The organism is Aestuariibacter sp. GS-14, assembly GCF_006494365.1.
GTDB lineage: Bacteria > Pseudomonadota > Gammaproteobacteria > Enterobacterales > Alteromonadaceae > Alteromonas > Alteromonas mangrovi.
In genome coordinates, this window is the sequence record NZ_VHIP01000002.1 from 1 (window position 1) to 461,373 (window position 461,373).

At 47.6% G+C, this 461,373-nt stretch carries 398 protein-coding genes, 8 tRNA genes, 1 other RNA gene, 3 pseudogenes and 1 riboswitch (1 of these 411 only partly in view); of the genes and pseudogenes, 224 read left to right on the top strand and 186 right to left on the bottom strand.

Features of this window, described 5'->3' with window-relative positions:
* From FJ444_RS03100 to FJ444_RS03125, 6 genes are all read right to left on the bottom strand, one after another.
* On the bottom strand, positions 1–247 hold a 247-nt coding region (locus tag FJ444_RS03100), incomplete at its 3' end, for a hypothetical protein (protein ID WP_140956471.1).
* Entirely contained in the window at positions 241–807 is a 567-nt protein-coding gene (locus FJ444_RS03105; RefSeq protein ID WP_140956472.1) for a hypothetical protein, read from the bottom strand. The genes FJ444_RS03105 and FJ444_RS03100, both read right to left, overlap by 7 nt.
* Entirely contained in the window at positions 804–1,412 is a 609-nt protein-coding gene (locus FJ444_RS03110) for a sigma-70 family RNA polymerase sigma factor (RefSeq protein ID WP_140956473.1), read from the bottom strand. Before FJ444_RS03110 ends, FJ444_RS03105 begins: the two co-directional genes overlap by 4 nt.
* Before the next feature lie 11 nt (positions 1,413–1,423).
* Positions 1,424–2,086, bottom strand: coding sequence for a TonB family protein (locus FJ444_RS03115; RefSeq protein WP_140956474.1), 663 nt, complete (start codon positions 2,084–2,086; stop codon positions 1,424–1,426).
* 120 nt (positions 2,087–2,206) lie between these two features.
* On the bottom strand, positions 2,207–3,079 hold the full coding sequence (locus FJ444_RS03120; protein WP_140956475.1) for a 5'-methylthioadenosine/S-adenosylhomocysteine nucleosidase: 873 nt from the start codon (positions 3,077–3,079) through the stop codon (positions 2,207–2,209).
* 4 nt (positions 3,080–3,083) lie between these two features.
* Positions 3,084–4,274 carry an NRAMP family divalent metal transporter gene (locus tag FJ444_RS03125; RefSeq protein WP_255439045.1) on the bottom strand — a complete coding sequence of 397 codons (1,191 nt, stop codon included), beginning with the start codon at positions 4,272–4,274 and terminating at the stop codon, positions 3,084–3,086.
* A 313-nt stretch (positions 4,275–4,587) separates the two neighbouring features.
* On the opposite strand from FJ444_RS03125, the gene FJ444_RS03130 reads away from it, so the two are divergent.
* Both FJ444_RS03130 and FJ444_RS03135 read left to right on the top strand, forming a co-directional pair.
* Entirely contained in the window at positions 4,588–4,851 is a 264-nt protein-coding gene (locus FJ444_RS03130; RefSeq protein WP_140956476.1) for a Txe/YoeB family addiction module toxin, read from the top strand.
* A 144-nt stretch (positions 4,852–4,995) separates the two neighbouring features.
* On the top strand, positions 4,996–5,889 hold the full coding sequence (locus FJ444_RS03135) for a DMT family transporter (RefSeq protein ID WP_140956477.1): 894 nt from the start codon (positions 4,996–4,998) through the stop codon (positions 5,887–5,889).
* Between the two features lie 59 nt (positions 5,890–5,948).
* Here the strand turns inward: FJ444_RS03135 and FJ444_RS03140 are convergent, their stop codons facing one another.
* From FJ444_RS03140 to miaB, 7 genes are all read right to left on the bottom strand, one after another.
* A complete protein-coding gene (locus FJ444_RS03140; RefSeq protein WP_140956478.1) occupies positions 5,949–6,398 on the bottom strand; it encodes an Hsp20 family protein in 450 nt (149 codons plus the stop codon).
* A gap of 205 nt (positions 6,399–6,603) precedes the next feature.
* Positions 6,604–7,878, bottom strand: coding sequence for an amidohydrolase family protein (locus tag FJ444_RS03145; RefSeq protein WP_219993868.1), 1,275 nt, complete (start codon positions 7,876–7,878; stop codon positions 6,604–6,606).
* A gap of 85 nt (positions 7,879–7,963) precedes the next feature.
* A complete protein-coding gene (lnt, locus tag FJ444_RS03150; RefSeq protein WP_255438950.1) occupies positions 7,964–9,472 on the bottom strand; it encodes an apolipoprotein N-acyltransferase in 1,509 nt (502 codons plus the stop codon).
* Between the two features lie 4 nt (positions 9,473–9,476).
* A complete protein-coding gene (gene corC / locus FJ444_RS03155; RefSeq protein WP_140956480.1) occupies positions 9,477–10,340 on the bottom strand; it encodes a CNNM family magnesium/cobalt transport protein CorC in 864 nt (287 codons plus the stop codon).
* Positions 10,341–10,372: 32 nt separating this feature from the next.
* Entirely contained in the window at positions 10,373–10,846 is a 474-nt protein-coding gene (gene ybeY / locus FJ444_RS03160; protein ID WP_140956481.1) for an rRNA maturation RNase YbeY, read from the bottom strand.
* Positions 10,847–10,854: 8 nt separating this feature from the next.
* The gene (locus FJ444_RS03165) at positions 10,855–11,892 is read right to left on the bottom strand and encodes a PhoH family protein (protein ID WP_140956482.1); all 1,038 of its coding nucleotides are present in this window, start codon (positions 11,890–11,892) and stop codon (positions 10,855–10,857) included.
* Positions 11,893–11,909: 17 nt separating this feature from the next.
* Positions 11,910–13,346, bottom strand: coding sequence for a tRNA (N6-isopentenyl adenosine(37)-C2)-methylthiotransferase MiaB (miaB, locus tag FJ444_RS03170; protein WP_140956483.1), 1,437 nt, complete (start codon positions 13,344–13,346; stop codon positions 11,910–11,912).
* Between the two features lie 306 nt (positions 13,347–13,652).
* Here miaB and FJ444_RS03175 point away from each other — a divergent pair, with 306 nt between their 5' ends.
* Entirely contained in the window at positions 13,653–14,825 is a 1,173-nt protein-coding gene (locus tag FJ444_RS03175; RefSeq protein WP_140956484.1) for an FAD-dependent oxidoreductase, read from the top strand.
* Entirely contained in the window at positions 14,822–14,998 is a 177-nt protein-coding gene (locus FJ444_RS21325) for a hypothetical protein (protein ID WP_181405046.1), read from the top strand. Before FJ444_RS03175 ends, FJ444_RS21325 begins: the two co-directional genes overlap by 4 nt.
* Before the next feature lie 58 nt (positions 14,999–15,056).
* Here FJ444_RS21325 and FJ444_RS03180 read toward each other — a convergent pair whose 3' ends face one another.
* The 10 genes from FJ444_RS03180 to FJ444_RS03225 all read right to left on the bottom strand — a co-directional run bounded on the left by FJ444_RS03180 (position 15,057) and on the right by FJ444_RS03225 (position 20,983).
* Positions 15,057–16,460, bottom strand: a complete 1,404-nt coding sequence (locus FJ444_RS03180) for a sodium:alanine symporter family protein (RefSeq protein ID WP_140956485.1) — start codon at positions 16,458–16,460, stop codon at positions 15,057–15,059.
* Between the two features lie 113 nt (positions 16,461–16,573).
* Positions 16,574–16,649: transfer RNA gene (locus FJ444_RS03185), tRNA-Gln, on the bottom strand.
* Positions 16,650–16,694: 45 nt separating this feature from the next.
* Positions 16,695–16,770: transfer RNA gene (locus tag FJ444_RS03190), tRNA-Gln, on the bottom strand.
* Between the two features lie 2 nt (positions 16,771–16,772).
* A tRNA-Leu gene (locus tag FJ444_RS03195) sits at positions 16,773–16,857 on the bottom strand.
* A 46-nt stretch (positions 16,858–16,903) separates the two neighbouring features.
* Positions 16,904–16,980: transfer RNA gene (locus tag FJ444_RS03200), tRNA-Met, on the bottom strand.
* A 156-nt stretch (positions 16,981–17,136) separates the two neighbouring features.
* The gene (locus FJ444_RS03205) at positions 17,137–18,060 is read right to left on the bottom strand and encodes a hypothetical protein (protein ID WP_140956486.1); all 924 of its coding nucleotides are present in this window, start codon (positions 18,058–18,060) and stop codon (positions 17,137–17,139) included.
* Between the two features lie 139 nt (positions 18,061–18,199).
* Positions 18,200–19,291, bottom strand: a complete 1,092-nt coding sequence (gene ychF / locus FJ444_RS03210) for a redox-regulated ATPase YchF (protein WP_140956487.1) — start codon at positions 19,289–19,291, stop codon at positions 18,200–18,202.
* Positions 19,292–19,307: 16 nt separating this feature from the next.
* Positions 19,308–19,901, bottom strand: a complete 594-nt coding sequence (gene pth, locus FJ444_RS03215; RefSeq protein ID WP_140956488.1) for an aminoacyl-tRNA hydrolase — start codon at positions 19,899–19,901, stop codon at positions 19,308–19,310.
* A gap of 5 nt (positions 19,902–19,906) precedes the next feature.
* Entirely contained in the window at positions 19,907–20,530 is a 624-nt protein-coding gene (locus tag FJ444_RS03220) for a 50S ribosomal protein L25/general stress protein Ctc (RefSeq protein WP_140956489.1), read from the bottom strand.
* A gap of 189 nt (positions 20,531–20,719) precedes the next feature.
* Positions 20,720–20,983, bottom strand: coding sequence for a hypothetical protein (locus tag FJ444_RS03225; protein WP_140956490.1), 264 nt, complete (start codon positions 20,981–20,983; stop codon positions 20,720–20,722).
* Between the two features lie 287 nt (positions 20,984–21,270).
* On the opposite strand from FJ444_RS03225, the gene FJ444_RS03230 reads away from it, so the two are divergent.
* On the top strand, positions 21,271–22,533 hold the full coding sequence (locus FJ444_RS03230; protein WP_140956491.1) for a PotD/PotF family extracellular solute-binding protein: 1,263 nt from the start codon (positions 21,271–21,273) through the stop codon (positions 22,531–22,533).
* Between the two features lie 14 nt (positions 22,534–22,547).
* Positions 22,548–24,821: a hybrid sensor histidine kinase/response regulator gene (locus FJ444_RS03235; RefSeq protein WP_140956492.1), complete on the top strand. Its 2,274-nt coding sequence runs from the start codon at positions 22,548–22,550 to the stop codon at positions 24,819–24,821.
* Here the strand turns inward: FJ444_RS03235 and FJ444_RS03240 are convergent.
* The 5 genes from FJ444_RS03240 to lolB form a co-directional block, all read right to left on the bottom strand.
* On the bottom strand, positions 24,818–25,882 hold the full coding sequence (locus tag FJ444_RS03240; protein WP_140956493.1) for a mechanosensitive ion channel family protein: 1,065 nt from the start codon (positions 25,880–25,882) through the stop codon (positions 24,818–24,820). The two genes, FJ444_RS03235 and FJ444_RS03240, sit on opposite strands and share 4 nt — an antisense overlap.
* A gap of 120 nt (positions 25,883–26,002) precedes the next feature.
* Positions 26,003–26,950 carry a ribose-phosphate pyrophosphokinase gene (locus FJ444_RS03245; RefSeq protein ID WP_140956494.1) on the bottom strand — a complete coding sequence of 316 codons (948 nt, stop codon included), beginning with the start codon at positions 26,948–26,950 and terminating at the stop codon, positions 26,003–26,005.
* A gap of 32 nt (positions 26,951–26,982) precedes the next feature.
* Positions 26,983–27,058 (bottom strand) — tRNA-Gln (locus FJ444_RS03250).
* Positions 27,059–27,072: 14 nt separating this feature from the next.
* Positions 27,073–27,936, bottom strand: coding sequence for a 4-(cytidine 5'-diphospho)-2-C-methyl-D-erythritol kinase (gene ispE / locus FJ444_RS03255; protein ID WP_140956495.1), 864 nt, complete (start codon positions 27,934–27,936; stop codon positions 27,073–27,075).
* Positions 27,921–28,523 carry a lipoprotein insertase outer membrane protein LolB gene (gene lolB, locus FJ444_RS03260; RefSeq protein WP_181405047.1) on the bottom strand — a complete coding sequence of 201 codons (603 nt, stop codon included), beginning with the start codon at positions 28,521–28,523 and terminating at the stop codon, positions 27,921–27,923. Before lolB ends, ispE begins: the two co-directional genes overlap by 16 nt.
* Before the next feature lie 113 nt (positions 28,524–28,636).
* On the opposite strand from lolB, the gene hemA reads away from it, so the two are divergent.
* The 6 genes from hemA (at position 28,637) to kdsA (ending at position 34,874) form a co-directional block, all read left to right on the top strand.
* Positions 28,637–29,902, top strand: coding sequence for a glutamyl-tRNA reductase (hemA, locus tag FJ444_RS03265; protein WP_140956497.1), 1,266 nt, complete (start codon positions 28,637–28,639; stop codon positions 29,900–29,902).
* A 25-nt stretch (positions 29,903–29,927) separates the two neighbouring features.
* A complete protein-coding gene (gene prfA, locus FJ444_RS03270) occupies positions 29,928–31,013 on the top strand; it encodes a peptide chain release factor 1 (protein WP_140956498.1) in 1,086 nt (361 codons plus the stop codon).
* A complete protein-coding gene (prmC, locus tag FJ444_RS03275) occupies positions 31,014–31,868 on the top strand; it encodes a peptide chain release factor N(5)-glutamine methyltransferase (RefSeq protein ID WP_140956499.1) in 855 nt (284 codons plus the stop codon).
* Positions 31,869–32,058: 190 nt separating this feature from the next.
* Positions 32,059–33,609 (top strand): response regulator, encoded by a 1,551-nt coding sequence (locus FJ444_RS03280; RefSeq protein WP_140956500.1) that lies wholly within the window; start codon positions 32,059–32,061, stop codon positions 33,607–33,609.
* Between the two features lie 20 nt (positions 33,610–33,629).
* Positions 33,630–33,995, top strand: a complete 366-nt coding sequence (locus tag FJ444_RS03285; RefSeq protein ID WP_255438953.1) for a SirB2 family protein — start codon at positions 33,630–33,632, stop codon at positions 33,993–33,995.
* 27 nt (positions 33,996–34,022) lie between these two features.
* Positions 34,023–34,874 carry a 3-deoxy-8-phosphooctulonate synthase gene (gene kdsA / locus FJ444_RS03290; protein ID WP_140956502.1) on the top strand — a complete coding sequence of 284 codons (852 nt, stop codon included), beginning with the start codon at positions 34,023–34,025 and terminating at the stop codon, positions 34,872–34,874.
* 72 nt (positions 34,875–34,946) lie between these two features.
* On the opposite strand, the gene FJ444_RS03295 is transcribed toward kdsA, so the two are convergent.
* Complete coding sequence (locus tag FJ444_RS03295) at positions 34,947–35,225, bottom strand: hypothetical protein (RefSeq protein ID WP_140956503.1); 279 nt, start codon at positions 35,223–35,225, stop codon at positions 34,947–34,949.
* A gap of 217 nt (positions 35,226–35,442) precedes the next feature.
* On the opposite strand from FJ444_RS03295, the gene FJ444_RS03300 reads away from it, so the two are divergent.
* The 21 genes from FJ444_RS03300 (at position 35,443) to hypA (ending at position 56,035) form a co-directional block, all read left to right on the top strand.
* Positions 35,443–36,342, top strand: coding sequence for a transcriptional regulator GcvA (locus FJ444_RS03300; RefSeq protein WP_140956504.1), 900 nt, complete (start codon positions 35,443–35,445; stop codon positions 36,340–36,342).
* A complete protein-coding gene (locus tag FJ444_RS03305) occupies positions 36,335–36,964 on the top strand; it encodes an alpha/beta family hydrolase (protein ID WP_140956505.1) in 630 nt (209 codons plus the stop codon). The genes FJ444_RS03300 and FJ444_RS03305 overlap by 8 nt, the downstream gene beginning before the upstream one ends.
* Entirely contained in the window at positions 36,961–37,341 is a 381-nt protein-coding gene (locus FJ444_RS03310) for a DUF423 domain-containing protein (protein ID WP_140956506.1), read from the top strand. The genes FJ444_RS03305 and FJ444_RS03310 overlap by 4 nt, the downstream gene beginning before the upstream one ends.
* Complete coding sequence (gene rlmM / locus FJ444_RS03315) at positions 37,334–38,410, top strand: 23S rRNA (cytidine(2498)-2'-O)-methyltransferase RlmM (RefSeq protein ID WP_140956507.1); 1,077 nt, start codon at positions 37,334–37,336, stop codon at positions 38,408–38,410. The genes FJ444_RS03310 and rlmM overlap by 8 nt, the downstream gene beginning before the upstream one ends.
* Positions 38,411–38,563: 153 nt before the next feature.
* Entirely contained in the window at positions 38,564–40,651 is a 2,088-nt protein-coding gene (gene fusA / locus FJ444_RS03320; protein WP_140956508.1) for an elongation factor G, read from the top strand.
* Positions 40,652–40,795: 144 nt separating this feature from the next.
* On the top strand, positions 40,796–42,124 hold the full coding sequence (locus FJ444_RS03325; protein WP_140956509.1) for an ATP-binding protein: 1,329 nt from the start codon (positions 40,796–40,798) through the stop codon (positions 42,122–42,124).
* Positions 42,117–43,112 (top strand): hypothetical protein, encoded by a 996-nt coding sequence (locus FJ444_RS03330; protein ID WP_219993869.1) that lies wholly within the window; start codon positions 42,117–42,119, stop codon positions 43,110–43,112. Before FJ444_RS03325 ends, FJ444_RS03330 begins: the two co-directional genes overlap by 8 nt.
* A 9-nt stretch (positions 43,113–43,121) precedes the next feature.
* A complete protein-coding gene (locus tag FJ444_RS03335) occupies positions 43,122–44,573 on the top strand; it encodes a nickel-dependent hydrogenase large subunit (RefSeq protein WP_140956510.1) in 1,452 nt (483 codons plus the stop codon).
* Complete coding sequence (locus FJ444_RS03340; RefSeq protein WP_219993870.1) at positions 44,573–46,945, top strand: carbamoyltransferase HypF; 2,373 nt, start codon at positions 44,573–44,575, stop codon at positions 46,943–46,945. The genes FJ444_RS03335 and FJ444_RS03340 overlap by 1 nt, the downstream gene beginning before the upstream one ends.
* A 257-nt stretch (positions 46,946–47,202) precedes the next feature.
* Positions 47,203–48,273 carry a hydrogenase small subunit gene (locus FJ444_RS03345; protein ID WP_140956511.1) on the top strand — a complete coding sequence of 357 codons (1,071 nt, stop codon included), beginning with the start codon at positions 47,203–47,205 and terminating at the stop codon, positions 48,271–48,273.
* A 5-nt stretch (positions 48,274–48,278) separates the two neighbouring features.
* The gene (locus FJ444_RS03350) at positions 48,279–50,087 is read left to right on the top strand and encodes a nickel-dependent hydrogenase large subunit (RefSeq protein WP_140956512.1); all 1,809 of its coding nucleotides are present in this window, start codon (positions 48,279–48,281) and stop codon (positions 50,085–50,087) included.
* A gap of 27 nt (positions 50,088–50,114) precedes the next feature.
* On the top strand, positions 50,115–50,858 hold the full coding sequence (gene cybH, locus FJ444_RS03355) for a Ni/Fe-hydrogenase, b-type cytochrome subunit (protein WP_140956513.1): 744 nt from the start codon (positions 50,115–50,117) through the stop codon (positions 50,856–50,858).
* Between the two features lie 76 nt (positions 50,859–50,934).
* Entirely contained in the window at positions 50,935–51,237 is a 303-nt protein-coding gene (locus FJ444_RS03360) for a HigA family addiction module antitoxin (protein WP_140956514.1), read from the top strand.
* 216 nt (positions 51,238–51,453) lie between these two features.
* A complete protein-coding gene (locus FJ444_RS03365; RefSeq protein WP_140956515.1) occupies positions 51,454–52,086 on the top strand; it encodes a HyaD/HybD family hydrogenase maturation endopeptidase in 633 nt (210 codons plus the stop codon).
* A complete protein-coding gene (locus FJ444_RS03370; protein WP_140956516.1) occupies positions 52,086–52,394 on the top strand; it encodes a HypC/HybG/HupF family hydrogenase formation chaperone in 309 nt (102 codons plus the stop codon). Before FJ444_RS03365 ends, FJ444_RS03370 begins: the two co-directional genes overlap by 1 nt.
* Positions 52,395–52,403: 9 nt before the next feature.
* Positions 52,404–52,835 carry a hypothetical protein gene (locus tag FJ444_RS03375; RefSeq protein WP_140956517.1) on the top strand — a complete coding sequence of 144 codons (432 nt, stop codon included), beginning with the start codon at positions 52,404–52,406 and terminating at the stop codon, positions 52,833–52,835.
* A gap of 9 nt (positions 52,836–52,844) precedes the next feature.
* The gene (locus FJ444_RS03380; protein WP_140956518.1) at positions 52,845–53,708 is read left to right on the top strand and encodes a hydrogenase expression/formation protein; all 864 of its coding nucleotides are present in this window, start codon (positions 52,845–52,847) and stop codon (positions 53,706–53,708) included.
* Positions 53,709–53,717: 9 nt separating this feature from the next.
* Entirely contained in the window at positions 53,718–53,939 is a 222-nt protein-coding gene (locus FJ444_RS03385; RefSeq protein WP_140956519.1) for a rubredoxin, read from the top strand.
* Entirely contained in the window at positions 53,939–54,526 is a 588-nt protein-coding gene (gene hybE / locus FJ444_RS03390) for a [NiFe]-hydrogenase assembly chaperone HybE (protein ID WP_140956520.1), read from the top strand. Before FJ444_RS03385 ends, hybE begins: the two co-directional genes overlap by 1 nt.
* Positions 54,527–54,528: 2 nt before the next feature.
* Positions 54,529–55,701 carry a nickel-dependent hydrogenase large subunit gene (locus FJ444_RS03395; RefSeq protein ID WP_255439046.1) on the top strand — a complete coding sequence of 391 codons (1,173 nt, stop codon included), beginning with the start codon at positions 54,529–54,531 and terminating at the stop codon, positions 55,699–55,701.
* Positions 55,694–56,035, top strand: a complete 342-nt coding sequence (gene hypA, locus FJ444_RS03400) for a hydrogenase maturation nickel metallochaperone HypA (RefSeq protein ID WP_181405048.1) — start codon at positions 55,694–55,696, stop codon at positions 56,033–56,035. Before FJ444_RS03395 ends, hypA begins: the two co-directional genes overlap by 8 nt.
* Positions 56,036–56,058: 23 nt before the next feature.
* Here hypA and FJ444_RS21575 read toward each other — a convergent pair whose 3' ends face one another.
* Positions 56,059–56,301, bottom strand: a complete 243-nt coding sequence (locus FJ444_RS21575) for a hypothetical protein (RefSeq protein ID WP_255439053.1) — start codon at positions 56,299–56,301, stop codon at positions 56,059–56,061.
* Between FJ444_RS21575 and hypB the strand changes: the two genes are divergently transcribed.
* The 6 genes from hypB to hypE are packed head-to-tail and all read left to right on the top strand — an operon-like array spanning position 56,269 to position 61,735.
* Positions 56,269–57,030 carry a hydrogenase nickel incorporation protein HypB gene (gene hypB, locus FJ444_RS03405; RefSeq protein WP_255439047.1) on the top strand — a complete coding sequence of 254 codons (762 nt, stop codon included), beginning with the start codon at positions 56,269–56,271 and terminating at the stop codon, positions 57,028–57,030. The genes FJ444_RS21575 and hypB overlap by 33 nt on opposite strands.
* Complete coding sequence (locus tag FJ444_RS03410; protein ID WP_140956523.1) at positions 57,030–58,505, top strand: sigma-54 dependent transcriptional regulator; 1,476 nt, start codon at positions 57,030–57,032, stop codon at positions 58,503–58,505. The genes hypB and FJ444_RS03410 overlap by 1 nt, the downstream gene beginning before the upstream one ends.
* A gap of 15 nt (positions 58,506–58,520) precedes the next feature.
* Entirely contained in the window at positions 58,521–58,796 is a 276-nt protein-coding gene (locus tag FJ444_RS03415; protein ID WP_140956524.1) for a HypC/HybG/HupF family hydrogenase formation chaperone, read from the top strand.
* Between the two features lie 10 nt (positions 58,797–58,806).
* Positions 58,807–59,541, top strand: a complete 735-nt coding sequence (locus FJ444_RS03420; protein WP_140956525.1) for an SIS domain-containing protein — start codon at positions 58,807–58,809, stop codon at positions 59,539–59,541.
* 2 nt (positions 59,542–59,543) lie between these two features.
* On the top strand, positions 59,544–60,671 hold the full coding sequence (gene hypD, locus FJ444_RS03425; RefSeq protein WP_140956526.1) for a hydrogenase formation protein HypD: 1,128 nt from the start codon (positions 59,544–59,546) through the stop codon (positions 60,669–60,671).
* A 17-nt stretch (positions 60,672–60,688) separates the two neighbouring features.
* Complete coding sequence (gene hypE, locus FJ444_RS03430; RefSeq protein ID WP_140956527.1) at positions 60,689–61,735, top strand: hydrogenase expression/formation protein HypE; 1,047 nt, start codon at positions 60,689–60,691, stop codon at positions 61,733–61,735.
* A gap of 31 nt (positions 61,736–61,766) precedes the next feature.
* On the opposite strand, the gene FJ444_RS03435 is transcribed toward hypE, so the two are convergent.
* Both FJ444_RS03435 and FJ444_RS03440 read right to left on the bottom strand, forming a co-directional pair.
* Complete coding sequence (locus tag FJ444_RS03435; protein ID WP_140956528.1) at positions 61,767–63,851, bottom strand: ATP-binding protein; 2,085 nt, start codon at positions 63,849–63,851, stop codon at positions 61,767–61,769.
* Positions 63,852–64,106: 255 nt separating this feature from the next.
* Complete coding sequence (locus FJ444_RS03440; RefSeq protein ID WP_140956529.1) at positions 64,107–64,688, bottom strand: HupE/UreJ family protein; 582 nt, start codon at positions 64,686–64,688, stop codon at positions 64,107–64,109.
* Positions 64,689–65,012: 324 nt separating this feature from the next.
* On the opposite strand from FJ444_RS03440, the gene FJ444_RS03445 reads away from it, so the two are divergent.
* The gene (locus FJ444_RS03445; protein WP_140956530.1) at positions 65,013–65,258 is read left to right on the top strand and encodes a hypothetical protein; all 246 of its coding nucleotides are present in this window, start codon (positions 65,013–65,015) and stop codon (positions 65,256–65,258) included.
* Here FJ444_RS03445 and FJ444_RS03450 read toward each other — a convergent pair.
* Positions 65,251–66,105 (bottom strand): TraB/GumN family protein, encoded by an 855-nt coding sequence (locus FJ444_RS03450; RefSeq protein WP_140956531.1) that lies wholly within the window; start codon positions 66,103–66,105, stop codon positions 65,251–65,253. The two genes, FJ444_RS03445 and FJ444_RS03450, sit on opposite strands and share 8 nt — an antisense overlap.
* Positions 66,106–66,209: 104 nt before the next feature.
* Complete coding sequence (locus tag FJ444_RS03455; RefSeq protein WP_140956532.1) at positions 66,210–66,704, bottom strand: DUF2244 domain-containing protein; 495 nt, start codon at positions 66,702–66,704, stop codon at positions 66,210–66,212.
* Between the two features lie 197 nt (positions 66,705–66,901).
* On the opposite strand from FJ444_RS03455, the gene FJ444_RS03460 reads away from it, so the two are divergent.
* The 13 genes from FJ444_RS03460 to FJ444_RS03520 all read left to right on the top strand — a co-directional run bounded on the left by FJ444_RS03460 (position 66,902) and on the right by FJ444_RS03520 (position 79,923).
* Complete coding sequence (locus FJ444_RS03460; protein WP_255438961.1) at positions 66,902–67,795, top strand: sulfite exporter TauE/SafE family protein; 894 nt, start codon at positions 66,902–66,904, stop codon at positions 67,793–67,795.
* A 160-nt stretch (positions 67,796–67,955) separates the two neighbouring features.
* Entirely contained in the window at positions 67,956–69,281 is a 1,326-nt protein-coding gene (locus tag FJ444_RS03465; protein WP_140956533.1) for an alpha-amylase family glycosyl hydrolase, read from the top strand.
* A 107-nt stretch (positions 69,282–69,388) separates the two neighbouring features.
* Positions 69,389–71,335 carry an ATP-dependent DNA helicase gene (locus FJ444_RS03470; RefSeq protein WP_140956534.1) on the top strand — a complete coding sequence of 649 codons (1,947 nt, stop codon included), beginning with the start codon at positions 69,389–69,391 and terminating at the stop codon, positions 71,333–71,335.
* On the top strand, positions 71,332–72,012 hold the full coding sequence (gene tsaB / locus FJ444_RS03475; RefSeq protein ID WP_140956535.1) for a tRNA (adenosine(37)-N6)-threonylcarbamoyltransferase complex dimerization subunit type 1 TsaB: 681 nt from the start codon (positions 71,332–71,334) through the stop codon (positions 72,010–72,012). Before FJ444_RS03470 ends, tsaB begins: the two co-directional genes overlap by 4 nt.
* A gap of 125 nt (positions 72,013–72,137) precedes the next feature.
* Positions 72,138–72,431 (top strand): hypothetical protein, encoded by a 294-nt coding sequence (locus FJ444_RS03480; protein ID WP_140956536.1) that lies wholly within the window; start codon positions 72,138–72,140, stop codon positions 72,429–72,431.
* A gap of 303 nt (positions 72,432–72,734) precedes the next feature.
* Complete coding sequence (locus FJ444_RS03485; RefSeq protein ID WP_140956537.1) at positions 72,735–73,463, top strand: Slp family lipoprotein; 729 nt, start codon at positions 72,735–72,737, stop codon at positions 73,461–73,463.
* A gap of 168 nt (positions 73,464–73,631) precedes the next feature.
* Complete coding sequence (locus tag FJ444_RS03490; RefSeq protein WP_140956538.1) at positions 73,632–74,477, top strand: alpha/beta fold hydrolase; 846 nt, start codon at positions 73,632–73,634, stop codon at positions 74,475–74,477.
* A gap of 133 nt (positions 74,478–74,610) precedes the next feature.
* The gene (gene fadD / locus FJ444_RS03495) at positions 74,611–76,263 is read left to right on the top strand and encodes a long-chain-fatty-acid--CoA ligase FadD (protein WP_140956539.1); all 1,653 of its coding nucleotides are present in this window, start codon (positions 74,611–74,613) and stop codon (positions 76,261–76,263) included.
* Positions 76,264–76,312: 49 nt separating this feature from the next.
* Entirely contained in the window at positions 76,313–77,464 is a 1,152-nt protein-coding gene (gene rnd, locus FJ444_RS03500) for a ribonuclease D (protein WP_140956540.1), read from the top strand.
* A 7-nt stretch (positions 77,465–77,471) separates the two neighbouring features.
* Positions 77,472–77,765 carry a YcgL domain-containing protein gene (locus FJ444_RS03505; RefSeq protein ID WP_140956541.1) on the top strand — a complete coding sequence of 98 codons (294 nt, stop codon included), beginning with the start codon at positions 77,472–77,474 and terminating at the stop codon, positions 77,763–77,765.
* A 10-nt stretch (positions 77,766–77,775) separates the two neighbouring features.
* Complete coding sequence (locus FJ444_RS03510; protein WP_140956542.1) at positions 77,776–78,765, top strand: lytic transglycosylase domain-containing protein; 990 nt, start codon at positions 77,776–77,778, stop codon at positions 78,763–78,765.
* Positions 78,765–79,430: a fumarylacetoacetate hydrolase family protein gene (locus tag FJ444_RS03515; RefSeq protein WP_140956543.1), complete on the top strand. Its 666-nt coding sequence runs from the start codon at positions 78,765–78,767 to the stop codon at positions 79,428–79,430. The genes FJ444_RS03510 and FJ444_RS03515 overlap by 1 nt, the downstream gene beginning before the upstream one ends.
* 1 nt (position 79,431) lies before the next feature.
* Positions 79,432–79,923, top strand: coding sequence for a YcgN family cysteine cluster protein (locus FJ444_RS03520; protein ID WP_140956544.1), 492 nt, complete (start codon positions 79,432–79,434; stop codon positions 79,921–79,923).
* Positions 79,924–79,939: 16 nt separating this feature from the next.
* Here the strand turns inward: FJ444_RS03520 and FJ444_RS03525 are convergent, their stop codons facing one another.
* From FJ444_RS03525 to nhaB, 3 genes are read right to left on the bottom strand one after another with little or no spacing between them, the layout of a single operon-like run.
* Positions 79,940–80,488 (bottom strand): GNAT family N-acetyltransferase, encoded by a 549-nt coding sequence (locus tag FJ444_RS03525; RefSeq protein ID WP_140956545.1) that lies wholly within the window; start codon positions 80,486–80,488, stop codon positions 79,940–79,942.
* Positions 80,485–81,009, bottom strand: a complete 525-nt coding sequence (gene dsbB / locus FJ444_RS03530; protein ID WP_140956546.1) for a disulfide bond formation protein DsbB — start codon at positions 81,007–81,009, stop codon at positions 80,485–80,487. Before dsbB ends, FJ444_RS03525 begins: the two co-directional genes overlap by 4 nt.
* Before the next feature lie 14 nt (positions 81,010–81,023).
* Positions 81,024–82,601, bottom strand: a complete 1,578-nt coding sequence (gene nhaB, locus FJ444_RS03535) for a sodium/proton antiporter NhaB (protein ID WP_140956547.1) — start codon at positions 82,599–82,601, stop codon at positions 81,024–81,026.
* Positions 82,602–82,890: 289 nt separating this feature from the next.
* Here nhaB and fadR point away from each other — a divergent pair, with 289 nt between their 5' ends.
* From fadR to FJ444_RS03555, 4 genes are all read left to right on the top strand, one after another.
* A complete protein-coding gene (fadR, locus tag FJ444_RS03540; protein ID WP_140956548.1) occupies positions 82,891–83,601 on the top strand; it encodes a fatty acid metabolism transcriptional regulator FadR in 711 nt (236 codons plus the stop codon).
* Positions 83,602–83,738: 137 nt separating this feature from the next.
* A complete protein-coding gene (locus tag FJ444_RS03545) occupies positions 83,739–84,098 on the top strand; it encodes a phasin family protein (protein ID WP_140956549.1) in 360 nt (119 codons plus the stop codon).
* Positions 84,099–84,144: 46 nt separating this feature from the next.
* Positions 84,145–84,669 (top strand): hypothetical protein, encoded by a 525-nt coding sequence (locus FJ444_RS03550; protein ID WP_140956550.1) that lies wholly within the window; start codon positions 84,145–84,147, stop codon positions 84,667–84,669.
* A gap of 237 nt (positions 84,670–84,906) precedes the next feature.
* The gene (locus FJ444_RS03555) at positions 84,907–86,970 is read left to right on the top strand and encodes an amidohydrolase family protein (RefSeq protein ID WP_140956551.1); all 2,064 of its coding nucleotides are present in this window, start codon (positions 84,907–84,909) and stop codon (positions 86,968–86,970) included.
* Between the two features lie 202 nt (positions 86,971–87,172).
* On the opposite strand, the gene FJ444_RS03560 is transcribed toward FJ444_RS03555, so the two are convergent.
* The gene (locus FJ444_RS03560; protein WP_140956552.1) at positions 87,173–88,633 is read right to left on the bottom strand and encodes a DUF3336 domain-containing protein; all 1,461 of its coding nucleotides are present in this window, start codon (positions 88,631–88,633) and stop codon (positions 87,173–87,175) included.
* Positions 88,634–88,928: 295 nt separating this feature from the next.
* On the opposite strand from FJ444_RS03560, the gene FJ444_RS03565 reads away from it, so the two are divergent.
* The 5 genes from FJ444_RS03565 to FJ444_RS03585 all read left to right on the top strand — a co-directional run bounded on the left by FJ444_RS03565 (position 88,929) and on the right by FJ444_RS03585 (position 95,617).
* On the top strand, positions 88,929–90,140 hold the full coding sequence (locus FJ444_RS03565; RefSeq protein ID WP_140956553.1) for a DUF445 domain-containing protein: 1,212 nt from the start codon (positions 88,929–88,931) through the stop codon (positions 90,138–90,140).
* 5 nt (positions 90,141–90,145) lie between these two features.
* Positions 90,146–90,811: a TetR/AcrR family transcriptional regulator gene (locus FJ444_RS03570; RefSeq protein WP_140956554.1), complete on the top strand. Its 666-nt coding sequence runs from the start codon at positions 90,146–90,148 to the stop codon at positions 90,809–90,811.
* Positions 90,812–90,817: 6 nt separating this feature from the next.
* Positions 90,818–92,260 (top strand): wax ester/triacylglycerol synthase domain-containing protein, encoded by a 1,443-nt coding sequence (locus FJ444_RS03575; protein ID WP_140956555.1) that lies wholly within the window; start codon positions 90,818–90,820, stop codon positions 92,258–92,260.
* Between the two features lie 44 nt (positions 92,261–92,304).
* The gene (locus FJ444_RS03580; protein WP_140956556.1) at positions 92,305–93,147 is read left to right on the top strand and encodes a putative RNA methyltransferase; all 843 of its coding nucleotides are present in this window, start codon (positions 92,305–92,307) and stop codon (positions 93,145–93,147) included.
* 191 nt (positions 93,148–93,338) lie between these two features.
* Positions 93,339–93,425, top strand: a riboswitch (cyclic di-GMP riboswitch).
* A gap of 77 nt (positions 93,426–93,502) precedes the next feature.
* The gene (locus FJ444_RS03585; RefSeq protein WP_140956557.1) at positions 93,503–95,617 is read left to right on the top strand and encodes a zinc-dependent metalloprotease family protein; all 2,115 of its coding nucleotides are present in this window, start codon (positions 93,503–93,505) and stop codon (positions 95,615–95,617) included.
* Between the two features lie 67 nt (positions 95,618–95,684).
* On the opposite strand, the gene FJ444_RS03590 is transcribed toward FJ444_RS03585, so the two are convergent.
* Positions 95,685–96,425, bottom strand: a complete 741-nt coding sequence (locus FJ444_RS03590; protein WP_140956558.1) for a DUF1439 domain-containing protein — start codon at positions 96,423–96,425, stop codon at positions 95,685–95,687.
* A gap of 178 nt (positions 96,426–96,603) precedes the next feature.
* Between FJ444_RS03590 and FJ444_RS03595 the strand changes: the two genes are divergently transcribed.
* Positions 96,604–98,574, top strand: a complete 1,971-nt coding sequence (locus FJ444_RS03595) for a class I adenylate cyclase (protein ID WP_140956559.1) — start codon at positions 96,604–96,606, stop codon at positions 98,572–98,574.
* A 139-nt stretch (positions 98,575–98,713) separates the two neighbouring features.
* Entirely contained in the window at positions 98,714–100,327 is a 1,614-nt protein-coding gene (locus FJ444_RS03600) for a GMC family oxidoreductase (RefSeq protein ID WP_140956560.1), read from the top strand.
* A gap of 22 nt (positions 100,328–100,349) precedes the next feature.
* On the opposite strand, the gene FJ444_RS03605 is transcribed toward FJ444_RS03600, so the two are convergent.
* Positions 100,350–100,964, bottom strand: a complete 615-nt coding sequence (locus FJ444_RS03605) for a TetR/AcrR family transcriptional regulator (protein ID WP_140956561.1) — start codon at positions 100,962–100,964, stop codon at positions 100,350–100,352.
* 134 nt (positions 100,965–101,098) lie between these two features.
* Here FJ444_RS03605 and FJ444_RS03610 point away from each other — a divergent pair, with 134 nt between their 5' ends.
* Positions 101,099–103,144 (top strand): NADPH-dependent 2,4-dienoyl-CoA reductase, encoded by a 2,046-nt coding sequence (locus FJ444_RS03610; protein WP_140956562.1) that lies wholly within the window; start codon positions 101,099–101,101, stop codon positions 103,142–103,144.
* 32 nt (positions 103,145–103,176) lie between these two features.
* Here the strand turns inward: FJ444_RS03610 and FJ444_RS03615 are convergent, their stop codons facing one another.
* Genes FJ444_RS03615 through FJ444_RS03625 form a run of 3 tightly spaced genes read right to left on the bottom strand, consistent with a single transcriptional unit; the run spans position 103,177 to position 105,493 of the window.
* On the bottom strand, positions 103,177–104,337 hold the full coding sequence (locus FJ444_RS03615) for a TIGR02281 family clan AA aspartic protease (protein ID WP_140956563.1): 1,161 nt from the start codon (positions 104,335–104,337) through the stop codon (positions 103,177–103,179).
* A 9-nt stretch (positions 104,338–104,346) separates the two neighbouring features.
* A complete protein-coding gene (locus FJ444_RS03620) occupies positions 104,347–104,802 on the bottom strand; it encodes a thioesterase family protein (RefSeq protein ID WP_140956564.1) in 456 nt (151 codons plus the stop codon).
* Complete coding sequence (locus tag FJ444_RS03625; protein WP_140956565.1) at positions 104,795–105,493, bottom strand: hypothetical protein; 699 nt, start codon at positions 105,491–105,493, stop codon at positions 104,795–104,797. The genes FJ444_RS03620 and FJ444_RS03625 overlap by 8 nt, the downstream gene beginning before the upstream one ends.
* A 134-nt stretch (positions 105,494–105,627) precedes the next feature.
* On the opposite strand from FJ444_RS03625, the gene FJ444_RS03630 reads away from it, so the two are divergent.
* The 6 genes from FJ444_RS03630 to FJ444_RS03655 all read left to right on the top strand — a co-directional run bounded on the left by FJ444_RS03630 (position 105,628) and on the right by FJ444_RS03655 (position 110,057).
* On the top strand, positions 105,628–106,260 hold the full coding sequence (locus tag FJ444_RS03630) for an elongation factor P hydroxylase (RefSeq protein WP_140956566.1): 633 nt from the start codon (positions 105,628–105,630) through the stop codon (positions 106,258–106,260).
* Positions 106,253–107,377, top strand: coding sequence for an ATP-NAD kinase family protein (locus FJ444_RS03635; RefSeq protein ID WP_140956567.1), 1,125 nt, complete (start codon positions 106,253–106,255; stop codon positions 107,375–107,377). The genes FJ444_RS03630 and FJ444_RS03635 overlap by 8 nt, the downstream gene beginning before the upstream one ends.
* A 22-nt stretch (positions 107,378–107,399) precedes the next feature.
* Positions 107,400–107,699 carry a YfcL family protein gene (locus FJ444_RS03640; RefSeq protein ID WP_140956568.1) on the top strand — a complete coding sequence of 100 codons (300 nt, stop codon included), beginning with the start codon at positions 107,400–107,402 and terminating at the stop codon, positions 107,697–107,699.
* A gap of 323 nt (positions 107,700–108,022) precedes the next feature.
* On the top strand, positions 108,023–108,607 hold the full coding sequence (locus FJ444_RS03645) for a FlgO family outer membrane protein (protein ID WP_370298012.1): 585 nt from the start codon (positions 108,023–108,025) through the stop codon (positions 108,605–108,607).
* Positions 108,608–108,612: 5 nt separating this feature from the next.
* A complete protein-coding gene (locus tag FJ444_RS03650) occupies positions 108,613–109,350 on the top strand; it encodes a FlgO family outer membrane protein (RefSeq protein WP_140956569.1) in 738 nt (245 codons plus the stop codon).
* 2 nt (positions 109,351–109,352) lie between these two features.
* The gene (locus FJ444_RS03655; RefSeq protein ID WP_140956570.1) at positions 109,353–110,057 is read left to right on the top strand and encodes a FlgO family outer membrane protein; all 705 of its coding nucleotides are present in this window, start codon (positions 109,353–109,355) and stop codon (positions 110,055–110,057) included.
* Positions 110,058–110,084: 27 nt separating this feature from the next.
* Here the strand turns inward: FJ444_RS03655 and mnmC are convergent, their stop codons facing one another.
* Positions 110,085–112,100, bottom strand: coding sequence for a bifunctional tRNA (5-methylaminomethyl-2-thiouridine)(34)-methyltransferase MnmD/FAD-dependent 5-carboxymethylaminomethyl-2-thiouridine(34) oxidoreductase MnmC (gene mnmC, locus FJ444_RS03660; RefSeq protein WP_140956571.1), 2,016 nt, complete (start codon positions 112,098–112,100; stop codon positions 110,085–110,087).
* 327 nt (positions 112,101–112,427) lie between these two features.
* Between mnmC and fabB the strand changes: the two genes are divergently transcribed.
* From fabB to purF, 12 genes are all read left to right on the top strand, one after another.
* Positions 112,428–113,639 carry a beta-ketoacyl-ACP synthase I gene (fabB, locus tag FJ444_RS03665; protein WP_140956572.1) on the top strand — a complete coding sequence of 404 codons (1,212 nt, stop codon included), beginning with the start codon at positions 112,428–112,430 and terminating at the stop codon, positions 113,637–113,639.
* Positions 113,640–113,744: 105 nt separating this feature from the next.
* Entirely contained in the window at positions 113,745–114,890 is a 1,146-nt protein-coding gene (locus FJ444_RS03670) for a 4-phosphoerythronate dehydrogenase (RefSeq protein ID WP_140956573.1), read from the top strand.
* 39 nt (positions 114,891–114,929) lie between these two features.
* Complete coding sequence (locus tag FJ444_RS03675; protein ID WP_140956574.1) at positions 114,930–115,946, top strand: aspartate-semialdehyde dehydrogenase; 1,017 nt, start codon at positions 114,930–114,932, stop codon at positions 115,944–115,946.
* Positions 115,947–116,372: 426 nt separating this feature from the next.
* Positions 116,373–119,861, top strand: a complete 3,489-nt coding sequence (locus tag FJ444_RS03680) for a FimV/HubP family polar landmark protein (RefSeq protein ID WP_140956575.1) — start codon at positions 116,373–116,375, stop codon at positions 119,859–119,861.
* Between the two features lie 402 nt (positions 119,862–120,263).
* Entirely contained in the window at positions 120,264–121,232 is a 969-nt protein-coding gene (locus FJ444_RS03685; protein ID WP_181405050.1) for a nucleoside hydrolase, read from the top strand.
* Between the two features lie 136 nt (positions 121,233–121,368).
* The gene (locus FJ444_RS03690) at positions 121,369–122,775 is read left to right on the top strand and encodes a M28 family peptidase (protein ID WP_140956577.1); all 1,407 of its coding nucleotides are present in this window, start codon (positions 121,369–121,371) and stop codon (positions 122,773–122,775) included.
* 102 nt (positions 122,776–122,877) lie between these two features.
* Positions 122,878–123,666, top strand: coding sequence for a tRNA pseudouridine(38-40) synthase TruA (gene truA, locus FJ444_RS03695; RefSeq protein ID WP_140956578.1), 789 nt, complete (start codon positions 122,878–122,880; stop codon positions 123,664–123,666).
* A gap of 168 nt (positions 123,667–123,834) precedes the next feature.
* Positions 123,835–124,680 (top strand): acetyl-CoA carboxylase, carboxyltransferase subunit beta, encoded by an 846-nt coding sequence (gene accD / locus FJ444_RS03700; RefSeq protein ID WP_140956579.1) that lies wholly within the window; start codon positions 123,835–123,837, stop codon positions 124,678–124,680.
* A 19-nt stretch (positions 124,681–124,699) separates the two neighbouring features.
* A complete protein-coding gene (gene folC / locus FJ444_RS03705; protein ID WP_140956580.1) occupies positions 124,700–125,959 on the top strand; it encodes a bifunctional tetrahydrofolate synthase/dihydrofolate synthase in 1,260 nt (419 codons plus the stop codon).
* A gap of 18 nt (positions 125,960–125,977) precedes the next feature.
* The gene (locus FJ444_RS03710; protein WP_140956581.1) at positions 125,978–126,580 is read left to right on the top strand and encodes an SPOR domain-containing protein; all 603 of its coding nucleotides are present in this window, start codon (positions 125,978–125,980) and stop codon (positions 126,578–126,580) included.
* A gap of 203 nt (positions 126,581–126,783) precedes the next feature.
* Positions 126,784–127,272, top strand: coding sequence for a CvpA family protein (locus tag FJ444_RS03715; protein WP_140956582.1), 489 nt, complete (start codon positions 126,784–126,786; stop codon positions 127,270–127,272).
* Positions 127,273–127,286: 14 nt separating this feature from the next.
* Complete coding sequence (gene purF / locus FJ444_RS03720; RefSeq protein WP_140956583.1) at positions 127,287–128,807, top strand: amidophosphoribosyltransferase; 1,521 nt, start codon at positions 127,287–127,289, stop codon at positions 128,805–128,807.
* A gap of 83 nt (positions 128,808–128,890) precedes the next feature.
* On the opposite strand, the gene FJ444_RS03725 is transcribed toward purF, so the two are convergent.
* On the bottom strand, positions 128,891–129,490 hold the full coding sequence (locus tag FJ444_RS03725; RefSeq protein ID WP_140956584.1) for a Yip1 family protein: 600 nt from the start codon (positions 129,488–129,490) through the stop codon (positions 128,891–128,893).
* A 265-nt stretch (positions 129,491–129,755) separates the two neighbouring features.
* On the opposite strand from FJ444_RS03725, the gene miaE reads away from it, so the two are divergent.
* Together miaE and FJ444_RS21705 are read left to right on the top strand one after the other, a co-directional pair.
* Positions 129,756–130,511, top strand: a complete 756-nt coding sequence (miaE, locus tag FJ444_RS03730; RefSeq protein ID WP_140956585.1) for a tRNA isopentenyl-2-thiomethyl-A-37 hydroxylase MiaE — start codon at positions 129,756–129,758, stop codon at positions 130,509–130,511.
* 295 nt (positions 130,512–130,806) lie between these two features.
* A complete protein-coding gene (locus tag FJ444_RS21705) occupies positions 130,807–132,120 on the top strand; it encodes a PAS domain-containing methyl-accepting chemotaxis protein (protein WP_140956586.1) in 1,314 nt (437 codons plus the stop codon).
* 53 nt (positions 132,121–132,173) lie between these two features.
* Here FJ444_RS21705 and FJ444_RS03740 read toward each other — a convergent pair whose 3' ends face one another.
* The 7 genes from FJ444_RS03740 to FJ444_RS03770 all read right to left on the bottom strand — a co-directional run bounded on the left by FJ444_RS03740 (position 132,174) and on the right by FJ444_RS03770 (position 139,746).
* The gene (locus tag FJ444_RS03740; RefSeq protein WP_181405051.1) at positions 132,174–132,905 is read right to left on the bottom strand and encodes an ABC transporter substrate-binding protein; all 732 of its coding nucleotides are present in this window, start codon (positions 132,903–132,905) and stop codon (positions 132,174–132,176) included.
* Between the two features lie 91 nt (positions 132,906–132,996).
* The gene (locus tag FJ444_RS03745; protein ID WP_140956588.1) at positions 132,997–133,659 is read right to left on the bottom strand and encodes an OB-fold-containig protein; all 663 of its coding nucleotides are present in this window, start codon (positions 133,657–133,659) and stop codon (positions 132,997–132,999) included.
* A 204-nt stretch (positions 133,660–133,863) separates the two neighbouring features.
* Positions 133,864–134,556: a hypothetical protein gene (locus tag FJ444_RS03750; RefSeq protein ID WP_140956589.1), complete on the bottom strand. Its 693-nt coding sequence runs from the start codon at positions 134,554–134,556 to the stop codon at positions 133,864–133,866.
* Positions 134,557–134,708: 152 nt separating this feature from the next.
* Positions 134,709–136,628, bottom strand: coding sequence for an alkaline phosphatase (locus FJ444_RS03755; RefSeq protein ID WP_140956590.1), 1,920 nt, complete (start codon positions 136,626–136,628; stop codon positions 134,709–134,711).
* Between the two features lie 14 nt (positions 136,629–136,642).
* Entirely contained in the window at positions 136,643–138,226 is a 1,584-nt protein-coding gene (locus FJ444_RS03760; RefSeq protein ID WP_140956591.1) for an alkaline phosphatase, read from the bottom strand.
* 229 nt (positions 138,227–138,455) lie between these two features.
* A complete protein-coding gene (gene lpxH, locus FJ444_RS03765) occupies positions 138,456–139,181 on the bottom strand; it encodes a UDP-2,3-diacylglucosamine diphosphatase (RefSeq protein WP_140956592.1) in 726 nt (241 codons plus the stop codon).
* Positions 139,182–139,251: 70 nt separating this feature from the next.
* Complete coding sequence (locus tag FJ444_RS03770) at positions 139,252–139,746, bottom strand: peptidylprolyl isomerase (protein WP_140956593.1); 495 nt, start codon at positions 139,744–139,746, stop codon at positions 139,252–139,254.
* 168 nt (positions 139,747–139,914) lie between these two features.
* Here FJ444_RS03770 and cysS point away from each other — a divergent pair, with 168 nt between their 5' ends.
* From cysS to FJ444_RS03805, 7 genes are all read left to right on the top strand, one after another.
* Complete coding sequence (gene cysS, locus FJ444_RS03775) at positions 139,915–141,291, top strand: cysteine--tRNA ligase (RefSeq protein ID WP_140956594.1); 1,377 nt, start codon at positions 139,915–139,917, stop codon at positions 141,289–141,291.
* Between the two features lie 164 nt (positions 141,292–141,455).
* Positions 141,456–143,237 (top strand): ATP-binding protein, encoded by a 1,782-nt coding sequence (locus FJ444_RS03780; RefSeq protein ID WP_140956595.1) that lies wholly within the window; start codon positions 141,456–141,458, stop codon positions 143,235–143,237.
* Positions 143,234–144,580, top strand: coding sequence for a sigma-54 dependent transcriptional regulator (locus tag FJ444_RS03785; RefSeq protein ID WP_140956596.1), 1,347 nt, complete (start codon positions 143,234–143,236; stop codon positions 144,578–144,580). The genes FJ444_RS03780 and FJ444_RS03785 overlap by 4 nt, the downstream gene beginning before the upstream one ends.
* A gap of 261 nt (positions 144,581–144,841) precedes the next feature.
* Entirely contained in the window at positions 144,842–147,850 is a 3,009-nt protein-coding gene (locus tag FJ444_RS03790) for a TonB-dependent receptor domain-containing protein (RefSeq protein WP_140956597.1), read from the top strand.
* 51 nt (positions 147,851–147,901) lie between these two features.
* Positions 147,902–148,807 (top strand): alpha/beta hydrolase, encoded by a 906-nt coding sequence (locus FJ444_RS03795; protein ID WP_140956598.1) that lies wholly within the window; start codon positions 147,902–147,904, stop codon positions 148,805–148,807.
* Between the two features lie 24 nt (positions 148,808–148,831).
* Complete coding sequence (locus tag FJ444_RS03800; protein ID WP_140956976.1) at positions 148,832–150,313, top strand: DASS family sodium-coupled anion symporter; 1,482 nt, start codon at positions 148,832–148,834, stop codon at positions 150,311–150,313.
* Between the two features lie 41 nt (positions 150,314–150,354).
* The gene (locus FJ444_RS03805) at positions 150,355–152,043 is read left to right on the top strand and encodes an NAD-dependent malic enzyme (RefSeq protein ID WP_140956599.1); all 1,689 of its coding nucleotides are present in this window, start codon (positions 150,355–150,357) and stop codon (positions 152,041–152,043) included.
* 3 nt (positions 152,044–152,046) lie between these two features.
* On the opposite strand, the gene FJ444_RS03810 is transcribed toward FJ444_RS03805, so the two are convergent.
* The 4 genes from FJ444_RS03810 to gloB all read right to left on the bottom strand — a co-directional run bounded on the left by FJ444_RS03810 (position 152,047) and on the right by gloB (position 156,153).
* Entirely contained in the window at positions 152,047–152,523 is a 477-nt protein-coding gene (locus FJ444_RS03810) for an isoprenylcysteine carboxylmethyltransferase family protein (protein WP_140956600.1), read from the bottom strand.
* Positions 152,516–153,568: an ion transporter gene (locus FJ444_RS03815; protein ID WP_140956601.1), complete on the bottom strand. Its 1,053-nt coding sequence runs from the start codon at positions 153,566–153,568 to the stop codon at positions 152,516–152,518. The genes FJ444_RS03810 and FJ444_RS03815 overlap by 8 nt, the downstream gene beginning before the upstream one ends.
* A 14-nt stretch (positions 153,569–153,582) precedes the next feature.
* Positions 153,583–155,235 carry a LysM peptidoglycan-binding domain-containing protein gene (locus FJ444_RS03820; RefSeq protein ID WP_140956602.1) on the bottom strand — a complete coding sequence of 551 codons (1,653 nt, stop codon included), beginning with the start codon at positions 155,233–155,235 and terminating at the stop codon, positions 153,583–153,585.
* Between the two features lie 123 nt (positions 155,236–155,358).
* The gene (gene gloB / locus FJ444_RS03825; protein WP_140956603.1) at positions 155,359–156,153 is read right to left on the bottom strand and encodes a hydroxyacylglutathione hydrolase; all 795 of its coding nucleotides are present in this window, start codon (positions 156,151–156,153) and stop codon (positions 155,359–155,361) included.
* 104 nt (positions 156,154–156,257) lie between these two features.
* On the opposite strand from gloB, the gene FJ444_RS03830 reads away from it, so the two are divergent.
* Together FJ444_RS03830 and FJ444_RS03835 are read left to right on the top strand one after the other, a co-directional pair.
* Complete coding sequence (locus tag FJ444_RS03830) at positions 156,258–157,007, top strand: class I SAM-dependent methyltransferase (protein WP_140956604.1); 750 nt, start codon at positions 156,258–156,260, stop codon at positions 157,005–157,007.
* Between the two features lie 296 nt (positions 157,008–157,303).
* Positions 157,304–157,792 (top strand): hypothetical protein, encoded by a 489-nt coding sequence (locus FJ444_RS03835; RefSeq protein ID WP_140956605.1) that lies wholly within the window; start codon positions 157,304–157,306, stop codon positions 157,790–157,792.
* A 76-nt stretch (positions 157,793–157,868) separates the two neighbouring features.
* Here the strand turns inward: FJ444_RS03835 and metG are convergent, their stop codons facing one another.
* The gene (gene metG, locus FJ444_RS03840) at positions 157,869–159,914 is read right to left on the bottom strand and encodes a methionine--tRNA ligase (RefSeq protein WP_140956606.1); all 2,046 of its coding nucleotides are present in this window, start codon (positions 159,912–159,914) and stop codon (positions 157,869–157,871) included.
* Between the two features lie 110 nt (positions 159,915–160,024).
* Here metG and apbC point away from each other — a divergent pair, with 110 nt between their 5' ends.
* From apbC to FJ444_RS03855, 3 genes are all read left to right on the top strand, one after another.
* Positions 160,025–161,131 carry an iron-sulfur cluster carrier protein ApbC gene (gene apbC / locus FJ444_RS03845; RefSeq protein WP_140956607.1) on the top strand — a complete coding sequence of 369 codons (1,107 nt, stop codon included), beginning with the start codon at positions 160,025–160,027 and terminating at the stop codon, positions 161,129–161,131.
* Positions 161,132–161,298: 167 nt separating this feature from the next.
* Positions 161,299–161,889: a dCTP deaminase gene (gene dcd, locus FJ444_RS03850; RefSeq protein ID WP_140956608.1), complete on the top strand. Its 591-nt coding sequence runs from the start codon at positions 161,299–161,301 to the stop codon at positions 161,887–161,889.
* Positions 161,890–162,127: 238 nt separating this feature from the next.
* The gene (locus FJ444_RS03855) at positions 162,128–164,185 is read left to right on the top strand and encodes a glycoside hydrolase family 97 protein (RefSeq protein ID WP_140956609.1); all 2,058 of its coding nucleotides are present in this window, start codon (positions 162,128–162,130) and stop codon (positions 164,183–164,185) included.
* Positions 164,186–164,292: 107 nt separating this feature from the next.
* Here the strand turns inward: FJ444_RS03855 and FJ444_RS03860 are convergent, their stop codons facing one another.
* The 3 genes from FJ444_RS03860 to FJ444_RS03870 all read right to left on the bottom strand — a co-directional run bounded on the left by FJ444_RS03860 (position 164,293) and on the right by FJ444_RS03870 (position 168,892).
* Entirely contained in the window at positions 164,293–167,142 is a 2,850-nt protein-coding gene (locus FJ444_RS03860) for a TonB-dependent receptor domain-containing protein (RefSeq protein WP_181405052.1), read from the bottom strand.
* Between the two features lie 136 nt (positions 167,143–167,278).
* Positions 167,279–168,250, bottom strand: a complete 972-nt coding sequence (locus FJ444_RS03865; protein ID WP_140956611.1) for a FecR family protein — start codon at positions 168,248–168,250, stop codon at positions 167,279–167,281.
* 75 nt (positions 168,251–168,325) lie between these two features.
* Positions 168,326–168,892 carry an RNA polymerase sigma factor gene (locus FJ444_RS03870; RefSeq protein ID WP_140956612.1) on the bottom strand — a complete coding sequence of 189 codons (567 nt, stop codon included), beginning with the start codon at positions 168,890–168,892 and terminating at the stop codon, positions 168,326–168,328.
* A 216-nt stretch (positions 168,893–169,108) separates the two neighbouring features.
* On the opposite strand from FJ444_RS03870, the gene FJ444_RS03875 reads away from it, so the two are divergent.
* Positions 169,109–171,868 (top strand): TonB-dependent receptor, encoded by a 2,760-nt coding sequence (locus FJ444_RS03875; RefSeq protein ID WP_219993871.1) that lies wholly within the window; start codon positions 169,109–169,111, stop codon positions 171,866–171,868.
* Between the two features lie 170 nt (positions 171,869–172,038).
* Positions 172,039–172,115 (top strand) — tRNA-Pro (locus tag FJ444_RS03880).
* A gap of 388 nt (positions 172,116–172,503) precedes the next feature.
* Here FJ444_RS03880 and FJ444_RS03885 read toward each other — a convergent pair.
* From FJ444_RS03885 to FJ444_RS03890, 3 genes are all read right to left on the bottom strand, one after another.
* Complete coding sequence (locus tag FJ444_RS03885) at positions 172,504–172,647, bottom strand: CCRG-2 family RiPP (RefSeq protein ID WP_140956614.1); 144 nt, start codon at positions 172,645–172,647, stop codon at positions 172,504–172,506.
* A 10-nt stretch (positions 172,648–172,657) separates the two neighbouring features.
* Positions 172,658–172,786, bottom strand: coding sequence for a hypothetical protein (locus tag FJ444_RS21590; RefSeq protein ID WP_255053199.1), 129 nt, complete (start codon positions 172,784–172,786; stop codon positions 172,658–172,660).
* A 364-nt stretch (positions 172,787–173,150) separates the two neighbouring features.
* Entirely contained in the window at positions 173,151–173,894 is a 744-nt protein-coding gene (locus FJ444_RS03890) for an RNA methyltransferase (RefSeq protein ID WP_140956615.1), read from the bottom strand.
* A gap of 151 nt (positions 173,895–174,045) precedes the next feature.
* On the opposite strand from FJ444_RS03890, the gene rlmE reads away from it, so the two are divergent.
* Complete coding sequence (rlmE, locus tag FJ444_RS03895; RefSeq protein ID WP_140956616.1) at positions 174,046–174,666, top strand: 23S rRNA (uridine(2552)-2'-O)-methyltransferase RlmE; 621 nt, start codon at positions 174,046–174,048, stop codon at positions 174,664–174,666.
* A 30-nt stretch (positions 174,667–174,696) separates the two neighbouring features.
* On the opposite strand, the gene fdxA is transcribed toward rlmE, so the two are convergent.
* Positions 174,697–175,020, bottom strand: coding sequence for a ferredoxin FdxA (fdxA, locus tag FJ444_RS03900; RefSeq protein WP_140956617.1), 324 nt, complete (start codon positions 175,018–175,020; stop codon positions 174,697–174,699).
* 183 nt (positions 175,021–175,203) lie between these two features.
* Here fdxA and FJ444_RS03905 point away from each other — a divergent pair, with 183 nt between their 5' ends.
* Entirely contained in the window at positions 175,204–176,823 is a 1,620-nt protein-coding gene (locus FJ444_RS03905) for an NAD(P)/FAD-dependent oxidoreductase (protein WP_140956618.1), read from the top strand.
* Positions 176,824–176,886: 63 nt separating this feature from the next.
* On the opposite strand, the gene ylqF is transcribed toward FJ444_RS03905, so the two are convergent.
* The 5 genes from ylqF to bamE all read right to left on the bottom strand — a co-directional run bounded on the left by ylqF (position 176,887) and on the right by bamE (position 182,840).
* A complete protein-coding gene (ylqF, locus tag FJ444_RS03910) occupies positions 176,887–177,888 on the bottom strand; it encodes a ribosome biogenesis GTPase YlqF (RefSeq protein WP_140956619.1) in 1,002 nt (333 codons plus the stop codon).
* Between the two features lie 61 nt (positions 177,889–177,949).
* The gene (locus FJ444_RS03915; protein ID WP_140956620.1) at positions 177,950–178,300 is read right to left on the bottom strand and encodes a YacL family protein; all 351 of its coding nucleotides are present in this window, start codon (positions 178,298–178,300) and stop codon (positions 177,950–177,952) included.
* Between the two features lie 8 nt (positions 178,301–178,308).
* Positions 178,309–178,830 carry a YgjP-like metallopeptidase domain-containing protein gene (locus FJ444_RS03920; protein ID WP_140956621.1) on the bottom strand — a complete coding sequence of 174 codons (522 nt, stop codon included), beginning with the start codon at positions 178,828–178,830 and terminating at the stop codon, positions 178,309–178,311.
* A gap of 61 nt (positions 178,831–178,891) precedes the next feature.
* Positions 178,892–182,029 (bottom strand): ligand-binding sensor domain-containing diguanylate cyclase, encoded by a 3,138-nt coding sequence (locus FJ444_RS21710; protein WP_140956622.1) that lies wholly within the window; start codon positions 182,027–182,029, stop codon positions 178,892–178,894.
* A gap of 187 nt (positions 182,030–182,216) precedes the next feature.
* Positions 182,217–182,840: an outer membrane protein assembly factor BamE gene (gene bamE / locus FJ444_RS03930; protein ID WP_140956623.1), complete on the bottom strand. Its 624-nt coding sequence runs from the start codon at positions 182,838–182,840 to the stop codon at positions 182,217–182,219.
* 317 nt (positions 182,841–183,157) lie between these two features.
* Between bamE and FJ444_RS03935 the strand changes: the two genes are divergently transcribed.
* Positions 183,158–185,245 (top strand): YncE family protein, encoded by a 2,088-nt coding sequence (locus FJ444_RS03935; protein WP_140956624.1) that lies wholly within the window; start codon positions 183,158–183,160, stop codon positions 185,243–185,245.
* A 73-nt stretch (positions 185,246–185,318) separates the two neighbouring features.
* Here the strand turns inward: FJ444_RS03935 and FJ444_RS03940 are convergent, their stop codons facing one another.
* Complete coding sequence (locus tag FJ444_RS03940) at positions 185,319–186,161, bottom strand: HDOD domain-containing protein (protein WP_140956625.1); 843 nt, start codon at positions 186,159–186,161, stop codon at positions 185,319–185,321.
* Between the two features lie 326 nt (positions 186,162–186,487).
* On the opposite strand from FJ444_RS03940, the gene FJ444_RS03945 reads away from it, so the two are divergent.
* Positions 186,488–188,959 carry a hypothetical protein gene (locus tag FJ444_RS03945; RefSeq protein WP_140956626.1) on the top strand — a complete coding sequence of 824 codons (2,472 nt, stop codon included), beginning with the start codon at positions 186,488–186,490 and terminating at the stop codon, positions 188,957–188,959.
* A gap of 43 nt (positions 188,960–189,002) precedes the next feature.
* Here the strand turns inward: FJ444_RS03945 and FJ444_RS03950 are convergent, their stop codons facing one another.
* Together FJ444_RS03950 and FJ444_RS03955 are read right to left on the bottom strand one after the other, a co-directional pair.
* Positions 189,003–189,878 carry a LysR family transcriptional regulator gene (locus FJ444_RS03950; RefSeq protein ID WP_140956627.1) on the bottom strand — a complete coding sequence of 292 codons (876 nt, stop codon included), beginning with the start codon at positions 189,876–189,878 and terminating at the stop codon, positions 189,003–189,005.
* A 170-nt stretch (positions 189,879–190,048) separates the two neighbouring features.
* A complete protein-coding gene (locus FJ444_RS03955; RefSeq protein ID WP_140956628.1) occupies positions 190,049–191,647 on the bottom strand; it encodes an ABC-F family ATPase in 1,599 nt (532 codons plus the stop codon).
* Between the two features lie 309 nt (positions 191,648–191,956).
* Here FJ444_RS03955 and FJ444_RS03960 point away from each other — a divergent pair, with 309 nt between their 5' ends.
* The 3 genes from FJ444_RS03960 (at position 191,957) to FJ444_RS03965 (ending at position 193,835) form a co-directional block, all read left to right on the top strand.
* Complete coding sequence (locus tag FJ444_RS03960; protein WP_140956629.1) at positions 191,957–192,643, top strand: glutathione S-transferase family protein; 687 nt, start codon at positions 191,957–191,959, stop codon at positions 192,641–192,643.
* Positions 192,644–192,713: 70 nt separating this feature from the next.
* Positions 192,714–192,878, top strand: coding sequence for a hypothetical protein (locus FJ444_RS21330; protein WP_181405053.1), 165 nt, complete (start codon positions 192,714–192,716; stop codon positions 192,876–192,878).
* Positions 192,879–192,968: 90 nt separating this feature from the next.
* On the top strand, positions 192,969–193,835 hold the full coding sequence (locus tag FJ444_RS03965) for a WYL domain-containing protein (protein WP_140956630.1): 867 nt from the start codon (positions 192,969–192,971) through the stop codon (positions 193,833–193,835).
* Between the two features lie 57 nt (positions 193,836–193,892).
* On the opposite strand, the gene FJ444_RS03970 is transcribed toward FJ444_RS03965, so the two are convergent.
* On the bottom strand, positions 193,893–195,551 hold the full coding sequence (locus FJ444_RS03970) for a fatty acid--CoA ligase (protein ID WP_140956631.1): 1,659 nt from the start codon (positions 195,549–195,551) through the stop codon (positions 193,893–193,895).
* A gap of 187 nt (positions 195,552–195,738) precedes the next feature.
* Between FJ444_RS03970 and FJ444_RS03975 the strand changes: the two genes are divergently transcribed.
* Complete coding sequence (locus FJ444_RS03975; RefSeq protein WP_140956632.1) at positions 195,739–196,755, top strand: AraC family transcriptional regulator; 1,017 nt, start codon at positions 195,739–195,741, stop codon at positions 196,753–196,755.
* Between the two features lie 97 nt (positions 196,756–196,852).
* The gene (locus tag FJ444_RS03980) at positions 196,853–198,481 is read left to right on the top strand and encodes an L-lactate permease (protein WP_140956633.1); all 1,629 of its coding nucleotides are present in this window, start codon (positions 196,853–196,855) and stop codon (positions 198,479–198,481) included.
* 19 nt (positions 198,482–198,500) lie between these two features.
* Here the strand turns inward: FJ444_RS03980 and FJ444_RS03985 are convergent, their stop codons facing one another.
* On the bottom strand, positions 198,501–199,436 hold the full coding sequence (locus tag FJ444_RS03985) for an alpha/beta hydrolase (RefSeq protein ID WP_140956634.1): 936 nt from the start codon (positions 199,434–199,436) through the stop codon (positions 198,501–198,503).
* Positions 199,437–199,564: 128 nt separating this feature from the next.
* Entirely contained in the window at positions 199,565–200,209 is a 645-nt protein-coding gene (locus FJ444_RS03990; RefSeq protein ID WP_140956635.1) for an MBL fold metallo-hydrolase, read from the bottom strand.
* A gap of 117 nt (positions 200,210–200,326) precedes the next feature.
* Between FJ444_RS03990 and FJ444_RS03995 the strand changes: the two genes are divergently transcribed.
* Both FJ444_RS03995 and FJ444_RS04000 read left to right on the top strand, forming a co-directional pair.
* On the top strand, positions 200,327–200,692 hold the full coding sequence (locus FJ444_RS03995) for a RidA family protein (RefSeq protein ID WP_140956636.1): 366 nt from the start codon (positions 200,327–200,329) through the stop codon (positions 200,690–200,692).
* Positions 200,693–200,982: 290 nt separating this feature from the next.
* A complete protein-coding gene (locus FJ444_RS04000; protein WP_140956637.1) occupies positions 200,983–202,191 on the top strand; it encodes an MFS transporter in 1,209 nt (402 codons plus the stop codon).
* A 58-nt stretch (positions 202,192–202,249) separates the two neighbouring features.
* Here FJ444_RS04000 and arsB read toward each other — a convergent pair whose 3' ends face one another.
* From arsB to FJ444_RS04025, 5 genes are all read right to left on the bottom strand, one after another.
* A complete protein-coding gene (gene arsB, locus FJ444_RS04005; RefSeq protein WP_140956638.1) occupies positions 202,250–203,266 on the bottom strand; it encodes an ACR3 family arsenite efflux transporter in 1,017 nt (338 codons plus the stop codon).
* A 27-nt stretch (positions 203,267–203,293) separates the two neighbouring features.
* The gene (gene arsH / locus FJ444_RS04010; RefSeq protein WP_140956639.1) at positions 203,294–204,013 is read right to left on the bottom strand and encodes an arsenical resistance protein ArsH; all 720 of its coding nucleotides are present in this window, start codon (positions 204,011–204,013) and stop codon (positions 203,294–203,296) included.
* A complete protein-coding gene (locus tag FJ444_RS04015; RefSeq protein WP_140956640.1) occupies positions 204,013–204,483 on the bottom strand; it encodes an arsenate reductase ArsC in 471 nt (156 codons plus the stop codon). The genes arsH and FJ444_RS04015 overlap by 1 nt, the downstream gene beginning before the upstream one ends.
* 31 nt (positions 204,484–204,514) lie before the next feature.
* Positions 204,515–204,847, bottom strand: a complete 333-nt coding sequence (locus FJ444_RS04020) for a metalloregulator ArsR/SmtB family transcription factor (RefSeq protein WP_140956641.1) — start codon at positions 204,845–204,847, stop codon at positions 204,515–204,517.
* A gap of 102 nt (positions 204,848–204,949) precedes the next feature.
* On the bottom strand, positions 204,950–205,729 hold the full coding sequence (locus tag FJ444_RS04025) for an SDR family oxidoreductase (protein WP_140956642.1): 780 nt from the start codon (positions 205,727–205,729) through the stop codon (positions 204,950–204,952).
* Positions 205,730–206,045: 316 nt separating this feature from the next.
* Between FJ444_RS04025 and FJ444_RS21605 the strand changes: the two are divergent.
* A pseudogene (locus FJ444_RS21605) lies at positions 206,046–206,693 on the top strand (DUF1194 domain-containing protein).
* A 10-nt stretch (positions 206,694–206,703) separates the two neighbouring features.
* Here FJ444_RS21605 and FJ444_RS04040 read toward each other — a convergent pair.
* From FJ444_RS04040 to pobA, 5 genes are all read right to left on the bottom strand, one after another.
* Complete coding sequence (locus tag FJ444_RS04040) at positions 206,704–207,006, bottom strand: hypothetical protein (protein WP_140956644.1); 303 nt, start codon at positions 207,004–207,006, stop codon at positions 206,704–206,706.
* A 4-nt stretch (positions 207,007–207,010) separates the two neighbouring features.
* On the bottom strand, positions 207,011–207,190 hold the full coding sequence (locus FJ444_RS04045; protein ID WP_140956645.1) for a hypothetical protein: 180 nt from the start codon (positions 207,188–207,190) through the stop codon (positions 207,011–207,013).
* The gene (locus FJ444_RS04050) at positions 207,191–209,746 is read right to left on the bottom strand and encodes a hypothetical protein (protein ID WP_140956646.1); all 2,556 of its coding nucleotides are present in this window, start codon (positions 209,744–209,746) and stop codon (positions 207,191–207,193) included.
* Positions 209,747–209,784: 38 nt separating this feature from the next.
* On the bottom strand, positions 209,785–210,795 hold the full coding sequence (locus FJ444_RS04055) for a hypothetical protein (protein ID WP_140956647.1): 1,011 nt from the start codon (positions 210,793–210,795) through the stop codon (positions 209,785–209,787).
* A 178-nt stretch (positions 210,796–210,973) separates the two neighbouring features.
* Positions 210,974–212,185 carry a 4-hydroxybenzoate 3-monooxygenase gene (gene pobA / locus FJ444_RS04060; RefSeq protein ID WP_140956648.1) on the bottom strand — a complete coding sequence of 404 codons (1,212 nt, stop codon included), beginning with the start codon at positions 212,183–212,185 and terminating at the stop codon, positions 210,974–210,976.
* A 109-nt stretch (positions 212,186–212,294) separates the two neighbouring features.
* On the opposite strand from pobA, the gene FJ444_RS04065 reads away from it, so the two are divergent.
* Positions 212,295–213,188, top strand: coding sequence for a helix-turn-helix domain-containing protein (locus FJ444_RS04065; protein ID WP_140956649.1), 894 nt, complete (start codon positions 212,295–212,297; stop codon positions 213,186–213,188).
* Between the two features lie 15 nt (positions 213,189–213,203).
* Here the strand turns inward: FJ444_RS04065 and FJ444_RS04070 are convergent, their stop codons facing one another.
* Positions 213,204–214,397: a LysR family transcriptional regulator gene (locus FJ444_RS04070; protein ID WP_140956650.1), complete on the bottom strand. Its 1,194-nt coding sequence runs from the start codon at positions 214,395–214,397 to the stop codon at positions 213,204–213,206.
* 133 nt (positions 214,398–214,530) lie between these two features.
* Here FJ444_RS04070 and FJ444_RS04075 point away from each other — a divergent pair, with 133 nt between their 5' ends.
* The 6 genes from FJ444_RS04075 to FJ444_RS04100 are packed head-to-tail and all read left to right on the top strand — an operon-like array spanning position 214,531 to position 220,298.
* On the top strand, positions 214,531–215,220 hold the full coding sequence (locus FJ444_RS04075; RefSeq protein ID WP_140956651.1) for a 4-carboxy-4-hydroxy-2-oxoadipate aldolase/oxaloacetate decarboxylase: 690 nt from the start codon (positions 214,531–214,533) through the stop codon (positions 215,218–215,220).
* A gap of 2 nt (positions 215,221–215,222) precedes the next feature.
* Complete coding sequence (locus FJ444_RS04080; RefSeq protein ID WP_255438980.1) at positions 215,223–216,326, top strand: 4-oxalomesaconate tautomerase; 1,104 nt, start codon at positions 215,223–215,225, stop codon at positions 216,324–216,326.
* 20 nt (positions 216,327–216,346) lie between these two features.
* Positions 216,347–217,366: an amidohydrolase family protein gene (locus FJ444_RS04085; RefSeq protein ID WP_140956652.1), complete on the top strand. Its 1,020-nt coding sequence runs from the start codon at positions 216,347–216,349 to the stop codon at positions 217,364–217,366.
* Positions 217,363–218,256 (top strand): amidohydrolase family protein, encoded by an 894-nt coding sequence (locus FJ444_RS04090; protein WP_140956653.1) that lies wholly within the window; start codon positions 217,363–217,365, stop codon positions 218,254–218,256. Before FJ444_RS04085 ends, FJ444_RS04090 begins: the two co-directional genes overlap by 4 nt.
* 50 nt (positions 218,257–218,306) lie before the next feature.
* Positions 218,307–219,248: a Gfo/Idh/MocA family oxidoreductase gene (locus FJ444_RS04095; RefSeq protein WP_140956654.1), complete on the top strand. Its 942-nt coding sequence runs from the start codon at positions 218,307–218,309 to the stop codon at positions 219,246–219,248.
* Between the two features lie 60 nt (positions 219,249–219,308).
* The gene (locus FJ444_RS04100) at positions 219,309–220,298 is read left to right on the top strand and encodes an aldo/keto reductase (protein WP_255438982.1); all 990 of its coding nucleotides are present in this window, start codon (positions 219,309–219,311) and stop codon (positions 220,296–220,298) included.
* A 51-nt stretch (positions 220,299–220,349) separates the two neighbouring features.
* Here the strand turns inward: FJ444_RS04100 and FJ444_RS04105 are convergent, their stop codons facing one another.
* Both FJ444_RS04105 and FJ444_RS04110 read right to left on the bottom strand, forming a co-directional pair.
* On the bottom strand, positions 220,350–221,609 hold the full coding sequence (locus FJ444_RS04105) for a gallate dioxygenase (RefSeq protein WP_140956655.1): 1,260 nt from the start codon (positions 221,607–221,609) through the stop codon (positions 220,350–220,352).
* Positions 221,610–221,723: 114 nt separating this feature from the next.
* Positions 221,724–224,162 carry a TonB-dependent receptor gene (locus FJ444_RS04110; RefSeq protein WP_140956656.1) on the bottom strand — a complete coding sequence of 813 codons (2,439 nt, stop codon included), beginning with the start codon at positions 224,160–224,162 and terminating at the stop codon, positions 221,724–221,726.
* Between the two features lie 196 nt (positions 224,163–224,358).
* Between FJ444_RS04110 and FJ444_RS04115 the strand changes: the two genes are divergently transcribed.
* Both FJ444_RS04115 and FJ444_RS04120 read left to right on the top strand, forming a co-directional pair.
* Positions 224,359–225,555 (top strand): LysR family transcriptional regulator, encoded by a 1,197-nt coding sequence (locus FJ444_RS04115; RefSeq protein WP_181405055.1) that lies wholly within the window; start codon positions 224,359–224,361, stop codon positions 225,553–225,555.
* A gap of 213 nt (positions 225,556–225,768) precedes the next feature.
* Positions 225,769–227,082: an MFS transporter gene (locus tag FJ444_RS04120; RefSeq protein WP_140956658.1), complete on the top strand. Its 1,314-nt coding sequence runs from the start codon at positions 225,769–225,771 to the stop codon at positions 227,080–227,082.
* A gap of 77 nt (positions 227,083–227,159) precedes the next feature.
* Here FJ444_RS04120 and FJ444_RS04125 read toward each other — a convergent pair whose 3' ends face one another.
* From FJ444_RS04125 to dld, 6 genes are all read right to left on the bottom strand, one after another.
* The gene (locus FJ444_RS04125) at positions 227,160–228,155 is read right to left on the bottom strand and encodes a 2Fe-2S iron-sulfur cluster-binding protein (RefSeq protein WP_140956659.1); all 996 of its coding nucleotides are present in this window, start codon (positions 228,153–228,155) and stop codon (positions 227,160–227,162) included.
* Positions 228,148–228,825 (bottom strand): PepSY domain-containing protein, encoded by a 678-nt coding sequence (locus tag FJ444_RS04130; RefSeq protein ID WP_181405056.1) that lies wholly within the window; start codon positions 228,823–228,825, stop codon positions 228,148–228,150. Before FJ444_RS04130 ends, FJ444_RS04125 begins: the two co-directional genes overlap by 8 nt.
* A 67-nt stretch (positions 228,826–228,892) precedes the next feature.
* Positions 228,893–229,435 (bottom strand): response regulator transcription factor, encoded by a 543-nt coding sequence (locus FJ444_RS04135; RefSeq protein WP_140956661.1) that lies wholly within the window; start codon positions 229,433–229,435, stop codon positions 228,893–228,895.
* The gene (locus FJ444_RS04140) at positions 229,432–230,490 is read right to left on the bottom strand and encodes a HAMP domain-containing histidine kinase (RefSeq protein ID WP_140956662.1); all 1,059 of its coding nucleotides are present in this window, start codon (positions 230,488–230,490) and stop codon (positions 229,432–229,434) included. Before FJ444_RS04140 ends, FJ444_RS04135 begins: the two co-directional genes overlap by 4 nt.
* 91 nt (positions 230,491–230,581) lie before the next feature.
* Complete coding sequence (locus FJ444_RS04145) at positions 230,582–232,840, bottom strand: TonB-dependent siderophore receptor (RefSeq protein ID WP_181405057.1); 2,259 nt, start codon at positions 232,838–232,840, stop codon at positions 230,582–230,584.
* A gap of 181 nt (positions 232,841–233,021) precedes the next feature.
* The gene (gene dld, locus FJ444_RS04150; protein WP_140956664.1) at positions 233,022–234,722 is read right to left on the bottom strand and encodes a D-lactate dehydrogenase; all 1,701 of its coding nucleotides are present in this window, start codon (positions 234,720–234,722) and stop codon (positions 233,022–233,024) included.
* Positions 234,723–234,981: 259 nt separating this feature from the next.
* Here dld and FJ444_RS04155 point away from each other — a divergent pair, with 259 nt between their 5' ends.
* From FJ444_RS04155 to FJ444_RS04185, 8 genes are all read left to right on the top strand, one after another.
* Entirely contained in the window at positions 234,982–235,578 is a 597-nt protein-coding gene (locus FJ444_RS04155; protein WP_140956665.1) for a hypothetical protein, read from the top strand.
* Positions 235,579–235,764: 186 nt separating this feature from the next.
* On the top strand, positions 235,765–236,334 hold the full coding sequence (locus tag FJ444_RS04160; protein ID WP_140956666.1) for a BON domain-containing protein: 570 nt from the start codon (positions 235,765–235,767) through the stop codon (positions 236,332–236,334).
* A gap of 71 nt (positions 236,335–236,405) precedes the next feature.
* Positions 236,406–236,561 (top strand): hypothetical protein, encoded by a 156-nt coding sequence (locus FJ444_RS21335; RefSeq protein WP_181405058.1) that lies wholly within the window; start codon positions 236,406–236,408, stop codon positions 236,559–236,561.
* 115 nt (positions 236,562–236,676) lie between these two features.
* Positions 236,677–237,045, top strand: a complete 369-nt coding sequence (locus FJ444_RS04165) for a hypothetical protein (protein ID WP_140956667.1) — start codon at positions 236,677–236,679, stop codon at positions 237,043–237,045.
* Positions 237,035–237,931 carry a VacJ family lipoprotein gene (locus FJ444_RS04170; RefSeq protein WP_140956668.1) on the top strand — a complete coding sequence of 299 codons (897 nt, stop codon included), beginning with the start codon at positions 237,035–237,037 and terminating at the stop codon, positions 237,929–237,931. The genes FJ444_RS04165 and FJ444_RS04170 overlap by 11 nt, the downstream gene beginning before the upstream one ends.
* On the top strand, positions 237,921–240,368 hold the full coding sequence (locus FJ444_RS04175; protein WP_140956669.1) for an RND family transporter: 2,448 nt from the start codon (positions 237,921–237,923) through the stop codon (positions 240,366–240,368). Before FJ444_RS04170 ends, FJ444_RS04175 begins: the two co-directional genes overlap by 11 nt.
* The gene (locus tag FJ444_RS04180; RefSeq protein ID WP_140956670.1) at positions 240,358–240,801 is read left to right on the top strand and encodes a hypothetical protein; all 444 of its coding nucleotides are present in this window, start codon (positions 240,358–240,360) and stop codon (positions 240,799–240,801) included. The genes FJ444_RS04175 and FJ444_RS04180 overlap by 11 nt, the downstream gene beginning before the upstream one ends.
* Before the next feature lie 163 nt (positions 240,802–240,964).
* Positions 240,965–242,089, top strand: coding sequence for an endonuclease/exonuclease/phosphatase family protein (locus FJ444_RS04185; RefSeq protein WP_140956671.1), 1,125 nt, complete (start codon positions 240,965–240,967; stop codon positions 242,087–242,089).
* Between the two features lie 73 nt (positions 242,090–242,162).
* Here FJ444_RS04185 and FJ444_RS04190 read toward each other — a convergent pair whose 3' ends face one another.
* Positions 242,163–242,363: a hypothetical protein gene (locus FJ444_RS04190; RefSeq protein ID WP_140956672.1), complete on the bottom strand. Its 201-nt coding sequence runs from the start codon at positions 242,361–242,363 to the stop codon at positions 242,163–242,165.
* 27 nt (positions 242,364–242,390) lie between these two features.
* The gene (locus FJ444_RS04195; RefSeq protein ID WP_140956673.1) at positions 242,391–242,567 is read right to left on the bottom strand and encodes a DUF1328 domain-containing protein; all 177 of its coding nucleotides are present in this window, start codon (positions 242,565–242,567) and stop codon (positions 242,391–242,393) included.
* 233 nt (positions 242,568–242,800) lie between these two features.
* Here FJ444_RS04195 and yfbR point away from each other — a divergent pair, with 233 nt between their 5' ends.
* Complete coding sequence (gene yfbR, locus FJ444_RS04200; protein ID WP_140956674.1) at positions 242,801–243,445, top strand: 5'-deoxynucleotidase; 645 nt, start codon at positions 242,801–242,803, stop codon at positions 243,443–243,445.
* A 37-nt stretch (positions 243,446–243,482) separates the two neighbouring features.
* Here yfbR and FJ444_RS04205 read toward each other — a convergent pair whose 3' ends face one another.
* From FJ444_RS04205 to FJ444_RS04240, 8 genes are all read right to left on the bottom strand, one after another.
* Positions 243,483–244,049, bottom strand: coding sequence for a hypothetical protein (locus tag FJ444_RS04205; protein WP_140956675.1), 567 nt, complete (start codon positions 244,047–244,049; stop codon positions 243,483–243,485).
* Positions 244,050–244,205: 156 nt separating this feature from the next.
* Positions 244,206–246,164, bottom strand: a complete 1,959-nt coding sequence (locus FJ444_RS04210) for a response regulator (protein WP_140956676.1) — start codon at positions 246,162–246,164, stop codon at positions 244,206–244,208.
* A 10-nt stretch (positions 246,165–246,174) separates the two neighbouring features.
* Entirely contained in the window at positions 246,175–246,627 is a 453-nt protein-coding gene (locus FJ444_RS04215; protein ID WP_140956677.1) for a response regulator, read from the bottom strand.
* The gene (locus FJ444_RS04220) at positions 246,617–248,128 is read right to left on the bottom strand and encodes a CHASE3 domain-containing protein (protein ID WP_140956678.1); all 1,512 of its coding nucleotides are present in this window, start codon (positions 248,126–248,128) and stop codon (positions 246,617–246,619) included. The genes FJ444_RS04215 and FJ444_RS04220 overlap by 11 nt, the downstream gene beginning before the upstream one ends.
* A complete protein-coding gene (locus tag FJ444_RS04225) occupies positions 248,125–248,358 on the bottom strand; it encodes a hypothetical protein (RefSeq protein ID WP_140956679.1) in 234 nt (77 codons plus the stop codon). Before FJ444_RS04225 ends, FJ444_RS04220 begins: the two co-directional genes overlap by 4 nt.
* A 20-nt stretch (positions 248,359–248,378) precedes the next feature.
* On the bottom strand, positions 248,379–249,719 hold the full coding sequence (locus FJ444_RS04230; RefSeq protein WP_140956680.1) for a sigma-54 dependent transcriptional regulator: 1,341 nt from the start codon (positions 249,717–249,719) through the stop codon (positions 248,379–248,381).
* A gap of 115 nt (positions 249,720–249,834) precedes the next feature.
* Positions 249,835–250,746 carry a LysR family transcriptional regulator gene (locus tag FJ444_RS04235; protein WP_255438986.1) on the bottom strand — a complete coding sequence of 304 codons (912 nt, stop codon included), beginning with the start codon at positions 250,744–250,746 and terminating at the stop codon, positions 249,835–249,837.
* A gap of 18 nt (positions 250,747–250,764) precedes the next feature.
* Positions 250,765–251,112 carry a rhodanese-like domain-containing protein gene (locus tag FJ444_RS04240; RefSeq protein WP_140956682.1) on the bottom strand — a complete coding sequence of 116 codons (348 nt, stop codon included), beginning with the start codon at positions 251,110–251,112 and terminating at the stop codon, positions 250,765–250,767.
* 308 nt (positions 251,113–251,420) lie between these two features.
* Here FJ444_RS04240 and FJ444_RS04245 point away from each other — a divergent pair, with 308 nt between their 5' ends.
* A complete protein-coding gene (locus FJ444_RS04245; protein ID WP_140956683.1) occupies positions 251,421–251,714 on the top strand; it encodes a helix-turn-helix transcriptional regulator in 294 nt (97 codons plus the stop codon).
* Positions 251,715–251,794: 80 nt separating this feature from the next.
* On the opposite strand, the gene maoP is transcribed toward FJ444_RS04245, so the two are convergent.
* Positions 251,795–252,151 carry a DUF413 domain-containing protein gene (maoP, locus tag FJ444_RS04250; protein WP_140956684.1) on the bottom strand — a complete coding sequence of 119 codons (357 nt, stop codon included), beginning with the start codon at positions 252,149–252,151 and terminating at the stop codon, positions 251,795–251,797.
* Positions 252,152–252,504: 353 nt separating this feature from the next.
* Here maoP and FJ444_RS21340 point away from each other — a divergent pair, with 353 nt between their 5' ends.
* The 5 genes from FJ444_RS21340 to FJ444_RS04270 all read left to right on the top strand — a co-directional run bounded on the left by FJ444_RS21340 (position 252,505) and on the right by FJ444_RS04270 (position 260,082).
* Positions 252,505–252,669 (top strand): hypothetical protein, encoded by a 165-nt coding sequence (locus FJ444_RS21340; RefSeq protein ID WP_181405059.1) that lies wholly within the window; start codon positions 252,505–252,507, stop codon positions 252,667–252,669.
* A 116-nt stretch (positions 252,670–252,785) separates the two neighbouring features.
* Entirely contained in the window at positions 252,786–253,625 is an 840-nt protein-coding gene (locus FJ444_RS04255) for a LysR family transcriptional regulator (RefSeq protein ID WP_140956685.1), read from the top strand.
* A 32-nt stretch (positions 253,626–253,657) separates the two neighbouring features.
* Entirely contained in the window at positions 253,658–254,011 is a 354-nt protein-coding gene (locus FJ444_RS04260) for a DUF2750 domain-containing protein (protein WP_140956686.1), read from the top strand.
* A gap of 323 nt (positions 254,012–254,334) precedes the next feature.
* Positions 254,335–255,639, top strand: a complete 1,305-nt coding sequence (locus tag FJ444_RS04265) for a ribonuclease J (RefSeq protein ID WP_140956687.1) — start codon at positions 254,335–254,337, stop codon at positions 255,637–255,639.
* A 174-nt stretch (positions 255,640–255,813) separates the two neighbouring features.
* Positions 255,814–260,082, top strand: coding sequence for an EAL domain-containing protein (locus FJ444_RS04270; RefSeq protein ID WP_140956688.1), 4,269 nt, complete (start codon positions 255,814–255,816; stop codon positions 260,080–260,082).
* Here FJ444_RS04270 and FJ444_RS04275 read toward each other — a convergent pair.
* The gene (locus tag FJ444_RS04275; protein ID WP_140956689.1) at positions 260,079–262,334 is read right to left on the bottom strand and encodes a xanthine dehydrogenase family protein molybdopterin-binding subunit; all 2,256 of its coding nucleotides are present in this window, start codon (positions 262,332–262,334) and stop codon (positions 260,079–260,081) included. The genes FJ444_RS04270 and FJ444_RS04275 overlap by 4 nt on opposite strands.
* 2 nt (positions 262,335–262,336) lie before the next feature.
* Positions 262,337–262,786 carry a (2Fe-2S)-binding protein gene (locus FJ444_RS04280; protein WP_140956690.1) on the bottom strand — a complete coding sequence of 150 codons (450 nt, stop codon included), beginning with the start codon at positions 262,784–262,786 and terminating at the stop codon, positions 262,337–262,339.
* Between the two features lie 231 nt (positions 262,787–263,017).
* On the opposite strand from FJ444_RS04280, the gene FJ444_RS04285 reads away from it, so the two are divergent.
* The 3 genes from FJ444_RS04285 (at position 263,018) to FJ444_RS04295 (ending at position 265,742) form a co-directional block, all read left to right on the top strand.
* Entirely contained in the window at positions 263,018–264,667 is a 1,650-nt protein-coding gene (locus tag FJ444_RS04285; protein WP_255438990.1) for an AMP-binding protein, read from the top strand.
* Positions 264,668–264,689: 22 nt separating this feature from the next.
* Complete coding sequence (locus FJ444_RS04290) at positions 264,690–265,058, top strand: hypothetical protein (protein WP_140956691.1); 369 nt, start codon at positions 264,690–264,692, stop codon at positions 265,056–265,058.
* A 294-nt stretch (positions 265,059–265,352) separates the two neighbouring features.
* Positions 265,353–265,742 carry a GNAT family N-acetyltransferase gene (locus FJ444_RS04295; RefSeq protein ID WP_140956692.1) on the top strand — a complete coding sequence of 130 codons (390 nt, stop codon included), beginning with the start codon at positions 265,353–265,355 and terminating at the stop codon, positions 265,740–265,742.
* A 16-nt stretch (positions 265,743–265,758) separates the two neighbouring features.
* Here FJ444_RS04295 and FJ444_RS04300 read toward each other — a convergent pair whose 3' ends face one another.
* Complete coding sequence (locus FJ444_RS04300; RefSeq protein WP_140956693.1) at positions 265,759–266,412, bottom strand: dUTP diphosphatase; 654 nt, start codon at positions 266,410–266,412, stop codon at positions 265,759–265,761.
* Positions 266,413–267,079: 667 nt separating this feature from the next.
* Here FJ444_RS04300 and FJ444_RS04305 point away from each other — a divergent pair.
* The 4 genes from FJ444_RS04305 (at position 267,080) to recD (ending at position 276,513) form a co-directional block, all read left to right on the top strand.
* Positions 267,080–267,652: a hypothetical protein gene (locus FJ444_RS04305; RefSeq protein WP_140956694.1), complete on the top strand. Its 573-nt coding sequence runs from the start codon at positions 267,080–267,082 to the stop codon at positions 267,650–267,652.
* Between the two features lie 64 nt (positions 267,653–267,716).
* Positions 267,717–270,992 carry an exodeoxyribonuclease V subunit gamma gene (recC, locus tag FJ444_RS04310; protein WP_181405060.1) on the top strand — a complete coding sequence of 1,092 codons (3,276 nt, stop codon included), beginning with the start codon at positions 267,717–267,719 and terminating at the stop codon, positions 270,990–270,992.
* Positions 270,989–274,612 (top strand): exodeoxyribonuclease V subunit beta, encoded by a 3,624-nt coding sequence (gene recB, locus FJ444_RS04315; RefSeq protein ID WP_140956696.1) that lies wholly within the window; start codon positions 270,989–270,991, stop codon positions 274,610–274,612. Before recC ends, recB begins: the two co-directional genes overlap by 4 nt.
* Complete coding sequence (recD, locus tag FJ444_RS04320) at positions 274,612–276,513, top strand: exodeoxyribonuclease V subunit alpha (RefSeq protein ID WP_140956697.1); 1,902 nt, start codon at positions 274,612–274,614, stop codon at positions 276,511–276,513. The genes recB and recD overlap by 1 nt, the downstream gene beginning before the upstream one ends.
* Before the next feature lie 14 nt (positions 276,514–276,527).
* Here recD and FJ444_RS04325 read toward each other — a convergent pair whose 3' ends face one another.
* Both FJ444_RS04325 and FJ444_RS04330 read right to left on the bottom strand, forming a co-directional pair.
* On the bottom strand, positions 276,528–277,556 hold the full coding sequence (locus FJ444_RS04325; RefSeq protein ID WP_140956698.1) for a succinylglutamate desuccinylase/aspartoacylase family protein: 1,029 nt from the start codon (positions 277,554–277,556) through the stop codon (positions 276,528–276,530).
* Positions 277,557–277,558: 2 nt separating this feature from the next.
* Positions 277,559–279,019, bottom strand: a complete 1,461-nt coding sequence (locus FJ444_RS04330; protein WP_140956699.1) for a hypothetical protein — start codon at positions 279,017–279,019, stop codon at positions 277,559–277,561.
* Positions 279,020–279,356: 337 nt separating this feature from the next.
* Here FJ444_RS04330 and FJ444_RS04335 point away from each other — a divergent pair, with 337 nt between their 5' ends.
* A complete protein-coding gene (locus tag FJ444_RS04335; protein ID WP_140956981.1) occupies positions 279,357–281,705 on the top strand; it encodes a zinc-dependent metalloprotease in 2,349 nt (782 codons plus the stop codon).
* Between the two features lie 52 nt (positions 281,706–281,757).
* Here FJ444_RS04335 and FJ444_RS04340 read toward each other — a convergent pair whose 3' ends face one another.
* Together FJ444_RS04340 and FJ444_RS04345 are read right to left on the bottom strand one after the other, a co-directional pair.
* Complete coding sequence (locus tag FJ444_RS04340; protein ID WP_140956700.1) at positions 281,758–282,888, bottom strand: succinylglutamate desuccinylase/aspartoacylase family protein; 1,131 nt, start codon at positions 282,886–282,888, stop codon at positions 281,758–281,760.
* Between the two features lie 3 nt (positions 282,889–282,891).
* Positions 282,892–283,662, bottom strand: a complete 771-nt coding sequence (locus FJ444_RS04345) for a molybdopterin-synthase adenylyltransferase MoeB (protein WP_140956701.1) — start codon at positions 283,660–283,662, stop codon at positions 282,892–282,894.
* Between the two features lie 84 nt (positions 283,663–283,746).
* Here FJ444_RS04345 and moaB point away from each other — a divergent pair, with 84 nt between their 5' ends.
* From moaB to FJ444_RS04380, 7 genes are read left to right on the top strand one after another with little or no spacing between them, the layout of a single operon-like run.
* Positions 283,747–284,256: a molybdenum cofactor biosynthesis protein B gene (moaB, locus tag FJ444_RS04350; protein WP_140956702.1), complete on the top strand. Its 510-nt coding sequence runs from the start codon at positions 283,747–283,749 to the stop codon at positions 284,254–284,256.
* On the top strand, positions 284,256–284,735 hold the full coding sequence (gene moaC, locus FJ444_RS04355; RefSeq protein ID WP_140956703.1) for a cyclic pyranopterin monophosphate synthase MoaC: 480 nt from the start codon (positions 284,256–284,258) through the stop codon (positions 284,733–284,735). The genes moaB and moaC overlap by 1 nt, the downstream gene beginning before the upstream one ends.
* Positions 284,722–284,967, top strand: a complete 246-nt coding sequence (gene moaD / locus FJ444_RS04360; RefSeq protein WP_140956704.1) for a molybdopterin converting factor subunit 1 — start codon at positions 284,722–284,724, stop codon at positions 284,965–284,967. The genes moaC and moaD overlap by 14 nt, the downstream gene beginning before the upstream one ends.
* Positions 284,967–285,452, top strand: a complete 486-nt coding sequence (locus FJ444_RS04365; protein WP_140956705.1) for a molybdenum cofactor biosynthesis protein MoaE — start codon at positions 284,967–284,969, stop codon at positions 285,450–285,452. The genes moaD and FJ444_RS04365 overlap by 1 nt, the downstream gene beginning before the upstream one ends.
* A complete protein-coding gene (gene modA / locus FJ444_RS04370; protein ID WP_140956706.1) occupies positions 285,443–286,213 on the top strand; it encodes a molybdate ABC transporter substrate-binding protein in 771 nt (256 codons plus the stop codon). Before FJ444_RS04365 ends, modA begins: the two co-directional genes overlap by 10 nt.
* A complete protein-coding gene (gene modB / locus FJ444_RS04375) occupies positions 286,213–286,887 on the top strand; it encodes a molybdate ABC transporter permease subunit (RefSeq protein WP_140956707.1) in 675 nt (224 codons plus the stop codon). Before modA ends, modB begins: the two co-directional genes overlap by 1 nt.
* Positions 286,884–287,921: an ATP-binding cassette domain-containing protein gene (locus FJ444_RS04380; RefSeq protein WP_181405061.1), complete on the top strand. Its 1,038-nt coding sequence runs from the start codon at positions 286,884–286,886 to the stop codon at positions 287,919–287,921. Before modB ends, FJ444_RS04380 begins: the two co-directional genes overlap by 4 nt.
* Here FJ444_RS04380 and hemN read toward each other — a convergent pair.
* The 4 genes from hemN to FJ444_RS04400 all read right to left on the bottom strand — a co-directional run bounded on the left by hemN (position 287,918) and on the right by FJ444_RS04400 (position 293,026).
* Positions 287,918–289,291 carry an oxygen-independent coproporphyrinogen III oxidase gene (gene hemN, locus FJ444_RS04385; RefSeq protein ID WP_181405062.1) on the bottom strand — a complete coding sequence of 458 codons (1,374 nt, stop codon included), beginning with the start codon at positions 289,289–289,291 and terminating at the stop codon, positions 287,918–287,920. The genes FJ444_RS04380 and hemN overlap by 4 nt on opposite strands.
* Before the next feature lie 101 nt (positions 289,292–289,392).
* Positions 289,393–291,951 (bottom strand): TonB-dependent receptor, encoded by a 2,559-nt coding sequence (locus FJ444_RS04390; protein WP_140956709.1) that lies wholly within the window; start codon positions 291,949–291,951, stop codon positions 289,393–289,395.
* Positions 291,952–292,119: 168 nt separating this feature from the next.
* Positions 292,120–292,389, bottom strand: coding sequence for a hypothetical protein (locus FJ444_RS04395; RefSeq protein ID WP_140956710.1), 270 nt, complete (start codon positions 292,387–292,389; stop codon positions 292,120–292,122).
* A gap of 241 nt (positions 292,390–292,630) precedes the next feature.
* Positions 292,631–293,026: a DUF3718 domain-containing protein gene (locus tag FJ444_RS04400; protein ID WP_140956711.1), complete on the bottom strand. Its 396-nt coding sequence runs from the start codon at positions 293,024–293,026 to the stop codon at positions 292,631–292,633.
* 444 nt (positions 293,027–293,470) lie between these two features.
* Here FJ444_RS04400 and FJ444_RS04405 point away from each other — a divergent pair, with 444 nt between their 5' ends.
* On the top strand, positions 293,471–294,439 hold the full coding sequence (locus FJ444_RS04405; RefSeq protein ID WP_140956712.1) for a GGDEF domain-containing protein: 969 nt from the start codon (positions 293,471–293,473) through the stop codon (positions 294,437–294,439).
* 136 nt (positions 294,440–294,575) lie between these two features.
* Here FJ444_RS04405 and FJ444_RS04410 read toward each other — a convergent pair whose 3' ends face one another.
* Together FJ444_RS04410 and FJ444_RS04415 are read right to left on the bottom strand one after the other, a co-directional pair.
* Positions 294,576–294,971: a DUF3718 domain-containing protein gene (locus FJ444_RS04410; protein ID WP_140956713.1), complete on the bottom strand. Its 396-nt coding sequence runs from the start codon at positions 294,969–294,971 to the stop codon at positions 294,576–294,578.
* Between the two features lie 393 nt (positions 294,972–295,364).
* Positions 295,365–296,288 (bottom strand): LysR family transcriptional regulator, encoded by a 924-nt coding sequence (locus tag FJ444_RS04415; protein ID WP_140956714.1) that lies wholly within the window; start codon positions 296,286–296,288, stop codon positions 295,365–295,367.
* 295 nt (positions 296,289–296,583) lie between these two features.
* Between FJ444_RS04415 and FJ444_RS04420 the strand changes: the two genes are divergently transcribed.
* The 4 genes from FJ444_RS04420 (at position 296,584) to FJ444_RS04435 (ending at position 299,619) form a co-directional block, all read left to right on the top strand.
* The gene (locus tag FJ444_RS04420; RefSeq protein ID WP_140956715.1) at positions 296,584–296,889 is read left to right on the top strand and encodes a 4a-hydroxytetrahydrobiopterin dehydratase; all 306 of its coding nucleotides are present in this window, start codon (positions 296,584–296,586) and stop codon (positions 296,887–296,889) included.
* A 181-nt stretch (positions 296,890–297,070) separates the two neighbouring features.
* Positions 297,071–297,147, top strand: a tRNA-Met gene (locus FJ444_RS04425).
* A 95-nt stretch (positions 297,148–297,242) separates the two neighbouring features.
* Positions 297,243–297,319, top strand: a tRNA-Met gene (locus tag FJ444_RS04430).
* A 224-nt stretch (positions 297,320–297,543) separates the two neighbouring features.
* Entirely contained in the window at positions 297,544–299,619 is a 2,076-nt protein-coding gene (locus tag FJ444_RS04435; RefSeq protein ID WP_140956716.1) for a TonB-dependent receptor, read from the top strand.
* Between the two features lie 47 nt (positions 299,620–299,666).
* Here FJ444_RS04435 and FJ444_RS04440 read toward each other — a convergent pair whose 3' ends face one another.
* Positions 299,667–300,194: a hypothetical protein gene (locus FJ444_RS04440; protein WP_140956717.1), complete on the bottom strand. Its 528-nt coding sequence runs from the start codon at positions 300,192–300,194 to the stop codon at positions 299,667–299,669.
* A 279-nt stretch (positions 300,195–300,473) separates the two neighbouring features.
* On the opposite strand from FJ444_RS04440, the gene FJ444_RS04445 reads away from it, so the two are divergent.
* A complete protein-coding gene (locus FJ444_RS04445) occupies positions 300,474–303,308 on the top strand; it encodes a glycosyl hydrolase (RefSeq protein WP_181405063.1) in 2,835 nt (944 codons plus the stop codon).
* A 75-nt stretch (positions 303,309–303,383) separates the two neighbouring features.
* On the opposite strand, the gene FJ444_RS04450 is transcribed toward FJ444_RS04445, so the two are convergent.
* Positions 303,384–305,117 (bottom strand): hypothetical protein, encoded by a 1,734-nt coding sequence (locus FJ444_RS04450; RefSeq protein WP_140956719.1) that lies wholly within the window; start codon positions 305,115–305,117, stop codon positions 303,384–303,386.
* 330 nt (positions 305,118–305,447) lie between these two features.
* Between FJ444_RS04450 and FJ444_RS04455 the strand changes: the two genes are divergently transcribed.
* Positions 305,448–308,399: a glycosyl hydrolase gene (locus tag FJ444_RS04455; RefSeq protein WP_140956720.1), complete on the top strand. Its 2,952-nt coding sequence runs from the start codon at positions 305,448–305,450 to the stop codon at positions 308,397–308,399.
* A gap of 241 nt (positions 308,400–308,640) precedes the next feature.
* Here the strand turns inward: FJ444_RS04455 and FJ444_RS04460 are convergent, their stop codons facing one another.
* The 6 genes from FJ444_RS04460 to FJ444_RS04485 form a co-directional block, all read right to left on the bottom strand.
* On the bottom strand, positions 308,641–311,340 hold the full coding sequence (locus FJ444_RS04460) for a family 78 glycoside hydrolase catalytic domain (protein ID WP_181405064.1): 2,700 nt from the start codon (positions 311,338–311,340) through the stop codon (positions 308,641–308,643).
* 164 nt (positions 311,341–311,504) lie between these two features.
* Complete coding sequence (locus FJ444_RS04465; protein ID WP_140956722.1) at positions 311,505–311,861, bottom strand: PepSY domain-containing protein; 357 nt, start codon at positions 311,859–311,861, stop codon at positions 311,505–311,507.
* A 61-nt stretch (positions 311,862–311,922) separates the two neighbouring features.
* Positions 311,923–314,127 (bottom strand): TonB-dependent receptor, encoded by a 2,205-nt coding sequence (locus FJ444_RS04470; protein WP_140956723.1) that lies wholly within the window; start codon positions 314,125–314,127, stop codon positions 311,923–311,925.
* Positions 314,128–314,212: 85 nt separating this feature from the next.
* On the bottom strand, positions 314,213–315,301 hold the full coding sequence (locus FJ444_RS04475; RefSeq protein WP_140956724.1) for a nuclear transport factor 2 family protein: 1,089 nt from the start codon (positions 315,299–315,301) through the stop codon (positions 314,213–314,215).
* Positions 315,302–315,345: 44 nt separating this feature from the next.
* A complete protein-coding gene (locus tag FJ444_RS04480; RefSeq protein WP_140956725.1) occupies positions 315,346–316,182 on the bottom strand; it encodes a nuclear transport factor 2 family protein in 837 nt (278 codons plus the stop codon).
* A gap of 164 nt (positions 316,183–316,346) precedes the next feature.
* Positions 316,347–317,375 (bottom strand): LacI family DNA-binding transcriptional regulator, encoded by a 1,029-nt coding sequence (locus FJ444_RS04485; RefSeq protein ID WP_140956726.1) that lies wholly within the window; start codon positions 317,373–317,375, stop codon positions 316,347–316,349.
* Positions 317,376–317,617: 242 nt separating this feature from the next.
* Here FJ444_RS04485 and FJ444_RS04490 point away from each other — a divergent pair, with 242 nt between their 5' ends.
* From FJ444_RS04490 to FJ444_RS04545, 13 genes and pseudogenes are all read left to right on the top strand, one after another.
* Entirely contained in the window at positions 317,618–318,820 is a 1,203-nt protein-coding gene (locus FJ444_RS04490; RefSeq protein ID WP_140956727.1) for an MFS transporter, read from the top strand.
* A gap of 266 nt (positions 318,821–319,086) precedes the next feature.
* A complete protein-coding gene (locus FJ444_RS04495) occupies positions 319,087–321,498 on the top strand; it encodes a TonB-dependent receptor (protein ID WP_140956728.1) in 2,412 nt (803 codons plus the stop codon).
* 16 nt (positions 321,499–321,514) lie between these two features.
* On the top strand, positions 321,515–322,444 hold the full coding sequence (locus tag FJ444_RS04500; protein WP_219993873.1) for a nuclear transport factor 2 family protein: 930 nt from the start codon (positions 321,515–321,517) through the stop codon (positions 322,442–322,444).
* Between the two features lie 73 nt (positions 322,445–322,517).
* Positions 322,518–324,017: an ATP-binding protein gene (locus FJ444_RS04505; protein ID WP_140956729.1), complete on the top strand. Its 1,500-nt coding sequence runs from the start codon at positions 322,518–322,520 to the stop codon at positions 324,015–324,017.
* Entirely contained in the window at positions 324,014–324,712 is a 699-nt protein-coding gene (locus FJ444_RS04510; RefSeq protein WP_140956730.1) for a response regulator, read from the top strand. The genes FJ444_RS04505 and FJ444_RS04510 overlap by 4 nt, the downstream gene beginning before the upstream one ends.
* 255 nt (positions 324,713–324,967) lie before the next feature.
* The gene (locus FJ444_RS04515; protein WP_140956731.1) at positions 324,968–326,122 is read left to right on the top strand and encodes a S9 family peptidase; all 1,155 of its coding nucleotides are present in this window, start codon (positions 324,968–324,970) and stop codon (positions 326,120–326,122) included.
* 289 nt (positions 326,123–326,411) lie between these two features.
* Positions 326,412–327,344, top strand: a complete 933-nt coding sequence (locus FJ444_RS04520; protein ID WP_140956732.1) for a VOC family protein — start codon at positions 326,412–326,414, stop codon at positions 327,342–327,344.
* 38 nt (positions 327,345–327,382) lie between these two features.
* Positions 327,383–327,619 (top strand): annotated as a pseudogene (locus FJ444_RS21770) (Rieske (2Fe-2S) protein); the annotation flags it as partial.
* Positions 327,620–327,709: 90 nt separating this feature from the next.
* Positions 327,710–328,837, top strand: a complete 1,128-nt coding sequence (locus FJ444_RS04525; protein ID WP_255438996.1) for an FAD-dependent oxidoreductase — start codon at positions 327,710–327,712, stop codon at positions 328,835–328,837.
* Positions 328,838–328,839: 2 nt separating this feature from the next.
* Entirely contained in the window at positions 328,840–329,613 is a 774-nt protein-coding gene (locus FJ444_RS04530; protein ID WP_140956734.1) for an SDR family NAD(P)-dependent oxidoreductase, read from the top strand.
* Positions 329,614–329,731: 118 nt separating this feature from the next.
* On the top strand, positions 329,732–330,646 hold the full coding sequence (locus tag FJ444_RS04535) for a LysR family transcriptional regulator (RefSeq protein WP_140956735.1): 915 nt from the start codon (positions 329,732–329,734) through the stop codon (positions 330,644–330,646).
* Positions 330,647–330,775: 129 nt separating this feature from the next.
* Positions 330,776–331,519, top strand: a complete 744-nt coding sequence (locus FJ444_RS04540; RefSeq protein WP_140956736.1) for an SDR family NAD(P)-dependent oxidoreductase — start codon at positions 330,776–330,778, stop codon at positions 331,517–331,519.
* Between the two features lie 11 nt (positions 331,520–331,530).
* Positions 331,531–332,508: a fumarylacetoacetate hydrolase family protein gene (locus FJ444_RS04545; RefSeq protein ID WP_140956737.1), complete on the top strand. Its 978-nt coding sequence runs from the start codon at positions 331,531–331,533 to the stop codon at positions 332,506–332,508.
* 89 nt (positions 332,509–332,597) lie between these two features.
* Here the strand turns inward: FJ444_RS04545 and FJ444_RS04550 are convergent, their stop codons facing one another.
* The 4 genes from FJ444_RS04550 to FJ444_RS04565 form a co-directional block, all read right to left on the bottom strand.
* Positions 332,598–333,824, bottom strand: coding sequence for an MFS transporter (locus FJ444_RS04550; RefSeq protein ID WP_140956738.1), 1,227 nt, complete (start codon positions 333,822–333,824; stop codon positions 332,598–332,600).
* Positions 333,825–333,858: 34 nt separating this feature from the next.
* Positions 333,859–335,712: an NAD(P)/FAD-dependent oxidoreductase gene (locus FJ444_RS04555; protein WP_140956739.1), complete on the bottom strand. Its 1,854-nt coding sequence runs from the start codon at positions 335,710–335,712 to the stop codon at positions 333,859–333,861.
* A 20-nt stretch (positions 335,713–335,732) separates the two neighbouring features.
* A complete protein-coding gene (locus FJ444_RS04560) occupies positions 335,733–336,224 on the bottom strand; it encodes a cupin domain-containing protein (RefSeq protein WP_140956740.1) in 492 nt (163 codons plus the stop codon).
* 217 nt (positions 336,225–336,441) lie between these two features.
* The gene (locus tag FJ444_RS04565) at positions 336,442–338,877 is read right to left on the bottom strand and encodes a TonB-dependent receptor (protein ID WP_181405066.1); all 2,436 of its coding nucleotides are present in this window, start codon (positions 338,875–338,877) and stop codon (positions 336,442–336,444) included.
* A 371-nt stretch (positions 338,878–339,248) separates the two neighbouring features.
* On the opposite strand from FJ444_RS04565, the gene FJ444_RS04570 reads away from it, so the two are divergent.
* Entirely contained in the window at positions 339,249–340,043 is a 795-nt protein-coding gene (locus FJ444_RS04570) for an SDR family NAD(P)-dependent oxidoreductase (RefSeq protein ID WP_140956742.1), read from the top strand.
* Between the two features lie 75 nt (positions 340,044–340,118).
* Here FJ444_RS04570 and FJ444_RS04575 read toward each other — a convergent pair whose 3' ends face one another.
* Genes FJ444_RS04575 through FJ444_RS04595 form a run of 5 tightly spaced genes read right to left on the bottom strand, consistent with a single transcriptional unit; the run spans position 340,119 to position 344,032 of the window.
* Positions 340,119–340,538 carry a VOC family protein gene (locus FJ444_RS04575; RefSeq protein WP_219993874.1) on the bottom strand — a complete coding sequence of 140 codons (420 nt, stop codon included), beginning with the start codon at positions 340,536–340,538 and terminating at the stop codon, positions 340,119–340,121.
* Positions 340,539–340,569: 31 nt separating this feature from the next.
* Complete coding sequence (locus tag FJ444_RS04580) at positions 340,570–341,343, bottom strand: SDR family NAD(P)-dependent oxidoreductase (RefSeq protein ID WP_140956743.1); 774 nt, start codon at positions 341,341–341,343, stop codon at positions 340,570–340,572.
* 10 nt (positions 341,344–341,353) lie between these two features.
* Positions 341,354–342,682: a histidinol dehydrogenase gene (gene hisD, locus FJ444_RS04585; protein WP_140956744.1), complete on the bottom strand. Its 1,329-nt coding sequence runs from the start codon at positions 342,680–342,682 to the stop codon at positions 341,354–341,356.
* Between the two features lie 37 nt (positions 342,683–342,719).
* Positions 342,720–343,730, bottom strand: coding sequence for a LacI family DNA-binding transcriptional regulator (locus FJ444_RS04590; RefSeq protein WP_140956745.1), 1,011 nt, complete (start codon positions 343,728–343,730; stop codon positions 342,720–342,722).
* A gap of 2 nt (positions 343,731–343,732) precedes the next feature.
* On the bottom strand, positions 343,733–344,032 hold the full coding sequence (locus tag FJ444_RS04595) for a putative quinol monooxygenase (RefSeq protein WP_140956746.1): 300 nt from the start codon (positions 344,030–344,032) through the stop codon (positions 343,733–343,735).
* Positions 344,033–344,351: 319 nt separating this feature from the next.
* Here FJ444_RS04595 and FJ444_RS04600 point away from each other — a divergent pair, with 319 nt between their 5' ends.
* The 10 genes from FJ444_RS04600 (at position 344,352) to FJ444_RS04645 (ending at position 358,689) form a co-directional block, all read left to right on the top strand.
* A complete protein-coding gene (locus FJ444_RS04600) occupies positions 344,352–345,290 on the top strand; it encodes an NAD-dependent epimerase/dehydratase family protein (RefSeq protein ID WP_140956747.1) in 939 nt (312 codons plus the stop codon).
* Between the two features lie 503 nt (positions 345,291–345,793).
* Complete coding sequence (locus FJ444_RS04605; RefSeq protein WP_140956748.1) at positions 345,794–349,096, top strand: MHYT domain-containing protein; 3,303 nt, start codon at positions 345,794–345,796, stop codon at positions 349,094–349,096.
* 5 nt (positions 349,097–349,101) lie between these two features.
* Entirely contained in the window at positions 349,102–350,094 is a 993-nt protein-coding gene (locus tag FJ444_RS04610; protein WP_140956749.1) for a two-component system response regulator, read from the top strand.
* Between the two features lie 344 nt (positions 350,095–350,438).
* Entirely contained in the window at positions 350,439–350,897 is a 459-nt protein-coding gene (rimP, locus tag FJ444_RS04615; protein WP_140956750.1) for a ribosome maturation factor RimP, read from the top strand.
* A gap of 51 nt (positions 350,898–350,948) precedes the next feature.
* Positions 350,949–352,442, top strand: a complete 1,494-nt coding sequence (nusA, locus tag FJ444_RS04620) for a transcription termination factor NusA (RefSeq protein WP_140956751.1) — start codon at positions 350,949–350,951, stop codon at positions 352,440–352,442.
* Positions 352,443–352,466: 24 nt separating this feature from the next.
* A complete protein-coding gene (gene infB, locus FJ444_RS04625; RefSeq protein WP_140956752.1) occupies positions 352,467–355,076 on the top strand; it encodes a translation initiation factor IF-2 in 2,610 nt (869 codons plus the stop codon).
* A 104-nt stretch (positions 355,077–355,180) separates the two neighbouring features.
* Positions 355,181–355,588, top strand: a complete 408-nt coding sequence (gene rbfA, locus FJ444_RS04630; protein WP_140956753.1) for a 30S ribosome-binding factor RbfA — start codon at positions 355,181–355,183, stop codon at positions 355,586–355,588.
* Between the two features lie 5 nt (positions 355,589–355,593).
* Positions 355,594–356,574: a tRNA pseudouridine(55) synthase TruB gene (gene truB / locus FJ444_RS04635; protein WP_140956754.1), complete on the top strand. Its 981-nt coding sequence runs from the start codon at positions 355,594–355,596 to the stop codon at positions 356,572–356,574.
* Between the two features lie 109 nt (positions 356,575–356,683).
* Complete coding sequence (rpsO, locus tag FJ444_RS04640; protein ID WP_140956755.1) at positions 356,684–356,953, top strand: 30S ribosomal protein S15; 270 nt, start codon at positions 356,684–356,686, stop codon at positions 356,951–356,953.
* 134 nt (positions 356,954–357,087) lie between these two features.
* Complete coding sequence (locus FJ444_RS04645) at positions 357,088–358,689, top strand: methyl-accepting chemotaxis protein (RefSeq protein WP_140956756.1); 1,602 nt, start codon at positions 357,088–357,090, stop codon at positions 358,687–358,689.
* Positions 358,690–358,770: 81 nt separating this feature from the next.
* On the opposite strand, the gene FJ444_RS04650 is transcribed toward FJ444_RS04645, so the two are convergent.
* From FJ444_RS04650 to FJ444_RS04660, 3 genes are all read right to left on the bottom strand, one after another.
* Positions 358,771–359,547, bottom strand: coding sequence for a hypothetical protein (locus tag FJ444_RS04650; RefSeq protein ID WP_140956757.1), 777 nt, complete (start codon positions 359,545–359,547; stop codon positions 358,771–358,773).
* 136 nt (positions 359,548–359,683) lie between these two features.
* On the bottom strand, positions 359,684–360,442 hold the full coding sequence (locus FJ444_RS04655) for a thioredoxin family protein (RefSeq protein ID WP_140956758.1): 759 nt from the start codon (positions 360,440–360,442) through the stop codon (positions 359,684–359,686).
* Positions 360,439–361,995: a bifunctional GNAT family N-acetyltransferase/carbon-nitrogen hydrolase family protein gene (locus FJ444_RS04660; protein ID WP_140956759.1), complete on the bottom strand. Its 1,557-nt coding sequence runs from the start codon at positions 361,993–361,995 to the stop codon at positions 360,439–360,441. The genes FJ444_RS04655 and FJ444_RS04660 overlap by 4 nt, the downstream gene beginning before the upstream one ends.
* A gap of 177 nt (positions 361,996–362,172) precedes the next feature.
* Between FJ444_RS04660 and FJ444_RS04665 the strand changes: the two genes are divergently transcribed.
* The 6 genes from FJ444_RS04665 (at position 362,173) to FJ444_RS04690 (ending at position 368,615) form a co-directional block, all read left to right on the top strand.
* Positions 362,173–362,841, top strand: a complete 669-nt coding sequence (locus FJ444_RS04665) for a 2OG-Fe(II) oxygenase (RefSeq protein WP_140956760.1) — start codon at positions 362,173–362,175, stop codon at positions 362,839–362,841.
* A 212-nt stretch (positions 362,842–363,053) separates the two neighbouring features.
* On the top strand, positions 363,054–364,709 hold the full coding sequence (locus FJ444_RS04670; protein WP_140956761.1) for a response regulator: 1,656 nt from the start codon (positions 363,054–363,056) through the stop codon (positions 364,707–364,709).
* Positions 364,710–365,019: 310 nt separating this feature from the next.
* Positions 365,020–365,583 (top strand): alkyl hydroperoxide reductase subunit C, encoded by a 564-nt coding sequence (gene ahpC, locus FJ444_RS04675; protein ID WP_140956762.1) that lies wholly within the window; start codon positions 365,020–365,022, stop codon positions 365,581–365,583.
* 81 nt (positions 365,584–365,664) lie between these two features.
* Positions 365,665–367,251 (top strand): alkyl hydroperoxide reductase subunit F, encoded by a 1,587-nt coding sequence (ahpF, locus tag FJ444_RS04680; RefSeq protein ID WP_140956763.1) that lies wholly within the window; start codon positions 365,665–365,667, stop codon positions 367,249–367,251.
* Positions 367,252–367,435: 184 nt separating this feature from the next.
* Complete coding sequence (locus FJ444_RS04685) at positions 367,436–367,954, top strand: hypothetical protein (RefSeq protein WP_140956764.1); 519 nt, start codon at positions 367,436–367,438, stop codon at positions 367,952–367,954.
* Between the two features lie 10 nt (positions 367,955–367,964).
* The gene (locus FJ444_RS04690) at positions 367,965–368,615 is read left to right on the top strand and encodes a hypothetical protein (RefSeq protein WP_140956765.1); all 651 of its coding nucleotides are present in this window, start codon (positions 367,965–367,967) and stop codon (positions 368,613–368,615) included.
* Here the strand turns inward: FJ444_RS04690 and FJ444_RS04695 are convergent.
* Positions 368,593–369,972, bottom strand: a complete 1,380-nt coding sequence (locus FJ444_RS04695; protein ID WP_140956766.1) for an O-antigen ligase — start codon at positions 369,970–369,972, stop codon at positions 368,593–368,595. The genes FJ444_RS04690 and FJ444_RS04695 overlap by 23 nt on opposite strands.
* Before the next feature lie 134 nt (positions 369,973–370,106).
* Positions 370,107–370,322 carry a hypothetical protein gene (locus FJ444_RS04700; protein ID WP_140956767.1) on the bottom strand — a complete coding sequence of 72 codons (216 nt, stop codon included), beginning with the start codon at positions 370,320–370,322 and terminating at the stop codon, positions 370,107–370,109.
* A gap of 343 nt (positions 370,323–370,665) precedes the next feature.
* Here FJ444_RS04700 and FJ444_RS04705 point away from each other — a divergent pair, with 343 nt between their 5' ends.
* Both FJ444_RS04705 and secD read left to right on the top strand, forming a co-directional pair.
* Positions 370,666–371,055, top strand: a complete 390-nt coding sequence (locus FJ444_RS04705; RefSeq protein ID WP_140956768.1) for a hypothetical protein — start codon at positions 370,666–370,668, stop codon at positions 371,053–371,055.
* Positions 371,056–371,121: 66 nt separating this feature from the next.
* Positions 371,122–373,632 (top strand): protein translocase subunit SecD, encoded by a 2,511-nt coding sequence (gene secD / locus FJ444_RS04710; RefSeq protein WP_140956769.1) that lies wholly within the window; start codon positions 371,122–371,124, stop codon positions 373,630–373,632.
* A 125-nt stretch (positions 373,633–373,757) separates the two neighbouring features.
* Here the strand turns inward: secD and FJ444_RS04715 are convergent, their stop codons facing one another.
* From FJ444_RS04715 to trxC, 5 genes are all read right to left on the bottom strand, one after another.
* The gene (locus tag FJ444_RS04715; RefSeq protein ID WP_140956770.1) at positions 373,758–374,009 is read right to left on the bottom strand and encodes a YdcH family protein; all 252 of its coding nucleotides are present in this window, start codon (positions 374,007–374,009) and stop codon (positions 373,758–373,760) included.
* Positions 374,010–374,125: 116 nt separating this feature from the next.
* Positions 374,126–374,593 carry a hypothetical protein gene (locus FJ444_RS04720; RefSeq protein ID WP_140956771.1) on the bottom strand — a complete coding sequence of 156 codons (468 nt, stop codon included), beginning with the start codon at positions 374,591–374,593 and terminating at the stop codon, positions 374,126–374,128.
* A 19-nt stretch (positions 374,594–374,612) separates the two neighbouring features.
* Positions 374,613–376,823: a YgiQ family radical SAM protein gene (locus FJ444_RS04725; protein ID WP_140956772.1), complete on the bottom strand. Its 2,211-nt coding sequence runs from the start codon at positions 376,821–376,823 to the stop codon at positions 374,613–374,615.
* A 167-nt stretch (positions 376,824–376,990) separates the two neighbouring features.
* Positions 376,991–377,437 carry a hypothetical protein gene (locus tag FJ444_RS04730; protein ID WP_140956773.1) on the bottom strand — a complete coding sequence of 149 codons (447 nt, stop codon included), beginning with the start codon at positions 377,435–377,437 and terminating at the stop codon, positions 376,991–376,993.
* Between the two features lie 117 nt (positions 377,438–377,554).
* Positions 377,555–377,986, bottom strand: coding sequence for a thioredoxin TrxC (gene trxC / locus FJ444_RS04735; RefSeq protein WP_140956774.1), 432 nt, complete (start codon positions 377,984–377,986; stop codon positions 377,555–377,557).
* 74 nt (positions 377,987–378,060) lie between these two features.
* Here trxC and FJ444_RS04740 point away from each other — a divergent pair, with 74 nt between their 5' ends.
* Entirely contained in the window at positions 378,061–378,534 is a 474-nt protein-coding gene (locus FJ444_RS04740; RefSeq protein WP_140956775.1) for an EVE domain-containing protein, read from the top strand.
* Positions 378,535–378,562: 28 nt separating this feature from the next.
* On the opposite strand, the gene dgcA is transcribed toward FJ444_RS04740, so the two are convergent.
* The 4 genes from dgcA to FJ444_RS04760 form a co-directional block, all read right to left on the bottom strand.
* The gene (gene dgcA / locus FJ444_RS04745) at positions 378,563–379,615 is read right to left on the bottom strand and encodes an N-acetyl-D-Glu racemase DgcA (RefSeq protein WP_140956776.1); all 1,053 of its coding nucleotides are present in this window, start codon (positions 379,613–379,615) and stop codon (positions 378,563–378,565) included.
* Positions 379,612–380,610, bottom strand: coding sequence for an N-acetyltransferase DgcN (dgcN, locus tag FJ444_RS04750; RefSeq protein ID WP_140956777.1), 999 nt, complete (start codon positions 380,608–380,610; stop codon positions 379,612–379,614). Before dgcN ends, dgcA begins: the two co-directional genes overlap by 4 nt.
* A 108-nt stretch (positions 380,611–380,718) precedes the next feature.
* Positions 380,719–381,714 carry an adenosine deaminase gene (gene add, locus FJ444_RS04755; protein ID WP_140956778.1) on the bottom strand — a complete coding sequence of 332 codons (996 nt, stop codon included), beginning with the start codon at positions 381,712–381,714 and terminating at the stop codon, positions 380,719–380,721.
* 187 nt (positions 381,715–381,901) lie between these two features.
* Entirely contained in the window at positions 381,902–382,345 is a 444-nt protein-coding gene (locus FJ444_RS04760; protein WP_140956779.1) for a DUF3859 domain-containing protein, read from the bottom strand.
* Positions 382,346–382,466: 121 nt separating this feature from the next.
* Between FJ444_RS04760 and FJ444_RS04765 the strand changes: the two genes are divergently transcribed.
* The 5 genes from FJ444_RS04765 to FJ444_RS04785 all read left to right on the top strand — a co-directional run bounded on the left by FJ444_RS04765 (position 382,467) and on the right by FJ444_RS04785 (position 389,630).
* A complete protein-coding gene (locus tag FJ444_RS04765; RefSeq protein ID WP_140956780.1) occupies positions 382,467–383,555 on the top strand; it encodes a hypothetical protein in 1,089 nt (362 codons plus the stop codon).
* 25 nt (positions 383,556–383,580) lie between these two features.
* Positions 383,581–384,879, top strand: coding sequence for a DUF445 domain-containing protein (locus tag FJ444_RS04770; protein ID WP_140956781.1), 1,299 nt, complete (start codon positions 383,581–383,583; stop codon positions 384,877–384,879).
* A 226-nt stretch (positions 384,880–385,105) separates the two neighbouring features.
* Positions 385,106–386,305 carry an efflux RND transporter periplasmic adaptor subunit gene (locus FJ444_RS04775; RefSeq protein WP_140956782.1) on the top strand — a complete coding sequence of 400 codons (1,200 nt, stop codon included), beginning with the start codon at positions 385,106–385,108 and terminating at the stop codon, positions 386,303–386,305.
* Complete coding sequence (locus tag FJ444_RS04780) at positions 386,295–388,229, top strand: ABC transporter permease (protein WP_181405082.1); 1,935 nt, start codon at positions 386,295–386,297, stop codon at positions 388,227–388,229. Before FJ444_RS04775 ends, FJ444_RS04780 begins: the two co-directional genes overlap by 11 nt.
* Before the next feature lie 3 nt (positions 388,230–388,232).
* Positions 388,233–389,630 carry a TolC family protein gene (locus tag FJ444_RS04785; RefSeq protein WP_140956784.1) on the top strand — a complete coding sequence of 466 codons (1,398 nt, stop codon included), beginning with the start codon at positions 388,233–388,235 and terminating at the stop codon, positions 389,628–389,630.
* Here FJ444_RS04785 and FJ444_RS04790 read toward each other — a convergent pair.
* From FJ444_RS04790 to FJ444_RS04810, 5 genes are all read right to left on the bottom strand, one after another.
* Positions 389,627–390,466, bottom strand: a complete 840-nt coding sequence (locus tag FJ444_RS04790) for a patatin family protein (protein ID WP_140956785.1) — start codon at positions 390,464–390,466, stop codon at positions 389,627–389,629. The genes FJ444_RS04785 and FJ444_RS04790 overlap by 4 nt on opposite strands.
* Positions 390,467–390,827: 361 nt before the next feature.
* Positions 390,828–392,294: a deoxyribodipyrimidine photo-lyase gene (locus FJ444_RS04795; RefSeq protein ID WP_255439005.1), complete on the bottom strand. Its 1,467-nt coding sequence runs from the start codon at positions 392,292–392,294 to the stop codon at positions 390,828–390,830.
* A 74-nt stretch (positions 392,295–392,368) separates the two neighbouring features.
* The gene (locus FJ444_RS04800) at positions 392,369–392,635 is read right to left on the bottom strand and encodes a TIGR03643 family protein (RefSeq protein WP_255439006.1); all 267 of its coding nucleotides are present in this window, start codon (positions 392,633–392,635) and stop codon (positions 392,369–392,371) included.
* A 72-nt stretch (positions 392,636–392,707) separates the two neighbouring features.
* Complete coding sequence (locus tag FJ444_RS04805) at positions 392,708–393,946, bottom strand: methyl-accepting chemotaxis protein (RefSeq protein WP_181405067.1); 1,239 nt, start codon at positions 393,944–393,946, stop codon at positions 392,708–392,710.
* Between the two features lie 431 nt (positions 393,947–394,377).
* Entirely contained in the window at positions 394,378–395,025 is a 648-nt protein-coding gene (locus FJ444_RS04810) for a DUF2971 domain-containing protein (protein WP_140956787.1), read from the bottom strand.
* Between the two features lie 158 nt (positions 395,026–395,183).
* Between FJ444_RS04810 and FJ444_RS04815 the strand changes: the two genes are divergently transcribed.
* Positions 395,184–395,750, top strand: coding sequence for a recombinase family protein (locus tag FJ444_RS04815; RefSeq protein ID WP_140956788.1), 567 nt, complete (start codon positions 395,184–395,186; stop codon positions 395,748–395,750).
* A gap of 150 nt (positions 395,751–395,900) precedes the next feature.
* Positions 395,901–396,815 (top strand): hypothetical protein, encoded by a 915-nt coding sequence (locus tag FJ444_RS04820; protein ID WP_140956789.1) that lies wholly within the window; start codon positions 395,901–395,903, stop codon positions 396,813–396,815.
* Positions 396,816–397,065: 250 nt separating this feature from the next.
* Here FJ444_RS04820 and FJ444_RS04825 read toward each other — a convergent pair whose 3' ends face one another.
* The 4 genes from FJ444_RS04825 to ssrA form a co-directional block, all read right to left on the bottom strand.
* Positions 397,066–397,320 (bottom strand): hypothetical protein, encoded by a 255-nt coding sequence (locus FJ444_RS04825; RefSeq protein WP_140956790.1) that lies wholly within the window; start codon positions 397,318–397,320, stop codon positions 397,066–397,068.
* Positions 397,321–397,412: 92 nt separating this feature from the next.
* Positions 397,413–398,795 carry a tyrosine-type recombinase/integrase gene (locus tag FJ444_RS04830; RefSeq protein ID WP_140956791.1) on the bottom strand — a complete coding sequence of 461 codons (1,383 nt, stop codon included), beginning with the start codon at positions 398,793–398,795 and terminating at the stop codon, positions 397,413–397,415.
* A gap of 5 nt (positions 398,796–398,800) precedes the next feature.
* Complete coding sequence (locus FJ444_RS04835; protein WP_140956792.1) at positions 398,801–399,133, bottom strand: hypothetical protein; 333 nt, start codon at positions 399,131–399,133, stop codon at positions 398,801–398,803.
* A 151-nt stretch (positions 399,134–399,284) separates the two neighbouring features.
* Positions 399,285–399,642, bottom strand: a transfer-messenger RNA (tmRNA) gene (gene ssrA, locus FJ444_RS04840).
* A gap of 162 nt (positions 399,643–399,804) precedes the next feature.
* Between ssrA and FJ444_RS04845 the strand changes: the two genes are divergently transcribed.
* Both FJ444_RS04845 and FJ444_RS04850 read left to right on the top strand, forming a co-directional pair.
* Positions 399,805–400,770, top strand: a complete 966-nt coding sequence (locus tag FJ444_RS04845) for an XdhC family protein (protein ID WP_140956793.1) — start codon at positions 399,805–399,807, stop codon at positions 400,768–400,770.
* A gap of 15 nt (positions 400,771–400,785) precedes the next feature.
* Entirely contained in the window at positions 400,786–401,646 is an 861-nt protein-coding gene (locus tag FJ444_RS04850; RefSeq protein WP_255439051.1) for a S9 family peptidase, read from the top strand.
* Positions 401,647–401,715: 69 nt separating this feature from the next.
* Here FJ444_RS04850 and smpB read toward each other — a convergent pair whose 3' ends face one another.
* Positions 401,716–402,192, bottom strand: coding sequence for an SsrA-binding protein SmpB (smpB, locus tag FJ444_RS04855; protein WP_140956795.1), 477 nt, complete (start codon positions 402,190–402,192; stop codon positions 401,716–401,718).
* 175 nt (positions 402,193–402,367) lie between these two features.
* Between smpB and FJ444_RS04860 the strand changes: the two genes are divergently transcribed.
* Both FJ444_RS04860 and FJ444_RS04865 read left to right on the top strand, forming a co-directional pair.
* On the top strand, positions 402,368–402,799 hold the full coding sequence (locus tag FJ444_RS04860) for a type II toxin-antitoxin system RatA family toxin (RefSeq protein ID WP_140956796.1): 432 nt from the start codon (positions 402,368–402,370) through the stop codon (positions 402,797–402,799).
* Positions 402,799–403,149 carry an RnfH family protein gene (locus FJ444_RS04865; protein ID WP_140956797.1) on the top strand — a complete coding sequence of 117 codons (351 nt, stop codon included), beginning with the start codon at positions 402,799–402,801 and terminating at the stop codon, positions 403,147–403,149. The genes FJ444_RS04860 and FJ444_RS04865 overlap by 1 nt, the downstream gene beginning before the upstream one ends.
* On the opposite strand, the gene FJ444_RS04870 is transcribed toward FJ444_RS04865, so the two are convergent.
* Together FJ444_RS04870 and FJ444_RS04875 are read right to left on the bottom strand one after the other, a co-directional pair.
* Positions 403,146–403,625: a MarR family winged helix-turn-helix transcriptional regulator gene (locus FJ444_RS04870; RefSeq protein WP_140956798.1), complete on the bottom strand. Its 480-nt coding sequence runs from the start codon at positions 403,623–403,625 to the stop codon at positions 403,146–403,148. The genes FJ444_RS04865 and FJ444_RS04870 overlap by 4 nt on opposite strands.
* Before the next feature lie 328 nt (positions 403,626–403,953).
* The gene (locus FJ444_RS04875; protein WP_140956799.1) at positions 403,954–404,766 is read right to left on the bottom strand and encodes a pyruvate, water dikinase regulatory protein; all 813 of its coding nucleotides are present in this window, start codon (positions 404,764–404,766) and stop codon (positions 403,954–403,956) included.
* Positions 404,767–404,957: 191 nt separating this feature from the next.
* On the opposite strand from FJ444_RS04875, the gene ppsA reads away from it, so the two are divergent.
* The gene (gene ppsA / locus FJ444_RS04880; RefSeq protein WP_140956800.1) at positions 404,958–407,339 is read left to right on the top strand and encodes a phosphoenolpyruvate synthase; all 2,382 of its coding nucleotides are present in this window, start codon (positions 404,958–404,960) and stop codon (positions 407,337–407,339) included.
* Positions 407,340–407,538: 199 nt separating this feature from the next.
* Positions 407,539–408,513 carry a GGDEF domain-containing protein gene (locus FJ444_RS04885; RefSeq protein ID WP_140956801.1) on the top strand — a complete coding sequence of 325 codons (975 nt, stop codon included), beginning with the start codon at positions 407,539–407,541 and terminating at the stop codon, positions 408,511–408,513.
* 32 nt (positions 408,514–408,545) lie between these two features.
* Here the strand turns inward: FJ444_RS04885 and FJ444_RS21715 are convergent, their stop codons facing one another.
* The 4 genes from FJ444_RS21715 to FJ444_RS04905 form a co-directional block, all read right to left on the bottom strand.
* A complete protein-coding gene (locus FJ444_RS21715) occupies positions 408,546–409,049 on the bottom strand; it encodes a prepilin-type N-terminal cleavage/methylation domain-containing protein (RefSeq protein WP_140956802.1) in 504 nt (167 codons plus the stop codon).
* A gap of 194 nt (positions 409,050–409,243) precedes the next feature.
* Positions 409,244–409,477, bottom strand: a complete 234-nt coding sequence (locus tag FJ444_RS04895; RefSeq protein WP_140956803.1) for a PGPGW domain-containing protein — start codon at positions 409,475–409,477, stop codon at positions 409,244–409,246.
* Between the two features lie 92 nt (positions 409,478–409,569).
* Positions 409,570–411,510: a bifunctional diguanylate cyclase/phosphodiesterase gene (locus FJ444_RS04900; protein ID WP_140956804.1), complete on the bottom strand. Its 1,941-nt coding sequence runs from the start codon at positions 411,508–411,510 to the stop codon at positions 409,570–409,572.
* Positions 411,511–411,529: 19 nt separating this feature from the next.
* On the bottom strand, positions 411,530–411,745 hold the full coding sequence (locus FJ444_RS04905; protein WP_140956805.1) for a DUF2892 domain-containing protein: 216 nt from the start codon (positions 411,743–411,745) through the stop codon (positions 411,530–411,532).
* A 213-nt stretch (positions 411,746–411,958) separates the two neighbouring features.
* Between FJ444_RS04905 and FJ444_RS04910 the strand changes: the two genes are divergently transcribed.
* Together FJ444_RS04910 and FJ444_RS04915 are read left to right on the top strand one after the other, a co-directional pair.
* Positions 411,959–415,054, top strand: coding sequence for an FAD-binding and (Fe-S)-binding domain-containing protein (locus tag FJ444_RS04910; RefSeq protein WP_255439010.1), 3,096 nt, complete (start codon positions 411,959–411,961; stop codon positions 415,052–415,054).
* Positions 415,055–415,059: 5 nt separating this feature from the next.
* Positions 415,060–415,464, top strand: coding sequence for a DUF4826 family protein (locus tag FJ444_RS04915; protein WP_140956806.1), 405 nt, complete (start codon positions 415,060–415,062; stop codon positions 415,462–415,464).
* Between the two features lie 6 nt (positions 415,465–415,470).
* On the opposite strand, the gene FJ444_RS04920 is transcribed toward FJ444_RS04915, so the two are convergent.
* From FJ444_RS04920 to FJ444_RS04950, 7 genes and pseudogenes are all read right to left on the bottom strand, one after another.
* A complete protein-coding gene (locus FJ444_RS04920) occupies positions 415,471–415,929 on the bottom strand; it encodes a GNAT family N-acetyltransferase (RefSeq protein ID WP_140956807.1) in 459 nt (152 codons plus the stop codon).
* 10 nt (positions 415,930–415,939) lie between these two features.
* Positions 415,940–417,058 carry a cupin domain-containing protein gene (locus tag FJ444_RS04925; RefSeq protein ID WP_255439012.1) on the bottom strand — a complete coding sequence of 373 codons (1,119 nt, stop codon included), beginning with the start codon at positions 417,056–417,058 and terminating at the stop codon, positions 415,940–415,942.
* A gap of 93 nt (positions 417,059–417,151) precedes the next feature.
* The gene (locus FJ444_RS04930) at positions 417,152–418,339 is read right to left on the bottom strand and encodes an adenylate/guanylate cyclase domain-containing protein (RefSeq protein ID WP_140956808.1); all 1,188 of its coding nucleotides are present in this window, start codon (positions 418,337–418,339) and stop codon (positions 417,152–417,154) included.
* Positions 418,340–418,385: 46 nt separating this feature from the next.
* Positions 418,386–419,759: an adenylosuccinate lyase gene (gene purB, locus FJ444_RS04935; protein ID WP_140956809.1), complete on the bottom strand. Its 1,374-nt coding sequence runs from the start codon at positions 419,757–419,759 to the stop codon at positions 418,386–418,388.
* A gap of 14 nt (positions 419,760–419,773) precedes the next feature.
* Positions 419,774–420,400, bottom strand: a complete 627-nt coding sequence (gene hflD, locus FJ444_RS04940; protein WP_140956810.1) for a high frequency lysogenization protein HflD — start codon at positions 420,398–420,400, stop codon at positions 419,774–419,776.
* Positions 420,394–421,503 (bottom strand): tRNA 2-thiouridine(34) synthase MnmA, encoded by a 1,110-nt coding sequence (gene mnmA / locus FJ444_RS04945; RefSeq protein ID WP_140956811.1) that lies wholly within the window; start codon positions 421,501–421,503, stop codon positions 420,394–420,396. Before mnmA ends, hflD begins: the two co-directional genes overlap by 7 nt.
* 196 nt (positions 421,504–421,699) lie before the next feature.
* Positions 421,700–422,227 (bottom strand): annotated as a pseudogene (locus FJ444_RS04950) (rRNA large subunit pseudouridine synthase E); the annotation flags it as partial.
* Positions 422,228–422,651: 424 nt separating this feature from the next.
* Between FJ444_RS04950 and FJ444_RS04955 the strand changes: the two are divergent.
* Positions 422,652–424,877, top strand: a complete 2,226-nt coding sequence (locus FJ444_RS04955; protein ID WP_140956812.1) for an NADP-dependent isocitrate dehydrogenase — start codon at positions 422,652–422,654, stop codon at positions 424,875–424,877.
* Between the two features lie 179 nt (positions 424,878–425,056).
* Positions 425,057–425,932 carry a hypothetical protein gene (locus FJ444_RS04960; protein WP_255439013.1) on the top strand — a complete coding sequence of 292 codons (876 nt, stop codon included), beginning with the start codon at positions 425,057–425,059 and terminating at the stop codon, positions 425,930–425,932.
* Positions 425,933–426,044: 112 nt separating this feature from the next.
* On the opposite strand, the gene cspD is transcribed toward FJ444_RS04960, so the two are convergent.
* On the bottom strand, positions 426,045–426,263 hold the full coding sequence (gene cspD, locus FJ444_RS04965; RefSeq protein WP_140956814.1) for a cold shock domain-containing protein CspD: 219 nt from the start codon (positions 426,261–426,263) through the stop codon (positions 426,045–426,047).
* Positions 426,264–426,475: 212 nt separating this feature from the next.
* On the opposite strand from cspD, the gene clpS reads away from it, so the two are divergent.
* Positions 426,476–426,796 carry an ATP-dependent Clp protease adapter ClpS gene (gene clpS / locus FJ444_RS04970; protein ID WP_140956815.1) on the top strand — a complete coding sequence of 107 codons (321 nt, stop codon included), beginning with the start codon at positions 426,476–426,478 and terminating at the stop codon, positions 426,794–426,796.
* 26 nt (positions 426,797–426,822) lie between these two features.
* On the top strand, positions 426,823–429,102 hold the full coding sequence (clpA, locus tag FJ444_RS04975) for an ATP-dependent Clp protease ATP-binding subunit ClpA (RefSeq protein ID WP_140956816.1): 2,280 nt from the start codon (positions 426,823–426,825) through the stop codon (positions 429,100–429,102).
* 106 nt (positions 429,103–429,208) lie between these two features.
* Here the strand turns inward: clpA and infA are convergent, their stop codons facing one another.
* The 4 genes from infA to trxB all read right to left on the bottom strand — a co-directional run bounded on the left by infA (position 429,209) and on the right by trxB (position 432,075).
* Entirely contained in the window at positions 429,209–429,427 is a 219-nt protein-coding gene (gene infA / locus FJ444_RS04980) for a translation initiation factor IF-1 (protein ID WP_070175908.1), read from the bottom strand.
* 128 nt (positions 429,428–429,555) lie between these two features.
* Positions 429,556–430,320: an arginyltransferase gene (locus FJ444_RS04985; RefSeq protein WP_140956817.1), complete on the bottom strand. Its 765-nt coding sequence runs from the start codon at positions 430,318–430,320 to the stop codon at positions 429,556–429,558.
* Entirely contained in the window at positions 430,321–431,076 is a 756-nt protein-coding gene (aat, locus tag FJ444_RS04990; protein ID WP_140956818.1) for a leucyl/phenylalanyl-tRNA--protein transferase, read from the bottom strand.
* Positions 431,077–431,121: 45 nt separating this feature from the next.
* A complete protein-coding gene (gene trxB, locus FJ444_RS04995) occupies positions 431,122–432,075 on the bottom strand; it encodes a thioredoxin-disulfide reductase (RefSeq protein ID WP_140956819.1) in 954 nt (317 codons plus the stop codon).
* 294 nt (positions 432,076–432,369) lie between these two features.
* On the opposite strand from trxB, the gene yfbV reads away from it, so the two are divergent.
* Positions 432,370–432,816 (top strand): terminus macrodomain insulation protein YfbV, encoded by a 447-nt coding sequence (gene yfbV / locus FJ444_RS05000; RefSeq protein ID WP_140956820.1) that lies wholly within the window; start codon positions 432,370–432,372, stop codon positions 432,814–432,816.
* Between the two features lie 33 nt (positions 432,817–432,849).
* On the opposite strand, the gene FJ444_RS05005 is transcribed toward yfbV, so the two are convergent.
* The 3 genes from FJ444_RS05005 to FJ444_RS05015 all read right to left on the bottom strand — a co-directional run bounded on the left by FJ444_RS05005 (position 432,850) and on the right by FJ444_RS05015 (position 435,495).
* The gene (locus FJ444_RS05005; RefSeq protein WP_140956821.1) at positions 432,850–433,341 is read right to left on the bottom strand and encodes a SprT family zinc-dependent metalloprotease; all 492 of its coding nucleotides are present in this window, start codon (positions 433,339–433,341) and stop codon (positions 432,850–432,852) included.
* The gene (sppA, locus tag FJ444_RS05010; protein WP_140956822.1) at positions 433,338–435,212 is read right to left on the bottom strand and encodes a signal peptide peptidase SppA; all 1,875 of its coding nucleotides are present in this window, start codon (positions 435,210–435,212) and stop codon (positions 433,338–433,340) included. The genes FJ444_RS05005 and sppA overlap by 4 nt, the downstream gene beginning before the upstream one ends.
* An 88-nt stretch (positions 435,213–435,300) precedes the next feature.
* Entirely contained in the window at positions 435,301–435,495 is a 195-nt protein-coding gene (locus FJ444_RS05015; protein ID WP_140956823.1) for a hypothetical protein, read from the bottom strand.
* A 211-nt stretch (positions 435,496–435,706) separates the two neighbouring features.
* Between FJ444_RS05015 and FJ444_RS05020 the strand changes: the two genes are divergently transcribed.
* Both FJ444_RS05020 and FJ444_RS05025 read left to right on the top strand, forming a co-directional pair.
* Positions 435,707–436,333 carry a DoxX family protein gene (locus FJ444_RS05020; RefSeq protein WP_370298009.1) on the top strand — a complete coding sequence of 209 codons (627 nt, stop codon included), beginning with the start codon at positions 435,707–435,709 and terminating at the stop codon, positions 436,331–436,333.
* A gap of 104 nt (positions 436,334–436,437) precedes the next feature.
* Positions 436,438–436,995 carry an NAD(P)H nitroreductase gene (locus FJ444_RS05025; RefSeq protein ID WP_140956824.1) on the top strand — a complete coding sequence of 186 codons (558 nt, stop codon included), beginning with the start codon at positions 436,438–436,440 and terminating at the stop codon, positions 436,993–436,995.
* Between the two features lie 88 nt (positions 436,996–437,083).
* Here the strand turns inward: FJ444_RS05025 and pyk are convergent, their stop codons facing one another.
* Positions 437,084–438,520: a pyruvate kinase gene (gene pyk / locus FJ444_RS05030; RefSeq protein WP_140956825.1), complete on the bottom strand. Its 1,437-nt coding sequence runs from the start codon at positions 438,518–438,520 to the stop codon at positions 437,084–437,086.
* A 367-nt stretch (positions 438,521–438,887) separates the two neighbouring features.
* A complete protein-coding gene (locus FJ444_RS05035; protein WP_140956826.1) occupies positions 438,888–439,739 on the bottom strand; it encodes a MurR/RpiR family transcriptional regulator in 852 nt (283 codons plus the stop codon).
* Between the two features lie 293 nt (positions 439,740–440,032).
* On the opposite strand from FJ444_RS05035, the gene zwf reads away from it, so the two are divergent.
* Genes zwf through FJ444_RS05060 form a run of 5 tightly spaced genes read left to right on the top strand, consistent with a single transcriptional unit; the run spans position 440,033 to position 445,662 of the window.
* Positions 440,033–441,535, top strand: coding sequence for a glucose-6-phosphate dehydrogenase (zwf, locus tag FJ444_RS05040; protein WP_140956827.1), 1,503 nt, complete (start codon positions 440,033–440,035; stop codon positions 441,533–441,535).
* Between the two features lie 2 nt (positions 441,536–441,537).
* A complete protein-coding gene (pgl, locus tag FJ444_RS05045; protein WP_140956828.1) occupies positions 441,538–442,230 on the top strand; it encodes a 6-phosphogluconolactonase in 693 nt (230 codons plus the stop codon).
* Between the two features lie 9 nt (positions 442,231–442,239).
* Positions 442,240–444,069, top strand: a complete 1,830-nt coding sequence (gene edd, locus FJ444_RS05050; RefSeq protein WP_140956829.1) for a phosphogluconate dehydratase — start codon at positions 442,240–442,242, stop codon at positions 444,067–444,069.
* Positions 444,066–445,016, top strand: a complete 951-nt coding sequence (gene glk, locus FJ444_RS05055; RefSeq protein WP_140956830.1) for a glucokinase — start codon at positions 444,066–444,068, stop codon at positions 445,014–445,016. The genes edd and glk overlap by 4 nt, the downstream gene beginning before the upstream one ends.
* A 4-nt stretch (positions 445,017–445,020) precedes the next feature.
* A complete protein-coding gene (locus FJ444_RS05060; protein WP_140956831.1) occupies positions 445,021–445,662 on the top strand; it encodes a bifunctional 4-hydroxy-2-oxoglutarate aldolase/2-dehydro-3-deoxy-phosphogluconate aldolase in 642 nt (213 codons plus the stop codon).
* A gap of 107 nt (positions 445,663–445,769) precedes the next feature.
* On the opposite strand, the gene FJ444_RS05065 is transcribed toward FJ444_RS05060, so the two are convergent.
* The 3 genes from FJ444_RS05065 to gap all read right to left on the bottom strand — a co-directional run bounded on the left by FJ444_RS05065 (position 445,770) and on the right by gap (position 448,603).
* Complete coding sequence (locus tag FJ444_RS05065) at positions 445,770–446,378, bottom strand: hypothetical protein (protein ID WP_140956832.1); 609 nt, start codon at positions 446,376–446,378, stop codon at positions 445,770–445,772.
* 235 nt (positions 446,379–446,613) lie between these two features.
* Positions 446,614–447,456 (bottom strand): D-hexose-6-phosphate mutarotase, encoded by an 843-nt coding sequence (locus FJ444_RS05070; RefSeq protein ID WP_140956833.1) that lies wholly within the window; start codon positions 447,454–447,456, stop codon positions 446,614–446,616.
* A 151-nt stretch (positions 447,457–447,607) separates the two neighbouring features.
* Positions 447,608–448,603, bottom strand: a complete 996-nt coding sequence (gap, locus tag FJ444_RS05075; RefSeq protein ID WP_140956834.1) for a type I glyceraldehyde-3-phosphate dehydrogenase — start codon at positions 448,601–448,603, stop codon at positions 447,608–447,610.
* A gap of 277 nt (positions 448,604–448,880) precedes the next feature.
* Between gap and malQ the strand changes: the two genes are divergently transcribed.
* The 5 genes from malQ (at position 448,881) to msrB (ending at position 457,602) form a co-directional block, all read left to right on the top strand.
* The gene (gene malQ / locus FJ444_RS05080; RefSeq protein ID WP_140956835.1) at positions 448,881–451,076 is read left to right on the top strand and encodes a 4-alpha-glucanotransferase; all 2,196 of its coding nucleotides are present in this window, start codon (positions 448,881–448,883) and stop codon (positions 451,074–451,076) included.
* Positions 451,077–451,117: 41 nt separating this feature from the next.
* Complete coding sequence (gene glgB / locus FJ444_RS05085; RefSeq protein WP_140956836.1) at positions 451,118–453,298, top strand: 1,4-alpha-glucan branching protein GlgB; 2,181 nt, start codon at positions 451,118–451,120, stop codon at positions 453,296–453,298.
* 8 nt (positions 453,299–453,306) lie between these two features.
* On the top strand, positions 453,307–455,394 hold the full coding sequence (gene glgX / locus FJ444_RS05090) for a glycogen debranching protein GlgX (RefSeq protein ID WP_140956837.1): 2,088 nt from the start codon (positions 453,307–453,309) through the stop codon (positions 455,392–455,394).
* 171 nt (positions 455,395–455,565) lie between these two features.
* Positions 455,566–457,107, top strand: coding sequence for an NADP-dependent phosphogluconate dehydrogenase (gene gndA, locus FJ444_RS05095; RefSeq protein ID WP_140956991.1), 1,542 nt, complete (start codon positions 455,566–455,568; stop codon positions 457,105–457,107).
* A 105-nt stretch (positions 457,108–457,212) separates the two neighbouring features.
* Positions 457,213–457,602 carry a peptide-methionine (R)-S-oxide reductase MsrB gene (gene msrB / locus FJ444_RS05100; RefSeq protein ID WP_140956838.1) on the top strand — a complete coding sequence of 130 codons (390 nt, stop codon included), beginning with the start codon at positions 457,213–457,215 and terminating at the stop codon, positions 457,600–457,602.
* A gap of 196 nt (positions 457,603–457,798) precedes the next feature.
* Here msrB and FJ444_RS05105 read toward each other — a convergent pair whose 3' ends face one another.
* On the bottom strand, positions 457,799–458,575 hold the full coding sequence (locus tag FJ444_RS05105) for a DUF2989 domain-containing protein (protein WP_140956839.1): 777 nt from the start codon (positions 458,573–458,575) through the stop codon (positions 457,799–457,801).
* A gap of 263 nt (positions 458,576–458,838) precedes the next feature.
* Between FJ444_RS05105 and FJ444_RS05110 the strand changes: the two genes are divergently transcribed.
* Together FJ444_RS05110 and FJ444_RS05115 are read left to right on the top strand one after the other, a co-directional pair.
* Positions 458,839–460,284 (top strand): glyceraldehyde-3-phosphate dehydrogenase, encoded by a 1,446-nt coding sequence (locus FJ444_RS05110; RefSeq protein ID WP_140956840.1) that lies wholly within the window; start codon positions 458,839–458,841, stop codon positions 460,282–460,284.
* A 244-nt stretch (positions 460,285–460,528) separates the two neighbouring features.
* Positions 460,529–461,373, top strand: the 5' portion of a protein-coding gene (locus FJ444_RS05115) for a carboxypeptidase family protein (protein ID WP_140956841.1). Its footprint extends 283 nt past the window's final position; 845 of the gene's 1,128 nt are visible here — the first part of the coding sequence; the start codon lies at positions 460,529–460,531; the stop codon falls past the right edge of the window.

Consider the following 461,373-nt stretch of genomic DNA (forward strand, 5'->3'; position numbering starts at 1 on the left):
CCTCAGAGTGCGCGTCGTGATCTAAGTCGTTTTGACTCACTCTGAGAGGGCAAACTTCTATGCGAATTGGTATTACATAGCTACCGTAACTGGCGGGTTCGCTAACGTGGCAGGTTTCACCCGTCAATATCGGATCGTCGACTTCACTCTCAACCCAGGTAGTGGCTGTTGCGTTTATGCTCAGCAACACCGCCAGATAACCCACCCCCAGGGGCTTTGTCCAGGGTAACAATGCTTTGCTTAGCATAGGTTTTTCCTGCTTTGGGTAATTTGAATTAAGCGTCCCTGATCATCAAACACCAGCTCAACAAAATTACCAGCCATCAATTCAGCATCGGCGCGTTTTGTTTGCATCAGATCCTGCATGAGTTGGGGCGATACGGTGATTTTTTGATTATTACAGTCGGTAAACAGCCAGTTTCCTTCGTGTTTGGCCAACATGGCGTGCTTGGAGTGAAAGGCTTTCAGGGTTGCAAGGTTGTCGGTGTATTTTTGATTGTATACCATGAGTTTTTGCTGGTACTTACTGGCCTCAGGCAGTTCATTTTCGTAGCCGTGATAGGCAACGGCCACCTCCAGCCCATCCGTTACTGCTATAGGGGCTTGTCTGACAACGCTGTTCATTGCATAAATGACTACCAGGCAGCACAGCGCGCCAGCCAACGCCATCCACTCTTTTCCGGGCAGATAAATACGCCAGGAGAACGGTTGTTTGGCTTGATTGAGTACCTGCCTCTTAATGCGTCCCGGTGCCGGATATTGCTGCTTACTGCGTTCGTAAGCTTGTTTAAAATCGTTGTCGTTCATGCTGTTGGTTTCCACAGTTTACGCAGGTTATCGCGGGCGTAGCGCAGGCGGGTTTTAACGGTTTCCACCGGCACATTACATATGGTGGCGATATCCTGCAGACTGAAATCTTCCTGTTGCAGCGAGAAGGCTTCGCGCTGGGTAAAGGGCAATAGTTTTAAAGCCTGATGAAAGTCATCGCAGGGGGACGTTTCCTGATGATTATCGGGCAGGGTGTCAATATCATCGTCGTAGGTCCAGCGCTTGTTGCGGCGGATCTCATCAATCAGCATGCGATGACCAATGGTGAATAACCAGGCCTGAAATTGCCCCTGCGCCTGATACAGTTGAGGTGATTCAATGAGCTTTAACCACACTTTCTGGGTAATGTCGGCAGCGGCGTTTGGATCGCTCATTACCAGCAGGTAATAGTACAGCCGGTTTGCATGTTCATCGTACAAGGCTTCCAATGCCCGGTTGTCGCCCGTGGTTTGATATTGCCGCACCAGCGCATCCGGGTTACTGGTGGCTGAGGCAGACAACGCCAATGCCGGCGCTGCCTCCTGTCCGGCTGCGGTGAGCCGGTTCTTAATTGTTGTCAGAAATCCTAATCTGGCTATTCCCATTGGCACTGTCCTTATTGCTCTAACGCGAATGTCAGCATGACCTGTAAACCAGTTTGCGCTAAGGGAACACCTTTTTCAACCCGAGGCTGGTATTTCCATTTCGCCAGTGCTCGGCGCGCTTCGCGGTCGAATATGCGTTTAGGTTCGGCATCCAGGATGCTGATGTTCTCCACCGTGCCCTGCGGGGATAAATCGAACGCCAGCTTTACCCAGCCTTCAATGCCATCGCGCGCGGCATCAGGCGGATAGCTGGGGTCAACTCGCACAATGGGGCGGGCCATCATATCCTGATTACCGTTGCCCATGGTGGTATTTATTGTGACTTCGGTATTTACCGTAACCGGATCGATAGTGAAATCCGTATTGGTTGGGCCAGGCTCTTGAGGCGGTATAGTAGGCTTGGATTCTGGCGCTTTTACCGGCTCTGGCATGGGCTTTATCTTGGGGCGTACCTGGATTTTGGATTCTTCCATATCAAACACAATATTTGTAAGTACCAGGTTTTCTGTTGGCGCGGGTAAATCAGCTTGTTGTTCAATGAGTTTGGCCATCACTACAAACAAACCAAACGTTAGCGCGCCTGCTAAGGCAATATTGGTCATCGTTTTCAGGCTGCCAGGGAAAACCAGCGTAGTGGAGGGTAACGCGTTGGGTGTTGCGATATTGGTTTGCATGCGAAGCTCCTTATTATTAGGGCGAAGCGGTGCATGTAATGGTTAACTGAACATTGTCACTGTACCGCCTCTTCATATGCATAACGACTGAGGCGGCAGGATGGGGTGAATTTATTTACATTATTTTTCAGCTGTCAAATAATACAGCAGCATGGCTTTCACAAATGCCTGACAATCCTTGGCGGTAGAGGGGTCATAATGCCCGCCGTTGGTCAGATTGTTGGAGAGCACCCTAATACCCACAAAAGGCACGCCGTAGGCATCTGCAATTTGTGCCGCAGCGGCGGTTTCCATTTCCTCGGTACTGGTACCAAACTGGTCATGTAGCCAGGCTATGCGATCCAATTCATTGTTCCAGAAGTTACCGCTGGCGATGGTACCTTCAACTACCTTGCCGCGCATATAGTGTTGTTTAACCGCGTGTGCGGCGGCGATTAATTCGGGTGAGCCCAGGTAGTAACGAATACGCTCGGCATCTTTGGCAGAATCGCCTTCCCCCGCACTGCCGGAAGATGCCAGTAAATCCATCGGTAACCAGGTTAATGGCGCAGAGCCTTCACCTTTGGCTCGAAATGGCGTTTTGAAGTTACTGGCGTTCACCGCGCGTTTACCAATAACAATATCGCCCACTTTCAGGCTGGGATCGTGACCACCAGACGTTCCCTGATTAATTATGGCACGCGGTCTGTAGCGCTCTATACCAATTGCCGTCGCAGCTGCGGTGTTTTCCAGTCCTTTACCGGTTTGTGCTACAACAATGGGATAACCGTTTAACGTACCCAGATAAAACGTGGCGTGCCCGGATTTTTCCGTGCGTACGTTTTCCAGCAAACTGGCAAAATATTCAGCTTCAATTGGCATGGGGCCCTGAATCATCACCGGTGCTTGAGTGGGTGGCGAGGCAGGAATGGCGACGTGTCTGAAATCACCTGCTTGCGACAAGGTTGTGACAAGTAGCGAAGTGAATGTAACTAGCCAGCGTGATATTGTCATAGCGTTACAGCATCCATTTCCAAAAAATAAAAACGGCTAAGAAGCCAAATAGGTAAACGAGTCCAGCCCGGCTTAACCACAACAGGATTTTTCCGCCACTGAGTTCAGGAGGCAAGTTTGCCCGCTGAACCAGCCTGTAGTTAAGCCATGCGAACATGGGCGTGGTAACAAAAGCCAGTGTCATGGCAAAGCCCAGCATGGTGAGTAATGCAGACTGGAAAAATAACACAATAGCGAAACTCATCACCGACACCCAGATCAACCAGCCCACATAGATGTTTTCCGGGATGTCTGACTTTCCCTTCAGCAAACTATGGCATTCGGCCAATGCGCGTGAATAACCGTCGTAAACGGTAATGGCTGAGCCAAAAATACATAAAAATGCAACCACAGCAATAAGGTAACGAGACCACTCACCAATGGTGGATGCATATAAATTAACCAGTTGTTGCGAAAAGCCAATGCCGCCAGTGGCAAGTTGCTCGCCACTGCCATGCAACACCAGTGCGCCCAGAGCCAAAAATACCAGTGCAAGCAAAAGGGTAACAAAATAGCCAAGGTTGAAGTCAAATAATGCTGACGAAGCTGTTACCTGTTGTTCCTGGCATTGTTGCTTTAACCACAGGGAAGTGATCCCAGAAATTTCAATAGGCGCAGGCATCCAGCCCATGGTGACGACTAAAAAGCCAATGGCAGCCAGAGTCCAGGGGGAAGGCGATTCAAAGCCTGCCGGCGCAACCGGTCCTTGTTGCCAGGCAATTAGCGTGGCGCTTACAGTTGCAATTAGCAGTGCAACCATAATGAATTTAGCAACCTGGTTGAGCAAATGGTAATGCCCGGCTATCAACACCAGTAACATGGCGGCTAGCAGGCCACCTGCGATCACCGGTAATGGCAGGCTAAACGGTAAAAATAAACTAAACAAACTGGCAGAAAACAACAGCAATGCCGCCGCATTCACAAACGACACCAAAGCATTTAAAGCAAAACTGGTAAGCAGATACGGTTTGCCCATGTGTGCATAGCCCGTTTGCAATGTTTGTTGTGTGGCGATGGTGTAACTTACTCCCGCTCGAAAAAACGGATACTTAAACACGTTAACCGCCAGTATTAGCAAGGCGAGTTGCCAGCCGAATTGTGCTCCTGCCTGAGTTGATGCAACTAAATGACTGCCGCCAATGGCTGCGGTAGCCATCAGAATACCCGGGCCAAGACGTTGAATAAGTAGTTTAAGACGATAAAAGCGGTTTTCTGATACCGAGTGCTGTTCCACGAGCATTCCTGCGAAGACGTAAATACAATAGTGCAACCAGTGTATCCTAACTATCTGAGGAATAAGAGAAGATTTCCATGTAATTACAGTCAATCCTGAAATAAAAATACTGGGATGACATTTTCCGGTGCACTTAAACAACTTTTTTCCGCCGACCTTTAATCGCACATAGTCATACAGTTTTCCCTACAATCGCAGTTTAAAGCCGGTAAAACGACTCAGCGAGAACTTATTGATGAGTAACAGGTTGTTATCATGGACTGATGAAGCCTGGAATAGTTATGTCTATTGGCAGACACAAGACAAGAAGACCCTAAAACGGATTAACAAACTCATGGCCGATGTTCGGCGCTCACCTTTTGATGGGATCGATAAACCCGAACCCCTTAAAGAAAGTCTGTCGGGATTCTGGTCTCGCCGAATAGATGATACTAATAGGCTGGTATATGCCGTGGACGATTCAGCAATAACGGTTATTTCGTGTCGCTATCATTATTAGCCCATGGCCTGCGTTAGCACCGACTGTACACCAGCCCAATATTTCACCCACTCGCTTCATCCATAATTGAACCACTCGAAGTTTGATGCAATAAAACGTAATTGGTATAGCATGGCGGGGTATTTTTTCTGCTGGCTTTTTTATATGTTACCGCCTCTATTACTTCTGATTGCCACTATGTTGTGGGGAAGTTCGTTTATCGCACTCAAAATCGCATTTACAGACTATTCACCTATGTGGGTGATATTTCTCAGAATGGCAGTAGCCAGTGTGTGCTTTTTATTCATGTACAAAGGCCTGAAAAAATTTCAGTACCGGGCAGGAGACTGGAAGTTACTCTTGCTAATGTCGTTGGCAGAACCCTGTTTATATTTTATTTTTGAAGCCATGGCATTGCAGCACACCTCGGCCGCGCAGGCTGGTATGGTCACTGCGGTGTTGCCTCCGTTAGCTGCTGGGCTGGCGTTTATTTTTTTAAAGGAAAGGATCACCGGTGTCGCCTTATTGGGCTTCCTGACCGCTTTTATTGGTTTGGTATGGTTGAGTCTGGCTGCAGAGGAAAATGAGCATGCCAGCAATCCAATACTCGGCAATGCACTGGAATTCGCAGCAATGGCATGTTCTGCCGTCTATTGCGTATGTCTAAAAAAGCTATCAGAGCGATATTCTCCCGTCACCCTGACGTCCCTTCAGGCATTCTCAGGCACCGTGTTCTTTCTGCCGTTGGCGCTGATGCAGGATACTCCTGACTTTACCTTAGGGCCGGCGCTGACTGCGATCGTGTTTCTTGGTGTGTTTGTAACCTTGGGCGCTTATTTACTCTACAATATCGCTATCGCCAGAATGGACCTTAGCAAAGCGACTATCTTCAGTAACCTGATACCGGTTTACACCATTATATTCGCTTACTGGTTGCTGGATGAAAGCCTGACGGGCAGTCAACTGGCGGCTTGTGGGCTCATTATGTCTGGTGTTGTATTAGGGCAGTCACGACGAAAGCACTTGCCCGTTGATACCATGGCGGCGATGCCAGATTAGGTATAGTGGTAATATGAAAAACGGCGCACAGAGTGCGCCGTTAATCATGTAATGCTTAACTATTGTTTGTTTTCCAGCAAGGTTCGGCCGATTTCAATCTGCCGCGGCTTTTTCTCTTCCGGAATTTCTCTTACCAGATCGATGTTCAGCAAGCCATGTTCAAGTTCTGCTGCGGCCACGTTTACGTGATCGCCTAAGTGGAACTTGCGCTCAAAGCTGCGTTCAGAAATACCCTTGTGCAAGAATTCGCGCTTGGTGTCGTCCTGGGCCTCTTCTGGCTTTTTGCCGGTAATGGTTAACGAGTTGTCCAGTACTTCAATGGTGACATCGTCTTTGCTAAAACCCGCAATTGCCATGGTTATTCGGTATTTATCCTCGCCCAACAATTCAATGTTGTAAGGGGGATAGGTGGTTTGGCTGCCGTTTTGTGATGCCGCATCAATCATTGATGCCAAACGGTCAAAACCAATAAATGAACGGTAAAGTGGAGATAGATCGATAGTACGCATAGTCATATCCTCAAAATTAAGCAATATGGTTTTCAATAAGTTGCCCCGCGTTGCGGCGGCAGATTCACCGGTCTTTTATTAAGCCCCGGCAATACTTAATGTGGGAATGCGCAGGTTGAATTCAAGTGAGAAAATCGAAATTTTTTTAAAATTTTATTCAGACAGCAGGGAAATCCGGCGTTTCCCCGCTGAACTAAAAAGGGCATTACATCGCCAGTGACTTCACAATCTGACCGTCTTTTACCACAAGACCCACGTTTTCCAGCAGTGAGATATCATCAAGCGGGTTGCCTTTCACACCCACAATATCGGCCTTCTTACCTTCAGAAACACTGCCCAGCGTATCCTGCTGCTTTAAAAGTGTGGCGGCATTAATGGTGGAGGCCTGAATGGCTTGCATGGGGGTCATGCCAAACTTCACCATACGCGCGAATTGTTTGCCGTTGTCGCCGTGGGGATACACACCAGCATCCGAGCCAAACACCATTTTGACGCCCGCTTTAACAGCTTTGGTAAAGTTATCGCGCTGGCGTTGACCAACAATGCGTTCTTTAGCGAGGCTTTCTTCCAGAATACCTGCTTGTGCTCCTTCCGACAGAATGTATTCGGTAACGTAAATATCCATCGAGAAATAGGTACCGTGCTTTAGTGCCAGCTTAATGGCTTCGTCATCCAGTAAACTCACGTGCTCAACCGAATCTACACCTGCTTTGATGGCCGTTTTGATGCCGTCTGTACCATGTGCGTGTGTCGCCACGGTTAAACCACGCATATGCGCTTCGTCTACCAGTGCCTGCATTTCTTCAAAAGTATATTGCTGAACGCCTACCTTGGTACCTTTTGATAGCACACCACCGGTACCGCAGAATTTGATCACAGTAGCACCGTATTTAATATTGCGACGCACTTTTTCGCGCACAGCCCACGGGCCATCGGCTACACCTTCACTTACAGTGTGGTACTCGTAGGGCAGCAGATTATCGTCGCAGTGACCCCCTGTTACCCCTAAAGAGGGGCCTGCTACAAACATGCGGGGCCCGGCAATGTCACCATCGTTAATGGCATCGCGCAAGGCCACATCAGCGAAGCCTGGTGCACCCACATTCCTTACCGTAGTAAAACCGGCCATCAGTGTGGCCTGTGCGTGCTTAACACCTGTCAGGGTAACCCGGGGCAGCGAGTCAGCTAAGCCCTTATAGCCGTGCTTAGTTGCATCGCTGGTAAGGTGTACGTGCATGTCCATTAGGCCAGGCAACAGGGTGTAATCGCCCAATTCAATGATGCGACTATCACTGGCATAGGTAATCTTGCGCGCTTCACCCGCTGCAATGATGGTGTCGTTTTCTATTACCACGGCTGCATTGTTAATTAATTTGCCGTTTTCAACGTCGAGCAGGCGATCCGCTTTGAGTACCAGGGTTTGCGCAAAGGCGAAACCTGATGTGGCGGCCAAAAATGCCGCAGCAGCCAGTTTTTTCATTATAAGATCCATAATCAGTTAGTGATTAAAAACCGTATTAAACGCAATACTGCGCGGGAAGGGAAGTAAGCTATCGGCCAGTCGATTAAATTTTTCGAGGAGTCGCTCGTTGACTAACGGCAAAGAGGTATAAACCCAGTGTCAATAGCCACACCAGACTGTCACCCCATTGGCGATAGAGGGTTTGCCCCGTAACCGTAGACAATTTAGCTGACAGCGTTGCGGCCTCAAACTGAGGTAAACGTGCAACTACCATACCTTGGTGGTCGATAAGCGCACTAATGCCATTATTGGTGGTGCGAATAACCGGTAAACCCAATTCACGGGCGCGGACCTGGGCAATTTGTAGATGTTGATCCGGGCCGTGAGACGCGCCAAACCAGGCATCATTGCTCACGGTAATGATAAAGTCGGTATCTTCATACAAATTTGCCGCAACCTGACGTGGAAAGGCAATCTCAAAGCAAATGGCCGGCGCCAGGTGGTAGCCGTTTGCAATCAGATTGGTTTGCTGGAAATCCCCCCGGCTAAACGACGACATGGGTAAGTCAAATAAAGGCGCAAGCGGGCGCAGCAGGTCTTCAAAAGGAACAAATTCACCTACTGGCAGAAGGTGGTGTTTGGCGTAGCGATTACCGTGAAAATAGTAATAATGGCCGCTTTCGTCTTGTGGCTGCTTTTTACCCATCACAATTAAATTGTTCCAGGCTTCTTCGCTTTCAAAATTGTAATTTACCACACCGCTGATAATGGCTGTATTGTGTTGGGCTGCACGCGAGTCCATTTGTTGCAGGTACTCCAGCGCCAGCAATTCGAGTTTAGGTACGGCAGCTTCCGGCCATACAATAATGTCGTTGTCCCATAATAGATCAGTCAGTGTTTCGTAGCGGGTCATTGTTGGCTGGTCTTGTTCCGGTACCCAACGCAACGACTGCGCAATATTGCCTTGCACCATACCAATGGACACGTCTTTAACCGGTGTGGTCCAGTGAATCTGATCTAACCCTGCGCTGCCAGCCACCATAATGCCTATTGCAAAGGCACTGGCCAGATAACGTCGGGTGTACAGGCTGGCTACCACTGATGCAGAAAGGCCCGCCACAATGGCTGACACACCGGTTTCACCCAATACGGCAAACCAGCCATTCAGCCATCCGTTTAGCTGGCTATAACCAATGGAAAGCCACGGAAAACCCGATAGCATCCAACTGCGCAACCATTCGCTGGATGTCCAGAACAACGGCAGCGCAAACGGCCACCAGGATACACTGAAATAGCGTTTTAACACGTAAAAGGCAAGGGCCGGGTAGAGCGCTAAATAGCCGCACAACACTAACATCATCAGTATTGACGCGGCGAGTGGCATGCCGCCAAAGTCGGCAATGCTAACGTGCACCCAGCTTATACCTGCACCAAACCAGCCCAGACCAAAGATCCAGCCAAGCTTAAAACCTGAAACAGATTGCTTATTGAGTTGATACAAGGCTAAACACAAGGCGACCGGGGTTAGCAGCCAGATATCAAAGGGGGCATAAGCCAGAGTAAGCGAGCTGCCGGCCAGTAAGGCCAGCAGATAAGGCAGCCACTTGCGCAATGCGTTACTCCAGATCGGGCAGGGTTACTTTAAGCTGCACCAATCGGCGCTTATCGGAAGTGGTTATCTTGAACAGAATATTGCCAATGGTAATTTCATCATTGGTTGCTGGCATATGACCAAAGGCTTTCAGCACAATGCCTCCAATGGTATCGGCTTCTTCTTCACTGAACTTGGTTTCGAAGAACCGATTAAATTCTTCCACCGGCGTGAGTGCTTTTACCGAGTAGGTGTACTTATTGAGTGGACGAATATCGTCGCTCTCGTCCTCTTCGGTATCGTACTCATCCTCGATTTCGCCCACGATCAGTTCCAGGATATCTTCAATGGTTACCAGGCCGGATACACCGCCGTACTCGTCCACCACTATTGCCATGTGATAGCGCTGTTGGCGGAACTCTTTGAGCAATACATCAACCCGTTTGCTTTCGGGCACAATCACTGCCGGGCGCAATACGCTGCGAATTTGGAAAGGCTGATCTTCTTTGGTATTGAAAGCAAAACGCAATAAGTCTTTTGCTAACAAAATACCTTCGATGTGGTCTTTGTCTTCGTTGATTACCGGGAATCGGGAATGCGCGCTGTCGAGCATGACAGGCAGGAATTCTTCCACGGCTTCATCGATGTCAATGGTAACCATTTGCGCTCTGGGGATCATGATGTCCCGTACGCGCATTTCGTTTACACCAATAACACCTTCAATCATTTCTCTGGTTTGCGGGTCGATCAGCTCACGCTGTTCGGCTTCCGTGATCACTTCAACCAGATCTTGTTTACTTTGCGGCTCTCCGGAGAAAGACAGTTTGAGTTTTTCAAACCAACTTTTGCCCGAGGAGCCGTTGGTAGAGTGGGAGTTGTCGTCGCTCATAATATCCGTTTTCGTTACATGACTAAGCAAAGTTAATCGTCTTGATACGGGTCGTCAATGGATAATTTGGCTAAAATCAAAATTTCCAGTGCTTCCATTTCCTCTGCTTCGTCATCTTCAATATGGTCGTAGCCCAGTAAATGCAAGGTACCGTGTACGATCATGTGGGCATAATGATGGGCAATAGGCTTGTGTTGTTCTTTGGCTTCCTGCGCAATGACAGGCACACAAATAACCAGATCACCCAACAAATCCAGTGGGACTTCAGGTGGACACTCAAACGGAAAAGACAACACATTTGTGGGCTTATCCTTGCCGCGATAGTCATTATTTAACTGTTGGGATTCGTCGGCATTCACAAATCGCACGGTAATTTCTTTGTCACTGATCTCTAGCTGAGACAGCACGGCCGAAGCCCACTCAGTAACCTGGGCTTCATTGGGCAGGCTTGCCAATAAACTCTCGTCAGTATCAAATGCTTGCTGATAATCAATAATTGCTGTCATGGTAGCGCTTAATCTTCGCGTTTGTTAGCGTCGGATTCTTCCTGCTTTTTAGCAAGACGCAAACGTTCCTGTTCGGCTTCGTAATCTTCATAAGCCCGCACAATTCGCGCAACCACTGGGTGGCGCACAACATCGCCAGCGGTAAAGAAATTAAACGAAATATCGGTTACCGGCTGCAGAACATTGATTGCGTGGCGCAGGCCCGAGCGGACTCCACGTGGCAAATCAACCTGGGTGATATCGCCAGTGATCACTGCTTTGGAGTTAAATCCAATGCGCGTGAGGAACATTTTCATTTGTTCAACCGTGGTATTCTGACTTTCGTCCAGAATGATAAAAGCGTCGTTGAGTGTGCGGCCGCGCATGTAAGCCAGTGGTGCTACTTCAATAACATTGCGCTCCATCAGCTTTTCTACTTTCTCGAATCCCAGCATTTCAAACAGGGCATCGTAGAGCGGACGCAAATACGGATCGACCTTTTGCGATAAATCCCCTGGCAAAAATCCCAGTTTTTCACCGGCTTCAACAGCCGGACGGGTGAGCAGGATGCGACGTATTTCCTGGCGTTCAAGTGCGTCTACCGCACAGGCAACTGCCAGGTAGGTTTTACCGGTACCGGCAGGACCAATACCAAAAGTAATGTCGTGATTAACCACATTGGCTACATATTGAGCCTGGTTGGGATTGCGCGGCTTAATGACGCCGCGCTTGGTTTTGATATTCACTTCTTTACCGTATCGGGCTGAATCATCCCGTTCAAGGCAGCTGGCTTCCTGAATGGCCAGGTGCACCTGTTCGGCAGCCAATAACGGAACATGCCCTTTCACGGGTTGAGTTTCAATGTACAGTAATTTGAGTAATTCACCCGCACCGCGGGTTTGTTGTGGTTCACCGACAATCTTAAAAAAATTGCTACGGTAGGTAATTTCCACGCCCAGACGACGTTCAATTTGCTTAATGTTATCGTCAAACGGACCACACAGACTGGATAGACGTTTGTTGTCTTCCGGCTCTAAAACTACTTCGTTACTTACCAATTTACTCAAGTTTAATCGCTACCTTGTTAATGTGTTGGTTGGAATTGGCTAACGCCAAGCGCATCTGGCTGTTGGGCCTGACGTTTTGCAAGGATACTTTGAGGCGAAACTGCCACTCGCAGCCCCATATCAGCTTCGCGGCGGATCACCTCGCCACGCAGCGAGTTACTGAACACATCAGTAATCTTCACATCCACAAATTCGCCAATCATGTCAGGTGTACCTACAAAGTTCACTACGCGGTTATTCTCGGTACGGCCTTGCAATTCCATAATGTCTTTCTTGGAAGGACCTTCAACCAAAATGCGTTGCTCTGTGCCCATCATATTACGAGCAATGCGAAGCGCTTGCTGGTTAATACGCTGCTGAAGCAAATACAGACGTTGTTTTTTTGTGTCTTCGCTAACGTCATCTACCGCATCTGCCGCCGGTGTGCCGGGGCGGGCGGAATAAATAAAGCTAAAGCTCAGGTCGTAATCGATTGCTTGAATGAGATCCATAGTGGCTTCGAAGTCAGCATCGGTTTCGCCCGGGTAACCAACGATGAAGTCTGAAGACATGCAAATATTCGGGCGCACTTTGCGCAATTTGCGGATTTTAGATTTGTATTCCAATGCTGTGTGGCCGCGCTTCATCATATTCAGAATGCGATCTGAACCACTTTGCACTGGCAAATGCAGGTGATCTACCAGCTCAGGTACGGTTTCATATACCGCAATAATGTCGTCAGTAAATTCAACCGGGTGAGACGTGGTATAACGGATTCGGTCGATACCGTCGATGGCCGCAACCAGTTCCAGTAATTCTGCGAAACGACAGATACTGCCATCGTGATGTTCGCCGCGAAACGCATTTACGTTCTGACCCAGTAGGTTAACTTCGCGTACGCCTTGTTCCGCCAACTGAGCGATTTCCAGCAGCACGTCGTCTACCGGACGACTCACTTCTTCACCACGGGTATAAGGCACTACGCAGAATGTGCAGTATTTGGAACAGCCTTCCATGATGGATACGAATGCTGTTGGCCCTTCTGCGCGCGGCTCTGGCAGGCGGTCGAACTTTTCAATTTCGGGGAAGCTAACATCAACCACCGATTTTTCACCGGCACGAATTTTGTTGATCATTTCAGGCAAGCGATGCAGGGTTTGCGGTCCGAAAACCAGATCGACAAATGGCGCGCGCTGGCGAATGTTTTCGCCTTCCTGAGAGGCAACACAACCACCTACACCAATGATGAGGTCAGGGTTGGTTTTCTTTAGATTTTTCCAGCGGCCTAGCTGGTGGAATACTTTTTCCTGAGCTTTTTCACGAATCGAGCAGGTGTTGAGCAAAATCACATCGGCGTCTTCGGCTTCCTCGGCCAGGGTAAAGCCATGGGTTGCATCAAGCAGATCAGCCATTTTATCCGAGTCATACTCGTTCATTTGGCAGCCCCAGGTTTTGATGTACAGCTTTTTACTCATAACAGTTCGATATTCACGTTTAGGCTGGTACGACAGGCGTTCACAATCGGATTCACCAGGGTAGGCGGGCCGCGGCGCTGTTAAACCAGCATGGTTGTTCAAAATAGCCGCGTATTTTAACCTTTATGCTCGTCGATAGCCAGCTATGCAACCCGGCTTTTTCGGGGTTTGTCGATCCATCACAATTGTGTTTAACGTAATAATGAAAGTCACTGATTCAGCGATTGTTTTATATTACTCTTCACGCCGGCGTTGAGGGCGCTTGATGTCTTCAGGCATAATGGTGAAATCACAAACGGAGTGTTTATGTTTGATTTTTGTATTAACGGCGCAGGAATGGTTGGTGCTGCTACCGCATTAGGGTTGGCTCGCGCAGGCTATTCGGTGGCGTTAATTGAGCAGCGACCGCCCCAAACATTCAGTGCAGAACAACCTCCTGATCTACGCATGTCTGCCATTAGCACCGCGTCGGTTAATCTGTTATCAGAACTTGGCGCCTGGCAGTATATACAGGCCATGCGCGTTCGGCCTTACCATGGTTTGTCTGTGTGGGAACACCCCGACTGCCGTACCGATTTTCTGGCTCAGGAAGTGGGCCATGATCTGCTCGGTTATTTTGCAGAGAACCGCATTATTCAGCTGGGTTGCCATGCCGCATTACGGGCGTACGACAACGTGAGCTGGTTTTCACCTGCGCGCATTGAGAAGATTGAGCGTGATGAGGAGCAGGTGGTTCATGTCACGCTGGATAATAACTCAACCCTGAGTTGCCAATGGTTGATTGGCGCTGATGGGGCAGAATCACAGGTAAGGCAAGCGGCAGGGATTGGTATCTCAGGCTGGCAATATAAGCAGCAGGCTATGGGGATTATCGTTGCCTTTGCGCAGCCGGTGGATGGGGTTACCTGGCAGCAGTTTACTCCGCATGGGCCTCGCGCATTATTGCCTATGCATGATAACTTTGCTTCGCTTATCTGGTATGACTCGCCTGAAGTACTGAACGACTTGAAAAAGCAGTCTAAAGCACAAATAAAAGACAGAATTAAGCAGTATTTTCCGCCTTTGCCTGGGGATTTTGATGTACTTAATTGTGCCGCATTTACGTTGGTACGCCGGCATGCCAGTAAGTATGTGTTGCCGGGTATTATTCTGGTGGGAGATGCCGCGCATACCATAAATCCTTTAGCGGGGCAGGGTGTAAACCTGGGGTTTAAAGATATTAAATCGCTGCTGGCGGTGTTATCGGATAAGCCGGATCTGGCCAGCACAACCTGTATGCAGATGCTACAGGAGGATTACGAACAACCCAGACAACGCGATAATGCGCTGATGATGGGCGCGATGGATGGATTTTACAGTACCTTCAGTAACGACATTGGGCCGCTGAAATTATTGCGTAATGGGCTGCTAAAGCTGGCTCATCACAGTGGACCGGTGAAACAACAGGTACTTAAATATGCAATGGGACTCTCACAATGACCGTAATAATTATTATAGGCATCCTGTTTCTGGCGTTGGCTGTTGTTGTGCCGATGCTGGAAAAATCCAATTGGCGGATGAACAGCGAAGAACAAAGTAAGCTGTCGCGCTGGTTATGGCCGTTGCTAATGATATTGCTGGTGGCTCAGTTGATAAAATTAATGATAAGTTGAGCTAACGCGTTATTCAAAAACAATAAAGCCCGCATGTGCGGGCTTTATTGTTAGTGTGTTACCAAATACCGTCTTCGGTTTTGCCCTGGATCTGGCAATCACCGGTTTTGTATTCAGGCAGTTCGCCTTTATCTTTCTTGGCAAAGTAATCTTTACTAATGCTCACAATAGTGGGCGTCATCCATACAATGGCAATAATATTAATGACGGTCATTAAGCCTAATGCCATATCTGCTGCAGCCCACACCTCAGGCAGCGCTGCCATAGAGCCCCAGAAAATCATGATAAGGTAACCGCAGGTATACACGGTGCGACCTGCTTTGTTGTCGAGTTTAAACATGTGAAGGTTGCTTTCGCCGTACGCGTAATTGGCAACTACAGAGGTAAACGAGAAGAAGCAAATAGCGGCAGCGACGAAGTCTGCGCCTCCTTCACCAATGTGGCTGGTCATGGCTGATTGGGTTAAGCGTATGCCTTCCATCTGTTCGCTGCTGCTGCCGCCAGCCAATAAAATGATGAACGCAGTAGCGGTACACAATATCATGGTATCCAGAAACACGCCGAGCATCTGCACATAGCCCTGAGAAACCGGATGATTGGGGTAGGGAGCAGCACTTGCGGCAGCATGGGGCACACTACCTGAGCCTGCTTCGTTGGAGTACAAACCACGCTGAATACCATTTTTTATTGCGGCACCCATGGCCCCCGCGCCAGCTTCCTGTAAGCCAAAGGCCGACTGGATAATATTCCAGAACATGGCGGGTAACTCGGTTAAATTCAGCGCACAAATCAACAGAGCGGCCAGCACGTAGGTGATGCCCATAAACGGCACAACCCATTCAGCAAACCGGGCAATGCCGCGCAGTCCGCCTACAACAATCAAAGCTGCTAATGCAATAATAACCAGGCCAGAATAACTGGTTGGAATATCGTACGCGTTGTTGAGTGCGTCGGTAATAGTGTTGGCCTGAACGGCAGAGAAAATAAAGCCGTATCCCAAAAATAAACACAGAGAAAAGGCGACTGCCAACCAGGTTTTATTGAGACCCTGTTTAATGTAGTAAGCTGGCCCACCGCGATACTCGCCGTTGTCATCTTTTACTTTATACAGCTGACCAAGCACACTTTCGGCAAAACCTGTTGCCATACCAAGAAAGGCGATTACCCACATCCAGAATATACTGCCTGCACCGCCCAGTGAGATTGCAACTGCTACACCTGCAAGGTTACCCGTACCCACGCGAGCCGATAAACTGGTGCATAACGCCTGAAAAGAGCTGATCCCTTCTTTTGTGCTGGCAGTACTGCCTTTTAAAAGGGTGAACATGTGGCCGAAATGGCGAAGCTGAACACCGCCTAAGCGAACAGTGAACCAGATACCTGCTGCAACCAGCATATAGATGAGTACCTGACCGTCGCCCCATAGGATGTTGTTGATAAATGCAACAATGTCGTTGAGCACTGAAATTCCCGTTAGATTACAAAATTATAATTATGTGATGTGGGTATAAGTGTGCCGGTGTTCACGGGGCCTGTAAAGCAAAAACGCCAGTCTGAGACTGGCGTTTTATAATATGGCTGGGGTAGCTGGACTCGAACCAACGGATGGCGGGATCAAAACCCGCTGCCTTACCAACTTGGCTATACCCCAATCAACTGGGTGTGTTAGCTGATATTGCATCAACATAACGAAAAATGGCTGGGGTAGCTGGACTCGAACCAACGGATGGCGGGATCAAAACCCGCTGCCTTACCAACTTGGCTATACCCCAAATGGTGCGGAAGGAGAGACTTGAACTCTCACGCCGTGAAGCACTGGAACCTAAATCCAGCGTGTCTACCAATTTCACCACTTCCGCGCAGTGTCTCGCACATTAAAAAACCCAAATAATGGGTTTGCGAGATTGGTGGCTACGGCGAGATTCGAACTTGCGACCCCATCATTATGAGTGATGTGCTCTAACCAACTGAGCTACGTAGCCTCCGAGTGTTTTACTTCCCTCTCAGGAAGTGGCGCGTATTATGCGTATATGAACTTAGTGCGTCAACCCCTTTTTTTATCACATTTGTTCAACTGCTTAATATCTGTGCGCCAGTGTTGCAATTTCCACCAAATAAGCCTGAAATCGCCGGATACACTACGATTTGGGCGCTAAATTGGGTTCAATTTTGTTTGCTAATGCCGGTAATAAATACGGTTTTACTTCGTAAAATTGTTCAGTGGTCACATTAAAGTTACTTATCCAGTGTGCACGAACAGACGGAGATAGTGCAAACTGCACTGCTTCCTTGAAATACTGATTAAAAAGCTTATCAAACTCACCGCTCTTGAAAGCGCTTTTGAGACCTTTTTCCAATCGAGTGGCGAGTTCTGGTTGCGTATCTGAGACGTAAAAATACATAGGTAAAAACGTAAACATGGCAGTATGTGGGTCATAAGTGATTGACGGGTGTTGTGTGCGCAGATGCTCTTGTTCGCCTAACAGTTCAAAAGCGCTTCGCATTAACAGATCAAAACGGTCTGCTTCGAGCATAACAAACATGCCTACATAACGGCTGCCATACACAACGCGAAAATTATTACTCTCCAGGATTGTAGCCGTTGACCAGCCAAGGCCCTGGCCTTGCGAAAACTGGTAGAAATCTTTTAATGAAGAAACCGTTGCCAGGGCGGGCAGGTGTTTGGGCAAAGTAAAGAAAAAGCGAACACTTCCCAGCCCCTTAACCAACGGAAAGGGTACACGAATTGCGGCGTTGTCCCAGCGTGCTTTAGCATGGGAAAAAGTCACATTTACCTGTTCACCTTCTTCCAGACCCTTTAACTGACGTTCCGGCAGGGTTTCAGTATCGTGATATTGTATCTGATAGGGGCCAAATTCGGCTTCGGTTTTATTGAGGGCCAGTTCCAGCAGTTTGTGAATGTATTCAACGTGCTGCGCCTGCCTGCTGATATGAGGTACACGTACTATAGTGAGTGCGGATTGTTGCTCGTCTGGGGCCAAGGCAAACGAAGCCTTGCTACAAAACAATATCAATAACAAAGCACGTAAGTACAACTTCATGACACCAATCTTACCTGTCTTACCTCAACGTTAAGCATAGCGCAGATTAGCGTTTGCATGAGTGAAATGTAAAGGAAATGATAAAATCAGTTTTGTGATGACGTATATAAAAAAGCCCGGACAGTGTCCGGGCTTCTGGCTATACGTTAAATCGGAAGTGAATCACATCGCCGTCTTTCACGATGTACTCTTTCCCTTCCAAACGCCATTTTCCTGCGTCTTTTGCACCTTGCTCGCCTTTAAATTCAACAAAGTGGTCGTAACCAACGATTTCAGCGCGGATAAAGCCTTTTTCGAAGTCTGTATGGATTTTACCGGCAGCCTGCGGTGCCGTTGATCCGGCTGGGAAAGTCCAGGCGCGAACCTCTTTTACACCGGCGGTAAAATAAGTTTGCAGTGTAAGCAAGTTGTAACCTGCACGGATCACGCGATTAAGACCGGGTTCTTCCAGGCCCATGTCGGCCATAAATTCGGCGCGTTCTTCGTCATCTAACTCAGCGATGTCAGATTCAATGGCTGCGCATACGGCCACAACTACCGCATTTTCGGCTTCTGCGATGGCGCTAACCTGATCCAAATAAGGGTTATTTTCAAAGCCGTCTTCGTTAACATTTGCGATATACATGGTTGGCTTAAGCGTAAGCAAATTCATGTAGCTAATGGCGGCCACTTCTTCTTTTTCCAGCGGCAGCGAGCGCAACAATTGACCTTCGTCCAGATGCGGTTTTATCTTTTCGAGTACTTTGAGTTCAAATTTAGCGTCGGCATCGCCACCTTTGGCACGCTTAGCAACACGTAAAATGGCTTTTTCGGTGCTTTCCAGATCAGCTAACGCTAATTCAGTGTTAATAATGTCGATATCGTCTTTAGGGCTGACCTTGCCAGCAACATGCACAATGTTGTCGTTGTCAAAACAGCGTACAACGTGGCCAATTGCATCAGTTTCACGAATGTTTGCCAGGAATTTGTTTCCCAGTCCTTCGCCTTTGGAAGCACCTTCTACCAAGCCTGCAATATCAACAAATTCCATTGTAGTAGGGATAACGCGTTGTGGCTTTACGATTTCAGCCAATTTATCCAAACGTAGATCCGGCACGGGTACCACGCCTGTGTTCGGTTCAATAGTACAGAATGGAAAGTTAGCGGCTTCAATTCCCGCTTTGGTCAATGCATTGAATAGCGTTGATTTCCCAACGTTTGGCAGGCCAACAATGCCACATTTAAATCCCATGATGGAGCCCTTGAAATTAGAGGTTTATATCTGCTTTAAAACTGTGCAGGCGATTTTGCGCCATTTTCAGATCATTTTTAAGTAATATTTCGGTACAACGTACCGATTCATCGATAGCACTGACTATGGCTTCGCGTTCAGCAGCAGCAGGTTTACCCAGCACGTGGCCGGTAACTTTGCTTTTGTGACCCGGGTGACCTATGCCTATGCGCAGTCGCAAAAATTCGCGATTGTTCCCCATTTTGGCAACGATATCACGCACGCCGTTCTGACTCGAACTGCCGCCCATTTTGAACTTGGCAACGCCTGGAGGGAGATCCAGTTCATCAAATGCCACCAGCATTTGAGAGGGGTCAATGCGATAAAAATTGGCTAATGCTGCAACAGACTGCCCACTTCTGTTCATAAAAGTGGTTGGATACAGCAATCGGATATCCTGGCCAGCAACTGTTATGCGTGCTGTTTTACCAAAAAACTTGCTATCGGGGATTAAGCTGGTCTGAAACGTTGCGGCGAGCTGGTCTAAAAACCAGGCACCGGCATTATGGCGGGTATTTTCGTATTCGGGGCCCGGATTACCCAGGCCCACAATAAGACGTATGTCTGCCAAAGGAATTATTCCCCAGCAGCGTCTTCTTCTGCTTCAGCTGCGCCACCTTTAGGTGGTTTAACTGTAACTACAGCCAGGTCATGAGAATCATCGCCTTTGGCCAGTTCAACAGAACTTACGCCAGCTGGCAGAGTCAGATCAGACAGGTGCAGAGTTTGGCCTAGTTCGATGTTAGCCATATCAACTTCGATGAACTCAGGCAGGTCTTTTGGTAAGCAGGTAATTTCTACTTCGTTTACGTGGTGTTCTGCAACACCGCCCGCTTTAACTGCTGCAGCTGTTGCTTCGTTAATGAAGTGCAGCGGTACAGAAGTGTGAACCTGATGGCCAGCAACAACACGCTGGAAGTCCATGTGAGTTACTTTAGGCTTGTACGGGTGACGTTGAACGTCTTTCAGCAGAACTTCAGTTGCTTTGCCTTCGATGTTCAGAGTCAGAACGTGTGAATAAAACGCTTCAAAATCCAGCGCTTGCATTACTTTATTGTGCACAAGCGTAATAGAAAGAGGTGCTTCTTCACCACCGTAAACGATAGCTGGTACCAGATCAGCGTGACGAAGGCGGCGGCTCGCACCTTTCCCTAGGTCTGTACGGATCTTCGCGTCCAGATTAAAAATGGCATCAGACATTGACTGTCTCCAATTTAATATATTGATAATTAAGCAGAATTTCGCGACCAAAATCTGCAGTGTGCAGAATGTACCCGGCTAACCGTAACACAAACTACCAACCCCGAATTTATAGGGCGGCGAATTCTACCACTCAAGCTATAAAGTTACAAACCTTAAAGTCGCTTGTTGATTGGGTCTTTGGCTGGGTTACCAATGGGGCTTACCAATAGAGTTTACCTGGCTATCGTCAATAATAATGACTGAACTCACAACGAAAACCTTACCGTATTGAGTGATGGTAATGGCGTTGTTATCGATATAACCGGTTACGTCAACGATTAAACCATTCCGGCGAAACGGCGTTGGCAGGTCCTTCAGGGTAAAGTGTTGAGCCTCTTGGGAATGCAATGCATAAAAACCGCCCTCGAGGGTTTTGTACACTATGGTACCGCGAAAGGTTTCCTGTTTCATAGGGGATGATCCATCTGCGATAGGGGGATTGGTAGGGGATTCATTCTGAGTATTTGCCTGGGTAAGGTTACATCCTGGCAAACTGCATATCATTGCCAAGGCTAAGCAGATTAAATGTAGACCAGGTGTATTGCGCATTGTGTTTTCTCAGTTATTTTTGAGTTGAATAAATTACACTAAGCTGGATTTTTTGTCTCGCGCGCTTTAAAAAGGCAGAAATCATCTATAGTTATACCAAAGATTTTAGCCTGAAAGCACAAACAGACGGTTTTCGACGGAATAGCATTATGCAAAACCCCCGGCGTTCATTTTTAAAAAAATCAGCAGCAGCCGTAACAGGAGCAGTTTGCCTCAGCCAGGCTCCTTATGTATTTGCCAGGAATAAAGTTACCCTGCGTGTAATGGGAACACATGTTACTTTGCAGGAGCCGCTTCGCCGCCGTGCCATGCAGGAACTGGGTATAGATATTCAATTTGAACCCATGGGCAGTGCCGCCGTACTACAAAAAGCGTCAGCTGATCCCAGCTCGTTCGACTTATACGAGCAATGGTCAGATTCGATTAATGTGCTCTGGTATGCTGGTGCAATTCAGGCGCTCGATGTAGACAGATTAACATACTGGCCAGAGATCAACAGTTTAACCAAAACAGGAAAGATTAGCCCCGAGGCTCAAACCGGCGCGGGTGACGCGCCTGATAAAATTTTGTTCGTTCAGTCAAATGGGCTGTTAGGCCCCCAATCAACAAATAAAATTAGTTTTATGCCTTATGTGCACAATGTGGATTCCTTTGGCTATGATACGCGTGTTATCCAAAGGGCTCAGGGGTATACCGAAGAATCCTGGGGCTGGTTACTGGACGATGCAAATCGCGGGAAAGTAGCGCTCGTAAACGCCCCAACCATTGGCATATTTGATGCGGCATTGGCTGCTCAGGCACAAGGATTGGTGACATTTAAGGATATTGGCAACATGACAATATCTGAAATAGATCAACTCTTCGCCATACTGATAGACAAAAAGCAAAGCGGTCACTTTGCCGGATTTTGGACGTCAGTACCTCAATCTGTAGAGTTTATGGTGAATCGCCGCGTTCACATCCAAAGTATGTTTTCGCCTGGGGTATCGGCTTGCAAGGGACAGGGGATTCCTGTCAGGTATGCGGCACCTAAAGAGGGATATCGGGCCTGGCAAGGTGTGATGTGTTTGTCGTCGCACACTTCAGGCTATGTAAAAGACGCCGCATACGACTATATGAACTGGTGGTTGTCTGGTTATCCAGGGGCGTTTATTGCCCGTCAGGGGTATTACATTTCTAATCCTCAGCGCAGCAGACCATTAATGAGCGAGGCAGAATGGGATTACTGGTATGAGGGTAAAGAGGCGCCTGTTTCACTTAATGGCACCGATGGTAAACAATCGGTTAATGCCGGAGAGCGCAGAGATGGTGGCAGCTATACAAAACGGTTTTCCAATATCGCAGTCTGGAACACGGTAATGGATAATTACGATTATAGCCTCGACCGGTGGTATGAGTTTCTCAATGCTTAAACAGGTTGTATAGAATGCTTTCAAGTCTGAAGTCCTCCATTGCCTTGAAGGCGGCCGCAGTGCTGGCAGTATTTCTGCTTATTCTGGCAATTAATTTTGGATTGCTAAACAGCAAGATTAAACAGGTAGACACGTCCGTATCGCGTATTTTACTGATTTCCAGCAATGTCATTTTTGTGCTTGAAATCAACAAGGACATTGTTGATTTACAACGTAACGTCTCGGTGTTTGGCCAATCTGGTAATACCGCCATCCTGGAAAAAATGCGTGAAACCCATAGCAGTATTCAGCAGCGCCTGGACATAGTTTCGCGCAATATAGTGAGTCCCGCGGTGAATGAACCCATCAATGACATGCAGTTGCTGGTAAATCGCTACGGTGAGAATCTCAATGTGTTGCAGTCGTTGTACGAAGCAAAAAATACACTCATAACACAGGCGTTACCTGCAACATTTCAACACGGCGAAGAGGTTATTCAGGCATTACTGGCACAAGCTACTATTCCGATTGACAAAACAAACGCAAGTCAGGCGCTGAATGCCTGGTACCAAATGAATCAGGCTGCTAGCTTGTTTTTGAGTCAACGGCAGTTTCAGCAGCGCAGGGCTGTGGTAAATGCACTGGGTACACTGCAACAAAACGTTGAACAGTTTTCCGAATCGTTCACACGCAGGCATCAGTCAGAACTCACCATGCTTGCAGAACTGGGCGAGCAGTTTCAGAGTGATTTTGCGCAGAGTGTACAGGCTAATCGCAACTATTTATCGCTGGTTAATGTAGTAATGGCCGGTGATGCCGTGGAATTTACCATTCAGGCCAACAAGTTGCGCGAGCGTTCGCTGGCCTTACTCGATGAAATCAAACGGCAGGGGGAAGATGCAGTATCGGTTACCCACCGTCTTATTCAGCTCTCAGTGGTAATCGGCTTAACTCTGTTTATTATTTTTGGGTTATTTTTCCATATTCACATTACCAACGCGATTAAACGGTTAACCGAGTCGTTTCAATCGTTCCGTTCGGGCGATTTGGCTGCTCCGATTCACGATACTCATCGCGTGGACGAAATCGGACTGCTGGCTGGGGCCGCGCAGCAATTTCGTGAAGTGAGTGAAGATTTACTCAAGGCCAAAAAAGAAGCGGAGAATACATCAAAAATTAAATCTGAGTTTCTGGCCAATATGAGCCATGAAATTCGAACTCCCATGAATGGCATTCTCGGCATGGTGGGTTTGCTGTCGAAAACCAAACTGGCCACTGAGCAAAAAGAAATGCTCGATATCATTGACTCATCAGGTAAAAGTTTACTGGTGATTTTGAACGATATTCTCGACTTCAGCAAAATTGACTCGGGCAAAATCCAGTTGGAGCATGCACCATTTGATTTGTACAAGATGATTATCGAGCTGAATCATTTATTCAATCCGCTGGCAAAAGAAAAGGGGATCGGTTTTTCGGTACCCCGGCTCGATACCTTGCCACGGCAATATTTCATGGGGGACGTAACCCGCATAAAACAGGTGTTAATTAACCTGTTAAGCAATGCGGTAAAGTTCACTTCAAAGGGGCAGGTAAACTTGTTCATTACGCAACAAGCCAATGTTCCTGATGACGACTTGAATTGCACAATTACATTTGCGGTTTCAGATACCGGCATAGGTATTCAGAAGGATCAATTGTCGTCTTTGTTTGATGCATTTTCACAGGCGGATTCGTCGATTACCCGTCGTTTTGGTGGAACCGGGCTTGGGCTGAGTATTTCAAATAAACTGTTAATGTTAATGGGGGCAAAGCTTGCTGTAGACAGCACACCTGGACAGGGGGCGAGTTTCACGTTTGATTTAACTCTGCCAATTGCAACAGTGCACAGCCGACTGGATCACAATAAAGCAATACAAGTCTCATTCAGACAGGACGGTAGTCAGCGCGTACTCATAGCGGAAGACAATGAAATAAATCAATTGGTTGTTAAAGCAATGCTTCGCAATCTTGGCTTTACCAATGTGGCTTTGGCCAATAATGGCAAGGAAGCAGTTGATTTTTGCAAAGTGAATCACGCCGATATTATTTTCATGGATATGCAAATGCCAGAGATGGATGGGCTGGAAGCCACGCGTCAAATCAGGTTGTTACCGCTATTCAGGCGTACACCTATTATTGCGTTAACTGCCAATGTGATGCCTGAAGACAGCGCAGCCTGCTTTGCTGCTGGTATGACACACTTTCTAACCAAACCCATAGACGAAGCGGCTTTCACTAAAGTGCTTAATTCAATTATGTCGCAGCCTTAGTCGCTCTGCTGCGGGGAGATGTTGGGCGCTACTGTGGTCTCTTCAGGTTGCACTGGTGCCGCCAACGCAGCTAAAGCCAGCCTGAGTGCTTCTTTGCGTGCTTTTAATTGGTTTTTTGTTTCGCTATCGGCCTGTGACATCTGCGTTTGAATTTCAGCTAATTCAGCTTCAATTGACATCTTGTCGCGCTGAACCGATTCCGCTTCCTCTGCCTTATCAAAAATCATTTCTTCAGGTAAGGCCGAGTCAGTTGTTTGAGCCTTGGAAACTTTCTTGCGAGCAGGGATCATTACTCTTCCATCTGGTTGAGGGCGCGAATTCACAAACGTGGGTGAAACAATTTCAATGCCGGCATGATGCAGATTATCAAGCACGGCTTTATGCAGCTTCGAACGTGCGCTTAGGAGGCTTTTTACATCGGTAAGTAATCCGGCAACGCGATAGGTAACGGAGAAATCACCAAGGCTGATCACTTGCACAAAAGGTTCTTCAAGGCCTGCGTCAGTGCCAGCTTTTAATAAGTGTTTTTCAACGGTGCTGTGGTGAAGTTCGTAGCCCAGGCTTAATTCCACGGAGACAATGGCGCCAGAGGAACGTACTACGGTTACAGGGCTATTAATTAAAATGGTATTGGCGAAGGCAATTAATTCGCGGGTTTCAGTTTGAATTTCTGTTTCGAGTAAACCCATTTCTGCTACCCGGCCAGAAAATCCATTCACTCTCACAAAATCGCCAATCCGAAATGGTTTATTAAATCGCAATACCAGTCCCGCCATCACATTTGACACAATAGTGGTAGAGGAAAACGCAATTACTCCGGAAAGTAAAATACCAATCAGCGCAAGGATTTGATTTTGAATAGCTTCACTTAATGGCAGCGACAGAACAAAAGCAATCACACTCACCAGTGTCAGCAATAGCATAATCAACTGGCGCGGCAGGGATTTATCGCTGGTAAGGTGTGTGTTGCGCTTAATCAGCAGCCAGTGAAGAAATGTCAGACCTAAACCAATAACGCAAAGCGTGATAAGCGAAGGTAAATAGTCGGCCAGGTGTGACATGCGTTGCGCTCATTTATTTAACGAGGGCAAACTGTAACGGGCCTGACAAGTGATGTAAATAAGACGGGGTAAGAATAAACCCGGGTTATCAGCGCGAAAGCCCGGGTTTGTATATACGGCTTAGTATTCAAACATGGCCGAGATTGATTCTTCGTTGCTGATACGACGAATGGTTTCAGCCAGCATTTCCGACAAGGTCAGCTGCTTTACCTTGCCAATGGCGCGCATTTCGGCCGACAAAGGGATAGAGTCAGTGATAATAATTTCATCAATCACAGAATCTCTTAAGTTGTTAGCCGCATTGCCAGAGAAAATCGCGTGAGTGGCATAAGCATAGACTTTACGTGCACCGTGTTGCTTCAGTGCGTCGGCCGCTTTGGCGAGGGTGCCGCCGGTGTCGATCATATCGTCAACAATAATACAATCGCGGTCCTGTACATCACCAATGATGTTCATAACCTGAGCAACGTTGGCTTTCGGACGACGCTTATCGATAATGGCCAAATCGGTGTCGTTCAACAGTTTAGCGGTGGCACGAGCTCTTACTACACCACCGATGTCGGGTGACACTACAACCGGGCTAACGAAATCACGCTGCACCATGTCGTTTAACAAAATGGGTGTACCGAAAGCGTTGTCTACCGGTACATCAAAGAAGCCCTGGATCTGCTCAGCGTGCAGGTCGATAGTAAGCACGCGGTCAACGCCTACATTTGACAGGAAATCCGCAACCACTTTGGCGGTAATCGGTACACGCGCAGAGCGAACTCGACGGTCCTGACGGGCATAGCCAAAGTACGGGATAACCGCAGTAATACGACCCGCTGATGCGCGGCGCAGAGCGTCGATCATCACGATCAGTTCCATCAGGTTATCATTGGTGGGCGCGCAGGTAGACTGGATAATAAAAACGTCCGAACCACGGACGTTTTCATGAATTTCTACTGCGATCTCGCCGTCACTAAAACGGCCGACGGTGGCATTGCCAAGCTTAGTATAAAGGCGATCGGCAACTTTCTGGGCTAATTCAGGAATCGCGTTACCTGCAAAGAGCTTCATGTCTGGCACAAGTGTTTCCTCGGTGCTTTAATAGTAGGAGGTGGCTGGGGTAGCTGGACTCGAACCAACGGATGGCGGGATCAAAACCCGCTGCCTTACCAACTTGGCTATACCCCATCAAATTGTTGTCGTCAGGCTTGTGACACTTGTTCTAATTTTAGTAAAAGCGGCGAAATATTCACACCATTTGCGACGAATCCCGACCATGTTGACGGCAATTTTTTTTGCACATCCAAGGCCTGACCTACTGTCTCAAATCTGGCAAATACACACGCGCCCGTGCCCGTCATCCGCGACGGTGCGTAGTGTACCAACCACTGTAATAATTTTGCAACTTCCGGATGCGCATTGCATACAATTAGCTGGCAATCATTACGGGTTGACTCAAAATCGTAATCGCACCACTGCATCGACGGCGTGTTTCTTGGCAAATCAGGATGGCCGAAAACCTCTGCCGTGCCTACGTGAACGCCCGGAAACACTACTAAATAAGGTTGCTCTGGCAACGTTGTAGGATAAATATCTTCACCTACGCCGCCTGCAAATGCAGTTTTCCCGTGTACAAAAATCGGAACATCGGCACCTAGTTTCAAGCCTAGTTCAGCCAGTTTAGTCGTGCTAAGGCCACATTGCCAGTAATGATTTAATGCAACCAGAGTGGTTGCCGCATTTGATGATCCACCACCAATGCCACCGCCCATAGGTAATTGTTTGTCCAACAAAATATCAGCACCAAAAGGATGAGGGCAGTGGTCCTGCAGTAACCGCGCAGCGCGGTAAATTAAGTTATCCTCGGTATTCACTCCGGGAATGTCGGGTTTGATGCTGATCTTGCCGGTAGAGTTTATGTTGAATGCTAGCCTATCGCCCGTGTCAAGCATTTGAAACAGGCTTTGTAATTGATGATAGCCATTCGGATAACGCCCCAGAATATGCAAAAATAAATTGAGTTTGGCGGGACTTGGCCACCAGTCAGGGGTTAATTGATTTTCCATTTATCTATTCGGATTTTAATCAGGTGTTCGGGTTGCTGTGGATTGGTTAACGTAAGGGCATGGGGTAACCACACATCGTCAACCTGTTGATATTTGCTGTAATTAACTATCCATCCTGCACATCGCTGGCAGGCTGGTTTTAACATTGAAACCAGTCCGTTTTCGTCCAACTGATAAGAATCAGTGGCTTTGGGGACACCTTTTATCCAGCTCAACAGCTGATTAACCGGAATGTCCCAGCCCGTCATCTGATAAAGCAATAAACTGGCGCTGGGGTCGCGATACGTTTCTCCATCCGCCTCCAGTACCGCACCGTCGCGGGAGTTCTGCATGTCTACCAGCGTCATTCCCAGAAAATTACTCAAGCGGAATTCAAAATCTTGTTGCTGAGTTTGCCAGCGAAGATTGGCACTTAATGATTGATCCGGATGTTTAATTGCCAGCTTGCCACTGATTGTCCAGACTTCCATTTTGTTGAGTCTGGCTAGCTGTTCGGGTAAATCTACCGTACCTTCCGGTTGTGGCAGGCGTGTTGCACAGCCACTCACAACAATGATGAAAAACCAGACAAAAAGGCGTCGAAACACGGTCAAACCTAAAAATTCTATTAAAACGATAGTGGAACATAGAACTACCAGCACTTTCAATCATTTTGGGTTTTTCGTACAATGCCGCTCCATTATAGCTGTTGTCGAACCTCATGACCCTGATTGCCCTCGGAATAAACCACAAAACTGCACCGGTAGAACTGCGTGAAAAAGTCGCGTTTACACCGGATTCGCTGGTTGAGGCGCTGTCATCGTTAAAATCCTTCGATGGCGTTGAAGAGTCGGTGATTGTATCTACCTGCAACCGGACTGAGCTTTATGTGGCTGCCGATAAAGTGGATACAGACAGGTTAATCGACTGGCTTGCCTCATTTCACAACGTTGATCGCCAGCAACTGATTGCCAACGCATACATCTATGAGCAAAACGCTGCCATTGAACACATTATGCGGGTAGCGTGCGGGCTGGATTCTCTGGTATTGGGTGAACCACAAATTCTGGGGCAGATAAAACAAGCCTATAACCATGCCCGTCACTCAGGGTTAGTCAGTACGCAGTTTGACAAACTGTTCCAGCATACCTTTACTGTAGCCAAGCGTGTGCGCAGTGAGACAGAAATTGGGGCTAATGCGGTGTCTGTGGCGTATGCAGCGGTGCAGTTGGCCAAACATATATTCGCCCGGCTACCTGAACGCTCGGTCTTATTAGTGGGCGCAGGTGAAACCATTGAGCTGGTAGCGCAGCATTTGAAAGAGCAGGGCGTTAAACGACTGGCTGTTGCCAACCGGACACTGGCGCGTGCTGAAAATCTGGCAGGGGCGTTGGGCGCTGAAGTGATGACCCTGAGTCAACTGCCCGAAAAACTGCATCAATTTGACATTGTGATCAGTTCAACAGCCAGCCAATTGCCGCTGATAGGCAAAGGGATGGTTGAAGACGCACTCAAGCAACGCCGCAATTTACCCATGTTTATGGTGGATTTAGCGGTGCCACGTGACATTGAAGCACAGGTAAATGAATTAGGTGACGCCTATTTATATACCGTGGATGATTTGCAACATATCGTGCAGCAAAACATGGCGTCGCGTGAACAGGCCGCTGCGCAGGCGCAGGTAATTATTGAGCAGCAGGTTGGAAGCTTTTTACAATGGCAGCAGTCCCGTCAGAGTGTTGATCTGGTTAAACAGTACCGCGATCGCGGAAATCAGCAAAGACAGGAATTACTCGACAAAGCGTTAAAACAACTACAGGAAGGCCAGACAGCACAAGACGTAGTGGAAGAACTGGCCTATAAATTAACCAATGCATTACTTCACGCACCGACCCGAGCGTTGCGTGATGCCTCAACTCAGGTTGATCAACGCACCACCCGCTGGCTGGCAAAGGCGTTTGAACTGGACAATCCTGACAACAGGTAATCGTTACACATATATCAGGAATAATATGAAAGAATCCGTAGTCCGAAAATTGGAAAACCTCGTTGAACGCTTTGCCGAGGTGCAGGCATTATTGGGTGATCCTGGCACGATTAGCAACCAGGATAAATTCCGGGCGCTGTCTAAAGAGTTCAGCCAGTTAGAAGACGTGGTGGCGGGATTTAATGCGTATCGTCAGGCAGAAGATAATCTGGCTTCTGCTCAGGAAATGCTGCAGGAAGACGATGCTGAAATGCGTGAAATGGCCCAGGAAGAGATTAAGGCGGCTAAATTAGAAATAGAGCGCCTGGAATCTGAACTGCAAATCCTGTTATTACCTCGTGACCCAAATGACGATCACAGCTGCTTCCTGGAAATTCGCGCTGGTGCAGGCGGAGACGAAGCGGCGATTTTTGCTGGCGATTTATTCCGTATGTACAGCCGCTACGCAGAAACTAAGGGGTGGCGGGTAGAATTGATCAGTGCAAACGAAGGCGAACACGGTGGCTTCAAAGAAGTCATTGCCAATGTGTCGGGTGATGGTGTGTATGGCATTCTAAAATTTGAATCAGGTGGTCACCGGGTTCAGCGTGTGCCTGAAACTGAGTCGCAAGGGCGTATTCATACGTCAGCCTGTACCATTGCCGTACTGCCTGAAATTCCCGAATCTGAGGCCATTGAAATTAACCCGGCCGATTTACGTGTAGACACCTTTCGCGCCTCGGGTGCGGGTGGTCAGCACGTTAACAAAACCGACTCGGCCATTCGCGTAACCCACTTACCAACCGGCGTGGTAGTGGAATGTCAGGATGAACGTTCACAACACAAAAACCGCGCTAAAGCGATGTCGGTATTGCAAGCTCGCCTGAATCAGATGGAGCAGGATAAGCGCGCAGCAGAAGAAGCGTCAACACGTCGAAATCTGGTAGGCAGTGGCGACCGTTCCGAACGAATTCGCACGTATAACTTCCCACAGGGACGGGTTACTGATCACCGTATCAACCTTACCTTATACCGCCTTGACGAAGTAATGGAAGGCAGTTTAGGTGCGTTAATTGAGCCTATTCGTCAGGAACATCAGGCCGATCTATTGGCGTCTCTGGCAGATAACTAAGTGTCCGCCGATCCGGGTATTTCCATTTCTGACGCAATCCGTTGGGCGGTGCACTCTCTACAAGATGGGGAGTCGCCTGCGGTGGATGCCCGTGTGTTGGTATGTCATGTGCTGGATTGCCAGCAGAGCTACTTATATACCTGGCCGGAGAAGTTACTTTCTCTGGCTCAACATGCAGCGCTGGTTCGCTTAGTGGAACAACGCCAACAGGGTATTCCGGTAGCCTACCTCACTGGTAAACGTCAGTTCTGGGATTTGCTATTACAGTGTAATGCCACAACGTTAATACCCCGACCAGAAACCGAATCCCTTGTAGAAGCTGCATTGGCACTGGAAATTCCAGCCAATGCCAGGGTATGCGATTTAGGCACGGGGACCGGCGCGATTGCGCTGGCGCTGGCTTATGAGCGCCCTGGTTGGAAAATTACAGGTGTTGATCGCATTGCTGACGCCATTAGTCTGGCAAAAAGTAATGCCTTGTTGAATCACATCGACGGTGTTGAGTGGCAGGTAAGTCATTGGTTTAGCGCGCTTCCAAGTGATGTGCGATACGATTTGATCGTGACTAATCCTCCCTACGTAGAATCTGATAGTCCGTATTTGCGGCGAGGTGACGTTCGATTCGAGCCTCATTCGGCGTTAACTGCGGGAGATGATGGTCTGGACGACATCCGGCATATTGTGGCTGAATCACCAGAGCGGTTGGCGCAATGCGGTTGGTTATTAATTGAACATGGTCATACGCAACATCAGGCAGTAAAATCGCTCATGCAACAACGCGGTTTTTCGGGCTGTAAGGCCATACAAGACCTCAACGGACACAATCGCATTACCCTTGGACAGTGGATAGAATAAGGTTTTGGACAGTTCTCGCCAATGCACTATACTTCTGAGTCGACGGCTTGTATAACTATATGATATGTGTCTGAAAAAGTGGTAAGTCGGCGAGTATTGCCAGTACGTAGTTAAGCCAGCTTTAACACGCTGCACGCTAAGTAGTCAGGGTGGCCCATATGGTTGATAAGACATTAAAGGGATGCGTTAAATGAACGATGATGATGTTTTGTTTGTAGAAGAAGATGACGAGCCAGAGCAGGGAGAACTCGGTTACTGGAAGGTGTTGATTGTTGACGACGAGCCTGAGGTTCACGCCGTAACCCGGCTGGCTTTAAATGATTTTACGTTAAATGGTCGCGCGCTCACCTTTTTAAGTGCCTACGATGGCGAAGAAGCCCGTCGTATGTTCCGCGAGCACAACGACATCGCAGTGGTGCTGCTGGACGTAGTAATGGAATCTGATGATGCTGGTTTGCGTGTTGCAGATTACATCAGAAACGATTTAGAAAACCATTTTACGCGCATTATTCTACGTACCGGTCAGCCAGGCCAGGCGCCTGAGAAAGACGTAATCATTAACTACGACATTAATGATTACAAATCGAAAACTGAACTCACCGCTCAAAAACTCTTTACCGTTATTATCGCTGCACTGCGTTCCTACCGCGATATCATTGTGATTGAAGAAGCAAGAGCGGGATTGGAAAAGATCATCGATGCTTCAGCAGATTTGTTTTCGTCACGCTCTCTTGAGCGATTTATGCAGGGATTAATTCAACAACTGGCGTCTATTCTGGGCGGCGCAAAAAATGCTGCCTACATTACCTCAGCGATCGCGGTGTCCAAACCGATAGGGACACTTGGTGATTTATACATTTTTGCCGGTAATGGTGAATACGCCGGCAAAGAAGGAGGACGGCTACGTGAATCGCTGTCTGATTTTGAATATGATTTGTGCAGACAGGCGTTGCAACGCAAGGAAGTGGTATATGCAGAAGAACACCTGGTCGCTTATTGCAAAAGCAATGTAAACCGCGGTTCGCTATTGTTTCTTACTGGCTTACCCCGACCAGTAAACGAAATGGATATTCGTCTGGTTCGCAAGTTTTCTGAAAATGTGCAAATCGCCTTTGATAATTTACTAAACACCCGGGAAGTTCATGATACACAAAATGAAATCGTGCAGCGGCTCGGGCAGGCGTTAGATGGCCGTGAGCTCGACGGCAATCATGTTAAGCGGATCGTGGCCATGACTGAAACCTTCGCCATTGAGGCGGGCATGGACGACCGCGATCTGCAAATGTTACTAATGGCAGCGCCATTGCACGATGTGGGTAACTCTTATGTGCCGCGAGCTATCCTCAATAAGTCTGAATCGTTAACCGATGATGAGTTTCATCAGATTCAGATGCATGCGGAATTTGGTTATCAGGTGTTCAAGGATTCCAAGCGGCCGATTATTAAACTTGCCGCCCAGTTGGCCCGGCACCACCATGAACGCTGGGATGGTCAGGGCTATCCTGACGGGCTTCAGGGTGAACAAATTAGCATTGAAAGCCGGTTAATGGCGATCCTTGATACCTTTGATGCGCTGTTTAATGAAAGAGTGTACAAGCCAGCCTGGCCAATCGACCAAGTGAAGGACGCGATGCAAGCTGCGGCGGGGAAACAGTTTGATCCTTCGCTAATGCAAATATTTATGGAAAATATCGACAAGTTTGTGGCAATTCAGCAACAATACCCCGGTAAATCAAACTAAATTAAGGAAGTAAAATGTACATGATGGCGAAGCACCTGCACATGACCGCAGTGGGAATCAGTGTGCTGTTGTTTGTTTTTCGTTTTATCTATGGCCAGCTCAAGCCGGATTTTTTGCAAAAAAAATGGGTGAAGATCGTTCCACACGTTATTGATACCGTCTTGCTGGCAAGCGCTATCTGGTTGTGCATTATTTTATCTCAGTACCCGTTAGTTAACGGTTGGCTAACGGCCAAGGTAATTGGCGTCATAGCCTATATTTTGTTTGGCATGGTAGCTCTGAAATCAACCACCGCAGTTAAAAAATGGGGCGGATTTGCCGGTGCCCTGGTAGTGCTGGCGCTTACTGCTAAGATTGCTGTAACCAAAACCGTATTCTTTTTATAAATATTACTCCTCACAGGACACATTATCATGACTCAAATTTCGCAGGTTACAGTGGGTAACATCACTGTCGCGAATGATAAGCCATTTGTTTTATTTGGCGGTATGAACGTACTGGAATCACGTGATCTGGCAATGCGTATTGCTGAGCATTACGTTGAAGTGTGCCAAAAACTCAATATTCCCTATGTATTTAAAGCGTCTTTTGATAAAGCCAACCGTTCGTCTATTACATCGTTTCGCGGCCCGGGTATGGAAGAAGGACTGAAGATTTTTGAAGAAATCAAATCTACCTTTAACGTACCGTTAATTACCGATGTCCATGAACCCTATCAGGCTGCACCCGTTGCTGAAGTAGTAGACGTGATCCAATTACCGGCCTTTTTGGCGCGACAGACAGACCTTGTGGTTGCTATGGCAAAAACAGGTGCTGTGATCAACGTGAAAAAGCCGCAATTCCTGGCTCCTCACGAAATGCGCCATATCATTAAAAAGATAGGTGAAGCGGGTAATGACAATGTGATCCTGTGTGAGCGTGGCAGCTGCTATGGCTATAACAATCTGGTAGTAGACATGCTGGGTATGGACGCTATGAAAGAATATGCGCCGGTGATTTTCGATGCGACACATGCGTTACAAATGCCGGGGGGGCGTGAAACGTCTGCCGATGGTCGTCGTGCACAAGCCGCTCAACTGGCTCGAAGTGGTATGGCGTTAGGCCTGGCTGGATTATTTATCGAATCTCACCCGAACCCGGATGAAGCTAAATGCGATGGTCCGTGTGCGTTACCTCTTTCCAAGTTGGAAGGGTATCTGACTCAAATGAAAGCGCTTGACGAACTGGTGAAAGGGTTTGCGCCACTGGATACCAGTGCAAACTAATTAGCAGAATTTCGCGACCTGATATGCTCTGCAGATGACTGCAGAGCATACGGCAGGTGTGAAATGGTGTTTTTATTCAGCGCGTGTAGCCGAATTAAGCGTTGGTTGCGCTTCGTTTAGATTTACCAATAGCGCTTTTTCTATGTTTTCCAGATTGAACTGATCGGTCAGCAGGTTTTGTTGTGCTTGCACTTTTACCGACGTGTCGATTACCGGCGTCGGTAATTCAACTGTGATCGTGAAAGCGGCAGGGGTTACCGCCGGATTAACGGTTGTAACTTCACTGGCATTGGAAAAAAATGGTAGTATTACCGCGCTTAGCGCGATGTTTGTTAAAATTGTTTTAGTCATATTCACACCTAATTAAATTAATAGTATTGTTTGTATAAATATTGTAAAAATTTAACAATATTTATGAGTTTTAACCTCTTGTCTTTTAAAGAGGTTTTTTAATTTCGGGTAAATAGTAAACAGTAATTGTGGTGCTGAAAAATGAAAAAAATTACACGTTTCAAATTAGAAAAATTAATGGGTTTGTCACCTGTTTGTCATACTGGATAGCGCTGCAATGCACCGACGTCTCCCTCCACTAAATGCCCTGAAGTCCTTTGAGGCGGCCGCGCGCCATCTGAGCTTTACCCGGGCAGCAGATGAACTGTTTGTGACACAAGCGGCAGTGAGCCATCAAATTAAGGCACTCGAAGATTTCTTATCGCTGAAGCTGTTTATTCGCAGAAACCGCACCTTGTTGCTTACGGAAGAAGGGCAGGCGTATTTTTTAGAGCTCAAAGATATATTCAAATCCTTGCAGGATGCAACTGAGCGTTTGTTGGCCAGAGGTAGCAAAGGCGCCATTACGGTAGCCACGCCCCCTAGTTTTGCGAGCCAGTGGCTGGTGCCCAGGATCAGTAAGTTCAGTATTGCTCACCCGGATATTGACGTGCGAATTAAAGCCGTGGATTTCGATGAAGGGTTTCTGGCAGACGATATCGACGTTGCTATTTATTATGGACGCGGACGCTGGAGTGGCATTCAGGCCGACAAGTTACACACAGAATTTTTAACGCCTTTGTGTTCCCCCAGTTTGTTTCAGGGGAGCAAGCCGTTAAACTCCCTGGCTGATCTGAAACATCATGTTCTGTTACACGATTCAAGCCGTGCAATGTGGAAAATGTGGTTGAAGCACTTTCACGTATTTGGCGTAAATGTGAATCAGGGGCCGGTATTCAGTCACTCGATGATGGTGATGCAGGCGGCAGCCTTAGGGCAGGGCATAGCGCTGGGTAATTCAGTACTGGCCAAACCGGAACTGGATGCGGGCCGACTGATCATGCCGTTTGAAGAAAAACTGGAAAGCCGCGACGCCTATTATATGGTGTGTCATGAAGGACAGGCTGATATGGGAAAAATTGCGGCATTTCGCAGTTGGGTAATGCAATTGGTAAAAGAAGAACAAGCCTATGTGTAACTGGTGGGTTACCGAATCAGCTACTCCAACAGTAACATTGTTACTGGCACATGGCGCCGGGGCCGGAGCTGAATCGGATTTTATGCAGGACATGGCCACGCAACTGAGCGAGCTGGATGTGCGGGTGGTGCGTTTTAATTTCCCATACATGACACAGATAGCTGATGCCGGTAAAAAGCGGCCACCAGACAGCATGCCGAAGCTCGAAGCACATTTTAAGAATGTGATTGAACAAGCGTTACATAAATGGCCTGATGCGCCTTTATTTATTGGCGGTAAGAGTATGGGAGGACGTGTTGCCACGCTAATCGCTCATGATACTGATGCTGTCGGGGTAATCGCGCTGGGCTACCCTTTCCATCCGCCAGGTAAGCCGGAGAAGCTGCGCACGGAACATTTGAAGCAGTTTCAGAAACCGCTGCTCATTGTGCAGGGGGAGCGCGATACGTTTGGCAATCGGCAGGAAGTTGAAGGTTATTCACTGTCAGAGAGTATCAGTACACTCTATCTTACCGATGGTGATCACAGTTTTAAACCGCGTAAGGCCAGTGGTTTTACACAGTCCGCACATATCGCCAGCGCAGCGCAGCGCTGTGCAACATTTATTAGAGAACAACAATGAAAACACGTTTAGTCATTGGCGGTGTGCTGGGGTTAACAGCAGTTGTGCTGGGAGCCTTTGGTGCACATGGGCTTAAGCAGGTACTGGACAGCGGCGCACTCAATACATTTGAGATTGCCGTTCGATACCAGATGTACCACGCGTTAGCGATTTTGTTGGCCTCTGCATTAATCCCGTTTGGCAGTGAGGTTTGGCTAAGCCGTGCTGTGGCAGGTTTTATTGCTGGTGTAGTGCTGTTTAGTGGCAGCCTGTATTTATTGATTTTTACCGGTCACACCTGGTTGGGGCCTGTCACCCCGCTGGGGGGATTGTGTTTAATGGTGGGATGGACTTGTATGGTTGTCGCTTTCGTAAAAGGAACAGAAACCAATGAGTAGTGTTTTAGCCTATTGTCGGCCTGGCTATGAAGTCGATTTAGGGAACGAGCTGTTGGCTCTCGGCACTGACAAGGGAGTGTATGGCTATCCGCAGTTTAAAGCCAATGAAGGTTATGTAAAATTTGTATTCCATCAGGATGCCGATGCGGCAACACTCGTGAATACATTGCCTGTTAATCAGACTATATTCGCCCGGCAGCTTTTTCGAATTGTGGGTGAAGTCGGTATACAGGATAAAAGCGATCGCATTGGCCCTATCATTGCCACTTTGGCTGAGATAGCGGATGTACCGCGTTGTGGTCTTCTATTTGTTGAACATGCTGATACTGAAGCGGGCAAAGAGCTGGCTAAGCTGTGTAAAAAGATAGCGGTACCTATGCGCCAGGCGTTTCGCAAGCAAGGCTGGTTAACTAAGGCTGAACAGCCAAAGCTGCCTGCCATGCATGTGTTCTTTACCGATACCGACCGCTGTATTATCGGGGTGAGTGATGCACGTGGACGCAGTCCGTTTGCCAACGGAATTTGCAGGTTGAAGTTCCCGTCGCAATCACCCAGCCGTTCTACATTAAAACTGGAAGAAGCGCTGTTACTCATGCTGACCGATGAACAACGGGAAGCCATTTGCCGTCCTGGTGCCAGAGCGGTAGACCTTGGTGCGTGTCCGGGAGGATGGACTTACCAGTTGGTCTCGCGCGAAATGCACGTGGAAGCGGTAGATAACGGTAAAATGGCCGAACATTTAATGGCTACCGGGCTGGTGGATTACCGTCCGGAAGACGGATTTAAATATAAGCCAAAATTTGGTCAGGTAGAATTGCTGGTGTGTGATATGATTGAAAAGCCAGATCGGGTTGCCGATTTAATGGCCAGCTGGTTGTGCAAAGGCTGGACAAATCACGCCATATTTAACTTAAAGTTGCCGATGAAACGGCGATATGAGACCGTATACGCCGCGATTCAGTCGGTGAAGGCGCAACTGGCTGAGCAAAAGATTCGGGCGAGTATGATTGTCCGGCATCTTTACCATGATAGAGACGAAGTGACCGTAACAGTAATTCGTGCTTTATAAGAATTTATGATGATATATCATCAGGTTAGGTGGGGTAAGAATCGATTTCTTCAGATTAGTTGCAGTCTTTTTTCATAAAGGACTGTAAATCTGGTAGCGAAATCCTTTATAATCCCGCCGTTTTTTTATTCTGAACCTATTGAAAGTGAACTAATGGCAGACTTATCCCTTTACAGAAACATTGGTATTTTCGCCCACGTAGACGCGGGTAAAACCACCACTACAGAACGTATTTTGAAACTTACCGGTAAAATCCATAAAACCGGTGAAGTACACGACGGTGAGTCAACGACTGACTTTATGGAACAGGAAGCTGAGCGCGGTATTACTATCCAGTCTGCTGCGACTACCTGTTTCTGGAAAAACCACCGCATGAACATCATCGATACTCCCGGACACGTTGACTTCACCGTTGAAGTTTACCGTTCACTGAAAGTATTGGATGGTGGTATCGGTGTTTTCTGTGGTTCAGGCGGCGTTGAGCCACAGTCTGAAACCAACTGGCGCTATGCTAACGATTCAGAAGTTGCGCGTGTAATCTTCGTAAACAAACTGGACCGTATGGGTGCAGACTTCTACCGCGTTGTTGGACAGGTTAAAAAAGTACTGGCGGCTAACCCGTTAGTAATGACTCTGCCAATCGGTATCGAAGATCAGTTCAAAGGTGTTGTTAACCTGTTGGACATGAAAGCGTACATTTGGGATGACTCAGGTCTGCCAGAAAACTACGAAATTGTTGATATTCCTGCTGATATGGTTGAAAAAGCTCAGGAATTCCGCGAGCAAATGATCGAAACTGCTGTTGAGCAGGACGACGAAGTAATGATGGCTTACATGGATGGCGAAGAGCCGTCTCTGGAAGACCTGAAGCGTTGTATTCGCAAAGGTACACGTGACCTGGCATTCTTCCCAACTTACTGTGGTTCAGCGTTCAAAAACAAAGGTATTCAGTTAGTTCTGGATGCGGTTGTTGACTTCCTGCCAAACCCAACCGAAGTTGATCCACAGGATTTGACTGACGAAGAAACAGGTGAACCTACTGGTCAAAAAGCCATTGTGTCTGAAGACGAGCCGTTCCGCGCGTTAGCGTTTAAGATCATGGACGACCGTTTCGGTGCCCTGACTTTCGTACGTATTTACTCTGGTAAGCTGAAGAAGGGTGATACCATCCTGAACTCTGCAACAGGTAAAACAGAACGTGTTGGCCGCATGGTAGAAATGCACGCGAACGAGCGTACAGAACTGCAATCTGCTCAAGCTGGTGACATCATCGCAATCGTAGGTATGAAGAACGTACAAACTGGTCACACTCTGTGTGATCCAAACAAACCTTGTACACTTGAGCCAATGATTTTCCCTGAGCCGGTAATCTCTATTGCTGTTAAGCCAAAAGACAAAGGCGCAAACGAGAAGATGTCTATTGCTATCGGTAAACTGGTAGCAGAAGATCCAACGTTCCAGGTTGAAACTGATGAAGATTCTGGCGAAACCATCCTGAAAGGTATGGGTGAGCTGCACTTAGACATCAAAGTAGACATTCTGAAGCGTACTTACGGCGTAGAGCTGTTAGTTGGTCAGCCTCAGGTTGCTTATCGTGAAACTATCACGCAAGCAGTTGAAGATAGCTACACGCACAAGAAGCAGTCTGGTGGTTCTGGTCAGTACGGTAAGATTGATTACCGCATCCGTCCAGGAGAAACTAACTCTGGCTTTACGTTCAAGTCTACCGTTGTGGGTGGTAACGTTCCTAAGGAATTCTTCCCAGCCATCGAGAAAGGCTTTAAGTCTATGATGGGTGCGGGTCCATTGGCTGGTTATCCGGTACTGGACGTTGAGGTTGAGCTGTTTGACGGTGGTTTCCACGCAGTTGACTCATCAGCAATCGCGTTCGAAATTGCAGCGAAAGGTGCATTCCGTCAGTCTATGCCAAAAGCGGGTCCTCAGATCCTTGAGCCAATCATGAAAGTTGACGTGTTCTCTCCGGATGACAACGTAGGTGACGTGATTGGTGACCTGAACCGTCGTCGCGGTATGATCAAAGATCAAGAAGCTGGCGCAACAGGTGTTCGCGTTAAAGCTGACGTACCTCTGTCAGAGATGTTTGGTTACATTGGTCACCTGCGTACTATTACGTCAGGTCGTGGTCAGTTCTCTATGGAATTCAGCCACTACTCACAATGTCCACAAAACGTATCTGAGAAAGTAATCGAAGAAGCAAAAGCGCGTAAAGCGGCTAAGTAATTTCTGGATTACAGTAGACGTTTAAAAAACCCGCCTTCTGGCGGGTTTTTTGTTTTTAACAAAATCGCTAATGGATCTGCACAGGTTTACTCGCAAGACAAATAAACGGTATAGTGCCGCTATGAGGAACCACACGTTGCCGGTATGAGTGATTCATTAAACACACTGTCATTACAAAGTATCCAGAGCGAGGATGCCTGGGTCAGTGTTATCCAGAAGATGGATGAGGCGTATGCTGATCTGGTGCATTCACAGGTGGAAGTTGAACAAAAGAATGTTGAGTTAGAAGAAGCCAAGAGTTTTTCTGACAGTATTCAAAGTGCAATGAATGACGTGTTAATTGTTTGCGATAATGATGGGGTAATTGAGGGCGTGAATCGCGCGCTCACCGAACTGGTTGGAGAAGCTCAGGAGGCCTTGCTCGGACGGTCATTACTGACCTTTATAGACGAAGATTACCGCGAAAAATTTCAGACCTTCAGAGCCAGAATACAGGCGCAGCCCATCCGCGATTTTGAAATAGAAATTCAAGGCAAAGACGGCAAGGTGCCGTTGTCGGTAAACTGTACGGCAAGACTAAACCACCGTGGCAAAAGTGTTGGCATGGTGTTGGTAGGCAGGGCGCTGGGCGAACTTCAACGTGCCTACAAAGAACTGAATACCGCCCACGCGGAACTCCAAATTGCACAACAACGGTTGATTCAGTCTGAGAAAATGGCGTCACTTGGTCGCCTTGTTGCTGGTGTTGCTCATGAGCTGAATAATCCCATTAGCTTTGTTTATGGCAATATGCATGTACTGCGCCGGTATACCGACAAACTCAGCACCTACTTTGATGCGGTTGCTCAAGGGGAAAGCCGTGACAAACTGCGCGATATGCGAGAGCAACTGCGGCTGGATAAAGCCATAAAAGATCTCAACTCGCTGGTCGATGGCACAATGGAAGGGGCCGACAGAGTCAAAGAGATTGTTAATGACTTGCGCCAGTTTTCTTCCACGCAGGTATCCGAGAAAGCCTTATTTGATTTGCGCCATGTCGTGCATACCGCTTTGCATTGGATTATGAAGGAAACCCGGTTTACTGTAGATATTGACGATCAGTTACCCAATCCACTTAACGCCTATGGTCATGCAGGCCAGATACATCAGGTTGTGGTGAATTTAATTGAAAATGCTGTTGATGCTATGGCGGAAAGTCCTGTTCGTTGTTTAGGTTTAAGTGCAAAGGCAGACAACGTTGGTGTAATGCTGGTGGTAACAGACACCGGACCGGGGATTAGCGACAAGGATTCGGCACAGATTTTTGAGCCTTTCTACACCACAAAGCCAGTGGGCATGGGTACAGGATTAGGTTTATCAATCAGTTATGGCATTGTTTCACAGCACGATGGTGAGTTGAGTATTGAAAACCGGCCAGACGGTGGCGTAGTAGCCAGCGTTTACCTACCTAACCAGGAGTCAGTTAGTGCTTAACTTGTTATGGTTGCAATCAGGCGGTTGTGGCGGCTGTTCGATGTCATTGTTAAACGCCGAATCGCCGAACCTCCTCAGCCTATTTGAAAACGCCGGGATTAACCTGTTGTGGCATCCATCGTTAAGTGAAGCGAGTGGGCACGAATGTATCGAAATGCTGGATGGTATTCTTGCCGGCGATATTTCACTGGATATTCTGTGTATTGAAGGCTCGATGATGACCGGCCCCCTCGGAACCGGCAAGTTCCACATTATGGGGGGAACAGGAAAGCCCATGATTGAATGGGTAAAAGCACTCGCTGAAAAGGCAACTTATACCGTAGCGGTAGGGTCTTGCGCAGCCTATGGCGGTATAACTGCCGCAGGCGCTAACGATACGGATGCTACCGGTCTGCAATATGATGGTGAGATTCGTGGCGGCTTGTTAGGTAACGATTTTGTGTCTGGCAGTGGTCAGCAGGTTGTCAATATCGCTGGCTGTCCAACCCATCCTGATTGGGTCACAGAAACCCTTATGAGCATTGCGCTGGGCGAGCACCAGGATGACAATCTGGACAAGTTTGGTCGTCCTCGGATGTATGCGGATCATCTGGTACATCATGGGTGTTCCCGCAATGAATTTTACGAATACAAAGCCAGTGCGGTAGACATGGGCGATCGTGGCTGCATGATGGAGAATATGGGCTGTAAAGGCACTCAGGCTCATGCTGACTGCAATACCCGGCCGTGGAACGGGCAGGGCTCCTGCACCAACGGTGGCTATCCTTGTATTAACTGTACCGCGCCAGAATTTGAAGAGCCGGGACACAGTTTCTGCAAAACGCCTAAAGTGGCTGGCATACCGGTTGGTTTACCTACCGATATGCCTAAAGCCTGGTTTGTGGCGTTAGCTTCACTGTCGAAAGCGGCCACGCCGGAGCGGTTAAAAAAGAATGCCATTTCAGAGCAATTAATTTACCCTCCCACTATTCACAAGCGCAAAGACTAAGAGCCATTTATGAGCCGTATTGTTGCCGGACCGTTTAACCGGGTTGAGGGTGATTTGGAAATCACCTTGGACATAGCCGAAAATAAAGTTGTCAGTGCTGAAGTGAACTCACCGCTTTACCGCGGGTTTGAGCGTATCCTATTAGGCCACAAGCCCATGGATGCGCTGGTGTATACGCCCCGAATTTGCGGTATTTGTTCAGTGACTCAATCAGTAGCCAGTGCAAGGGCGCTGGCGGATGCCATGCAGTTGAGCATGCCGCTAAACGGCGAGTTGTGTACGAATCTGGTATTGGCTAACGAAAATATTACAGATTTACTTACGCATTTTTATTTGTTTTTCATGCCGGACTTTGCTCGCGACGTATATCAACAGCAAGACTGGTTCGAACCTATTTACGCACGATTTAAATCCACTTCAGGCACAGCATCTGCACAAATGCTACCAGCCAGAGCTGATTTCCTGCATCTTATGGGCATAATGGCGGGTAAGTGGCCTCACACCTTAAGCCTACAGCCGGGTGGAGTAGCGAAGGCTATCGAAGCAAAAGAGCGGATCCGTTTACTTGCTATCATCGGCAGTTTTAAACAGTTTCTGGAAACTACCCTGTTCGGCGATGAGCTGGCGACGATTGCACAGCTATCCAGTGAGAAAGAACTTTGGGCCTGGCATGAGCAACAGCCCTGGCAATCCAGCGACTTCAGGCGGTTTTTGCACATCTCGCGTTCGCTCGAATTACAGGCTTTAGGGCGGGCAACAGATCAGTTCCTGAGTTATGGCGCTTATCGTGTTCACGGCAAGAACCTTTGGAAACAAGGCTGTGTGTTCGGCGGCACATCAGTGCCTTTGGATACGCAGGATATTACCGAAGACCATGCGCACAGTTGGATGAGCGAATCGCATAAGAGTCATTTCCCCGCGCAAGGTGTAACGGTACCTTCGCTTGATAACGAAGCAGGCTACAGTTGGTGTAAATCACCACGCCTTAATCAGCAGGTTATGGAGGTGGGGCCATTAGCCCGACAGGTGATTAATGGCCATTCACTGGCGAAGGATTTAGTGGGTCGCAATGGCGCAAATGTGTTTTCACGCATTGTTGCCCGCTTGCTGGAAATTGCTATTGTGGTGCCACAAATGGAACTGTGGGTGAAACAGATCGATCCAAAAGCGCCATTTTGTCACCACGGTGACATGCCGTCTGAAGCATCTGGTGTAGGCCTTGTTGAAGCCGCCAGAGGTTCGCTGGGTCATTGGCTTGAAGTGAAGCAAGGTAAAATTGCTAACTATCAGATTATTGCGCCAACCAGCTGGAATTTTTCTCCACGTGATTTGGCGGGGCAACCCGGTGCGTTAGAACAAGCGGTGGTGGGAGCGCCAGTGATAGATGGCGAGAAAACGCCAGTATCAGTTCAGCACATTGTCCGCTCATTTGATCCTTGTATGGCCTGTACGGTGCATTAGTGTCACAGTGTAATGGAAGCAGGCTTCGCGTTAGTGGCGTGGTGCAGGGCGTTGGATTTCGCCCATTTGTCTGGCAATTAGCCAATGATATGGCGCTGGCCGGTCAGGTGTTTAACGATGCAGCGGGCGTAACGATTGAAATTCTTGCAAACGCGGAAATAACGGAACGCTTTGCTGCGCGACTCTGCAATGAACATCCTCCTTTGGCTGTTATAGAGTCTGTGACTACAGCGCCTGCGAGCTTCACCGAATTCAGTGGCTTTCATATTGTTGCATCACAAACCGGTGAAGTGAGTACCGGTTGTGCACCAGATTCGGCGACTTGCACTGACTGTCTGTCAGAGCTTCACAATAGTAGCGATCGCCGTTATGGCTATCCCTTTATAAACTGCACAAACTGTGGCCCGCGGCTGAGTATTATTAAGCATATCCCGTATGACAGGGCGTCAACCACAATGGCGGAATTCGACCTTTGTGATGCCTGTCAGCGCGAATATGATAATCCGGCCGACAGACGCTTTCACGCCCAACCCAATGCTTGCCCGGACTGCGGGCCTCAGTGTGTGCTCGAATCATCAGACGGTAGCGTTATTCCTGCCGCCGATCCGTTTGCCGTGCTGGCAGCAGCCATCAAAGACGGCAAGATTGTCGCAGTGAAAGGCATTGGTGGGATGCATTTGGTGTGTGATGCCACTAATGAGCAGGCCGTCCAACAATTAAGAGTACGCAAACATCGCCCCGGTAAAGCGTTGGCATTAATGGCGCAATCTACCGAGGCAATTAAGCAATATGTCATTGTGTCTGAGCATGCAGAAGCCATGCTTTCCAGCCCGGCCGCACCTGTGGTGTTAATGCCAAAACGTATCTCAGATCCGTTATCTCGCCCCATCGTACCATCCATTCCACCGGCCATAGCACCCTCCATACCCCCGCCCATACTACCGTCCATAGCAACGTCCGTCGCACCCGATACGGGCATGCTTGGGTTTATGTTGCCTTATTCGCCCATTCACTGGTTACTTATGGTGCATCTGGACATACCCGTGGTGATGACCAGTGGCAATCGGTCTGGTTCGCCCCAAGCGATCACTAACCACGATGCCAGAGAGCAATTGCAAGACATTGCCGACTTGCTGCTATTGCACAACAGGCCAATTCACAACCGACTGGATGATTCGGTGGTGTTAGCAGACATCAAAGGCGTCCAGCTTTTCAGGCGCGCAAGAGGTTATGCGCCGACAAGTCTGCCATTACCCCCCGGGTTCAGTGCGGAAGAACCGCTGGTTGCTCTGGGAGGGCAATTAAAGAACACGGTTTGTATGGTGAAAGGTAATAAAGCCATCGTGACGCAACATTTGGGCGACCTGCACGATGCCAGTACCTTCGATCAGTATCTGCATACTCAAACATTGTTTACGTCGTTGTACGATATTAACAGCCAGCGTTATGCCTGTGATATGCATCCGGAATATCTGTCTACCAAACACGCAGAAAGTCTGGTTGAACAAGGGAAGACATTATTTAAGGTACAGCATCATCACGCGCACATTGCGTCTTGCCTCGGGGATAACCAATATCCGCGAACCGCACCAAAAGTGTTGGGTATTTGTCTGGATGGCACTGGTTTTGGAACCGATGGTAGTTTGTGGGGCGGAGAGTTCCTGTACGGCGACTACCACTCAATGGAACGCGTGGGTTCAATTACGCCGTTTCCTCTTATTGGCGGTGCGCAGGCTATAAAATCTCCCTGGCGGTGTTTGTATGCACAGCTTCGTCAGCATTACTCAGCAATGGAAATTACTGCTTTTGCCAATATCATCCCACAACTGGGTTCACCAGTGTGTCAAACATTTGAGATGATGCTGGAGAAGGGACTGAACGTGCCCATTACCAGCTCCGCCGGTCGCTTGTTTGATGCCGTAGCGGCGGCGTTGGGATGTTCGGCTGACAATATCAGCTACGAGGGGCAGGCAGCGATTCAATTGGAAACGCTGGCCGGGCAGTGCACCGCTGAGTCCGATCCCTATGTTTTTAGCGTCGACAATAACCTGATTAACACCGCTTTACTGTGGAAATCACTATTGGACGATCTCTCAAGTGGCCGTGATAAAGCCTGTATTGCCGCCGCTTTCCACCGTGGTTTTGTGGACGCACTGCTTACGATGACCGATCATCTGCGACAAGAGTATGAATTTGACGCGGTGGCGCTATCGGGCGGTGTCATGCAAAACCAATTGGTGTTTCATGGGTTGATTACTGGCCTGGAATCTCAGGGATTGACTGTTTTGACCCACAAAACCTTGCCTGCCAATGATGGGGGGATTGCTTTTGGTCAGGCGTTAGTGACCCTCGCTCAATCTACACTTGGTTAGTGGGTTAACCAGGTGTAAACACACCTTCCGTTTTTCTCTCCAAAGGTGAATTAGCTTTTCACTTATCCCTACTGTAATGCATTAAGTCATTGTTATTTAATGGTTATTATTTTTGGTCTGGTGTTTGCAGAGCAGCATGTGAACATTACAACAATAATAGCTGAAATTGCTTACATCAGAACTCAAGACCAGACTCCACAGGCTGTGCAAATTTGGCGTAAGTGCTTCTTCAGCGGGTATCACTGCCGGAGGACCAGATGTCCCAATTAGAGACCTTTTATGAAGTTATGCGTCGACAGGGGATTACCCGTCGTAGTTTTCTAAAATATTGCAGTTTAACGGCTGCTGCTCTTGGGCTAGGGCCCGCCTTTGCTCCGCGCATCGCGCACGCGATGGAAACCAAGGAACGGACGCCCGTGTTGTGGCTGCACGGTCTGGAGTGTACTTGTTGTTCTGAGTCGTTTATTCGCTCCGCCCATCCCCTCGTTAAAGATGTTGTTTTGTCGATGATCTCGCTGGATTACGACGATACGTTGATGGCTTCTGCCGGTCATCAGGCGGAAGCGATTCTTGAAGAAACCATGCAAAAATACAAGGGCAAGTACATTCTGGCAGTGGAAGGAAATCCACCACTTAACGAAGATGGCATGTTCTGTATTGTTGGCGGTAAGCCGTTTTTAGATCAGCTGAAGCACGCTGCAAAAGATGCGGCGGCGATCATTGCCTGGGGGTCCTGTGCATCTTGGGGGTGTGTACAGGCTGCGCGTCCCAATCCGACGCAGGCTGTACCCATCCACAAGGTGATTACCGATAAACCGATAATCAAAGTGCCGGGCTGTCCGCCTATCGCAGAGGTGATGACTGGTGTCATTACCTACATGCTGACCTTTGGCAAAGTGCCAGAACTCGACCGCCAGGGTCGTCCAAAGATGTTCTACAGCCAGCGTATTCACGATAAGTGTTACCGCCGTCCGCATTTCGATGCCGGCCAGTTTGTGGAGCAGTGGGATGACGAGGGCGCTCGCAAAGGTTACTGCCTCTACAAAGTAGGTTGTAAAGGGCCAACTACGTATAACGCCTGTTCAACAGTACGCTGGAACGAAGGAACATCATTCCCTATTCAGGCAGGTCACGGTTGTATCGGCTGCTCAGAAGACGGTTTTTGGGACAAGGGCTCCTTCTACGACCGTTTAACCGACATTAATCAGTTTGGCATTGAATCGAATGCCGATGAAGTAGGCACTGCCGTTGCGGGTGGTGTTGGCGCGGCCATCGCTGCACATGCTGCCGTTAGTGCGATAAAACGCGCGCAGCACAAGGGAGAATAAGAATAATGAATACGCCGTTAAATTCAAAATTATTAGACAGCTCAGGACGCCGTATTGTGGTGGATCCGGTTACCCGGATCGAAGGTCACATGCGCTGTGAGGTGAATGTTGATGAAAACAATATCATCCGCAACGCCGTATCAACAGGCACCATGTGGCGTGGTCTGGAAGTGATTCTGAAAGGTCGCGATCCACGTGATGCCTGGGCGTTCGTAGAACGTATTTGTGGGGTGTGTACCGGCTGTCACGCGCTGACCAGTGTCAGGGCCGTAGAAGATGCATTAGGCATCAATATTCCTTTAAACGCGCATCTTATCCGTCATTTGATGGATAAAACGCTAAACATCCACGACCACGTCGTGCACTTCTATCATTTACATGCACTGGACTGGGTAAACCCGGTAAATGCATTAAAAGCGGATCCCAAGGCAACCTCCGCACTGCAACAGAAAGTATCCCCGACTCATCCAATGTCGAGTCCGGGTTACTTCCGCGATGTACAAACCCGTATTAAAAAGTTCATCGAAAGTGGTCAGTTGGGCTTGTTTGCCAACGGTTACTGGAGTAATCCGGCTTATAAACTACCACCAGAAGCGGACTTAATGGCCGTGGCGCATTACCTTGAAGCGCTGGATATGCAGAAAGAAATCGTCAAGATCCATACGATCTTCGGCGGCAAAAACCCACACCCGAACTTTATGGTGGGTGGTGTACCGTGTGCAATAAATCTGGATGGCACTGGCTCTTCAGGTGCACCGGTAAATATGACCAGCCTGAACTTTGTACTAGAGCGTATCCGCGAAGCGGAAGCCTTTATTAAAAATGTGTATATCCCGGATGTTATTGCCATTGCCACGCTTTACAAAGACTGGCTGCACGGTGGTGGACTGGCGGCGTCTAACGTACTGTGTTACGGCACACATACCGTGGTTCCGGGTGACAAATCTACCGACTTGTTACCCGCCGGCGCCATCATTAATGGCAACTGGGATGAAGTCCATCCGGTTGATGTTCGCGACCCGAATGAAATTCAGGAGTTCGTTGATCACAGCTGGTATCAGTACGCCAACGGGGCGAAAGGCCTGCATCCGTGGGATGGTGAAACCGAAGCAAAATTCGAGTTGGGTCCAAACTTCAAGGGCACGAAAACGAATATTAAAGAGTTGGACGAAAGCGCCAAGTACAGTTGGATAAAAGCACCTCGCTGGAAAGGTCACGCCATGGAAGTGGGTCCACTGGCACGCTATATCGTCGCTTACGCGTCAGGCAAAGAATATGTTCAGGACCAGGTGGACCGTTCATTGTCGGCGTTTAACCAGGCGACGGGCATGGATTTGGGCCTCAAGCAATTCTTGCCATCAACGCTTGGCCGCACGCTGGCCCGTGCACTGTGTTCTGAACTGTGCGTGGATTCCATGCTGGACGACTGGCATCAATTGGTGAACAACATTAAAAACGGTGATACCTCTACGGCTAACGTTGAAAAATGGGATCCAAAGACCTGGCCGAAAGAGGCGAAAGGGGTGGGAACCAACGAAGCGCCGCGCGGGGCGTTGGGTCACTGGATTAAAATTAAAGACGGCAAGATCGAGAACTATCAGGCAGTGGTACCAACCACCTGGAATGGTTCTCCGCGTGACTCTGAAGGCAATATTGGGGCATTTGAAGCATCGCTGCTTAACACGCCAATGGAACGTCCTGACGAGCCGGTTGAAATCCTGCGAACCTTACACAGCTTTGATCCGTGCCTGGCCTGTTCTACGCACGTTATGAGCGAAGATGGTCAGGAGCTGACCAACGTGAAAATTCGTTAAGCGCTTGCGCTCACGGGAGACTCAACTATGTCTACGTCAGTTAAGAGAAAAGACCTGACCGACAACAACCATAGTGGTGAAGAGAAGGTCATTACCCGTCGTCAAACGGCGGTGTACGTGTACGAAGCGCCAGTGCGGTTGTGGCACTGGGTAACGGTATTTTCCATCATTACCCTGTGTATCACCGGATATTTTATTGGTCAGCCATTACCGACCTTACCGGGTGAAGCCAGTGATAACTTTTTAATGGGTTATATACGGTTTGCTCACTTTGCGGCAGCGTATATCGTGACTATCGGCTTTATTGGCCGTTTGTACTGGGCGCTGGTGGGAAACCATCACTCCCGTGAACTGTTCTTTCCCAAGTTCTTTGTGAAAGCCTGGTGGAAAGAGGTATGGCACGAGATGCGCTGGTACCTGTTTATGGAAAAAACGCCCAAGAAGTACATCGGTCACAATCCGCTTGCACAGTTAGGGATGTTCTTTTTCTTTATCCTTGGCATGATTTTCATGATCGTAACCGGCTTTGCCCTGTACAGCGAAGGTGCCGGGCAGGGTAGCTGGCAGGATACGTTATTCGGCTGGGTGATCCCGCTGTTTGGTCAGAGTCAGGATGTCCATACCTGGCACAGACTGGGCATGTGGTATCTGATTACGTTTATTATGATCCATGTTTATGTGGCGATTCGCGAAGACATCATGTCACGCCAAAGCCTGATCTCTACCATGATCAGCGGCTGGCGGATGTTTAAAGACGATAAGCCAGACTAAGCTCCTCAGTGGGGTGCGGGTGGAATTGTCGACCTGCCTGCGCCCCCATTCCTTTCACTCAATAACAGAAATACGCATGACGGAATCTCGAAACGTCAATCTGCCTGGCTCCGGGCTTCGTTTTACCGGTCGAAAGCCCGAACATCCAGGTATGTTTCTGGAACGTTGTTATTTAACCCCTCTGGGTATTAGCCAATCTGAATTGGCTCGCGTGCTCGGAGTATCCCGCCGCCGAGTTCATGAAATTATAAAAGGACAACGTGCTATTTCTGCCGACACCGCACTGCGCCTTGCTCATCATTTTCAAACGCCTCCGATGTTCTGGCTGGAAAAACAGTTGCTTTGGGAATTATACGACGCAACACATAAATCTTGCTGAATTTGAAAGGATGCTTTTCGAATTTTATTAATTATGGAAAGTTGTTAACCATAATTGTGGTATGGGTACTTGTCACGTTACCCGTTACACCCCGTAAACTGGGCATCACCCTGAATTCTGGATGTTGGCATGGTCTTTGTATTTAACAGTAAATGTAAAAGAAATGTAATTTGGTCAATCGAAGCCAACTAATCAGATGGTACAGAACATAATCTAATGAATGAAAAACAAGTACTTATTTTAGGCATAGGCAATATTCTCTGGGCCGACGAAGGGTTTGGTGTGCGTTGCGTGGAATCGCTCAATCAGGATTATGCGTTTCCCGATAATGTCAAAATGGTCGACGGTGGTACGCAGGGGATATACCTGGTTCAACATGTTCAGGAAGCCGATGTGTTAGTGGTGTTTGATGCCATCGACTATGGATTGCCACCGGGTACGCTGAAAAAAATCTACAACGAAGACGTACCCAAATTTATGGGCGCAAAACAAATGAGCCTGCATCAAACGGGCTTTCAGGAAGTACTCGCCATGGCTGAGTTCACCGGTAATTACCCGGCTGATTTACTGCTGGTGGGGTGTCAGCCTGTTGAGCTGGAAGACTTTGGAGGCAGCTTGCGTCCTGAAGTCAAAGCCCAGGTTAAGCCCGCGATTGACATCGCGTTGGCGTATCTGGCTCAGTTTGGCGTTGAGCCAACGCGTCAGGCGGGTCAAGCGCGGGCACTGTCACCAGGTCAGTTAAACCTTAGCGATTATGAACGAGGTCGCCCCGACGAGGCGTCAGCCTGTCGCACGGGGGACATTCGCGTGATTGCAGGGGCAACATCAGCACCCAAAGGTACGGACTAATGTGTATTGGCCTTGTTTACCGGGTACTGGAAACAACGGAGCATCGCGCGCGGTGCCAGCGCGGAGAAGACATTCGTTGGGTGGATACCTCGTTGGTTGGTTCAGTGGAAACGGGCACCTGGTTGCTGATTTTTTTGGATGCTGCACGAGAAATACTGAGCCCCGAGCGCGCAAAACAGGTTGAAGAAGCCGTTAGTGCAATAGAGCGTGTGATGTCTGGCCAATCAGTAGACCTCAACGACTGCTTTGGCGATCTGGTTAACAAAGAGCCTGAACTACCTGACCATTTAAAACCATTATTAAAATAAGAGAACAGCATGAACTCACCTTTGATAGACCGACTGGTCGATGAACTAGGCTACCCGGTTCTCGACGATGATAATTTTGAAGAATTTATTGCCAGCACACCCTACAGCGTGTTGTTTTTAACCGAAGATCCGAAACGCTTCCCCGAAAGCCTGGATGTGGCGGTGATTTTACCTGAGTTGATTAAGCGCTTCGGCCAACTTACTCCGGCAGTGGTGTCGACGAATATTCAGACCGCTTGCCGAGGACGCTACAACTTTATGGCCTGGCCGGCGCTGGTGTTTCTGAAAAACGGACACTACCTGGATGCCATCACTAAAGTACAAAACTGGGACGAATACATTCGTGAAATCAGCCGTATTCTGACGCTCGAACCGCGTCCGGATCCAGGCATTGGTATTCCGGTTGTATTTAATCCCATCAGCAAACCCTGCGGACAGTAAGGATTTCCTATGCGTGACATTAGTATAAACATCGTCAACGTGCCTGTGGGGCCGGGCAGTCAGTCTGAAGGCGATATGGTACTAGACTACATGAAAATGCCATCTGAGATGAGTACCTACGACATGCCTTCTTTTCCGGAAGAAAGCGAGCTCGAGCGTTGTCCACAAGCGATGGGTATTTTGGCCGACATTCAGTTAATGCTGGCTCAGATTAACGACAATGGTCAGGGCAGTGTGCTTACTGTAACCGGGTTACCCGACGCTGATTTGAATCTGTTAAACCAGATATTAGGTGAAGGTGAGGTCAGTGTATTAATTGACGGTGAACACCCTGTTCGTATACAGGAAACCGTAATGGCGGGGATATGGCGTCTTCGCTCCTTTGATAAGCAAGGTAATGTGCTGTCGGAAGCCATTGAAGTAGCCGAAATTCCGGAATGTGTGCGCGAGCATGCCTTTGCGACCACCGTCAATCTTGCTGAACGTATTGCGGGTTTGCCTGAAGGGCTGCTTAATGCTCCATCTGTGCTGGTGGAAATTGCTGAAACGTCCGCGCAATACAAACAAGCGCCAGACATGGCGTCACACGTAATTAATTTATCATTATTACCGTTTTCACCAGAAGATCACTATAGCCTTACCACAACGACGGGTACCGGTTGCGTTACTATATTGTCGCGTGGGTACGGAAACTGTCGTATTACATCAACCCAGGTAGACGGGTTATGGCGGGTGCAGTACTACAACAGCACCGATCATTTAATTCTGGATACGTTGGAAATTGTGGCTATTCCGGCGGTAGCCTGCGCTGCTCCGGAGGATTTGGCGGATTCAGCAATTCGTCTGGAAGAAATCCGTGACGCGTTAATGTAAGGCAAGATTATGAGTTTTCAAGGTTTTGAAGGCAGTTACCTTGGCGATGACAGCCGGATTGAAGCGACAGCCAAACTGGAATGCAAAATATGCTGGTACGTGTACGATCCGCTCAAAGGCGACGACGTCTGGCAGGTACAGCCTGGTACATCCTTTGCCCAGTTACCCCATTTTTGGCGATGCCCTGAATGTGATGGCGATCGCGACCAGTTTATGGTCATTGAAGAATAATGACGGGGCACAAGGCTGCGGCAATGGCATTTTATCAGTCTGTGATAGACAAGATGGCCGGTTTGCCTTTTTATAATGAGCAATTATCCATAGATACCACCCCCTTCAGGGAATGGGACGCCTATGTTATTGGGGTGGTAGTGACCCCTTGGTGTATGAATATGCTACTGTTACCCAATGCCCCGGCTACGTTAGCTGATCTTCGGTTAGGACAAAAATTCCGCTTGCACTTCCCGTCAGGTCAATATGAATTTATTTATGCGTACGATGAGCAACTGGGGGACTATGCAACCTGCTCTGTGTTTTCTCCAATGTTTGAATTTACCGAGCAAACTGTAGCGATGGAGACGGCAACGGCGGTGTTAGCCGCGTTATTTGACGAACAACACAATTCAGAATCTGAGCGACACCGCACAAAACAGGCCATTGTTGAACAGCATCGGTGGCTTGAAGAACAAGCGACCAAACAAACACAGCAAAGGGGAGAATCCGATAGCACTGATGTTACAGTTGAGTTGACTGAAGGACTGAGTCGCCGTGCATTTTTAACCGGTGGGAGTCGCAAAAGTGAGGCTGGGCAATCGTGAATATGGCGGCAGCGTTATCCGATAGCCATCCTCAACTTAAATCCACTCGGCTGAATGCCGGCGGTTTGAATATTCAGGTTGTTTATACGCGTGATCGCATCTCAGATGTACTAACAGATAACTCGCGCCCTATGATTGCCAGCCGTCTTTTTGTTGGTAAATCCATAGAACAAGTGTTGGCATTGATACCATCCCTGTTTTATGTCTGTGGTGTAGGTCAGCTCGTTGCGGCTCTGCAAGCATTTGAAAGCGCGCTTAATCAGTCGGTAACAGCTGAAGTAGCCAGAGCACGTGCGACGTTGCTCATGGCCGAATCGTTGCGAGAACAAGTCTTCAGTTGGGTGATCAATTGGACACCGCAAAATAAGTCTAAGCTATGTCATATAGTGGATTGGTTTAATACCTGTAAACGACGGCTTGATTGGTGTCTGGCGGTAGAGCCACAGAGCGGAGAATGGTTAAAGGGCCCGGTTGGAGCACTATCCCAGGTGTTAACTGAATTGCGGTTGCATTTATGCGAGGCAGTGCAACCTTTTGTTTTAGATTGTAAAAGTACATCATCGTTAGCCAGGCTGGGGATATCACCTGAACTTTGTGGATTGTTGGCTACATGCGATGAATACCCGTTTGGTAATGCTGCAAACACGTTACTATTGGGCAATCAGGAAGCAGTTAACGACGTGAACTGCCCTTTGGATGCGATGTTGTCAGACGCGTTTTGTTTACAACCCACCCTTGCCGGCCTTCCACAGGAAACAGGCTGCTGGGCAAGACGTCGGATAATCAATGACTCGAATTTTGCTCAAGGGAAGGCGAGTACGTTAACCGCACGTGTGTGTAGCTTGTTTGATGAAATACGCCTGGCGGAAGCGCGATTTGAATCGATTGTTAGTCAACGATACGAAAAGGTTGAGACGCTTAACCATAAAGGGAGCGCTATAGTGGAAACCGCCAGAGGAACATTGTTTCATCGGGTTCAACTATCTGAAAATAATACGGTGAAAAGCTACCGGATTATTGCGCCCACTGAGTGGAATTTTCATCCTGATGGTACGCTGAAAACAATGTTGGTAGGAACGAGGCTACCGCGAGAACACGTAAAGCCAGTGACTGAGTTATTGATCAAATTACTCGACCCCTGCGTTCCGTGGCAGTTGGAGGTGATTCATGCATGAGATGTCCATTGCAGAAGGCATTTTACAAGTACTCGAAGAACAGGCGATTAGCCAATCGTTCGAGAAAGTGAAGGCCGTGTGGCTTGAAATAGGCCCGCTTGCCGCCATCGAAACAGACGCGTTGACGTTTTGTTTTGATGCAGTGATAAAGGAGAGTCTGGCCGAAGGGGCCAGCCTGCACATTATCAAATTACCCGGAAAAGCGTTTTGTTTGCAGTGTCTGGATACCGTTTCGGTAACACAACGCTATGACAGTTGCCCTGTATGTGGCAGTTATCACTTACAGATAACGCAGGGCGATGAAATGAGAATAAAAGAACTAGAGGTAGCTTAACCATGTGTACAGTTTGCGGTTGTTCAGAAGGCGAAGTCAGCATTGAGCATGATCACTCCCATAACCATGTTCACGCCCATGATCATCATAGCCATGCTCGAGCCCATGATCATCATAGTCATAATCACACTCATCATGATGGTGAGCATACCCATAGTCATGAACACGAACATCATCATCACGGTCATGATCACAATCACGACCACGCAGGCATTGAAAGTGAGGGGGATAATATTCACTTTGGCAAAGGGCCTGCGCACGCTCATGTTGCCGGTCTAAGTCAAAGCCGAATGGTTCAGATCGAGCAGGATATTCTGGGTAAAAATAACCAGTATGCCGCGCAAAACCGGGCGCGCTTTGCGCAACAGTCGATGTTTGTGCTGAATCTTGTATCCAGTCCGGGGTCGGGTAAAACAACCTTACTAACAGAAACGATAAACCACATTAAATCCCGTTATACCGTTGGCGTTATCGAAGGTGATCAACAAACCACCAATGACGCTGAACGCATTCGTGAAACCGGGGTACAAGCGGTACAAATCAATACCGGTAAAGGTTGCCATTTGGACGCCCACATGGTGGGCCATGCCATGGACAACTTTTCTGATTTAACCGGTGGCGTATTGTTCATTGAAAACGTGGGTAATCTGGTTTGCCCCGCGTCGTTTGATTTAGGCGAAGCCGCTAAGGTGTCGATTTTGTCGGTCACTGAGGGCGAGGATAAGCCTCTGAAGTATCCGGATATGTTCCATGCCTCTGAGCTCATGATCCTGAATAAAACGGACTTGTTACCCTACCTTGATTTTGATGTGGAACGCTGTATGGACTATGCAAAGCGCGTTAACCCGGATATTAAAATAATCCAGCTTTCTGCCAAAAGCGGTGAGGGAATGGAGCAATGGATTGACTGGATTAAACGTAAACGGGCATCCATCATTGAAGCGAGAATTCAGATTCTGCAGCAGCAAATCGATCAGTTTAAGGCGATTCTGTAATGAGTGCCTTTCCGCGTCCGGTTGTACTTTGTGTTGACGACGAAGTGCGTTCGCTTGAAACCTTAGAGCGCACATTGGATGAAGAATTTGATGTGCTCACTGCCAACAGTGCTCAGGCAGCGTTAACCCTTCTTGAAGACAATACTGTTCAGGTTATTTTATGTGATCAACGCATGCCGGATCGTACCGGTGTGGAATTACTCAGCGAAGTAAGGGAGCGCTGGCCCAAAGTGGCCCGTCTTATATTGTCGGGTTATACCGATTCAGAGGACATCATTAAAGGGCTCAATGAAGCGGGGATCCTGCAATACATTACCAAGCCATGGCATCCTGAAAGTTTGCTCATGACTATTCGCAGTGCGTGTCGAATGTGTGCGTTACAAAACGAAAATGCACTGCTGAATATGGAGATGCGGCTTACCGAAGTGCAGGCCGAACAGCAGGTCATTGAGAAGAAAACGCAATTGCGTAAAAGTTTTGAGCTCGACGAGATAAAGCGCCATCAACAGAGTCCTTTAAACCGAATCTGCGAACAGGTGAGTAAGATTGCGCCATACGATGTATCGGTTTTAGTTACCGGACCATCCGGGGCGGGTAAAGAGCTTTTCGCCAGAGCATTGCATTACAACAGCTTGCGTGCTGATCGGCCCTTTGTGGTGGAAAACTGCGGTGCTATGCCCGATGAATTGCTCGCGTCTGAATTATTCGGCCACAAGAAAGGGTCGTTCACCGGTGCCATTACCGATCACGTTGGTTTGTTTGAGCAAGCTGATGGCGGCACTATTTTTCTGGATGAGATTGGCGAAATCAGTCCGGCGTTTCAGGTAAAACTACTACGTGTATTGCAAGAGCGCGAAATCCGTAGATTGGGGGAACAACAACGGCGTCAGGTAAACGTGCGTATTGTGGCGTCGACCAACCGGGATTTAGAAGAAGAAGTGCGCGCAGGTCGTTTCCGTCAGGATCTGTATTTTCGGCTGGCTGAGGTGACTCTCGAATTACCAGCGCTGTCGCGGCGAATTATTGATATTCCGGTCCTGGCAAATAATTTTCTGCAAAATGCCATGCATCAGTTTGATAAACCAGTAAAAGGATTCAGCGAAGAGACAATTGCCTGTATGAAGCGCTACAGCTGGCCTGGCAATGTACGCGAATTGCAAAACGAAGTTCGCCGCATGCTGGTAATGAGTGAAGGGGAATGGCTAACCGCTGATTTATTGAATCCCCGTGTACTGCGCGCAGCGCCAGACGCCGAAGACGACGATATCGATATGTTCGCTGGACTGGAAGGCACCTTAAAGGAAAAGGTAGAGTTATTGGAAAAGCGAATTTTACGGGAGACCCTAATTCGGCATCGCTGGAACAAAAGCAGCGCATCACTGGAGTTGGGGTTATCCCGCGTTGGTTTACGTTCCAAGCTTGAACGCTATGAGCTCGAGAAATCCGGTGATTCAGATCCCAGTAAACAGCATTAGACGGAGAAATTTGGTATGTGTTTAGGTATTCCGGGTCAAATTGTCTCTATTACTGACGAAAATCTGCAAACCGGTGTGGTTCAGGTCTCAGGTGTAAAGCGCGAGGCCAACCTGAGTTGTGTTGTGCCAGCCGACGGCAATTTACAGTCTCTGGTAGGCAGTTGGGCGTTGGTACATGTTGGATTTGCCATGAGCATTATCGATGAAGAAGAGGCCCAGCGTACACTGCAAATACTCGCTGAAATCGGTGAATTGCAGGAAGAATTGAACGCCATGCAACATGGCGCCTGAGTGATCTATTATGAGCAATCAATCTAAAGACGCTGGAGCCAATCAATCTGTACTCGCGGCGTTTTATCCCTTTGCGAGCAATCCCACTGCATCAACTTTGGTAAATGAAACTGCAAAAGCAAAGCGGGATCAGGCGTTGTTACAGTCAGTTGTCGCTAAGGCAAACGAGAGTATCAGAGTCAAAGAGCAATTTTTTGAACACCATAGCAACGATCTGCTTCAGGCTGCTCGGTTTATCGCCGACACCTACCGACAACAAGGTAAATTGCTAACGGCAGGCAATGGCGGCTCGTCCTGTGATGCAGCCCATCTGGCGGTTGAATTTATGCATCCTGTTACAACAGGGCGTAAAGCCTTACCAGCAGTCAATTTGTCGCAGGATACTGCCATGATTACAGCGGTAAGTAACGACGTGGGTGTTGAACACGTATTAACCCGACAGCTATCTGCACTTGCCAACTCCCGCGACACGCTGGTGGTGTTTTCAACCAGCGGCAATTCCGGCAACCTCGTTGAAGCTTGCAGAAAAGCACAAGCGCTCGGCATGAAGGTAATTGCTTTTACTGGTCGCACAGGCGGAGAAATTGGGGCGAAGCAGTTTGCTGATATTTGCCTTAAGGTGCCTAGTGACAGTATTCACCGCATTCAGGAATGCCATTTAGCCTGTTACCACATTTTGTGGGATCTGGTGCACAGCCTGCTGGCAGACAATCTAACCGCACCCTTGCCATCCGAGGAGAAGTAACCATGAAGTATGTTGATGAGTTTCGCGATCCGGACATGGCAAAACGCGTTTTGGAGCGCATTCATGCGGTGGTTGATGAGATCCCCGTTACACAGGGCCGCCCTCTGCAAATTATGGAGGTATGCGGCGGCCATACACACTCCATTTTCCGCTATGGGTTGGAAGAATTACTGCCTGACAAGATTGAAATGGTACACGGGCCGGGCTGCCCGGTATGTGTATTACCAATGGGACGCGTGGATGATTGTGTGGCGATCGCGGAGCAGCCTGACGTCATTTTTACTACCTTTGGCGATGCCATGCGGGTACCTGGTTCGCGTAAAAGCCTACAGCAGGCGAATTCCGATGGCTGCGACGTGCGCATGGTCTATTCACCCATGGATGCATTAGCCATTGCGCGTAAGAATCCAAATAAACACGTTGTGTTTTTTGGACTGGGCTTTGAAACCACCATGCCAAGCACAGCGTTAACACTGCTTCAAGCTGACAGGGAAGGCATTACTAACTTCTCATTGTTCTGCAATCACATCACCATTATTCCCACCATTAAAGCCATTTTGGACTCACCAGACATGGTGATTGACGGCTTTTTAGGGCCCGGCCATGTCTCAATGGTAATAGGCTCGGCGCCGTATGAATTTATTGCCAGTCACTACAAGCGGCCGTTGGTGATTGCGGGGTTTGAACCGCTGGATATTTTGCAATCCATGCTGATGGTGGTGGAACAAATTAAAGCAGGCCATGCCCAGGTGGAAAACCAATACAAGCGTATTGTGCCGGAACAAGGCAACAGCAATGCCTTGCAAGCTGTAGGTGAAGTCTTTGAATTGCGGGAGTTCTTTGAATGGCGAGGATTGGGTTCCATTGATCATTCTGGTGTGCGCATTCGTGAAAAATACGCCCGTTTTGATGCAGAGCGTATTTTTGCCGTTGAGCCTGCTCATGTAGCGGATCCAAAAGCGTGTCAATGTGGAGAAGTACTTAAAGGCGTATTAAAGCCCTGGGATTGCAAATTGTTCGGCAAACAGTGTAATCCGGAAACGCCCATTGGCGCTTTAATGGTCTCCACCGAAGGAGCGTGTTCTGCCTATTATAGCTACGGCAAAATTGATATCCGGCAAGCAGTTTAATTCATTGAGTAAGCAGTATGACTAAAACAACAAGAACCTTACGTGCTAAGACTATCACTATGGCCCATGGTGCCGGCGGCAAAGCCATGCGAGACCTGATTGAAGATGTCTTTGTGGGAACATTTGCCAACAAAGATTTAGAGCAGCTTGAAGATCAGGCGCGTTTTGATTTGGCTGATTTGTTGCAAAGTGGCGCAAAGCTGGCGTTTACCACGGATTCCTATGTGGTAGACCCTGTGGAGTTTCCGGGTGGCGATATTGGTACTTTGGCGGTGAATGGTACGGTCAATGATATAGCCGTGTCAGGTGCAATCCCCAGGTATCTGTCCTGTGCCATGATTTTGGAAGAAGGGCTGGATGTAGCCTTGTTGCGCCGAATTGTATCCTCAATGAAAGCGGCAGCCGATAAGGCCGGCGTGACTATTGTAACCGGTGATACCAAAGTGGTTCCCAAAGGTAAAGGCGACAAGATTTTTATTAATACCAGTGGCATTGGCATTATTCCTGATGGTGTGGATATTTCCGCTGCGAATTGCCGGACAGGCGACAAAATCATTGTGAATGGGCTAATTGGCGATCATGGCGCTGCAATCCTGAATGCTCGGGGTGATCTTGCACTGGATGTTGAACTTCAAACTGACTGTCAGGCACTGAACGATTTAATGCAAACCATGTTGTCTGTGTGCCCGAATATCCATGCTGTTCGCGATGCTTCACGTGGCGGGGTAGCAACCGTACTGTGCGAGTTTGCTGAATCTTCGAATGTGAGTATACGTTTGCAGGAAGAACACATTCCGGTGCGGGATACCGTGCGTGGCGTGTGTGAAATTCTTGGCCTGGATGCGCTGTATTTCGCTAACGAGGGTAAGTTAGTTGCCTCTGTGCCAGCCGATTCTGCAGAAGTCGTACTGGATGCAATGCGTGCGCATCCCGCAGGGCAGGACTCTGCCATTATTGGTGAAGTGATCGAGTCAAACTACAACAGAGTGCTGGTGAAAACCCAATTTGGCGGAGAGCGTATTCTGGATATGCTGGTGGGGGAGCAACTGCCGAGGATTTGTTGAGAGCTGTGGGCAACCTGAATTCAGCAATAGTTTAAATGCCCGAACCATCTAAGTGAGTGTCGGTTAAAAAATATTGGCTGAGACAAACAGCTATTCGTTGACTATCAAGGGGTTTAGTCAGATAGTCGTTCATACCGGCGAGCAAGCATTTTTCGCGCTCGCCAGCCAGCGCGTTTGCGGTAATTGCAACGATGGGAATTTTTTCGGCAATACCACCAAGTTGACGAATCAATGTTGCCGTTTCATAACCGTCCATAATTGGCATCTGACAATCCATTAAAATCAGCTCATATTGTTTATCAGTAAGTACTCTTTCGGTTATCCGTTTTAATGCTTCGCTACCATTATTGGCAATGTCTGAACTGATGCCCATATCAGTCAGTTGTTCCTTGATGACGAGTTGGTTAATTTCATTGTCCTCAACGACCAGAATATGCCTGCCCGTAAATATATTCCTTGTGTTGTGGGCGAACTGATGCTCCGCGGTTGATTGCGGGAGCTTCACTGAGGCGTCTACAGTAGCCATGGGAATGGAGACTACAAATGATGATCCTTCTCCAATCTTGCTGACTACTTTAATTTTACCTTTCAACTGCTTAGTAATTTGAGCAACAATCGCTAAGCCCAAGCCTGTGCCACCATATTGTCGAGTGGTCGAAGAATCCGCCTGTTTGAACGGCGAAAAAATCTCAGTTTGCCGGGATTTTTCAATACCCACTCCGGAGTCGCTTACTATCAATTTAAGAAGATAAAGCCCATCAGACTGAAGTAGGGCTTTGGTCTTTACTGAGATAGTGCCTTTTTGTGTAAATTTGATCGCATTGTTTATCAAATTCGTGAGTATTTGCTTTATGCGACTCGGGTCACCAAATAATACAAGTTTGTCAGTGCCACTCACATCAAGATGAAAGTTCAATCCCTTTTGCTCGGCCTGATGTGAGAATCCTCTGCAAAGTTGACTGGTAAGAGAACTAATGCCTATCGGGGCGTCTTCAAAGGTAATTTGTCCAGAATCAATTTTGGAAAAATCCAGGATATCGTTTACGAGTTCAAGTAATGTATTGGCACTGTGTTTAGCAATGTTGGTGTATTCCTGTTGCTTTGTACTGAGAGCTGTTTTGTTCAAGGCTTCAAGCATACCCAGTACGCCGTTTATCGGGGTTCGAATCTCATGACTCATGTTTGCTAAGAACATGCTTCGTGTTTGTAAAGCTTCTTCTGCGACCTTGCGGCGTCTATCGAGTTCAAGATTTGCCTGAATGCGAGCAGTGATATTTTGCGTAGCGCCCAGTACTCTCTTATGTTTGTTTTTGTCTAACTCCTGACGGGCTTGGGTTGCAATCCACAATTGATTGCCGTTCGGCGTGCGCACTTCAATATCGGCAGCGAAGGGGGTTCCGTTTTCGATACAACGGTGCAATAAATCGCTTAGGCGTTGCTTTTCATATGCTGAGGGTATGAGCGAAAAGGAATTGTCTAATGACGTTCCAAAATCCTCGGGTATTTCGAGTATTTTTTGTAGAGAAGGTGACAAAGAAAGTGTTAATTTTTCTACATCTAACTCCCAGGTGCCTACTCCGGCTAATTCGGCCATTTGTTCTAACCGCAGGGCTTGTAAATGCAGTTCTTCCTGTTGGCTAATTAATGTGTCCAATGTGAGTTTTCGGGATATCTCAGTACCAGTCCATTCTGCAAAAAGCATGAGGTAGTATTTCTCTGTTTCGGAAAAATCGCTATTTCTGGGTTCGGGTGAGGAAAAATTAAGGGTGCCGTGACGTTCGTTATTCACTGTAATCGGAATGCCAATGTAGGCCTTCAGGCCAAAAGCCTGATAACACGGGTGAGAGGAATTTGCCTGATAATACGCAACGATTCCATCTGCTTGCAGTGTATCTTTACAGAAGGTATCTCCGAGTAAAAACTGGTCACCAGGTTGTATGCTGTTATCGGGTGAAGACGCACTGATAACATGATAGTCCTGACCGTTAATGGCGCTAACGATACCGATGTCCATAGCTAATAGCTCGCGTCCGAGCTGTAATAATCGGCAGAGCTTATCTTCAAAAGAAAGGGAGACATCGCTGGATACTCGCTTTAACTGCTGAAGTACTTTCATGCTGTTCTCTGATTAAGACCAAAAGATGTAGGCCGTTTGATAGCAAAATGCCATTTCAAATGTTTTCAATCGAAGTGTAGTTCAGATAGAGAGTAATAACAGGAAATGCGTGCCAGAATAAGATTTTTTACTGCAAAGTAAGACAATAGAATGAGGTTTGGAGTGTGGGTGGTATTACTCGTTTATGAATCAAAAAAGAATCGGGCATGAAGCCCGATTCTCGCTCATGATTATCAATTTTGGTTGTGGGTCAGCCTAAATCGAAAACAACGATACTCCCATCATTGCTATAACCAGTCCAATTAATCTATTTGCATTAGGTTTGCTGCGCGCAACATACGTTGAGGCAGCAAATCCCAGCGTGACCAGTGTGGCGCTGGTGACGATGAAGCCTAAAGCAAACAGAATAGGGACGGAACTGGTGGTCTCTATACCATGAGCTAAACCGTGAAATAGTGCGAAGCAAGATGCCAGGCTGACTGCCAGCCCCTGTGCTACGTTGTTACGTTTTGCAATTAATAGCCCGGTGATCACCGATGTCATGACAATACCGGCCTCCATAAAAGCAAAGTGGTAACCAAACTGGCCCAGCGTGAAGCCAGCCAGTAGCAGTGCGAAAAAGGCGGTGAGGATCACACTCGCTTTATTGCCGGCAAAACTGGCTGCCCAGTACCCCATAGCCAGCATAGCAATTAAGTGATCGATGCCCATCAGTGGATGAGACAAACCTGCAATCAGCGCGAGCTGAATTGTGTCGTGACCGGTATGTGCGAATGCGGGAAATGCAGCAATAACAGATACCAGGGATGCTGCCAAATATTTTGCAGTGAGCTTCATAGTTTCACCTTACCTCTTTTCATTTTTGTTATTCACGTGACTGCTGTAGGCACAGCAATCCGTTTTATTTTCGTACTTTTGTAACTTACCCTTGAGATTAGCAATCTCGATGCCACCTTGTGAATCAGTAAACTATTAGATTAACTTATTGATATTTAATGTTTAAATATTTTTTGTGAAATTCAAAAAAAATGGATGTGGATAGTTGGTTTGCAAATTAGAAAGAAACTGTCATTTTGCTATCCTCTATGGACCTGTGATTCAGATCAATATACTGACGCAATATATATATTAGAATTTTAATATATTAATGAGGAGCACGACATGACAGATAAAAAACTGATTTTGTTGCTCAAAATCGTAATGATAGTGGGAATTTGCCTTATCCTTACTGGTGTCTACTGCCATATGTATAGCGAAACCGTAGAGGCGATGGGCGTAACGGGTATCATGCTCAGTGCCTGTTTAGTGGCGGTGGGTATGATCTTGTCGCTGCCTACAAAGATGTACCTCACGTTTATCCTGGTAAAACGTGAGGCTGATGCGTCTACACAAGCACGTTCTAATTGAGTTGCTGCACCGAGTAGCCGCGTTTCTCAAGCAGAGACAATACACTTTTCGCACCTGCTAGGTGCATTGTGCCAACCAATACAAATTCTGTTTCTGGCGTGCTTAGCATACCCGTTAGCATGGGTAGCCAGTTTTGGTTTCGCTGGGTAAGCAAGGTATTAAATACCTTGGGAAACGAAGCTTCAAACTCCTGCATGGACGATTGCTCCATACCCGCCATGTTTCCAGAACGCCAGTAGTCCTTCAATTCGCCAATTGAGTCCTTAATTTGTAAAACATCCTCCAGGGCATAGCGAATAATTTGATCATCATCGCCATCCCCGAGGCTTTTTATAAACGCAAGTTGCTGCTGGGGTGACTCAAACCAATCCAGTTGCTTATTATCCATCATGGCTTGGAAATAATAAAACTCATCGACCCCCTGGCTGGTGAGTCCCAGGTTTCTGAGCTCAACCACGCTAAGCGTTACGCTAATAAGGGCCGGGGTGTAATGGGCAAAGTTATCGATCGATAAATGGCGACTCGACAGATGATCGGCAAGAGCTTTGTAAGTATCGTTGCTCAGTACATCGTTTAATCTGGTGCCGTCCTGATAGGTTAGATGTTTAAGTGTGTCCTGCTGAAATGCGGGTGAGTTTAATCCTGCAATATCGGTTTCAAATACCAGTTTTGTAGCAGCGTTGTATGCCTGTGCATAGGCGTCTGGTAACGGAAAATCGTCGGGGCTCAACAGGTGTAGTGTCCCACCGATGTAAACTGTGTTGTCACCGTTAGTGACCTTCCAAACCGAAGCGGCGTGTCCGGTGAATGTGAATAACAGAAAGGAAGATAAGAGAAGAAAGCGCATCAAGAACCAACAAATAACCTAAAGCCACAATCTATATGTTATCGCCGTCTGGTGCAACGGTGCAGAGTATTACTCAATAATGAACCCGGTAGCGATATAGAATTCTAATGCTTCCACCAGTGATGCCGCCATGCGGGTATGCCCAGTTCCTTAATGGTTTCATACAATGTCTGACGGTCTTCTTTATTCAGAAAATCCCCAATAGCAATGCATTTATCGTTATACACTAACTTTAACTGCGGCAGATACCAGTCCTGCGGACTTTCTGATAATTCCAAATGAGTATCTTCTCTCAAAAGGGATACAGATTTCATAGCTCTGTTGCTGGATTGCACGTGAATATGGTGCTTTTCAATTGCGATGGTCTGGCTGCTGTAAGTAAACAGGTTTACCCGGTACAGCAAATAGCAAAACAAACCAATTTCAATCCCGGCAAAAGGGAACACCAGCCAAGCGCCAACGATAGTCCAGACTACAGCAATAATAAAGGCCACGCTGGCCATAAGCCACATCAACCACTTGCTTTCCTGCCAACTGGCAGAACGATTTGGCGTCAACGTTACCAGAGTATATTGCGAATGATGTTTTATCGTTACCAAAACCACCTCCGGGCATCTGACAAACCAAACACAATGTGATTTCAGCTTTCACTATAGCAAGGTACATTTTAAATGCGCGCTAGTCTTTCCCATTTGTAAAATAAAACTTACTATGTAGCAGCATCTCGATGCATTTTTTGACCGTTTTACCAATCAATGTAGTACCTATTTAGAATAATTATAATGAAGGCAATTAAGTGTTAAAACAGGCATTGTTAAGTCCGGTGTGGGTGGGGCTGATTATCATATGGGTGGCATTAATTATTAGTCATTCAGCTTTTCCCGCGGTGATTCCTGAGTTTGGACCATTTATGCTTTTGGGCATAATTGGGGCGGTATTTGCCAATGCAACAGGTGCCGGTGGCGGCGTTGTTTTTGTTCCCTTTTTTCAACAATTACAATTTAGTGCAGAAGCGGTAATCGCAACCAGTTTCGCCATCCAGTGTTGCGGAATGAGTGCCGGTGCGATCAGTTGGTTGCAGTATTTTCGCCATGGACCGGAAGTGTCGCCTCACTGGCGATTACTGTTGCGCGTTGTCTTTATAACCGCGTTGGGTTCGTTAGCAGGAATAGGGTTTACGCAGTACGGTTTCAGTCAGTGGTTTTCAGCCATGTCATTCAGGCAGTTCGGTTCACAACTGCATATTGGCTTTGGCATTTTCTCTGTATTACTGGCATTGGGGATTTTCGCTTCCATTGCCTGTTTGAAACGCGAAGCAACCCGAAGCGCTATTGAGTCTGGGGATATTGTGGCTCTTCTCCTAATCAGTTTTGTGGGGGGCGTCGTAACTGCCTATTTATCGGTTGGGGTGGGCGAGCTGATTGCGGTATACCTGATTTTTCGGGGATTTAGTGTTAGCTTTTCTATCGCTGCCGCGGTCATTCTATCTGCTATTTCGGTGTGGGGAGGTGTGCAATATCACGCTTTGGTTACCGAAGCGGTAGTCTGGGATGTTGTTTTGTTTGCGGGGGCTGGTGCAATTATCGGTGGGCGGTTGGCAAGGTACCTTGTGCTTTGGTTTTCACCGCGACAAGTGAAAGTATTTTTTGCTGGCTGGGTACTTTTGCTGGGTATTGCCAGCTTGATCTAGCTCATCAGAGCAGTCCTTCCAGCGCAGATTGTTATTGTGTTTTAGTTACTTAGCTAAGCATTCAGGCATAGGCCTTTAGTCGTATTATTCTAATCGAATATACGCATTGCAATTGAACGCTGTTATGATTGTCGACATTCCAGCCAGGAAAGGATTCGATATGCCAGTACACACTTATGAGCCGATCAACCGGTATCAGGTAACACAGGCAGAGTGGAGCAAGGATGCCGTAATCTACCAGGTTAATGTGAGGCAATTCAGCCAGGCGGGCACGTTTAACGCGGTTACGCAGCGCTTGTCTGATCTTCATTCTCTGGGGGTTTCTATTCTCTGGCTCATGCCAGTGCATCCCATCGGCGAATTACACAGAAAAGGTACACTGGGAAGCCCGTACGCCGTAAAAGACTACCTTGCTATCAATCCTGAATTTGGCGATGAAGCTGATTGTCAGGCGTTGGTGGATAAAGCGCATATTCTGGGGATGAAAGTCATTCTCGACTGGGTGCCTAATCACAGCGCCTGGGATAACCACCTCGTGGAACAGCACCCCGATTGGTACGCCAAAGATTACAAAGGTGATTTTCGACCATCCCCCTGGTGGGACTGGAGCGATATTATTGAGTTTGATTACAACAACAGTGCCTTGCGTGAGTATATGATTAACGCTATGTGCTATTGGGTAAATCAGTTTGATATCGACGGATTTCGTTGCGATGTGGCAGGTTACGTGCCCAACGATTTTTGGCAACAGGCCCGCGAGGCGCTTGATGCCATTAAACCAGTGTTTATGCTAGCAGAGTGGGAAAATCGCGATCTGCATGAACGGGCATTTAATATGAGCTATGCCTGGAGCTGGAATGAAACCATGCACGATATTGCCATGGGCAGAGCCGGCGTAGATCGGCTCAGAAAATACTATTCCTGGAATGAGCGAGCCTGGCCGCAAAGTGCGTATCGCATGACGTTTGTGAGTAACCACGATAAAAACGCCTGGGACGGGACACAGCGTGAGCAATTTGGAGATTGCCTGGAAGCCGCTATTGTTTTGTCTGTTCTGGGTGAGGGAATGCCTCTGATTTATAATGGTCAGGAAGCGGGTGAAACCAAGCGTCTGGCTTTTTTTGAACGCGATCCTATTAAATGGCAACCGCACCCTATAGGCGATCTGTACAGTAAGCTTATTCGTCTGAAGAAGCGCTTGCCAGCGCTGTGGAATGGTCAGTATGGCGCCAGAATGATTCAGGTACCCAACAACAAATCTGATCAGGTGTTCAGTTTCGTGCGTATGCAGGCAACCTGTAAAGTATTTATTGTACTTAACCTGTCGAAAGAGTGCGTTACCGCACGTTTTGAGGAGCAATTGTTCCCAGGCAAGTATTTCGAGTTGGCCTCAGAAAGCATTGAAGAATTGCAAGCAGGCTGTGAGATAGCCTTAAATCCATGGGACTACCGGATTTATTTTAGCGCTGCCATACCGAAAATGTAATTCCTGTGGCTGTTTTGGTTACAGATTAACCGGCTGGCCGGCTAAACACAGACGTTTTCAATTTTATTTGGCATAATACCCGTTTTGGTACATCACACAGAGAAACTATGCCCACGTTAAGTGAAGTGTTTTCGGGCACCGGATTACTGGCAGAATCAATCAGGGGATTCAAGCCCCGGCAGGCGCAAACGGATATGGCCGAAGCGGTAGAGCGGGCCATCAAACAATCGCATAGCGTGATCATTGAAGCTGGTACCGGAACCGGCAAAACCTTTGCATATCTTGCGCCGGTATTGCTTGCCAAGGGTAAAGCGATTATTTCTACCGGGACTAAAAATCTGCAGGAACAGCTTTATCACCGCGATTTACCTGTTATCAAAAAAGCCCTCGCCAGTAACCGCAAAACAGCTTTGTTAAAGGGGCGGGCGAACTATTTGTGTACCCACAGACTGGGTCAGCATGGTGGAAACTCCACATTAGTTGAGAGTGACGTACTCAATGAATTGTCCATTGTACGGGCCTGGGCCAATACTACTAAAACCGGTGATGTAGGGGAGATCAAAACCCTGCCGGAAGATGCCAGAGTATTGCCATTAGTAACGTCCACGGTGGACAACTGCTTGGGGCGCGACTGCCCGGACTACGAAGATTGCTACTTAGTTAAAGCGCGAAAAAAGGCGATGGACGCCGATATTGTGGTAGTGAATCACCACTTGTTTTTTGCCGATATGGCGCTCAAAGACACCGGTTTTGGTGAACTGATCCCCGACGCCGAATGTATTGTGTTTGATGAAGCTCATCAAATCCCCGACATTGCCAGCGAATATTTTGGTGAAGCCGTTTCTACCCGTCAAATTCAGGACATTAGCAAAGAAATCACCCTGCTGTATCGCACAGTGCTAAAAGATGCTGAGCAACTTGAAAAAGCGGGCGAGAAAATGCGTATGCAGGCCGCTGATTTGCGATTGCTGTTTGCCGATAAAGCGGCTAAGGGCAATTGGGTGGAACACCTCGAGCGAGAAGAGGTCCGCACGCAAATGTCGCGTCTGGAAGATGCCGTGGGGGTAGTGTACGACGTATGCAAACTGCACATTGGCCGCGACAAAGATCTGGATAATCTGTTCGACCGCATCGTTCAGGTGCGTGATAAGCTGGCATTGTTTACCACCGATCAACACGATGGCATGAGCCTGTGGTACGAGACCACGCCACGGCATATTGTGTTGCATATGACGCCGCTGTCTATTGCTGCCAAGTTCCGACGATTTGTGGAAAGCGATGAACGAGGATGGGTGTTTACGTCGGCCACCTTAGTGGTGAATAACGACTTTACCCATTTTCAGCGCAGAATGGGCCTGGAAAGTGCTAAAACGCTGATGCTGGACAGCCCGTTTGATTACGCCAAGCAGGCGCTGCTATGTGTACCCAGGTATTTGCCCGAACCTCATCAGCCTGCCATGCGACAAGCGCTGGTGGACGTGAGTATGCGGTTGGTGAAAGCCAGTAACGGGCGCTGCTTTTTATTGTTTACCAGTCATGCTGCTATGCAGGATGTGGCCGCGGCGTTGCAGGAAAAAATAACGAATCCTATTCTGGTGCAAGGCAGTACATCTAAGCAGGCATTGCTAACCCAGTATTTAGCTGATCCCGAAGCGGTATTGCTGGGAACGGGCGCATTCTGGGAAGGTGTCGATGTACGTGGTGATGATTTAGTCTGCGTACTCATCGACAAATTGCCTTTTGCCGCACCAGACGATCCCTTGTTGCAAGCGCGGCTGGAAGACTGCAAAAAAAATGGCGGAAATCCATTCGGCAGTATACAAATACCGCAAGCGGTGATCACGCTTAAGCAAGGTGCGGGAAGATTGATCAGGGACCCAGAGGACGTTGGCGTGCTGGTAATTTGTGATAACCGTTTGGTGACCAAGCCCTACGCACAGACCTTTTTAGGCAGCTTACCGCCGATGAAGCGCACGCGGGATCTCAGCGAAGTAGAATCCTTTTTAGTGAATACTCAACAACGTCAGAGTGACGTAAAGAAGACCAAGTCATGAATATCTTAGCAATAGATACGGCCACCGAAGCCTGTTCGGTGGCACTACAATTCAACAATAGAATCTATACTCGTTACGAAGTTTGCCCGCAACAACACAGTCAGAAAATTCTGATCATGATAGAAGAGGTCATGAATGAGGCAGGGGCTACGTTAAACGAACTTCAGGTGTTGGGTTTTGGCCGAGGCCCCGGCAGCTTTACCGGCGTGCGTATTGCTACAGGTATCATTCAGGGGCTGGCATTAGGGGCTGGATTACCGGTTGTGGGGGTTAGTACACTGCAAGCCATGGCACAACAGGTAATAGCAAGCCAGGCTGTGGAGAATGTGGCAGTGGCTATCGATGCGCGTATGGGGGAAGTGTATTTTGCGCGTTTTCAAAATAAACAAGGTCTGGCCGTAACGGATGGCGATGAGCAGGTGCTTTCTCCTGTGCAGGCTGCAACACTAACAACAGCCTCGGATACAGGTTTTGCCGGCACAGGTTGGCAGGCTTATCCTGAACTGGCAGCTGCAGCAGGCAATATTAATGTTAGCGTGTCATATCCTTACGCCAGGCACATGCTTCCTTTGGCAGAGCAGGCTTTTCTTCGCAACGAGTTTACGTCTGCGGAGTCTGTGTCACCCGTGTATTTACGCGATACTGTGACCTGGAAAAAGCTACCTGGCAGAGAATAGCCTCAAGGTTTTTAACAATTCAGGCTTAAAAATTGCAGAGCAATCCGGACGTAAGGGAAAGTGTCAGAGTTTTGTTGGCACTTTTTAGTTTCAAGCACATTCGGAACATCGGCATACTCTGTTAAATGGATATTCGTCAGACTTCCAATATACCTGTCATTGATCGCAGCGACAACCGGCCCAAGCCGGTAAAGCACGTTGTACCTGAAACAGAACAAGTCACAGAGCAAAATAAACGCGCGGTAGTGATTAGCGGCGATGAAGTTTCTTATGCCAAAGCCGACGCATTTCGTACCAAGGCGGGTTATGATAAACCCGCTCCACAGGCAGAGCAGGCTGTGCGGGAGTATCTGAGTTTTGAGCGTGAAACTAAACGCGATTCTGTTCGTCAAATAATGGGCGTAGATATTTACGCTTAACGCCTCTTGTTTTAACAAAAATTTCACATTAAAACCAAACGGTGAGTTCAGCTTCCATTCAGGCAACTTTCAGATAATATTAACAAAGCGTGTGACATTTCAGCTTTGACGAAGCCGTACACGCCAAAGTGATCGAGAATGGACCCGTTTGGGTTTAAACAGGGAAGGCTAACAGTGTTGTACTGATTTGCTGTGGACACATTGAGCACAGTGTCAGCGCTGATTTAACTTTTATACATGCCAGACGTCATGGATTTATCAGGTATTTCCCTTATCATTCGTTTCAAATACAAGGGGTGTTTTATGTTTTATCGTGCACTGATCATTGCAGCCGTTTTAAGTCTCTCGGGCTGTGCCATCGTTCCTGATCCAATTAAAGTCGCTGACGACAAAGCGCTGGTAGGTTATTCAAAAGCCGTTGTCGCTGGCGACGGCGTCATTGGCCAACAGGCGCGTTGGGGCGGCATCATTACCAGTGTGGAAAATAAAGACAACAAAACCACCATCGAAATGGTGTACTTTCCGCTGAATCATTACGCAAAGCCCATTACAACCGAGCAAACACCCGGACGATTCAAGGCAGTAATAAACAATTTTGTTGATCCCATTATGTTTGCAGAAGGCCGGTTGGCCACTTTTGTTGGTACGGTTTCGCAACCACTGGCAGGCATGGTAGGCGAGCAGCCTTATATGTTCCCAGCCATAATGGTAGAAGACTATCATTTGTGGCGCGACCAGCAGTTATACAATACCAATTCGGTATTCTTTGATTTTTATGGTGGCTGGTATTCTCCATTTTACCCGCGCTACTGGGGGCCTTGGGGCCTTTACCATCCAGGATACAGAAGCGGGTTCAGTTTATATCACTACACTCAGAGCCGTTATCACCCCGCAAGAAATGGGCAGGATGACGGTGGAAAGAGTAAGCCCGCGCCGCGTTCCTATCGTGGCAATAATGGCGAGCCTTCTGCTACCTTGCGGGTTCAGCCTCGCGAGCCTGGCAATGTTGTTCGACCAGCCAAGCAACAATAACGGAAAGAGTATGCCGCTTAGCAGGCCAATCTATACCGGTTATAAATAAACAGGCGGCAATTATTTGCCGCCTGTTTTACTTATTGCACCGGGATAACACATCAATACCCGCTCTTGTGTGATGTTTGTTACACTCATTACAGGACAACATTTTCAGGACTATTTGTTATGCAAGCATGGCAATTCGCTTTGTCTCAAGGTGAACTTCACGGGTTAACTAATAGCGGGAAGGGGCCAGTAATACTGGGGCTGCATGGATTTTTGGATAATGCAGAAAGTCTGGCGTGTCTATTCCCGTTTTTCGACAATTATCAATTTATTGCTATCGATCTGCCGGGTCATGGGAAAAGCTACCACCGCCCGCTGGGAGCGCATTACCATCAACTTGATTTTATTCAGGATATTCATGAGTTGGTCGAAGCCAATAACTGGCAGGATGTCATTCTAATTGGTCACTCATTGGGCGGCATTTTAGCTACCATCTACGCAGGCGTATTCCCTGAACGCGTAGCAAAAGTGGTGTCTATTGATGCCTGTGGCCCTCTAACCATGGAAGCGGATACTAGTGCATCTCAGGTTCGGGAGTCAGTGTTAAGCCGACTGCCGAAGCAAAGCACTGGCTCAGGCTCACGGCCGGTTGATATCGACGCTGCTGTGGCGGCACGTTGCAAAATTAGCGACATTAATGCTGAACATGCACGTGCGATTATAATGCGTAATATTAAGTGCAACGATGAAGGCGAATTTGTGTGGGGAAGTGACCCCAGATTGCGCACAAAATCTACGCTTCGGCTTACTGAATCACAGGCACAGAATTTGATGGAAGCAATTCGTTGCCCGGTCTGGTTTGGCGGCGCTACCGACAGTTTTAAGCACCTCGAAACAATTTATCCAAAACGGAAAATATGGTGGAAAAACAGTCAGATTGAACTATTCTCAGGAGGACATCATTTTCATATGATTAATCCTTCAGCAGTTAGCACTGCAATTCGCAGCTTTGTTGAGGAAATGTAAACAACGTCATTTATCTTTTCGCGAACATCCGATACTATTAAAACAAATCGGACCAGTTTTGAGCGTATGCCGAGGCTGATGCGTGGACTTGTGTGAACAATCATCGTCAAAGTAGAGTTGACAGGAGAGGTTGGTGGAAAAAAACTGGCTTAAGCATTACGACCCAAGAGTAACCCCGGAAATCGACCCGGATCGTTACGCTTCAATCGTTGATATTCTTGACGAATCGGTTGCCCAGTATGGCGATAAGACCGCCTATATCAATATGGGGCAGGAAATGAGCTTTGCCGAGCTCGATATGCACTCTAAGCATTTTGCGGCTTATTTGCAGCACAACGGGTTTGAGCAGGGTGATGCTGTCGCCATAATGATGCCTAATTTACTGCAATATCCGGTGGCGATGTTTGGTATTTTGCGTGCTGGTATGACGGTAGTGAACGTGAATCCGCTATACACCGCGCGTGAGTTGAAACACCAGCTTAACGACAGCGGTGCCAAAGGCATTGTTATTGTAGATAACTTCGCTCACACCCTGGAAAAGGTCGTTGCCGAAACGGGCATCAAAGATGTACTAATTACCTCTCTGGGTGACATGTTACCGGCACCTAAACGCTGGGTTGTGAATTTTGTAGTGAAGCGGGTTAAAAAAATGGTGCCCGATTACAACCTGCCGACTGCAAGACCTTTCATGGGTGCACTACATGCGGGCAGGCATTTAGGGTACCAGAAAGTTGAGATCAGCAACGAAAGCCTGGCATTTTTGCAATACACCGGTGGTACAACGGGTGTGTCTAAAGGGGCAATGCTGACGCACCGCAACATGATTGCCAACTTAGAGCAGGTGTCTGGCATTCTGGCCACGGTGATTACACCCGGTAAAGACCTGGTTGTAACAGCGTTGCCGCTCTATCACATCTTCGCGCTTACCGCGAATTGCTTACTGTTTTTGAAATTTGGCTGTCCGAACCTGTTGATCACTAATCCACGGGATATGCCTGGTTTTGTGAAAGAACTTAGCAAATATCCGTTTGTAATTTTACCCGGCGTAAATACGCTGTTTAATGGGTTACTTAATACCCCTGGATTCAGTGACCTCGACTTCACCAACTTCAAGTTTGGTTTGGGCGGTGGTATGGCTGTACAGCGCCCGGTTGCAGAACGCTGGCAAAAGGTTACAGGCACCGTGCTACTGGAAGGCTACGGATTAACCGAATGCGCGCCGGTGGTTACCGTTAACCCTCCACAATTAGAAGCGTACAAAGGGTCAATAGGTATGCCGGTACCGTCTACCGATATCATGCTGGTAGATGAGAATGGCAACGAAGTGGCCCCCGGGGAGTCGGGCGAAATGTGGGTAAAAGGACCGCAGGTAATGAAAGGGTATTACAAGCGGCCTGAAGCAACCGATGAAATTATTCACAACGGTTGGTTAGCTACAGGTGATATCGCCCGGGCCGATGAAGATGGTTACTTCTACATTGTAGATCGCAAGAAAGACATGATTTTGGTTTCCGGTTTTAATGTGTTCCCTAACGAAATCGAAGAAGTTGCTGCGATGCACGAAGCTGTTCTGGAGGCCGCGGCAGTAGGTGTGCCACATGAGGTCAGTGGTGAAGTGGTGAAGCTTTTTATCGTTCGTAAAGATAATTCACTCACAGCCGAAGCAGTGATTGCACATTGTCGTACACATCTTACTGGCTACAAGGTGCCTAAACACGTAGAATTCAAAGAAGAATTACCTAAAACTAACGTCGGTAAAATTCTGCGTCGGGAGCTTAGAAAATAAGCAGCACCCCAACCTGAATAAAGCCGGCGCAACGCCGGCTTTATTATTTATGGATTATATCTTTATACAGGATCAGGAAACCCTTGATTTAGTGTGTGCCAGGGCAGCGCGTCATCGCGCCATTGCTATTGATACCGAATTTGTACGCACGCGCACACTGGCTCCTGCATTGGGTCTGGTGCAATTGTTCGATGGACATCAATTGGCGCTAATCGATCCTCTGGCCATAGACGACCTGAGCTCGCTAACCAATTTGTTGGTTAATCCTCATGTTATTAAGGTATTGCATTCCTGTTCGGAAGATTTAGAAGCCTTTTTGGCAAGCTTCTCTTTGGTACCTACGCCTATTTTTGATACCCAGTTTGCAGCAGGACTACTGGGGCTGGGAACAACCATGGGATATGGGCGCATGATTGAGATGCTGCTGGAAATTACATTGGAAAAAGGCGAATCGCGCACCGACTGGCTGGCCAGACCGCTGTCTGACAGCCAATGCCGCTACGCAGCTGACGATGTACTTTACTTGCTCCCTGCATTTGAGCAACTCTATGACATGGTGGTAGCCAGAGGGAAACTGGATTGGGTGTTTTCGGAATCTGCCGCGTTGGCAGATAAAAAGAAAGCAAACATACCAGCCCAATTCGCCTATCTGCAAATCAACAATGCCTGGAAATTATCATCGCAGCAGTTAACTGTGTTAAAGCATCTGGCAGCATGGCGTTTAACCCGCGCCCAGCAAAAAGACATGGCACTGAATTTTGTATTCAAGGAAGCGCACTTATTCGAATTGGCTTTGCGTATGCCACAGTCTAAAAATGCATTGTCGCGCATACACTGCTTAACGCCACAGGAGCGCCGTTTAAGACCAGAAATTTTGCTGGATGTAATTCAGAATGGATTAGACGAATTCGACAATACAGCGCCGGAAGATCATATTCCACGTATTTTAAGACTGATTGATTTTCCACAGTACAAACAAACGCTGGCAAGATTTAAACACGCTACAGCCGAAATTGCAGTAGAACATGGCGTGAGTGAGGAAGTCATTGCCTCTAAAAAGCAACTCAACCAACTGCTAAAATGGCATTGGTTTGACATTGACGAATGCCGGGTGCAGGGATTAAAGCCTGATGTATTAACCGGTTGGCGTGCAGCGTATTTTGAACCTGTCGTAAAGGCAGTTCTACATTCAAACAAATAGGTAAGACATGTTATTAGCAGTATACAAAACCGCAAAAAAAGCAGGCATGTACCTGTATGTGGCTAAAAAAGATGATTTCTCCGCAGTGCCAGAGGCGCTGATGAGCCAGTTTGGCAGACCTCAGCTAGTGATGATGTTGCCATTATCAAAGCGAGAGGCGCTTGGCGGCGTAGATAAGAGCAAATTAATTGAGGCCATAAACGACAAAGGTTTTTATTTACAAATGCCACCAAAAGAAGAAAACCTGCTTGAAGTGCACCGGGAAAGCCTGGGGTTAGACAGTAAACCTTCACAAGCCTGAAAATAAACACATGAAAATAATTAAACATCTAACAGCGGCGATGTGTACTTTGCTGATGTCAGTGGGTAGTTACGCGGCCGACAGTAAAGACGCCGAATTCGACCTCTATAAAGAAACGCTAAAGCAGGAAGCAGTTGCACAAGGGTTTGGCAAACAGTTTGTTGACAACGTATTTGCTACCGTATTCTATCGCCCGACGGTAGTAAAAGCCGACAACAACCAGCCTGAAACAAAAATTACCCTGGATAAATATTTAACTACCCGGGTACCAGACTGGAAGGTACAGCAAGCCGTTGCGTTAATGGAAGAGAACAAGGAGCTGTTAACCCAAATTGGCCAGCAATACGGCGTACAGCCAAGATTTATTGTGGCGCTATGGGGTAATGAATCTAATTTTGGGAAAATTCAGGGCAGTCACCCAGTATTGTCGTCATTGGCGTCACTGGCGTTTGAGGGCCGTCGCGAGGATATGTTTAAAAAGCAATTAATGGCCGCGTTGACTATCCTGCAGGAAGGCCATGTGGCTCTGAAAGATTTTAACGGCTCCTGGGCTGGCGCTATGGGGCAAAGCCAGTTTATGCCAACGTCATTTTTACACTACGCAGTAGACTATGACGGCGACGGTAAGAAAGATATCTGGAGTACGCCTGCAGACGTGTTTGCCTCTATCGCCAATTTCCTGTCTTCTGAAGGCTGGCAGAATGAGGGGACCTGGGGACGCCAGGTGTCAGTAATCAATAACTTTGATTTTGCGCTGGCGGGATTAGAAAAAGATAAGTTCAAACCACTGTCGTTCTGGCAGGCACAAGGCGTTAGACGCTACGATGGGAAGGATTTGCCAGACGTAGACATTAACGCATCGCTTATCATGCCCGACGGAGAAAAGGGCCGGTTATATCTGGTATACCATAATTTTCATACCTTGATGAAGTGGAACCGCAGCAGCTATTTTGGGGTTTCGGTAAGTTATTTGTCAGAACGAATTAAGCGGGGTCACTAATGTATCAACACCTGAATTTGCAAGGATTACCGTTTGGCTTGCCTGCTGGCAAAGTAGTCTGTGTGGGGCGCAATTACCTTGATCATATTAAGGAACTCAACAATGATGTGCCTGCCGAACCACTGTTGTTTTTAAAGCCAGCCACGTCGTTGTGTTCGGTTACTGAACCGGTGGTTATTCCTACTCATCTGGGGGCTTGTCACAATGAACTTGAAGTTGCTGTTCTGATTGGACAAACACTTACGCGTGCAACGCCTGCACTGGCAACGGCTGCGATTGCAGGCGTAGGGCTTGCGCTTGATCTCACGCTTCGCGACGTTCAGGATAAGCTAAAGTCTGATGGGCATCCGTGGGAACGGGCAAAAGCATTCGACAAAGCGTGTCCGGTAAGTGCTTTTACACCAGCGAATGAGGTTGCTGATTTACAGGATCTCACTTTTACGCTCACTGTGAATGGTGAAGTCAAACAACAGGGCAACACCAGTATGATGATGCGGGATATTCAATCGCTTCTGGTAGCCATTTCTGAGGTATTCACGCTTGAGCCCGGTGATATTGTATTAACTGGCACACCCAAAGGCGTGGGGCCGCTACAACCGCAAGACACACTTACGCTGAATATGTCGCCTTGGTTTAACATTGAAACCCGGGTGGTAGGAGCTTGATATGGAACGCTTTTGGGAATCCAAAACACTGGATGAAATGAACCAGGCTGAGTGGGAATCCATTTGCGATGGTTGTGCTAAATGTTGTTTGCACAAGTTTATAGACGATGATTCAGTCACCGAAGCAGAATCCACTGCGCATATTCAGGCCGGCGAAGTGATTCACTTTACCAATATTGCCTGCGATTTACTGAATACAAAAACCTGCAGTTGTACACAATATGCCAGGCGCACCGAGTTCGTGCCTGATTGTGTTAAGCTCACTCGGGAAAACCTCAAAGAAATCTTTTTTATGCCACCCAGTTGCAGCTATCGCCGTTTGCACGAGGGGAGAGGATTACCCAGTTGGCATCCGTTGCTCAATCGCGGTAAAAAGACAGCCATGCACAAAGCGGGTATGTCTGTGAGGGGGAAAACCGTACCTGAGAGCGACGCTGACTTAGACAACTTTGAAGACTATATTGCCATTTGGCCGCTGGAAGATCTCGAATAACGCAGACTACGCAACGCTATATCAGAATGCTGAATAACAAAGCATCCTCGCCAAATACGCGGCGCCGGCACAATCCTTCCTGTTGAGCACCCAGTGCCTTCGCCAGTTTTATGCTGGCGATGTTGTCGGGGAGTGTCAGATATTCCAATCGATTGAGTTTTAAGGGGTGGGTCGCCAGATCAATCAGGCGTTGACAAAGTGTAAACGCAACCCCTTTTCCTCTGGCCTCCGGAATTAACCATAACCCCAGATTCGCATTGCGATGAACAGGGTGAATGTAATTCAGAATACCCATGCCCAGGCATTGCTGCTGCCAAATCAACAAATAGCAAACACCGTAGCCAATATCGCGTTGTTTCTCTAATGCATCCAATAGCAGTTTAGCAGTGCGCGGAGTAGTGGGTACCAGGCTGTTACCCATCCAGGGTTTAACTGAATCAAATGCCAGCTTACCAGCTTGTGCAACGCATTCTGCGTACTTGCTGTTTGCGCGGATCAAATGAATTTGCCCCGCATCGGTACGGATCGGGGCAAGGCGAACAGGAACGGTACTGAGGTCTATCAAAAGGCTTTCTTGTCGATTAAACGCGCACTAAGTACCAAGGCAAACACCACAAAATAGGCGGCAAAGATAATCTGCATCCAGTGGGCCATACCCATTGACAAGAACTGCCAGGAGTTTTCCAAACAATCACCTGGCGCAGCAAATACAGAAGGCAACCATTCATGCAGTGGCGCCCAGCTTGGGAAGTTGGGGAAAATCTCGCAACTGGCAAAGAAAGGGTCGTCAGCCTCGATAATTTCTACGTGCTCAGAAGCAACCAAATAGCCCTGAACCGCGCTATATGCCCAAAGGCCAAGTGCCAGGAAGCGGGTAACCGCTTTGTTGAACACTACTACCAGCAATCCGGCCAGTACAATGCCCCACATAGCAGTGCGCTGATAAATACACATAATGCAGGGGGCAAGCCCCATGACATGTTGAAAGTACAGCGCTGTGCATTCCAGACTAAAAGACGTTAAAAATAACACCAGCCAGGCAGAACGTTGCTCTGCCCACTGGCTCAATCCATGGATAAACTTCATCCTAAATTATGCTCCTAGTGCCCACTGTTCGCTGATGGTAAGGCAGAATGGTGTTCAATCAGGTGCATGTCGTATAGCCACTGTGTTGTATCTGCCAGACCGATATAGGTTGCGCCAAGACCTACAAATGTCAGCACAATAGTGTAAGGCAGCGCCATTACCACCATTCGGCCATAGGATAAACGCAACAACGGGGCAATAGCGGAGGTTAACAGAAACAAAAATGCAGCCTGTCCGTTAGGGGTTGCAACACTTGGCAGGTTGGTACCTGTATTGATGGCAACTGCCAACAGATCGAACTGGTCACGGGTAATCTGACCATGCTGCAATGCTTTACTTACTTCTGTGATATACACGGAGCCTACGAATACGTTATCACTCACCATGGATAACACACCATTTGCCAGGTAAAACATCACTAGCTGTGTTTCACCCTCAAACGACAATACCCAATGGATAACAGGTGCAAACAAGCCCTGATCAATAATCACTGCAACTACACCAAAGAATACGCACAGCAGCGCGGTAAATGGCAGCGCTTCTTCAAACGCCTTACCCAACGCATGCTCTTCAATTACACCACTCATTGACGTGGCAAGGATAATAACTGACAGACCAATCAGGCCAACAGCTGCTAGGTGTAACGCTAAACCTACTACCAGCCAAACACCAATTAATGCCTGAATGGCAAGGCGGGCTTTGTCGCGCACTGAACGGGCTTCGTCCATGTGTTTATCGTACTCAACCAGAATATTGCGCACGGCGGGCGGTAATTTTGCACCGTAACCAAAGGTCTTGGTTTTTTCCAGCAGAATGGTCGTAAGGATACCCATAACGAAAACAGGTACCGTAATTGGCGACATACGCATAAAGAATTCAACAAAATCCCAGCCTGCTTTATCGGCAATAATCAGGTTTTGGGGCTCGCCTACCATGGTCATTACACCACCCAATGCGGTACCCACTGCTGAGTGCATCATTAGATTGCGCAGGAATGCGCGGAAGTCTTCCAGGTCGTTTCTGCCCAGCTCTTGTACCGTGTCGTCGGAGGTGTGGTCGTGATCGGAATGGAATTCTTTGCCCGATGCGACCTTGTGATAAATAGTGTAGAAACCCAGACCTACCGCAATGATTACGGCCACCACAGTGAGTGCATCAAGAAATGCAGACAGGAACGCCGACGCCACAATGAATGACAACGACAGGATAGTTTTATTTTGAACCCTTATTACCAGTTTGGTGAACAAAAAGAGCAACAGGTCTTTCATAAAGTAAATACCGGCCACCATAAAGACCAGCAGTAACAGTACATCCAGATTTACTTCAATTTCGTGAAGTACATGGTCGGGCGTGGTCATGCCTATAAACAATGCTTCAATGAGCAGCAAACCACCGGGCTGTAATGGATAGCACTTCAGTGCCATGGCAAGTGTAAAAATAAATTCCACAATTAACACCCAGCCAGCAAGGTAGGGGTCAAGCATGAATAACAGGGGATTAGCAATTAAAAACCCAATGATGGTCTTTTTATACCAGTCTGGCGCGTGTCCCAGAAAGTTCTTATAAATAGCCATGGTCATAGAGGTCTGCATCGAGTATTTCCTTTTTTATCACTGGCTTAATTCGTTGTTCTCTGAGTAATAGTAGACGACGAAATTTTGTTTTTCTCAATATATATGGTACTTCTGGTATTCAGTAAATACCGTTGTGTCTCGACTAAGCTTGCAAAGACTAACCGATAATCTGTTAGACAGGAAGCTGTAAAAAGGGCGTAAACGACAAAGAAGTCACTATATTCGTTATATTTATAGATTGTGTTTGTGAAAATGCATCTGGTACAATCAGTTTAGAAGAAAAAGAATGTTCAGCAGGCGAGCAAATATGATTTATAAGGCACAAAGTCCGGCTGGTTTTGCCGAAGAGTATATCGTTGAGTCAATCTGGAGCGGGCGCTTTCCTCCCGGCACCATATTACCTGCTGAACGGGAACTATCTGAATTAATTGGCGTTACCCGCACCACGTTACGCGAAGTATTGCAGCGTTTAGCGCGCGACGGCTGGCTAACCATTCAACATGGTAAACCTACAAAGGTGAATAACTTTTGGGAAACCTGCGGGTTGAACATTCTGGAAACGCTGGCGCGTTTAGACCAGGACGGTATTCCCGAGTTGGTAGACAACCTGCTCGCTGCACGCACCAATCTGAGTGCGGTGTTTATTCGCAGCGCCATCAAAAACAATCCGCATGAGTCTGCCGAAATTATTGCCCGCTACAAGCAGGTAGAAGAAGACGGCAAAGCGTTTGCGCATTTCGATTATCAGCTTAACCACGATTTGGCCCTGGCATCGGGCAATAAAGTCTTTGTACTGATGATGAACGGCTTCCGTGGTCTGTATTCCCGTATCGGTGGATTCTTCTTTGCAGAACAACAGGCGCGGGACGTAGCGAAAGCATTTTATGCCAAGTTACTCACCGTAGCAGAAAGTGGTGAATACGAAACCGTGCCTGCGGTGATCCGTGAGTACGGTATAGCCAGTGGCAAGGTGTGGATGGATATCCGCGACACCATGCCGCAGGATTTGGTTGATTAATTCAATTTAAAACGACATCACTAGAAATCGCCGAATGAAAATATTCGGCGTTTTTTTATTCAAAAGTTGTGTTTTTAGTATGCGGTTTCTAAAAGTCCTCCGTACACTGTACTCAGACAGTTAAAGGAGAGTTCATCATGACTACTAAAGACGACATCAAAACCAAAATCAATGAAGCTGAAGAATTTGCACGTAAAATCTGGTTAGCAGGTTTAGGTGCTTATGGTAAGAGCATTGATGAAGCGCAAGGCCAGTACGAAAAGCTGACTTCTGAAGCCAGCAAAATGTTTAACGAGCTGGTAAGTAAAGGCGAAACGCTGGAAACAGAAGCGAAAGACAAATTCAAGGAAACTACCTCTGAAGTTGAAAGTCGTGTTTCTGAAGTGCGCAAAAAATTAGGTCTGGACGCAGACGACACTGATCAACGTATTGACGAGTTGTCAGCTAAAATCGACGCCCTCACCGAAGCCGTTGCAAAACTGGCTGCAAACAAATAGATCCCTGCGGGCAGGCTTACTGCCCGATATTGGGTAAGGAATGATTATGTCAGATAAAAAGCCCACATCACCGCTGTTTGCCTGGTTTGAAGCGGGGTTAGGATTAGTGGCTGATCAGGTAACTCAGGCAAATCAGCAAGTGCAGCAAACGCTGAATGAGTCTCAACAGGCCCTGAACGAACTGGCCTCGCGAGGCGAACAGGTTGAGTCTCAATTGCGCAAAGCGGTTGATCCGGCTCAATGGTGTGAAGTGTGGCGTCAGTCGCCATTGCATCATTGGATGCCAAGCTTTACCACGCCAAGGCAAAAGCGTGCTGCACAGATTGATGTGTTGTCGGGTAAAGTGGATTTGCTGGTAGAGCAGGTGGCCTTGTTGGCTGCTAAGCAAGCTGCCGCTAAGTCGCAAGATGCTGCGGCAAAGCCTGCAACCAAATCACGTGCGAAAGCGGCTACAAGCAAACCGGCAGAGCCGGCAAGCAAAGCGGCTGCAAAAGCGACAACCACGCGTAAAACTGCAGCGCAAAAACCTGCTGCAACCAAGGCGAAAACAACGCCGCCGAAGCAGGACTAATCAAACCAACCTATTCAAAAACGGGCTTCGGCCCGTTTTTTGTGCTTTAAACAGACAAAACTGTATTTGTCTGTATGAACAAGCCAAAAATCTTCTTCGTTGTTTGTCTTTTACATTTCCTAACAGACCGTTTTGCGCATGCAAATAGTCGCCAGTCTCCCGGATTATTGCTACGCTAAAACGCTAAGCATCAAATACACAACGACAATAAAGACAATAATCCAAAAGGACTCAACTATGCGCCTGTCTCACATTGGCCTGTTCGTTGCCGGCCTTACCGCCTGTAGCGGTGAACCGCCAACTACAACATCAAACACCCTACAAGCACAGCAATCATCGGTATCTACGATTCGACAATACAATGTATTGTTTGGCGGAACAGACGTTGGCGATATGACCATTACTCAGAAAGGCCCGGTAATTGATATTAATTACGGCTTTAGTAACAACGGCCGGGGGGCAAGCAGTGAAGAAACACTTTTATTGTCTGAGGCGGGCATTCCCATTTCGTGGTCGATTAAAGGGAAAACCACCTTTGGCAACGCAGTAAATGAAACCTATGAGCTAAAAGACGGTGTAGCAAGCTGGACCGCGGCGGCCGGTGCAGGTGAAGAGAGCATTGCCGACGATGCCATTTATATTGCGCAAAATCCCAGCCCCTATGCGCTTTACCTTTATACAAAGACCGTTCTGGAAGCCGGTGGCGAGCCTTACCCTGCATTGCCTGCTGGTCTTGTTACTGTGTCAGAAAAGCGCAAGTTAACCTTAGGAAGCGGCGAAAGCGCAGTAAATGCAACGCTGTACGCACTGGGCGGCATAAATCTGAATCCCAGTTATGTGATATTAGATGACAAGCAAGAGTTTGTTGCGGTGGTATCGCCCCGTTTTGCCTTGCTTCGCGAAGGATTGGAAGGAGAAGACAAGCGCTTACGTGAACTGGCAGCCACTCTAAACACAGAACGTTATGAAGATATCGCCAAAGACGTTACACATCAGTACGAACAAACGGTGCGGGTTAATAACGTGCGTATTTTCGATCCTAAAGCGTTGGCATTAACTGCGCTGTCTTCTGTGGTAATTAAAGGTAACGTGATCACGGCGATAGAACCCGTTCAATCCCAACCCGCTACAGACGAAGTGTTTATCGACGGTGAGGGCGGTACCCTGGTTGCTGGCTTGTATGATATGCACGGCCACGTTGGCGATGATCGCGCCATACTTAATGTCATGGCCGGCGTAACCGGTATGCGGGATATGGGTAACGAAGATGATGTGCTGTCGGCGTTAATCGATAAAATCGACAAGGGTATTTTGATTGGTCCTAAAATTACTAAAAGTGGCTTTATTGAAGGGGTGAGTGATTACAGCGCCGCAACGGGTGAACTGGCCCCAACCAAAGAAGACGCACTCGCACTGATCCGCGACTATGCGGAAAAAGGCTACTGGCAAATTAAAATCTACAATTCTATGAACGGTGAATGGGTGCCGGACATGACCAAAGAGGCGCATCGCTTGGGCTTGCGTGTGGCTGGCCATGTGCCCGCGTTTTATCGCGCCGACCAAATGATTGAAGGCGGTTACGACGAGCTTACACACATCAATCAGATCATGCTGGGCTGGGTATTAAAGCCAGAAGAGGATACACGGACATTATTTCGTATTACGGGTATGAAGCGCTTTGTGGATTTAGACTTATCCAGTGATGCGGTTAAGCATACCCTGGACCTAATGGTAGAAAACAACATCGCCCACGACCCTACCATGGTGATCCACGAATATGCCATGACCGGTAGAAATGGAATTACCAATAAAGCGGTTGCCAATTATGTGGAACACATGCCGGTTAGCGAGCAACGCTCTGCAAAATCCGCCATGTTAAACGTTGCCGACGAGGCTGAAGATCAAGCGTATCTCACCGCGTATCAAAAAATTCTGGATACACTGTCGCTTATGCACAAACGCGGTATTCTGCTGGTGCCCGGCACTGACATGGGCGGCGCCTTCTATTTACATCGCGAACTGGTACTGTTTGAGAAAATCGGTATGTCAGCGGCTGAAGCGTTAAAACGCGGTAGTTACGATATGGCCCAGTATCTGGGGCATACAGAACGTGGTGCGGTTGAAGTAGGTAAAGAAGCCGATTTCTTCCTGGTACACGGCGATCCCACAGCAGACTTGTCAGTGTTAAAATCCATGGCTATGGTAGTAACACAAGGTAAGTATTACTTCCCCTCAGAGGTCTACCCGGAGTTTGGTATTAAACCATTTACTGAGGTGCCCAGGGTGGTGGTGCCAGATTAATCCTGATAGAAATCAGGTTTAATCAAGTTGATAGGTTATTTTGATAAGACCCCGGATAAGTACTGCGTACTTTCCGGGGCGACTGAACAGGATGGTACCGTCATCCATGAATCGCCCTCATTCCGTCATCCCTGAATCGCGAAGCGATGTCAGGGAACTAACCAAACAGGTCGCCGCAAGTGACATAACCTACACCTATCCACTAAGCAGGCACACGTTCAAACAGCTTGGCCTCGCGTTGTTTTAGCGCCCTTAATTTACTTCGCAATGTTTCACTTATCATGGTATTGCGGCGGATTACATCCAGTTGCGGCCAGCTTGCTCGTTCTCCGCTCTCAATCAAGGCTTTGATACTGACTAGTGTGGGATTAGCAACGACCTGCATAAGATTGCGAATTTGTTTCTCAGGTAGAATATTAATATTACCAACGTATTGCTGGTCGATTACCGAGCGGATTTTGTGAATAGCAAGCTTACCTCCGCGATTAGGCACTAGTTGCTCCATAATGTCGAAAGCGAACACACTGTTAGTCTTTGCTAACTGACTAATATGCCGCAATGTCATGCTGGTTAAGGTTTTTGCCTGAGAACGTGCGCCCGTTAAGAATGGCACCGCCAGTGGGTTGGTCTGACTTACTATACTGTGGTTTACCCCATACAAACGGGATAATTGCTGAAAGGGGAGATCGGCCATAATCGAGCCATCGGCAAACCGACGGTTGGGAATGTAGGGCACAATGTTGCCTTCAGCATTCTTTGCTTTTAACTGCACAGGTGTGAACAACATTGGCACAGCACAAGACGCACGCACAGCCTGGGTGATTAACGCATTGGGTGAGGTTTTGGCATTTAATAAACGCGAATACTGATGCAGGTCCGCAGGCGAAACGGTTACCGTTACATGCCTGCCGGTTTTGACAAAGGCTTCTTCAAAGGTGGTTAAATCGAACAGTGAAATCAGCGTATTTTCTAACGCCCGGCTGTCTAATAAACTCTTATTACCCAGGCCACCCCAAAGTCGCCAGTTCTTAAAGTGTTCATAAATAAATTCGGCGCTCAGCGATTCCAGTAACTCATTGTGGGTGCGAGTGGCCAGCATAGCTGCAATAATGGAACCCGCACTTGCACCTGAAATAACAGTAGGCAATAAATTTTGTTCGTTAAGCGACTTCACTACACCACAGTGAAAAAAACCAAGGCCAGCGCCACCCGACAGCATTAAACAACTGCGGCCATAGGCGTGGGCGGTTTCTTCAAAAAACGTGAGTTTGTCGTAAAAGTCAACCACATCTTCATCGGCAGTGTATATTTGCTCGAGGGCACTCACTACCTGATTGATAAACTCTTCAATTAAATGCTTGGTGCCGATTTTACAATGGGCGAGTAGCTCGGGATTGGCAATATTGCCCAGGTTACCGTGTAATCCTTCGTGCAATATCGACATCAGTGCCGGAATATCCTGTTGGCTTTGCGCCAGTTTGATACGCTGAACGCGTTTGCGGATCAAACGGTAGTCGTAGTCTCTGCTATGGTCCTTGGCTTTCCAGTCGTTGGCGCCTGATAAGGCATCATGTGCCAGGCAGGCATCGCGGTATTCGGCGTAGTTACCCGCGTTATCGAGTGCTTTCTCGATATCTGATAATTGTGTTGAAAACAGAGACATACTTCCTCCCCGGCGTTGGGACTACCTGCTTACTGGCAGTGTATGCAGCAAAATTAGAATCTGCTACCCAATCCCAGTAAAACCCACTTATATTTGTAAAGTGTATGTGAAATTGCAGGTTAGAGCCACAAACAGCAAAATTCGTTCAAGTTAGCTGCATTTTCTTATCTGTTTTTATGCTTATACGTGTACAGATCAATAATTGCATCTATAAATAAAGTTAAGTTGACCCGCGCGTCGGCAGTCAGTAGCCTGAACACTGCTAAACATTAAAATAACGAAACGTAGCACCAACATGGACTGGAATTTACAAACATTGAGTTTGCTGTCTATCCCGCTTATCAGTGCGCTGGTGGGGTGGGGCACAAACTACCTCGCGGTAAAAATGATGTTCTACCCGCTGAAATTTGTTGGCATTCCGCCAATATTTGGCTGGCAGGGATTAATACCGGCCAAACGAAAGGAAATGGCCGAAATTGAAGTAGAACTGGTGCTGGGTAAATTACTTAGCGTGGAAGAGCTCGCCAACCGCCTTGAGCCGGAAGCCCTTACCAAAGCAATTGAACATCGCCTACATCAGGTGGTGCGAAAAATAGTAAATGAAGTTATGGAGTCGTCGGCGCCAACCGTATGGGCGGCGTTGCCTGTACAGGGCAAGAATCTGGTTTACCGACGCATCGAAGACGACATTCCCTATTTGGTTGCAAAAATGGTGGAGGACTTCCAGCATAACGTAAATGAAATTCTCGACATCAAAGAGCTGGTGGTTGAGCAACTGGTTAATTCTCCCGAACTTATCAACGAAATTTTCCTGCGCTCGGGTGAAAAAGAATTCCCGTTTATTGTGCAGTCAGGTTTTTACTTTGGATTCTTATTTGGCCTGCCTACCATGGCATTGTGGTATTTCTATCAGGAATGGTGGATTTTACCTCTGGGGGGGCTGCTGGTGGGGTATGCCACTAATTGGATCGCCATTAAAATTATCTTCGAACCCAAACAGCCAATACGATTTGCGGGTCTTACCATACAAGGCATGTTTTTAAAGCGGCAAACCGAAGTGTCCCGGGTGTATGCCGACATTATTGAACAAAAGCTGATCAATCCGAAGAACATCACGCATATGATTTTACACGGTTCGGGATCGGCGCAATTGCTCGAACTGATCGAATTACACGTTAACGACGCCATTGAACGTTACGTTGCAATCGCACAGCCCTACTTTGCCCTTGGTGTCGGTTCGGAAAATTATTTCAAAATGAAGTCCATGGCCGTAAAACGCCTTTTCGAGGATTCCGACAAGTACTTGTACTATGCTTTTGATTATGCAAATGAGGCGCTACGCGTGGGCGACGATTTGTGCGAGCGTATGCAGGCGCTGAGTTCAGAAGAATTTGAAGGGGTGCTAAGACCAGCGTACCAGCAGGATGAGTGGAAGCTGATTGTTACCGGTGCCATTCTGGGTATGGCTGCAGGCTTCGCACAACTGTACTTAATGATGTTGGGATAATTGCTATGGCCGGGAAAACCGCGAAACGGATTTTACTGACTGCACTTACCTTGTTTAACGAACGGGGAGAAAACAGTGTAACGTCAGTCGACATTGCCATGGAAATGGATATTAGCCCAGGTAACCTTTACTACCATTTTAAAGGCAAAGAGCTAATGGTAGACGCGCTGATTCAATGGCATAGTGACGAGATGCAGCAATTATTCCGCCCGGCTACACTGGACAAGGTGGCTGTTGAGGACTTCTTTTATTTTCTGGCCATCATTATTGATAAGTTACAGGTGTTTCGTTTTCTGTATCGCAGCCCGGCTGACATTGCTGAGAAGTATCCTCGCGCCAAACGCTTGCACAAATTGCTGTTTAGTCAGTTGGAAAGTGGCTTGCTTACCCTCCTTCAGCGATTTGCCAAACAGTCACAGTTAGCTGCAACATCAGCCCAACAGCGCCTGATGGTCGACTTGATCAGCATGATCCTAATCCAAAGCGGCCAGTACGACGACTTACGCGCAGTGAATGATCCGGTTTCGCAAAAATTTCATGCGCTGAGTTTAATAATGACGGCATTGCTTCCCAGGTTTGCGCTGGAAGAAGACACGTTGCGTCAGTTGCAAAGCGCCATTGAACATCATTCGATGGCAAATCTCACCAATACCGATGTACTGGAGGGCTAGAGGAGTATGGCTCGAAAGCTGACGTTTCTCGATAAATCGTTTTGGATCACTGAGTCACAGGCCAATCCCAAGCACGTAGCCTGTTTGCAAATCCTCTCGATACCAAAGGGGCAGGATCCCAAAGCTTATGTCACTGCGCTGCACAGCGAAATGCAAGGGTTTGCCAAAGCCTGCCCCCCCTTTAATTGCAAAGTTAAAGCCATTGGCATCTGGCCGTTGGGGTTGCAGCCGGTAAAAAACATGCAGATGGATTACCATGTGCAATGCCATCAAATTGCCAATATCGATGACCGTGAAGCATTAGACAGTTTTGTTGCCCGTATGCATGAAACGCGGCTGGATCCGCAAAAGCCACTGTGGCAGTATCATTTTCTATACGACCCAACGCACCACTCGTTCGCCATTTATGCCAGGGTGCATCATCTGTACGGTGACGGATCTACGCTGGTACGCTGGTTTCAGGCAGGGTATCTGGACGAACCCAAAACTGACGGCTTTATACCTCTGTGGGCAGTTAAGCGCCTGCGACATACACCTGCCAAACAATACAAACGGATCAAGCGAATAGGGCTGGGTGTCTGGGAATCCCTTATGATCGCAAAAGACATTTTTGTGATCTCCGTGGGGTTAATGCTGCGGTTACTTCGCATCAATCGCCATTACATGCCGGTGCCTTTTACCGGCACGCGAACGGTACTTACGGGGCAAGTTCAGCAAGGGCGGGCTGTGGCTACTCTGGATCTGGATTTTGGACGTATTCGGGCCTTAGCCAGACGCACCCGGGCATCGGCCAATGAAATACTACTTACTGCCTTCGATATAGGTGTACATAAATTACTGCAGGAGCACGGCCACGTATTTAAGCAGGCGCTTTACACCAATATGCCAATTAATCTGCGCAAACCCGGTGAAAAAACCAGTGGCAATAAAATAGCCATTGTACCGGTGCAACTGGCCCATGCAGAGCACGACCCGTACCTGCGCTTGCGTCAGATTATATACCATCACCGCATTGTGAAATACGCAGCGCAACGAGCGCGGCCGGCCGCTTTCAGCGCTTATACCATTGGGATTCAGGCCATTGCTCTGGTGTTCGAATGGTTGCGAATTTCAAACTGGATGCGACCCATTGCCAATATTCTGATCTCAAATGTACCCGGCCCAACACATGCCAAATTCTTTAAAGACAGTGAATTGCTGGCGTGTTATCCCATTTCTACCATGACACCGGGTGGGGGGGTAAATATTACTCTGATGACCTACAACGGTACCGCCAACATCGGCATGGTGTGCTGCAATAAAACCATTAAGTCGCTGCAGCCCCTGGCTAAGTATTGCCGGGAAGCATTTGATATGCTGGAAGCCAGTATCGACGATCCTTCGCTTAACATTGACGACATAGGTGAGCACGTAGAAGAAGTACCGATGTCCATTGTTAGTGACACCTAAATACAGAAGGGGTAGCATAGCGGCTTTTTGAACCGGAGCCGACTATGTGGCACTGCCCCTTATGCCAGCACCCTTTGGCACTGCCGAATGCAGAACACCAGACTAAAACCTGGCGCTGTGACAATCGCCACAGTTTCGATGAAGCCAAATCCGGCTACCTCAATTTACTCCCGGTTCAGCACAAACACTCCAAACAGCCCGGTGACGACAAAACCATGCTCAACGCCCGACGCTGTTTTCACGACGGCAATGGTTATCTGCCACTGATGCAGGTGATTGCTGAAAAAATCCGTAAACACTCGCAGTTGACGTTATTACCGGAATTTAATTTGTACGATGCCGGTTGCGGAGAAGGCAGCTATCTGGGCGTTATTCAAGCATCATTGCAGGCCGAAGACCATCGCGTAATGGCATGGGGAAGTGATATTGCCAAGCACGCTGTCGATATCGCGGCAAAGCGCTTTAGTCACTGTCACTTTGCAGTAGCAAGTAGCGCAAGATTACCTGTTGCAGATAAGTCATTACACACAGTGCTACAAGTGTTTGCGCCAGGCCATGATTCAGAATACGCCAGAGTTATCGCCCCCGATGGTTTGTGTATTATGGTTGATCCTGGCCCGGATCACCTTTGGGAAATCAAGCAAGCCATTTACGACTCGCCGCGCAAGCATCAGGACAAAATGGGTGACATGCCCGGCTTTGAACTGCTTGAAAAAGAGTCGCTGAGTTTTACCATTGCATTTACCAGTCAGGCAATGCGTAAGGCACTGTTGGAAATGACCCCTTACTACTGGCGGTTACCTATCGATAAAGCCGACGAACTGGTAAATGCTGACTTCGACGTTACCGCTGATTTTGTTGTTCGCGTATTTAAGCGGGTAGCTTAACCCTCCTGTATTTAATACCTAAGCGGTTCTTTGGTGTAGCATGCTTTGTTATTTAATTCAGCAACCTACATGCAATTAATTCACCTGTGAAACGCCACAGGTTAATCCATTAAGTATTACTGCACACACCTGTTGGCAGAGCTTTATACAGTGCAAGCTTCCATTGCCTGATAATCTGTTGGTGTGTGAATAACACAACTGGGCAAACCACGTGAAAGCGTGGGACGCAAAGTCACCGGTCTAAGGAGTGAAAACTCTACGATAGCGGGATTGCTGGCCAGTTAGCATCAAGGACCTGTGCTCAGGCTAACTTTCCGTTCCAAATGACCCTGAAATACCTATTTGGAGCAATAAAATGACACGCATTACTCACATTAAATTGAGTATGATTGCCGGGGCAACCTGTGCAATTCTGGCATCAGCCAGCCATGCAGCACCACTGCCGCAAGTATCAGACAATCTACCACCTCAAGCACTTAAAAATGTACCGGAAGGCAAGTTAAAACAAACCTTGCTGCGCGTTCCGCAGCAAGCAAGAGATCGCGCTTTACAGCGCCTGGCCGACTTAGGCATTCCAACTGTTGATCAGCGATTCATGGACGCAGATAGCAGTGGCGAACTTTTCTACATTGAAGAAGGACTGGTAGAGGACGTAGAAGAAGCCGCAGAGGAAACAGGTGAACTCAACTCGTCTGACAGTGTATTGCCCGCGGTGGATGTATTTAAACTTCACACCAATCCCAATTCAGCCAATAAGATTTTTCTGGATTTTGACGGCGGTTTGATTAGCGGAAAAGCATGGGGTGGCGGTGCTAGCTACGATACACAGCCGTTTGATTTAGACGGTAACCCAACCGATTTTAACGATGCCGAGCGCGCGCGAATTCACGAGATATGGACCCGAATTGCCGATGACTTTGCGGCCTTTGATGTGGATATAACCACTGAAGCGCCAGAGAGTATGGGACCCAATACCGGTTGGTTATTGTTTACTAAAGATGCTGATAAAAACGGTAAAGCTATGCCCAGTCAGGGCGCCGGTGGGGTAGCGTATATTGGCGTGTGGGGCAGAAGTAATTACACCTATTATCAGCCCGCACTGGTGTATTACAACCGTTTAGGCGGCGGTGCGGCTACCTTTATGGCTGAAGCAGGCTCACATGAAATGGGCCACAACTTTGGCCTGGGTCACGATGGAAACTCTACCACCAGTTACTACCGGGGAACAGGGGCCGACAACGATCCATCAAGCTGGGCGCCTATTATGGGGGTGGGCTACTACAAAAACGTTACGCAATGGAGCAACGGTGATTATCCTGATGCCAATCAACTGCAAGACGACATTGCCATTTTGCAAAGTCAATTAGGTGGTAGTTCGGATACATCGGGCAATGCTGAAAATCCCGTTGCCCTGGTGATCGACGAGCAAGGCCAGTTTAGTGCAACCAATCGCGAAGTCGACCCTGGTACGCTGATTGCTGCAAATAAAGGCAGTATTCAGGTAGCCGATTCCGACTGGTTTCAATTTAGTGCTGGCACCGGGCCGTTAACCATCAATGCGACGCCTGCCTGGGATGCCTTTACCCGAACAGCCAGACGTGGTGGTAACCTGGATATTGGTTTAAGGCTTTACGATGCCCAGGGTACCCTGTTGGTAGAATACGCAGATAGCTACGAGACCAGTGCTTCAATCAGCACCACAGTTGCTGAAGGGCTGTATGTGCTGGAAGTGTATGGTACCGATAGCGTATACGCGTCTGATTACGGCAGTCAGGGACACTACTATTTGCAAGGGGAGATTACGCTGGGTTCAGCAGACACCACTCCACCTGATCCAAATCCAATGGAGTTTGCACAGCAACCTGAGGCAACCAGTGCCTACAGTATTGCCATGGCGTCGGTGGTTGCTACAGACGACAGACAGGGCATTGTGTCTTATCAGTTTACCTGTACATACGGCGATGCATGTGTAAGCAGTGATTGGCAAACTGAAACTACCTTTACCGCAAATGGCTTAAGTGCTTCCAGTGAATATTGCTTTACTGTAAGCGCGCGGGATCTGGCTGGCAATGTTACCGAGCCTTCAGCTGAAATGTGTGCAACAACAAACGATGCACCCGTTGAGCTAACCGCGCCTGTTGCGCCATCAGGACTCACTGTGACCGATGGACAGGATGGCACGGCAGTACTTTCATGGACAGACAACAGCGACAATGAAACTACCTTTGAAATTGAGCGTGAAAAAGAATTTAAGGCAGGCCGCTATAAATTCACACAACTGGTTGCCAGTCTGGCAGAAAATACCGAGTCCTTCACCGATTCAAGTGGCACCGGCTCCTATATCTATCGCGTGCGGGCTGTGAACAGTGCAGGTAGCTCCGACTGGACTTCGTGGAGTGAAGTCACGGTTACCTCAGGTAGCACGGACGGTGTTAACAAGCCATGCCGCGGGAAACAATGCTCGCTGTAAATCAAATGAGAAATTGCAGCAACACATAATCAGAAAAGCACTTAGGGATAAGTGCTTTTTTTGTACATTACTCCGTAAAATAAAACCGCAGGCTTTTTTCTTCCACCACTACTCGTTTGCCCCAACGGGCAAATAAAAACTCCCGCCAAACGTTGTCACTGAGGGTGTAACCTACCGCTCTGGTTTCGAGTTCGCGTAAGAGTTGCTGTTCAATTTTGGGTTTGTGGAAGTCCAGAATACGTTGTGTGTTGCCCTGTAAATATAACTGCAAGTAGGCCAGGGCGTGTTCGGTAGAACCGGCCGTTACAATGCTCAGTGCTGAGCGAATTGGCTGCCCAAGCAGCGAAGATAAACCTGATAACGGTCCTGGTATCAGTTTGTCTATGATGAACTGGGTGTCTTTAATCAAACTGTAGCGGTCATTTAGCAGGTGCACTACATCCACTTTTACGTCGGTAAAGCGCAAGGTGCGACTGGCAGGGTAGTAATTGGGCAGGGCGCTTATTGAAACGGCAACATGAGCCCGGTAAATAGCGGAGCCAAGGGCGCGAATTTCTACCGCACAAAATAGCTGCAGGGTTAATCGATTGGTACTGACTGGCATAGTTAATTGGCCTTCCAGGCATTCAAAACTGCCTTCGCCAATCGGTACTTCCAGCGGTATTTTTACAGGAAAATAAGGGCGTACGATGTCGTTGAGTTCGGCTTCGCTAAATGCGTCGAAGGTGAGCCTGCCGGTTTTCAGCAAACAGTAGCCTACCAGTACGTGTAGTTTGTCCTGCCAGCTCAACTGCGATAATGCCAACACCCTGTCTGTCCTCTGTCTCTTGTTATTTTGCAACTAAAAAGTTTACACGCGAGCGGCATGGTAACAAACCTGTTACGCACCACCACGTATTAATGGCGATTTATTTGTAACTAGCATACACCTTCCTGAAAAAACCGGTTATTCTTGTAACAGTATTAGGATTAAGAACAGGGCGTTAATGACTTCGCGGCAATCGTTAACAGTGAATCAAAACCTGACTATTCGGTTGCTACGGGTACTGCGGTATAACAAAGCACGGATTGAGCGGGCGCTGGCGCTATTGCCAGACGAACACAAACCCCTGTTCCATGTGTTGCCTTTCCTGTTGCATATCAACCATCCCGAATTCCCCGGCTATGTAAACAATAGCGATGTACCTATTGGACTGAATAACTTTTCCTTCCGGGACGAAATCAAAGACGCATTGATGGATTTCTTTCCAATGCAACAGGTGTTGATTGAAGATATTAAGCAAATCTGGCCGAGACAACGTGCCATTGATGCCTTGTTGCTGATGGGCAGTATTGGCACTATTGCACAATCAGAAGAATCGGATTTTGACTACTGGGTGTGTATCGACGGCAAAGCGCATTCAGAAGAGGGATTGGCGTTATTGCAGCAAAAACTCACGGCGATAGAGCAATGGGTTCAGGAAACGTACAACATTGAAGTGCATTTTTTCCTGTCTGATATCGACAAAGTTCGCAACAATGATTTTGGTATTGCTGAGGGGGAGAGCGCGGGTTCTGCCCAGGCGGTATTGCTGAAATCTGAATTTTATACCACCAATATTCTGGTGGCGGGCAAAGCACCGTTTTGGTGGCTGGTACCTGAATCTACCACACAACAGCAATATTATGCGTTGCGGGACCACCTTAAAGAAGGTGGCTCTCCTGATCCCGACTGGTTTATGGATCTGGGACACATTGAACGCCTCGATCCTAACGAACTGTTTGGCGCGGCTATCTGGCAACTTGGCAAGGCCATGGATTCGTCGTTTAAGTCGGTGATTAAAATGGCCAAGCTCGAGGTGTTCTTAGAGAACGTGGGTAGTGAACTGCCCTTGTGTAATTTGTTGAAAAAGCGGGTGCACAATGGTGATGAAGCGCCAGGTAACGTGGCTACTATTGATCCCTATGCGTTAATGTTCGACCAGGTGATAGCCCATTATGAAGCCACTGGCGATGAGGACGTCGTGCTGTTGTTGCGCCAGTGCCTGTATATCAAGTGCGACTGTGAACTCAGTAAAGCTGCTAAAGAAGGCGATGCGTCGTTTAAACGCCGAATTATGATTGGCTATGTTAAACGGTGGGGGTGGGACCGCAATCAGCTTGTTCATTTGGACAATCTGGATAACTGGTCGTTTCAGGAGAAAATTCAGTTATTCAGGCGAATTCACCAGTTTCTGATCCTGTGTTACCGGCGTATGTCGGGCAAAATGCCCAAAGACAACCAGTTGGTGAGCCAGGAAGACATGACCGTATTGGGCCGGCGTCTCGATACGTTTTATTCGAAAAAGCCCAATAAAATTGAGTTTTTGCGCAGTGGCCTTGATGAACTGGTGTATTGTTCCACAGTAACCGTAAAACTTAACCGCCGTAAAAACGGCACGCCACTTTGGACAGTGTATTCCGGCGACCAACTGGGTAAGCTCAATAAGGGGGTAGAGAAAACCCGCATCACTAACGCGGCCTGTCTCGTGAGGTTAATGCTATGGTGCATCTGCAATCGGGTAATTGATGCCAATACTGAAATCTTATTGGATTACGATACCGACCCCATTACCGAAAATGATTTATATCAGTTTGTTAAACATGCAGTGAATTTGTTTCCCCCCGTTAAAGTGAATTCACTGCCACGCAGTGCATTGATCTCACAGCAAAAAATCTCTGCATGTCTGGTTGTATTGAATTTTACGACATCCCGGTTAAAAGCAACGGTAGAAGACGTGGTCGTTATTTACTCAACGTCATGGGGCGAGACCTTTCTGGCAAATGGTGTGGAAGCGCTCAACAGCATTTGGTACGACTTACAGGAAATGCCCGCCGGATCAGAGTGTTGTGCGTTTGCACCACAAAGCAGCCAGCGACAACGGATATTTGATGCGTTTCGTGAAAGTGCCGATCACGCATTCTTGTTGTTGAGTTAAATGCATCTTTACTTTCACCTATAACAAATACTTTGCAGCACTATGGGAATTGCGTTAGCCTTAAGTTAACTGGTACGACCATTTCGGCATCCACAGATTAAGCCAGATAAAGCCAAAGAAACAGAGCAAGGAATACGTCATGCATATCCCGGTAGAGCAATACGACTATATTGTGGTGGGCGGTGGTTCTGCAGGTGCCGTACTGGCTGCCCGCTTAACTGAAAATCCAATGGTTCGTGTGTGCTTACTGGAAGCCGGTGGCGCCGATTCAAACCCCTTTATTCATATTCCGTTTGGATTATCTGTACTCAGTCAGTTCGACAGTATTGGCTGGGGATACAATACTGAGCCACAAATTCACTTAAATAACCGCGAATTATTCTGGCCGCGCGGGAAAACGCTGGGAGGCTCCAGCTCGATCAATGCGATGTGCTACATACGTGGTCAGGTTGAAGACTACGACCGCTGGGCGGCAAATGGTGCCAAGGGCTGGGACTTTAACAGCGTATTACCCTACTTTAAAAAAGCCGAAGACTTTTGCAATGGGGCTGACGAATATCATGGCACGGGTGGCCCGCTGGGCGTAGACAACCTGCGTTACACATCAGAACTATCCAGGGCTTTTGTCAATGCAGCAGAACAGGTATCACTGCCGCAATGTAACGACTTTAACCGCCATGACCGTGTAGGGTTGGGGATGTATCATGTTACTCAGAGAAACGGTCAGCGTTGCTCTACCGCGAAAGGCTATCTAACCGAAGCAAAAAAGCGCGGAAATCTAACTATTCTTACTCAGGCTTTGGCCGAGCGTGTGCTCATTAAACAACAACGTGCCATTGGTGTGCAGGCGCGGGTAAAAGGCCGTGCCCGTCGCTTGATGGCTAACAAAGAAGTGCTCCTGAGTGCCGGGGCAATCAGTTCTCCGCATTTACTCATGTTGTCGGGTATTGGGCCAGCGGAAGCCTTGCACGACAAAGGCATTCTGGTGCAACAGGATTTACCCGGCGTAGGGCAGAACCTGCAGGATCATCTGGATGCAATAGTGCAGTACCGCACATCAGTGCGCGCAGGCTATGCGATCGCGCTGGGCGCATTGCCACGATATCTTCATGCTGCATTCCGCTATGCGTTTAAGCGGGATGGCATTTTTTCATCAAATGTGGCAGAAGCAGGTGGCTTTGTTAAATCCAGTTTGGCCAGTGAGTTTCCTGATATTCAGTACCACTTTTTACCAGCCATATTGCAGGATCACGGCCGACAGCTTGCGTATGGTTATGGCTATGGTGTGCACGTATGTAATCTGTATCCCAAAAGCCGCGGCGAAATTCGCCTGCAAAGTAATCATCCGGCAGATCATCCCGCCATCGAGCCTAACTATTTGTCTCATGAAGATGACATTAAAGTAATGGTAGATGGCGTAAAACAAGCCAAAGCCATTCTGGATAGCGACGCGTTCAGTAAATTTCACGGCAAGCCTGCGGTAGGGGATGTAGATTTTACCAACGACGCCGACATCGCCAGTTTTATTCGCGAGCAGGCTGAAACCATTTATCACCCGGTTGGTACGTGCAAAATGGGGGCTGACGACGACCCGATGGCGGTGGTTGATACCCAGCTTAGAGTTCGCAATATTCAGGGATTACGCGTGGTAGACGCGTCTGTCATGCCTGATTTAGTAGGCGGTAACACCAACGCGCCTACTATTATGATCGCCGAGCGTGCCGCCGAATGGATCCGGCAGTCACAGGCATAGTGTTTAAGTATTCAGCGCTGGGTTAGTTTTGCTTCAATAACATAGCAACGGCGCAATTACACATATCGTCAATGTGCTCGGAGTCTGCATACACGCCGTCAATAATCAAACGCGCCAAGCCGTGCAAAGTGGCCCAGATAACCTGTGTTTGTCTGAGCGCAGGCATCGACTGCGCTAATATGCCTTCCTGTTGCCACTGAGTAATTTTATTCAGCATAAAGTGAAACGCCGGAAAGGCGATCTCTTTTAGCTGTTCATCCGCCTGACCGGTTTTCCAAATCGGTCGGCCAAACATCAAATCATAAAGCTGAGGATTGCTGGCAGACCAGTGAATATAGCCATGTACAAACTGAGCTAACCTGTCAGCAGGTGTCATGTCCACAGAATTAGCGCGCGCTTTTGATACGGCAATCCACTGCTCAAATCCCCGCGCAGCAACCGCATTTAACAGCGCATTTTTATCGCGGAAATGATGATAAAGCGCAGAGCGGGACACGCCCACATCGTCGGCGAGCTTGCGCAGTGAAAGAGCTTCCACACCTTCTGATTCGATACGTTGCGCGGCGGCATCCAGTAGTGCCGCACGCAGGTCACCATGGTGATACGTCTGGTTGCCTCGCCCGGTGGTCTGCTGCATGAATTAGTCCGTAATAGTAAATGGAAACGCTAAGGTCAAAAGCCCTTAGCATAATGTTAATCTTGACAGTGTCAAATTATAAGCCTATCTTGACACTGTTTAGTTTTAAATGAAAACAATAAAAGAGGGCACCCATGACTCAGGCAACCGCGGCAGAAAAACATCCGCTGTACCCACATTTGTTCGAGCCATTAGATCTAGGCTTTACGCAATTAAAGAACCGTATCCTAATGGGGTCAATGCATACCGGTCTTGAAGAGATGCCCGGTGGACACGCGCATATGGCCGCATTCTACGGCGCTCGGGCGGCAGGTGGTGTAGCGTTAATCGTTACTGGTGGTATCGGGCCAAACGACGAAGGCGCAACGCATGCTGAAACCAAGCGTTTAGACAGCGATGAAGCGGTAGCCAATCACAAGCAGGTAACCGATGCGGTACACGCCAATGGCGGAAAAATCTGTATGCAAATTCTGCATACTGGCCGGTATGCCTATAACCCAAAGCTGGTAGCGCCCTCGGCACTGCAAGCGCCTATTAACCCGTTCAAACCTAAAGCGCTTACTGGTGAAGAAATCGAAAAGCAAATCGAGGACTTTGTGTTTGCGGCTAAACAAGCCCAGCGAGCCGGCTATGACGGCGTGGAGATTATGGGGTCAGAAGGGTATTTCCTGAACCAGTTTATTGCTGCCCGTACTAACCACCGCGATGACGAGTGGGGCGGGGAGTATAAAAACCGTATGCGCTTACCGGTTGACGTGGTGCGCCGCGTGCGCGAAGCCGTGGGTGAACAGTTCATTATCATTTATCGCCTATCCATGCTTGATCTGGTAGAAGGCGGCTCCAGTTACGATGAGATCCTTACCTTGGGTAAAGCCATCGAAACCGCCGGTGCCACCATTATCAATACGGGTATTGGTTGGCATGAAGCGCGCATTCCTACTATTGCCACCAAAGTACCGCGTGCGGCGTTTACCTGGGTAACGGCAAAATTCCGCAAGCAGTTATCCATTCCGGTGATCACCTCTAACCGCATTAACATGCCGGATGTGGCAGAGTCTGTTATTGCGCGTGGCGATGCCGACATGGTGTCGATGGCACGCCCATTCCTGGCCGATCCGGATTTTGTGATCAAAGCGCAGCAGCAGCGTGCTGATGAAATTAACACCTGTATTGGCTGTAATCAGGCGTGTTTGGATCACGTTTTCAACGGTAAACTCACCAGCTGTCTGGTAAATCCGTACGCGTGTCATGAGTTAATGATCACCATGAAACCCGCTGAAGCCGTTAAGTCTATTGCGGTTGTGGGTGCAGGACCAGCTGGCTTGGCCGCTGCCACAACAGCAGCACAGCGCGGCCATAAGGTAGTCTTGTTTGATGCTGCCGACAAAATTGGCGGGCAATTTAATATTGCCAAACAAGTACCCGGTAAAGAAGAATTCAATGAAACACTGCGCTACTACGCAAAGCAACTTGAGTTACTGAATGTTGACGTACGGCTGAATACCTTGGTTACCGCTGATACGCTGAATGAAGGTGGTTTTGATGCTGTATTGCTGGCAACCGGCATAGTGCCCCGCACACCCGCAATTGAGGGTATAGAACACAGCAAAGTGCTTACGTATCTCGATGTATTACGCGACAAAAAGCCGGTGGGCGGCAAGGTGGCTATTATTGGTGCCGGTGGGATCGGGTTTGATACTGCAGAGTACCTTAGCCACGGCAAATCGGTGCCGAGTCAGAATATTGAAGCCTTTATGCGTGAGTGGGGCATTGATATGACACTGGAAGCCCGCGGTGGGGTAGAAGGCATGAAGCCACAACCAGAGCCGTCACCACGCCAAATTGTGTTGCTTCAGCGTAAATCCACCAAGATTGGTGCAGGTCTGGGTAAAACTACCGGATGGGCGCATCGCCTGGGTTTACAAATGAAAGGCGTGCAAATGATTGCGGGTGTTCAATACGACAAAATTGATGATGCCGGTTTACATATTACCGTAGACGGTGAGCAAAAAGTGCTGGATGTAGATAACGTGATTATCTGTGCCGGACAAGAGCCTCAGCGAGCACTGGTACATGGTTTATCAGTTCCTCATCATCTCATTGGTGGTGCTGATGAAGCGCTTGAACTGGATGCGAAACGCGCCATTGCACAAGGTACCAAAGTCGCCTTAAAACTCTAGCGCAGTAGTTAAATGGCAGTCGGAAATGTGAGTTAATTTCTGACTGCCAATACCAGTTCGGCCTTGTCCTGATCGAGCTGAAATCGAAACTGCTTCAATACGTTCATTCCCAATAATCCATCACTATCGCCTGAGAAATTGCGCGGCAACACCAACACACCTATGTCTTTTAATGTGTAAGGCCCCAACGTTAAGGATGCTATTTTTACCAACGGTGCACGAATGGGTCCGCTTGCGGTATTTACGTCGAATAATCCCAGCATTTGCAGCCGTGAAAAGCGCTGTAACTGCCGGTACACTTGTTGACTGATTGCCGTGCTGCTTGCGCCGGTATCCAGCATTAAACTGGCATGGGTACCCTGTAAGTCTACCTCTACCAAATAGTGTTCGCCGTATTTCTCCAGGCTCACCCGGGTAGTAAGGGTTTTATCGGGCAGACTATCGTCAATTATCCCGTCATCAATAGTATCATCCTGTGCAGTTTGCATGCGCTTGCGCAATTGTTCCGCGCCGGGATGATCCGGTGGCAAGCTGGCCAGAGTGTCTTCCATTAGGGTGAATTTTTGTTGCTGAGCATAAGCTTCAGCCAACAATAAAATTAACGAGCGATCGGTAGGGAACAGTTGAAATAAGGGCTCAATAAACTGCGCCAGCATATCCCACTCATGACCTTCATATAGTGCGCGAATGGCCTCGTCGCGTAGACTTTCTGCGCGTATTGCCAGTTTGTCCTGCTGGCCGGCCGGCAGCATGCCGCTATCCAATAATTCGTAAATGTGTGCAAGGGCAAGAGCAAGCGGTTGCGTGGCCAGAAACCAGTCTGCTTCCAGTAACAGCAGCTCAGGGTTAGTAAAGTGGTTGCGTATCATTCGTTGAATAAATGCTTCCACGTTACCGAATTCACCTGCCTCCAGCCACTCACGAGCCAGAGCTATTGACTCAGCAATACTCTCTGTGGAGGCCAACGTGCGGCGTTGCGCTGACGGGCTCGCCGAGGCGACTGATGATTGATCAGGCACCGATTGACGAACGCTAACCATAGCAGGTGACTCAGACGATTGCGGTGCGTTATGACGATGAACCGATTCAGTAGGATAGGGCGAGGGTGAATCATCATCGCTAAACAACAAAAAGGCATTGAGTGCCATCGAGCAAAGCAATGCCACTGTTACAACCTGAGTATAGCGAGACATGTAAAATAACTATCCTTGAATCTGCGGGATCACCGCACCCTGATAAATATCGGCGAAAGGCCGGGGCATTCTTGCCGGTTGACCAGACGACAACTTAACACAGATAAACCGGGTTTTGCCACGATAGAGGGTGTCACCTGTACTGGCCCGAATGTACTGAAACTCCCGGGTGAGTTGTAAGCGACCATCGCAGGCAACAATCCAGGTCGCGCAATGCAGCTCATCGTCGCGAAAAGCCGGTTTAACATAGTCCAGTTCATGGCGCACAATCACCATAGCCCGGTCCAGTTCCTTATAGTGTTCAAAGCTTAATCCGAGCGAGCGTGAATGTTGCCAGGCTACATTTTCTTGTTGGCTCAGATAGGCCACGTTGTTCACGTGCTGGTAGTGGTCTATGTCTTGTTCCTGAATTTTCCAGGTTACAACAAATGGGTTGGGATATTGCCAGGGAGAAATATCAGACATCGGGTAGGGGGTTATCCGTTGTTAAGTTTACGCGTGCGTCGAGCAACGCAGCATTTAATTCAGTTTCAGCCGCAATCACGGGTTCTATAAAGGCCTTCACATCACCCAGCCCTTTAAAAGCACTGAATCCGCGGTAAAGAAAATCGTGCAGGGCCAGTAATCCGGCCATTTTGGCGGGCCGACGCGACAGTTTAATAATAAGCCCGACACCGGGGATCTTCACCACATCCGCCAGTTGTTCGCCTAACGAGGCAACAATTGCAATCTGCGTCGCTCTGTCATCAGCCCTGCTCACCGACCGGTAGGCCATCGCATAGGTATCGCGATTGAGCGGTGTATTATCAAGGTGTTGTGCAACGGCCATGTCCAGTTCAAACGACAAGGCATTCAGCATAAGTGCGTTATCCAGTGCCACCATAGCTTTATTGGGTAAGGCTTTAGCAAGTTTTGGGATCACGCGAATTAAGTCGGCGTCGCGTTGACTGAAATCTTTTGGCCCGTACAGTTCATCAACAAAAAAGGTGATGGCGTCGTGGTAGTCAGCCTGGCTAGCCATCTTCGCGTGCGTTGATAGCAACCGCTTGCATTGCCAGCGCTGTACTGCCTGAATGTCCTCCAGAATGCCCATTTGCTGCGCTAACTGACGCCTGGCATTCACTTGCCTTAGATGAGCAATGAGGGAGTCTGTCACGTACTAATACCTTTCGTTTACACTGGAAAATCATGATATCCGGCTTCAACCTGCAATACAATCTGGTGGCAGGGCGCGGTATTTGGTATCCTCCGCGGCCATATGAAACAGGGTAATACTGCTTAACTATCCGTATGAATACTGCGTGTCAATTACAATCTGATCATGTCGGGCATAGCGACGTTGATTTGCAGGTGCCAGCGTTAATTGATGTGTTTAACAACACGTTTGCCCAATCTTATGCCACACGCCTTGTGCTGGGCGGAGATGAGCCGGTGTATTTGCCGGCTGGGCGCGCCTGTGCGGCAGTAAGCAGTAGCAAACTGAACGGCAACCACGCACTCTGTGAGTACCACCAGATTGTGTTTGCTCACGGTTATTTTTCCAGTGCATTGCATGAGGTTGCTCATTGGTGTGTGGCCGGTGAAGCTCGTCGGCAATTGGAAGACTACGGTTATTGGTACTGTCCTGATGGTCGCAACGAAGAACAACAGCGTGCATTTGAGCAGGTAGAAGTGAAACCACAGGCGCTGGAGTGGGCAATGACCATTGCGGCTAATCGCCGTTTTCAGGTAAGTACGGATAATTTAAATGGTGTAGAACCCGATCGTCACGGTTTTACCCGGCGCGTAAGAGCGCAACTGGTAACCTTTATGGACACTGGCTTCCCAAAACGGGCGAAGATGTTCATCGATGCGCTACGCGCAGAATTTCATGGCCCGCAACTTACCAAACAGTGGCTGGATAAGGTGTATCCCAATGAGTAACACATTTCGACTTGGCGTTGTGATTAATCCGTTTGCCGGCATAGGCGGCAGTGTGGGGTTAAAAGGCAGTGATGGTGCTGACATCCGCGACAAAGCGCTGGCCATGGGGGCAGAAAAACTGGCCAATGAGAAAATGGGCCGCGCACTGAACGTATTAAAAGGGCTGAGCGGATTTACTGTGCTTACCGCAGGTGGCGAAATGGGCGAAGACTGCAGCAAGCAGTTAAACCTGCCACTTGAGGTAATTTACCAGCCAAAGCAATCTCCCAGCAGTGCTGATGACACAGAAAATGCCGTCCGGGCGTTGATTGCCCATGGTGTTGATTTAGTTTTATTTGCCGGTGGCGATGGAACAGCGCGCAATGTCTGCGCCATAGTGGGGGATAAGGTCCCCGTGCTTGGGGTGCCGGCAGGCTGTAAAATTCATTCTGGCGTGTATGCCGTTACCCCGTCTGCCGCCGGTGAGGTGGTAAAGCGCATGTTAACTGGTGAATTGGTGAGTGTACGCCAGGCCGAAGTACGCGACATTGACGAACAGGCGTTTCGTCAGGGTAAAGTGCAGTCACAACACTTTGGCGAAATGCAGATCCCCGACGAACTGAGCTATGTTCAGTCGGTAAAAATGGGCGGTCGTGAAGACGAATCCCTGGTGCTAAATGATATTGCCGACTACATCAGCGAATTAATGAGCGATGAACCTGACGTATTATTTGTTATGGGGTCGGGATCGACAGTTAATCAGGTTATGGCCACCTTAGGATTGCCTAATACGCTGCTGGGTGTAGACATCGTTAAAAACGGCGAGGTCATTGCCGCCGATGTTACTGCTCAGGCATTGTTACAAGCGGTAAGTAACGCCCCAGCCAGGCTGGTGATCACCGCTATTGGCGGGCAGGGCCATGTGTTTGGGCGCGGCAATCAGCAACTCAGTCCTGCGGTTATTCGCGCGGTAGGACGCGACAATATCTGGCTGGTTGCAACTAAACAAAAACTGCAACAACTCGATGGCAGGCCATTGCGCCTGGACACTGGCGATGAGGCACTGGATGAAGCGCTGGCCGGTATTATTCCGGTGATCACAGGTTACCAGGACAAAGTGTATTACCCCATCGTTTAACAACACTAACAGAGACTCAACTATGCAGGAACAAGTAAAAGCCCCGGCGTCGTTTGTACAACTGGTGAACGATATTGATACCGCGCTGGACAACGTGGTAGACACAGGAAGTGATGACGCTCTGTTTATCGCCAGCTACTTGCAGGGGCATTTTGCTGTGCAAGCCCGTAAACTGGAATTAGAAGCAGAGGCCAGTGCCCAGCTTCTGAATGAACGCATGCAAACCAGTTTATCAGCTGCCTTTAAAAATAAAGAGCTGGAAGGTGACGATCAAACCGCCGTGCTGGCATTGTGGCAGCAGTTGCTTGCGCCATTTCAATAGTGGCAGCTTATTGCCGCTTTAATCCGCTATGTAGGTAAAAAGGGAAACCTTGTTCCCTTTTATCTTCAGACATGCAAGGCTTTCAGAGTCGCGGTCCAGCCGATATATCCTCGCAATCCTAGCGTTTATCGCGTATTTATTTTCTTTTCTACAAATTCATTCAACTACAAGCGTTAGTTGGTGCAATTTTTGCAAATTCTGGCTAAACGCGTTTATTTTTAGTCACAGAGAACTAAGCCATGTTAGTTAATTCCTGTTCAACACAGCCTGCAAAGCTAAACAAAAAAAGCCGTACCTCAACCTGGCGTGCGCTTTCTGCTGGTATGGTATTGGCCCTATTCGGATTAACCGGTTGCACCAGCTCTTCTGAACCTAACATGGAATTAATTTCAGAGCAGGTGCCCTTGCCAGCGCTTGGCAATGTGGAATACCACACTTACGTGCTGGCTAATGAGCTGTTTGCTAATGTCGCTCCAGCCCGTCAGGCACGCTATGCCGTTACCGGCTTTGTGCCGGTAGATTCCATGCAGTACGACGAGAGTTTTCAGCATCCACTGCAACTGCTGGGCCATCAATTGGAACAGGGAATGCTTACCGAAGCGACAAAACGTGGATTTGTCGCTCAAGAGTTTAAGCTTTCGAACGATATAATAATCAGTGATAAAGCCGACAGAGTGCTGACCCGGGATATTGAACACCTGTCTGCACTCGACCGGGTAGACTATTATATTACCGGTACCCTAGTGTATCAGGAGGCCGGCGCCATGGTAAATGCCAGAATTATTAATGCGCGCACGCGCGATATCGTGGCGGCAGCAACGCGTTTTTTCCCGGCTGAATTATTCTGGCAACAAGAGCAGGTCACTACCCGTAATGGCCGGCTGTACCGAACTGAAAACAAAGGGTAACCAACATGCGTAAGGTATTGGGATTAAGTGGTTTACTGACTGCGTGTGTCTTAAGCGGATGCATGAGTACCGAAGAAGACATGGCAAGTACCAGCGAGCCTGCTGCTGCCATGTCGATGAATGTGGTAGACATTACTGCCGCTGATCGCATGACTCGAGCGCCAATGGAAACAGACGAAGTTGATAGCTTTGGCGCCATTGGCCAGCCTCCGCTTTACTCCAGTATTCAGGGCGCCTATAAAGGTCGTCCGCTTACCAAGCATATTGGCGACTATGTTAAAGCGTTAACGCAGGATCTGATTGCCAACATGGAGTTTGTCAGCAATAAAACGCCGGTGGGGGTAACCCATTTTGCATTGCTCGACTCCGACCTGCAGCAAACCAATTTGCTGGGGCAACAAATGGCTGAATCCTTTGTGCATGAACTGCATAAGTTTCGTATTCCGGTAATTGATTACAAAGCCACAGACTTTATTCGCATTACCGAAGGTGGCGATTTTGTGCTTACCCGTGACTATCTCGAACTGGACGCAGGTCTGCCGATGGAATATGTGCTTACCGGCACTATGGCCAAGCATCAGGGCGGGGTGATGGTGAACGCCCGGATCATTGGGATCCAGTCGCGCGCCGTTGTAGCCAGTGCTCAAATGCTGATCCCGTTTTATGTAGCCGATGCACTTATTCCCAGCGATGGAAGCGAGCGCGGCAGAATGCGTGATGGTGTTAAATTAAGCCGGGGTTAATCATGCGCAAGGTATTACTCAGTGCAGTGCTATTAGGCAGTTTGGCAGGTTGTGCCAGTCAGCCGGATTCTGGCTATTTCTGGTTTGGCAAGGACGGTGAAGCGCCGTCTGTGCGTGAGCAGGTGCGCCCACCTCAGGGCAGTGGGCTGGAATACCGCCCGGATTCCCGCGATATTGAAATGTACCGCGACAGCCAGCCAACACCTGGCTATCAGGATCCGCTGCAAACCGGTTATTCACCAGACATGACCCACAAAGCATTGAACGATTACGCCGAACAACTGGCTATGTCGCTAATGGATGGTGCGGTTATGCTAAACACCGATCAGTTGATTGGTGTTGCCAGCTTTGTGCGCTTTAATCGCACATTACGCGAATCGACCATTCTCGGGAACCAGTTGTCTGAATACCTTATCCACGAATTACAGCAGTATGGGTTAGGGGTTGTCGACTTTAAATTGTCTCGCACGCTGGATGTCACCGAGCATGGCGATCTGGCGCTTACCAGAGAAGGTCAGCGTTTGGCTAAGCGTTTACAGATGGACCTTATCTTAACCGGCACGCTGGTAGAATTACCCAGAGGCGTGAATGTGAATGCGCGTATCGTGGCGGTGGATCAGCAACGGGTTGTCGCCAGTGCCACCATCTTTATCCCGTCATTTGTAGTGACATCACTGGTACCCACCGGACCGCTGGCCAGTGAGTAATGGGCCAGAACAGTCATGAAAGCCTCACTACTGAGGCTTTTTTTTCATCTCCCGCAATACAAAGCGTTCAGGAGCGAGTGCTTGCAATAAATCTTCTTCCATGGGCAGCGGTTCGCCGCACCATTGACTCACTAACACTTCTGCCATTAATGGCGCGGTAGTTAACCCCCGAGAGCCCAACCCGGTTAACACCGTTACCACCTGATCACTGGTGTTCAGCGAATAATCGGCAGGCCGCAAGCCTTTGTAGAGTTGTTCATACCGTTCAGACAGGATAGCTGGCGACATCACTGCTCCCACAACTGGCTGGTGGTCGGCAACACCCATGCGAATTGACGCCCGGGCAGTATTATCATGCGCAATATGCTGAGCCCACTCATGACCAGTCATGGCATTGGCATGGGTAGCCAGATTCTGTTCGCTTTCTTCTGGTCTGGCGTCGCACTGGGTATCGAGTTTTACATAGGTTGATCCCAATGCCATGCGGCCTTGCCAGCCAGGCGTCATGTAGCCTTTGTGACATAACACTGTGCTCAGTGAATCGAGCGGTGCTTGTTCAGGTATCGCTTCTACCTGACCACGCACTGGGCGAAGGGGAATATATGAAAGGGGATTCAGCTGTGCACTGTGATGCCCGCATGCCAGCACCGCGCGGGAAAAATGCCACTGCTGATTTGACTGCCTCGCTGTAACCAAGGCACTGCCTTCATGGTGTGTTACGTCTACCTCACCGCTATAGTGTTCAGTGAGCAGGCCAGTTTGCCGCGCAAGGGCCAATTGGGCATGAACCAGTTCCTGAGGGCTAATCCAGCCACCAAGCGGGCAGAACAAGCCACCGTGTTGCATGGGTAAGTTGGCAATTTCTGTCGCTTCTTCCCGTGTAACCGGGTATACAATTTGTTTTGGCCAGAGCTGATTATTCACCAGTTTATGTTGTCTGGATGCGATTTCATCGCTGAAGGCCAGTAGCAACACACCGCATTGAGACTGAGTAAAGGATGCGCCTTGTTCAACAAGGTGTTGGTAGTACCTGGCAGCATATAAAAAGCTGTGAGCCTGTATGCGAGCGGATGGACTTAAACTGGCTTGTAGTTGAGGGTAAAAGCCACCTTGCCGGTTGCCCGAAGCACCATCGGCAGGCTCCGAAGCGCAACCGAATAGTGTAACCCGAATGCCGCGTTGACACAGCGCTAATGCTACTGAACTACCAGCTAAACCTGCACCTATTATAGCAATGGTTTCAGTTGAGGTGATTGGCCGGTTAGGGTATCGATAGTGCCATGGTTGTTGCGTGCGGGCTTGAGGTACTTCGGTAAGCGTGCCCGTTAGCATGTCTCGCTTACGGCCAAAGCCTTTGCGCTTTTCTATGCAAAAACCGGCTTCTTTAAGGCCGCGTTTTACCACGCCCGCTGCGGTAAAGGTGGCAAATCCTGCACCAGGTTTACTGAGTCTGGCCATTTGCGTAAATAACGCGTCCGTCCACATGTCGGGGTTTTTGCTGGGCGCAAAACCGTCTAAAAACCAGCTGTCTACCAGCCCGTCTGCCGGGCAGTGCCAGGTTGGCAACAGGTCATGTACATCACCCAGCCACAAATCCACATGCGTGTGCCAGCGATCAAATTGTAGCCGGTGGCAACCGTTGAGCATGGGCGGATATTGTTTAACAAGTGTTTCAACCAGCGGAGCCACGTCGGGAAATACCGAAAGCGCCCGGGTTAAATCGGCAGGTTCAATGGGGAATTTTTCGGTACTGAGAATATACAAGCGCTTAAGCGGATGGCCTGGATTCATATCTCTGAATTGAGCAAAAGCCAGCATGGCGACCAGGCAGTTCAAGCCGGTACCAAATCCGGTTTCCGCAATCACGTAATGCGATTGAGAGCAGGTTAGCCAACGTTCGACTATATTATTGCCCTGTATAAACACATGCTGGGTTTCCTGAATGCCGCTGTCATTCGAAAAGTACACATCGTCAAATGCATCGGCTATTGGGGTACCCTGATCGTTAAAATGCACATTGGCGGGGCGCAAGGCGTCTGTCATGAAGCAGTCAAATTATCTCGTTAATATGGGCGGTATCATACCAGCAAGTGCATTTCGGTTCACGGTTCCCGGTTCACGGTTCCCGGTAACGGTTCCCGGAAACTGTTCTAGGCAATGGTTTGAGTCACCTGTTCCAGTCACCTGTTCCAATGTAAACTGTTCGACTACACTTGAACAAATCAATAATCTACGTAGCATAGGGCACTGATAACAATAATCTGTGGAATGACAAGGGCTTGATAACCCAGTTAAGTGAGATGCCAAAGAGCAGACCACTTGGCAATTGAAAATCGTTACCATAGGCGGCGTTAACGCAAAAGGATAATTATGAGAAGAGCAGTTATTACCGGGCTGGGCATCGTATCCAGCATTGGCACAAATCAACAAGAAGTCACCGCCTCGTTAAAAGCAGGTAAGTCTGGTATTACATTTTCTGAGCAATTTGCAGAAATGGGATTGCGCAGCCAGGTATGGGGCAATGTTGATATTGACCTGAAAGAACACATCGATCGCAAAGCGATGCGCTTTATGGGTGATGCCGCAGGTTACGCTTATGTTGCCATGCAGCAAGCGGTAGAAGACAGCGGGCTTGAGGCTTCTGATATTTCAAATATCCGCACAGGTATCGTTGCTGGTTCTGGTGGTGCATCATCTGAAAACCAGGTGGCATCTGCTGACATTTTGCGTGAAAAAGGCGTTAAGCGCGTTGGCCCATATATGGTGCCGCGTTGCATGGGTTCTACCGTGTCGGCCTGTCTGGCGACGCCATTTAAAATTCTGGGCGTAAACTATTCAATCTCTTCAGCTTGCGCAACCAGTGCACACTGTATTGGTAACGCGTTAGAACTTATTCAGCTGGGCAAACAGGATATCGTGTTTGCGGGTGGCGGCGAAGAACTTCACTGGGCACTGTCCTCTCAATTTGATGCCATGGGCGCATTGTCTACCAAATACAACGACAATCCGGCTTTGGCCTCACGTACCTACGATGCAGACCGCGATGGCTTTGTAAGCAGTGGCGGTGGCGGTATGGTAGTGGTAGAAGAACTCGAACACGCTCTGGCTCGTGGTGCAAAAATCTATGGTGAAATTGTAGGTTACGGTGCTACCTCTGATGGTTACGACATGGTTGCGCCATCGGGCGAAGGTGCCATTCGCTGTATGCAAATGGCCATGCAGGGCGTAAACAGTCCGATTGATTATTTGAATACTCATGGCACATCAACGCCTGTTGGTGACGTGAAAGAGCTTGCTGCGATTCGCGCGGTATTTGGTGACAAAGGTGTGCCGTTGGCGTCAACTAAGTCACTTACCGGGCATGCACTGGGTGCCGCTGGTGTAAACGAAGCTATCTACAGCTTACTGATGATGCAGCATAACTTTATTGCCCCGTCGATTAACATCGACAATCTGGATGAAGCCGCGCTGGGGCTGGACGTAGTAACGTCTACCCGCGAAGCACAGCTAAATACGATTATGTCGAATAGCTTTGGCTTTGGTGGAACCAACGCCACGCTGGTATTCAAGCGTTACAACTAAGCTAAGTCAGAATCGAAAAGGCGCCCGCTTTTACGCGGGCGTTTTTGTATTTATTGCCAGAAAAAATATCGCTCAGCAGAGCGCTTTGCTATAAACTGCGCGGTCATGAAAATACGTTTTGAAAATTCCATGCCGCTGGCCGCGGATTACCTGAATGCGTTTGGCTCTGCCGAAGGTTTTGAATCTGGCTCGTTAACGCCGGAAGACCTGGTGGACGTTGACGTACTTGCCGTACGCTCCACTACGAAAGTGGATGCCGACCTATTAAATTGCGCCAACAGATTGGCGTTGGTTGCAACTGCTACGGCTGGTTACAACCATATTGATACTGATTATCTCAAGCAACAAGGGATTGCCTGGACATCCGCCGCAGGCTGCAATGCGCAAGCCGTTGCAGAATATGTGCTGAGCGTGCTGGCTAACGCGCATTTATCGGGCAAACTGAATCTGCGAACTGCAACGATTGGGATCGTGGGAGCCGGTCACGTAGGAACGGCGTTGTCGATGCTGCTCGACGCCATATCGGTAAAATACCAGCTGTTTGATCCACCAATTGAGGAAGCTGGCGACAGCCGTAGGTTTGCAGACTGGCAATCGATTCTCATGTGTGACGTGATCACCCTCCATGTACCGTTGGTAAAGGGAGATTATTTCCCTACGGAAAACATGATTAACGCAGCGGTTTTGTCCCAACTTGGCGAAAGCCAGCTATTAATCAATGCGTGTCGTGGCGAAGTCATTGATGAAAGCGCACTTAAAACCCGTTTGAGGCAACCAGCAGCACCTACTGTGGTACTGGATGTGTTTTACAATGAACCCAACATCGATACCGACTTGCTATCGTTGATTTGGCTGGCAACGCCGCATATTGCAGGTCATACCGTGGAAGGCAAGTTGTTGGGCACTCAGCGTGTCTATGAATCAGTTTGCGAATTGATCGGAAAGACGCCAGAACTGACACTGGACGATTTTATTGCCTCGCCACAAGCAATTACACTGCAAGACAACGATAAATGGCTAAGTTGCTCATTATTGCCGGTGCTGACGGTCATTTTAAGCGTTTATGATATTCGCGATGATGACCATCACCTTCGCAAAGGCTTAAATGATGGTGTAGCGTTTACTCACATGAGAAAAAACTATCGGGTTCGCCGAGAACTGGCCGGTCATCAGATTGTCGCCGGGTTCAGCTTACATGCGGAAACTCTGGATATGCTCAAAAAATTGGGCATGCGAGTTCATTCGGTATAGTTATATTTATGCTTTACTACAACAGGAGAATACACTGATATGTCACAAGCCTTTAACGTAGCCGTGTTGGGTGCCACAGGTCTGGTTGGACAAACCATGATTGAGCTGCTCGAGCAACGGAAATTCCCGGTTGCTGAACTGTTTCCCCTTGCGAGCGAACGCTCAGCAGGCGGCACCATTACGTTTAAGGGAGAAGATGTAGAAGTTCTGGATGCAGAGACATTCGATTGGTCTTTGGTCCAAATCGCCTTTTTTTCTGCGGGTGGTAGTGTGTCTGCTAAGTATGCTCCCATCGCTGCTGACGCCGGTTGTGTGGTGATTGATAACACATCCCAGTTTCGTTACGAGCCTGATATTCCGTTGGTGGTGCCAGAAGTTAACGCTCATGCGCTGGCAGATTTTCGCAATCGCAATATCATCGCTAATCCAAACTGTTCGACCATTCAAATGCTCGTGGCACTGAAGCCACTTCACGAAGCGTTTGGCATTGAGCGAATTAACGTTTGTACTTATCAGTCGGTCTCTGGTGCAGGGAAATCTGCCTTGGAAGAGCTCGCCAAACAAACCGCAGGTTTGATGAATTCCCGTGAAATTACCCCGCAAGCGTTCAGCCGCCAGATCGCGTTTAACGTTATTCCGCAAATCGATGTATTTATGGATAACGATTACACCAAAGAAGAAATGAAAATGGTGTGGGAAACACAGAAAATCATGGGTGACGATAGCATTCTGGTGAATGCCACTGCGGTACGGGTACCTGTGTTCTATGGGCACGGCGAAGCCATCCATATAGAAACCCGTATGCCTATTGATGCAGAAGCCGCAAAACAACTGTTGGCAGATGCACCTGGCGTGAAGTTGTATGAATCTCGTGACGAGTTCCCAACCCAGGTTGGCAATGCCAGTGGCAATGATTTGGTTCATGTTGGACGAGTACGAAATGACATTTCACATCCATCAGGGTTGAATTTGTGGGTAGTGTCAGACAACATTCGCAAAGGTGCTGCCACAAACAGTATTCAAATTGCTGAAGTGTTGATTCGCGACTACCTTTAACCTAACTTGCTGACAAATTTAATAAACTTATAGTAAGTTTGGTCGATAATAAACCAGAGCTTGCTGTTTGCACCGGTATGGCATGGTCTGCATTTACTTTGCGGATGGCCTACCGGCGTACTAGTGATAAAGGTAAAATGCCCGGGCTTTGGTGATGTGGATGCAACATTCCCTAGATCGACCCGACCAACTGGTTTATATTTTATGAATAACGCAATGAGTGAATTGCTCACTTTATTGCTTCGAGATGAACAGAGCAAAATAGCGGTATTTGCTGGCGCTAGCAAAGTCGTTATTACCCAATAAACCAGGGCGATTGCCAGAATAACAACAATCTCACTCAACAAACGTTAACGCAGTTGAGTGTGCGGGTGCAGACAATCCAGTATTGTGTCTGCGCAGCGCTTGAGGGCATAAAGGAACGCTATGAAATTGCATTTAACGGGCTGGTTATTACTAATAATGCTATGCGGCATTGTTAGCGATCCCGTTTCAGCGCAAACCACGCCGTTACGTGGGCCAAAAAATGCCACCGACCAGTACTCTGGTGCGGTGTACGGTCCCATTGATTCTCAGGACACCCTGTGGCGTATAGCTAATCGCTACCGTCAGAACCAGAACCTGTCGATTTATCAGGTTATGGTTGCTATTTATGAGCTCAACCCCGACGCCTTTGAACAACAAAATATCAATCTGATGGTAGACGGCGCTGTGCTAAAACTGCCCTCCGATCGCTACATAGCCAGAATTGATCCCGTTAAAGCGCGTCAGAAAGCCGAGGCTGACGATGCTGCCTGGGCTCGAATGGAATCTAAGCCAGGTGACAGCCTGAAAAACCTGAAGCCACCTGTGCCTTTGGTGAATCAGGATGACCTCACACAAACCAAATCCGAATTAGAAAAACAATTAGTGCAAATTGATCAGTCTCAGGCTCGTCAATTTGAGGAACTGCGCAATCAGTTCGCCATGTCCATTGATAGCGTGCAAGCGTTACTGGATGACAATCGCAAACTCTATGACCGCATCGAAAAAATAAATGTTGATTTAGAATCGCTGCGCGGCAGGGTAGATGTTGAAGTTGAGAGCAAGGTAGAAGAGCAGTTAGCGCTACAACGGGAATTGAAGGAAATCCTGTTGAGCGATCGCGCAGCTAAACAAGCTGAACAAGCCAGTTCACTTACCGCCATGTTAACCAGTCCAATGGCAATGATAGCTGGAACGGCGCTGTTAAGTTTATCATTTATTGCAGGCCTTGCCGTGTGGTTAATGAAACGCAAGTCTGCCCCGGAAGAGCCGGGCATTAAGCTTCCGGAAAAGAAAAAGCCGGAAGTCGATGAAGGCATTGCTGATCTATCTACCGCAATAGACGGAGGATTGGACGATAATGAACTCTCTGATGAAGAACTTTTCAATGATGACGACTTGCTGGATGATGTGCTGTCTACTGAGCTTGAATCCTCGCTGAACGACGATGATTCGTTTGCAGAACTCAACGACGACATGTTGGTACCAGATGATCATGATCCGTTTGAAGAGGGCGATAGCGAGCTTGATCAGGATGAACTGGATAGTCTCTTCGACGATGAATTTGCTGACGACCCTGATGATGACGCCATTGATTTATCGGCTGATGATGATTTGTTGGAAGATTTTGAGTCTGAACAACAAGCCTCCGAGTTAGCTGACTTCACGGAAGCGGATGACAAAGATTTAGCTGCCTCAGGTGAAGATCAAACCAGTGATGAAGAACTGGCCGCGTTATTAGAAGACCCGCAGCAGGTGTATAAATCTGAAACAGATACCATCGACTCTGAAGACGATATTGATGCGCTGCTGGCAGCAAATTCTGTTAATGATGACTTCGATATTGACGATATAGATGCCCTGCTTGATGCCGAAAAGGCCTCGGCAAAGGGGTCTGATGAAGCAGACTTCGACCTTGATTCAGCGTTTGATGAAGATGAACCTGATCTAGCCCCCGCTATTGAAAGTCCCGCTAACGACGATATTGATGATAAACCAGAAATCTCTATTGATGATTTGTTAGAGGCAAATAAGCCAACTGCCGAAGATAAAGCCTCGTTACCCGTCGATGACGGCCCGGTAAGCGAAGATATGCTGGGTAAACTTGATGAGGAAATATCACAGCAGGCACAAGCGCTGGATCGCCTGACCGACAGTATCATTAACGAAATCGAACAGATTGAGATGATGGGCGACCTGGCTGGCGATTTGGACGAAGAGGAACTTGAGGATGAGTTCGTTCCAAATAGCTCAAATCCGCAGAGTGACGTTGAGTCTCGGTTGCAGAGTATTGATGACTTAGCGGACGACCTCGATGAAATCAATGTTGATGATATCGAAAATGCGGATGTATTCGACGATCCTTTGTCAGATGAATTGCTTGCTGAACTGGAAGCTGAATTACCAGACGATGATGACATCGAGATTACGCCATTGCCGGAACCCCCTGTGGAGGACATCGATGAAGAGAATTTCGAAGATGATGTATCAGATGACCTGACAGATGAACTGTTGCAGGAATTGGGTGAGTTTGATTCCGAACCTGTCAGTGAAGACGAAGCAGATATTGACGTTGATGACGATTTCACCGACGAATTGTTGGACGATCCGCTAACAGATGAGTTACTGGCTGAACTTGATGCAGACCTCGACGATATCTCTGAGTCTAAATCTGAGGATGCAGCTAGCGAGTTCGACAACGAAGAATTACCGGATGACGCGCTAACAGATGAATTACTGGCTGAGCTTGAGTCAGTTGAAACAGAAGATGAGCCTGCTGAAATGTTGGATGCAGGGTCGGACGAAGTCGAGAGTGAGTTGCCAGTTGATGGCGAAGAAGTGCTTGAAGAGGAATCAGAGAGCGAACTTTCAGAGACTGATGATCACATATCTGACGATACCGATTCGCACGAAGTAGAAGAGGACCTCACTAAAGCCATTCTGGAGGAACTGGATGAGCTTGACAGAGCTGATGCGCTGGCGGAAGAACAAGCCATTGCTGCCTCACAAGTTAGTGAGGCAACACATGCGCAAATCGATACAGATAGCGAAGAAGAATTAACCGGCGAAGCCGCATTTGAAAAAGCCCTTGCCGATTTTGACAAGCAAATGATGGACGATATTCCATCGTTCTCTGAGCAAACTGGTAACAGTGCATCCAACGCCAAAGACGACTTTGACGATGATTTGTTGGGGCAGGCGCTGGATGACTTTGAGAAAGAGCTGGACAATTTTGAGTTAGAGCAGGAACAGGATGGCGTGCTACCCGGTGAACAGGACGACACCGAACGTTATCGCGCTGATATTGATGAGCTCGATGATGTGCCGGGCCTTGATGACTGGTTGAACGATGAAAGTGGCGAAGAAGCTGCGATTCTGGACGAGCTTGATAACAGCGAATTCGATGAATTATTAGGCGCCATCGATAACGAAGAAAATGAAGACAAAGCGCTTAAAAACTTCAAACTGGAAAACCCGGATTTAGATTTACAGGCGTTGTTTAGTGAGGGCGGTGCTAAACCAACCGAAGACAGTGCTTCTGACGATTTAACTGAAGTTCAGGACAGCGATCCAATCGACGCTTCTATTGAAGATGACTTCGTGGATGTAGAAACACTGATGGCAGAATCAGATGCCACCGACGAAGACCAATCCGAGCGTGAGCTTGATTTAGACGTTAGCTTATCTGAATTCAGCGGCGTAAGTGACGATGATGACGTATTTGATATCGACAAAGACGCCGGTCAGAACGCCAATCTGGATTTAGCCAGAGTGTATATCGAAATGGACGATCCTGAAGCGGCCAGAGAACTGCTTACTGAAGTAATGGATAAAGGGTCTGACACTCAGAAAGCTGAAGCCACAGAATTACTAAAAGCACTGGAATCCTGATTCCTTTTAATCGTCAGCCTCGGGGACTTCAGCGCGTCATCCCCGAATACCGATTCCCCGTCATCCCTAAATACCGATTCCCCGTCATCCCCGAATTTGCGAAGCAAATGTCGGGGACCTCATTGCGAAGCCAGATGTTTCAGCCACTGTTGCAAGTATCAGCAAGATCCCTGACAACGCTTTGCGTTTCAGAGATGATGGGTGAAGTTGCGCGTTTCAGGGATGAAGGATATTACTGCGCGCATCAGATATGCTCAGAATAATTTCAAATTATCCGATCAACACCGAATACCCGAATAACCATAGATTAAATATATAGGCTGCCAAAAAATGCCTATTTTACGTTTGTGCATTCCCATCGCACACTTTCGTTACAAACTGGTTAACAACAATGACAACGAAATGAAAATGTTATTTAATACTGTGGTGCGAACATCTTTACTGTTTGCCGCACTTTTTTGCACAGGCTCTAAGGCTGAAGAAAGTTTCATCATTCAGCGCGCCAGCGCCAGGGTAATTATCGATAACGACTTCGCAGGTGATCCGGATGGCCTTGCCGCACTTGCCCATCAGGTTCTGAGCAAAAAAACACAACCGGTACTAATAACGGTAACCGGGCTTGATCCGAACCTTGCAAAATTCACCTACGGTACAGAGGACACCGCTCAGGCTGGCGCGCAAAAAGCAACAGCGTTACTGAGATTGCTCAACCTCGAGCAAATCCCTGTTGCGTATGGATTTGATTACTTGGAAAGGCAGCATCAGGCGCCTTCCGCTGCAGCAAGAGCCATCGTGGATGAAGCCATGAAAGACAGTGAACTACCGCTGTTTTTCACCTGCGGCGGCCCACTTACCAACCTGGCTGAAGCGTTAAAGCTTGCGCCGGATATTGCAAAACGCATGACAGTCATTTGGATTGGTGGTGGCGATTACCCAAAGGGTGAACATGAATACAATTTAGCAACCGATTTACAGGCTGCAAAATATGTCATTGAGCAAACCTACGTCCCTGTTTGGCAAATTCCTGTGAGTGCCTATCGCCAAATGCAATATTCGGTGGCGGAAATGCGTCTGGACTTCAAACCCATATCACCCTCAACCGAATGGCTGTACAACCAGTACACCCATCTGCCACCTTTTGTAGATATGGGGGGATCACTCACAATGGGAGACCATCCACTGGTGACATTCACTGCGTTGTCTACCCAAAGCAGCCTAAACGAAATGCGCTTTGCCCGAGCGATAAACGCTGACGGCACCTACGCAGAGGAATTAAACAACAGAACTATTCGCGTGTTTCATTCTGTGGATGCCCGACTCACCTTTGCCGACTTCCTGGCGGTAATGAAATTGAATGCTCACTCGCAGTAAGTTGAGCCTGAATGCCTGAATAGCCCTGTCGCAGGTTAACCTTAAGCGGTCGACAGGTGCTTTGTTTTCGCTTCGAAATCTGCTACCAATAGACTCAGGTGCTAAACACATAAACGCATAAGGTAACAAAATAAAAATGAAAACAATGAAACGTCCACTGGCAGCAGCACTATTGGGGATCACCAGTGCTATTTTTTCAGCGAGCAGCGCGGCCGCATTGAGTGAACAGCAAGTGGCTGTGATGGACTCAATTAACACCACCGTAAAACAAGATACGTTGTCGTATTCACTGATTGAATCGCTGACCACTGAAGTAGGACCGCGAATGGTAGGTACACCTGGTTCAGATCTCGCTACCGAATGGGCTGTTAAAAAGCTCAAGTCGCTGGGATTCGACAAGGTATGGATTGAAGAAAGTCAGGCTCAGCTATGGCAGCGCGGTGACTTAACACTCCAAATCAATGCACCATTTCCGCATAAAGTAGTTGGACTGGCGTTGGGTGGCAGCGTGGGCACCAATGGCAAACCGTTAACGGCTGACGTTGTGCATTTTGAAGATTTAGCGGCGCTTCAGGCTGCGCCAGCAGGCAGCCTGAAAGGCAAAATTGCTTACGTTGGTTACAAAATGGAGCGTCATATCGACGGGCATGGTTATGGTAAGGCCGTAGGCGCACGTGTCGCAGGCGCATCTGCTGCCGCCAGTAAAGGCGCAGTGGCGTTTTTAATGCGCTCGGTAGGTACCGATTCCAACCGCATTGGCCATACCGGCGTGATGCGTTACGACGACGCTCAACCCAAGATTCCGGCCATCGCTATTTCTAATCCGGATGCCGATTTGCTGGAAAATATGTTTAGCCGCAATCAGCCCATTTCGTTCACCATTAACACGAATGCCAGTGGTCCAACAGGAAAAACCGTCACTATTGCAAATGTCATTGGCGATGTTACCGGCAGCAGCAAACCCAATGAGGTGGTTACCCTTGGTGCGCATATCGACAGTTGGGACGTAGGAACCGGCGCGATTGACGATGGGATTGGGATGGGCATCATAATGGCAGCCGGCCATTATATTGCCACGTTACCAGAGCGTCCGGCCCGGACATTAAGGGTGATTTTATTTGCCGCCGAAGAAGTGGGTCTGGTTGGTGCAGAAGATTATGTGAAACGCCACGCCGGTGATATGGCGCAACATGTTATTGGGGCAGAGTGGGATTTCGGCAATGGCGCTATTTATAAAATGGAACCCGGCGTTGGTCCAACGGCACTCAATGCAATTCGCGATCTTGCTGAATACCTGGCACCAATGGGGGTGGCATTGGCCTCTACCAATACCGCAAAAGGGCAGTCAGACATGAGCCTATTAGGCAAAGCTGGCCAACCGGCTGTTAATTTTGCGCCAGATGGCCTGGATTACTTTGATTTTCACCACACTGAAAACGATACGCTCGATAAAGTGGAGCAGGACGCGTTAAAAGTGAATACCACTATTTATACGCTGTTTGCCTACTTTGCCACCAGCAGCGATACCGATTTCAGAAAATAAGCAGTAAATATTCGCAGGGAAGGGCTTTTCTTCCCTGCAAAATTGCCCCTTCGAACGCCTTATAATACACTTACGCCCCCGTATAATTATTGCTGTATACACATGACACGAATTGCACTAGGTATCGAATACGATGGCGCACAACATTTTGGCTGGCAACGTCAGCGGGAAGTGCCAAGTGTTCAGGAACATTTGGAAAAAGCCCTGTCTACGGTAGCGAATACCCCCATTGAAGTGCAATGTGCAGGCAGAACCGATGCTGGTGTACACGCAACCGGTCAGGTTGTGCATTTTGATTTCGATGCCGAGCGACCGGTTAAAGCCTGGACCATGGGAGTGAATGCCAATTTGCCCTCGTCGATTGCGGTAAAATGGTGCTGTTATGTGCCAGATGATTTTAATGCGCGTTTCTCTGCCACCGGCAGACGCTACCGTTATGTTATCTACAATCACAAAATGCGTCCGGCAATATTAGAAAAGGGCATCACGCATATTCATCGTCCGTTAAACGAAGCGCTCATGCATGAAGCAGCTCAGGCATTATTGGGTGAACAGGATTTCAGCGCCTTCCGAGCTGCGCTGTGTCAGTCGAAAACGCCGTTTCGCAACGTTACCCATGTGTCAGTGACCCGCCATGGTGCTTTTGTGGTGGTAGATATCAGTGCCAATGCGTTTTTACATCACATGGTGCGAAATATTGTTGGTTCACTGGTAGAGATTGGCTCCGGTTATCAACCGGTAAATTGGATCGCTACCTTGCTTGCTGGCCGCGATCGTACGCAATCTGCCGCAACTGCGAAGCCAAATGGACTCTATCTGGTTAAAGTAGATTATCCCGAGGCGTTTGGCTTGCCTGAGCAGCCACTTGGGCCGTTATTTTTACCGGGTTAACTTCTAAGACCAGTTTTACTTTTCGCTATTGCGTTGAATATGCTCTAATATGTCGCCATATTTCGGTAAATCCGTTATTAGTTAAAAATTCATCAATCCTGTTACGGCTGGCACTAACAATCAGTAAAAAGCGCAGCAGTGATGGGCTTAAAAAAGGAACTCTCTGGCATGAGCTGGATTCAAAAAATTCTTCCAAAAACACAAACGTCTACCAAAGGCAATGTACCTGAGGGGATTTGGACAAAATGTACTGGCTGTCAGGCGGTACTTTACAAACAAGAGCTGGAAAAGCTGCTTGAAGTGTGTCCGAAATGCGATAATCACATGCGAATTACTGCTCGTAAACGTCTGGATGCTTTCTTAGATATAGGCGATCGCAAAGAACTGGCTACGGAACTGGAGCCGCAGGATATCCTCAAGTTTAAGGATTCCAAACGGTATAAAGACCGCATCGTTGCAGCACAAAAATCAACCAACGAAAAAGACGCGTTGATTGTAATGAAAGGCAAACTAAAAGGCATGCCGGTGGTAGTAGCCAGCTTCGAATTTGCTTTTATGGGCGGTTCGATGGCATCGGTTGTGGGTGCGCGATTTGTCGCTGCGGTTAACGCCGCCATCAAAAACAAATGCCCATTGATTTGTTTCTCTGCAAGTGGTGGTGCACGTATGCAGGAAGCCCTGCTTTCGCTCATGCAAATGGCTAAAACGTCGGCAGCACTGGCTAAGCTAAGTGAAAAGGGCCTGCCTTACATCTCAGTTATGACCGACCCTACGATGGGTGGTGTATCTGCGAGTCTGGCCATGCTAGGCGACATCAACGTAGCCGAACCTAAAGCGTTAATTGGCTTTGCTGGCCCGCGTGTTATCGAACAAACCGTGCGTGAAAAGCTACCAGAAGGCTTCCAGCGCAGTGAGTTCCTGCTGGAGAAAGGCGCCATTGACATGATTGTGGATCGCCGGGAAATGCGCGATAAACTGCATAGCGTACTCAGTAAGTTACATCGTCCAGACTAGTCTGTAGTCGCGACTAAATATGACAACGTCTCGCACACTGACTCAGTGGTTAGCGTACCTGGAATCCATCCATCCCACGGCTATCGACATGGGACTGGACAGGGTTAAGCAGGTCGCTGCCACCCTGAATATTCACTTTAATTCCCGTGTCGTTATTGTTGGTGGTACCAACGGTAAAGGCACAACCTGTGCCCTTATGGAACAAGCACTGCTGCGCAGTGGAAGAACTGTAGGGGTTTACAGTTCCCCGCATTTACTCGATTATCGCGAACGTGTGCGTGTGCAAGGCGAATTGCCAGATGAGGCCGTGTTTTGCACTGCTTTCCAACAGGTAGAAAAGGCGAGGGGCAGTATCAGCCTGACCTATTTTGAGTTTGGCACACTGGCCGCCATGCTAATGTTAATGCAGGCAGAGCTTGATGTGGTGATCCTGGAAGTGGGGTTGGGCGGTCGGTTAGATGCCACTAACATTGTGGAAACAGATTGCGCGGTGATCACCAGCATTGGCCTGGACCACCAGGATTGGCTGGGCGATACCCGCGAGAAAATTGCAACAGAAAAGGCCGGCATTATACGGCAAACTGGCAAGGTTGTGATTGGTGAACCACAGCCGCCTGAAACGCTCATCGATGCGGTAAAGCAAAAGCAAGCAAACGCGCTGTGGCAAGGCAAAGACTTTTCAATTAGCGAAACTGCGCAAGGATTGCTGTTATTGCACCCCGATGGCCGCACTATCGCGCTGCCGGATACGGTGATCCCCGCAAATAACGTTGCCACTGCTTTTGCTACGCTACATCACCTGGGATACACATTCGATGATGCTGCGCTAGCAGACGTTGTGGCCAATACCAGGTTGCCGGGTAGGCGACAACTTATTGCAACACAACCTAAAACGTATCTGGATGTGGGCCACAACCCTCAGGCCACAGAATCGCTTGCTACGTGGCTCACAAAACAGTCATTCACATCGCTTCACATTGTGATGGCCATGCTGAAAGACAAAGCCCTCGGGCCATCTTTAGCGCCATTCGCGCCTTTTAATCCAGTCTGGTATGTAGCATCAACCGAAGGCCCCCGAGGACTGTCTGCTGAAGCGCTGAGTAAGGCTGTACCCGTTGGTCAGACTCAACAGCAGTTTGCTCATGTAACCGACGCATTTTACGCCGCACAGGCACTAGCTACACAAGCACAAGCAGGAAATGATGCGTTAATATTGGTAGTAGGATCGTTTCATACTGTTGCAGATATTTTAGCGTTACCGCACAATACACTAAAATAACAACAGAGTGAGGCCGCAGTGGCGACAGCGTTACAAAACAGACTAGTGGGAACCGTCATTCTGGTGGCAGTGGCTGTTATCTTTTTGCCCGACATGTTGGATGGCAGAAAAACCAGTAATCAGGATGTGTTCGTAAACGTTCCGCCAGCCCCCAATCAAAAGCCCATCGTGAATCCGGAGCCGTTTCCTGCCGATCGCGTTGCGGCGGCAACACAGCGCCCGGTTGAAATTGTAAATGACATTGCGGTGGACGACGAATCCCAGGACCCGCCAGTAGCCGCCAATGAGCAAGTAGTTACCGCTGAAGCCAGTTCGGCGAGTAACGACGATTTAGCCCGTCAAACCGTTGTAGAAGCGCCTGATGAAGCATCAAGTGGCAGTGGGTGGGTCATTCAGCTTGGCAGTTTCAGCCACCAGAAAAATGTTAAGCAATTACTGGATAAACTGGAAAACGCGGGATACCGGGCGTTCAGTAAACCAATCATTACAAGTTCAGGTCCGCTTACCAAGGTATTTGTAGGGCCGAATCTGGATAAAAGTGCGCTGGAGACCGCGCTGCCACATTTGCAGGAACTCACTGGTCTAAAAGGCAAAGTCACCACATTCAGTGTGAATGGGTAATTGTATTTTCGTCTGAATTACTTAAATAAGTTGTTCTAAAAGCAGGAAAAATTCCGGTATAGTGGGCATCGACCATCCCACTTTGTTGCTGAGTAAAATTGCTGCACTGGTAATCATTCTGACTTCTGGTAGAATGCGCGCGAATTCGACGCGGTGTGCTGTATATTTTCGCAGAGCAACGCTTACTAGGTAAGATATCGACGATGAATTGGCTGGATTACGCAATAATCGGTGTGATCGCGCTCTCAACTGTAATTAGTCTGGTGCGCGGCTTTGTAAAAGAAGCTATCTCTTTAGCGGTATGGTTTGCCGCGCTCTTTATCGCCAGCCAGTTTTACGCCGACCTCGCGGTGTACTTCACCAGAATCAACGATGAGTTAATCCGAAATGGGGCCGCAATTGCCGTGTTATTTGTGGTAACGCTTATTCTCGGCGCCCTGGTCAATCACGTAACCAGCCAGCTGGTAGAAGCCACCGGCCTTTCTGGCACAGACCGTGCGCTGGGCGCGGTTTTCGGTGGATTACGCGGCATTCTCATCGTAAGTGCGCTATTATTCTTTCTGGATACCTTTACGCCATCTGCTTCGTCCACCTGGTGGGAGGAATCGGTACTGGTGCCAGAATTTGCAGTGATTATTGAGTGGTTTTTTAGCTACGTAAAAGACAGCTCCAGTTTTTTAACTCCCGCTTAAAATAGGTAACCCAAATGTGTGGTATTGTCGGAATTGTTGGTAAAACACCGGTTGCTCAGTCCTTGTACGACTGTTTAACCGTGCTACAGCATCGTGGCCAGGATGCTGCAGGCATAATGACCGTCGATAACGGTGTGTTCAATCTGCGTAAAGACAATGGATTGGTGAGAGACGTGTTTCATACGCGTCATATGAAGCGGTTAACAGGCAATATGGGTATTGGTCATTGCCGCTATCCTACTGCAGGCTCGTCAAGCTCCGCAGAAGCGCAGCCGTTTTATGTTAATTCGCCATTTGGTATTGCCTTTGCGCACAATGGAAACCTTACCAATGCGCATATTCTCCAGGAAGAAGTGGCCCGCAAAGCGCGTCGTCACGTGAATACCACGTCTGACTCCGAAATCCTGTTAAACATTTTTGCTCACGAACTTCAGAGCAAAACTACCGGTCTCACCGTATCGCCAAAAGACATCTTCGATGTAGTAACCAAAGTACACAATAAGATCCGTGGTGCTTACGCAGTGGCAGCTGCGGTGATTGGTTTGGGGTTAGTGGCGTTTCGCGACCCTCACGGTATTCGTCCGTTGGCGTTAGGTAAACGCATAACAGAAATGGGCGACGAGTACATGGTTGCCTCCGAGAGTGTTGCGCTTGATGCGGTTGGCTTTAAATTCATTCGCGACGTTGCTCCAGGTGAGGCGGTATTTATTACGGAGCAGGGTGAACTCTTTACACAGCAATGTGCCGAAAATCCTGTTACGTCGCCATGTATTTTTGAGTTTGTGTATTTTGCGCGCCCGGATTCCTTTATTGATGGTATTTCGGTGTATGCGTCACGCGTGAATATGGGCAAAAAGCTGGGCGAGAAAATCGCGCGTCAATGGGCTGATTTAGACATCGACGTGGTGATCCCGATCCCTGAGACTTCAATGGATATCGCGCTGCAAATCGCTAACACACTGAACCTGCCTTACCGTCAGGGCTTTGTGAAAAACCGCTATATCGGCCGCACGTTTATTATGCCTGGCCAAACTATGCGTAAAAAATCGGTACGCCGTAAACTGAACGCTATTTCTTCTGAGTTCAAAGGCAAAAACGTGTTGCTGGTAGACGACTCCATTGTACGTGGAACCACCTCGGGGCAAATCATCGAGATGGCGCGTGAGTCGGGTGCCAAGAAGGTTTACTTCGCGTCTGCTGCACCAGAGATTCGCTTCCCTAACGTGTATGGTATCGACATGCCATCGGCAAATGAGCTCATTGCTTATGGCCGTGAAATCGACCAAATCTCTGATCTGATTCAGGCCGACGGACTGATTTTCCAGGATATCAAAGATTTGGTAGAAGCTGTTCAGCAGGAAAACCCGCAGATCAAGCGCTTTGAAACCTCGGTTTTCGACGGTAACTATATTACGGGTGATGTTGACCAATCGTATCTGGAGCGTATCGACATAGCACGAAGCGAAAAGGCCCGTCAGGCTCCGGTGATTCAGGCTGAGTTGTCGAATCTGGAAATGCATAACCTGGACGCCTGATGCGTGTGTTGGTTAACCAGAATTGAAAAAGCCGTACTCAGTACGGCTTTTTTTATGCAGTAAACAAATTATGTCAGGAGGTGTTAGTGGGAATATACCGGGCCCATGCCCATGCTCCAAAGAATGACGGTACTGGCCATTAGAATTACCAGCAAAACCAGCCCACAGGTCACTACTGAACTTGAGTAGATAAAGCCTTTTTCTTCAGGAATGTGCATCAGAATAGGCACACCTGAATAAAGCAGATATACCGAGTATGACAAACCAACTAAACCCACGGTCATAATGAACCACAATTCAGGATATAAACCAGCGAAACCCACCATAAACAGAGGCGTTGCGGTGTATGCGGCAAGCTCCAGTGATTGCGTATACGTGGGCGCGGCATCAAATGCGTTCGCCAGTTCGTGGATCAATATTGCCAGTAGCACTACGCCTGCAATTAAACCAAAGTACATGCCTACACTCATGGTAATGGCGCTTTGCTGAGTGAGCTTGATAACGTCACCTGCACCAATACTCCATCCCAGATGTGCAGCTGAATAATAACCAATAATCGCTGGAATTAACGCAATAACAGCAATGTGGCTGAGTGCATAAAAGTAATTTTCGTGACGCTTATCGATGGTTTGCCATTCTTCTTTAGGGTGTGTGTAAATTCCCCACAAGTGATTTAGGATCATAATGCCTCCCGGCTGGTTGGTCTGTTATTAACCATATTATTTATAATAATGTTAATTATTTAACATTGTTGTTACATTTAGTCTTATCTAAGTACAAATTTAAGTCAACACTTTTGGTTAAAAAATGATCTCGAATGGCAAACTGCTTTATTTGAGTAAATAAACTCATCACATGGGAACAGCACAATAGTGGCGACAGCACTTAGAACCCAAAGGCTCCTGTGATACACTTCGCCAGCGTTTTAATGTGTACAGAGAGAGTCCTTTGCAATCGTTACTAGCCCCCATAAAAACCTTTTTAGGCTGTGAAACGCCACATGCCTGGGTTGCAGAAGCCGCCAAACCTGAAAATCTGCCTATTGTGTTATTGGATCATCTTGTATGTGAGCTTAAGGCAGCTCAATCAGCGATGTTTTTGATCCGCCGTTATGCAGTTGATAAAGAAAGCGGTGATGCGCTGTTGGCTTGGTTAAAGCCATTCGAGGATTTCACATATCGAAAAGTAGGGGATTGGAAGGCGCTGGCGAATCATGAAAAACTCTCTAAATCCATGATCCCAAAATCAGGCACGCCTTATGGTCAGGATTTGATTGATAAAATGGTACTGTTGATAAAAGAAGAGTTGCATCACTTTTATCAGGTACTTGAAATCATGGAAGGCTATGGCATTGCCTACGACACTATCAGTTCGAGCCGCTACGCTAAAGGCTTACTGCAACATGTGAAAACCCATGAGCCGGCGGCATTGGTTGATAAATTGATATGCGGTGCATTTATTGAAGCGCGTTCCTGCGAACGATTTGCGGCGTTGGCCCCGCATGTAGATAAACCCCTTGGTGATTTTTATATCTCGTTACTACGCTCTGAAGCGCGCCATTATCAGGATTATTTAACCCTGGCAGAAGAGATTGCGGGTAAGGATATTACCGAGCGGGTAGCGTTTTTCCGATCCGTTGAAGCGAAATTGATTTCTGCGCCAGACGAAGATTTTAAATTTCACAGTGGTGCACCGGTGCATTAATACCAATTCCTGGCTAACCGCTTATACTCGCTACTGGTTGTAAAACGACGGTCTTTCAGTCCGTCTTACCTGCTTTTAATAATCACAGACACTCACTCCATTCGTCTTAGTTGCGATTTGTAATATATTTTAAATATCTAATTAATATAAGATTTTTTGAATTCCGCCTTTCATATGTCATACAAACATGGCACCATTTAGCTCTGTCTATAACAACTTTGTATAGCGTATTTACCTACAGAATAATAATGGTATTCAGGCTGGCGCTAACCTGAGATATCCATGGAGTGAATAGATGTTTTCAAGAAGCAAGGTGTTAGCTGAGCAGTTGAATAAAGTGTCGGGTGAGTTATCTGTGTATAAGCAGATTTTTGAAAGCCTGAGCAGTGAGATGTTACATGTTTCCATGAATACGCAGGGGAAGCTAACCGAAGCCAATGCGCTTTTTATACGTGAAACAGGCTTGTCGGAACAAACGTTAATAGGCTTGCCGTTTCTGGAGTTAGTGCCGCCTAAAGCACGGGCTACGGAACACTATAAACAGCTACAGCGTGCCATTGCAGAAAAGCAACACTGGTCGGGTGCGGTGGAAATTGACAATGGCACGCCAGAGCACCTGTGGTTGAGAGTGATTATGCAACCTATATGCGATGCCCAGGGCAAAGCGTTTTCAATTGATTTATTTGCCAATAACTTAACCCGTACAATTAATGCCTCGCGCCTTAATGAGAATATGATAAAGGCCATTAAGCGTTCAACTGCTGTGATTGAATTTACCATCGACGGTATTGTGTTGGATGCCAACCAGAATTTTTGCCAAACCATGGGATATTCGCTGGACGAAGTAAAAGGTAAACATCATCGGATATTTTGTACCCGCGAAGAGGCTGAAAGTGCCAAGTATGCCGATTTTTGGAAGCGATTAAAAAGCGGTGAATTTTTTGTGTCCCGCTATAAACGGGTGAATAAACAAGGCAGGGAAATCTGGCTTGAAGGCTCGTACAACCCTATCTTTAATGCTTATGGCGAATTAACCCGCTGTGTAAAATTCGCCAGTGACATTACGGAGCAGGTTGAGCAGGAGCGCAGGGTGGCGGAAGCGGCCGACATGGCCTACGAAACTTCCCGACAAACAGGTGATAGCTCCACCCGTGGTCACCAGTTGATGCAATCTACCTCTGAAATGATGTCTGAATTGGTTCAGAAAATGTCAGAGGCGTCTCAAAGTATTGATGCGCTGAATAAACAGTCTCAGGAAATCAGTAAGATTATTCAGGCCATTGGTGGTATTGCCGATCAAACCAATTTGCTGGCTCTTAACGCTGCGATAGAAGCGGCCAGGGCGGGGGACCAGGGCCGAGGTTTTGCGGTTGTTGCTGATGAGGTACGTGAGCTTGCTTTCAGAACAACGAAGTCAACGGATGAAATTGTAAAGGTGGTAGCTGAGAACAGTCAGTTAGCTGAAGCCGCCGTTAACTCTATCAACGCCAGTAAACAAAGTGCTATTGAAGCGCAGTTAAAGTTACAAGAAACACAAGCCGTTATTCAGGAAATACAAGACGGTGCGGAACTGGTTGTTGGGGCGGTGTCGCATCTTACACAGCACTAATACCACATTTTTACAGGTACGCGGTGTTGCGTACCTGCTGTCGCATCTGCGACTTAATTATTCGCCATTTCTTTTTGTTGTTCATTAACCAGTTCAGTAAGTATTTTGTCTACTACCGACATGTCGATATCGAGCGATTTATCAACCGCAAGATATACAGGCACGTCCAGCGCAGAAATAACAAAAGACGAAATATCCACGTGATGCCGGGTTAGCATGTTGCCAACAATCTGGTTGGTAACAAATGCATCAATCCTGCCAAGTTGCAGCATGTCCACCAGGCTTTCATTCGAGTCCAGATATATAAAATCGTTGGGTTCAATATTGTACTGATGAATGAACTTGTCAGAAACGGTGATCCCTCTGACACCGCCAATACGCAAACCGCGCCAGTTTTGTAATTGCTTTTCACTCAGCGAATTACGGTAGAACAGGGCATACTGCGTAACGTGAAGTGGCACGCTGGAAAAGGCTAGGTGGTCGCTTCTGTTTTCGATATTGGCTAATGAAAAATAGCATTGAAACGGGGCTGTGGTGATTGAACGTTTTAATCTACCCCAGGGAATATCAATAAATTCTATCTTCCATCCCATTGCATTTGCCAATCCTTCAAGTAAACCGATGTCTCTGCCGGATGGCGGCTCATCTTCGTTGAATATGGTGTAAGGAGGATAGTGGGTTGTTACGCAACCTAAAGACTGAGCGTCTGAATTTGCCCCCTGATTAGCCCACAACGTGGAACTAAAAATAGTGTTGAGTATCAACACAAACTTTAATCGCAACAACTTAACACCCTGCATTCAAAATTTAACAATTGGCAACGCGGGTAGTGTAAAGCGCCTTTGATTATTTTACGAATAGCCATTAGTTTAATTTTTATACCTGGTTAACAAGCCCTCTTTTGCTGGTACACCTTGATGCGAGCCAGCAATCTGTTGCTTTGTGAATCAGTACTACCCGATCCCCGGCTTTAAATTGTTCCAGAGATTCCAAGGGTTTTACGTGCAAAAGGTGTTCATGGTTATTGTTATCTACCACCACGGCGTTAGCACCAATACCACTATTCGAGGCCGTTGAAATGATACTGGCAATCAAACCGCTTAAGGCGTATTGGGTATTGTTTGCGGCCGGATCGGAAAATGAATCCTGCAATGCGCGGCGCAATAGCCACTGAAAGCGCAGGAAGATGCCGGCAACAATGGCCACGCTTACGCTACTGCTAACCGAAAAGATCCAGAATTCGGATACGATGATGTCAGAGAATTGTCGCATTCCATATTGCATCGCAAGACCCTGAAAGCTGAACAGAAATAAGAACAATAACAGCCAACCACTGCCAGTCACTGAATACCAGTACGATGATAAGTGCTCGGGTGATAAACGCTTTAACGACAAAATACCAAACTGACTTTGGTCGAACAGGCCAAATACATCGGTTTTACACAAAAAACCAACGCATTCGATAAATAAAATGACAAGCAGGATAAGTAGCACCGATCCGTAGATGAAGTTTTCCTGAGAGAGTAGCCAAACCGTCATTATCACCTTCCTTGATGCACGGTATTCGCAATGCAGTACGCATTACTTTTTATTTAACATGCATGTTATATAACACATATGCATCATCTTGCCAGTGGCCACAGGGATTGTTTGAGTATATGAATGCAGACAGCCGTATCTGCAGTCTGCATTCATGAATAAGTGAGCAGGTGAATGAATGTGTGGTGAGATCTCTCTCAGTGGTTAATGATGATGCCCTTCGCCTATGGCTTCACCTTTGGCGTTGTAGTACCCGGATGCGCCTTTTTCGATAAAGCCCTGGTGTACCATTTTGGTTAAAAAGGGATCAGTATGGTCATCGCCTATGTCGGCAAAATCCGTAGTTTGGTAGGCCATGCGGTGGGCAAAAAAAGCGTCTACAGGAGCCTGGTCGAACTGCAGTGTGGTAAGTGACCATTCAATTGTTTGAGACCCCGATACAACCGAGAAAGACTTCGCAATGCTCAACTCAGGCAGCCAGATTAGGGTCCATTCAGCACCGTTTTTGTTGAGTGTGTACGTTTGAGTTTGCAGGCAGTCATCACCTTGTTTGTTACCTGGTGTCATACTTGCCAGTAATTCGTCACTGAATAACTGATTGCGATACGTCCAGCTGGTTTCTGTTTTACCGTGAACCGACTCTCCAGGTTGATACTCGATAGCACGTTGGTGTTCATCAAAATAGCGCGTGGGCTTTATTAAGCGGTTGTGGATGTGTTCCCAGGTTTCTGTGATCCGGGTTTGTGGGTATTCATGGGCAACCATGTTCTGCTGACGCCATAAATTCAGCAGTTTGGTGTTGTCACCTTTTGCTGAATGCGTATGGATTGTATATTCAGCATGCAGGGTGGAAGCCTGGGCGTCACAGCTTTCGGCGTGCGCCAGTTGGGCGCTCAAACAAAAACTTATGGATAAAAGAAGTGCTCTGTACATCATGTTCTCATTGGTATTCAAAGTGTGATGATTTTTAAGACGCAAAATAGGTTGCCGCTTGGCGGCAACCTATCGGTAACCCATCGGTAACCCGAACGGTTATTTATCGCAACAGATTATTCTATTGCTTGTTCGGCTTTATTCACGATGTCACCCGCGTAATCCATCACATGAAAGATCACGCTTTGTTCGTTGGTGCCATTTACTAACCAGGCCCCTGGACCTTTCGCATAGATACCTACATCTTCTCCCGCGTGGGTTTCTGAACCCATGGGTACCAGTGCTTCCTGGTGATAGCCTGATGCAGTGGTATCCACGTCAGTCAGGTCCATCCGGCCAGTATTAGCGGCATACGAATAAATCGCGTCAGCGTCAGTTTCGTCACCTAAATCACGGAAGCCCAGTCCATTGGTGTAACCCAGTGTGGTGTAAGGCTGGTTGTCGGCCGCCGTTGCCGGTTCATCCGAACCAATATTAACCACTTTGCCCAGAATGGGGTTACCGCGTTTTGGATACCCGGCAATGGTAAATACGTGGCTGTGGTCGGCGGTAACAATGATTAAGGTGTCATCGTCGCTGGTCATGGCATCCGCTGCCGCTACTGCATTTGCCAGTTCAACAGTGTCGGTAAGGGCGTTATAGGCACTGCCCGCGTGATGACCGTGGTCAATACGGCCAGATTCAACTACCAGGAAGAAGCCCTTGCTGTTGTTATCTAATACCTGAATGGCTTTTTCAGTCATTTCGGTTAACGAAGGTTCGCCGGCAATATCGTTTGCGCGGTCAGCTTCGTACTGCATGTGTGATTCGTTGAACAAACCAAACACTTTACTGGTTGATTCTGTATCGATGGCGTCAAAGCCAGCCTGGTCATACACATAATTACCTGTGGTGTACATGGCAGACCATTCCGCTGTTAAATCACGACCATCTGTGCGATCACCTTCCACCGAGCTCACTGCATCCGGGCTGTTAAAGCTGGCATCTTTGGGCAGGAAATGACGACGTCCGCCACCCATAACCACTTCGATACCGTCTACGTCAACACCGTCAAAACGCGCTTCCAGATTGGCTTCAAAGTGCACCAACTGGTCGGCAATATCTTTACAGCCAGCGGCTAATGCTTCAGCTGGCATGTCTGAATTGTCTTCCCAGTCGCGGTCTGCTGATTTGGCATACGTCGCCGCTGGCGTAGCGTGAGTGATACGGGCAGTGGCAATTACACCCGTTGATTTGCCAGCGATCTCAGCAAGTTCAAGGGCCGTTACCAGTTCGTTTCCGGCAACAGTAGAACAATTGCCACGCTCGATGTCCTCACTTACCCCTATTACACCCACGTCCGTTTTTACACCAGACATCATGGCTGTCATAGTGCCGGCTGAATCAGGTGTTTGTGCATCAACGTTGTAGGTTTTAGACAATCCCGCAAACGGGAATTTGTCGAAGCTCAGCTGGTTTTCTTCACCGTCCAGGCCTTTCATCTGACCATCAAGAATACGCGCTGCAGTAACGGTAGATACACCCATGCCGTCGCCAATGAACAAAATGATGTTCTTTGCCTGACCGCGCAGAGACGTAACTGTGCGCTGTAAGTCCGCCTTGCTGGTTACCACTACGTTATTACTGTTAATGCTACTGGTGGATAACGCACCAGTTGCTTGTAACCAAACTGTTTTGTTGGCTTCTACTTCGGCTGCAGCTTCAACAAACCAGTCGTTGTTTAACGAGGTTAGCAATTCTGATGAATCAACTGATGAGGCTGCGGGCACACACACATAGCTGGTTGAGCTGATTTCAGAATCGGATAACGCGCCGTCGTTATCGCTGTCTAAACCTGAATCGATTTGTACACCGCTATTCGGGCAGTTTGCATCGCCAACTGCTAATTCCGTTTGCACAACCAGACTGGTTACGCCGTCGGTACCATTGGCACCGTTTGTTCCATTTACACCGTCTTTGCCATCATCGCCGTCTAAAGAACATGCGCTCAATCCGATTACGGCAGCGGCAACAACACTTAGTTTAAATACATTCATGGTTATAACTCCGCTTATTCTTCTACCAGATCCAAAGCCTGATTAATCAGGTGGAATACGACACTTTGCTCAACTACACCTTGCACCAGTTGACTGCCTGGGCCAGTAGCGTGCAAAGAAATGTCTTCACCCGCGTGGGTTTCAGAACCAAGTGGAATCAAGGCTTCCTGGTGATAGCCTGAAGCAGTGGTATCAACGTTAGTTAAATCTTTACGACCCGCATTGGCTTCATAGGCATACACTGCATCTGCATCCGTTTCTGTGCCCAGATCCTGATGACCTAAACCATTGGTATAGCCTAATGTGGTGTAGGGCATGTCATCAGCAGCAGTGGCTGGTACATCAGAGCCTACGTTAACCACTTTGCCCAGAATCGGGTTGCCGCGTTTGGGATAACCGGCAATGGTAAATACGTGGCTGTGGTCAGCGGTTACCAAAATCAGCGTTTCGTCCGGGTTGGTGTTGTCGTATGCCGCTTTCACTGCTGCTTCGAAGGCCAGTGTGTCAGTTAGTGCGTTGTAGGCACTGCCCGCATGGTGACCATGGTCAATACGACCAGATTCAACCATCAGGAAAAACCCTTTGTCGTTGTTGTCCAGAATGCCAATAGCTTTTTCTGTCATTTCAGCAACAGAAGGCTCGCCTGCGATATCGTTGGCACGGTCTGCTTCATATTGCATGTGAGATTCGTTAAACAAGCCAAATACACGTTCTGTGATTTCGGTGTCGATGGCATCAAAACCAGTCTGGTCGTAGATGTACACGCCGTTTTCATACATGGATTGCCATTCAGCAGTCAGGTCGCGAGAATCCATACGGTCGCCTTCAACTGAACTCACAGCGTCCGGGCTGTTAAAGGCTGCATCCTTCGGTAAAAACGAACGGCGGCCGCCACCAAATACCACTTCGATACCGTTTACATCGATACCGGTGTAACGCGCTTCCAGATTGCTTTCAAAGTTTACTAACTGGTCGGCAATATCAGTACAACCTGCTGCAATTGCTTCTTCTGGCATGTCACCATCATCTTCCCAGTTGCGATCAGCAGATTTTGCATAAGTAGCGGCGGGCGTTGCGTGAGTTATACGTGCAGTGGAAATGATTCCGGTAGACAGACCTTTAATTTCGGCCAGCTCCAGTGCGGTAACCACTTCGTTACCTGCTACCGTGGCACAGTTACCGCGCTCGATGTCTTCGTCTACGCCAATTACGCCAGCATCGGTTTTTAAACCTGACATCATGGCTGTCATGGTGCCGGCAGAATCAGGTGTTTGTGCATCAACGTTGTAGGTTTTTACTAACGCAGAGTGAGGGAATTCTTCAAAGCTAAGATAACCTTCTTCACCGGCATTACCGGCATTCTGGCCTTTCAGGATCCGCGCTGCAGTAAGCGTTGACACGCCCATACCGTCGCCTACAAACAAAATTACGTTCTTTGCTTTGAATTTATTGTTTACTTCGAGCTTGTGTTCGATTTTCGATTGCGCGTCAGTAAACCACGCACTTTCTGCCTGGTAAGTGGGCAGAACATCAGCTTGTAGCCCTGAAGATACAGCCATAGCAACAGCACTGGCAGTGAGTTTCCAGTTCAGTTTCATTGTGATATTCCCAATAGTGACTTGTCATTTTTATATGTTGCAGCAGTTTTTTCCGCTGAAACGAGATTCGTCGGAAATGCCTATAGAGAACTGATTGAAAATCAGCACATTGGTTTGGCATCCGAGTGCAGATATCCTAGAGGGGGTTTATGAATGTTAATTGAAACCAAGATGAAGGTTTATTGGCAGAAATCTTACTAAAGCTTGGCAGTTTTATTACAAAAAGGACTTAATCAAACTGTCGTTTTTCTAAATTTACGTCAACAGCGCTAACGCGTAATACGCTGCCCTGTGTATACCAGTCGCCCAGTACAATGCGGTGCGCGGGCTTTTTGTTTACGGTCAGGGAGTGAATGTTTGGGCGATGTGTATGCCCGTGTATCATTCTGGTGACTTTGTGGTGCGCCATTGCTTTTACCACTTCTTCTTGTGTGACATCCATGATTTCAGCGGTGAGTTTTTGCTGATTTTTCTGACTGGTTTTTCTGCCGCGTTGGGCAAGTTTTCGTCTAAGCCACAAGGGCAGAGCGCCAACTAATCTGGGCCACCACCATCCACGGGCCTTTTTGCGGAACTTCTGGTAGGCCACATCCAGCGTGCACAATTCATCACCATGCATGAGAAGCGTTGGCTCACCGTATAAATCAATAACGTATTGTTCCGGAAGTAACGTTATGCCGGCTTTATTCGCCCACCCCTGACGGATTGCAAAGTCGCGGTTACCATGGATAAAGTAAACAGGGATAGACTGCGACAGGGCATTAAATGCACTTGCGATCTGTTCTGACAAGGGCGTTACATCGTCATCACCTAACCAAAACTCAAATAAATCACCCAGCACGTAAAGTGCTTCAGCCTGTACGGCATCAGTAGCGAGAAACTCCAGTAAACACCGGGTAATATCTTCGCGCTCTGCGCTTAAGTGAATGTCAGCAATGAAATAGGTAAATGGCATGTAATATCAGTCTGTTGGCATTAAAAAGGGAGCCACAGGACTCCCTTACGCTATGCAATTGGCGTGCATCTTATTCGCTGATGACCGCGTTTTCAATAACAACAGGTTCAACCGGTACGTCCTGGTGGTAGCCGTGGTTGCCCGTTCTTACATTTTTGATTTTTTCAACTACATCCATACCGCTGGATACTTTACCAAATACGCAGTATCCCCAGCCGTTCATTGATTCGCTGCTGAAGTTCAGAAAATCGTTGTTTTTTACGTTAATAAAAAACTGAGCAGTAGCAGAATGCGGATCATTGGTACGGGCCATGGCAATAGTGCCTGCGGCATTGGCAACGCCGTTATTGGCCTCGTTTTTAATGGGCGCTTTGGTGCTTTTCTGTTCCATGTCGGCAGTCATACCGCCGCCCTGGATCATAAAACCATCGATAACGCGGTGAAAAATAGTACCGTCGTAAAAGCCGTCTTTTACATAAGACAAAAAGTTTTCAACAGTGTTAGGTGCTTTATCGGCAAACAGTTCCAGGGTTATATCGCCGTAATTTGTTTTTAATGTCACCATAGTAATTAACCTTATTGTTGGGTCACTGAATCAGTTGCAGCAATAGTAGCCCAATTGACGCAATGCTAAAAGTCCTTAAATGTCACGGTACCGTTAAAGCGTAGCAACTCAAACCCGACAGTGCTAAACTTCTGCACCAAATTTAAGGTTACTAAGGAATCTATCGTTATGTTACAGCTGTTTAACACCAAAACCCGACAGAAAGAGCGCTTCCAGCCGCTGGTAGAAGGGAAGGTGGGGCTGTATGTGTGTGGCATAACGGTATACGACTTGTCACACATGGGCCATGCCCGTACGTATCTGAGTTTTGATGTGCTGGTGCGTTACTTGCGTCATCTGAATTTCGATGTGAAGTACGTACGCAATATCACCGATGTTGACGACAAAATTATTGCCCGGGCCAACGCCAATAACGAAACCGCCGAGGCACTTACCGAACGTACTATTGGTATGATGCACGAGGACTTTGCAGCATTAAACCTGCTGGTGCCTGATGCAGAGCCACGGGTTACCGGCCACATGAGTGAGATCATCGACGTGATCCAGCGCTTAATAGACAAGGGTTTTGCCTATCAGGCCGACAGTGGTGATGTACTGTTTGATGTAAGTAAATACAACGACTATGGCAAATTAAGCCGTCAGAACCTGGAACAACTACAAGCGGGTGCGCGGGTAGAAGTGGCTCAAGGCAAAGATGATCCGCTTGATTTTGTGTTGTGGAAAACAGCAAAACCAGGCGAGCCAAGCTGGACATCGCCATGGGGCGAGGGACGTCCTGGCTGGCATATAGAATGTAGCGCAATGAATCACAAGCATCTGGGCGAACATTTTGATATTCACGGTGGCGGGTCAGATTTGATTTTCCCTCACCACGAAAACGAAGTAGCACAAAGCTGCTGCGCGTTCGATACGCCGTACGTAAACACCTGGATGCACACCGGCATGGTACAGGTTAACGACGAAAAGATGTCCAAGTCTTTGGGTAACTTCTTTACGTTACGCGATGTACTGGCGGAGCACGATGCTGAAATTCTGCGATTTTTCCTGATGTCTGCGCACTATCGCAGCCAGTTGAGTTATTCCCAGGACAACATCGATCAGGCCAAATCAGCATTAGAACGTTTGTATACCGCCTTGCGTGGTGTGAATGTGAATAGTGTTACCGACCTGAGTTACGGTGGTTATTTAGCGCGATTTGAAGCTGCGATGAATGACGATCTGAACGTGCCTGAGGCGTATTCAGTGTTATTCGACCTGGCCCGCGATCTCAACAAACAAAAAGACAACGCCGAAGAAGCCGGCAAGTTGGCTGCTGTTTTGAAGGGGATAGGCGGTATTTTGGGCTTTTTGCAACGTGATCCGGAAGCCTTCCTGCAATCGGGTGGTGATGATGATGCTGCGGAGATTGAAGCATTGATCAAAGCGCGAAACGATGCGCGAGCAGCCAAAGACTGGGGCGCAGCCGACGCGGCCAGAGACAAACTAACCGCAATGGGCATTGTGCTGGAAGATGGTGCTCAGGGCACTACCTGGCGTCGCCAGTAATTCATTAAGTCCTTCAAAAAAACGCCTGCAAGTGAACTTGCAGGCGTTTTTTTATGCCTGAACATACACAAGTGCCCGGAGGGTTGAAGTGTCAACCGAGTAAAACTGGTATTTGTGTTCTTTTTGTTAACGGTATATAAAGGCTGCCTGTCCAAAGGAGGCCTATGTTCCGCGTTATCACAACCATTCTGTTTGTATGTTACCTGATGGCCGTCGGGCTGCTGGCGTACACTCAGGTAATCGAAACGGTGAAGGCCCGCGCAGAGCAGGATATTCAGGACGTAGCCAGCAAACTGGATATTGAACTCGACAAATACCGCACCCTGCCAAGAGTACTGGTGTTACACCCTGCGATCGTTGAGGTGCTGAACACCCCTGATCCACAGAATGTGCAACGCGTTAACTATTTGTTGCACACATACAACCAGTCACTGACCAGTGATGCGGTATATCTGTTATCTGCAACCGGATTAACACTGGCGTCCAGTAATTGGGAGCAGCCCGATAGCTTTGTAGGAAACGACTATGGTTTCCGGCCTTACTTTCAGCAGGCCCTCAGTGGGCAGGAAGGAAGCTATTTTGCGTTGGGTACGGTATCGGGAAAACGCGGGTACTACTTCTCTTTTCCGGTAAGGAGTGAGCAGCGCATTATTGGTGCATTAGTAGTAAAAGTGGCGTTGTCGGTCATTGAAGATTATCGCGCCAGTGCTGAGTCTGAATTAATGGTAACCGACGACCACGGAGCCGTGTTTTACAGCTCTCATAGTGACTGGAACTACAGTTCGTTGGTTACCTTACCTGAGACTGTAAGAGCAGAGATTATTCACCAGAAGCAATACGGAACCGGGCCCATTCCGTTGCTGACTCAGCAAGATTCGCTGGACCAGTTACTTGAGCAAGACACGCTATCCTTACAATACAACGCCCAAAAGCGTACTTATTTGATTGCCGATAAAACCATGTCTCAGGTTGGCTGGCACCTTATCGTGCTTACACCCATTAATCAGGCATATGTGTTAATGGGCTGGATACTTATTGGCGCGAGTGTGCTCTTTGTACTGATTGCGCTGCTGAGTATGTCATGGCGGCGAAATATTATTGCCCAGCGTCAGTTGGCAGCCGTAAACGAGCAATTGGAGCATAGGGTAGAGCAACGCACCGCACAGTTGCAACAAACTAACAGCACTCTGGTGGACATCATTGAAAAGCAGAGGAAAACTGAGCTGCGCTTAAAAGAAACCCAAAACGAACTGATTCAGGCTGGTAAGCTGGCGTTGTTGGGCGAAATGTCGGCCAGTATCAACCACGAACTCAATCAGCCGCTCACTGCGCTTCGTACTTATAGTGAAACGTTGCGTCTGATGATCAACAAAGGTAAAACGGAGTCGTTTGGCGAAACAACCGACGAAATCATCAAGCTGATCCATAAAATGGCCACCATTGTGGCGCAATACAAGCTGTTTGCACGAAAGTCGGCAGGTAAAACCGGACCTGTGCGTCTGGCTGATACCATTGACGCATCGCTTTCCATTCTTGAATCAAAAATTAACAAAATGCATGCAGTGGTGCAGGTTGAAGCGTTTGACCAGTCTCTTCAGGTGATAGCTGAAGCTGTGCCTTTAGAGCAGGTACTGGTAAATATTCTGAATAATGCCCTGCAAGCTCAGGACGACCAACCGAACCCGCAGATTCACGTAACCGTTCAGGAAAACGGGCCTGTGCTGCATTTAACGGTTAGAGATTTTGGCCCTGGCTTTAACGAAGAACAACTAAATCGCGTGTTTGAACCATTTTTCACCACAAAAGGCCGGGGGCTTGGACTGGGCCTGACCATTTCACAGCGGATCATGGCATCGTTTGATGGCGATATTCAGGCCAGTAATCACCCGGAGCAAGGAGCAGTGTTTACGTTAACCCTGCCAATCAATACAGAGAAAGTGACATGAGCATTCCGATTTATATTATCGACGACGAGCCTACTATTTTGCAGGCACTAAAGCAGTTGCTCAACATGGAAGGCTACCACACCGAGGTGTTCAGTGACGCCCGTGATGCCATGAAAAAACTTGATCGCGACTGGCCGGGTGTCATCCTGTCTGACATCAATATGCCGGGGATGGACGGCGTAGCGTTTCTGCGCGAAGCATTAAAGCTTGATAATGAGTTTTCCATTGTGATGTTAACCGGCCATGGGGATATTTCTACCGCGGTAGAATCTATGCGACTGGGCGCTTACGATTTTATTGAAAAGCCGTTTTCCAACGAAATGCTGTTGGACGTGATAAAACGCGCGGGTGAAAAACGTGCGTTAGTGCTTGAGAACCGTGAACTCAAAAACGAACTCGATGCACAAACCGGGGCAGGGCCTCGCTTGCTGGGTAATACCCACAAGATTAAAGCGCTGCGCCGCTTGCTTATGCAAATTAAAGATATTCCCGCCGATGTATTGATCAAGGGCGAAACGGGTTCGGGCAAAGATCTGGTTGCGCGTTTTTTGCATTACAACAGCTATCGCAAGAATGAAAATTTTGTGGCCATAAACTGTGGTGCAATTCCTGAAACCATGATCGAAAGTGAACTGTTTGGCTTTGAAGCCGGTGCGTTCACCAGTGCGCAAAAAAAGCGGGTGGGGAAAATAGAGCACGCCAATGGTGGAACCTTTTTTCTTGATGAAATTGAAAGTATGCCGATGGCCCTGCAAATTAAGTTATTGCGGGTACTGGAAGACCGGCGCATTGAACCCTTGGGCAGCAATCGCCATGTTGATTTGGATATTCGGGTTATAGCTGCCGCCAAAATTGACTTGTTAGAACTGGTGGAAAAAGGCGAGTTTCGCGAGGATCTTTACTATCGCCTCAATGTGATTAACGTGGAAATTCCGCCACTACGCGAGCGTAAAGAGGATATCTCGTTGTTGTTCCAGCATTACGCCGCACTGGCCAGTTCGCGATTTAATACCGATGCTCCCCGACTTACCAATGAGCAATTGATCCGCCTGCAACAGCATAACTGGCCAGGTAATATCCGCGAGTTGCGCAACGCGGCTGAACGTTTTGTACTGATGGGCGGACAAACCGTGTTTGATGATCCGTCCAATGCAGAGACTGACAGTGAGTTAACCCTGGCAGAACGCGTTGCTCGTTATGAGCGGGATGTACTTGAGTCTGCACTTCGCGAGCACGATGGACGATTAACGGAAGTTCAACAACAATTAGGCCTGCCCAGAAAAACGCTGTACGACAAAATGCGAAAATACGGCTTGGTAAAAGACGACTTCAAACTGCCTTAGTATTCCCCGCCATAAAAATGGGTGGAATTCCACCCATTTACATTTATTTTACGTGTGATTTCCCGCCCATTTGTTAAGTTTTTGTAGTGTTTGATTTCTACTGATTATTCGCAACCATATGATTATTAAATGATATATAAATAATTTTGGTGGCTGGCAAGGTCTTTGCAATTGTTGCGATGATGTAAATGTCGGTGTGAGCGAATGATTCGCCAGACATTTGCGTACTGAGGACACATTTTACTCTCGAAAGGTATAACAATGATTAATAAAATTACCCAGGTTATTCGCCACTCGCGTCAACGTCTCTCGCCTGTGTGCGTTATGGCTGTTGCTGCATCGCTGTCACCCTACAGTCTGGCTCAGTCGCAGCCACCAGCCGAATCTGACATTGAAAAAATTGCCGTGGTTGGTTCGCAAATTAAAGGCGCACAAATCAGCGAAGCACTGGCCGTATCACAATTAAACGCAGAAGACATTGCTGCGATGGGCGTAGATTCCGGTGACGAATTGCTGCAACTGATTCCCGAGAATGGTCAGAACTTTTTTAACGAAGCGGGCAACATCAGTGGCGGCGTGAATGCCGCACGCGGCGACGTCGGGGCATTTAACCTGCGGAATATCGGTACGGGGAATACCCTTGTGCTGATTAACGGGCGCAGAATGGTTAACTCGGCCGCTTATCAAACTGAAGAAGTTGGCGGGAGTTTTGTACCGGTGAACACGGTGAATTCGCAAATTATTCCCGTTTATGGCGCTAAACGCGTAGAAGTATTACGCGACGGTGCATCTGCGATCTACGGTGCTGATGCGGTTGCCGGTGTGGTCAACACGGTAACACCAACCAATTTTGAAGGCTTTGACATTCGGGTTAAATGGCAGGAGTTTGAACATTTGCCGCGCAACGACCAAACTTTATCGCTACATTGGGGTAAAACCTTTAATGGCGGCAAAACCAATGTAGGCGTGATTGCGAACTACTACCAGCGTGATCGGGTAAACTCTCAGGATGATCCGCGTTGGACCAATGCCGACCTAACCGATCGATTATCGCCTGATTCTCCCTGGTATGGGCATCCTGAATTTGACAGCACTAGTGCCAACTCACTGTATGGGCAGTTTGATATTGTTGACAGGGTTACATCCGGCAATGCACTGCGCACCGAGGGCTTAGTTGATGGGTCGGGTGAGTTTGAAACCTATCCAAGCGGCGACCCTCGCTGTGCCTGGGAGCTGGGAAATGGCTTGTGTGCTGCGCCTGATGGGCAGGGCACTGTGCCATTCAATATGAATCAGGATCGCGATGTCGCTTCGGCGCTCGACCGTACCAATGTTTTCATAAACATCAATCACACGCTTGAAAATGGCTGGGAAGCCTTCACTGAGTTGATGGCTTATAAATCCAATACAAATCTGCGCCGTCATCCTACGTCGTCGTTCTCCTCTTCCAAGCTGGTGGTAGCCGCCGATAACTACTACAACCCCTTTGGACCATGTGGTTCACCTAACCGATTGGATAACGCAGCTGTAGCGGCGGGAGTGCCTTGTGAGGGCTTAGCGCTCACACTCGACAATTATCGCTTCGCCGAATATCCGCGTATTGTTGACAACAGTGGCGAAACCTTCCGCGTTTTACAAGGACTGCGTGGTTATTGGGGAGAGTGGGATTGGGAAACAGCGGTGTCATGGTCGAAGGACGTAAAGGATGATGTTACCCATAACCGGGTGTCTAATACGCTTATGCAGGAAGCGCTAAACGATACGACAGAAAATGCCTATAACCCGTTTTCTGCCGGGGTAAACTCAAATATAGAACGCGCGCTGATTGATGTTTATCGCAAAAGTGAGTCTGAGCTGAAGACCTTTGATGTGAAATTTTCAAATCCGGACATTTTTGAACTACCCCATGGTGTAGTGGGATTTGTTTCTGGGGTGGAATACCGCCACGAATCCTTTAAAGATGATCGCGATCCGCGTCTGGACGGCACTATTCAGTTTATTGATGAGGAAGGTGACACCTATCCGTTTGTTTCTGATGTCGTGAATTCAAGCCCAACCCCCGACAACGCCGGAAGTCGCTCTGTAGCCTCGCTGTTTGCAGAATTACAGATTCCCGTACTAGACAACCTCGATCTGCAGGTTGCGGCGCGCTATGAAAATTTCTCCGATGTGGGTGACACTACCGTTGGTAAAGTCGCATTTGGTTATCGTCCCATTGAACCAGTATTAGTGCGTGGCTCCTGGTCGCAAGCATTCCGCGCCCCAAACCTGGTTACTATTAATGAGGAGATCGTTGCCCGTACACAGACCCGCACCGATTACGCGTGTTTATATGCCGCTGAAAATGGCGGAGATCCGGGGCAGGACGTTCTGGAATGTAACTACTCGCTACAACGTATTGCCCAGGGCAGTGAAGAGCTTAAGCCGGAAGAATCCGACAATACTTCAATTGGTATCGTCGTTGAGCCACTGGATGGACTGGCAATTACGCTGGATTACTGGAGCATCGAAAAAGAAAACACCATTGGTTTGCTTGGCGAGGAAAATCACTCTTTACTGGATTTGCTTTCCCGACTTGAGCAAGGCACAGCAAACTGTGGCAGTGCCACCTTTAACAGTAGCGTAAATCGAGGAGAAATTGACCCTGACGAAGCCGCATATTACGAAGCGGCGGGTATCTGCGCAGCGGGTCAAATTAACTACATTGACGACCGTTATGCAAATTTAGACAAGCGCACCGTTAGTGGACATGATTTGGGCATTTACTACTCGATAAAAACCGATTACGGACGTTTTAAGATTGACTACAACGGTTCATTCCTGGATAAATTCGAACAAGAGGCCGGTGGCCTGTCACTCACATTGGTAGAGGCACAGGAAAGCGGCGTGTTACCCGCCAATTATCCGGTAATGGGTTTTGCTGATTTGGTGCGTCGTAATGGCAACCAGAAAGAAAAACACAGTCTGCGCTTTATGTGGCGCGGCGAGGTATTCGGTGCCACCTTGTCGGGATATCGTATCGGCAGTTTCTATCAGAGTGAGCTAACACTTGACGATGGCACCCGGTATAACATTCCGGCTATGACGACGTTTGATGCCACGTTTGATTATAAAACGCAGATCGCGTCTGCGGACACCCGTTTCAGGTTGGGCATTAAAAATCTCACTGATGAGCGGGCTCCGTTGGCAGCAACCAGCTTTGGTTTCTACGAAGATGCCCACCAGGATTATGGCCGCTATTTCTATATGGATGTCAGCGCCAGTTTCTAATTTTTCTTAACCCTGGGCGGCACTCTGCCGCCCCTCTGAATGAAGATGACTATGCTTAAACAATTTTCTCTGGCCCTTTGGCTTGCTGTACTGGCACTGTCTCAAACTGCGTGTGCGTCAACGGCTTCGCAACCCTGGCAAGAACACGAAGTAGGGCGTTATGTCTATAACAAATGGGCAGGTGGTGAATTAACCGTTGAATACATTGTACCGTCTGCTGCCACGCCCGATACGCCAGTTCTCATTGTGGTGCCTGGCGCGCGTCGCAATGCCGACTCGTATCGCGATCAGTGGTTATCGCTTGCACAACAACACACCTTTATTGTGCTGGCAATTGGCTGCAGTATGCAGGTATGCGAGGACGAATATCAGTACAACCTTGGCGGCGTCGTAACCCCGTTAGGTGGTCCTCGTCCTGAATCAGTGCAGTTTTACAGTGTGCCTGAAAAAATATTCGCCGACTTTACACAGCGGTTTGGCTCTCATCAGACTACGTTTGCACTTTACGGGCATTCTGCTGGTGGTGGTTTTGTACATACTTATATGCTGGCGAAACCCGATGCTCCGGTATCGCGCGCAGTGGCAGCAAACCCCGCGTTTTTTACGTTTCCTGACGAGAGTGCACCATACCCATTTGGCCTGGCAAACAGTCCGTATCAAGCAGGGGATATCGATACTTGGTTAACTCAGCCGCTTACCATCATATTGGGTGATCAGGATTTAGGTCCTCGCACTAAAGCGATCAGCAACAGCCCCGCAGCTAACGCTCAGGGGCGTAGTGTATATACCCGTGGACTTGCGTTTTATGCCTTTGCAATGAATACCGCTATAGAGCGTAACGTTCAACACGGCTGGCAATTAGAAGTGGTGCGAGGCGTGGGGCATAACAGTGGCGAACTGGTGCCTTACGCCTACAAATATTTGCTGGGCAATGCCATGCCCAAGGCAAAGGAGTAGAATGCCGTGAGTAAGACTGCTTCCATGGATGCCGCGCAGGCGGTGGAAAAGAATACCCACCGCGCACCTCATCAACTGTTTGGTCTGATTGCCGGGCCGCTGGCATTTTTATTAGTGTGGTTAATGCCTGCCCCTGAATCGCTGAGCACCATTGCCTGGCTAACCGCCGCCGTAGGCATTTGGATGGCGATATGGTGGTCGACTGAGGCAGTGCATGTGGCGGTAACCGCGCTGCTGCCACTGGTGTTGTTTCCTCAGCTTGGCATTTTGAATATTAAGGCTGCATCGGCACCGTATGCCAATCCTACCATCTATTTGTTTTTGGGTGGTTTTATGCTAGCGCTAGCGCTGCAAAAAGCCAATCTGCACAAGCGTATAGCCTATTTTATATTGAGTTACGTGAGCAGTTCTGCGCGCTCGATAGTGCTGGGCTTTATGATAGTCAGTGCCATTTTAAGCATGTGGATGACTAACACGTCTACCACCATGATGCTGTTGCCGATAGCGCTGTCTATTTTGTCTACGCTGGATGATGAGACATCGCATTTTTCCCCGGTTCAGCAAAAGCACTTCCAGCTGTCGTTGTTATTGGGCATCGCCTATGCCGCCACTATTGGCGGTATGTCTACGTTAGTGGGGACCCCTCCTAATGCTTTTTTAGTGGGTTTCATGAACGACAATTACAATGTGCAACTGGACTTCGCCAAGTGGATGTTGATTGGTATTCCCTTAAGCGTAACCCTGCTGCCGCTAGCCTGGCTATTACTGACCCGTTGGATTTATCCGGTAGATTTTACCACTCCGGAGTCAGCAAGAGTCGAATTGACTCGGCAGCGTAAAGCGCTGGGGCCAATTCGCAAGGAAGAATGGCGTGTCGGCATACTGTTTTTGTGTGTGGCGGTTGCATGGATGACAAGACCCCTGCTTGCTAACTGGTTATCGCTGGATGGTCTTTCTGATACCGGTATCGCAATGACTGCAGCAGTACTGCTGTTTGTGGTGGGGAATGGCAGAACCGGTGCAAAACAGGGCAGCTTGCTTGAGTGGGATGACATGAAATCCATACCCTGGGGCATTTTAGTCTTGTTTGGTGGCGGTTTGAGTTTAGCGGCTGCGGTGTCGGGGAGTGGTTTAGCGCAATGGTTGGGCGAAGGGCTTGTAAATATGGATGCCTTTGGCATGTTATTCCTGGTTCTGGCGGCGACCACACTGGTTATTTTCCTTACCGAATTAACCAGTAATCTGGCAACCGCCGCCACGTTTCTGCCGGTGGTAGCGGTGATAGCGTTAGAAATGGGCGGCGCGCCCATGACGCTCATTTTACCCGTCACCCTGGCGGCTAGTTGTGCTTTCATGCTGCCGGTGGCTACCCCGCCAAATGCCATTGTGTTTTCGTCGGGGTATATAAGTATTGCGCAGATGGCGCGAGCCGGATTTGCACTTAACATTGTAAGTATTGTGCTGGTAACTGCCATTGCCATGTGGCTGGCCCCGTTGGTCTTTTAATCATTGCCGGGCCACGCCCGGCATACCGCTATTTCAAAAATATGAACTCTTCAAAAACAAAACCTTTGTACCTGTCTCATGCCGGGCCAAAATTGCTCGACATGCCTCTGCTAAACAAAAGCAGTGCGTTTAGTGAAAAAGAGCGGATTGCCTTCAATCTTGAAGGGCTGCTGCCCCCGCAATACGAATCGATAGAACAGCAATTGGAGCGGGTATATCAGCAGTATAAACAGTGTCATAGTGACATCGAGCGCCACATCTTTTTGCGCGATATACAGGACAACAACGAAACGTTGTTTTTTCGCCTGATTGCTGATCACATCGAAGAAATGATGCCCATCATTTACACCCCAACTGTGGGGGAGGCCTGTGAACGCTTTTCTGACATTTACCGCAGTGCTCGCGGGCTCTTTATTGCGCATCACCAAAAAGACCGCATTGATACCATTATACGTAACGCAACCAAACGCAATGTGAAGGTCATTGTCGTCACCGACGGTGAGCGTATTCTGGGCCTGGGTGATCAGGGGGTTGGCGGAATGGGGATCCCCATCGGGAAGTTGTCTTTGTACACCGTATGCGGTGGAATCAGCCCTGCCTATACCTTACCCATCGTATTGGATGTTGGCACCAATAATCCCGCGCTGCTTAACGATCCAATGTACATGGGGTGTCGTCATCCTCGGATCACTGGTCAGCAATACAATGACTTTCTGGATGCATTTATGCGAGCTGTGTCTGCTCGCTGGCCAGACGCGCTGATTCAATTTGAGGATTTTGCTCAAGCCAATGCTACTCCGCTATTGCAGCGATACCGCGATCGTTATTGTTGCTTTAACGATGACATTCAAGGTACCGCAGCGGTGGCTGCTGCAACTATGCTGGCGGCGTGTAAAGCTAAACACGCGGATATCACGCAACAAAAAACAGTGATAGCCGGTGGCGGTTCAGCTGGTTGCGGTATTGCACAGCAGTGGGTTAAATGTCTGGTAGCGACAGGAATGAGCGAGTCAGATGCGCGCGCCAGTATTTATGTTGTCGATAAACAGGGCTTAATTACCCGGGACACGCCCGGATTAACCGACTTTCAGCAGCGTGTTGCCCAGGATTTATCGTTATTACCGGGTTGGGAGCACGCGCACGCACCAGGGTTACTGGATATCATTGAATTGATTAAGCCGGGCATTTTACTTGGGGTGTCGGGCTGTGCTGGATTGTTTGACAGAGCGGTTATCACTGCTATGCATGCGCATTGCCAGCGACCTGTGATTCTGCCATTGAGTAATCCGGTGCGCTGTGCCGAGACGACACCGGAACAGGTGCTTCAGTACACGAATGGCGAAGCCATTGTTGCAACGGGCAGCCCATTTAACGATGTTGTGTTAAATGGCAAAGCCATTGCGGTGAGTCAGTGCAATAACAGTTATATCTTTCCTGGCATCGGTTTGGCTGTGGTGAGCTGTGGGGCTGCAAGGATCACCGATGGTATGTTGATGGCTGCGAGTTTTGCACTGGCTGATGCGTCGCCCCTGGCTAATTGTGGTGAAGGACCTTTGCTGCCAGTGCTCGGCGAGATAAAAGCGCTGTCTGAACAAATTGCCTTGGCGGTGGCAAAGGTAGCGGTAGCCGAAGGCGTTGCGCCAATGCGCAGTGAAAATGAGTTACTTGCGTGTATTCAGGCTGCACAATGGCAAGCGGAATACCGGGAGTACGAACGTATCGCGTCCTGATTGCTAATCGTTGGCTGACACACTCAGCCAACGATTTACCCGTTTGCAATAGCGGGCAAACTCTTCGCCGAAAAGTTGGTGCATCATGCGTTCTTCGGGCTGAATCTGGAAGCGCTGTAGATACAGACAAGTCAGCACTGCGAAAACAAACCCACTCGCATCGCGAAAAATAAACGCACTGCCGATTACCCCTACAACTAATCCCAAATACATGGGATTGCGGGTGTATTTAAAAATACCATTGCTTACCAGATTACTGGCGTTTTCAATTTTATGCGGATTAACCGTGGTTTTGTGCTGCCTGAATGCAATTACACCTGCGATACCAATAAAACCGCCAGCAACAAAAATGACAAAGCCGAGTGGACGCAACAGGTAGGGCAACGGCAACCAGCCAAAGTCACTGACATACCAGGTAGCTATTAACGCCACCAGAAAAATCACCACGGGTGGAATTTTTAATTCAAGGTGCTTAAGCATCGCGATTGTCCCTGTCTTCAGCCATGTTGGCTGCTTGTTTTTGTTGCTGCTTTTCCAGTAAATGCGATTTCCAGCGTTGTTGTGAAACGTGCCCTTTAATGGCTTCGAGGCATTCGTTTACTACCTTTAAAAATTCGTCTTCCAGGTTTTCTTCTGCGGGGGTGAAATCGGTTAAACCGTGTGCCAGAAACTCTTCAATATCGTTGGGTTTTAGATCGGCCAATAAATTGATTATTGATGCTGTTACAATATCGGTAACCGCTTGTTCCAACGTATTTTCAATGGTTTTACCTAGCACGGGGACAAACGACAACGTGTTAACTTGTGCGTTATCGCGCACGGCCTTTCCAACACTGTTTTTTACATGGCGTCGAATAACATCGCCATGTTTGCTGTCGCCAATAGACTGACCAAAGTGGTTTACAATTCCCGACACCCAATTGCTGATCACCGGACGGCGAGGGGCCAGCACGTTTTGGGTAATATCCTCAATCAATGGTGAACCCGCTGCGATGTCCTGCTGTGCATCTGAGAGCACTTTTACCACAATCCGGTCGCTGAGTTCTTCTACAAATACATCGTAATAAAAGGCTATAAACCGGTACAACGCGGTTTGGTTGAGGTCGATGATCTGGTGTTTGTGCAATCGATACAAAATTGAAAATATCCGCAAAAAGCGGAAGATACGGGTGCCCCCTAAGGGGATACAACCTACTAAATCATACCATCGTAGAAAAGGAAAAAAGTACCAGCGCAGGTGTTCTTTACGTTTTATGGCCACTGCCCAACGCAGGAAGAATTCACTTAGAAAAAGCGTAATAAAGATTAAATCCACCAGTATAAAATTACGGTGAATCGGCTCGTAGAAACTCACAAACGCAGGAGACCAGCTATTCAGCGTGTCATGAACAAACGCGGTGCCATACAGGCCGTCAAACAATAAAAACAGCAGGTTTAAAAACAACAGGCCCAGCATGACTAAGTCGAGCAGTAACCAGGGCCCTTCGTGACTATTGCGCAGATTTTCCCGGTTAATCCTTAACATGGGTTACCTGATCCTTAGCCAACGTTTTTAAGGCGGGTCACGTCAACATGCAACGTAAGTTTTTGCCCCGGTTGCAGATATTTATCCGGGTTCAGCTTATTCCACTTGGTAATATCACTGGTGCGCAAATTAAATTTTTGCGCAATGCGGGCCAGCGAGTCGCCACTCTTTACTGTGTAGGTAAGTGTGCGCATGATAGCGTCGCGTTTTTGTTCATCGTTGGCTTCATTTACCCAGATAACCAGGTTTTTTCCCGGCATAAGTGGATCGGTAGGCGCCATGCCATTCCATTTTGCTAACGAACGCGTGTTCACGTTGTATTTACGGCTGATATCCCACAGGGTATCACCTGATTTCACTTCATGAGTAAGCTGATAACTGCCGCGTTTCTGGTTTTGTGTGTTAACCAGTCGCTGATCTTCCGACAACGAATAGGCATCCAGCTTTTTTAGCGCAACGGGCACCATTATGTGCTCACCTACGCGGATCATGTTGTCCTTCATTTCGTTTACACTTTTGATTACGTCAACCGTAGTGTGGTATTCCTTAGCAATTTTTAACAGGCTATCGCCCGATTTTACTTTGTGACGCACCCAGTTTAAGCGGTCATTTTGCTCAACGTTTTCCAACGCTTCTGAAAAGCTGTCTGCTTTGTCTAATGGCAATACTAAGCGATGTGGACCTTCGGGATCGGTAGCCCATCGGTTAAAGCCCGGATTCAGTGCGTGTAGCGATTTTAAATCCATGTCGGCCAGCTGAGCGGCAAAAGCCAAATCAACTTGCGAACCAATATCGACAGTAGTAATCACGGGTTCATTTTCTACTTCAGGCCACTCAAACTCATAATCATTCTGATTTTTCAGAATGTCTGCCAGGGCCAATAGTTTTGGCACATAAGCACGTGTTTCCTTGGGCAAGTCCAGCGACCAGAAATCAGTAGACTTACCGGCTTCTTCATTGCGCTTTATGGCTTTTCCAACACGTCCTTCACCACTGTTATAGGCTGCCAGTGCATGCAGCCAGTCACCGTCGAACATGTCATTCAAATAAGTGAGGTAATCCAGTGCTGCATCGGTTGATGCCACTACATCCCGGCGGCCGTCGTACCACCAGGTTTGCTGAATACCAAAGCGAGATGCGGTACCCGGAATAAATTGCCACATGCCCGCCGCTCTGCCATGCGAATACGCAAACGGATCAAAGGCGCTCTCCACAATTGGCAACAACGCCAGTTCCAGAGGCATTTCACGTTCTTCAATTTGCTGCACAATATAGTGAATAAAAGGTTTGGCGCGCTTGGATACGCGTTCCATATACGCCGGGTGCTTTAAATACCAATCGCGTTGGATGGCAATGCGCTCATTGTCGGGGATGTCAAACTGAAACTGATTACTGGCTCTTCGCCACACATCAGACACAATGCCGGGTTCAACGTCATCTAATGTTTGATCTAAATCCACCTCCACTTCTTCCGAAGGGTGCATCACTTCAATCACGCCTTCGTTAGCCAGTTCGCAGTCGGCCTGATCGTTAATGTCGGTATGGGCTATTTCACACGTGGTGCGGTTGTCTGATAGTGCGGTATCTTCATGATCCGGGCCTGTTAACTGACAGCCCGCAAGCAGCGACGTAACCATGATGGACAGCACAGACAACTTCAACTTCATGTAAAAACTTAACCTTTGATCGATTGAGGCAAACGCCAGTGTACGCAAATTGGCGATTTAATGCATCCCGTTGATTAACATCGCCTGTATTTTGAGCAAGAAATAGAACTAAAGATGAAGAACTTAAAAGTTATCTTTCCATTTCCTTAGCTGACTAAAGACGGCAATTTCATCTGAAAGTTCCGTATTGGCAAACTGACTGACGCTTTTTGCAACAGCTTCATTATCACAACGCAAAAACGGGTTGATTGCGCGCTGTGTGGCCAGATCGGTGGGCAGAGTGGGGCAATTATTGTTCCGGGTTGTGTTTACCCATTCAGAATACGCCTGTAGTTTGGGATTATCAGTATCGACCACCAGGGCAAACTTAACATTAGCCTGTGTATATTCGTGCGTACAATAAATGGCAGTAGCAGGTGGCAGGCGTTTAATTTTATTCAGTGAACGGTGCATTTGTTCTGCGGTGCCTTCGAACAACCTACCACAACCCGCTGCAAACAGCGTATCTCCGCAGAACAGGGCGTTGTGACCCACATATGCGATATGGTCCAGTGTGTGCCCCGGAACTTCCAATACCGAAAACTCACAATCAATGGCTGGGAGTTTTACCATGTCACCCTGAGCAACAGATTTAGTAATCCCACTGATATGCCCACCGCGGGGGCCAATAACGGGCAAATCTTTCACCGCGGCTGACAGAGATGCAATACCGCCGGTGTGATCGCGATGGTGATGGGTTATCAGAACGGCTGACAGGGTAAGCCCCTGTTGCCGGCAAAAAGCCAACACAGGGTCGGCATCACCCGGATCAACGACGATTGCATGCGAGTTGTTATGCAAACACCATATGTAGTTGTCGTTAAACGCCGGAATGGGCGTCACATTAACCTGTTCAGGAAATCCCGGTGTATTCGTCATGGCTTTTCAATGGTTGTATTTCAATAGCCAGATACTATAAAGTTGTGCTGTTGCATGCAACACGTGCAGCCCATTAAACCGTAAAGGATGTATTTCAGCGCCCTATGAAATCTGCGTTTCGTTCAAAACCGCCACACTATCCTCAACGCTGGTCTGAATTACCGGGAGGAGAAGAACTAAAACTGGTTATTCAGCAGGTATGTAATGAGCTCAGTCAGCGGGTATTTGGTTATCACATGCTGAAACTAGGCAATCTTAGCAGTGAATTGGTCCTGCCAGATTGTTCTATTCGCCATCACATCCAACAAACGCAAATAGCCTCAGAATTCTCCGGTATTATTACGCGCTCAGACAACCTGCCTTATGTGGAGAACAGTATTGATGGCGTGCTGTTGGCAAATGAATTGGATTTTGCGCAGGATCCTCACGAGATTTTGCGTGAGGTAGACAGGGTGATCACCGCTAACGGGTATGTGATCATCAGTGGCTTCAATCCCTTCAGTTTAACCGGAGTGGCGCGCTTTTTACCTATTAAAAACGGCAATGTACTGCATTCCGCGCGCTTCTTTTCTGCCGGTCGCATAAAAGACTGGTTACAACTATTGGGATTTGAAGTGGTTGAACACCGGCATATTTTATTTTCTATGCTGTTTGCCAGTCAGGCCGCTAAACAGCCTGCAGCATGGCAACAATGGTGCAGTAAACATTGCCCGTGGTGCTCATCTGTTTATGTGCTTCTGGCCCGTAAACGCACAATTCCTATGACAACCGTTAAGGCGAATTGGAAAGTAAAACCGCGTTTTTCAACCGTTGGCGCAAGTATGCGCGATGTAACGTCGCAAACGCGTTCTTAAAATTCTAATCGACGAGCGCAATTTTTCGGCATACGTACCTAATCTTTCTACATTCATCCACAATCTTTTAAATATCATCCCTGAGTTTCCTTCACAATTTTTCAAACGTCATCCCTAAGCTTCCTCTTGACGTCATCCCTAAGCTTCCTCTTGACGTCATCCCTAAGCTTCCTCTTGACGTCATCCCCGCGCTTTCATTTACCGTCATCCCCGCGAAGGCGGGGATCTTGTGGCATTAAACGCAAGAGTTATTGATTACCGCGTTGTGTTTGGGTAGATCCCGGGTCGAGCCCGGGATGACCGTATTTGGGGTCATCCTCAATTTTTCAAACGTCATCCCCGCGCTTTCATTTACTGTCATCCCCACGATGGCGGTGATCTTGTGGCGTTACGTGCAGAGGTTATTGATTACAGCGGTGTGTTTGAGTAGATCCCGGGTCGAGCCCGGGATGACCGTATTTGGGGTCATCCTCAATTTTTCAAACGTCATCCCCGCGCTTTCATTTACCGTCATCCCCACGATGGCGGTGATCTTGTGGCGTTACGTGCAGAGGTTATTGATTACAGCGGTGTGTTTAAGTAGATCCCGGGTCGAGCCCCGGATGACCGTATTTGGGGTCATCCTCAATATTTCAAACGTCATCCCCACGCTTTCATTTACCGTCATCCCCACGCTTTCATTTACCGTCATCCCCTCGCTTCCTCTTACCGTCATCCCCTCGCTTCCTCTTACCGTCATCCCCGCGAAGGCGGGGATCTTGTGGCAATGCTCGCAGGGTTATTGATTACAGCGGGGTGTTTGAGTAGATCCCGGACATGTCCAATGGACATTCCGGGATGATAAAAACCTGGCGGCTTTTATCACTTAACGCGCATACCTGGCTGGGCGCCTTCATGAGGTTCAAGTATGTAGAGTTGTTTACCGCCGGGGCCGGCAGCCAGTACCATGCCTTCTGACATACCAAAGCGCATCTTGCGAGGGGCCAGGTTGGCAACCACAACGGTATGCTTTCCAATCAGATCTTCAGGTGCGTAAGCCGACTTGATACCAGCGAATACCTGGCGGGTTTCACCACCTAAATCCAGTTCCAGGCGCAACAGTTTGTCGGCAGATTCCACATGTTCCGCCTTTGCAATGCGGGCGATACGCAGGTCAACTTTCGCAAAGTCGTCAAACGTAATGGTTTCACTGATTGGATCTTTTACCAGTGGACTGTTTGGATCGATTTTAGGCTTGGCTGTCAGGCTTTCTTTTGAAGCATTAACCAGGGCTTCAATTTTATCCATCTCTACCCGTTGCATCATGGGCTTGAATTTTTCGATAGCATGACCGGTAAGCACTGTTTGACTGCTTGCCCACGTTAGCGTGTCGTTCAGGAACGCTTCTGTTTTGTCTGCCAGAATGGGCAGCACTGGCTTCAGATACGTTACCAGAATACGGAACAGGTTAATGCCCAGTGAACATACGTCATGAGTAAACTGCTGTTTGCTTTCATCTTTAATGGTAACCCATGGTGCATTGGTGTCGATAAACTGGTTGGCTTTATCGGCCAGCGCCATGATCTCGCGAACTGCCTGATGGTACTTGCGCTTTTCGAATAGCGCCGCAATGGGCTCAGCAGCGTTTTGGAACTGGGCAACCAGCTCAGGCTCAAGTACGTTATCAGACAACTTTCCATCGAAACGCTTGGTAATAAAGCTGGCGCAGCGGCTGGCGATATTCACTACTTTGCCTACCAGGTCAGAATTCACTTTTTGTGCAAAATCTTCGAAGTTCAGGTCGATATCCGTTACGCCATCACCCAGTTTAGACGCGAAGTAGTAGCGCAGGTATTCCGGGTCCAGGTGGTCAAGGTACGTGCGGCCTTTGATAAAGGTGCCGCGAGACTTCGACATCTTCGCGCCGTTAACGGTAACGAAACCGTGAATGTTAACGCCAGTAGGCTTACGGAAACCCGCGCCTTCCAGCATGGCTGGCCAGAACAAGCAGTGGAAATAGGTGATGTCTTTACCAATAAAGTGGTAAAGCTCAGCGTCGGAATCTTTGTTCCAGAAGCTGTCGAAATCGACATTGTTGCTGTCGCAGAAGTGTTTAAAGCTGGCCATGTAACCAACCGGGGCATCTACCCACACGTAGAAAAACTTGTTAGGTGCGCCAGGAATTTCAAAACCAAAGTAAGGGGCATCACGGCTGATATCCCACTGTTGCAAGCCATCTTCAAACCACTCTTGTAGCTTGTTAGCCATTTCTTCCTGAATGGCACCCGAACGGATCCAGTCTTTCAACATGCCTTCAAACTGCGGCAGGTCGAAGAAGAAGTGCTCAGATTCTTTTAGCACTGGCGTCGCGCCCGAGACCACTGAACGCGGGTTCTTCATTTCTGTTGGGCTGTAAGTTGCGCCACAGACATCACAGCTGTCGCCGTTCTGATCGTCTGCATTACAGCTAGGGCAGGTACCTTTTACGAAACGGTCCGGCAGGAACATGTTCTTTTCCGGATCGAACAACTGGTTAATGGTACGCTTGCTAATATAGCCAGCGGCATCCAAACGGCGGTAAATCTCTTCGCAGTAATGCTGATTTTCCGGTGAATGCGTAACATAATAGTTGTTGTAATCAATATGGAAGTCGAGCAGGTCCTGATGATGCTCTGCGCGAGTTTGAGCCACCATTTCTTCCGGGGTGATGCCCAGTTCCTGGGCTTTTAACATCACCGGCGTACCGTGTGCATCGTCGGCACAAACACTGTAACATTCGTGTCCGCGCAGACGCTGGAAACGTGTCCAGATATCGGTTTGGATGTGCTCAAGTAAATGGCCCAGGTGAATGGAACCATTGGCGTAAGGTAACGCACTGGTTACCAGGATACGGCGCTTGCCTTGGAGAAGCTGACTCTGTTCTGACATAGACTATTATTGTTCGGCTTTAAGCTAATGGAAATGGCGCAAATACTAGCGGAAATGCGCTTTTTTTGCATTAAGTAATGTTGTAAAACCCTTAAATTTGCAGGTAACCCATGTTTTTTTCCGGTAAAGCTAAAAAACCTGACGCTGTGGTTCAATTTGTTGCTGAAAAACTGGCCAGCTATTTCTCAGTGGAAACGGCAGAGTCGGCTGGCTGGTGTCAGTTAAACGATAGGCATGTACAGATAACGTTTCCCTTTGCGTGCAAAACGCAGTGGCCAGACGTTGAAACGTATATACAACACGCGTTGAACGAATCAAAACACCATGGCTTTTCAGTAACGCTGAATCAAACCATTCAAAGTGGCCAAACCCTGAAGCCACCGGTTACCAATGTACGTAATATTGTGGCTGTAGCTTCGGGTAAAGGCGGGGTAGGAAAGTCAACAACCAGCATTAATTTGGCCTGTGCATTACTTCAGGAAGGCGCAACAGTGGGTATTCTGGATGCAGATATCTATGGCCCATCTGTGCCAATTATGCTGGGAAATACCCGTGAACGGCCGCAAACGGCTGATAACAAGCATATGCAGCCGCTTCAGGCGTATGGATTGGTAGCCAATTCTATTGGTTATCTGGTGCCAGCCGAAGATGCTGCCATTTGGCGTGGTCCGATGGCAAGCAAAGCACTAGCGCAACTGATAAATGAAACCCTGTGGCCAGTATTGGATTATCTGATTGTGGATATGCCGCCAGGCACAGGCGATGTGCAGCTCACCATGGCGCAGCAAGTGCCATTAACTGCCGCCGTTGTTGTGACAACGCCACAGGATCTGGCGTTGGCCGATGCCCAAAAAGGCATTGCGATGTTCAACAAAGTGAATATCCCGGTACTGGGACTGGTAGAAAACATGAGTTATTACCAGTGCACGGCCTGCGGCCACAAAGATTACATTTTTGCCAAAGACGGCGGGCAAGCGCTGGCTGAACGCTATGGATTACCTTTACTTGGCGCGTTACCGCTCAATACCACTATTCGTGAACACGCAGGCACTGGCAAGCCGTTGCTAGTGAGTGAACCGGACCATGTGTTGTCTGATGCTTATCGCGCCATGGCCAGAGCGGTGTCGATGCAGTTGGCATTAACCGTGCCAGTATCACAGCATGGTTCTAAACATATCAAAGGCGAACCCATCGCGTTTAATCCGGTAAATAGCTAGATAAAAGGGTTTTCGGATGGTTTGCATATGGCTCGCGAATAGCTCGCGGGGCGAAATAGCATTAATACAGATTGATTGACCGCAATGTGCACCGCATAATACGCACCCATAAGTAATCTATTGCCGTTAACGATTCACGTTATCAATAGCCAATACAGAGAAGTTCTATGCGTTTAAGCGATCGCGACATTTACGACCATTTGCAATCTGGCAAAATCCAGATTGATCCCCAGCCCGGCTACGAGCACATCAGTGGCGTAACAGTGGATCTGCGTTTGGGTAACAAATTTCGCGTTTTCGAAGATCACGCTGCGCCATTCATTGATTTAAGTGGACCGAAAGCCGAGGTTCAGGCAGCACTGGAATCGGTAATGAGTGACGAAATTGTATTGCCCGAAGGCAAGGCATTCTTTCTTCACCCCGGTGAACTTGCACTGGCAATCACCCATGAATCGGTGACGTTGCCAGATAACATTGTGGGATGGTTAGACGGCCGCTCCTCATTGGCGCGATTGGGATTGATGGTGCACGTAACCGCACACCGCATTGATCCGGGTTGGTCGGGCAATATCGTGCTGGAATTCTATAACAGCGGCAAGTTGCCACTGGCACTTCGCCCCATGATGAAAATTGGTGCGTTAAGTTTTGAAGTGTTAAGCCGTCCGGCTGAAAAACCTTACAATGCCCGCTTGGATGCTAAGTACAAGGGGCAAGCGGGCGCAGTGGCAAGCCGCATTAGTTCAGACTCCCAATCTTAAACGTTCGTTTTTTAAATTTATATTACCCCCTTTAATGTGCTGGTTTTGCGGATTGTAAAAACAGCACTCTCCATCTGTGTAGCCTTTATATGTTGCGGTGTCCAGTGCGTTTCTATAAGCAAACTCAATGGTCTTACTTGTTAAAATAATGTTTATTTGTTGCGCTATTTTCTTTACTTAATCGATTAAGTGTTCTAGTGTGTTATTCACTGTGAACTTAAAATGTTAAGAGAAACCTATGCGCGCACTATTGCTTATGAGCTGTCTGTTAAGCCCGGTACTGGCTGCGGCGGAGTTGTCAGTGTCATCGCCCGATAAATCGATTCAGTTTACCTTTTCGGATGACAGTGGCTTCGCTCAATATACCGTTACCTATAACGGTGATGAACTTATGCGTCCTGGCAGGCTAGGGTTCACCTTCGCGGAAGCAAAACCCATATACAAACAGCTTTTGTTGAAGGAAGTGAGCCGCGATAGTGTTAATGAAACCTGGGAGCAGCCCTGGGGTGAACAGCGATTAATCAACAATCACTATAACGAGTTAGTAGTGAAATTCAGTGAGAAAGGCGATGCAGACAACGCTTTTAACGTTCAGGTTCGTGTATTTGACGATGGTATTGGCTTTCGCTACCACGTAGATGCAGATGGCCCGCGCACTATTACTCGTGAAATGACCGAGTTTTCCATTGTTGATTCACATACCTCTACAGCCTATTGGATCCCCGGGCAGGGTTACGAGCGACAAGAATACCTGTATCGCGAAACCCGCCTGCAAGACGTGGATAAAGCCAGCACACCCATAACCATCAAACTGGCCAACGGCGTACATATGGCTATTCACGAAGCCGCGCTAGTGGATTATGCGGGTATGAGCCTGAATCACATGAATCTGGGCCGCTTTGAGGCCGATTTAGCCCCGCGCGCTGACGGTGCAAAAGTGCGTAAACAAGGCAGTTTCAGTACTCCCTGGCGTACTGTGCAAATTGCACCTACTGCAGCGGGTCTGATTAATTCTTATTTAACGTTGAATCTAAATGAGCCAAACAAATTAGGAGAAGTAGATTGGATCACACCGGGCAAATACATTGGTATTTGGTGGGGCATGCATATCCAGAAATATACCTGGGGCTCAGGTGAAAAGCACGGGGCTACCACTGAAAACACCATGATGTATATGGACTTTGCAGCAAAGCATGGTTTCGACGGTGTACTAGTAGAAGGCTGGAACGTGGGCTGGGATGGCGACTGGATCCAAAACTCTGAGTTGTTTTCCTTTACTAAAAGTTACCCCGACTTCGACATAAAGAAAATCACTGACTATGGCAAAAGTAAAGGAGTGAAGTTAATTGGCCACCATGAAACGTCGGGTGGTATCACGAATTACGAAAATCAAATGGAAGATGGCTTTGCCCTTTATGAAAGCTTAGGTGTTGAGCAGATCAAAACCGGCTATGTAGCGCACGGCCAAACCTTAAAGCGTACCGACGAACAGGGCATAAAGCGCTTTGAATTTACCGATAGCCAACCGGTAGTGAATCACTTTATACACAATGTAAGTACAGCGGCGAAGTACAAGATCAGCATTAATACCCATGAGTCGGTAAAAGACACCGGATTGCGCCGCACGTATCCAAACTGGATCGCCCGTGAAAGCGCCAGAGGGCAGGAATATAATTCTGGCTGGCAATCACCTAACCCGGCAGAGCACGTGCCAATGCTGGCGTTTACCCGTATGTTGTCTGGCCCGATGGACTTTACGCCAGGGATTTTTGACTTGGACTATCCACCTATTCAGGGCGGTACAGAAGAGCACGGACGCACAAAATACATGCGCCCACACACTACTATTGCCAAGCAATTAGCCGAGTACGTAGTTATTTACAGCCCTATTCAAATGGCGGCAGATCTGCCAGAAAACTACGAGGCCAAGCCTGCGCCATTCCAGTTTATTAAAGACGTTCCCACCGACTGGGAAAAGAGCATTGCGTTACAAGGTGAGGTAGGGGATTTTGTGGTGATTGCGCGAAAAGAAAAGCAGCATCGCCATTATTCAGGTAATGACTGGTACTTAGGTGCGATTACGAATGAAGACGCGCGCACGGTTAATGTGAAGCTGGACTTCCTTGAACCTGGTAAGACTTTTGAAGCGCAAATTTACCGCGATGCGAAAAGAACCGACTGGCAAACTAACCCCTACGAAATAGAGATTGTGAAACAAAACGTCACCAGTGCTGATAGCCTCAAGTTGTTCTTGTCGGCAGCCGGTGGAGCCGCAGTGCGATTTAAAGCGCTGTAGCACACAGATACGTGTTCGTGAGCCTGGACTCTCTCGCCGATTCGTCCCCATTGCGGCGGGGGAGCCGGGCTCACAATCTCTGTTTTCAAACAAAGCAGATCAAAAGCCTACCAATTTACCTGAATACTCAGGCTGAATCGGCTGCCGTACTCTTCAAGCTTCATTAATGCTGTAGCATATTCGCTTTTGTAGTAGCGTGCTTTTACTTCATTAAACAGATTATATAAATCCATTCGCAGTTGTACGTTGTTGAACTGATACGCAAGGCTGGCATCGACGCTGGTAAAATCATCTACCCAAATATCGGCATTATTTGAAGTGTCCCGAATTTCAAGGTAGTCACTGCGATAATTAATATTGACCGCACCCTGTAAACCTTCAATACCCCACACCCAGCGAAGATTACCAGAAATGTCAGATACCCCTTCTAAATTAAAGGTTTCCGTTTGGTGATTGTTGTTAAATTTGCCCTGCTGATCAACCCAGGTAGCGGATAGCGATAACATATTCTCGGTTAACACACCGGGAGCAAAGGACGTTGTTGCACTGAATTCAACGCCGCCAACACGCGCTGAATTATTATTGGATTGGGTAAGCAATGAATACGACAGTCCATTGTAAATAAGCGTTTGTTCGCGCGGCGCAATATAGTCTTTCAGGTGCTTTGAAAATAGCATTGCGCTGGCGTTAAGGGACGGCGTGACCACACTTATTGACGTTGAAAAATTTATTGCGGTGATGGGTGTTAAATAGGGATTGCCACCTTCAGCGTAGGGCAGGCCGCTGGAATTGACATGTAATTTGGGATTTAAGTACGCGTAATTAGGACGAACCAATGAGCGGGTAATACTGCTGCGCCAATGCCATAGAGAAGACAACTGCCATTGCATGCTTAGTGCTGGCAACCAGTGATGATAATGCGTACGGGTATTAATAGGTTCAACCGCCGCTTGTTTAATCCCGTAGCCGCTGGATTCGCTTTGGGTTGAAGTGTATCGCAATCCTGCTACCAGCGTGATTTCGCTGCCGTACCAACTGGTGTTGAGGAATCCTTCCCTCATTAAAAGGGTAACGCGATAGCTATTAAGCAGATCATTGGTTGTCGACGGCCCAAAAGCCAGCGAGTCACTGAACATGTCAATAATATCCGGCGCCGCCAGCAACCAGTCTGGTGTCACCTGTTTGGCAAAACTGGCCTCAAATGAGGAGGGTAGCGCTTCGTAGTAATTGCGGTTGGCTGGATCCAGGGTGGCAAGCAGTTGTTCTGACAGTTGAATATCCTTTCGGACATACTGGTGTTGTTGGCGGGTTTGTAACAGCCCGGAATCTACCTGCCAGGTATGTTCATGTGGCGTGATACGAGTGTTAATACCCCATTCATCCACGCGATTAGAGACGTTGAGTAATCGTTGGCTGATTTTTGAAAAATGTGAAAACTGAGATGGCTCCACCGGGCTAGATTGTATTGTGAGCTGCTCCAGCGTGTTTGCCGATTGTGCAAAAGTGACTGTCGCCGGCACAAGTGCAACATGCAGTCGGGTAATGGGTGTCTCAGTAGTACTTGCTGCCTCACTTAAACTTGCAAAAGGCATGAGCGAAAGCTCGCCTTTTTTTAACTGTTTGGTGAGTGTGCCGTCAAATTGCCAGGTATTATGCAAATAATTAAGCGTAGACAGTTCTCTTGAGGACTTCACATCAGCCTGTTGATACCTGGCCTGACTCAATGCCTGCTGACTCACTCCGAGTGATTCGGGAATTGCGGTAGAAGACAGAGGGTTAACACCCAGGCGATGTTCGTCAAAGTCGAAATTAGTGTTGGAGTGCAACCACTTTATAGCCCATTCTTGCGTGAAAATGTCGTTCGGTAGCGAAGCAGGCTGCCAGTGTACCGACAAGTAATGGCTTAGCCTGGAACGATCTTCGTTCTCGATGGTAAGTGCCATGCCGCCTGTGGGTACCATGGTTTCAGGTGCCAAATCATCATAATGATATTGCGCAAGGCTGCCTCCATTGTTTCCCCAATTCCAGGACTCATACTGATATTGCCGCTGATTGCGCTTTTGAATACTCAGCGTGGAAATAACTCCCAGCGTGCTGTGTTCATTCTTCCAGTGGCTATTTAACGAAATAGCAGGTTCGGCTGTAAATTCACCTTGTAACCAGGATGCGCCCACCTTGAATTCCACGCCATTCTGAGTGTGAAGAAGGGGATTGTCGCCCAGAATATTGGCTACGGCACCAATTGCGCCGGATGGCATTGTGACATCGGCAGATTTAACCAGTTCAACGGCAGAGAAAACACCGGCACTTAACGTATCGAAACGGTACAGCGTACCTTGCTGCGTGCTGTTGCGCACGTTTTCTGTGTTGGCAATTCGCCGCCCATTTAACAGCGTTTGCTGATATTCCGCGCCCAGGCCCAGCGCGGTAATGCTCAAGCCCTCGCCACGATCCCGGCTAATATTTAAACCGGAAAACACCTGCATGGACTCGGCTAAATTTTCCGCTGGCAGCGCTTTTAACATGGCACCCACCAGGTAGTCTGATTCCTCAGGCCTGCGTTGCTTCATTGATAGTGCGGTTGATTGCGCCTGCGTATAGTGAGTGTCGAGAGTTTGTAGAGCTACGCTAGTGGTTTTTCCCACTACGGTAATTTCTTCTAGCTCGGATTGTTGCGTACTTGAGTCTGTGGTGTGCAGAGATACAGGATCCGGAAAAATACTCACACCAGCATCGGAAATCCGAAATGTCATATCGGTGTCGGCTAACACAAATGTTAGCGCTTCCGACAGGGTAAAATGCGCCGGCGCTGGGCGATGATGAAATGTTGCCAGGGCCTGGGCATTAAACGCAATCGGCCGGTTATGCTTGATGGCGAGCGCCTTAACAATACTACTGGTTGGCTGCAGCTCGGGTTGCTGGGCAATTGAGTAGCCGGTTAAAAAAACATAAACCACAAGGGTGACACAGGCTTTACTTCTAAATAGCTTATAAAACCAGCCAGAGCAGATCATGGTGATAAACAAAACACGACAAAATTAAAGACGTAAACAGTCTCGGTCACTTTAGTGAACTCTTTATGAAACCATATAGTTAATTGGTCGCAGCTAACTGAAAGCTGTCGGAATATTCTGTGAAAGTGAGGTTATTCACCTCACTAATTAACCGCAAAGCCCCGCCAACATCGCGCGTATTAAATTTACCACTCACTTTTAGCGAATGAATGCTACCGTTGAGCACAACGGGCTTGCTGCTGTAACGATTGAACAGGTATGCCGCTTCCGACAATAGCATGTTGTCGCAGGTTATCCAGCCCAATTGCCAAGACGGTTGCTCGGTTTCTACTGCATGGTGATTCATCGACTGCGCGGTTACTTGCACGCCGTCACCCTTCAGCAGCGTTTGCTGTTGGTGTGTATGCTGGTTTTCTACTGAAACCTTGCCATGAAATACGTCCACCCATACGCTTTGCTGGGTTTTATTTACGTTGAAACGGGTGCCCAAAACTGTGATGTCGGTTTGCGCCGCCGTTACTGTAAATGGCCTTGTTTCATCGCGTTTAACCGCAAACAGCGCCTCGCCCCGGGTTAACAAAGCATGGCGCGAGGTTGTTGTACTGCTATAAACTAATTGAGAATGGGCATTTAAATGCACTTCGGTACCATCGCTTAACGTAACAACGGTTGGGCTATCGGTTTCATAGGTTTGCGACACCGAATGGTTGCTTGCAATGCGCTGTTGTGCCGCTTCCGAGCCCGCTTCATTCGATGTATACACCGTTAAACTCCCTACCAGCAGCGCGAAGGCGGCAACCGAGGCCGCCATTGCCCAATAGCGCAGCATTGATGGTTTTTCTGGTTTGGTCGTGTGAATTACCGGTGTGGTTACTACTGGTTCGGATGGTGCTGAAGCTTTAGTTTGCTGTGAAACTGACAACAAGGCTTCAGTTAATGCGGCATCTTGCCATATGTCACGACTCAATGAATCCTGCTGGCTCAGCGGCTCCTGGGTCATAGACCCGGCGTTTTGCGTTCCCAGGGCTGAGTTTGGCGGCGTTGTTGTCATGCAATGTAAACCTGTTAATGATATGAGGTGTTGTTACTTACTGTAATAACGATATGAACTGAATAAAGGGGACGTTTATGTGCATTTTTCTGCATAACGCTTCTCAATTTCCCGTTTTAATTCATCTAGTGCACGAGTGATGTGTTTTTTCACCGCTTCTTCCGTCAGATTCATATCCCGCGCTATGGCGTCTCTCGATTCACCGTGCAAACGCCGGCGAATAAAGATTTCCCGGCGTTTCGGTGACATGGCCGATACCACTGCCTGATAAATTTGCACACGCTCCTGGTGTTCCAGCATGGTTTCCAGCGCTTCAGATTCCAGTAGATAGTCGGTTTGTTCATCGTCAGGTAAGGCATCCGGTAGTCGCTTTTGCTCACGCTGAAAGTCAATGATCAGATTGCGAGTGATGCGATACCCATACGCTAGCGGGCTATCTATCTGCTCGTCCCAGTGTTTACCCAACACCCTTACCAATAAACGCTGAAATACATCTTCAACATCGGACTCCTGTGGCACGGACTTGCGGATATATCCCTTTAAGGCGTGTTGATTGGCAATAAAACACGACACCAGTTCCCGGTGTGTGTCACCAGACACATTGGGATGGACGGAAGTGGATGGATCCTGAACTAACTGCATAAAACAGGTGGCCTGAAAAAGTGCTCATTGGGCTGTAGACGCGCATTGTAGCGCGAAGGGGACGACTTTTTTCATGACAATTTGATGACAGTTAACTCACTGAATTGCGTAACAAAACCTTCATATAAAAAGTTGTCCCCGGAAAAGCAAACCCATCGTCCTGATAGCCGACACGACATTGATGTCCTGAATTTTATAACTCACTGGAACACACAAATGAACAAAATGATTTTTGCGCTTTCTCCAATCGCGCTGGCGATGACAGCCACGGTTGCACTCGCTCAGGATACAAACGGGTCTGAAGAACAGGCCATGGAAGAAATAGTAGTAACCGGAAGCTATGTGAAAAGCCTTGAGAAGGCGATTGATATCAAGCGCAGCAGCATTGGCTTCTCAGATTCCATTGTTGCATCAGACATTGCGGACTTCCCTGAGCAAAACCTGGCTGAAGCCTTGCAACGTATGCCTGGTGTAACGATTGAACGCAATAAGGGCCTGGGTCAAAAAGTTAACGTACGTTCATTGCCGAACGAATTTACCTTTGTCTCGATAAATAATCTGGCAACAGCATCGGGAAGCGGTGGGCGCGATGTACAATTTGATATGTTTGCCTCTGAAATCATTCAAAGCGTCACCGTGAAAAAATCACCCACTGCCGCAGACGAGGAAGGTGGTATTGCCGGTAATGTACAAATTACCACGGCTCGCCCATTTGATTACACTGGTCGCAAATTAGTAGGCTCTGTAGAAGGTGCTTATAACGACATTTCGGAAGAAACCGATCCGAAAATTTCCTTCCTGGCCAGCAACACCTGGGACAAATTTGGTGCGCTGTTTTCATTTTCTCACTCTGAGCGCACAAACCGCACCGACTCTAACTCCGGCATTAATTTCCGCCCATTGTCGCGTTGGTTATCTAAATCAGGGAGCGGTCAGTGGCAATCTGATCAAGCAGCTGATGTATTGGCGCGCGATACCGGTATTGTGATTAATGATCGCAAAGACAGCGATGAAACCAGCCGGGTTGTGTTTATAGACAAAGACGGCAACCGCGCCTACCTGAACGACCAATCTAAGTGGGGCGCTACAGCATCGTTACAATACAAACCCGACAACAATTTAACACTGACATTTGATGCGCTGCTAGGCAGTTTTGACGACCACGAAGACGAATACGATGCAGCCGCCTATGCAGCATCAAGTATCTCAACACTGGAGCAAGTGCACGCATACGACAGTGACACTCTGGCCGACTATGGCATAACTATACTTTCTGATGTGTCTTATGCCGCCACTCAGCACGAATTTTTAAGTAAGGAAAACAGCAATAAAACTGATTACAGCCAATTTAGTTTGAACGTAGACTGGCGTTGGGGTGAGTGGGACATCAACGGTTTACTGGGATATTCGGGTGCTGAGAGAGATGCTGAAACCACCAATTTAAAACACACTGCCTATGCGCCTTCGCGCACTCGCTTCACCAGCACAGGTGCTGAAACTATCCCCAGTGACAACGAAAACACCATTGATATGTTTAACAGTCCTGAGTCGTACAGCTTTGATTATTACGAAGTGAATCGCGAAGCAATAAGTGACGACAAGTACGCCGCTCAACTGGATTTCAGTCGCGATTTAAATCTGGCCTTTATTCCCGCACTGTCTCAGGTGCAGTTCGGCTTGCGCTACACCGATAAATCCAAAGAGCGTGATTACGGTAGTAATCGCATTACGGGCCCGGCCGAAGGCGACAGCTCATGGAGTGGCACTCGCGTGTTAACCGACAGCCAGTTAAATACGCTGTCTGAATTAACCGGAGGCAGCGGTTTCCTGAGTGGTGTGGCCGGCAAAGCCGAATGGAGTCAGATTTCGAATCAATGGGCTCGCAGCAACCTGCGTTACAGTGGCTTTAGCGTAGATTTCACACCGAGTGAATTTTACCGCGTAGACGAAGAAGTGATAGCGCTGTACGCCATGACCAATTTCGAGTTTGATATAGCCAGTATGCCGGTGAATGCAAACGTTGGTGCCCGATACCTTGATACATCAGTATTGTCTTTCGGCTACCATCAGGTTCAAAACAGCGATGGTTCAACCGGATATACTCCTGAGCCTGTCTCAAAAGAAGGTAGCTATACCGAGTTACTGCCCAGCCTGAACCTGACTATGGAAATTACTGATGAGCTGGTATTTCGTGCCGCTGCATCGAAAACCCTTATGCGCCCGGCACTAACCGACCTGGCGTACAAACGCAGTGTAAGCCTGAATGAGTTTAAGTATCGCGATGGTAACCCTGATCTCAAGCCCACCTATGCCGATCAATGGGAAATGGGATTGGAATACTATATGGAAGAGGGCGGTATTCTGGCCGTGTCTTACTTCGAGAAAACCATTGAAGGCGTGGTGCGTGAAACGCTTACTGGCACGGTTGAAGGCGTTACAAAATATAACGACAACGGCACGGTAGATGGTGTGTACGATTTCGATGTATATCAAAAGGTAAATGCTGACGGTGCCTACGACGTAAGTGGTTTTGAGTTTATTGCGCAACTGCCATTTGGCCGATTCCATCAAGCGGCAGAGGGTTTTGGTATAAATGCCAACTTAACACTACTCGACACATCGCTTACCGGCGCATCTGATCTGGGTATTCCAACCCCACCAGAAGGGCTGGCAGATCAAACCTATAACGTAACCTTTTACTTTGAAAATGACCTGTTCGACGCACGTATTTCATATAACTACAAAGACAAATACGTAGAGTACATCGAGCGTGACATGTATCCGGTATATCGCGATGCTTATGGACAGTACGACATTTCGATGGGGTACAAAGTGACTGAACAGGTAAAAGTTACTCTGGAAGGCATTAACATTACCGACGAAGTTACCCAGGGATATACCATTAGTCCTGCGTTCCCGAGTATGTATGAAAAGTCGGGTCGCAGACTCACTCTAGGTGTACGCGGTAATTTCTAACCAGGTAAATGCGATTTACCCAAGCGCAAACGGCCGGATTTCCCGGCCGTTTTTCATTGCAAACAAACAAAAGCAGGCTTGGTTGCACATTTATCCAACAATCAATTCATTAGCCATATTTATGCGTTGCAATCGGATTAAAAATAAGTACACTTATCGACTCTTTCGGTCGGTGTGTAGCGCAGCCTGGTAGCGCACTGTCATGGGGTGTCAGGGGTCGGAGGTTCAAATCCTCTCACACCGACCAATCTCTCTCTTTCTAAGTGACACCCAACGGCTCTACCCCAAAAACGGGCAACACGTGTTTTGTTAAGCATTCCATCTCATCCTGTAACCGGCCAGCACTATAGATAACCACTCGAATTCCGTTATTTTCCTCGGCTCCAGATTGATAATGCTATTCTAACTCGTCAATTTAACTGCCTGATTCGGCAGAGCTCGGCCAAAACTAAAAATAGTAATCCTGCCATGAGTGAAAGCATGAAGTTATTGGATGCTGAATTTTCGGTGAACAAGCACCAGGTTGCATCCAATAAATATATCGATGCGGCCAGGTTAAATAAGCGTTTGGTATTTTTTATGTCCATGTTGTTCTCCTAAAGCCCCAGGCCACAATTAGCCTGGGTTTAGCTGCATTACCAATGGTTTTTATTGGTATTACCGTAAGTTGCATAAATACTGTCGCCAGCATTAGCTACCTCTGCGAAGAATGCGCCCAGATCGTAAAAAAAACCGCATCCTGCTACACTTTCTAACTCATCAATCGTTAGTTCTTTCATTTTATTACTCCTATCTGCGGTGATCAGAATAGCCTTGGTAAAACTCGTAAACAGCGTCTACAATCGCGACTGCAGCAGCAATTTTACCTAAAAGGCCACCAGTAACACTTTCTGCTTCTGTTGTTGATATTTCATACATAATTTGTATTCCTTTTTAAAATTCGACCTCAATTCGGTCAATATCAACCCTACTTGGATGTATGTTTCACCTCTACTGAACAAAGTATCGTTTTTCGTAAAAAAGAGGTATGTCCCGATTACACGTTGTTAGTACACCACCCTTTGGTCAAATGTTGAGGTGTGGCGATACCTGATGCTTACGAGAACAGTTCGGTGTTTGGAATATTGGAGGACGCTCTGGAGTGAATCACAGCATCATCTGCCGGAAGTAAATCGCAATTGAGTTAGGGGTATCAGTTACTTGCCAGAAAGCCGATGAAAAGGATTCAAGAACCCGACACTAAACTCATACGGTGCAGAGGTTTGTTTCTTTTTGAGTGATACTAACCCAATGCCAACTGATAAACACTGATCCCCACGGCTGAAGCCAAATTCAAAGAATCAATTTTGCCACTACCTGCAATGGTAAACGGCTCAGCATTAAAGCTTTGTAGCGCTTCGGCTGGTACGCCACGTGCTTCGTTGCCAAACAAATAGCATTCGAAATTGCCGAAGTTCGGGGTGTTTATGGCGTCGCCTTTTAAGTCTAAGTACGCGAACTGTTTAAATCGATCTGACAGTGATTCCAGGGTTACATCCAGTTCTACAGGCGTGTGAAATATAGCACCCATGCTCGCGCGCACCACTTTGGAATTGAACGGATCTACGCTGTTTGGGCTAAGCAGTAATCGAAAGTTACCGAACCAGGCCAGTGTGCGCAGTATGGTGCCTAAATTGCCGGGGTCTTGCACCTCGTGCAGGTAAATACAGCGCTCACCGGCGGCAAGCGGTTTAATGGTGTGTTTGGAAGGGAGAGGCACGCAGGCAATCAGCCCTTGCGGGGTTTTGGTATCGCTAAGCTGGCTCATTTGTTTTTGCGTGACTACCGAAATGGTAAACGCACTGCCAAGGTTTCGCGCCCACTGCTCAAATTGTTCGGTTACGTAAAGGGTTATTGCTTGTTGTTCAGCAATGCCCGGATGCGCTTTCAACAGCTCCAGAATTAAATGTTCGCCTTCAACCAAATAATAACCAAATTGCGTGCGGTATTTTTTTTGATGCAGTTTTTTAACATCGTCAAGTTTCATGGGCGAATTCTGAACTGTTGGCGGTAACAAAGCGCGAATTGTACCGGTTTGGTGGCGCAATTGGTATCTTGCCGGGCGGTGAGGTTTTGCAAATCAGCGCTAAGCCATTACAATAGCGCCCTCATCGGAATTCTCAACGCAGCACATCAGAATGGCAAAATCGAAAACCAGTAAGAAATGGATGGATGAACACGTTAACGATATCTACGTGAAAAAAGCACAGATAGACGGATATCGTTCACGGGCCAGTTATAAGCTGATTGAAATCAACGAGAAAGACAATCTGTTTCGCACTGGTAGTGTGGTAATGGATTTAGGCTCTGCACCGGGTGGCTGGTCGCAAATTGTCGCGCCAATTGTAGGCGACAGTGGCCGGGTAATTGCCTCGGACATTCTACCAATGGCCGGTATAGTGGGCGTGGATTTTATACAGGGTGATTTTACCGATGAAGCCGTGTACGACCAGATCCTGCAAACCCTGGGTGACGAGAGGGTAGATACTGTGGTGTCTGACATGGCGCCTAATATGAGCGGGGTAAACACCGTCGATCAGTATGCCTCAATGTATTTGGTGGAACTGGCCCTTGATATGGCGCGCAATGTATTAAAACCAGGCGGTAGCTTTTGCGCCAAGGTATTCCAGGGCGTAGGTTACGATGAATACGTTAAAGACGTGCGTAGTTCGTTTGATAAAGTCATGGTACGCAAGCCCGCAGCCTCGCGTCCGCGCTCACGTGAAGTGTATTTGGTTGCCAAAGGTTTTAAAGGCTAACTTTACGCTTTGCCGTTCTCAGGCGAAACGTTACTTTTCTAATAACGGCAGCTTATCGGGCACGCCGTTCCATTCATCAGCGTCGGCTGGTGCCGGCTTTAACTGATTGATGTTCGGCCATTGCTGCGACAATTCTGCGTTTATCTCAAGATACACTTCCTGCCCGGGTGGCAAAGCGGTGTCCTGAAAGATGGCCTCGGCCGGACACTCGGGTACACACAATGCGCAATCAATACAAATAGCAGGGTCGATAGCCAGAAAATTTGGCCCTTCAAAAAAGGCATCTACGGGGCATACCGCAACACAATCCGTGTATTTACATTTTATGCAGTTGTCGGTTACTACGAAGGTCATTGGCGTATTATGCGTTATCCGGGTTAAACAGGCGCTAAGTGTAAATTAGCAAGCTTAAAAGACAAGTGTAAATGCACCAAATACTGCTAATTTGCGCCGTTAACTACCTATCTTATTGGATCTGTTTTAAAATGCGTTGCCCTGACGGAGAGGCCGTCCGGCAAGAACCAGAGTACCTGCCCCATGTTGCGATTAACGGACATCAAATTACCCCTGAACCACGAAGAACAAGCCATTGAAGCGGCTGTGTTAGCTACCCTTGGTATTAACGCTGACCAGCTGAATGCCATAAACATATTTAAACGTGGTTACGATGCGCGTAATAACAAAGATATTCAGTTAATTTACACACTCGATGTAGACGTGAGCAACGAAAAAGCCCTGCTGGAAAAATTTAAAAAGCAAACGCATGTTCGCCCGACGCCGGATATGCGATACAAGTTTGTAGCCACCGCGCCTGACAACTTAAGCGAACGCCCGGTAGTCGTGGGGCTTGGGCCGTGTGGTTTATTCGCCGCGTTAATACTGGCGCAAATGGGGTTTAAACCGATTGTGCTTGAGCGCGGCAAAGCGGTAAGAGAACGCACTAAAGACACTTTTGGTTTCTGGCGGAAACAACCGCTAAACCCTGAGTCAAACGTACAGTTTGGTGAAGGCGGCGCAGGCACATTTTCTGATGGCAAATTGTATAGCCAGGTAAAAGATCGCAAACATTACGGCCGTAAGGTATTGCATGAGTTTGTGGCAGCGGGTGCGCCTGCTGAAATTGAGTATGTAAGCAAACCTCATATCGGTACCTTTAAGCTTGTGAATATGGTGGAGAAAATGCGTGCTCAAATTATTGAGCTTGGCGGTGAAATTCGCTTTAGCACCAAAGTTGAAAAGCTGGATCTGGCAGCAACTGACAACGGCAATCAAATTAAAGGTCTGCATCTTTCTAACGGTGAATATCTGGCAAGCCGTTTTGTGGTACTGGCAATCGGGCACAGCGCGCGGGATACCTTTACTGCGCTGCACGAGCAGGGTGTGTACATTGAACCCAAGCCGTTTTCAGTTGGGTTTAGGATTGAGCACGAACAGAGCATGATTGATGCGTGTCGCTTTGGGGACAATGCAGGTAATCCTATACTGGGCGCGGCTGATTACAAGCTGGTGCATCATTGCAAAAACGGTCGCTCGGTGTACAGCTTCTGTATGTGTCCGGGTGGGACTGTGGTTGCGGCCGCTTCTGAGCCCGGCCGCGTAGTGACCAATGGTATGAGTCAGTACTCCCGTCACGAACGCAATGCTAACAGTGCAATTGTGGTAGGCATTACGCCAGAGGTAGATTACCCAGGACACCCGCTAGCCGGTATTGAGTTGCAGCGACGGTTAGAAGAAGCGGCCTATCGCGCCGGTGGTGAAAACTACAATGCGCCAGCGCAGTTAATTGGTGATTTCCTAGCCGGTAAACCCAGCAAAGAATTGGGCGATGTAACGCCGTCGTATACGCCGGGTATCACGCTTACTGATTTAAGCAAAGTAGTACCCGAATTTGTAACCGAAGCCATTCGCGAAGCGATCCCGGCGTTCGACCGCCAAATCAAAGGGTTTGCCAAAGCCGATGGCATGTTAACGGGTGTGGAAACACGTACTTCGTCACCAATTTGTATTAAGCGTACCAGTGATTACGAAAGTGTAAACGTGTCGGGCTTGTATCCGGCTGGTGAAGGCGCGGGTTACGCGGGAGGCATTCTGTCTGCCGGTATCGACGGCATTCGTGTAGCAGAGGCCGTTGCACTGGCAATGGTAGCGGCTAAGTAAGTTAGTCACCAACTCCGTCATCCCCGAATTTGCGTAGCAAATGTCGGGGATCTCAGCTAACAGCTACCGGCGCTTTTTCATCCGCTGGCTTTGTTCCTGGCGTTTTTGTTCACGCTGTTCTTTGCGGTCTTTTTTGTCTGGTGTGGCAGAGCCTTGTTTGAACCGCTCCTTGCGCTTGGCTTTGTCGGCTGCTTTTTTGGCTGCCACTTTTTCCATTTCTATTTTTTCTGCCGCAATCATTTCCGGGGTTTCAAGGGTGATTCGTCCCAGTTTACCCGCTTGCAATTCCGTGAGCAGGATTTCGCAAATTTTATGCAGGTTTACTTTGCCGCCACTCATAATAGCACCGCGCTTTTTGGCAGCAGCTTCCAGGAATTCCATTTCTGTTGGTGGGATCTCGTCCAGCTTGAAGCGTTCCTGCATTAACCCGGGATAGGCTTTAATTAAGTAATCCGCAGCGTAAAACCCTACATCATCAAACTCCATGGCGGTGTTTTTTACCGCGCCCGATGCAGCCAGGCGGTATATGGAATTGGGGTTTTCCAGTTTGGGCCACAGTACCCCAGGGGTGTCGAACAAGACAATGCCACTGCCTAAGTTAATGCGCTGCTGACTTTTGGTTACTGCCGGCTCGTTACCGGTTTTTGCAATAACCCGTTCGGCAAGAATGTTTATCAGGGTGGATTTACCTACGTTGGGAATACCCGTGATCATGGCATTAATTGACTTGGCCGACGCCTCTTTACTGGCACAAATCTCGCGTACCATCGACATAATCTGGCGGCTGGCTGCCGGATTATCGCTGGTGGTGGTAATGGTGGTTACGCCACGTTCACTCTCCAAATAGGCCTGCCACTGTGCAGTTAAATCCGGATCAGCCAGGTCAAATTTATTGAGTATTTTAAGGCACGGTGTCTCGCCCCGAATTTTTGCAATTTCCGGATTTTCACTGGAATAGGGAATGCGTGCATCGAGTACTTCAATCAGTATATCTACGTTACTGACAGACTCTTTTATTTCTTTCAGGGCTTTGTGCATGTGCCCAGGAAACCATTGTAATGCCACGTTTGCTGTCCTTTGACGCTAATTTGCCGCTAGTTTACTTTATTTGAGACGATTATGCCGGTTAACCGATAAAGGTCAGCCAGCTTTCGAGTAAATGTTTGAATTCTACCAGGCCACAGCCGGCAACCGGGCCGTCGATAGCATCGTCTTCAAACTCGCTATGCGCTAATTCGCTGTTATTCAAAAAAACATCCACTTCGTCATCTTCAATGACTAAGTGGTAGATTTTACCGGTATATTCGTAATGGCTTAATGTTCTGTTGAGTACTTGTTCCAGTTTAGCAATCAGTGCCGAAATAGCCGGTTTACTGGTGCCAATATCGTGGCTGAGCCAATCGCCAAAGGCTTCGGTTTCAATATCGCATTTGGCCAGTGGCTGGCCGGTTACGTCGGTAACAAAGTCAAAGTCCATAGCAAACCCTATGCAGAAGGTGGCGTGAACACAAAACCACTGTTGTCCAGCTCGGTAAGGTAAACGCGTACATCGAATTCAATTTGGTGATAGTCGGGCAGCATGTGCCTGCACAACTGATAAAACGCTTTGTTGTGGTCTTTTTCTTTTAAATGCGCCAGTTCGTGTACCACAATCATGTTTAAAAACGGCTCTGGCGTGTTTTTGAATAAATCGCTTACGCGCAGTTCATTCTTGCTTTTAAGCTTACCGCCTTGCACTCGGGATACATACGAATGTAACCCCAACGCGTGATTGACAATGTGGATTTTATTGTCGTAAACCACTTTACTCAACGGCTGGGTTTTCTTCATGTACTGATTTTTAATGTCCAGCGCGTAGTCACGCAATTCTTTATCGTTATTAATATTGTGCACGCCAGTGTAGCGTGAACGCAGCCAGTCACCCAATTGCTGAGCCTCAAGCATTTGCTGAATTTGATCCTGCAGGTGCTGAGGATAATGTTGTAAATAGGTAAGTGAGTTTGACATGATGCTTTAACTAACGGGTTATGGGTTTGCATTATACACGCGAATCGGTGGTACCGAACGCTTAAGGCCGTATAATGGTTTCAGCGTGATCAAACACTCTGGCGGGCTGCTGCTGAATAAGCGTTAGCGTTTCTTCAGAAGCATGTTCTTTAATGGCAGTTACCCCTGTCCAGGTATCTCTACTGCGACTCTTTGATACATACAGGGCCGCATCAGCTATGGCTACGGTGGTGTGCCAGTCGAAGAAATTATAGTGTTGCTGTTGAAGTGGGTAGGGCGCAAAGCCTACCGAACAGCTCACACTGAGTTTGACGTGATCGTTTACTTTAAATTCGGTACCGTTAATTTCTGAAACTACGCGCTCTGCCAGCAGGTGAGCTTCGGTACGCGAGGAATTATGAACTACGGCTAAAAATTCTTCACCACCCCAGCGAACAAGGTAATCGGTATCCCGAAAAATACGGCTTAATCGGTATCGCGTTTCTACCAATACCGCGTCGCCCGCTTGATGACCATGGGTGTCATTGATGCGTTTAAAGTGGTCCAGGTCGATCACTAAAAATAACAGGTCTGATTCGAAAGTAGGGCGAATGCGGTTGTTTTCGCAATCGGTGTAATAGCGCTGTACACGGCGTAAATCACGCTTGATATTCTGGGTGAGAAAGCGCCGGTTGTTCAGGCCGGTAAGCGCATCGGTTAAGCTGGCTTTTTCCAGTGCGGCTGCCTGTTCACTTAGTTTTTGGTTGGCGGCTACCAGTTCCGTAGTGCGATCCATTACGCGTTGTTCAAGTACCCGCTGGCGATAGCGGTAATGCCGTAAACCCAACTGGTGAAGCACATAAATTGCCCCGAGCAATAACAATATACTGGCAGTGCGCGCGGCGGGAGTTTGATACCAGGCGGGTAACACTGTAAACCGCTGACTCAAGGAGTTACTTTGCCAGTGTTTACCATCATAGGTATATTCAATATTGAGTTCATAATCGCCTGGTTCCGGACTGGTAAGGGTAACGCTACGGTGATCGGCGTCCAGCTGCGTCCAGCGGTCATCTTGTCCGGCTAGCTGATAACGATACTGAATAAGCTCAGGCGAAAGGTAATCCAAAGCCACAAATTCAAATGACACACGTTTGGGAAGGGCTTCAAACTGAATGGAATCGTTGGTTAGCGGTAGGCTTTTTAGTTCGTCCTGCTGTGTACGCACACTTACATGGGTAAACACTAACGAGATTTCTTCCTGAACAACAGCGCGCCCTGTTGGCGTTACCACAGTTAAACCATTTTTACCGCCAAACACAGCTTCACCTTGCGCTGTCATGGCGGCTGCACCGCGGGAGTAAGGCGTATTAATGGCCTGATTACCCGTGATAACTTTTTCTGCTTGTTTATCCTGCATGGAAATCGCCGCGATCCCACGGGATGTGCCTACCCATATCTTCCCCTGACTCTCGCCGGCAATCGCAGCAACGGCGTTACCCGGCAAGTTTTGCTCATCGGTAATTTGTTGCCAGTCTGCTTTATCTTTACTGCCAACAAACATCCCGCCATTACTGGTAGCAACCCAAATTTGCCCTAAGCTGTCTGCGTAAATGTCTGAAACAAACTGCTGTTGCAATGCGGCGTGCGCCACAGTTTGAATGCTGCCAGACTGCTCACCACCAGGCGACAAAGGCAGGTGATAAAAGCCATGCCAGGTGCCAATCCACAAACTGTCTTGAGTAGCCAGTAAGGCTGAGACACGCCGGTCGGGAATGGTTTCACTGAGTATCTGTTTGGCGTCCTGTGGGCGTGAATCAGGATACATCCACAAGCCATCGGTACCGCCAAGCCACAATGTCTTTTGAGTATTTGCAAATGCGCCGGTAAAGGTTGTGGCGGGTCTGTCTGGCAGAGCAATGGGGGTTACCAGACGCTCCGGTGAAAAAAGGCTAACGGTGGCAAAATTAGCTGAGGCATACAGTGTTTCCGACGCATCGGCGTAAAGTGTTTCAACCGGATCGCCAATAGACTGCCACCATGTTTGTGTTACGCCTTTTTTGGGGTGCAGGTTTATCAGGCCGTGCTCGCCATTGGCAACCACCAGTGAATCCTGCAGTGCAACCACGGCGTGCACTTTAGAATCGGGCAGGCCTATCTCCATCCCAAGTCCTCCCAGGATGTAATTTACGGCGGTGTTTCTGGCATCGTAAATATTCAGCGTGTCGCCAGCACCAATCCACACCAGTCCTCTTGAATCCCGGTACAAACACCAAATGTTGCTGTCGCTCAAACCGGCTGGCTGTAGGCGGTTGTACTGAAAATGACGTTGGGTTTGTGCAGCTATGTCAATTTCTACCAACCCATGTCCAAACGTGCCCAGTAACAACACGTTATCGCGTTCTTCCACCATGTTGTATATCCAGGCGGCCTGTGCTTGTCCTTGCAATGCAATAGGGGTGAATGGCCCACTTGCATGTTGCACGAATAAGCCGTTTTGCGCCGTTCCGATCACCAGACTACCCGCATTTACACTGGTAATTGCACTAATGCGAACATGCGAAGGGAATGCCTCTGAGCGTTGAAGAGTGGTGAATGTGTTTTGCTCATTGCGGGCGAAATAAAGCCCTTTATCGGTGCCCACCCAAAGCGTGTTGGATGAATCCAGGTGAATCGCATAAATCCGCATGGATTCGGGTAGCGCAATGGGAGTGAGAATGGCGGAGGTGGTGTTAAACCGAAATAACGAGCGATCACCAGCAACAATCAGCACATCCTGAGCCGCATTGGCGTTGGCATTACTATTGGATGAAGAGGTTATCGTTTGAACTGATACATCTTTAAACTGTTCGGTTGCCACTGCAAGCAGTGTGTTGCGAGATGAGTCGAGTTGATATAGCCCCTGATTTGTTCCGATCCAAATTCGCTGACGGTTATCTTTATGCGTAGCCTGGATTTGCGGCGTTAAGGCGGTTTGAGTCAGGGTATCGAAACGGGCTTTTACTAAAAAATGCGAGTCCCAACGCCATAATCCATTTGCAGCAGAGAGCCACATTAATCCTTGCTGGTCTTCAACGATGGAATCGAGCGGTCCTTCAATGCCCGATGTTGCGCTAAGTGGGGCCTGAAAAATGGGTTGCGACAAACTTTGCCAACGGTTTTCCTGGGCATGCGAAGACACACTGCAAAGTAATAGCAATGCTATCGAAATCAATCGCGGCAAGGAATGGCTACTCGTAAACAAACTATTGCACCCAACATACTACAAAGGCGGCGTTAGCTGGCTCGATTGGCACAGACAACAAGAGTGGGCAAGTATACGCCTTTCGTATAAGTTGTGCCAATCGCAAATAAGAAAAGTTATTGTTTAGGTTTGTGAGTTTTCAGGTAAGTTAAACAGCCGGAGAGCTTCAATAGTCTCCTGGCTCTATCACTTCAACCTTTGCTACGCGACTATGTTTGTCGAAGGCAACGAACACGTTGTAAGTGACATTGGGATAGGTCATGTCAACATAACGTGTAACCGGATACCGATAGGCCATGACGTAGCTATAGCCACTCTGTGGTGCAGGGGAGGGATGTTCACCAGACGGTTGTCCCATTATTTCGATGACACGGGATTGGGTATCTCCCAGCTTAATTTTCTGTGCATCCCCGACAATAAAATAGGTACTGTCGTTGGGAAATGAACTTAAATATTCCATGCCGGTGAGCTTACCATTTTCATCAAAATAGAAGCTTTGCAGTCGACTGGCCACGTGATCCGGCGATAGGGCTTTGGCTTTCCGATCGTAAAACATATAAGTAATACTGGGTCGGCTTGTAGACTCACCTGTTGTTATATTGGGCTTGCCCATTAGCTCAAGTATCTCTTGTTTGGTCGTGACACCATACTGCACCTGAGGTTCGGTGAGTCTGTTGAAGTCTCTGCCATGAGATAGTGTGGGTACAGGAAACGAAACCGCGCAACTAACCAATGCAATGGCTGCAATCAATAGTAGGGTTAACTGACAAACACGCTTTTTAATAAACACTGCTTTAACCTCGCTTCCAAATCACCAGTTATTACTAACTGTTTAGCTATTTTATTATAGCCTATCACGACATTAGTCTTTTGTTGTCACTTCAACATACTTCTTCTGTTTGCTTTATGTAAATTCAAAATAATTTAATTTTTATTTATATAAAATTCATAGTGTTGTTTTTTATTTCAATATATTACCGATAAATCTGACGATTTCCTGCATCCACTTGAGCTCCCTCGATCGTTATTTCCAGTGATAGCTGATTTATGTCGTTTTATATCTTGGCGTCGACTATTGCTAATTGTGATTGACGGAGAATAACTCTAATGACTCATTCAAAAAAAGTTTCTATGTTTGGAAAAACGGTTTTAGCGGCCTCACTTGCCTTTGCGTTAGCCGGCTGTGTTGATGATGGCGATACAGGTCCTCAGGGTCCGGCTGGTATGGATGGTGCCGACGGCAGTAACGGTACTAACGGCACTGATGGCGTAAATGGCGCGCCATCTTTTCCACAAGGCTTGTTCCTGGTGGCTAACAATGGCGCTGACAATGCAGGAACCGTGGATACGGTAGATCAAAGCCGAGCTTACCTAAGCACATTTACCACGGGTAACAACGAAGGGATCGCATTAGATGGCTTAGGCAACTTGTATCAGGCTGGTGATGCGACCAACGGCAGTTTACGCGCAGTGTGCCGAGCAACATCGCGCAGTGGCGGTATGTTCATGGCATCGAAGGACCGAGAAATTACCGGTGAATCAACCGGATTGGTCAACCCGAAAGGAATACACTTTGACCAAAGCAGTGGTTTGGTATTCGTTGCCGATTTTAATGGTCAGCAAATCAGCGTATTTGGCTCTAATGCCGCGGGTAATGCCATGCCTGTTGCAGAGATTATGATGTCTGCCAAACCCTGGGATGTCACTTATGATGCGGTAAATGATCGCATGTACGCTGCACTCACCGACGGCACCGTTGCCGTTTATGACCAGGTGATGGCGATGGACTTTGCACCAACGGTAATGCGCTCAATCGTGCCCTCTGACGCCGATGGTAATCAGATATCAGTGAATCTGCATGGCATTGTATTTGATGCTAAACACGACCGCTTGATTGTGTCAGATGTGGGGGACGCCAGTGTTGCGGATGACGGCCAGATTTTCGTCTTGTCGGGTGCCAGTATGGCCAATGGTATGGTTGAGCCAATGCGACAGATTGGTGGGCCCATGTCAATGCTGGGCAATCCGGTAGACATTATTTTAACAGGCACAACGTTGCGCGTTGCAGAGAAGTCAAACAATGCGGTACTGGTGTTTAGTAATATCTATTCGGGAATGAGTGGTGACATGGCACCGGATTTGGCGTCTGCTTCAGTAAAGCCAGAGTCGTTGGCAGAAGTTACGGCTATGCCAACGATGTACGATATTTCAGATAACGCACTAAATACCGCGTCTCTGCTTGGTGTAGCGGTTTCGTCTAATCCGGCATCAGGGGCGACCACCGGAGAAGTGGCTCAGTTTAGTGCAGTGCTTAACGCCCAAACCAAAGCGTTTAATTTTGGTATGAGCATAGAAAGCGTGACTTATGATCTCCAAGGCGATGCTTATGCCACATTTGACGATCCGGTCACATCGATGGGTGGGGTATTAATTGGTAGTCGTATAGCCAGACATCGAGATGGTGAAATGTACTCTGCAATGCAGGATCGTATGATCATGGGGGTAAATACTGGTTTGGTAACGCCCAAAGGACTGGATGTAAATTCTGAGCATGGGCTCATTTTTGTGGCTGAACTGGATGCAACAGCACCAGGCATATTTATATTTTCCGGCTGTGCAGAAGGTGATGTTATGCCTTTACTTAAACTTATTCCTGCCAATGGCGCACGTCCATGGGATGTGGACTATGACGCTGCAACAGACAGAGCTTTTGCAGCGCTGACCAACGGTACCATTGCGGTATTTGATCAGGTAACAGCAAAATTGATGTCAGGCACAACGGAAATTACCGGTGAAGATCGGTTGATCACGCCAGCTATGTCGGGCGTTGCTGTTGCGGCTCCAACCAACATTCACGGTATCGACTACGACGTACAGAGTGATAGTTTGGTTGTGTCTGATGTGGGCAGTGCGGCCGATGCTACCGACGGCAAACTCTATGTACTACCCGGTGCCGGAATGGCCGATGGTCTTACTGATATATCGGTGTCTATTGCCGGTCCAGCAACTATGCTGGGCAATCCGGTGGATATCATGCTCAGCAACGGGCATGTTTACGTGGCTGAAAAATCTAACGACATGATTATGCGTTGGGATAACATTTTAAATCGCGAGAGTGGCGATATCCCGGCTGATTACGGTTTCAGCTACACCAAACCAGAGTCTGTCGCGGTTATTCCTGCGTACCTTTGGTAAATCACGATAGCAAGTAAAAGCCCCGGTTCACGGGGCTTTTTTTGTCCACGGAATAACTTCTGTTCAATCGTCGCTAGAAAATGTTAAACGCATTGGGGTTAAATAGCTGAATAACGCTTAACACCTGAATATTGGTTTCATCTACCGCTTTCGTTACGTCGTCGTCGCTCAGTCCTAATTCAGAAATCAAGGTTCCTGTTACGTGAGACTGCTCACCATAGATATCGGCATTCACATTATCCAGCGCCAGTTCATAGCTAAGTTTGATGATTTGATTCGCTACATCCATACCTGACACATTGCTAAAAATGGTAGAGATGGGTCCGTATATCGATTCAGGTAATCCCCAGTGTTCAATTAATGAAGCCGAAAAATCAGCATAGGTGAATCCCATGGTACGTTGTTGAATAACCGAAGGTGTAATATCGGGCGAGAGTGTAGCGCATTGTCGGGCGATGTCTGGTTGTAGTTTCACCATTGCCAGTTCACCAACATTATGAAGTAATCCGGTAACAAACAGGGTTTCAGAACCCCGTATGCGTTTTTGGTCGGCAAAGTACTTACTGAGTAGTGCACAACTCACGCTTTGTTCCCAAAACCGGTCCATATCAATTACCGATGCGTCAATTTCCTTAAACGTATGGGACACACCATAAGACAACACCAAATCGTAGGTCGCTTTAGTGCCAATCACCTGAATGGCTTTGGTGACGGTATCTATACTGTGTGGGAATCGATAGAACGCACTGTTGGCTATTTTTAATAACTGTGTAGTGAGAGAGGGGTCAAAGGCAATGATTTCTGCTACGTCATCCAAATTGCTGGCAGGGTCTTCGATGCATTCTTTTAGCTGGGTAACCGAGTCAGGGAGCACAAATACCGATTCTGCCTGTTGTACTAATTCTGCTAAATTCATAGTCCACTTCAATTTGTTTATTTGGCCTTCAGCTACGGTTATGCAACCTGAGTATGAACAGGCGGCATCGCAACACAACGTTGAATGAAAGAGAGGGTGAGCATGAACGGTGTGATGAATGAAGTTACTGCTACTACACGTTCAACGACCACTGCACTTTAATTAACTATAGTTCACAACGACACTTTCTATAGCTCTTTTTGGCGATTTTTATTCGTCTGCCATTCAGATTATCCCGTTTTACAACATAAAGCATGTTGAAACTATCGATTATTTTATGAGCACAGCTTCACTACACTCTCTTTGATAAAAATAAGGAGTTAGCCATGTTCACAAAACACATCAGGGTTATATCTGTGCTGTGGGTTGTCGTTGGTACATTTGCCAGCAGTGTACACGCAGCATTAACAGAAGAAGACATAATTGCCTTATCTCTTGGCGCCTATGGTCGCTTCCCTCTGCTTGATTCAACCATGTCAATTCATGACAATCACGCATTGTATGATCAGGCCAGAAGTACCCTGGCTGTAGGTATTGAGTTTAAAAATGTCCATGATGATTTGCTGGCAGAGAATCTGATTGTCTATGTTAATGGTTACGACGTTACCTATTTGGATCCCGGCACGGCTTATACGGTGTTTATTCCCTCAGGAAATCCAGCGAATCCCTATGGTGAAGCTGGTGCATTTTTGGAATACCCGCTTAATCTTACCAAGCAATATCCGCTGGCAAATATCACAGCAGAATTGATCCACATGGATACCGGTATTGTCATCGCGCGTGAAAAGGTGGTAGTGCTCGAAACCACGCAGGACAATCTAACGGGATTTACTGGCGTGCCTTCTGTTAACGAAGGGCTCAATTATCAGCTCACCGGCTATGGTATTGGTGGTGACGGTGACGGCAGTCCCACAGGGCTTGAACACAATGTGTCTGAAACCTTCCCCGTGCCCAGTCATGCCTATTTTACCAATGAGCTGGACGAGGCGGTTCAGGCCATTCCAACGACTACTCGTACAGAGTTAGATGCGTGTATAGAGCTGGATAAACTCGACGACAATCGGTTTTCAAATATTCTGGAGTTTCCTGCGTATGCAGAAGCCTTTGCCATTGCGACAGCAACGTACGCAGCATTTGAAGGGTGCAGGTCAAGTGGCCTCGGCGCTGCGGTGTGTAGCCGCTCGTGTGTGAAAAAGCCGCCGCTTGCCAAACATTTTAAATTGTGTGTGAACACGATGGAGGGTGAACCTGTAAGCGGCGCGATTGGCAATACGCATGATATTGAATTATCGGCGCTTACCAATTCTTCTGTAAACGAAGGACTCATTCGCGCCGATGTTGAATTGCACGATTTTCGCGGCGATGTTGATATTCATTTAAAGGACATGAGTATTGAGTGGCGCAATGATAATCGTTGCATTGGACGGCCCCGAGCAGATATCCCGCAGTCTCAGGTTGACGACCGGGACTGGTTGAGCGAATTTGCCGTCTGCCATACAACGATCACTGCCAATACAGTGGATTCCACTGCGCGCCGCGGTGTATCACCGGTTTATGGTATCTTCTCTCCCACAGATGACACCTCGCAAATTGAAGTGGACGATGTAACGCTGGGCGTACTAAAGTTGGTTCAGCCTACTGAAAACGCCAGTGTTGGCGCATGTGCTGAAACGTTCCTGAATCAGACCGCCAAAGATATCGTACGTCACTTTTCGCCCAAAATGGAAAAGGCCGTCAACGACACCTTTAACGCGAATTCACCCGATACCATGCTGGCAGAAACCATTGAACGAGCTTTGCAACCTCTGGAACTGGTGGATATAAAAAGCACGGGCATAGAGATGAACCATACCTTTGAAAGTATCAAAACAGCGCCAGAATCCGGTCTGACAATAAAATATGGTTCAAGCTTTACGCCATTGGTAACGGAAAGCCGTGGGGTGCCTGTGTCCAGATACGTGGTGCAGGGTACACCAATGTACAGTGACTTATTTTACTCACTGGATAATTACGGTAATACGGTGTCGTCGAATCATGGATATACCTCTTCATGGCTAAATCACCTGATGTACGCGAAAGGTCAGTCGTTTATTTTAAATAAAACCTTTACGTTTACTGAAGCCCAGTTGGGGACCAAGGAATTCGGTGACAGTACGCAAACTTTCGACGGTAGTGTGTTAACCGAGATTCATCCCGGCCTGGATTATCTGAAAGGGCAAACGGTGGAAATTGGCATGTATCGCAATTTGAACCCGTTTTTCTATCAGGTTGAAGATCCCAATCCTGTTGATTTAGTACCACTGGTTGGATCCCCTAACAGTTTTATAATGGAAGGTGTCCGCGTGGTGGTGAAAGCACCTAATGAAGTGCTACCAAACGGAGAGACGGTTATCGGCGAAACCTTTATTGAGCTCTCGCTGGGCTTGTTTGAAGAAGAGTTTGATTTATTCCACGATGAAGCTTTTCAAGTCCCGTATCTTGAACCTACGTTGATTGCTGATTTGGTCAACAAAATGTCGATGGACATTATCCGCTTTAACAGCCCGAGCTGTGCCAAAATCAAGCATGAACGCGGTACCGCTGACTATGGCGCGTGTGAGAGAGTCATTGAACGGGGGCTAAAAGCCTTTATGTATGACCATCTGTATACCATGATGGATGAACTGTTAAGCGATATCCCTGCCGTTCAGTACTACGTGTCGGAATCCGACGATAAGCAGGTGCAGCAGCAAATTCAACAAACATCTCGGTTCCACAACATGGGGCGTGTGAATATTGCAGGCTATCTGCCCAATTAGAAACGTGCAGTATGAGTTAAAGCCGGGTAAATACCCGGCTTTGTTATTTTTGCATGGAAAATCGACTGATTAAGAAGTCACCGAAAGCCCGGGCAGCCGGTGATATTTGTGACTTGCCTGGAAACAGCAGCGCAATATCAAACGTCAGAATAGCCTGATCGGGGAAGAGCCTGACTAACTGCCCACTGTTAACTGCATCTTCAACCATATAATCGGGCAAAAAGGCAACACCCAGACCCGCGACGGCCACCTCACGCGACGCATCCCCACAGTCAGTCCACACCGGGCCTTGCACGTGCTGTTCGGGTTGCAGTGGCCAGTAATTCTTAAAGCGGGGAACAGTACAAATTGCGCAGGGCATGGATGCAATATCACTTAATTGTGTTGGCATACCAAACTTCATGAGTAATGACGGGGCCGCAACCAGCCAAATCTCACAATTAGCCAGGTGACGGGCGACCATAGAAGAATCGTCCAGTCGTGTTACGCGAATAGATATATCCGCCCCCTGCGCTGATAAATCAATGCGATCATCGCTAAGCAGCCAATGGATGGTCAGTTTGGGGTATTGCTCAACAAAGTCGGGAAGCAATGGAATCAATCGCTTTTGGGCAAAAGTGGTTGTACAAGCTACCCGAAGCTCACCCTCAACATTTTCAAGCGGTAGTTGTGCCATTTCATTGAGTGTACTGATTGACTCAATAATTGCTTCACATTGTGGGAACAAGCGTTTGCCCGCATCATTCAGGGCGACGTTTCGGGTGGTTCTGAGCAATAGCGGTTGGCCAATGTATTGTTCAAATTCCTTTACCAACCGACTTACCGACGTTGCAGAACAGTTCAGGCGTTCGGCGCCCGCGTTAAAACTACCGTATTTCACTACGGTTACAAATGCCTGCAACGCTTTGGTGTTTTTCATTCCTACAACATACAAGGTCGACTTGTTTGTCTTATTTTTAATCTAATCTGCCAAAGGTTGCAAACATGGATACGCTGAGTTGACGCGTGCTGATGCTTGTAGCCGTTTATTAATCAACGAAAAAGAACGCCATAAGGCGCTCTTTAATGGTGAAATCTATTTGTGGGATATTACGAGTGCATCGCACTTAAGTGCGCTTCAAATTCTTCGTAAGTGCCATCAAAATGCGTGATCTTCTGGTCTTTAATCTCTATCACCTGAGAGGCAATGGAGCTAACGAATTCCCGATCGTGGCTTACAAAAATAACCGTACCTTCAAACGCTAGTAAAGCATTGTTCAGGGCTTCAATGGATTCCATATCCAGGTGGTTGGTGGGTTCATCCATCACCAGTACGTTGATGTCCTGTAGCATGATTTTGCCAAAAAGCAGGCGGTTTTTCTCTCCACCCGAACACACACTGACTTTCTTGTTGAAGTCGTCAGAGCCAAATAGCAGACGGCCAAGCATGCCTTTAACCTGCAGATCGTCGTGTTTTGGCTGACGCCACTGTGACATCCAGTCAAACATGGTCATGTCGTTGGCAAAGTCTTTTGAACTGTCTTGTGGAACGTACCCAACAGCCGCATTTTCGGCCCATTTTACGGTACCTTCATTGGCGGTTATGTCGTTAATCAAACATTTTAAAAAGGTCGTTTTACCGGCACCGTTTTCACCAATGATAGCCAGTTTTGAACCTGCTTCCAGCAACAGATTTGCGCCACTGAATAGTGGTGTATCTGTGTAGCCGTGTCCCAATTCTTCCAGGGTGATAGCCAGTCGGTGCAGTTTTTTGTGTTGTTTAAACTGAATAAAGGGCTTGCGACGGCTGGATGACTTGATGTCGGCAAGTTCGATCTTTTCCAGACGTCTGGCTCGCGACGTAGCCTGCTTGGCTTTTGACGCGTTTGCCGAGAAGCGGGCGACGAAGCTTTGTAATTCTTCAATTTCAGCACTCTTTTTGGCATTTTCATTGTGCAGCTGTTCCTGCACAAGTGCTGCAGCAGCAACGAATGCATCATAGTTGCCCGGATAAATTCGCAGGTCGCCATAATCGATATCGGCCATATGCGTGCATACCGAGTTTAAGAAGTGACGATCGTGCGAAATAATGATCATGGTAGACTTTCGCTTATTCAGCTCTTCTGCCAACCAGTGAATCGTATAGATATCCAGGTTGTTCGTTGGTTCGTCCAACAGCAGCACGTCCGGATCGGCAAACAGCGCTTGCGCTAACAACACCCGCACTTTACGACCAGGCGCTACTTCGCGCATTAAGCCGAAGTGGTAGCTTTCTTCAATGCCGGCGGCAATGAGTATATCGCCTGCACGGGATTCCGCAGTGTAGCCATCCATTTCGGCAAATTGTACTTCTAATTCGGCAACTTCCATGCCTTCTGCTTCGGACATATCCGCTTTGGCGTAAATTTCGTCACGGCGCTTTTTTACTTCCCACAGTTCGCGATCGCCCATGATTACTGCGTCAACAACGCTCATGTCTTCAAAGGCGAACTGATCCTGATTCAGGATCCCGAGTTTAGTACCGGGGGACAGTGAGACGTTACCTGCGGTGGGGGTTAACTTGCCGCTCAGAATTTTCATGAATGTGGATTTGCCACAGCCATTTGCGCCAATCAGGCCATAGCGATTACCGTTGCCAAATTTGGCAGAAATATTTTCAAATAATGGCGATGAGCCAAATTGCATTGTGATGTTGGCAGTGGTTATCAAAACTGTACTTCCGGGCTTGAAAAAAAGAGTGGCTAATGTTGCTTGCGTCGCGCAGTTGAGCTGCCTCACGCGCGGCGCGCAATATAATGGTTAAGGGCCAAAGTGTAAAGCCTGCGCGGTGAAATTTTCGCCAAATTTCGGTATTTGTCGTTAGACGGACAAAGGCATGCTAATGTGGTGTCTGTACTACAGACTCCTAACGTATAGTGGTACAGCGTATCAATACAGCGCTTTTTCACCGAAGCCTTGCACTGGCATCATCCACTCCTGCTCCAATTTAGAGTGTGTCATTCAACGGAGGAAACACACATGAGTTATACCCTGATCATTGGTAACAAAAACTATTCTTCATGGTCGATGAGGGCCTGGTTATTACTGGAGTTTCTGGGCGTATCCTATGAGGAAATATCCATAGATTTGTACACGGTGTCTACTAATGACGAAGTGCGGAAATTAGGCGGCGAAACCGGCCTCGTGCCGGTTTTAAAAGACGGCACGCTCACGATTTGGGAAACGTCGGCCATTATTGAATACCTTTATGAATCGTTTGCGCAGGTTTGGCCAGCAGACAAGGCGTTACGAGCCCGAGCAAGAAGCATTTGTGGTGAAGTGTATTCGGGTATGAGCGCTTTGCGTAATGCCATGCCGGTAAATACCCGGGCGCGATTTAATCTCACGGGCATTTCGTCTGCCGCGAATGCCGACATAAACAGAGTGGTTCAGATTTGGGAAGACTCTCTGACGTTATCAGGTGGCCCCTGGTTGTTCGGTGAATTCAGCGCTGCAGATATAGTGTTTGCCCCAATCGCTACTCGATTCCAAACCTACGGCGTTAAACTCACCGGTGATGCAAGCACTTATCAGGCACGTATTTTGAGTCATCCATTAATGGTAAAGTGGCTGGCAATGGGTAAAGCGGAACCGCAGGTAATTCCTCTGTTTGAAGAACAGTTCAGTGCGTTTCGGGTTGTTAATCCTGATAGCAATAACAATTGATCGGGAAGCGTGTTAGGGTAGTTTTTACCTTTTATTCCCTGGTGATTAAACAAACAACGGATGCTGGAGCATGGACGAAAAAAATAATGCGAGTAAAAGACTGACAATGGGCATTGGTGTTGGAGTGGCTATTGGCGTGGCATTGGGTGTAGCACTGGATAACGCAGCATTGGGTATAGGCGTGGGCGTTGCTATTGGTGCAGCCCTAATCACCACCGCAAAAAACAAACCCTGAGCTTGAGGCCGCACTTCGTCGATTGCGGCTTTACACCCGCGTTAAAATAAACCACACTGGCGCATTATCTATAAATTTGGCTTAGGGAAGATGCTAGACAGTATCAGTTTCGCGCAGCGTCAGCGTTTGGCGTACATCGATTTCTGCCTGTTGTTTAAAGGTGCTATTTACCGTCAGGATCTGATTAACCGCTTCGAAGTAGGGCTGTCAGCCGGTTCACGCGATTTTAATCTGTATAAAGACCTAGCCCCGGACAACCTTAGCTACGATTCCAGTGGCAAGCGTTATTATCAAACGGCCCAGTTTAAGCCGCTGTTCGAACACGATGCTCAGCGAACGCTTACCAAACTGGCGAACGACATCTCTGACGGTTTTGATGCCATTGGTGATATGCATTTTCCGGTAGAGGCTCCTTCAAGCCTGAACATTCCTGATATCTTTATTGTTGCAAAACTGGTGCAGGCCATTTTAAACAACAAAGCGGTTAGCGTGATTTATACCTCGTTAACCAGTGGCTCGAATGCCAGGGAATTAGTGCCGCACAGTATTGTAGACAACGGTTTACGCTGGCATGTGCGTGCGTTTGATCGCAAAAGTAACAGCTTTCGCGACTTTGTATTAACCCGTATTAGCAAAGTGACAATCAAAGCCACGCCAGACAGCCAGGAGAGGGGCGATCAGGATACCGAGTGGCATCGTATGTTGCCATTGCAACTGGTTCCGCACCCTAAAAATGTATCGTTTCCTACCGCCATTGAAATGGATTACGGCATGGAAAATAGTCAGTTGTTAATTAATGTCAGAGCTGCAATGGCCGGGTATTTGTTGCGTCGCTGGAATGTAGATTGTACCGAACGGGCTACGTTAAAAGGCGCAGAATACCAGTTGTGGTTACAAAACCGTTTTACTCTGAACAACGTTGAAAACCTGGCAATTGCACCGGGATACAAAAGCTGAGCAACTTAACGCCATCGACCAGGCATTTACCTGGTCGATTAGCGAGGACGAAAAGAATTAATTGTGCTGTTTGGACAGGCTGGCGCGAATTTCTTTTTTGTTGATTTTGCCCACAGAGGTTTTCGGAATATCGTCAACCATGGCAATCTTTTCCGGTACTGCCCACTTGGAAATTCTGCCTGAGTCTACAAACTGCATAAGATGCGCTTGTATGTCTTCACAGGTTAAGGATTGAGATTTAGGTACGATCATGGCGAAAGGGCGCTCGCCCCATTTTTTATCGGCTATGCCTACCACTGCCACCGCGGCAACGAGAGGGTGCTGACTGATCAGATTCTCAAGTTCAATAGATGACAGCCACTCGCCACCCGTTTTGATTACGTCTTTGATACGGTCTTTGATTTCTACAAAACCGTCGGGGCGAATACTGGCTACATCACCGGTGTGCAATCGTCCACCCTCCCACAGTTCTTCCTGCTTTTCGTTTTCTTTAAAATATCCCTGGGTGAGCCACGGAGTTTGTACGGTAATTTCGCCCACGGCGTTACCGTCGTGTGCAACGATATTACCCTCAGGGTCGGAAATCGTGAGGTCTACCATATTCGAAGGCACGCCCGTGAGGATCCGGTAGGCCAGTTGCTCATCGGGTGGCAACGCACGCTGCGCTTTGTTTAAATGGGTAACCGTAAGCAGAGGGCAGGTTTCCGACATACCATAAGCGGAATAGATGTCGGCCCCTTTGTCTGTAGCCGCTTGTGCCAGGCCTTTGGGCAGTGCGCTGCCTCCAATCAGGATTTTCCAGTCATCAAATCTCGCCTGCTGACCTTTTTCGCACCCCAGTAACATTTGTAAAATGGTAGGCACGCAGTGTGAAAAGTCCACTTTGTAGCGCTGGATGAGGTCAACCAGCATATTGGGCTCGTAGCGTCCGGGATAAATTTGCGTGGCGTTTAGCATGACTGCGGCATAAGGCACACCCCAGGCATGTACGTGGAACATCGGTGTAATGGGCATGTACACCGAATTGGAACGAAGTAACGGCAAGCCTTCGTAACTGCCCAGCATGCCCACCAGATTCATGGTATGCAACACCAATTGACGATGGCTGAAATACACCCCTTTCGGATTGCCCGTTGTGCCAGTGGTGTAAAAGGTAGTGGCGATGCTGTTTTCATCAAAGTCAGGGAAGTCATACTCATGGCTGTTGACAGCCAACAATGATTCATATTCACCTGCAGGAGTAATATTGATTGTAGCCGGCGCTACAGCGTTGAGATTGTCGGTTAAGCGAATATACCCTTGTACTGTATTCAGATGAGGCGCTAACTGATCTGCCAGCGGCATAAAATCATCGTGAACCAGTACAAGTGTATCTTCCGCGTGATTCATTGTGTAGGCCACTTGTTCGGGCGACAGGCGAATGTTCACATGATGTAATACCGCACCCAGCATAGGCACCGCAAAATAACATTCCAGATAGCGATGGCTGTCCCAATCCATCACTGCAACCGTGTCGCCTTCTTTCACTCCCGCAGCCTTTAACGCATTGGCAAGTTGCTTAACGCGACGGGTGAAATCGGTATAGCTGAAGTGTTGTTCACCGCGATAGATAATCTGGTTCTCGGGCTCAAACCGACCAGCCGAGGCAAATATGTTTTTTATCAGTAAGGGAAAAGACTGCGCATTGTTGGCACCTTGCAGAATTTTAGTCGGCATACACATCTCCGTTGTTTGCTGTAGGGTTGCAGAGTAATGAGATGTTTCATTGTTGTTAATAAATTGTGTTTTGGCAATTGGGTGGCGCTAAATGATTGTTGTTTGGCGTGTAAAGATAAATAGGGTTTGAGGTGTTGGATAAGAAAGGGTAACGTGTGTGTACTAATACATATAAAAACAAGCCTTTATGATTCATTCTCAGCAAGGTTTCAGTGTCATTGGCAGTTGGCCGCTTGTGATAAGCCGGGCAATTAATGCCTACGGTATAGACGGTATGGCATTGTTAACTCAGGTAGGTATTGAACCTTCACAGGCTTCGTTACCGGAAGCCCGTTGTGATCTGTTGCGCTTAAACAGGCTGTGGCGTTTGGCTACCAATGTAACCGGCGATCCCGCGCTGGGATTGGCGGTTGCCCGTTTTGTGCGGCCCACCTCGTGGCATGCACTGGGCTTTGCTATTTGGGCAAGTGATACTATGCGTGATGGATTTGCCAGGCTATCGGATAACTTCCGAATGTTTGCTGATTATGGTGAACTCCATATTCAACATATTGGGGATAATGTTGAGATTGCTTTGCATCGCGATCACCATATTGCCGATTGGAGCCCGATGGAAACCGACGCATTTATTGGTACCTGTGTGCTTACTGCCAGGCACATTTACCGGCCGGATTTTCGGCCGCAGCAGGTGTGGTTGAGCCGCCCTATGCCCGACGACACCATGCCATGGCAGCGCTTGTTTAAGTGCCCGGTGTACTTTAATGCCGCCTATGATCGCATTATTTTTCCCACTGAAGCCATGCACCAGCCATTACTAACCGCCAGCCACGAGCTAGCGCTCCAAAATGATGTGCTGGTGGCTGAGTATATTGCCAGGCTGGATCGCGCGAATTTACGAGCGCGTCTGGAATCACTGTTGCTGAGTCGTCTGCCGCTGGGCAGTATTACTGTTCAGAAGGCATCTGACGAACTCGGGATAAGTTTGCGCACGCTTCAACGACGCTTAACTGAAAAGCACACTTCCTTTGGACAAATTCTGGATGAATTGCGCAAAAAGCAAGCGCATCAGTGGATGAAAGCAGGCAACTTGCCATTAAGTGAAATCAGTTATCGGCTGGGATTTCAGCACGCGGGTAATTTTACCCGCGCCTTTAAACGCTGGTTTCAACAAACGCCCCAGCAGTGGCGAAACGCAGCAGGTTAAGTGCTTATGTTGTGCTGAATCAAAGGGTAGTGCGTTCAATTTCATCGTAGTTTGCTTTACAGTATTCGTATTCATTTTGCATGGAACGCACCGGTTAATGCTTTCGCTTGTTGCAGCTTACGCGCCGCTATTGTTACTGATTTACTTAATGGTTAAACCCAATGCTATGGCTTCTGGCAAAGCCTTGCCTTTGTGTGCTGTGGTGGCTTATGTGCTGGTAATGTTTACCGGACAGTCGTCGTTATCGTTGGTAAACGCCAATGTGATCAGTGGTTTATTGCTGGCGTTAACGCCCCTGGCCATCATTGGCGGTGCAGTATTTTTATTTAAAAGTATGGAAGTTACTGGTGCATTGGATACCTTAAAAGAGGCGTTAAACGGGGTTAGTACCAACCCGGTGGCACAGTTGATGATGGTTGGCTGGTCTTTCGCCTTTTTAATAGAAGGCGCCAGTGGCTTTGGTACGCCTGCTGCTATCGCGGCTCCCATTCTCTGTGGCCTGGGTTTTTCGCCACTGCGTGTTGCGCTGTTTTGTCTGGTGCTCAATACCATCCCCGTCACCTTTGGCGCCATGGGAACGCCAGTTTGGTTTGGGTTATCGCTGTTGTCATTGCCGCAGGATGTGTTGATGTCTTCGGCCAGGTATGCCGCCATCATTAACACCCTTATTGCGCCGGTCATTGTGTTTGTTGCGCTCAGACTGGTGGTGCCAGACTGGCGGCATATTCTGCAAAACAGTGTGTTTGTTTTGCTATCTACCTGTGCCTGTACCATACCTTATGTAGCACTGAGCTTTTACGGTGTGGAATTTCCATCGTTGCTGGGCGGCTTTATTGGGTTGCTAATAACCCTGGTATTGGCGAAATTCGGAGTGGGCCTGAGCCGTCAGTTTACCAACGAAAGTCTCCCTGCAACACAACAGCAGGGCGATGCGCCATCTTTAGGTACATTGGTAAAAGCGGCGTTCCCTCTGTGGGGCACGGTAGTGCTGTTGGTACTTACGCGATTGCCGGAACTCGGGCTTAAAGCGTTATTACAGGCCACTGAACCCAGTGTATCAATATCGTTGGGCTTTTTGGGCCAGCTTACGATGAGTGCCAGTTTGGTTGTCACGCTGAGCGGTATTTTAGATACCGCCACCCAATGGCGTTTCAGCACACTGTATGTACCGTCTATTTTGCCATTTGTGTTAGTTGCCATGGCGAGTGTTTACAGTTTTGGAGCGGGCCAGTTTGCGGAGCGTTGCGCCAGTATTACTACGCAAACAGCGTCGCGCATGAAAAACCCGTTGTTTGCGTTATTGGGTGCACTGATTTTTGTGAATATGATGATGCTGGGAGGAGAGCAATCTGCGGTGGCCAGAATTGGCCAGCACCTGGCAGGGATCGCGGGTAACCAATGGGCGTTTTTTGCGCCGGTGCTTGGTGCGCTGGGGTCCTTTTTCTCCGGCTCTGCCACTATTTCCAATCTTACCTTTGGCGGTATTCAGTATGCCATTGCTGAGCAGCTTTCTTTGCCGCTGGCAGTAACGTTGGCACTTCAGAGTGTGGGTGCCGCAATGGGGAATATGGTGTGTATTAATAATATAGTGGCGGTGACGGCCATTCTGGGATTGCATAACCAGGACGGGGTTATTCTCAAACGCACCGCCCTGGTGTTGTTGGTGTATGCAATACTAGCGGGGATGTTAGGTAAGATACTCATTACCGTACCCGCTATTTGGTAAACTTCTATGCGAATTGGTATTACAGTTTGTGAGTAGCAAGCCAGGCAATAAACTGGTCCATCATGCCTGCACTGGTGGTACCGGGGCGGCCAACGCCAAACCCGTGCTCTCCTTTTTCGTAAGCATGTAGTTCCACGGGGATCCCTTTTGCTTGCCACGCGCCCACAATACCAAAGCCCATTTTTCCGAACAGGCCATCGTCCAGGGCCAGTGCCGCAAACATGGGTGGTGCATTGGCCGGAACGTCAATTGCGTTCATCGGGCCGTAAATATAGCCCAGAAAGGCCGGCCGCTCGCTGGCCTCAGCTACTGAAGCACTTAGAGTTGTCATCGCGCCAGCTGAAAAGCCGATAAAGCCTACTTTTTGCGGATCAACGCCGTACGCATTGGCATGCTGCTTTACGTAGCGAAGGGCTGCCAGCGCATCATTTGGTGCCTGCGGAACAAAAATATCGGGTTCTTCACCGCGTGCTTTAGCACCGAATACGTCACCAACTACTTTCTGGTAGCCGGGAATATCGGTAGGGGTGGCATTAAGCGTATAAGTAAGCACAAAAGCGGCAATACCTTTTTCATTCAGTACTTTGGCCACGTCCATGCCTTCAGTTTGAACGGCAAGTGATAAAAATGCGCCACCCGGTGCAACGATCACTGCTGTGCCTGTTGCTTTATCTGGCTCAGGCAGAAACGCATAGAGCGATGGGTTGGTAACATTGCGAATAAAGTATTGCTCACTGGTGAAGCCGCCGGGTAGGGTTAATTTCAGGTGCCCCCATTGTTCCTTGTCATTAGCTTGCATGGCCGAATTGTCAGGATACAGGCGAACGGGGGTGCCTAAAAATGCCTCGGGCTCAATGTTTTTCATGGTAATGCCAGCAGGTTGCTGGGCTTGTGTGTGTGTTGAAGCCAGGACACTGAGTCCGGCCAGCAGGGCATAGCGAAGCCACGTTTTCATCTGGTTAACCTAGTCATTGTTATTGTGTTAGGAAAACCAGATGGTGGCGCAGCCAATCAGGTGAATCAAATAGTTATTTTTTTGTTAACTATTGGATATTTCTATACATGCTGACGTGCGCCAGCACATTAACCAAATTTGCTATCAGCTACAAACGGATTGGTTTTACGCTCTTTACCTATGGTGGTTGTAGGACCATGGCCCGGATACACTTTCATGTCGTCGGGCAGAGTAAAAAGCTTAGTGCGAATAGCGTTTAGCAATTGCTCGTGATTGCCCTGTGGGAAATCAGTGCGGCCAATTGAGCCAGCGAACAGAATGTCGCCCACAATAACCTGACTGCTGGCGCGTTCAACCAGTGCTACGTGACCTGGCGTGTGGCCGGGGCAGTGCAATACATCAATCGTTAAATTGCCCACAGCAATGGTATCGCCGTCGTTTAACCATTGATCGGGGTTAAAGGGGGTGGCAGGCGGAAATCCAAACATCTGACTTTGCCGCATTAATCCATCTAACCAGAATTTATCGCCGGTATGTGGGCCCACAATAGGGGCCGAATAAGCTTTGGCCACAGCCAGCGTGCCGCCCACATGGTCTAAATGCCCATGCGTAAGGATGATCTTGGTGATCGTTACCCCATGGCTGGACACTGCCCGTTGAATTTTCTCCACGTCGCCGCCCGGATCTACCAGCGCGCCTTCCATGGTGGCAGGGTCCCAGATGAGTGAACAATTTTGCGCAAAAGGAGTAACAGGGATAACTACAACATTCATGGTAAATTTATTTTCTGGCCTTAATAAGGTAACTATACCAAGCCATAGCCACTGATGTCGATGCAACCTTGGTTGCTTGACGGTATACTGCGCGTTCGCAATGAAAAAAGGACAATCATGAAAATTCATCGTATTAATCCCACGCGCCGTTGGTCAGACATTACCGTGTTTAACGGGATTGCCAACTTTGTTGAAGTGCCCGAATGCGAAGGGGTAACCGATATTGAAGGGCAGGTTGCTCAGGTATTCAAACAAGCAGAATCCATGCTAGCGTTAATTGGTAGCAACAAGAGCCGTATTCTTACGGTAACCATATACATTACCGACTTCGCTAATGTGGATCGCCTTAACGCAGTATGGGACAGTTGGTTTGACGAAGGCACAGCACCGAGCCGGGCTTGTGTAAAAGTGGAATTGGCCGATCCGGAGTGGCTGGTAGAAATGGCCTTCACTGCAGCGGCAGGCGAAGACTATCAGCCCTAGCGCTAAGCATTTACGTTAAATCTCCGTATAGCGCGACAATTTGGCTTTCTACTTCGGTTGGATGTCGCGTATAATGTGCCAATATTGCTGTAATGCAGCATTACATATTTACACAACATAACAACACATCGGCGGCGCGAATCTTTCAACCTACAACGCTAAGTGCCTGCCGACTTATCCAGCCGGACTGCTGGTTTCCCTACAAGGTTTTGTTTCTGCTCTGGTTATGCTAACTGCAACATAACTCGGAGTGATGTTCTATTGATTACTGACCAATATTAAGAGGTTTCATGTCTGTGACTGCACCACAACAGTCTGCTAAGTCATCTGTGTTCTGGCCCATTTTTATTATGGCTATGGGCACCTTTATACTCGGGTTAACTGAGTTCGCGTCTATGTCGATGCTGCCACTCATTGCGGCGTCGTTTAATGTCACACCGTCTGAAGCGGGTTATGTGATCAGTGGTTATGCCATTGGTGTGGTGATTGGTGCACCACTGTTTATGTTGCTTACTAACAAAATAAACCGTCGTACTGCGCTGATGCTATTTACCGGCATGATGTGCGTGGCAAATGGCTTAAGCGCTATTGCAACATCGCTGCCTGAAATGGTGTTTTATCGCGTGTTGTCGGGGTTGCCTCATGGCGCATATTTCGCAACATCGTTGCTGGTTGCGGCCAGTATGGCACCCATGGGTAAACGCGCCAGCTATATGTCGTTTGTGTTTTCAGGTTTAACCATTGCTACCATTGTGGGTGTACCAATGGCTACGCTGGTGGGGCAATATGTGAGCTGGCGCTTGTGTATGGCCATTGTTGCCGTACTGGCGCTTATTGCCACTGTACTGGTTTATAAACTGGTGCCAAGCAGCCCGGTTACGCAGCCTACCAGCCTGAAAGACGAATTTGGTGTATTGAAAAACAAACTGGTATGGTCAATTTCAGGGATCATTTTTATTGGCTTTGGCGGGGTATTTTGTATTTATACTTATCTGGCCGACACCATTCTGGTGGTAACTGAAGCGCCGGAATATACCATTTCCATTGCCATGATGATGTTTGGTATTGGTACTACCATTGGAAACTGGGTATGTGGAAAGCTGGCCGATAAGTCACCGGTAAGTACCACGGGTATTGCATTGTTGTGCAGTGTTAGTATTGCCATTTTATATGTGCAGGCTTCATACAACATCTGGTTGCTATACGTGGCAGTGTTTTGTTTGGGGGCCAGCGTGGGTCTTGCCGCGGTGATCCAGTCTATGCTACTGGAAGTGTCGCCAACCGGGCATGCCATGATTGGTGCGTTAGTTCAGTGTGCATTTAATACTGCCAATGCGATTGGCCCTTGGGTTGGCGGTACGTTGCTGGCAAGTGGTGCTACTTTCAATCAAACCGGTTATGCCTCTGCAATACTGTTTTTCGGCGGCTTCTTAATGTGGGCCCTTAGCTGCCTGTTCATGCGCCAAAGCAATATTCAATTTGTGAAAGCGCCTGCGTAAGTCGGCCATCCGCTAGTGATGCTGCATTGCCTGGCGCAATAACGCCAGGCGCCTGCTTTTAATCAAACCAACTGCGTGTGCGGTTGGCAAACCACACTAGCGAAAGCATAACGGGCACTTCTACCAGCACGCCAACTACAGTGGCCAGCGCTGCACCTGAATGCAATCCGAACAATGAAATCGCTACCGCGACAGCCAGCTCAAAGAAATTTGAGGTACCAATCATACAAGCCGGTGCGGCAATGTTGTGAGGCAGTTTCATTTGTTTGGCAATAAAATAGGCCAGTGCAAAGATGCCATAGGTTTGAATCAGTAATGGAATGGCAATCAGTATAATGGCCTGTGGTTTAGCCAGGATCGTATCAGACTGAAAACCAAACAGCAGCACCACAGTAGCCAGCAATCCAACGATAGACCAGGGTTTCATGGTGGCGAGAAAACGATTCAATCCTGTGTGGTCGTTGGCTCTGTCCAGTTTACTGCGAACCAGTGCCCCCGCGACTAATGGAATCAGTACGTACAACACTACCGACAGCAGCAGCGTGTCCCACGGCACGGTAATGTCGGTAACGCCCAGCAATAATCCGGCGATAGGGGCGAAGGCGAATATCATAATGATATCGTTAATGGAAACCTGAACCAGTGTGTAATTTGCGTCGCCTTTGGTTAGCTGACTCCATACAAACACCATGGCGGTGCAGGGGGCCACACCCAATAAAATCATCCCGGCGATGTATTCAGTGGCAGTGGTTGGGTCCACCCAGTCGGCGAAGATGCCTTTGAAAAACAGCCAGCCTAGCAACGCCATGGTAAAAGGTTTAATCAGCCAGTTGATGACCAGCGTTAATATAAGGCCTTTGGGTTTCTTGCCCACGTCTTTCAGAGAGGTAAAGTCGATTTGTACCATCATAGGAAAGATCATGATCCAAATCAGTACGGCAATAACCAGGTTAACCTGAGCATATTCCCACGCAGCAACCATCGAAAATAATCCGGGCGCTACAGCACCCGCTGCGATACCGGCCAGAATGGCCAATCCTACCCATACGGTGAGATAACGTTCAAATAATCCCATTGTGTTTTTCCTGTTGATTGGTGCGGGTTAAATACTTCGTTGATTTACGCGCTGACTGACTTGTTCGGCGGTCTCAACGCGTTCAGAGTAGCGGTCTACGAAGTAATCTTTATTGTTGCGCAGTAGCAGCGTGAATTTCATCAGCTCTTCCATTACATCTACGATGCGGTTGTAGTAGGGCGAGGGCTGCATGCGGTCGTTGTCGTCAAATTCCATGAAGGCTTTGGCTACCGACGACTGATTTGGGATGGTAACCATGCGCATCCATCGGCCTAACACACGAAGTTGATTAACAACATTAAACGATTGTGAACCGCCACAAACCTGCATTACCGCCAACGTTTTACCCTGCGTAGGACGCACACCGCCAAGGCTTAATGGCACCCAGTCTATTTGACTTTTGAATATGCTGGTCATCGCACCGTGGCGCTCTGGCGAGCACCACACCTGGCCTTCCGACCACACCATCAGCTCCCGTAACTCGGTAACTTTGGGGTGATTGTCTTCGCCTGAATCAGGTTGTGGAAGGCCCGTGGGATTAAAGATTTTTACTTCAGCTCCCATTGCCGCGAGTAGCCGTGCCGATTCTTCCACTACCAGTCGACTGAATGAGCGTGCGCGCAACGAGCCATACAACAACAGTATTCGCGGCGGATGAGAAAGTGCTGTGCCAGCCAGCTTGGTGGGGTCTGGTACCTGAAACTGAGATACATCCAGGTTGGGCAAATCGTGCGTGTTGCTGCTCATTAGTGTGCCCCTAATTTTGCTAATGATGCACGCAAACTCTCTGGTGTGAACGGCTTCTCTGCAATGGATGCCAGGTCTTTTACCCGCGCGGCAATTTGCGCAATAGTTGCCCTGAACGCATCGGCAATTACGTCTTCACTGCCGGTAAGTTTGGAGGGATCACTCAAACCCCAATGTACTTTTACTGATTTGCCAAACCATACCGGGCAGGTTTCTCCTGCGGCCGAGTCACATACCGTTACCACAAGGTCAGGTTCGAATGCCTCAAATTCGTCCCACGACTGACTTTGCAAGCCTTGTGTTGAAATACATGCTTCAGTCAGGTACTTGAGCGACAACGGATGCACTTCTCCAACAGGCTGACTTCCAGCACTTTTGGCCGTGATCACGCTGTTGGCAAAGTGATTGGTTATGGCTTCAGACAAAATACTTCTGCAACGATTGTGAGTGCAAATATACAAAACTTTCATGGGGGCCTCTGATAGTGAGATGCGATAAGGTTTAGCAACATCCATTTTGTTGCTGGCAACACCGAATGCGATTCAGTGCAGTATGAATATAAGCTTGATTGTGGGTGAGGGTTTCCTGCAGTACCGCCTTTGACCATTGGGGTAACGCGGGGTGCAAACGGTAGTACACCCATTTGCCCCGACGCTCATCCTGCAACAATCCGCATTTTCGCAATTCGGCAAGGTGGCGTGAAATTTTCGGCTGGTCTAATGCCAACGCTTCTATTAGATCGCATACGCAGGCTTCATTAACACAAGTGAGCAATAGCAGTGTCTTCAGACGGGTGTCTTCAGCCATGCACTTATAAAAAGAGAGAGGATCCATAAAACACATACGATATTTCACATATGTGAAATATCGTATATGTTGAATAATAAGTCAACCTGAGAATAGAGCAGGTTGAATGAATAAAATGGCAATCTAACGTTAGAATGCGCTTGGGTTTAACCCACCGTCTAACAAGATGTTTTGTCCGGTGATGTAGCCTGCATATTGGCTACATAGAAACGCGCAGGTATTACCAAATTCGTCTGGCACGCCAAATCGGTGAGCCGGTATTTTGCCAGCGAGTTCAGCTGCAACGGTATCGCGATCGTGCCCGGTGCGCGCCATACCAGCGTTGAATACACCTTCGAGCCGGTCGGTAGCAAAATATCCCGGCAGGATGTTGTTGATCGTTACATTTTTATCAGCCACCGTGCGGGCAATGCCAGCCAGGAATGCGGTTAGTCCGGCTCGTGCGCCACTGGATAAATCCAGGCCGGCAACGGGCATTTTAACTGTCATCGACGTAATATTCACGATGCGGCCAAAGCCTTTTTGGGCCATGGGATCCAGGACTCGTTGAATGAGGCTGATCGGTGTAAGCATATTCATATTCAAGCCTTCCACCATTGCCTCTTTATTTAACTGGCGGAAATCTTTTAGCGGTGGTCCGGCATTGTTGTTAACCAAAATATCCGGCTCCGGACACGCAGCTAGTAATGCTTGCTGACCCGCTTCGGTGCTTACGTCAGCCGCCACGGGGATCACCTTCACACCTGTCGATTCTTCGATGTCTTTTGCTACCGCAATCAAACGCTGTTCATCTAAGCCATTGATTACCAGATTTACGCCAGCTTCAGCCAGGGCTTGTGCGCAGGCACGACCCAGCCCTCGGCTTGAGGCACACACTATTGCGTGCTTTCCTTTAATTCCTAAATCCATGCTTTGCTCCGTTACACAGGTCTTGTTTGCATGTTACTGATTATTTGCGTGAATAGCAGTACCAGGTTGCATAAAATCGAATGAATAGTGTTTTTATATTAGGTTGTCTATATATTTTACACTTCATATGTATGTGAGGTTCTCGTTCTTTATATTTATATGAAATTCAGGGGTAATACCATTTTGGTGCGCGAATTGCCCTTGAATTAATATAGGTAAATGATTTCATTTTCTTATATAAATTTCAAAATCGATTTACCTCAAGGATAGAAACATGAACTTCAAGAAACTTGGATTCGCTTTAGCTGGAATGCTGATGTACGGTGCGGCTTCTCATGCCAATGCTGCATCTGTAAACGGTATCGCTGTTAACGTTGTATTTTTTGCATCAAACTTTTATACCACTACATTGGATGCGTTTACGATTCTTACAGATGTTGCGGAAGCTAACGCCTTTGCCGATTTGTTAGACAACTTTGCTCGCCAGGGTAGCGGTGGCACTGCTATTTTTACCGGTATTAATCGAGCGGTTGATTTGCTATTAAACAACGGTTTGGATGCAACGATTGGCACTGTTATTGATGTATCTGGTGACGGCACGTCTTCTTCGTCTACTACTGCTGCTTCTCGTGACAATGCGGTAGCGTAGGGCTTTACCATTAATGGTTTGCCAATCGGTGATAAATCGATTGCAACCTTTTACAACGACTATGTCATTGGTGGTCCGGGCGCTTTTGTTCAGCCAGCCAGTTCATTTGCTGATTTTGTAACAGCGGTTATCAATAAAATCTCTGCTGAAACGTCAGCGGTAACTCCGCCATCCACGGCATCCGCACCAGGTGCGCTAAGCCTTTTACATGCCTCTGGTGCATTTATGTTATTGCGTCTGAAAAACGTAAGTAAGGTCTTAATATTCAGGAGTAAATGGCTGATAAGCGCCCGACACCGGGCGCTTTTTTTATAATCTGGTTTATTCAGCTTTTGACATTATTGGTAGTCAACAATGACAGCATGAGCTTGCGCTCTTCCGGCGTCAGTGAATTCAGTATCTTTTCAACGTTTGCCTGATATCGCGCAAGTGTCACTTTGTCGCCTGCAATGGCTGCATCCAGAGTCTGCTCGTATTTTTGTAACAGGGCGTTGACCTTTTGCGTGTTTTCCACGTTTTTCACGTGCGCAGAGTAGGCCAGATACATAGCACCACAAAGTCCGATAAACGTGGTGATATCAAATTTGAACGAAATACGGCTTGTTTGTTTTTGTTCGTTATCCTGCATTGCGCTACTCCATGGTTAAAGACAGTTTAAGTTTTAATATTTCAAATTGACGAATTACATCGCTCAGGGCCTGTTGTTGCTGGTCGAAGAAATAGTGTGTCGCGAAGAAAACCGCCAACATCATGATGATGACGGAGAGGTTTTCTGCGAACCATTGTTTAGTAAAGTGTTGTAGCTTGTTCACTTATATTCTCGCTTTGCAGTTGGGCAGTTCTTTATAGTCAACAAAGTTGGATTGGATTGAGTCGGTAATCATTAGGGCGTCTATGTCGCCAATGACAAAGCACCGGTAACGGTTGGCCTGACCTAGCTGAAGTAATATCAGGTTGCGGTAGCCTTGTGATTGAATGGATTTTAACAGGGTGACTAAACCGCCCTGAGTATTGAGGTAATCCGACATGTTTCGTTCAATTTTTGTTACCAGTGACTCCTTGGCTAAATCGCCATTTGCCAGTTTAATCCAATAGTCCGGACTGTTTGCATTTTCAATAAATTCGGAAGCAAGAGACTGCCAGTCTGGCCGGTAAAAATATTTCTGTTCGGCCAGCAGACCAAAGTCAGTATCCTGCATGAAATTCGGCATTTTTACCTCGGACACTTTATCGCCTTTAAGGTAAATCCCCAGGTACGCACCTACATTTAAATCCTGCTTTAACACAGTTATGTTGGCATCAAATGGTTTGATGATTTCACCGCTTCCGAGTTTTTCAGGCAAAAACGACAACAAGTCGTAAAAGATATTGTCGAAAGTGCGCAGCGGCGAGGGCGCTGTCGTCTGGGCGCTGATGGTTTCGCCTTCGTTAGTCGATTGTTCTGTATTGGCGAGCATGGCACGACGCACCTCATGAACAACGCCAACCTGGCGATACTGGCTGTAGAGTCCGGACTCTATATCCAGCATATACCCGAAGGTTGATGTAAGCAGGTTGTCATACAGATTGTCCTGGCTGACCTGTTGGGCGAATCGGGTGGTGATGTTGTGATAAGCGTTGGATTGCATTAAGGCCGATACGGTTGGGGTGACCAACAGAACAACGGCCGCAAGTAAAGCGCCGCCAAAATACACCTTACTTCGAGGCCATAAATAATTGCCAATTTTGAAAAATAGCAGAAATACCGCAAGCAGACTGGCAAAGATACTGGCAGGGGGAATAACGGCCAGTTTTACAGCGTCACGACCCAATTGAAACATACTGCCGCCGGGCGAAAAGGCGGTGGTTGCCGCGGTAGATGTGATCATTTTAATGAATGAAATATTGTCCTGGCTGTCCAGCCAAATTGCTTTATAACGACTTTCCGCAATACTGGGCGTGAACGCAGGAAGATAATAGGGGCCCAATGCTTCCCGAGCCGCGCTGGCGACAATTGCATGTGAAGCAAAGGCGGGTTTAGATAGACCCGGCTCAGGCATTTTATAGCTGGCTGCTTGCAGGTATTTATTCCACTCTGCGGCGGCTAAACCCTGATATTTAGCGGCAATGGCATCAATAAGAGGCTGCATATCCGTTGTTTTCCAACCGACAGGCAAGGTAATACCCTGACCGGCGATATAGTCACGCAAGTGACTCATCATCAAATCAGATTGCTGGTATTGTTCATACGTCATTTCTTCTGGAATACCATATACTTCCTGTAAATAGCGCAAGCGGCCACGTTTAAAAATGGCGGCCAGGTTGTATTTTGATTTTACAAGCTTATTGAAAATAACGTCTTCTGCCTGAAGTGAAATGCCGAAGGATTCACCGCTTTCAAACTTTAGGGTTGTAAGGTAGCGAGCAAAATTCCTTTTAGCTTGCTCTTCGCAGGCTGTGTTACATCGCGAACTGAGTGCCTGGTCACGGTAGTTCCGGTATTGATCGCGAATATTCTCATTTGTGGTGTAGTCTTCCCTGAAATCTCCGGCTTCTAGTAGCTGAACGGCGTAGCGTTCCCAGCGCGAGTTAATATGCTTATTGGCGTTATTGAGCAGAGTTAACCGCTCTTGTTCGCGCGCGTAATGATCGTTTTCCTTGCGAAATGCCTCCAGATAAGCGCGGGATGCTGATTCATACAATTGCCACTGGGCTTCATACTGCTGATCAAAACGACGAATTCTGGGGAGCGCCTCGGCAATAAAATCATCTTCCTGCTTGTTCAGCAGAAAGGTATTGGCCATGTTGTCAATGTTGTTTCCGATCAACGTGTTGAAGCCATTGGAGAAAAACGCCAGTGACGGAATGAGCGCGACCATTAAATCCCTGCGATCAGGGTCCGCTACTATGTGGTCAAATTCCGGAAATCCTTCAATGCTCACGGCTTTTGCGAGGTAAGCTTCTTTATATACGATTGCGCGCACAGCACTGAGTTTGGCATCACTGGACTGTGAGTCGACAACACCATCAATCAATACCCTAATGGACGGAATGATCAGCGCCCAAATTGCCAAAAAGGTCAGGGGGCGCAACAACCACTTTCCCCTGGCACTGATAACCGGCCGAATGTGACTTTCTGATTGGGTAACACCGAAGAATCGAATCGGAATGAGTGTGACCGCAAACAACGCCAGACCAAAGCCCGACAAGGTTCTGCCAAACAATTCCAGGCGCTCGGCTGCAATATGGTATTCACCCAGTACCAGCTCGAATGGCTGGGCATACATGTCGATCAGTAAAATATTCAGCGAAATTTCGAGGCTGACATAAATGGCAAATAATACCAGTATGGCAAGTATCTTCAGGTGTACAGTAACTACGTGTTTCATACTGTGTCCTTTGCTCTGTCCTTGATAAAGTGAAGTCGTTAACGTTGTGAAGTGGGTATTGTCATAATGACTTTATTTTTAATCTGGCGTTGTTCACCATCGCTGACCCGTTTCCGACACAACGCGGCGTTTTGGCTGTTGCCCGCTGCACAGGGGTCTTGTTGTCGTTTTTGGAAATAGGCTGTGTATTCAACGATATCGCCACCAACCGTCATGTATTTATCTGACGGCAGTAGTACTTGTTGTTTGTCTAATGCAGTAAAATCAGCGTCTGGCGGTAGTACTTCTACCGCTTCTTCTGCTGTGTACCGCGATTGAACAGGGCGAGCAGAAACGGAATTGATAAAATCGCGAAGCTCACTACAGGCAAGTAGCACCCGCTCGTCGACCACGGTGCCTACCGCCGATTTTTTGGTATCGATAAGTTCTCTTAATCTTGCCTCTGACGATGCGACGCTGGCGTTAATTTGGGTATTTGAATTGCGAGATATCCCCTTAACCTTAACGCCCGGGAGTAATCGCTTAACTTGCGAAATCAGGTCTTTTTGATCGTCCGGCGATGTCTGGGGTGAAGGGCGAATAAATACAGTGTCATTCGGCGCCAGCTTGCCAGATAAACCCATGGCAAACAGTGACACAGACACACCGGTTGGCCGGGTGTGGCTGAAAGACAGATCGGTATCGACTATCTGCCATTGTTGGTCAATTTTATCGAGATCAGCATAATAGCCCGCATACAACTCAGCATGAGATGACAAGTACACGGGCAGTGAGAGTGAGGTAAAGCGGTAATACAATGGGGTGCCGCAACTGCTGCCGTTCACAGGCAAGATATCGCCGGATTCGGCAATCACTAAATTTCGTTTCATCAGTGCTTGCTGTAATGAAGTGTGGGATGCCAGGCGGCTTGCATGTGCCGGCAGACGGGCTTTAACCTCAAAAATATCATCATAGATGGGAGGGCGTTTATCAGTTGCGCCACAGCCACTTAATACTGTTGCTACCACTGTCGCCGCAAGTAAAGTCATTCTGCGAGAAGCAAAAAACATCGACCATTCCTTGTCTGTGTACTACTCATTTTTTTAACAATAACAGATGATTATAATTTTGCTAAGAAATAATTCTACGGAGTTGACTTTCTGCAAAGCACGGAAAATCTGTAAGATAGGAAAAAGCGCGTATTGGTTGGGTCAATACGCGCCAGGGCACATTGTTACAAAAAGGGTATTACTCAATGCTCTCGTAAGGCATACCTACGTACTGAGTAGCTATTACCTGCCGTCCTTCACGGTGGTTCAGGAAGAAATCCAGTTCAGATGACATAAAGTGGTCGAATGTCGCCTTTTTCATACCGCCTACTTCCTGCTCATCGAAATCGTGCAGCATGTTACTCATCCACCAGGAGAAACGCTCGCCGTGCCATACCCGGCGAAGGGCGATTTCGGAGTAGCGGGTTAATACAGATTTATCGTTTTCACGGTAAGCTTTACACAGTAACTGGTACAGGGCTGCTACGTCTGAAGCAGCCAGGTTTAGTCCTTTAGCACCTGTTGGCGGTACAATGTGGGCGGCATCACCTACCAGGAACAGATTACCCCATTGCATAGGTTCGCATACAAAGCTGCGAAGCGGTGCAATACTCTTTTCGATACTGGGGCCGGTTACCAATCGCGCCGCCGCTTCTTCAGGCAGGCGTTTTTTCAGTTCATCCCAGAAGCGTTCGTCAGACCAGTCTTCCACTTTGTGATCCAGCGGTACTTGCAAATAGTAACGAGAGCGGGTTTCTGAGCGCATACTTGCCAGCGCAAAACCGCGTTTCGTTTTGCAATAAATCAGCTCGTCGCTAACTGGCGGCGTGTCACTTAGTAAACCTAACCATCCAAACGGATACACGCGCTCGTGCTCAGTGCGCTTTTCGGCTGGAATGGTTTTGCGGGAAATGCCGTGGAAGCCGTCACAGCCTACAACAACATCGCAGTCTAAACGGTAATTTTCACCGTTATTAAAAAAGGTAACGTATGGCGAATCGGTTGTAACATCGTGAATAGCAGCATCCGACGATTCGTAATAGGTCGTTAAGCCGCCTTCAGCACGCGCTTCCATCATATCGCGGGTGATTTCTGTCTGGCCATAACACATTACTGTTTTGCCGCCGGTGAGTTCTTTCAGATTGATATTGAACAGTTCGCCGTAATAAGAAATGTCAAAGCCATCGTGTACCTGGCCTTCGCGATCCATGCGCTCACTCACACCAGCTTCACGCACCAGGTCCACAAAGCCCTGTTCTAAAATGCCGGCACGGATACGACCTAGTACGTAGTCGCCCGTTACGCGCTCAACAATAATGTTGTCGATACCTTGTTTAGCCAGCAACTGGCCCAGTAACAACCCGGAAGGGCCTGCGCCAATAATGGCAACCTTCGTGCGAATGGTATTCATAGTTTGCTCCTGCTTAAGTTTGTGTGTTCATAGTGCACGTCGCAGGCTCAATTGGTAATTCACATTTCAGGCAAATTATTGTACTTTTTAATCATGTTAAGTTTTTGTGATGGCGTATATGATGAGTCAGGATGCGATCCCATTTTATCACTTATACGGTGAAACCTTTTTGCAGTGGGAGCCGGGAAGTGTTCATCTGGAAAGTATTGTGTCGCGCAGCCGTATGCTGGGGTGGGAGATTAAGCCACATCGCCATCATAAACTTGCACAAATCATTTGTGTGTTTGGCAATGGCTGGCACATTGAACTGGACGATGCGCGCTATTTTCTCAATGGAAACTGGCTCGTGATGATCCCGCCAGGTGTGGTGCATGGCTTTCAGTTTGAACCCGACACGCAAGGCTTCGTGTTGTCGATAAACAGTGATTTTTTAGCTGAATTATCGGCGTCAGGTGAAGTGCCAACCGCAAATGATGCTTTATGGGCGCCTCAGCCGGTAGAATTTTCTGACGAGCGATATATTGAACAATTCCGGCAAGTATTATTGTCGCTTGACGATGAGATTCAGCATGCGGAGGCAGACTCGCGTGCGGCAATCAGTAATTTACTGCAATTGCTGTTTATTAATGTGCGCCGTCAACAACGATTAACCTCGTTACACAGTGAGAGTAGTTCCAGGGAAACTAAAATTCTGGTGAAGTTCCGGGCGTTAATCGATGCACAATATCAGCAACACAATAGCGTAAAAGATTATGCCGATCAGCTGTTTATCTCTGTTTCCACGCTCTCCAGAATGTGCCAGACTGTACTGAAAACCAGCCCAAAGCAGGTTATTCGACAGCGTGTGATGAATGAAAGTAAGCGACGGTTAATTTATACCCGTCAGAGCATCGACGACATTGCGTTTACCCTGGGCTATAAAGACGTAGGGTATTTTTGTCGTCAGTTTAAAAAACAAACCGGTTTGACCGTAGGTGAATACCGTAAGCAGCATGCGGTGTGAGCTTGCAAATTGGTATTACCTGGCTATCTGCGTGAGCAATTCGATAAATCTGGCCTGTACAGGCGTGGGCTTCCAGTGTTTGCGAAGGGTGTAGCCTATTTCCCGCTTACTGTCGGGCAGCGGTTGGGCGCTGATCGCCAGCAAGCCGGATTTAACTTCTACCGCAACCTGGCGGGCGGGTAATAACGTAATGCGATCGCTGTTTAATAGCAATCCTCGGACTGCAACCAGGGAACTGCATTCCACCACGTCCTGAGGGGGCGTTAACCCACGTGCTTCAAAAAACTGACTGAATACGGCACGCGTGGGTGTGCCTTGCCTGGGAGCAATCCATTGATACTGGGTCAGGTCGGTTTGGGTAACGGGCTGGGTAAACAGGTCGGTGGCAGGGTGCCCCACTCTGGCTACTACACTCAGACTGTCATCAAACAACTTACATTGCTCAATGTCATGGCTGGGAGATGCCGTTCGCAATGCTCCCACAATGATATCTAACTGACCATGTAACAAGGTATTAAGCTGTTCTTCGTAGGGGCCGTCAATAATGCTCACTTTGGCATCCGGAAATTCCTGCAACAGTGCGGTTACTGTATCAGGCACTATCGCCGTTCTGGCGAGGGGCAGACTGCCAATTGTTACGCTACCCGAACGTTGGCCTTTGAGCCGCTTCACTTCATCTTCACCCTGATGGATTTCGGCAAAAAACAGGCTGGCAAATTTGCTCAATTGCCTGGCTCGCCACGTAGGTTCAACGCCGGTGGGCACACGGTTAAACAGCCGCTGCTCCGACAGATGCTCCAGATCCTTGATGGTTTTACCCAACGTAGGTTGAGTGAGTGATAATCGAACTGCAGCAGCAGTGTAGTTTTGCAGTTCAACAATGGTGTTCAAGGCGGTTAATTGCCGAATTGTTACGTTGCGCAGGAATGCCATGCGCTTGGTTTTGTCGGTGTCGAACAGGGCTTGTGAGGCGGTTTCCAAATAACAGAATGCACGTTTAACCCGCTCTAAAAACAGTTCGCCTGACGCCGTTGTGAACATGCCTGAGTTAGAGCGTTCAAATAACTGGGAATCTAGCTGGTCTTCAAGCTTATTAATAGCCTGTGTAAGCGCTGATTGCGACAAATGTATCTGTTTGGACGCCTGGGTAACGGTGCCGCATTCCTTTATTTCTAAAGCACTGAGTAAGTGCCGTATGTTCAGTTGCACGTCGCGATTCCTTTATTCGTTATTAAAGTCATTATAGAAAAAATTAATAGTGAATTGCACTATTCTAACATTCTTTTTTAGCTGTGCTGTCGCATACTAAATCCATAACGAAATGAATGCAGGATTATTTACCATGGCAATTTGTGTAACAGGCTGTCCAAGACCGTCAGCGTCTACCATTGAACATTATCAGGGGGCAGAGGTTGCTACTGTGCATGAAGCGCAGGGGCGCAAGGGATTATTAGACAAAGCCATGCGGCCAATCTACCGCCCGGCTGCAATAGCAGGTCCAGCGGTAACGTGCCAGGTTGCACCAGGTGATAACTGGATGATTCACGTAGCGGTTGAGCAGTGCCAGCCCGGTGATGTGCTGGTAGTTACCCCAACCAGTCCGTGTGATGACGGCTTTTTTGGTGATTTGCTGGCCACGTCACTGAAAGCGCGCGGTGTAAAAGGTTTGATTATCAATGGCGGCGTGCGGGATATCGCTACCCTTACCGAAATGGAATTTCCTGTGTGGTCTCGCGCAGTATTTGCGCAAGGTACAGTGAAAGAAACCATTGCCAGTGTTAACGTACCTGTGGTGTGTGCTGGTGCGCTAATCAATCCGGGTGACATTGTGGTTGCCGACGACGATGGTGTAGTGGTGGTTGCTCGGGAAGAAGCCGATGCCGTACACGAAAAAGTACTGGCGCGCGTGGCTAACGAAGACAGCAAGCGTGTGCGTTTAGCGGCGGGTGAACTGGGCCTGGACATTTACAACATGCGAGAGCGCCTGGCAGAAAAAGGCTTGCGCTACGTTAAATACGGTGAGGAAAACTAGTCGTGAAAGCGATTCCTGCCTATGTAATGCGCGGTGGCACATCCAAAGGCCTGTATTTTAAGGCCAGTGATTTACCGTCGGATACGGCCCAGCGCGATGCTATTTTGCTGGCCGTAATGGGTTCGCCGGACGAACGCCAGATTGATGGCATGGGCGGTGCACACCCGTTAACCAGTAAAGTGGCGGTGGTCAGCCCGTCAACAAGAGAAGATGCCGACGTCGACTACTTGTTTTTGCAGGTTGTGGTAGACGAAGCGCGGGTGAGTGACGCACAAAACTGCGGAAATATTCTGGCCGGTGTGGGTCCATACGCTATTGAGCAGGGTATGGTGAGCGCGCAGTCAGATGTTACCGATGTGCGCATTCACATGGTTAACACCGGAGCACTGGCTGTTGCCCGTATCCAAACGCCCAATGGCGAAGTTCAGTACGAAGGCGATGCTGCGATTGATGGCGTGCCTGGAACAGCTGCGCCAGTGATGATTGATTTTCTGGACGTAGCGGGTTCGTCGTGTGGCGCGCTATTTCCCACTGGTAACGCCATTGACGAAATCAACGGTGTTTCAGTGACCTGTGTCGACAATGGCATGCCAGTGGTGTTACTACATGCTTCGGCAGTGGGCGCTACCGGGCAGGAAAGTCCGGCAGAGCTGGAAGCCAAGGCCGACGTGAAAGCCAAAATAGAAGCCATTCGTCTACAAGCAGGCAAACTGATGAATCTTGGCGATGTGACCAACAAAACCGTGCCTAAAATGAGCCTGTTATCAGCACCGGTACATGGTGGGGTAGTGAATACCCACACGTTTATTCCGCACCGGGTACATGATGCTATCGGCGTGTTGGGTTCGGTTAGCGTAGCTACTGCCTGTGTACTGGCTGGCACGGTAGCGAGCGATTATGTAAACAAAGCGGCCGATAACAGTTCACAAAGTCAAATACTCACAATTGAACATCCTACCGGCGCATTTACGGTAGAAATGGATATCAGTGGCGCAAATGCGTTAAATACATTCAGTGTAAAACGCGCAGCCTTGCTGCGTACCGCCCGATTATTAATGCGTGGAGAAGTGCTGGTACCGAGTCAGTGCCAGCCAGTAGCAGAATAACAACGATTGAGGACATCAGCATGATCATTGATTGTCATGGACACTACACTACTGCACCAGAGCCGTTGCAGTTGTTCAGAAAAGCGCAGATTAAGGCATTCGAATCGGGGCAGGCATTGCCAGAAGTTCCCTTTATCAGCGACGATGAAATTCGTGAAAGTATCGAAAAAAACCAGTTGAAACTGCTATTAGAACGCGGTTCAGACATGACCATTTTTTCACCCCGCGCGTCAGCAATGGCCCATCATGTGGGCGATGAGGCGGTATCCAAACAGTGGACAAGCGCCTGTAATGACCTGATCAAGCGCGTTGTGGATTTGTACCCTCAACACTTTATTGGTGTGTGTCAGCTGCCGCAGTCGCCCGGTGTACCAATTAAAAATTCGGTAGAAGAATTGGAGCGTTGTGTTACTGAACTTGGCTTTGTGGGCTGTAACCTTAACCCGGATCCGTCGGGCGGCCACTGGACGTCTAAACCACTAACCGATAAAAGCTGGTATCCCTTCTACGAGAAAATGGTAGAACTGGATGTCCCTGCGATGGTTCACGTATCAGGTTCATGCAACGAAAACTTCCATGCTACCGGCGCGCACTACATGAATGCTGACACCACGGCTTTCATGCAATTCCTGGAAGGCAATTTATTTAAGGACTTCCCTGACCTGCGCTTTATTATTCCCCACGGCGGTGGTGCGGTTCCGTATCATTGGGGGCGCTATCGCGGCTTGGCCGATATGATGAATCAGCCGCCGCTGGCTGAGCACGTAATGAAAAACGTGTATTTTGACACCTGTGTGTATCATCAGCCGGGTATCGATTTGTTGTTTGAAGTAATCGATATCAAAAATATTTTGTTTGGATCTGAAATGATTGGTGCGGTACGCGGGATTGATCCTGAAACCGGTCACTATTTTGACGACACCAAGCGTTACGTGGATGCATTGAATTTGTCTGATGCAGACCGCACCGCGATATACTCTGGCAATGCTCGTCGCGTTTATCCGCGACTGGATGTCAAATTGAAGGAGATGGGCCTGTGAGTCAGTTTACCCCCGATGCCGATTGGTTGCACTGGCATCAATCCCCGTCGGTGCCTGGTTACCAGGCGCCAGCAGGTGCTGTAGATGCCCATTGCCACGTGTTTGGGCCAGGCGATGCGTTTCCGTTCGCACCTGAACGCAAATACACTCCCTGTGGTGCTTCTAAAGATCAACTGTGGGCGCTTCGCGATCACCTGGGCTTTTCCCGCAATGTGATTGTGCAGGCTACCTGCCACGGTGCTGATAACCGCGCATTGGTTGACGCACTGAACCACAGTAACGGTCTTGCACGCGGTGTAGCGACGGTTAAAGCCAGTGTTACCGACGAAGAACTGAATGCATTGCATGCTGCGGGTGTTCGCGGCGTTCGCTTTAACTTTGTAAAGCGTTTGGTTGATGCCTTACCGTTTGACGATTTAACGCTTATCGCTAATCGTATTAAGCGCCTTGGCTGGCACATTGTGATTTACTTCGAAGCCGCAGAACTACCAGACCTATATGATTTTTTCACCAGCCTGCCCACTACGGTAGTGGTAGATCACATGGGGCGACCAGACGTGACTCAGCCGGTGGATGGCGAGCAATTTGGTTTGTTTCTTAAATTGCTGGAAGAAAATCCGAATTTCTGGTCGAAAGTGAGTTGCCCGGAACGTCTTTCAGTAAGTGGCCCAACTGGCGGTTACCTTGATGTTGTGCCATTTGCCCGCACCGTTGTGGAACGTTTCCCTGACCGTGTATTGTGGGGCACCGACTGGCCGCACCCGAATATGAAAAGCCACATGCCTGATGACGGCAAACTGGTAGACATGATCCCTTTAATTGCCCCTACAGAAGCGCTGCAGCAGAAACTGCTGATTGACAATCCTATGCGCTTGTACTGGGCGGATTAAGCAGCGGCATTGCCGCTCACGTAACCTGAATAAAACGCGGAGTAACGAATATGAAAATTATTGTAGTGGGCCCGGGTGCCTTTGGCATAAAACACCTGGACGGCTTGCAGAATATCGATGGCGCAGAAGTAGTTGGCCTGGTGGGCCGTTCACTGGAGAAAACCCAGGGCGTAGCAAACCAGTACGGAATCCCTAATGTGTATACCAGCCTTGAAGATGCGCTGGAAAGTGATGCGGATGCCGTGATCCTGTGTACGCCTACCCAACAACACGCATCACAGGCTATTCAGTGTATGAAAGCCGGCAAACACGTGCAGGTAGAAATCCCACTGGCAGACAGCTGGGCCGATTCCGAAGCGGTAGTGAAAACTCAGCAGGAAACCGGCAAAGTATGCATGGTAGGTCATACCCGTCGTTTCAACCCTTCACACCAATGGGTGCATAACAAAATTACTGCTGGCGAGCTGAACATTCAGCAAATGGATGTTCAAACCTATTTCTTCCGCCGCAAGAACATCAATGCCAAAGGCGAGCCGCGTTCGTGGACCGATCACCTGCTGTGGCACCATGCTGCGCATACGGTGGATTTGTTTGCGTATCAGGCTGGATCGCCAGTAGTGAAAGCCAATGCAATTCAGGGTCCAATCCATCCTGAACTGGGTATAGCCATGGACATGTCTATTCAGTTACAAGCTGAAAATGGCGCAATTTGTACCTTGTCTTTGTCGTTTAACAACGATGGACCATTGGGGACTTTCTTTCGTTATATCTGTGATAATGGCACCTATATTGCCCGTTACGACGACCTGGTTGATGGAAAAGAAAACCCAATCGATGTGTCTGAAGTGGATGTGTCGATGAACGGCATAGAACTGCAGGATCGCGAGTTTGTTGCTGCAATTCAGGAAGGCCGCGAGCCAAACTCAAGCGTAGGACAGGTGCTAAACTGTTATCGCGTGCTGCACGAACTTGAGCAGCAATTATCGGCATAATTGACTACGCTTACCGTTAACGGCTTGCCTGGTGCAAGCCGTTTTGCTTTGAGGAGTACCATGATGAATAAACGGAAACTGGCCGGTAAATGGGTAGGAGAAATTGGTTTTGGCTGTATGAATGTCAGTCATGCTTATAGCGGAAAACTACCCGAAAGTGATGCTATAAGTCTGATCCAAAGCGCTTACGAGGCTGGCATGGATCACTTTGACACCGCCGCTTTATATGGCTTTGGGGCGAACGAGGTGGTGGTAGGCAAGGCGATTAAGGGCTTTCGTAATGAGATCTTGTTAGCCAGCAAGTGCGGTATGACCGGGGTAAATGGCAAGCGCGTTATCAACGGGCACCCTAAAGCACTGCATGCAACACTGGACACCGCCCTGAAAAGCCTGCAAACCGACTACATCGACTTGTATTACCTGCACCGTATCGACCCGGATGTACCAGTAGAAGAAAGTGTGGGCGCATTGGGGGAGGCGGTAAAAGCCGGTAAAATTGGTGCAATTGGCTTATCGGAAGTCTCTGCACAAACCCTGTTGCGCGCGCATCAGGAACACCCGGTCGCTGCGCTGCAAACCGAATATTCCCTGTGGACGCGCAATGCTGAAATTGCTGTACTGGAGGCCTGTAAATCGCTGAACATCGCGTTCGTGGGATTCAGCCCATTAGCCAGGGGCTTTCTGAGCAATACCTTTACTGATATCAGTACACTCGAAGCTGGCGATATTCGCTGTGGCATGCCGCGTTTTCAGGGCGAAAACTGGCAGGCTAACCGAAAATTGTACGCTGAATTTGCCCGTCTGGCAGAACAGGTTGGCTGTACTCCCGCGCAGCTTGCGATTAAGTGGGTATTGGCCCAGGGCGATTTTATTCATGCACTGCCAGGCACGCGTATTGAAGCGCATATGATCGAAAATATCGCGGCAAGCACATTGAAGGTGTCTGCCGAGGTATTACGCTCTGCCGGTGAGCTGATTAATCAGCAAACAGTAAAAGGGCCCAGGTACCCGGCCGCGGCACAAGGCGATATTGATACTGAAGAGTTTTAATTTGCGAAAGCACAATACAGGCCTCAATCAGCGAGGCCTGGTTTTTTCATGTCAGTTTTTGTCTTTACCCGCCACTGAATAGGTTATTGCTGCGTTTCGTGATTGCTGGAATTCCTCTACAGTTTTACCGCTCATCTGGGCATAAATATCGATGTTTGTCATGCCTAGCACGGCGGCCATTTTCTCCAGGCTGAAGAAAATCACGCCGTAGTGAATTAGCCCTATCCAGTCCCGCGCTTTGACCAGTGAAATTTCCTGTGCCGATAGCCCATATTCGCTAAACAATGTATCGGGCGACGCTACAAACTGTTTGCGATGCGCTGGCTCAGTGAGTTTGTGCAGGAAATGGTTAAGCCGCCAAGCGCTGTGTGCACGCTCCAGCGTGAAAGGGTGGGTACCCGGGATGTGTTCAATACCCGAAAGTTGTTCTCCCATTTTTTGCTGGTGGGCGACTATTTCATTGGCAGGGCTGTTGCCCTTATCTTTATAAATGACCGTGGCGATATTGGTCATTGACGGCAGATAAGTGGCGCGGTGTAAACAATCGACTTGCCCGGAAAGCGCGCCACGCATGATCAACCACATGATCACTTCGGCTCCCTCCAGACCGCCCAAGCGGGCATAGTCTGCGTGGGTCATGGCAGCCAGTTGCGCAGGATCGCTTTCGAGCAAGTCGAGAAACTGTTCATCCCAATCGGGATTGTTAAAACCACAGCGTTCACCGTGTACCTGATGAGACAAGCCTCCCGTAGCGACAATGGCTACATTAATGTCTTCAGGGTAACTTTCGATTGCGCGACGCAATGCCTGACCCAGCTTAAAACAGCGCGCTGCTGTAGGGATTGGGAATTGCAACACGCCAATCTGTAGCGGAATAATGTGTTTGTCCCATCGGGTGCCTCGGTCTGTCATCATCGACAAGGGAGAAAACAAACCGTGATCAATGGGCTTTTTCTGGAAAAACGATAAATCAAATTCGTCGGCAAACAACGATTGCCCTATGTGCCTGGCAAGGGCAGGGTGACCGGAAACAGGCGGGTAGTCGCGCGCTCCACCACCTTCATCTGCAGGGCTGAATGTGTCGTCTACGCCAAGTACAAAGGGCGAATAGTGGTCAAAGAAAAAAGACGTAATATGATCGTTATAGATAAATACCAGCGCATCGGGTTGCTCCTGGGCCAGGTAACTACCGACCTTGTCGAACTGTTCAAATACTGGTTTCCAGGCTGGCTGTTCACGCAGCGCTCTGTCCTGGGCAAAGCCGATGGTAGGCGTATGGGAAACGCCGATGCCACCAATGATGTTAGCCATATCATCCTCTGTAAAACATATTAAATGCCCCGCAGGGCATTTGACATTGAATGCAAAAAGCAGGAATGCCCCCAGCGTGATAACACGCCCGTGCCCAGGGCATTCCTGTTGCCGTTAAAACTCGTAGGTAAAGTTGGCGAATATCACCCTGGGGCGCGCGTAAGCTGCTTCAGCGTAACCACTGCCTGAGCCCAGCGACGAGTTGCCAGATACTTTGTACACTTCGTCGGTAGCATTGTTAACGCCAACGGTGAGTTTCCACACTTCGTCAAACGGTTGTACGCTTACTGACATGTCTACGGTGGTGTAGCTATCCAACTGTGCAATTAACGCAGTATTGCTGGCATCAAAGTACACTTTGTCGCTAAACGACACGTCGATGCGCGGCATCACTAAGTAGTTACTCAGTTCGGCGTAGTAACCTACACCCACGTTACCCTGGAATTCCGGTGCAAATGGCAGTTGATTGCCTTCTGCAACACCGGTGTTTACGGGACGACCCGGCACCACAATCTCAACTGCTTCGTCTACCGAAGAATCCAGGTAACCGAATCCGCCTTCTATTACCCAGTCATCGTGCGGAACCCAGGTAAACTCCAGTTCAGCACCATCTATCGACGCTTTACCTGCGTTAAAGAACCACGGCGCAATAAACACGCGATAGGTAAATTGCAAGTCGGTATAGTCAGAACTGAATATGGCACCGTTTAAGCGGAAGTTATCGGTAATATCCGATTTAAAGCCCAGCTCAATGGTCTGCACTTCTTCCTGATTAAACTTATGCCCGGCTTCCAGGTCTGATTCCGTTAACGCAAAGTTAAAGGTAGAGTTCCAGCCACCGCCTTTAAAGCCCTCAGCGTAACTACCATAAACCATGGTGTCGCTCGACATCTGGTAGCTTAAGTTAAATGACATGGTAGTAGCTGAAAAATCCGCTTCGTATAACATTACTTCCAGATATTTGGCATCCGGATCGGCGTAGTCGAACTGGTCCGGAATTGATCCTTTGGTTTCTTCTGTACGGCGAATACCCACTGCTGCACTTAACTGATCAGTAATGTCGTAAGTTACTTGTGTATAGTATGCAAACGATTCGTTTTGGGTAATGTTATTGTCGCTGTCAAGGTGGCAGCCATCTGTGCCTTCACCGCAACTGTAGCCAGTAGGTTTATCGCCTACCTGAACGGTAAGAATGTCGGTGACTTCTTCTTCGTAGTAGTAAATACCAGCAACTGCAGTCAGGTTGTCGGTTACATAATTAAACTGGAATTCCTGGCTAAACTGGTCGCCGGATGAATCAAAGTCAGTATGTAAGATGGTAAACGGAGTATTATCAGCGTCACGACGACCTACCCATTCCAGGTTGCGGTATGACGTGATCGATTTTACCGTAAATTCTTCGGTAAACACGTACTCCAGGTTCAATGAAGCGCCCCAGTTGGTCATTGAGCTACCCATTTCAGCCGTACCGTTGTTGGCAAACGGGCCTGCATCCCACTGATTGTTGACACAACGTGAATCGGTATTTTCGCCGGTGTAGCCACGTGGGCCGCCGCCAGAAGTTAGTAAGCCAGATACGTCAAGTGCAGAGCCTGCTGCTGTTGTTACAGGGCGTCCTGGTGGTCCTGGGTAAGCAACCCACGCATCGGGACAACCGGCTATCACACTTTGACTGGCGCCAAACCAGCCTGCGTCCTGCGCGGTATTGGTTACGTCGTCATTGTTGTTATATCCGGCAAATACCAAAGCAGAACCGTTTTCATCGGCGTTGGTGTAGTCGTAAAGGAATTTGGCAGTAAATTTATCGCTTGGATCGTAATAGATTTTGGCCGAAAACGTGGTGTTGTTGGTGTCGCCTAAATCCAGCCCGTCGTATAGCCGTTTTACGTAACCGTCTTGTTTCTTTGTACCGGCAGTAAAACGAGTCAGCAGGCTGTCTGAAATGGGAATATCAATAGCCCCAAAGGCTTCAATCAGTGAGTCTTCTCCAATGCCGAAGCGCACTTTACCGCCCAATTCGTCGCCCGGTGCCTGGGTATTAATTAATACCGCACCACCAATGGTGTTACGGCCAAACAGCGTTCCTTGTGGTCCGCGCAATACCTGCACACTTTCAATATCGCGCAATTCCATGTTACCGCCAACCGACTGACCAATGTAAACATCGTCGATATACAAGCCTACACCCGGGTCGGTGTTCGCTCGCGGACTGATTTGACCTACACCACGCACAAAAATAACCGATGAGTTATTGTTGCCTGCCAGTGGTGCATTATTAGTAAATTGCAAGTTAGGGGTGATTTTGCCAATATCATCAGAACCGGTGATCTGACGACGTTCCAGTGCGTCACCGTTGAACGAGGTTACTGAAACCGGCACTTCCTGCAGGTTTTCGGTAACTTTTCGTGCGGTAACGGTAATTTTGTCAAGTGCCTGACTCGCTCCGATTTTTGCGCCTTCCTCAGGTTGTTCCTGAGCAATCACAACGCCCGACTGCAAAGCCAATCCGGTTGCAATAGCAACCGCGATACGTGACATGTTAATTGTTTTCATCTCTGTGCCCTCATCGATTAAAACTATTGTAATTATGTTGTTAACATTATGTGTCGGACTGAATATCTAATAGTGGCACTGATATCACCAATTGAAAATTGACTTTTAATATAAGAAATTGCTAATTTCAGCTTTATGGATGGATGGTATTGGTAAAACAGATATGTTGGAAAAGAAGGTTACAAGCAGTTTGAATTTGTTTCATTTACGGGTGTTTTTAACGGTTTATGATATTCGATCTATTTCAAAAACTGCTGAGCTGTTAGGGCGCTCGCAGCCCGCAATCAGCCAGGCTATTAACAGTTTGGAGCACACCTTTGACGCGAAGTTTTTTCATCGTTCAACCAAGGGGATTACGGCTACTGACGAAGCCACCACTTTATGTCGACGGGTAAAGCGGGCACTTAACTCGCTGGACAGCTTTTTTGATTTAATGCTAAAGAATTTTGGTCAGGTACCCAAAAATGTGTCCCGGCATATCACGATGACTCAGCTAAACGCATTAAAGGCGGTTGCTGAAGCGGGTAGCTTCAGTGCCGGTGCGGCGATTTCTAATAAAGCCAATCCAACCATTCATCGTGCGGCACGGGATTTGGAACAAACCGTAAACGTAAATTTATTCGAGCGCACCAGTTTTGGAATTAAGCCTACCAAGGTGGCTATTCAACTGGCGCAGGTAGCGGGCGTGATGGAGCGTGAAATTGAGCTGGCCTTTGCAGAAATTGCCAAAATGTCACATATGGAAAAGGGTAACACGGCAATTGGCGCTATGCCCATGGCCAGGAGCTATATTATCCCCAAGGCGGCAACCGACTTTAAATTGCAGTACCCAGGCCATAAAATATCCATTGTAGAAGGGTCATATGAGTACCTGTTACACGATTTGATGCGGGGCAAACTCGATATTCTGGTGGGGGCTTCCCGCTTGCTCCCTGAAGGCATTGAAATTAAAGAAGAGCCTATTTTAACCGAATCCATAGTGTTACTGATGTCACGCCATCATCCTTTGGCCAGAGAGAATAATCTGGCGGTGGAAACGTTATTAACTTACCCCTGGATTTTACCGCGTACGTCTTCCCCTCTGCGTAAAACCTACGAAGCCTTGTTCAGGGAACACAAGGTCTTGCCGCCAGAAAATGTGATTGAGTGTAATTCGTTGTCTGCATCCAGGGTAATTCTGGAAAACAGCCCGTCATTGATGTTGCTGTCGGAGGCGCAAGCGCGTCATGAATTAATGAGTGAAACCATGGTGAGTAAGCAAATTAATGGTTTTAATGCGCAGCGAACTATCGTTTTGCAATATCGGGAAGACAGTATTTTAACCCAGACGCAACTTGCCTTACTCAATCACATAAAGCACATTGCACAAAGCGAGTCTAGCGTGATTGAATAGCGGTTTTATCACCTTTTTTATCTGTTTTGATAAAAGAAATTGCTTAATGTTGATGGTTTCTTGACTCGGTTAATTAGCATTTTCTTATGACTGAATCGCTATTTTTAATTGGTATCTCAGGGGTTGGTGTTACATAGTATTAACAAGTGCAGAGGTGCCTGGAAACTCTGTGTATCAATTATTTAACAATGCCCCTGGCACGAGGAAGTTTGTATGAGTACCAGCATTGTCGAATCAGTCCGTCGTCAAATCGATCAGGCGCCTGTTTCTGCTACCCAATACGTTGTGTTCGCCATTGCATTTATGCTGAATGTGGTAGATGGCTTTGACGTGGTTGCCATGTCAGTAGCCATGCCGTCACTTACCGCAGATTGGGGCATTACTGCCACTGACAAAGGCTATATTTTAAGCGCTGCGCTCATTGGGATGACACTAGGGGCCATGTTCCTCGCCCCCTTTGCTGATAAGATTGGCCGGCGAAACATTTTGTTGATTGCTACTGTAATGATTGGTCTGTCGATGGTAGTAACAGGGTTTATTCCACAATCGGTTGAATGGATGATTGTCATCCGCGCCATATCTGGCTTGGGTATAGGTATTATTTTTGCAAATTCGGCCACTATTGGGGCTGAATTTGCGCCGGAAAAAATGCGTAATCTGGTGGTAACCATTATTGTGATGGGCTATGCCACCGGTGCAACTATTGTAGGCCCCATTGCAAACACCATCATAGAGTCATCTGGTTGGGAAATGGTGTTTGTGTATGGTGGCCTGTTTACGTTATTGATGACCGCTGTGCTGTATTTTTATTTGCCAGAGTCAATTGAGTTTATTGCCACCCAGGACGGTGATCAGAACGACAAGCTGCACAAAATCAATCGTATCTTAAGCAGCATGGGCTGTGCTGCTATTCGCGAATTACCGCAGCATACCGCTGAAAAGCAGCGCATTTCAGTTACCAATTTGTTCCGTCACGATTTGGGTAAGCAAACTGTGGGTGTGTGGCTGATTTACTTTATGGGATTTATGTCCTTGTATTTTCTGATGTCGTGGATCCCGACCTTATTTGTAAATAGTGGCTATGAACGTTCAGAAGGTATAGCGGCGCTCACTTTGTATAATCTGGGGGCAGTCGCTGGCATTATTCTTATTGGACTCATTGCCACCAAAATCAAGCTGGCTAAACCCATAGCGATTTACTTTGTTGGCTCAGCTATCTTTTTAGCTGTGGTGGCCTATTGGCAACCTACGTCGGTGTTGTGGTTAAACATCTTGATCTTTATTATTGGCTTTTTGCTGCAAGGTGCGTTTACCGCGATGTATGCTATGGCGGCTCGTGTTTATCCAACGAATGTGCGTGCGACCGGGATTGGCTGGGCCGCCGGGTTGGGGCGCATTGGCGCAATATTGTCGCCAATTCTTGCCGGTTATTTAGTAGCGGCGCACTGGGGAATGTATGACTTGTTTATGCTATTTGCACTACCGCTGCTATTTGCAGGAATCATTGTGTTTTGGTTTAAGCACTAAGATATTGCGGGTTAAGCGCTAATCAGTTTCATATTAAGAAAAACCGCACTGCATGCAGTGCGGTTTTTTGTTTGATGCTATTTGAGCGTGACCACTTTGCATTCACTACAAAGATGCTGACAACTGAGCCGATTACCGCTAGCCAATGCGTCCTCACTGAGGTGGTGCTGGTCAACCTCGTTGATGGCAACGCTGGTGTCGGTTTGCACTACGCACTGTCCACATGTACCGCCGCCGCCACATTCTGTGGGGACGTGAATACCCGCACTCGCCAACGCGAAAAACAGCGGCTGATTGGCGCGCAACGATAATAGTGTTGTTTCCCCCGCCTGAATAACCTGCACGTCAATGTGCGTATTGGCGCGTGCGGTTCGCATTGGTAAACGTCGGTAGGCGAGTAAGAGGCCACTTACTGCCAGCATTAATGTAGCGATGGCAAACGCTACAATTAGCGGATGATTAAATCCACCGCTGTTGGTGTAATCCATAAAGTGCAGCGTGAGCATTAAATCTTTCAAACGGGAATGATCGTTACTGTGGGCAATCACTCTGCCGGTATCGGCATCCAAATACACATCGGTATGTACTTCGTCATTAAAAGACACTTTCCACAATGGATTTTGCTGTCGGCCATCGAAATCAAAAGGCGGGAGTATGAGTTCAGGGACCGATGCCTCACCAGGCCCGGTATAGGAACGAACGGCTATGCGCTGAATATCGTTTGGCTGTATATACCAGGGTAAGCCGGTTACCGCGTGATACAGGGCATGTTGCTGGGTAACGTAATCGTGCAAAGGCAGCTCTGTTTTTATCTGATAAAGCGGGATGCCCGATATCCAGATCAATTCTGCTGATAGTATAGGTTCAGCAATCGGGAGTGTTGCCAAAGACGTGAAGGTACTGCTTGGTGTATTGTCGCGGTGCGAAACCGGTGTTCGGTACTGATTGCCCGATGCCGCTTCACTGTCCATTTGGTTGAAGTAGATCCCGGTGCCTGTCCAAATCAGGCATTGAAGCCCAACAAGTAACGACAACCACTTATGCCACCCTGAAATTACAATCCGTTTATTCATGAGCAACGCCTTCTGCAGTGTTAACACCAGAAGGGCGCACTGGGATAAACCTGGAAATTAGGAGCACCACACCACTGATGATTGCAATAACAGCAAGGATGGCGAGTACCGTCAGCAAGGGATTAGCGACATTCTCGCCATCGTCATAATCCATAATGTGAAAACGCCACATCCAGTCGAATGCGCGCCAGAAGTGGTGCCGCCTGGTAACTATCTGGCCGGTGGATTGCTGGATGTAGAACGTGGTGGCAGCCAGATCGTCAAACGTGACCTGCCAGACCGGTAACCATCGCGGGCTTAATTCAGCAGGCATGGCCTGGGGTAAATCAATGAGTTTGGTTAGCCTGATATTGGCAGGCTCTGCCACCGATGCCAAAGCGATGTGACTGGCATCGGATTGTGTTATCAGGCTTAGTTCATTGCCATTTTGCGCACTAACCACTATCGATTGTTTGCTATTAGTTACTGAAAATTGATAGGCAAGGGTATCCAAACGTTTATACAGCACGATATCGGTTGCGGTGGGAAATCGCGCCAGTAACTCGCTGATAGGGTAGGTGGCATCACCGATATTAAATGTAGCGTGTTTATCATCTGTTAGCGTTTCGCCATGGATGAAATGGATATCCATGCTCACCATATACAGGCCAGTAGCAGCCCAGATGAACATTTGTATGCCGATGCATCGCATTAGCCACTTGTGTAGGGTTCTTATTGTTAGTGAAGTCATGACTCTTTTATTGTTTGAGGGGCGAATATTTTTGTAATTTACGTTGCAGACTGCGCCGGTGCATTCCCAATGCTTCTGCCGCTCTTGTAATATTACCCTGATGGTCAGTAAGTACCCGTTGAATGTGCTCCCATTCCAATTGCGCGGCGGTAAGTGGTGCCGGGACAATCGAGCTGGTGTTATCGCCAGTGACTAATCCCAGTTTTTCCAGCAGTGCTTTAAAAGCAATTGGCTTGGCAACGTAGTCTGTTGCGCCACGTTTAATGGCTGTAACGGTGGTGGCTATGCTGGCATAACCGGTCATGATTATCAGGTGTTGAGGAGTAAAATGTGTCTGAAGTGGCGCTACAAAATCCAAACCGGTTTCGTCTTCCATCATCATATCCAGCAAAATACCGAAAACCGGCGACGCAGGAGTAAATTTTAGTGCCTCCGATGCGCGCTTGAAACACATCAATTGCAAATCAGTGACCTGTTCAAATCGTCGTTTTAAAATTCGCGTGTAGTTTTCGTCATCATCAATAATTAGCAGCAATATTGGTGTAGTCATGTCGTCACCGGAAGCGTTATTGTGGTGTGTACGCGTGCTTGTTCATATTGCCAGTGCACTGTGCCGCGAAACTTTTCTACAGTTGCATTGGATAAGACTGCTCCAACACCTGAACCATTCTCACTGCTTACTATTTTTGCACCTAAATTGCTGTGTAAGGGATTGTCATTATCGCTGGGATTGTCGATGCTGAGTTGCCACGATTCACCTTGAAGATCTGATTGAATATTGACCGTGTTATTGTGATGCAGGTTTGCCGCATCACAGGCATTAATGATAATACTGGCGATTGCTGGCACCAGTGTGCGATCGGCGGTGATATAAACCTGTTCATAGGCGTTTTCGGGCGACGGCCAGTTGACCTCAGTTTCTGGCCGGCTAAGGCGCACAATATGCCGCGCGCTATTCAATATTGACTGCACGCTGAAATCACTGACCTTTGCCGCTCTGACTTCGTTTGCAACGTCACGCCAGTTACTAAGCAGAGCTTGCAGAATATCAAATTGCATTTGCAGTTCACTTAAATCCGGTGAACCGGGCGAGTCCTGCAATTCTTCCAGTAATAGCTGCATACTTTGCACCGGCGTTGCTGCGTCATGGGTAAGCTGAGCGGCCGCGGTGCCAATTGCCAACAATTGTTCGTCTCGCAACTGTCTTTCACGCAGTTGCTGGATTGCAGCTTGTTTTACTTTTAGCTGATATTTAAAAAAGTGAACAACAGCAGCAATCATGCAACTGGTAACAATAAAGCTTCCAATCATACCCTGAGCGTGACTCTGCATCATGGCGCCATGGTGGTCGCTGATTGGTGCCATAAGCTGCATGGCCTGGGCAACGACACTAATTGCTAATACAACCAGGCCAGGTAACACAGGTAACCAGACCAATCCGAGAATCAACGGAACCAATAAGACACTGGCAAATGGGTTACTTGCGGCCCCATTGAGTGCTATCGAGGTATTCACCACGATGATCTCAAACAACACCAGTGTTATCACAAGCCCCGAAGGTGCACGTTGTTTACCGAATAGTGCCAGGTACAGCAATAAAAGCATGGTGTAATGGGCTACCTTGAACTTACTCTGAAAGCACTTAGCTTATCATTAACACTCTGATATGGAACCTGTAATACCAGTCTTCTGCGTATTAGAAGTAAAGTGTACCGCTAATAAAGGCACTTCTGCCCATACCCGGTACTCCGATACCAAATGGAATACCATTCATAGACATGGTCATACCTTGCCCGGTATAAGTGCCTGCTGTAGGGTCAAAATAGAATTTATCGAGCAGGTTTTCTACTCCTAAATCTACGCGAAACTGCTCCGAGACATAGCCTGTTTGTAATCCCAATAATCCGTACCCTGCGGTTTCTATTTCGTTTCTAACCTCTGAAATGTTCGTCTTAGCGGCGGCAAACTCCCAAGTTATTTGTGTTTGCCAGGGGCCCGACACATGGTTGATGGCAAGATTGCCGTGTAAGGGCAGAGTCTGATAGAGGCCGCTGTCTGTTTCGGTATTTTTTGCCCGTGTTATGCTGACGATACCCTCTACAACAAAACTACCCCAATTGGCTGTGTTGAACTGATATTGGGCATTCGCGTCTACACCGAATAATCTGGCTGCCTGGTTGTTGTAAGTAAGCACATTAAACTGCCCCGAATTCCACATGGTAGTTGCTGCTACTGCGTCAATATAGTCATCAACATAGGTAAAATAAGGTGACAATGAGTATTGAGCGCCACTGTTTTGAGGTTGCCACAATAGACTGGCTGAGATTGAGTAGGCCGTTTCCGCATTCAGATCTGTGTTACCAACATAGCCGTTGCCATCGCCAACCGTATTGTTCATTGATGCGGCCATCATCCAGCTCGACCAGGTGTATTTTTCATAAAGATTTGGTGACCGAACTTTGCGCGATAAGCCTACTTCGGTAGAAACTTCACTACTGACTTTAATATTCAAGGCTGCGGTTATATCGAGATTGAACTGATTGTCATCCCGATTTCCCATATTAAACATCTGGGCTTGCAGGTATTGCATGCCTGGCGCAGTTTCGACGGTTTCGTATCCCTGAACTTCGCCGCTGCTCAAGGCAATATTTTCCGCGCGGGCACCGTAGTTTGCTGTTACGGTTGGTGTTATTTTCTGCTCTCGTTCTACATACATGAACAGGCGGTTGCGGCGTCCATTATCGATATTTTCGAACGTGCCAGGCCCCATACCACCGCCCGATGCCGTCCAATAATCATCAAGAGTATACAATTGTATGCCAGCACCAAAACGCAGGGTGTCAGTGTGGCTTTTTATCCATTCAATGTCGGTTGTTGCTGCACGCAATACAGATTCACTGTACATAGGCATACCTGCAGCACAGGTTCCCTCAGGATCCCCGGTAAAGCGAACAGGAGAGCAGGGCATACCCATTGCAGCAAGTGAGCCATACCAAAACTGCTTGTCGTCGCCAAAGTTCATGTAATGGTCAACGTCTTCCTGATAGATCCGCGTTATCACTTTGCCCCAGGTAGTTTGTCGCCGCCACGCGGCGTTGATACTTAGCTGTTCATTGTCTAGTAAATCCATACGCTGGTTGGGGTAAAGCTGATAAGGCATGTTTTGATGATTAATTTGTAAGTCCAGCTCATCTGCCTGATGCTGATAGCGTAAAGCCAGGCTATGGTTTTGGGTTTTGTAGGCAGTAGAGCCAACTTCATCCAACCTGAGTGAGTGCTCTGGTCGGCCTGTGGCTGTAGCGTTTTTAAAAGCAGCACTGGCACGGTAATTATCAGCCTTACTGGCGTTGCCACTATAACGAATACCCCATGTCTCACCAGCGATATTCAGATTTGCCTGTATACCCTGTGCCTGGTTATTACTGCGCCAGTAACCACCAATGTCTCCGCTTACGGTAGTATTTTCACCCGGCGCAACAAGTTCTGGTCGTTTTCTGGTTGTGCTGATTGTGCCGCCAATACTGTCTCCACCCTGACTTACCGGCGTAACGGTGGTAAATACCGATATATCGGCCAGAGAGGATGGCGACAGGTAGGAGAGCGGTGGGTTCATGTGATTCGGGCATGAGGATATTAAATCCATGCCATCGGTTTGGATGCGCAGTCGATCATCGGCTAATCCTCTAATGGCGGGTAATCCAGATAGTCCGCCAGCAGCGTTGATGTGAATGCCGGGTAAAGTGCTAAGTAACTGAGCACTGTCAGTAACTGCGCCAAGCGCATTCCTGATATCTTCTTCGTTTAAGCCACGGGTATGTTGATGTAAGCCATTTTGATGTCCATTAATCCTGATATGTTCAATCTCGTTATTGACTGGTGTATTGGCAAAAGCAGAGTTAACGGTAAGTGATAACGTACTTGTGATAAATATTGGCAATATGGTCCGGTTGCGCACAGTGTTCTCCATAAGGATTAACAATAAGCAGGTAACCAGATTTTTTCTTTGGTTTATTCCAAATTTATAGGAAATTTATGTGGTTACCTGATTTTTCTCTATGCGTATTGTAATCTTCGTAACAAAACTACGCGTGCGGCAAATTGTCGCACTTCGCTAGTGAGTCTTTATTGAGAGGAGCTCAACAGCACCCGCATTGTCGCTTGTGCTTATCGAGTTTGCCTACGCCTGGATTGAAGGTATTGGTGGGATCCAATTCCCGGTAAAAGGCCGCCAGGCCATCCTCTGCTTTGTAAAGATGCCCCACATTGTGTTCTGCCGGGTATTTAGCCTCTCTGCTGTCGAGCAATGTTAACATGGCGGCTTTCACTGCTTTGGCATCAGCGCCTTTTTTCAGAACGTAATCCTGATGAAACACATGGCAGAAGAAATGGCCGTAATACAGGGCTTTGTCGATCTGCTGGCTAATCGAATCAGGCAGTGATTCAACCCACTGTATGTCGTTGCGTTTGAGCGCAATATCCAACGCCACTATATCACCTACATGCTGCTGATTGAGTAGCTGATATCGAATCGCCGCGCCTGCCGCCGCAAAGCGGTTCAGGTAAGCACTGGCTGCTTCTTCGGCGGTACAGGAAAAATAATCGCCTCGTTGGTGATTTTGCGCAAAAAACTCAGCTAGGTATGCATCGGCTTCAGCGATGCCATTGTCGGTCATTTTTAAAATAAGATGATGTTCATACAGGTCGCGATAGGCGTTGAGTCGCTCGGGCAAGTGAGCCGGAAAACAACGGGCAATGCCTTGCATTACCCGGTCGGATAAATATTTCGGAAGCCAGCTTTGCTTGTTCAGCAAGGCATCGATTCTACCTTTTAAGGCGAAGAGTTTGGGCAGGCGTTGTGTGCCCAGGTGCTTTACGCTTAAAAAGGTATCTTTGCCATAGTCCCGGGCAATGTCGAAAATGTCCCGGTGCATGTATTCACCTACTTCGGGCAAGTGTTTGAATGTGCTGAGTATGTGTCGGCGCAACGCAGTGAGCACATCCGGGTTGTTGGTGCCAATGTAATAGGTTTTTTCCTGCTTGGCGATGGCAAAGGTGTCCAGCCTCACCGCAAAAACCGCCAGTTTACCCGCACAGCCACTGGCTTCGAAAAGTCGACTGGTGTCGGCATTAAAACGGCTGGGCGTGTTTGCATCTACATCGCGCAGCCGCGCTTCGTAATCAGACGCACTCGCTTTACGCGCAGTGGGCGTTATGTTTTTATCAAACTGACCATATTGCAGGTTGTGTAATATTTCCCGAGGTGACTCGCCAAGGGGGATATCCAGGTGGTTAACTAATTCCAGCTTACCTTCTTTTGTTACGCGGGCGAATAGGGCTAGTTCTGTGTAGGCCGGGCCACGTTTAACTAACGCGCCACCGGAATTATTGGCGACGCCGCCCACTACAGAGGCCCCCAGGCACGATGAGCCAATGACCGAATGCGGTGCGCGTCCGAGCGGTTTTAACGATGATTCCAACTGATGCAGTGTGGTACCTGGAAAACTCAGTATTTGCTCTCCATTGCCCAGTAATACCAACTCGTTCATCGCCAGTGTATTGATAATCACAATGTCGCGGTCGTAATCCTGCCCACTTGGAGTTGAACCCTCAGTAAGACCGGTTTTAGCGGCCTGCATAATGATAATGCAATTGTGTTCAACACAGATTTCCAGAATTTCCCATAGCTGTAATAAGGTTTGAGGAAATACCACTGCCAATGCCTCGCCCTTGCCTGAGCGCCACCCTGAGCGATAGTGTTCAGTACGTTTTGATTCAGTAAGGATATGTTCAACGCTTAACACAGACGCGAAGGATTTTATAACAGGGTGTGCAGACATGTTTGTCGTTCCTTGGGAATGTATGAACTTTCTGTATAGATTGGGCATCGAACGGAATAATGCCATAAAAGGCGTTCATTATAATCAAATTGGGGCGGATTAGCGTATAAGGTTCATCATTTGAAGCCTAACGTTGAACGCATGGCTAATGAACGTATATAGGCGGCTGTTTTTTTTAGAAAAAAGCCCACATTAAACCTTTTTGATAATACTGCAATTGGGTATTATGTGATTAGATGACAAATCAAAGTAGATAACAATGTTGAACGATGTGAAAACAAATTCGTTGGTGAGTTTATACCAACTTGAACCTCAGGAAATCAAACATGCGCAGGTGCTGTCTGGCGTATCGCCGTTTGTATTGCGCAGGGTGTTTGGTTTCTGGATGTTATTTGTTCTTGGCATTGCCGGTATCGTTTCGGTGGCCCCAGGATTATCTATGTTCTTTGTCAGCATGACATTTATTGTTTTGTTGTTGTTTACCTTTCTCATTTTTTACCAGAGCCGCATCTCCGAAGGGTGGCCCGCTATATTGTATTATCATGGCAGGATAGGTGTGGTGAAAGATCCGATCTCCAGGCAGTTTCTGTTTGTCGCGCCCGACATTGTAAAATCGGCTTCGCCAACGCTGCTTAAGCCTAACAAAAAAGCCGTGGCTATTGAACTGGATACCAGCGCGTTATCCGACAACGACAAATTCTTGCTTGAGCAAGCAATTTGGCCAAGTGAAAACAAATTAATAGCGCTGAGTTATTTTAAGAAGCGTGAAACAATTTGTGACGCTATTGCGCAGTTATTGCAGAAAAAGCGTACGTCAACCAATTTTACCGCTGCATCTGCCCGCGTTACATCGTAAACGTCTTAACCGATGGCATAATGCCGGTTTATACCATCGGTAACTTCTACAAACTGTCGAGAAATTGCTACAGATTTCTTCGTCTTTAGTCTAAGTTTATTTTACTTTGTTCATTTAAAACAAAGGGTTGAAATTCTGGCCCGAATCTCGCTGTAGAGTCTGTGAACTCTAAACAGGAGATATTCCATGAAACGTTCACTTTTATCATGTATCGCAGTTGGTGTATTCGCTACTACCGCTGCAACCTCTGTATATGCGTCTACCGAATGGGAAGATAAAGCGAAGGATGCCTGGATTGATGGCAAGGCAGAAGCATCTTTGTTGTTTAACACACACCTGAATTCTTTTGACATCAATACCGATGTAAAAGAGGGGGTTGTGATCCTGACAGGTAAAGTCGACAGTCGTATCGATAAAAAGCTGGCAGAAGAATTGGTAGCCGGAATTGAAGGCGTAACTAAGGTTGATAACCAGCTTTCAGTCGTCAGTCTCGACGATAGTGAGCATATGGCTGATAAAAAGCCGGTGTCACAAGAATTGAAAGACGCCAAAATTGCGACAGTGGTGAAGTCTAAATTGCTGATGGACAGTGATATTTCTGGCCTTGATATCGATGTAGACGTAGCCGATGGCCACGTGATGCTAAAGGGCACCGTTGAAAGTGAAAGTGCACGTGCGCTGGCAATTGAAATCGCAAAAAATACATCAGATGTTGAGTCGGTAGACGATGAGCTTACCGTTGATGAATCTGAATAATGATTAAGAGAAGCTACCCAAAGGTGGCTTCTCTTTTTTTACATAACGTTTATTAGCAGGAATTGAGTTACATGGACAAAGCCGAGACCAAATCACAGTTTCAAAACGGCGAGCGAGCATATTTTAATTGGTTTGCGCGATATGAAGAGTCAGCCAATCCTGTTGACTATCAGATCAGACTGAACGAGCCAGCAGAACCCGTTAACGCTGAAGACGCTACCCCATAAACTGAGCCCCGGCTGTTTAGGACAAACATTACGCTAATTCGGTATGCCGATTAGCCTGGAGCCGGAGAGCAGTGACATCCGGTGTGAAAGCAAAACCAACACAGTGGTGACGACAATGCATAACGTAACAAAATGGGCATTTGGATCTCTACTGGTTTGCAGCGGAGTATGGGCAACCAGTCAATCAACGCCTCTCACACAATGGGTACAGGATCAGGATAGCGCGCAATTTACAACTGAAGTGGCTGCGTCTCCACAATACAGTAACGCCATCGAATCACTTGAAGTCGCTATCGAGGATACCCGTTTTAATACTCAAAACCGGGTTCATTCGTTGCGATTAAAACGCATCATTTATTATTTAAGTGAAGCGCGGGAATTCGAACAGCGCAACTGGCAATTTAACCGCGATGATTCGCTTGAGCGAGCAAATGCAATACTGCGCCACCATCGCATGAAAACCGGACAAGGGCATGCATTATAAGGTATTGACGCTCGTGTTTTCGGGATGGATGCTTACGGCAGTTACCGGGTGTGCTCAGTTACCTGACAAGCAGGCAACTGAGCAGACCCTGACTTTCGACAAGCCAACCCAATCCATGTCGGCGCAAGAAGCGATGTCTAATGGTCAATCGATAAAAATTTCAACCTCCCAGGGGGAAATCAATGTTGAACCGGCTGTGGTGTCGATGGCACAAACGTCACTTAATAGTGGCGCAGCAACTGGCGGGGAAGACGATCCGTGGGAAGGATTTAACCGGGCAATGTTTTCCTTTAATCATGGTGCGTATAAATATGTGCTCACACCGGTTACAAAAGGGTATCGCACAGTGGTGCCTGATCCGGCCAGGCAATCAGTAGGCCGATTCTTTGACAATCTTCGCGAGCCGCTGAATTTACTCAACCATGTATTTGCCGGCGAAATTAACCATGCTGGTAGCAATCTGGGGCGCTTCCTTATCAATACTACCGTGGGGGTTCTGGGATTGTTTGATCCGGCAACTTCATTATTCGGGCTCGACAAACAGCCACAAACTATCGGTGACACACTGGCTGCCTGGGGCGTCGAACCCGGACCTTATCTGGTACTGCCAATACTGGGGCAAAGCGATGCCAGAAACGGCGTGTCGGTGCTAGCAGAAGGCTTTGTGCATCCGGTAAATCACGTTACCCATGCGCCGCACAATTATCAGCTGCGTGCGGTCGACGGTGTGGATGACTTTAGTCGCCTTTCTGACACTTATCACACGCTGTATAACGAAGCTGACGATCCGTATATTTTCTTCCGCAATCAATATTTACAGGCGCAAAAGCGGGATATGTGGTTTGGCAAGCAAACGTCTGACGAGCAGAGTGAAAATGAAAACTAATTTAGCGTCCCGCATTGCAGACACCATTATTCGGTACAGGTTGATGGTGGTACTGGTGTTCCTCGCCATTCTGGCTGTTGCGGCTACAGGCATCCCACGGTTTAAGATTGCGGCCTCGGCCGATACCCTGCTGGCCAAAGATAACCAGTTGTATATTCAGTCTCAGCTTGCTCAGCAAACCTTTAGTCCGGATGAATTTATACTGGTTGCCTATGAACCGACGCATCATGAGGTGTTCAGTGAACAAACCTTCGATGATCTTGAACGTTTGAGCGAGGCGTTTAAAGCAATTGAACGCGTTGAAGCGGTAACGTCAATTATCAACGTTCCGTTGGTGAACGATGCAGCGGATTTGACGGGCAATACCCAGGTTGATCAACTCACCTGGGAGTTTCAACGGTACACACCGGAAACCATGCGCTCGCTGGTGTCAGGACATCCCATTTTTACTGACTTACTCATTAACAGCCAGAATACGGCGACGGCTATTCAGATTGTTTTTAAAGACAATCCGGAGCTGGTAAAAATTGAACGCAAAATCACGGCACTTAAGGCCGAGTTCATGGGGAAAGATCTGCCGGACAGCGCTCAGGAGCAGCTTGACGCATTAGCGAAACAAGCCGATCCCATTCGGCTGGCGTTAACAGAAAAACGCAAGCAAGAAATCGCGCAAATAAATCACATCACATCCGCAGTAGCAGAGCGCGCAAATGTTTATTTGGGCGGGCCTTATGTAGTGGGTCAACACCTGATTGATATTATTACAAGCGATCTCGTTGTATTTGGCATTGCGATTGTGCTGGTGATTGCTTTATTACTGGCAGTCTTGTACCGACGGTTTCGATGGGTAATTTTTCCACTTAGCGCCTGTGTAGTAAGTGTGGGTATTACCTTAGGCGTGTTGGGGTGGCTTGACGTGCGGGCAACAGTAATTTCTGCCAACTTTGTGGCGTTGCAAATTATTTTAACCCTGGCCGTAATGATCCATATGATCAGCAGTTATCGCGCTATTGCCCGGGATAAGCCGCAGTCTCATCAGCACGAGCGGGTAAAAGCTATGCTGCATGCCAAGCTTGCACCGTGTTTTTTTGCTGCATTAACCACTTCTGTGGGCTTTGCTGCACTGTTGTTCAGTGGATTAGCACCAGTCATCTCTTTTGGCACTATGATGTTATTAGCTACCAGTATTTCGCTGCTGGTCAGTGTCATTGGATTTCCTGCCGGACTGGCTTGTCTCAAAGCAAACAGTGATGGTAAGGAGTGGGGCGTTTTCTCAACCTTACTCAATCGTGCTGCCGGTGTTTCTTTAAACAAGCCCGGCTGGGTATTGTTTGTGTCAGCTGGGTTATTGATTGTACTTTCCGTGGGTATCTTGCGCCTGAATGTAGAAAATTCATTTATTAATTACTTTGCAGACGACACTCGCGTTCACCAGGAACTGGCTTATATAGACAAAGAGTTTGGTGGCACAACGGCACTGGATATTATTATTGATATTCAGCAACCACCCAGCGACGCTTCATTGCTGCTAAGTGCAAACAGTGTGAATCAACTTCAGTTGGCACAGGCTGCTGTGAAAGCATTTGAAGCAACCGGCAGTGTGACTTCTCTGGTCAATTTTACTGAGCTTGCCAAACAGCTGAACAACAATAAGCCGCTAACTGAATACGAGCTGTCGGCAATTTACTACCTGCTCGACAAAAAGGTAGTCAATCAACTGGTGGGGGCGTACTTTTCGGAAGACGCACAGCAGCTTCGTATGGCAGTTAGAATTAAGGACACTACCGAAGGCCTTGATCGCGAGCAGTTCATGACGCAATTACGCCAGGATATGCAGGCCGTATCTTTGTCTGAACAACACTATCAGCTTACGGGGTTGTTTGTGTTGTATCAGGATATTCTGGCCAGGTTATTTGATTCGCAAATAACCACGCTGGGATTGGTTTACGTGGCGCTTGGTCTGGTGTTTCTGGTGATTTTCCGCTCCGTTAAATTCGCACTGATTGCACTGGTACCCAATGTATTAACCACACTGGCAATTCTGGGCATGATTGGATGGCTGGGCATCCCGCTGGATATCATGACAATCACCATTGCCGCAATCACCATGGGGATTGCAGTGGATGACACTCTTCACTTTGTTCACAGCTATCGGGCATCAGCAGCGCAAGGTACCGAAGCGGCTACTCGCAATGCATTTAGTGATAGCGGCATGGCTATTCTTATCACAACGTCGCTAATTGCGATCGGTTTTTCGTTATTCGCATGGTCAGATTTTTTGCCAAGTGTGTATTTTGGATTACTAACTGCAATCGCCATGTTATTGGCATTGTTGGCCGACATGACGTTGCTGCCCGCCTTGCTAAATTTGCTGCCTGGTAAACACAACCAGAATATTAACGCGAACGTTCAGGAGGGCGCACATCATGCAAAATAAATGGGTTAAAGAACTGTCGGCTACCTTTTTTGCGGGTCTGTTCATGTTAATTTCCGCCACCATGATTGGCCTGGCAGGCGTACATTTTATTGAGGGCTTTAACGCCGATATCGATTTTGTCTCGGCGGTGATTAAATCAATTAACGATCTGTTTATAGCACTGGCAACCTATGAACTGGCAATCGGCATCTACAAGGAATACCGATTTAGCGAAGAAGATGATTTGTTTGATGCCATTCGGCGCACGGTAACGCGTTTTGTGAGTGTGGTGATTATTGCATTAGTGCTGGAAGGATTGATTATGATTATTAAATACAGTCAGTTAGATTTGGCTGGTAATCTGTTCTATCCGGTCGCCGTGGTGGTGGCAGCCAGTTTACTGTTGATGGCATTGGGACTATTCCTGCGCTGGAGTCGGGTAAGCGGAGCGTAGCATTCGCAAGGTCTGTTGGGGTACACTGAGGCCAACATTTACCCCCATCAGGCTCAGTTTCATGATCCACCATTTTTCTTTTAAATACCGGCTTACAGGTATGCTGCTGCTTAGTTTAGTGTTTGGGTGTTCGGAGCAAGTGGCACCCGCAAACACCCCCCCTATGACACCTGACACACCAACCATTCGAATTGCCACGTTTAACGTGAGTATGGAAGCAAATAATTATCGCGCTCAGGGCATCGTCCCATCAGCTACCACGTTGTTAACACTGTTAAATGATCCTGAACAACCGCAAATTCGAAATATTGCTGAAATTATTCAGCGGGTTGCGCCTGATATTTTGTTACTGAATGAATTTGATTTTTCGACTGGTGCAGACCCATCGGCAGCGCAACGGTTTATTAATCACTTTCTGGCCGTAAGCCAGCAAGGGCAGACACCGCAACACTATGATTATATATATACTGCACCAGTGAATACCGGTGAACCCAGCCCGTTTGATTTAGATCGCGATGGCGAGGCTACGGGTACTGGCGGCGACGCCTATGGCTATGGTATTTATCCGGGGCAGTATGGCATGGTACTGCTGTCAAAATATCCCATAGATTTTGAATCGGTGAGAACGTTTCAGATGTTCCTGTGGCAGGACATGCCCTATGCGCAACAACCCGTTTATCCGGGTACCACTGACAGTTGGTATGACGAAGCGGCCTGGCAGGGTATGCGGCTTAGTTCAAAATCGCACTGGGATATTCCGGTGAACGTAGAAGGAAAGTGGCTTCACGTTCTGGCAATGCATCCTACGCCGCCTAACTTTGACGGAACAGAAGACCGAAATGGTAGGCGCAATCACGACGAAATTCGATTGATGGCAGATTATTTGTCGAGTGACACATCTGGGTATATTTATGATGACAAGGGTAATAGAGGCGGTTTATCGCTCGATTCCCGGTTTGTACTCGTAGGTGATTTTAATGCCGCGGATGCAGGTGACAAATACCGTCCTGGTGTGATTGAACAACTATTGAAACACCCAGCAGTCAATGGCGATGTAGTACCTGAAAGTGACGGTGGCAAGGCGCATTGCAACGACTCATATTGCGCGCGATACACCGCAGAATGGGGGGCTCGAGCAGACTATGTACTGCCGTCGCGATTCAACATAGTGGTCAAACAAAGCGGTGTGTTTTGGCCAGTGCAATCTGATCCGCTGTATCGGTTAGTGGAGAACCGTGAGGCGAGTTCGGATCATCGTCTGGTGTGGGTCGATGTGATCCTGAACTAGTGCTTATTTGGTTATCCCAGACATAAAAAAAGCCCATATCCACCGGGATATGGGCTCTTTCTAAGACGCGTGATTAACAATCTTTGTCTTTCGCGTCAACGCCTTCCTTAACGTCTTCACAAGCATCTTCGATGGCATTACCAGTATCGGTAACGACTTCATCGATCTTTTCACCTGCATCTTCTGCAGCGCCATCACCACAAGCAATTACACTACATGCAAATGCCGCGATCACTGTCATTTTAAGTACATCCAATAGTTTTAACGTTTTCATAGTCATCTCCTTGTGATGTTAATGGGGTTAAACTCGCGGTGCTTTACCACGTAAAGCGCCTGCAATTAGCGAGATAACCAGCAGTACGACAAACAGGAAAAACAGGAACTGCGCAATGCCCGTTGCGGCACCGGCGATGCCACCAAATCCAAATACTGCAGCAACAATAGCAATAATAAAAAATACAATAGCCCAACCTAACATGATGTCTCCTTTCTTTATCAGTAAAGACACATTAGCTAATGCGAGTTGTGTGCCATAACGTATGGTATTGATTATGTTGGGTTTTTGTTGATTTGTGGTTGGGTGAGAACAGCAGGTATAGCTATGGTTACAGGCAGCTGTGCATTTTTTACAGAGTGTAAATCCGGATTGCGGCAGACATTTTGTTGAATAGTCGTTAAGATCGCCCAATCCACCAGAATCAGGAGAATACAATGGCAAACAGCCACTCAGCCTTTATTGGACTTATGCAGCGTGCACGTAACGTTAAACGCTGGCCACTAATGGCTCAGTTTCAATCTGAAATGCTCTCTACCCATATTTATGAAGCATCGGTGATCGCTCATATGCTGGGCGTGATAGCAAAAGAGATATTTAACGAAGCCATTGAACCTGACCGTGTCGCTGCCATGGCTATTTTTCACGAAGGCAGCGAAATCGCTGGTATGAGTGATATCCCGAGTCCGGTTAAATATCACGATCCGGAAACCACACAAGCCATTAAAAAGCTGGAGCGGCGCTTTGAGCAGATGCTCATTAAGACCTTGCCTGAGCCGCTTCAGGCCACTTACGAACCCTTAATTGTGCAAGATAAGAATGACGTGCATGTTCGCCTGGCGAAAGCAGCTGATGTGTTGTGTGCGTATTTAAAGTGTGACTACGAGCTGGCGAAATCCAATCACGAATTTTCCAATGCAATGGAAGAAATGGAAGTACAGCTTAAAAAATACCGGGATATGTATCCGTGTGTTGACTACTTCTGTAAGATCTTTTTGGAAGATGCCAAAGGCACGTTAGACGAGCAAACCAAAGATTTGAATTGGGTAGAGCACGCTAACCAGGCGAACTTAAAAGGCTAGCATGCTTAAATAACGATCGCGCCAACAAGATAAAGCGTTATTCTGCAACCCACACAGCCGAGGCCGGAGCAGTCTGACCAGTGCCGCCTTGTATCACCAGCGTGTAATACCGGGTGGGCAACTGCTCAGTGTCGTTTTGGCTGTTATTAACAGCAGGCTGAGCGCGGGTTTGAGCAGTTTCACAATCATCTTTTACACAAGGTGATTCCGGCAGTTTTCCGTTAACATCCCGTTCAACAACAGAGAAATCTGCCGGAGGCACAGGTGCGTTTGCCTGTTCTTCTGGCAAGCTGTCAGTGGTACTCGATACAATTCTGTACCACGAAAAACCTTGCTCTTTTGCCAGTGCCGACGCGCGTTTGTGGGCGTAAGCCTCAATTTGATCAAATGCTGTATGTTCATTTGCTGCATAGGCAATACGAAATGTCGATTCATTCAACTGATGCGTGCTGTATCCAAAGGGTTGCGAAGGGCCTGACGGCTGGAATGGCGTTGGTGAAAGATTCGCACAACCCGACAACATACACAGCGTCAGCATGGCTACAAACACCACGCGAGTAATGCAAGTGGACGTAAACATGCGGTGTAACACAGTAATATCCATAATGGCTTCCTTTTCTTGTTACCCGGGATGGGTACTGGTTTACAAGATGTAAAGCAAACACTGTGCCTTATAAAATTACTATAAAATACATGAGGTTAAACTTTGTCTGCGCGATATCTGAAGCGTGAATTTCACAATGGGTGAAATTTTTACAATTCAGCGGCGTTGTCGAATGGGGATCGTTATTTGGGCTAAATCTTCACGGCTCACCGGCTTCAGCAGCGTTTGTATAATGGGTAAACCTTTAAGTGCTTCAGGATTCGTTTCCGCACCACTTACAATAGTAAACGTTAATGAGTCGGATATGCGCATTAACGACTGGATCAGTTCGTATCCGTTGGCATCGGGTAAATGCAAGTCAACCATAACATGGTCGTACGCGTTTGGAGAGTCTGTTATTAATTGTCTGGCTTGTCTGGCACTATTAGCAGCAGTGGTTTGGTATCCAAGGGCTGTAAGTAGTATTACCATTAGATCGGCAACATCTTCATCGTCTTCTACCACCATCACTGACGCGCTGGCAGGCTGTTGGGATAGGCTGGATACAAGGGGTGATTCATGCAGGTATCGAATCAGCACATCACTCAGGGCTTGTCGGTCAATTGGCTTGGCAATCACATTATCAAAACCTTGTTCCAGTAAGGATTCCCGCAGGCCTTTTCTGCTGGCTGCCGTTACGGCCACTACCGGTGTAAATATGCCTTCGCTGCGCAGTGCTTTTAAGCAGTCTATGCCATTCATTACCGGCATATGGATATCCATCAATACCAGGTCAAAAGGGGTATTTGCAGTTTGGCTTTCCTGTATTTTTTCCAGTGCCTCCAGCCCGTTTTTGGCATATTGAACACTAGCCTGAGTGGTTCCCACCAGGCTGCCGGTTAGACGTCTGATATCGCGCAGGTCATCAACAATAAGCACATTGCCGTACAGATCTTTGCGAATACTTACTGGTGTAGCGCGCTGTGGCGCTTCTAAATCCAAAGTTACCCAATGGCTCACATCATCACATTGTAGTGGGATGGTAAAATGAAACTGACTGCCTTTACCTGGCTGAGACTCTACGCAGATTTCGCCGCCAATACGGTTGACTAACTCCCGGGTGATGGCAAGTCCCAAACCGGCTCCTCCGTGATTGGCTTGCATCAGATCTTCAATTTGCTCAAAGGGTTGAAATATTTTATCCAGCTTGTCTTCGGGCATGCCAATACCGGTATCTTCTACGCAGAATATCAGTAATTTTTGGGGCGCACTTGCCTTAATCCTAATGGTTACCTGACCATTCGGAGTAAACTTAATCGCATTGTTAACCAGATTAATCAGCACCTGACGAAGCCGGGTGGCGTCGGTGCTGATTTCTTCCGGAATGTTACTGTCGGCCACAACGGTTAATACCAATCCTTTCTCACTGGCTTGCATTACCATCAGGCTGTAGAGATCAGATAAAAAGCTGGCCAGATGCAGGGCAGAGGGGCTTAATTCCAGTTTGTTTGCCATGATCCGGGACATATCAAGTAAATCATTTAACAGGCTCAATAAGTGTTTACTGTTGTTCAGAATAGTTGAGAGTTCTTGTTGAATGGGCTCGTTGCTGTGGTTGTCCAACAGCATTTCCGTGTAGCCAAGAATCGATGCCAGCGGCGTGCGAAGTTCATGACCAAGATGCGCAAGAAATTTATCCTTTGCCTTGTTTTGCTGTTCAATTCGGTTGCGCTCAAGCCGTTCAGTTTCTATTTCGCGGCGAACCAGTGCGTAGCGAATCGTGCGCATAAAACGGGGTGTGTCGATTTCTGATTTCGTGAGAAAATCTTCTGCGCCCGCCCGCATTACCATGTCATCTACCACACTGTCGGCCTGACCTGTCAGCACAACAACGGGAATGGATACCGATAAGGCTTTTAACTTTGCCAGTACATCAATGGCATTTTCTTTTCCCAATCGGTAATCAAGTAAACACAGATCAAATGGTTGTTCTTTCAGCAATGAAATGGCCTGATCGCCATTTTGGGCCCAACTAATAGAAAACGTCGGTGATTTGCACTGTGCCAGTGAGTCGGCAGTAAGCAAATAATCGTCTTCATCATCTTCGATTAGCAGTAACTCAACATGGTCAGTCATGGCCTGTTACTCAGCTGTTTTGTGGAAGTTCAACAATTTCTATCCAGTAGCGGCCGAGGGATTTCATAAGCTCAACTAAGCCTTCGAAGTTTACTGGTTTGGTGATGTACGACGCCGCGCCTAAATCATAGCCTCGTAACATGTCTTCTTCTTCTTTTGACGTGGTTAAAATAACCACCGGAATTCCCCTTAAAGCGGGGTCCGCCTTGATTTCCTGCAAGGCCTCACGTCCATCCATTCGGGGCATATTCAGGTCAAGCAGAATCAGGCTGGGGCGAGGAGAGCTGGCTGGGTCGCTGAAACGCCCCTCCCGACGCAAATAAGCCAACAACTCCACGCCGTCTTCAACGCATTGCAAATTGTTAATTACACGCCCTTCGGTGAGCGCGTCCAGCGTGAGAAGACGGTCGTCTTCATCATCGTCGGCCATTAATATAGTTATAGGCACACGGCTATGTGGCATCCTGGGTCACTCCTTGTTGTCTTGCGTTGTCGAAAGGTTGCCCATCTAAGGGTAAATACATGTCGAATCGGGCGCCTTTGCCTGGTTCACTAAATGCAGTTATTAGGCCGTTGTGGCGCTCAACTATGCGTCGGCACACTGCCAAACCTATGCCGGTGCCTTTGTATTCTGAGCGGCCGTGAAGGCGCTGAAAGGGAGCAAAGATTTTCTCTGCAAATGTTTGTTCAAAGCCAATGCCATTGTCTTGCACTGTAAGCTTCACCCATGCCAGTCCCGGCAGTAAATGATGAATTTCCTGATCATGGCTATTCACGTGCTCACAGCGCAACGAAATTTCAGGTGGCACTTCTGCATGCTTAAATTTGAGGGCGTTTGAGAATAAATTTAAGAATAACTGCGACATCTGTGAAGCGTCAGCTTTCATTACCGGTAAAGGCTCTACAACAATGTGCGCCTGCGTCTCTTCGATGGGTATTTCCAAATCCTCAAGAATAGCCGAGACAACCTCATTTAAATCGGTATCGGTAAAATCCTTGCCACGGGTGGTTACCCTTGAAAATGCCAACAGGTCACTGATAAGCATCGACATCCGCTCGGCTGCATTGAGCATTCTGTTGAGGAAGTCTTGTCCGCGTTCGTCTATTACATCCTGGTAGCCGGTACTTAAGCGATTGCCAAAGGCGCGAATTTTCCTGAGCGGCTCCTGGAGATCGTGAGAGGCTACAAACGCAAAATCTTCTAATTCGCGGTTACTGCGCGCCAGTTCCTCTGAATACACTTTGAGTTCTGACGTGCGTTCTTCCACTCTCGACTCCAGCACCATGTTGTGATGCTGAAGTTCGCGGCGGTGCTTAATGGTTTCCCGAATGTTAATTCGCAACAGAAAAAACATACCGACAATAAGCAGCCCGGTGGTTACCGAGGAGATGATCAGGTTGTTCACGGAATCAATGCGAAGCTTAACCAGCGACGCGACATGCAGCTGTTGTAATCTTCGTTCTTCCTCTGCAATCTGGTTAAACAAGGTTTCAAATCGATCGTACAGCGCCAATCCAACCTGAGAATTAAAAATGCTCAGGGCTTTGGCGTGCTTGTCGGCGCGGGCCAATTCCACGGTCTCAATAAGCTCATTCAATTTTTGCTTAGCCAGTTTAACCAACTCTCCGATACGCTGGCTTTGCGCTTCAAAGTCAGATTTGATGGCGTTAGCTTCAACATCGGCAAGCAGTTTGTTTACCTGGTTGAGTGTTTTCTCATAGTCTTCCAGATAGGCGGGATTATCTGACAGTAGAAAGCCGCGTTGACCTGATTCTGTGCGCAGAACGGCAACGTGCAGGGCATTAACAGAATCGATTACCTTATTGGTGGTAAATATACGCGCTTCTACGGCGGCTAGTTCATCCAATGTATGAATGGTATAAATTGAATTTGCAGTAATAACAACCACTATTAAAGCGATCATTAGTACCCAGGAGGATGCCGTTCGAATCAATCGCTTCATTCAGGATTATCCTGTGAATCGGGACGATTTCTTGCCACTATCTGACTCAGGCTCTCGCTGCAGGATTTGCATTCAGTTATGATTTTATCGAGTGCAATCATCGCTTTTTCTAAAGTCACATCGCCATTGAGTGCCATTTTAATCAGCTCGGCTTGCATGGTTATGCGATTCAAAGGACGACGTGCATCGTGCACGTCAACCTGCAATTGTTCAAACTGTTGCTCATTCATTCCTTGCGCGTTCCTTCCTGTTATTTATCGCTGGCGCTGAGGTCACCGTAAGCATGTAGTCGGTTGTACAGGGTTTTTGTACTAATACCAAGCATTTCTGCTGCCGTGGTTTTATTGCCATCTACTTTTTCAAGCGTGGCATAAATGAGTTCTTTCTCAACTTCTTCTATGGTTCGTCCGGCTTTTAAGCCCGAAGATAAGTTTTGCTTTTTGGCAAACGGCGACTCAATCGTTTTTGGGAGATCCAGCGTACTGCTTTGCGGATCACTCATAATGGCAGCCCGATGTACAAAGTGACGAAGTTCCCTGATATTGCCTGGCCAGTCATACGCAGACAGTTGCTCGAGTTGACTGGATTGCCACTGATACTGCGTACCATTTTCTTCGTTTAGCTGGTGAATAAAATACTCGGCCAGCATGGGAATGTCATCTTTGCGCTCGCGCAATGGCGGGATCGTGATGGGGAATACGGCTAAGCGAAAATAAATATCTTCACGCAGTACTTTGCTTTGGGCAATTTCTTCCATTGAACGATTTGTGGCCGATACTACTCGGCAATTAACCGGGATAGTTTTAGTTCCACCTACGCGAATAACGACTTTATTTTCCAGCACCCGCAATAAATTAGGCTGCATGTCGATAGGCATTTCGGTAATTTCGTCCAGGAATAACGTGCCGTTTTCGGCCTGTTCAAATACGCCTGCTTTTTTTCCTACTGCGCCGGTAAACGCGCCTTTTTCGTGGCCGAACAATTCACTGCCAATTAATTCTTTGGAAAATGCACCGCAGTTTGTGGCGACATAAGGGCCTTCGGATTCTGATGCCTGATGTATTGCGGCTGCTACCACTTCCTTGCCTGCACCACTTTCGCCTAACAGCATCACATTAGCCTGCGTTTTACTGACCCGGCCGATCAGCTTATACAATTCATGCATGCACGCTGATTCGCCAATCAGGTGGCCAAAATGCTTGGTAAAGGCGGGCTTTTTAGCGTTAGGCGAGGAACGGGCAGAAGACTTACGACTTAATACCTGCTCGATATCTTCGCGTTGAATAGGTTTTACCAGGTAATCCACTTTCGGTCCGCAGAGGTCTTTAATGATGCCTCTAACAGATGGATGACCGGTGATCAGGGTAACATGGGTTGGAGATTTTTCAGGAAGCGATTCCAGTAAATGTAACCCGGAACCGTCCGGTAGCATGAAGTCCAGTAATATGTGGTCGAAGGTTTCTTTTTTAACCCAATCCCGGGCCTCTTCCAGATTGGTAGCAGTAAGTACCTCGTGGCCTAAAAACTCGATAATAGTGCAGGCTACGTCCAGAAATTCAGTATCGTCGTCGACAAGCAGTACAGTAAGCACGGGAGCATCCTTTCATTAAATAAAACTCTGGCGATAGTTCAATTACGGAAGGCCAGGTTGTTGGGATCAAAAAAATTTTAATAATTCGGTGTGGTAGATGTATACCCGTGCCGGCTTATTCTGACACGGAATCTATTGAGGGTAACGACATGGTCTGATAGCGCAATTCCCCTAAAAATGATCTTGCCGCAGGCCCGAGTCGATCTCCGTCGGCAAAGCATAAGAATAATAACGCTTTCCTGACGCCGCCTTGATCCAGTGGCAGCGGTTTTAATACGCCACTTTCCAGTTCGTTGCGAATAATTGCCAGGGGAAGCCAGGCAAATCCCAATCCTTGGCGAATAATATCTATCGATGTTCTTACGTGGCTTACGGTCCAGCGCTGATCCGCTCCTAACCAGCCCGATTCTGCTTTGCGGTCGGTTGAGGAATCCCTCACCACAATCTGACGATGCCCTTTAAGGTCTTCCAGCGTTAGCAAGCGTCCTAATGCATGGAGGGGATGAGAAGGGTGAGCTACGGCAATAAAATCAATTTCACACAAGTCTTCTGAAAAACCACTGTTAAACGGAAACGGGGAAATGCCAAGGTCAACCTCGCCTTCTTTAAGCAAGGTATTGGCTCCGTTTAACACGGTCTCCATTAATTCAATGCGAAGCAGTGGGTAATTTTGTGATACTTTATTGAGTGCTTTGTAGAGCATTTCCGGTGGGAAAATAATATCCACTGCAATTCGCAGGTAGGTTTCAACGCCCGATTTCAGGCTATTGGCAACCGACTCTACTTTGTGGGCCTCATCCAGTAAATAACAGGCACGGCGATACATCAATTCTCCGGCTTCTGTTAATGAGACCCGACGCCCCTCGTTGATAAACAGCGTAAGGCCCAGCGCCGACTCGAGTTTTTGTACGGCATGGTGAATACTTGACTGGCTTTTGTGAACCTGTTCAGCGGCTTGATTAAAGCCTCCGGCATCCACTACGGCTTTAAACATTCTCCATTGTTCGAGTGTCGCTTTTAAATTCAAATGTTGCTCTCCGCTGTATTATGAAAATGCTTTTTGAATGGTGGGTACGTCACAAGTGACTACTGAAACGTGTTGATAACCCATTCTGGATAGTTGTTCTGCCGATAGCATTGCTCTGGCCCCGGATGCACAATGCAGGTATATCGGTGTGCCGGGATCCTTTACCAATTCCAGCATTTTCATTTCCAGCACGCCTCTGGGGATGTTGATTGCTCCTCTTGCAGGACTCGTAGCATGCTCGGCAGGCTCTCTAACGTCAATAACGAAACCGTCGTGTTGTGCTTTTTCTGCGGCAGCCTGAGCGGCAGTAATTTTGCGGGGCTGCGGTTGAATAGCAGCCAGTCTTTCCTGAATAGTGAGTAACATGTCGCTCTCCTGATGGGTTATTCGATTCGTATTCTTAATTTATCGGGAATTTATCAGCTAAAAAACGGTCTGTATCTGATACAGCGCAAGGTGTAGAACAAATACTCGCTGATATGTTGGTATTAGCTACACTATAGCCTAAGCATTAGGCCAGCGAGAAGGAAAAGCCTAAAATGGCAATTTTGCGCAGGGATCGCAAACCTGATTAGCTGGTCAAGTTAAAATATACTAATAACTCTTGCGAATTCAATCGCTTTGGCGTTCAATAAAGCAATAGCGAGTTGTTAACCACGTGTAAGGTGTTAGCTATGGACCCATCCCAAATGCTCAGCCGGGCTGAAGATGCAGAGCAGTTTCTAAAGCAGTTATCCAATAAGACAAGATTAATGGTGTTGTGTTCATTAATTGAAGGAGAGCGCTCGGTTACCGAGTTACTTAACAATGTGCCGGTTACCCAACCAGTGTTATCACAACATCTTGCATTACTTCGTGATGCACACCTGGTGGCAACGCGGCGAGCAGGACAGACAATTTATTACCGGTTAGCTGATGACCGGATAAAGCAGCAAATGGCGCTGCTATATCAGTTCTTTTGCGCCTGAGTACAACAGTTTGGCATGCCATACATGCATGCCTTGCTGATTAAATGTGGCTCAAAGAAAAAGAGACGGAAAACCGTCTCTTATGCTACATCGAATTCATCGTCACTGTAGTCGTCATCGTAATCAGACTGATTACTTGCAGTGCTGTGCAACGTATAAAACTGCTTCCGTCCCCTGGCAAGCTTGATGTATTTTAACCAAGCCTTATCCAACGGGGTTTCAACAGCTTCTTCGCCTTTGAGCATAGCAACAAAGTGTTTTTCGTCGGCAGTTTCTGGTGTTAATTCACCCGATTCTAAACCTGCTAATGTTTTGCCATACTGACTAAGCAAGTTCGCTTCACTAATACTGAAGTCTCCGGACTTTTTAAAACCGTACGGAAAATGCTGACGGTCGATAAAAGGCTTTTGCGGTAAACGTATATCTGGCGTCTTCATGGTGCGTTATCTCTTGGCATAGGATAGTTGCACGCACTTTTAAGTGAAAAATTATCAAATGAAAAACAAAAAATTTTTTTCTTCACCAGAAAAAAAATTGGTTTACATATTGATCAAACATTCATACCAACATTACAACCGGTAAAGCATAGAAATAGAGCTGCTACAACCTAGTAAAATCAGTGGTCTACGTGTTTTTTTTCTTGAAAATGATACAGCGTGGTGCATCGCTTGCTTAAAAAATGGTCAGAAATATCATTTGTCGTCACGATAAAAACTATTCGTTTCCGTTTTTATTTCACCGATGAATAATTAAGTTGTTACACCCAAGTTTGTTATTACCAGAGAAGAAAATGAGTAAAGACTATCGTTACCAACGGGAAGAATGGGATTCGGTAGAGGATGAAGAATCTGCCGAGCATCGTAAAACTCACAAGCGTGCGCAGGACGTTAAACACAAAAAACGTGAAACGCAGCGACGAGAGAAAGAGCGCAAGTCCCATTACGAGTCCAATTGATGGAATGATAAGCACCTGTCCCGGTTTGGGACAGGTGTAGCCTGTTTTTAATTTACTTTGTGGTAAAGATATGACAGCGTATGCGTATCGGCGAGAATCAACTATACGTATAAGCAATGGATATCCGCTTTTTAACTACTTTTATTGAAGTCGTAAAGACCCGTCATTTTGGTAAAGCTGCAGAGAATTTGTACCTCACTCAGTCTGCTGTGAGTGCAAGAATTAAGCAACTCGAAGAATATTTTCACACTACGCTGTTTATCAGGCATCGCAATAGTATTCAGTTGACGCCAGCAGGCGAGAAGTTACTGCCATTCGCTGAACAATTAAACGACATACTCCAACAAGCCAAACAAGAACTGCAACGAGAAGCAGGTGAATACCTTGTGTGCGGCGCCAGTCAGTTGAACAATGAAATTTGGATGCCTGAATTACTGCATCAAATCCATCAGCATTTTCCTGAATGGGCTATCAAGGCCGAAGTGTTAACATCAGAACAAATTTCGCGACAACTCCACGAGCGTAGTGTTGATATTGCATTTTCGAGTGAGCCGCTAAAATCAGAAGAGTTGAACGGCCAGTTGCTGAAGTCCTTACCGCTGGGTCTGTTTAGTATCAACCAGAAGAGCATCGATACCGCGGCGGATCAATTTGTTGCAATAGACTGGGGAAGTAAAGCGCGGGACGAATTACTGACCCATTTCCCCGACTTCAGGGATGCAAAATTCACTACTAACTCATTGCGCCTGGCACTCGCTACACTGAAAGCGGAAGGTGGGGTGGCGGTTTTACCTATTGGTCCTGACTGGACACAATGGGGGCTTAGCAACGTTGAATGTGTTGAGCAGTTTCACAAAAGCCAGTGTAAACTGTATATGTACCACATGAAATCAGTGCGCCGCTCAATGGTGCCTGATGTAGTTAAAGTGGTTGCCAACAATTTTGCCGCTGGGTAAATAACGTAAATTAATGAACAAGAGAGACAACGATGTGGTCAGATGACGCATTTTTAATGCTGCCCCAGGAACAAAGACCGGCTAAATTTTTTGAGCAGGTGAGAGCCAGCAAGGAAGTATTCATTCTTAACGACAAGGATGGATGCGTAATGTTGACGTCTGACGATGAGGATGGTGTACCGGTATGGCCAACGGCGAGTCTTGCACAAATGTGGGCTAACGAAGAGTGGTCTGATTGTGAGCCCAAAGCCATCGATTTAGACACCTGGTTATCCCGCTGGACGATTGGTTTGAGTCGTGATTTGCTGTGTGTCATTGTTGCACCCGCACCAGGTGAAGACAGCGAAGTGATGCTTCCAGAGGATTTTGCTGAAAAGTTGTTGTAGCAATAATCTACAGAAGTGATATTGCTTCTGCCGTATCAGAGCTGTTCCAAAGATAATGGTTTCACTGGCTAGCTACGATTTTTTGTGTTGGCGCTGATCCGTTTTGCCTCTGATGTCGTTACTTTTTCAAAGAGGGTAATTACTCGGTTTGGGCATGCTGTTTTGCCTTCTCGGTGTAGTCACTTGTTCCGGTGTAAAGCCAATAACGTCTTTACAAGCGTTGGCGTTTGATTTGTACGGATTCAGGAGGGGTTATTTCAGATTTCATACCACAGCAACAGGATTTGTGGTTTGTTCCCATTGGGGGCACAGGTGAAATAGGGATGAATTTCAACGTTTACGGTCATAACAAGCAATGGTTGATCGTAGATTGTGGGGTGTCTTTTGACGAACCGCTGACAGCACCTTATTTACAACCCGACGTAGCCGACAATTCCAAACATCACGTAGTGGCGCCCGATCCATCGTTCATGAGTGAGCGACGGCAGGATATTGCTGCCATGATAATTACTCATGCCCACGAAGACCATATCGGTGCTGTTGCTGCCCTCTGGCCCCGATTGCGATGTATGGTGATCACTACACCTTTTACCGCTGCGGTTTTACAGAGAAAATTGGCTCAGGCCGGATTAGTGGATCAGGTGCCGGTTGAGATTGTCCAAACTGGCTCGAGCAAAACCGTGGGGCCCTTTACTATTCAATGGCTCGCTATTACCCATTCCATTCCCGAACCACAAGCATTGCTTATTCACACCCCGGTGGGCACTGTGCTGCATACGGCTGACTGGAAAATAGATGCGCAACCGATAAGTGGTAATCCTTTTGACGCTAAGCCTTTCCGGGAATTAGGCAATCAATCACTGTTGGCGGTGGTGGGTGATTCCACTAATGCCACTAAATCTGGCTTTTCAATTTCTGAGCGCATTTGCGCGGAAGGATTGCTTTCTACTATCAAAGCTTGCCAGGGCAGAGTGGTTGTGGCGTGTTTTGGCAGTAATATTGCCCGTTTGATTTCGCTGGGAAGGATTGCACAGAAAACTGGCCGATATTTCGCCTGTGTCGGCAGGTCGCTGGAAAATATGGTAGGCGTTGCGCGAGAAACAGGTTACTGGCCAGACGATATAACCGTGATCACGCCCGCGCATGTCGGTTATTTACCGCCGGACGAAGTGCTGGTTGTAGTAACCGGGAGTCAGGGAGAGCGGCGGGCCGCGCTAAATCGACTGGCTACGGATTCACTGCCATTTTTTGAACTGGAAAAAGGCGATACAGTGATATTTTCCAGTATCGTAATTCCCGGTAATGAAAAGCTGGTGGAGCGATTGGTTGAAAAACTCAACGGTAAACATGTAAACGTGATTCAATCAGAACATTCATCTTTACCTATTCATGCCAGTGGTCATCCCTGTGCTGAAGAATTAAAGTTGATGTATCAGTGGACTCAACCTGAAATCGTTATTCCTGTACATGGTGAGCCAGAGCACCTTGCTGCACACGCGGCATTGGCTAAATCTGTTGGGGTAAGGAAAACTTACGTTGGGCGAAACGGTGATCTTTATCTGCTTGCTCCCCAGCCTGGGATACGGCGTGATCGGGTCAACGTGGGTCGTATTCCACTCGCGCAATAATCGATAAAAAAATATCCGATCAACTCATTCCAAGTCATCAAAAATACAGCTTTTTCTTGCTGTAAACATACAAATTTTGCCTTGAATATGCTATCTATAAAGAAAGAAAGAGGGCAGTGAAAACTCACGCCAAAATAAGAATACCCTGTAAACAGGGAAAAATGAGTACAAAAGATGTATTGGTACAGGTCACTGGCGTTATTCCAACGGTTTCTAACACTTTGCTTGTTTAGCATGTTCGCGTATTCGATGAGTGCGTCGGGCAGAATGTTGTCGGAACAGCCTATTTTAAGTTCTCCGGTTACCACACCGTTATCAACAAAACAGGGATTAGCTCAGGACAGCATTAATCAGCTATTCATCGACCACGACGGCTTTTTGTGGATAGCATCTGATGGCGGTTTGGATCGCTACGACGGTTATCGGGTAGAACATATTCAGGGGCCCGATGATGTGTTGTCTGCTTCCCCGGTGAATGCGGTATATCAGGACAGTACGCGGCATCTTTGGATAAGTACGTCCAGCCGCGGGGTTTATAAACTCGATCTCACTACCAATATCTATACGCCGGTACTGGAATTAAAATACATCAACTCGCCGGAATACCAGCAATTAGTCAATAAATTCATTGAATTGCCTGACGGCAATATGCTCATGTTGTTCGAGCAAATGCTGCTTCATTACAATACCACTACGCAACAACAAACTATTCTATATTCGATAGATACCGAGAAGAAAAACAATACACCTTATTTGCGCGATATGATACTGATCGACAATCTGCTGGTCCTGGCTACATCGGTTGGGGTGTTTGTTAGTGACGCCGATTTTAAGGGTGATATTGGTAAACTGAATTTCCTGCCCATTGAGCACCGCGTTGATGTTGACCTGAATATGGACAATGCCAATGCCAAATCGTTAATGACAGACAGCTTTGGGAAGTTATGGATTGGCACAGTAGCAGGGTTATTTTCCATGCCTGTGCAGAATTTGCATCAGGCTTTCCGTGCTTCCCTTCAAACAGTATCAGGCACCAAACTTGAAATTGCACAGCGCAACATCTGGCAAATCCGACAGGCTAATGACTCGTTGATATGGCTGGGTACCGACATCGGTTTGGTTCGTATGCAACTGAATAATGGCCATTGGGAAGCTGAATACGCGTTGGATCCTGCGTCAGGTTTAGAAGCGTTATCTCGCCAGGAAATCAGAGCGCTGGCATTAGCGCCAAATGAGGGCCTTTGGATTGGCACCTATATCGGCGGGGCTTTTTTCTGGAGCCCGCAAAGCCTGAATTTTACCATGCTGCAAAATCAGCGTTATAGCAGTAATAAAACGGTGTTGTCTGACAATAATGTGTGGGCGCTTTACGAAGATGCCGAAGGTATCCTGTGGATTGGCACCGACAACGGCCTGACCCGATACGACCCAAAATCAAAAGTCAGTAATTTTTACCTTCAGAGTGAAGGTATCCCACCGCCTTACAGCATGCATATTATTCAACGTATTTCGTCATTGAGTAATAACAAGTTGTTGTTACAAACGTTTGCCGGACTCTACGAATTTGATAAAGAAAGCGGTGCATATAAGCAGTTAACGTTTGGTAAAGATGCTGATGAATCTACCTATATGACCGGTATGGCGAGGGATAGAGCCGGCAATGCCTATTTTATTGCAGATAATTTTTACCGCTATAATTTTGATGATGACACACTGGAAGAATTACCCGCCCTCAATCATGATATCTCGTTAAATCTGTCTACTAACTTTATAGGTGTGAATCCGGCTAATCCGCAGCAGATGTTACTGGCATCCTACGATGGCTTATGGACCTACGATACCGAGACGCTACAAGTAGCAAGAGTGCATCAATTGCCCGATATTGTGCGGGCAGGGGATTTTGCACCGGATTCAGTGTTGCTGCATAACAATATTTTATGGGTGGTTTATCCAGGCTACGGTCTGGTAGGCCTGGATGCCCAGAATTACCAGCAACGGTATTTCTTTGGCTCTGATATTCTGGGGCAAGGGGCATTTATCTATGGTTTGTTGGCTGATAAAGACAACAACATCTGGTTTAGTTCTCACAGTGGTTTACGTCGCTTTTCGCCTGATAAACTCACTTTCAAGCATTTTCAGTATGGGCGTGAACTGAACGTAGCTGAGTTTAACCAGGGAGCAAGTTTGAAGCTACGGGATGGGCGTATGGCCTATGGTTCTCCCCGGGGCGTGGTGATTTTTGATCCGGATAAAATAAATGCGGAGTATCAAAAGTCAGCGCTTCAGCGCAACGCCAAGCAATTGGTGATCAGTGGTATCAGTCTGTCTTCCAGAGATCTTGGTTTACCAAAACAAAATCTGGCGGGATTACATCTGCCACTCAAATATGATGACTATGGCCTGACCATCGAGTTTTCTCCTCTGGAGTTCAGCGCTCAAAAAGGTACCCGGTTCCGTTATGTTTTGACCAGTGGCCGTCAGGTGCTGAGTGAAGATACCACGTTTGATACCAAAGTCGTGTTGCCTTCTCTGCCTGCCGGAAACTACCGATTTGAGGTAATGCCTGCCGGACAATACAGTGATCAGACGATTTTGCCAGTGAGTCTGACTATAGAGGTAGATTATCCGCCATTTCTTTCACCTTTAGCCTACACACTGTATGCAATTTGCTTTGTGACGTTACTTGGTGCCTATCTGATTAGCCGGCATTTACAGTTAGTGCGCTTACAGCAGGCCCAACAACAAGTGAAATTGTTTGGCAATGCATTCAGACACACCAGCGACTGGGTAGTTATATTTGATCAGCATCACCGTGCCGTTGCCGCTAACCCTGCCTTTGAAAGTGCCTTTGGGATTACCGACAAAGACAGGCTGGACAGACAGTTACAGCGCTTGTATCAGCAAGACCCCAAGCTAGAACGGCAATTGGCAGGCCAACTGCGTCTTCTCAAAGACGATGATGTATGGAAAGGCGAAGACAGTATCGTGATGCCTGATGGACGCAAGTACGATGTGTTAATTGATATTAATGTGATGCAGGGCTCTGCTAAAGACAACGAAACTACGCATTATCTGGTTGTTATTTCTGATATCTCTGAACAAAAGAACGCAGAACGAAAGTTAGTTAAAATTGCCAATTTTGACAGCTTAACCGGCTTGGTTAACCGCAGTTTATTGCTGGATAGACTGGAACATGCCATTGCCAATGCGGTAACACACGAACATACCGTTGCCGTGTTATTTGTCGACCTTGACCGTTTTAAAGGTATCAACGATTCATTAGGGCATGATTATGGCGATAAGCTGTTAAGGGTAATTGCTAACCGCATGCTCAACCTGGCATCGAAAAGTGACACCGTAGCGCGGTTGGGGGGTGATGAGTTTGTGATTGTCATGGAAGAGATAGAAAACGAAGGGTCTGTATCTAAGTTTGTCTCACAGCTAATTGAGTCTATTGAAACACCTATATCACTGGGTAAAGAGGTGTTAAGGGTGTCGTGTTCTGTGGGGATTTCATTCTTCCCGGATGATGCTACTGATCCGGCTGAACTGCTAAAACAAGCTGACGTAGCCATGTACAGTGCCAAAAAAGATACCCTTAGTGCGTTTATTTATTACACCAAAGAAATGAACGAACGCGCCAAGGAGCGTCTGGCACTGGAGAATAGAGTGAAATCTGCCTATCAGGAACAGGCGTTCATTAATTATTATCAGCCAATCATCAATCTCTCCTCGGGCAAAACTGACGGGGTAGAATTATTGCTTCGTTGTCATTATCAGGACGAGTGGATTTCGCCAGCAGAATTTATTCCGGTACTGGAAGAAATGCGCCATATTATTGAAATCACTCGGGTTGCCACCGCTCAGGCAATCAATGATATGAAAATATGGTATGCCAACGGATTCAAAGGCTATGTGTCTATCAACTTATCGGCACTTCATTTTAAGACGCACTTCGATTTAGATCTGATAGAAGCACTGCTGCGTGGGGCGGGATTACCCAATTCGGCAATACGGTTTGAGATTACGGAAGGGGTATTAATCGATCAGTCGGATGAAGTACTCAATGAACTTACCCGTATTCGCGATGCCGGATTTAAACTGGCCCTGGATGACTTTGGTACCGGGTATTCCTCATTGAGTTATCTGAAGCGATTCCCATTGCAAATACTCAAAATCGATAAGAGCTTTATCGACGATATTCAGGCTAGTGGGGAAGAAAATGCGCTGGTACAAACTACCATTAATCTGGCACTGAGCTTGAAAATGGATTGTATTGCAGAAGGGATAGAACACTCTGAACAAGTGCGGTATTTACTAAATCATGGCTGTGTACGACAACAGGGCTATTACTTTTCCAAACCGGTTGATGCCAAAACGGTTGCGCCACTGCTAACGAAGCAGTGGCAGGTACCGTCAGAGGATTTCACACCAACTATTTAACTTCTTTTTACACTTAGCGGGATAGGAAGTTCACGCAGCCTCACGCCCGTCGCGGCAAACAGCGCATTGGCTAATGCTGGCGCAGCCGGCGGCGTTGGCGGCTCTCCCACACCGCCGGGCGGCGCAACTGAGTCGATAATAGTAACCTCTACCTCTACCGGGGTTTGTGGCATTCTGGCTACCAGGTAATTGTGAAAGTTTGATTCATTTATTTGCCCATTCGACGCCGTTATCTGGCCAATAGCGCAGCTGATGCCGTAAATGATGCCGCCTTCACATTGTGCTTTTACGTGTTCAGGGTTTACCACTGTGCCTGCATCAAGTGCAACGTAGGCTTTAGGTATTGACCAGGAACCACTCTTGTCCACTTCTACTTCGATGATAACTGCGGCATAGGTTAAAAACGAGCGATGTGCAGCCAAACCTAAATAGCGGCCCTTCTTATGTCGCTGCGCCCAGTTTGCTTTTTCGCAAACCGTGTTGATTACATTTTTCAGACGGGCAGTGTCAACCGGGTAGGATTCCAGTGGATCGCCATAGTTACCGTATTTTGCGTTGCTCTGAGCAAAATCAATATGGCGGTCCGGGCCAATTAACTCCAGCATTAACGCCTGCTGATCCTTACCTGTGTGGTGTGCAATTTCATCTACAAACGACTGAATGGCAAAGGCGTGGTAAACATTGGCTACGCTGCGCATCCAGCCAATCCGCACATGCGCTATGGCTTCTCCTCGCTCCAATTGTAGATTTTCAATAGCAAAGGGCGTGTCGACCAGTCCTAAATCTAACTCGCCATCACTGGGTTTGTTGGCGGAAGGATCGAATGTGGAGGAGATACTGGGAAATACGGAATTGTGCAGCCAGCCAGTTACCTGATTCTGCTGGTTAAAGGTAGCTGTCAGGGCCTGGGCGCTCACAGTATGGAAGTAGCCATGCTGGAGGTCATCTTCACGACGCCAGACTACCTTTACGGGTCGCTTCATCGCTTTTGCCAGTAACGCCGCTTCCACTACAAAATCAGGTTTGGATTTTCTGCCAAATCCACCACCTAGTAAGGTAACGTTAATAGTTACCTTTTCAGGATCCAGATTCAGTGCTGCCGCAACTACTTGCCGCGCCGCCTGTGGCGTTTGCACTGAGGTCCAGACTTGTGCACTGTCATCGGTTACCACAGCCGTTGCTGCCGGGGGCTCCATGGGAGCTTGAGCCAGATGCGGCGCATAATACTGGGCTTTTAGTACCGAATGGGCCTGTTTTTCGGCCTGACTAAAACTACCCTGATGGCGAACAACTTCACCAGGCTTATTGGCCGTAGCCAGTAACTGCTCGCGATAGGTTGTGGAATTGTAAACGGCATTGGCATGTTCCGACCATTTAACCGATAGCGACTTACTGGCCTGCCACGCCTGCCAGGTATTTTTCGCTACAATGGCTACACCACCTAAAGGTTTAAACATTGCGGGAGCTTCAGGGGCTGGCAGCGTGATCACGTCCAGCACCCCGGGCATTGCTTTAATGTCTGCGACGTTAACAGATTCTGCGCTACTGAATACCACGGGCGGGCGCTGTATAACGGCAAAGCACATATCGGGCAGTATCACATCCTGTCCATATACTGCCTTACCTGAGGTCATTGCCTGAATATCAAGACTGCGGATGGGTTTACCAATAGACTGCCAGTCTTTACGAGGTTTCAGTGCAAGTTTATCGGCTTCAGGCAGGGGCAGGGTGGCGGCAACCGCAACCAATTTGCCAAATCCCACCTTCTTGCCGGATGGTGTATGCACAACCTGATGATCGCTAACCTCGCAATCGGCAATGTCAGCCTGCCAACCCGTTGCCGCGGCTGCACGTAGCAGGTAGGCTGCGGTAGCCCCCGCTTCGCGCAGACGGTCGAAATTTCGGCGAATACTGCGCGAACCGTCGGTGTTTTGGTCTCCGTATTTAGGATGACCGGTTGCTTGCACAACCTTAACAAATTGCCAGTTTGCTCCCAGTTCTTCAACAATAATCTGAGGAATACTGGTGCGAATTTGTTGTCCCATTTCTGAGCGATGACAGGTAATTTCTACTTCGCCGCTTTCGTGAATCGACACAAACACACTGGGTGTCAGCGAGTCGCCGGCAGAAGTGTCGGCAAACATGGCACTGGGACGGGATGCCGGCAGCAAGGTTAAACCCAGCGTAAAACCGGAGGCCGTTGCGCTGCGCTTTAAAAATGCGCGTCGTGAGGTTGAGATGGTATCAGTCATAATTAAACCTTCCCTGCAGCGGTTTTAATTGCCGCCCGAATACGCGGATAAGTACCACACCGACATATGTTGCCTGACATGTAATTTTCGATGTCTTCATCACTGGGGTCGGCATTTTTACTCAATAGCGCCGCAGCCTGCATCATTTGACCGCTCTGACAGTAACCGCACTGCGGCACATTGTGTTCCCGCCATGCCTGCTGGACCGGATGTGACGCATCTTTCGACAAACCTTCGATGGTGGTTACCTGTTTCCCTTGAATAGCGGACATGGGTAACTGACACGAACGGGTGGGTTCACCGTTTATATGCACAGTACAGGCGCCACATAATGCCATGCCGCATGAGAACTTTGTGCCTGTCATCTTTAAGTCATCGCGAATAAACCACAGTAGTGGCATTGCGGGGTCGCCGTCATAATCGAAGGTCTTTTGGTTTATTGTCACTTTCATGGTGAGTATCCTTCACACAGTGTCGATATCGACGTATAAAAAAACATGATTGATGAACGAACACAATGCCTATTCCTATTAATTACATGCTGAATCGATAAACGGTTGGGTTTTGTGCACAATCCGTTAACTTAACGACTATTTGCGCTTGTTTTCGTTGGCATTCTCTATCAGGTTTTTGTAAAGTTGTTGTTAATTATAATAACGATGTTACCTACCGAGGGATCAGAAATGCCAAAAGAAGTCACGGCAACGCCTCTTGAATGTTTGTACCGATGGGAATCCACAACACCCGACAGCCGCTGTTTTGTGCAACCGGTTAACGGGCAGTATCAGGAATACGACTGGAAATTAGTTGCTAACACGGTAAGGCGCATAGCCTATCGACTCGAAGCCATGCAATTAGACAAAGGCAGTCGCATCGCAATTCTGGCTAAAAACTGTGCCGAATGGATCATGACTGATTTGGCTATTATGATGGCCGGCCATGTCTCAGTACCAATTTTTGCTACCGCAGGCACCGACACTATTCAATACGTGCTGAATCATGCCGATGTTAAGGTCGTGTTTATTGGTAAACTTGACGACACTAACAACCAGATTGCTGCTATTCCCGACGACATCAAAACGGTAGCGTTTCCTTACCCTGGCATTAAAGCCGATGAATACTGGGCCGAGTTTCTCGATTGCCCTGCTATCACGGAAAGCCCGCTACCCAACCCGGATGATTTGATGACAATCATCTATACATCGGGTAGCACAGGTCATCCCAAAGGTGTAATGCATAGCTTCGATACACTCAGCTGGGCAGGCGCTCAGGGGCGGGGTGACCTCAGTTTATCCCAGCAGGATCGCCTGCTAAGTTATCTGCCGCTTGCACATATTACCGAAAGGGTGTTGGTAGAAATGGCGGCATTACACGCCGGTATGCAACTGTTCTTTGTTGAGTCTCTTGATACGTTCCAGCGGGATGTGCAGCATTGTAAACCTACGCTGTTTGTGTCGGTGCCGCGTCTGTGGACCAAGTTTCAACTGGGGATATTGCACAAGTTACCACAGAAAAAGCTCGATTTACTGCTGAGTATTCCGATTGTGAGTAGCTTGATTAAGCGCAAGATTAAAGCTGGCCTTGGGCTCTCAGAGGTAAAGATTTGCGCCAGCGGATCTGCGCCCATTCCGCCGTCGGTGATCACCTGGTTTGCCCGCCTCGGGATTGAAATTTGTGAAGGGTGGGGTATGACCGAGAATGCCGCACTGGGAACCGCTTCGCTGCCGTTTCGCCACGACAAAATAGGCTGTATTGGACATCCCTGGAGTGGCGTAGACATTAAGTTGTCTGAAGAGGGTGAGTTACTGGTGAAGTCACGCGCTAATATGATTGGGTACTATCTGGATGAGGATAAAACCAAAGAAGCATTTACTGAAGATGGCTATTTGCGAACGGGGGATAAAGCCACTGTCGATGCCGATAATTATTTTAAGATCACCGGGCGCATAAAGGATATTTTTAAAACCGCTAAAGGTAAATACGTTACGCCAGCACCGATCGAAGCCAGATTAATGGAAAATGTGCTGATAGAGCAGGTATGTGTAACCGGAGCGAGTCTGGCTCAACCGGTTGCCTTATTGGTCTTGTCTGAAGAAGGCCAGGAACTGCCTGAACATCAGGTAACGGCGTCGCTTGCAGACACCCTGCAGCAAGTGAATGCAAAACTGGAAAGCCATCAGCGTCTGGATCGACTGGTGATTATGATGGAAGCCTGGACCATCGAAAATGGCCTGCTAACGCCTACATTGAAAGTGAAACGTCATGTGTTAGAAGAGCGCTTCCCTGATATCATCAATCAGCGCTATCATGAACCTGTAGTTTGGGAATCTTAACGTATTATTTTCGGAGGCAACTATGTTGAACAAAGGACTGTTTCTCGGTGTATCGGCAATGATCTCAGCCAGTGCATTGGCAGGAGTGAATGAGCTGAATCAGGCGGCTACACAACTGTGTAGTAAGGTAAAAGTGTGTATTCAGCAGGAAGTCGCCGGTAACGGCGATATCCCTGCTTCCATGAAGGTGATGGTGGATAATATGGTTAGCCAGATGTGCCAACAGTTTGTGTCTATTGCCGAATTTAATGAATACCACGAATTAGTTGAACCCGCCACAGCGTGCCTGGAATCCATGGCGGTACAAAATTGTGCAACACTAATGGAATCCGAGCAGGAAACACCGGCATGCGCTGAATACCAAAAAATCGCAGATAAATACGAAAACTAATTCAACTATTGCTCTTCAAACGGGAATACCATTGTGTTCCCGTTGATATTACTACCACTTCCCGTACAGTCTGGTTTATTTAAAGCCAATATTTCACTCAGATTTTACCGCTAAATCGTTACCGTAATCGTACCTTTTATAAACCAATAACCCGAGGATACGGTGATTACAGGTGATTCCCTTATAGTGCGAACACTTCGGCAAGGCGACATCGCACCGTTGTTCGAAATGATGTCAGATTTGAGTGATCCTGGTGAATTTATGCCTGTGCAGCTCTATTCAGAATAGCAACTCATGTCAGAGTTTCAGCGCAACGGTTTTTGGCAGAATACGCAGGGACGATTATTAATAACAGATCTGGCTGGACAGATTATTGGAGAAGCGGGATTAGTCTGCACCCGCCATTATCTTGATGGACGCGAAGTGTACTACCGCATATTCAGCGATTATCGGGGAAGAGGTTACGCAACTGAGGCGCTTGCGCTTATTATCTCTTTTTTCTTTAACGCTACGTCCATGAATCGCGTAGAAGCCGTTACCGTTGTGGGTAATAACGCTTCGGAAAACGTGTTATTAAAGAATGGATTTGAATGTGAAGGGACGCTACGGCAAGCCAGGTATTTACATGGAAAGCGTGTGGATCTTAAGCTGTTTTCCTTACTGCGTAGCGACACTTCATACTAATATCAATAGCGTGTAGTTAGCCGGGATAACGTTCAGCCAGCCCTTTATATACCAGGTCAGCGTAGTCTGGTGCGTTCATGTCGAGGCTGTCCAGCACCTCAACCAAATGGGCGTTATCTTCGCGGCCATGCCAGGTTTTAACGTACGTACCGGCTTTGTAACCGTGGTCCTGACGGAAGAAATTCAGTACATTTTTACCCACATACTGACGATACAACTCATCACCGCTCATTTCGCTTTGCGTCACAATTTGCATAAATAAAGGTACACTGAACCGTTTGGCTGCGCATAAGCCGGTCATGAGTTCCAGGTTGTCCAGCAAAGATAGAGAGGCTGGTGCATATGACTGACCATCAAATTGTACATGTGGCGCGTTTTCGGCAAGCTCAGCAGCCAGTGCCGTTGCGGTTTCCTCAATATCACCGTGATAATCAATGATGCTGGCAGACAACGCAAAATGCCAAATATCGACCAATTCCATTTGTAATTGTGGCAGATCTTTTTCCTGCGCTTTCCACCATTTCCATCCGTGGTGGTCAATCGCTTCTACAGATTCAACCATCGCTGCCCGCAAGTAGCCATAACCGGCGGTAAGCCATTGCGGGTTTACTTTTATGTTCATGTTGTTCTGCAATGACAGCATGGTATTAAGTTGTTGTTGTGTCAGCATAAATATGTCCATTTTTATAATAGTGAGTGCGCTGTTGGTTCTGTTCCAAAGGCGCGAGCAGTATGTGGCACAGCGGCACTAACTGCAATGTCTAACGTTATTGCAAATGTTAGCATGGCAACCGGTAAGGAAAAACTGAAAAGGCCGGGAATTTCAGAGCACGTGTTGGTGAGCGCTAAGTGATTGCGCTAAGTGATTGCACTGTGTGGATGCAGGTATTGGCGTTGTTGAAGCTAATCTGCTCTTTTGCGGTGCGAATGCACCACATTGAGGAATAAATTATACAATCAGGCTGTAAATTGTATGTTAAGTTGTTGAATTTTAATATTTAATTATTTTGGCATCTATTCTGCAATAGATCATTTGTTAACTGCGCTGTGTGCTAGCGCTAACTTTGGCCGGTGCCAGGCAACGCCGGCTCAAAGTTGCTAGGATGTGGCCCGTAACCTTCCCCATACAGATTTTTCGTGTCCTGAGGTCTGTATGGGTTTTTTTATCTCTGCCAGCCACGCGCCGCACTATACTCGCTTGTTTATTAAATCACCAGTTATTTCCCTGCATATTTCTATCAAATTCGTTTCAAGGCATACTAGCCAAACATTCATTTTCGGTGTTGGCTAAACGCATATTATTGGCATATACCAAAGATCAGGTCAGGGAGAGGCAAATGCAGGTTTACACCCGGTTACTCATTCTATCGCTTTTCATCCTTAACGGCTGTGGTGCTACATCACCTTCGACATCCTTATCCTCATCCTCATCCTCATCCTCAAACGAGCCAATTGCGGTCGGGCAAAGTGTTGATGAGCTCATCGCCGATATCGAAAACAAGCACCCGATAAGTTACTTATTACTGGCCGCTAATCTGTTTAACACAGGTGATAAAGACCAGGCCGTGCAATGGTATTACGTCGGACAGATGCGATTTCGCGCGTATTTAATGGCAAATCCTGATCTGGACCCGTCGGCCGATGGCGCGTTGTATACGTCATTTCAATCTGTTCTTGGTGCGCCTATAAATGAATACGCCGGTGCCGATCCTGACGCATGGGTAACGCTTATCGACAATGCCATTACCTGGCATAAGCATCACCCCAATGGTTTCACGCCAAAAGAACAATATCCCGACATCTATGCAGAGATTGAAGCCGGGTTTATCTCGTTTAAAGAGCAGGTGGCGTCCAGTAAAGAAGCAATTCGCAAGCAACGCGCACTCAATGGCTTGCCAAATAAACAGTAATTTTGCAAAAAGCGGTGAAGACTGAGGCGTATAGCTGAATGGATAGAAAAGGATTGGAACAGGCTTGTTAACACTTTATCCCTCTAACAAACTGGAACACCTGAGCGTGTTGCTATCAACCCTGCTAGCCAGGCAGCCTGCAGAAGGGTTTACGCCCGATATCATTCTGGTTGAAAGCCCGGGTATGCAGCATTGGCTGAACATGCAACTGGCGCGTGAGCAGGGTATCGCAATGAACATTCTATACCCATTGCCCGTGCGATTTATGTGGGATATTGCCCGAACCGTATTGGGCGAAGCACGCATTCCACGTGAATCACCCTATCGGCGTGAGGTGTTGCGCTGGCGCATTTATAAATTACTCGATAGTGCAGAACACATCGAACGGCCAGACATGGCCAGAGTAGCCACTTATCTGGCAACAGACCACGCCCTGGGCAAACTGCAACTGGCGGTAAATTTTGCCGATTTACTTGAACAGTATCTATTGTATCGGCCTGATTGGCTATTAAGTTGGGAGAGGCATCAATCGGTAACCGATGATCCGGACGAACCCTGGCAAGCTTATCTATGGCGTGCATTAGTGACTGATATTCCCTTATATCCGGCGCGTTTGTACGAACAGTTAATCGAAGGATTAAAAGCCTCCCCCGACAAACTTGAAGGCCGGCTGCCATCGCGCATTATTCTGTTTGCTATTAATACCATGGCACCGCAGTTTGTTGGTTTTTTGGATGCATTGTCTGCGGTGATCGATGTACACGTATTTCATTTAAACCCGTGCGTTAATTACTGGGGTAACGTGGCGAGCCGGGGAGAGCAGGCCCGGATCCTGCGACAGCAAGGCATTGAAGCCTGGATGGCACAAAATCAGGATAATCCACTACTTGCTAACCTGGGTAAACAAGGGCGTGACTTATTTAATCAGTTAACTCAGTTAGACAGTTATGAAATCAGTGCATTCGATGCGCCCGCGCCGGAAGAAGAAAACCAGGCGCCACTGATGTTACACCTGATTCAGCAGGATATTCTGGAAGCGCGCAATGCAAACGGACTATCCTGCTGGCAAGCCAATGATCGCAGTATTGTGGTCAGCTCGGCGCATAGCGCATTGCGTGAAGTTCAGCATCTGCATGAGCATTTACTCGGTTTATTGAACGACAATCCCAGGCTACAACCTAAAGATGTGCTGGTAATGTGTCCGGCTATCGAGCAATACGCACCGTTTATTGATGCTGTGTTTGCCAGAGTCGGTCAGCAACGGTTTGAGGACGATGCCAGTCCCCGGATCCCCTGCAGTGTGGCAGATCGTTCGCCGCTGGATGCAGAGCCCTTGATAGCGGCGTTTTTATCGTTGCTGCAATTGCCCGATAGCCGCTTTAGCGTAAACCAGATTATCGAATACCTGAGTTTGTCGCCCTTGCAGAAGAAGTTTGGTCTAACCGAACAAAGCTTGCTGGTGATAGAACATTGGTTACGAGCAGCAAACATTCATTGGGGGCTGGATGGCGAGCACAAGGCGCGAAGTTCACAACAGGTCACCGACAGCCCGATGTTTAGCTGGTCCTGGGGTTTTAAACGACTCATGCTGGGGATGGTGGCGGAAGATCGCGAACAGTTGTTGGCAGATTGCGTAACCGTGCCCGATGTAGAAGGGCAGCAAAGTGTGGAGCTGGGCAGACTGATGCTGGTATTGGAACAACTGGCCAACCATACTCAACGCATGCATCAGGCCCGCACACCACTTGAATGGACCGACTACTTGCTTCAGTTAAGAGACGATTGTTTCACGCCGGCGCAAGAAGACAATGACACCTGGGAAAGCATAGGTAAAGCCATTGCTGATTTAACATTGCAAAGTGAACAGGCTGATTTTAACGGCGCGCTTAGCCTGGTTGAAGTCAGGGATATCTTGAATAAGCGATTTGGTACTCCCGATGCCGGCAACCACTTTATGACCGGTCAGGTAACCTTTTGCTCCATGCTGCCAATGCGCAGTATTCCGTTTAAGGTCATTGCCATACTGGGCTTGAACGATGGTGAGTTTCCTCGCAGTAACCCGCCCGGCAGCATTAATATCATGGCGCGCAGCCCGGCGCGCCTGGGTGATCGCTCGCGCCGACAGGAAGACAGATACCTGTTTTTAGAAGCCCTGATCTCTGCGCGACAGCATTTGTATCTTAGCTATCAGGGACGCAGTGCGCAGGATAACTCCGAGCGTCAGCCCAGCCTGGTGCTTCAGGAACTAATGGATTACTTATCGCAAGGCTATGACTGGCACACCAAACAGGCTTTACAGCAGGTTGCTTTGCATCCATTTAGCCCGGGTGCATTTACCGCGGCACAACCGGGGTTTTCCGCTGGCTGGTTCAGACTTGCCCAGGCTATGGTGAATCCACCGGATAAACAGGAGCAGGGCACCACACTCAAGCTGACTACGGCGGTGCAAAAGCGCAGTCTTACTACTCACGAGCTTACCCAGTGTTTTCGCGATCCATTAGCCTGGCTAGCCAGGCTGCTGGGTGTGTCTTTGGTTCAACAGGATAACGTACTGAGTGACGCCGAACCGTTTGAAACCGATAAATTAACGCGATATCAGTTTGTAGAGGGCATGGTGGAACATTATCGCACCAACAGCCAGGCAGCTTCCCTCACGCCGCGCTATCAACTCAGCGGGCGGGTACCGCAAACGCCCACTACCGAGCTGGAACTGTTGCAATGGGAGCAAGCTGCTCAGGTATTGGCCGACACCGTGTCGCAACACAACATTTCGCGAGGTTACTACCAGTTTGACAATGGGCAGTTACAGCTTTCAGCGTACTGTGAATACAGCGACAGCGCCCTGGTCATGTACCACGTAGGACAACACGCCACGCATCGCAGTTTCCAGGCGTGGTTAACGCTGCTGCTGGCTAACAGCGAAGGTGTAAACCTACCGCTTACCCTGTATTACGTGGATTGGAAAAAAGACAACTATCCTACCAGGTCCATTACGCTGCCAGCGATGTCGGCCGACATGGCTAACGAGGTGCTGGAATCGTTATCATTGGCGTTTAGTCAGATTGAACAGTCGCCTACCATTGTGCATCTGGCATTAGGTGAGTTGCTGGCAAAACATGCCAATATGCGAACAGACAGTACTGAATGGCAGCAAGGTCCGGAAGTAGAAAAGCGCTGGTCATCGCTTACTGATCCCAATAATGAGTTCAGCGTGTTGGGGCACAATCCTTATCTTGCCTGGTTTTATCCCATCCTCCCGGAGGCAAGTTCATTGCCCTTGTCGTTACTGGCGCGTATTTATGAACCCTTTTTCCAGGCGATGGCAGGAGCCAAATCATGAGTCTGTCTCATCTGAATGTGGCTGAGTTGCCCCTTACCGGTCGCCATTTAATTGAAGCCAGTGCTGGTACCGGCAAAACGTTTAATATCACGCGTATTTACCTACGGTTTCTGCTGGAAATGCGCTTGCCCGTACAACAAATACTGGTGATGACCTTTACCAAAGCGGCCACTGAAGAAATCCGCGGCAGGATTGCGGCTACGCTTCGTGAAGCACTGACGTTTTGGCATGCAGCCAATGAACAAGGTGTACCCGATAAAGCCGATCCGGTGATGTTGTCGGTATATCAAGCTGTCCCCGGCGCCGAAGGCATTGCTTTGTTACAAGCGGCGCTACTCGAACTTGATGATGCCGCGGTATTTACCATACACAGTTTTTGTAACAGGGTGCTGGGCGATATGGCCTTTACCTCGGCAACGCCACTGGAGCTATCGCTGGCAACCGATACCCGCGAATTATACCGGCTCGCGTGCGAGGATTTCTTTCGTAAAATCAGTAACGATGCACAGGCATTTGTGTTGCTGCAAGAACACAAATGGCATTCTCCAGAACGCTTTATTCGCCGGTTTGGCAACTGGTTTGATAGCACGGGCGAAATAAGTTGCACCGATACACAAACCATTCACAAAGAATTTGCTGAGCAGTTAAAAAGCCTGTCTGTCAGTTACAGTCTAGAGGCTGCAGGGATATGCTCGTCACTGCTTACCCAGTCAGGGCTATTTCAAGATACGGTGATACAGGATAAGCCTGAACGGGCCCAGGAATGGGACATCATTATAAACTGGCTGGAGGGCAATGATTTTTCTACTGTACCCAGAGAAGTCGGTCAGTTTGTTAACGGCAACCGGTTTAAAGGTAAACGCGAGGGCATGGAAGAAGCCAAAGCGGCTATCGAACCATTAAAAGACTTTCGCGCGCGCTTAAACGATAGTCTCAAACAGCTAAACGAAGCGCAAAGTAAACAACTGAGTAAAGTGCCCGCACTACAGGTTGTGCTGCAAGCGATCACCTTTATTCGCGCCCATGTGGCAAAACAAAAAGCGCAATTACAATCGGTGGATTTTAACGATTTAATTCGTATGCTGGCACAGCGAATTACCTCGCCGGAAAGTCCTTTAAGCGCGCAATTGCGCAGTCAGTACCCGGTCGCGCTGGTGGATGAGTTTCAGGATACCGACGCGGATCAGTATCACATTCTGGCCAACGTTTATTCAACCCAAGCAACGGAGCAGGGCCGTCATGCCCTGCTGATGATTGGCGATCCTAAGCAGGCCATTTATGGCTTTCGCGGCGGTGACATTTTTACCTATCTGGCCGCTGCCAGACAAGCCAGATACCGCTGGGTGATGGACACCAACTGGCGCTCCGTTGCCCCCATGGTAAATGCATACAACCGTTTATTCTGGGGAAATCCGTTACATCGCGAGCGACGGGATCTATTTGATTTTGAGATTGGTTATGAACCTGTCAATGCCAGTCCGGGCGCGAAGGCGGCCAGTGTGCCACTTCGTGATCCTAAAGCTGATAGGGCGGCGCTGACTTTCCTGCTATTACCCCCCGATCCTGAGCAAACAAATGGTAAGCAGTCTGGTCCGCCCAAAAGCGAAGTACGCAGCGCGCAAGCGCAATTATTAACCCGGGAAGTTTTGCGACTATTAAGCGAAGTGAAGCTGGGAGAGCGTTTCACTCAGCCTGGCGATATTGCGATTCTGGTGAAAAGCGGTAACGAGGCCCGTATTGTTCAACAGGCGTTGTCGCATCACGGATTACCCAGTGTGTATTTGTCAAATCGTTCCAATTTGTTTAACAGTGCAGAAGCGACCGATGTGCTGCGCGTGCTGGATGCTATCTGGCATGCTCATGATATGCGTTTAGTACAGTCTGCTCTGGCCAGTCCGTTAATCGGCTTGCCTGCCGCCAAAGTGCACGAATTACTGCAAAATGACGATGCAGCCGACTGGGATGCGCTGCTCACCCAGTTCAGCCAGTGGCGTGATGTGTGGCAGAAGCAAGGTGTGTTAAGTCTTATCCTGGCGTTACTGCAACATCAGTACATGCCGCCTGACACCAATGCTGAGCGCAGTGTTACCAATTACCAGCATTTAGCCGAGGTGTTACAGGAAGCGGCCAAAGGTTATCCTCAGCCCAGTCATCATTTGAACTGGCTGCGCAGGCAGGTCATTCATCCCGATCAGGCTAAAGAACAGATTCAGCGACTGGAAAGTGATGCCCGATTGATTCAAATTGTGACGCAGCACGGCTCAAAGGGGCTGGAATATCCCATTGTGTTTGTACCTTTCGCATCGGAATACCGCGATCCCACCACCATTGGCAAAGTAAAAGCCGATATTGTGCGTTACTACGATGAGGCCAACGCTCAGCAGCAGCTAAAGCTGGGGCCGGGGGCATCGTTGATGCAACGGGTGAAGCGCGAGGCTGACGCGGAGAGCATGCGCCTGTTGTATGTGGCTATAACGCGTTCTTCGCATCGCTGTTATTTAGGCGTGGCGGACACGTTGCAAAGCGAATTATCGTCGCTGGGTAACATATTGGCTCGCGAGCAGTTTGATAGCTGGCAGGCCGCGATTATGGCGTTAGTGAATGAAGGCGAAGGACATACAGCCTGCATTACAGCAGTGGACGACAGAGATCTTGTGCTGCGCACACCGCCTGTCACTGCGCTTACGTGTAAACGGTTTGAACGCGCACTCGACGACCCATGGCGATTGTACTCATTTTCAGCCTTAACCCGACAAGTTGCGCATACGCGGATCCGGCAGCGCGAGTCTGAAATTAATGAAGCCACAGCGCCGGAACCCGCAGTTGTATCGCCAGATCAAAGTGCTCAGCTGCGGTATACGCTTCAACCGGGCGCACAAAGTGGAAACCTGCTTCACGATGTATTAGAAGAGCTGGATTTCAGGGAACCTGACTGGCTTGAGACTGCCCCTGTAATTGCGCAGCGCTACGGCATCAGCGAGGCTGAACAACCGGCATTATTTGACTGGCTGGAAGATGTACTGAATACCCCGTTACGCGACGCCTTTAACGGCGATAGCTTTAGCATGAGTATGTTGCCATTGCACGATACCCTGCGCGAGGCGGAATTTTATTTTCCACTCAATGCGGTAAAACGCAATGCGCTGACTAAAGTATTGGCGCAGCACCGAGCGGCGGTGCTCGACCAACCGTTGCCAGTGAATCTGGAAGGGAGTTTATTGGCTGGTATGATGCACGGCTTTATCGATTTGATCTTTAAGCGCGGTGACCGTTATTACATAGCCGATTACAAATCAACCTTTCTGGGAGTAGGGGGGCATCATTATCAGCCAGATAATCTGGCCCTCAATAACATGCAGCACAATTACGACCTGCAGTACCTGATTTACAGTGTGGCGTTACACCGGTTTTTGGCAAAACGTATTACTCACTACGACCCGGAGCGGCATTTGGGGGGCGTGTATTATTTTTACCTGCGAGGAATGTCGGCACAACATAGTGAGCACAGTGGTGTGTTTTATCATGCGTTACCTGTGAGCATGGTGCTGGCTGTAGAACAAGCTCTCACCGGTTGCCAAACGCTCGTGGAGTCAGTTCCGAAAACAGGGAGCGAAATATAATGTACGCCGGATTTTCCCAATGCAGTGCAGCGCTGGCCGACATCGAAGCCATTGATCATTACTTTGCGCAAACCTTGTGTGATTTGTTGAAAAACGACGCTGCCTGGCCAACAACCGAGCTGACATCGGCTTTTCATTTGTTGCTTGCATTAAGCGTGAGTCAACGTCAGGGAAACGCTTGTTTATTACTGGACGATATTGCTGATCAAACATTGTTTGATATACCCGACAAAACCGGTTCAGGCTGGCACTTTGCGTGTTTACCTGCATTACTTGAGATAGCCCAATCGTTGGCTCAGTCACCTGTGTTACACGGTAAACTGCATCTGCTCGAACACCGTTTATACAGCGCGCGCTACTGGCAATTTGAGCAGGACATAAAAGCGGGGATTGAAGCCAGGCTGTTACCCGTGCCATTGGATGACACGCAGTATCAGCGGGTTGCTGCGTTGTGGCCTGCGTTATTCAACACACAGTCTGTTGATGAGCAGGACTGGCAACAAGTCGCCACTGCGCTCAGCGTGAATCAGCGATTTGCGATTATTTCCGGTGGGCCAGGCACAGGAAAAACCTACACCATTGCACGGTTGCTCATGGCCATGCAAGCGGCTTGGGATGGTAAGTTGTCTATTATGCTTACAGCGCCAACGGGCAAAGCGGCACAGCGCTTGTCTGAATCGATTGATTTAGCACTGAGTACCTTTATGGGTAATGAGCCGTTGGCACGATTAGGCGATAAAATTCGCCAGCAAGCGATGACCTTACACCGTTTACTGGGCATGCCGCGTTGGGGGATTCACTGCCGGGCAAACGCCGACCGACCATTGAATGCAGATGTGGTGGTAGTGGATGAAAGCTCCATGATTGATTTGGCACTGATGGCACGGTTGTTCCGGGCCCTGGGACCAGATACCCGCATTATTTTAGTGGGCGATCCGAATCAGCTACCGTCTGTTGAAGCGGGTAATGTGCTGGGTGATATCCTTGCGGCCATGAACAAAAGTGCCTGCGACTCTGTGTCAGTAAGTGCGGCGGCGCAATTTGCCAGATTGTGTCCTCACTTGCCTGCATTGGCTAACACCGACAAGCAGGATGAGCCAGACTGTCATTTTACCCTGATAAACGCACAGCGATTTGGCGGGGATTTGGCCGATGCCGCCAGTGCAATCTCCGCCGGTGATACGCACACTTTAGTGCGTAGTCTGGAAAGCGTGAAATCAAAAGCTGTGGCCGACATTGAAGGGGTGGCTATGTGCGAACCTCAGGCACTGGAAAAGCAGTTTGCCCAAACGGCGAAAGCGTGCTTTGACCCGGTTAATCAGGCCGGCAGTTTGAGTGATGCAATAAAAGCCCTGCTAAATGTGCGATGGTTAACGCCATTCCGACAAGGCGAGTTTGGCGCGATTGCACTCAATGAGCGCATCGAAACCCTGATGTCTCCTACGGGCACGGCCGGGCAGTTTTACCGCGGAAAGCCCATTATGGTGGTAGAAAATCACTATAGTATGCGGTTATTTAATGGCGATGTTGGCATTGTATGGCCTGCTGCAAATGGCCAACTGAAAGCCTGGTTTACAGCCGACAACGGCGCGTTTCGCGCAGTGCCACTTACCCGGTTGCCCCGATTTGAAACTGTGTACGCCATGACCATTCACAAGTCCCAGGGATCGGAATTTGCCCAGCTATTACTTTGTTTACCTGAACCACCCTCAAAACAGGCGGCGGCTATTTGTACCCGTGAATTGGTGTATACCGGCCTCACCAGGGCCAAGCGAGGCTGTGTTCTTGTAACTACAACCGAAACGTTGCGCACTGCGGTTGCCTTGCAACAACGTCGCAAAACCGGGATGAAACAAGCGCTAGCGCCCTTGTTTCAAGGTGCGTCATCGGGTAATTCTTGATAGTGTAATGCCAGTTAGTCGGTTTCGATGAAGTAAAGTAAACAGTCGCTTTTGGCGATGTCAATGCGTGTGGTGACCATAAAAAACTTGAGCGGTTTTGTAACGGTGAGCTGGTTATTGTCAGCACTGAAATAATGTTCTACCAGTTCGCCACGCTGATGACCTCCCAGACGGAAATGTTCGAGTTTTGCATGGTCAACCCAGCCCAGAATGTCACCCGGTTGTGTGGTACCAAAATTGCGTTGTTCGATATCCTGGCGAATGGTGATACTGGCACCGAATACCGGCCTCTCGGCAAAGGCCAGCGACGCTTCTTTATGTATTTCCAAACGTCGGGGTTGCCCCAACACTTCAATGTGCTGGCGCTGGGTAAACACATTTTCTTCACTCAGATACGATTTTAAACCCTCATAAGCATTGATATGCGCAATGTCATCCTGTGCACCTCCGGCTTCAATAGTGACAACCGGGCAGCAAAAAGGCACTTCCATAACAGCACCCAGCTCAATGTCGGTGTGAATAAACCAGCGGGTGAAGTGAGACGCAAGCGCCTGATGTTTTGCGGTAAGCCTGCGGCTGACACTGAAGGCTGGACCACTGCCTGAAGTGTTGTGCAGATCTATGATGGCTTCGGGCGCGAGATCGACCAGATAATCGATAACCTGCTTGGCAAGATGTCCGTCTTCACCACTGTAGGGTGGCTTGAAACAGCGATTGATGTCTTTGTGTTGCGGCAGTGCCCGGTATCGGTATCCTGGAGCTTCCAGTGCAGCAGGCACTGATACGACGAAAAAAGTGGTATCCGCAAATGGTTGAAACTTCTCTTGAAGCAATTTGTACAATGCCAGGAAGCCCGATGGTTCATTGCCATGTAACAGGGTGATCACGGCGCGGCGCTGTCGCGTTTTTCCTTTTATTCTGATAATTGCAGGGCCTTGCAGCGCCTGTAAAAACTGGAAGCTTGTAGCGGGTAAGCTTATCTCATCAGCGTTAAGTAGCTGAAATCCTGGTAGCGTGGGGGTGACAATATGCGCAAATCCCATGATTACTCCCAACAGGCAACAGGTTGCCCATCCTGGCTTAGTTGATAGTAGCGCCGACACAGTTCAGGCAACACATGATGCGGTGCAACACTGGCAGTCAATCGATTGAATGTATCCAATTGCCAACTGGCACCTGTTTGTCTTGCGGCCAGGCGATGCTCAATAATGTTCATGTAGCGATCCCGTTCGTCCCGGCTCACCCCTGCCAGTGCCAGTCCGTCATCAGCAACGGGCAATAAATCGGCAATAACATCGGTAACCCGGTGTTCTGACAAGGCGGTTTGGTGTTTGCCAGGCCAGATAACCCTGGCATTGAGTCCATATTGCGCACAACGGTAAAAGTTGTACTCGGCATACCGAAATGGCAAACGTTGCAGGTAACTCTCGCAATCGTAAGACAGCGATTCAACCAAACCCACTTGCAGGGCAGCGTTAGCAAGCATATCGTCAATCGTCGGACCCGCTGGCAGGCTGCGATATTCAATTCTTACATGACCATTTTCACCGGGCTGCAGTATGGCCCGGTTCCAGCTCCAAACTGTTCCATGATGCAATAGCAATTCGCCAAATCGGTTATCGGTATTATTCATTCGTTCTGCGGTGACGTGCAGAATGGGTGGATAGAGTGCAACACTTTCGGTTAAGCATTCTGCGATACCCTGGCGTAACCAGCCGTTGCCAAAATTAACCCTGGAAGGCGGTCGCCAGCGGCCACTAAAGTGGTCGCGGTAATCAATGGATTGTTTAAACAGCGCAATGCGGGTTTCCTGCCAGAGTCGCTTGCCCATAAAAAACGGCGAATTACCTGCCAGTGCCAGCACCAGTGGCGAGGTTAATTGCGCAGCATTGTAACACTGCGTGAAGCGACTCACTGGCACCCGATGATGGAATTGAAATGAGGTATTTGCCCCTTCCAGGGTCACTTCTTCACAACGGGTTTTTATTGTGTCCAGGCCATGTATATCGATGTTGAACGGGCCATTGTTTAGTGCTTTCAGTGCATTAGACAGTGCTTTATATCTGGGCCGGTTTGTCAGGAAATCCTGGGTAAGGTGTTGCGCCGATAACGTGGGTAAGATGCCAATAGCAAGCGCATGACCATCGTATAAACTGGCGGCTTGATCAATGGCTCTGGTTGCATGCCTTAACTGCGCGGCCAGTTGAGAGAAGGGGACTTCGCTGGCAACAACCGGCTCGAGATTATATTCAATATTGTATTGGTTCAGCTCATCCTGAAGTCCATTTACCCGGGCTTTACTCAACACTGATTCGTTCAGTGCCGCAGGCATGAAGTGCCGGTCGATGAGATACATTTCGAGCTCGGCACCGAAGCTGACCACCGATTGGTCATAGCAAGGACGAAGCAGTTCCTGGTCAACCGACGATAACTGACTGTGTAAGCGCTCATGAAAGAGCGTATTCTGTGCTTCGGTGACATGGTGTTGTTGAAACTGTAAGCCCATTTTCGCATCGAATGTAACGATTTTGTAATGTTTGCCAGATTACTCAGTGAACGCGCGGAACGTCTTGATACAGATCAAGCGTGTTTTTAGTTAGCGATTAATCAAAAGGGCTGCTGACAACGGCGCGATCTGGATCAAGATTTTCGAATCGCTATACAGTTTCATCGGCTTAGTTGGTCGATTTGTCACTTGAGCATGGTGTTACCCGGTAAAGTTGGGTAAGTTGGAACAAAAATCAGCCTGCAATTTGCAGTGCGTCATAACAATCACACATTCATGGGAAACGGTTCGGGAGAATATTGTGCGCACGCTCTTCTTTGTATTTTGCGCTCTTTTAATGAGCAACGTAGCGTTAGCTGCAACCAGCATTACATCATTTACCCAATCCATGCAAAAGCAGGATGGGTTTATACCCCTTTATTACAATCCTGCAGATGACAAAGTGTATCTGCAAATCAGCGCGCTGAATGAGCCATTGTTGTTTCAGTCGAGTTTGCCCCACGGCGTAGGATCAAACGACATCGGCCTGGATCGCGGCCAGTTAGGCGCAACACGACTGGTTCAGTTTGAGCGTTACGGCAACAAACTATTGCTTAAACAACTGAATACCGACTACCGGGCCAGCGCTGATAATCCAGCCGAGAAAGCCAGCATCGATGAAGCGTTTGCCGATTCGGTTATCGCGGGCTTTGTGATTCAGGCTGAAACCGACGGCGCCGTGCTAATTGACTACACCGAACAATTGTTCAGCGATATTCACGGCATTGCCGAGCGATTAAAAAAAGCCAATCAGGGGACCTTTAAAAGCGATGCAAAACGCAGTGGTGTGTATTTACCACGCACCAAGGTATTTGCTCAAAATACCGAACTTGAAGCGCTGGTAACCTTTGGCGGGCAGGGCACAGGTGCTTATTTGCAGCAAGTAACGCCAGATGCTGATTCGGTTACCGTGCATTTACATCATTCATTTGTTGCGTTACCAGATGAAGGTTACAAACCTCGTGCCTTCCATCCGTTTTCAGGCTATTGGAAACACGCTTACCAGGACTATTCTGCACCCATTACTGAGCCGATGGAGCAGGCGTTTATTCGTCGTCACCGTCTGGCAAAGAAAGATCCGACTGCCGCCGTAAGCGAACCGGTTGAACCGATTGTTTATTATCTTGATCCTGGCATTCCTGAGCCAGTGATGAGTGCATTGCGCGAAGGCGCAAGCTGGTGGAATCAGGCATTTGAAGCCATCGGATATAAAGATGCGTTTCAGGTAAAAGTGTTACCCGAGGACGCTGATCCAATGGATGTTCGTTATAACGTGATCAACTGGGTGCATCGTGCGACTCGGGGGTGGTCTTATGGCTCGTCAGTGGTTGATCCGCGTACCGGTGAAATTATCAAAGGGCACGTCACATTGGGTTCGCTACGTGTTCGTCAGGACTTTTTGATCGCGCTGGGGTTAACCAGTCCCTTTACTGAAACGGGGGGCGATATTTCTGCACAACGCGACATGGCGCTGGCGCGCATTCGTCAGCTTTCGGCACACGAAGTGGGTCATACCTTAGGCATCGCACATAACTTTGCCGCCAGTGAGAACGGCCGTGAATCAGTGATGGACTATCCACATCCTACGATCACCCTGAATGGCGATGTTATTTCGCTGGATGATGCCTATGATGTGGGCATGGGGGCCTGGGATGATTACGTGATTGCCTACGGATACCAGGATTTTGCCGAAGAAACTGATGAAGCGTCTGCATTACAGGCGCTGGTGAGTCAGGCTCGTACAGCAGGGCTTAAATATAAATCTGACGAGGACGTGCGCGCATCACATCATGGCTCAACCGATGGTCATCTGTGGGACAACGGTGCAGATCCGATTGCAGAGTTTGATCATCTGCTTAAGGTTCGTGGCATTGCGCTCAATAAAATGGGGCTCAACACCCTGCCGGCAGGCGCAAGTTTGTCGTCGCTGGAAAATGCATTGGTGCCGGTTTACCTGCTTCACCGATATCAGCTTGAGGCAGTTGCAAAACAAGTAGGTGGCATTGAGTATGATTACGAAAATAAGGGGGACAATGCCAGTCCGAAAGGCATAAAATTTGTGTCGGCGAGTACGCAGAATAATGCCATGATTCGGTTGGTAGACGCTTCTGCACCAGAGATGCTGACGCTGCCGAAATCCATTATTAAATTACTGCCACCGCCTACCTTTGCCGAAGCGCAAACCCGCGAACAATTTACCGGCAGAATGGGGCGGGTGTTTGATCCGGTTAGTGCAGCCGAAAGCGCGGCAGCGTTCAGTTTGTCTTTGCTACTACACCCTGAGCGCCTGAATCGGCTGGCATATCAACACAGTTTGCAAGCAAGTATTCCGGCCGTGGACGACGTGGTGAGAAAAATTCTGTCGGTACATTTTTATCGCAAAAAGGATGTAAAAGACAACCTCACCAAACGCCTGCAAATGGTAGCGGTTCAGTCTATTGTGCAAGCGTTACTGGCTGAGGATACGGCACCGGAAGTTAAGCTTGCGGTCACTGCAGAATTAATGACGCTAACTGAATGGCTCGAAGATGAAGATGATGTGGCGCATTACCGCGCGCTGGAGCATTACTTAAATCGATTCTGGGATACCGGAGAGTGGTCGATGGCCTTTAAACCGCTTCCATTGCCACCGGGGTCGCCAATTTAAATACGTACAAAAAACGCCGCTATAAATGAGCGGCGTTTTTTGTTCTGCGAATTTACGCCTTTTCAGTTAGCGTAAAATAGTTGGTGAAGCACTTATAAAGTTGCGTACCGCTTAACACGGATGCCGACGGGAAGTGCAGCATTGGAATGAGGTCACAAGGGGCTGTGATATCAAAACTGCCTTTTTCGTTATCCAGTTCGTCAATATTGAGTACTTTTGCCAGAATATCGCCTTGCTTCACGTGCTGCCCGGGCCTGGCACAATACTGCACCATGCCTCCCCACTGGGTATACAGAATTTTATAGTCGCTTAAGTTTACCCCTACGCGGTTCATATTGGCGGGCTGCAATTGGCTTTCCGGTAATACCCCTTTGGCAGTTAAATAACTCAGAATACTGGTGGCATCGATTTCACCTTCGTCGAAGTCAATCACTTCCTGGCTGCCCATTTCCAGTGTGAAGGCCTCCACGCCAAAATCTACCTGGCGTTTATCGCGTTCGTTTAGCAACGTGGTTAATGTCCACCACGGGCAGAATGTGGCTTCGTCCAACGCGCCTGCAAATACATTGGGAATAAAAATACAGTGCGGAAAATTAAACAGTGTTGCACTGGCTTTGGCGTAGTCAGGAATATAAATATGACGGGTAGACACCGGACCATTATGTAAATCCAGCACGTAATCGGCATCTACGGCCATTTGCTGTAAGCGCAGATTGAGTTGCTGAGCCAGCCCCAGCCCCCATGGGCTGGCAAGCTTGTTCGTTATGGCTTTACGCCAGTGCTCGCGAAAGCGTTGCTTAACTGACGCAACAGATTCTTCAGACGTTACGGTGTTGGCAAACGCTGTCACTTCGTTGGCATCGTAGTAGTAACCGCGATTCCAGTTTGTGCCGTTAACCGGGTCAAATCGACCCAGCGTATATTCTCCCGCCTTGATGTTAGTGCCAACAGGGTTACAATTTGGCACCAGAATGATTTCGCCACTGATTGGCATGTTTTGCAGCCATTGTATCAAATGGTAAATCACCACATTGCCTTGTACTTCCGCACCGTGTATCGAACTTTGAATATACACTTTCGGACCGGGGCGTATCCCTTTGATATGATACACCGGCACATTCATGGCCCGGCCAGAGGCATTTTGTGCCACCCGTATGTGCGACTTACTCACTGTATTAATCATAGTTTATCGGATCTCTTTGTGGCTGGCCTGGCATACCGGGCAACCCTGATAAGCGGGAATAGTAAATTGATTCCACTGCATATTAAGGCCATCATAGGTATGTAACAAGCCCGCACGGGTGGGGGATTTATCAAGTAAGTGCAACAATGCGATATGGGCTTGTTGCAGACCAATCAGGTTAACTACCGGAGAGAAAATACCGGCTTCGGTGCACGACAATTCAGTTGGCTGAATGAGCTGGCTTAAGCAGCCGTAACACGCACTATCCTGCACAGGGTCAACCAGCATGATCTGACCTTCAAAACGAATCGCCGCCCCGGTTACCAATGGAATATTGTGCTTGTAGCAACGGGCATTGATACTATTTCGGCTTGCCAGGTTGTCGGTACAGTCAAGTACAATATCATGTTCGGGTACGAGCTCATCCAACAACATATCGTCTGCCATTTGCGCAATCGTGTGGATAACGCAATCAGGATTGATTGCATGTAGTCTGTCACGGGCGGCATGGACTTTTTGCATCCCCACCTGTTGATTGCTGAATAAACACTGACGAGGCAGGTTGGTCACTTCGACTATGTCGCCATCAACCAGTGTTAGCTGGCCAATGCCGCTGCTGCAAAGGTGTTGCAATGCAGCGCAGCCCAATCCGCCTGTGCCAAGCACCAATACCCGCGCGTGTTGCCACCGCTCCTGACCTTGCAGGTCGATTTGCGGTAGCACAATTTGCCGGTTATAGCGCAAAGCCTGGGCATAACGGAGTGGTTTTGGCATAGTTAGCACTTTGATAGCGTTACAATAAAGCGCATAATGTACCAAATTTGACAGTCCCGTCGCAGCAGAATTTTAAGGACGTTTATGACTACCGAAGCGCTACCCGTTAATATTGCCATTCTCACTGTTTCCGATACCCGCACGCTTGATACCGATACATCAGGCCAGTACCTGCAACAGGCGGTGGAAGCGGATGGCCATAACGTAGTCGCCAGAGAACTGGTCGCCGATGACATATACCGGCAACGTGCCGTTGTTTCAGCATGGATTGCCGATCCGGCCGTTGAAGCTGTATTGGTAACAGGGGGAACGGGATTTACCGGCCGGGATTCGACACCAGAAGCACTGCGCGTGTTGTTTGATAAGGACGTCGATGGCTTTGGCGAATTGTTTCGCTATTTAAGTTATCAGGAAATCGGTACTTCTACCGTGCAGTCAAGAGCCATCGCCGGTTTCGCCAATCGCACTGTTATTTTCTGTTTACCCGGTTCTACCGGCGCGTGTCGAACCGCCTGGGAAGGCATTATTCAATCGCAACTCAATAGTACCCATCGCCCTTGTAATTTTGTTGGTCACCTGAAAGGCACCATGTAATGGGCTTGTCGCATGTTAACCGACAGGGCGAAGCCAATATGGTGGATGTCAGCGAGAAAGCGGTAACTGCCAGAGAGGCGATTGCCCAGGGCACCTTGTTGTTGTCGCAGGAGGCTTTTGCCGAAATAAGCGAAAATCGAGCGGCAAAAGGCGATGTATTGGCCGCCGCGCGTATTGCCGGTATTCAGGGGGCAAAACAATGTGCTAATTTAATTCCGCTGTGCCATCCGTTGGCGCTCAGTAAAGTGGATATTACCTTTGAATTTGACGAGGTTACTCCGAGCATTGTAGTGCAGTGCCGTTGTAAATTAAAAGGTCAGACCGGCGTGGAAATGGAGGCACTCACTGGTGTAAATATTGCGCTTCTAACCTTGTTTGATATGTGCAAAGCGGTAGACCCTAATATGATCATGACCGGCATTCACGTGCTGGAAAAGCGCGGCGGTAAAACCGGAGACTGGCAACATGGTAACGGTTAAATTTTTCGCTCAGGTACGCGAAATAGCGGGGGTGGATAGTCTCACCATTTCTTTACCTCAGCCGCCCACTATTGCGGCGTTGCGCACTCAATTAATGCGACAGTCTGCGGCGCTGAATGACGCTCTGCAGGGCAATGTGTTAATGGCGCACAATCAAACGCTCTGTAACGGCGAAACGAAACTTAATGAACACGATGAAGTGGCTTTCTTTCCGCCCGTCACCGGAGGTTAATGGTGTTTGCCCGGGTACAGACAAACGATTTCTCTCAGCAAGCGCTTTACGATGAATTATGCGGTGGTGCTGTGTCACAAGGCGCGGGAGCCATCGTTACATTCACCGGTTTGGTTCGCGATTTTAACGCACAGGGCGGGATCCAGGGCATTGAGCTGGAGTATTATCCCGGTATGACCGAATCGGCACTCAACGCGCTGTTAACACAAGCCAGCCAACGTTTTGACATTGTTGATGCTGGCATAATTCATCGCGTGGGCAAACTGGCGAACCATGCGCAGATTGTATGGGTAGGAACGGCATCACAGCATCGTGAGCAGGCGTTTTTAGCGGCAACCTTTATTATGGATATGTTAAAGCAGTCCGTGCCTATCTGGAAAAAAGAGTGGCAGGGTGATCAGGCTACCTGGGTGGTAGCCAAAACCAACGACGACAAAGCTGCAATGCGCTGGCTTAGTGAAAATCAGGATAATGCATGCGACTAAGCATTACCGGGCTGCTGATTGGATTGGCGTGTCTGTTGTTTGTTACGCAGGCAAAACCCCAAACTCAGGCTGTTACGCTTAATGTGGCTGTGGCGGCAAACTTTGCTCAGCCGTTAACGATGATTGCAGATAGTTATTTTGTAAAAACCGGCCACCGTATTCACATTACGGTGGGTTCCAGTGGTGCTTTGTTTGCGCAAATTGTGCATGGGGCGCCTTTTGATGTGTTCTTGTCTGCCGATGCTAAACGGCCTGAAGCGCTGGTTGAACAAGGGCTGGCCGAGTCTGACGATGTTGTAACGTATGCTCGCGGGCAGCTGGCTTTAATTGGGGCAGGCGAAAGCGGCGTTAACGCTCTGTTAGAAGCCGCTGATTCGACACGCATTGCAATAGCCGATCCGCGACTTGCCCCTTATGGCCTTGCCGCGCAGCAATTTTTAACTGGAATGGGCCTTTGGGAACACATGGGTAGCCGGTTAATACGAGGCAGTAATATTCAGCAAACACTGCAATTCTGGCAAACCGGCAATGTACAATTGGCGTTGATTGCGGCTTCCCAGTGTGTAAGTTACCAACTCTCCTGCGTTATGATTGATGCAGAAAAACATACCGATATTGTTCAAAAACTCAGTGTGGTAGGGCGTTCTCACAACAAAGACATTGCCCGTGATTTTGTATCCTACTTGCTGTCGCACGAAGTGCAGCATCAGTTGTCGGCAATGGGATATTTACCAGTAAGCCCCACGGGAGAGTCGCGCTAATGGATATTCAGGCCATCTGGTTAACCGCAAAACTGGCATTGGTGACTACCCTTATCCTGATGGTCGTTGCCGTACCTATGGCCTGGTGGCTGAGCCGGTGGCAGGGTGCTGGAAAAGCGCTGGTTCAGGCAATTATCGCGTTACCACTGGTACTGCCTCCCACTGTTTTGGGGTTTTATTTACTCATCGCTTTTTCACCTAATAATGCCTTTGGGCAAGGATGGCAGGCGCTGTTTGGTTCGCCGTTGGCGTTTACTTTTGAAGCATTGGTGATTGGATCGGTGCTGTATTCTTTGCCTTTTGCCGTACAGCCTTTGCATGCAGGATTTTCTCAACTCCAACCAGCCTTGTTAGAAACAGCGGCCATGCTCAATGTTCCATCAACCGCTCGATGGCGTTACATTATCCTGCCAGCCATGCTTCCCCATGCGCTTATCGCCGCTGGCTTGAGTTTTGCGCATACCATTGGCGAGTTTGGTGTGGTGTTAATGATAGGCGGCAATATTCCCGGCGAGACCCGTGTTGCCTCTATTGCACTGTTTGATCACGTTGAAGCGTTAGATTATACGCAGGCTCATCAATTAGCCGCAGTGCTGCTCGTGGTGTCATTACTGCTGCTTATTGCGTTGTATTGGCGTCAGGGCAAGGGAGGCGCACAATGGCGTGCCATGTGAATATTGAACGCGGTGACTTCCGGCTGAACGTAACGTTATCTCTGTCGGAAAGTGTACGCTGGCTGGGCATTGTGGGGCCGTCTGGTGCGGGCAAATCAACACTCATGCGTAGCTTGGCCGGATTGGAGCAATCATCTCAAATAACAGGCTTTACTGATTGGGCTGCATCAACGGATGGCAAATCCATTAAAACCGTATTGGTGTCTTCACAGACCCCTTTGTTTCCCGCGTTATCGGTATCCGGTAACTTAGCACTGGTTGCAAGTAGCAATCAGGTTAATTCTGCAGAGCTACGCCAGATTATTCAGGATTTCGAATGTCACTCGCTGCTAAACAAAGCGGTAAACGCATTATCGGGTGGCGAAGCCCAGCGAGTTGCCATTGCCCGTGCGTTACTGGCCAGACCGTCGGTATTGTTGTTAGATGAAAGCACCAGCGCAATGGATACACAACTGCGCGCGCGTGTATTATCAGCCTTGCAACAGCATACTCAGCACACCTGCAAAGTGATATGGGTTAGTCATGACTGGCAGGACATTGCCCGCTATTGTGATGAGGTAGCCGTTATTCAGCATGGGCAGCAGGTGCTTCAGGATGCGCCTGCAGCAGCGCTGAGCCGGGCCGGTGCCGACCAGACAGTTAACGGGCTAACGGGCAGTATTTTGCAAGGGCCGGTTGTTGAAAAAGAAGCAGACTTTTTGGTGTTTTCCATTGGTAAACACAAGGTAGTAACCCGGGCAATGGAAAACCCTGGAGACCGCGCTACATTGCTGGTGGATGCTCGGCATGTACTTATCTCAAAAGTACCACTTGCCCCTGCACAGGTTGGGTATGTAAATCGATTGCAGGTATCGGTAACCGGTATTGCAACCGACCAACATAGCGGTCTGCAACAGCTCACCTTGCAATGTGAAGATCAGGTTTTGTATTCGTTGTTGGAAGTCCCTGCTGCCCGGCAACTGTCAATTGCAACGGGCGAGGCCGTGTATGCCTACTTTGGCGCAGGCACATTGCCTGCCAGCCAGAGTAGTTAAATGACTCTTGAGTAGCGTTGTTGGTGCAGTTTACCTGCCAAATAGGCATCAAAACTCATACTGATGATGCGTATCAGCAATCTGGCTTTGGGGTCAACATCAATTGACGTTGCACTTACCGATACCAGTTCATCCTGAATGAACGGCGTGAGTTTATCAATGGACTCTGCAAAGTAGGGATAAAAGTCGATGTCCCATTTTTCCTCAATGTCGGCAATACTGACCTTCAGGTTACACATCAGCGCCATGATAACATCGCGGCGGATCATGTCGTCACGGCTAAGCTGAGTGCCCTTAATAACCACAGAGGTACCCGCGTCCAATGCCGCGTAATATTCGTTGAGCGCTTTAGGATTTTGCCCGTACATGTCGAAGATTGCTGATATCGATGACACACCAAGACCGAGCATGTCCAATTCGCCCAGTGTGGTATAGCCCTGAAAATTCCGGTGTAGCTCACCGCGTTGTTGCGCGATGGCCAATTCGTCATTCTGTTTGGCAAAATGGTCCATGCCGATCAGTGCATAACCAGCCTGAGTGAGGCTGGTCATGGCCAGTTTCATTAGGGTAAGTTTTGTTTGTGCGCTGGGCAACCATTCCTCTTTTATTTTCCGTTGTGCGGCGAAGCGGTCTGGCAAATGCGCATAACTAAATAATGAAATTCGCTCGGGATCCATGGCCTTCACTGCGGCCAGGGTAGTTTTAAAAGTTTGCTCGGTTTGATGAGGCAAGCCGTAGATTAGATCTAAATTTACTGAATCGAAACCGGTTTCGCGGGCGTGGGATACCAGTTCTGCAATATGTGAGGTACTTTGGATACGATTAATCGCCTGCTGAACATCAAAGTTGATATCCTGTACGCCAATGCTCAGGCGTTTGTATCCCAGGTTTGCCAGGCCAGTCAGGTATTGTTTGTCTACGTGACGCGGATCAATTTCAATACTGCATTCGGCATTGGCTTTGAAATCAAAAGCCTGCTTTAACATGGTAATAAGGCGCGTGTGTTGTTCAATCGAGAAGAAGCTCGGTGAGCCCCCGCCCAGGTGTAATTGGCCTACTTTGTAGTGTTTGAAAGCCTTTTGCCTGAGCGCAATTTCTTTTGCCAGATAATCCAGATAACGGTCGGCTTTGTCGTTATGCCGGGTGACGATTTTATTGCAGCCACAGTAGTAACAAAGCTGATGGCAAAACGGAATATGCACATAAAGCGATAAATCCCGCGTGGGGCTATCGGTAGCCGCTGCCAACAGGCTGGTGTCGTTTACTTCGTTGTTGAATTCCAGAGCAGTGGGGTAGGAGGTATAGCGAGGACCGTTTAAGTTGTATTTATTGAGTAAAGCAGGGTCAAAAAAATCAGGTGTTTGGATCATAGCGGGCTCAGGTCTCATTACGGTGCAATTAGGGTAATGAGATAAGCCTACCTGACTGGCTGAGATCTTCCTTGATCTCGTTCAATAAAATGTTGTATGGCTTAAAACTGCGTTCGCAGTGTTACGCCATAGGTGCGTGGCATGCCAGGATAAGCCATGATTTTGCCGGTTTGTACTGGTACATCAAACCCATTTTTTGCAACGTATTGGGTATCGAAAAGATTCTTACTCCACAGAATAATCTGACTTTGCCACTCTGGCAGTTCCCACATCCAACTGGCATTGACGATATCAAAATCGCCGACATGTTTAAACGGATCGGCCGTGTCATCAAGAAACAGATCGCCGGTATACTGGTAGTCGACGCGAAGGGTAGTGGGCAGGTTAAATATATCTGCATACTGCTCGACACCCAGGGTATAACGGGTTTGCGGCTCAAAACCAACCCGGTCGCCAGCTCGCGAACAATAAGGATCGGTAGGGTGCAGCCTGCCTGGGTCGTCAATACCTGTGTGCCAGCTGTATGCCACCCAGCAAGTACCGTTTTCAAACTCGTCAAAGTGTGCCAGTGTGCGGGCAAAATTCAGTGTTACTTGTGTAGAATCCAGCGGCAGCCAGGTGATATCTAATTCCAGTCCTTTGGTTTCTATTGTCCCTGCGTTTTGCAGATTAAAACCGGTGCCGGTAAAGGTGGAAGCCTGAAAATCTTCGATGTCGGTGCGATGAACTGCCAGATTCACACGTAAATCGTGTTCTGGAAAATCCTGTTTCACACCAAGCTCAAAAGCGTTGGATTTCTCTGGTAAGAACACAGGATCAAAGCCCGGCGCGATGCGGTCGGTGTTGATACCGCCAGATTTAAATCCATTGCCCCAGGATGCATAGAACAACTGGTTACTGTTGGGCTGATAACTCAGTTTTACCGTGCCACTGGTGTTGTTATACGACAACGCTTCCTGCATAGGCGGGCGGGGGAGCACTGAAGCCGTATTCAGAAAGTAAAACCCCCACCCGGCAGTTTGAAACGGGGCAATGGCTGCCAGAGAGGCGGCATCAGGCAGCGAGCCAGTGCTGAGTGCTGCTCCAATTGCGGCCAAAGCCGGACCTGCTGCAAATGGGTTGGGGAAATCCGACGGGTTCATGGAAAGCCCGTCGATGCCCGGCCCTGTTTCGGTGTACTGGCCGTCTAACGACTTGTTTTCACGGGTAAACCGAATGCCCGTTGTGAGTGTCCACTGGGGTAAAAATTGCCAGTCAGATTGCGCAAACAAGGCAATACTGTCCTGATCCTGATTGGCGGTATGATAAAACGCTGTTCCACCGGGGGTAGCTGGTGCGGCAGGCGCAATAAACCCACCAGATAACGCGCTTAGCGTGTTTAATCCGTCTACCAGTGGTTGTAACTCACTGGCGCTTACATTAAAGAAAGTTGGGAAGTCACTGCCAATTTGATTGGTAAAGGCTAAGTTTAGCGATTGGTGGAATAAAAATGCGCCCACAATCGCGTTGAAATCCGTTTGTTGATAATGAAGCCTCAGTTCCTGGGATACTGCTTGCTGGGTAGCGTCATTGGTGGTTGACAACAGGCTGACATCGCTGAAGTCTGTGTCGGTATTGTCAAAGCTATCAAACTGACGGTACGCCGTTACGGACACCAGGGTTAATGTATCATTGAGTTGCCAGTCAAGCTGGGCTGACAAGCCCTTATCCTGCATGGCTGATCGAGGTGATGTGGATAATGCGGTCTGATAATTAAAGTATTGTTCACGAGTAAAAATACTCCCCCCAAGCAATGGCGACGACAAAATAGCATCAGTACCGAATTTTCCGTCAACATCGCTAGCCTGCAAATTGCCCCGCCATGTGAGTGCTGCACAGCAGCGTTCGTCTAATTCTGCATAGTCTGCAATCACTCTTACGGAAATATCCTGCGATGGGGTGAATAGCGCCTGTAGTCTGATCCCTGAGCGATCACGGTTGTTCAGCTCGGCGTCAGGATGAGCTGTGTCTTCTACCCAACCATCGCGTTGTGAACTAAATCCACTGATCCGAAACGCCAGGATGTCATCGATTGCAGTAAATGACGCTGCACCATTCAAATTAAGCGTATTGTAATTACCCGCACTGACCTGGAAAAAACCGCTGTTGTCGAAATCTGGTGCCTGAGTATTAATCACTACGGCGCCTGACGGGGTATTTTTCCCGAATAAACTGCCTTGAGGACCACGCAGGATCTCTACTGTGCTAATGTCGGTAAGGTCGTTGATCACGGAGTTTTGACGAGCGCGGTATACGCCATCTACATACAGACCCACTGAGGACTCAAAGCCAAAATTTTGTGACGAGGTGCCTATGCCCCGAATGGCAAACGCGCTATTGGTTGCACTCTGGCTTTGGAAAGCCGAAAGCGTAGGCACACCGCGCTCAATATCATAAATATCGAAAACCGCCTTTTCTGCCAGCACAGTACCATTTAATGCTGTAACGGCAACAGGCACTTCCTGGAGGTTTTGAGTTCGCTTTTGTGCGCTTACTTCAATTATTTCCAGTTTGGGAGGCTCTTCTGACTGTGCTATCGCAGAAAACGCAAGTGATGATAAAGGTACAGATGCAATTACACTGCGAAGTAGTAAAGGAGAGAGTGGTCGGGCTTTGGTCATTGTGAGTTCCTGTCATTACCCTGATACAGCAAAGTAGGCGCAGTGTAACGCAATTTTTTAACAATTGAAGTGTTGGCAAGTGATAAATGAGATTGAATCAGTCTAAGAAAATGGGTGCAGAAAACAAAAAACGGGCAAGGATGCCCGCTCTTTTGATGAAGAGAACGTCTAGCGAAGCTGGGTTAATGCTGGCAGATGCAGTGTGCGCGCTTCAACAACGTTATTAAAATGACTGACCGTTGAAGACTGACTGGTTTGGGCATGCATAATTAGCTGGCGAACAGGTAAACCATCATTATCCTGTCTGGCCTTCTTTGCCACTTGTACCTTGCTTAGTGTGCTTCCTTCAGTTGATTTAGTAGCTTGTTCGTCAGCAGTTACGAACGGTGCTACACTGATAAAGCAAAAAGCAGTAATGTATTTCATCATGGTTTTCATCTCAGACACCCCCACATGTTCTGTAACTTCATTAAAACCTATCTCGTTGTGACAGGGTAGGTTGGGTCTTATACATGCGTATTTTTTTTAATACGTAAATTTAGGGCTGATACAATTTCATACTTTTATAGATGTTTAGTATGTCAAAAAGAAAAGGCGCACTAGGCGCCTTATCTGCAAGGCGTTTCCGCCTCGCTACCATGTTGACTGGTGTCATGAACACATGGTGTCACGAAATCTCTTACAGACGTTCTGTTAAAGCCTGAGCAACGGCGTGGTCTTGCAAACCGTTTTCGTTAATCCAGGCTTGCAGTGTTTTGCCATCTTTTTCCGGCTCTTGCAGGTCACGGCTTGGCATTTTCTTCACAAGCAGCGTACCAACTTCTATTGAATCATTTGAGATTGCAGTGCGGATTAAACTTTGGCCGTTACATGAAATACCAGTGTAGTAATCATGCAGTTTCATGCGGTAATCTGATTCAACAGAGCGCATTTTTTTGCGCAGTTCGCCTTTGTCGTCGGCACTTACGATAGTGCAGATGTTAGCCAGGGCTTCGTTTACATCAGCTTGCGCAGTCGCAGATACACCAAGGCTAGCAGTAACAATCAGGGCAGCAGTTTTAGCAAATTTCAACATGGGTAAATCCTCGTTAGATGTTTTATTTATTTACGTAGCAGTTCGTTTGTTTGTTAAGTGTATTAAAGCGCACGAAATTGGATGAAAAAACAGCAGGTGCCATACATGGGTATTCTGCATTATACGTTTTTGCGAATGGACGAGGGCGGGCATATCGGCGGGAATCTACATTATTCTGTCTAATGTCTTTAAAATACATATAGTTAAAGTAGGTTTTAGGTTGGGTTGTTTTGCGTTTTGTATTTTAAAATACAGTTTTTTTATACGTGGAAAAAATGCTTTATTTGTTAATTTTTTGTGTTTTTATTTAAATGCGCCCGCTGTATCGCATTTATTTTTGGGTTTTTGGCGAAAAGATTGACTTAAAATTTGACGATTATTTACGGCTAAACAATGCTTAATAAACCGGCCAACACTGTTTACAAGTGAAGAAACTGAAGTCCTATGAGTTTTGAGCAATTACAGACCGCTTTTGCTTTGTCGTCGAGGCTGATTGAATCAAAAACCTTCCACGATTTAAACGTCGCCCTTATCACCTTGTTAATGGAAATTGACAACATTAAGGACGTGTCTTCTTATGAAATTCTGGGTAAGAGACATACCGGCAACGAAACCAATGAGCCATTAATAAGAAAATTTCCGTTATCATTGGACGAAAACTTTAAAGATGAATATCAGTCTGTTGTGCAATTCGTTTTCAGAGAGGGGAGCGCGGGTGTTGAAAAACACACTATTAATGACCTGCCTTTTATTTGTATTTACGTAAACAAAGATGAGCCGCCGGAAAAGCTGGTGCTGATCCAGGGAATGGTAAACGACTACGAGTTTGAGATCATCAAAGGGCTTGCGAGTATATACGAGCATCAGATTAATCTTTTTGATGTAAAAGAGCGGGATCTGCTCACCAAACTGCACAACCGGCAAACCTTTGTTACCACCCTGGAACAGGTGCTTGATTTCTATCGGCGCAATATGCCATCAGAACGCAGTTCATTCCTTGCCATCCTGGATATTGATCATTTTAAACAAGTAAATGACAGGTTTGGGCACTTGCAAGGGGATGAAGTGTTAATTCATTTTGCCAATTTAATGCGAAAGTCGTTTCGGCATGCTGATTTTCTGTTCAGGTATGGCGGCGAAGAATTTGTAGTTATTATTAATCAAACAGACATTCAGGCTGCGTTGTCATTGTTAGACAGTTTTCGTTTGCGTGTCCAGCAATACGATTTTCCTTCGGGCAATATTACGGTCAGCATTGGCGTAACGGCAATAAACCCGATAACGCCGATCCCCTCGATCATTGAAATTGCGGATGAAGCACTGTATCTGGCAAAAAATAATGGTAGAAATCGTATTGAGGTAATGGACAGAAGTACAAAGCAAATCTTCAGCAGCGATATCGAGTTGTTTTAGTTATTCGGCATGTTTGTTTGTGAAAGGTTGAAAAAATAAAGGCGCCGTAAGGCGCCTTTTAATGCAGGGGACTGCTAAACCTCCCTGCAACCATGTTGAAATGGTGACATGGCTATCATGTGATTGTTTCTGTCGCTTATAAGCGCTCTAGCAGTGCTGCAGTGATTGCGTGTCCATCGTGACCATTTTCAGTGATCCACGCTTGCAGTGTTTTACCATCTTTCTCTGGCTCCTGAAGTTCCTTGCTAGGCATTTTCTTCACCAGCAAAGTTCCAACTTCAACAGCGTTATTCTCAATCGCGGTGCGAATTAAGCTTTGACCGTTACAAGAAATGCCCGCGTAGTAGTCGTGCAGTTTCAGGCGGTAGTCAGACTCAACCGAACGCATTTTCTTACGCAGTTCGCCCTTGTCGTCAGCAGTTACGATATTACAGATGTTAGCTAATGCTTCCTCTACGTCAGCATGAGCCGTTCCGGCAAACGCTAAAGAGGCAGTTGCGATAACTAAAGAAGTCTTAACGATTTTCAACATGGTCAGCTCCTAAATACTAAGCAGAATTAATGGTTTAAGTAAGTTTTGTTGTTTTGTTTTGTTGAGATAATTAAACAACGAAAGCCGATATTGATAAATGCCAGGCACCATACAAAGGTATTTGTTTGAATACTTTAATATGGTGTCTAATGGATGTTTTATTTTGAAATTTTCATATTTTACAAAGTGTTGCGTGTGTGCCAGAAATACTTTGCTAGATCTAAAGATAAAAATTTAGCGTGAGATAAAAGTGTTCAATAAAAGGTAGTGTTTTTTAAATTATTGATATTGTGGTGTTTTATTTGCTTTTGGATTGTTTGTGTAAAATGTGGAAGTTAGCCTGCCAATATAAATAGGTAATTATGGCAGGCTATACATGAAGAAATACGGCTTTTATGCTGCTTCTGACTTTGGCGGGGCAGCTTGAAATGATTCTGCTGCTTTGAATAATTGTTCTCGCACCCATTTATGAGCGGGGTCATCGGTTGCACTCACATGCCAATATATATAGTAGCTGGTAGGTTGCATGCTGAACGGCAAATCAGTAATGGCCAAATCGTAGTGCTTAGCCAGGTGATAGGGCAGGCAGGCAATCAGGTTGGTTTTAACCAGTACACTGGGCACAGTTAAAAAGTGATGGCTTTGCATTGCAACCCGACGCTGATAACCCAATTTCGCCAACTCGATATCTATTACGCAGTCGAGATCCTTTCTGGGCGCAATTTTAATGTGGCCGTGAGAAAGAAAAGTATCCAGTGTTAATGTCGTTGAAAATGCAGGGTGTCCTGGTCTTGCTACTGCAACTAAACGATCTTCCGCAATTTTACGCTTTTGCAAATACGGATCGGTAAGTGTTGCGCTGTCTGCATAGAAGTCTAATTGGCCGCTTGCCATGGCATTCGTTACGTCGGCCCTGGCAATATCATAGTTCGAAATCGCAATATGCGGTGCTTGAGATTCAAGTCTTGCGATTAATCGGGGTAGGATACTGGCTTCAATGAGATCCCTACAAGCAAACTGAAAGGTTTTTTCGGCAACGGCAGGGTCAAAGTCATGGCTATGTAAAACGCTTCTTCGCAACAATTCCAGTGCTTGTCTGGCCGGCCCTATAATATTTTGTGCAACCGGTGTTGGCGTCATGGTATGACCGGTACGAACAAATAGTGGATCATTTAACAGCTCACGAAGCCGTGACAGTGAATTACTTACAGCCGGCTGTGTGATACACAGGATATCTGCTGCTTTAGTTAAATTTCCCGCGGTGTAGATTGCATCAAATACGGCGAAGAGATTTAAATCGATTCTATTCAGATTCATAACAGTGTGCCTTAATTCGTGAACACCTTAATGTATCAGCTATATTAATTGAAAATCAATTTAATCATTAATTATCTTTATCATCCGACCAGTTGTATGGGTAAGTTGTATACTTAGCGCCTGACATAGTGAACGTCGCAGAGGAAGTGTTTACATCAGCACATCATTTCTGTGGTATCTCTCAAGGCATTGCAACGGCACCTTTACAGGCCGATACACAATGTTGTTAAGCAGGGCTTTTTTCATCGCAAATTATTCAGTAACGTGACAACGTCAAATAATAAAAAGGTGTGATATGGCAACGAAATTAACGGCAGAAGAAATTCAGGCTCATCTGGCTGCATTAAATGAAGGGGTAGAGAGTGAACATTACTGGCAGTTACACGGCGATAAAATTACCAAGACCTTTACATTTAAAGGATTTATTGGTGCCTTTGGCTGGATGACCCAGGTGGCAATATGGGCCGAAAAACTAAAACATCACCCTGAATGGTTTAACGTATACAACCGGGTTGATGTAACGTTAACAACACACGATGTTGACGGGCTGAGTGAGTTGGATTTTAAACTGGCGCAAAAAATGAACCTGTATGCGAAGTGAAAATTCCTAGTTAAAGATAATTTTCGTTCGCTTAGTAGCCGTTGTGGTGGGTATTTAACCGGTTGGTCAAATTTTTGAAACATTTATCAAAACTCCCCTTGCTTACCATTAAACCCTATGTATAATACGCACCACTTGAACGGCATGGCAGTAATAGCAAGTCGTATCAACCCAGTTCAGACGCGGGATGGAGCAGTCTGGTAGCTCGTCGGGCTCATAACCCGAAGGTCGTAGGTTCGAATCCTGCTCCCGCAACCACATCTCAGTACTTGTATATTAAGCAAGTGACTGACACCAGAATAAACGCAAGTTAGCGTCACAGAACAACACGAAAAATCGTGAACAGTTTCGGACGCGGGATGGAGCAGTCTGGTAGCTCGTCGGGCTCATAACCCGAAGGTCGTAGGTTCAAATCCTGCTCCCGCAACCACATTCAAAGCCCCGATATCTATCGGGGCTTTTTTGTTTCGAAAATAGCCTGAGTAAACATGAATTAATCATGACTTAGTTAGTTGCGAAACTCACATAAAGTAAAAAATATGTTTGTTTTGTTAATTTTCTCCACATTTCGTTCACATTGTGCTCTTAGCTTTCCTTCTCACCAAGAAATTACTTTCACACTAATTTCAAACCTAGTGGATTCAGAGGGAAAATATGAAAAAGCACACACTACTATCAATGGGGTGTTTAACCCCTATAGCCTTTGCACTCGCCGGCGTCGTGCATGCACAGGATATGGGAGATAGGACAGATAAAGACAATCTAGAAACGATTACTGTTACCGCTGAAAAAATGGCTAAGAGCCTGCAAAAAACCAGTATCGCAGTATCAACCATAAGTGGTGAAGAAGCGCTGAATAAGGGGCTTGTGAGTATGGGGGATATGGTAAAGGACATGATTGGCGTGAACATTCAGGATGTGGGTGATGGCGCGGCAGTCAATATCCGTGGTATGGGTTGGGATATGCCGGTAGATGTGGGCGAGAACGCAACATCAGTTAATTATGATGGCGCATTTAATTCCAGTGCACAGGCAGCCATATTTGGTTTTTATGACCTTGACCGTATGGAAGTATTACGGGGTCCACAAGGCACACTGTATGGCCGTAATGCGACAGCAGGGGTTGTTAATGTACTCACCAAAAATCCCGATACTGAAGAAGTTGAAGGTTATATCGTTGCTGAGGCAGGAAACTACTCGCATACTCGACTTGAAGGTGCGCTCAATATACCGTTAAGCGACACTATGGCTGCCCGGGTTGCATTTTCTGACATCGATCGTGACGGTTATATGTCGACGGGATCGGGAGATGTTGACGGTACCGCTGTCAGGGCTAAATTTGCCTATTTACCGAATGATGATACATCATTGGTAATTAGCGCGGAACGGATTGAGATGGGCGGTATCAGTCCGGATATTAATACGCCTGCAGCCTCTTTTGATGCGGGTGATATCTACTTTTCGAGTCGTGTTGTACCCGAGCAGGAATACCGTTTTGATGTAGACCGCTACACGGTTAATTTTGATACCACAGTTGGGCCGGGAGTCCTTTCACTGATTGGAGCTTACTCAAGTAGCGAGCGTGGCGGTACTATTTTCCTGCCATTTTTGCCAGTGCCCTTAACGGATTACGGTAGTGATGAATTAACCCAGCAGTCTGCAGAAGTTCGTTATTCCTCACTGGCAGACGCCAGGGTTCAATGGCAGGTTGGACTTTATTATTATGATCGGGAGCAGGACCAGGCAGTTTCGGCGGGCACCTGTGCGGGCGCAGGCTGTCTGAGAGGTGCAGGTTCAACAGCAATCTATGGCCAGGTGACGTATCCTATTAGTGATACTTTCAGAGCCATTGTTGGAGGCCGGTACAGTTCTGAAGATGCGAGCCTTATCCAGCGCAATGATCCGGCAGAATCACCGTTTGCAGATGCCAGCACCACCTTCGACAACTTTACCTGGAAACTGGGTTTGGAAAAGGACTACTCAGATGAGTTGATGGGGTACGCTACCCTGGCAACCTCAACCCGGCCTGGTGGTTTCAATACTGGTGTGAATATTGACAGCAGCACGTTTGACGAAGAAGAAGTGACCAGCCTTGAGTTTGGGATGAAAAGCCGCTGGCTTTCCAATAATTTGCAGGTCAACGGTGCATTATTCTGGTATGACTATGATAATTATCAGACAGTTGATGCTGCGGGTGACCCCTTCCTTGATCCAGCAAATTTCTATGTACAATTCTTTAATGCTGCAACAGCCAGAATCCGCGGATTAGAAGTTGAAACCATTGCATTATTGTCCAGTACTACGCGGGTTAATTTTGGTTTTGCCTATCTGGATGCAGAATACACTTCTGAATTTGAATTGCACTTAACCCCCTTTGATCCACCAACAAATCTGCAAAATGCCGCGTTACCGCGTTCACCAAAATTAACGGTAAAAGCGAACATCGATCAGGATTTCTATATTGGAGATGCCGGTGTAATTACGGCAACAGCTGGTTTGCGTTGGTTGGACGATCATAAAGGCGCAGCACTTGAAACGCCTAATACATTAATAGATTCCTATTATGTGATTGATTTAAGCGCAAACTATACGCCGAATGTTGGCAACTGGAGCATCAACCTGTGGGTGAGAAATGCCAGTGAGGAGGTCTACAAAATGGGCGCAAGTACCGGTGATGTGCAGGCTGGAGCGCCTCGAATGTATGGTGCCAACTTCCGCTATAACTTCTAATCTTCACATAAACGCCGCTTAGTCTAAGCGGCGTTGTTTTTTATCGGTTAGTGCCGAGGAGGGTATACATACCCTTCAATGCCAATCAGCTGATAGCCGTTTTCTCTGGCGTCTGATTCACCACCATGCTCGGTTACCACCCGATAGTCCTTAAGTTGCGGATGGTAAAACAACTTTAAAGGAATGGTTCCTTTAGCCTGCTGGGTAAAGATATAACCCTCAGTCGCTTTTAATTCATAACCTTGTTTAATTAACTGTTCTTTTACTTCTGGCGTTGCAACAGAAGCATTGTCCTGAATCGATTCGTTCCAGAACAGTTCCAAGGGGATAGTCTGCGGTATGGGCGTCGCATTGATCTGTGCAATATCAACAGAAAAATGATAGCTAAATACTTCAGTGGCGGCATGTTGTCCCATGTCTGTAGCCGTTTCAAAAAAGTCTATACGGGTGTCATGCCAGTAAGATTTTAACTGGCTTAGTGGCTTTGCTACTTCAGTTGGTTGACCAAATGAGAAGGCTGGCATCAGCAGCGTTGGGATCACGACAAACAGTTGGAACTTGCTGTTATTTTTCACTGGAATGTCCTCAGGCAAGGTGCAATTCAAAAATGATTTTGACCAATACGGAAGCAACAATTAAGCAGGTAATTGTGTAGAAACTATGAAATTGCCTGCACATTCTCTGCACAAAATACGCATAACTTAACAAGTTAATAACAATTTTGAGTATTAAAAATGCGTGCCTGTTTAACTCTGTTTATGTTGATTTTTTCAAGTTGCCAAATTGCAATGGCTGGCAAGGAGTTGCCTGTATCGTTAACAGACCCAGTCCAACCCAGTGCAAAGAATAGTGCGATGTTTCGTTGGTGGCTGCCTGCCGCTAAAGTCGAGGATCGCGTTCTGATTAAACAGCTTGAAGCTATTGCCGACGCGGGCTTTAAAGGGGTTGAGATTTGTATTCACATGGGAGATACCCATTACACCAGAGAGCAAATGCGAACACATGGCTGGGGCACTCAGCGATGGAATGAAGTGTATAAACGTATTCTTACCACGGCAAATGACTTAGGTTTACAGGTGGATACCACTATTAGTCCGGCCTGGCCTGCCGCTGTCCCTACGATTGTGCCAACTGATAACGCCGCCTCAAAAGAATTGCTCGCCGGTACAACTGCAGCATTTAGAGGCACTTTCAGCGGCGTGCTACCTGATTTTGAACTGAGTAAAGACAGTTTGATGCCTCCTCCTCCCGGCGCGCCACAGAATGAGGAGTCCGGTGAGCAAGCGGGGCCAAACAATATGTATCAGTCAAAACAAGCGAAAGCAGAGAATCCGCCCGTTCTGGTAGCCGTAACGGCAGCCAGGATTGTGGGTTCAGCAAACATTGTAAAGCCAATATTAATGGCATGGGGCGATATGCCTCACAATGTCACTACAAAGCAACGGGAAGCGTTATTGATTGATCCTGAGTCTGTACAGGTAATAACGAATTTTCATCGGGATGCTACAGGTCAGTATTCCCTGAATTGGCAGGCGCCTGACGAGGGCGAATGGAAGATTTTCACATTCTGGATGCGTGGCTCAGAACAACAAAACAAAGAGGGAGTGGTGACCTATGAGCCAAATTATGTGGTCGATCATTTATCTGTCGATGGAGCAGACGCGTTAATTTCATTTTGGGAAAAGACGTTGTTGGACGACAAAACCCGACAGTTATTGAGGCTAAATGGCGGCGCTATTTTTGAAGATTCTTTGGAGTTGGATTATCGCGGATTAGTCTGGACAGCTGGATTTCTCGAAACCTTCAACACACAGAGGGGCTACGACTTAACACCTTATCTGCCCTTGCTCATTGGCAGCCGGGTAAATGGGTTAAGTAATGACAGCCTGAACCAGTACGAGTTTGCGGACAGTACTGGCAATTATTCGAATACGGGTGATCGCATTCGGACAGATTTTAAAGAAACACTGACTCACTTGTATATAGAAAACCATATAAAACCCCTTCAGACATGGGCGTCTGGTATTGGTCAGTCATACCGGGTACAAGCATATGGGCTGGGAGTTGACATAGTAAAAGCCGCCGCAGTTGCTGCTGGTCCTGATGGGGAATCTCTGGGGTTTGGGCCATCCAATCAAGGCGACGATCGTTTCAGGATGGTAGCTGGCGGTGCGCATATTGGCGGCCATTCAGTGGTTGCTGACGAGGTAGGCGCTATTGCCAATGAAGGCTACCGACTAACCTGGCTGGAAATGCTCAAATGGATTAATAAAAATATGGCAGCCGGTGCAAACCAAATGGTCTTTCACGGAATGGGGTACCCGGACTCAAATCAGGCAAGATGGCCAGGCGTTTCCCCCTTTGGTTTTGGGCTAGCGGGTTACTGGGGACCTCGAAATCCTGACTGGCAACATATTGATCAGCTGGCGAAATACCTTAGTCGAGCACAGGGTGCTATGCAGTCCGGAGTGGCGAAAATTGACCTAGCCATTTTAAATCTGCAATACGGTACGTCCGCGCCAGTAGTCATAGATAAAACACTTACTCATGCCGGTTATTCCTATGATATTTTGACGCCGGGCGCCATCACTGAGTTAGGAATGCAAGTAACTGATGGTCGCTTACTGGCTGAAGGACCGGCATACAAGGCACTGATCGTCTATAAACAGGCAACCATGTCTTTAGAGACTATTGAACGTCTGACGCAGCTCGCTGATGCTAAGCTACCGATTATTTTTGTTGGTCAGTTACCTGCTGGAACGCCATTTTTTAACAATTATCCTCACAATGACGATCTTTTAAAATCAGCGCTGAAAAAGCTTTTAGCCTATGAGTCGGTCAGTCATGTGAATGACATGAAAAAGCTGTTCGAACAGCTAAAAGTCTCGCAGATTTCTCCTAACCTTCTTTTAGAAGAACCGTTGCCGGTGGTGGTGGCAAGTCGGCAAAATGGGTCAGCACAGTTTCATTTTATACACTACACAGGGGAGAATAAGGCTAAGGGAAATCTAATTTTTAAAGAGCCTGGGATCGCCTATGAAATGGATTTATGGACCGGTGTAATCACCGCTCTGGAGAAAGATAAGCAGCAGCGTATATCAATTTATTTTGAACCCGAGCAGGCCCGGTTACTCTTTACTATACCCGAAGCTCTTCCTGAAGTCATGGTAACCCGGCAGACTGGTAAGTTGTCGAAACAGCTTGTGCTATCGGATTGGTCCTTAGTGGTCCAGCGTTGGCAGGAAAATCGCAACACACCACAACCAAGCGATACAGTAATATCTACCATTAGGGTGGGTAACACGTCTTTGGTCCCCTGGCTGAACATTCCTCAGTTGGGTGAGCAGGTTTCCGGCGTGGGTCTTTATGAAACAAACTTTACGTTGGGAAAAAGTGACCTGGACTATCTGCCGGTGCTGATGCTCAACGCAATTAACGACTCGTCATCTCTGCGCATCAAAGTCAATGGTCAGCCAGCAGACCTTAACTACGATACGTTGGAAGCAAGTTTGGCAGGATTAGTACATCAGGGGGAAAACACGCTACAGATTGAAGTCAGTAGTCCCTTGGGAAATCAGTTATTAGCCAGTGGCGACATTAAGGCGCCACCCTGGGATCCGGGATTTGAACTTAAGCCTGAACGATATGGGCTCGATGGGCCGGTTACGATAAGACTTTTCAATCGATAACACCTTTGCTTAAAGAAAAAAAAGAAAACCCCGCTATAAGCGGGGTTTTTGCATAAAACCAAAATCATATTGTCTTTATTTCGGACCGATTTCGATATCACCGGTATAATGACCTGGTGTCAGAGGTCGCTGTTTACCATTCACTTTGAACAAGAGTTTACCTGTTGAGGCTTTTATGACTGCGCCTTCCGCTATAGTTAAAGCATCGATATAAGAGGTTTTCGAAACATGCCAAGTAGCATCGTGGTCTACAAATACTTTCAGTTTGTGCTTGCTTGTTGATTTCTGTAATTGGTTTGATACTTCACCCACAGTTCTATAGGTCTCTTTTGTTGGCTCCTGTCCGGAAGTCGGGAAGGTCACAGAGGTACTGATAGCCCCTTCAAGTGTTGCCGATTGAAGGTAAACGTTCATATTGCCCAATTCACTCATAGCGTGCAGTACATCGCCTGTAAGTTTGGTATTTCTGAATGTCACGTTAACATCCGGGCTGAAGTTCATGGCACTGGCGCCTGGCATATCCGGTGGCGGCATCGCTTCTGATCCAGGAGGCGGTGGAGGAGGACCGTTTTTCGCCATGTCTTTCATGATGGGGTCATCATTTTCCATGGCCTGCACTAATACCCCGTTTAGCGGGTTCAGTATCGCATTATCGACAATCACATCACCACCACGCCCTTTAATCTGGACTGCAGAATTTTTAGAGTTTATCTGACTGCCTTTTTCCACACGAAGAACACTGCCGCCAGCACCCTGATGCATCATTACACCAAGTTTTTCAGAATTGATGACGGATTCATCGGTCAGTGTAACCCAGCCTGGGCCGCCAACGATCACGCCAACATCAGGAACATTAATCACAGAGTGACTGATATAGTCATGGGAGTCACCGTTGGCGTAAGCACCATATCCGCTGTCTGTTACGTCAATGACACAACGATTTACAAACATTCGGCTTGGACCATCGCCATCGGATGAAAGGGCTCCCCAGCCGTTTGCTTTAATGTGACAATCATTATAGTACACGGTGGCTTCGTCAATCAGGTTGGTGGCTCTTACGTTACCTGATAAGCCCAGGCCATAGGGCACTTCGAGCATTTCGCCCGGGGCGATTGAAAATTGATAATCATCCGGCAATTTGCCATTTTGAACTTCAATATCGGCATCGTTCACAATCATGGTGCTTTTACCACCAATGAATAATGCGGTTCTGACTGCACCAATGGTTTTAATTTTGGCGTTATTGACTATTACTGTGGCGGTGTCGGTAGACATAATGCCTGCACCCCAGCCAGCGAAGTCATTACCGCCGTTACCTGTGAAATCAATGTCTACATTGTTCAGCGTGTACGTCGAATCGCCACTGACAATGACACCGTTAAAGTTTTCTTCCTGAGACCGAATTGATAAATTACTGGCACTCACATCAGATATGTCAGGGTCGCCTAATGCAGCAAACACCGATTGATCGTGAACAACCTGGTCGTTATGAACAAGCAGTCCTGCACGGTAATGATAGGGTTCATAAAAGCGGTATTTCACCAGGTAAGACCTCGTTGGCGTCAGGGTGACCTTTCCTGAGTAGTTACCGGGTTTAAGCGGTACGGAATTACCATTGACCGTGAGAGTCAAATCAAATCCTTCGGGAGCCGTTACCTTGCTTCCTTTCTCAATGATTAAGCTATCCAGTTGGGTCACACTGCTGACTTGCCAGTGATCACTGGCAGATACGGTTTTGGAAGCTGCTTCTGTCAGTAATGGCATTGCCAGCAGCAGGCCAGTCGAAATGGCCGTTTTTAATAATTGCATTATTTTCCCTTAATCAATGGCACAGGCGCTTATACACTGGTGATACCATGCGCTTACGGTTACAGGGTGAACGAGTTATCGTTTACGGTCTGCACGAACGAAAAGAGAGGATTCAGCGCACAGAATGTGGCGTCTTCCCCTCGATGCGAGGTAAAAATAATGTTATTAAAATGTGTAGAAAATATGCAGGATTAAGGGTGGATATTGATACGAATACGCAGACCTTAGCTATTTTTAATTAAAGACTTAACCTGACTTTTCGGATCTGCAATTTTTCTCCACATTTCTACAATAATTTAACATTAATATTCATAGACAAGATAAATTTCAATGACTCTCACAAGAAGACAGTTTGTCGGAACCTCTCTGGCTACCCTGGTCGCCTCGTGCGCAAAAGTACCTCTTTCTGGACAAGGTTTATCCCTTAAATCTTCGTCAGACGCGGTTGAAAACCTTTTGCCTGTCCCTTCAGAAAGACCGAGGATTCGCTGGTGGTGGCCAGGTGGTTATATCGATCCCGTTCAAATTGATAAAGAAGTGAAATCCATGGCAGAGGCTGGTTTTGGTGGTTTTGAAATCGCTGACGTCAGGGATGGCGTGAATGTGCCAATGGATCCCAAACGTTATGGCTGGAGCACTGACCGCTGGATTGCTGGCGTTGACGCTGCGCTGGAGGCGGCCATTAAATATAATATTAAAGCAGATATTACGCTGGGTGCGCATTGGCCGACCGGGATTCCCGGTGTCACACCAAATCATCGCGCCGCAGCAAAAGAACTGGTCTATAGCGAAGTCGTCATTCAGGCCGGTGAGTCATTTTCAGCGCCAATACCAAAGCCTGCCCATGTGCCTTCCGGATTGCACATGAGTACGCCGCAACCATTGATTATTCCTGAGCTGATTTGTGCACTGGCATTTAAACAATCCGGTATGCAGGTAACTTCCGTGGAGCTGGACCCGCAGTCAATGGTAGACGTCACCAGTAAAATTGCCGATCAGTCACTAACCTGGCAAGCACCCGATAAAGACACCTGGCATCTGCTATTTTTTTGGATGCAGGGTACCGGTCAAACGCAAAACCTTTTTGATCGCGCAATTGTCACTTCAATGCTGGCTGATCCCATTCCTTATGCGGTGGATATTTACGGTGTGGCAGGTACTCAGGTTTGTATCGATTTCTGGGAGAACAGATTGCTTTCCCAAAAAACAAAATCGATGCTGCGTCAAATCGGTGGTGATTTTTTTGAGGATTCGCTGGAGTTAAAGGCCGTTAAGCACTGGTCACCAGATCTTCCGGCAACCTTTGAAGCAAACCGTGGCTACGAAATTTATCCCTATTTACCTTTACTGGCGGAACCGGCAGAAAATAACTGGGAATTTGGCCCTGGTATGAACAAGCCCAAAGTTAAACTATTCGTGTTGAAAGAGATAGATACAGACCAGTTTGAATCCGATTTCCAGCATACCCTAACCGAAATGTATGCATTGAACCGGATTAGAGCCCTGAGTGAGTGGGCGAAGACACTGGGCATGGGTATGCGTGCACAGTGCTCCGGTCTGGCGGCAACTTACTGCAGTACCCCTGAAGGGGATAATGGCGATACCATTGATAGTTTTTCTGCTAAAGCTGCAGCTCGTGATATTGGCGGTCATAAAGTCCTCTCTGATGAAGCGGCTACCTTTGTTGGTGGCCAGGCGCATGTTGCCGATTGGAAATTGTTAACTTTTATGCTCCAGCGTGATTTTGCTGGAGGCGTTAATCAGGTCGTGCTGCACGGTTACAGTTATGCTGACAGTCCTGATGCACGCTGGCCGGGCTTTTCTGCGTTTGGCCGGGCAATTGGCAACGATTGGGGGCCGCGAAGCCCACTGTGGACTCATGCCGGCGATACAACAGCGTACCTTGCCAGGTTGCAATCCATTCTGCAAAGTGGATTGTCTCAGGCTGATGTTGCGGTACTTGATCCCACTGAACGTGGTGATGTGGCATTCAATGTCGGCCGGGAAGGCTCAGAATTTGGTGAGATGTTACGCAAAGCCGGTTACACCCGCCATCACGTCACCGAAGATTTGTTGTCACATCCCAATGCCATTGTGGAGAAAGGTGTACTGACGCCGCTGGGAGCCGGATACAAGGCATTGTTAGTCATGCCTGCAATGCAATATGCCAACGCAACGTTAAAACGATTAGTCGATTACGTCGAAAATGGGCTGCCGGTTATTTTTATTGGCCAGCAACCGTCATTAACGCCTGAGTTATCTGCGCATGAAAATGTGAAACAGGCAATGGATTTTACAATGGCAATTGCAATGCTAAATTCGGTATCCGTTATTCCATCCGTGGGTTTTTCCCGGGAAGCGCGGATTATGCCGGTATTACGGAGAGACGGAACAAATACTCACTATTATTTGCTAAACGATTCTGATGCGCCCGTTGCCTTAACGGTTTCGCTTGCTGGCACCGGGAGCGTGGTTATGCGAAATCTTTGGCAAAACCGGATGTACACGCTGCCGGACAGCAAAGTGGCGGACGGTAGAGTAGAAATCGCGCTGAATTTTGCCCCCAATGAAGCGAAGGTGTTATCTATGGGCGAGCAGGAACTGGCAGCAGCGGAGATTTTCCCTGTGGCAACAGGGGATGTCCTCGCAACTATTAACGATCCCTGGATGGTTGAATTGGAAGCCTGGGGACCTGGTGCTACTCCTACCCGAACCAATAAAGTCAAACAAACCTTGACGCTGCCTTCTCTTCGAGCGTGGCATGAGATACCACAAATAGGACTTGCTTCGGGTATCGCGAAATACAAATCGTTTTTGTCGTTACCGTCAGACCTGCCGGAAAAATCAGATTATCTGCTGGATTTAGGCCGGGTTGGAGGCAGTTGTCGTTTATGGGTTAATCAACAAAGAGTATGGTCATTGGCGCCATTTAGCTTGCAGTTTGATATCGCAGGACTACTCCAAAAGGGTAAGAATGTTATTGAGGTGGAAGTGGCGACAACGCTCAACAATCAGTTGTTAAAAATGGGGGAGAAAGCCATTTTCGGGTTGCCCGGAATGACTATGCCAACCGCTGCTTTCTCTGAATTGTGGCAACCACAGGTCGACGCAAGTCCTGTGCAACCACCCAAAGGGGAATATCTGGGCGCGCCAATTCTGTCCGAAAATAAAGGTCCCGGTCCCAGTATGGCGCCGGGAGCTGGAAATCCCGGCGGGGAAAGAAGTACGCAGGTATACGGACTCATAGGCCCGGTGCGGTTACTTAAAACGAAAAACAGCTGACAAGCCCTGTCAGCCTAACCTTTTTGGCCAGGCGGCCATGGTCCCCCTCAGGTTTCTGCATTGAGCTGAGGGGGATTTTTATTACCTCTGCAAAACCTCTCTTTTTCCATTCACATAAGAAGTTACATGCATATCAGGTGAACTATACGCCTGTAAATTTAAGCTTCCCGGGTAAATTTTATGGCGGGGTAACGCTGTGATTAGATCAAGGTTACCGCCTCAAAAGGCGGCAACCTGTTACTTACTGGTGTACAGCAAATTGATAAAGACCTGAGCGCACTTGGTAAATTGCGTGGCCTTTAGACTGGGAGAGCAGGGTGACGTCTGCTGGAGCAGTAATTCGCTGCTTTTCGGTAACCGGTAGCCAGATTTCTGCTTTGGCGCCAATTGGAACAGACACTTCCAGGGTAACGGTATTGTTGTCAGACCGGTTCCAATAGCTTTTAACATCACCAAATGGTGAGGCAAGGCTTGCCCGGGCAAAATCCAGTGCAGACAAAAAGGTAGGCTTTACAATAATACTGGCATATCCGTAGGCGGTTGGTTTAATGCCGGCGACATATTCAAACAACCAGTCATCAATCGTCCCCCGGAATGCGTGGTTGTGTGAACGTGCATGATCGCCCCAGGCTTCCCAGTGCGTATCCACCACGATTTCTTCACCGCCTTCGGCCGTTGAACCGTTCAGTGTGCGGAACCAGTAACCCCAGCCAGGATAAGTTGGATTCACAGCCGCTTGATAAGCCAATTCCGGTGCGCCACATTCTGTCAGAACGGGTAAGGTAGCTTTGAGCACGGTTGCGCCGCTGGTGATATGCTTATCGTGAGTATTGCGCACATCTTCAATTAACGCCTGGCAGAGTGCGTCTCGCTTGTTGGTTGGCACAATGCCAAATGCCAAAGGCAGCACATTGTCTGTTTGAAACTGCTTTTGATCTACTTCTTCAGGCGACATCTTCATCCAGTCGGGCATCAGGTCTACAGGCATACCCGGAGGAGGGCCTTCAGGAAAGGGGCTGACATAAGGAAAATCATAGTATCCGTTCTGAGCTGAATAGAAGTGGCGGTTGATACTCGCAATCACATTTTCGGCAAATCGGGTAAATCTGCTGCTGTCATCTGAGTACCCCAGCAGAGAAGCCATCAGCGCCAGTTTACGGGCACTGTCGATGAGAAATGCGCTGGCAACTATCTGATTATCGGTACCAGCGCCATGTGCGGGCTCATGATCGCCCCAGCTGTTGCCGGTGAATATGAAGTTTGTTTCAGTAAGCGTTGCTATCCATTTTTCCATCCAGGCTTTCATGCCCGGGTATTGTTCCTGCACAATGCGCTTATCACCTTTCAGCCAAAACAAGGCAAAATTTACCTGAACGTAACTCGAAGACCATATCGGATCGCTGGTTTTTCCAACAAAGGGATCGGGCTGTTCGCCACCAGGATTTTGATTGGGAACAATTACCGCAATACCGCCGTCGGAGGTTTGGTTGTCCTGATGATCCTGCATCCATTTTTCCCACAAATTTTGTGAATGGGTATTACGTAAGGCGCTGTCTACGATGAGTAAGGCGTCTGCAGCCCAACCTCTTTTCTCGTACATTGGTGTGTCGGTTGGAATTCCATGGAAATTATTGAGTGTTGAACGAACCATGGCCCGATGATAACGGTTCAACAAAGGATCAGAGCTTTCGAAACTACCTTCTACTGCAATATCGTTATGCACAATTTGCCCTTCGACAGAAATAACTTCAACGTTGTCTGGCTTTTGAATTTCTACAAATCGGTATCCATTATAACTGTAGCGTGGCACAAAGGTTTCGCCCTGTGCATCTCCCGCCAGGACATATTCATACTGTTGTAAGGCTGTGCCACCAAATGGTCCGCCCGTTCCGTCAAATACGCTGCCAGCGGCATTGAGTTTTTCGCCATACACCAGTTTTATGCGGGCGCCAGCAGGGCCTTTCAAGGTGACTTTAGCCCAGCCAGCCTGAGTACTCCTGAAGTCATACAATGCAGTGCCAGCTGGTGTTTGACTAACTGCTTTTGGCGAGATACTGGCAACCACCCGAATGGGCTCATAATTTCTGGCCACTAATCGTCCTGCAGGTGGTAAGGCAATTGATGCTTGCTGCCATTTCGAGTCATCAAAATCTGCCTGCGACCAACCGTTCTGGCGTAATCTTGCATCAAAACGCTCGCCGTATTTCAGTGAGTTGGTGATTGTGGGGCCGTCAGCTGTTTTCCAACTTTCATCAGTTTGCCACTGAGCTTCACTGCCGTCTGTAAAAGTAATAAAGAGCATCGCTTTGACTTTGGGCTCACTTAGCCAGGGAGCGACTTCGATATCAATATCACCATAGCCAGCATAGTTGCCCCGTCCAAGACGAACACCTATGGCATTATTCTGACCACTTTTAAGCAATGAGGTTATATCGTAAGTCTCATAGTAAACACGTTTGTTGTAAGGCGTATAGGCAGGTTTTAATTCATCCTGACTTACTCGCTCACCATTGATTTCCGCCAGATACAGACCCAGTCCGGCAATGTATAAACGAGCTTGATTGATGTCTTTTTCAGGGAGGGTGAAGACGTTTCGGACCAGGGTTTCTGGTTGTTCTTGTGCTGACCTTTCGACATTCTTCGCAATCCATTCACCATTGAATCCGGAAGTATCAAAGAAGGCGGTTTCAAACCATTTTGTGTCAGACCATTCAGAGGTTGTGTCGCCATCCCATACTTTAACTCGCCAGTAATAGCGGGTCAGTGGTTTAAGCATAAGTCCATCAGGTGAAATGTCATAAGGAATATGACCTTCTGTTTTTTGACTATCCCAGTAAATGTTCTCAAACTGCCCATCAAACGCTACCTGTAGCTGGTATGCACTTTGTTGCGCTCCATTATAATTTGCCAGCAACTGCCAGCTTAATCTGGGGGTTGTCACGTCGATGCCGAGGGGATTAAATTGGTGTTCCGTAGTCAGTTTATTAACCAGGAGCTTTTTGCCAGTTGTCTCATTCTCGCATCCCGACAGCACACAAAGTAAAGCCAGACATATCAGTATTTTTAGGTGTTTTTGCACGTGTTTATACTCCAAAATCGGGTTCGTTAACGCCAGAAAAAATGCCATCGACCGGTTTTTATTCTGCGTTTCAATAATTCCCAGTACACCATCAGACCGGTAAAACTCAGCACAAGTAAACCCAGGCCACACACCACATTGATTATTTTCCCTGCGCCACCAAAGTAATAGCCTGCATGGATATCCTGCAACACATAATGCCACTGGATCCCCTGAGGTTTAGTAACGGGAGGAGGAGTATTATCTGCTGTGACTGGCGGCGGAGGAGGAGGCGGATTTAAAAATAAATCCACTTGCATAGCGATCCCGGTAGTGGCAATGACGATAAAAAATAATGCGAGTGCTGAGCCCGCCCAGCGGTGATACCTTTTTACCGTATTCATTTAATGTTTTCCTTACAGTACAAAGCCCTGAGATGGATACCATCCCAGGGCTATAGTTGTGTCAGAATCGATAGTTAACGTTAACTCCAACTGTTCTGGGCGCGGTTATAAAGCGTCGGTAAGCCGGGAACACATACGTGGTCTGTGCTTCGTCTTCTATATTTCTTACCCACAACCCCAAACTCCAGTCATCAAAAGACTCATATCGGATACTGGCATCGGTGCGGGTAAAACTGTCCTGGTGTGCGCCCGGCAGGTAATACTCCAGAGAAGTGAAGTAATCGCTGGAATAATTGGTGGTAACGCTGGCAAATAAAATCCCTTCCTTGAATTCCCAGTTATGCTCGTACCCAAACATAGCGGTGAATGAAGGCGCATTGACCATTTCCCTGCCTTCTAATTGATAAGGGCCACCTGCAACAAATGGGTTCACCGGCAATTCCGTTTCGCCGTACTCGGTTTGTAACGTTGTTGCAGAAGACGTTATCTTGCCACTGTCTGATACCAGCCATTCCAGCGTGACTTCCGCTCCATAGATAGTGCTATCCCCGGCATTGAGCGTATAAGGAAATACAGATACCTCACCGGTGTCGGCTACCGGTATCGATTGTAAAGATGGCACATGATAATTTTTATAGTCGTAGTAAAACACTGCGGCATTAAGCTGCATATTATTGTTTAATAATGTGTTTTTAGAGCCAATCTCATAGCTAATCAATTCTTCGGCGGCAAATACAGTGATAGGAATAGTGGTATTAACACCACCTTGCTTAAAGCCTGAAGCAGCATGGGCATACAGTAACTGATCCTTTGATAAATCAAACTCGATACCAAGTTTCCAGGTCACTGAATCGTCTTCAGTGGATTGCGCCTGAGTATCAACCAGATCGCCAGCAGGAGAGAATAGCTCGTAAGCAGTCTCACGCGTGTCATTGCTCAACCGCAATCCTGCAGTTAACCGCAATTGATCAGAAACAGGGTAGGTCGCCTGACCAAAAATAGCTTTGGTTTTACTCGGGGCAAATGCCTGGTTATACAGATAGGTTCCATCAGATAAATCCAGTTCCTGGCCATCGCCTCCAATGTCTCCCTGACTGCTCAGATAATAAAGTCCAACCATCCAGACAAAAGGCGCATCAACAGGAGAGTTGAATCGCAACTCTGTCGTTTTGTATGTGGCATTACCCGTGCCTTCTAAATAACACTCGGAAGTGCCGCAACCGAAAAACACGTCCGGATCGGTAATACCAAACAGGTGGCTGGACCGTTCGAGGTTTTCATGATCTGAATAAGCCGTAAGTAAACTGATACTCGCCCAATCCAGATCGGTAGAAAGGTCGAGTGACAAGGTTTCTGACTTTCTTTTCATAAAACCAGGAGGATGGTACTTATCATTTTCCCAGGGATTTGAATCATCATTCACTGCCCAGCCATCCGGTGCAAAGGCACCTAAAAACGGTGGGAATGTGAGATTACCCTGCCACCCTTGTACGGGTACGGTATTGGCTGCATTACCTTCAAATTCTGAAATTTCATACTTGAGTAATGCACGTAATTCATCACTGGGCTGGTAGAGCATTTTGACCCGGGCGCCCCAACTGTTGTCTTCCATACTGCCATCACTGATATAGCCATCCCTGTCGCTGTTGAAGGCTGCTGCCCGGAAAGCGAACTCGTCTCCTATGGGCAGGTTAACCGCGCCTTCTAAGCGACGCAGGTTAAAGTTTCCGGCCTGAGCGGTAACATAACCCTCAATATCACCCAACTCAGGATCACGGGTGATAACGTTCATAGAGCCGCCTGAAGCATTTCGTCCGTATAACGTACCCTGAGGACCACGCAGAACTTCAATGCGGGATATATCGTAGGTACCAGACTGAACTGATTCTGTTCGTCCGGTGTAAACACCATCGATCAGCGTTGCCACAGCGGGGTCGGCAAAGGCTGGGTCTACCTGTGAACCCACGCCACGGATAAATACCTGTGCCCCCTGGGCGATACCCTGTACTTTCACACCTGGAACACCTTCAATGGCTTCGTCGTATGAGGTACTGCCCTGATTGATTATATCGTTGCCGCTGATAGCGGTAATTGCGATAGCAGTATCATTAATACTTTGTACGCGTTTTTGCGCCGTTACTTCAATTACTTCCAGAGACGTCTCTTTATTTTCCTGCGGTTCAGCTGCAGATTGGGCGCTTGATAACGGACTAAATGCCGCAAGCATGCCAAGGGTTAATAGTGAAGGCGTAAATCGGATATTCATGGATACATCCTGTAGGGATAAATATTTAAATTTCGGAAACTCCTCTCACTGCATATCAATGCGCAGTGAGAAGATACTCATGTTTTTAATAACTAAACGTTTCATCAAATGTGTAATAGGGCTGCGGGATCTTCGGATAGATAATCGAAGGTCTTTCCGGGCTATAAGCCGGATAAGAGTATTCTGGCGACGAAAATCCCGGTGGCATTTCACCGGCTCGTTCTCCAGCCTGAACCATGCCTTTTTTGTCAAAATCGAGCCATTTATCGTCAAGTTTAGGAGTGAAGTCGTAGGCCATCTGAAGATGCCAGATCTTCCATACACCATTTTCTTTTACAAAGTCAGCTGCGTATTTTTCCCAGAAGAAAGTGCCATTCACCTTGACTTTCTGACCGTCTATTTCTGTCATTAATCCCATGCCTGGCGAGTACCAAATCCCTTTGGCGGTTTTTCCGTCTCCAGCCACTTCAATAACGGGAGTGGTATTGGTATGCATTGCCCACTCGTGGCCGGCCCCCAGATTTTCTTCAGTAACCTCTATATCCGGATTTACTTTTGCCAGATTTTCCAGGGCTTTCTGGCGGTTCTGTTGATTCACTTTTCCATAGGCATTTTTGATGGTTTCAAACCCATTCATTACCCAGATTGGACTGGAAAATCTGGCTGTAGTGGCGTTTGGACCGTGTTCATCCACCCAGATTGCCGCCATTTCTTCCAGGTTCACTCCCGCAGCGTGATAATACGCATGTTTACTCATTACATTCTGCACTTCCCACATGGCAAGCGCTCGTTCAGCAGCTTCGATGCGTGGGCGAGTATCCATTTTGGCACCCATTTCACGATCAAATTGCTTGAACTCCGCCAGGGTTAATTTGCCATCGCCATTGATATCTATACCACCGGGAGCCGGAGCGCTATCATAATCGGCCTGAGTAACGTAACCGCGGCCTCTCTCAAACATGTTAAAAGAAGAGGCTGGCGCGCCTGCGCGTTCCCATTCAGTACGCGACATTTTGCCATCACCATTGGTATCTACACTGGCTGTTACTGCTGAAAAATCAGGATTTGGGCCACTGCTTTGTGGCGGCGGAGGAGGGGTCTGCGCAGTGCTTGATGCGCAAGCGCTTATTACCAGGGTGAAGGCGATTAAACTAGAGAGTTTAGTGCGTTTCATAAGGCTTTATCCTTTTTTATTCTATCTTGTTGGGTACAGAAAAATTACCGACAATCTGCGTATTCGAAGGTGTCGCTAAACGTTGAGTAAGGTTCTGGCAGACGAGGAGTCAGGTGCTGTCGTCTGGTCGGGCTGTATTCTGAGTACAGCACTTTGCTGATGGTTGGGGGCGGTATTACAAGCCCTTCTGCACCTGGACCAGGGCCCATTTGCTGAGCACCACCTTCACTGCCTACCGCAGCAATATTGCTGTTGCTTTGTGGCAATCCCTGTCCCAATGGTGCCGCCCAGTCAGTGGCTACCTGAATGTGCAGGAACCGCCATTCTCCATCTTCTTTAATTAAATCAACGAAGTACTTTTCCCACATATGCATGCCCTGGGCTGTCAGGCCATCGGTGCTTGCCAGAATAACGCCCGGTGTATACCAGAAGGCTTTGGCGGATTCTCCGTCGTCGGCCACTTCAATGATGGGGGTGGTAAGCAAATGCCATACGTTGTTACCAATATAGCGGTTAGTTTTCAGATCGTTATCAATAGCTGGGTTGCTCTCGCTCATCAGCTTTAACTGCGCCGCCTGCATTTGGTAATTCACATCAACGTAGTACGTTTTGATTGTCTCTCGACCAATCCAGCATCCCTGATTTTGTGCCCAGCGAATATCATCCCGTTTTGACCAGAGTTCAAATTCAAGTTCATTGTGACCAATAGAATGGTACATGGCGCGTCTGGCCATCAGGTTTTGTATGTCGTTGATTGATTTTGCTTTTTGAATTTCTTTCTGGAGCACTTCCCATTGTTGTGAAGACTGAGGCTTGCAAGCCGACAGGCAGAGACTACTCATGACAGAGAAAAATATTGTGTAGCGTAGTTTGGCTTTCATCTCTCAATTTTCTCCTAAATAACCTGTGTGGGAGCGCTCCCATAAAGGCGTGGAATTGAAACTGAGACTAATTTTAACGATTAATCTTTTTTTTAGAAATTATTGATACAAATGTGATACATCTGGTTAACAAATAATGGGCGCTGAGCCAATGGCGATGCGGCTTAGTCTGTTACAGGAAGGGTAGATTGACGGATAATAAGTTCGCCTGAAATGAATTCCGGCTGGTTATCAAGAGGCTCGCCATTGAGTGCAGAAAGGATATAACTGAGCATTCTGTCAATGATGTCATCAAGCGGATGGGCAAAAGAGGTTAGCTCAATACCGGGCCAGGATCCAATGGCAACATTATCGAAGCCAATGATGGAAATATCCTTGCCAGGACGACGCTGAAACTCCCGTTCACTCACCTGTAAACAGGCCAAAGCCATATGATCATTGATGGCAAAAATCGCATCAGTTTTGGGATAATGGGTTAAAATATCCCTTGTCGCCTGCATTGCGCCTTCAAAGGTATAATAACCGCAACGCTGAATTACCGGGATATTATTCGCTTCCTCACAGGCCTTTGAAAAAGCAGCTGACCGGCGTTTACTGGCGGAACTGTCTTCAATCCCGGTTATAAGCCCAATTTGTTGGTGTCCAATGCGCAAACATAACCGGGCAATTTCCAAAGCACCTGCAATGTCATCGGTACTAATACACTTGATGTCTCTTTCAGTGGAAATGTTATTAAACATGATGGTTGGAATACCGGCGTCAATACAACCCTGTGCAATCACATCAGCTCGATTTGATGAAGCAAAAATAACGGCATCCAGACTGTAATTCATAATTTCTTCGAGGGTCGGGTCTCGCTTTCTCTCCCCATGGGTAATAAATAAAACCAACCGGAAACCGGCATCAGCAAATTTATCTGATAGCTTTTGGACAAATTCGGGATAGAGCTGGTTATCAAGGTAAGTGATAGCGACGCCAATCAGATAAGAGCGCTGCATGATCATAGACCGGGCAATGGGGTTTGGCCGGTAATGCAGGGTTTTAGCCGCTTCTATTATCCGATCTTTTACTTCTGGTGCTACCACGCCGCCATTGAAAACTCTTGACACTGTTGATTTTGATGTGCCGGCCAGTTTTGCAACATCGCTGCCTGTGGGTCGTCGTTGCTGAGTGTTCTTTTTATCTTTATGCATAGTTAACAGCTTCCTGAACGGTATTCACTCAATAGAATAATACTTTTACTACCTTAAAATATTCGCTTCATTGATAAGCTTTATCCACACAAGCAATTTGTGCTCTTACTTGCTCTCTCTAAACTGGCGAAACTCGTCCTTTTGTTAATTATTCGAAAATAATTGGTTAAGGACTTAATTGTAAATCAAAGTGGGAGCGCTCCCAATGTGCTTTTTAACATATTTTTTCAGGTTTTATAGTTATGTCTGTTAATAAAAATGCCGGAACCCTTCAAGGGATAGTACTTATATTGCCTATTACGTTAACCGTTATGGGCGCGGTGTTGCTGGCCCCGATAATGCCTATGCTGATGGAAGCCTTTGGGCACATAGAACACGCTAATTATTTGGTGCCGATTTTAATCTCTATACCCGCCTTGTGTATTGCAATTGGGGCACCTTTCGCTGGCTTTATTGCTGACCGGGTAGGGCGACGCCGGCTATTGATCTGGTCGATTGGCATTTATACCGTTTGTGGTGTTCTGCCGTTAGTCATTGACAGTTACCTGCCATTGTTGTTATCGCGAATTGGGGTGGGGATTTGTGAAGCGATACTCATTACCTGTAGTACGACGTTAATTGGCGATTATTTTAGTGGTGAGCAACGGGATAAATGGCTGGGAAGTCAAACAGCCCTGGCGTCACTGAGTGCCATGTGTTTATTTCCGTTGGCCGGATTTCTTGGTGCAAATTATGGTTGGCAAGGACCCTTTGCTATCTATGGATTAGGCTTTGTCATGATGGCGGGTGTGGTCATCTTTACGTGGGAAGTGAGTAAAGAAGAAGGTATTCAGCACGATAAAGTGGATGAAAGCATTGACGCCACTGATGCCCAATTCCCGTGGGCTCATATGAGTAAAGTCTGCTTGTTCACTTTGGTAGGGGGCGTGATGTTTTATATTCTGCAATTTCAGTTAAGTACTGCCCTGGCAACCTTTGATATGGCAGATCCAGGCAAAGCCGGCTGGATGCTTTCACTCGCTAGTATTGGTGTGCCAATTGGTGCTATTGCCTACCGCTATGCACACCACTTACTGAGTCTGCGCAATCTGGTGATCCTGGAATTTGCCCTGATGGCGATTGGATTCTGGGGGATGGCGGGTTCAACCAGTGCGGAAATGCTGGTGTTCACCGGATTAATTAATCAGTTCGGTGCAGGGATGATATTACCAACTATGCTGACCTGGGCGGTGTCTCCTTTATCATTCAGCGTTCGGGGGCGTGGTACAGGAGTATGGCAATCGACATTTGCCATAGGTCAGTTTGCCTCCACATTATTTTTTGCCTTTGCATTGAGTCAGGTCGGACAGGATAACTTTATGGATACGTTTAAGGTGTTTTCTGTCACTGCTTTGATAATGTGTATTTTTGCAGTAATTCTTATCCAATCTAAAATTTCGAAATAGTTAACAATTTAAAATTTTCCATGGCTAACCTTATAAATAGGTTAGCTTTTTTTATTACCTTGAAGGTTAAATAAATGTAAATTTTCTTTATTCTGCACATTTTCTTCACAATCTTCTTTTATCGTACTTTCTATAGTGATGTTCACTATGAGTAAACAGTAAGGGTTAACCGGGTTCAGTTTTTGGATGATTCATCTGCCGGTAAGCACCATTACTAAAGGTAAGACTCAGCCATCATGTTAATGATGTACCGATAAGAGATTATAATGAAAATGATACATTCAGGACGCACATTCAAACCCACTCGTATGGCGTTAGCCGTTACGGTCGCTTTTTCAACTCTGGGTGATCCAGTGTTGGCCCAAGACACTCAAGTGCCTGCCATTATTGACGAAAATGGTATCGAAATTATTGAGGTTACTTCACAAAAACGCACTCAGACATTGCAGGAACTGGCTGTTTCTGCGGCTGTTATTACCCCCGAACAACTTAATGCTAAAGGTATTACCCAGGTACAGGATGCCCTTGAAACCGTTCCAGGTGTGAAAATTCAGAATATAGCCGGAACAGGTGCTGGGCGTGTGTTCATCCGAGGCATTGGCACCTCTTCGGGTGATGAATTTGATGCTGTTATCGCTAATGGTGTTTCGTTAAACCTCGATGGCATAAATTCCAATAATGCCAGTAATTTACTGAGTAGCATGTTTGATGTTGAACGTGTCGAGGTACTCAAAGGACCTCAGGGTACCTTATATGGTTCCAGTGCTCTGGGTGGGGTAGTTAATGTGATAACTGCGAAGCCTTCAGTGGATGAATTTAGCGGTAGAGTCAGAGTACAGGCCGGCAACTATAATCAACGTATTTATCAGGGGATGGTAAACATTCCAATCAATGATAGCGTTGCTTTCAGACTGACTGCAACCGACGATTCCAGGGATGGTTACACGGATGCACCGGCAGGCATCAAAGACTGGGCAAGTGTGGCTGCCAATGCTGACTTTCCATTTACGGATTTTCCTTTGTTTCTGGTTGAAGCCGTGGGAGGTGGCGATTTAAACGCCAAGTTTGGTAATTATGGTGCGGCAGAAAACACCGGTTATCGCGGCAAATTGTTGATTGAGCCATCGGACGATTTTTCCTTCTTGTTAACTTACGACTACCAGGAACAAGCTGGAACAAGTCCGGTGTGGCTTAATCCCGAAGACGTTAAAAATGGCGATTTAATTTGTTGTCAATTGGGAGCGAGCGCGCCACCTCCGTTTGCAACACCAGCCTGGTATGAGCGACGGTACTTTTATCGTGAAAGTGACACAGTTTCGGCAGAATTAAACTACCGGTTTACTGGCTTTGCTGATTTAAATGTCACTTATTCTACCAATACAATCAAAGATAAAGGTCAGGAGTTGACAGCATTACAGCTGGCAACTAATGATGTTTCTGAACAAACCCAGGACACCTATGAAGTGCGTCTGAACTCCCTGCCACAAAGCGAGTTAATATGGGTGGCAGGTGTTTATTTTCAGGACACGGATCGCAAATGGGCGCTGAATCCTTCCGATTTTGAACCCAGTCCGATTGATGGGAGTTATGCTTTTCAACGTTTGAGCAAGCCGTTTGAAAATGCCAATATTTACGGTCAGGTAACCTATCCTCTACAAGAGAATTTGCGACTGACCGCCGGCATGCGTTACTCACGCACAACCGACGATTTAGTTTATACCTTGTATAAATCGGCCACACCCTGTACCGCCGACGACATGGGTACGCCGGACCCAATGGATGACATTTTATGTCCTTCCTATGATACCGTTGTAGAAAGCAACGAATTTGGTGTTGAAACACAAACTCAAACACGTACCACCTGGAAACTCGGTGTGGAATATGACATGGATAATGACCAGATGGTCTATGCGCATGTTGCCACTGGGTTTAAATCTGGTGGATTACAATTCCGCAATGAATCAGTGAGTATTGACGTTGCCGAACCTCTTACATTGGGGACTTATGCGCCCGAAACGTCTGTTTCTTATGAAGTTGGGTCTAAAAACCGCTTCCTGAACAATACCTTGCAGTTAAATGCGGCCGCTTTTTATACGTTGTGGGATAACATGCAGTTGAATTCCCTAACGTGTAAAGTGGCCGGCTGTAATCTATTTGGCACAAATCAGTCATATGCGGTTTGGTATAACGCTGGAGAAAGTACTCAGTATGGTCTGGAATTCGACTCGATTTGGTTACCCCATGACAACGGCCGGGTTACTGCCTCACTGTCGTTAATGAAAGGTGAGTATGGTGAAACTGATTATGCCTGGTCAGCGCCTGGATTCGAAGGCATTGTCAATCTGGATGGCAATGAAATGGCGAATACACCTGCGTATGCTGGAAACGTAGCGTATAGCCATTATTTCTCTTTCAGTAATGGTAATTTAGTCACGCTGACCTTCGAGCAGGAGTTCAGTGCCGCTTATGAAACCACTCACGAATACTTTTTCGCGGGTCACCGACAGCCTTCCTATCGTCGGACCAATCTATCGTTAACCTACGAGAGTGAAGATCTCACGGTTAATATTTTTGCTCGTAATTTAGAAAACGAGTTAACCATCCAAAGTGTTTTCCCATTCGGTGTACAAGGCAGTGAGCCAAGAACCTTTGGCGCTTCATTAGCTTATCAATTTTAATTATTAAGGAATTATCATGATATTACGCAAACGATTACCGGCGGCTGCATTGGCTGTAGCACTTTTGAGTACCGGAATGCTGGGTCTGTCTGTCGGAGAGGTAATGGCAAAAGAGCGTCCTGTTATCAGTAAAGGCGATCATGCTTATATCGCTCTGCAGGTACAAAACGCGATGAGTCGCCATGCCTATTATCACGCGGCAGGTATGAATCTTGAGGAAGTGGATCATCTTTGGGTGAGCCGTACTGGTCCTAATGCCAAAACAGCTACTTTTGCCAGTCCAATATGGGTAATGTCCGGGATTGAAACAGTTCGCAATGCCTATGGCAAAGAGAACCAGGCTAACCGTGAAAAAGCGCTAAAAGCGATTCAGAAGGTAGTGCCTGATTTAAAGTTTGAGGAAGCCAATCTTGGCGCTGGTCACGAGTGGGCTATGCATACCAACACCACGCCCATCATCGAAGTGGCAGGAGATGGTAAAACGGCAAAAGGCGTTTGGTATTCACCGGGTATGGGACTGATGGCCAGTGTTCAGGGCGATGATGCTCCGATAAACAGTGTATTCTTTTGGGAAAAGTATGCAGGTGACTTCATTCTTGAAGATGGAAAGTGGAAAATCTGGCATTTGCAAATGGCTTATGATTTTACACCTGGACTCCCCAAAGAAATGACCGATGCGTTTGCGCTGATTAATGGTGAACTGGATGCTGCGGAAGAATCCGGCCCTATGCGAGAGGCAGGTGAGAGAATGGCAAGTCTGCCACCCGGTTTTCTGAAACCAGCCTATTCCTATCCGATTTATTCACCGGCCCGGCCGGGTCTGATTTATCCCAGACTTCCAGAGCCTTACTACACGTTTTCTGAAACGTTTTCCTATTGTAACTGTGATGAAACAAGCCGACCGGACAACTCAGCTACTATGGGAATTGTAGCGTTAAAAGATTAACCCCCGAAGCCTCTGCAGAACTGAGTTTTGCAGAGGTTTTATCTGAATACGGGTAATAAGAGCTTGATTTATTGTGAAATTTGTCAATAGTAATATGCAGAATCAGAGCAACAGATTAATCAATAAATTGCTAAAAGCTGCCCTTGATAAATACGTTAAATTCAAACATTCCCTTCGACTCGGTGTAGGAGGTAAGTTAACTGCCGCAATGGCCTTTATTGGGTTGTTGTCGGTGATCCTTGCTGGCATAGCCACGCGCATTACGTTTGAACGGGGATTTACCGACTACCTGAATGAGCGGGGAATTCAGCAAATGGATTCTATTGAGCCTAAGTTGACAGAACGCTTTCAGACCGAAGGCAGCTGGCAGTTTTTGCTTCGTTCGCCGATTGAATGGTTTAATATAATTGGCTATCCCGCGAACAATTCGGATGTACCGCCCATCGGTACGCCCATTCCAATTAATCAAACTCATCTGGACGAGAGTGGATCGGGTTTGCGACTTGCGCTATTTGACAAAGAAGGCAAATTTATTATTGGCTTTCTGGAGAATCGCGACAGTGCAGTGCGCCGCGCCATTAAAATTGATAATGAGGTGGTCGGTTGGCTGACTTATACTCCAAGTGAGAGCATAGTCAGTCAGGCTGAACTGGCGTTTAAACAGCGCCAGGATCGCTCGATTTTTATTATTGGCCTGATTAGCGTGTTTATTGCTGCGGCGGTGGCAATGTTGATCAGCAGAAGATTGATTAGCAGTTTAAAACCAATCCGACAGGTGGTTGCGGAACTGGCCAGCGGCAATTTGCAAGCCCGGCTCAACCTGCAATCAGATGATGAAATTGGTGATTTAAGTGCAGATATAAATCATCTGGCTAATGCATTGGATAAAAATGAACGTGTGCGGCGAAACTTAATGGCCGATCTTTCTCACGAGCTGCGAACGCCTATTGCGATATTGCAGGCAGAGCTGGAAGCGATGCGTGATGGGATAAGAACCCTGAGTCAGGATTCGCTGCGGTCCTTATATGCAGAAGTGCGAACCTTAAGTGTGCTGGTAGACGATGTTTATGAGGTAACGTCCAGTGATGTAGGTGCATTAAATTATAGAATGCAGTCTGTTGATGTGCTGGATGTGCTTGAATATACCCTCCATGCTTTTGAAAAACGTCGTCAGCAACGAGAGATTACGCTGCGTTATACCTCAGCTGGATCCGAAGGTTTGATTAATGGTGATGAGGGTCGATTAAACCAACTCTTTAATAATCTCATCGAAAATTCAATGCGTTATACCTATGCTGGTGGAGAGCTGAAGATTCAGACCTACATCAGAGATCGCGTGATAGAAATTATTTTCTGGGATTCAGAACCTGGTATAGAAGGGACTACGTATGAGGCCATCTTTGAACGCAGTTTTCAGGGACGTCAGCGACTCGATACTGGTCGAAAAGGAAACGGGTTAGGCCTGACGATTTGCCAGAATATTATTGATGCCCACCGGGGCGAAATTAGTGCAGGGCCCTCTCCTTTGGGAGGGCTGTGTATCAATATAAAGTTACCCAGGATAGACCTATGACATTCCATTCTGTGTCAGAAAATCAGGCAGCGACGATTTTACTGGTTGAGGATGAAATAAAACTCGCTAATGTGGTAAAGGAATATCTTCAATCTGACGGGCATAATGTTATCGCCGTTACTGAGGGGCATTCGGCCATTACAATTGCAAAATCGTCGCAGCCAGCCGTTATATTGCTGGACCTTAATTTACCTGATTTAGACGGGGTTGAAGTTTGTAAGCAAATCAGGGAGTTCAGTTATGCTCCCATTATTATGTTAACGGCGCGCACCGAAGAATTGGACCGAGTCCTTGGGCTCGATGCGGGCGCCGATGATTATATCTGTAAACCCTTTAGTCCCAAAGAATTGCTAGCAAGGGTAAGGGCTATATTACGTCGTATTCAGCAGCCAAAAGACCAGCCTCTAGTGCCTGGATTGCAAATTGATGAAGCTGCCTATGTCGCCAGATATAAGGGCGAATCATTGCAGTTAACGCCGGCTGAGTTTCGTTTATTGCATACCTTAATGAGCACACCGGGAAGAGTATTCTCGCGTACTCAGTTACTTGACCTATTGCACGATGATTACCGGGATATTACCGATCGGGCTATCGATAGTCATATCCGAAATTTGCGGGCAAAACTCAGACAAGCATACGAAGGTGAAGAACTCATTCGTTCTGTTTATGGGGTCGGGTATAAATTCGAATATTAAAATTATGCAGCTAACGGGAGTATTAAAAGATCCTGGCCATAATTTTCTTTCTGTTTGATTTAACAGTAACGATACCGCATTGCTTATATAACGCTGTTAAGCAGGCAAATAGACTCTATTGATATTTCAAATTTTCAATTAATTAACAAAATGATTACTCTCAAAAAATCATTCTAAATTAATTATCGGCATCGAATTCTAAGCGCTTTGCTGCTTAAGTCTGATGCCACAAACATGAATACCATGGAGTCTGTAATGTTCGAACCATTTCCCGGGAATTATGTCTGGAACCTTCAAGTTAATCTGGCACTGATATGTGGTGGTAATCATGGCGAAATTGACGAAGCCTGTCGTCCAATCAAAGAAGCCGCCGCCAATGGAGAGGATGCCGGTACCGCTTTATTGTTTGACAGCTGGATAGCGGTGGCCAAACAAGTTGAAGAGAATGCCCGCCAGGATGAAGAATCGGGCTATTTGCTTTCTGCCGGCACTAAATATGCCCGCGCGTCCGGATATTACCTCTCCGCTGAACGCATGCAGTCGAGAGACTATGCGCCGCGCTGGGAGGCTTATGACAAAGGTCTTGAATTATATCGCAAGCATGTTGAATGTAGCGGGTTACATGTGGATTTCGTTGAGATCCCTTTTGAAGATACCACCTATCCGGCGATTTTTGTTCATGATGGCAGTGGCATTAAACGTCCGGCACTGGTTTCCTGTAATGGCCTGGACAGTATGAAAGAACAGGTCAATATGGCTGGACATGGCAAGTCCAACCTGGATCGTGGAATGTATACTTTGTTCGTCGACCAGCCTGGTACAGGTGAAGCACTGCGTAAGCGCGGGCTGACTGCCGTGTATGACACGGAGCGCTGGGCAACACCAGCCTATGAATACCTGGCTTCCCGCGCCGATGTGGACGAAAACAAAATCGGTATGTTCGGGTTATCCCTTGGTGGCTATTACGCCCCGCGTGCTGCTGCCAATGAGCCTCGTTTTGCCCTGTGCGCCGTCATGGGGGCAAATCACGTATGGGGGCAACGTCAGAAAGAACGTATGGAGCGAGAAGGGGAAAACCCGGTTCCCCATTATTGGGATCATGTGCTGTGGGTATGGGGCTTCGACAATTTAGATGACTTTATGGCTTATATGCCTAACGTTACGCTGGACGGTCAGATTGAAAAACTAACCATGCCATTTTTAGTTACCCATGGTGAAGGTGATCGTCAAATTCCAGTGGCAAATGCCTACCGTTCTTACGAACAGGCCGTTAACAGCAGTCAGCGTCATCTGCGCGTCTTTACCAAAAAAGACTTCGAAATTGAGCATTGTGGCGCCGACAACGGTACTGCAATGAGGGATTACATCGCAGACTGGTGCGCAGAGACATTCGCAAAAATGGACAAATAGACAATGATTTGCCTGTAGATTATGGGGCGCAAAAGCGCCTCATTTTCTTTTATTTTGTTACATGAATAATGACTCATTGATCTGTGTCAAATATGTTAATTATGCAGGTTTTTAAATTCCGTTTTTGCGGTGTTTTATTTTAATTAAGTTAATGATTTTGTTTTGTTTTTGTGCGGATTTTGATGTTTATTGGTAATGTAAATAAAGTGTATCTGCGCAAACAATTTCTAGCCTCATAGGCTTCTGTTTAGACTGGCAAAATGTAGAAAATAACAAGAGTAACGCGAATATGAATATTCTAGGACCTGATGAACTGGTATTTGGTGTCGATGATGTCGAGGCCTGTTGCCAGTATCTGACCGACTACGGTTTACTGCCTGTGAATAAAAATGACAACGGTGGTCGTTTTGAAGGTCTTGATGGTACGGCGATTGTGATTAAACATCGCGATGATGACAGTTTACCTGCGGCACTTCCAACCGGATCTATGCTGCGTGAAACGGTGTACGGTGTTGCTGACAAAATGACGTTGGATGCCATCGAAACCGAATTGAGTAAAGATCGGAACGTTAGTAAAGATGCGTCCGGGAAGCTGACTACGGTAGACGATAGCGGTTTTGCATTAGGTTTTCAGGTGTCTTGCAGAAAACCGTTTGAAGGTAAAAACGAGCAGGTGAATTCGCCAGGGTTTGAGGCTTTACGCGGCCCTAATCAAATTGGTGCCGATACCTCTTATGACATCGTGCCCGCATCTTTATCTCACGTGGTGTACTTTGTGCCGGATGGCAAAAAAGCCGAGTCATTTTATATCGACAGGCTGGGTTTTAAAGTAGTGGACAGGTTTACACAGTTGGGGCCGTTTCTGCGTCCTGCTGGCACGCTTGATCACCACACCTTGTTCTTAATTGAAACCCCGCCGCATATGCAAGGCTGTGAACACTTTACATTTCATCTGGCTGGGCCAAATGAATTATTGCTGGCAGGCAAGCGTTTCCAGGATAAAGGCTACGAAAGCTTTTGGGGGCCAGGTCGCCATATCTTTGGTTCCAATTACTTCTGGTATTTCAACAGTCCTATGGGTGTTCACGTGGAATATGATGCCGATATGGATTTACACGATGACAGTTGGACGCCTCGCGAAGCAATGGCATCGGCGGATGCATCGCAAATTTTCAATTTTACACTGGCGGCCAATTGGATGCCGGGAGGCGATCCTCATTGAGTGAGGGGGTTTGTCTTGGGGCGTTGTCAGCAATTCCCTTGGGAGAGTCTAAAGGCTATCGCCCACATAATGAGCCACAGGACCGGTTATTCGTTATACGGCTAAGCGTCAACACCGTTGTAGCGTACCGCAATTCTTGCCCACACCTGGGATACGAATCCGCGCCAATGGCCTGGAGACGGGACCGGTACCTGGATGGCAGTAAGCAATTAATAAAATGCGGTTCTCATGGCGCGTTATTTACCCTGAAAGAGGGGAAATGCATTAAAGGACCCTGCGAAGGCCAACATCTTAGCGCAGAGAAGGTTACCGTTGATAAAAACGGCAACCTTATATGGTGGCCACACACTGAAGAGAGCAACGTTATGAGCGAATCTGTTAAAAAAATCCTGATTGTCGGCGGCGGCTTTACCGGGATGTCGGCCGCTATTTTGCTTCAACAGCAAGGGGTTGAAGTGCATTTGGTGGAACTGGATAAAAACTGGCGTACCGACGGAGCTGGGATTACGGTTAGTGGTCCATCGCTGCGTGCAATCGAGCAGATTGGCGTGCTGGATGAGTTCAAGCAATATGGTGCGATTTGTCAGAACGTCGATATGTTTACCTCGAATGGCACGCATTTGCGGCAAATTCCTACCCCGGCCGTCCCAGGTAGCTCCATTGTTGGCGGTGGTGGAATTATGCGTCCGGTGTTGGCAAAAATTCTTGCCGAACGGACAAAAGAGGCCGGGGTAAAAGTGCTGCTTGGTCATACATACGACACCCTTGAAGACAAAGGCGATCGGGTTGAGGTCACTTTTACTAACGGTGAATCGGACAGCTACGATATGGTGGCAGCCGCAGATGGTGTGTTTTCGAAAACCCGCCAATTGATTTTTCCTGACGCGCCAACCCCACAATATACCGGACAGGTGGTTTGGCGGGCCGTGGTAGAGCGCCATGGCCTTGAGCGTCCGGCGTTATTTTATGGTCCGAACGGAAAATTAGGATTTACCCCTGTGTCTGCTACGCATATGTATCTCAACTACACTGAGCAGCAACCGAAGAAAATACGTATGGCCGATGATCAACTGTTGCCACATTTGAAAGGGTTAATTGCTGAATTTACCGCGCCTGTTATTGAAAAAGTAAAAGCTGAATTAAACGAAAACTCCAGTATTCTGGCCCGGCCGTTGGAAGGCATGATCATGGAACGCCCCTGGTCAAAAGGCCGAGTATTACTGATGGGGGATGCCGTGCATGCCACCACGCCGCATCTTGCATCCGGGGCGGGTATGGGTCATGAAGATGCAGTGGTACTGGCTGATGAAGTCAAAGCCGGAGGAACGGTTGAGGACATATTGAAGCGCTTTGAAGACCGTCGCTGGACCCGTTGTAGTCTGATTGTGAGTAACTCTAAACGCCTGGGTGAAATAGAGCAAACCGGCGGTTCCAAAGTGGAGCATATGCAAATAATGGCACTTTCCATGAGTGCGTTGATGGCACCAATCTGACTATGCCAGCGGTAACACAGTTATTTGGCCTGGCGGGTAAAAGGGCCTTAATCACCGGCGCGTCAGGGGGGCTTGGCAGTGCCATTGCTACCCTGTTTGCCGATGCAGGGGCCAGCCTACTGCTTACGGATCGCGATGAAAGTGCGCTTTCAACACTAGCGAACTCGTTAGGCCAGCACATTAACATTGACCTGGTAACCAGTAACCTGGCCGATGAGGAGAGTGTTAACCAGCTTTGTTCATCCATCCACCACGAGTCTGTCGATATTCTGGTGAATTGTGCTGGTATAGAAGGCCAGGTTGGCTCACTCGAACATTGCACGCATGCGCAGTGGCAACAATTGATGCAAATAAATCTGTATGCCTGTCAGCAACTAAGTGCCGCGGTAATTCCTGGCATGCGGGAAAAGGGCTTTGGCCGACTTATTTATGTCGCAAGTATCGCAGGATTACGGGGCAATAGTGCGATAGGGTTATACGGGGTGGCAAAGGCCGCGCTGATGGAACTTGCTCGCAATTATGCGGTGCAGTGTGGGCCAAATGGCATTACCGCAAATGCGATTGCACCGGGACTCATAGATACCCCGTTATCCAAACATTTGCAGGCAAATGACGCTTTTATGCAACGACGACTGCAAATGACACCGTTGAGACGAATAGGGCACCCAGATGAAATCGCAGCGACAGCTCTTTACCTGGCAAGTCAGGCGGGTGCGTTTACTACAGGGCAGACCCTTGTGGTTGATGGTGGTACGTTAATCACTGACGGGAATTAACTTATGCTTACGTCGCATTCTTCTGGTGCTTAAGTGTAAAGGGCGTATGTACTGTATTGATTATATGTAACTGACGTGTAATCTACGGATTAAGAATAATATTTTATTGGATGTGAATGTGCGATTAAACCGACTTGACCTGAATTTGCTGGTAGCGCTGGATGCACTGCTAACTGAGAGAAGTATCACAGTGGCAGCGGAGCGTATCTGTCTTAGTCAGCCTGCAACAAGTGGTGCATTGTCGCGTTTGCGTGAGTTTTTTGATGATGAACTGCTGGTGCGGGTGGGGTCTAAAATGCAGCCTACGCCATTGGGTGAAAGTCTCGCTGAGCCAGTACATAATATTCTCATGCAAATTCAGGCCACCGTTGAACGAGGTGTAGAGTTTGATCCTGCGTCCTGTATGCGCAATTTTAAGTTTTATATCGGCGACTACAACGCTTCGGTTTTTATGACCCATGTTGCACAACGCATTGCGGATATTGCCCCAGGCATACAAATGGAATTTTTTATGCCTACCAATAAGCCAACGGAAGAGTTGGAAAGAGGGCATGTAGATTTTATGATCATGCCTAAATCAGTGATACATGAGACACACCCATCAACGGACTTATTTTCTGAGGGGTTTGTGTGCATCGGTTGTGCAACAAACGAGAAAGTGTCGGAAGACATGACCATTGAAACCTATATGGAGTTAGGGCATGTTACCGTGCAATTTGGCACCAACCGCGTCGCCAGCCAGGATCAGCTTTTACTCAAAGTTGAACATGGTTTGGAACCCCGTACTGAAATCATTACGTCTACATTTAACGCCATCCCCCAATTCCTGCCGGGAACAAAGCGCATTGCCACTGTTTACCGTCACCTTGCGGAGCATTGGCAACAATTTTTACCTATCAAAACAGTACCTGTGCCTGTGACATTGCCTGCCGTGACCTGGGCAATACAGTGGCACAAGTTTCGCGATCATGATCCAGGTTTAAAATGGATGCGTGAGCAAATTATTGCTACCGCAAAGGAAAAATTCTGTTGAAGCTAACACGTTAATTCCACTCGCGAATTACTATTTGTTCAACGAATAAGAAGCCTCCGTATTCCCGAATAGAGTAAACAAAATTCCGCTGTTACACTTTGTTTACAACTAATTTGGGAGTACAAAATTATGGCCGGACACGCTAATAAAATTGCTGTCATCACAGGCGCTGCTGGTGCATTGGGCCGCGAGTTTGCGCTAGCGCTTGCACAACGGGGCTGCGATATAGCTATCGCGGATATTAAGGACGCGTCAGAGGTCGTGTCTGAAATCAGAGCTCTGGGGCGACGCGTGTACAGCGAAATCGTGGATCTGTCTGACAATCAGCAGGTCGCTCAGTTTGCTGCAAACGTGCTTACTGGGTTTGGCAGGGTAGACATCCTGATAAATAATGCCGCTTATATGCCGGTAATTCCGCTGGCCGATCTCGACATCACTGAGTTTAAAAAGTTTGAAGCCATTAACGTAGAAGCGGCGTTCATTCTGGCCAAGCGGTTTGGCACCGGCATGATGGAGCGCGGATACGGCCGCATTTTGCAAATTGCCTCCAGCACAACCGGCACCCCGATGCCGGGCTTCAGCGCTTACGTAACCACAAAGATGGCTGGTATCGGCCTTACCCGGGCTCTGGCCGCTGAATTCAGTAGTAAAGGCGTGCGGGTTAATGCCCTGTCGCCGGGACTCACCCGTACAGCTGAATCGGCAAAGAACCTCCCGCCTGAGTTATTTGAAGCAGTAAAAAACAACCTCCAGTTAATTAAACAAACGGAGGAGCCTCAGGATCTGGTGGGAGCCATGCTGTACTTAACCTCTGAAGAGTGCGGTTTTGTAACTGGTCAGGTAATTAACTGCGATGGCGGCGTAAATTTTTAACGGAGAACAACATGAAATTAGCAACCCTTAAAAACGGGACTCGCGATGGCAAACTGGTAGTGGTATCGAGAAACCTGTCGTTGGCAACAGAAGCCAACCAGATAGCCCCTACTATGCAATATGCCATTGAAAACTGGTCAGATGTTGAAGGTCCACTGCACGCCATTTACCAGGCTCTGAACAGCGGGGAGTGCGAGAGCAGCTTTGCGTTTGATCCCTATCAGGCCATGGCGCCACTGCCCAGATGCCATCAATTTATCGATGCGTCGGCGTTTTTAAATCATGGCAATATCATGGAAAAGGCATTCAACCTGGACGTGAAGAAGGACCCCAATATTCCCATTCTTATTCAACGTCAGAGTGATGATTTTAAAGGGCCTCATGAAGATTATGCGTTTATCACTGAAGAAGATAACGCCGATTTTGAAGGTGAATTTGCAGTTATTACTGACGATATCCCGCTAGGCACGCCTGTAGATAAAATCGAATCACATATTAAACTGGTTACCATGCTAAACGACATGAGCATGCGTAAACACTTATTTCGTGAATTGCAGATGGGATTTGGCTTTATTCTGGCTAAACCGGCTACAGTATTTGCGCCGGTTGCGGTTACGCCTGATGAGCTGGGTGACGCCTGGAAAGACGGATGTATACACCTGGATATGCAAGTGAGCCGTAACGGTGAATGGTTTGGTAATCCTAATGGCGGTGAAATGGACTTTACCTTTGGTCAGATCCTGGGCCACATTGCTTATAACCGAAATATTAAAGCGGGGATGATTTTGGGCTCGGGTACGGTGTCTAACAAAGGCTGGAAAGAGGTTGGGTCTGCTTGTCTGGCAGAACGTCGTGCTTTGGATATTCTGGAATTTGGCGAGGTGAAAACAGACTTCCTGAAGTTTGGTGAAACCTTGCAATTTGATGTACAGGACGCTGAAGGTCAGTCAGTGTTTGGACGTATTGACCATAAAATGGTGAAAGCGTAAAAGCTATATCGACACACGAATAATATGAAACGAAAAGCCGGGGCGTTAATGACGCCCCGGCTTTTTAGTGTGGTTATTGTTGGGATTATTTAGTGGGAAGACACCCCATCAACTGATTGGACTCGACTGTTCTGCACAAAAAATATGGTTATAAAGCACATCACCAACGCAACTACTGCGAACGTTTGGAATGCCTGTAAAAACTGTCCTTCACCTACCTGACCGAGTACAAATGCGAAACTGATTGTTGAGGCAAATTGGCCAACAGCAAATGTAGACTGCCACATACCTGTACCGCGCCCACGCACGGTAAACTCCAGCTTTGATACTGCCCAGGTCAGCATGGTAGGCAGCAATAAACCGGCACCAAATTGATTGATAAATCCTGTAACGATTAGCATTTCTGGCGTGGTTGATTGCGACATACCAAAAAAGCCAAGCGCAAGGATGCCAAATTCGAGCATGATGAGATACCGAATCGACAAATGGTGATGGGCATAGCGATAGGCAATAGCACCTACGGGTACCCCAATACTGGCTATCGCTAGCATCAGGCCGGCTTTACCTGGATCATTGATATCAAATGTTGCCAATGCTGTGCTCAACTGGAATTGCAGAATGTAGAACATGACTCCGCCTACCAGGGTAAATCCGCATACTTTAAGCATATGCGACCAAGGGAACACGCTTGGCGCATTGTTGTTTGCACTGTGGTCGGCCAAATCATGTTTGTGCCCCTCTTTTTTACCGATTTCCCAGGTGAAAAAGATGACACCCGCCATCATGATGAGTGCGATGCCATAGATAGCGAAGGGACCTTTCCAGCCATATTGCGAGCCGAGAAAACCCGCTAACGGGAATAAGCACATTGCTGAAAGCGAAGCCATGGCGGCCTGACTTCCCAGCCATTTGTCACGTTGGTCGCCAGTGAAAAAATCACCAATGAGTGTGGTGCTGCAAGTGATCACGATAGCTTCACACAACCCTACTCCGATGCGCGAAATCAACAGAGGCCAGTAGCTATCAATAATAAGCGGCAGCAGGCCACACAAGGAATACAAGCCCATAGACCAGATTAGCAGGCGTCGACGCCCAATATTGTCGGCAAGCCAACCGGCAAAGGGCGCACCGATAGCAATACATAATGCAGGTATCGATATCAACATCGGCACCAGATAATTTGCGCCGTCGATGTGCCCGAATGCGTCCATTAATTTGGGCATAATAGGCGCAAGCAATACAGCGCCCATTACAGTCAGGGTAATGGGCAGAATTAATATAATGCCTTGTAGGGTACCAGCTGTTTTTGTTGTCATAATAATTACTCGCTGTGGGTGAGGGTGGCTCTGTTTAGTCTTTGCTAAACAGCATGCCAATAATTGAAACGAGCTTTTTGGGTGTGATGGCCAGTTTCATTGCTCTGCGCAGATCGCCTGGCCCCAAGCGGGCAACTAACGGCATGGTGCCGAAGGTTTTGCCTTTGATAACCAGCTCATCGTCCTGGGTTTCGATACTGTTAACTTGCATCAGTTCGGCGTCGTTTTCATCGAACAAGCGCATCGCGCCATCTTTCGGCGCCACAGAGCGGGCTTTCTGACGAATCACTTGTTTGCCTTCACCGGTTTGGAAGGTTTTGTCGAAATCCATCCCTAAATCTTCGAACATCACCATGGCTGCGGCACGCCCGGCACCCACAACGCCACCTGCCGGAGGCATTGAAGGGCCAACCAAATACAGATTGTTCAGTCCAGGGATACGGAATTGCCCAAGATCAGGGGTAGGGCGATGCCCCACGCTTTGGTAAAAATATGGCGCAACGCCGTGAACATCGCCTCGTACCATAGAGTTGGGTGAATTGCGTTCCAAATCCAGTGGTGAGTAAAATTTATGGGCAATGATGTTGTCGCTGTTTAAATTCGCAACAAATTTACTTTGCTGCTGTCTGCGAATTTCACCATATTCCTCTTTGTATTCATCCCAGCGGGCAGTGCCACCTTCAAATAGTTCATAAGGGGCAAAGCCAGTACTGTGCCACATCCCCGCACCGTCGGGTACGCGTGTTGGGTCGGTTTTCGATTCATCGTTACCCGCCGAGAACATTAAATCCGTGAGTTCACCGCGTTTTAACGCATCAAAATCACGCTGCATGTCTGCCATGTTTTCGTGTTGACACAGGGTGAGCATAATGGCTTTTTCTACGTCTTTCTCAGGCGTGTGAAACTGGATCTGCTCGCGCAGATCGTAGTGGGACACAAATAAGCTAAAGGCGGCCAGGCTGGCATTTTCCGCTCGTTTAAGCACCGGCTCCTGCACGCCTTCGACAAACTGGCGAATTTTATGCGGATGCATTGACCCGATGACGGCATCTTTTGCCATGATCTTTTCGCCGTCCATTAATTCAACGCCAACGGCTTTACCACCAGACACCAGAATACGTTTAATTTCGCTGTTGTAGCGAATTTCACCGCCGGTTGCTTCTATGGCCTTGACCATGGATTCGGACAGCTTGCCCGAACCACCCCAGGGCTGAGAGACGCCGTAGGTGTGCATCAGGGCAGTGAACATCACTGTACCCATACCGGTACCTAATTCGTCGGGTAACTGCAAGTTTTCTGACACTGCTCGTGCAATGTGCATTTTTACTTTGTCGTGGGTGAACCAGGTATTGATAATGTCCAGACTGCTGCGCTGCATGAAGTCCATCATGAGGCGGCCTTCTTCGCTGCTGTCGAGCATGGCCATCAACGCCCCTAGCGGCGGTTGAGGCTTATACATACCCGGCATGATCATAGGCAACATGGTTTGCCCAAGTTGTACAAATTTGCGATACGCTTCAGCATCCTGCGGCGATATTTTTGCCATGCATTCGCAAGTTTTATCCAGGTCCTGATAGGTCATCAACACGGACTGATCAGCAAAGATGGTGGCATGAGGCACATCAGAATATTTGTACTTCATGCCGTATTTGGCAAATAAGTCCAATTCATCATTTGTGATCATAGGGTTAGCCTGGATCATAATATGCACACTGGAGTGCAAATCGTGGTGGTATCCGGGCGTGAGAATTTGTTGAGTGGCTACGCCGCCACCGGCATAGCCATGGCGTTCAAGCAATAGTACTTTTTTCCCGGCTTTCGCCAGGTATGCACACGTTGTCAGGCTGTTGTGGCCTGCACCCATGGCAATAACATCATAATTTGACATCGGAAAACGCTCCTGGCTACTTAAGGGTGTTTTTCGGGAAGAGGCTTGCCATTAACCTCAACTGCGGTTGCTTCCGTTAAAATGAAGATGATTCTGCACACTTCATTTTCGCTGGGATTGCGCCACAGATGAATTGTGCCTCGTTGTATAACAATATCGCCAGGACCCAACAGCGTCTTCTGTCCATCATCCAGCTCCAGTTCCAGCTCACCACACATCACAATGCCGTAATCCAGGCTATTGGTGCGATGAAAAGGTGATTCTTTACCCGGTAACATATCTACCACCCGAATAACCGACCCACCATTTAGGGTCAATCCTGCATCGCGCAAACGGCCATCGGTTTCGTCATTATTATCAACGGGAAGATCAGGGGCGGTCCAAATTAGTGTAAATTCGGCATCACCGCTGGGTATTAATTTTGTTTCGAACTTTTGGTCGTCTTTAAAAATGGCTTTGCCGTCTTCATTGTGGCCGGTAACCACACGGCGTACATCGTTTAATCTGCCCATTAACGTCTCACTTTCATATTTGTAACATGTATCCAATGAATTAGCAGTGTTAAATACTTCCTGTGACATAACAAATTCGTTGTGCCGATGGCGCCTATTGCGGTCACGGATGAATGCTTTTTCTATTAAATACAAACCATTAGGTTTAATTATTAGCAGTGCTAAACAACAAAATCCCTGCTAAACAAAGCAGGGATATTGTTGATGTTTATGTTGGTTAAAAATTAACTGTGGCTCTGATGCCGTAGGTCATATCCAATCCGTATTGACCCATCGCTACGCCTAGCAGAGGACTTTGCGTTGAGGTCAGGCGATACTTATCCTCGAGATTGTGAGCAAAAATACCCACATTCCATTTGCCATCACTGTCTTCCAGTGTGACATTCAGATTGGTTGTTGAATACGCCGCAATATTCTCATGTGCCAGGTTGTTAAATCCTGACACCTGATCGTCCTGCCAGCGGGTATCCAGGGCCAGTACCAGGTTCATGGTGTTAAAGGGCACCACATGCTCAATACCAAGTTGATAGGACCATTCAGGAGAGTAGATTGACTGACTACCTGAGCAATCAAATTCCATTACCGGCGTACCGTCATCCAATGCGCCAACGACTTCCATTGGACAGTTGATATTGTGACGGGGCGGCGACGTGGTAAATTTCAGATCGTCGTAAGTCGCTTTCAAATATTGCACTTTAGCGGTAATCGTGGTGTTTTCAGTAGCACGCCACAACGCATCGATATCAAAGCCCTTATTGGTAGAAGCACCTACGTTGGTGGTGGTGTTTTCCAGCACGTTTTGCGCATTTACGTTGAAATAAGAAATCTGCTGATCGGTGTAATCCCAGTAAAACGTTTCAATATTCAACTGCAGTGAACCGTCCAGAAGCATGTTGTTGGCCCCCAGCGTATAGGCTTTAATATACTCTGCCTCATAGGGGTCGTTAGTTGCAGGCTGTAAGCCTCCGGAACGATAGCCGGTAGAGTAGGTTAAATACAGCATCGAGTCGGCTGACACATCCCATTCATAAGAAATCTTGAAGGTAGGCTCACTGTCGGAGTACGACGTATCCGTTTGGTTTATTGCGTGAAGAACCTGCCCAATGCCATTGTCCAGCGGGATCAAATAGCCAGGAGGAATGGGAATGACGTTACTCGCCCAACCGTTATCAATCAACCATTGTGTGGCTTGTTCCGGCGTATCCAGAGTGGGGTAGTGCGGCAAATTACCTTCGATGTGGCAGCCTTGCGCAAATGACGCGGGCGGTGTGATCAGCGCTGGTGGTAAACCGCCACAGAATGTAATGAAGTTATTCATTTCGCCCGTGAGTTCTTTGTCGTCCTTAGTAAAACGAGCACCACCGATTAAACGCATTTCTTCATTGATATGGAAAGTCAGTTCGCCAAATACGGCCTTTGATGTACCGCTAGACGTGTAGTCTTGTAGTGGCAGAACAAATTCCTGATTAAACGTGTTATTACCAATTAAGTCTTCGTCGAAATAGTACACGCCGGCAATGTAATCAATATCATCGCCTATCATGCCAGCAAATCGCAGTTCGGCAGAACGTTGCTCAGCCGTGTTTTGCCACCATCCGTAATTAAAGCCAGGCCCAACGAAGCGCGAATCTTGTTCTGACTTGCGCCAGGCCGGAATGAAGGTCATGGTAAAGTCTTCACCGCGGTATATCAGTTCTGCGTTTAAACCTTTCAGAGTGGCATCGGTGTATAATTCATCGCCGTCAATAGCATTTAAGAAGCCAAAGCCAGGCGCGGAGAGTACCGTGTTGCGATACGCATTTGACGCGTCCGATGCGGGTCCTTCCGTCACATCCAATCCACTTGGAATGTAATTGAAGTCAGGATCGTAAGCGCCCATTGGCTGCGTGTTGAAACCCACGCCACCAATGTCTGTCATGTCACCGGCAATCCGCAGGCTCCATTCATCACTAAACTCATGAAGATACTGCACGCGCACGGTAGTGCGATCATCATCATTGGTGCCATCTTTATTGATGCCATCCCGGGATATCTTGTTTGCCGCAATGCGAATAGCACTGTTTTTCGTGACCGGCAGGTTAATCGCGCCACTGATGTTGCTTGCGCCATAATTTCCCAGTAATCCGGAGACAAACCCTGATGTTTCTTCAAGTTTAGGTTTTACCGGTACCAGGTTTAACACACCGCCAGTGGCATTTTTGCCGTAGAGTGTACCTTGTGGCCCTTTCAGCACTTCTACACGCGCTAAATCAAAAAAGCCACCAATCGCTGTAGCGCTGCCTCTGGCCAGGGCTACCCCGTCGTATGTCAGGATAATTGCGGGATCCAGGTAATTGTTATTGGACTTGTTCCCCACACCGCGCATGTATACCTGGGAGGAAATACCACCGCCATTCGTGATTGTCAGGGCTGGGACCAGTGCGGCAAGTTCTGCGGCGCTGGTAATATTTTCTTTAGCCAGGCGATCAGCACTGATGGCATCAATGGCCATACCGGTTTCCTGTAGCGATTGTTCCTTAAAATTAGCGGTAACAATGATTTGCTCAACGTCTGTGGCTTTGCTTTCTTTGGGGCTTTCTTCCTGGGCTGCTGCAATTACTGAATGAGTGAGTAATGCTACAGCTACCGATGCTGACAAGTGATTTAGCTTCATAGTGTTTTCCTGCATTGAAATACATTACCGTGGTGATGGACATTATTATTGTTAGCTGACGACACATAGTTTGAAGATGCGCCGGCGGCGAGTTGTCCTTATTGACGCCGACATTGCGGCGTTTCCCCACGCGTTTGAATAAATTGTTTACACAATATTCACAACCGAAAAGCTAAAGCAGTTAACAATATTTTAAAAATTTGTAGTTCGGATAGCGGCTATTTGTATCTGCGATAAGTGTTTAAATTAATGGGCTATAGCGGCATATCGCCTGTGCGGATTGGCGCTATTTATAAATCGGATTGTTAAAATAATGTATGGAGGCAAGCGCTTTGGTAATGTGAGCTAAACGAGATTATCTAAGGTTAACTATGCAACAACATAATGAACATGCACTTAAAAAAGGTGACAGGCTACAAGGCAAAGTGGCGTTGGTATCGGGTATTGGTAGCGGTATCGGCAAAGGCTGTGCGTTAATGTTCGCCAGGCAGGGCGCTACAGTAGTGGGTACCGATCTCAATGCAGAAGCGGCTCGCAAAACGGTGTCTGAAGCAGCATTAGAGGGCTTAACACTCCATTTTTCTGAGGCGGTAGATTTAACGAATGAACAGCAAGTAAATGCATTGATTAACGGGGTAGTGAAAGAACACGGTTCCCTGCATATACTACTTAATGCGGCGGCAACCGCCGTGTTTAAGTGGATTGAAGATTTAGATTACGCCGAATGGCAACTCACGTTGCGGGCAGAGCTCGACTCTGTTTTTCTGGTGTGTAAAGCGGCCTGGCCCCATTTGAAAGCCAGTGGAGCCGGTTCCATTATTAACTTTGCTTCCGCTAACGCCTATATGGCGTTGGATGGCTCACCGGCGCTGGCGCATTGCGCTGGCAAGGGCGGCGTACTTGCATTAACTCGTCAGCTTGCCATGGAAGGGGGGCCGTTTCAGTTACGAGCGAATACTATTTCCCCAGGCTTGATAGTCACCGGTGCAACCGCCCCCGTTATTGAACAGCCAGGATTTCTTGATGCGGTAATGGCGAAGAATATGTTGAAGCGGCTGGGGCAGCCGGAAGACATTGCCTGGTGTGCGGTGTACCTTGCCAGTGATGAGGCCAGTTTTGTTACCGGAGCGGATTTCTCGGTTGATGCGGGTGCTATCGCCTGGTAAATATATTGAAAATACTAAAAAAGGGATGACATGTTCATCCCTTTATATTTATGCCTTTTTAGAGAACGATCGTCGTTACGATGGCCTGCTTTCTTCCACAAATTCTATCAGGTTGCCCGCGCAATCGCGGATAAAGCAGCCTTTACCAAATTTCTCGCGCACTACAAAAGCAACGTCAGCCCGCTTTGCTTCCATTACTGCTAAAAACGCATCCAAATCCTCAACAATAAACGCCACGTGCTTGTTTCCGTGTGTTTTTACATCTGAAGGAGGGTGGCGACGTTCTTCTGGCAATGGCGCGGCGCCTGCTACTTCGAATATCTCAAAGCGCAGTGGGCCGCGTTTTACCATGGCAACATGGGCATTGGCTGCTTCGATGAAAAAGCGTCGTTCCAGTTCAAATCCCAGGGTGTTGCCATACCAGGCAATTGCTGCGTCCAGATCCGGTACGCTCACGCCACCATGATGAAATGATAATTCAGGTATTGTCGTCATCGCTTATCCTATTTTTGCGGTTCAGCGGTTATCATTCTGCGGTCCAACCGCCATCCACCACCATACTGGTGCCGGTCATCAGGGTTGAAGCCTCACTGGCCAGAAAGACTGCTGCTCCCATTAAATCCTGTACGTTACCGATACGGCCAATTTTTATTTTTTCCAGCACGGAGGCTAAAAAGGCTTTATCTTCAAAAAATGGTTTCGTAAGGGGCGTTTCAATAAAGGTAGGCGCAATGGTATTGGAGCGAATGCCGTACTTGGCCAAATCCAGTGCGAAAGCTTTATTCATACCTTCCAATGCCCACTTCGACGCGCAATATAATGAGCGGTTAGGTCCGCCCACATGGCCCATTTGTGAACCAATGTGGATCAGTGAGCCTTTAATATCAGCCGCAATCATTTTTTTTACACAGGCCTGAGCGACGAAGAATGCGCTTTTCAGATTTAAGTCTAATACCGCATCATAATCATCCTGACTGACTTCCATCATGGGTTTGGGGCGGTTAGTGCCCGCATTATTCACCAAAATATGGAACGCATTACGCTCTTCAAAAAAGCGTGCTACGTCAGCCAGATTGCTGACATCCAGCGTGACAGCGCTTGCGCGACCGCCATTGGCATTAATCGCGTCAGCGACGGCGGTAATTTCGCCCTCGCTGCGCGCCACCAGAGTAACCTCGGCTCCCATTTCTGCGAATCCGGCAGCAATGGCAGAGCCAATACCACGGCCTGCGCCGGTGACAATGGCGCGTTTCCCCGACAGGCTAAAACTTGGCATTGCCGGAAGCTCGACAGTACTCATGGTGTTCTCCTTATGCCTTCGTTTTATCGCTGGGTGTGGCAGTGCCTGCGTAGGGAACATCGCGTTTCCCATAGCGACGAACACGTAAATTCGCTTGCTCACCATGACCGGCGAAACCTTCAAGGCCACACAAACGTGAACAATATTCACCTACCAGTGCTGAAGCAGCATCCGTTGTTACTTTTTGGTAAGTGCAGGTTTTCAGGAATTTGCCAACCCACAAACCACCAGTGTAACGCGCTGATTTCTTGGTTGGCAGCGTGTGATTGGTACCAATTGCTTTGTCACCATAGGCAACGTTAGTGCGCGGGCCAAGGAATAAAGCACCATAGTTCGTCATATTATTCCGGAAGTAATCAGGATCCTGAGTCATGACCTGCACATGTTCACTGGCGATCTCATCGGCAATTTGTACCATCTCTTCGTAGCTGTCGGCTACGATTACTTCACCAAAGGTCTCCCAGGCTTTGCGGGCATGTTCTGCAGTTGGCAGAATGTTCAGCAGGCGTTCAATCTCTGCCATGGTTTCGCGCGCCAGTTTTTCAGAGTTGGTCAGCAGTACTCCCGGGCTATCCGGACCGTGTTCTACCTGACCCAGAATATCCGTTGCACACATTTCGCCGTCTACTGATTCATCAGCAATGATAAGGGTTTCAGTAGGACCTGCGAATAAGTCTATGCCCACGCGACCGTATAGCTGACGCTTGGCTTCGGCAACGAATGCGTTGCCCGGGCCCACTAGAATATCAACGGGTGAAATCGACTCTGTACCCAGCGCCATTGCCCCAACAGCCTGAATACCACCTAATGCATAGATTGCATCAGCACCGGCCAGGGCCTGTGCGGCAACGATAGCTGGCGCAGGCTTTCCTTTAAACGGCGGTGCACAGGTAATAACGCGAGGAACGCCAGCCACTTTGGCCGTAATGACCGACATGTGGGCTGATGCTAACAGCGGATACTTACCACCGGGTACATAACATCCTGCCGCATTCACCGGTATATTTTTATGTCCAAGAATAACGCCAGGCAGGGTTTCTACTTCAACGTCTTTCATGGAATCGCGCTGAATCTGAGCAAAGTTGCGCACCTGAGTTTGGGCAAACTCGATATCTTTTAAATCCTGTGGTGACAATGTATCGATACACGCCTGAATTTCAGCATCGGTCAGGCGGTAATCTTCGCGATCCCAGTTGTCAAACTTGATTGATAGTTCACGAATTGCGGCGTCTCCACGGGCTTCAATATCTGCCAGTGTGCCTTCAACTATGTCGCGTACTTTGCGATCGGCGTCTTTTTTAAATTCAGCGGCGGCGCCGCGTTTTAGCCAGGTTGCCATTTTCTTCTCCAGGGTTAATGTAGGGTACAGAGCGCTACTATTGAGTAGGGCTTGTACTGGATCTCATGATTAAGTTGCCTTTCACTACTGTGTGAATGGCGTCATATTGGTTTGATTGCGACAATACCCGCTCCACTGCCTGGGAAATCAGCGCATCAAGCGGTTGCGAGTAAGTCGTTATGTCATAGCCAGGCCAATGCGCATGTGGAATATCGTCAAAGCCTGCAATCCCAATGTCTGTGCCGGGTGTAAGAGAATACTCGTACCGCGCAACATCAATCGCAGCCATGGCCATATGGTCGTTTGCGCAAAATACGGCGTCGGGGCGCTGCGCCTGCTCAAGTAATTGCCGCATAGCCTGCATAGCACCCACTCGGTTAAAATGTCCAACAACCCGCATTGGCTTATCCCGGCCCATTGCAATCAACGCGTCGGTAAACGCCAATTCGCGATCCCGGCTTGTGGAGGAAGTTTCGATACCGGCCATAAAGGCAATACGCTGATATCCTGCATCCACTAAATGTTGGGCGATTAACCTGGCACCATGATCGTTATCGCCGGTTACCGAACTGCAACACATTGCGTGACTGATGCGGTTAACAAAAACCACCGGTATACCCGCAGCCTGACACTGCTCAGCCAGAGATGACGACAGGGTAGTGGCCATTAGGATCAGTGCATCAACCCGATAGTTGAGCATATCCTCAATCGATGTGTCGGCTTGCTGATTGGCTTCGTTTGTAAAAACCAGTGTTTTGTGACCATGCGTGTTCAATTGTTTCGACAAGGTTTCTAGCGCCAGTGGAAAAAACGGGTTTTCCATATTGCCCAGTACCACGCCAATCAGTTGCGAGCGCCCTCGTAATAAAGAGCGGGCCAGTTGATTTGGGCGGTAGCCCAATTCCTCAGCAGCAGCCATCACTTTTGATCGCGTTTTACTCGATATGCTGGCACCGCTGGTAAACGCTCTGGATACCGCAGACTGGGACACGCCAGCAAGACGAGCGACGTCTGTGGCTGCTGGCACATTTTTAGCGCTGGTGCTCATTGTTAGAATCCGGTTACTGCCAGAGCAAGGTGGTATACTTTGGGAGGCTCGGTGAAAAAGGGGCCTGCCAGAGAACGCCAGGCCTGAAACCCCGCCGATTCACGGAATGTCACCATGTGCGCTTCTACATTGTCCCACGCAACAATCAAGCGATATTGCCCAGGGTGTTCTATGACTTTTTCAAGTCGCATGCCATGACAACCCTCTGCAGCTTGGAAGTGTGGTGCGGCCTCTTTAACTGCCTGTTCAAATGCACTCATATCTTGTGACGCAACTGTCAGTTCAGCGACTTCGTGAATCATGTTTTCTCCCCGTCTTTTACGTACAAAAAATTAACATTCTATGAAAGTGTTTAGGTTGTGCTTTGCCTTGCTATTTAGCATAGGGAATTGTCGGTATACCTAAAAATAACTTTCTAAAACAAGGGTTAATCTGCTTTTTGCTGTATTGCATAGCTATGCAAAATAGTGCGGTAGTGATGTCATTCTGTCAATTAACGAGGGGCGTAAATCGCATCGCAATTATTAATAATTTGTATCGGTAAAACGAATAAGGCATACGCACAGAGGGCGTTTATGATAGTGAACAGTTAATCAGACAGTGAAAATGGCAGGAGTAAATATGAAGCGGGTGATCGTAACTGGAGCGGGTGGTTTTGTTGGAAGACAACTGTGCCAGATACTGGCGGAACAAACTGACTGGCATCTCGTTCTCATCGATAATGTTCTCTCGCACATTTCACTGCCTGCAAACCGTGTTACCCTGATTGAGAAAGGATTGCAGGATGAGGGCGTTCTCAACGACGCATTTGCGATTCCCTGTGATATTTTGTTCCATCTCGCCGCCGTTCCTGGTGGTGCCGCCGAGCAAGATCCCGCATTGTCTAAAACGGTAAACCTGGATGCAACTCTGGCTATGTTCGAGCGCGCTGCCGAACAGGATAATTGCCCGCGTATTGTGTTCACCAGTACCATTGCTGTGCTAGGAGCCCCAATGCCAGAGGTGGTGGACGATGCAAGCCCAATTGTACCTGCTATGACATACGGTGCGCACAAGGCCATGATTGAACTGGCTTTGGCAGATTTAACCCGCAGGGGGCTGGTTGACTCTGTTAGCGTGCGTCTTCCAGGTATTATTGCCCGTCCGTTGGCTAAAAATGGCTTAAAATCGGCGTTTTTGAGCAATGTGTTCCATCTGCTGGCGAGTAAAGAGCCCTTTGTGTCACCAGTATCTCAACAAGCAACAATGTGGTTAATGTCGGTCCAGCAATGTGCAAAAAATCTCTATCATGCCAGTTTGTTAGACAGTGCACTCATGCCAGTGAGCCGGGTGGTAACGCTGCCAGCACTCAGAGTTGGAATGACTGAATTGGTGAAAGAGATCGTTGAACAATCCGGCTCAAATATGTCGTTAGTGAGCTGGCAACCGGATCCTGGGCTGGAAGCGGGTTTTGGCAAGCAGCCGCCTTTATTTACACCCGCTGCCGAAAAAGCGGGTTTCGAGCGAGACAACTCGCTAAGTGTGCTGGTGGCAAACGGGTTAGCGTTAACAGCTCGCTGAATACCATGAATACTCAGCTCTCTGGAAGCCTGTTGCCTTGTGTTGGGCTTATTAAGCAGGGAGTATTGAGTGTTAATCTCAACATACCATCATTACTTAAATCGGATCGACCAGAATGACACCCTCGGTTGTTTTCTATTTTTATGATCCGATTTTTCCCCAAATGCGTAAAGCTCGTCGAATTACAGTATTGCTGACTATTTTTTAATGACAGCAATGCGTCTTAAGCAAAACAAAACAAAATGTAACTTAGGTTTAGGTTGTCGCGTTTATAGGCAATTTGTGTGCTACCCAGACATTCGTAATGCTTATGTATAAAGGGTTTGTTAATCCTGCTTAGTTGTACATCTATCAGATTTACATTGACTTTAACTCCGGTAGTAGGCACGCTGCTAAATACATATTTCAGCACTATTTATCATTGTTTATGCAATTAGGCCGCATATTCGTTTCCTCAGGATGGGGTCGAAGAGGCATTCAGCAGTACCATAAGGCATGCGGTTATGAATAACATCCTGTCCCTGTTCAACATCCCCGAATCCTCACTGGTTTTAACCGGAGAGTACGAACCATTTTTGGTTCTTGTATCTATTAGTATCGCTGTTTTTGCCTCTTTTATGGGATTCCAGGTTGCTACCCAGGCAAGCTCAGCCGGCACACCAATGGCAAAACGCCTGTTGTTAATGGTGGGGGCCATTGCTCAGGGGGTGGGTATTTGGTCGATGCACTTTGTTGGCATGCTCGCATTTGAATTGTGCACTTCCGTGAGTTACGACTGGCATATTACGTTAATATCGATGTTCCCTGGGATTGGTGCAGCCTGGGTTGCGTTGCGTTTCCTCACAACCAATACCATTGCGCCACTGCAAATAGCATTGGGCGGCGTGTTAGTCGGCGCGGGTATTGGCGCTATGCATTATATTGGTATGGCCGCTATGGAAATGGCGCCATTGCTAAAATACGACTCAGCGATTTTTGCGCTGTCGATAGTGGTAGCGGTACTGCTGGCCATGTTGTCGTTATGGGTTCGCAATGGGCTGCATAAAATCATTCGAACGCGTTTGTCCAATACGAATGTCAATATACTGGCCGGAATCGTAATGGGGTTTGCTATCTCCGGAATGCACTACACTGGCATGGCCGCCGCGCGATTTGTTAGCCCTCCCGGTTTAAAGTTAGTGCCCCAGGATTCTGAAGTCTCAGTATTTATGGCTGCAGTCATTACCTTTATTGCCACTATGGTTATCGCACTGGTGCTGGGCATTAGCCTGTTAGCGAAATATAAAGACATAACCAAGATTGCCAATGCAAATGAAAAACGATTAACCGGTCTGATGGACAGCGCCGTTGAAGGGGTACTCACCGTCAACTCTAAAGGGATTGTGATATCTGCCAACCCTTCTGTTACGCGTATTCTTGGTTGGAAACGCGAGCAACTCATTGGTGAAGACGTCACTAAAATTGTCCCGGAAAACAGGCGTCACCTGTACAGCAAGAATTTTTTCAGTCACGTGCAGGAGCCGAAGAACGAGAAACTGATTGGAAGTAGCAGGGATGTGTTAGCGCTGGACGTTAACTTACGCCCAATTCCAGTGAGGGTGAGCTTGTCTCACACTGAGATCGATAACGAGCCGTTTTTTATCTTATTTCTATCTGACATCCGCGAGCGGTTGGCAATGGAAAAAGCGGTGAAAGATAACGAAGAAAAGTTCCGCTCATTGATTGCCAATATTCCTGGCATTGCCTATCGCTGTTTGAATGATACTACCTGGCCTATGGTGTTCATTAGTAACGCGGTAGAAAAAATAACCGGATACAGCGCGAAAGATTTCTTGCTACCAGAACCCAAAATCAGTTTCAGCGACTTATTCCACCCTGACGATATTCCACTCATTGAAGCCGCCATCGCTGATCAGCAGGAATATACCATGGAATATCGGATTATTGCCCGCGACGGGTATACCCGATGGTTGCGGGAACATGGTCGGTTTATCCGAAATGACAATAATGAAATCGTCTGGTTGGACGGATTTATTATGGATATTACCGATCGGCGTAAAATGGAAAATGAATTGGTTGTTGCCAAGGATGTGGCCGAGCAAGCCGCTGCTTCACGTGCTGCATTCCTGGCGAATATGAGCCACGAAATTCGTACACCAATGAATGCAGTTATTGGCTTCAGTGACATCCTGCTGGATACCCCACTTAATACTGAACAGCACAAGCATGTGTCCACCATAAACCGTTCTGCGCGTTCGTTACTGCACTTGCTAAACGATATTCTGGACAGTGCCAAACTGGATAAAGGCAAGCTGGAACTCGAATACAATGATTTTATTCTTAGTGATGAAATCGATACTGTGATTTCCACTTTTTGGCTGGAGGCAAAGCGCAAAGGTCTGGACTTACAGGTTGATTTGTCTGGTGATCTGGCAAGTGCTTATAACGGCGCGCCAGAGCGTGTACGTCAGGTATTGAATAATCTTGTGGGTAATGCGGTAAAGTTCACCGAAAGGGGCAGCGTTTCACTTGTTGTTAAACCTGCAGAAACGGGTGGCGTGAGGTTTGTTATTTCTGATACAGGTATTGGTATGTCGGCCGCTCAGGTAACCAAGGTATTTGACGCGTTTGCTCAGGCTGATGCCTCTATGTCCCGAAAATTCGGTGGAACAGGGCTGGGTACCACAATCAGCAAGCAGTTAGTTGAGCTTATGGGCGGCACTATCGAAGTAACCAGTGAAATTGATACCGGCACTCAATTTGTTTTTACTTTGCCACTTAAGCCTGTTGAATCCGCACAACAAATTAAACGTCTTCAGGCCATGGTACTGCCAAGTCTGGATGTGTTAATTGTTGACGACATTGAACAGAATATTGATTTACTTAAGTTATTACTGGAGAGGGCGGGGCACAACGTCACTGTTGCCCAGGATGGACAGCAAGCTCTGCAACGAATGGCTGAGCAGCAATTTGATGTTGTGCTGATGGATTTACAGATGCCGGTAATGGACGGACTCACTGCGGCCAGTCAACGCCGGGAGTTCGAACGCCAAAACGGACTTAAACCAACCCCGATTATTGCGCTTACCGCCAGTGTTTTAGCTCAGGATAAAAAATCTGCATCGGATGCCGGTATGGAAGGGTTTGCAAATAAGCCCATTGACTTTCCTCTGTTGTGTAACGAAATTGCCCGAGTACTGGGTATTCAAGGCTCCGCTCTTGCCACCAAGGCAGAACCTGCTGACGCGGCGTTAATTGATTGGTCCAGGGGCGAAAGTTTATGGGGCAGCCAGATAAAGCTTATTCATGAAATTAAACGTTTTCAGGCGGACTTCGCCAATGAAAGAGCGCATTTTGACGAGCTCATTAATAATCAGGATTACATCGGTTTAAGATCGCTGGCACACCGTTTTAAAGGTGTTTCTGGAAACCTAGGGCTTATTCAGTTTATGCAAACCTGTAAGATCCTGGAAAGTGCTAACAATGACGATGCTGATCTGAAAACCGCTCTTGCGCGTTTACTTGTGATTAGTGACGAGGTTAATCAGGCCATTTCTCACGAACAGGAATCTGCCGCTGAACATGCCAGTCAGGTAAATCTGCAAGAATTGAAGTCGGTACTGTGTCAGTTGCTGGATGGCGTAAAGCACAACCGTGTTGACGAAACTGAACTTGTTGCGTTGGCAGCGTTTAAGCAGAGTCAATATGCCAGTGAAATTCAGGCTATACTGGATGCAATAGATGACTTTGAATTTGAACAAGCCATTACATTGCTCTGTGAACTGATTGAAAAATTAAACGGATAGAAGTAATGCAAAAAACGGCCTCTAAACCTACGTTATTGCTGGTTGATGATGAACCAGCAAACCTGCGCGTACTCAAGCATGTACTGGGTGAAAAATACAGTTTGGTTTACGCCAAAAATGGCGTTGAAGCGCTGCGTGTTGCACAAACCCAACTACCAGACCTGATATTACTCGACATTATGATGCCCGGTATGACCGGCTTCGAAGTGTGTAAGGAGCTCAAGCGCGAACTCATCACCCGCGCCATTCCGGTTATTTTTGTAACCGCACTCAGCGATGAGCAGGATGAAGCCGAAGGTTTTGCTGTCGGCGGTGTCGATTACATCACTAAACCTATCTCACCTGCGGTTGTGCAAGCCCGAGTGAACACGCACTTGTCGCTGGTGCAGGCTGACGAACTCAAGCGCACCCGACTACAGGTTGTGCAGCGTTTAGGACGTGCTTCCGAATACAAAGATAATGAAACCGGTATGCACGTAATGAGAATGAGTCATTATTCCAAGGTACTGGCGCTCGCGTACGGCTTCTCGGAACAACAAGCAGAAACGCTGTTGCATGCTGCCCCAATGCACGATATTGGTAAAATCGGTATCCCCGACCATATTATGCTCAAGCCGGGCAAACTCACGGAAGAGGAATTTGAGGTCATGAAAACACATCCTCAAATTGGCGCAGAAATATTAGGTGAAGCCGATTCTGATTTATTGCGCATTGCTAAATCTGTTGCACTGACTCACCATGAAAAATGGGACGGCACTGGCTACCCGAATGGCTTAAAAGCGGAAGATATTCCGATTGAAGGCCGGATTGTGGCAATCGCCGACGTGTTTGATGCCCTCACCAGTAAACGTCCTTATAAAGAAGCCTGGTCGGTAGAAAAAACGATGGATCTGATTAAACGCGAGTCCGGCGTGCATTTCGAACCTAAGCTGGTTGAGTTGCTGGAAGCTAACCTGCCTGCCATTCTGGAAATCAAAGAGCGCTGGAAGGAAGAGTAAACTGATTTGCACGCAACAGTGGTACTTTGACGTTGCTGTAGAATATATATTCAGCAGAAGGCAGTATGTTGGTTGATATGTTGGCAGACAGGCAGTATAATGCGCAGCAGAAATAGGTATCGAACAGCAGATTTGCATACTCAGATACCATTCCGGTTACATCAGCACGAAAGATTACCGATGTAACTTTGCCTAATGACGGCAAACTGGGACCGAATTTTTTTAGCAAGAAGCCCCGATTATCGGGGCTTTTTGTTACTGCGGTGTCAGGCACAACGCGATATCTGTAACAAGGTATCAGGACATTGGGCGTAATGCCCTTTTTTCGTTTTTGGAGGTTAGGATTGTCAAAGCTAGAACAGCACTTAACGGAGATGTTAACTCCGGCTGTAGAGGCACTGGGATTTGAGTTACTGGGCGTTGAGTTTGTGCGCGCAGGAAAACACTCAATCCTACGGGTATACATTGATCACGAAAATGGCATAAACGTTGACGACTGCGCGGATGTGAGTTTTCAGGTCAGTGCAATACTCGACGTTGAGGATCCGATTAACACTGAGTACAACTTAGAAGTTTCATCACCAGGCATGGACCGGCCGCTGTTTACCGAACAGCACTATGCCAAAGTGGTGGGCGAAATCGTCGCTGTCAAAATGGCTTTGCCTTTGGATAACCGACGCAATTTTAAAGGGAAATTACTTGCGTGCGAAAACGGTACGCTCACAGTCGAGATCGACGGGCAGCAATATTCGTTACCTGTTGGTGGGATTGAAAAAGGTAATTTGGTTCCAACATTCGAATAATAACGAAATGAGACCTGCTTCCCGGTCGGGAATGCAACCAGTGAGGCAAAGATGAATAAAGAAATTTTGTTAGTGGCAGAAGCCGTTTCTAATGAAAAACAAGTGCCCAGAGAGAAGATTTTTGAGGCCTTAGAATATGCCATTGCAAGTGCCACGAAAAAGAAAAACGAAGGCGAAATTGAAGTCCGTGTAAGCATTCATCGCGACACCGGTGACTTCGATACATTCCGTCGCTGGCGTGTTATTCCTGACGATCAGCCTCAGGAAAACCCATTTGCGGAAATGACATTATCGGCGGCTCAAATTGACGAGCCAGAGATTCAGATTGGTGATTATGTAGAAGAGCAAATTGAATCTATTGCCTTCGACCGTATTACCACGCAAACCGCGAAGCAAGTGATCGTACAAAAAGTACGTGAAGCTGAGCGTGCACAAATGATTGCGGAATACGAAGATAAAGTAGGCGAACTGGTAACCGGTACGGTTAAAAAAGTGAACCGTGATAACATTATTATCGACCTGGGTAACAACGCTGAAGGCGTTATTTACCGCGATGATATGCTGCCGCGTGAAACGTTCCGTCCAGGTGACCGTGTACGCGGTTTACTTTACGTAATTCGCCCGGAAGCCCGCGGCGCGCAGTTGTTTGTGAGCCGTACCCACCCTGAGATGCTGGTTGAGTTATTCCGTTTGGAAGTGCCGGAAATCGCAGAAGAAACGCTGGAAATTAAATCAGCTGCCCGTGATCCGGGTTCTCGCGCCAAGATTGCAGTGAAAACCAACGATAAACGCCTTGACCCTGTAGGGGCTTGCGTAGGTATGCGTGGCTCACGTGTTCAGGCGGTGTCGGGTGAACTGGGTGGTGAGCGTGTTGATATCGTATTGTGGGACGAAAACCCGGCTCAATTCGTTATTAACGCTATGGCTCCAGCTGAAGTGGCGTCAATTGTTGTAGACGAAGACAGCCACACCATGGATGTTGCGGTAGAAGCCGACAACCTGGCGCAAGCTATTGGCCGGAGTGGCCAGAACGTGCGGTTGGCAAGCCAGCTGACCGGTTGGGAACTCAACGTAATGACAGTTGATGATCTCAATAAGAAGCACGAAGAAGAAAATGCCAAGGTACTGGGTACCTTTGTGGATGGTTTGGACATCGATGAAGATTTCGCTTCTTTGCTGGTAGATGAAGGGTTTACCACACTGGAAGAAGTTGCTTATGTTCCTGCTAGTGAACTACTGGCAATCGAAGGACTGGACGAAGATACGGTAGAAGAGCTGCGCAACCGCGCTCGCGCCGCACTGACCACAAAAGCGCTGGCAAACGAAGAATCTCTGGAAGGGTCTGAGCCAACTGAAGAGTTGCTGAACCTGGAAGGCATGGAAAGACATGTTGCATTCGTGCTGGCAAGTAAAGGTATTACAGACCTGGAAGCTCTGGCAGAGCAAGGTACTGATGATATCTGTGAATTAGAAGGACTGGACGAAGAGAAAGCGGGTGAGTTGATCATGGCCGCGCGAAATAAAGTCTGGTTCAACGAAGAGTAAGGTCGACAAGGGGAAAAACGCGTAATGGCAGATGTATCCATTGAAAAACTCGCCAGTGATATCGGGACAAGCGTTGACCGGTTAGTCAGTCAGTTTAGCGATGCTGGCATTAATAAAGCAGCCGGCGACAGCGTAACTGAAGATGAAAAGCGTAAACTGTTAGATCATCTAAGCAAACAGCACGGCGGTGCCGGTTCAGGTGAGCCGACACGAATGACACTGAAACGCAAGACAACCAGCACGTTAAGTGTGGGTAAGTCTAAAGAAGTGAAAGTAGAAGTGCGCAAGAAGCGTACTTATGTAAAGCGTACCGATCTGGAAGAGCAGCGTTTAGCTGAAGAAGAGGCGCGTCGTAAGGAAGAAGAAGCGCGTCTGAAGCGTGAAGCAGAAGAGCGGGCAGCAGAAGAAGCCCGTTTGGCAGCAGAAGAAAAAGCACGCAAAGCAGAAGAAGCGCGTAAAGCAGCAGAAGAAGAGAAAGTGCGTCGTGCCGAGCGAGCCAAACAGGAAGCGGAAGCACGCAAAGCTGCAGAATCTGAAATGACGCTGGAAGAGCGTCAGGAACAGGAAGCTGCTCGTCAGGAAGAAGAGCGCCTGCGTAAACAGCAGGAAGAAGAAGCGCAACGCAAGCTTGAAGAAGAAGCCCGTAAAGCGGCAGAAGAAGCCCGCAGACTGGCTGAAGAGAACGAGCGTCGCTGGAAAGAAGAAGAAGAGCGTCGTAAGAAAGAAGAAGCGGAAGAAGTGCACATGCACTCTAACCGTTATGCTCAGGAAGCTGAAGACGAAGAAGATATGCAGGTTGAGCGTTCCTCTCGTCGTCGTAAGAAGCCGAAAAAGAATGCAAGTGAAAGCCTGAAACAGGGCTTTAACAAGCCAGCTGCACCGGTTGAGCGTGTAGTTAAGCTGGGCGAAACCATTACGGTTGGCGAACTGGCAAGCCGTCTTGCAATTAAGGTGCAGGAAGTCATTAAGACCATGATGAAGATGGGCGAAATGGCAACCATTAACCAGGTATTGGATCAGGACACTGCGGTATTGGTAGTGGAAGAGCTTGGTCACAAATACGAACTGGTTAACGACAACGCGCTTGAAGAAGAATTGCTGGCAGGTTCTGGTGCAGGTGAGAAAACAACACGTGCGCCGGTTGTTACTATCATGGGTCACGTTGACCATGGTAAGACGTCATTACTTGACTATATCCGCCGCGCTAAAGTGGCAGCGGGTGAGGCTGGCGGTATTACCCAGCATATCGGTGCATACAGTGTAGAAACCAAACTGGGCAAGATCACCTTCCTGGATACGCCTGGACACGCGGCATTTACAGCAATGCGTGCCCGTGGTGCAACTGCTACGGATATCGTAATTCTGGTTGTGGCAGCCGATGACGGTGTAATGCCACAAACTAAAGAAGCCGTTCAGCACAGCCGTGCAGCCGGTGTGCCGCTGATTGTTGCTGTTAACAAAATGGATAAAGAAACCGCCGATCCGGATCGCGTAAAAACTGAGCTTTCTCAGTTAGAAGTTATCTCGGAAGAATGGGGTGGTGAGAATCAGTTTGTTAACGTATCGGCGAAAACCGGTTTAGGTATTGATGAATTGCTGGAAGCTATTTCACTGCAAGCTGAAGTACTTGATTTGAAAGCTACGCCAAACGGTCCTGGTCGCGGTATTGTTATTGAATCACGTCTTGATAAAGGCCGTGGTCCAATCGCTTCTGTGCTGGTACAGGAAGGTGAAGTAAGAGCAGGTGATATCCTGCTGTGCGGTGAAGAATACGGCCGTGTTCGTGCGATGCGCGACGAAAACGGAAACGACGTAAAAGTAGCTGGTCCGTCTACACCTGTTGAGATCCTGGGTCTGTCAGGTGTGCCGGTAGCAGGTGAAGATGCATTGGTAGTACAAGACGAGCGTAAAGCGCGTGAAGTGGCTGGCAAGCGTCATCAGAAGAAGCGCGAGCTTAAACTGGCTCGTCAGCAGAAGGCGAAACTGGAAAACATGTTTGCGAATATGGAAGCCGGTGACGTGAGTGAACTGAACGTGGTACTGAAAGCCGACGTACAGGGCTCTGTTGAAGCGATTTCTGAATCACTGATTAAGCTGTCTACCAGTGAAGTTAAAGTGAATATCGTTGGTAGCGGTGTAGGTGGTATCACCGAAACTGATGCAAGCTTAGCGGCTGCATCAAGTGCTATTGTGGTGGGCTTTAACGTTCGTGCGGATGCAACTGCACGTAAAGTGATCGAAGCGGAAGAAATTGACCTGCGTTATTACAGCGTTATCTATGATCTGATTGACGAAGTGAAAGCGGCCATGAGTGGTATGCTTGCACCAGAATTCAGACAGGAAATCATTGGTCTTGCTGAAGTTCGTGACGTGTTCAAATCGCCGAAGCTGGGTGCCATTGCAGGATGTATGGTTACTGAAGGTATCGTGAAGCGCAGCGCACCTATTCGCGTACTGCGTGATAACGTGGTGATTTACGAAGGCGAACTGGAATCTCTGCGTCGCTTTAAAGACGATGTACAAGAAGTACGTAATGGTATGGAATGTGGTATCGGCGTTAAGAACTACAACGATGTTAAAGTGGGCGATCAAATCGAGGTCTTCGAGGTTATCGAAGTCCAACGCCAGATTTAATTATAAATCAATGAAATAGTAGGGCGGGGGCTATGTGCCCCCGCTTTTGTCTGTGAGTTTCAGGCAATGCGACGCGTGGCCTGACGGTAATTAGGAGAGTAACCATGGCTCGGGAATTTTCTCGAACTGACAGGGTTGCCCAGCAAATCCATAAAGAAGTGGCCAGTTTGCTGCAAAACGAATATAAGCACCGGATTGGCAACATGCCGTTTATTACGGTTTCCGGTGTTGAAGTATCACGGGATTTGGCTCATGCCAAAATCTTTATCACGTTTTACGAAAACGATCAGGAAGTGGTTAAGCACCATATGAAACTGCTGATTGAAAACATTGCGTTCCTGCGTGGGTTATTGGCAAGACGCGTTCGTATGCGCGCTGTTCCGCACCTGCATTTCTTTGAAGATAAATCAATTACCGAAGGGATGCGTATTTCTAATCTGGTCAGTGAAACGGTAGCGCGTGATAAAGCGCGTCAGAAAAACACTGATGAGGACCAGGAAGAGCAGGACTAAGCAATATGGCCAGGAAACGCAAAGGCCGTGCAGTTAACGGCATTGTGTTACTCGATAAACCATTGGGTGGCTCATCAAATCAATTGCTACAAAAAGTACGCTGGTTGTTTCAGGCTCAAAAAGCCGGGCATACCGGCGCACTTGATCCGCTGGCTACCGGCATGTTGCCCATTTGTTTAGGAGAAGCGACAAAGTTTTCTCAGTTTTTGCTGGATGCCGACAAAGAATACGAAGTCACCGCTAAACTGGGTATTCGCACTACTACATCTGACGCGGATGGCGAAATCGTTGAGGAACGCCCGGTAACGGTTAGCGAAGCAGAAGTCAGAGCGGCCTGCGAGTCATTTATTGGCTCAAGTAAGCAAATCCCGTCGATGTTTTCGGCTTTAAAGTACCAGGGCAAGCCGCTGTATACCTACGCACGTCAAGGAATAGAGGTTCTCCGCGAGGCGCGGGATATCACCATCTTTGCGCTTATCATTAACCGCATTGCGCTACCTGAAGTGGATATGACGGTACATTGCAGTAAAGGTACGTATATTCGCTCGCTGGTTGATGATATTGGCCAGCAATTGGGGTGTGGTGCCTACGTAACCCGCTTGCACAGAACCAAAGTTGCAGATTATCCGAACGATAAAATGGTACCCATTGAAGTAATGGCGGCTATGGTATCGGAAGACATCGCAACACGTGAATTCACACAAATTGACGAGTTGCTTCTGCCTATGGATACGGCTGTTAAATCGCTACCTACACTCTATATTGATGAGGAGCAGACACATCGACTGCAACATGGTCAGAGTGTCAGTGGGCAAACGGAATCACCGTTAGTCGCAGGTCAGTATTATCGTATATACGGTATTCTTCATGCCGAAGAAGCCTTTATGGGCGTGGGTGAAGCTGTGCTTAATCCAAAGGATCAAAAAGTAGAGTCCGACACCTTGTTTGTGTCTCCCCGGCGTTCTGTAGTTTACGACGAAGCTTAGTCGTTTAATTTTTGCTAAAGACTTGCGCGCCAAACCATGGCGAGTATAATACGCGCTCATTTCGCCAGACTGAATTAGTGATTGGTCTGGCATTTACTAGGAGAAATGTATGTCACTAACTAAAGAAGAAACAGCAAGCATCGTTGCTGAATATGGCGTTAAAGAAGGTGATACTGGTTCACCAGAAGTTCAAGTAGCTCTGTTGACTCACAACATCAACAAACTGCAAGGTCACTTCACTTCTAACAAGAAAGATCACCATTCACGCCGCGGTCTGCTGCGCATGGTTAGTCAGCGTCGTAAGCTGCTTGACTACCTGAAAGGCAAAAACGCTCAGCGTTACCTGGATCTGATCCAACGTCTTGGTCTGCGTCGTTAATTCGCAATCAAGTCTGAAAAAAGCGCCTCTTACGGCGCTTTTTTTGTGCCTGAAATAAAACGCCGAGTCGACCGGTCTGTGTTCCTATTAGTATTTATTTTCAATGCGCTAAGGCGCGGCAATAGTGAACAGGCATGCGAATTTCTATAAGTGTGAAGGTGATGGTGGGGTACCTGGTTATTCTCATCGGATTGGTCGTTTCTGGTGTGTTTATTCAACAATCACTGACTTCTATTACTCAGCAAAAGCGCGTGTTTACTGACAATGCATTGCCAGGCATGCTGAGTATCCAGACGCTTCAGCAAGATATTGCCCTAATGCATAACCTGGCTTTTGCGCTATACGGATATACCATCGAAAAGCCCCAGTACGAACTACAGCAATCTGCCTTGCGCAAAACCATTGCACAGCGTATTCAGCTTCTCGCCAGTGAGTACAGATATAACACATCGAACCTGACAACGCAGGAAAACCAAATGTACGCGGTTCAGGATGCATTGCAGGCACAACTGACTGCATCTGAAATAGACTGGGATGAGTCGAGGCGTTTGCTGGCAGAACTTGATGATTTAAAAAGTGCAATATCCGGTACATTAAATAGCATGTTAAATGAGGCAACCGAACAGGCAAACCAAGCCTCATCAGGTGTAGATGAGTCGATATTTAACCTTGCGTTAATTAGCATTGTGGCAGGCGTACTGGTGTTAAGCGTATCAATAGTCGCAGTGATATACGCTCACCGTACTTTGGTAAAACCACTGAAGTCACTGTCGGGCGCATTGCATTCGGTGGTAAGTCAAAAAGTGCTGTCAACCGCGTTACCGCCGGTAACTAATGATGAAATCGGCAAGGTGATTGAGCATGTAGGAGAGATGATGGCTGTGCTCAAAGCCGACAACCTTCAGCTAAATCATGTTGTTCAGGAAATTGTGCAGTCAACCGAACAACTTCAGGGCTCTGCCGGAGCCGCGGATCAGCAGGCCAGCAGCTTTAAACATCTGGCTGATTCAATGGCTCAGAATATCGTTAGTCTGGTTGCTCGTGCTCAGCAGGCCAGTGATGATGCAGTCAGGGTGTCAGGTGCTGCATTAGACTCTGCATTGCTGGTAAAACAAGGCGAGAAAGATGTGGCGTTAACGGCTGAGCATATCGTTAAATTAAAATCAGATATTCAGGCGTCGTCTCAATTACTCAATTCGTTACAGCACGCTGGCGATCAGGTTGGTTCGGTGCTGAGTGTAATAAGTGAAATAGCCGACCAAACTAACTTACTTGCGTTAAATGCGGCTATAGAGGCTGCTCGGGCAGGGCAACATGGCAGAGGGTTTGCCGTAGTGGCTGACGAAGTGCGTACCCTAGCTTCCCGCACGCAGGAATCCACTCTCAAAATTAATCAAATTTTAGACAAAATTGTAAGTTCGATTCAACACACTGTAGAGAGTATGAACAATAATCAGCATTACGCTGAACGGGCATTTCAACAAGCAAATCATACAGTGGCATCTTTGGCAAAATGTCAGCGAAGTGTTTTGTTGCTGAGTGACGACAATCAACAGCTGGCAAATGCTACACAGCAATCGGGACAGGCAACCGGGGCTATGCAGTCGGAAGTGTCGGCCATTCTGCAATCTGCTCACGCCTTAAAGGTATTAAGTGAAAAGACCCGCGAGCAAGCGCAGACTTTTGCGCAAATGAATAGCTTGCTGGCAAAACGAGCCAGTGCATTTACAGTCTGAGAATTGGCGTAAGGTAGACTCAAAACATCAAAAAGCCTGCATTTGCAGGCTTTTTGATGAATCAGCATTACACAAAGCGTGTCACGGGGTGGGCGTAGTTGGAGTACTGCCACTACTTGCAACGACTTTAGTTGCCAGGTTACGCAATTCCGTTTCCAGTGTAGAGATACGGCTGGATAACGCATTATTACGCTGCTCCAGTAACGCCAGTTTATCACTGAGGTTTTTCACGTTTTGTTGTTGAGATGTACTGCTGGTTGCTACCCTTTCCATCTGCACGTTAATCGCCAGCATTTCATCTGACACGCCAGCGACGTTGGCAGAGAGTGCGGCAAGTTGCGTTTTTTGGCTATCCAGGTTTCGGGAAACCTGGCCAATGGATTCCTGTAATTGCTTTTTGTCTGCAGTAGAACGATCAGTCAGGTCGGCAATCTCCTTTTGATTGCGACGCCAGGCCGATGCCCACAGTTTGTCCATTTGCTCCCACAATTCCGTGCTCTTATTAGTCAGTTCCGTGACCTTTATCTGCAAGGCTACGGTTGACTCACCAATTTCTTCACCGGTTGCCGACAGTTTGTTTTCAAGTTGCTGAATGCGTTGTTCAGCACCGCTGAGAAGTGCCTGCTGCTTTGTTGTGAGGTGGTACAGGTAACCTGCTGCTGCGCAGCTGCTTAGCCCGAACAGCAATGCAAATACCGCCAGACCTTTGCCGCCACTTGCGGGGACGGGAGGCTCTGTGGTCGCGCTGGTGCTTACTGTGGCGCGGTTAACAGGGTTACTTTTTGTTTGAAAATTACGGCGATCTTCTTCTTCTAACCGAATAGTAGGAAAGTCATCATTCCGCGAGTTATTGGCCATATTTCCTCTAATGACAATGTAAGCGCATGGTGCAATTAAAATATCTGTACTGCGATGTTATCGTTATTTAGTCGGCAATACCAACATTCCACAGTATTTTTAAACACAATCTCAGTGGAACGGCTGAACTGGCTTCTTACTCCCACAAAATAGCGGGGTATTCCGGCAAAGGCATTACTATTTCATTGTTATGATGGAAGCGAATCAGGTCTTGCTGAAGCTGAACGCGAAACGCTTTTACTTCGTTCCACTTTGGGTTGAGCGTTGGCGTGTTTTGGCCTTCATCCTTCTGTCTTAACAATTCACCCAGGTTTTGGTAGTGCGAATACAATGTCGTTGCCTGCTTGAGCTCAAAGTCCCTTAATTGCCCAGTGGTTTCGTTACTGCCTGAATAGGCTTTCCATGTTGAAGCCATGCCTGACAAGTAGTCTGTTAAGGCTGTTGCTGATTCATTGTGCGCAGATTGCCATATCACCAAAGAGTCGCGGTTGAGAACGGTTTTACTCGCTGGGTCAATCACCAGAACGGTGGGAGTAGCAAAGTATGCAGGGTAACCAAATTGGGTCAGCACACTCGATTTGTCTTCCAGGTATCCCACGTTTAAAGGCAGTACCTCAAACGCCTGGCTAGCCTGTTGTACGTGAGTGTCGTCGAAGTAACTGGCGAGCGCCCGGGAATCGTGGCACCAGTTTGCGCCCAGAATTAACAAAAGGGGTTTATTGCTTTCCATCGCCCGTCGCAGTGAATTATTTACCGCCGTTTTATCCTGCTCATTTGAGTATGAGGTGTAAAAATCAGCGGTATCGCTGGTCGCAGCAACAGTTGACCATGGCATAAGCGCGGTAAAAAACACACTTGCTACGAAAAGTTGGTTAAACCACCTCCAAGGAATCATTCGTCATCTCCTCCAATCCATTCTACCCGATACAAATCCCTGCGTCGGTCAAGGTAATTGCGCACTGAACCCTCGTTTTGAAGACGCGTTAATTTATCCAGATCTAAATCTACAATAAGTGTCATTTCTGTATTGGGTGTCGTTTCTGACACGATTGCGTCATGGGGAAATGCAAAATCAGAAGGAGAAAACACCGCCGTTTGCCCGTATTGAATATCAACGTTATCTACTTTGGGCAAATTACCCACACTACCCGCAATAGCGACATAGCATTCGTTTTCAATGGCGCGAGCCTGAGCACATCGGCGCACACGCAGGTAACCGTTTTTGGTGTCGGTCCAAAAAGGAACAAACAGGATTTGCATTTCCTGATCCGACAGTAATCGGGCTAACTCCGGGAATTCCACGTCATAGCAAATCAGTATGCCAATCTTGCCAAAGTCGGTATCGAAGCATCGAAGGTGATTACCGCCTTTCATGATCCAGTCTTTTTTCTCATGGGGGGTAGGGTGAAGTTTGTACTGACTCTCTATGGTGCCATCGCGTTTGCAGAGATAGCTGACGTTATACAATTCTTCGTCTTCGGTTACCGGCATAGAGCCAGCGATAATATTAATGTTATACGACACCGCCAACCGTGACGTTGCAGTGAGAATCTCGTCGGTATAATCCGCTAAATGCCAAATGGCATCGATGGATGAGTCTGAAGGGCTTAAGCCCATTAATGGCGCGTTGAAAAACTCCGGAAATAAAGCAATATCGCAGCCGTAGTCGGATAACGCATCGACAAAATATTCAACCTGCTGTATGAGCTCCCCAACGTTTTCAAAGTAACGCATTTGCCATTGCACGCAGCCAATTCGCGCGTTGGATTTTTTCCCGCCGATTAAATTTGGGTTTCCCGGTTCGTAATATATGTTGTGCCATTGCAACAGCGTGGCATAGCCCTTTGATGCGCGATCTTCGGGCAGGTATGCCTGCATAACTTGCTTAACTTCAAAACCATTAGATAACTGGAAAGTCAGTATCGGATCGTAAATATCTTTGGATTTTACCTGTTCAATGTATTCATAGGGCGACATCTCCCCGGCATGCTTAGCGTAATTGGGGATCCGTCCACCTGCCATTATCGATTTTAAGTTAAGGTTACGGCAAAGCTCTTTGCGAGCCTCATACAATCTGCGTCCTAATCGCAGCCCGCGGTATTTGGGTGAAACAATGACTTCTACCCCGTATAACACGTCGCCATTTGGATCGTGTGTGGTGAGATAGGCATCGCCAGTAATTTCGTCGTAGGAGTGTTTATCGCCGAACTGGTCATAGTCAACAATCACAGAAATGGCGAAAGCGACAACGGTTCCTTTGTCTTCAATACAGATTTGACCTTCGGGAAAGGTATTTACCTGAGCCTTAAAATTATTGTAGGGCCAGGCGCCACCAACATGGCGATATACGTCATCCATCAGTGCTTTCACATCCTGATAGTCGTCCAGGGTGAGGTTGCGCAACTCAAAATGATGTTCGGTATCTTCAATGCTGTTTTCTGCACTCATAGTATCGACGTCCTTATGACTTCTGATGTGTAATTCAACATAGCATGATGGTTTTGGCATCTCTACCGCTACGCGATGACAGGTATTTTCAAAAAGTTAGTCTGTAGAAAAAAAATAGCTTGAGTTGAGGAGATTTTGAACATATAAAACGCGCATTATGTAACTAGGCTTAACACTGTGGCTATTCAAGCGGACATTCACCTCACCAATAACCAGGAAACTGACAATACGCCTTCATTTTCAGTTATCGCAGACGATATTCGTGCAAAGGGATTTAGTATCCAACATGGCGTATTACCCCCTGGGTTATTAGATGCACTGGCGGTTCGTGCGCAACAATTACATCGTTATGATCCGGCTGGTATAGGCAGAGAACAACAATTTCAGCAGAATCAGTTTGTCCGCACCGATGAAATTTGCTGGATAGACGGCACCTTGCCGGAAACACAGGAATGGTTAACCTGGACAACCAATCTTAAAACCTACCTGAACCGGCACTTGTTTTTAGGGTTATTTTCTTTTGAAAGCCATTTTGCCCACTACCCGCCCGGGAGTTTTTATAAAAAGCATTACGACGCGTTTCAAGGCGAAGCCAATAGGGTGCTGTCGGTAGTGCTTTACCTGAATTCAAACTGGGCGGCTGACGAAGGCGGGGAACTGGTTATCTATTCGCAAGACAATGCTGATGATACAGTTACGGTTACCCCATTAATGGGCACTATGGTGATATTTCTGAGTGAAGAGTTTCCTCATGAAGTGTTGCCTGCAACACGTGATCGTTTCTCTATTGCCGGCTGGTTTCGTGTAAATAACAGTACCGCTCAGCGAGTTGATCCGCCCAAATAATTCCATTTAACGCGTTTCACTGATTACGCTGAAGGCATGTCATGTCAATTTCTGGTAAACAGAGTATGGCAGTTTTATGAAAATCGGGATAACATCAGATTTAGTAAGGTCTAACGTTGCGTTTTACCTCATAAATATCGTAGCTAAATAATTGATTTGGCTGATGTTAACAACTCGACATGGAACGCATTAGGAGTTAAGTGGCTGCCTTCATGGAAAAAATACCATTACCCAAGAGTATTGACGAACTAAAAGTACTGGTTGTTGACAACCAGGGCTTGATTCATGACTTAGTTAATTCAGCTTTAATCGATCTTGGGGTAAAGAAGGTAAGCAGTGCGCAGAATGCGTATCATGCTGTACGTCTTTGCCAGGATGATGAGTTTGATGTTGTGTTGCTGGCCTTCAACGTAAGCAACGACAAAGACGGCTTTCATTTATTTGAAGAGCTCAAACATCACCAGTACATTTCAGATAAAACCACCGTTATTTTCTTAAGTGCAGAAACCAACATGGAGTTGGTGAATTGCATTATCGAGTTACAGCCGGATGATTTTTGGGTAAAACCGCTGGCAAGACAGCGTATTCAGCATCGTTTTCGTTATCTGGTTGATATCCGTCGCAAGCTCAATAAGCTTATGCACTGTTTGGATAACGGCGATTACGCCGCGGCAATTTACCAGGCTGAACGGGGTCTGAAAGACAGTTCGGTAATAGAATATCATCCCAGACTGAAGCGTATTATTGGTGATTGCCTGATGCAATTACGGGATTATGCCAGTGCTGAGAAATACTTTACGGATTTAAAGTCGGAATATAACCACGCCTGGGTGCACATTGGCCTGGCGAAATCCTTGTTCAGACAGGACAAGGTGGAAGAAGCAGAGCTGCTGGTAGAAGATTTGTTACAGCGTAACGACACCAAATTTTTGACCTACGATTTACTCGCTCAGTACTACATTGGCAAAGAACAATTCGATATAGCGTATGAGCAGGTTAAAGCCGCCAGTAAACTCGCGCCGCGCAACATTGAACGCAATAAAAAGTTATGGGACCTTGCGCGCCTTAACCGCGATAAATACGGGCAACTCGAAGCCGTTCAGAATATGGCGAAGTACGCCAAAAACTCTATCCACGATTCTCCCGACCTCACACTGAATGTCATCCGTACCATGGTCGATCTGGCCGCTTCTGTTTCCGGAGTGGAATCCGAAAAAATTCAACGCAGCTTGCAAAAAGAGTTGGCTGATTTAAGTCGTATGGCAGGTGCTAATCAGGCATTGTCGAATCAGTTGGTGGTGATCAAAACTCGCTTGTGTTGCTTACAGCAGAAGAAGCGCGAAGCTGAGAAGTTGTTAAAAGAAGGCCTGGATGCCAATGCCAATATGAATCTCGAAGACAACCTGGATTTAATGAAGGCTTACCACGAATTAGGCATGAAGGAGAATTGCCTGAGTATTCTGGATAAGCTGCGTTCGCAGTTAGCGGGCGATACACTAGCCAGCCAGGTAGTAGATGAATACCTCAAGCGCGAAGAAATTGAGCGCCGTGAAATTAAGTTTACCACCAAAGAGCTTAAGGATATGGCGGCAGTAAATTATCGCGAGAACCGCATGATACCTGCCTACAATAATTTGTGTCAGGCCTTAACACTGTCACCGCACGACAAATCAATAGCGCTGAGCTTGCTAAAAGTATTAGTGCAATTAAATAAAAAAGACCCCCTTACTGACGAACAGTACGAAGTGGCATCCAACGCCTCACGCTTGTTGCACAGCAGTAGCCTGGGCGGCGCTCAGCGCCAAAAACGCGATGAGTACCTTACCGCGCTGGGGATTAATGAAGTGCAACTGTCGGTCATTCCATAACGTCATCGCAAATCAGTGCTGGTTATTACTTTGCCAGCACTACCTCCATTTTCTTTATTGATTAATCTCTGTACTTATCTTCTTTTTAATAGCTTTTTCTGAATCAACCTTTCAACAAATCCAATTATAAATTGTTTTGCTAAGGGGCTATTCTTGTCCCAAGTCAAACGTTACTGACTTCAAGGCATCCGATAACCTTGAATTCTCGTATCGAACCAACAAGTCAATAGCAGTGACTTTGCACGCAAAAAGCAGTGCTATTGATTCTGTAAAATTGAAATGTAACAACCCTAACTTTTGGAGAAAGTAAATGGCTTTAATCAACACACAAATTAAACCGTTCAAAGCTCAAGCGTTTAAAAACGGCGAGTTCGTAGAAGTAAGCAGCGAAGACATCAAAGGTAAGTGGGCAGTATTCGTATTTTATCCAGCAGACTTCACGTTCGTATGTCCTACTGAACTGGGCGATGTAGCTGACAAATACGAAGAACTGCAGTCACGTGGTGTAGAAGTATTCTCAGTATCTACTGACACTCACTTTACCCACGCAGCGTGGCACCAGGCTTCTGAGACCATTGGCAAAATCAAGTTTGCAATGATCGGCGACCCAACTGGCACTATCACTCGCAACTTCGATTGTATGCGCGAAGATATGGGCCTGGCAGATCGCGGTACCTTCGTTGTTGACCCAGATGGCGTAATCCAGGCAATGGAAATCACTGCAGAAGGCATTGGTCGTGACGCAGACGACCTGGTTCGCAAAGTTAAAGCGGCTCAATACGTAGCGTCTCACCCAGGTGAAGTATGTCCTGCTAAGTGGAAAGAAGGCGAAGCAACGCTTGCTCCTTCATTAGACTTAGTTGGCAAAATTTAAGACAGACCCACTACCAACTAGTTAGTCCGTGCGGGCGTACTGCCCGCACATTCCAAGTTTCCAGTTAAGGCAGAAGTTATTATGTTAACGCAAGATATTTTAAATGCATTGAAAGGTTATGCTGCGAACATGCAGAAAACCGTCACCTTTGTGCTTCAAACAGGTGAGCACAGCAAGCGTGAAGAACTGAAGAAGTTTCTGTCTGACGTGGCAGGGATAAGCGACAAAATCCAGTTGGAAGAACGAGATACAAATGGCGTTTTACGCAGTTCTGTCAGCTTCTTACTTGAAGCCGATAGTGAAGATACCGGTATTCGTTTTTCCGGGATCCCTGGCGGGCACGAATTTAACTCATTCGTTCTGGCCATGCTGCACGCGTCAGGCACACCGCTGAAAATTGACGATAGCGTTAAAGGTATCGTGAAAGGTGTGAAAGAAGCATTGAATTTTGAAGTGTTTATTAGTTTGAGTTGTCACAACTGCCCGGACGTTGTTCAGGCACTGAACCAATTTGCGCTGCTAAACCCCAATATTACTGCCGAAATGATTGACGGTGGCTTATATCAGTCTCTGGTAAAAGAGCGCGACATTCAGGGCGTTCCCAGTGTGTACCTTAATGGCGAATTGTTTGCCAATGGTAAAGTAGATGCGTCTACCCTGATTGATAAGCTGCTGGAGCGTGATCCATCGTTGAAACAGGCCAATGCTGGCCAGAGTTTACCGTTGCAGGATGTAACCGTTATTGGTGGTGGTCCAGCGGGTGTCAGTGCTGCCATTTACAGTGCGCGGAAAGGGTTAAAAGTAACGGTGATTGCCGACCGTTTTGGTGGACAGGTAAAAGATACCATGGGCATTGAAAACCTGATTTCAGTGCCGAAAACGACCGGACCTCAATTAGTGGGCAATCTTGCTGAACACATGAAAGACTATGAAATCACGCTTAAAGAGCACGTACGCGTGGAGTCTGTTGAGAAAGGTAATATTAAAACGTTGACGTTGTCTTCTGGCGAACAGATTAAAACCAAAACGATTATTGTTGCAACGGGGGCGCGCTGGAGAGAGCTTGGCGTCCCTGGCGAAAAAGAGAATATCGGTAATGGTGTAGCCTATTGCCCGCACTGTGACGGTCCGTTCTTTAAAGGCAAAGACGTAGCAGTAATTGGTGGCGGAAACTCCGGTATTGAAGCTGCGCTTGATTTAGCTGGCATAGTTAAATCAGTGACGGTATTTGAATTTATGCCAACGCTGAAAGCCGATCAGGTACTGATTAATCAGGCTGAGAAGCGCGATAACGTAACCATTATCAAAAATGCTGCTACCAAACAAATTGTGGCACAAAATGGCAAAGTTACCGCTATTGAATACCAGGACCGCAAAACCAATGAAGTACATTCATTGCCATTGGCTGGTGTGTTTGTTCAGATTGGCCTGGTTCCAAACAGTCAGTTTATGAAAGGCGTAGTAGAACTGACTCAGCACGGTGAAATTGTTGTAGACAGTAAGTGTAAAACGTCTGAACCAGGCATATTTGCCGCCGGTGACGTTTCCACTGTACCGTACAAGCAAATTGTTATTTCAATGGGCGAGGGCGCTAAGGCTTCTCTGTCTGCCTTTGAATACCTGCTGGCACATGAAGTGGAAGACGAATCCGAGACCAAGGCAGCGTAAAAATTTGCTATCACTATCTCTAAAACCCGGCGAGCGCCGGGTTTTTTTATTTGTAGCCAGCTTGCACATTTACAGGTTGATTTTTGTGCGGTAAGTTGGGTTAATGACAAAAGGATCTGTGCAGAAAAACAATTGGATGTTTGAATTTTTAAAGCGTGCTCTGCCAATATCATTAGCAGTGTCAATGTTAACTACATTGACTTACATGACATTCTTTCCCTGTTATTATCTGGCAGTGGAAATTCCCGCTTCGTACATGTCTTCCTCGACCGCGTCTACAACCAGCACATGTTTAGCTGAGACACTAGACGATTTTATTGGTGAGCTAACTTCTCGCGAAACTAACCGGTACCTGCTATTTCTCGCTAAAGATGACTACCTGAATGATTCGGATAATGTTGCTCTGATTGCTAATGATCTGAGCAGCCGGTTAAATATTACTCATACTGATACAAGTACACGTGTGCATTTTAGGATTACCAAGAGCCCATTTTGGGAAAAAGAATTGCCCAAATTACTATTTCACGTGTATGCAGTTCACCCTGAGCTCACCGTTGAGTACCTCAGTAACTTGCAGTCCTGGCAAACCGATTACTTCGTACTAAGCGTATTATTTTTAACGGTGTTACTTACTTGCTGTTTATTGGTGAGTCTGATTGATAATTACTACCCAAGGGTGAGTAAACAGCATGCTCACTGCTAAGTATTCAATTGTGATTTTACTTCTTTGCTGTATGTTTGTTTCCGGGCAAAGACTGCATAATGCTTACAGGGAGTATGAGTCCTCTGAACTCTTTAATTCAGTCGACGCCGAGGGAAGCGATAAACAAGCGGCGTTAAATGCAATTAATTTGCTGGAATACCAAGATATTTTTGGGCACCCCATGGTGGTGAATAAATATCTGTTGGGTTATTACTATTACACATTGTTATTTGATGAAAGTGATACACAACAATTGGCATTCTATTTTCAGAATGCTTATATGCTGTTTTCGCAAACAATCAAACAAGAACCCACTAATGCTAAAGCCTTGGCCAATTTGGCCTTGCTTACCTGGCTTAACACCCAATCCCTGGACGAAATTTTGCCCTATGTTAAACAAGCACATCAGTTTGGCAAATATAACTTCCGGGTTCATGTAAAACTTAGTCAACTGGCGGAATGGATTGTTGAGTCTCAACAACCTATTGCCCATTTACCTTCTCTTCAGGAGATACTTGGACATCATCTCAGATTTGGTTTAGAGGATCGCAGAAGCAAACAAGCCGTGCTAGATATCATCAACCTTAACCAAAGCAATAAAGAAGCAATCTGTCAGTGGTTAACTACCACCGACGCACTTAAACAGGCTCGGTGTGATTAACAGTAGGATTTAATTCATTGTTAAGGAGGTTATGCGCAATGCAGGCCAATGCTAACAATAGAATGAAAAACGAAGAATTTGCCGGTGCCACAAGCGGGAAGTCTACCGACATATGCATTAGCATACCGACAACCGCCATTAGCGCGGCGGCGGCTGTCCCCGCAAGCCGTCTGTCTTTAGCTTTACTCAGCGTTTTTATGCTGATCGCACAAATGAAGCACAGCAGTAGTCCCAGTAAGAGAGTAACAGGCAGACCATATTCCAAACTGAATTCCAGATAGTCATTATGAGCGTGATCGTAGTTGGCATTAACATTATTGCTTTGAAAACTGGCAAACACTGTTTCATAACTACCGGCCCCAGTGCCAGTAACAGGGAATTCTTTAATGATATCTACGGTATCAAATACTACTTCATCGCGCGACTCAGTTGCCAAACTGGTCGCTTCCAGTCTGTCTCTTACCTTTTCAAGTCCAAACCAACTGCTCACTACAAAGATATCTATCAGAAACATACTTAATACCAGCAGTTTAAATCCGCCTGGAACCTGTTTGCCAATAAACATGTATAAAACAGAAACGATAAATAAACTGGCAAAAAACGCCGTATTTCCCATTCGTGAATGCGACATCACTAACGCAATAACCATAATGGTTAGACATAATCGAATGGCTGATTTAGGCGAAATCATGGTTTGGAGAGTTGAAGCGATGACATCTCGTTGAGGAAATGCCTTTCTTTGTGTCAGGGTGGCGATAAAATAGCCAAGCCCTGCAGACAAACAGAGAAACAAAAAATTAGCAAAGTGGTTATGGTAAACAAACGTGCCATTGGCTCTGTGACCATTTTCCATGTTCATAAATAAACTGAAATCCTGACCGGATAGTATTTCAAAAGCACCGTAAAAACCATTGAGCGTGCCAGTGACAACCATAAATACTAAGCAAGAAATCAATCTTTGGGGTGATGTGATAATTGCCAATGCCAGAATGAAAACACACAAATAGCTAAGTGCTTTCAACAGTGCATCTATAGTTGCCTGGAAATCCAGACTGATTGAGGCAAATGACGTAGCAGTATTATCGAATATGCTCTCAAATCCTGGCGACAGTACGGCTAACAACGAAACTGGAAGTGGCATGAGTTGAAAAGCCATCCAAATCACGGTGCCAGATAAAATACCTATGGGAATGCGATGTTTGCTAATTACGCCTAACAGATAATCACTGTGCAGAAGAAAATACACCAACAACAAACTAAAAATGAAAAATTGTTCGGCGTGCCAGGCAATAGGACGGTTACTGCCCAAAGGTAATGGGAGTATAAACAGGTAAAAGTAAAAAAGACCTAAAAACAATCCTGAATGACAATCTTTTATCTTGTTGATAAAAGTATGAGGCAACAACACAAACACCTCTGGCAATATATTCTGTGAAGTTAAAAAGCACTTCGGCTGTGAAGTGCCTTTTAAAAGACATTAATTTGCTAAATTTAGTTTCGCGACGTGTTTTGACACTGACTGGAGTTATTACTGCCGTCACAAGTAGCACCGCTGCCTTTACCATTACCATTGTTAAACGCGGTAAAGCGATCGCTTAACAAAGATGAAGTGGTAGCAGCGTTTGCAGACAATGCCGAAATACTGAACAAAATACTGGCCGTGATACCCAAAACAGAAACTAAAGCAGCTAATTTTTTCTTGAACATAATCTTACTCCATGATTAACGGGAGGGGAAAGCAGAATAAAGCCTCTTTCTGGCTATAAATTAACCGGCCGGAAGCACGAGATCAACTTATATTGTCAAAATTTTGTCATTTACTGTCATTTTGTTGTCAGCCGCGCAATGCCGAAAACAATGATGTCAGGTAAATTGGTAGACTAATGCGTTAATTCATTGGGTTTTAGTGTTCTGGATTTAACAATGTAATTTTAATTTTAGTAATTAAAACAATTGGGTATGTTGTTTTTTGCGATTCCCCCATTGTATTACATATCAATAATCGCCATAGTAGACGTGTAATTAGCCACAACAAGCGCCTTTAATTCTCATGCTAACCCCTCACACAGCAACAAATACTGAATCGCATCGACTCAACTCGATGTGGGTATGGTTGTGTTGTGTATTGGTGTTTGTTGCACTGAGTGGGGTGTCTCGTTCTGCAGTGTCTGCTTCAGACCCGTCGATACTCCTGAGTGAACAACCTGGTGTAGTGGTAGGGCAACGAGATGCTGCTTTATTTGCCCGTGAACTTTCATCTGGTATCCAGAGCCAGCAATCCGCAGGTGGTAACGATACGGGCATATTACCCGGGACAGGTAGTAAGCTATCCTCGAACTGGTATATATCGGGTATCGTGTCAAGTTTGTGGCAACAAACACCGCGCTTTGCTAATGCCGCCTTTTCTTTGCCACTAACCCGGGCACCCCCAATCCTGTAGTCAAAACAGTCAGTTAACTTTGTTGGCTATGCCAACGCTAATTTTTTTGATTTACAAGGATTTCCCATGAAAGTTTCTCACTCACGGGGCGTGTTGTACGTACTCGTGATCCTCATTGGTTTGCTAAGTGCAATGCCAAACATTTTACCTGCCAATTCGTTACAGCGTTTACCCCAATGGTTGGCGTCGAATCAATTATCACTAGGCCTGGATTTACAGGGTGGCTCGCACTTATTGTTAGGTGCTGATACCAAGCCACTGATAGAGAAAACACTGCAGGATACCAAAGAAGCGTTGTCACGCGAGTTGCGTGAACAAGGCATTCGGTATCAGTCTCAACCTATAAACAACGGCGTAATTTCCTTAACGCTTACAGGGCCAGAAAGTGATGTTAGCCGTGCAAAAAACATTGCCTCTGGATTGGTAAGAGGCAACAACGGTGTAAAGCAATTTTCAATAGAAAACAACAATAAACTGCTCACACTTACCATTACCGAAGAGTACAAAACCACACTGGCAAGTGAGGCCATTGAGCAGAGTCTGGAAGTGGTGCGTCGCCGCTTAAATGAATCTGGCCTGGTGGAGCCTAGTATTACTCGTCAGGGCAATGATGGTGTGCTGGTGCAAATGCCAGGCGTATCTGATCCTTCCAGAATTCGGGAGTTATTAGGTACCACAGCACAAATGCGTTTTCACTGGGTAGTCGATAATGCTTCGTCTGGAAATACGGTGTTATTGCCAGATGCGCAAGGCACACAGCACTATCGGGTGCAAAAACAAGCCGCAATGGACGGAGAGCACATTAAAGATGCACAGCTAGGTTTTGATCCCAATACCAACGAACCTGTGGTGACATTTAAACTGGACAACACCGGTAGCCGTATATTTGCCGATATGACAAAAAGCCACATTGGTACGCCGCTGGCTATCGTACTCGACAGTAAAGTACTGACTGCTCCTGTGATCCGTTCGGTTATTGCCGGCGGTGCGGGTGAAATCAGCGGTAGCTTTACACCTGCTGAAGCCAAAGATCTGGCGTTGTTGTTACGTGCTGGCGCACTGCCTGTACCATTAAACGTACTCGAAGAACGCACCGTTGGGCCGGACCTAGGCTCAGATGCCATCGAAATGGGTATTTCCACCGGACTTATTGGTGCAGCTCTGGTGTTTGCATTCATGATTGCATTGTACCGCCGTTGGGGTCTGATAGCTTGTACCAGTCTGGTTATAAACATTGGTCTTATCATTGGTTTACTCAGCGCGTTTGGCGCTACGCTTACGCTCCCCGGTATTGCGGGGATCATATTAACTATTGGTATGGCGGTAGATGCCAACATACTCATTAACGAACGTATCAAAGAGGAATCGGCTAAAGGCAAGGTTGCTGGTATGGCCATTCCCGCCGGTTTTGACAAGGCCTACGCGACAATTCTCGATTCCAGTTTTACCACATTGATTGCGGTGAGCTTGTTGTTCATGTTTGGCAGTGGGCCGGTTAAAGGTTTCGCTGTGACAATTGGTATTGGGATATTTACGTCTATGTTCACTGCAGTAGCCGTAACCAAACAAATGATGATGCTGGCAATGCGCAAGCGGGAAAGGGAGATATTATCGTTTTCTGGTGGAAACTGGTTGCGCCACACTCGCTTAACGCAGTTTAATTTCCTGAGAGGGCGGGTAATTGGGCTCGCTACCTCTGCCATCTTGTCATTGGGTTCAGTTGCATTGTTTGTCTATCCGGGATTGCAATATGGCGTGGATTTTACTGGCGGTACTTTGATTGAAATGCAGTCCTCTAAATTGTCGGTTGAACAGGTACGCGTTCAATTTACAGATCATCATATTGAAGGCGCCAGTATTCAGGAATTTGGTGAACCCGGTAATTACCTCATCCGTGTTAGTCAGCAGAGTGAAAGCGCCACGAGTTCGGTAGATCAGGTAAAGGCCGCTGTTACCGCAGCCGATGACATGGCTACTTTTCCCCGGGTTGATATGGTGGGGGCGAAAGTGAGCGGTGGATTTGCCGACGCATCTATTCTGGCGGTGCTCATTGCCGGTGGTGGTATATTGTTGTACCTGTGGGTGCGATTTGAACAACATTTTGCGTTGGCCGCTACCGCAACAATAATGCTGGATCTCACTAAAACGATTGGCTTTTTTGCTCTTACCGGGCTTGAATTCAATTTAACCGCTGTGGCAGCAATTCTAGCCCTGATTGGTTATTCAATTAACGACAAGGTAGTGGTGTTTGACCGCATTCGCGAAGGTTTCAGAGCCCGTCCGGACGCACCATTACTGGACGTACTAAACAGCAGTATTGGCGCTACATTAACCCGTACCGTTTTTACCTCGGCTACCACTTTTCTAGCCTTGTTACCGATGGGCATTGCCGGTGGCGCGACGGTAAGCAGTTTTGCGTTACCCATGCTATTTGGCATTGTTATAGGAACCAGTTCGTCGGTGTTTATTGCTTCTCCCATTTTGTATTATTTGGGACGTCGCAGAGAACAGAAGGGGTTGCCACAACTGAAACCAACGGCAGAAGAAATTCAGGCCTCTCTGGCGCACATTCCATAGCCATTTCCGGTATTCAGGCTGGGAGCAATATCAGCCTGAAATGTCGACTCTGCGTTTGAACGTACAAAAATAGACGGGTTATGCAAAGGCATAACCCGTCTTCTTTATGCTGCTAAACAGAACCGTTACAGTGCAGATTCTGCTTCACGAATAAAGCAATATAAATCGTCCTTTAACTGTACGCGTTCATTTTTCATATCATTGAGTACATCATCGGTGGTTGGCTGACCGCTTTCTTCTATTTTGCGGATATCTGAATCCAGATCGTTATAGCGGTCGAACAACTTGGCAAAATGACGGTCGTTCATTTTTAAGTGGCGAATAGTGTGCTGGTGATCAGGGAATTCGTGAACCAGATCGTGTTTTTCAATATTCATAACTGCTTTCTCAATAGTCACAGTGGTTATTCACTGTAGACATTGTAAAAAGCTGCATAAATGAATGCCTTGATTCAAATCATATTACACAACAACTCTGTGAAAATGCGTATTGCTCAGGCAACCACACGTGGTTGTTCAACCAGATAACCACATTCAGCCAGCCAGTTGAATCCTTCCTCCTCAGTATAGAAATGGCGAATAACATGGCTGTTATCCCGCTCATCCATCATACGGTTTAACTGATAGCTTTTAAGCGCATCTTCGCGGTAAATGCGAACGGAGTGAGTCATTTTATTTCGTACTGCCCACTTCAGCATGTCGTTAACAGGTGCTTCGCAATCGGGAGTAGACAATACCCAGTCGTCGAAAAATACAATATGAGCCCAGGACGATTGGTAAATATATTGCGCCGAGCGTTTAAATTCTTCTATGAACTGAAGGGCGGTTGTTGCGTTCCAACAGCCGTAACAATGGATCACCATCACCTGATTATCCAAACGAATGGAATACTTGCCGAATACCATAACATGCCCCACGTAAACGCCTGACTTCAGTGTAGTCAGGCTTTTACGCGGTGCCATTAATCAAAAGGCTAATTTATTAACGTGATTCGTTGCGTTTACCTTTGTTTGGGCGAGTTGAGCCAGACGAATTCTGGGTTGGTCTGTTTTTAACGGGGCGGTTGGTTTTGCCAAATCCGGTATGTTTGGTCATGGCCCTTTCACCACCGCGAGCTTTGGGTGCACGCTGACGCTTTTCATCCGCGCTTTCCGGTGGAACCAAATGCTGAGGGCCTCGTCCAATGAGATCTTCCCGGCCCATCTTGATCAGTGCCTGGCGAATCTGCGCAAAGTTTTTCGGATCGTGATAACGAAGCATAGCCTTGTGTAAACGGCGATGAATTTCGCCTTTTGCTGAGGTTACCGTTTCGCTGTCTTTAGACACTTTGCGCAGGCTGTTTACTTCGGTGTGATATAAGGTAGTGGCCGTCGCCATAGGCGAAGGATAGAAATTCTGTACCTGATCAAGCTTAAATCGGTTCTCTTTCAGCCAAATTGCCAGTGCCAGCATGTCTTCGTCGCTGGTACCCGGGTGTGAAGCAATAAAATACGGGATCAGGTATTGTTGTTTACCGGCTTCCTCGGAATATTTATCAAACAGCTCTTTAAACCGATAGTATGTGCCCATGCCTGGCTTCATCATTTTGCTTAGCGGGCCATCTTCGGTATGTTCCGGTGCAATTTTAAGGTAGCCGCCAACGTGGTGGAGTGCCAGTTCTTTAACGTACTCCGGGTCCTCAATGGCTAGGTCGTAGCGTACGCCTGAGGCAATCAGGATTTTCTTGATGCCGGGTAATTCACGCGCCCGGCGATACAGGTTGATTGTAGGTGTGTGATCAGTATCCATGTGCGCACAAATACTGGGGTACACACAAGACGGGCGACGGCAGGTCGCTTCTGCTTTAGGGCTTTTACAGCGCAGACGGTACATGTTAGCCGTAGGGCCGCCTAAGTCTGAAATTACGCCGGTAAATCCGGGTACTGTATCGCGGATCTGTTCAATTTCACGAATAATTGAGTCTTCAGAACGACTTTGAATAATGCGCCCTTCGTGTTCGGTAATCGAACAGAATGTACATCCGCCGAAACACCCTCGCATAATATTAATGGAGAAGCGGATCATGTCATACGCGGGGATTTTTGCCTTGCCATATGCTGGGTGCGGCACACGCTGATAAGGCAAATCGAAAACCGCGTCCATTTCTTCAGTTTCCAGCGGCATGGCCGGTGGATTTATCCAGATATGGCGGTCGCCATGGCGCTGCAACAGAGCGCGCGCGCAGCCTGGATTGGTTTCCTGATGCAAAATGCGGTTTGCATGGGCGTACAATATCTTGTTGTCCCGCACCACTTCGAATGCAGGTAACTTCACGTACACATTTTCCCAGGGTTTGCGGCGTTCCGCCGGTTGTATCACTATGGGTTTAGCTTCAACGGCGGTTTCCGCATCCGGTTTGTTTTCGTTATTGCCGTCGCAATCCGGTTCCATAATGTAAGGACTGGGTATTGGATCGATTTTCCCCGGACGATCCAATGACGTTGAATCCACACCCTGCCACTCGGGCAAAGCTTGTTTTACGATAATGGCGGTGCCGCGTACATCAGTGATATCCGCAATGTTTTCACCTGCGGCCAACCGATGGGTTACCTCAATCAACGGACGTTCGGCATTACCAAACATCAGCAGATCAGCCTTGGCATCAAATAAAACAGAACGGCGTACTTTTTCCGACCAGTAGTCGTAATGGGCAATCCTGCGTAAGCTGGCTTCAATACCACCAATAATAATGGGTACGTCTTTGTAAGCTTCCCGACACCGCTGAGAATACACGGTTACTGCGCGATCAGGGCGTTTCCCGCCTTCGTTGTTCGGCGTATAGGCATCGTCGTGACGAAGCTTTTTATCGGCAGTGTAACGGTTGATCATAGAGTCCATGTTGCCCGCGGTAACACCGTAATACAGGTTTGGCTTACCCAGCTTCATGAAATCGTTTTTATTGGTCCAATCTGGTTGCGCAATAATACCAACGCGGAAACCGTGGGCTTCTAACAGGCGGCCGATAATAGCCATGCCAAAACTGGGGTGATCAACATAGGCATCGCCGGTGACCAGAATAATGTCGCAGCTGTCCCACCCAAGCTCGTCCATTTCTGCACGTGACATAGGTAAAAACGGCGCACTGCCGTAACAATGTGCCCAGTATTTGGGGTAAGAAAACAGGCCGCGCTCAGCCTTAATAGTTGCTTGCATGGTATCGTCAGGAAAGTGAAAACCTCGCTAGTATAGCAAAGGCTGCGCTGGGGATATAGCGTTGTGGAAGGATGTATTTTTGTGGCGGCAATAAATGACATCGAGTCCGGAAATACATCGCAGAACCGGCAGGAGTTTGCCGGTTCTGCATCACACAGTTGTGAGCATCAGGCTACGGTGTTAATGCCAATACTACCGGCTAATTTTTCCAGTAACGACTGCTGCGGGGATTGTGCCGACTCTACTGCCTGATAAGTTTGAGTGGCAACGGAGTTGCTACCTTCAGCACCTTCAGTATTATGTTGACGCTGTTGAAATGCGTCGTGTTTTTTCTGTAAAAACGCTGTCAAATCAATATCATTTTCTTGCGCATACTGTTGAAGCGAGGCGGGCGCCATCGAGGCAGCCTGTTCGGCATTGAAGGTGCCAGATTGCTCCATTGCCATTATGTCCTGCATAAAGCTTTTAACCGCTTCGTCATCGCGGCTTTCGCTCATGTATGCTGATAGTTCGTCCTGGGCAGGTGGTTTTGGCGGTGGTGGCGGTTTTATCTGATTACTTGCCATTGTTTGTTCGGTTTGAAATACCGATGATGTGGCAGATTGAATATCCATGTTGGTCTCCTAACGTGAAAGCCGCACCAACGGGAGCGGCACACATAACAGACTGCAACGTATATTCCGGACTATGTCAGTAAAGTGTAAAGTGGGTGGCGCCCCATTTAAACAGGTTTAAATAACCTGTTGCACCCATTGTGTCAGCGCCTGTTGAGGCATGGCCCCGGCCTGGCGAGCGGTCTCTTTGCCATGTTTAAAACACAGCAAACTGGGAATACTGCGAATTTGATATTGCTGGCTTACACCCGGGTTGGCCTGAGTATCTACTTTGGCAAATATGGCCCTGCCTTGCAGATTGGCTGCCACGGCATGAAACGTGGGCGCCATCATTTTGCACGGACCGCACCAGTCGGCCCAAAAATCCACAATAACAGGTACTTCACTTTTCTGTATAAAGCGCTGAAAGGTTGCATCGGTTAAATTAATGGGCGCCGAAGGGAGTAAGGCTGACTTGCATTTACCGCAAGTTGGGGAATCCTGTAGTTTAGCTTCCGGGCTGCGATTTAAAGCCTGACAAGACGGACAAACCAAGTGAACAGAAGACATAGTTAATACCTAATTCATACATTCTGTTGTATATATGGGGTAATATTGGCCGCAATCAAGTGATGGAATGAAACATGAATTACTGGCTATTTAAATCGGAACCCGATGTATTTGGCATCGACCATTTGGCAAAGCGGCCCAACCAAACCGAACCCTGGGATGGTGTGCGAAATTATCAGGCGCGAAATTTTCTGCGCGATGAGATAAAAGCCGGCGATTTGCTGTTTTTTTATCATTCAAGTTGCAAAGTGGTAGGCATTGCGGGTATTGCTGAAGTGGTGAAAGACGGGTATCCGGATGCGTCACAATTTAATCCGGAGTCCAACTATTTCGACCCTAAATCCAATCCAGAGTCACCGCGCTGGATAAGTGTAGATGTCAAATTTCGCAAGAAATTTAAACATGTGCTGAGTTTGCAGGAAATCAAGTCCAATCCAGCTATTACGGAGCTGGGCATAGTGAAAAAAGGGCACCGGCTGTCGATTATGCCGGTGACTGAAAAAGAATGGTCGCTATTGTTAGAGATGGCAGGCGAAAACCTGGGTTAACCCTTGAAGGTGACCCTTTAAGGGGTACCTATAGCGTTTCCTCTTCATGGAGTGCCTGCCAGCGCTTAGCTAGGAATTGTTGGCCGTATTGACCAGGTAAGCCCCACAAAAATGGTGATGGCTGTTGCATACGGCCATTATCAAATGCAAATCCATCGTCTCGATCCTTGGCAACCAGCAACGGGCCGTCCAAATCTACAAACTGTACCGATTCACACAGGCAAAACGCCGGAGCCATTGCCAGCGATGACCCTACCATACAGCCAACCATCACTTGCATATTCGCATCTTTGGCCTTTTTGAGGGTGCGGATCCCTTCGGTAAGACCGCCGGTTTTATCCAGTTTAATATTGACTGCCTGGTAATATTTGGCCAGGGTGTCGATGTTTTCACTGGTGTGACAGGATTCATCGGCACACAGCAAAATATCCGGGTTCAAGCCTGCAAGGGATGCATCTTCTGTGTCGGGTACTGGTTGCTCAATAAGCGCGACGTTTAATGCTTTCAGTTCGGGTAGCCATTCGTTTAATTGTGACGGGCTCCAGCCCTCATTTGCATCTACTATCAGGCGGCTCTTGGGTGATGCCTGGCTGATAGCTGCCAATCGCTCCAGTACGAGTTCATTGTCGAGCTTTATTTTAATTAACGGTGCTTGTTTTAATTCCAGCGCTTGCCTGGCCATATTGTCTGGTGTGTCAATGCTCAGGGTTTGGGCGGTATAACAACGTTTAACTTCCGGCACACCGGCTAACGCATACACAGATTTACCCGTTTGCTTGGCTCGTAAATCCCATAGCGCAGCATCCAGCGCATTGCGCGCTGAACCTGCTGGTAGTAAAGCCAGTAACTCGTTGGTGTCTTTGATATCCGCGATATCGGATTTAACGCTCTCTAGTTGCGCCAATACACTGCTAATGCTCTCTTTGTAGCGTGCATAAGGCACCGATTCCCCCCAACCAAAATAGTGGCCATCGGTAATAATAACAGTAACGACATCGGCCTGGGTTTTTGCACCACGGGAAATACGAAATTCCCGGGCCAGTGGAAACGATTCAGAGAACGCGACAAAGCGTAAACTCATACTAATAACTCCAATAGCGGCTGCACGCCATGACGAATTGGATCAACACAAGGTAAACCCAACTCTTGCGTAACCGTAGCGCAATAATCCAATGATTCCTGCTCGGATACCGCTGAGGTATTCACCGATACGCCAATCACACGTACATTGGGATTGGTCACTTTGGCGCAAACCAAATTCATATCGATAACCTGTTGAAGGCTGGGTAGAGGGCGGCCGGGTATTCCGCGCATGTGTTCGCGCTTTAACGCGTGGCATATCACCAGTGCATCGGGCTGTGCACCATGTAAAAGTCCCAGGCTCACACCGGCAAAAGCAGGGTGATACAGTGAACCCTGGCCTTCAACCAGATCCCAGTGATCTTCGTCATTTGCAGGACACAATGCTTCAACGGCACCCGCAATAAAGTCAGACACTACACAATCAACTGCAACGCCAGCTCCCGCCACTAAAATACCGCTTTGCCCCGTAGCCCGGAATGTTGCTTTCATGCCAGCTGCTTGCATGGCCTTAGCCAGACTCAGTGTTGTGTACATCTTTCCCACTGAACAATCGGTGCCAACGGTTAACAGGCGTTTGCCCGCGCGCGGGTTGCCTTTACCGGTTTTAAACTTGGTAGTTGGGTGGCGAATATCAATCAGTCGGCGTCCCAAAGCCTGGGCCTTTTCTGCGATTTCCGGAATGTCGGCAACTTTGTCGTGCAAACCGTTAATTATATCAAGACCCGCGTCAAGGGCTTCCAGAATGGGCTTCACCAGGTGTGCATCCAACACACCGCCGCTGTTTGCAAAACCCAACACAAAGGCTTTTGCACCTTTACTAACACCTTCTTGTATTGATAACCGGGGGTGCCCGGTGCTCACTTCACAACCGGGTAACGCAAACTCGCCAACGCACTTTTCCGGGCTCCAGTCGGCTGCACTCTTCGCCATTTTAATACTCAGCGGATCGGTGGCATCGCCAATAAACAACAAATACGGAGACGGTAAACTCATGAAAACTCCAACGCTATATCAATACGGGTTAATCAAATGTGGCTTACACTAATACCAGCTTTTATTTAACGCCAGTGTTATTCCACATCAATAATTTATGCCATTTTGTTACTGATATGCGTCCAGTTTCGCCAAATAGGCAGCTTTGTCGATGTCGGGTAACCAGGTTACATTAAAGGCGTTAGCCATCAGGGTTTTAAGCTCTGATTGGGTAAAGTCACCTTCCTGCTGTAACGCTATCAGGTTTTCGTTCATATAGGCCCGGAAATAGGCAGGATCGTCTGAGTTAATTGTAGCCAGCATGCCTTTGTCCAGCATGGTGCGAATTTCTTTAGCGGTTAAGGACTGTACTACGAACTGGTTAGACACCGGACACACAGTCAGTCCGAGCTTTTTCTCCACTATTAGTGCGCACAGCTCTTCTGACTCCAGTGAATTTACACCGTGATCGATTCGGTCAACACCAATGTCTTCAATTACCTGGCGAATGTGCTCTAAGGTATTTTTCTGATTCACATCGCAGTGCATCGTTAGTTTCAGGCCCCATTGTTTGGCCAGCGCAAATACGTCTTTAAACTTCATTGGAGGGTTGTTGAATTCGTCGGAATCCAGTCCAACACCTATTAGCCAGTCAAGGTAGGGTTTAGCCATGTGCAGGTGTTCCATGGCGGATTCTGCTGACATATCGCGCAAAAAACACATAATTAACTGGCTTCGAATGCCCAATTGCTGCTCTGCATCAACCTGGGCTTTGCGAATGCCGGTGATCACGGTTTCAAACGCCACACCACGAGTAGTGTGGCCTTGTGGGTCAAAAAATATTTCAGCGTACACTACATTTTGGGCTGCGGCTTTTTCCAGATAGTCCCAGGTGAGTTTGTAGAAATCAGACTCATCCACAAGGACACTCATACCGGCGTAATAAATAGTTAAAAACGAGGGCAAATCATGAAAATCATAGGCCGCAATCAGGGCCTCGGGGCTGTCGAAAGGTAGTTCAATCCCGTTCTTTTCTGCTAACGCAAAACTGAGTTCTGGCTCCAGGGTGCCTTCAATGTGAACATGAAGTTCTGCTTTGGGCATACCTTCAATAAATGCCTGCATAAACGACTTCCTTTTATTATTAGTCTGGGTAAGCTTTTGTAAGGTGTAGCAAGCTTTGTTCCCTCAATAAGTAACGGCTATGCAGTTGAATTTTATACGATATATAAAGTTACCTTTGGAATGGCATTGGTGAAGTGATTCATTTCGGTGCAGCATTGCCCGCTTTACTGGCAGGCAAACACAGCTATTAGCGGCGCAGTTTGGGTTTACCCCTTTGCCAGAATTGTGCGCCGTCGTAGGGTAAATCGTCTTCCACGGTAAAGGTTTTGTCAGCAATGAGTTTGCCGTCCAGTTCCAGTGTCATACGCCAGTCGCCAACTTTGTTTTCTAGCGGCTCCCACAGCGTATCACCAAGGTAAAAGTCCCAATTGTTTGAGCGTACATATTCCTCGCCATCAAAGGGGGGCATGGGGATGCCATCCTCATCCGGGATATCCGGGTGATAGATGCAATAGCGTACTTTGCTGTTTTTGGCGCGTTTGATGTTAACAATAAAACCAAATTCTATATCCAGTTCCAGCGGGACCTGATAGGTAAAGGTTTTAATTTTAGGCAGGGCTTTGTCGTCGGCGTCCCACTTTGAGTGGATACCATAAGTAACAATGTCTACAAGGGGTTTGGGTTTAGCCATGTACAGTATAAATTCGATGCTGATAATTTGTATTACAATAACGATACTATAACAGAGATACGTTCTCATCGCTGCCAGAGTGTGGCACAGTATCGAAATTATCGTTTAAAGTTCAAAATATATGTCCGTAAATAGAAGTAAGCCCAGCAAACGGCAGTCAACCGTTCGTAACGTCTTGTTTAGCCTGATTGCTTTAACTACTGGGAATGCACAAGCCGCGGTTACGTCCACCGTTTTGGACGAAAAAGCGGGCTTTCAGGCGGTAACCTGGACAAACAACACCGTGTTGGTATCTGGTACACACGGCAGTGCGTACCTCTCAACAAACAACGGCAAGCAGTTCACTAAACTCAGCCTGCCGCCCGACACTGAGGCATTGCAATTTCGCGACAATCAATGGTTTCGCGATGGCAGTATAGTGTTGATGAGCGCGGGAGAGGGCGCGCAGTCCAGGCTTTATTATTTAGCGGCAAATGACGAAAAAATACAAAGCGCTAACTGGCAATTAGTGAAGCAGGGTGAGCATGAGCATGTATTTTTTGACTGCATGGCGTTTACTGAGCAGGGTGAGGGCTGGCTTTATGGTGATTCGGATAAGCAAGGTTTGTATATCTTACATACTCACAATAGCGGTAAGGACTGGACGCGCCAGGTGATGCCAGTTACCGCGCAGGCATCGGAAGGGGGCTTTGCGTCCAGCGGAACCTGTGTGGCGGCAATGGGGGATTGGGTTGCTATCGGCACAGGAAACAGCCTGCAACCAGGGTTGTTACTTAAACAACAGAATCAACCCTGGCAGCGATTCGCTGCGTTATTCGAAGGCGGCGAAGCGGCGGGTATTTTTAGTATTCAGCTCAGTCACAATACGCTGTATGCCTTTGGGGGGAGCCTGAAACACCAACAAGCTGCCGCTGCATTTAAGTTCGATACTAATAAAGCTGAATGGCAGGCATTGCCCACCCCGGCGTTAAACGGGGCGATTTATGGTTCAGCATTGTATTTCCATAGCCAAAATGACTCGCTGCCTGGTGTATTGATCAGCAATCCGCAGGGGGTATATTTGCTTTCCTCAGGCAGTACGCGCTGGCAAAATATCAGCAACAGCAACATATGGAGCCTGGCTTGTAAAACCGGGGCCGGATGTATTGGTGTGGGGAAAAGCGGTGTGGTTGAATACTATTCACCTGAAAGCTTGTCTGCTGCGCGTTAATGTAAAACGAAAAGCATAACTGCTAATGATGGATGTTAATAAAGCCAAGCAGCTTTCACGTGCCAAACGTCAGGCAACAGCCTGTCTGTTGGTTGCTGCCTGCGTGTTTATAGCGATTACCGTAACGCAAACATTATTGCCTGACGTTGGTGGGCAATGGTGGCTCCAATTGATCAAGATGATCAGTGAGGCCGCGCTGGTGGGCGGGTTGGCAGACTGGTTTGCTGTTAGTGCGTTGTTCAGGCCGATCCCGTCATCGCATCCGATTCCGCATACCAATATTGTGGCTAATAATCAGACGGTTATTGCACAGAATCTTGCTGAATTTGTTAAAGACAAATTTTTCCACAAGGATGCCATTGAATCGCTGGTTTCAGGTAGTCATCCAGCTAAGGCCGTAGGCAACTGGTTACAACACTCCGCTAACGCTGAGCGTCTGGCGAAGTACATTAACGACAGCCTGGCTGGCCTGCTGCATGTTATCGACGATAAACCTATTAAAGCTGCGTTACATAAAGGCGTTCACAATGCACTGAGTCATATTGAACTGGCTTCTATTGTGGCGGGTAGCATGAAAGTGCTAACCAAAGATGGCCGTCATCAGCGGTTACTGAATAAAGTGATAAACAAGTTGTCTGAGTCGCTTCAACAGGAACCCACCCAACAATTTATTGCCGACAAGCTTACTGATTGGCTAAAAACAGAGCATCGCAGGCTGGAGAAAATACTCCCGTCAGGCTGGCTCAGTGAGCAGGGAGCCAGTATTGCGGTGAGTGCACTGTCGCATATTCTGGCCGATATTAATCGGGACCCAAACCATCCGATTCGGGTGGAATTAAATACCCAGCTCGACAAACTCATTGGCGATCTTGAACACAATGAAGATGCGAAGCAAAAACTGAATGATTTCCGGGACCGCCTCATACACAGCGACACATTAGCACAATACCTCAATGGTATTGTTGCCGACATCAAGCTTTGGTTGGCCAATGATATTGCCTCTGAAAACGGGCATATACGAGTGCGATTAGGGCGCTGGTTGCAAACCATGGGTGAAAAATTAACTCAGGACACACAGCTACAACAAGCAGTAGATCATCATATTGGCGTTGCAGCCCGTTATGCTGCACCAGAAATGGCGGCGTTTCTGGCCGGTCACATTCGCAAAACGATTGAAAGTTGGGATGCTGCGCAGCTATCGCAGCAAATTGAACTGAACATAGGCAAAGACCTGCAAAAGGTACGTATTAACGGCACCATTGTGGGTGGTCTTATAGGAGGCCTGTTGTTCGGTATTGAGCAACTTATTCATTTCCTCGCTTAAGCGTTTCATTGCGCTAAACGTGTTCGTTATTCCATGTAATCTCACTATTTCTCATATCAACCCGGTGCCATTTGTTCCGCCGGTGGAGCAGTTTTGTAAACTCAGTGTAAAGATAGGTTAAGGCGCTTGAATTGTATGATTTATCACGTATCAATATCGCCCATAAATGGTGAGTAAAGCCATATAACAGCGTATTACCAGATAAGAATACAAGGGCAAATTACCCATGCTAAAAGGAACCGGTTCGTTAATTAACATTGCAGTGGGACTGATCATTGTATGTGCCTCGGCGTTCGCGTTGTCCCGTATGTATGCACCTGACGCCATCAGTGAAGCGCAGCTATTGGCACCGGTGCAGCGCGGCGATATAGAAACCACCATCGTTGCCACCGGGCAACTTGAGCCCAAGCGATACGTTGAAGTTGGCGCACAGGTTTCCGGCCAGGTAGATGCCATTTATGTTGAAGAAGGTAACGTGGTTACCGAAGGACAGTTGTTAGTGGATATTGATGCCACCGTATTTCGTACTCAGGTGCAAAAAACAGAGGCGAATCTGGACAACAAGCGCGCACAGCTTGAGCAGTTAAAAGCAGAGAGAGAGCTGGCAATACTGCGAGCCAAACGCAACGAGCGCCTGCATGCGCAGGATGCCGTGAGTGAAGACGAAGTGTATGCCAGTCAAACTAATGTGCGTGTGCTCGACTCTAAAATCAGTGCTTCGATTGCGCAAATTAAAGCCGATGAAGCCTCACTGGAAGGTGACAGAGCAACACTGGGCTTTGCTAAAATCTATGCGCCAATCGCCGGAACCGTTGCTACCATAAAAGTGCGTCAGGGGCAGACCCTGAACGCCAATCAGAATGCGCCCACGTTATTGCAAATCTCTGATCTGAATACCATGACCGTAAGAGCGGAAGTATCAGAAGCTGACGTAGGTAAGTTGTATCCGGGTATGCCGGTGTACTTTACCACGCTGGGTGATACTAAAACCCGCTATCACTCAGTTGTTCGCCAGGTATTGCCAACCCCCAATGTGGTGAACGACGTGGTGCTTTATCAGGTGCTCATTGATATTGAAAACAACAATGGCGCGTTGATGGATGCCATGACTACTCAAGTGTTTTTTGTACTTGAGCGCAAAGCCAACACCTTATTGGTGCCGCTTGCTGCGCTTAAGGGGCCGCCGCATCATCCGTTTGTATTGGTGGCAACGGCGCAGGGCAATGAGCCTCGTCAGGTTAAAGTAGGGATTAAAAACCGTACTGTGACAGAAATACTCGATGGCCTGAGTGAAGATGAGCAGGTGGTGGCAGGCGTGCGCGGTGCTACTGGACGAAGCCAACGCAGTCAACAGGACGGCCCACCTGGAATGCCACCTGGCATGCCTCCCGGTGCACCGGGCGGGGGACGCCGTGGTGGGTTCTAGTCCTCTCATCACACTGGATAATGTGAGCCGTAGTTACCAGTCTGAAGGCGCTGAAGTCACCGCACTCAAAGGCGTATCGCTCACTATTCACAAAGGCGAGTTTGTGGCGATCATGGGGCAGTCTGGCTCGGGTAAATCTACTCTGATGAATATTCTGGGGTGTCTGGATAAGCCTACTGCTGGGACGTATCGAATACATGGCCGGTCGGTGGCAGAACTGAACGACAATCAACTGGCGGCGCTACGACTCAAAACGTTTGGGTTTGTGTTCCAGCGTTATCAGTTGTTGTCTACGTTAACTGCGCAACAAAATGTGGCGTTACCTGCTATTTACAGCAATACCAGTGAAGCCGAGCGCAATACCAATGCTGCCCGGTTGCTGGGCAAGCTGGGGTTGGCTGATCGTATATTGCATCGGCCGGGAGAGCTTTCTGGCGGACAGCAGCAACGGGTATCGGTTGCACGGGCGCTCATCAATGGCGCAGAAGTGATTTTGGCCGACGAACCAACCGGTGCACTGGACTCTGCCAGTGGAGAGCAATTGCTGGCATTGCTGACTTCGTTACACAGGGAGGGGGTGACCATTATTTTAATCACCCACGATCCTGCGGTAGCAGAACACGCTCAGCGACAGGTTAAATTACTGGACGGCGAGATTGTGGAAGATACCGGCGTTCACCCGGGCGAACCTTTTTTAGTTGAACGCGATTCACCTGTTGTAGCGGAATTTCCCAGTATTTCAACGGGCGCAGCGCTTAGCATGGCGTTTTCATCGTTGCGACTAAACTGGTTCAGAACCCTACTTACTTTACTTGGGATCATCATCGGCGTAGCGGCAGTGGTTACCATGATGGCTATCGGAGAGGGCGGTAAACAGGACGTGCTTAAACGCATAGAAGCGATTGGGACAAACCTGATTTCTATTCGACCTGGTGGTGGCAATATTCGCAGTTCGGGTGACATTGCCTCACTCACCCTCGACGATGCCAATGCACTCGAGCAAATAGACGGGGCGTTGTACGTGGCACCAGAGCGCAGCAGCCGGGCAACCATTCGCTACACCGATAACGACTTTTCTGGTCGAATAACGGGTACCACACCTGCGTATTTTTATGCCAAAGACTGGGAAATGTCTCAGGGCGTGTTTTTTACCAACGACGACGTAACGAGCTATGCACCAGTAGTGGTAATAGGCGATACCGTGGCGGAAACCTTGTTTGAAGATAAATATCGGGCAGTGGGTGAATACATACTGATGAAAAATGCGTTTTATCAGGTTATTGGCGTACTGAAATCCAAGGGCGCCAATGCTGGTGGCAGTGACATGGATGACGAAGTGCTCATTCCCATCACTACGGGGCGACTAAAGGTGTTTGGGCGACCTTATTTAAGCAGTATCACCATAAAAGCGGCCTCTACTGAGGCGGCTACCGCTATACAGGCACAAGCACTGGCCATTCTGACTGAACGACATGGTAAAGAAGATGTCATGGTGCGTACCACGGATTCACTGGTAGAAGCGGTTACCGAAACTCAAAATACCCTAACCTGGCTATTGGCATCGGTAGCCGGCATTTCGTTGTTTGTTGGCGGAATTGGGGTGATGAACATCATGCTGGTAAATGTATCTGAGCGAAAACGCGAAATTGGCCTGCGTATGGCAACGGGTGCCAAGCCTGGCGATATCTTAAAACAGTTTAATATTGAAGCCTGGGTGGTGTGCGTGCTGGGGGGCTTTGTGGGTATTTTATTGGGATATGCCGTGATATTTGCAATATCGCAGTTTTCCATTTCGGTGGCTTACACCTGGCTGCCTCCGGTACTGGCCTTTTTCACGTCACTGGTGGTAGGCGTGTTATTTGGCTTCGCTCCTGCGCACAAGGCTGCGCGACTAAACCCCATTGACGCGCTGGCAGAGGAGTAAACTATGACACGCAATATTGTTTATCTACGCCAGCAAGTGGTTACAGTTTTTGTAGCAATGTTAGCCGTATTGGGATTAAGCGCCTGCAGTATGCAAGCGTCGCGTAGTTTTCCGCAAATACCGCTGCCGGAACATTTTCATGCTTTGCAGGATACACACACAGTAACGATTGATAAAACGTGGTGGCTGGCATTCCATTCACCTGAATTACTCGCGTTGATGCAACAACTTGAAGCGCAAAGTCTGGATCTGGCGAATGCGTCGTTACGGGTGGAGCGGGCGCGCTTTCAATGGGGGCAGTCGCAAGCCGACAATTTGCCTGCGCTGTCGGGTAGAGCCAGCGGCAGAAGTGCGGAAAACCTGGATAGCGGCCAGCGTTCAAACGGATCATCTGCATCGGTTGCAATGAGTTACGACGTGGATATATGGGGTTCGCGGGAAGCCAGTATACTGGCAGCAAAACTCAATATTGATGTAAGTGAAGCCCAGTTGCGCAATCAGTCGGTGTTGTTACAGCAGGCACTTGCTAATGGTTACTTTGCCCAGTTGTCGCTGCAACAACGCTTGGACATTGCTCATCAAAATATAACGGCGTCGGAGCAATTGTTGTCGTTAATACAACTGCGATATGAGGCAGGCAGTGCATCGGGTATTGAGCTTGCACAGCAGCGCAATACGCTGTTAAGTGCAAAAAGTGAGGCTCTAAGGCTGGAAAATCAGCTTGCCTTGAACAACCGGGCATTGGCAGCGTTATTAGCAGACAGTGAATTCCAGCAACGTGAATTCACCCTACACATTAACAGTATCGCACTGCCCGATATAGATATTCAGCAACCAGCCAGTGTATTACGCCAACGTCCTGATGTGGCAGCCGCATTTTTACAATTGCAACTGGCTGATATCAACGTGTATCAGGCCAGTGTTGCCGGGCTACCCGGGTTGAGTCTGAGTGCTGATGTGGGGCTGTCGGATCTAACGGCATTGGGCAGTGGCTGGACGCTGTCGGCTGCGCTTGGTTCTGCCATGGTGCTGTTTGATAACGGCAAACGTGAACAAGCTGAAAAGGCAGCCAGTGTGGATACACACATTGCTTTCAATAACCTGGTTATCGCGATTATCTCCGCCGCCAGAGAAATGCAGGATGCCGCCGACAATTATCGGTTTCAGCGCGATGCTTATCACCTTGATTTAATTGAACTCGACAACAACAAGCGATTATATGATTTGGCTCAGGCGAAGTATAAATCTGGAGACAGCGATTTTTTAAACCTGCTCAACGCGCAGCGCAGTTGGTTTAGTGCACAGTTAAATGTGATAAACCGCTATCAAAGCGCACTGGGCGCTGCGGTGGATGTGTATACCGCAGCGAGAGGTTTACCTGTCGCCAACGCGCAGGGTTAAGCGGCTACAGCGTGCTGAGCTGCCAGAAATGACTGTGCGGCGTGGCGACCCATTTGATAACCGTCTAACAATTTATCGCGTCGCATGGTTAAGCGGCCCACTTTAAATTCCGCTGGTGGCGCAATAATATTAATACGACAGTCTGCCGGCGGCGAGGCAATAAATGCCAGGGCCTCGTTATAGCGCTTTGCCCGTTGATGCATCGCTTCTAACAGTTGTGGATAGCGGGCGAACACCTTATTGGCTACCCAGGCGCCTTTCTCTTCAGCTTTCTGATAGCCCCAGGTTTGACTAAGCACAACGGTTATATCTTTGAACCCCTGCTCATAGGCATACTGCACCGGGATCGCATCGGTAACACCGCCATCGACATAGCGTGCTTGTTGATAGCGAGGTGGCGTGCGATAAGCCATTGGCAGCGCGCAGGTGGCTTCCATCAATACATCAATATTGTCTGCCGTTACGCGATGATATTCGGGCTGGCCGGTTTGCATGTTGGTGATCACCACCACAAGCGGGGTTGATGTGTCGAGGGCTGCAGGGTTTATCGGGTATTTTGCCTGTGCCTCCTGCCATAGCCATTTTACATCGGTCATATGGCCTTTTAGTACAAAGCGAACCGGACTAAAGAACTTACGCTGAGTAGCAAGACGGGTAATGATTTTGCGGTTGCGTTGTGCGTTGCCGGTTACATAACCTGCTGCGGTAGTTGCGCCCGCTGAAACGCCCAGAACCAAATCATACGGATCGTAATGGTGGAGTTGAAAAGTGTTTAACACGCCCGCTGCAAAGGTTCCCCGCATGGCTCCACCTTCAACAACTAATGCACTTTTCATTGTATTAACTCCCGATTCCCGTATTACTGTGTATGCCGTTTTTGTGTCTATTGAAACTAGAACTGCAAATAGAATACCGAATTTGCAGCCATGCCGTGATGAATTAAATAAAACGGTATAATCGGAAAATCAGAACATTCATTAACTAACTGAATAGTAATTGAAAATTGACAATAAGAATGCTGCTGGTGAAGAAGTTGGGCCTTTACTTTATCTGAATTAATCTCTCTGAAACCACCGACTAGCGATGTTTAACAGGGAGTCGGCCGGTAAACTGAGTTGCAACATATTCATAAGTGGCGGTAAATTGCGCCAGTTGGATATTTTCGCGCGACATGTTTGGGTATAAGGACAATCAGCATTAACCCGGATTGCTGTGCCGATACAAAATTCTTTTTGCCTCTTGTTTTACTTCCCGGCGGTCCCGCCATGCCCACAACAGGTCGCGATGGTGGGCAATCGCGTCTTCGGGAATGACTATCGGGGTGAAGTACCGTTCTAACCCTGATGTATCCAGCGTTAATTTGGTAAGTGGTGGGATCTGCCAGGGGGCGAACAAGTCCTGATTGTCCAGATGTGCAATTTCGGGTACCCATTTGCGAATAAAGTCGCCCTGTGGGTCGTGATCCTGAGCCTGCTTCACCGGGTTATAAATACGCAATGTGTTAGTGCCTGTGATCCCGGCTTGCATTTGGCACTGTGGGTAGTGGATCCCCGGCTCAAAATCCAAAAACTGTTGTGCAAGATGAAGGGCTGCATGGCGCCAGTCGAGCAGTAAATAATGGGTGAGAAAACTCACCAGCATGGCCCGCATACGAAAATTCAGGTAACCGGTTTTTATCAGACTTCGCATACAGGCGTCCACCATTGGGATGCCTGTGTTGCCTTCCTGCCACGCGGTAAGCTGTTCCAAAGCCTTCTGCTCTGTTCTGAAAGGGAAATTAATATATCCCGTGTTAACCGGCCTGAATTCTTGTTCGCTTTCACTCTCAAATTTCTGAATAAAATGACAGTGCCAGTGAAGCCTTGACGTAAAGGCTTGTAACGACAACGGTAAAGGTGATGTTGACGACGTCACGGCCTGATAGACCTGTTTTACACTCAGGTTGCCCCAGGCCAGATAAGGAGACAAGCGCGAACAACTTTCCATACTCTTCAGCGGACTCGAAATGTGCTTATGATACTGGCGGTGTCGTTTGCTTATAAAACTCTGAAGCTGTTGATGTGCATGTGATTCCCCTCCTGATTGCATGAAAGGATCAGCACTGTGAAGTCTGCTGGACAGCGTTTTAGGTACCCGGGTAACCAAGGCTTTATGTTGCAACCAGTTTATTTTCGATAAAGGCGTTTCGATCACCGGACTGTGCATTTGCTGTTGCCAGTGATTCACCCAGTGCCGCCGATGCGAAAGACCGCGAATTACGCCAGCGTAGGGAGATTCGATCCAGGTAACCCCTGCATGTTGACACCAGGCTTTCAGCGCTTTGTCGCGCTGATAAGTAATAGAAAGACCCACTTCTTCGTAACTGTAAATCGTAATGTTTTGATAATGTTCACGAAGTCGCTCAAAAAAGGGCAGGGCATCGCTGTAACTCACATGCAGATTGGCAGAATGTGACGCTAACTGGCCCTCCATATCAAGCAGGCTTTGCCACACAAATCGCCAATGACGCTCGCTGTAGTGTGGATCACGCATAATATCGGGTTCAAACAGATACAGAGGTAATACAGGGTTTCCAGCTTGCCATGCAGCATGCAACGCCTGATTGTCTTGCAGACGCAAGTCTCGCTTAAACCATACTACGCTGATAGGGGTATTGGATTGCACGTTAAAAGTCTTCACGTTAACCGGGAATTCACGCGAGCATGTGAGGCAGGCTCAACATTGCGGGGTACTCTCTTTCAGCGCTGTTTGTATTGGGTGGGACAGTACCCGCGATCGATACTGGGGGAGCGAAGCTTTACGTGTTTGGAGGCTCTGCCGTGAGTGCGCTTTCGCCATAGCCGAAAGCTCGATGGCTTTAATTCGCTACGCATGATTCGAATGACACCGTCCTGCTTCAGGCCATACAGTGATTCAATGGCTTCGAATGGTGTACGATCTTCCCATGCCATTTCAATGATACGCGACAGTTCATGCTGGCTGTATTCGCGATGTTGGTGATGCACATTTATGTCCGGCTGGTTTAGGTTGCAATGTGTACGCTAACACCAGCCAATTGGTTTAATCCGCTTGGTAACTTATACCCGCACTACAAATTGCGTTAAGCCCTGTTGAGTAGAATTTGCCAGGCTCTGCGCTTTTGACGCTTCACTTACCGTTTGTTCCAACTGCTGTTGAATATGGTCACTTACTTCTGCAATGTGAGTAGCGTTACCCATGGCGGTATGGTGTTGCGCGCTAAGTGCATTTACGGCTTCTAAAATTTGCGAAAATGCCGCGATATTCTCGTTAAAGTCGCGCATCATGGTGGTAAATGTGTCTCTGGTGAAATTGACACTGTCGTTCATGGCCTTTGACACATCAATGAGCCTGCCTGATTCATTTTGTGTTTCGTTAACCAGCGTATCCATTTGATTCAAAAACTTGCTGATTTGTTGCGTTGCATCCGCCACTTTTGCCGAAAGACTGCGCACTTCGTCGGCTACTACCGCAAACCCTCGGCCAGCATCCCCAGCGCGCGCGGCTTCAATAGCCGCGTTTAGTGCCAGCAAATTTGTTTGATCGGCAAAGCCCTCTACCATTTTCAAAATGCTGCGTACGTTTTCTGCGTTGTTCTGTAATCCGGTTACGGTACTGGCGAACTGATTGAGTAATTGCGTGATACTACTTATTTGGCTTTGTGACGTTTGAAGCGTGTTGTTGGCGGTATCTGCGTTTTGCAAATTCACTTGGTTAGAGGTGGATACTTGCTCTGCGGCTGACACAATGTGATCAATGCGATGGCTCACTTCCTGGGCTGATTTGCTAATGCTATGGCTAAATTGCTTTTGTTGCACAGCCTGTGTATTCACTGCATTTACGATGTTGCTGACATTCTTGTTGGCGGTAGCTGCTTGCTCTGCATCCTGATAAATCTTAGCAATTAACTTAGCCAGGTTTGCCGAAAAAGTATTGTAGGCCGCCGACAACTCGCTGAATTCATCACAGGTAAAAGCGGGTAAGCGCGTAGAAAGATCGCCCTGGGTGTGGTTAATGTGATTGAGGGTTGAGAGCAGGGCTTTTACCGGACGTACAATCAGGTGATGCAAATAGAAAATGGTAAACCCGAAACATAAGGTACTTATAACAAAAACGGTTATAACAGTGCCCTGCATTGCTTGCTGCTCTTCTGGCGGGGCAGAGAGCATAGAGTAAAACATAGTAAAATTAATGATTTGGAATACAAACAAAAAAGTTATATTGCCTATAATTTTTCGCGATAGCGTAAAGAAGAACTGTTGTTCAATAACGTTATACAACTGCCAAAATGTCTGCATTGGGGCAAGTCCCGTTCTCATTGTTGATGTTACAAGTGTAATACCCGCACGTTAATCCGGAGTATATCGTGCCAGCTACATTAATTCTTTGCGTGAGATCAGTGTAGGGCAGGTTTTACCGTATGGGCAAACGGTTGATTCAAAGACCTTATGTTACCAGAATGCAATTATAGCCAGATTGAGTTTAGTGGCGGCTATAGCGGGCTTTGCGATTAAACGATTCAGGCATTGTTGGGAAAAATTCGTATTCATAACGAATGTGAAGCAAGATTCAGATAATAAAAAACCCCGTGCCTTTCGGCACAGGGTTCAGCATTTGGTGGAGCTGGCGGGAGTCTACGCCGTTCTGGGTCGAAAGCCTTTGGTCTCTGGCTTGTATGGTATAGGGGTGTGCTTGGGGGTCCAGTTTGGGGGTCCAAAATGTTTAGGTCTTAAAGTTTGAATGGTGAATATCTATTGTCCACGACCATATTGAAATTTGTAAAACCAGCTCGAGTTTTTAGCACCTTGACTTCTTCTTTTAGATCGCCAAGGGCCTTCCTAAGGTCGTCTTTACTTACTTCGCAACTGGCTCCGATATAGATCTCTTTCAGACGCATATTCGATTTAAATGGGGTGAAAAATAAGCCACTCACTTCCGATTCCTCTAGAGGCACAAAAATCCTGCTCTCCTCTTCATAGTCCCACTTTTCGAATTTAGTAGCCATTATTGTCCAGATATCCTCTTCTGTAACTTGATGACTGGTTAGTCTTATACGCTTCGGGACATAATTTACCTCTCTGATGAGGCTTACGTGTTGCGGAAGTATTTCTAGACCTAAACAAATACCTGTATGCCTGTCCGCATAGTGAGCCCATTGTAACGGGCTTCTCCAAGACCTCGAAAAGCAAATGAGCCCGAACTCTTTATCAATAGCCTCGATCCCTCTTTTCACATTATTTCTGAGCTCCTTGTTTGATAGATCAAAAGCTTGGAATTCAAATGGGTCGTTTAGCTTTTTTATCCTAGATACCTTGAGTCTCCGTTTAGATATATTTTCAAGCCCGTACTCAAGGTTTACGAAGTGATAAAGAATCATGATCCAAAAACGTCCTTTTAATTACTGTCCGCCAGACTATACCCCATGCGGACGGTTAGGGCGAACCGAAAAAGAGACCAAATAGGGTTGCTTTTCCATGAACTCAAGAATAGGATGACAACCTCTAAGAACCTGTGCGAACCATTTAAGGAACAACAATGCCAACTCACCGTTACGGATACGCCCGAGTTTCGACCCTCGACCAATCCACCAGCATCCAAAGGGAAGCACTCGAAGCCGCCAAGTGTGACCGCGTCTATGAGGAGCAAGCCTCCGGGACCAGTCGACAGGGACGTGGGGAACTGTCCCGAGTCCTTGAGGTCCTCCGCGAAGGGGACACTCTGGTCGTAACGAGGATCGACCGCCTAGCGCGCTCAATGAAAGACCTTCAGGACATAGTCCACGACCTTAAGGCCCGAGGCGTCAACCTTGAAGCAACCGAGCAACCTATCGACACCAGTACACCAGCCGGTAAGGCGTTCCTCGATATGCTAGGGGTCTTCGCTGAGTTCGAGACGAACCTCCGTAAGGAACGTCAACTCGAAGGTATCGCAAAGGCGAAGGCCAAAGGGGTTTATAAAGGGGGCGCTCCGTTAGCCGAGGACAAGAAGGAGAGAGTCCGGGCGCTTTACCTTGAGGGCATGAAGCCTGCCCAGATAGTCCGTGAGACAGGCGTCGGGAAGACCTCAGTATTCAAGATCATAAAGGAGTTGAGAGAGTCGTAACGACCCGATAATATCCGTTCAGATTTTGAAGTGTAAGGACGAACGCCCTTGAGACTCCCTTTAAGGTTAGCCTAAGTCACGCTAGACGTGGTCTTGAGGTCGTTCTGAGGTCCTTCGATTTATTATTTTAATTATGGAGCAGTAATCCTTATGGGCAGACCAAAGAAGGTAACCCTTAAGTCAATCCTTCCTGTCCCTGAGATTAACCCAAGGGACCCCGAGGCAAGGGGAAGTAAGGCTCGTTCATTGGGAATAGACGCCTTAGGGGAAGACAACCTCAAGGCAATGACTAGCGGGGTTAAGGCAAATCTTAAAGACACGGCTCAAGGACCCTCGATCGACGGAGCCATTGAACCCCTTTTAATAGCCCCCCCTCCCTTAGACTTACCGAAGAAGTACCGGGACAGGCTTAAAGACGCTGCCTATGTGCTGGTGGACGGATACCAACGATACGAGGCGATAGAGTGCTCGGTAGGCCCCGAGGTCCGAGTCCCTGTCAAGGAGATAGACGCCGGGACAATGGCCGAGCTTATGTCCGCCGCCTTGGAGTCCAACTCAAAACACCCACTCCCATTAGCGGAGAGTGAGAAACGTGCGCAAGTGTTCAGGCTCTTATTGTTAGACTTTTACGACGAGGGTATCGACAAGCTCCACCAGCGGTACGAGGGGATCTTCTCAAGGACAACCTTAGCTAAATATATGCGCCTAGCGAAGTTCGCGAGAGAGGAGGCCAAACTAAAAGACCTCCCCCCGGAGCAACTAAAGACCTGCCTTACAGACGCCATACGGGAGGCTCTCTATCCATATTACGACGTATTGACCGACAGTAAGGGCTACCCAGTCCCGAAGTGCATTGCGTGGTGGAAGGAAGTCGTTGAGACAGGCGATATATCTAAGGCTATGCGACGGAAAGAGCGCGAGGAGTCAGAGCAACAGGATTGTGAGGGCGTGCTTGCCTCAGCTCGTGTGGGTAGGTCCCCTGAGGCGTGGCGTAAGGCGTTGCTCCGGGAGCTTAAGATTACAGAGCAAGACCTCAACGAACTCCTCGACGATAGCTTCGATTAAAGCCCCCCAACATATTTATCCCGACTGACCCCGATACGTCCGTCTAGACCTAATTGATTCGCGCTGTGTGGCGCTGTGAGAGGCGTTAGGACGCAGCCTAAGGGCATTGCCTTGGGGAACGTCCACGGGTCCTTCCTAGGGTTAACTGGGAGGGTCATTCCGGCCCTGTCTCTTCATTTCTGCGCCGGATTTTCAACCCATTACTACTATTTCTAGCCTGTAGCCCTTTAAAAATAAGGGATTCGGCATTTTAAGATCTGGTGTTACTTACTGCCACAAAGAACATGCTCCCAAGGTCCACGTAAGGACGGCCCTCAGCGACGATCTCAGCGACTTTCTCCCGGTCGAATACCTCTTCCCAAAGATAATTAAAGACCTCGCTCTCGTGGGCGTTGTGTAGCTCCCTTGGGGCGGCCCCCCACAACAGATCCGGTAAGAGGTCTTCGGGGTAACCGACTTTTTGGGCAAGGGTCTCGTCAAATAGGTACGGCTCATTAAGGTACATAATTTCACTCCATGTGTTATTAACTGAGCAATATCCTAGGATGAAAAATACTTCATGTAAAACAATAATTTAGTTCCACTTGTGGGACAATCCTAAGGGCGTCTTTTACCTTCCTTGAGTTGGACCTTAAGCCCCTCGTAACTGATCTTGTTCAGTAGCTTAGCCTGTCCGGGTATCGTCAGCCCGTCGGAGTAGGTTCCGAAAGACATCCCCACCTTTTCGTGTCCAAGGATCTGAGCCGCTTGGTTGTGGTGGTAGCCTTGCCGTTCGAGGAGGGTCGAAAGGGTCTTCCTTAAGGAATGGAACACATAGCGCTTATCGTAACCTAGCTTACGTTTGAGGGTTCCGAAACGCTTCCCGAGGGCAGAGGACCGTTCTCCATTTTCCGTAACAGGCTCATAGGGTAGGAGGTAGCCGTCCGGGGAGTGTTCGACAAGGTTCTCGACTACGGGGAGTAGGTCCTTATGTACAGGAATATCTCGGAGACCAGCCTCTGACTTTGCTTCCTCGATCGATAAATACAGGACCCCCTCCTTACGCTTCACGTCCTCAGTTCTCAATCGGGCCAGCTCCTCGATCCTAGCTCCAGTGTAAGCACCGAGGAGAATTAAGTCGTGGAGGTTTGCGTCGCCTTTCTTCTCTCTGGCAGCGTCCACCAGCTTGATAACGTCTTCCGGCTCCCACGCCTTACGTTTATCCTTCTTACTGGCCCTTTTCTTCTTGGTAAACGTCTGGTGCTCGAAAGGGTTCGCTCCGTCCGGGTCAAGGTAACCCATACGCAACAGATAGTTATAGTACACACGACAGCCTCCAATGAGACCCTTTATTGTTGCTTCTGCCATGTCCTGACTTTCGAGGTCAATAATCCACCGGGCGACCTCAGTCTTTTTGATTGGTAGTGCGGGGAACCTATCGGCAAGCCTCTTAATACGAGTGTCGTGTTGTTTAATTGTCCTTGGGATTAGCTTACCTTCAAGGGTTCCCTTCCATTCGTCTAGATAAGACAGCGTGGGGAGCATACCTCCAAGAACGACATTCGCGATCGCCTCGGCCTCTTCCCGGCCTTTCGTCCGCTCTATCTTTTCGATGTAATGCTCAAAGCCAAGACGTTCAGAGCCTAACCCTAAGTCGTCAACAACAGCCGAGGTAAGCTCGCTGTAGGGGTTCTCACGCTTAAAGGCCGCCATAAGGTCAGCATCGCGACGCTTCTCTTCTTCAAGGCTACGCTTCCAACGAAGTGCCTCCTCAAGTGCGCTGGTGGACCCTCGAAGCTTATCGAACTCAGCTCGCCATTGGTGGAACAACTGAGACGCCCGATACTCGGCAGTCTTAAGATCTCTCGTTTGGAGGCTCTTCCAGCGTTCGCCCTTGTCGAAGTGCTCTCGGAGGTCTCTGGGAACCACCATACGGGCGTATAGGGTGTTACTCTTCCAGTAGATCCCACGCTTGCCAGTGGGCTGCTTATTACCAGACATCGAGCTTAATTTTCTTTGGTTAAATCTTCGGCGTATTGTTTGTTTGAGCCGTCACAATTTACGTAGAAAAAGTTCCTTGCGACAGTGTTTTTGTCTTTACCACTAGCGCTGGCAAAACCGACCATGAGCCCTTCAGTGTAATAGACCATGTTGATAAATTCTTGATCTAGCTCTTCCAGCTTTTTCAATTTCTTATAAGCCGACTCAAAAAGATCGGCATCATTTTCCAACTCTAGAATACGAGCCACCATTGAGCACTTCGCAAAACCATTTAACTGCTCGTTGGCGGAAGCATTAAACGTGACTACACCTAGCAAAACTGCGAGGATAATTTTCATATGACTGTCCCTTGAGATCCTAAATTATTGATTAAAAGTAACACATGACTAGAGAAGAAGGGAAGGGGTCCATAAAGGGGGTCCATATCGGTAGGCAAGAAAAAACCCTAAGTCACTGTTTTATAATGAATCTTAGGGTCTTTCTCGTATTTGGTGGAGCTGGCGGGATTTGAACCCGCGTCCAGAAAATGTCTACCTTTGGTACTACATGCTTAGTTTGTCTTTTATTTAACTACTTTAGACCCCGACAAACAGGGTTCCTGGTAGCTGTCCTGATACTATTTCGCGGTTCAACCTCAGGAGAGTTTCCCTCGCTAGTTTACTTATATGACCTTCCGAATTCCTGGCTAGCAAACAGAGCTTAGGTGGAAGGGCCTATGCCGGGTATTAAGCGGCTAGTGCGTAAGTTTCGTCGTTTGCGACTATTTAAATGCGGCTTTTATAGAGGCAAACCGCTCCTCTGCATGCACCTCCAGCTTCCTAGATCCTGTCGAATCCTAATCAGCCCCGGAGTTGATAGCGCGAATGGTATCGCGAATAGGGGTTGTATACAACTGGCATTTCACCGTTTTGTGTCAGGTTTTCATCCAATTACTGGCTCTGTCACTGTTGGTTAACTGCTATTATTTGCTACATTACCCACAGTCTCTAAATATGGGCAAAGTAACTAAATGCAACCCTTAGATGTAAAAGTGGTAGAACAAGTTCTGTCGTGGCTCAAGTCGGGTAAGCCGGTTTGGTTTTGTACGGTATTGTCTACCTGGGGCTCATCGCCCAGAGAGCCCGGTAGTTTATTTGCTGCCTGCAATCCTGCTGAATGGGTGGGTTCGTTATCGGGCGGTTGTGTCGAGGATGATTTTTTGAATCAGCTTGGTTCTGCTGAATCACTGAAACCTGTTGCTATTCAGCGATATGGCGACGGGGAAAGCAAGGGCGCGATACGCTTACCTTGTGGTGGTATTTTAACCGTTTGTGTGGAGTATATTCAGCCCTCGGAAACCTGGATTAGCCATTTTTCTGAATATCTTGACGCTATTCGTGGCCGTAAGTTGCTTAGCCGTAAACTTGATTTGCAATCGGGCAGTGTGTCGTTGAGTCCGGCATCGGTGTTGCAATCGCCAGTGGACTGGCAAGGGGGCGACACCCCTGTTTATGTGCGAATTGGCCCGGCTAAACGCCTGATCATCGCCGGTATTTCGCCCGTTGCGGAATATTGTGTTCAATTTGCCCTGGCATTGGGTTTTGAAGTGATTGTGTGTGAACACCGCCAGGAAGAACTAGCCAGAGTTTCGCTGTCAGGATGCCAGATTGTGACAGCTTTTCCGGCTGATTATATTCTGCAACCTGACGCGGTTCACGCGCAAACGGCCATTGTATCGCTAACTCACGATCCCAGAGTAGACGATACCACTATGTTGGATGCGGTAAATACCAGTGCGTTTTATATTGGGGTGATGGGGTCAAAACGGACCTCGCGCAATCGTGCAGAGCGCTTGAAGCGAATTGGCCAGCTGGATGAATTCACACTGGCAAGAATTCACATGCCCATTGGATTGGATATAGGCAGTAAAACGCCAGCAGAAATAGCATTGGCGGTAATGGCAGATATTGTTGCCAAATATCGTGCGGTGCACTAGGAATAATCAGTGAAAATGAACGTGACAAAGCAATGTTTTGGCTTCGCAATAGTGATGTGGTGTATGTCGTTTGCAGTATGTGCCCAGTCTGAATCTGTCATGCTTGACAATGGCGAATATCAAATACCTGCTGTTGTCTTGATGCCCGATACGGCAATCGCGTCACCCGCCGTTTTACTATTGCACGGCAGTGCATCACACAAAAACGAAGTAGGGGACCTGTACCTGCGGTTAGCAGAGCTGCTGGCTAATAAGGGCATTGCGTCGATTAGAATTGATTTTGCTGGTACGGGTGATAGCCCGGTTGACTACACACATTACACCCTTAAAAGCGCGGTTCGCGATGCTACCGTTGCACTTGCGTATCTGAAGCAGCAAGCCGGGGTGGATGCAAAGCGAATTGGCGTAGTCGGCTTTAGTCAGGGCGGCTTAATTGCACAACTTCTGCTTGCACAACAGCCCGATATTAAAAGTTTTGTGGCATGGTCGTCCGTAGCCTCCGACGGCATTGGGCCGTTTGCTGAGATGTTTGAAACACTGTACATGACGGCAAAAAAGCAGGGCAACGTATTACAGCACTATGGCTGGCGTTCACCGCTATTGATCAGTCTGGATTGGTTTGAGCAGGTTAAAGTGAATACTTCACTTACCGACATGCAACGTTATAAAGGGTCGTTGCTGGCGATTGCCGGTACTAACGACACCGTCGTTCCGCCGGTGGCAGCGTCAAGACTTATCAATGCAGCGGGGAGTGATGTTGCCAGAGCCGTTATTATTAAAGGCGCAGATCACATATTTAATGTGTTGGATAATAATGCTAATCAGGATGAGCAATTGTTAGACATTACTACGGAATGGTTTGAAGAGGCGTTGTAAAACGCCTCTGAACACGAATACTTGAATTGCAGTAGATATTGATGAAACGCAAGCAGGCAAGGGCAGGAGCTAGGCTTTGTGCTTCATTACCCGTTCTTTCTGGCGATCCCAGTCGCGGTCTTTAATGGTGTCGCGCTTATCGTGAGTTTGCTTACCTTTGGCTAAGTAAATCTCTAGCTTAACCCAACATTTCTTCCAATACATTGCCGTAGCCACAATCGAGTAGCCCTGACGGTCGCGCGCTCCCATTAACCTGTCGAGTTCGCGCTTATTTAGCAAGAGTTTGCGAGCGCGTTCCGGTTCACAAATAACGTGGGTGGAGGCTTGGTTCAAAGGCGTGATCCGGCTTCCTACTAAATAGGCTTCACCGTTTTGGATAATCACATAGGTGTCTTTGATGTTGACTCTGCCATCGCGAATACTCTTGAGCTCCCATCCCTGTAGCGAAATGCCAGCTTCAAATTTGTCTTCGAGGAAATAGTCGTGACGCGCCTTTTTATTAAGGGCGATAGTACCTGTGGATTGTTTGGATGCATTCTTTTTCATGCGCGCTATTATACTGATTGTGTTGCGCTTGTCTCGTATTTCGTGAGTGCGTAAATAAATATTTGTATGAGATAACCCTTCCTTTTCTGCCGCATTTCCCCTCACTTATGGAATGTGCGCAACGGTGATTTTTTGTGGTAGACTCCGCCAACCGTGTTACCTAAATAAAAGAGCTATGCCAACAATTCAGCGAAGCGCATTGGTAGCTTACAGCGCGCAGGCCATGTTTGATCTGGTTAATGATGTGAATGCTTATTCGCAGTTTTTACCGGGTTGTTCAGACAGTAAAATAATCAGTCAGCAGGGCAATGCCATGCAAGCCTCCTTATTAATCGCCAAAGCCGGTATTAAACAGTGGTTTACAACAGAAAATCATCTGGATCCCGCTAAGAGTATACAAATGACGCTGGTAGACGGACCCTTTAAAAAGCTGCAAGGTGGCTGGACGTTTTCTGAATTGTCAGACTCTGCATGTAAAATAGAGCTTAATCTGCAGTTTGAGTTTAAAAACCGGATGGTTGAACTGGCATTTGGTAAGATTTTCAACAGTCTGGCAGAAAGCATGGTTAAAGCGTTCACCCAACGGGCAAAGGTAGTTTACGCATAATGGATGATCTGATTAACGTTGAAGTAGCCTATGCTACGCCAGCAAAACAATCACTTATTGAATTAACCGTACCCGCAGGTTCAACGGTTGAACAGGTGATTCGGGCTTCGGGTGTACTGGATATTCACCCGGAGATCGAATTAGCTACCGCCAGTGTGGGTGTGTGGAATCGGGTAGTAAAACCATCGGTAGAAGTGAAAAACGGTGACAGGGTGGAAGTGTACCGCCCGCTGATTGCCGACCCCAAAGAAGTGCGTAAACGTCGGGCTGAAAAGGCCATTCAGGAAGGACGGGCCGATAAGGTAACCGGTGGCCGCCCAAATCCACTTAAAGCCAACGCGAAAGATTAGTCGTGACGATCGGTAAGTGTACCTACCGCTAAAACCGGGGAGGCGTCGATTTGTTCAGCGTCCATCATGGCCGCTATGCGTTGCATGGTGGCAATCATCTGACTTTGTTCCCATTCAGCCAACTGACTAAAACGTTCTACAAAATGATCCTGAAGGGGACGAGGTGCGCTTTCCACCGCCTGCTGGCCTTTTTCGCTTAAATACACGCCCACTTTGCGCTTGTCTTCGGTACTGCGAATGCGATTTGCCAGTTCCCTCGCTTCCAGTCGGTCGAGTATGTTAGTAATGGTTGCCGGGCTTAAATTGATGTTGTCGGCAATTTCTTTCACCATGATCCCTGGCTGGCGTTGTATATTCTGCAGTACCATTAACTGTGGGCCAGTAATGCCTACGTCCTTGCTGAGCTGTTTACTGCGTAAATCTACCGCCCGAATTACCCTGCGAAGGGCAATCAATAATTCTTCTTCTTTTCTCATCTCATGGCCTGTAGCGACGTCGTTTGCTGAAAAACACAATAGAATTGTTTGTATTGTAACGACTACTAAGTATATCAAACCTTTTATAATTCTATAATTCTGCAACCAATACTTTATGTGTGACGGTGTAAAAAATACTGATAAATCGTGTTTTTTCACTAAGGCAGTTGTCTTTTTAGCTGACTTTGAACGAGATATACGGGAATTTATGACAAACCAAATTACGGGGGAACGGCTAAAAAAAGCAATAATTCAACATATTCGACTGTTGGCAGGAGCGAATATGCTGAATCCGTTAATACCAAACTACAGAAGTGTTTCTCCCCGCTTAATACTTACGGCGCTGCAAGCCTGTTTCGGCCAGGATCTTGGCGGAAATCTCTTCTATTGAGTACTTTGTGCTGTTAAGAAACGGGATTTTTTCTTTGCGATAGAGATTTTCTACCTCACGGAGCTCCATCCTGCATTGCTGCAACGATGCATAACGGCTGTTGGCGCGGCGCTCAGAGCGAATTTGATGCAGGCGTTCCGCTTCTATGGTGAGGCCAAACAGCTTGTGCTTAAAGCGCTTTAATACATTGGGTAGTTTTAGCATGTCGCCCATATCGTCTTCGGTGAATGGGTAGTTGGCAGCCTTAATACCATACTGAAGTGCTAAATACAGGCTGGTAGGGGTTTTACCTGAACGCGATACGCCCACTAAAATGATGTCTGCCTCGTGATAGTCCTTTAGGTTGGAGCCATCGTCATTCGCAAGTGCGTAGTTCACTGCTTCTATACGTATATCGTAGGTTTTTTCGTGGATACTGTGGGTGCGATGTTTCTCTGGTTTTGATGGCACACCAATCACTTTTTCCAATGGCGCAACGAATTGGTCCAGAAAATTGTAGTTAATCCCGACGGATCGGGAGATTATGCGGCGAATATCTGTGTTTACTACTGTGTAAAAAACGAGCGGCCGTACACCGCTATCTTGAAAACTTTCAGATATTTTTTCGATTACGCCATAAGCTTGTTCTTCAGTTTCAACAAATGGAATTGTTTTATGATTGAATTCTGTCGGGAAAAGTGACAGTAAAGCGTGGCCAAACACCTCTGCCGTGATGGCAGTGCCATCTGAAATATAAAATGCGGTGCGCACAACAACTCCTTAACTTTGTCGTAAATTTATTACGAAATGAAATAAAATTTTACTTTCTTATAATCGGCATTTTAGAATTTCCGTATGGAAAATCTAGTCTGCACACCACATCAGGCCTGATTTCCTCTTACCCTACAAGCGCATTTTAAAACCGCGCGTACAGAAATAGTTACAAGCTGGAGGCTGTAAAAGTGCAAGAATACGTACTTTGGTATCAAGAGTTGGGCATGCACGATGTAAATCGTGTTGGCGGTAAAAATGCTTCGCTCGGTGAGATGATTTCAAACCTTGCCAACGCGGGTGTACAAGTGCCAGGTGGCTTTGCAACAACAGCCTATGCATTTAATGAATTTCTAGAGCAAAGTGGTCTGGAAGCGAAAATTCATGAAGTACTCGATGCACTGGATGTCGATGACGTATCAGCGTTAGCTGAAGCGGGCAAAAACATCCGTCAGTGGATCATCGATACGCCGTTCCAGCCTAAGCTGGAAGAGGAAATAAAGTCTGCGTTCTCGGCATTACAGGGTAATGCAGGTAACGAGGCCTCTTTTGCAGTGCGTTCATCTGCTACCGCAGAAGATATGCCAGATGCCTCGTTTGCAGGTCAGCAGGAAACCTTCCTGAACGTAAAAGGTTACGACGCCGTCATTGTTGCCGTTAAACACGTGTTTGCTTCGCTGTTTAACGATCGCGCTATTTCCTACCGTGTTCACCAGGGTTACGACCATAAAGGGGTTGCTTTGTCAGCCGGTGTTCAACGCATGGTGCGCAGTGACATTGCTTCATCGGGCGTTATGTTTACTATCGACACAGAATCAGGCTTTGAAGATGTGGTGTTTATTACCAGTTCGTACGGCCTCGGCGAAATGGTTGTGCAGGGGGCGGTTAACCCTGACGAATTCTATGTGCACAAACCTACCCTTAATAACGGTAAACCGGCCATTGTTCGCCGTAACCTGGGTAGCAAATTAACCAAAATGATTTACTCTGCCGATCAAAGTCATGGCAAGCAGGTAACCATTGTTGATATTGAGCCTGCCCAAAGCAAAACCTTCTCGTTAAACGATGACGAAGTAATGGCGTTGGCAAAACAGGCACAAATTATTGAGCAGCACTACAAACGTCCTATGGACATTGAGTGGGCTAAAGATGGTACAGATGGCCAGTTATACATTGTTCAGGCTCGACCTGAAACCGTTCGCAGCCGTGAAGATGCACAAACTATTGAGCGTTTCCACCTGAAAGGCAGCGCAGGTATCGTGTGTGAAGGACGTGCGATTGGCCACAAAATTGGTGCAGGCGAAGCCAAAGTACTGGCATCTATTGAAGAAATGGACAAAATCCAGCCCGGCGATGTGCTGGTTACCGACATGACCGACCCGGACTGGGAACCGATCATGAAGAAAGCGTCTGCCATTGTAACTAACCGTGGTGGCCGTACCTGTCACGCGGCTATTATCGCTCGCGAACTGGGTATTCCTGCGGTAGTAGGCTGCGGCAACGCGACTGACTCTATCGAAACAGGCGACAAGATCACCGTATCCTGTGCAGAAGGTGATACCGGTTATATCTATAACCAGCAGCTTGAGTTTGATGTCACTACGTCACGGATTGACTCGATGCCAGATTTGCCACTTAAAGTAATGATGAACGTAGGTAACCCGGATCGCGCATTTGATTTTGCCCGTCTGCCGCACAAAGGGGTGGGGCTGGCACGTCTGGAGTTTATTATTAACCGCATGATTGGTGTGCACCCCAAAGCATTGTTGAACTTTGATGCACAGCCAGACGATCTGAAAGCCGAAATCCGCGACATGATTGCGGGATATGAATCGCCAAGAGAGTACTACATAACTAAACTGGTAGAAGGTATTTCAACGATTGGTGCGGCTTTCTCCCCAGAGAAAGTCATTGTTCGTATGTCAGACTTTAAGTCGAACGAGTACTTCAATCTGGTGGGTGGTTACCAGTATGAACCGGATGAAGAAAACCCAATGCTGGGTTTCCGTGGCGCAAGCCGCTATATCTCTGAGGATTTCCGCGAGTGTTTCGCTCTTGAATGTGAAGCCATAAAACGCGTTCGTAACCAAATGGGTCTCACTAATGTTGAGATTATGATCCCATTTGTTCGCACACTGGAAGAAGGTCAGAAGGTAATCGAATTACTGGCTGAACAGGGATTAGTTAAAGGTGAAAATGGTTTACGCGTTATCATGATGTGTGAATTACCCTCTAATGCACTACTGGCCGATAAGTTCCTGGATATCTTCGATGGTTTCTCCATTGGCTCAAACGACCTGACTCAGTTAACTCTGGGTCTGGATCGCGATTCCGGGTTGATTGCGCACTTGTTTGACGAGCGCAACGAAGCCGTGAAAGCCTTGTTGTCTATGGCTATCCGGGCTGCTAAAAAACGTGGTAAATACGTTGGGATCTGCGGTCAGGGACCCTCTGATCACGAAGATTTTGCAGCCTGGTTGGTAGATGAGGGCATCGACTCTGTATCGCTTAACCCCGACACTGTGGTTGAAACCTGGTTATATCTGGCCAAACAGCACGGCAATAAAGCCTGATTTAAATCTGACGTTTTTTGCCAATAAGCATTGGCAGATAAATTGTAAAAGCCTACTCTGATAGAGTGGGCTTTTTTGTTTCTGGTGGCAGAGAAACTGTTTTCTGGCCGAATTGCAGGAGTAAGAGTACGCTTAAATCTGTTAATCGTACTTTTTTGTTCAAATACCAATATCAGTAATCGAATGTATGGAGACCAGGATGTTTGATAGGCTCTTTGATGGAAGTCTGATGCCACATGGGCATTGTTTGCTGTGGCGATGGGATTTGTTATTTTTGCACCTGGGCGGCGATCTGATGACCGTGGTGGCATATTCGCTTATCCCGTTTGGTATTGTGTATTTCCTACGCAAGCGCAAGGATCTTAAATTCGATGGATTAGCTGCTTTATTTGCGGGTTTTATTGCGTTTTGCGGCGCCTCTCATCTGGCGGGTGTGATAAATATTTGGCATGGATATTATTTTGTTGAGGGCATGATTAAATTTGCCACCGGGCTGGTATCAATAGTTACCGCATTTTTCCTGTGGAAGCTCATGCCTACTTTTATCAGTATTCCGAGTCTTGGCATGCTGAAGCAGCGCAATGAAGAGTTAGAGCGTCTCAGAGCACAACTGGAAGAAACTAACCGGTCATTGGAAGAGAAAGTAAAAGAACGTACTGCGATGCTGGAAAAACAGGCAAATACGGATGCCGTAACGGGGGTAGCAAGCCGGTTTGCTATCATGAATACACTCAGCCGCAGCTACATTACCTATCAACGGTACTATCGCCCGTTTTCTATATTAATGGTGGATGTTGATCATTTTAAACATGTAAACGACAACCACGGCCATCAGGCCGGTGATGAAGTGCTGGCCGCGCTGGCGCATTGTATCTCAGAAACTATTCGCGCTACTGATAAAGTAGGTCGATATGGTGGTGAAGAATTCCTGGTAGTACTGCCAGAAACCCCCCAAGGGGCGGCAGTTGAACTGGCAGAACGTGTTCGAAAGAATATCGAACAGCTCGCGCTTCCGCAGCATATTAGCATTACATGCAGTATTGGGGTTGCAACGATTACCAAAGACACCACTGACGATGGACTGATTACGCAGGCAGATAAAGCCTTGTATAGTGCAAAACACGCAGGGCGCAATCAGGTTGTGGTGTTTGATAAAAACCAATTTACATCTTGATGAGAAACCCCGGTCCAGCAATACCGATTAGTTTAGCAATCGCTATCAAGCACAGAAATCGTTGGACTACTCCCGGCTGACTGTGCCTGAGTATAGATTACCTTGCAGTTAACCGTTGAGCCAACGCCGCTGGGTAAAATAGCAAACTGGTCTGTTTGGGTCACTGCTTGTGGTGCTGAATCGGTAGAGACTGCGATGCGAAAATCTGTGCCATTTCCACTACCACTGCCATCAATATCTGCCCAGGCGCGCAAATTAGTCACGACATCGCGTATCGCAGGATAACCGTACACAGTGTAAACAGTGCTGCCGTTTAACATCAGGTTTTCATTGGCAGAACGATGTTCACCTGCAACGGCTGACTTTGCAAACACCAGGCGAGAACCGCCTTCTAAGGCTGCTTTTACGCCTTGTAATGTCGCTTTGCGAGCATCGCCCTGAAAATCAATAAAACGCGGTGCTGCGGTAACCGACAAAATGCCGATGATCACAATGACTATAATGAGTTCGATTAATGTAAAACCGTGTTGTTTCATGCCTGATCTCTACTACGTAACCTGCATTTGAATAAGGCGGTATTTAAACTCAACACGTAAATTTAATCCAGTTGCAGGACATTATGCTTTAGTAGGGTAGTCACCGCAGTTGATTTCAACTACCCACAAGGGTATACGGGCACAAACACGTTAAGATCATACTTAAAGCAAAAGGTAACGAGGATAAACTATAGCTATCGTGAACAGCGGGATTTTCGCAACTTGCGGTCCAACAGGTAACGATCGAGGCGTCTTGCTCCTTTACTCATTTGATTTTGGAAATATCGCAAAACATGTCTGGCACGCGGCCAGTCGTAACTCAACAAAACCAGTCCAGCAAGCACGAATAAAATTGAACCCGGTAACAGGGTAAGTACAATGCCGCCAATAAATAACACTGCTCCTAAGCCAATTCTAACAATTTTCATTATGGATGATTCCTTTGTATTGAACGTTGAGTTTACCGTAATAGAATCAAATTCCCATTGTATAAATGTAAAAAAATGTGATGGATTAGGCCTTAAGCGGGTGAGGATTCGAGCCCCTGAGCATGCGGGTACAGGTTTTTACCTGATAAAATTTGTTGTTTTACTTTCGCTTCTGGCATTGGCTTGGAAAATAAATATCCTTGTGCAATCCGGCAGCCCATATCGTGCAACAGGGTAGCCTGTGATAAGGTTTCCACACCTTCTGCAACCATGCTACAGCCAAACGACTGAGCTAAGGTTATGGCAGAGGCCACAATTGCCTTGTGGCCTGTATTCACTTCAATATCGGTAACAAAGGCCCTGTCGATTTTCAGTACGTTAACATTCAAATGGGCAAGATACGCCAACGAACTCATGCCGGTACCAAAATCGTCAATTGCCAGAGATATACCGAGCTCCCGAATATTGTCCAGGGCAGCCTTGATATATTTAATATTCAAACTTGTTTCGTTTTCGGTTAGCTCAATTTCGATTAACTCAGGCGCTACCTTATGCATCGTTAACTGCTGTTGAATAAAACTTACCAAGCCTGGGTCTAATAAATTATACGGCGATAAATTTACCGCAATAGGTATAGTAATGCCCTGTTGTTGCCAAAGCGCGGCTTGCTCAATCACTTTTGCAATGACGTAGCGACCAAATTCTTGTACTTTTCCGCTGTCTTCAATTAAGTCGATAAAATGCCCCGGCATTAGCAAACCCAGCCGCGGATGCTCCCATCGGCATAGCCCCTCAACGCCCACAATACAGCCTGAGCCCAGATCGACTTTGGGTTGGTAATGCAAAATAAACTGCTGTTGCAATATTGCATCATGCAATTCTGCCCGCAGTTGTAAATTGTGTTTATAGTCTGCAATTTTATTGTCGTCGTACACCTGCCATCCATTGCGTTGCTCTTTGGCTTTGTACATCGCCGTATCGGCACACACAATGAGGGCTTCGGGTTCGTTTGCGTGTGTAGGGTAGTGCGATATGCCTATGCTCGCACCTGTATTTACGGCAAGTCCGTTTATCATGATGGGGGTATCGCAGGCACCAACCAGTTCAATGGCCAGTGCTTCAGCTTGTTCTATACTCAAGCCCGGTGCCCATATAATGAATTCATCGCCGCCAATCCGAATTAACTGAGCAGGTGGCAACACAATTTCTAATAAGCGTGCCGCGACTTCTTTAAGCAGGGTGTCGCCTGCAGAGTGTCCAAAGGAATCATTCACTTCTTTAAATTTATCTAAATCGATAACAAATACACTGGCTTCCGAAACTGCGTTTGAAGCATGGGGTTTTAACAATGCCGTTGTTAATTTATCCATTAAATACAAACGGTTTGGCAGACCGGTTAATGCATCATGAGTAGCAATAGTAGCAAGGGTTTCATTAATTTCTTCGGCGCGTTTTGCAATTAACGATGACAGGGTAAGTGCCAGCCAAACTGCAATCCAAAACACCAGCACAGAGGTGATCAACAGGCGTTTTGCCACAAACGACAGCGTGGTATCCATTGCCGTGGTTTGTTGAATGTAAGTAACCGTATTGCTTTCACCTTCAAAGCGTTGCCATAAAAAGCTGCGCTCGCTTTCTTCAATCAGATGTGTTTTGTTTTGATCCCGGGAGACTAATTTTAATAAGTTGGCCTGCTCGGATTTTGATAACCGATGCCCTCTTTGCCAGCTCTCCTTTGCCCCCTGAATGTGAAATAAGCGCGGTGTGTCGTCGTTAGGGTCCGACAATATATTAATCAACGGATCGGCCTGTTCCGCAAGACTATTCTCGCGGAGTGTAAGTTCGCTGCTTAACACGCGCGCCAGCTTTTCCATGGCATGTAATTCAGTTTGTAAACTCACATCGGCAGTTAAACGATAAGAAACCGTAACATAAATCGCCGACACCAATACCGACACAACCAAACAGGCAACGATGAGACGCGGTCTGACGGAGGTATCTCGATTGATTAGGGTGATAGGTTGGACTGGCAAAATGATGGATGGCCCACAGTTATGGTTTGCGCGTGCTTATTCCTGCCAGGTGGTAAACCGGGCACCATCCTGATGCCAGGGAGATTAAGTTAAGCACACCAAAAATGCCTAGCAGAACTTCAATAAACACATCGTCAATAATATCGCCATTTAAAAGTGCAAAGGCGGTGACGCCTATACCTATAATCCCTCTCAACGAACGATCTATCGTGCTCAGATTAGACGTAATTGCCATAAGTTATCTCACTATCGTTATTATTATTACCATTTGAAAATAGCGCTGATCACACTAATTTGCAAGTTGTATAGAAATTGTTACTTCGGTTAGTTGTTATAAATCAATAAATTATAGTTATTTATGATGCGTAATTGACGGAGTATTCATTTTTTGGAAGAACAAAGGAAGCCCGACCCCTTATGTTGAAAAAACCTGCGGTAACGGTGGAGCATGGCGATGTGGCTAGGTATACTTAGCGGCCAAACTAATGACGAGAGCGTTGCCTTGAATTTACCTGTAGTACCCATCGAGTCCTCCATTTCCGAAGTATATCGGCGTTATCTTCTGAGTCTGGAAAAATCCGCGTTTGCTGGCGATATTGAATACAGTTATGGCAGTCGTTTGTCGGTAGCAACTGATAACTCTGTGTACCAAAAGCTACCACAAGCAGTGGTGTTACCCAAAGGGATAAACGATTTACAGATTATTGGCGAACTGGCAAATCAGCATCCTGACGTGAAGTTCAGTGCGCGTGGAGGCGGTACGGGGACAAATGGTCAGAGTCTGACCGACGGTATTGTGGTGGATATGTCACGCCACATGAACAAAATCCTCGAAATCAACCCTCAGGAAGGGTGGGTACGAGTGCAATCCGGTGTGGTAAAAGACGCGCTTAATGATGCTCTGCGACCCTACGGCTATTTTTTCTCGCCTGATTTGTCTACCAGTAATCGCGCAACTATGGGCGGTATGGTCAGCACCGATGCGTCCGGGCAGGGCTCTCTGGTTTACGGGAAAACCAGTGATCACGTGTTGGGATTAACCTGCGTACTGGCTAATGGCGAAATATTGCAAACGTCGCCACTTAGCGTGGAAGAAGCCGAAGAACTGGCTACCCGGAGCGACACCTACGGTCGCATTTTACGTCAGGTTCTTAGCACCTGTCGCGGTAAGCGCAGTGAAATTCTTGAGAAATTCCCGCGCATGAACCGTTTTTTAACTGGCTACGATCTTGAACATGCATACGACGAGGTTAATCAGCGTATTGATGTGAGTCGTTTGATTACCGGTTCGGAAGGGTCACTGGTTTTCGTGGCTGAAGCTAAGCTGTCGTTAACCGCTATTCCAAGGCAAACTGCGTTAGTTAACATTAAGTACGACAGTTTCGAATCGGCATTGCGCCATGCTCCCAGAATGATCGCGGCTCAGGCAACATCGGTAGAGACGGTAGACAGTAAGGTGCTGAATCTGGCCCGCACCGATATTATCTGGCACTCCCTTGCAGATCTGATTAAAGATGTACCTGGCAAGGATATGCAGGGCCTGAACATGGTGGAGTACAACAGCAATGATTTAGACCAGATCAAAGCCCGCATTGCCCGCCTGGAAGAAGAATTAACCGCCGCCGCAGCCAGCGGCGAGTATGGTGTAATAGGCTACCAGCTCACTTTTGACCGTGCGGATATCGACAAGATATATGCCATGCGTAAGAAATCCGTAGGTTTACTTGGCAATGCGAAGGGTAGTCAGAAACCTATCCCTTTTGCGGAAGACACTGGCGTACCACCTGAGAACCTTGCCGACTTTATTATGGAGTTCCGCGCGTTACTTGATAGCCATGGTTTGCAATATGGCATGTTTGGTCACGTTGATGCAGGCGTACTGCATGTGAGACCGGCTTTGGATTTATGTGATCCTGAGCAGGAAAAACTCATGCACCAGATTTCAGACGAAGTGGTTGCACTCGTTGCTAAGCACGGTGGTTTGATGTGGGGCGAGCACGGCAAAGGCTTCCGCAGCGAATACGGGCCCGCGTTTTTTGGTGAATCGCTGTTCAACGAGTTGCGCCGCATCAAAACGGCATTTGATCCTGCAAACAAAATGAACCCCGGTAAAATCTGCACGCCATTAGACAGCACGGATGAATTAGTGCGGGTGAGTGATGTAAAACGTGCCACCTTTGATCGCACGATTCCCGTTGCGTTCAAGGAAGCTTTTAAGCCTGCCATGGATTGTAACGGCAATGGCCTGTGCTTTAACTATGACACAACGTCTCCGATGTGTCCGTCCAGCAAGATCACCAAAGACCGCCGCCACAGTCCTAAAGGACGTGCTGGACTCATACGAGAGTGGGTCAGACTGTTATCATTACAAGGTGTAGATACCACTAAGTTGTCAGCCAGTCAGTTCAAAACAAGCTGGTGGACGCGATACAAAAACACCCGGGCTAAACAAGATGACTTTTCCCATGAGGTGTTTGAAGCAATGAGTGGCTGCTTGTCCTGTAAGTCATGCACCAGTCAGTGCCCGATCAAAGTGGACGTACCTACTTTCCGCGCGACATTTTTGTCGATTTACTATCAGCGTTACTTGCGTCCTATAAAAGATCATTTGGTGGCAAATGTAGAGAAAATGACACCTTTGATGGCGAAATTCCCACGGGTAGTTAATGCCTTTTTAGGGGCGTCCTGGCTGCAGGGAATAATTGAAAAGCGTGTCGGGTACGTAGACGCACCGTTATTATCTTATCCAACCCTCGAACAGCAGCAGTCCGCAATATTTAATACCTTTGATCTGGCTGTGTTATCGGCGGTACCAGAGTCAGAGCGCGAGCGCTACGTGCTTATTGTACAGGACCCGTTCACCAGTTATTACGACGCACAAGTGGTTCTCGACTTTGGCCGTCTGATTCGGGAATTGGGCAAAACGCCTGTGTTATTGCCGTTTAAACCTAATGGCAAACCTCAGCATGTCGCAGGGTTTCTGGAAGAGTTTGCTGTAACCGCTTCAGATACAGCAGCGTTTTTAAATACTGTTGCCGCGTTGAACATGCCCATGGTGGGGGTCGATACACCGCTGGTACTGTGTTACCGGGATGAATACAAGCATATTCTGGGCAGTAAACGCGGTGATTTTGCGGTACACACTGTGCATGAATGGTTACAAACCTTGCCCGCTGAAACCTGGGCAGACCGCGCTATTTCGAAGCCGTCACACGCCCTGGCGTTGTTCGCTCACTGTACGGAAAAGACAGCTTTACCTAAGTCTGAGCAAGCCTGGCAGTCTATTTTTGCGGCAGTTGACCAGCCGGTAGATATTGTGAAAGTTGGCTGTTGTGGCATGGCGGGAAATTACGGTCATGAAGCACAAAATAAAGCCAATTCACTGGGGATTTATGCGTTGAGCTGGGAGCAGGCGATTTCCCGCTATAAGCCAGAGCAAGTAATGGCGTCTGGTTATTCGTGCAGAAGCCAGGTTAACCGTATTGACAGTTTTAAGCCCAAACACCCGCTGCAACATTTACTGCAGTGCATAACCAGAAAATAAATATCATGACAGAAGCAATAAACGAGCAACAAATGACAGCCTGGGTACAGGCGCAGTTTCAAAAAGCCAATCAATACCTGGCGCAGGAAGGGATATTATTTGACAGCGTGATCACCGATCAGAGCCGCTATCTTGCTCCCTTTCTGGCTGTTTGGAAAATTAAAGCCATGGATCAGAAAGTGTACTGGGTAATTTCCGGCGATTTACCCACCGACCTGACTTTGGTTGATAATGCTACTTCAGCACGTGAAGCGTTGCGCTTTTTTTCTATGCGCTGGCAGTTAAAGGCAGAAAACCTGGAAGCAAGTAATACAAAACAGGATGCTGGCCAGGCCGAATTTGTAGGCATTCTACGTAATCGTGCAGACAGTTTGTACGAACTATTCAACAATGACAAACTTTGGGCATAACCCGAATTAGTGAATATGTTCGACGTCCGGAAGGTCGAAGTGGGAGAGCTGGCAAACCATTTTTTGCATGGGTAAGCCAGCTTCCATAAATACCGGTCCTTCTGGATGAAATCCCCGCTCGCGGTGATAGTCGACACGTTCCAGCGCAGATTGCACTTTTACCTGCTGGATATTGTTAACACTGGCCAGTTTCAGCAATGCTGAAAACAGAGTTTTGTAAACAGTTATGTTGCGATAGCCTGGTAACACTGCAATGCGACCAAGCTCGCCGAATTGGGTGAGTCTGCCGGTCGCAATGGGCTTGTTGTGTTCATCCAGAACCAGAACATGAAAAGCGGTGAGGTCGAGTTCGTCAAATTCAGCACTTTCCGGTAAGCGCCATTCAAGTACAAACACCGCCCGTCGAAGCGCTTCGAGATGATGTCTCGCAGAATCCCATCTGACGGCTTCGATATTGTAAATCATACAATCCCCATTACTCACATATAAACTGGTAATAACCCATATTAGTCAGTGTAGTAAACGCTGAAATTATGTCCAGTTTACCTGGATGACTGTTAAAGTCTGCAAGACCGATAACATTTTTCGCTAATAATTGTGCCAAAAATGCATTATCTGAACAGCTGTGCGGGACTTTTTCACCATTTACAAATAGCCAGTCTGCGGCTTCAGGATGCATGATGGGGCGCAGGCCGGTTAGCCGGGAAAGCATTAGTCCCTGTTCAAAATCACTCAGGGTTTGTGAATCCGTAACCGTCGCTTCTGGCGACTCTGGCTCCAACGATTGTTCACTAAGCAAAGTAAGCAGTGATAATAGGAAGTCCTGGGTTTCTGTAGCCTGAATAATGAGTTGTTTCAGGTTGTGTGAGTCTTCTGAGGTTACCCATACCGGTGTGTTACCGTTCTTCCGCTTAGGGTCTGAAAATCGCAGCGGCACGCTGGCTTGGTCGGCGAAATGTTCTGCCAGAAATCCGGTAAGCTGCGCTTGTTCTGGGGCGCGAAAGCCAACTGAGTAGGTTAAACTTGGCTCTATTGCTTTACCATCATGCGGCCAGCCAGGCGGTATATATAACACATCACCGGGTAACAGCTCACAGTCAATAATGGGGGTAAAGTCATCAACCTGGCGAAGACCTGGGGCGGTGATATGTTCTGTAGTACAGTCCGGGGGGCCAACCCGCCAGCGTCTGCGGCCTTTGCCCTGTACTAAGAACACATCATACTGGTCAACATGCGGCCCAACGCCTGCACCGGGTATCGCAAAGCTGATCATTAAATCATCCATTCGCCAATAGGGAACGAAGTTAAAATGTTCCATCATTTCTGCCGCGTCCGGAACAACTCTGTCAACGCCCTGAATTAACAGGCTCCATAGTCCTTTGCATTGGTCAAAATCGTCAAAAGGTCCTTGAATAACTTGCCACGATTGTTTGTGAAAGCGAACTATCCGGCTGTCGAGTTCAGCCTCCATGGCCAGGCCAGCCAGTTCATGCTCGTCAATGAAATCTTCAAATTGCGGGAAAAACTGCCTTAATACACAGGGTTTTTGTTGCCAGTAGTTCCCTAAAAATTCATTGCTGTCGAAATGTGTCACTGTTATTCCAGTTAGAGGTGAATTGAACAACATGATAGCAGAAACGGTTGGCAGTCGTTGCTTCCGTATGGTGGTTTTTGTTGTTGCAGACACTCACCGATCGGTGGGTTTACACTCGTAGCAACCGTTAATGCCAGGGTGTTTCGGGCTATGTAAGCGATGAAACACCTGGTTAACTGGTGTATCCAGCAGTGCTTCTGTTTGTGTGCAGTAGCGAATGGAAGCCTGACTGCACGACTGCTCCAAAAATGCGGCAAGGTTAACAGTTTGGCCCCATACATCAAATTGAGGGCGCTGACTACCCAGTATGCCAGCGTTAACCGGCCCGGTTGCAATACCTATCCGCAGTTGAAAAGGGAGTTTACTGCGTTGCGCGAGCTTATTTATCAACTGATGAAGTGCGATTGCAAATTCCATAACTGCGCTGCAGTTTTGTTGCCGGTCAGGCGAACTTAGGGAGCCTATGGCGATGTACTGGTCGCCATTCGTTTTTATTTTCTCCAGGCCATAATACAGCGCACGTTGATCAATACGATCAAAAAGGGTTTTCATTAACTTCAGGGTGTTATCGTCGCCCTGAAGCCGGTTGATATGGGTGTAGCCGGCAAGGTCGGCGAATAACACGGTTACACAGGTGTACTTGCGAGTAACACCTAACGGCCATAATGACTCGGGTTTATGTGGCTCATTCGGCAGGAGTTTGGTTAGCACTGACACAGACTGAATATGCGCAGCACGGAGTTTTTGCCAACGCAGCAAGGCCATGCGTTGGAATACTATGTAAATACAAATGCAAATAGCACCCAGTGTCAAATCGTTACAATATTGAATAAGTCCGCTATTGGGTACTTTCACAAACTGTAAGGTACTGATGCCGACATAAAGTAATGACGCTGTCGCGACCAGTGAGTGTTGGATAAAGCGCTCCTGGCGAGTGAAAACAAATCCGGCAATTACCAGTGACAATAACAAAAAATAGTGACTATTGTTAACTTGCGGCCATAGCGCAACGGCAAAAGTCAAGTAACTGAAATACAGAATGAATAGGCCCGTTTTAGCTTTGGTGGTGGTCAAGTCTCCACGTTGCTTCACTAACAACGTTAAGGCAATCAAATAAGCACACCACACCGCAATTTTAAAATGATTTACAGGGCTTTCTAATAAAATCAACGGTAACTGCAATGCAAGCATTACACAGTACAAGTGCAGAACCAGTGTTAAAATGTGTTGCAAATAGTGCCCGGTGGATTCCGGTGACTTTGCAGAAAAAGAAGAAATCATGGTAGCCCTCACCTATAGCAAGCGCTACCAGATTAACAGCAGAGGCTTAGCCCAGTAACTGATCTACCAGACGGATTGCATCACCAATATAAGCTTGTGGCGTTAATTGCTTCAACTGCGCTTTTGCAGCTTCAGGCATTTCCAATCCGTCGATAAATTCAGCAATCACTTCCGCATTCACTTTCTTACCGCGCGTCAGTTCTTTCAGCTTTTCGTATGGCTTTTCGATGCCGTAACGACGCATAACTGTTTGGATTGGCTCAGCCAGCAATTCCCAGTTGTTGTTCAGTTCGTTTAGCAGACTCTGTTCATTGACTTCTAACTTGCTGATCCCTTTAAGCGAAGCCTGATACGCAATTACAGTGTAGCCAACGCCTACGCCCAGGTTTCGCAATACGGTTGAATCAGTAAGGTCACGCTGCCAGCGTGAAACAGGTAGCTTAGCCGCCAGGTGGTCGAAAATGGCGTTGGCAAGACCCAGGTTGCCTTCTGAGTTTTCAAAGTCGATTGGGTTAACTTTGTGCGGCATGGTAGATGAACCGATTTCGCCAGCGACGGTTTTTTGCTTAAAGTGACCCAGTGCAATGTAACCCCACACATCGCGATCGAAGTCGATCAGGATGGTGTTAAAACGCGCAATAGCATCAAACAACTCAGCAATGTAGTCATGCGGTTCAATCTGTGTGGTGAATGGGTTCCAGGTGATACCAAGGCTGGTCACAAACTTCTCAGAGATTGCATGCCAGTCTAGCTCTGGGTACGCAGACAAGTGAGCGTTGTAGTTACCTACCGCGCCATTTATTTTACCCAGAATGCTTACGGCCGCGATTTGTTCACGCTGACGCTTTAAACGTACCGCAACGTTAGCCATTTCCTTACCCATAGTGGTAGGCGACGCTGGCTGGCCGTGGGTACGCGCCATCATAGGCACAGTGCGGTATTTACGCGCTAAGTCCGTTATGGCATCAATCAGTTGATCTGCATAGGGCAGGATTACCGTGTCACGTGCTGCGTTGCACATCAGCGCGTGAGACAGATTGTTGATGTCTTCTGATGTACAAGCGAAGTGAATAAACTCACTAATGGCGTTTAATTCGCTATTGCTGGCTACTTTTTCTTTCAGGAAGTATTCAACTGCTTTTACGTCGTGGTTGGTCGTGCGCTCAATCTCTTTGATGCGACGGGCGTCATCAACGGAAAACTCAGCAACGATGCTATCCAATAATGTATTTGACTGGGGTGAAAACGCTGGAACTTCCTGAATACCTTCCTGGTTAGAAAGCATTTGTAACCAGCGTACTTCTACTTCAACTCGGTACTTAAGTAAGCCATATTCGCTGAATATGTGTCTTAATTCACTACATTTAGAGGCATACCGACCATCGACCGGAGAAATCGCCGTTAATTGGGAAAGATCCACCTTTTACTCCTCAATCAATTAATTAGTCTTAGCGCTTGTTTGGCGCTTTGCAGAATAGATTTACGTTTAAATATGATCTGTCGCCGCTGTCCGCCCATCTGACGCCACAAAACTGCGGCGCGAACACCCGCGAGTAATAACGCTCTTACGCGATGTTGGTTCAGGGGCTGACTTAAATTGTTTGGATTACCCGCGATTTGAATTTTGGGGGCGAGGGGACTGATCACGTCAGAATAGATACTCGCCAATGATTGCAATATCTGCGGGTTATCGAAATCAATGTGAGCCAATTGGCGCTGCACGTGGGCTATGCGCTCACCCAGCATCGCTATGGCTTTTTTATTGCGGGCCAATTTGCGCTCCAGTCCCAGAATACTGGCTACATAACGGGTGATTTCAGTGTCTTTTTTACTGTTGTGATCACCCAGTTGCGCCACAATAACCTGGAATCCCTGCTTGAGGTTTTCCAATTGGCCGAATATTTGCTGAGGCGTGTCGGATTCCGTCACCAGAATGCTCGACAGGCTGGCTTCTATAGCCATGGTATCGGCTTGCCCGGTTCGCGCAACAGACTGCACCAATTGCGCTGCCTGACATACGCCGGCCAATCCTAATTGCTGTTCAATACTGGCGTCTAACATTCGCGAATATAACTCTCGATAATACCACCACCCAGGCACACTTCGTCCTGATAGAAGACCGCAGACTGACCAGGTGTCACTGCTTTCTGAGGTGTGTCAAATTTCACTTCAACCTGGCCGTTATCCAGTGGCGTAATAACACAAGGAATATCCTGCTGGCGGTAACGGGTTTTGACTACTGCTCTGAACGGCGATTCTGGTTGCTTACGGTTAACCCAGTGCAATTGATTAGCAATCAGGCCATCGGAGAACAGGCGAGGGTGATTGGCCCCTTGCCCAACCACTAATACGTTGCGGGCAACATCTTTGTCTACGACATACCAGGGTTCATCGCCGAAGTCTTTTAAGCCGCCAATATGCAACCCTTTGCGCTGACCCAGTGTGTGATACATCAGGCCTTCGTGGGTCCCAATTTCTTCGCCTTCAGCGGTTTCGATTACGCCTGGCTGCGCAGGTAAATATCGGCTCAGGAAGTCTTTAAATTTCCGCTCGCCAATAAAACAAATACCGGTACTGTCTTTTTTATCGTGGGTAATTAACCCTTGTTGTTCGGCGATCTCGCGCACTCGGGGCTTTTCAATTTCGCCAACCGGGAATAGCGTCTTAGCAACGTGTTCTTCGCCTAAGGTGTACAAAAAGTAGCTTTGATCTTTATTGTCATCCAGCCCGCGTAGCATTTGCCAGTGACCATCCACCTCGCGGCGACGCACGTAGTGCCCGGTGGCAATATAGTCTGCACCTAAATCTTCGGCAGCGTATTCCAGAAAAGCTTTGAATTTAATTTCTTTGTTACACATGATGTCCGGGTTAGGCGTGCGTCCGGCTTTGTATTCTTCCAAAAAGTACTCAAATACGTTGTCCCAGTACTCTGCAGCAAAGTTGATTGTGTGTAACTCAATGCCGAGTTTATCAGCAACGGCCTGGGCATCAGCCAGGTCTTCGGCGGCTGCGCAATACTCATCGTTGTCGTCTTCTTCCCAGTTTTTCATAAACAAGCCTTCAACCTGATAGCCCTGTTGCATTAGCAGGTAGGCCGACACAGATGAATCCACACCGCCGGACATACCGACAATGACTTTTTGTTTAGTTGGGGTAACCGACATAGTGTTTATTGCGTGCTCTTAACCGTTTTATGGGGCGCGGATTCTAACAGAATTCCATGTGTATGGCACGAATTTAGCGCGATTTATTATGCCTTTTTGGCATTTTACGTGATGCGGGCGCAGCAGATTTTCGATGCGAACCGGGTTTGCGTTTATCTGATTTCGCAAGTGGCGCCATATCAGGACCAGGCATACTTACGAACTGGCCGTTTTCGATGCCATCAATCGTCCAGTTACCAACCCGATAGCGGATCAGTCTGAGGGTGGGGTATCCCACGTGAGCTGTCATTCGCCTGACCTGACGGTTACGCCCTTCCGAAATGGTAATGCTTAGCCAACTGGTGGGAATATTTTTGCGCTCCCGAATGGGGGGATCGCGTTCCCATACTGGCGGCGGTGCAATTCGGCTGACATTGGCCGGCAGTGTCATACCGTCTTTCAGTTCTACCCCTTGTTCAAGTGCCTGGATGGCCTGATTGTCGACATCACCCTCCACCTGCACCCAATAAGTTTTGCTGGTTTTGGCTTTCGGGTGAGTAAGTTTGTGCTGAAGTGCGCCGTTATCTGTGAGTACCAGTAAGCCTTCAGAATCGCGGTCAAGTCGCCCCGCGGCATACACACCTGGCAGGTCGATATAATCTTTGAGGGTTTTTCTGCCATCTTCGTCCGTAAATTGCGACAGAACCATGAAGGGCTTGTTGAAAAGAATGATAGTAGAAGACATACCGTTACCGAAATTTGAACCGGTAAGCAGTTTACCAAACCTGTAGTTTTTCCACAGCCTGCCAGATAAATTTGTCAAAAATCGCCTTCCAAGGTGAAAATTTAAGCAAAAAAAGAAGTTTTTCACCCGAACGCTGTAATTAAGACAAAGGTATGACTTGTAACTGATTCGCTTGACCCTATACTAAAGGCCTTAAAAATTTTCACGCGCAACGCATGCTATGATGTTGGCCTGATCAGTGACAGAAAATTCGCTTGGTAATACCAATTTACATTGCCGAGCTTTTTGCGTGCGTGATTATAAAAGTCTGTCAGGTTGATGAAAACTACAAACAGGAATAAGACGATCTTGTTGCCCTACAGGCCACAGGTATTTGTTGAACGGAAAAATACGCAGTCTGCTACTGCAACTATTGAGGTACAGAATGACCACTCGTAAGTCGACAATTATTTACACAAAAACCGATGAAGCACCAATGTTGGCAACCTACTCATTTCTCCCTATTATCCGCCGCTTTGCAAGTGCAGCAGATATTGAGATTGAAGTGAGTGATATCTCGCTGGCCGCTCGTATTCTGGCTAATTTCCCTGATTACTTAACTGATGATCAAAAAGTACCTGATGCACTCACTGAGCTTGGCGATTTAACACAGGATCCTGATGCAAACATCATCAAGTTGCCAAATATCAGTGCTTCTATTCCACAGCTTCGCGCTGCAATCAAAGAACTAAACGCTATTGGTTTTAACGTTCCAGCCTATCCGGAAGATCCGCAGTCTGACGAAGACAAAGATGTGCGCGATCGTTACGGTAAAGTGTTAGGTTCTGCGGTGAACCCGGTATTGCGCGAAGGTAACTCCGATCGCCGTGCACCAGCAGCAGTAAAAAACTATGCGAAAAAGCATCCGCATTCCATGGGGGAGTGGAGCCAGGCTTCACGTACACACGTAGCCCACATGCGCGGCGGCGATTTCTACTCTGGTGAGAAATCGGTAACGGTTGAAAAAGCAGGACATGTAAGCATTGAGTTTACTGGTACTGACGGCAGCAAGAAAACCCTTAAGCCACGCGTTGATTTACTGGCAGGTGAAGTCATCGATGGCATGTTCATGAGTAAAAAAGCCCTGTGTAAGTTCTTCGAAGAGCAAATCGAAGACGCTAAAAACACCGGCATTTTATTCTCACTTCACGTTAAAGCCACCATGATGAAGGTCTCTCACCCAATCGTGTTTGGTCACTGCGTTAAAGTGTTCTACAAAGAACTGTTCGATAAATACGGCGAACTGTTCGATGAGTTAGGCGTTAACCCAAATAACGGGTTGGGCAGTGTATACGACAAAATTTCTACCCTGCCTGAGTCACAGCGTTCTGAAATTCAGCGCGACATCAACGCGGTATACGCGGATCGCCCTTTACTGGCGATGGTTAACTCAGATAAAGGTATTTCGAACCTGCACGTTCCCAGCGACGTTATCGTTGATGCGTCGATGCCAGCGATGATCCGTAACTCTGGTCAAATGTGGGGGCCGGATGGTCGTCCATACGACACCAAAGCGGTTATCCCGGAAAGTACTTATGCCACGATTTATCAGGAAGTCATTAACTTCTGTAAAACGCATGGTGCATTTGATCCGACCACGATGGGTACGGTGCCTAACGTAGGTCTGATGGCTCAAAAGGCGGAAGAATACGGTTCACACGATAAAACCTTCGAAATGCACGCTGACGGTAAAGTGCAAATCATCGACCAGGACGGCACTGTTCTGATCGAGCACAACGTTGAAGAAGGCGATATCTGGCGTATGTGTCAGGCTAAAGACCTGCCGATTCAGGATTGGGTGAAACTGGCCGTTACACGTGCACGTCAGTCTGGTATGCCTGCGGTATTCTGGCTGGACGATGAGCGCGCGCACGATGCACAGCTGATTAAGAAAGTTGAGAAATACCTGAAGGATCACAACACTGATGGTCTGGATATCTCTATTATGTCTCCTGTACGTGCGATCCGTTATTCAATGGAACGCGCAATCCGCGGATTAGACACGATTTCTGTTACCGGTAACGTACTGCGTGACTACCTCACTGACTTGTTCCCAATTCTTGAACTGGGTACCAGTGCGAAAATGCTGTCAATCGTGCCTCTGATGGCCGGTGGCGGTTTGTATGAGACTGGCGCGGGTGGTTCTGCACCTAAACACGTTCAACAATTCGTGGAAGAGGGTCACTTGCGTTGGGATTCTCTGGGTGAGTTCCTTGCGCTGGCGGTTTCGTTGGAAGACGTAGCGATTAAGCACGACAATGCCAAAGCCAAAGCTATTGCATTGGCGCTGGACAAAGCCACAGAATCGTTACTGAACAATAACAAGTCTCCAGAGCGTAAAGCGGGTCAGTTAGACAACCGTGGCAGTCATGCCTATCTGGCACTTTACTGGGCAGAAGAACTGGCGAAGCAAACAGAGAATGCTGAACTGGCTGCTGAGTTTGGTCCAATTTACGACAAGATGGCGGCCAACATTGACAAGATCATCGCAGAAATCGATGCAACGCAAAGTCAGCCTCAGGATATTGGTGGTTATTACTTCCCTGATGAAGAAAAAACCAACAAGGCTATGCGCCCCAGCGCTACGCTGAACAGCATTCTGGAAGCCTAAACGCGTATTCCACTTGTGAAAATGAAAAACCGGCAGCTTGCCGGTTTTTTTTCATCTTTTTTTACATAATCTGCTACCGGTGGCATAATGCATTTTTTAGACTGTTGATAAATACAGGTACCGTAATGCCAGCGCACACGCATTTATTTTCAAGAGAGCAGAAAGACAACAACATTTGGTTGTCCAGCGAAGGGTTAAACGTCACAGACATCAAAGATCGTGGACTTGCACCGACGGTCGTCGCAAATGAACAGGCTGTAGGCGAGGCTATGCTGCATGAACTGTTACTCACGGCGAAAAATAAATCGGGTGATATTAATATTGCTTTGTTAGGCGGTCGCGGAGCCCAACAACTACACCGGGTATTGGGTGAGTTGGCGTGCGGCACTGAACATGATGCCTTGTTTGCCAGACTGAACGTGTTTACTCAGGATGCACTTGCCCCCATGACTATGCAAAACCGCTTAAGTTTTGTGAGAGACTTCGAACGTATTCTTGGGCCCGCTTTTTTTGCAAAGATAAAAAGTTTTACACCAATGCAAACAGATTCAGAGGATTTAGAAGCCAGTTTAATTGCGTACCTGACTAAGCTGGAGGCGTTGGGGGGATTAGATATTTTCTTTATTGGACATGGTCCGGAAGCAAATGATGCTTCACATTTGGCTTATATAAAGCCCTTTTCAGGGGCGCAGGCACATCACCTGGCGGGTATAATTCCCATCTCGAACAGTATATTAGAACATCACATCAGTAAGTTTAAAGCAGGTGGAAGTGAGGTCAGTGAAGAGGATGAGAGGGAATGCCGTGATGCGCAGTTTATTTTAACCTTAGGGCCTGCCACCATTTTAAAGGCTAAAAAAATAGTCCAGTCGATCGTTGATGCCGATACTGCGCCAGCCAAAGTAGCAACCTATCAAAAAGTACTTAATTCAAAACTGAGTGAGCATAAAGAAATTGCTGAAGCTCAACTTAATGCAAATCCGGGCTTATGGGTACGTCTGCACGCCAATGTCAAATCTTACATACTTCCCAATTTGGGCGTGCAGAATAATTAAGCAAACTATTCAAAGAAGCGTACGATATAAACAATCGTACTATATAAACAAGCCTTACTCGTTGCCGGGTAAGGCTTGCTATTTATTCGATGCTGCTAACGAGGTGACTGACTTAGCGCTCTTCGCCCTCAACTAATCCAATGTTCTCGGCATGCAGACCTTTCGGGCCTTGCTGAACTTCAAACGTTACTTCCTGGCCCGCCTTGAGAGACCGGTAACCTTCCATCTGAATCGTTGAATAATGAGCAAAAATATCTTCGCCACCTTCCTCGGGCACGATAAATCCAAACCCTTTCGCATTGTTAAACCATTTAACTTTGCCAACCGCCATACTTCGACTTCCTCTTAATCCTTGAACTCACGGGAGTCTGCCCCCACAATACAGATATACATGGGGCAGGGCATGCTTTGTGCGTCACTCACAAAACATATTAAAACTGTAGATATTTTAACCGTATTATGCAAGTGCAATTTATTTTTTTTCCAGACAAAATAATGGTAAAAAAGATCTGAAATTCCTTGCAAGCGCACTATGATTAAATTATGAGTAAAGGTAACGCCATAGGTGTTGATAAAGAGCGATTACTCGAACGGGAACGTCAAAGGACGGAACCGCCACCGATGTACAAGGTCTTATTGAATAATGATGACTACACGCCCATGGACTTCGTGGTTGAAGTTCTTATGCGTTTTTTCCGGTTGGATGGTGAAAAGGCCAACCAAGTAATGTTAACCGTGCACTACCGGGGGAAAGCCGTTTGTGGCATTTATACTGCTGAGATAGCAGAAACGAAGGTGATGCAGGTGAACCAGTATGCCCGTAAACATCAACATCCATTGATGTGTACTATGGAGCAGGCGTGAGTCAATTTTGAGAAGGGGCAATATATATGCTGAATAAAGATTTAGAGCAGACCTTAAACGAGGCTTTTGTGTTCGCCAGGGAGCATCGTCATGAGTTTATGACGGTAGAACACCTGCTGTTAGCCCTGTTAGATAATCCGGCTGCTCAGGAAGCCCTGAAGGCCTGTGGGGCCGATATCGACACTATTCGGGGTGAATTAGTTGAATTTGTAAAAGACACCACACCCTTAATTTTAGATGACCAGGCGTCTGATCGCGAAACTCAGCCAACACTTGGCTTCCAACGCGTATTACAACGCGCAGTATTCCATGTGCAGTCATCCGGAAAAGAAGAAGTGACCGGTGCGAATGTGCTGGTAGCTATTTTTAGTGAACAAGAAAGTCAGGCTGTTTATATTCTGAAAAAATCAGACGTCACACGGTTGGACGTAGTGAACTTTATTAGCCATGGCGTGAGCAAAGCAGAAGACGAAACGCCAGAAAACAACGAAGTAAATGAAGATAGCGCAGAAGGTGATGATGCAGGGTCTGCCCTGGCAAAATATGCTACTAACCTGAACAAGCAGGCTCAGGAAGGTAAAATTGACCCGCTAATAGGTCGTGACAACGAACTGGAACGAACCATTCAGATCCTGTGCCGCCGCCGTAAAAATAATCCACTTTTGGTCGGCGAAGCCGGTGTGGGGAAAACCGCCATTGCGGAAGGTCTTGCCTACCGGATTGTTGAAAATCAGGTACCTGAAGTGATTGAGAACTGCACGGTATATTCGTTAGATTTAGGCGGTTTGTTGGCTGGAACCAAATACCGCGGTGACTTTGAAAAGCGTTTAAAAGGTATTTTAAAAGAGTTGTCTAAAGACAAAGACGCCATTTTGTTTATTGACGAAATTCATACCATCATAGGCGCTGGTGCCGCATCTGGCGGTGTAATGGATGCGTCAAATCTGCTCAAACCCAAACTGAGTTCAGGTGAACTCCGTTGTATCGGATCCACCACCTATCAGGAATACCAGGGGATTTTTGAGAAAGATCGCGCACTGGCGCGTCGTTTCCAAAAGGTTGATGTGGCAGAGCCAAGTGTGAGTGACACCACCAAAATACTGTTGGGGCTAAAATCACGCTACGAAGAGCACCACAGCGTGCGTTTTACACAAAAGGCATTACAGGCAGCGGCAGAGCTGTCTGCCAAGTACATTAACGAGCGTCATTTGCCCGATAAAGCCATTGACGTAATGGACGAGGCGGGCGCAAGTCAGCGACTATTGCCGCAATCCAAGCGCAAAAAAGTGATCAACGTTGGTGATATTGAACAAATCATTGCCAAAATGGCGCGGATCCCAGAAAAGTCCGTGTCGGCTTCCGACAAAGAAGTGCTGAAGAACCTGTCGCGCAATCTGAAAATGGTAGTGTTTGGACAGGACAAAGCCATTGAGACGTTAGCGGATGCAATTCATTTGTCTCGTGCCGGACTGGGCAATGAGCAAAAGCCCATTGGTAATTTCCTGTTTGCTGGTCCAACGGGTGTGGGTAAAACAGAAGTTACCCAGCAACTGGCCAAAATTATGGGCGTTGAACTAGTGCGTTTTGACATGTCGGAATACATGGAACGTCACGCAGTAAGCCGATTGATTGGTGCGCCTCCTGGTTATGTGGGCTTTGATCAGGGTGGGTTGTTAACCGATGCTGTCATCAAACACCCTTATTCGGTGGTCTTGTTAGACGAGATCGAAAAGGCGCACAGTGATATTTACAATATTCTGTTACAGGTAATGGATCACGGCAGGTTAACCGACAACAACGGTAGAAAAGTCGATTTCCGCAACGTTGTGTTGGTTATGACCACAAACGCCGGGGTACAGGAAACCGTGCGCAAGTCGATTGGCTTTAAGCAGCAGGATCACAGTCACGATGCGTTGTCAGAGATAAACAAAGTATTTTCGCCTGAATTCCGCAACCGTTTGGATTCCATCATATGGTTTAACCACCTGGATGCAGAGGTGATCCTGCAAGTTGTTGATAAATTTATTATCGAGTTGCAGGCCCAGCTGGACAACAAGGGTGTGTCACTTGAGGTATCACCTGCTGCAAGAGCGTTCCTGGCGGAAAAAGGTTATGACAAAGCAATGGGCGCGCGGCCAATGGCCCGTTTAATTCAGGAGTCACTGAAGAAAGAGCTGGCTAATGAACTACTGTTTGGCAAGTTGAGTAGTGGTGGGGATGTCGTAGTTGATCTGAAAGACGACAAACTTACGTTTAGCTATAACTCTCAGGACAAAGTAGCCTCGGCAACGGAGTCCAGCGAATAAGCGGCCTTACTCTGAAATACAAACCAAAAAACCCGAACTGATAGTTCGGGTTTTTGTTTTTACCGGTTCCGGTAATTGCAAGGCGGTCTGTGCATCCGCGTATTGATTAGCGGGCGCGGTAAACGATACGGCCTTTTGACAGGTCGTAGGGCGTCATCTCAACCGTTACCTTATCACCAGTCAGAATACGAATGTAGTTCTTACGCATTTTGCCTGAGATATGAGCAGTCACAACGTGACCATTTTCTAATTCAACACGGAACATGGTATTAGGCAGAGTATCCAGTACCGTACCTTCCATTTCAATACAATCTTCTTTCGCCATCTAGAGCAATAACCTCAATAAACTGTCAATTTTTTCGCCGCGCAGACCTTAACCAATTCACTGCCTTATGTAAAGCAATTAATGTGTTAAATGCGCTATTTGGATGTCTTGCTTCGCTATTTTTACTGCTATCGAACAGATGTGTTAGCAGTGTGTAACAGCACCTGTTGAAATTTATCTGTGTCCTCCGAATTATTAATGCGAAACCACTGATGATTGGCATAGCGCTCGTGGGGAAAATACTTACTTTTGTAGTTCATTTTACGACAGTCATCTATTTGATAGCCCAAATACAAAAACTGTTTTCCTTGTTGAGCGGTAACCTGAATTTGATTCAGGATCATCCAGGCGCCCAATGATTGCTTTTCGTAGCCGGGATCGAAAAAACTATACATGGCCGAATAGCCTGAATGACCTAAAACGCCGTCTACTTCGTCAGTCACTGCCACACCTACAAGTTTGTCATGATCATAAACTTCGATAAATAAGGGACGCGACCATGCACAGGCCAGAAAACCTTCAAATTGCTCCAGACTGGGGGGAAACATGCTGCCGTCAGCATGACGTTCATTGATGTAGTTGGCGTAGAGGGAATAATAGTCTTCCCCGGGTGACTTCGACAGCTTTACGCTTAGGTGCTTGTTTTTATTTAGCACCCGGCGCTGGCTGCGTGATGGCTTAAATTCCAGCACCGGCACCCTGATGGATTGACATGCAAAGCACTGCTTGCAATAAGGCCGGTAAATTTGATTACCACTGCGTCTGAATCCTGCCTGGATTAACTGTGGATAATGAAAAGAACAAGCGCTGTTGTTGCCCACAAACACCAATAATTGCTCATCCCTATCGGGCAAATAGCTACAATTGAATGATTGTGTTATTCCAAACTTCATTTAGAACGTGATGGTTTGCGGCTGCCAACGATGAGCATATTCTTGACTGATATAGCCTTCAGAATCAAGCGTTAGATTTCGTGCAGAGAGTTGTTTAACAAATTCATAACGGGGAATCGCTTGTGCGCCCAGACTCATTAAGTGGTCAGTGGGTAGCTGACAATCAATAAAACTGCCGTCGTGTCGCTGCATATGCGCTACCAAATGTGCCATGGCCAGTTTTGATGTATTCGGCTGACGATGAAACATGGATTCGCCGCAGAAAATACTGCCTACAGATACGCCATAAAGGCCTCCAACAAGCTGACTGTCATCCCAAACTTCTACCGAATGCGCCAGCCCCAATGCGTGTAGATGGAGATATGCATTAATCATATCCTGGGTAATCCAGGTCGCGGTAGAGGTTGTTACTGAGCCATTGCGACGTCGTTGTTGGCGGGGAATCGATGCGCATGTATTAATCACCGCATGAAAATCCTGATTTAGCGTTACTGTATAGCGTTGTTTTCTAATCAGCTTTGCCAGGCTGGTACTGCAAATGAAATCCTCAAGTGGAATGATTGCTCTCACTGAGGGGGACCACCACAAGATAGGCTCTCCTTCACTGAACCATGGAAATATTCCGTTAGAGTAAGCAGTAAGTAGTCTGCCCGGTGATAAATCTGCGCCATATGCCAACAGGCCGTCTGGATCATCGAGGGCCTCGTTCACGGATGGAAAAGGCGTGTCGGCTTCAAGGTATGGCAGTGTTATCATGTGTCTTAAACCAAAGCGGCACCATCAGGTGCCGCTAATTCGGGGTTACTTAAGTGCGTCGAGGAAGCGCTCTGCATCCAATGCGGCCATACAGCCGGTACCAGCTGATGTAATGGCCTGACGATAGATATGATCACTCACGTCGCCAGCGGCAAAGACACCTTCAACACTGGTTTGTGTTGCATTGCCTTCGGTGCCGCTCTGAACCTTAATGTAGCCGTCTTTCATCTCTAACTGACCAGCAAATATATCGGTATTGGGTTTATGACCAATCGCCACAAACAAGCCCATTACCTCTAACTCTTCAGTTACATCAGAATCGGTAGCCTTAATACGTACACCAGTAACGCCCATCTGGTCGCCTAATACTTCGTCCAGGGTGCGATTCAGGTGCAAAACAACGTTGCCGTTCTTGGCTTTATCCATCAGGCGGTCGGCCAGAATCTTTTCGCTGCGGAAGCTGTCACGACGGTGAATTACATGCACTTCTGAGGCAATGTTAGACAAGTACAGCGCTTCTTCAACTGCGGTGTTTCCACCACCTATCACAGCGACCTTTTGGTTGCGGTAGAAAAATCCGTCACAGGTAGCACAGGCTGAAACCCCTTTACCCATAAATGCCTCTTCAGACGGCATACCCAGGTATTTGGCAGAAGCACCAGTTGCAATAATAAGTGCGTCACACGTGTAGGTGCCACTGTCGCCGTAAAGGGTAAACGGACGTTTCGTCAGATCGGTTTTGTTGATGTGGTCGAAAATAATTTCAGTGTTAAATTTTTCGGCATGATGTTGCATACGTACCATTAAGTCCGGACCTGTAAGTCCCTCTGGATCGCCTGGCCAGTTTTCTACTTCCGTTGTGGTGGTAAGCTGACCACCTTGCTGCATACCAGTGATCAGGGTAGGTTGCAGGTTTGCGCGTGCAGCATAAACCGCCGCTGTGTAGCCGGCCGGGCCTGAACCTAAGATGAGTAGACGTACGTGTCTGCTTTCTGCCATGTTTGTCTCCAGTGTTAACTCATTCCCTGATGGCTGAAATGAGCATTTAAATAGAATTTGTGTACGACATATTGCCCGTTTAAGATTGAATCATCTTAACACGAACGCATACCGGACAACGGGAATTAATACCATTAGTGAGGTCAAATCAGGTACTTTCAATAGTGCCGCTATGATATTATTTATTGCGCTAAAAAATGACCTTTTTTCGCGTTTCAGGTCTATTATTAGTATTACGCTTGTAAAAGCAATTCAGCTCAGTAGTTGAACGACGCTAAACCAATGAGGTTACTTATGGCTCAGTCTGTAACAACGATGCTAAAAGACGGACAGGATTACATGAAAACCTGGCCGCTTCGCAAAGAATTGTACGCGCTGTTTCCTGATTGCAGGGTAGTGGCTGCTACCCGGTTTGCCATTAAGGTTATGCCGCCAGTTGCAGTATTGGCGTGCGCTTCAACTATCAATGTGTTGGGTAGCGAACATATTCCTCAGGCCATCGCCATGGGCGCGTTTTTTCTGAGTATGCCAATGCAGGGTTTATTGTGGTTAGGGCATCGTTCAAATCAAACACTCCCGCCTGCTATTCAATCCTGGTATCAGGACATTCTTTCCAAAATGCGCGATCAGGGGTGCGCCGTCCAGCACAGCAAAGGAAAACCCCGCTACCGTGAATTAGCCAACGTGTTGAAAATGGCATTTGAGGATCTCGATAAGGCGTTTACCCGCAATTGGTTCTAACTCGCTTTAATTTAGTTTGATAAAGTAATCAGACTAATCAACTAATGGCGTTAACGTTGTGCGGCATTGCCTGCATAAATATTGACGTTTGCCACGAACCACGGCGTTGTGGCGGCGAATGCTTAACGCTACAGGCCCGCATTCACATCTATAGTCAACGGTATTAAGTTGCAGTGGAGCAAGGTCAAAACTGTGACGGGTATTGGGTTGGCATTCAAACACTTCCGACATCATAGCTTGCCATTCTTTGCCATGTGGCTTTACTCTGCCGTAAAGGCGATATACCAATAAATGACTGACTTCGTGTGGAATGACATCAGTAAAATAGGCCTCTCTGTTATGAGCAAACAGTGTGGGGTGCAGGTTAATTCGGTTTTGCTGTAAAAACGCGGTGCCGGCGTGTTTACCACTTCGGCGATAGGTTAGCAGAGGACGCGGAAATGACCGCTTGAAAAACAACTCCGCCCTGGCATAAAGCTGCTCAAGGCGGAGTGCAATATCACTTTTGTCTGATTGTTTAATCAATGTGCCTCAACCACATTGCATGGCATACACAGCGTATAGATGCCATTCGGGTCGTTCAGACTGGTTAACACGTCAATATCATTCAGCGCTGTTTTCAGTAAGCCCATGAAAGGAGACTGTGTATCACCAAACTGGAATTTAACGGCATATACCAGGGCTTGTCCGAAGAATTCTTTCCAGAATTGTTCTTTAGGCGACAGTTTGCGTTGAACGTAAACCGATTTGTAATTTTCTAAACCAGCTAATTCGGCCGCTGCATCGATGGCAGCATTCAGATCGCCCAGTTCATCCACTAATCCATGTTCAAGGGCATCTGTACCAATCCATACCCGGCCTTGTGCAATCTTGTCTACGTCTTCTACCGTTAAACCGCGTGAGTTGGCTACAATCGACAGGAACTTGCTGTACTTGCTCTCCACACTGCGTTGAATAAACTGACTGTACTGTGGACTTAACCCTCTGGCCGCTGATACGCCTGCCATGTCGGTAGTGGCAACACCGTCGGTATTAATCCCCAGATAATCCAGGCTGTTTTCGTATGTCATGAACATGCCGAACACGCCGATTGAACCGGTGATGGTGCTTGGCGAAGCAAAGATCTTATCTGCGTCGGTAGAAATCCAGTAACCACCTGATGCTGCGTAGGTATCCATGGATACTACCACAGGTTTACCCGCGGCTTTCAGATTCAATATTTCCTGACGGATGATTTCTGAAGCCGAGGCACTGCCTCCGGGAGAGTCTACCTGAAATACCACTGCTTTAACGTCGTCGTCCATACGTGCCTGGCGAAGTAGTCTGGCAGTACTGTTACCACCAATTGTACCTGCGATTTGCTCACCATCCAGAATAATACCTTTCGCAACCACAATGCCTATTTTGTCGCCATGAGGCACAGGCATTGGTATCGACGGGTTTACAACACTGTTGTAATTGTGGAACGACGTAATGTTGAAGCCGGTTTTGTTATCGGCTTCGCCAACCAGTTCCACCATTTCCAGGCGAATATCTTCGCGGGTTTTCAGAGCATCAACCCAACCATTCTGCAAAGCATAGGTGGCTAAGTCGCCATCCGCTGTTTCAAATTTCTCGTTTAGTTGCGCCAGGGTGTCATCAAAGTTAGAAAGCTCCATGTTTCTTGCACTTGCTACATCGGCTTTGTACTGTTCCCAATAGGCATCTAACCAGCGTTGATTGCTTTCTTTGGCTTCAGGTGACATGTCTTCGCGCATGTAAGGTTCAACGGCAGATTTGTATGTACCTACACGGAAAATATGCGTGGTGATTTTTAATTTCTCTAGTGCACGTTTGAAGTACATCTGATAATTGGCGTAACCTTCAAGCATGATAGCGCCCACCGGATTCATATAAACATGATCGGCATGAGCTGCAAGGTAATATTGGGTTTGCGTATAGTAATCTGCGATGGCGTAAACCGGCTTCCCAGAGGTTTTGAAGTCGTCTATGGCTTCTGCAACCGTGCGTAACTTGTTCAGGCCTGCGCGTCTTAAGCCCTGTAAATCCAACACCAGTGCTTTTATACGCTTGTCTTGTTTAGCGTTATCCAGCACAGACACCACATCGCGGATCAGCACTTCAGGATCATCAGGGTCTTCATTAAACGCTTGTTGGAAAAATTGTTCAGCGGGGTCAATGGCGGTCTTTTCAATCACTAACGACCCATTGAGCGTTAACACCAACGCGCTGTTTTGCACCACTTTTACAGTTTGATCTTCTTTGGAAGCAACAATAAAAATGCCAACAATAATGACGAGGAAAATAATGTTAAAAAATAACTTTCGACAAAAATTGAGGACAGTCCATAGACCTACAAACAGGGCTTTTGTCCAACTTGTGCTTTTTTGAACCATATTGACTACATACCTACGCTACATTTCATTGTTATGTTATCTAAACTCACATAATTCGCGAATTAAATTTGTAATGAATTGTAATAACTCATTTCAACTGATTTTTGGATTTATTTAACGGTGGGCTTCTTTTTCCTGACTCATCAGCAGTGAGCCATTGCTGAATAACCCGGGCAATCTGCACATGCTGCTCGTTCGAAAGTGCCATCAACAAACGCCCATTGCGCTTGCTATAGCGAACTTTTCGATGTCCTCGTTGCATAATACGTAAAAAATTACTCATAACCTGAAAGTTTCATGATGATTAAACGTTCTTATAGGCCATATGGATGAAACGTTGCCATGAATTTGCAGTGTACACCACTATTAATCGGTTAAGTGCAACGTTATTCCGGTTAACGATATGCGAATATGACGTTGAATAGAACAAAGTGCAACTGACCTTGTGTATAAGTTCATCTGAGTCTGTCAGAACATTAAGCGGGAAAGCTACAGTGATTAATCTCATTCAATCTCTGCAACAGAGACTTAACGCAGCCGTAAGTTATTTAGATGGCTGGTGTCTGCTGTTGGTTAGGTTATATTTGGCGCCCGTTATGATGCAGGCTGGCTGGCAAAAGTTTTCACACTTCAACGACACTGTTGCCTGGTTTGGTGATGCTGACTATGGTCTGGGCTTGCCTTTTCCCGCACTTTTGGCTGGACTAGCAACGGCGACTGAGTGTATTGGCGGAGCCTTGTTGTTACCAGGATTAGCGGTTCGTTGGGTGAGTATTCCATTGTTGATCACCATGTTGGTTGCCATGATTACCGTGCATGCTGAAAATGGCTGGCTGGCAATTGCAGACGCAAACAGCTGGCTGGCAGATGGCACGATTCTGTCTAATCCAACGGTAATGGCCGCGCCTGAAAAACTCAATGCTGCCCGTTCGTTGCTGGAGGAGCACGGATATATTGACTGGCTTACCAGCAGTGGCAATTTTGTGATCCTGAATAACGGGATTGAATTTGCCGCTACCTATTTTGTTATGTTACTGGTGTTGTTGTGCTTTGGGGCAGGGCGGTATACCAGTGCAGATTATTACCTGTCATGCTATTTCTTGCGTCAAAGCCGCTTGTAAATAAACGGCGCTGACGTTATCGTCTCTGAGTCTTTTGTTTTCATCTTTTCGCAGGCAGTTGTGTCTGTTTGCGTTGATTAACTAATTAGAGGCATTAGAGGCTCATGGATGCTTTAACACTTTTACTGAACCGTCGTTCCCAACCTCGTCTTTCTGCTCCTGCGCCGCAAGGCGACGCATTGGAAAACATCAAGCAGGCAGCATTGCGCGCCCCTGATCACGCAGGATTAACGCCCTGGCAATTTCTGGTGATTGAGGGAAAAGGGCTGGATAAACTGGGTACGCTATTTGAACAATCTGCGATTGATAACGACAAATCTGAGCGCGAAATTCAACGTGCACCTCAGTTACCTGAACGTGCCCCTATGATTATTGTGATTGCTACACAATATAAAGAACACGAAAAAGTGCCACAGAATGAGCAATTTGCTTCTGCTGCGTGTGCCGCAATGGCTATGCAAATGGCCGCAGTAGCCCAGGGCTTTCAGGGAATTTGGCGCACAGGAGATTATGCACATTGTTCTATTGTAAAGGCGGGATTGGGCATTGCCGAACAAGATGAAATAGTTGGATATATGTATTTGGGCACTCCCAGTCAGGACTTACCGGAAAAACCAGTACCTACTGCTGCGGACTTTTTCAGAGCGTGGCCAGCAAGTTAGGGTATTGCTTCAGATAAATACAGCAAACATAAAAAAAGCCAGTTGTTTTCAACTGGCTTTTTAGCACTTCGTGTTCAAATCCTGCGTATTATTCTACGTCAATGATTTTAAGGGCGTTGGTTGCGCCAATTGTTTCCATCCGATCTCCGTGAGTCAGAATGAACGTATCACCTGATTCTACCAAACCATGCTTTTTGAGCAGAGCAACAACGTCATTTTTCAGTTCGCCAGGCGCACTGTCTGCGGAGTTAAAGTACATAGGTTTTACACCGCGGTATAACGCCATGGCGTTTAACGCTTCTTCGTGACGTGATAATGCAACAATAGGCAGCTTAGTGGTGATGCGCGACATTAAACGCGGAGTACTGCCACTTTCTGTTAAACCTACAATGGCTTTAACGCCTGGCAGGTGATTCGCTGCATATACTGCAGACAATGCTATGGTTTCACTCACTGAATCGAACATTTCATCCAAGCGGTGTTTAGAAAACTTAATGCTGGGATGTGTTTCTGCACCTTCACACACACGGGCCATTGCGCGTACGGTTTCTACCGGGTAATTACCGGCAGCAGTTTCCGCTGACAGCATTACTGCATCTGTGCCATCCAGAACAGCATTTGCCACGTCCATTACTTCTGCACGGGTTGGCATTGGACTGTCGATCATGGATTCCATCATTTGCGTAGCGGTGATAACCACTTTGTTCAACTGACGTGAACGCGCGATCAGTTTCTTCTGAACGCCTACCAGTTCAGCATCGCCAATTTCAACGCCTAAATCTCCACGGGCTACCATCACTGCATCAGATGCACGAATGATATCGTCAATCGCTTCGTCAGTGGCTACCGCTTCAGCGCGTTCTACCTTGGCACAAATTTTCGCTTTACATCCCGCGGCTTCTGCCAACTGACGGGCATAGTCTAAATCAGCGCCGCTACGAGGGAATGACACGGCCAGATAATCAACGCCAATGGCGGCTGCTGTAATAATATCGCGCTTGTCTTTTTCTGTAAGCGCTTCAGCAGACAAACCACCACCCAGTCGGTTAATGCCTTTGTTATTTGACAGTTTGCCGCCTACCGTAACAACGGTGTGTACTTTACGGCCTTCCACGCTGGTTACTTTTAACTGAATTCTGCCATCGTCCAGCAATAGAATATCGCCAGCACTTACATCGTCAGGCAGCGCTTTATAGTCGATGCCTACCTGTTGTTCATTACCCGCGTCGCGGTCCAACTCAGCATCAAGGATGAAGTCTGCACCAATTTTCAGATGGACAGAACCATTTTCAAAGCGAGAAACACGGATTTTCGGGCCTTGCAGGTCACCCAGAATTGCAACGTATTTACCCAGGTTACTGGCGGCTGCACGAACTCGCTTAGCGCGTTCGATATGATCTTCTGCCTGTCCGTGTGAAAAGTTCATTCGAACCACATTGGCCCCAGCGGCAATTATGGCTTCTATCATTTCTTGGGTATCTGTTGCTGGACCTAATGTCGCTAATATTTTTGTTCGTCTCGTCATAGTGCTTTTCGCTTTCGTGTTAAGTGAGGGGACTATCTTAGGGAATACTACTGTAAATCTATTTCGTAATTTAATTACAAAATACTAGACGAATTTGACCAAATTGTGAATGGCAGATTAAAGATTCTTTATAAGAATTATTTTTTACTGGTGTAAAAACTGTACAGGCATTGTAAGTAATTAATATTTTCTAAATAAAAATAGATAAATATAAGCCGTTGTGATGAAAAGTCCTTCACTTTGTTATTCATCTACTTCGTTGTGTCGTTGCAGTGTCATTTGATGTAAGGGAGATCAACTAAGTATAAAAAAAAGAGGCACTTCGGCCTCTTTTTCTTTGAGCATGATATTGGGCAAGGCAGCCGTGCTAACTGCCGCGCTTTTCAAAACGCGAGCCGCGCAAGGTATCTTTTACCCGCTTGAGATTTTCACGAAATTTATTTCCGCGACGCAGAGTAAAGCCGGTAGCTAATACGTCGATTAAGGTTAACTGTGCAATGCGCGATGCCATTGGCATATACATGTCGGTGTCTTCCGGCACTTCGAGTGAAAGCACATAAGTACATTCCTGCGCCAGAGGACTGTTTGCAGACGTGATCCCTACTACCGTAGCGTCATTGGTTTTAGCTATCTGCGCAATTTCAACTAGACTCTTGGTGCGACCGGTATGGGATATCAGCACAACTACATCACCCGAGCCGCAATTCATGCAACTCATGCGTTGCATCAGAATATCCTCGAAATACACAACGGGAACGTTAAAGCGGAAAAACTTATTCAGCGCATCATGTGCAACTGAAGCGGAAGCGCCCAAACCAAAAAACGAAATGCGCTGTGCCTGCGTCAGCAAATCCACTACGCGATTAACGGTATTAACGCACACGGATTGACGTGCTACTTCCAGTGACGCCATGGTAGATTCGAATATCTTGGTCGTGTATTCGTCTGGCCCATCATTTTCATCAACATGACGGTTTACATAAGGAGTACCGTTGGCCAGGCTTTGCGCTAAATGGAGCTTAAAGTCGGGGAATCCCTTGGTATCCAAACGTCGACAAAACCGGTTGACCGTGGGCTCGCTCACGTCTGACATTTTCGCCAATGTTGCTATACTGGAGTGAATTGCAGATTGTGGATTTGCCAGTATTACTTCTGCCACTTTGCGCTCTGACTTACTGAACGCTGATTTATGTTGTGTTATTTTTTCTAAAATATTCATATTCTTGCAGTTACACTTCAGTAAAATAGTGTGTTTTCCCATGCGATATACTACTGAATATGAAAGAACGTACAAGAAAAATGTAATTTTTTAACATTATTTACAGCATCGATTTCCAAAATGAAACTGTATTGACGGGGGCTGTAGCCCACTATGACGTATCGTTATAAAATCATCCGGAATGATAAGTTGTAATTTTACTACATTTGTTGTTAACTATATGGCAACAAAATACCCCGATAGCGTCGGCTTTGACCGCCGCTATCCGAACAATTTGAAATAAGGCCGATTACATGGTGATGGATAGTTCTTTTGAAGCCTGTGATTTTGTGTTGTTTGGCACTAAAGGTGACCTTTCACGACGCAAGCTGTTACCCTCGCTGTATCAGTTGGAAAAAGCAGCGTTGTTGCATCCCGACACAACAATTATTGGTGTTGCTCGCCAGGAGCAGTCGAACGAAGATTATGTAAAAGATGTTCGCGCTGCACTGAATGAATTTGCCGGCGAAACCCTGTGTGAAGAAACATGGGAACGTTTTCAGGCACGCCTAGCCTATGCGCAGATCGATATGAAAGATATCGCAAGTTACAGCGCACTTGAAAAGCATGTTAATGCTAAACGCACAATGGTGTGTTATCTGGCAACACCTCCAGCCATTTACGGCGATATTTGCCGTGGTTTGCATGGTTGTAACATTATCGACTCCAGCGTTCGCCTGGTGCTTGAAAAACCCATCGGTCACGATCTGAAATCGTCAAAAGTCATTAATGAGCAGGTGGCTGAGTACTTCGACGAAAGCCAGATTTATCGTATTGACCACTATTTAGGTAAAGAAACCGTTCTTAACCTGATTGCGTTGCGCTTTGCTAACTCTATTTTTACCACCAACTGGGATCACAACTGCATTGATCACGTGCAGATTACCGTTGCTGAGTCTGTAGGTATTGAAGGGCGGTGGGGTTATTTCGATGATGCCGGCCAAATGCGCGACATGGTACAGAATCACTTGTTGCAAATTTTGAGTTTGGTAGCGATGGAACCGCCCACCACGCTTAATGCCGACAGTATTCGTGACGAAAAACTGAAGGTTCTGCGTGCGTTGCGTCCTATCAACGCTGCTAACGTGAATAATGTTACTGTTCGCGGTCAGTATACTGCTGGCTTCGTTAAGGGTAAGGAAGTGCCCGGTTATCTTGAAGAAGATGACGCTAATACAGTGAGTAAAACGGAATCGTTTGTTGCTATAAAGGCGGAAATCGACAACTGGCGCTGGGCGGGTGTACCGTTTTATCTTCGTACTGGCAAGCGTTTACCAACTAAGGTGTCTGAAGTTGTTATTTACTTTAAACGCCAGCCGCACAATATGTTCAGCGACAGCTTCAAAGACCTGCCGCCTAACAAACTGGTTATCCGTTTACAGCCAGATGAAGGCGTTGAAATTACGGTAATGAACAAAGTACCGGGTTTAACCAGTTCTGGGTCAATGGATCTGCAAAAATCCAAGCTTAACCTGAGTTTCTCAGAGGCTTTCTCTGATGAGCGTATTCCTGATGCATACGAAAAACTGCTGCTTGAAGTAATGTTAGGTAACCAGGCGTTGTTCGTTCGTCGTGATGAAATTGAACAGGCATGGAAATGGGTCGACTCGATTCTGGCTGCCTGGGACCACACCAACGAGCCGCCAGAGCCGTATCAGGCTGGCACTTGGGGCCCTGTGGCGTCTATCGGTCTGCTGGCGCGTGAAAATCGTAGCTGGTATGAAAGTAAAATCACTAAAACCACCAAGAAAAAGTAGTTATGGCGTTAATTGAATCGTTATATGAAAGCGCGTCAGCGCTAAATACAGCATTTGCTGACGACATTGCCAAACTGCTGTCAGAGGGTATTGCCCAGCGTGGTAAAGCCAGTCTCTTAGTGAGCGGTGGCCGTACTCCGTTACCCTTATTTCAGGCGCTTTGTGAGGCTGATATCGACTGGTCGAAAGTTGACGTGTCGTTGGTAGATGAACGTTGGGTTGATGAGCAGGACGATGCCAGCAATACCCAATTGGTAAAGCAGAATCTGTTAGTGGGTAAAGCCGCTGCTGCGCGCTTTGTGGAAATGAAATCAGCTGAATCCGATGCAGCTGACGCCGTGTTGGCTTGTGAGGCTCGCCTTGCAACCATGGCGCAACCATTTGACGTGCTTATTCTGGGCATGGGCGAAGATGGACATACAGCGTCGTTGTTTCCTTGCAGCGAACAGTTACAGGCGGGTCTGGACATGAACAGTGGGCGGGTGTGCATTGCCACTCAGCCAACTACGGCTCCTCACCAACGTATGTCGTTAACACTGCCAGCCATTGTTGCAAGTCGAAACATATTTCTGCACCTCACGGGTGAGAAAAAACGCGAAGTATTGAAAGATGCGCTGGCCAATGCGACAGCGACACAAAAGCCCATCGTAGCAGTAATTAATGCTGCGACGGTGACACTGAAATGGGCGCCGTAGGAGAATAGCATGAATTCACAAATTAATGACGTAACACAGCGAATTATCGAACGAAGCCGTGTAACCCGTCAGGCGTATCTGGCTAAGATTGACAAAGCCCGCCGTCAGGGACCACATCGTGGCGTGTTATCCTGCGGAAACCTGGCGCATGGTTTTGCTGCCTGTAACCAGGAAGAAAAATCAGATCTGCGCAGTATGACGAAAGCCAATATTGCGATCGTTTCTTCGTACAACGATATGTTGTCTGCTCATCAACCTTATGAAAGCTATCCTCAAATTATCAAGGACGCTGTGAAGGCTGTGGGTAGCGTTGCTCAGTTCGCGGGCGGTGTGCCTGCCATGTGTGATGGTGTTACCCAGGGTAACCCAGGCATGGAACTGAGTTTGATGAGTCGTGACGTAATTGCACTGAGTGCAGCGGTTGCGTTGTCTCACAATATGTTCGACGGCGCAATGATGCTGGGTATTTGCGATAAAATCGTGCCCGGATTACTGATAGGATCGTTGAGTTTTGGCCATTTACCCACGGTTTTCGTACCTGCCGGCCCGATGCCAAGTGGTTTACCTAATAAAGAAAAAGCACGTGTGCGTCAGGCATTTGCAGAGGGTAAAGCCGGACGTGATGAACTGTTAGAAGCCGAATCGCAGTCTTATCATTCAGCGGGTACCTGCACGTTCTACGGAACGGCAAACAGCAACCAGCTGGTTGTTGAAGTAATGGGGCTGCATTTGCCTGGTTCTTCGTTTGTGAATCCAGGCACAGCGCTGCGTGACGAATTGACACGTGCTGCGTCTCGCCAGGTTACCCGTTTAACAGACCTGGGTGATAACTATACGCCTATTGGCCACATCATTGACGAAAAAGCCGTGGTTAATGGTATTGTTGCCTTGCTAGCAACCGGTGGTTCAACAAACCATACCATGCACTTAATTGCTGTTGCCCGTGCAGCAGGCATTATTGTGAACTGGGATGATTTCTCAGAGTTGTCTAATGCCGTACCGTTATTAACGCGTATTTATCCCAATGGATCGGCTGATATCAATCACTTTGTTGCGGCAGGTGGCATGGCGTTATTGTTCAAAGAACTGTTAGATAATGGCTTGATTCACAACGACGTGAAAACAATCTGTGGTGATGGTCTCGAGCAGTACACCAAAGAGCCTGTTCTGGATAACGGTGAGCTGGTTTGGCGTGATGGCCCGGTTAAATCGCATGACAAACAGGTATTCGCCTCAGTTTCTGAGCCATTCAAGCCCGATGGCGGCTTAAGTGTACTGAGCGGGAATCTGGGACGTGCGGTTATTAAAACGTCTGCACTTCGTTCTCCGCATTGCCACATTAAAGCACCTGCTGTGGTGTTTGAAGACCAATATGAGCTGGATGCCGCGTTCAAAGCCGGCGATTTAGACAAAGACTGCATAGTGGTTGTTCGCTTCCAGGGCCCTGCTGCCATTGGTATGCCTGAATTGCACCGCTTAACGCCGCCATTAGGCGTATTGCAGGATCGCGGTTATCAGGTTGCACTGGTTACAGACGGCCGTATGTCAGGAGCGTCAGGTAAAGTACCAGCGGCAATCCATGTCACACCTGAGGCCTATTTGGGTGGTTTACTGTCTAAAGTTGAGACTGGCGATATTATTGAGCTTAATACCGCTACGGGTGAACTCACATTGTGTGTTGATGACGAGACGTTAGCTAAACGCAGTGCTAAAGTGGCTGATCTTACTGCTCAGCACGAAGGCATGGGTCGCGAGATGTTTGGTGGTATGCGTGGCGTGATTACCGGGGCAGAAGAGGGCGCTTGTACCTTGTTTTATGACCAGGAGCAACGTGTATGAGCGCGCGATTTGTAGCGGATGTAGGTGGCACGAATATTCGTGTCGCTACTGTAACAACCGACGGTCTGACTAATATTCGCAAATACTTGTGTAACGACTTTGCCACTATTGGCTTAGCGCTAAAGCAGTATTTTGCCGATGTAAATGCATCGTTTTCTGCAGGCTGTATTGCAATTGCTTGTCCCGTAACCGGTGACCAGGTAGCAATGACAAATCATAGCTGGGTATTTTCACAACGTGCGTTAACTGAAGAGCTGCAGCTCGAGCGATTGTTTGTAATCAATGATTTTACTGCTGTTGCGCACTCTCTGCCTGTATTGAGCGGTGAGCAATTGGTACAGATCGGCAATGGCACGGCAAATCCCAAAGGTAACGTTGTAGTGTTTGGGGCTGGCACCGGCTTGGGTGTTGAGCATATGCAATTGTCTGAAAGAGGCTGGACTACACTCGACGGTGAAGGTGGTCATGTGGACTTTGCACCCGTTGATGAAACAGATTTAGTGATCTGGCGCTATCTGAATAACAAATTAGACCGGGTGTCTGCGGAAGATGTACTGTCCGGACGGGGATTGCTGCATATATACCAGGCGTTAGCATTAGAAGCCGGTGAACCGTTGAATGTTACTGAGCCAGCGCAAGTCACAGAAAAGGGATTGCGTGGTGAGTGTGATATCTGTTTAGCGGCTTTACAGCAGTTTTGCCGGATAATGGGAAGCTTTGCTGGCAACCTGGCATTGAATCTTGCAACTACCGGCGGTGTATTTATTGGTGGCGGCATTGCTACCCGCTTTACAGACTTGCTCATGAAAAGTGATTTCAGAGTGAGATTCGAAGCAAAAGGGCGCATGAAACACTACGTACAACCTATACCAACATACCTGATTAATGAACCTGACCATGGTTTATTAGGTGCATCAGCGTATTTACAACAACAGATTGCGAGTTGACTCTATGACAAATTGGAAATGTTCACCAGCTGACATTTTTGCAGCGGGACCTGTAGTACCAGTACTGGTAATTGATGATGTAGAAAAAGCAGTCCCATTGGCACATGCATTAATGGCAGGTGGAATTAAAGTGCTGGAAGTGACACTGCGTACGCCTTCAGCACTTGACGTAATCAAACGGATCGCAACAGAAGTACCTGATGCGCTAATTGGTGCTGGCACGGTAACAAATGCGCAGCAACTTAAAGCTGTGGTTGAAGCGGGCGCAAAATTTGCTATCAGTCCTGGAATGACAGATGATTTGCTTAGAGCCGGTCAGGAATGTGAAATTCCATTGATCCCAGGTATCTCGTCTACGTCAGACCTGATGAAAGCGAAAGATGCTGGTTATACGCACCTCAAGTTTTTCCCGGCTGAAGCATCTGGCGGCGTAAAAGCCATTAAATCAATTAGCGGTCCATTCCCTGATATTACATTTTGCCCAACGGGTGGTATTGGTTTGGGGAATTACAATGAATACCTGGCGCTGAAGAACGTGAAATGTGTTGGCGGCTCATGGGTCGCTCCAGACGACGCGATCAACAGTGGAGATTGGGCACGTATTACTGAACTTGCGAAAGAAGCAGTAGCGGGTGCTAAGCAGTAATATCCAGTAAGTGATTATCCACACAAAAAAAGCCGTGATTAATAAAAATCACGGCTTTTTTGTTTTGAAGTGCCATATAAACTACATGGCACTGCGACATAAGTGTCTTATTTAGTCAGCTTGCGACGTGCCAACAGACCGGCTAAACCAAAACCGAGTAACGCAAATGTACCAGGGGCACTTGCAGTTGATGGTGGTGCTGAGCCTGGGCCTGTGCCATCTGGTACAGATGAAATACCCGTCAGTGTAAACTCACCAGGTACCGACATTGTGTCCACACAGCAATTAGTACCAGTGAATAATCCCCAGGTACCGTTGCCGATTACAAATGGAATGGTGTAAAACCAATCATTGTCGCCTGCGTTATTACCAAAGTTTGCTGGTTCGGCTACCCAACCATCAAGGGTACCATTGCTTACCAATAAATCATTGGCTGCGGCAGTGCCGCCCATATCATTGATAAAGCCAGTCCACTGGAATAATTGCCAGGTGTTGGTTGGCTGTGCTGCTGCTGATAAGTTTGAATCCCACACACCGATGCGTACGCCGCCGTTATCAGAATACGCTGATGATTGATTACCGTGCCAATGTTGGCCGTAGAATACAACCGTGCCGTTGCCCTGGTCTTTCCAACCGAATGCGACAAGGTGAGCATTTGCTGCGTTTGAAATTAATAACCCTAAGCCTGCCAATAAGGCTATTGCTGTTTTTTTCATGTTGTCCTCCGAGATGAACTCAGTTCCGTCTAATTTCAAAATAGAGGCTAAATAAATTACTTCACTGATACTTATTACTGCTAGCCGTCACTATGGAAAAGCAAAAATAAGACCAATATTTTACTTTTTTTGTTTTTATGTTTAATAACAATAGCTTATTGCTTTTCATTTGCGATGAGAAAACGATTTTCATCGATAAGATTAAATTATTGTAAAGAAACTTGACGTTTCCTAACTAACAAACTTGCTGGCGCATAGCGCAAAATTCGCCAGGCGCGAGAGTTTTACCCTGGGTAATAGCCGTCTCAACACAAACCATTTGTTTGTAAGAAAACGCATCCATGTCGCTCATTGTGGCTGCGCCTTGCCAGGGATTCCACACCACTAAACTGTCGTGCTGCTGCGATTCGACACGGATGAACTCGCTGCCGTTGCGATTAATCGACACGTTGGGTATCGCCTCTAAATGAATACGGTCTACTTCACCAGCAATCACGTAAGGACTTGGTGTATTTGATATTTCCCAATCAGAGAGCTTATCCTTGTATTCGCCGTAAAGCCCTTTCAGTTCAACTTCCTTGATGTTTTCTACATCAAAATAGGTATGTAATGCACAGTTAAAACTAAATGTTTGGTCACCCGTATTACGGGTAACTAGCGTTATCACCAGGCTTTCACCTACTTCTATAATCAGTTCTACGCTGGCATCAAAGTCAAAGCCCTTACCTTTGGTTGAACTGGGCACTAGCACTACTGTACTGAGTGTTGCGGTACTGTCTGATTGTTTTACAGTCCAGTGTTGTGTGCGCAAAAAACCATGAGCGGGTAATTCGCCTTTAGCCTTGCCATGCGCGTCACTGAACCAGGGCCAGCACACAGGAACGCCACCCCGAATTGGGCGCTCGCCATTGAAAAACGCCACAGGACTCACCCACAATCTGTCCCGGTTATCGCGCGAGGGGATATATGACAATACATGGCCACCGAACAAACTAATCCGACAACTTGCAGCTTCGTTATTAATGACAAGATATTCTATTCCGTTTTTGCATTCAGTATGGAAGTGCTGTGATTGCATCCTTTCGGTCTCCGCTTGGTTGCGTTGTACAGATTAATTTTGACTGGGGCGGGCAGGCTAATTAACTCAATATATTATGTTATCTTGCCTTACAAATAAAAAAGGTGCGAGTAAAATCGCACCTTTTTTGAATAATTGATTATTTAATCAATTACTTGCTAATGTGTTGAACCAGGTCCAGCACCTTGTTTGAGTAGCCCCATTCGTTGTCGTACCAGGAAACAACTTTTACGAATGTGTCTGTCAGTGCGATACCAGCCGTTGCATCAAATACGCTGGTACGTGCATCGCCAACGAAATCATTTGATACAACCGCATCTTCTGTATAACCCAGGATTCCGGCTAACTCACCTTCAGACGCAGCCTTCATTACTTTACAGATATCGTCGTAGGATGTTGGCTTAGCCAGATTCACGGTTAAATCTACTACTGAAACGTTAGGCGTTGGTACGCGGAATGCCATACCTGTTAACTTACCGTTCAGTGCAGGGATAACTTTACCCACTGCTTTGGCTGCACCAGTAGATGAAGGAATGATGTTTTGTCCTGCTCCACGGCCACCGCGCCAGTCTTTACCAGAAGGACCGTCTACCGTCTTCTGCGTTGCAGTGGTAGCGTGTACGGTAGTCATCAGTCCATCAACGATACCAAAGTTATCATTGAGTACTTTGGCGATAGGTGCCAAACAGTTAGTGGTACAAGACGCGTTTGATACGATAGTTTCGCCCGCGTAACTGTCCTGGTTAACACCCATAACAAACATTGGCGTATCGTCTTTAGATGGAGCAGACATAACCACTTTCTTTGCACCGGCTTCCAGGTGTTTGCTGGCCGTTTCTTTCGTCAGGAATAAACCGGTAGACTCAACAACAACGTCAACGTCAACTTCTGACCATTTTAATGCTGCTGGATCGCGTTCTGACGTTACGCGAATCGTTTTTCCGTCTACAATTAAGTGACCGTTATCAACGCTGATTTGGGCGTTGAAGATACCGTGTGTTGAGTCGTACTTAAGTAAATAAGCAATGTAGTCCGGGTCCAGTAAGTCGTTAATAGCAACAACTTCGATGTCGTCTCTGCTGGCAGCAGCGCGCATGACTAGACGGCCAATTCGACCGAACCCATTGATTCCAACGCGTATTGTCATAACATGCCTCTATAGTATTAGGTTAAATTGTGAAAAATAATTACGTAAAGTATGGATCAAATTTACAGACAAGGCAAAATTTTAATGCAAAAATGTTGCAAAATTACAAAATTAACCTACAGCTTTTGTAGCTGTACTGTATAAATAATGTACATTCCATGTTAATGCAAACGTATTCAATTTCGCGCCCGAATAACTTCTACAATAATGTAGCGTATTGTGAAATGAGCCATGTTGTTACCAATGGCAATCAGTCTTTTTTAAACAGGAAACACCCATGACAAATCAGGTTTTGCAAAAGCTTGTCGAAATGCGCGGCGTTGAAACTCATTATGTAGACGCCTGGGGTGACCCGGCGACAATTTCTGAATCCAGTAAAGCGAAACTGTTACAGGCTCTTGGATACGACATCAGCAGTGAAGAGGTTATTGCTGCACAACTGGATAGCGAAATTGCCGATATCTGGCAACAACCGTTAGACCCGGTACAGGTATTGAGGCACGACAACCCGTTAATGATCAGGTTGCGTTTACCTATTTCATTGGTTAATGACACATTTACGCTTGTTATTACACAGGAAAACGGTACCCAGCTTACCTCAGATTTCGTTCCGGTAGAGCAATCTCTACTGAATGTTGGTGAAGTAGACGAGCAGGAATATCACGAGTATGTAATTGATATTGAAGAGTCCTTGCCGTTGGGTTATCACGAACTGGCACTGGTTATTGATGATGAGACAGCCGCAAGTATGCGCCTGATTATTGCACCATCTGCCTGCTATCAGCCTGCAACCATCAAGGCAGGTAAAAGAGAATGGGGCCTGAGTGTTCAGTTATATTGTTTACGCAGCCAGGCAAACTGGGGCATTGGTGATTTTTCTGACTTAGCGCAACTGGTCACCAAAGCGGCTGCACAAGGCGCAGGTTTTATCGGCTTGAATCCTATTCACGCACTTTATCCTGCTAATCCTGATGCATGCAGTCCTTACGGCCCTTCTTCGCGCCGTTGGATCAATTATTTGTACATTGATGTGAGCGCGGTGGAATGTTACGACCATGCTTCGGTACAGGCCGTTGTTCAGAGCGACGCGTTTCAACGCCAGTTAAACCAGGCTAAATCCGTTGACTACGTTGATTACGCCAGTGTTACTTCGTTAAAAATGCAGGCGCTTAAGCCCTTGTTTGACGTGTATTTTGAGCAATATCTGAAGAAGAATACCCGCCAAAACAAAGCGTTTAAAGCCTTTGTTGATGAAGGCGGTGACAGTCTTGCCATGCTGGCGACATTCGATGCCATGCAGGAGCATTTGCAGGATGCAGGAAAAGAAGCCTGGGGCTGGCCAGTGTTCCCTGAAGAATGGCGTGATTATCACAATCCGCAGGTAGCGGTGTTTGCCAAGAAGTACGCTAAACGCGTTAAGTTCTACATGTTTTTACAATGGCAGGCGTCACTGCAATTAGAAATGGCAAATCAGGCGGCGGTTGATGCCGGTATGGGGATTGGCATTTATCGCGATTTGGCGGTGGGTGTAAGCGAAGGCAGTGCTGAGATTTGGGGCAATAAATCCCTGTATTGCACCGGAGCAAGTGTGGGTGCGCCACCCGATATCCTTGGTCCGCTAGGCCAGAACTGGGGATTACCACCCATGGATCCCGCTAAGCTGTATCAGCAGGCTTATCAACCGATTATTGACTTATTCTCAACTAATATGAAGTCTTCTGGAGCCTTGCGAATTGATCACGTAATGGGCTTATTGCGTTTGTGGTGGGTAGTAAAAGGTGATCATGCCAGAGACGGTGGATATTTGTATTATCCGGTTGATGATCTGCTGGCTATCCTTGCACTGGAGAGTCATCGCCACGAAGCATTAGTGATTGGCGAAGATCTGGGAACTGTACCTGAAGAAATAAAGCAAAAGTTGGCCGACAATGGCGTGTATTCCTATCGGGTATTTTTCTTTGAGCAAGCAGAGGATGGCGGGTATTTCTCACCCTCACATTATCCGCAACAAAGTATGGCAACGCTCACCACTCATGACATGCCCACGTTGATTGGCTACTGGCATTGTTTGGATCTGGAGCTGGGTAAAGCGCTGGGGCTATATACCGACGAAGAGGTACTGCAGACTCTGTATGAGTCGCGTCATGAAGACAAACAGGCTATTTTAGATACGTTACATGGTCACCACATGATTGGTGATGAGATTAGCCGTGATGTTAATTATGTTGGTATGACAAGGGGGCTTAATCAGGCTATGCAAGTGCATATGTCTTATGGAAGCAGCGCGCTATTGAGTCTGCAACTGGAAGACTGGTTGGAAATGGATAAACCGGTTAATGTGCCGGGTACGTTTATGGAATATCCAAACTGGCGTAGAAAATTAAGCCGCAACCTGGAAGATATCTTTAGCGACGAGACTATTGTATCGTTGGCAAATCGAATACAAGCTGGCCGACAGCACGCCAGCCAATAAACTAAATGCTTGCCGCGAGGCAAGCCTTGCAGGAGTAATGCATGCAGTATGAAGGGCAACTTGCCAGGGCTGAATGTAGTCAGCCTTTTTCTGTATTAGGGCCGGTTTACAATAAACACGGTGCAGAACTGAAAATATGGTATCCGGGCGCTACTGCCGTAACGGTACTTGATGCAAAATCAAAAACACCGTTGGGCCGCTTAGCCGAGAGTGAGGTGTCCGGGCTCTTCACAGGTCAGGTTAAAGGGGTGAGTGCCGAAACAGGTTACTGTTACAGTGCGCATTTGGGCAGCGAAGCTATTGAAGTGTGCGATCCGTATCAGTTTCAGCAAGACGCTTACCATGCTGTGCATTTTATCGATCATCAACCACAAAACCTCTATCGTCAGGCTGGTGCGCAACTGGTGACGGTTAAAGCTGGTGGGCAATCCGTGGCGGCTGTGCGGTTTGCGGTATTCGCGCCGAACGCCTCCGCGGTTTCGCTGATTGGTGACTTTAACTGTTGGGATGGGCGCCGCCATCCTATGCAAAAGACCGATATGGGCTATTGGGTATTGGTGGTACCGGGTCTGCAAGCCGGTGAACGGTACAAGTATCAGGTAAAAGATGCTCATGGGCATCAGCTTCCTCATAAAGCCGATCCGCTGGGCTTTTCGGCAGAACAATATCCTTCACACGCGTCACGGATTTATGACCACAACCAGTATCAGTGGGGTGACGCCAAATGGATAGCGAATGCGGCGAGAAGCAATAAATACCAGCAGCCAATGAGTATTTATGAAGTGCATTTGGGGTCGTGGAAACGTCCGCGCGACACTGAACAGCGTTACCTGACCTATCGCGAACTTGCCGAAGAGCTGGTTAATTACGTACTGGAAATGGGGTACACCCATATTGAATTGTTACCAGTATCCGAATATCCGTTCGACGGTTCATGGGGATATCAGCCAGTTGGCTTATTTGCCCCTACCAGCCGTTTTGGTTCACCGGATGAATTTAAGTATTTTGTAGACACCTGCCACCAGGCGGGTATAGGTGTAATTATTGACTGGGTGCCAGCTCACTTCCCTGAAGATGGACACGGCCTGGCACGGTTCGACGGCACGCATGTTTACGAATATGAAGATCCGCGTAAGGGATGGCATCCCGACTGGAATTCTTGTATTTACGACTTTGGCAAACAAACGGTTCGTCAGTTTTTAGTGGCTAATGCCTTGTACTGGCTGGAACATTTCCATATAGACGGGTTACGCGTTGATGCGGTAGCCAGTATGTTATATCTGGACTATTCACGTAACGATGGAGAATGGATCCCGAACGTGGATGGTGGCAATGAAAACTATGAAGCCATTAGCCTGTTACGCTGGATGAACGAAGAAGTGTATAAACATTTCCCGCATGCCATGACCATAGCTGAAGAGTCAACCAGTTTCCCCAAAGTATCACGCCCGGTGTTTGATGGCGGCCTGGGATTTGGTTTTAAGTGGAACATGGGCTGGATGCATGACTCGTTGCACTACATTGCCAAAGATCCTGCTTACCGGGTTTATCATCACGGTGAAATGACATTCAGCATGGTGTATGCCTTTGACGAAAACTTTGTGTTGCCTATTTCTCATGATGAAGTCGTTCATGGCAAAGGCAGTCTGGTAGGCAAAATGCCAGGTGATGAATGGCAACAAGCGGCAAACCTGCGCAGTTATGCTGCATTTATGTTTGGTCATCCGGGTAAAAAACTCAACTTTATGGGTAACGAAATAGCCCAGGCATCGGAATGGAATCACGATAGTTCGGTAGACTGGTCGTTATTGCAATTCGACAAACACATTGGCGTGCAGCGCTTATACCGGGATTTGAATGCTGTGTATAAGCAGTACCCGGCGTTACACGAAGGCGATCATGATCCTAAGGGGTTTAGCTGGATCGATCACGAAAATGCTGAGCAAAGCGTTATATCCTTTGTGCGAAAAGCGCAAACATCCAGGCAGCAGGTGTATGTTGTCAGCAATTTTACGCCGGTGCCGCGTGAAAAGTTTCGCTTAGGCGTGCAACAGGCAGGGAAATATAAGCTGGTATTAAATACAGATGATCGCGTATATTGGGGCAGTGGTTATCAGTGCGATAAGCATTATAAATCAACGACAGTCTCGTGGAATCATCAACCGCATTCTATCGAGATCACCTTACCCCCATTGGCAACAGTCTTTATCGTATTTGAATAGGAGCAGCGGTGAACAGCGTGGTGGAACCCCTGGTAGAGGAAGTGGATGTTGGTGAGCCTTACCCGTTAGGTGCTACGCTCACCCCGCAAGGGTGTAACTTTGCCGTGCAATGCCCGGATGCAAGGGCCGTTGTGTTGTGTTTTTTTCATCCGGACACAGAAGAAGCGCTGGAAGAAATAGTAATGCCAGCAAAAACCGGCGATGTATGGCATGTGTTCATCAAAGGATTAACAGCCGGTGAACTCTACGGCTATCGCGTGGAGCGTGGTGAAGAAAATTTACTCACTGCGCCCACCGATAAACTACTCATCGATCCCTATGCAAAAATGCTCAGTCGCGCCATGCATTGGAATGAGCGACAGTATAAAGGCGACAGTCAGTTTATGGTGGCAAAAGCGGTAGTGGTTGATCCCACTGCGTGTGCATCTGAACAACGTCCACCAAAACCAGCCATTAAGCGCCATCAACGCATAGTGTATGAAGCCCATCTGAAAGGGTTAACTCAGCTTCATCCCGATGTGCCCGAGGCTCAGCGCGGGAAATTTAACGGCGCGGCGCATGAAAAGGTAATCAAGCATTTAACCGGGTTAGGGGTTACGTCAGTGCAGTTTATGCCGCTGGCGGCGTTCATGCCGGAACCGTACATTACGCAAAAGGGCTTAACCAATTATTGGGGGTATAACCCGGTAAATTACTTTGCGCCAGAACCGCGTTACAGCCAAAAGCACGCTGTTAAAGAATGCATGAACATGGTGGATGCCTATCACGCTGCGGGTTTGGAAGTGATACTGGATGTGGTGTTTAACCACACTGCTGAGGGCGGGAAAGATGGCCCTGTATTGTCGTTTAAAGGGTTTTTCCCGCATCAGTCTTACTTAATGGAGCAAGCGGCTTCTGGCAAGCTTGTATACAGCAATCATTCTGGCTGTGGCAATACGGTGTATTCGGCACATCCCATCATGACTACGCTTATTATGGACGCCTTGCGCTATTGGGTGTCGGTTATTGGTGTGGATGGTTTCCGTTTCGACCTTGCCGCGTCGCTGGGGCGCGATCCACAACAATTCTCGCCATTTTCAGGGTTACTGCGCGCGATCCTGCAAGACCCTGTACTGAAACAGTGCGTCCTGATTGCTGAACCCTGGGACATCGGCCCTGGCGGCTATCAACTGGGTGCATTTGGCGCGCGCTGGCTGGAATGCAACGATAAGTTTCGCGATTCAGTGCGTGCGTTCTGGCGTGGTGACGCTGGTAGCACAGCCGATTTTGCTACACGGCTGATGGGCTCACGGGATATTTTTCCCAAGCAATACCGACACATCAATACATCAGTGAATAACGTTACTTATCACGACGGTTTTACGTTGCAGGATCTGGTGAGCTACGCCGAACGACATAATTTGGCAAACGGCGAAGAAAATCGCGACGGACATGGCCATAATTTGTCGGCAAATTACGGTGTGGAAGGTGATACCCAGGATAAAAATATCCTTGCTGTGAGAGAACAGCAGAAGCGCAACTTGTTTGCTACCTTGTTACTTTCCCAGGGGACACCGCACGTATTGGGCGGTGACGAGCTGAGTCGCACGCAAAAAGGCAATAACAATGCCTACTGCCAGGACAATGAAATCAGTTGGTTTGACTGGCGGTTAGACAAACGCAAGCAGGATTTTCTGGCATATTGCAAGCATGTCATTGCATTGCGCCAGTCTTCTTCGTTGTTAAACAGTGCATTTTTGCCCGATGATCCTTTTCAATTACACGCAAACGTCAGTATGGTGAACTGGTACAAGCCAGACGGCAGCGATAAAGAAAGTGCTGACTGGCAGGCCGAAAATAACAAAGCGTTTGCGCTGGAAATTAGGGGGGTTCCCCAAAGCAACGAGGAAACAGAACACTGGTTGCTGTGTTTCAATGCCAGCGACAGTGAAGTGACCTTCAACACGCCACTGCTTACGCCCACCGGCGGCTGGTCATTAAAACTGGATACGCGCTACCGGTGTCCGGCTGAACAGCCAAATATCCGCATACAGCATTTGTTTTTACAGGCCAGACGTTCTCTGGCGGTTTTCCGCTATACGGATTTTCCGCGTTGATACCCCGGTCAAACGACGGGGTCTTGTGGTCAATTAGAGTTGCTGTACTGTTCAGGTGTGGAACGGTTATTCATATTCTTATCCTAAAAGGGTAAAAATCGACGGTTAATACTTTTCATTCGTTGCCTGAGTGGTATCATGCGCACCCATCATAAGTCTGAGGGCAGTTTCATGCGAGCAAGTGGCGATCAAGCACAAGCCAATTCATGCGATATTGGTGTTGTGGGGTTAGGCGTGATGGGTAAAAACCTGGCGCTGAATTTGGCGGATCATGGTTATCAGGTTGCTTGTTTTGACCTGGATGCCGGACGCATAGATGCCATTGTCCAGCAGGATGAAAAAGAGCGCGGTAGTAAACCCGCGAGAATTATTCCTGCCAACAACCTTGAATCAGTACTCGGATTGCTAAAATCACCCGCGGTGATTTTGTTATCTATCCCAGCGGGTAATGCCGTAGATGCAGTGTGCCAACAATTAATTGATGCTGGTTTACGCAGTGATGATGTTGTTATCGACACGGGCAACAGCCTGTGGACCGACTCTGTTGCGCGTGAACAAAAATACGCAGATAAATTTCTATTCTTCACAACTGCAGTTTCCGGTGGCGAAGTGGGGGCGCGATTCGGTCCTTCTCTGATGCCATCGGGCTCTGAACAAGCCTGGCAACGCGTTGCGCCCATGCTTAAAGCAATCGCTGCGAAAGTCGACCCTGCAACAGGCAAGCCTATTGAAACAGCTGAGCCGGGTAAGCCGGTAACGCAAGGTGAGCCATGTGCGGCGTACATTGGCCCCAATGGCGCTGGTCACTATGTAAAAATGGTACACAACGGCATCGAATATGCCGATATGCAACTGATTTGTGAAACTTATCATGTTATGCGTGTTGCGCTTGGTATGTCGCCTGCCGAGATTGCTGCGGTGTTTCGCAAATGGACGCAAGGTCCGCTGGATTCTTATCTAATTGAAATCAGCGCTGAAGTGCTTGAACAAACTGACGCTGAATCTCAACAACCATTGGTTGATGTGATCCTGGATAAAGCCGGTCAAAAAGGAACCGGCTTATGGACAGCAGTAAGTGCCTTACAAATCGGTAGTCCGGCGCAAACCATTGCTCAGGCCGTTTTTGCGCGCAGTCTGTCTAGCTTGAAAACAGAGCGCGTTGCTGCTGCCAACACCTTAGCTGGTCCGTCTGCTGCTATTATTGATGCAAGCCAGCGCGAAACTGTTATTCGCCAACTGGAGAACGCACTTTACTGTTCGAAAATTTGTGCCTATGCACAAGGATTTCAGTTAATGGATAGCGCTGCCAAAGAGCAAGGCTGGACGTTACAGTTTGCTGAAATAGCCAAAATTTGGCGAGCAGGATGTATTATTCGCGCAGTCTTCCTGCAATCCATTACACAAGCGTTCGAGAAACAACCTGATTTGCCTAACCTGTTGATGGCGCCGTTCTTTGTTGAACAATTGGCCAGTCACCAGGATGATTGGCGCAGTGCGGTGGCGTTAAGTGCTGTGCAGGGTATTCCGTGCCCGGCAATGATGTCTGCACTCAGTTATTACGATTCTTACCGCACGGCAGTGTTACCGGCAAATCTGTTGCAAGGGCAGCGTGATTACTTTGGCGCGCACACCTACCAGCGCACGGATAAACCTGCTGGTCAGAAATATCACACCGAATGGAGTGATCCAGACCGGCCTGAACGCCTTATTTAATCATTAGAAAAGACGCGCTACACAGCGCGTCTTTCGTTTCTGCATGCTTAGCTAACTATGTCTTGCTATAGTAATGCGGTGAGTCGTATTGAATGGAGTGACACAATGCAAACTGATCCCTGGCGTGAAAAGTTAACTGATGAAGAATACCGGGTAACGCGTTTGTCTGGCACAGAGCGGCCGTTTACCGGTGAATTGTTGCATGAAAGCCGCGATGGCTTGTATTTGTGTAAATGTTGCGGCGCAGAGCTATTTAGTTCCCTCACCAAATTTGACGCCGGTTGTGGATGGCCATCGTTTTATGCCCAGACCAACAGCAATAATGTAGGTTACCGCTTTGATGAAAGTCATGGCATGCGTCGTACCGAGATCTTTTGTAAACCGTGTAATGCGCATTTGGGTCACGTATTTGAAGATGGTCCTGCGCCAACCGGCCAACGCTACTGCGTGAATTCGGTGAGCCTGACGTTTAAAATTGAAAATGCGGATGGTTAGGGAGGAAGGCGTGTTCGGCTGAGCCGTTTGACTGACCCGTTCAATAGATAAGACTGGAAGAAGAACTGCTTACCATCTTGACCGTCAACTGAGATAGGGTGTGTTTGTGGCAGGTAATCAGCTGTTATTACCCGCCGGAATAATGAGTATGCAAAAAAATCAGATTTTTTTTGTGTAATTTAGTTTCAGATTTTCGTTACAACTGATCGATTTTCATGGCAAACGCATCAAATTCTCTGCCACTGATCGCATCCTCAATGTCGTCCGATAATTGGTCCAGTATGTCCACAGGTAACGAAAATTGCGTTGCCAGTGCGACCAACTGACTCTCGTCAATCGACTTCGCAAAGTGGTTTGACACTTTGGTCCATACGTAAGCCATCCGGTAATTTTCCATTTTTAGCGACAGACTGGCTAACTGACTGGTGATGCTGCCATCAATTTCTGAGTCAACATTCGCATATTGAGCCAGTGCCATAAACAATGCGTTGCGGGCGGCAATCGGGTCTTGTGCAACCATGATACTGGCCAGGTCAACATAGTACTTGGGCTCAGTAAAAATACCGGCTCTGGCAGCGCTGATGAAACGTGCTTTGGCATCTTCGTGGCCAAATCTAGACCATTGATAATAAGACACATATGGGTCGGTTGAATGGCGGGTTTGCCAAATCAGCTGACGCAATGCCTTGTTCGCAGTAACGGCTGCTTCTTTGCGTCCAAATTCGCGTTCACGGTATTTTTTGTGCTCGATTTGCGAGGCTTTGGCGATGCAGGATTCGTACGCTTCGTAATTCAACAGCAAATCATATTTGGGGCGATCGCTGTCGTCATTCTGGTAATTGTATCGGTGGCGAATAATGTCGGATTTTTCAGCACGGCACCAGCCATCTTCATTAAGATCGGCACAAAAATGCGGATAGTCTTCACAAATTGACTTGACGGTTGGTTCAAACAAGTCGCCGCAACCAGACATGAAAACAGCAAGGATAGCTATTAGCAGCCAGCGAGAATGTGTGGAAAAATTACTAAATAATTGTTGTTTAGCGCGGTGTTTTTTATATTTTTTGAAATTTTTCAACAATTTGGAGTTCCCTTTGTGTTTAATTAGAATGTCGCCCAACACGGCACAGGGCTGACACTAACGATTGATGCCTTAACTGCTCAATCGTAACAAACATGCTTGTGCCTGGTTACATCGTCAATTTTATACATGATTTATTTGATGAAGGCACTAGTATGAACCAACCCTTTGAGCAAGAATTGCAAGCTAGCTGGCAGGAACGCCAGGAATACGCAGAAATGATGTTGCCAATTATTGGCAAGCTGTACCGCAACAAATCTGTTGAGATCACCGTGTACGGCCGCACTTTATTGAATGCAAGTGCCATCGATGTAATCAAAGCTCATCGTAAAGTCCGTCTGCATGAAGGCATCAAACTTCGCTTACGTGAGAGCTTTCCACTCCTTGAAGCCATCAGCACCATGCAACTGGCACCGGTACAAATAGATATTGGTAAATTGGCCTTCGATTTCCATTATGGCAGCGCAGTTGATAAAACAGACCTCAATGCTTATTTGCACGACAAACTTGCCGATGTAGTCAACAAATCTGATGAGCAGGTTCCTCAGGACGTTGTGCTATACGGTTTTGGTCGAATCGGACGTTTGCTTGCCCGCTTGCTTATTGAACGTCAGGGGCAAAACAACAAATTGCGTCTGCGTGCCATCGTTGTGCGCGGTGGTAAAGATGGCGATTTGGAAAAACGCGCCAGCTTACTGCGTCGCGATTCTGTGCATGGACCATTCAACGGTAGCATTACCATCGATCACGAGCGCAAAGCGCTGAAAGCCAATGGTTCGTATATTCAGGTAATTTATGCAAATAGCCCGGATGAGGTGGATTACACTGCTTACGGTATTAACAACGCACTGGTAATCGACAATACCGGTATGTGGCGAGACCGCGATGGCCTGGGTTTACACCTAAAGGCCAAAGGCACCGCTAAAGTATTGTTAACTGCACCTGGCAAGGGTGACATTAAGAACATTGTGCATGGGGTAAACCAGGCCGATATTCTGCCAGAAGACACTATTATGTCGGCTGCCAGCTGTACTACCAACGCAATCACACCTGTGCTCAAAGCACTGGATCAGGAATACGGCATAGTAAATGGTCACGTTGAAACCGTGCATTCTTATACGAATGACCAAAATCTGATCGACAACTATCACAAAGCAGAGCGCCGTGGTCGCAGTGCACCGTTGAACATGGTTATCACTGAAACGGGTGCAGCTAAAGCGGTTGCGAAAGCCTATCCGAAACTGGCAGGTAAATTAACCGGTAATGCTATTCGTGTACCTACGCCTAACGTATCTATGGCGATCCTTAATCTAAATCTGGAAAAAGCCACTGATAAGATCTCCGTAAATGAATTCCTGCGTGATACCGCGCTGTTCTCATCATTGCAACATCAGATTGATTACACGGCGTCTACCGAGATTGTATCAACGGACTTAGTGGGCTCACGCGCCGCTTCGGTTGTAGACTCACAGGCAACCATTGTGGCGGAAAACCGTCTTACTCTGTATGTGTGGTACGACAATGAATTTGGCTACAGCTGTCAGGTATTACGAGTAGCAATGGACATGGCTGGGATCTGTATTCCTACCTTACCGCGTTAATTGCCTTTTTAACGGTTTCAGAATCAGCGCGCTGTTGGTGTCATAGCCTCAGCGCGTTTTTTGTTAGTTAACGGGTAGGGCAATCCGTCGTCAATCCGTTCGGCATTCCATTCGGCAATCCGTTCGGCAATCCGTATAAATGTTAAACACTTACTACAAAAACGGCGATTTCGCGGTCCAACGCCATGGCAATGTTCTTCGCGACTGTGTTAAATTAGCCCAAAATTGATAACAATAAAGACAGATGCATATTTCAAGTCAATTCGACAGCGGTAACATCCGCGTCATTCAAGCCGATGATCCTAACAATATTGTGCTGGCGATCAACAAAGATAACCAATCCGACTTTTACCAGTGGTTTCATTTTGGTCTCCGTGGTGAAGTAAATCAACTACACACCCTGCGTATTACCGAACTGGCTAAATCTGCCTATCCAAAAGGTTGGGAAGGGTACAATGTCTGTGCTTCCTACGACCGACAAACCTGGTTTCGGGTAGAGAGTGAATTCGATGGCGATAGCCTTACCTTTAGCCTGGCATTGGAACACGCTCAGGTTTATTTTGCTTACTTCACGCCATACAGCTACGAACGTCACCTTGATCTGCTCTCGGATGCACAATGTGCAGCGCAATGTGAATTGCGTTTCTTGGGGGAAACGCTGGATGGCCGCGATTTATCAATGCTGGTTATCGGCGAAGAAGATGACGCCAAGCGGAAAATTTGGATTACCGCACGTCAGCATCCAGGCGAATCAATGGCCGAGTGGTGTGCAGAGGGGATGATTAACCGCTTGTTAGACGACCAGGATGGCGTTGCCCGGGCGTTGTTAAATGATGCGGTATTCTACATCGTACCGAATATGAATCCCGACGGCAGTGTTCGCGGCCACTTGAGAACCAACGCGGCAGGGATAAACCTGAATCGCGAATGGGCCACACCTTCACTGGAAAAAAGCCCGGAAGTGTATTATGTGCTCAACGCTATGCGTGAGATTGGTGTGGATATGTATCTGGACCTGCATGGTGATGAAGCCTTACCTTACAATTTTGTAGCTGGTAGCGAGGGAATTCCTGCGTATTCTGCACACCT

Excerpts from the sequence above, each read along its gene's own strand:
- FJ444_RS03105 (WP_140956472.1), bottom strand. The coding sequence starts at position 807 with ATGAACGACAACGATTTTAAACAAGCTTACGAACGCAGTAAGCAGCAA.
- FJ444_RS03110 (WP_140956473.1), bottom strand. The coding sequence starts at position 1,412 with ATGGGAATAGCCAGATTAGGATTTCTGACAACAATTAAGAACCGGCTC.
- FJ444_RS03115 (WP_140956474.1), bottom strand. The coding sequence starts at position 2,086 with ATGCAAACCAATATCGCAACACCCAACGCGTTACCCTCCACTACGCTG.
- FJ444_RS03120 (WP_140956475.1), bottom strand. The coding sequence starts at position 3,079 with ATGACAATATCACGCTGGCTAGTTACATTCACTTCGCTACTTGTCACA.
- FJ444_RS03125 (WP_255439045.1), bottom strand. The coding sequence starts at position 4,274 with ATGGCTACCGCAGCCATTGGCGGCAGTCATTTAGTTGCATCAACTCAG.
- FJ444_RS03130 (WP_140956476.1), top strand. The coding sequence starts at position 4,588 with ATGAGTAACAGGTTGTTATCATGGACTGATGAAGCCTGGAATAGTTAT.
- FJ444_RS03135 (WP_140956477.1), top strand. The coding sequence starts at position 4,996 with ATGTTACCGCCTCTATTACTTCTGATTGCCACTATGTTGTGGGGAAGT.
- FJ444_RS03140 (WP_140956478.1), bottom strand. The coding sequence starts at position 6,398 with ATGCGTACTATCGATCTATCTCCACTTTACCGTTCATTTATTGGTTTT.
- FJ444_RS03145 (WP_219993868.1), bottom strand. The coding sequence starts at position 7,878 with ATGAAAAAACTGGCTGCTGCGGCATTTTTGGCCGCCACATCAGGTTTC.
- corC (WP_140956480.1), bottom strand. The coding sequence starts at position 10,340 with ATGAGCGACGACAACTCCCACTCTACCAACGGCTCCTCGGGCAAAAGT.
- ybeY (WP_140956481.1), bottom strand. The coding sequence starts at position 10,846 with ATGACAGCAATTATTGATTATCAGCAAGCATTTGATACTGACGAGAGT.
- miaB (WP_140956483.1), bottom strand. The coding sequence starts at position 13,346 with ATGAGTAAAAAGCTGTACATCAAAACCTGGGGCTGCCAAATGAACGAG.
- FJ444_RS03175 (WP_140956484.1), top strand. The coding sequence starts at position 13,653 with ATGTTTGATTTTTGTATTAACGGCGCAGGAATGGTTGGTGCTGCTACC.
- FJ444_RS21325 (WP_181405046.1), top strand. The coding sequence starts at position 14,822 with ATGACCGTAATAATTATTATAGGCATCCTGTTTCTGGCGTTGGCTGTT.
- FJ444_RS03205 (WP_140956486.1), bottom strand. The coding sequence starts at position 18,060 with ATGAAGTTGTACTTACGTGCTTTGTTATTGATATTGTTTTGTAGCAAG.
- ychF (WP_140956487.1), bottom strand. The coding sequence starts at position 19,291 with ATGGGATTTAAATGTGGCATTGTTGGCCTGCCAAACGTTGGGAAATCA.
- FJ444_RS03220 (WP_140956489.1), bottom strand. The coding sequence starts at position 20,530 with ATGTCTGATGCCATTTTTAATCTGGACGCGAAGATCCGTACAGACCTA.
- FJ444_RS03225 (WP_140956490.1), bottom strand. The coding sequence starts at position 20,983 with ATGAAACAGGAAACCTTTCGCGGTACCATAGTGTACAAAACCCTCGAG.
- FJ444_RS03230 (WP_140956491.1), top strand. The coding sequence starts at position 21,271 with ATGCAAAACCCCCGGCGTTCATTTTTAAAAAAATCAGCAGCAGCCGTA.
- FJ444_RS03235 (WP_140956492.1), top strand. The coding sequence starts at position 22,548 with ATGCTTTCAAGTCTGAAGTCCTCCATTGCCTTGAAGGCGGCCGCAGTG.
- FJ444_RS03240 (WP_140956493.1), bottom strand. The coding sequence starts at position 25,882 with ATGTCACACCTGGCCGACTATTTACCTTCGCTTATCACGCTTTGCGTT.
- ispE (WP_140956495.1), bottom strand. The coding sequence starts at position 27,936 with ATGGAAAATCAATTAACCCCTGACTGGTGGCCAAGTCCCGCCAAACTC.
- hemA (WP_140956497.1), top strand. The coding sequence starts at position 28,637 with ATGACCCTGATTGCCCTCGGAATAAACCACAAAACTGCACCGGTAGAA.
- prfA (WP_140956498.1), top strand. The coding sequence starts at position 29,928 with ATGAAAGAATCCGTAGTCCGAAAATTGGAAAACCTCGTTGAACGCTTT.
- FJ444_RS03280 (WP_140956500.1), top strand. The coding sequence starts at position 32,059 with ATGAACGATGATGATGTTTTGTTTGTAGAAGAAGATGACGAGCCAGAG.
- FJ444_RS03285 (WP_255438953.1), top strand. The coding sequence starts at position 33,630 with ATGATGGCGAAGCACCTGCACATGACCGCAGTGGGAATCAGTGTGCTG.
- kdsA (WP_140956502.1), top strand. The coding sequence starts at position 34,023 with ATGACTCAAATTTCGCAGGTTACAGTGGGTAACATCACTGTCGCGAAT.
- FJ444_RS03295 (WP_140956503.1), bottom strand. The coding sequence starts at position 35,225 with ATGACTAAAACAATTTTAACAAACATCGCGCTAAGCGCGGTAATACTA.
- FJ444_RS03300 (WP_140956504.1), top strand. The coding sequence starts at position 35,443 with ATGCACCGACGTCTCCCTCCACTAAATGCCCTGAAGTCCTTTGAGGCG.
- FJ444_RS03305 (WP_140956505.1), top strand. The coding sequence starts at position 36,335 with ATGTGTAACTGGTGGGTTACCGAATCAGCTACTCCAACAGTAACATTG.
- FJ444_RS03310 (WP_140956506.1), top strand. The coding sequence starts at position 36,961 with ATGAAAACACGTTTAGTCATTGGCGGTGTGCTGGGGTTAACAGCAGTT.
- rlmM (WP_140956507.1), top strand. The coding sequence starts at position 37,334 with ATGAGTAGTGTTTTAGCCTATTGTCGGCCTGGCTATGAAGTCGATTTA.
- fusA (WP_140956508.1), top strand. The coding sequence starts at position 38,564 with ATGGCAGACTTATCCCTTTACAGAAACATTGGTATTTTCGCCCACGTA.
- FJ444_RS03325 (WP_140956509.1), top strand. The coding sequence starts at position 40,796 with ATGAGTGATTCATTAAACACACTGTCATTACAAAGTATCCAGAGCGAG.
- FJ444_RS03335 (WP_140956510.1), top strand. The coding sequence starts at position 43,122 with ATGAGCCGTATTGTTGCCGGACCGTTTAACCGGGTTGAGGGTGATTTG.
- FJ444_RS03345 (WP_140956511.1), top strand. The coding sequence starts at position 47,203 with ATGTCCCAATTAGAGACCTTTTATGAAGTTATGCGTCGACAGGGGATT.
- FJ444_RS03350 (WP_140956512.1), top strand. The coding sequence starts at position 48,279 with ATGAATACGCCGTTAAATTCAAAATTATTAGACAGCTCAGGACGCCGT.
- cybH (WP_140956513.1), top strand. The coding sequence starts at position 50,115 with ATGTCTACGTCAGTTAAGAGAAAAGACCTGACCGACAACAACCATAGT.
- FJ444_RS03360 (WP_140956514.1), top strand. The coding sequence starts at position 50,935 with ATGACGGAATCTCGAAACGTCAATCTGCCTGGCTCCGGGCTTCGTTTT.
- FJ444_RS03365 (WP_140956515.1), top strand. The coding sequence starts at position 51,454 with ATGAATGAAAAACAAGTACTTATTTTAGGCATAGGCAATATTCTCTGG.
- FJ444_RS03370 (WP_140956516.1), top strand. The coding sequence starts at position 52,086 with ATGTGTATTGGCCTTGTTTACCGGGTACTGGAAACAACGGAGCATCGC.
- FJ444_RS03375 (WP_140956517.1), top strand. The coding sequence starts at position 52,404 with ATGAACTCACCTTTGATAGACCGACTGGTCGATGAACTAGGCTACCCG.
- FJ444_RS03380 (WP_140956518.1), top strand. The coding sequence starts at position 52,845 with ATGCGTGACATTAGTATAAACATCGTCAACGTGCCTGTGGGGCCGGGC.
- FJ444_RS03385 (WP_140956519.1), top strand. The coding sequence starts at position 53,718 with ATGAGTTTTCAAGGTTTTGAAGGCAGTTACCTTGGCGATGACAGCCGG.
- hybE (WP_140956520.1), top strand. The coding sequence starts at position 53,939 with ATGACGGGGCACAAGGCTGCGGCAATGGCATTTTATCAGTCTGTGATA.
- FJ444_RS03395 (WP_255439046.1), top strand. The coding sequence starts at position 54,529 with ATGGCGGCAGCGTTATCCGATAGCCATCCTCAACTTAAATCCACTCGG.
- hypA (WP_181405048.1), top strand. The coding sequence starts at position 55,694 with ATGCATGAGATGTCCATTGCAGAAGGCATTTTACAAGTACTCGAAGAA.
- FJ444_RS21575 (WP_255439053.1), bottom strand. The coding sequence starts at position 56,301 with ATGAGCGTGCGCAGGCCCTTTGCCAAAGTGAATATTATCCCCCTCACT.
- FJ444_RS03410 (WP_140956523.1), top strand. The coding sequence starts at position 57,030 with ATGAGTGCCTTTCCGCGTCCGGTTGTACTTTGTGTTGACGACGAAGTG.
- FJ444_RS03415 (WP_140956524.1), top strand. The coding sequence starts at position 58,521 with ATGTGTTTAGGTATTCCGGGTCAAATTGTCTCTATTACTGACGAAAAT.
- FJ444_RS03420 (WP_140956525.1), top strand. The coding sequence starts at position 58,807 with ATGAGCAATCAATCTAAAGACGCTGGAGCCAATCAATCTGTACTCGCG.
- hypD (WP_140956526.1), top strand. The coding sequence starts at position 59,544 with ATGAAGTATGTTGATGAGTTTCGCGATCCGGACATGGCAAAACGCGTT.
- hypE (WP_140956527.1), top strand. The coding sequence starts at position 60,689 with ATGACTAAAACAACAAGAACCTTACGTGCTAAGACTATCACTATGGCC.
- FJ444_RS03435 (WP_140956528.1), bottom strand. The coding sequence starts at position 63,851 with ATGAAAGTACTTCAGCAGTTAAAGCGAGTATCCAGCGATGTCTCCCTT.
- FJ444_RS03440 (WP_140956529.1), bottom strand. The coding sequence starts at position 64,688 with ATGAAGCTCACTGCAAAATATTTGGCAGCATCCCTGGTATCTGTTATT.
- FJ444_RS03445 (WP_140956530.1), top strand. The coding sequence starts at position 65,013 with ATGACAGATAAAAAACTGATTTTGTTGCTCAAAATCGTAATGATAGTG.
- FJ444_RS03450 (WP_140956531.1), bottom strand. The coding sequence starts at position 66,105 with ATGCGCTTTCTTCTCTTATCTTCCTTTCTGTTATTCACATTCACCGGA.
- FJ444_RS03465 (WP_140956533.1), top strand. The coding sequence starts at position 67,956 with ATGCCAGTACACACTTATGAGCCGATCAACCGGTATCAGGTAACACAG.
- FJ444_RS03470 (WP_140956534.1), top strand. The coding sequence starts at position 69,389 with ATGCCCACGTTAAGTGAAGTGTTTTCGGGCACCGGATTACTGGCAGAA.
- tsaB (WP_140956535.1), top strand. The coding sequence starts at position 71,332 with ATGAATATCTTAGCAATAGATACGGCCACCGAAGCCTGTTCGGTGGCA.
- FJ444_RS03480 (WP_140956536.1), top strand. The coding sequence starts at position 72,138 with ATGGATATTCGTCAGACTTCCAATATACCTGTCATTGATCGCAGCGAC.
- FJ444_RS03485 (WP_140956537.1), top strand. The coding sequence starts at position 72,735 with ATGTTTTATCGTGCACTGATCATTGCAGCCGTTTTAAGTCTCTCGGGC.
- FJ444_RS03490 (WP_140956538.1), top strand. The coding sequence starts at position 73,632 with ATGCAAGCATGGCAATTCGCTTTGTCTCAAGGTGAACTTCACGGGTTA.
- rnd (WP_140956540.1), top strand. The coding sequence starts at position 76,313 with ATGGATTATATCTTTATACAGGATCAGGAAACCCTTGATTTAGTGTGT.
- FJ444_RS03505 (WP_140956541.1), top strand. The coding sequence starts at position 77,472 with ATGTTATTAGCAGTATACAAAACCGCAAAAAAAGCAGGCATGTACCTG.
- FJ444_RS03510 (WP_140956542.1), top strand. The coding sequence starts at position 77,776 with ATGAAAATAATTAAACATCTAACAGCGGCGATGTGTACTTTGCTGATG.
- FJ444_RS03515 (WP_140956543.1), top strand. The coding sequence starts at position 78,765 with ATGTATCAACACCTGAATTTGCAAGGATTACCGTTTGGCTTGCCTGCT.
- FJ444_RS03520 (WP_140956544.1), top strand. The coding sequence starts at position 79,432 with ATGGAACGCTTTTGGGAATCCAAAACACTGGATGAAATGAACCAGGCT.
- dsbB (WP_140956546.1), bottom strand. The coding sequence starts at position 81,009 with ATGAAGTTTATCCATGGATTGAGCCAGTGGGCAGAGCAACGTTCTGCC.
- nhaB (WP_140956547.1), bottom strand. The coding sequence starts at position 82,601 with ATGCAGACCTCTATGACCATGGCTATTTATAAGAACTTTCTGGGACAC.
- fadR (WP_140956548.1), top strand. The coding sequence starts at position 82,891 with ATGATTTATAAGGCACAAAGTCCGGCTGGTTTTGCCGAAGAGTATATC.
- FJ444_RS03545 (WP_140956549.1), top strand. The coding sequence starts at position 83,739 with ATGACTACTAAAGACGACATCAAAACCAAAATCAATGAAGCTGAAGAA.
- FJ444_RS03550 (WP_140956550.1), top strand. The coding sequence starts at position 84,145 with ATGTCAGATAAAAAGCCCACATCACCGCTGTTTGCCTGGTTTGAAGCG.
- FJ444_RS03555 (WP_140956551.1), top strand. The coding sequence starts at position 84,907 with ATGCGCCTGTCTCACATTGGCCTGTTCGTTGCCGGCCTTACCGCCTGT.
- FJ444_RS03560 (WP_140956552.1), bottom strand. The coding sequence starts at position 88,633 with ATGTCTCTGTTTTCAACACAATTATCAGATATCGAGAAAGCACTCGAT.
- FJ444_RS03565 (WP_140956553.1), top strand. The coding sequence starts at position 88,929 with ATGGACTGGAATTTACAAACATTGAGTTTGCTGTCTATCCCGCTTATC.
- FJ444_RS03570 (WP_140956554.1), top strand. The coding sequence starts at position 90,146 with ATGGCCGGGAAAACCGCGAAACGGATTTTACTGACTGCACTTACCTTG.
- FJ444_RS03575 (WP_140956555.1), top strand. The coding sequence starts at position 90,818 with ATGGCTCGAAAGCTGACGTTTCTCGATAAATCGTTTTGGATCACTGAG.
- FJ444_RS03580 (WP_140956556.1), top strand. The coding sequence starts at position 92,305 with ATGTGGCACTGCCCCTTATGCCAGCACCCTTTGGCACTGCCGAATGCA.
- FJ444_RS03585 (WP_140956557.1), top strand. The coding sequence starts at position 93,503 with ATGACACGCATTACTCACATTAAATTGAGTATGATTGCCGGGGCAACC.
- FJ444_RS03595 (WP_140956559.1), top strand. The coding sequence starts at position 96,604 with ATGACTTCGCGGCAATCGTTAACAGTGAATCAAAACCTGACTATTCGG.
- FJ444_RS03600 (WP_140956560.1), top strand. The coding sequence starts at position 98,714 with ATGCATATCCCGGTAGAGCAATACGACTATATTGTGGTGGGCGGTGGT.
- FJ444_RS03605 (WP_140956561.1), bottom strand. The coding sequence starts at position 100,964 with ATGCAGCAGACCACCGGGCGAGGCAACCAGACGTATCACCATGGTGAC.
- FJ444_RS03610 (WP_140956562.1), top strand. The coding sequence starts at position 101,099 with ATGACTCAGGCAACCGCGGCAGAAAAACATCCGCTGTACCCACATTTG.
- FJ444_RS03615 (WP_140956563.1), bottom strand. The coding sequence starts at position 104,337 with ATGTCTCGCTATACTCAGGTTGTAACAGTGGCATTGCTTTGCTCGATG.
- FJ444_RS03620 (WP_140956564.1), bottom strand. The coding sequence starts at position 104,802 with ATGTCTGATATTTCTCCCTGGCAATATCCCAACCCATTTGTTGTAACC.
- FJ444_RS03630 (WP_140956566.1), top strand. The coding sequence starts at position 105,628 with ATGAATACTGCGTGTCAATTACAATCTGATCATGTCGGGCATAGCGAC.
- FJ444_RS03635 (WP_140956567.1), top strand. The coding sequence starts at position 106,253 with ATGAGTAACACATTTCGACTTGGCGTTGTGATTAATCCGTTTGCCGGC.
- FJ444_RS03640 (WP_140956568.1), top strand. The coding sequence starts at position 107,400 with ATGCAGGAACAAGTAAAAGCCCCGGCGTCGTTTGTACAACTGGTGAAC.
- FJ444_RS03645 (WP_370298012.1), top strand. The coding sequence starts at position 108,023 with ATGGTATTGGCCCTATTCGGATTAACCGGTTGCACCAGCTCTTCTGAA.
- FJ444_RS03650 (WP_140956569.1), top strand. The coding sequence starts at position 108,613 with ATGCGTAAGGTATTGGGATTAAGTGGTTTACTGACTGCGTGTGTCTTA.
- FJ444_RS03655 (WP_140956570.1), top strand. The coding sequence starts at position 109,353 with ATGCGCAAGGTATTACTCAGTGCAGTGCTATTAGGCAGTTTGGCAGGT.
- mnmC (WP_140956571.1), bottom strand. The coding sequence starts at position 112,100 with ATGACAGACGCCTTGCGCCCCGCCAATGTGCATTTTAACGATCAGGGT.
- fabB (WP_140956572.1), top strand. The coding sequence starts at position 112,428 with ATGAGAAGAGCAGTTATTACCGGGCTGGGCATCGTATCCAGCATTGGC.
- FJ444_RS03670 (WP_140956573.1), top strand. The coding sequence starts at position 113,745 with ATGAAAATACGTTTTGAAAATTCCATGCCGCTGGCCGCGGATTACCTG.
- FJ444_RS03675 (WP_140956574.1), top strand. The coding sequence starts at position 114,930 with ATGTCACAAGCCTTTAACGTAGCCGTGTTGGGTGCCACAGGTCTGGTT.
- FJ444_RS03680 (WP_140956575.1), top strand. The coding sequence starts at position 116,373 with ATGAAATTGCATTTAACGGGCTGGTTATTACTAATAATGCTATGCGGC.
- FJ444_RS03685 (WP_181405050.1), top strand. The coding sequence starts at position 120,264 with ATGAAAATGTTATTTAATACTGTGGTGCGAACATCTTTACTGTTTGCC.
- FJ444_RS03690 (WP_140956577.1), top strand. The coding sequence starts at position 121,369 with ATGAAAACAATGAAACGTCCACTGGCAGCAGCACTATTGGGGATCACC.
- truA (WP_140956578.1), top strand. The coding sequence starts at position 122,878 with ATGACACGAATTGCACTAGGTATCGAATACGATGGCGCACAACATTTT.
- accD (WP_140956579.1), top strand. The coding sequence starts at position 123,835 with ATGAGCTGGATTCAAAAAATTCTTCCAAAAACACAAACGTCTACCAAA.
- folC (WP_140956580.1), top strand. The coding sequence starts at position 124,700 with ATGACAACGTCTCGCACACTGACTCAGTGGTTAGCGTACCTGGAATCC.
- FJ444_RS03715 (WP_140956582.1), top strand. The coding sequence starts at position 126,784 with ATGAATTGGCTGGATTACGCAATAATCGGTGTGATCGCGCTCTCAACT.
- purF (WP_140956583.1), top strand. The coding sequence starts at position 127,287 with ATGTGTGGTATTGTCGGAATTGTTGGTAAAACACCGGTTGCTCAGTCC.
- FJ444_RS03725 (WP_140956584.1), bottom strand. The coding sequence starts at position 129,490 with ATGATCCTAAATCACTTGTGGGGAATTTACACACACCCTAAAGAAGAA.
- FJ444_RS21705 (WP_140956586.1), top strand. The coding sequence starts at position 130,807 with ATGTTTTCAAGAAGCAAGGTGTTAGCTGAGCAGTTGAATAAAGTGTCG.
- FJ444_RS03745 (WP_140956588.1), bottom strand. The coding sequence starts at position 133,659 with ATGACGGTTTGGCTACTCTCTCAGGAAAACTTCATCTACGGATCGGTG.
- FJ444_RS03755 (WP_140956590.1), bottom strand. The coding sequence starts at position 136,628 with ATGAATGTATTTAAACTAAGTGTTGTTGCCGCTGCCGTAATCGGATTG.
- FJ444_RS03760 (WP_140956591.1), bottom strand. The coding sequence starts at position 138,226 with ATGAAACTGAACTGGAAACTCACTGCCAGTGCTGTTGCTATGGCTGTA.
- lpxH (WP_140956592.1), bottom strand. The coding sequence starts at position 139,181 with ATGCCATTTACCTATTTCATTGCTGACATTCACTTAAGCGCAGAGCGC.
- FJ444_RS03770 (WP_140956593.1), bottom strand. The coding sequence starts at position 139,746 with ATGGTGACATTAAAAACAAATTACGGCGATATAACCCTGGAACTGTTT.
- cysS (WP_140956594.1), top strand. The coding sequence starts at position 139,915 with ATGTTACAGCTGTTTAACACCAAAACCCGACAGAAAGAGCGCTTCCAG.
- FJ444_RS03780 (WP_140956595.1), top strand. The coding sequence starts at position 141,456 with ATGTTCCGCGTTATCACAACCATTCTGTTTGTATGTTACCTGATGGCC.
- FJ444_RS03785 (WP_140956596.1), top strand. The coding sequence starts at position 143,234 with ATGAGCATTCCGATTTATATTATCGACGACGAGCCTACTATTTTGCAG.
- FJ444_RS03790 (WP_140956597.1), top strand. The coding sequence starts at position 144,842 with ATGATTAATAAAATTACCCAGGTTATTCGCCACTCGCGTCAACGTCTC.
- FJ444_RS03795 (WP_140956598.1), top strand. The coding sequence starts at position 147,902 with ATGCTTAAACAATTTTCTCTGGCCCTTTGGCTTGCTGTACTGGCACTG.
- FJ444_RS03800 (WP_140956976.1), top strand. The coding sequence starts at position 148,832 with ATGGATGCCGCGCAGGCGGTGGAAAAGAATACCCACCGCGCACCTCAT.
- FJ444_RS03805 (WP_140956599.1), top strand. The coding sequence starts at position 150,355 with ATGAACTCTTCAAAAACAAAACCTTTGTACCTGTCTCATGCCGGGCCA.
- FJ444_RS03810 (WP_140956600.1), bottom strand. The coding sequence starts at position 152,523 with ATGCTTAAGCACCTTGAATTAAAAATTCCACCCGTGGTGATTTTTCTG.
- FJ444_RS03815 (WP_140956601.1), bottom strand. The coding sequence starts at position 153,568 with ATGTTAAGGATTAACCGGGAAAATCTGCGCAATAGTCACGAAGGGCCC.
- FJ444_RS03820 (WP_140956602.1), bottom strand. The coding sequence starts at position 155,235 with ATGAAGTTGAAGTTGTCTGTGCTGTCCATCATGGTTACGTCGCTGCTT.
- gloB (WP_140956603.1), bottom strand. The coding sequence starts at position 156,153 with ATGACGAATACACCGGGATTTCCTGAACAGGTTAATGTGACGCCCATT.
- FJ444_RS03830 (WP_140956604.1), top strand. The coding sequence starts at position 156,258 with ATGAAATCTGCGTTTCGTTCAAAACCGCCACACTATCCTCAACGCTGG.
- FJ444_RS03835 (WP_140956605.1), top strand. The coding sequence starts at position 157,304 with ATGACCGTATTTGGGGTCATCCTCAATTTTTCAAACGTCATCCCCGCG.
- metG (WP_140956606.1), bottom strand. The coding sequence starts at position 159,914 with ATGTCAGAACAGAGTCAGCTTCTCCAAGGCAAGCGCCGTATCCTGGTA.
- apbC (WP_140956607.1), top strand. The coding sequence starts at position 160,025 with ATGTTTTTTTCCGGTAAAGCTAAAAAACCTGACGCTGTGGTTCAATTT.
- dcd (WP_140956608.1), top strand. The coding sequence starts at position 161,299 with ATGCGTTTAAGCGATCGCGACATTTACGACCATTTGCAATCTGGCAAA.
- FJ444_RS03855 (WP_140956609.1), top strand. The coding sequence starts at position 162,128 with ATGCGCGCACTATTGCTTATGAGCTGTCTGTTAAGCCCGGTACTGGCT.
- FJ444_RS03865 (WP_140956611.1), bottom strand. The coding sequence starts at position 168,250 with ATGACAACAACGCCGCCAAACTCAGCCCTGGGAACGCAAAACGCCGGG.
- FJ444_RS03870 (WP_140956612.1), bottom strand. The coding sequence starts at position 168,892 with ATGCAGTTAGTTCAGGATCCATCCACTTCCGTCCATCCCAATGTGTCT.
- FJ444_RS03875 (WP_219993871.1), top strand. The coding sequence starts at position 169,109 with ATGAACAAAATGATTTTTGCGCTTTCTCCAATCGCGCTGGCGATGACA.
- FJ444_RS03885 (WP_140956614.1), bottom strand. The coding sequence starts at position 172,647 with ATGAAAGAACTAACGATTGATGAGTTAGAAAGTGTAGCAGGATGCGGT.
- FJ444_RS21590 (WP_255053199.1), bottom strand. The coding sequence starts at position 172,786 with ATGTATGAAATATCAACAACAGAAGCAGAAAGTGTTACTGGTGGCCTT.
- FJ444_RS03890 (WP_140956615.1), bottom strand. The coding sequence starts at position 173,894 with ATGAAACTTGACGATGTTAAAAAACTGCATCAAAAAAAATACCGCACG.
- rlmE (WP_140956616.1), top strand. The coding sequence starts at position 174,046 with ATGGCAAAATCGAAAACCAGTAAGAAATGGATGGATGAACACGTTAAC.
- fdxA (WP_140956617.1), bottom strand. The coding sequence starts at position 175,020 with ATGACCTTCGTAGTAACCGACAACTGCATAAAATGTAAATACACGGAT.
- FJ444_RS03905 (WP_140956618.1), top strand. The coding sequence starts at position 175,204 with ATGTTGCGATTAACGGACATCAAATTACCCCTGAACCACGAAGAACAA.
- FJ444_RS03915 (WP_140956620.1), bottom strand. The coding sequence starts at position 178,300 with ATGGACTTTGACTTTGTTACCGACGTAACCGGCCAGCCACTGGCCAAA.
- FJ444_RS03920 (WP_140956621.1), bottom strand. The coding sequence starts at position 178,830 with ATGTCAAACTCACTTACCTATTTACAACATTATCCTCAGCACCTGCAG.
- FJ444_RS03935 (WP_140956624.1), top strand. The coding sequence starts at position 183,158 with ATGACTCATTCAAAAAAAGTTTCTATGTTTGGAAAAACGGTTTTAGCG.
- FJ444_RS03940 (WP_140956625.1), bottom strand. The coding sequence starts at position 186,161 with ATGAATTTAGCAGAATTAGTACAACAGGCAGAATCGGTATTTGTGCTC.
- FJ444_RS03945 (WP_140956626.1), top strand. The coding sequence starts at position 186,488 with ATGTTCACAAAACACATCAGGGTTATATCTGTGCTGTGGGTTGTCGTT.
- FJ444_RS03950 (WP_140956627.1), bottom strand. The coding sequence starts at position 189,878 with ATGAAAAACACCAAAGCGTTGCAGGCATTTGTAACCGTAGTGAAATAC.
- FJ444_RS03960 (WP_140956629.1), top strand. The coding sequence starts at position 191,957 with ATGAGTTATACCCTGATCATTGGTAACAAAAACTATTCTTCATGGTCG.
- FJ444_RS21330 (WP_181405053.1), top strand. The coding sequence starts at position 192,714 with ATGGACGAAAAAAATAATGCGAGTAAAAGACTGACAATGGGCATTGGT.
- FJ444_RS03965 (WP_140956630.1), top strand. The coding sequence starts at position 192,969 with ATGCTAGACAGTATCAGTTTCGCGCAGCGTCAGCGTTTGGCGTACATC.
- FJ444_RS03970 (WP_140956631.1), bottom strand. The coding sequence starts at position 195,551 with ATGCCGACTAAAATTCTGCAAGGTGCCAACAATGCGCAGTCTTTTCCC.
- FJ444_RS03975 (WP_140956632.1), top strand. The coding sequence starts at position 195,739 with ATGATTCATTCTCAGCAAGGTTTCAGTGTCATTGGCAGTTGGCCGCTT.
- FJ444_RS03980 (WP_140956633.1), top strand. The coding sequence starts at position 196,853 with ATGCTTTCGCTTGTTGCAGCTTACGCGCCGCTATTGTTACTGATTTAC.
- FJ444_RS03985 (WP_140956634.1), bottom strand. The coding sequence starts at position 199,436 with ATGAAAACGTGGCTTCGCTATGCCCTGCTGGCCGGACTCAGTGTCCTG.
- FJ444_RS03990 (WP_140956635.1), bottom strand. The coding sequence starts at position 200,209 with ATGAATGTTGTAGTTATCCCTGTTACTCCTTTTGCGCAAAATTGTTCA.
- FJ444_RS03995 (WP_140956636.1), top strand. The coding sequence starts at position 200,327 with ATGAAAATTCATCGTATTAATCCCACGCGCCGTTGGTCAGACATTACC.
- FJ444_RS04000 (WP_140956637.1), top strand. The coding sequence starts at position 200,983 with ATGTCTGTGACTGCACCACAACAGTCTGCTAAGTCATCTGTGTTCTGG.
- arsB (WP_140956638.1), bottom strand. The coding sequence starts at position 203,266 with ATGGGATTATTTGAACGTTATCTCACCGTATGGGTAGGATTGGCCATT.
- arsH (WP_140956639.1), bottom strand. The coding sequence starts at position 204,013 with ATGAGCAGCAACACGCACGATTTGCCCAACCTGGATGTATCTCAGTTT.
- FJ444_RS04015 (WP_140956640.1), bottom strand. The coding sequence starts at position 204,483 with ATGAAAGTTTTGTATATTTGCACTCACAATCGTTGCAGAAGTATTTTG.
- FJ444_RS04020 (WP_140956641.1), bottom strand. The coding sequence starts at position 204,847 with ATGGATCCTCTCTCTTTTTATAAGTGCATGGCTGAAGACACCCGTCTG.
- FJ444_RS04025 (WP_140956642.1), bottom strand. The coding sequence starts at position 205,729 with ATGGATTTAGGAATTAAAGGAAAGCACGCAATAGTGTGTGCCTCAAGC.
- FJ444_RS04040 (WP_140956644.1), bottom strand. The coding sequence starts at position 207,006 with ATGCAGGATAACGAACAAAAACAAACAAGCCGTATTTCGTTCAAATTT.
- FJ444_RS04050 (WP_140956646.1), bottom strand. The coding sequence starts at position 209,746 with ATGAAACACGTAGTTACTGTACACCTGAAGATACTTGCCATACTGGTA.
- FJ444_RS04055 (WP_140956647.1), bottom strand. The coding sequence starts at position 210,795 with ATGTTTTTTGCTTCTCGCAGAATGACTTTACTTGCGGCGACAGTGGTA.
- pobA (WP_140956648.1), bottom strand. The coding sequence starts at position 212,185 with ATGAATACCATTCGCACGAAGGTTGCCATTATTGGCGCAGGCCCTTCC.
- FJ444_RS04065 (WP_140956649.1), top strand. The coding sequence starts at position 212,295 with ATGGCGTATATGATGAGTCAGGATGCGATCCCATTTTATCACTTATAC.
- FJ444_RS04075 (WP_140956651.1), top strand. The coding sequence starts at position 214,531 with ATGGCAATTTGTGTAACAGGCTGTCCAAGACCGTCAGCGTCTACCATT.
- FJ444_RS04085 (WP_140956652.1), top strand. The coding sequence starts at position 216,347 with ATGATCATTGATTGTCATGGACACTACACTACTGCACCAGAGCCGTTG.
- FJ444_RS04095 (WP_140956654.1), top strand. The coding sequence starts at position 218,307 with ATGAAAATTATTGTAGTGGGCCCGGGTGCCTTTGGCATAAAACACCTG.
- FJ444_RS04100 (WP_255438982.1), top strand. The coding sequence starts at position 219,309 with ATGATGAATAAACGGAAACTGGCCGGTAAATGGGTAGGAGAAATTGGT.
- FJ444_RS04105 (WP_140956655.1), bottom strand. The coding sequence starts at position 221,609 with ATGGCTAACATCATTGGTGGCATCGGCGTTTCCCATACGCCTACCATC.
- FJ444_RS04110 (WP_140956656.1), bottom strand. The coding sequence starts at position 224,162 with ATGAAAACAATTAACATGTCACGTATCGCGGTTGCTATTGCAACCGGA.
- FJ444_RS04120 (WP_140956658.1), top strand. The coding sequence starts at position 225,769 with ATGAGTACCAGCATTGTCGAATCAGTCCGTCGTCAAATCGATCAGGCG.
- FJ444_RS04125 (WP_140956659.1), bottom strand. The coding sequence starts at position 228,155 with ATGAATAAACGGATTGTAATTTCAGGGTGGCATAAGTGGTTGTCGTTA.
- FJ444_RS04130 (WP_181405056.1), bottom strand. The coding sequence starts at position 228,825 with ATGTTCATCTGGGCTGCTACTGGCCTGTATATGGTGAGCATGGATATC.
- FJ444_RS04135 (WP_140956661.1), bottom strand. The coding sequence starts at position 229,435 with ATGACTACACCAATATTGCTGCTAATTATTGATGATGACGAAAACTAC.
- FJ444_RS04140 (WP_140956662.1), bottom strand. The coding sequence starts at position 230,490 with ATGCTTTTATTGCTGTACCTGGCACTATTCGGTAAACAACGTGCACCT.
- dld (WP_140956664.1), bottom strand. The coding sequence starts at position 234,722 with ATGTCTGCACACCCTGTTATAAAATCCTTCGCGTCTGTGTTAAGCGTT.
- FJ444_RS04155 (WP_140956665.1), top strand. The coding sequence starts at position 234,982 with ATGTTGAACGATGTGAAAACAAATTCGTTGGTGAGTTTATACCAACTT.
- FJ444_RS04160 (WP_140956666.1), top strand. The coding sequence starts at position 235,765 with ATGAAACGTTCACTTTTATCATGTATCGCAGTTGGTGTATTCGCTACT.
- FJ444_RS21335 (WP_181405058.1), top strand. The coding sequence starts at position 236,406 with ATGGACAAAGCCGAGACCAAATCACAGTTTCAAAACGGCGAGCGAGCA.
- FJ444_RS04165 (WP_140956667.1), top strand. The coding sequence starts at position 236,677 with ATGCATAACGTAACAAAATGGGCATTTGGATCTCTACTGGTTTGCAGC.
- FJ444_RS04170 (WP_140956668.1), top strand. The coding sequence starts at position 237,035 with ATGCATTATAAGGTATTGACGCTCGTGTTTTCGGGATGGATGCTTACG.
- FJ444_RS04175 (WP_140956669.1), top strand. The coding sequence starts at position 237,921 with ATGAAAACTAATTTAGCGTCCCGCATTGCAGACACCATTATTCGGTAC.
- FJ444_RS04180 (WP_140956670.1), top strand. The coding sequence starts at position 240,358 with ATGCAAAATAAATGGGTTAAAGAACTGTCGGCTACCTTTTTTGCGGGT.
- FJ444_RS04185 (WP_140956671.1), top strand. The coding sequence starts at position 240,965 with ATGACACCTGACACACCAACCATTCGAATTGCCACGTTTAACGTGAGT.
- FJ444_RS04190 (WP_140956672.1), bottom strand. The coding sequence starts at position 242,363 with ATGAAAACGTTAAAACTATTGGATGTACTTAAAATGACAGTGATCGCG.
- FJ444_RS04195 (WP_140956673.1), bottom strand. The coding sequence starts at position 242,567 with ATGTTAGGTTGGGCTATTGTATTTTTTATTATTGCTATTGTTGCTGCA.
- yfbR (WP_140956674.1), top strand. The coding sequence starts at position 242,801 with ATGGCAAACAGCCACTCAGCCTTTATTGGACTTATGCAGCGTGCACGT.
- FJ444_RS04205 (WP_140956675.1), bottom strand. The coding sequence starts at position 244,049 with ATGGATATTACTGTGTTACACCGCATGTTTACGTCCACTTGCATTACT.
- FJ444_RS04210 (WP_140956676.1), bottom strand. The coding sequence starts at position 246,164 with ATGACTGACCATGTTGAGTTACTGCTAATCGAAGATGATGAAGACGAT.
- FJ444_RS04215 (WP_140956677.1), bottom strand. The coding sequence starts at position 246,627 with ATGCCACATAGCCGTGTGCCTATAACTATATTAATGGCCGACGATGAT.
- FJ444_RS04220 (WP_140956678.1), bottom strand. The coding sequence starts at position 248,128 with ATGAAGCGATTGATTCGAACGGCATCCTCCTGGGTACTAATGATCGCT.
- FJ444_RS04225 (WP_140956679.1), bottom strand. The coding sequence starts at position 248,358 with ATGAATGAGCAACAGTTTGAACAATTGCAGGTTGACGTGCACGATGCA.
- FJ444_RS04240 (WP_140956682.1), bottom strand. The coding sequence starts at position 251,112 with ATGTTACTCACTATTCAGGAAAGACTGGCTGCTATTCAACCGCAGCCC.
- FJ444_RS04245 (WP_140956683.1), top strand. The coding sequence starts at position 251,421 with ATGGACCCATCCCAAATGCTCAGCCGGGCTGAAGATGCAGAGCAGTTT.
- maoP (WP_140956684.1), bottom strand. The coding sequence starts at position 252,151 with ATGAAGACGCCAGATATACGTTTACCGCAAAAGCCTTTTATCGACCGT.
- FJ444_RS21340 (WP_181405059.1), top strand. The coding sequence starts at position 252,505 with ATGAGTAAAGACTATCGTTACCAACGGGAAGAATGGGATTCGGTAGAG.
- FJ444_RS04255 (WP_140956685.1), top strand. The coding sequence starts at position 252,786 with ATGGATATCCGCTTTTTAACTACTTTTATTGAAGTCGTAAAGACCCGT.
- FJ444_RS04260 (WP_140956686.1), top strand. The coding sequence starts at position 253,658 with ATGTGGTCAGATGACGCATTTTTAATGCTGCCCCAGGAACAAAGACCG.
- FJ444_RS04265 (WP_140956687.1), top strand. The coding sequence starts at position 254,335 with ATGAATTTCAACGTTTACGGTCATAACAAGCAATGGTTGATCGTAGAT.
- FJ444_RS04270 (WP_140956688.1), top strand. The coding sequence starts at position 255,814 with ATGTATTGGTACAGGTCACTGGCGTTATTCCAACGGTTTCTAACACTT.
- FJ444_RS04275 (WP_140956689.1), bottom strand. The coding sequence starts at position 262,334 with ATGACTGATACCATCTCAACCTCACGACGCGCATTTTTAAAGCGCAGC.
- FJ444_RS04280 (WP_140956690.1), bottom strand. The coding sequence starts at position 262,786 with ATGAAAGTGACAATAAACCAAAAGACCTTCGATTATGACGGCGACCCC.
- FJ444_RS04285 (WP_255438990.1), top strand. The coding sequence starts at position 263,018 with ATGCCAAAAGAAGTCACGGCAACGCCTCTTGAATGTTTGTACCGATGG.
- FJ444_RS04290 (WP_140956691.1), top strand. The coding sequence starts at position 264,690 with ATGTTGAACAAAGGACTGTTTCTCGGTGTATCGGCAATGATCTCAGCC.
- FJ444_RS04295 (WP_140956692.1), top strand. The coding sequence starts at position 265,353 with ATGTCAGAGTTTCAGCGCAACGGTTTTTGGCAGAATACGCAGGGACGA.
- FJ444_RS04300 (WP_140956693.1), bottom strand. The coding sequence starts at position 266,412 with ATGCTGACACAACAACAACTTAATACCATGCTGTCATTGCAGAACAAC.
- FJ444_RS04305 (WP_140956694.1), top strand. The coding sequence starts at position 267,080 with ATGCAGGTTTACACCCGGTTACTCATTCTATCGCTTTTCATCCTTAAC.
- recB (WP_140956696.1), top strand. The coding sequence starts at position 270,989 with ATGAGTCTGTCTCATCTGAATGTGGCTGAGTTGCCCCTTACCGGTCGC.
- recD (WP_140956697.1), top strand. The coding sequence starts at position 274,612 with ATGTACGCCGGATTTTCCCAATGCAGTGCAGCGCTGGCCGACATCGAA.
- FJ444_RS04325 (WP_140956698.1), bottom strand. The coding sequence starts at position 277,556 with ATGGGATTTGCGCATATTGTCACCCCCACGCTACCAGGATTTCAGCTA.
- FJ444_RS04330 (WP_140956699.1), bottom strand. The coding sequence starts at position 279,019 with ATGGGCTTACAGTTTCAACAACACCATGTCACCGAAGCACAGAATACG.
- FJ444_RS04335 (WP_140956981.1), top strand. The coding sequence starts at position 279,357 with ATGAGCAACGTAGCGTTAGCTGCAACCAGCATTACATCATTTACCCAA.
- FJ444_RS04340 (WP_140956700.1), bottom strand. The coding sequence starts at position 282,888 with ATGATTAATACAGTGAGTAAGTCGCACATACGGGTGGCACAAAATGCC.
- FJ444_RS04345 (WP_140956701.1), bottom strand. The coding sequence starts at position 283,662 with ATGCCAAAACCACTCCGTTATGCCCAGGCTTTGCGCTATAACCGGCAA.
- moaB (WP_140956702.1), top strand. The coding sequence starts at position 283,747 with ATGACTACCGAAGCGCTACCCGTTAATATTGCCATTCTCACTGTTTCC.
- moaC (WP_140956703.1), top strand. The coding sequence starts at position 284,256 with ATGGGCTTGTCGCATGTTAACCGACAGGGCGAAGCCAATATGGTGGAT.
- moaD (WP_140956704.1), top strand. The coding sequence starts at position 284,722 with ATGGTAACGGTTAAATTTTTCGCTCAGGTACGCGAAATAGCGGGGGTG.
- FJ444_RS04365 (WP_140956705.1), top strand. The coding sequence starts at position 284,967 with ATGGTGTTTGCCCGGGTACAGACAAACGATTTCTCTCAGCAAGCGCTT.
- modA (WP_140956706.1), top strand. The coding sequence starts at position 285,443 with ATGCGACTAAGCATTACCGGGCTGCTGATTGGATTGGCGTGTCTGTTG.
- modB (WP_140956707.1), top strand. The coding sequence starts at position 286,213 with ATGGATATTCAGGCCATCTGGTTAACCGCAAAACTGGCATTGGTGACT.
- hemN (WP_181405062.1), bottom strand. The coding sequence starts at position 289,291 with ATGATCCAAACACCTGATTTTTTTGACCCTGCTTTACTCAATAAATAC.
- FJ444_RS04390 (WP_140956709.1), bottom strand. The coding sequence starts at position 291,951 with ATGACCAAAGCCCGACCACTCTCTCCTTTACTACTTCGCAGTGTAATT.
- FJ444_RS04395 (WP_140956710.1), bottom strand. The coding sequence starts at position 292,389 with ATGAAAACCATGATGAAATACATTACTGCTTTTTGCTTTATCAGTGTA.
- FJ444_RS04400 (WP_140956711.1), bottom strand. The coding sequence starts at position 293,026 with ATGTTGAAATTTGCTAAAACTGCTGCCCTGATTGTTACTGCTAGCCTT.
- FJ444_RS04405 (WP_140956712.1), top strand. The coding sequence starts at position 293,471 with ATGAGTTTTGAGCAATTACAGACCGCTTTTGCTTTGTCGTCGAGGCTG.
- FJ444_RS04410 (WP_140956713.1), bottom strand. The coding sequence starts at position 294,971 with ATGTTGAAAATCGTTAAGACTTCTTTAGTTATCGCAACTGCCTCTTTA.
- FJ444_RS04415 (WP_140956714.1), bottom strand. The coding sequence starts at position 296,288 with ATGAATCTGAATAGAATCGATTTAAATCTCTTCGCCGTATTTGATGCA.
- FJ444_RS04420 (WP_140956715.1), top strand. The coding sequence starts at position 296,584 with ATGGCAACGAAATTAACGGCAGAAGAAATTCAGGCTCATCTGGCTGCA.
- FJ444_RS04435 (WP_140956716.1), top strand. The coding sequence starts at position 297,544 with ATGAAAAAGCACACACTACTATCAATGGGGTGTTTAACCCCTATAGCC.
- FJ444_RS04445 (WP_181405063.1), top strand. The coding sequence starts at position 300,474 with ATGTTTCGTTGGTGGCTGCCTGCCGCTAAAGTCGAGGATCGCGTTCTG.
- FJ444_RS04450 (WP_140956719.1), bottom strand. The coding sequence starts at position 305,117 with ATGCAATTATTAAAAACGGCCATTTCGACTGGCCTGCTGCTGGCAATG.
- FJ444_RS04455 (WP_140956720.1), top strand. The coding sequence starts at position 305,448 with ATGACTCTCACAAGAAGACAGTTTGTCGGAACCTCTCTGGCTACCCTG.
- FJ444_RS04465 (WP_140956722.1), bottom strand. The coding sequence starts at position 311,861 with ATGAATACGGTAAAAAGGTATCACCGCTGGGCGGGCTCAGCACTCGCA.
- FJ444_RS04470 (WP_140956723.1), bottom strand. The coding sequence starts at position 314,127 with ATGAATATCCGATTTACGCCTTCACTATTAACCCTTGGCATGCTTGCG.
- FJ444_RS04475 (WP_140956724.1), bottom strand. The coding sequence starts at position 315,301 with ATGAAACGCACTAAACTCTCTAGTTTAATCGCCTTCACCCTGGTAATA.
- FJ444_RS04480 (WP_140956725.1), bottom strand. The coding sequence starts at position 316,182 with ATGAAAGCCAAACTACGCTACACAATATTTTTCTCTGTCATGAGTAGT.
- FJ444_RS04485 (WP_140956726.1), bottom strand. The coding sequence starts at position 317,375 with ATGCATAAAGATAAAAAGAACACTCAGCAACGACGACCCACAGGCAGC.
- FJ444_RS04490 (WP_140956727.1), top strand. The coding sequence starts at position 317,618 with ATGTCTGTTAATAAAAATGCCGGAACCCTTCAAGGGATAGTACTTATA.
- FJ444_RS04495 (WP_140956728.1), top strand. The coding sequence starts at position 319,087 with ATGAAAATGATACATTCAGGACGCACATTCAAACCCACTCGTATGGCG.
- FJ444_RS04500 (WP_219993873.1), top strand. The coding sequence starts at position 321,515 with ATGATATTACGCAAACGATTACCGGCGGCTGCATTGGCTGTAGCACTT.
- FJ444_RS04510 (WP_140956730.1), top strand. The coding sequence starts at position 324,014 with ATGACATTCCATTCTGTGTCAGAAAATCAGGCAGCGACGATTTTACTG.
- FJ444_RS04515 (WP_140956731.1), top strand. The coding sequence starts at position 324,968 with ATGTTCGAACCATTTCCCGGGAATTATGTCTGGAACCTTCAAGTTAAT.
- FJ444_RS04520 (WP_140956732.1), top strand. The coding sequence starts at position 326,412 with ATGAATATTCTAGGACCTGATGAACTGGTATTTGGTGTCGATGATGTC.
- FJ444_RS04525 (WP_255438996.1), top strand. The coding sequence starts at position 327,710 with ATGAGCGAATCTGTTAAAAAAATCCTGATTGTCGGCGGCGGCTTTACC.
- FJ444_RS04530 (WP_140956734.1), top strand. The coding sequence starts at position 328,840 with ATGCCAGCGGTAACACAGTTATTTGGCCTGGCGGGTAAAAGGGCCTTA.
- FJ444_RS04540 (WP_140956736.1), top strand. The coding sequence starts at position 330,776 with ATGGCCGGACACGCTAATAAAATTGCTGTCATCACAGGCGCTGCTGGT.
- FJ444_RS04545 (WP_140956737.1), top strand. The coding sequence starts at position 331,531 with ATGAAATTAGCAACCCTTAAAAACGGGACTCGCGATGGCAAACTGGTA.
- FJ444_RS04550 (WP_140956738.1), bottom strand. The coding sequence starts at position 333,824 with ATGACAACAAAAACAGCTGGTACCCTACAAGGCATTATATTAATTCTG.
- FJ444_RS04555 (WP_140956739.1), bottom strand. The coding sequence starts at position 335,712 with ATGTCAAATTATGATGTTATTGCCATGGGTGCAGGCCACAACAGCCTG.
- FJ444_RS04560 (WP_140956740.1), bottom strand. The coding sequence starts at position 336,224 with ATGGGCAGATTAAACGATGTACGCCGTGTGGTTACCGGCCACAATGAA.
- FJ444_RS04565 (WP_181405066.1), bottom strand. The coding sequence starts at position 338,877 with ATGAAGCTAAATCACTTGTCAGCATCGGTAGCTGTAGCATTACTCACT.
- FJ444_RS04570 (WP_140956742.1), top strand. The coding sequence starts at position 339,249 with ATGCAACAACATAATGAACATGCACTTAAAAAAGGTGACAGGCTACAA.
- FJ444_RS04575 (WP_219993874.1), bottom strand. The coding sequence starts at position 340,538 with ATGACGACAATACCTGAATTATCATTTCATCATGGTGGCGTGAGCGTA.
- FJ444_RS04580 (WP_140956743.1), bottom strand. The coding sequence starts at position 341,343 with ATGAGTACTGTCGAGCTTCCGGCAATGCCAAGTTTTAGCCTGTCGGGG.
- hisD (WP_140956744.1), bottom strand. The coding sequence starts at position 342,682 with ATGGCAACCTGGCTAAAACGCGGCGCCGCCGCTGAATTTAAAAAAGAC.
- FJ444_RS04590 (WP_140956745.1), bottom strand. The coding sequence starts at position 343,730 with ATGAGCACCAGCGCTAAAAATGTGCCAGCAGCCACAGACGTCGCTCGT.
- FJ444_RS04595 (WP_140956746.1), bottom strand. The coding sequence starts at position 344,032 with ATGATTCACGAAGTCGCTGAACTGACAGTTGCGTCACAAGATATGAGT.
- FJ444_RS04600 (WP_140956747.1), top strand. The coding sequence starts at position 344,352 with ATGAAGCGGGTGATCGTAACTGGAGCGGGTGGTTTTGTTGGAAGACAA.
- FJ444_RS04605 (WP_140956748.1), top strand. The coding sequence starts at position 345,794 with ATGAATAACATCCTGTCCCTGTTCAACATCCCCGAATCCTCACTGGTT.
- FJ444_RS04610 (WP_140956749.1), top strand. The coding sequence starts at position 349,102 with ATGCAAAAAACGGCCTCTAAACCTACGTTATTGCTGGTTGATGATGAA.
- nusA (WP_140956751.1), top strand. The coding sequence starts at position 350,949 with ATGAATAAAGAAATTTTGTTAGTGGCAGAAGCCGTTTCTAATGAAAAA.
- infB (WP_140956752.1), top strand. The coding sequence starts at position 352,467 with ATGGCAGATGTATCCATTGAAAAACTCGCCAGTGATATCGGGACAAGC.
- rbfA (WP_140956753.1), top strand. The coding sequence starts at position 355,181 with ATGGCTCGGGAATTTTCTCGAACTGACAGGGTTGCCCAGCAAATCCAT.
- truB (WP_140956754.1), top strand. The coding sequence starts at position 355,594 with ATGGCCAGGAAACGCAAAGGCCGTGCAGTTAACGGCATTGTGTTACTC.
- rpsO (WP_140956755.1), top strand. The coding sequence starts at position 356,684 with ATGTCACTAACTAAAGAAGAAACAGCAAGCATCGTTGCTGAATATGGC.
- FJ444_RS04645 (WP_140956756.1), top strand. The coding sequence starts at position 357,088 with ATGCGAATTTCTATAAGTGTGAAGGTGATGGTGGGGTACCTGGTTATT.
- FJ444_RS04650 (WP_140956757.1), bottom strand. The coding sequence starts at position 359,547 with ATGGCCAATAACTCGCGGAATGATGACTTTCCTACTATTCGGTTAGAA.
- FJ444_RS04655 (WP_140956758.1), bottom strand. The coding sequence starts at position 360,442 with ATGATTCCTTGGAGGTGGTTTAACCAACTTTTCGTAGCAAGTGTGTTT.
- FJ444_RS04660 (WP_140956759.1), bottom strand. The coding sequence starts at position 361,995 with ATGAGTGCAGAAAACAGCATTGAAGATACCGAACATCATTTTGAGTTG.
- FJ444_RS04670 (WP_140956761.1), top strand. The coding sequence starts at position 363,054 with ATGGAAAAAATACCATTACCCAAGAGTATTGACGAACTAAAAGTACTG.
- ahpC (WP_140956762.1), top strand. The coding sequence starts at position 365,020 with ATGGCTTTAATCAACACACAAATTAAACCGTTCAAAGCTCAAGCGTTT.
- ahpF (WP_140956763.1), top strand. The coding sequence starts at position 365,665 with ATGTTAACGCAAGATATTTTAAATGCATTGAAAGGTTATGCTGCGAAC.
- FJ444_RS04685 (WP_140956764.1), top strand. The coding sequence starts at position 367,436 with ATGTTAACTACATTGACTTACATGACATTCTTTCCCTGTTATTATCTG.
- FJ444_RS04700 (WP_140956767.1), bottom strand. The coding sequence starts at position 370,322 with ATGTTCAAGAAAAAATTAGCTGCTTTAGTTTCTGTTTTGGGTATCACG.
- FJ444_RS04705 (WP_140956768.1), top strand. The coding sequence starts at position 370,666 with ATGCTAACCCCTCACACAGCAACAAATACTGAATCGCATCGACTCAAC.
- secD (WP_140956769.1), top strand. The coding sequence starts at position 371,122 with ATGAAAGTTTCTCACTCACGGGGCGTGTTGTACGTACTCGTGATCCTC.
- FJ444_RS04715 (WP_140956770.1), bottom strand. The coding sequence starts at position 374,009 with ATGAATATTGAAAAACACGATCTGGTTCACGAATTCCCTGATCACCAG.
- FJ444_RS04720 (WP_140956771.1), bottom strand. The coding sequence starts at position 374,593 with ATGGCACCGCGTAAAAGCCTGACTACACTGAAGTCAGGCGTTTACGTG.
- FJ444_RS04725 (WP_140956772.1), bottom strand. The coding sequence starts at position 376,823 with ATGCAAGCAACTATTAAGGCTGAGCGCGGCCTGTTTTCTTACCCCAAA.
- FJ444_RS04730 (WP_140956773.1), bottom strand. The coding sequence starts at position 377,437 with ATGGATATTCAATCTGCCACATCATCGGTATTTCAAACCGAACAAACA.
- trxC (WP_140956774.1), bottom strand. The coding sequence starts at position 377,986 with ATGTCTTCTGTTCACTTGGTTTGTCCGTCTTGTCAGGCTTTAAATCGC.
- FJ444_RS04740 (WP_140956775.1), top strand. The coding sequence starts at position 378,061 with ATGAATTACTGGCTATTTAAATCGGAACCCGATGTATTTGGCATCGAC.
- dgcA (WP_140956776.1), bottom strand. The coding sequence starts at position 379,615 with ATGAGTTTACGCTTTGTCGCGTTCTCTGAATCGTTTCCACTGGCCCGG.
- dgcN (WP_140956777.1), bottom strand. The coding sequence starts at position 380,610 with ATGAGTTTACCGTCTCCGTATTTGTTGTTTATTGGCGATGCCACCGAT.
- add (WP_140956778.1), bottom strand. The coding sequence starts at position 381,714 with ATGCAGGCATTTATTGAAGGTATGCCCAAAGCAGAACTTCATGTTCAC.
- FJ444_RS04760 (WP_140956779.1), bottom strand. The coding sequence starts at position 382,345 with ATGGCTAAACCCAAACCCCTTGTAGACATTGTTACTTATGGTATCCAC.
- FJ444_RS04765 (WP_140956780.1), top strand. The coding sequence starts at position 382,467 with ATGTCCGTAAATAGAAGTAAGCCCAGCAAACGGCAGTCAACCGTTCGT.
- FJ444_RS04770 (WP_140956781.1), top strand. The coding sequence starts at position 383,581 with ATGATGGATGTTAATAAAGCCAAGCAGCTTTCACGTGCCAAACGTCAG.
- FJ444_RS04775 (WP_140956782.1), top strand. The coding sequence starts at position 385,106 with ATGCTAAAAGGAACCGGTTCGTTAATTAACATTGCAGTGGGACTGATC.
- FJ444_RS04785 (WP_140956784.1), top strand. The coding sequence starts at position 388,233 with ATGACACGCAATATTGTTTATCTACGCCAGCAAGTGGTTACAGTTTTT.
- FJ444_RS04790 (WP_140956785.1), bottom strand. The coding sequence starts at position 390,466 with ATGAAAAGTGCATTAGTTGTTGAAGGTGGAGCCATGCGGGGAACCTTT.
- FJ444_RS04805 (WP_181405067.1), bottom strand. The coding sequence starts at position 393,946 with ATGCAGACATTTTGGCAGTTGTATAACGTTATTGAACAACAGTTCTTC.
- FJ444_RS04810 (WP_140956787.1), bottom strand. The coding sequence starts at position 395,025 with ATGATTCTTTATCACTTCGTAAACCTTGAGTACGGGCTTGAAAATATA.
- FJ444_RS04815 (WP_140956788.1), top strand. The coding sequence starts at position 395,184 with ATGCCAACTCACCGTTACGGATACGCCCGAGTTTCGACCCTCGACCAA.
- FJ444_RS04820 (WP_140956789.1), top strand. The coding sequence starts at position 395,901 with ATGGGCAGACCAAAGAAGGTAACCCTTAAGTCAATCCTTCCTGTCCCT.
- FJ444_RS04825 (WP_140956790.1), bottom strand. The coding sequence starts at position 397,320 with ATGTACCTTAATGAGCCGTACCTATTTGACGAGACCCTTGCCCAAAAA.
- FJ444_RS04830 (WP_140956791.1), bottom strand. The coding sequence starts at position 398,795 with ATGTCTGGTAATAAGCAGCCCACTGGCAAGCGTGGGATCTACTGGAAG.
- FJ444_RS04835 (WP_140956792.1), bottom strand. The coding sequence starts at position 399,133 with ATGAAAATTATCCTCGCAGTTTTGCTAGGTGTAGTCACGTTTAATGCT.
- FJ444_RS04845 (WP_140956793.1), top strand. The coding sequence starts at position 399,805 with ATGCAACCCTTAGATGTAAAAGTGGTAGAACAAGTTCTGTCGTGGCTC.
- FJ444_RS04850 (WP_255439051.1), top strand. The coding sequence starts at position 400,786 with ATGAACGTGACAAAGCAATGTTTTGGCTTCGCAATAGTGATGTGGTGT.
- smpB (WP_140956795.1), bottom strand. The coding sequence starts at position 402,192 with ATGAAAAAGAATGCATCCAAACAATCCACAGGTACTATCGCCCTTAAT.
- FJ444_RS04860 (WP_140956796.1), top strand. The coding sequence starts at position 402,368 with ATGCCAACAATTCAGCGAAGCGCATTGGTAGCTTACAGCGCGCAGGCC.
- FJ444_RS04865 (WP_140956797.1), top strand. The coding sequence starts at position 402,799 with ATGGATGATCTGATTAACGTTGAAGTAGCCTATGCTACGCCAGCAAAA.
- FJ444_RS04870 (WP_140956798.1), bottom strand. The coding sequence starts at position 403,625 with ATGAGAAAAGAAGAAGAATTATTGATTGCCCTTCGCAGGGTAATTCGG.
- FJ444_RS04885 (WP_140956801.1), top strand. The coding sequence starts at position 407,539 with ATGTTTGATAGGCTCTTTGATGGAAGTCTGATGCCACATGGGCATTGT.
- FJ444_RS21715 (WP_140956802.1), bottom strand. The coding sequence starts at position 409,049 with ATGAAACAACACGGTTTTACATTAATCGAACTCATTATAGTCATTGTG.
- FJ444_RS04895 (WP_140956803.1), bottom strand. The coding sequence starts at position 409,477 with ATGAAAATTGTTAGAATTGGCTTAGGAGCAGTGTTATTTATTGGCGGC.
- FJ444_RS04905 (WP_140956805.1), bottom strand. The coding sequence starts at position 411,745 with ATGGCAATTACGTCTAATCTGAGCACGATAGATCGTTCGTTGAGAGGG.
- FJ444_RS04910 (WP_255439010.1), top strand. The coding sequence starts at position 411,959 with ATGGCGATGTGGCTAGGTATACTTAGCGGCCAAACTAATGACGAGAGC.
- FJ444_RS04915 (WP_140956806.1), top strand. The coding sequence starts at position 415,060 with ATGACAGAAGCAATAAACGAGCAACAAATGACAGCCTGGGTACAGGCG.
- FJ444_RS04920 (WP_140956807.1), bottom strand. The coding sequence starts at position 415,929 with ATGATTTACAATATCGAAGCCGTCAGATGGGATTCTGCGAGACATCAT.
- FJ444_RS04930 (WP_140956808.1), bottom strand. The coding sequence starts at position 418,339 with ATGATTTCTTCTTTTTCTGCAAAGTCACCGGAATCCACCGGGCACTAT.
- hflD (WP_140956810.1), bottom strand. The coding sequence starts at position 420,400 with ATGTTAGACGCCAGTATTGAACAGCAATTAGGATTGGCCGGCGTATGT.
- mnmA (WP_140956811.1), bottom strand. The coding sequence starts at position 421,503 with ATGTCGGTTACCCCAACTAAACAAAAAGTCATTGTCGGTATGTCCGGC.
- FJ444_RS04955 (WP_140956812.1), top strand. The coding sequence starts at position 422,652 with ATGACCACTCGTAAGTCGACAATTATTTACACAAAAACCGATGAAGCA.
- cspD (WP_140956814.1), bottom strand. The coding sequence starts at position 426,263 with ATGGCGGTTGGCAAAGTTAAATGGTTTAACAATGCGAAAGGGTTTGGA.
- clpS (WP_140956815.1), top strand. The coding sequence starts at position 426,476 with ATGAGTAAAGGTAACGCCATAGGTGTTGATAAAGAGCGATTACTCGAA.
- clpA (WP_140956816.1), top strand. The coding sequence starts at position 426,823 with ATGCTGAATAAAGATTTAGAGCAGACCTTAAACGAGGCTTTTGTGTTC.
- infA (WP_070175908.1), bottom strand. The coding sequence starts at position 429,427 with ATGGCGAAAGAAGATTGTATTGAAATGGAAGGTACGGTACTGGATACT.
- FJ444_RS04985 (WP_140956817.1), bottom strand. The coding sequence starts at position 430,320 with ATGAAGTTTGGAATAACACAATCATTCAATTGTAGCTATTTGCCCGAT.
- aat (WP_140956818.1), bottom strand. The coding sequence starts at position 431,076 with ATGATAACACTGCCATACCTTGAAGCCGACACGCCTTTTCCATCCGTG.
- trxB (WP_140956819.1), bottom strand. The coding sequence starts at position 432,075 with ATGGCAGAAAGCAGACACGTACGTCTACTCATCTTAGGTTCAGGCCCG.
- yfbV (WP_140956820.1), top strand. The coding sequence starts at position 432,370 with ATGGCTCAGTCTGTAACAACGATGCTAAAAGACGGACAGGATTACATG.
- sppA (WP_140956822.1), bottom strand. The coding sequence starts at position 435,212 with ATGGTTCAAAAAAGCACAAGTTGGACAAAAGCCCTGTTTGTAGGTCTA.
- FJ444_RS05015 (WP_140956823.1), bottom strand. The coding sequence starts at position 435,495 with ATGAGTAATTTTTTACGTATTATGCAACGAGGACATCGAAAAGTTCGC.
- FJ444_RS05025 (WP_140956824.1), top strand. The coding sequence starts at position 436,438 with ATGGATGCTTTAACACTTTTACTGAACCGTCGTTCCCAACCTCGTCTT.
- pyk (WP_140956825.1), bottom strand. The coding sequence starts at position 438,520 with ATGACGAGACGAACAAAAATATTAGCGACATTAGGTCCAGCAACAGAT.
- FJ444_RS05035 (WP_140956826.1), bottom strand. The coding sequence starts at position 439,739 with ATGAATATTTTAGAAAAAATAACACAACATAAATCAGCGTTCAGTAAG.
- zwf (WP_140956827.1), top strand. The coding sequence starts at position 440,033 with ATGGTGATGGATAGTTCTTTTGAAGCCTGTGATTTTGTGTTGTTTGGC.
- pgl (WP_140956828.1), top strand. The coding sequence starts at position 441,538 with ATGGCGTTAATTGAATCGTTATATGAAAGCGCGTCAGCGCTAAATACA.
- edd (WP_140956829.1), top strand. The coding sequence starts at position 442,240 with ATGAATTCACAAATTAATGACGTAACACAGCGAATTATCGAACGAAGC.
- glk (WP_140956830.1), top strand. The coding sequence starts at position 444,066 with ATGAGCGCGCGATTTGTAGCGGATGTAGGTGGCACGAATATTCGTGTC.
- FJ444_RS05060 (WP_140956831.1), top strand. The coding sequence starts at position 445,021 with ATGACAAATTGGAAATGTTCACCAGCTGACATTTTTGCAGCGGGACCT.
- FJ444_RS05065 (WP_140956832.1), bottom strand. The coding sequence starts at position 446,378 with ATGAAAAAAACAGCAATAGCCTTATTGGCAGGCTTAGGGTTATTAATT.
- FJ444_RS05070 (WP_140956833.1), bottom strand. The coding sequence starts at position 447,456 with ATGCAATCACAGCACTTCCATACTGAATGCAAAAACGGAATAGAATAT.
- gap (WP_140956834.1), bottom strand. The coding sequence starts at position 448,603 with ATGACAATACGCGTTGGAATCAATGGGTTCGGTCGAATTGGCCGTCTA.
- malQ (WP_140956835.1), top strand. The coding sequence starts at position 448,881 with ATGACAAATCAGGTTTTGCAAAAGCTTGTCGAAATGCGCGGCGTTGAA.
- glgB (WP_140956836.1), top strand. The coding sequence starts at position 451,118 with ATGCAGTATGAAGGGCAACTTGCCAGGGCTGAATGTAGTCAGCCTTTT.
- gndA (WP_140956991.1), top strand. The coding sequence starts at position 455,566 with ATGCGAGCAAGTGGCGATCAAGCACAAGCCAATTCATGCGATATTGGT.
- msrB (WP_140956838.1), top strand. The coding sequence starts at position 457,213 with ATGCAAACTGATCCCTGGCGTGAAAAGTTAACTGATGAAGAATACCGG.
- FJ444_RS05105 (WP_140956839.1), bottom strand. The coding sequence starts at position 458,575 with ATGTCTGGTTGCGGCGACTTGTTTGAACCAACCGTCAAGTCAATTTGT.
- FJ444_RS05110 (WP_140956840.1), top strand. The coding sequence starts at position 458,839 with ATGAACCAACCCTTTGAGCAAGAATTGCAAGCTAGCTGGCAGGAACGC.